General features: G+C 60.4%; 394 protein-coding genes, 1 other RNA gene, 2 pseudogenes and 2 riboswitches (1 of these 399 only partly in view). Of the genes and pseudogenes, 197 read left to right on the top strand and 200 right to left on the bottom strand.

Translation table 11 applies throughout. The features are described from left to right. From JOE34_RS05390 to gltP, 3 genes are all read left to right on the top strand, one after another. Positions 1-355, top strand: partial view of an ATP-dependent zinc protease gene (locus JOE34_RS05390; protein ID WP_170855945.1) — the 3' portion only. The gene continues 89 nt to the left of window position 1, outside the view; only the last 355 of its 444 coding nucleotides appear in the window; its start codon lies beyond the left edge, outside the window; its stop codon occupies positions 353-355. Next, positions 352-1,257 carry a 30S ribosomal protein S6--L-glutamate ligase gene (gene rimK / locus JOE34_RS05385; RefSeq protein ID WP_003318100.1) on the top strand — a complete coding sequence of 302 codons (906 nt, stop codon included), beginning with the start codon at positions 352-354 and terminating at the stop codon, positions 1,255-1,257. Before JOE34_RS05390 ends, rimK begins: the two co-directional genes overlap by 4 nt. 454 nt (positions 1,258-1,711) lie before the next feature. Further along, positions 1,712-3,043, top strand: coding sequence for a glutamate/aspartate:proton symporter GltP (gene gltP, locus JOE34_RS05380; RefSeq protein WP_003344498.1), 1,332 nt, complete (start codon positions 1,712-1,714; stop codon positions 3,041-3,043). 42 nt (positions 3,044-3,085) lie between these two features. Here the strand turns inward: gltP and JOE34_RS05375 are convergent, their stop codons facing one another. Further along, complete coding sequence (locus tag JOE34_RS05375) at positions 3,086-3,751, bottom strand: glutathione S-transferase (RefSeq protein WP_010408478.1); 666 nt, start codon at positions 3,749-3,751, stop codon at positions 3,086-3,088. A gap of 188 nt (positions 3,752-3,939) precedes the next feature. On the opposite strand from JOE34_RS05375, the gene JOE34_RS05370 reads away from it, so the two are divergent. From JOE34_RS05370 to JOE34_RS05360, 3 genes are all read left to right on the top strand, one after another. Continuing rightward, a complete protein-coding gene (locus JOE34_RS05370; RefSeq protein WP_003344493.1) occupies positions 3,940-4,215 on the top strand; it encodes a hypothetical protein in 276 nt (91 codons plus the stop codon). 216 nt (positions 4,216-4,431) lie between these two features. After that, positions 4,432-4,680: a TIGR02647 family protein gene (locus tag JOE34_RS05365; protein WP_010408483.1), complete on the top strand. Its 249-nt coding sequence runs from the start codon at positions 4,432-4,434 to the stop codon at positions 4,678-4,680. A gap of 182 nt (positions 4,681-4,862) precedes the next feature. Continuing rightward, a complete protein-coding gene (locus JOE34_RS05360) occupies positions 4,863-7,709 on the top strand; it encodes a class I adenylate cyclase (protein WP_209995176.1) in 2,847 nt (948 codons plus the stop codon). 116 nt (positions 7,710-7,825) lie between these two features. Here JOE34_RS05360 and rnk read toward each other — a convergent pair whose 3' ends face one another. The 3 genes from rnk to cyaY all read right to left on the bottom strand — a co-directional run bounded on the left by rnk (position 7,826) and on the right by cyaY (position 8,939). Then, the gene (gene rnk / locus JOE34_RS05355) at positions 7,826-8,233 is read right to left on the bottom strand and encodes a nucleoside diphosphate kinase regulator (RefSeq protein WP_003344485.1); all 408 of its coding nucleotides are present in this window, start codon (positions 8,231-8,233) and stop codon (positions 7,826-7,828) included. A 134-nt stretch (positions 8,234-8,367) separates the two neighbouring features. Next, positions 8,368-8,604 (bottom strand): DUF1289 domain-containing protein, encoded by a 237-nt coding sequence (locus JOE34_RS05350; protein WP_003318094.1) that lies wholly within the window; start codon positions 8,602-8,604, stop codon positions 8,368-8,370. Positions 8,605-8,606: 2 nt separating this feature from the next. Continuing rightward, positions 8,607-8,939 (bottom strand): iron donor protein CyaY, encoded by a 333-nt coding sequence (gene cyaY / locus JOE34_RS05345; protein ID WP_004403707.1) that lies wholly within the window; start codon positions 8,937-8,939, stop codon positions 8,607-8,609. Between the two features lie 238 nt (positions 8,940-9,177). Here cyaY and JOE34_RS05340 point away from each other — a divergent pair, with 238 nt between their 5' ends. From JOE34_RS05340 to JOE34_RS05315, 6 genes are read left to right on the top strand one after another with little or no spacing between them, the layout of a single operon-like run. Next, positions 9,178-9,324: a lipoprotein gene (locus JOE34_RS05340; RefSeq protein WP_002555817.1), complete on the top strand. Its 147-nt coding sequence runs from the start codon at positions 9,178-9,180 to the stop codon at positions 9,322-9,324. Between the two features lie 9 nt (positions 9,325-9,333). Continuing rightward, complete coding sequence (gene lysA, locus JOE34_RS05335) at positions 9,334-10,581, top strand: diaminopimelate decarboxylase (RefSeq protein WP_209995175.1); 1,248 nt, start codon at positions 9,334-9,336, stop codon at positions 10,579-10,581. 5 nt (positions 10,582-10,586) lie between these two features. Continuing rightward, positions 10,587-11,417: a diaminopimelate epimerase gene (dapF, locus tag JOE34_RS05330; RefSeq protein ID WP_003437351.1), complete on the top strand. Its 831-nt coding sequence runs from the start codon at positions 10,587-10,589 to the stop codon at positions 11,415-11,417. A gap of 13 nt (positions 11,418-11,430) precedes the next feature. Continuing rightward, entirely contained in the window at positions 11,431-12,165 is a 735-nt protein-coding gene (locus JOE34_RS05325; RefSeq protein WP_003408326.1) for a DUF484 family protein, read from the top strand. 2 nt (positions 12,166-12,167) lie between these two features. Further along, entirely contained in the window at positions 12,168-13,067 is a 900-nt protein-coding gene (gene xerC, locus JOE34_RS05320) for a tyrosine recombinase XerC (RefSeq protein WP_003318087.1), read from the top strand. After that, positions 13,060-13,752 carry an HAD family hydrolase gene (locus tag JOE34_RS05315; protein ID WP_004403714.1) on the top strand — a complete coding sequence of 231 codons (693 nt, stop codon included), beginning with the start codon at positions 13,060-13,062 and terminating at the stop codon, positions 13,750-13,752. The genes xerC and JOE34_RS05315 overlap by 8 nt, the downstream gene beginning before the upstream one ends. Before the next feature lie 70 nt (positions 13,753-13,822). Here the strand turns inward: JOE34_RS05315 and sutA are convergent, their stop codons facing one another. From sutA to glnK, 4 genes are all read right to left on the bottom strand, one after another. Beyond that, on the bottom strand, positions 13,823-14,149 hold the full coding sequence (gene sutA / locus JOE34_RS05310; RefSeq protein ID WP_003425837.1) for a transcriptional regulator SutA: 327 nt from the start codon (positions 14,147-14,149) through the stop codon (positions 13,823-13,825). A gap of 98 nt (positions 14,150-14,247) precedes the next feature. Then, a complete protein-coding gene (locus JOE34_RS05305; RefSeq protein ID WP_003318084.1) occupies positions 14,248-14,673 on the bottom strand; it encodes a secondary thiamine-phosphate synthase enzyme YjbQ in 426 nt (141 codons plus the stop codon). Between the two features lie 241 nt (positions 14,674-14,914). Continuing rightward, complete coding sequence (locus JOE34_RS05300) at positions 14,915-16,252, bottom strand: ammonium transporter (RefSeq protein WP_010408534.1); 1,338 nt, start codon at positions 16,250-16,252, stop codon at positions 14,915-14,917. A gap of 33 nt (positions 16,253-16,285) precedes the next feature. Next, a complete protein-coding gene (gene glnK / locus JOE34_RS05295) occupies positions 16,286-16,624 on the bottom strand; it encodes a P-II family nitrogen regulator (protein WP_002555808.1) in 339 nt (112 codons plus the stop codon). A 417-nt stretch (positions 16,625-17,041) separates the two neighbouring features. Here glnK and JOE34_RS05290 point away from each other — a divergent pair, with 417 nt between their 5' ends. Both JOE34_RS05290 and JOE34_RS05285 read left to right on the top strand, forming a co-directional pair. Continuing rightward, entirely contained in the window at positions 17,042-17,317 is a 276-nt protein-coding gene (locus JOE34_RS05290; RefSeq protein ID WP_010408657.1) for an accessory factor UbiK family protein, read from the top strand. Positions 17,318-17,559: 242 nt separating this feature from the next. After that, positions 17,560-18,177 carry a hypothetical protein gene (locus JOE34_RS05285; protein ID WP_010408659.1) on the top strand — a complete coding sequence of 206 codons (618 nt, stop codon included), beginning with the start codon at positions 17,560-17,562 and terminating at the stop codon, positions 18,175-18,177. 15 nt (positions 18,178-18,192) lie between these two features. Here JOE34_RS05285 and JOE34_RS05280 read toward each other — a convergent pair whose 3' ends face one another. Beyond that, complete coding sequence (locus JOE34_RS05280; protein ID WP_010408662.1) at positions 18,193-19,110, bottom strand: AraC family transcriptional regulator; 918 nt, start codon at positions 19,108-19,110, stop codon at positions 18,193-18,195. A gap of 234 nt (positions 19,111-19,344) precedes the next feature. Between JOE34_RS05280 and JOE34_RS05275 the strand changes: the two genes are divergently transcribed. Beyond that, positions 19,345-20,079 carry an SDR family oxidoreductase gene (locus JOE34_RS05275; RefSeq protein WP_209995166.1) on the top strand — a complete coding sequence of 245 codons (735 nt, stop codon included), beginning with the start codon at positions 19,345-19,347 and terminating at the stop codon, positions 20,077-20,079. Between the two features lie 13 nt (positions 20,080-20,092). Here the strand turns inward: JOE34_RS05275 and JOE34_RS05270 are convergent, their stop codons facing one another. Beyond that, positions 20,093-20,635 (bottom strand): GNAT family N-acetyltransferase, encoded by a 543-nt coding sequence (locus tag JOE34_RS05270; protein WP_003313963.1) that lies wholly within the window; start codon positions 20,633-20,635, stop codon positions 20,093-20,095. Between the two features lie 178 nt (positions 20,636-20,813). Between JOE34_RS05270 and JOE34_RS05265 the strand changes: the two genes are divergently transcribed. Continuing rightward, positions 20,814-22,307: a YifB family Mg chelatase-like AAA ATPase gene (locus JOE34_RS05265; RefSeq protein ID WP_003413980.1), complete on the top strand. Its 1,494-nt coding sequence runs from the start codon at positions 20,814-20,816 to the stop codon at positions 22,305-22,307. Positions 22,308-22,376: 69 nt separating this feature from the next. Here JOE34_RS05265 and JOE34_RS05260 read toward each other — a convergent pair whose 3' ends face one another. The 7 genes from JOE34_RS05260 to exbB form a co-directional block, all read right to left on the bottom strand. Next, the gene (locus JOE34_RS05260; RefSeq protein WP_003313973.1) at positions 22,377-23,684 is read right to left on the bottom strand and encodes a CitMHS family transporter; all 1,308 of its coding nucleotides are present in this window, start codon (positions 23,682-23,684) and stop codon (positions 22,377-22,379) included. Between the two features lie 470 nt (positions 23,685-24,154). Beyond that, positions 24,155-25,552: an aminoacyl-tRNA deacylase and HDOD domain-containing protein gene (locus JOE34_RS05255; protein ID WP_003425915.1), complete on the bottom strand. Its 1,398-nt coding sequence runs from the start codon at positions 25,550-25,552 to the stop codon at positions 24,155-24,157. Between the two features lie 86 nt (positions 25,553-25,638). Then, on the bottom strand, positions 25,639-27,714 hold the full coding sequence (gene recG, locus JOE34_RS05250; protein ID WP_003425918.1) for an ATP-dependent DNA helicase RecG: 2,076 nt from the start codon (positions 27,712-27,714) through the stop codon (positions 25,639-25,641). Between the two features lie 11 nt (positions 27,715-27,725). Then, positions 27,726-28,649 carry a hydrogen peroxide-inducible genes activator gene (locus JOE34_RS05245; RefSeq protein ID WP_002551493.1) on the bottom strand — a complete coding sequence of 308 codons (924 nt, stop codon included), beginning with the start codon at positions 28,647-28,649 and terminating at the stop codon, positions 27,726-27,728. Positions 28,650-28,741: 92 nt separating this feature from the next. Then, positions 28,742-29,488 carry an energy transducer TonB gene (locus JOE34_RS05240; protein WP_003313979.1) on the bottom strand — a complete coding sequence of 249 codons (747 nt, stop codon included), beginning with the start codon at positions 29,486-29,488 and terminating at the stop codon, positions 28,742-28,744. After that, entirely contained in the window at positions 29,485-29,910 is a 426-nt protein-coding gene (gene exbD, locus JOE34_RS05235) for a TonB system transport protein ExbD (RefSeq protein WP_002551495.1), read from the bottom strand. Before exbD ends, JOE34_RS05240 begins: the two co-directional genes overlap by 4 nt. 3 nt (positions 29,911-29,913) lie before the next feature. Beyond that, complete coding sequence (gene exbB / locus JOE34_RS05230) at positions 29,914-30,867, bottom strand: tonB-system energizer ExbB (protein ID WP_003392612.1); 954 nt, start codon at positions 30,865-30,867, stop codon at positions 29,914-29,916. A 209-nt stretch (positions 30,868-31,076) separates the two neighbouring features. Between exbB and JOE34_RS05225 the strand changes: the two genes are divergently transcribed. Further along, positions 31,077-31,925 carry an SDR family oxidoreductase gene (locus tag JOE34_RS05225; protein ID WP_003425920.1) on the top strand — a complete coding sequence of 283 codons (849 nt, stop codon included), beginning with the start codon at positions 31,077-31,079 and terminating at the stop codon, positions 31,923-31,925. Positions 31,926-31,977: 52 nt separating this feature from the next. Here the strand turns inward: JOE34_RS05225 and JOE34_RS05220 are convergent, their stop codons facing one another. The 6 genes from JOE34_RS05220 to JOE34_RS05195 all read right to left on the bottom strand — a co-directional run bounded on the left by JOE34_RS05220 (position 31,978) and on the right by JOE34_RS05195 (position 37,273). After that, positions 31,978-32,715: a lipoprotein gene (locus JOE34_RS05220; RefSeq protein ID WP_003313983.1), complete on the bottom strand. Its 738-nt coding sequence runs from the start codon at positions 32,713-32,715 to the stop codon at positions 31,978-31,980. A 54-nt stretch (positions 32,716-32,769) separates the two neighbouring features. After that, positions 32,770-33,150 (bottom strand): RidA family protein, encoded by a 381-nt coding sequence (locus JOE34_RS05215; protein WP_003313984.1) that lies wholly within the window; start codon positions 33,148-33,150, stop codon positions 32,770-32,772. A gap of 24 nt (positions 33,151-33,174) precedes the next feature. Next, the gene (gene spoT, locus JOE34_RS05210; RefSeq protein WP_003313985.1) at positions 33,175-35,280 is read right to left on the bottom strand and encodes a bifunctional GTP diphosphokinase/guanosine-3',5'-bis pyrophosphate 3'-pyrophosphohydrolase; all 2,106 of its coding nucleotides are present in this window, start codon (positions 35,278-35,280) and stop codon (positions 33,175-33,177) included. 60 nt (positions 35,281-35,340) lie between these two features. Beyond that, entirely contained in the window at positions 35,341-35,604 is a 264-nt protein-coding gene (rpoZ, locus tag JOE34_RS05205; RefSeq protein WP_003320174.1) for a DNA-directed RNA polymerase subunit omega, read from the bottom strand. 147 nt (positions 35,605-35,751) lie between these two features. Then, entirely contained in the window at positions 35,752-36,396 is a 645-nt protein-coding gene (gene gmk / locus JOE34_RS05200; RefSeq protein ID WP_003344442.1) for a guanylate kinase, read from the bottom strand. A 13-nt stretch (positions 36,397-36,409) separates the two neighbouring features. Then, the gene (locus JOE34_RS05195) at positions 36,410-37,273 is read right to left on the bottom strand and encodes a YicC/YloC family endoribonuclease (RefSeq protein ID WP_003344441.1); all 864 of its coding nucleotides are present in this window, start codon (positions 37,271-37,273) and stop codon (positions 36,410-36,412) included. Between the two features lie 312 nt (positions 37,274-37,585). On the opposite strand from JOE34_RS05195, the gene rph reads away from it, so the two are divergent. Together rph and JOE34_RS05185 are read left to right on the top strand one after the other, a co-directional pair. Continuing rightward, complete coding sequence (gene rph / locus JOE34_RS05190) at positions 37,586-38,308, top strand: ribonuclease PH (protein ID WP_003313989.1); 723 nt, start codon at positions 37,586-37,588, stop codon at positions 38,306-38,308. Positions 38,309-38,328: 20 nt separating this feature from the next. After that, entirely contained in the window at positions 38,329-38,697 is a 369-nt protein-coding gene (locus JOE34_RS05185) for a DUF4870 domain-containing protein (protein ID WP_003313990.1), read from the top strand. 69 nt (positions 38,698-38,766) lie between these two features. Here the strand turns inward: JOE34_RS05185 and JOE34_RS05180 are convergent, their stop codons facing one another. Continuing rightward, positions 38,767-39,546, bottom strand: a complete 780-nt coding sequence (locus tag JOE34_RS05180; RefSeq protein WP_002551505.1) for an exodeoxyribonuclease III — start codon at positions 39,544-39,546, stop codon at positions 38,767-38,769. A gap of 82 nt (positions 39,547-39,628) precedes the next feature. Here JOE34_RS05180 and pyrE point away from each other — a divergent pair, with 82 nt between their 5' ends. Continuing rightward, positions 39,629-40,270 carry an orotate phosphoribosyltransferase gene (pyrE, locus tag JOE34_RS05175; RefSeq protein ID WP_209995164.1) on the top strand — a complete coding sequence of 214 codons (642 nt, stop codon included), beginning with the start codon at positions 39,629-39,631 and terminating at the stop codon, positions 40,268-40,270. A gap of 10 nt (positions 40,271-40,280) precedes the next feature. Continuing rightward, positions 40,281-40,913, top strand: a complete 633-nt coding sequence (locus JOE34_RS05170) for a hypothetical protein (RefSeq protein WP_016566896.1) — start codon at positions 40,281-40,283, stop codon at positions 40,911-40,913. A 525-nt stretch (positions 40,914-41,438) separates the two neighbouring features. On the opposite strand, the gene argB is transcribed toward JOE34_RS05170, so the two are convergent. Genes argB through coaBC form a run of 4 tightly spaced genes read right to left on the bottom strand, consistent with a single transcriptional unit; the run spans position 41,439 to position 46,680 of the window. Continuing rightward, positions 41,439-42,344, bottom strand: coding sequence for an acetylglutamate kinase (gene argB, locus JOE34_RS05165; RefSeq protein WP_003344438.1), 906 nt, complete (start codon positions 42,342-42,344; stop codon positions 41,439-41,441). Between the two features lie 28 nt (positions 42,345-42,372). Continuing rightward, positions 42,373-44,958 (bottom strand): phosphomannomutase/phosphoglucomutase, encoded by a 2,586-nt coding sequence (locus JOE34_RS26100; RefSeq protein ID WP_057445059.1) that lies wholly within the window; start codon positions 44,956-44,958, stop codon positions 42,373-42,375. Positions 44,959-45,009: 51 nt separating this feature from the next. Beyond that, a complete protein-coding gene (gene dut, locus JOE34_RS05155) occupies positions 45,010-45,465 on the bottom strand; it encodes a dUTP diphosphatase (protein WP_003313999.1) in 456 nt (151 codons plus the stop codon). 6 nt (positions 45,466-45,471) lie between these two features. Next, the gene (gene coaBC, locus JOE34_RS05150) at positions 45,472-46,680 is read right to left on the bottom strand and encodes a bifunctional phosphopantothenoylcysteine decarboxylase/phosphopantothenate--cysteine ligase CoaBC (protein WP_003314000.1); all 1,209 of its coding nucleotides are present in this window, start codon (positions 46,678-46,680) and stop codon (positions 45,472-45,474) included. Between the two features lie 135 nt (positions 46,681-46,815). Between coaBC and radC the strand changes: the two genes are divergently transcribed. Beyond that, complete coding sequence (gene radC, locus JOE34_RS05145; protein ID WP_003392593.1) at positions 46,816-47,490, top strand: DNA repair protein RadC; 675 nt, start codon at positions 46,816-46,818, stop codon at positions 47,488-47,490. Between the two features lie 86 nt (positions 47,491-47,576). Here radC and JOE34_RS05140 read toward each other — a convergent pair whose 3' ends face one another. Continuing rightward, positions 47,577-49,163 carry an ABC transporter substrate-binding protein gene (locus tag JOE34_RS05140; RefSeq protein ID WP_074908851.1) on the bottom strand — a complete coding sequence of 529 codons (1,587 nt, stop codon included), beginning with the start codon at positions 49,161-49,163 and terminating at the stop codon, positions 47,577-47,579. A gap of 364 nt (positions 49,164-49,527) precedes the next feature. Here JOE34_RS05140 and rpmB point away from each other — a divergent pair, with 364 nt between their 5' ends. Together rpmB and rpmG are read left to right on the top strand one after the other, a co-directional pair. Then, on the top strand, positions 49,528-49,761 hold the full coding sequence (rpmB, locus tag JOE34_RS05135; RefSeq protein ID WP_002551514.1) for a 50S ribosomal protein L28: 234 nt from the start codon (positions 49,528-49,530) through the stop codon (positions 49,759-49,761). A gap of 11 nt (positions 49,762-49,772) precedes the next feature. Next, entirely contained in the window at positions 49,773-49,928 is a 156-nt protein-coding gene (gene rpmG / locus JOE34_RS05130) for a 50S ribosomal protein L33 (RefSeq protein ID WP_002551515.1), read from the top strand. Positions 49,929-50,081: 153 nt separating this feature from the next. On the opposite strand, the gene JOE34_RS05125 is transcribed toward rpmG, so the two are convergent. Further along, positions 50,082-50,285, bottom strand: a complete 204-nt coding sequence (locus JOE34_RS05125) for an I78 family peptidase inhibitor (protein ID WP_010413359.1) — start codon at positions 50,283-50,285, stop codon at positions 50,082-50,084. A 78-nt stretch (positions 50,286-50,363) separates the two neighbouring features. After that, positions 50,364-50,732 (bottom strand): cupin domain-containing protein, encoded by a 369-nt coding sequence (locus JOE34_RS05120; RefSeq protein WP_003403970.1) that lies wholly within the window; start codon positions 50,730-50,732, stop codon positions 50,364-50,366. Positions 50,733-50,971: 239 nt separating this feature from the next. Between JOE34_RS05120 and JOE34_RS05115 the strand changes: the two genes are divergently transcribed. Both JOE34_RS05115 and JOE34_RS05110 read left to right on the top strand, forming a co-directional pair. Continuing rightward, positions 50,972-52,465: an aldehyde dehydrogenase gene (locus JOE34_RS05115; RefSeq protein ID WP_024665073.1), complete on the top strand. Its 1,494-nt coding sequence runs from the start codon at positions 50,972-50,974 to the stop codon at positions 52,463-52,465. A gap of 132 nt (positions 52,466-52,597) precedes the next feature. Then, positions 52,598-53,746 carry an MFS transporter gene (locus tag JOE34_RS05110; protein ID WP_016566902.1) on the top strand — a complete coding sequence of 383 codons (1,149 nt, stop codon included), beginning with the start codon at positions 52,598-52,600 and terminating at the stop codon, positions 53,744-53,746. On the opposite strand, the gene JOE34_RS05105 is transcribed toward JOE34_RS05110, so the two are convergent. Both JOE34_RS05105 and JOE34_RS05100 read right to left on the bottom strand, forming a co-directional pair. Beyond that, entirely contained in the window at positions 53,743-55,323 is a 1,581-nt protein-coding gene (locus JOE34_RS05105) for a phospholipase D family protein (RefSeq protein WP_046266626.1), read from the bottom strand. The two genes, JOE34_RS05110 and JOE34_RS05105, sit on opposite strands and share 4 nt — an antisense overlap. Before the next feature lie 72 nt (positions 55,324-55,395). Continuing rightward, positions 55,396-56,817, bottom strand: a complete 1,422-nt coding sequence (locus JOE34_RS05100; protein ID WP_024692047.1) for a PLP-dependent aminotransferase family protein — start codon at positions 56,815-56,817, stop codon at positions 55,396-55,398. Positions 56,818-56,991: 174 nt separating this feature from the next. Here JOE34_RS05100 and JOE34_RS05095 point away from each other — a divergent pair, with 174 nt between their 5' ends. Further along, positions 56,992-57,243, top strand: a complete 252-nt coding sequence (locus JOE34_RS05095) for a DUF1127 domain-containing protein (RefSeq protein WP_010413380.1) — start codon at positions 56,992-56,994, stop codon at positions 57,241-57,243. A gap of 4 nt (positions 57,244-57,247) precedes the next feature. Here JOE34_RS05095 and JOE34_RS05090 read toward each other — a convergent pair whose 3' ends face one another. Further along, complete coding sequence (locus JOE34_RS05090; RefSeq protein ID WP_016566904.1) at positions 57,248-58,561, bottom strand: FAD-binding oxidoreductase; 1,314 nt, start codon at positions 58,559-58,561, stop codon at positions 57,248-57,250. 105 nt (positions 58,562-58,666) lie between these two features. Here JOE34_RS05090 and JOE34_RS05085 point away from each other — a divergent pair, with 105 nt between their 5' ends. Next, the gene (locus JOE34_RS05085) at positions 58,667-59,020 is read left to right on the top strand and encodes a YkgJ family cysteine cluster protein (protein ID WP_003314010.1); all 354 of its coding nucleotides are present in this window, start codon (positions 58,667-58,669) and stop codon (positions 59,018-59,020) included. 7 nt (positions 59,021-59,027) lie between these two features. On the opposite strand, the gene dadR is transcribed toward JOE34_RS05085, so the two are convergent. Then, positions 59,028-59,516, bottom strand: coding sequence for a transcriptional regulator DadR (dadR, locus tag JOE34_RS05080; RefSeq protein WP_003314011.1), 489 nt, complete (start codon positions 59,514-59,516; stop codon positions 59,028-59,030). A 157-nt stretch (positions 59,517-59,673) separates the two neighbouring features. Between dadR and dadA the strand changes: the two genes are divergently transcribed. The 6 genes from dadA to JOE34_RS05050 all read left to right on the top strand — a co-directional run bounded on the left by dadA (position 59,674) and on the right by JOE34_RS05050 (position 65,704). Beyond that, positions 59,674-60,975, top strand: coding sequence for a D-amino acid dehydrogenase (gene dadA, locus JOE34_RS05075; protein WP_003392572.1), 1,302 nt, complete (start codon positions 59,674-59,676; stop codon positions 60,973-60,975). After that, entirely contained in the window at positions 60,947-61,300 is a 354-nt protein-coding gene (locus JOE34_RS05070; RefSeq protein WP_003392569.1) for a RidA family protein, read from the top strand. Before dadA ends, JOE34_RS05070 begins: the two co-directional genes overlap by 29 nt. Before the next feature lie 74 nt (positions 61,301-61,374). Then, a complete protein-coding gene (gene alr, locus JOE34_RS05065; RefSeq protein WP_024665072.1) occupies positions 61,375-62,448 on the top strand; it encodes an alanine racemase in 1,074 nt (357 codons plus the stop codon). 125 nt (positions 62,449-62,573) lie between these two features. Beyond that, positions 62,574-63,122: a cupin domain-containing protein gene (locus JOE34_RS05060; RefSeq protein ID WP_010413398.1), complete on the top strand. Its 549-nt coding sequence runs from the start codon at positions 62,574-62,576 to the stop codon at positions 63,120-63,122. Positions 63,123-63,147: 25 nt separating this feature from the next. Further along, on the top strand, positions 63,148-63,471 hold the full coding sequence (locus JOE34_RS05055) for a c-type cytochrome (RefSeq protein ID WP_003347482.1): 324 nt from the start codon (positions 63,148-63,150) through the stop codon (positions 63,469-63,471). A gap of 301 nt (positions 63,472-63,772) precedes the next feature. After that, positions 63,773-65,704 carry an acetyl-CoA hydrolase/transferase C-terminal domain-containing protein gene (locus JOE34_RS05050; protein WP_024665071.1) on the top strand — a complete coding sequence of 644 codons (1,932 nt, stop codon included), beginning with the start codon at positions 63,773-63,775 and terminating at the stop codon, positions 65,702-65,704. Positions 65,705-65,739: 35 nt separating this feature from the next. On the opposite strand, the gene JOE34_RS05045 is transcribed toward JOE34_RS05050, so the two are convergent. Then, entirely contained in the window at positions 65,740-66,264 is a 525-nt protein-coding gene (locus tag JOE34_RS05045; protein ID WP_010413408.1) for an Mpo1-like protein, read from the bottom strand. Positions 66,265-66,345: 81 nt separating this feature from the next. Between JOE34_RS05045 and JOE34_RS05040 the strand changes: the two genes are divergently transcribed. The 5 genes from JOE34_RS05040 to gcvH all read left to right on the top strand — a co-directional run bounded on the left by JOE34_RS05040 (position 66,346) and on the right by gcvH (position 71,719). Further along, a complete protein-coding gene (locus tag JOE34_RS05040; RefSeq protein WP_209995162.1) occupies positions 66,346-67,056 on the top strand; it encodes a Crp/Fnr family transcriptional regulator in 711 nt (236 codons plus the stop codon). A 116-nt stretch (positions 67,057-67,172) separates the two neighbouring features. Next, positions 67,173-68,174, top strand: coding sequence for an extracellular solute-binding protein (locus tag JOE34_RS05035; RefSeq protein ID WP_003392555.1), 1,002 nt, complete (start codon positions 67,173-67,175; stop codon positions 68,172-68,174). 260 nt (positions 68,175-68,434) lie between these two features. Continuing rightward, the gene (locus tag JOE34_RS05030; protein ID WP_016566911.1) at positions 68,435-70,051 is read left to right on the top strand and encodes an iron ABC transporter permease; all 1,617 of its coding nucleotides are present in this window, start codon (positions 68,435-68,437) and stop codon (positions 70,049-70,051) included. Between the two features lie 154 nt (positions 70,052-70,205). After that, the gene (gene gcvT, locus JOE34_RS05025) at positions 70,206-71,288 is read left to right on the top strand and encodes a glycine cleavage system aminomethyltransferase GcvT (RefSeq protein WP_010413420.1); all 1,083 of its coding nucleotides are present in this window, start codon (positions 70,206-70,208) and stop codon (positions 71,286-71,288) included. 44 nt (positions 71,289-71,332) lie between these two features. Next, entirely contained in the window at positions 71,333-71,719 is a 387-nt protein-coding gene (gene gcvH / locus JOE34_RS05020) for a glycine cleavage system protein GcvH (protein WP_003392547.1), read from the top strand. A gap of 69 nt (positions 71,720-71,788) precedes the next feature. On the opposite strand, the gene JOE34_RS05015 is transcribed toward gcvH, so the two are convergent. From JOE34_RS05015 to JOE34_RS05005, 3 genes are all read right to left on the bottom strand, one after another. After that, positions 71,789-72,109, bottom strand: a complete 321-nt coding sequence (locus JOE34_RS05015) for a DUF2388 domain-containing protein (RefSeq protein ID WP_002551535.1) — start codon at positions 72,107-72,109, stop codon at positions 71,789-71,791. Between the two features lie 141 nt (positions 72,110-72,250). After that, positions 72,251-74,035 (bottom strand): GspE/PulE family protein, encoded by a 1,785-nt coding sequence (locus tag JOE34_RS05010; RefSeq protein ID WP_003347463.1) that lies wholly within the window; start codon positions 74,033-74,035, stop codon positions 72,251-72,253. A gap of 110 nt (positions 74,036-74,145) precedes the next feature. After that, positions 74,146-74,493, bottom strand: a complete 348-nt coding sequence (locus JOE34_RS05005; protein ID WP_010413425.1) for a hypothetical protein — start codon at positions 74,491-74,493, stop codon at positions 74,146-74,148. Between the two features lie 125 nt (positions 74,494-74,618). Here JOE34_RS05005 and JOE34_RS05000 point away from each other — a divergent pair, with 125 nt between their 5' ends. Next, complete coding sequence (locus JOE34_RS05000) at positions 74,619-75,089, top strand: Lrp/AsnC family transcriptional regulator (protein ID WP_003305413.1); 471 nt, start codon at positions 74,619-74,621, stop codon at positions 75,087-75,089. An 816-nt stretch (positions 75,090-75,905) separates the two neighbouring features. On the opposite strand, the gene JOE34_RS04995 is transcribed toward JOE34_RS05000, so the two are convergent. Then, a complete protein-coding gene (locus JOE34_RS04995; protein WP_003392540.1) occupies positions 75,906-77,273 on the bottom strand; it encodes a CYTH domain-containing protein in 1,368 nt (455 codons plus the stop codon). 163 nt (positions 77,274-77,436) lie between these two features. Between JOE34_RS04995 and argE the strand changes: the two genes are divergently transcribed. Together argE and argA are read left to right on the top strand one after the other, a co-directional pair. After that, positions 77,437-78,585: an acetylornithine deacetylase gene (argE, locus tag JOE34_RS04990; RefSeq protein WP_003392538.1), complete on the top strand. Its 1,149-nt coding sequence runs from the start codon at positions 77,437-77,439 to the stop codon at positions 78,583-78,585. Positions 78,586-78,725: 140 nt separating this feature from the next. Next, positions 78,726-80,024: an amino-acid N-acetyltransferase gene (argA, locus tag JOE34_RS04985; RefSeq protein ID WP_003437488.1), complete on the top strand. Its 1,299-nt coding sequence runs from the start codon at positions 78,726-78,728 to the stop codon at positions 80,022-80,024. A 138-nt stretch (positions 80,025-80,162) separates the two neighbouring features. On the opposite strand, the gene gshA is transcribed toward argA, so the two are convergent. The 3 genes from gshA to JOE34_RS04970 form a co-directional block, all read right to left on the bottom strand. After that, a complete protein-coding gene (gshA, locus tag JOE34_RS04980) occupies positions 80,163-81,755 on the bottom strand; it encodes a glutamate--cysteine ligase (RefSeq protein WP_003347455.1) in 1,593 nt (530 codons plus the stop codon). 242 nt (positions 81,756-81,997) lie between these two features. Then, on the bottom strand, positions 81,998-82,381 hold the full coding sequence (locus tag JOE34_RS04975) for a PaaI family thioesterase (protein ID WP_003314033.1): 384 nt from the start codon (positions 82,379-82,381) through the stop codon (positions 81,998-82,000). Beyond that, positions 82,381-84,699 (bottom strand): Tex family protein, encoded by a 2,319-nt coding sequence (locus tag JOE34_RS04970; RefSeq protein WP_003425961.1) that lies wholly within the window; start codon positions 84,697-84,699, stop codon positions 82,381-82,383. The genes JOE34_RS04975 and JOE34_RS04970 overlap by 1 nt, the downstream gene beginning before the upstream one ends. 299 nt (positions 84,700-84,998) lie before the next feature. Between JOE34_RS04970 and ompR the strand changes: the two genes are divergently transcribed. Both ompR and JOE34_RS04960 read left to right on the top strand, forming a co-directional pair. Next, complete coding sequence (gene ompR, locus JOE34_RS04965; RefSeq protein WP_003318889.1) at positions 84,999-85,739, top strand: two-component system response regulator OmpR; 741 nt, start codon at positions 84,999-85,001, stop codon at positions 85,737-85,739. Between the two features lie 162 nt (positions 85,740-85,901). Beyond that, a complete protein-coding gene (locus JOE34_RS04960; RefSeq protein WP_003392530.1) occupies positions 85,902-87,212 on the top strand; it encodes an ATP-binding protein in 1,311 nt (436 codons plus the stop codon). 254 nt (positions 87,213-87,466) lie between these two features. Here the strand turns inward: JOE34_RS04960 and JOE34_RS04955 are convergent, their stop codons facing one another. From JOE34_RS04955 to JOE34_RS04940, 4 genes are all read right to left on the bottom strand, one after another. Beyond that, entirely contained in the window at positions 87,467-87,934 is a 468-nt protein-coding gene (locus tag JOE34_RS04955; protein ID WP_046236115.1) for an inhibitor of vertebrate lysozyme family protein, read from the bottom strand. A 2-nt stretch (positions 87,935-87,936) separates the two neighbouring features. Continuing rightward, positions 87,937-88,101: a DUF1328 domain-containing protein gene (locus tag JOE34_RS04950; protein ID WP_002555679.1), complete on the bottom strand. Its 165-nt coding sequence runs from the start codon at positions 88,099-88,101 to the stop codon at positions 87,937-87,939. A gap of 53 nt (positions 88,102-88,154) precedes the next feature. Then, a complete protein-coding gene (locus tag JOE34_RS04945; RefSeq protein WP_003318892.1) occupies positions 88,155-88,442 on the bottom strand; it encodes a hypothetical protein in 288 nt (95 codons plus the stop codon). A gap of 229 nt (positions 88,443-88,671) precedes the next feature. Beyond that, complete coding sequence (locus tag JOE34_RS04940; protein WP_003347445.1) at positions 88,672-89,511, bottom strand: BON domain-containing protein; 840 nt, start codon at positions 89,509-89,511, stop codon at positions 88,672-88,674. A 197-nt stretch (positions 89,512-89,708) separates the two neighbouring features. Here JOE34_RS04940 and algB point away from each other — a divergent pair, with 197 nt between their 5' ends. Together algB and JOE34_RS04930 are read left to right on the top strand one after the other, a co-directional pair. Next, positions 89,709-91,055 (top strand): sigma-54-dependent response regulator transcription factor AlgB, encoded by a 1,347-nt coding sequence (gene algB / locus JOE34_RS04935; RefSeq protein WP_003318895.1) that lies wholly within the window; start codon positions 89,709-89,711, stop codon positions 91,053-91,055. 10 nt (positions 91,056-91,065) lie between these two features. Further along, the gene (locus JOE34_RS04930; protein ID WP_003392521.1) at positions 91,066-92,853 is read left to right on the top strand and encodes a KinB sensor domain-containing domain; all 1,788 of its coding nucleotides are present in this window, start codon (positions 91,066-91,068) and stop codon (positions 92,851-92,853) included. 28 nt (positions 92,854-92,881) lie between these two features. Here JOE34_RS04930 and JOE34_RS04925 read toward each other — a convergent pair whose 3' ends face one another. From JOE34_RS04925 to JOE34_RS04910, 4 genes are all read right to left on the bottom strand, one after another. Further along, positions 92,882-93,661, bottom strand: coding sequence for an N-acetylmuramoyl-L-alanine amidase (locus JOE34_RS04925; RefSeq protein ID WP_003392519.1), 780 nt, complete (start codon positions 93,659-93,661; stop codon positions 92,882-92,884). Between the two features lie 95 nt (positions 93,662-93,756). Continuing rightward, positions 93,757-95,826: a GGDEF domain-containing protein gene (locus JOE34_RS04920; protein WP_046266919.1), complete on the bottom strand. Its 2,070-nt coding sequence runs from the start codon at positions 95,824-95,826 to the stop codon at positions 93,757-93,759. After that, the gene (locus JOE34_RS04915) at positions 95,823-96,698 is read right to left on the bottom strand and encodes an endonuclease/exonuclease/phosphatase family protein (protein WP_003425971.1); all 876 of its coding nucleotides are present in this window, start codon (positions 96,696-96,698) and stop codon (positions 95,823-95,825) included. Before JOE34_RS04915 ends, JOE34_RS04920 begins: the two co-directional genes overlap by 4 nt. A 9-nt stretch (positions 96,699-96,707) precedes the next feature. Then, positions 96,708-97,352, bottom strand: coding sequence for a thiol:disulfide interchange protein DsbA/DsbL (locus tag JOE34_RS04910; protein WP_003392517.1), 645 nt, complete (start codon positions 97,350-97,352; stop codon positions 96,708-96,710). Between the two features lie 293 nt (positions 97,353-97,645). Here JOE34_RS04910 and yihA point away from each other — a divergent pair, with 293 nt between their 5' ends. After that, a complete protein-coding gene (yihA, locus tag JOE34_RS04905; protein ID WP_003341625.1) occupies positions 97,646-98,281 on the top strand; it encodes a ribosome biogenesis GTP-binding protein YihA/YsxC in 636 nt (211 codons plus the stop codon). A gap of 241 nt (positions 98,282-98,522) precedes the next feature. Here yihA and polA read toward each other — a convergent pair whose 3' ends face one another. After that, positions 98,523-101,288: a DNA polymerase I gene (polA, locus tag JOE34_RS04900; protein ID WP_046266920.1), complete on the bottom strand. Its 2,766-nt coding sequence runs from the start codon at positions 101,286-101,288 to the stop codon at positions 98,523-98,525. 74 nt (positions 101,289-101,362) lie between these two features. Between polA and JOE34_RS04895 the strand changes: the two genes are divergently transcribed. Together JOE34_RS04895 and JOE34_RS04890 are read left to right on the top strand one after the other, a co-directional pair. Then, entirely contained in the window at positions 101,363-101,650 is a 288-nt protein-coding gene (locus JOE34_RS04895; RefSeq protein ID WP_003318904.1) for a DUF2782 domain-containing protein, read from the top strand. A 36-nt stretch (positions 101,651-101,686) separates the two neighbouring features. Further along, the gene (locus JOE34_RS04890; protein ID WP_003318905.1) at positions 101,687-102,637 is read left to right on the top strand and encodes a homoserine kinase; all 951 of its coding nucleotides are present in this window, start codon (positions 101,687-101,689) and stop codon (positions 102,635-102,637) included. Between the two features lie 152 nt (positions 102,638-102,789). Here the strand turns inward: JOE34_RS04890 and znuA are convergent, their stop codons facing one another. Continuing rightward, complete coding sequence (gene znuA, locus JOE34_RS04885) at positions 102,790-103,731, bottom strand: zinc ABC transporter substrate-binding protein ZnuA (protein WP_003425977.1); 942 nt, start codon at positions 103,729-103,731, stop codon at positions 102,790-102,792. A 67-nt stretch (positions 103,732-103,798) separates the two neighbouring features. Here znuA and JOE34_RS04880 point away from each other — a divergent pair, with 67 nt between their 5' ends. Genes JOE34_RS04880 through JOE34_RS04865 form a run of 4 tightly spaced genes read left to right on the top strand, consistent with a single transcriptional unit; the run spans position 103,799 to position 106,602 of the window. Next, complete coding sequence (locus tag JOE34_RS04880) at positions 103,799-104,281, top strand: Fur family transcriptional regulator (protein WP_003425978.1); 483 nt, start codon at positions 103,799-103,801, stop codon at positions 104,279-104,281. Further along, entirely contained in the window at positions 104,281-105,066 is a 786-nt protein-coding gene (gene znuC, locus JOE34_RS04875; RefSeq protein WP_010413478.1) for a zinc ABC transporter ATP-binding protein ZnuC, read from the top strand. The genes JOE34_RS04880 and znuC overlap by 1 nt, the downstream gene beginning before the upstream one ends. Next, positions 105,059-105,847: a zinc ABC transporter permease subunit ZnuB gene (znuB, locus tag JOE34_RS04870; RefSeq protein ID WP_003341611.1), complete on the top strand. Its 789-nt coding sequence runs from the start codon at positions 105,059-105,061 to the stop codon at positions 105,845-105,847. Before znuC ends, znuB begins: the two co-directional genes overlap by 8 nt. Before the next feature lie 38 nt (positions 105,848-105,885). After that, positions 105,886-106,602, top strand: a complete 717-nt coding sequence (locus JOE34_RS04865) for a PA5502 family lipoprotein (protein ID WP_046266921.1) — start codon at positions 105,886-105,888, stop codon at positions 106,600-106,602. 175 nt (positions 106,603-106,777) lie between these two features. On the opposite strand, the gene katE is transcribed toward JOE34_RS04865, so the two are convergent. Next, a complete protein-coding gene (gene katE / locus JOE34_RS04860) occupies positions 106,778-108,928 on the bottom strand; it encodes a catalase HPII (RefSeq protein ID WP_046266922.1) in 2,151 nt (716 codons plus the stop codon). Positions 108,929-109,235: 307 nt separating this feature from the next. Here katE and JOE34_RS04855 point away from each other — a divergent pair, with 307 nt between their 5' ends. The 4 genes from JOE34_RS04855 (at position 109,236) to JOE34_RS04840 (ending at position 112,925) form a co-directional block, all read left to right on the top strand. Continuing rightward, a complete protein-coding gene (locus JOE34_RS04855; RefSeq protein ID WP_010413485.1) occupies positions 109,236-110,243 on the top strand; it encodes a methionine ABC transporter ATP-binding protein in 1,008 nt (335 codons plus the stop codon). Next, positions 110,243-110,917 (top strand): methionine ABC transporter permease, encoded by a 675-nt coding sequence (locus JOE34_RS04850; protein WP_003317371.1) that lies wholly within the window; start codon positions 110,243-110,245, stop codon positions 110,915-110,917. The genes JOE34_RS04855 and JOE34_RS04850 overlap by 1 nt, the downstream gene beginning before the upstream one ends. A gap of 51 nt (positions 110,918-110,968) precedes the next feature. Then, on the top strand, positions 110,969-111,742 hold the full coding sequence (locus JOE34_RS04845) for a MetQ/NlpA family ABC transporter substrate-binding protein (protein WP_003392501.1): 774 nt from the start codon (positions 110,969-110,971) through the stop codon (positions 111,740-111,742). A 283-nt stretch (positions 111,743-112,025) separates the two neighbouring features. Further along, the gene (locus JOE34_RS04840) at positions 112,026-112,925 is read left to right on the top strand and encodes a DMT family transporter (RefSeq protein ID WP_003425986.1); all 900 of its coding nucleotides are present in this window, start codon (positions 112,026-112,028) and stop codon (positions 112,923-112,925) included. Between the two features lie 38 nt (positions 112,926-112,963). Here JOE34_RS04840 and JOE34_RS04835 read toward each other — a convergent pair whose 3' ends face one another. Both JOE34_RS04835 and JOE34_RS04830 read right to left on the bottom strand, forming a co-directional pair. Further along, a complete protein-coding gene (locus JOE34_RS04835) occupies positions 112,964-113,596 on the bottom strand; it encodes an SCO family protein (protein WP_010413491.1) in 633 nt (210 codons plus the stop codon). A 63-nt stretch (positions 113,597-113,659) separates the two neighbouring features. Then, positions 113,660-114,154 (bottom strand): cytochrome c oxidase assembly protein, encoded by a 495-nt coding sequence (locus JOE34_RS04830; protein ID WP_046266923.1) that lies wholly within the window; start codon positions 114,152-114,154, stop codon positions 113,660-113,662. A gap of 279 nt (positions 114,155-114,433) precedes the next feature. Here JOE34_RS04830 and JOE34_RS04825 point away from each other — a divergent pair, with 279 nt between their 5' ends. Next, positions 114,434-115,084 carry a hypothetical protein gene (locus JOE34_RS04825; protein ID WP_010413497.1) on the top strand — a complete coding sequence of 217 codons (651 nt, stop codon included), beginning with the start codon at positions 114,434-114,436 and terminating at the stop codon, positions 115,082-115,084. A 120-nt stretch (positions 115,085-115,204) separates the two neighbouring features. Here the strand turns inward: JOE34_RS04825 and JOE34_RS04820 are convergent, their stop codons facing one another. The 5 genes from JOE34_RS04820 to JOE34_RS04800 all read right to left on the bottom strand — a co-directional run bounded on the left by JOE34_RS04820 (position 115,205) and on the right by JOE34_RS04800 (position 120,517). Beyond that, on the bottom strand, positions 115,205-116,737 hold the full coding sequence (locus tag JOE34_RS04820; protein ID WP_003392495.1) for a SulP family inorganic anion transporter: 1,533 nt from the start codon (positions 116,735-116,737) through the stop codon (positions 115,205-115,207). Between the two features lie 104 nt (positions 116,738-116,841). Next, positions 116,842-117,582 (bottom strand): carbonic anhydrase, encoded by a 741-nt coding sequence (locus JOE34_RS04815; protein WP_004409041.1) that lies wholly within the window; start codon positions 117,580-117,582, stop codon positions 116,842-116,844. Positions 117,583-117,789: 207 nt separating this feature from the next. Then, on the bottom strand, positions 117,790-118,848 hold the full coding sequence (locus JOE34_RS04810) for a PA0069 family radical SAM protein (protein ID WP_024959394.1): 1,059 nt from the start codon (positions 118,846-118,848) through the stop codon (positions 117,790-117,792). Between the two features lie 120 nt (positions 118,849-118,968). After that, positions 118,969-119,637: an isoprenoid biosynthesis glyoxalase ElbB gene (gene elbB, locus JOE34_RS04805; protein ID WP_003392492.1), complete on the bottom strand. Its 669-nt coding sequence runs from the start codon at positions 119,635-119,637 to the stop codon at positions 118,969-118,971. Between the two features lie 217 nt (positions 119,638-119,854). Further along, on the bottom strand, positions 119,855-120,517 hold the full coding sequence (locus JOE34_RS04800; protein ID WP_003392491.1) for a DedA family protein: 663 nt from the start codon (positions 120,515-120,517) through the stop codon (positions 119,855-119,857). Positions 120,518-120,748: 231 nt separating this feature from the next. Here JOE34_RS04800 and hemB point away from each other — a divergent pair, with 231 nt between their 5' ends. Then, positions 120,749-121,759 carry a porphobilinogen synthase gene (gene hemB, locus JOE34_RS04795; RefSeq protein WP_003317357.1) on the top strand — a complete coding sequence of 337 codons (1,011 nt, stop codon included), beginning with the start codon at positions 120,749-120,751 and terminating at the stop codon, positions 121,757-121,759. A 16-nt stretch (positions 121,760-121,775) separates the two neighbouring features. After that, positions 121,776-123,986 carry a polyphosphate kinase 1 gene (ppk1, locus tag JOE34_RS04790; RefSeq protein ID WP_003392490.1) on the top strand — a complete coding sequence of 737 codons (2,211 nt, stop codon included), beginning with the start codon at positions 121,776-121,778 and terminating at the stop codon, positions 123,984-123,986. Here the strand turns inward: ppk1 and ppx are convergent. The 5 genes from ppx to JOE34_RS04765 form a co-directional block, all read right to left on the bottom strand. Next, a complete protein-coding gene (ppx, locus tag JOE34_RS04785; RefSeq protein ID WP_003392489.1) occupies positions 123,973-125,475 on the bottom strand; it encodes an exopolyphosphatase in 1,503 nt (500 codons plus the stop codon). The genes ppk1 and ppx overlap by 14 nt on opposite strands. Before the next feature lie 865 nt (positions 125,476-126,340). Continuing rightward, on the bottom strand, positions 126,341-127,075 hold the full coding sequence (locus tag JOE34_RS04780) for an amino acid ABC transporter ATP-binding protein (protein ID WP_003317352.1): 735 nt from the start codon (positions 127,073-127,075) through the stop codon (positions 126,341-126,343). Next, complete coding sequence (locus tag JOE34_RS04775) at positions 127,062-127,712, bottom strand: amino acid ABC transporter permease (protein WP_032619528.1); 651 nt, start codon at positions 127,710-127,712, stop codon at positions 127,062-127,064. The genes JOE34_RS04780 and JOE34_RS04775 overlap by 14 nt, the downstream gene beginning before the upstream one ends. After that, positions 127,709-128,374 carry an amino acid ABC transporter permease gene (locus tag JOE34_RS04770; RefSeq protein WP_003317350.1) on the bottom strand — a complete coding sequence of 222 codons (666 nt, stop codon included), beginning with the start codon at positions 128,372-128,374 and terminating at the stop codon, positions 127,709-127,711. The genes JOE34_RS04775 and JOE34_RS04770 overlap by 4 nt, the downstream gene beginning before the upstream one ends. A 29-nt stretch (positions 128,375-128,403) precedes the next feature. Next, positions 128,404-129,189 carry a transporter substrate-binding domain-containing protein gene (locus JOE34_RS04765; protein ID WP_003317349.1) on the bottom strand — a complete coding sequence of 262 codons (786 nt, stop codon included), beginning with the start codon at positions 129,187-129,189 and terminating at the stop codon, positions 128,404-128,406. A gap of 250 nt (positions 129,190-129,439) precedes the next feature. Here JOE34_RS04765 and JOE34_RS04760 point away from each other — a divergent pair, with 250 nt between their 5' ends. The 6 genes from JOE34_RS04760 to JOE34_RS04735 all read left to right on the top strand — a co-directional run bounded on the left by JOE34_RS04760 (position 129,440) and on the right by JOE34_RS04735 (position 135,525). Further along, entirely contained in the window at positions 129,440-130,144 is a 705-nt protein-coding gene (locus JOE34_RS04760) for a FadR/GntR family transcriptional regulator (RefSeq protein ID WP_003365835.1), read from the top strand. Between the two features lie 121 nt (positions 130,145-130,265). After that, entirely contained in the window at positions 130,266-130,595 is a 330-nt protein-coding gene (gene trxA / locus JOE34_RS04755; RefSeq protein ID WP_024664934.1) for a thioredoxin TrxA, read from the top strand. A 231-nt stretch (positions 130,596-130,826) separates the two neighbouring features. Beyond that, positions 130,827-132,086, top strand: coding sequence for a transcription termination factor Rho (gene rho / locus JOE34_RS04750; protein ID WP_002551560.1), 1,260 nt, complete (start codon positions 130,827-130,829; stop codon positions 132,084-132,086). 127 nt (positions 132,087-132,213) lie between these two features. Further along, positions 132,214-133,680: a 4-hydroxy-3-polyprenylbenzoate decarboxylase gene (gene ubiD, locus JOE34_RS04745; RefSeq protein WP_003317344.1), complete on the top strand. Its 1,467-nt coding sequence runs from the start codon at positions 132,214-132,216 to the stop codon at positions 133,678-133,680. Further along, positions 133,680-134,648, top strand: coding sequence for a CDP-6-deoxy-delta-3,4-glucoseen reductase (locus tag JOE34_RS04740; RefSeq protein WP_010413532.1), 969 nt, complete (start codon positions 133,680-133,682; stop codon positions 134,646-134,648). Before ubiD ends, JOE34_RS04740 begins: the two co-directional genes overlap by 1 nt. A gap of 208 nt (positions 134,649-134,856) precedes the next feature. Next, on the top strand, positions 134,857-135,525 hold the full coding sequence (locus JOE34_RS04735) for a gamma-glutamylcyclotransferase (protein ID WP_003317342.1): 669 nt from the start codon (positions 134,857-134,859) through the stop codon (positions 135,523-135,525). Here the strand turns inward: JOE34_RS04735 and glpT are convergent, their stop codons facing one another. Continuing rightward, a complete protein-coding gene (gene glpT / locus JOE34_RS04730) occupies positions 135,526-136,875 on the bottom strand; it encodes a glycerol-3-phosphate transporter (RefSeq protein WP_003317341.1) in 1,350 nt (449 codons plus the stop codon). A gap of 292 nt (positions 136,876-137,167) precedes the next feature. Here glpT and JOE34_RS04725 point away from each other — a divergent pair, with 292 nt between their 5' ends. Both JOE34_RS04725 and JOE34_RS04720 read left to right on the top strand, forming a co-directional pair. Then, the gene (locus JOE34_RS04725; RefSeq protein ID WP_046266891.1) at positions 137,168-137,815 is read left to right on the top strand and encodes an energy transducer TonB; all 648 of its coding nucleotides are present in this window, start codon (positions 137,168-137,170) and stop codon (positions 137,813-137,815) included. Continuing rightward, positions 137,812-138,447 (top strand): energy transducer TonB, encoded by a 636-nt coding sequence (locus JOE34_RS04720; protein WP_209995159.1) that lies wholly within the window; start codon positions 137,812-137,814, stop codon positions 138,445-138,447. Before JOE34_RS04725 ends, JOE34_RS04720 begins: the two co-directional genes overlap by 4 nt. Positions 138,448-138,763: 316 nt before the next feature. Here JOE34_RS04720 and JOE34_RS04715 read toward each other — a convergent pair whose 3' ends face one another. Continuing rightward, on the bottom strand, positions 138,764-139,747 hold the full coding sequence (locus tag JOE34_RS04715) for an NADPH:quinone oxidoreductase family protein (protein WP_209995157.1): 984 nt from the start codon (positions 139,745-139,747) through the stop codon (positions 138,764-138,766). Positions 139,748-139,877: 130 nt separating this feature from the next. Between JOE34_RS04715 and JOE34_RS04710 the strand changes: the two genes are divergently transcribed. After that, positions 139,878-140,285, top strand: coding sequence for a flagellar basal body-associated protein FliL (locus JOE34_RS04710; RefSeq protein ID WP_032662965.1), 408 nt, complete (start codon positions 139,878-139,880; stop codon positions 140,283-140,285). A gap of 6 nt (positions 140,286-140,291) precedes the next feature. On the opposite strand, the gene JOE34_RS04705 is transcribed toward JOE34_RS04710, so the two are convergent. After that, positions 140,292-140,741 carry an EVE domain-containing protein gene (locus tag JOE34_RS04705; protein WP_003392474.1) on the bottom strand — a complete coding sequence of 150 codons (450 nt, stop codon included), beginning with the start codon at positions 140,739-140,741 and terminating at the stop codon, positions 140,292-140,294. A 193-nt stretch (positions 140,742-140,934) separates the two neighbouring features. Between JOE34_RS04705 and JOE34_RS04700 the strand changes: the two genes are divergently transcribed. Next, a complete protein-coding gene (locus JOE34_RS04700; protein ID WP_003317333.1) occupies positions 140,935-141,087 on the top strand; it encodes a hypothetical protein in 153 nt (50 codons plus the stop codon). 45 nt (positions 141,088-141,132) lie between these two features. Here JOE34_RS04700 and JOE34_RS04695 read toward each other — a convergent pair whose 3' ends face one another. The 4 genes from JOE34_RS04695 to JOE34_RS04680 form a co-directional block, all read right to left on the bottom strand. Next, the gene (locus JOE34_RS04695) at positions 141,133-141,744 is read right to left on the bottom strand and encodes a 5-formyltetrahydrofolate cyclo-ligase (protein ID WP_003317332.1); all 612 of its coding nucleotides are present in this window, start codon (positions 141,742-141,744) and stop codon (positions 141,133-141,135) included. 94 nt (positions 141,745-141,838) lie between these two features. After that, positions 141,839-142,017, bottom strand: a non-coding RNA gene (ssrS, locus tag JOE34_RS04690) — 6S RNA. A 30-nt stretch (positions 142,018-142,047) separates the two neighbouring features. Next, on the bottom strand, positions 142,048-142,377 hold the full coding sequence (locus JOE34_RS04685; RefSeq protein ID WP_003317331.1) for a cell division protein ZapA: 330 nt from the start codon (positions 142,375-142,377) through the stop codon (positions 142,048-142,050). Beyond that, positions 142,374-142,583: a TIGR02449 family protein gene (locus tag JOE34_RS04680; protein WP_002551573.1), complete on the bottom strand. Its 210-nt coding sequence runs from the start codon at positions 142,581-142,583 to the stop codon at positions 142,374-142,376. Before JOE34_RS04680 ends, JOE34_RS04685 begins: the two co-directional genes overlap by 4 nt. Positions 142,584-142,733: 150 nt before the next feature. On the opposite strand from JOE34_RS04680, the gene JOE34_RS04675 reads away from it, so the two are divergent. The 4 genes from JOE34_RS04675 to JOE34_RS04660 all read left to right on the top strand — a co-directional run bounded on the left by JOE34_RS04675 (position 142,734) and on the right by JOE34_RS04660 (position 147,163). Beyond that, positions 142,734-143,288 (top strand): YecA family protein, encoded by a 555-nt coding sequence (locus JOE34_RS04675; protein WP_004414488.1) that lies wholly within the window; start codon positions 142,734-142,736, stop codon positions 143,286-143,288. Positions 143,289-143,363: 75 nt separating this feature from the next. Next, positions 143,364-144,698 (top strand): Xaa-Pro aminopeptidase, encoded by a 1,335-nt coding sequence (pepP, locus tag JOE34_RS04670; RefSeq protein WP_010413551.1) that lies wholly within the window; start codon positions 143,364-143,366, stop codon positions 144,696-144,698. Further along, complete coding sequence (ubiH, locus tag JOE34_RS04665; RefSeq protein WP_024682918.1) at positions 144,695-145,882, top strand: 2-octaprenyl-6-methoxyphenyl hydroxylase; 1,188 nt, start codon at positions 144,695-144,697, stop codon at positions 145,880-145,882. The genes pepP and ubiH overlap by 4 nt, the downstream gene beginning before the upstream one ends. Before the next feature lie 51 nt (positions 145,883-145,933). Continuing rightward, entirely contained in the window at positions 145,934-147,163 is a 1,230-nt protein-coding gene (locus JOE34_RS04660) for a 2-octaprenyl-3-methyl-6-methoxy-1,4-benzoquinol hydroxylase (protein WP_209995155.1), read from the top strand. Between the two features lie 170 nt (positions 147,164-147,333). Here the strand turns inward: JOE34_RS04660 and JOE34_RS04655 are convergent, their stop codons facing one another. Continuing rightward, the gene (locus tag JOE34_RS04655; RefSeq protein ID WP_010413565.1) at positions 147,334-148,326 is read right to left on the bottom strand and encodes an AraC family transcriptional regulator; all 993 of its coding nucleotides are present in this window, start codon (positions 148,324-148,326) and stop codon (positions 147,334-147,336) included. Positions 148,327-148,964: 638 nt separating this feature from the next. Between JOE34_RS04655 and JOE34_RS04650 the strand changes: the two genes are divergently transcribed. From JOE34_RS04650 to JOE34_RS04635, 4 genes are all read left to right on the top strand, one after another. Beyond that, positions 148,965-150,248: an MFS transporter gene (locus JOE34_RS04650; RefSeq protein ID WP_003426030.1), complete on the top strand. Its 1,284-nt coding sequence runs from the start codon at positions 148,965-148,967 to the stop codon at positions 150,246-150,248. Between the two features lie 213 nt (positions 150,249-150,461). After that, positions 150,462-151,043 carry an alpha/beta hydrolase gene (locus JOE34_RS04645; RefSeq protein WP_010413569.1) on the top strand — a complete coding sequence of 194 codons (582 nt, stop codon included), beginning with the start codon at positions 150,462-150,464 and terminating at the stop codon, positions 151,041-151,043. Between the two features lie 83 nt (positions 151,044-151,126). Further along, positions 151,127-152,077 (top strand): sigma 54-interacting transcriptional regulator, encoded by a 951-nt coding sequence (locus JOE34_RS04640; RefSeq protein ID WP_096138690.1) that lies wholly within the window; start codon positions 151,127-151,129, stop codon positions 152,075-152,077. Between the two features lie 203 nt (positions 152,078-152,280). Further along, a complete protein-coding gene (locus tag JOE34_RS04635; RefSeq protein WP_003317320.1) occupies positions 152,281-153,063 on the top strand; it encodes a MetQ/NlpA family ABC transporter substrate-binding protein in 783 nt (260 codons plus the stop codon). A 257-nt stretch (positions 153,064-153,320) separates the two neighbouring features. Here JOE34_RS04635 and JOE34_RS04630 read toward each other — a convergent pair whose 3' ends face one another. Then, on the bottom strand, positions 153,321-154,574 hold the full coding sequence (locus tag JOE34_RS04630; RefSeq protein ID WP_004414494.1) for a lipase family protein: 1,254 nt from the start codon (positions 154,572-154,574) through the stop codon (positions 153,321-153,323). Positions 154,575-154,752: 178 nt separating this feature from the next. On the opposite strand from JOE34_RS04630, the gene JOE34_RS04625 reads away from it, so the two are divergent. Next, a complete protein-coding gene (locus JOE34_RS04625; RefSeq protein WP_209995153.1) occupies positions 154,753-155,979 on the top strand; it encodes an MFS transporter in 1,227 nt (408 codons plus the stop codon). A gap of 115 nt (positions 155,980-156,094) precedes the next feature. On the opposite strand, the gene JOE34_RS04620 is transcribed toward JOE34_RS04625, so the two are convergent. Further along, complete coding sequence (locus JOE34_RS04620; RefSeq protein WP_209995150.1) at positions 156,095-159,193, bottom strand: autotransporter domain-containing protein; 3,099 nt, start codon at positions 159,191-159,193, stop codon at positions 156,095-156,097. 218 nt (positions 159,194-159,411) lie between these two features. Here JOE34_RS04620 and JOE34_RS04615 point away from each other — a divergent pair, with 218 nt between their 5' ends. The 11 genes from JOE34_RS04615 to JOE34_RS04565 all read left to right on the top strand — a co-directional run bounded on the left by JOE34_RS04615 (position 159,412) and on the right by JOE34_RS04565 (position 173,150). After that, entirely contained in the window at positions 159,412-160,308 is an 897-nt protein-coding gene (locus JOE34_RS04615; protein ID WP_010413581.1) for a TauD/TfdA family dioxygenase, read from the top strand. 16 nt (positions 160,309-160,324) lie between these two features. After that, positions 160,325-161,206: an ABC transporter ATP-binding protein gene (locus tag JOE34_RS04610; protein ID WP_010413583.1), complete on the top strand. Its 882-nt coding sequence runs from the start codon at positions 160,325-160,327 to the stop codon at positions 161,204-161,206. Between the two features lie 232 nt (positions 161,207-161,438). Further along, complete coding sequence (locus tag JOE34_RS04605) at positions 161,439-162,305, top strand: ABC transporter permease (RefSeq protein ID WP_010413585.1); 867 nt, start codon at positions 161,439-161,441, stop codon at positions 162,303-162,305. 38 nt (positions 162,306-162,343) lie between these two features. Then, positions 162,344-163,363, top strand: coding sequence for an ABC transporter substrate-binding protein (locus JOE34_RS04600; protein ID WP_003341510.1), 1,020 nt, complete (start codon positions 162,344-162,346; stop codon positions 163,361-163,363). A gap of 493 nt (positions 163,364-163,856) precedes the next feature. Continuing rightward, positions 163,857-164,072, top strand: a complete 216-nt coding sequence (locus tag JOE34_RS04595) for a hypothetical protein (RefSeq protein ID WP_003392450.1) — start codon at positions 163,857-163,859, stop codon at positions 164,070-164,072. A 110-nt stretch (positions 164,073-164,182) separates the two neighbouring features. Then, complete coding sequence (locus JOE34_RS04590; protein WP_010414132.1) at positions 164,183-165,130, top strand: RHS repeat-associated core domain-containing protein; 948 nt, start codon at positions 164,183-164,185, stop codon at positions 165,128-165,130. Positions 165,131-165,200: 70 nt separating this feature from the next. Then, on the top strand, positions 165,201-166,319 hold the full coding sequence (locus tag JOE34_RS04585; protein ID WP_154292392.1) for an RHS repeat-associated core domain-containing protein: 1,119 nt from the start codon (positions 165,201-165,203) through the stop codon (positions 166,317-166,319). A gap of 244 nt (positions 166,320-166,563) precedes the next feature. Continuing rightward, entirely contained in the window at positions 166,564-167,634 is a 1,071-nt protein-coding gene (locus tag JOE34_RS04580) for an RHS repeat-associated core domain-containing protein (RefSeq protein ID WP_010414138.1), read from the top strand. Between the two features lie 217 nt (positions 167,635-167,851). Next, positions 167,852-168,970, top strand: coding sequence for an efflux RND transporter periplasmic adaptor subunit (locus tag JOE34_RS04575; protein WP_010414141.1), 1,119 nt, complete (start codon positions 167,852-167,854; stop codon positions 168,968-168,970). Continuing rightward, entirely contained in the window at positions 168,967-170,052 is a 1,086-nt protein-coding gene (locus tag JOE34_RS04570; protein WP_010414145.1) for an efflux RND transporter periplasmic adaptor subunit, read from the top strand. Before JOE34_RS04575 ends, JOE34_RS04570 begins: the two co-directional genes overlap by 4 nt. Beyond that, entirely contained in the window at positions 170,049-173,150 is a 3,102-nt protein-coding gene (locus JOE34_RS04565; RefSeq protein WP_032662985.1) for an efflux RND transporter permease subunit, read from the top strand. Before JOE34_RS04570 ends, JOE34_RS04565 begins: the two co-directional genes overlap by 4 nt. Positions 173,151-173,219: 69 nt before the next feature. Here JOE34_RS04565 and JOE34_RS04560 read toward each other — a convergent pair whose 3' ends face one another. The 12 genes from JOE34_RS04560 to JOE34_RS04505 form a co-directional block, all read right to left on the bottom strand. Then, positions 173,220-173,843, bottom strand: a complete 624-nt coding sequence (locus tag JOE34_RS04560) for a class I SAM-dependent methyltransferase (protein ID WP_003392437.1) — start codon at positions 173,841-173,843, stop codon at positions 173,220-173,222. Positions 173,844-173,899: 56 nt separating this feature from the next. Further along, positions 173,900-174,544 (bottom strand): methionine ABC transporter permease, encoded by a 645-nt coding sequence (locus tag JOE34_RS04555; protein ID WP_003341491.1) that lies wholly within the window; start codon positions 174,542-174,544, stop codon positions 173,900-173,902. Further along, complete coding sequence (locus JOE34_RS04550) at positions 174,534-175,664, bottom strand: methionine ABC transporter ATP-binding protein (protein WP_046266953.1); 1,131 nt, start codon at positions 175,662-175,664, stop codon at positions 174,534-174,536. Before JOE34_RS04550 ends, JOE34_RS04555 begins: the two co-directional genes overlap by 11 nt. Continuing rightward, complete coding sequence (locus JOE34_RS04545; RefSeq protein WP_003392434.1) at positions 175,661-176,449, bottom strand: MetQ/NlpA family ABC transporter substrate-binding protein; 789 nt, start codon at positions 176,447-176,449, stop codon at positions 175,661-175,663. Before JOE34_RS04545 ends, JOE34_RS04550 begins: the two co-directional genes overlap by 4 nt. 1,024 nt (positions 176,450-177,473) lie before the next feature. Then, positions 177,474-178,832, bottom strand: a complete 1,359-nt coding sequence (locus tag JOE34_RS04540; RefSeq protein WP_046265693.1) for an LLM class flavin-dependent oxidoreductase — start codon at positions 178,830-178,832, stop codon at positions 177,474-177,476. Further along, positions 178,832-180,037 (bottom strand): SfnB family sulfur acquisition oxidoreductase, encoded by a 1,206-nt coding sequence (locus tag JOE34_RS04535; protein WP_010414173.1) that lies wholly within the window; start codon positions 180,035-180,037, stop codon positions 178,832-178,834. The genes JOE34_RS04540 and JOE34_RS04535 overlap by 1 nt, the downstream gene beginning before the upstream one ends. Before the next feature lie 25 nt (positions 180,038-180,062). Then, on the bottom strand, positions 180,063-181,235 hold the full coding sequence (locus JOE34_RS04530; protein WP_229699103.1) for an SfnB family sulfur acquisition oxidoreductase: 1,173 nt from the start codon (positions 181,233-181,235) through the stop codon (positions 180,063-180,065). Positions 181,236-181,773: 538 nt separating this feature from the next. After that, positions 181,774-182,493 (bottom strand): hypothetical protein, encoded by a 720-nt coding sequence (locus JOE34_RS04525; RefSeq protein ID WP_003430232.1) that lies wholly within the window; start codon positions 182,491-182,493, stop codon positions 181,774-181,776. 577 nt (positions 182,494-183,070) lie between these two features. After that, a complete protein-coding gene (gene tcyN, locus JOE34_RS04520; protein WP_010414186.1) occupies positions 183,071-183,814 on the bottom strand; it encodes an L-cystine ABC transporter ATP-binding protein TcyN in 744 nt (247 codons plus the stop codon). A 3-nt stretch (positions 183,815-183,817) separates the two neighbouring features. Then, positions 183,818-184,486, bottom strand: a complete 669-nt coding sequence (tcyL, locus tag JOE34_RS04515) for a cystine ABC transporter permease (protein ID WP_003341471.1) — start codon at positions 184,484-184,486, stop codon at positions 183,818-183,820. Beyond that, positions 184,483-185,280, bottom strand: coding sequence for a cystine ABC transporter substrate-binding protein (gene tcyJ, locus JOE34_RS04510; RefSeq protein WP_003341469.1), 798 nt, complete (start codon positions 185,278-185,280; stop codon positions 184,483-184,485). Before tcyJ ends, tcyL begins: the two co-directional genes overlap by 4 nt. Positions 185,281-185,500: 220 nt before the next feature. Continuing rightward, positions 185,501-186,499 (bottom strand): D-cysteine desulfhydrase, encoded by a 999-nt coding sequence (locus tag JOE34_RS04505; protein WP_209995148.1) that lies wholly within the window; start codon positions 186,497-186,499, stop codon positions 185,501-185,503. 197 nt (positions 186,500-186,696) lie between these two features. Between JOE34_RS04505 and epsC the strand changes: the two genes are divergently transcribed. Beyond that, the gene (gene epsC / locus JOE34_RS04500; protein ID WP_003341466.1) at positions 186,697-187,650 is read left to right on the top strand and encodes a serine O-acetyltransferase EpsC; all 954 of its coding nucleotides are present in this window, start codon (positions 186,697-186,699) and stop codon (positions 187,648-187,650) included. Positions 187,651-187,662: 12 nt separating this feature from the next. Here the strand turns inward: epsC and JOE34_RS04495 are convergent, their stop codons facing one another. The 6 genes from JOE34_RS04495 to hutC form a co-directional block, all read right to left on the bottom strand. After that, positions 187,663-188,370 (bottom strand): anti-sigma factor, encoded by a 708-nt coding sequence (locus JOE34_RS04495; RefSeq protein ID WP_010414204.1) that lies wholly within the window; start codon positions 188,368-188,370, stop codon positions 187,663-187,665. Further along, positions 188,367-188,933 carry a sigma-70 family RNA polymerase sigma factor gene (locus JOE34_RS04490; RefSeq protein WP_003414203.1) on the bottom strand — a complete coding sequence of 189 codons (567 nt, stop codon included), beginning with the start codon at positions 188,931-188,933 and terminating at the stop codon, positions 188,367-188,369. The genes JOE34_RS04495 and JOE34_RS04490 overlap by 4 nt, the downstream gene beginning before the upstream one ends. A 103-nt stretch (positions 188,934-189,036) precedes the next feature. Further along, the gene (locus JOE34_RS04485; RefSeq protein WP_003392415.1) at positions 189,037-189,570 is read right to left on the bottom strand and encodes a DUF3455 domain-containing protein; all 534 of its coding nucleotides are present in this window, start codon (positions 189,568-189,570) and stop codon (positions 189,037-189,039) included. A 105-nt stretch (positions 189,571-189,675) separates the two neighbouring features. Continuing rightward, positions 189,676-190,851: a Na+/H+ antiporter NhaA gene (gene nhaA / locus JOE34_RS04480; protein ID WP_096114323.1), complete on the bottom strand. Its 1,176-nt coding sequence runs from the start codon at positions 190,849-190,851 to the stop codon at positions 189,676-189,678. Between the two features lie 49 nt (positions 190,852-190,900). After that, positions 190,901-191,497 (bottom strand): HutD family protein, encoded by a 597-nt coding sequence (locus tag JOE34_RS04475; RefSeq protein WP_010414219.1) that lies wholly within the window; start codon positions 191,495-191,497, stop codon positions 190,901-190,903. After that, positions 191,494-192,204, bottom strand: a complete 711-nt coding sequence (hutC, locus tag JOE34_RS04470; protein WP_161420743.1) for a histidine utilization repressor — start codon at positions 192,202-192,204, stop codon at positions 191,494-191,496. Before hutC ends, JOE34_RS04475 begins: the two co-directional genes overlap by 4 nt. Before the next feature lie 204 nt (positions 192,205-192,408). Between hutC and JOE34_RS04465 the strand changes: the two genes are divergently transcribed. Continuing rightward, positions 192,409-193,773, top strand: coding sequence for a formimidoylglutamate deiminase (locus JOE34_RS04465; protein ID WP_209995146.1), 1,365 nt, complete (start codon positions 192,409-192,411; stop codon positions 193,771-193,773). Between the two features lie 180 nt (positions 193,774-193,953). Here the strand turns inward: JOE34_RS04465 and JOE34_RS04460 are convergent, their stop codons facing one another. From JOE34_RS04460 to JOE34_RS04435, 6 genes are all read right to left on the bottom strand, one after another. Next, positions 193,954-194,532, bottom strand: a complete 579-nt coding sequence (locus tag JOE34_RS04460) for a lipocalin family protein (protein ID WP_003304589.1) — start codon at positions 194,530-194,532, stop codon at positions 193,954-193,956. 3 nt (positions 194,533-194,535) lie between these two features. Further along, entirely contained in the window at positions 194,536-194,790 is a 255-nt protein-coding gene (bamE, locus tag JOE34_RS04455; protein WP_003304592.1) for an outer membrane protein assembly factor BamE, read from the bottom strand. Positions 194,791-195,041: 251 nt separating this feature from the next. Then, positions 195,042-196,052 (bottom strand): class 1 fructose-bisphosphatase, encoded by a 1,011-nt coding sequence (locus tag JOE34_RS04450; RefSeq protein ID WP_003341445.1) that lies wholly within the window; start codon positions 196,050-196,052, stop codon positions 195,042-195,044. 133 nt (positions 196,053-196,185) lie between these two features. Beyond that, the gene (locus JOE34_RS04445; RefSeq protein WP_209996829.1) at positions 196,186-197,535 is read right to left on the bottom strand and encodes a DUF3999 domain-containing protein; all 1,350 of its coding nucleotides are present in this window, start codon (positions 197,533-197,535) and stop codon (positions 196,186-196,188) included. A gap of 26 nt (positions 197,536-197,561) precedes the next feature. Then, positions 197,562-200,375, bottom strand: a complete 2,814-nt coding sequence (locus tag JOE34_RS04440) for a DUF2339 domain-containing protein (RefSeq protein ID WP_209995144.1) — start codon at positions 200,373-200,375, stop codon at positions 197,562-197,564. A 246-nt stretch (positions 200,376-200,621) separates the two neighbouring features. Further along, positions 200,622-203,072: a glycogen/starch/alpha-glucan phosphorylase gene (locus tag JOE34_RS04435; RefSeq protein WP_003427706.1), complete on the bottom strand. Its 2,451-nt coding sequence runs from the start codon at positions 203,070-203,072 to the stop codon at positions 200,622-200,624. A 280-nt stretch (positions 203,073-203,352) separates the two neighbouring features. On the opposite strand from JOE34_RS04435, the gene pip reads away from it, so the two are divergent. The 4 genes from pip to mdoH all read left to right on the top strand — a co-directional run bounded on the left by pip (position 203,353) and on the right by mdoH (position 209,583). Beyond that, the gene (gene pip, locus JOE34_RS04430) at positions 203,353-204,324 is read left to right on the top strand and encodes a prolyl aminopeptidase (RefSeq protein ID WP_003365948.1); all 972 of its coding nucleotides are present in this window, start codon (positions 203,353-203,355) and stop codon (positions 204,322-204,324) included. Positions 204,325-204,363: 39 nt separating this feature from the next. Next, positions 204,364-204,801, top strand: a complete 438-nt coding sequence (gene dtd / locus JOE34_RS04425) for a D-aminoacyl-tRNA deacylase (protein ID WP_003317268.1) — start codon at positions 204,364-204,366, stop codon at positions 204,799-204,801. Positions 204,802-205,064: 263 nt separating this feature from the next. Further along, positions 205,065-207,008: a glucan biosynthesis protein G gene (locus tag JOE34_RS04420; RefSeq protein WP_024649753.1), complete on the top strand. Its 1,944-nt coding sequence runs from the start codon at positions 205,065-205,067 to the stop codon at positions 207,006-207,008. Beyond that, a complete protein-coding gene (gene mdoH / locus JOE34_RS04415) occupies positions 207,001-209,583 on the top strand; it encodes a glucans biosynthesis glucosyltransferase MdoH (protein WP_003427702.1) in 2,583 nt (860 codons plus the stop codon). Before JOE34_RS04420 ends, mdoH begins: the two co-directional genes overlap by 8 nt. Before the next feature lie 249 nt (positions 209,584-209,832). Here mdoH and JOE34_RS04410 read toward each other — a convergent pair whose 3' ends face one another. The 12 genes from JOE34_RS04410 to ubiE all read right to left on the bottom strand — a co-directional run bounded on the left by JOE34_RS04410 (position 209,833) and on the right by ubiE (position 221,406). After that, positions 209,833-210,780 (bottom strand): IS110 family transposase, encoded by a 948-nt coding sequence (locus JOE34_RS04410; protein ID WP_209995143.1) that lies wholly within the window; start codon positions 210,778-210,780, stop codon positions 209,833-209,835. A 368-nt stretch (positions 210,781-211,148) separates the two neighbouring features. Beyond that, the gene (locus JOE34_RS04405) at positions 211,149-213,092 is read right to left on the bottom strand and encodes a methyl-accepting chemotaxis protein (protein ID WP_024961479.1); all 1,944 of its coding nucleotides are present in this window, start codon (positions 213,090-213,092) and stop codon (positions 211,149-211,151) included. A 202-nt stretch (positions 213,093-213,294) separates the two neighbouring features. Continuing rightward, positions 213,295-215,211, bottom strand: a complete 1,917-nt coding sequence (locus JOE34_RS04400; protein ID WP_096113175.1) for a methyl-accepting chemotaxis protein — start codon at positions 215,209-215,211, stop codon at positions 213,295-213,297. 88 nt (positions 215,212-215,299) lie between these two features. Continuing rightward, on the bottom strand, positions 215,300-216,007 hold the full coding sequence (locus JOE34_RS04395) for a 16S rRNA (uracil(1498)-N(3))-methyltransferase (protein WP_010405758.1): 708 nt from the start codon (positions 216,005-216,007) through the stop codon (positions 215,300-215,302). Then, entirely contained in the window at positions 216,004-216,804 is an 801-nt protein-coding gene (gene tatC / locus JOE34_RS04390) for a twin-arginine translocase subunit TatC (RefSeq protein WP_003392361.1), read from the bottom strand. The genes JOE34_RS04395 and tatC overlap by 4 nt, the downstream gene beginning before the upstream one ends. Beyond that, positions 216,801-217,277 carry a Sec-independent protein translocase protein TatB gene (tatB, locus tag JOE34_RS04385; protein WP_010405768.1) on the bottom strand — a complete coding sequence of 159 codons (477 nt, stop codon included), beginning with the start codon at positions 217,275-217,277 and terminating at the stop codon, positions 216,801-216,803. The genes tatC and tatB overlap by 4 nt, the downstream gene beginning before the upstream one ends. A 4-nt stretch (positions 217,278-217,281) precedes the next feature. After that, positions 217,282-217,557 carry a twin-arginine translocase TatA/TatE family subunit gene (locus JOE34_RS04380; RefSeq protein ID WP_003316632.1) on the bottom strand — a complete coding sequence of 92 codons (276 nt, stop codon included), beginning with the start codon at positions 217,555-217,557 and terminating at the stop codon, positions 217,282-217,284. Between the two features lie 44 nt (positions 217,558-217,601). Continuing rightward, positions 217,602-217,934 carry a phosphoribosyl-ATP diphosphatase gene (locus JOE34_RS04375; protein ID WP_002551631.1) on the bottom strand — a complete coding sequence of 111 codons (333 nt, stop codon included), beginning with the start codon at positions 217,932-217,934 and terminating at the stop codon, positions 217,602-217,604. Between the two features lie 2 nt (positions 217,935-217,936). After that, on the bottom strand, positions 217,937-218,329 hold the full coding sequence (gene hisI / locus JOE34_RS04370; RefSeq protein WP_003341415.1) for a phosphoribosyl-AMP cyclohydrolase: 393 nt from the start codon (positions 218,327-218,329) through the stop codon (positions 217,937-217,939). A gap of 67 nt (positions 218,330-218,396) precedes the next feature. Next, the gene (ubiB, locus tag JOE34_RS04365; protein ID WP_209995140.1) at positions 218,397-220,016 is read right to left on the bottom strand and encodes a ubiquinone biosynthesis regulatory protein kinase UbiB; all 1,620 of its coding nucleotides are present in this window, start codon (positions 220,014-220,016) and stop codon (positions 218,397-218,399) included. Further along, the gene (locus JOE34_RS04360; RefSeq protein WP_003316636.1) at positions 220,013-220,636 is read right to left on the bottom strand and encodes an SCP2 sterol-binding domain-containing protein; all 624 of its coding nucleotides are present in this window, start codon (positions 220,634-220,636) and stop codon (positions 220,013-220,015) included. The genes ubiB and JOE34_RS04360 overlap by 4 nt, the downstream gene beginning before the upstream one ends. Beyond that, the gene (gene ubiE / locus JOE34_RS04355) at positions 220,636-221,406 is read right to left on the bottom strand and encodes a bifunctional demethylmenaquinone methyltransferase/2-methoxy-6-polyprenyl-1,4-benzoquinol methylase UbiE (protein ID WP_003341410.1); all 771 of its coding nucleotides are present in this window, start codon (positions 221,404-221,406) and stop codon (positions 220,636-220,638) included. Before ubiE ends, JOE34_RS04360 begins: the two co-directional genes overlap by 1 nt. Positions 221,407-221,550: 144 nt before the next feature. Between ubiE and JOE34_RS04350 the strand changes: the two genes are divergently transcribed. The 3 genes and pseudogenes from JOE34_RS04350 to JOE34_RS04340 all read left to right on the top strand — a co-directional run bounded on the left by JOE34_RS04350 (position 221,551) and on the right by JOE34_RS04340 (position 222,835). Next, a complete protein-coding gene (locus JOE34_RS04350; protein WP_003316638.1) occupies positions 221,551-221,829 on the top strand; it encodes a polyhydroxyalkanoic acid system family protein in 279 nt (92 codons plus the stop codon). 65 nt (positions 221,830-221,894) lie between these two features. Continuing rightward, a pseudogene (locus JOE34_RS04345) lies at positions 221,895-222,093 on the top strand (phasin family protein); the annotation flags it as partial. A 10-nt stretch (positions 222,094-222,103) separates the two neighbouring features. Beyond that, positions 222,104-222,835: a phasin family protein gene (locus JOE34_RS04340; RefSeq protein ID WP_010405819.1), complete on the top strand. Its 732-nt coding sequence runs from the start codon at positions 222,104-222,106 to the stop codon at positions 222,833-222,835. Positions 222,836-223,240: 405 nt separating this feature from the next. Here JOE34_RS04340 and JOE34_RS04335 read toward each other — a convergent pair whose 3' ends face one another. The 6 genes from JOE34_RS04335 to JOE34_RS04310 form a co-directional block, all read right to left on the bottom strand. Then, positions 223,241-223,612 carry a DUF971 domain-containing protein gene (locus tag JOE34_RS04335; protein ID WP_003392349.1) on the bottom strand — a complete coding sequence of 124 codons (372 nt, stop codon included), beginning with the start codon at positions 223,610-223,612 and terminating at the stop codon, positions 223,241-223,243. A gap of 100 nt (positions 223,613-223,712) precedes the next feature. Next, the gene (hslU, locus tag JOE34_RS04330) at positions 223,713-225,050 is read right to left on the bottom strand and encodes an ATP-dependent protease ATPase subunit HslU (protein WP_003316641.1); all 1,338 of its coding nucleotides are present in this window, start codon (positions 225,048-225,050) and stop codon (positions 223,713-223,715) included. 66 nt (positions 225,051-225,116) lie between these two features. Then, positions 225,117-225,647 carry an ATP-dependent protease subunit HslV gene (gene hslV / locus JOE34_RS04325; RefSeq protein ID WP_003392345.1) on the bottom strand — a complete coding sequence of 177 codons (531 nt, stop codon included), beginning with the start codon at positions 225,645-225,647 and terminating at the stop codon, positions 225,117-225,119. Positions 225,648-226,061: 414 nt separating this feature from the next. Then, entirely contained in the window at positions 226,062-226,757 is a 696-nt protein-coding gene (locus JOE34_RS04320) for an SPOR domain-containing protein (RefSeq protein ID WP_004414617.1), read from the bottom strand. Between the two features lies 1 nt (position 226,758). Then, positions 226,759-228,495: an arginine--tRNA ligase gene (gene argS / locus JOE34_RS04315; protein ID WP_003432149.1), complete on the bottom strand. Its 1,737-nt coding sequence runs from the start codon at positions 228,493-228,495 to the stop codon at positions 226,759-226,761. A gap of 97 nt (positions 228,496-228,592) precedes the next feature. After that, positions 228,593-230,812, bottom strand: a complete 2,220-nt coding sequence (locus JOE34_RS04310) for a primosomal protein N' (RefSeq protein ID WP_209995128.1) — start codon at positions 230,810-230,812, stop codon at positions 228,593-228,595. A 169-nt stretch (positions 230,813-230,981) separates the two neighbouring features. Here JOE34_RS04310 and rpmE point away from each other — a divergent pair, with 169 nt between their 5' ends. The 3 genes from rpmE (at position 230,982) to JOE34_RS04295 (ending at position 233,471) form a co-directional block, all read left to right on the top strand. Next, complete coding sequence (gene rpmE, locus JOE34_RS04305) at positions 230,982-231,203, top strand: 50S ribosomal protein L31 (protein ID WP_002551648.1); 222 nt, start codon at positions 230,982-230,984, stop codon at positions 231,201-231,203. Between the two features lie 13 nt (positions 231,204-231,216). Beyond that, positions 231,217-232,020, top strand: a complete 804-nt coding sequence (locus JOE34_RS04300) for a thermonuclease family protein (RefSeq protein ID WP_209995127.1) — start codon at positions 231,217-231,219, stop codon at positions 232,018-232,020. Positions 232,021-232,202: 182 nt separating this feature from the next. Then, a complete protein-coding gene (locus JOE34_RS04295; protein ID WP_003316648.1) occupies positions 232,203-233,471 on the top strand; it encodes a malic enzyme-like NAD(P)-binding protein in 1,269 nt (422 codons plus the stop codon). 1,092 nt (positions 233,472-234,563) lie between these two features. Here the strand turns inward: JOE34_RS04295 and JOE34_RS04290 are convergent. After that, positions 234,564-237,008, bottom strand: coding sequence for a penicillin-binding protein 1A (locus tag JOE34_RS04290; RefSeq protein ID WP_003341396.1), 2,445 nt, complete (start codon positions 237,006-237,008; stop codon positions 234,564-234,566). A 206-nt stretch (positions 237,009-237,214) separates the two neighbouring features. On the opposite strand from JOE34_RS04290, the gene JOE34_RS04285 reads away from it, so the two are divergent. The 13 genes from JOE34_RS04285 to hemE all read left to right on the top strand — a co-directional run bounded on the left by JOE34_RS04285 (position 237,215) and on the right by hemE (position 258,369). Continuing rightward, complete coding sequence (locus tag JOE34_RS04285) at positions 237,215-238,279, top strand: pilus assembly protein PilM (protein ID WP_003341394.1); 1,065 nt, start codon at positions 237,215-237,217, stop codon at positions 238,277-238,279. Next, entirely contained in the window at positions 238,279-238,860 is a 582-nt protein-coding gene (locus tag JOE34_RS04280) for a PilN domain-containing protein (protein ID WP_003316651.1), read from the top strand. The genes JOE34_RS04285 and JOE34_RS04280 overlap by 1 nt, the downstream gene beginning before the upstream one ends. Further along, positions 238,857-239,480, top strand: a complete 624-nt coding sequence (gene pilO, locus JOE34_RS04275; RefSeq protein WP_003316652.1) for a type 4a pilus biogenesis protein PilO — start codon at positions 238,857-238,859, stop codon at positions 239,478-239,480. The genes JOE34_RS04280 and pilO overlap by 4 nt, the downstream gene beginning before the upstream one ends. Next, complete coding sequence (pilP, locus tag JOE34_RS04270; protein WP_003316653.1) at positions 239,477-240,004, top strand: type 4a pilus biogenesis lipoprotein PilP; 528 nt, start codon at positions 239,477-239,479, stop codon at positions 240,002-240,004. The genes pilO and pilP overlap by 4 nt, the downstream gene beginning before the upstream one ends. A gap of 47 nt (positions 240,005-240,051) precedes the next feature. Next, positions 240,052-242,157, top strand: a complete 2,106-nt coding sequence (gene pilQ / locus JOE34_RS04265; RefSeq protein WP_010420368.1) for a type IV pilus secretin PilQ — start codon at positions 240,052-240,054, stop codon at positions 242,155-242,157. Between the two features lie 4 nt (positions 242,158-242,161). Next, complete coding sequence (gene aroK / locus JOE34_RS04260; RefSeq protein WP_003341387.1) at positions 242,162-242,680, top strand: shikimate kinase AroK; 519 nt, start codon at positions 242,162-242,164, stop codon at positions 242,678-242,680. Between the two features lie 115 nt (positions 242,681-242,795). Then, positions 242,796-243,899, top strand: a complete 1,104-nt coding sequence (gene aroB / locus JOE34_RS04255) for a 3-dehydroquinate synthase (protein ID WP_003422530.1) — start codon at positions 242,796-242,798, stop codon at positions 243,897-243,899. 10 nt (positions 243,900-243,909) lie between these two features. Next, positions 243,910-245,526 carry an AAA family ATPase gene (locus tag JOE34_RS04250; protein ID WP_003316656.1) on the top strand — a complete coding sequence of 539 codons (1,617 nt, stop codon included), beginning with the start codon at positions 243,910-243,912 and terminating at the stop codon, positions 245,524-245,526. A 357-nt stretch (positions 245,527-245,883) separates the two neighbouring features. Beyond that, entirely contained in the window at positions 245,884-250,329 is a 4,446-nt protein-coding gene (gene gltB / locus JOE34_RS04245; protein WP_003422528.1) for a glutamate synthase large subunit, read from the top strand. A 118-nt stretch (positions 250,330-250,447) separates the two neighbouring features. Further along, positions 250,448-251,866, top strand: a complete 1,419-nt coding sequence (locus JOE34_RS04240; protein WP_003422526.1) for an FAD-dependent oxidoreductase — start codon at positions 250,448-250,450, stop codon at positions 251,864-251,866. Positions 251,867-252,031: 165 nt separating this feature from the next. Then, entirely contained in the window at positions 252,032-253,579 is a 1,548-nt protein-coding gene (locus JOE34_RS04235; RefSeq protein WP_046266382.1) for an amidase family protein, read from the top strand. A 325-nt stretch (positions 253,580-253,904) separates the two neighbouring features. After that, positions 253,905-257,165: a DUF6543 domain-containing protein gene (locus JOE34_RS04230; RefSeq protein ID WP_010420309.1), complete on the top strand. Its 3,261-nt coding sequence runs from the start codon at positions 253,905-253,907 to the stop codon at positions 257,163-257,165. A gap of 139 nt (positions 257,166-257,304) precedes the next feature. Beyond that, positions 257,305-258,369 carry a uroporphyrinogen decarboxylase gene (gene hemE / locus JOE34_RS04225; RefSeq protein WP_010420306.1) on the top strand — a complete coding sequence of 355 codons (1,065 nt, stop codon included), beginning with the start codon at positions 257,305-257,307 and terminating at the stop codon, positions 258,367-258,369. 59 nt (positions 258,370-258,428) lie between these two features. Here the strand turns inward: hemE and JOE34_RS04220 are convergent, their stop codons facing one another. From JOE34_RS04220 to JOE34_RS04210, 3 genes are read right to left on the bottom strand one after another with little or no spacing between them, the layout of a single operon-like run. Next, complete coding sequence (locus JOE34_RS04220) at positions 258,429-259,904, bottom strand: D-aminoacylase (RefSeq protein WP_209995126.1); 1,476 nt, start codon at positions 259,902-259,904, stop codon at positions 258,429-258,431. 3 nt (positions 259,905-259,907) lie between these two features. After that, complete coding sequence (locus JOE34_RS04215) at positions 259,908-260,768, bottom strand: MurR/RpiR family transcriptional regulator (protein WP_003432135.1); 861 nt, start codon at positions 260,766-260,768, stop codon at positions 259,908-259,910. Next, positions 260,769-262,118: a GntP family permease gene (locus JOE34_RS04210; protein ID WP_032663013.1), complete on the bottom strand. Its 1,350-nt coding sequence runs from the start codon at positions 262,116-262,118 to the stop codon at positions 260,769-260,771. 420 nt (positions 262,119-262,538) lie between these two features. Here JOE34_RS04210 and JOE34_RS04205 point away from each other — a divergent pair, with 420 nt between their 5' ends. Continuing rightward, complete coding sequence (locus JOE34_RS04205) at positions 262,539-263,675, top strand: hypothetical protein (RefSeq protein ID WP_003392296.1); 1,137 nt, start codon at positions 262,539-262,541, stop codon at positions 263,673-263,675. Positions 263,676-263,818: 143 nt separating this feature from the next. Here the strand turns inward: JOE34_RS04205 and JOE34_RS04200 are convergent, their stop codons facing one another. Next, entirely contained in the window at positions 263,819-265,087 is a 1,269-nt protein-coding gene (locus JOE34_RS04200) for an MFS transporter (protein WP_024665243.1), read from the bottom strand. A gap of 115 nt (positions 265,088-265,202) precedes the next feature. On the opposite strand from JOE34_RS04200, the gene JOE34_RS04195 reads away from it, so the two are divergent. Beyond that, complete coding sequence (locus JOE34_RS04195; protein ID WP_003316669.1) at positions 265,203-266,093, top strand: LysR family transcriptional regulator; 891 nt, start codon at positions 265,203-265,205, stop codon at positions 266,091-266,093. 122 nt (positions 266,094-266,215) lie between these two features. After that, complete coding sequence (locus JOE34_RS04190) at positions 266,216-267,058, top strand: serine protease (protein ID WP_010420263.1); 843 nt, start codon at positions 266,216-266,218, stop codon at positions 267,056-267,058. Positions 267,059-267,210: 152 nt separating this feature from the next. Here the strand turns inward: JOE34_RS04190 and JOE34_RS04185 are convergent, their stop codons facing one another. From JOE34_RS04185 to JOE34_RS04100, 18 genes are all read right to left on the bottom strand, one after another. Continuing rightward, positions 267,211-268,437 carry a beta-ketoacyl-ACP synthase gene (locus JOE34_RS04185; protein ID WP_046266381.1) on the bottom strand — a complete coding sequence of 409 codons (1,227 nt, stop codon included), beginning with the start codon at positions 268,435-268,437 and terminating at the stop codon, positions 267,211-267,213. Then, on the bottom strand, positions 268,437-269,165 hold the full coding sequence (gene fabG, locus JOE34_RS04180) for a 3-oxoacyl-ACP reductase FabG (protein ID WP_010420248.1): 729 nt from the start codon (positions 269,163-269,165) through the stop codon (positions 268,437-268,439). Before fabG ends, JOE34_RS04185 begins: the two co-directional genes overlap by 1 nt. Then, entirely contained in the window at positions 269,162-269,617 is a 456-nt protein-coding gene (locus JOE34_RS04175) for a hotdog family protein (protein WP_003392291.1), read from the bottom strand. The genes fabG and JOE34_RS04175 overlap by 4 nt, the downstream gene beginning before the upstream one ends. After that, on the bottom strand, positions 269,614-270,810 hold the full coding sequence (locus JOE34_RS04170) for a beta-ketoacyl-[acyl-carrier-protein] synthase family protein (RefSeq protein ID WP_046266380.1): 1,197 nt from the start codon (positions 270,808-270,810) through the stop codon (positions 269,614-269,616). The genes JOE34_RS04175 and JOE34_RS04170 overlap by 4 nt, the downstream gene beginning before the upstream one ends. After that, on the bottom strand, positions 270,807-271,289 hold the full coding sequence (locus JOE34_RS04165; RefSeq protein WP_003316675.1) for a hypothetical protein: 483 nt from the start codon (positions 271,287-271,289) through the stop codon (positions 270,807-270,809). The genes JOE34_RS04170 and JOE34_RS04165 overlap by 4 nt, the downstream gene beginning before the upstream one ends. Beyond that, a complete protein-coding gene (locus tag JOE34_RS04160; protein ID WP_046266379.1) occupies positions 271,286-272,020 on the bottom strand; it encodes a class I SAM-dependent methyltransferase in 735 nt (244 codons plus the stop codon). Before JOE34_RS04160 ends, JOE34_RS04165 begins: the two co-directional genes overlap by 4 nt. Continuing rightward, positions 272,017-273,264, bottom strand: coding sequence for an NAD(P)/FAD-dependent oxidoreductase (locus tag JOE34_RS04155; RefSeq protein WP_096113188.1), 1,248 nt, complete (start codon positions 273,262-273,264; stop codon positions 272,017-272,019). Before JOE34_RS04155 ends, JOE34_RS04160 begins: the two co-directional genes overlap by 4 nt. A gap of 54 nt (positions 273,265-273,318) precedes the next feature. Then, positions 273,319-275,682, bottom strand: coding sequence for a membrane protein (locus JOE34_RS04150; protein ID WP_024959606.1), 2,364 nt, complete (start codon positions 275,680-275,682; stop codon positions 273,319-273,321). After that, complete coding sequence (locus JOE34_RS04145) at positions 275,666-276,280, bottom strand: outer membrane lipoprotein carrier protein LolA (protein WP_010420206.1); 615 nt, start codon at positions 276,278-276,280, stop codon at positions 275,666-275,668. Before JOE34_RS04145 ends, JOE34_RS04150 begins: the two co-directional genes overlap by 17 nt. Then, a complete protein-coding gene (locus tag JOE34_RS04140; protein ID WP_003316680.1) occupies positions 276,277-276,726 on the bottom strand; it encodes an acyl-CoA thioesterase in 450 nt (149 codons plus the stop codon). Before JOE34_RS04140 ends, JOE34_RS04145 begins: the two co-directional genes overlap by 4 nt. 65 nt (positions 276,727-276,791) lie before the next feature. Then, positions 276,792-277,739, bottom strand: a complete 948-nt coding sequence (locus tag JOE34_RS04135; RefSeq protein WP_209995125.1) for a glycosyl transferase — start codon at positions 277,737-277,739, stop codon at positions 276,792-276,794. After that, the gene (locus JOE34_RS04130) at positions 277,736-278,470 is read right to left on the bottom strand and encodes a glycosyltransferase family 2 protein (protein WP_046266376.1); all 735 of its coding nucleotides are present in this window, start codon (positions 278,468-278,470) and stop codon (positions 277,736-277,738) included. The genes JOE34_RS04135 and JOE34_RS04130 overlap by 4 nt, the downstream gene beginning before the upstream one ends. Then, positions 278,463-280,145: an acyl-CoA synthetase family protein gene (locus JOE34_RS04125; RefSeq protein WP_209995124.1), complete on the bottom strand. Its 1,683-nt coding sequence runs from the start codon at positions 280,143-280,145 to the stop codon at positions 278,463-278,465. The genes JOE34_RS04130 and JOE34_RS04125 overlap by 8 nt, the downstream gene beginning before the upstream one ends. A gap of 10 nt (positions 280,146-280,155) precedes the next feature. Next, positions 280,156-280,701, bottom strand: coding sequence for a hypothetical protein (locus JOE34_RS04120; RefSeq protein ID WP_003346314.1), 546 nt, complete (start codon positions 280,699-280,701; stop codon positions 280,156-280,158). Then, positions 280,698-280,952, bottom strand: a complete 255-nt coding sequence (locus JOE34_RS04115; protein WP_003316687.1) for an acyl carrier protein — start codon at positions 280,950-280,952, stop codon at positions 280,698-280,700. The genes JOE34_RS04120 and JOE34_RS04115 overlap by 4 nt, the downstream gene beginning before the upstream one ends. Positions 280,953-280,961: 9 nt before the next feature. Further along, the gene (locus JOE34_RS04110) at positions 280,962-281,222 is read right to left on the bottom strand and encodes a phosphopantetheine-binding protein (RefSeq protein WP_003316688.1); all 261 of its coding nucleotides are present in this window, start codon (positions 281,220-281,222) and stop codon (positions 280,962-280,964) included. Then, positions 281,197-282,009: a lysophospholipid acyltransferase family protein gene (locus tag JOE34_RS04105; protein ID WP_010420175.1), complete on the bottom strand. Its 813-nt coding sequence runs from the start codon at positions 282,007-282,009 to the stop codon at positions 281,197-281,199. The genes JOE34_RS04110 and JOE34_RS04105 overlap by 26 nt, the downstream gene beginning before the upstream one ends. Further along, positions 281,985-282,704 carry a beta-ketoacyl synthase chain length factor gene (locus JOE34_RS04100; RefSeq protein WP_003414301.1) on the bottom strand — a complete coding sequence of 240 codons (720 nt, stop codon included), beginning with the start codon at positions 282,702-282,704 and terminating at the stop codon, positions 281,985-281,987. The genes JOE34_RS04105 and JOE34_RS04100 overlap by 25 nt, the downstream gene beginning before the upstream one ends. A gap of 307 nt (positions 282,705-283,011) precedes the next feature. Here JOE34_RS04100 and JOE34_RS04095 point away from each other — a divergent pair, with 307 nt between their 5' ends. After that, entirely contained in the window at positions 283,012-283,791 is a 780-nt protein-coding gene (locus JOE34_RS04095; RefSeq protein ID WP_003304810.1) for a ParA family protein, read from the top strand. A 1,074-nt stretch (positions 283,792-284,865) separates the two neighbouring features. Here the strand turns inward: JOE34_RS04095 and JOE34_RS04090 are convergent. After that, the gene (locus tag JOE34_RS04090) at positions 284,866-285,261 is read right to left on the bottom strand and encodes a PAAR domain-containing protein (protein WP_003316692.1); all 396 of its coding nucleotides are present in this window, start codon (positions 285,259-285,261) and stop codon (positions 284,866-284,868) included. A gap of 262 nt (positions 285,262-285,523) precedes the next feature. Between JOE34_RS04090 and mdcA the strand changes: the two genes are divergently transcribed. From mdcA to madM, 9 genes are all read left to right on the top strand, one after another. Beyond that, a complete protein-coding gene (mdcA, locus tag JOE34_RS04085) occupies positions 285,524-287,200 on the top strand; it encodes a malonate decarboxylase subunit alpha (protein WP_003402963.1) in 1,677 nt (558 codons plus the stop codon). Next, a complete protein-coding gene (locus JOE34_RS04080) occupies positions 287,200-288,075 on the top strand; it encodes a triphosphoribosyl-dephospho-CoA synthase (RefSeq protein ID WP_010420145.1) in 876 nt (291 codons plus the stop codon). Before mdcA ends, JOE34_RS04080 begins: the two co-directional genes overlap by 1 nt. 1 nt (position 288,076) lies before the next feature. Beyond that, complete coding sequence (locus tag JOE34_RS04075) at positions 288,077-288,376, top strand: malonate decarboxylase subunit delta (protein WP_010420143.1); 300 nt, start codon at positions 288,077-288,079, stop codon at positions 288,374-288,376. Further along, on the top strand, positions 288,369-289,220 hold the full coding sequence (locus JOE34_RS04070; RefSeq protein ID WP_003316695.1) for a biotin-independent malonate decarboxylase subunit beta: 852 nt from the start codon (positions 288,369-288,371) through the stop codon (positions 289,218-289,220). Before JOE34_RS04075 ends, JOE34_RS04070 begins: the two co-directional genes overlap by 8 nt. Then, entirely contained in the window at positions 289,217-290,017 is an 801-nt protein-coding gene (mdcE, locus tag JOE34_RS04065) for a biotin-independent malonate decarboxylase subunit gamma (protein WP_044312601.1), read from the top strand. The genes JOE34_RS04070 and mdcE overlap by 4 nt, the downstream gene beginning before the upstream one ends. Beyond that, complete coding sequence (locus JOE34_RS04060) at positions 290,011-290,649, top strand: malonate decarboxylase holo-ACP synthase (RefSeq protein WP_010420137.1); 639 nt, start codon at positions 290,011-290,013, stop codon at positions 290,647-290,649. The genes mdcE and JOE34_RS04060 overlap by 7 nt, the downstream gene beginning before the upstream one ends. Beyond that, the gene (mdcH, locus tag JOE34_RS04055) at positions 290,646-291,581 is read left to right on the top strand and encodes a malonate decarboxylase subunit epsilon (protein ID WP_010420132.1); all 936 of its coding nucleotides are present in this window, start codon (positions 290,646-290,648) and stop codon (positions 291,579-291,581) included. Before JOE34_RS04060 ends, mdcH begins: the two co-directional genes overlap by 4 nt. Before the next feature lie 69 nt (positions 291,582-291,650). Beyond that, positions 291,651-292,067 carry a malonate transporter subunit MadL gene (gene madL, locus JOE34_RS04050; protein WP_003366092.1) on the top strand — a complete coding sequence of 139 codons (417 nt, stop codon included), beginning with the start codon at positions 291,651-291,653 and terminating at the stop codon, positions 292,065-292,067. Position 292,068: 1 nt separating this feature from the next. After that, positions 292,069-292,833: a malonate transporter subunit MadM gene (madM, locus tag JOE34_RS04045; RefSeq protein WP_003316700.1), complete on the top strand. Its 765-nt coding sequence runs from the start codon at positions 292,069-292,071 to the stop codon at positions 292,831-292,833. A gap of 174 nt (positions 292,834-293,007) precedes the next feature. On the opposite strand, the gene JOE34_RS04040 is transcribed toward madM, so the two are convergent. Beyond that, the gene (locus JOE34_RS04040; protein WP_024649800.1) at positions 293,008-293,934 is read right to left on the bottom strand and encodes a LysR substrate-binding domain-containing protein; all 927 of its coding nucleotides are present in this window, start codon (positions 293,932-293,934) and stop codon (positions 293,008-293,010) included. A 156-nt stretch (positions 293,935-294,090) separates the two neighbouring features. Between JOE34_RS04040 and JOE34_RS04035 the strand changes: the two genes are divergently transcribed. Next, positions 294,091-294,705, top strand: coding sequence for a hemolysin III family protein (locus JOE34_RS04035; RefSeq protein ID WP_003414317.1), 615 nt, complete (start codon positions 294,091-294,093; stop codon positions 294,703-294,705). Positions 294,706-294,846: 141 nt separating this feature from the next. Here the strand turns inward: JOE34_RS04035 and JOE34_RS04030 are convergent, their stop codons facing one another. Both JOE34_RS04030 and JOE34_RS04025 read right to left on the bottom strand, forming a co-directional pair. Continuing rightward, positions 294,847-295,566 (bottom strand): 16S rRNA (uracil(1498)-N(3))-methyltransferase, encoded by a 720-nt coding sequence (locus JOE34_RS04030; RefSeq protein ID WP_096133752.1) that lies wholly within the window; start codon positions 295,564-295,566, stop codon positions 294,847-294,849. A gap of 131 nt (positions 295,567-295,697) precedes the next feature. After that, the gene (locus tag JOE34_RS04025) at positions 295,698-297,104 is read right to left on the bottom strand and encodes an adenosylmethionine--8-amino-7-oxononanoate transaminase (RefSeq protein ID WP_024649798.1); all 1,407 of its coding nucleotides are present in this window, start codon (positions 297,102-297,104) and stop codon (positions 295,698-295,700) included. A 209-nt stretch (positions 297,105-297,313) separates the two neighbouring features. Between JOE34_RS04025 and JOE34_RS04020 the strand changes: the two genes are divergently transcribed. The 3 genes from JOE34_RS04020 to JOE34_RS04010 all read left to right on the top strand — a co-directional run bounded on the left by JOE34_RS04020 (position 297,314) and on the right by JOE34_RS04010 (position 300,703). Further along, the gene (locus tag JOE34_RS04020) at positions 297,314-299,191 is read left to right on the top strand and encodes a flavin monoamine oxidase family protein (protein ID WP_209995123.1); all 1,878 of its coding nucleotides are present in this window, start codon (positions 297,314-297,316) and stop codon (positions 299,189-299,191) included. A gap of 357 nt (positions 299,192-299,548) precedes the next feature. Then, positions 299,549-300,097, top strand: a complete 549-nt coding sequence (locus JOE34_RS04015) for a cytochrome b (protein ID WP_003316708.1) — start codon at positions 299,549-299,551, stop codon at positions 300,095-300,097. Positions 300,098-300,124: 27 nt separating this feature from the next. Then, positions 300,125-300,703: a YceI family protein gene (locus JOE34_RS04010; protein WP_003346342.1), complete on the top strand. Its 579-nt coding sequence runs from the start codon at positions 300,125-300,127 to the stop codon at positions 300,701-300,703. 424 nt (positions 300,704-301,127) lie between these two features. Here JOE34_RS04010 and JOE34_RS04005 read toward each other — a convergent pair whose 3' ends face one another. The 3 genes from JOE34_RS04005 to ahcY all read right to left on the bottom strand — a co-directional run bounded on the left by JOE34_RS04005 (position 301,128) and on the right by ahcY (position 305,773). Then, positions 301,128-303,017, bottom strand: coding sequence for a DEAD/DEAH box helicase (locus JOE34_RS04005; RefSeq protein WP_003316710.1), 1,890 nt, complete (start codon positions 303,015-303,017; stop codon positions 301,128-301,130). A gap of 311 nt (positions 303,018-303,328) precedes the next feature. Next, the gene (metF, locus tag JOE34_RS04000) at positions 303,329-304,174 is read right to left on the bottom strand and encodes a methylenetetrahydrofolate reductase [NAD(P)H] (protein WP_003346344.1); all 846 of its coding nucleotides are present in this window, start codon (positions 304,172-304,174) and stop codon (positions 303,329-303,331) included. Between the two features lie 189 nt (positions 304,175-304,363). Further along, a complete protein-coding gene (gene ahcY / locus JOE34_RS03995) occupies positions 304,364-305,773 on the bottom strand; it encodes an adenosylhomocysteinase (protein ID WP_003392259.1) in 1,410 nt (469 codons plus the stop codon). A 23-nt stretch (positions 305,774-305,796) separates the two neighbouring features. Continuing rightward, a riboswitch (S-adenosyl-L-homocysteine riboswitch) is annotated at positions 305,797-305,907 on the bottom strand. Between the two features lie 220 nt (positions 305,908-306,127). Here ahcY and JOE34_RS03990 point away from each other — a divergent pair. Next, positions 306,128-306,523: a hotdog domain-containing protein gene (locus JOE34_RS03990; protein ID WP_003316713.1), complete on the top strand. Its 396-nt coding sequence runs from the start codon at positions 306,128-306,130 to the stop codon at positions 306,521-306,523. Between the two features lie 120 nt (positions 306,524-306,643). On the opposite strand, the gene otnI is transcribed toward JOE34_RS03990, so the two are convergent. The 7 genes from otnI to alaC all read right to left on the bottom strand — a co-directional run bounded on the left by otnI (position 306,644) and on the right by alaC (position 313,952). Then, positions 306,644-307,429, bottom strand: a complete 786-nt coding sequence (otnI, locus tag JOE34_RS03985; RefSeq protein ID WP_010420065.1) for a 2-oxo-tetronate isomerase — start codon at positions 307,427-307,429, stop codon at positions 306,644-306,646. 22 nt (positions 307,430-307,451) lie between these two features. Beyond that, the gene (locus JOE34_RS03980) at positions 307,452-308,909 is read right to left on the bottom strand and encodes an SLC13 family permease (protein WP_003316715.1); all 1,458 of its coding nucleotides are present in this window, start codon (positions 308,907-308,909) and stop codon (positions 307,452-307,454) included. Positions 308,910-309,045: 136 nt separating this feature from the next. Next, positions 309,046-309,684: an aldolase gene (locus JOE34_RS03975; RefSeq protein ID WP_004414685.1), complete on the bottom strand. Its 639-nt coding sequence runs from the start codon at positions 309,682-309,684 to the stop codon at positions 309,046-309,048. Next, positions 309,684-310,973: a 3-oxo-tetronate kinase gene (gene otnK / locus JOE34_RS03970; RefSeq protein WP_004414687.1), complete on the bottom strand. Its 1,290-nt coding sequence runs from the start codon at positions 310,971-310,973 to the stop codon at positions 309,684-309,686. The genes JOE34_RS03975 and otnK overlap by 1 nt, the downstream gene beginning before the upstream one ends. A gap of 10 nt (positions 310,974-310,983) precedes the next feature. Continuing rightward, on the bottom strand, positions 310,984-311,889 hold the full coding sequence (gene ltnD / locus JOE34_RS03965; protein ID WP_010420045.1) for an L-threonate dehydrogenase: 906 nt from the start codon (positions 311,887-311,889) through the stop codon (positions 310,984-310,986). A gap of 225 nt (positions 311,890-312,114) precedes the next feature. Further along, positions 312,115-312,570, bottom strand: coding sequence for a YkgJ family cysteine cluster protein (locus tag JOE34_RS03960; protein WP_002551717.1), 456 nt, complete (start codon positions 312,568-312,570; stop codon positions 312,115-312,117). 173 nt (positions 312,571-312,743) lie between these two features. Further along, positions 312,744-313,952, bottom strand: coding sequence for an alanine transaminase (alaC, locus tag JOE34_RS03955; protein WP_209995122.1), 1,209 nt, complete (start codon positions 313,950-313,952; stop codon positions 312,744-312,746). Between the two features lie 337 nt (positions 313,953-314,289). Between alaC and ilvD the strand changes: the two genes are divergently transcribed. Then, the gene (ilvD, locus tag JOE34_RS03950; protein ID WP_003316721.1) at positions 314,290-316,137 is read left to right on the top strand and encodes a dihydroxy-acid dehydratase; all 1,848 of its coding nucleotides are present in this window, start codon (positions 314,290-314,292) and stop codon (positions 316,135-316,137) included. A 68-nt stretch (positions 316,138-316,205) separates the two neighbouring features. Here the strand turns inward: ilvD and JOE34_RS03945 are convergent, their stop codons facing one another. The 8 genes from JOE34_RS03945 to JOE34_RS03910 form a co-directional block, all read right to left on the bottom strand. Next, a complete protein-coding gene (locus JOE34_RS03945; protein WP_003345154.1) occupies positions 316,206-316,529 on the bottom strand; it encodes a DUF3392 domain-containing protein in 324 nt (107 codons plus the stop codon). Between the two features lie 9 nt (positions 316,530-316,538). Next, positions 316,539-317,753: a radical SAM family heme chaperone HemW gene (gene hemW / locus JOE34_RS03940; protein WP_024692207.1), complete on the bottom strand. Its 1,215-nt coding sequence runs from the start codon at positions 317,751-317,753 to the stop codon at positions 316,539-316,541. After that, the gene (rdgB, locus tag JOE34_RS03935; protein WP_003422453.1) at positions 317,750-318,343 is read right to left on the bottom strand and encodes an RdgB/HAM1 family non-canonical purine NTP pyrophosphatase; all 594 of its coding nucleotides are present in this window, start codon (positions 318,341-318,343) and stop codon (positions 317,750-317,752) included. Before rdgB ends, hemW begins: the two co-directional genes overlap by 4 nt. A gap of 33 nt (positions 318,344-318,376) precedes the next feature. Then, a complete protein-coding gene (metW, locus tag JOE34_RS03930) occupies positions 318,377-318,997 on the bottom strand; it encodes a methionine biosynthesis protein MetW (RefSeq protein WP_003316724.1) in 621 nt (206 codons plus the stop codon). A gap of 7 nt (positions 318,998-319,004) precedes the next feature. Next, the gene (locus tag JOE34_RS03925) at positions 319,005-320,144 is read right to left on the bottom strand and encodes a homoserine O-acetyltransferase (RefSeq protein WP_003316725.1); all 1,140 of its coding nucleotides are present in this window, start codon (positions 320,142-320,144) and stop codon (positions 319,005-319,007) included. Between the two features lie 266 nt (positions 320,145-320,410). Further along, the gene (locus tag JOE34_RS03920) at positions 320,411-321,001 is read right to left on the bottom strand and encodes a YggT family protein (RefSeq protein ID WP_003345162.1); all 591 of its coding nucleotides are present in this window, start codon (positions 320,999-321,001) and stop codon (positions 320,411-320,413) included. Between the two features lie 25 nt (positions 321,002-321,026). Further along, positions 321,027-321,845 carry a pyrroline-5-carboxylate reductase gene (gene proC / locus JOE34_RS03915; protein ID WP_016567008.1) on the bottom strand — a complete coding sequence of 273 codons (819 nt, stop codon included), beginning with the start codon at positions 321,843-321,845 and terminating at the stop codon, positions 321,027-321,029. Between the two features lie 21 nt (positions 321,846-321,866). Continuing rightward, complete coding sequence (locus tag JOE34_RS03910) at positions 321,867-322,553, bottom strand: YggS family pyridoxal phosphate-dependent enzyme (protein WP_003422448.1); 687 nt, start codon at positions 322,551-322,553, stop codon at positions 321,867-321,869. 55 nt (positions 322,554-322,608) lie between these two features. On the opposite strand from JOE34_RS03910, the gene JOE34_RS03905 reads away from it, so the two are divergent. After that, entirely contained in the window at positions 322,609-323,643 is a 1,035-nt protein-coding gene (locus JOE34_RS03905; protein WP_003345166.1) for a type IV pilus twitching motility protein PilT, read from the top strand. A gap of 94 nt (positions 323,644-323,737) precedes the next feature. Here the strand turns inward: JOE34_RS03905 and JOE34_RS03900 are convergent, their stop codons facing one another. Then, positions 323,738-324,418 (bottom strand): C40 family peptidase, encoded by a 681-nt coding sequence (locus JOE34_RS03900; RefSeq protein WP_003422446.1) that lies wholly within the window; start codon positions 324,416-324,418, stop codon positions 323,738-323,740. A gap of 250 nt (positions 324,419-324,668) precedes the next feature. Here JOE34_RS03900 and JOE34_RS03895 point away from each other — a divergent pair, with 250 nt between their 5' ends. Beyond that, positions 324,669-325,073 (top strand): TM2 domain-containing protein, encoded by a 405-nt coding sequence (locus tag JOE34_RS03895; RefSeq protein WP_003345171.1) that lies wholly within the window; start codon positions 324,669-324,671, stop codon positions 325,071-325,073. 281 nt (positions 325,074-325,354) lie between these two features. Here JOE34_RS03895 and JOE34_RS03890 read toward each other — a convergent pair whose 3' ends face one another. The 7 genes from JOE34_RS03890 to gshB all read right to left on the bottom strand — a co-directional run bounded on the left by JOE34_RS03890 (position 325,355) and on the right by gshB (position 331,367). Further along, positions 325,355-326,626 carry a dihydroorotase gene (locus JOE34_RS03890; RefSeq protein WP_003366140.1) on the bottom strand — a complete coding sequence of 424 codons (1,272 nt, stop codon included), beginning with the start codon at positions 326,624-326,626 and terminating at the stop codon, positions 325,355-325,357. Next, positions 326,623-327,627, bottom strand: a complete 1,005-nt coding sequence (locus JOE34_RS03885) for an aspartate carbamoyltransferase catalytic subunit (protein WP_003316734.1) — start codon at positions 327,625-327,627, stop codon at positions 326,623-326,625. Before JOE34_RS03885 ends, JOE34_RS03890 begins: the two co-directional genes overlap by 4 nt. 12 nt (positions 327,628-327,639) lie before the next feature. Then, entirely contained in the window at positions 327,640-328,152 is a 513-nt protein-coding gene (pyrR, locus tag JOE34_RS03880; protein ID WP_003316735.1) for a bifunctional pyr operon transcriptional regulator/uracil phosphoribosyltransferase PyrR, read from the bottom strand. Positions 328,153-328,250: 98 nt separating this feature from the next. Beyond that, entirely contained in the window at positions 328,251-328,691 is a 441-nt protein-coding gene (ruvX, locus tag JOE34_RS03875) for a Holliday junction resolvase RuvX (protein WP_002551734.1), read from the bottom strand. Then, positions 328,691-329,263 (bottom strand): YqgE/AlgH family protein, encoded by a 573-nt coding sequence (locus JOE34_RS03870; protein ID WP_003392236.1) that lies wholly within the window; start codon positions 329,261-329,263, stop codon positions 328,691-328,693. Before JOE34_RS03870 ends, ruvX begins: the two co-directional genes overlap by 1 nt. A 75-nt stretch (positions 329,264-329,338) precedes the next feature. After that, positions 329,339-330,241, bottom strand: coding sequence for an energy transducer TonB (locus JOE34_RS03865; protein ID WP_017278433.1), 903 nt, complete (start codon positions 330,239-330,241; stop codon positions 329,339-329,341). Between the two features lie 166 nt (positions 330,242-330,407). After that, complete coding sequence (gene gshB / locus JOE34_RS03860; RefSeq protein WP_003316740.1) at positions 330,408-331,367, bottom strand: glutathione synthase; 960 nt, start codon at positions 331,365-331,367, stop codon at positions 330,408-330,410. Positions 331,368-331,621: 254 nt separating this feature from the next. Between gshB and pilG the strand changes: the two genes are divergently transcribed. The 6 genes from pilG to JOE34_RS03830 are packed head-to-tail and all read left to right on the top strand — an operon-like array spanning position 331,622 to position 341,586. Next, entirely contained in the window at positions 331,622-332,032 is a 411-nt protein-coding gene (gene pilG, locus JOE34_RS03855) for a twitching motility response regulator PilG (RefSeq protein ID WP_002551738.1), read from the top strand. Between the two features lie 46 nt (positions 332,033-332,078). Beyond that, entirely contained in the window at positions 332,079-332,444 is a 366-nt protein-coding gene (pilH, locus tag JOE34_RS03850) for a twitching motility response regulator PilH (RefSeq protein ID WP_003316741.1), read from the top strand. A gap of 14 nt (positions 332,445-332,458) precedes the next feature. After that, positions 332,459-332,998, top strand: coding sequence for a chemotaxis protein CheW (locus tag JOE34_RS03845; RefSeq protein ID WP_209995121.1), 540 nt, complete (start codon positions 332,459-332,461; stop codon positions 332,996-332,998). A gap of 50 nt (positions 332,999-333,048) precedes the next feature. Continuing rightward, positions 333,049-335,091 (top strand): methyl-accepting chemotaxis protein, encoded by a 2,043-nt coding sequence (locus JOE34_RS03840; protein WP_003414357.1) that lies wholly within the window; start codon positions 333,049-333,051, stop codon positions 335,089-335,091. 47 nt (positions 335,092-335,138) lie between these two features. Beyond that, positions 335,139-341,123: an Hpt domain-containing protein gene (locus tag JOE34_RS03835; protein ID WP_209995120.1), complete on the top strand. Its 5,985-nt coding sequence runs from the start codon at positions 335,139-335,141 to the stop codon at positions 341,121-341,123. Further along, positions 341,116-341,586, top strand: a complete 471-nt coding sequence (locus tag JOE34_RS03830; RefSeq protein ID WP_003392217.1) for a chemotaxis protein CheW — start codon at positions 341,116-341,118, stop codon at positions 341,584-341,586. The genes JOE34_RS03835 and JOE34_RS03830 overlap by 8 nt, the downstream gene beginning before the upstream one ends. A gap of 189 nt (positions 341,587-341,775) precedes the next feature. On the opposite strand, the gene selO is transcribed toward JOE34_RS03830, so the two are convergent. After that, positions 341,776-343,239: a protein adenylyltransferase SelO gene (gene selO / locus JOE34_RS03825; RefSeq protein ID WP_003316751.1), complete on the bottom strand. Its 1,464-nt coding sequence runs from the start codon at positions 343,237-343,239 to the stop codon at positions 341,776-341,778. A 138-nt stretch (positions 343,240-343,377) separates the two neighbouring features. Then, on the bottom strand, positions 343,378-344,043 hold the full coding sequence (locus JOE34_RS03820) for a GntR family transcriptional regulator (protein ID WP_080341290.1): 666 nt from the start codon (positions 344,041-344,043) through the stop codon (positions 343,378-343,380). A 253-nt stretch (positions 344,044-344,296) separates the two neighbouring features. Here JOE34_RS03820 and JOE34_RS03815 point away from each other — a divergent pair, with 253 nt between their 5' ends. From JOE34_RS03815 to JOE34_RS03795, 5 genes are read left to right on the top strand one after another with little or no spacing between them, the layout of a single operon-like run. Further along, positions 344,297-345,529 carry an NRAMP family divalent metal transporter gene (locus JOE34_RS03815; RefSeq protein ID WP_003345192.1) on the top strand — a complete coding sequence of 411 codons (1,233 nt, stop codon included), beginning with the start codon at positions 344,297-344,299 and terminating at the stop codon, positions 345,527-345,529. Between the two features lie 16 nt (positions 345,530-345,545). Further along, positions 345,546-346,310: a 5-oxoprolinase subunit PxpA gene (locus tag JOE34_RS03810; protein ID WP_003422431.1), complete on the top strand. Its 765-nt coding sequence runs from the start codon at positions 345,546-345,548 to the stop codon at positions 346,308-346,310. A gap of 2 nt (positions 346,311-346,312) precedes the next feature. Continuing rightward, complete coding sequence (locus tag JOE34_RS03805) at positions 346,313-347,107, top strand: putative hydro-lyase (protein ID WP_024650004.1); 795 nt, start codon at positions 346,313-346,315, stop codon at positions 347,105-347,107. Positions 347,108-347,116: 9 nt separating this feature from the next. After that, positions 347,117-348,721, top strand: coding sequence for a 5-oxoprolinase/urea amidolyase family protein (locus JOE34_RS03800; RefSeq protein WP_122232150.1), 1,605 nt, complete (start codon positions 347,117-347,119; stop codon positions 348,719-348,721). Then, positions 348,718-350,451 carry a biotin carboxylase N-terminal domain-containing protein gene (locus JOE34_RS03795; protein ID WP_198699532.1) on the top strand — a complete coding sequence of 578 codons (1,734 nt, stop codon included), beginning with the start codon at positions 348,718-348,720 and terminating at the stop codon, positions 350,449-350,451. The genes JOE34_RS03800 and JOE34_RS03795 overlap by 4 nt, the downstream gene beginning before the upstream one ends. 65 nt (positions 350,452-350,516) lie before the next feature. Here the strand turns inward: JOE34_RS03795 and mscK are convergent, their stop codons facing one another. Further along, positions 350,517-353,906, bottom strand: a complete 3,390-nt coding sequence (mscK, locus tag JOE34_RS03790; RefSeq protein ID WP_003318150.1) for a mechanosensitive channel MscK — start codon at positions 353,904-353,906, stop codon at positions 350,517-350,519. A 38-nt stretch (positions 353,907-353,944) separates the two neighbouring features. Further along, entirely contained in the window at positions 353,945-355,687 is a 1,743-nt protein-coding gene (locus tag JOE34_RS03785) for a potassium/proton antiporter (RefSeq protein WP_003422423.1), read from the bottom strand. Between the two features lie 250 nt (positions 355,688-355,937). Between JOE34_RS03785 and JOE34_RS03780 the strand changes: the two genes are divergently transcribed. After that, positions 355,938-359,069, top strand: coding sequence for a DUF6543 domain-containing protein (locus tag JOE34_RS03780; protein WP_209995119.1), 3,132 nt, complete (start codon positions 355,938-355,940; stop codon positions 359,067-359,069). Between the two features lie 135 nt (positions 359,070-359,204). Then, entirely contained in the window at positions 359,205-361,826 is a 2,622-nt protein-coding gene (locus JOE34_RS03775) for a DUF6543 domain-containing protein (RefSeq protein WP_209996827.1), read from the top strand. Positions 361,827-361,848: 22 nt separating this feature from the next. Here JOE34_RS03775 and JOE34_RS03770 read toward each other — a convergent pair whose 3' ends face one another. Beyond that, on the bottom strand, positions 361,849-363,651 hold the full coding sequence (locus tag JOE34_RS03770; protein ID WP_209995118.1) for an acyl-CoA dehydrogenase: 1,803 nt from the start codon (positions 363,649-363,651) through the stop codon (positions 361,849-361,851). Between the two features lie 242 nt (positions 363,652-363,893). Here JOE34_RS03770 and JOE34_RS03765 point away from each other — a divergent pair, with 242 nt between their 5' ends. After that, positions 363,894-364,733: a syringactin gene (locus tag JOE34_RS03765; RefSeq protein WP_003392183.1), complete on the top strand. Its 840-nt coding sequence runs from the start codon at positions 363,894-363,896 to the stop codon at positions 364,731-364,733. A 228-nt stretch (positions 364,734-364,961) separates the two neighbouring features. Here the strand turns inward: JOE34_RS03765 and putA are convergent, their stop codons facing one another. Together putA and JOE34_RS03755 are read right to left on the bottom strand one after the other, a co-directional pair. Further along, positions 364,962-368,915: a trifunctional transcriptional regulator/proline dehydrogenase/L-glutamate gamma-semialdehyde dehydrogenase gene (gene putA / locus JOE34_RS03760; RefSeq protein WP_004414757.1), complete on the bottom strand. Its 3,954-nt coding sequence runs from the start codon at positions 368,913-368,915 to the stop codon at positions 364,962-364,964. Between the two features lie 157 nt (positions 368,916-369,072). Continuing rightward, positions 369,073-369,243 (bottom strand): hypothetical protein, encoded by a 171-nt coding sequence (locus JOE34_RS03755; RefSeq protein ID WP_154292355.1) that lies wholly within the window; start codon positions 369,241-369,243, stop codon positions 369,073-369,075. 129 nt (positions 369,244-369,372) lie between these two features. Between JOE34_RS03755 and putP the strand changes: the two genes are divergently transcribed. Beyond that, positions 369,373-370,860, top strand: a complete 1,488-nt coding sequence (putP, locus tag JOE34_RS03750) for a sodium/proline symporter PutP (protein ID WP_010419844.1) — start codon at positions 369,373-369,375, stop codon at positions 370,858-370,860. Positions 370,861-370,943: 83 nt separating this feature from the next. Here putP and JOE34_RS03745 read toward each other — a convergent pair whose 3' ends face one another. Next, the gene (locus JOE34_RS03745; RefSeq protein WP_003318160.1) at positions 370,944-371,615 is read right to left on the bottom strand and encodes a polysaccharide lyase family 7 protein; all 672 of its coding nucleotides are present in this window, start codon (positions 371,613-371,615) and stop codon (positions 370,944-370,946) included. Between the two features lie 318 nt (positions 371,616-371,933). Here JOE34_RS03745 and JOE34_RS03740 point away from each other — a divergent pair, with 318 nt between their 5' ends. The 3 genes from JOE34_RS03740 to JOE34_RS03730 are packed head-to-tail and all read left to right on the top strand — an operon-like array spanning position 371,934 to position 374,952. After that, complete coding sequence (locus JOE34_RS03740; RefSeq protein ID WP_032663053.1) at positions 371,934-374,072, top strand: EAL domain-containing protein; 2,139 nt, start codon at positions 371,934-371,936, stop codon at positions 374,070-374,072. Positions 374,073-374,104: 32 nt separating this feature from the next. Next, entirely contained in the window at positions 374,105-374,629 is a 525-nt protein-coding gene (locus tag JOE34_RS03735) for a M48 family metallopeptidase (protein ID WP_003392171.1), read from the top strand. A 26-nt stretch (positions 374,630-374,655) separates the two neighbouring features. After that, positions 374,656-374,952: a winged helix-turn-helix domain-containing protein gene (locus JOE34_RS03730; protein WP_003392169.1), complete on the top strand. Its 297-nt coding sequence runs from the start codon at positions 374,656-374,658 to the stop codon at positions 374,950-374,952. Between the two features lie 7 nt (positions 374,953-374,959). Here the strand turns inward: JOE34_RS03730 and JOE34_RS03725 are convergent, their stop codons facing one another. After that, the gene (locus JOE34_RS03725) at positions 374,960-375,418 is read right to left on the bottom strand and encodes a GNAT family N-acetyltransferase (RefSeq protein WP_003305636.1); all 459 of its coding nucleotides are present in this window, start codon (positions 375,416-375,418) and stop codon (positions 374,960-374,962) included. Between the two features lie 228 nt (positions 375,419-375,646). Here JOE34_RS03725 and JOE34_RS03720 point away from each other — a divergent pair, with 228 nt between their 5' ends. Beyond that, a complete protein-coding gene (locus tag JOE34_RS03720; RefSeq protein ID WP_010419825.1) occupies positions 375,647-376,387 on the top strand; it encodes a transporter substrate-binding domain-containing protein in 741 nt (246 codons plus the stop codon). On the opposite strand, the gene yccS is transcribed toward JOE34_RS03720, so the two are convergent. The 5 genes from yccS to aceE form a co-directional block, all read right to left on the bottom strand. After that, a complete protein-coding gene (gene yccS, locus JOE34_RS03715; protein WP_046265969.1) occupies positions 376,365-378,563 on the bottom strand; it encodes a YccS family putative transporter in 2,199 nt (732 codons plus the stop codon). The genes JOE34_RS03720 and yccS overlap by 23 nt on opposite strands. Positions 378,564-378,700: 137 nt before the next feature. Beyond that, on the bottom strand, positions 378,701-379,879 hold the full coding sequence (locus tag JOE34_RS03710) for an NAD(P)/FAD-dependent oxidoreductase (protein WP_010419815.1): 1,179 nt from the start codon (positions 379,877-379,879) through the stop codon (positions 378,701-378,703). 281 nt (positions 379,880-380,160) lie between these two features. Further along, positions 380,161-381,540, bottom strand: coding sequence for an ATP-dependent RNA helicase DbpA (gene dbpA, locus JOE34_RS03705; protein ID WP_004409408.1), 1,380 nt, complete (start codon positions 381,538-381,540; stop codon positions 380,161-380,163). Positions 381,541-381,858: 318 nt separating this feature from the next. Next, positions 381,859-383,505, bottom strand: coding sequence for a dihydrolipoyllysine-residue acetyltransferase (aceF, locus tag JOE34_RS03700; protein ID WP_024683423.1), 1,647 nt, complete (start codon positions 383,503-383,505; stop codon positions 381,859-381,861). A gap of 142 nt (positions 383,506-383,647) precedes the next feature. Beyond that, entirely contained in the window at positions 383,648-386,293 is a 2,646-nt protein-coding gene (gene aceE / locus JOE34_RS03695) for a pyruvate dehydrogenase (acetyl-transferring), homodimeric type (RefSeq protein ID WP_003392156.1), read from the bottom strand. Positions 386,294-386,677: 384 nt separating this feature from the next. Between aceE and glnE the strand changes: the two genes are divergently transcribed. The 8 genes from glnE (at position 386,678) to JOE34_RS03655 (ending at position 396,748) form a co-directional block, all read left to right on the top strand. Next, positions 386,678-389,635: a bifunctional [glutamate--ammonia ligase]-adenylyl-L-tyrosine phosphorylase/[glutamate--ammonia-ligase] adenylyltransferase gene (glnE, locus tag JOE34_RS03690; RefSeq protein ID WP_209995117.1), complete on the top strand. Its 2,958-nt coding sequence runs from the start codon at positions 386,678-386,680 to the stop codon at positions 389,633-389,635. A gap of 129 nt (positions 389,636-389,764) precedes the next feature. Then, positions 389,765-390,799, top strand: coding sequence for a lipopolysaccharide heptosyltransferase II (gene waaF / locus JOE34_RS03685; protein WP_003422375.1), 1,035 nt, complete (start codon positions 389,765-389,767; stop codon positions 390,797-390,799). A 2-nt stretch (positions 390,800-390,801) separates the two neighbouring features. Continuing rightward, a complete protein-coding gene (waaC, locus tag JOE34_RS03680; protein ID WP_003318175.1) occupies positions 390,802-391,866 on the top strand; it encodes a lipopolysaccharide heptosyltransferase I in 1,065 nt (354 codons plus the stop codon). Further along, positions 391,866-392,987 carry a glycosyltransferase family 4 protein gene (locus JOE34_RS03675; RefSeq protein ID WP_046265972.1) on the top strand — a complete coding sequence of 374 codons (1,122 nt, stop codon included), beginning with the start codon at positions 391,866-391,868 and terminating at the stop codon, positions 392,985-392,987. Before waaC ends, JOE34_RS03675 begins: the two co-directional genes overlap by 1 nt. Further along, a complete protein-coding gene (gene rfaP / locus JOE34_RS03670; RefSeq protein WP_074908018.1) occupies positions 392,987-393,793 on the top strand; it encodes a lipopolysaccharide core heptose(I) kinase RfaP in 807 nt (268 codons plus the stop codon). Before JOE34_RS03675 ends, rfaP begins: the two co-directional genes overlap by 1 nt. Next, entirely contained in the window at positions 393,793-394,527 is a 735-nt protein-coding gene (locus tag JOE34_RS03665; RefSeq protein ID WP_003346826.1) for a lipopolysaccharide kinase InaA family protein, read from the top strand. Before rfaP ends, JOE34_RS03665 begins: the two co-directional genes overlap by 1 nt. After that, positions 394,524-395,303, top strand: coding sequence for a lipopolysaccharide kinase InaA family protein (locus tag JOE34_RS03660; RefSeq protein WP_046265974.1), 780 nt, complete (start codon positions 394,524-394,526; stop codon positions 395,301-395,303). Before JOE34_RS03665 ends, JOE34_RS03660 begins: the two co-directional genes overlap by 4 nt. Further along, positions 395,303-396,748 carry a lipopolysaccharide kinase InaA family protein gene (locus JOE34_RS03655; RefSeq protein ID WP_046265975.1) on the top strand — a complete coding sequence of 482 codons (1,446 nt, stop codon included), beginning with the start codon at positions 395,303-395,305 and terminating at the stop codon, positions 396,746-396,748. The genes JOE34_RS03660 and JOE34_RS03655 overlap by 1 nt, the downstream gene beginning before the upstream one ends. 88 nt (positions 396,749-396,836) lie before the next feature. On the opposite strand, the gene JOE34_RS03650 is transcribed toward JOE34_RS03655, so the two are convergent. Then, positions 396,837-402,962 carry a membrane-targeted effector domain-containing toxin gene (locus JOE34_RS03650; protein WP_046265976.1) on the bottom strand — a complete coding sequence of 2,042 codons (6,126 nt, stop codon included), beginning with the start codon at positions 402,960-402,962 and terminating at the stop codon, positions 396,837-396,839. Positions 402,963-403,263: 301 nt separating this feature from the next. On the opposite strand from JOE34_RS03650, the gene JOE34_RS03645 reads away from it, so the two are divergent. Genes JOE34_RS03645 through JOE34_RS03615 form a run of 7 tightly spaced genes read left to right on the top strand, consistent with a single transcriptional unit; the run spans position 403,264 to position 411,388 of the window. Beyond that, positions 403,264-405,021 carry a carbamoyltransferase gene (locus tag JOE34_RS03645; RefSeq protein WP_003422365.1) on the top strand — a complete coding sequence of 586 codons (1,758 nt, stop codon included), beginning with the start codon at positions 403,264-403,266 and terminating at the stop codon, positions 405,019-405,021. After that, positions 405,005-406,135: a glycosyltransferase gene (locus JOE34_RS03640; RefSeq protein ID WP_004409426.1), complete on the top strand. Its 1,131-nt coding sequence runs from the start codon at positions 405,005-405,007 to the stop codon at positions 406,133-406,135. The genes JOE34_RS03645 and JOE34_RS03640 overlap by 17 nt, the downstream gene beginning before the upstream one ends. Beyond that, complete coding sequence (locus JOE34_RS03635; RefSeq protein WP_016567039.1) at positions 406,135-407,031, top strand: antimicrobial resistance protein Mig-14; 897 nt, start codon at positions 406,135-406,137, stop codon at positions 407,029-407,031. Before JOE34_RS03640 ends, JOE34_RS03635 begins: the two co-directional genes overlap by 1 nt. Then, entirely contained in the window at positions 407,028-408,437 is a 1,410-nt protein-coding gene (locus JOE34_RS03630; protein ID WP_046265977.1) for a PIG-L family deacetylase, read from the top strand. Before JOE34_RS03635 ends, JOE34_RS03630 begins: the two co-directional genes overlap by 4 nt. 30 nt (positions 408,438-408,467) lie before the next feature. Next, positions 408,468-409,424: a glycosyltransferase gene (locus tag JOE34_RS03625; protein WP_122335884.1), complete on the top strand. Its 957-nt coding sequence runs from the start codon at positions 408,468-408,470 to the stop codon at positions 409,422-409,424. 31 nt (positions 409,425-409,455) lie between these two features. Further along, positions 409,456-410,229, top strand: a complete 774-nt coding sequence (locus tag JOE34_RS03620; RefSeq protein ID WP_003392119.1) for a glycosyltransferase family 2 protein — start codon at positions 409,456-409,458, stop codon at positions 410,227-410,229. After that, positions 410,219-411,388, top strand: coding sequence for a hypothetical protein (locus JOE34_RS03615; protein ID WP_004414793.1), 1,170 nt, complete (start codon positions 410,219-410,221; stop codon positions 411,386-411,388). Before JOE34_RS03620 ends, JOE34_RS03615 begins: the two co-directional genes overlap by 11 nt. Positions 411,389-411,436: 48 nt before the next feature. Here the strand turns inward: JOE34_RS03615 and JOE34_RS03610 are convergent, their stop codons facing one another. Further along, on the bottom strand, positions 411,437-412,075 hold the full coding sequence (locus tag JOE34_RS03610; protein WP_044312568.1) for a toluene tolerance protein: 639 nt from the start codon (positions 412,073-412,075) through the stop codon (positions 411,437-411,439). A gap of 115 nt (positions 412,076-412,190) precedes the next feature. On the opposite strand from JOE34_RS03610, the gene msbA reads away from it, so the two are divergent. Then, positions 412,191-413,993, top strand: coding sequence for a lipid A export permease/ATP-binding protein MsbA (gene msbA / locus JOE34_RS03605; protein WP_116827017.1), 1,803 nt, complete (start codon positions 412,191-412,193; stop codon positions 413,991-413,993). Between the two features lie 128 nt (positions 413,994-414,121). Beyond that, positions 414,122-415,546 (top strand): bifunctional D-glycero-beta-D-manno-heptose-7-phosphate kinase/D-glycero-beta-D-manno-heptose 1-phosphate adenylyltransferase HldE, encoded by a 1,425-nt coding sequence (gene hldE, locus JOE34_RS03600; RefSeq protein WP_003404685.1) that lies wholly within the window; start codon positions 414,122-414,124, stop codon positions 415,544-415,546. 115 nt (positions 415,547-415,661) lie between these two features. On the opposite strand, the gene JOE34_RS03595 is transcribed toward hldE, so the two are convergent. Genes JOE34_RS03595 through JOE34_RS03580 form a run of 4 tightly spaced genes read right to left on the bottom strand, consistent with a single transcriptional unit; the run spans position 415,662 to position 419,023 of the window. Then, positions 415,662-416,618, bottom strand: coding sequence for a hypothetical protein (locus JOE34_RS03595; protein ID WP_003422356.1), 957 nt, complete (start codon positions 416,616-416,618; stop codon positions 415,662-415,664). 36 nt (positions 416,619-416,654) lie between these two features. Beyond that, the gene (locus JOE34_RS03590) at positions 416,655-417,470 is read right to left on the bottom strand and encodes an aldo/keto reductase (RefSeq protein ID WP_209995116.1); all 816 of its coding nucleotides are present in this window, start codon (positions 417,468-417,470) and stop codon (positions 416,655-416,657) included. Beyond that, positions 417,467-418,642 carry an FAD-dependent oxidoreductase gene (locus JOE34_RS03585; protein ID WP_209995115.1) on the bottom strand — a complete coding sequence of 392 codons (1,176 nt, stop codon included), beginning with the start codon at positions 418,640-418,642 and terminating at the stop codon, positions 417,467-417,469. Before JOE34_RS03585 ends, JOE34_RS03590 begins: the two co-directional genes overlap by 4 nt. Positions 418,643-418,690: 48 nt before the next feature. Further along, on the bottom strand, positions 418,691-419,023 hold the full coding sequence (locus tag JOE34_RS03580) for an SMR family transporter (protein ID WP_003318197.1): 333 nt from the start codon (positions 419,021-419,023) through the stop codon (positions 418,691-418,693). A 69-nt stretch (positions 419,024-419,092) separates the two neighbouring features. On the opposite strand from JOE34_RS03580, the gene waaA reads away from it, so the two are divergent. Further along, on the top strand, positions 419,093-420,373 hold the full coding sequence (gene waaA / locus JOE34_RS03575) for a lipid IV(A) 3-deoxy-D-manno-octulosonic acid transferase (RefSeq protein ID WP_010407492.1): 1,281 nt from the start codon (positions 419,093-419,095) through the stop codon (positions 420,371-420,373). 121 nt (positions 420,374-420,494) lie between these two features. On the opposite strand, the gene JOE34_RS03570 is transcribed toward waaA, so the two are convergent. Further along, entirely contained in the window at positions 420,495-421,934 is a 1,440-nt protein-coding gene (locus JOE34_RS03570; protein ID WP_003392099.1) for a TolC family outer membrane protein, read from the bottom strand. Between the two features lie 167 nt (positions 421,935-422,101). Then, positions 422,102-422,206: riboswitch (TPP riboswitch) on the top strand. A gap of 154 nt (positions 422,207-422,360) precedes the next feature. Between JOE34_RS03570 and thiC the strand changes: the two genes are divergently transcribed. After that, complete coding sequence (gene thiC, locus JOE34_RS03565; RefSeq protein ID WP_010407496.1) at positions 422,361-424,250, top strand: phosphomethylpyrimidine synthase ThiC; 1,890 nt, start codon at positions 422,361-422,363, stop codon at positions 424,248-424,250. Between the two features lie 280 nt (positions 424,251-424,530). Next, positions 424,531-425,820, top strand: coding sequence for a putative hydroxymethylpyrimidine transporter CytX (gene cytX, locus JOE34_RS03560; protein WP_046265984.1), 1,290 nt, complete (start codon positions 424,531-424,533; stop codon positions 425,818-425,820). On the opposite strand, the gene JOE34_RS03555 is transcribed toward cytX, so the two are convergent. Next, a complete protein-coding gene (locus JOE34_RS03555) occupies positions 425,789-426,535 on the bottom strand; it encodes an RsiV family protein (protein ID WP_003317168.1) in 747 nt (248 codons plus the stop codon). The two genes, cytX and JOE34_RS03555, sit on opposite strands and share 32 nt — an antisense overlap. 207 nt (positions 426,536-426,742) lie before the next feature. Here JOE34_RS03555 and JOE34_RS03550 point away from each other — a divergent pair, with 207 nt between their 5' ends. From JOE34_RS03550 to JOE34_RS03505, 10 genes are all read left to right on the top strand, one after another. Continuing rightward, a complete protein-coding gene (locus JOE34_RS03550) occupies positions 426,743-427,360 on the top strand; it encodes an NUDIX domain-containing protein (RefSeq protein WP_003342963.1) in 618 nt (205 codons plus the stop codon). After that, positions 427,351-427,803, top strand: a complete 453-nt coding sequence (locus JOE34_RS03545) for a DUF1249 domain-containing protein (protein WP_003393560.1) — start codon at positions 427,351-427,353, stop codon at positions 427,801-427,803. The genes JOE34_RS03550 and JOE34_RS03545 overlap by 10 nt, the downstream gene beginning before the upstream one ends. 199 nt (positions 427,804-428,002) lie before the next feature. Further along, positions 428,003-428,377 carry a hypothetical protein gene (locus JOE34_RS03540; RefSeq protein WP_010407519.1) on the top strand — a complete coding sequence of 125 codons (375 nt, stop codon included), beginning with the start codon at positions 428,003-428,005 and terminating at the stop codon, positions 428,375-428,377. Between the two features lie 87 nt (positions 428,378-428,464). Further along, positions 428,465-429,271, top strand: coding sequence for a 3',5'-cyclic-AMP phosphodiesterase (cpdA, locus tag JOE34_RS03535; RefSeq protein ID WP_032623912.1), 807 nt, complete (start codon positions 428,465-428,467; stop codon positions 429,269-429,271). A gap of 88 nt (positions 429,272-429,359) precedes the next feature. Then, on the top strand, positions 429,360-429,977 hold the full coding sequence (locus JOE34_RS03530) for a YqiA/YcfP family alpha/beta fold hydrolase (RefSeq protein WP_003366268.1): 618 nt from the start codon (positions 429,360-429,362) through the stop codon (positions 429,975-429,977). 76 nt (positions 429,978-430,053) lie between these two features. After that, positions 430,054-431,958 (top strand): DNA topoisomerase IV subunit B, encoded by a 1,905-nt coding sequence (parE, locus tag JOE34_RS03525; protein ID WP_003342973.1) that lies wholly within the window; start codon positions 430,054-430,056, stop codon positions 431,956-431,958. Beyond that, positions 431,955-432,932, top strand: a complete 978-nt coding sequence (locus tag JOE34_RS03520; protein WP_010407529.1) for an esterase-like activity of phytase family protein — start codon at positions 431,955-431,957, stop codon at positions 432,930-432,932. Before parE ends, JOE34_RS03520 begins: the two co-directional genes overlap by 4 nt. A 38-nt stretch (positions 432,933-432,970) precedes the next feature. Beyond that, positions 432,971-433,450: a TIGR02281 family clan AA aspartic protease gene (locus tag JOE34_RS03515; protein ID WP_153222477.1), complete on the top strand. Its 480-nt coding sequence runs from the start codon at positions 432,971-432,973 to the stop codon at positions 433,448-433,450. A gap of 10 nt (positions 433,451-433,460) precedes the next feature. Then, positions 433,461-435,716 (top strand): DNA topoisomerase IV subunit A, encoded by a 2,256-nt coding sequence (gene parC / locus JOE34_RS03510; RefSeq protein ID WP_003317178.1) that lies wholly within the window; start codon positions 433,461-433,463, stop codon positions 435,714-435,716. Between the two features lie 183 nt (positions 435,717-435,899). Further along, complete coding sequence (locus JOE34_RS03505) at positions 435,900-436,595, top strand: PqiC family protein (protein ID WP_016567056.1); 696 nt, start codon at positions 435,900-435,902, stop codon at positions 436,593-436,595. 175 nt (positions 436,596-436,770) lie between these two features. Here JOE34_RS03505 and JOE34_RS03500 read toward each other — a convergent pair whose 3' ends face one another. Beyond that, positions 436,771-438,315: a histidine kinase gene (locus tag JOE34_RS03500; protein ID WP_209995114.1), complete on the bottom strand. Its 1,545-nt coding sequence runs from the start codon at positions 438,313-438,315 to the stop codon at positions 436,771-436,773. Between the two features lie 130 nt (positions 438,316-438,445). Here JOE34_RS03500 and serB point away from each other — a divergent pair, with 130 nt between their 5' ends. After that, complete coding sequence (gene serB / locus JOE34_RS03495) at positions 438,446-439,660, top strand: phosphoserine phosphatase SerB (protein WP_046265986.1); 1,215 nt, start codon at positions 438,446-438,448, stop codon at positions 439,658-439,660. Between the two features lie 66 nt (positions 439,661-439,726). Here the strand turns inward: serB and JOE34_RS03490 are convergent, their stop codons facing one another. From JOE34_RS03490 to JOE34_RS03480, 4 genes and pseudogenes are all read right to left on the bottom strand, one after another. Further along, positions 439,727-441,511 carry a molecular chaperone gene (locus JOE34_RS03490; protein WP_209995113.1) on the bottom strand — a complete coding sequence of 595 codons (1,785 nt, stop codon included), beginning with the start codon at positions 441,509-441,511 and terminating at the stop codon, positions 439,727-439,729. A gap of 254 nt (positions 441,512-441,765) precedes the next feature. Next, positions 441,766-442,629 (bottom strand): archaetidylserine decarboxylase, encoded by an 864-nt coding sequence (gene asd / locus JOE34_RS25775; RefSeq protein WP_003317183.1) that lies wholly within the window; start codon positions 442,627-442,629, stop codon positions 441,766-441,768. A gap of 174 nt (positions 442,630-442,803) precedes the next feature. Further along, positions 442,804-443,616: pseudogene (locus JOE34_RS25770) on the bottom strand (rhodanese-like domain-containing protein); the annotation flags it as partial. A 45-nt stretch (positions 443,617-443,661) separates the two neighbouring features. Then, the gene (locus JOE34_RS03480; protein WP_046265988.1) at positions 443,662-445,197 is read right to left on the bottom strand and encodes an HDOD domain-containing protein; all 1,536 of its coding nucleotides are present in this window, start codon (positions 445,195-445,197) and stop codon (positions 443,662-443,664) included. A 207-nt stretch (positions 445,198-445,404) separates the two neighbouring features. Between JOE34_RS03480 and motA the strand changes: the two genes are divergently transcribed. Further along, entirely contained in the window at positions 445,405-446,256 is an 852-nt protein-coding gene (motA, locus tag JOE34_RS03475) for a flagellar motor stator protein MotA (RefSeq protein WP_003342993.1), read from the top strand. Between the two features lie 3 nt (positions 446,257-446,259). Next, a complete protein-coding gene (motB, locus tag JOE34_RS03470) occupies positions 446,260-447,306 on the top strand; it encodes a flagellar motor protein MotB (protein WP_161421461.1) in 1,047 nt (348 codons plus the stop codon). Between the two features lie 61 nt (positions 447,307-447,367). Here motB and rsgA read toward each other — a convergent pair whose 3' ends face one another. Beyond that, the gene (gene rsgA, locus JOE34_RS03465) at positions 447,368-448,399 is read right to left on the bottom strand and encodes a small ribosomal subunit biogenesis GTPase RsgA (protein WP_003317188.1); all 1,032 of its coding nucleotides are present in this window, start codon (positions 448,397-448,399) and stop codon (positions 447,368-447,370) included. A gap of 108 nt (positions 448,400-448,507) precedes the next feature. On the opposite strand from rsgA, the gene orn reads away from it, so the two are divergent. Both orn and JOE34_RS03455 read left to right on the top strand, forming a co-directional pair. Beyond that, positions 448,508-449,044 (top strand): oligoribonuclease, encoded by a 537-nt coding sequence (orn, locus tag JOE34_RS03460; protein WP_003342999.1) that lies wholly within the window; start codon positions 448,508-448,510, stop codon positions 449,042-449,044. A 96-nt stretch (positions 449,045-449,140) separates the two neighbouring features. Further along, positions 449,141-449,752 (top strand): trimeric intracellular cation channel family protein, encoded by a 612-nt coding sequence (locus JOE34_RS03455; protein WP_003343002.1) that lies wholly within the window; start codon positions 449,141-449,143, stop codon positions 449,750-449,752. Between the two features lie 200 nt (positions 449,753-449,952). On the opposite strand, the gene queG is transcribed toward JOE34_RS03455, so the two are convergent. Beyond that, complete coding sequence (gene queG, locus JOE34_RS03450; RefSeq protein ID WP_003317191.1) at positions 449,953-451,041, bottom strand: tRNA epoxyqueuosine(34) reductase QueG; 1,089 nt, start codon at positions 451,039-451,041, stop codon at positions 449,953-449,955. Positions 451,042-451,104: 63 nt separating this feature from the next. On the opposite strand from queG, the gene JOE34_RS03445 reads away from it, so the two are divergent. The 7 genes from JOE34_RS03445 to hflX all read left to right on the top strand — a co-directional run bounded on the left by JOE34_RS03445 (position 451,105) and on the right by hflX (position 459,069). Next, entirely contained in the window at positions 451,105-452,595 is a 1,491-nt protein-coding gene (locus JOE34_RS03445; RefSeq protein ID WP_074955247.1) for a bifunctional ADP-dependent NAD(P)H-hydrate dehydratase/NAD(P)H-hydrate epimerase, read from the top strand. After that, the gene (tsaE, locus tag JOE34_RS03440; RefSeq protein ID WP_003317192.1) at positions 452,583-453,053 is read left to right on the top strand and encodes a tRNA (adenosine(37)-N6)-threonylcarbamoyltransferase complex ATPase subunit type 1 TsaE; all 471 of its coding nucleotides are present in this window, start codon (positions 452,583-452,585) and stop codon (positions 453,051-453,053) included. Before JOE34_RS03445 ends, tsaE begins: the two co-directional genes overlap by 13 nt. A gap of 2 nt (positions 453,054-453,055) precedes the next feature. Next, a complete protein-coding gene (locus JOE34_RS03435; protein ID WP_198702760.1) occupies positions 453,056-454,483 on the top strand; it encodes an N-acetylmuramoyl-L-alanine amidase in 1,428 nt (475 codons plus the stop codon). Beyond that, on the top strand, positions 454,483-456,429 hold the full coding sequence (gene mutL / locus JOE34_RS03430) for a DNA mismatch repair endonuclease MutL (protein WP_024664972.1): 1,947 nt from the start codon (positions 454,483-454,485) through the stop codon (positions 456,427-456,429). The genes JOE34_RS03435 and mutL overlap by 1 nt, the downstream gene beginning before the upstream one ends. Beyond that, positions 456,430-457,401, top strand: a complete 972-nt coding sequence (miaA, locus tag JOE34_RS03425) for a tRNA (adenosine(37)-N6)-dimethylallyltransferase MiaA (RefSeq protein WP_003393538.1) — start codon at positions 456,430-456,432, stop codon at positions 457,399-457,401. Positions 457,402-457,494: 93 nt separating this feature from the next. Next, complete coding sequence (hfq, locus tag JOE34_RS03420) at positions 457,495-457,755, top strand: RNA chaperone Hfq (RefSeq protein WP_002551819.1); 261 nt, start codon at positions 457,495-457,497, stop codon at positions 457,753-457,755. A gap of 12 nt (positions 457,756-457,767) precedes the next feature. Next, the gene (hflX, locus tag JOE34_RS03415) at positions 457,768-459,069 is read left to right on the top strand and encodes a ribosome rescue GTPase HflX (protein ID WP_002551820.1); all 1,302 of its coding nucleotides are present in this window, start codon (positions 457,768-457,770) and stop codon (positions 459,067-459,069) included. The last annotated feature ends 40 nt before the right edge of the window (positions 459,070-459,109 follow it).

Raw genomic sequence — 459,109 nt, 5'->3', positions numbered from 1 at the left:
CACGGAAATCGAGCCTTTTGAACGCAATGGCCAGAAATGGGTGCGCTTCAACGCGCATCTGGGCACTGTGGTTCAGTTGCGGCATCGTCGCTGCGAAGCGCAACTGGTTGCCATGAAAACCATTAAAAGTTCCAACGGTCAGGCGCAGGTGCGTTATGTCATTCGCACCACACTGGCCCTGGGTGATCGTATCTGGCCGGTGGAATTCACGCTGGCTTGCCGCAAGTCGATGCGTTATCGACTGCTGCTCGGTTCCAAAGCTCTGATCGATGGCCATCTGGTGGTCAATCCGGGCATAACTTACGTACAAGACAAGCCGGTGTTCCCGGCCTCTACTTCCTCAGGTGTTGCATGAAGATCGCTGTGCTTTCGCGTAATCCGCGTCTGTATTCCACCCGTCGTCTGGTCGAAGCTGGCATTGAGCGTGGCCATGAGATGGTGGTGATCGACACCCTGCGCGCCTATATGAACATCGCCAGCCATAAGCCGCAGATTCACTACCGCGGCAAACCTCTGGAGGGCTTCGATGCGGTGATCCCGCGCATCGGTGCTTCGGTGACTTTCTATGGCTGTGCGGTGTTGCGTCAGTTTGAAATGATGGGCGTGTTTCCGCTCAATGAATCGGTCGCCATTGCCCGTTCGCGGGACAAGCTGCGCTCGTTGCAACTCCTGTCACGCCGGGGGATCGGCTTGCCGGTTACCGGTTTCGCTCACTCGCCCGACGATATTCCCGACCTGATCCAGATGGTCAACGGCGCGCCGCTGGTCATCAAGGTGCTCGAAGGCACTCAGGGGATCGGCGTGGTGCTGTGCGAAACGGCCACGGCGGCCGAATCGGTGATCGAAGCCTTCATGGGCCTCAAGCAGGACATCATGGTTCAGGAATACATCAAGGAAGCGGGCGGCGCCGACATCCGCTGCTTTGTGGTCGGTGACAAGGTCATTGCCTCGATGAAGCGCCAGGCCAAGCCTGGCGAGTTCCGCTCCAACCTGCACCGCGGCGGCAGCGCCAGCCTGATCAAGATCACCCCTGAAGAGCGCATGACTGCGCTGCGTGCAGCCAAGGTCATGGGGCTGAGCGTGGCGGGTGTGGATATCCTGCGTTCCAACCACGGCCCTCTGGTGATGGAGGTCAACTCCTCGCCTGGCCTGGAAGGCATTGAAGTGACCACCAGCAAGGACGTGGCCGGGATGATCATCGAGTACCTCGAGAAAAACAGCGGCCCGCATATGACCCGTACCAAAGGTAAAGGCTGACTGCCCGCCCCCGTTTCGATTGCACACGCCGGCGCCATGTCTGCGGACGCCGGCCTGTGCATTCAGCTACCGTACATCAGGTAAACAGGCTTGCCAGTCGAGTCCTCGCCGCCGTATCCCGTCTTTAATCCCGCATCCCTCTGTTCAGCTTAAGGCGACGTAATAGCCAGCTTCGCGCCGAATAGCCATCCTCCTGCGCGGCATAAATCAACACATTTCTCCCGTATTTGTATGCCGATCATGCATGAGGTAGTCGTTTACGGCATTAGACGTATACGCGCGCCATGGGAATAGTTGCGACTTTTTTCGCCTGCTACAGAGCTGGGATGCTCGTCTGCGGTGACCTTCTCGGGACATTTCCAAAGGGAGCTCCTGCCTCGAAACTGCTGTGAAAAAGCACGCTCGGCGCATGGGTTTTGGATTTGCCCAAGCCACTTTGAACAAGGGTAATAATATGAAGAAGGCAAAGCTGAGTCTGGCCTGGCAGATTCTGATCGGACTGGTACTGGGTATCGCTGTGGGGGCGCTACTCAATCATTTCAGTGCAGAAAAGGCCTGGTGGATCACTAACATCCTGCAGCCCGCAGGCGATATCTTCATTCGTCTGATCAAGATGATCGTTATCCCTATCGTTGTCGCCTCGCTGATCGTCGGTATCGCCGGCGTGGGTGATGCCAAGAAACTGGGGCGTATCGGTCTCAAGACCATTCTCTATTTCGAAGTCGTGACCACTATCGCGATTCTGGTGGGCCTGGTGCTGGCCAACGTGTTCCATCCGGGCACCGGCATCGACATGAGTACACTGGGCACTGTCGATATCTCCAAGTATCAGCAGACTACTGCTGAAGTTCAGCACGATCATGCGTTTATCGCGACCATTCTCAACCTGATCCCGTCCAACATCTTCGCTGCCATGGCGCGTGGCGAGATGCTGCCGATCATCTTCTTTTCAGTGTTGTTCGGTCTTGGGCTTTCCAGCCTGCAGGCCGAGGTCCGTGAGCCGCTGGTGAAACTGTTTCAGGGAGTCTCGGAGACTATGTTCAAGGTCACTCACATGATCATGAACTACGCGCCGATCGGCGTGTTTGCGCTGATTGCCGTGACTGTCGCCAATTTCGGCTTCGCCTCCCTGCTGCCGCTCGCCAAGCTGGTGATTCTGGTGTACGTGGCCATCGCCTTCTTCGCCTTTGTGGTGCTGGGGCTGATCGCTCGTGCATTCGGCTTTTCGGTCATCAGGCTGATGCGCATCTTCAAGGACGAGCTGATTCTGTCCTACTCCACAGCCAGCTCCGAAACCGTGCTGCCGCGCGTGATCCAGAAGATGGAAGCCTATGGCGCGCCAAAGGCGATCTGCAGCTTCGTGGTGCCTACGGGCTACTCGTTCAACCTTGACGGCTCGACGCTCTATCAGAGCATCGCAGCGATCTTCATCGCTCAGTTGTACGGCATCGACCTGTCGATTGGCGCGCAATTGATGCTGGTACTGACCCTGATGGTCACCTCCAAAGGCATCGCGGGCGTACCGGGCGTTTCCTTCGTCGTGCTGCTGGCGACCCTGGGAAGCGCCGGTATTCCTCTGGAAGGCCTGGCATTCATCGCCGGTGTCGACCGCATCATGGACATGGCGCGTACCGCCTTGAACGTGATCGGCAATGCGCTGGCAGTGCTGGTCATCTCGCGCTGGGAAGGCATGTACGACGATGCCAAGGGCGAGCGCTACTGGGAATCCCTGCCGCACTGGCGTAGCAAAGAGCCCGTGCCACTGCGCCAGCCTACCGCAGAGTAACGCCCATCGTTCCTCATGCGTGGGCGTGAGGAACGAGCTGCCTCAGCGGTCTGCCCGCTGCACGCGAGCCATGAATGCCGGCCAGTCGGCCTCTCTGTCAGCCGCTACTTGCTGAACGTTCGGGCTCAAGGCCAGTTGCTCCTGCAGGGCTCGGGCAGCGGGCAGGTCCTCCAGCAGGTCCAGCCCGAACAATCGCTCGCCGACCTGTTGCGCCAGATCGACGCTGTACAGAAAGTAGATATCGGCAACGGTGAAATGCTCGCCAGCGACGTAGGGTGCAAACAGGCCGCGCTGGGCCAGGGCGGCGAACCCCTTGATCAGATCGCGACGCGCCTTGGCCTTGAGGTCGGGCGGCGTCGGTCTGCCACCAAAGATCACCTCCGCATAACACATGCGCGCCGGCAGCTCGATGTACAGCTCGATTTCCTTGGCGATGGTCCATACCTGAGCGCGTGCGAATGCGCTGGCGGGCAGCAATGGTCGGTCCGGTGAGGTGTCCTCTATATAGCGCAGAATCACGTCGGTCTCACTGATGAAGCCTTCCGCCGTTCCGAGTACCGGCACCTTCCCGCGGGCGCTGACGGCCAGCACCTCGGGGCTCTGACAGCCAAACAGCGGCACCACCTGAAAGGGCAGTTGCTTCTCCAGCAGCGCCAGCTTGACCATGTTGAAGTAGTTGCTTGCGGCGAATCCATAAAGCGTCAGCATCGTCGGCCTCCTCAGCCTCCATCCTGGTAATTGACGGGCTGCACGCTACCGGGCTGACTCTATCTTTAAGTGACCTGGGTCATTTCCCGGCAGTTTTAGGAAGCGTCCTACACATGACCATTCGGGCGCGCAGGACTGCCCGATTGCAGGATTCCGGGTAGACTGCCCGCCTTACCTGAGGAGTGACCATGACCGACGACATCGATAATGACGAAGAAGACTTTGCTGCCTCGACCCTGATCGAAGCCATCGAGAACCAGATCGAAGCCGGTAATCCGCCCGCAGCCAGAGCAGTCTTCAACATGCTGACCCTGGTGAACTATGAACGTGAAGATATTCTTGAAATGATGGCCCATGTGCTGGCCATCGAGATCGATGCCCTGCTGGAGCAGGACCGTCCGTTCGATACGCAATGGTATGAAGCCGCGCTGCGCGCCCTGCCTGACCTGCCGCCGGAAAAGTAATCCTGCGGTCAGAGCGTGACAGCAAGATATATGCTGCAAACACTTCAGACGCTGACTACACTGCAAATGCCCCGCTGCCGCTTGATCCTCCGGGGCCACACGCCAAACCGGCTTTAACGGTCATCCAGAACCGACGAGCGCAGATCGGACACGTCGATTCCAGAGCACACCCGCCAGCCGGCGAGGTCGTACTACTACAAAAAGTCTGGAGTACCTATGTCGTATACCCCTGAGTTGGTTGCCGAACTGGAAATTCTTGCACTGTTCAATCTGGGAAACACCCAGGAAGGCCTCAAAGTCCACCATGTAGCGGCGCCCACCGCCGTCGCAGCAGCACAAAGACTCTTCGATAAAGGACTCACGACCCAGGTCGATGGCGGCTACCTGACCAGCCTCGGGCTCGAGGCCGCCCAGCATGCCCAGTCATTGCTGACCATCCTCAACGTCGCCAGGCAAGCCGCCTGAATGTAGCAGGGCCTGCGCACAAAAAAGCGTGGCAGGCCCTTCACTTATCCGAGCGCCAGTCGATACAGGACGTTGGCGCCAGAATAACCATCCGACCGAATCCGCTTCTCTCGGCTGCAAACCTTCTCCGCCATCTTGCTCGGTAATTCCACGCCTGCACAGGCCAGATGCCTTGAGTTGCGATGACGCGTAATCCTGAAATTCGCCCCGACCTGGATGAGGGCATCGACCGCAAGGTTCTCAGCCAGCTGCGTAACCGCTTCCTGTCGCTCAATGACGGGCGGTACGCGCGTGCGCTGGAAGGTATGTCGACCCGCCAGCAGAGCGTTTTGACCCTGCTGCCGCTGTTCTTTCACGTCAACCATCCGCTGTTGCCCGGTTATGTTTCCGGCAGCACGCCTGCCGGCGTTTCGCATTACGAACCGGACACGCTGACCCTGGCCGAGGCGCAGCGGCTGACGCGCTCCTTTTCCTACAAGGCCCGGCATGGCAACCCGCCCCAGCCGATTCATGGCCTGTTTCTGATGGGCAGCCTCGGCACGCTGGCTCAGGCTGAACAAAGCGACATGGATGTCTGGGTCTGCCACGACAGCGAGCTGGAACCGGAGGCCATCGCCGAACTGCGCAAGAAGTGCCAGGCACTTGAAGCCTGGGCTGCGACGATGGGCGCAGAGGCGCATTTCTTTCTGATCGACCCACAGCGTTTCAAGAGCGGCGAGCGCGATTCGCAGCTCAGCTCGGACGATTGCGGGACTACCCAGCATTACCTGTTGCTCGACGAGTTTTATCGCACCGCGATCTGGCTCGCCGGGCGCACCCCGATGTGGTGGCTGGTGCCGGTCTATGAAGAGCAGAATTACGATGATTACACCCACACCCTGCTGAGCAAGCGCTTCATCCGCGCCAGCGAGGTGCTCGATCTCGGCCCGATGTCGCACATTCCGCCGTCCGAGTTCATCGGTGCCGGATTGTGGCAGTTGTTCAAAGGCATCGAGTCGCCCTACAAGTCTGTGCTCAAGCTGCTGTTGATCGAGGTCTATTCCAGCGAGCATCCTCGCGTGCAGTGCCTGAGCCTGCGCTTCAAACAAGCGGTGTTCGCCAATCAGCTGGACCCGGATGAACTGGACCCTTACGTGGTCGTGTACCGGCGTATCGAGGAGCATCTGCAGGCGCGCAACGAGCCGGAGCGCCTGGAGCTGGTGCGGCGTAGCCTGTACCTGAAGGTCAACAAGAAGCTCACCGGATCGACCCGCCTGCGCAGCGCCGGCTGGCAGCGCCAGCTGCTGGAGCGCCTGACCACGGAGTGGGGTTGGGACGAGCGACAATTGGCGTTGCTCGACAGTCGCAGTCAGTGGAAAGTCCGCCAGGTGGCCGGCGAGCGCCGCTCACTGGTCAACGAGCTGAATTACAGCTATCGCTTTCAGAGCCGATTCGCCAAAACGCAAAGCACTGCCGATGCCCTCAATGCCCGCGACCTGACCATTCTGGGTCGGCGCCTGTATGCGGCTTTTGAACGCAAGGCGGGCAAGGTCGAGTTCATCAACCCTGGCATCGCCCCTGACCTTGCCGAAGATACGCTGACGCTGGTGCACTCTCCCGACAAGCGCGAGCCCGGCAAGCACCAGTGGGCCTTGTATAACGGCAATCTGGGCATTCACGAGTTGCCGAACTTCTCACCGCTCAAACGCAGCCGTGAATTGCTTGAGCTGTTGACCTGGTGCCACCGCAATACCGTGATCGACAGCACTACCCGCGTGGCATTGCACCCCGGCGCCAGTGACCTGAGCGAGTTCGAACTGTTCAATCTGATGGGCGCCTTGCAGCAGAGCATTCAACTGCCACTGCCCGAGGTCAGCGATGAGGCGTTACTGATGCCCAGCACGCCCAGCGAGATACTGCTGTTGATCAATGTCGGCGTCGATCCGCTCAGGCATCACCGCGACCTCAATATTCTGATGACCACCGAGCGCACCGACTCGCTCAGTTACGCGGGTGTCCGGGAAAATCTGGTGCTGACGCTGGACCAGATCACCCTCAATACCTGGAACGAAACACTGGTCAGCCGCTACGACGGCCCGCACGCCCTGCTCGATTGCATGAGCGAACTGCTCGGCAGCCTGCCGCAGAGTGGTAAACAGCCGCAGATTCACGTGCGCTGCTTCTGCCATAACCGCGCGCCCGCCATTGCTCAGCGTGTTGAAGAACTGATCGGCACGGCACGTTTGTTACTTGAAAGGCGGCTCAATCACCGTTACCTGATTCAGGTGCAGCAGCAGTATCACGTGTTGGAGATGAAGCCGGGGCAGATCGGTCATGTGGTGATCAACAGCCTGCCCGGCCTGTTCAAGTATCTGGGTGAACAGCTGTCGTCGTACAGCCCGCTACACCTGGACCCGCAGGCACTCGATGACCACGATCTGGCCCTGATCCTGCCGCTTGGTCAGCCGGAATGCATTCAGGTGTTCTACCGGGTCAACGAGCCGGATGCTGACCTGTACGTGCTCGACGAGCACAATTCGCTCTGGCACCAGCGTCTGCCTTATCACGATGAGCAAAGCCTGCTGGTGCCGCTGCAGCGCTTTCTTCACGCGCTGGTTTATCGCCGGGGCGCTTCATTGCCGCTGGATGATCCGTCCGCGCCGGTTACGCTGGAAGCCCTCTACTATCAGATGCTGCCCTCCGGCGCAGGGCCTGCCCGACGTGTCGAACATCGACCGGCACCGACTGCCGCGGACAAGGCGTTTTACGACGTGCAGGCAATCATAGAGGAAACCTCGCCAGGGCAACTGAACGCCACCCTGTACTGCGACAACAGCGAGTTTTCCGAGCTGGAATACGGCGATCGACTGTACGCCGCCGTCGCGCAACAAATCCTCGGCAAACGCCTGGAGCTTCAGCGCTACCGCTGTTACATCACCGACCTGGACCTCTCCGGGCTGCTCGACGGCAAGCACGGACAAAGCATCCTCTTCCTGCGCCACAAGGCCGAACTGGAGAAGCTGCTGAACGAGGCGATGGATCAGGCCTGACGTTCAGCATTGGCACGGTAGGTGTTCTGAGGGACGCCTGTCGTTCCTCACGCTCCGTGGGAATGCAGTTCCGGACGCTCTGCGTCCGCTCTTGAATGCGGAGGTAGCGTCTTCTATTACTCGTACTCGCCCGCCGCTTCCGGCTGATATTCCACCGCCAGCAAGGTCAGTTTCAGGGTCTTGCCGCCCGGTGCAGGCCAGTCGATGTGTTGGCCGATTTGCAGACCCAGCAGCGCTGAACCCATTGGCGCCAGGACCGAGACGGTGCCGTCCGCGCCCGCATCCTGTGGATAAACCAGCTTGAGGTGGTAGTCCTTGCCACTGACTTCTTCGCGGCAATGCACACGCGAATTCATGGTCACAACGCCCGCAGGCACTTCGTCGTGGCCAACCACCTGGTCGGCGCGGTCCAGTTCGGCCTGCAACGCCTGGATACCCGGCGCGTCTTCGTCCTGGCTGGCGATAAAACTCTCAAGACGCTGTACGTCGAGTCGGGTAAGGATGATCGAAGGTGCTGTGGTCATGGTCTGGGCAGACTCCTTTATTCTCCATGAATAAAACAAAACCCCACCAGTTGGCGGGGTTTGACGAGCCTCTTGTCTGCAGAGGCAAGGTCTGACACTAACACAGCGCAGTAAATACACAACCCGACGCGGTTTCAGCCTGCGGCCTGGTCAACCTCGGCGCGGGCTCGACGCTGATCGGCCTCGTGGCGAATCTGGCGGCGGCGGTCGTCATCGGCCGAGCGCCATTCGCGGATGTCTTCGACATGACGGAAGCACCCCAGGCAAACCTTCTGCTCATCGAGCCGACACAGGCTGATACACGGCGAGGCTACTGCCGGGCTGACATTGCTGAAAAGCGGCTTGGGCGGTCGAACGGGTGACTGGCTCACGATCAGATCTCGGAGAAGTCCAGTTCGACATCGGCCTGCTCAAGCGTCATGCGCACCAGCATCTCGCTGAGCAACTCATCGCTGGTGTCGCATACCCAACGGCTGTTCTCTTCGTCATAATCGAAATGGAAACCGCCCGAACGGGCTGCCAGCCACAGCTGACGAAGCGGCTCCTGGCGACTGAAGATCAGTTGCGAGCCGTTTTCGAACTTGACGGTAAGGACGCCGGCCGAGTTTTCCAGGTCCACATCCAGACCACTCTCGTCGAATACGTCTTCGATATTCTGCTGCGTCGCATCGACGAGGTCGTGAAAACGGGCTTCGGTCAAACTCATTGCGGGAACCTCGGTAAGTGTCTGCAAATAGCGCAGAGGGGCAAGATACGGACGCAGCCAGGCAAATGCAAAGCTTACTCATCATTGGCGATGCATGAGCACTTTAATCCCGATCAACCATAGCTCTGCTGCGGCTTTCGCGCCAAAGGCCCGCCAGACGGGACGCTGCTCGCATAGGCAAGGTGCCGGGTGGTCGGTATACTCGGGCGCAATTAATGCTTTTACAAAGGATTTCGCCATGAAGCGCCTGATCTCTTCGCTTGCTGCGCTTGTCGCGGTCGCTTGTCTTGTCACAGCTTGTGGCCAGAAAGGCCCGCTGTATCTGCCGGATGACACCAAAACCCCGGACGAACAAGCCAAATCGCAATCGCACAAGCACCTTTAAGGGACTCCAATGGACGCCTTCAACTACCGCGACGGTGAGCTGTTCGCGGAAGGGGTAGCATTGTCTGCCATTGCCGAGCGCTTCGGCACGCCGACCTATGTCTACTCGCGCGCTCATATCGAAGCGCAATACCGTGCCTACGCCGATGCGCTGAGCGGCATGCCGCACATGGTCTGCTTCGCCGTGAAAGCCAACTCCAACCTGGGCGTGCTCAATGTCCTGGCGCGCCTTGGCGCCGGTTTCGACATCGTCTCGCGTGGCGAACTGGAGCGTGTGCTGGCGGCGGACGGCAAGGCCGAAAAGATCGTGTTTTCCGGTGTCGGCAAGACCCGCGAAGACATGCGTCGCGCCCTTGAAGTCGGCGTGCACTGCTTCAACGTCGAATCCACCGACGAGCTCGAGCGTCTGCAGGAAGTGGCTGCCGAACTCAACGTTCGTGCGCCGATATCGCTGCGGGTCAATCCGGACGTGGATGCAGGCACTCACCCTTACATCTCCACGGGCCTCAAGGAAAACAAGTTCGGCATCGCCATTGCAGCAGCGGAAGACGTGTACATTCGCGCCTCGCAACTGCCGAACCTGGAAGTGATCGGGGTCGACTGCCATATCGGCTCGCAACTGACCACGCTCGAACCGTTCATCGATGCGCTGGATCGCCTGCTGGATCTGGTCGATCGTCTGGGCGATTGCGGCATTCATCTGCATCACATCGATCTGGGTGGTGGCCTTGGCGTGCGCTATCGCGATGAAGAGCCTCCGCTGGCGGCCGACTACATCAAGGCCGTGCGTGAGCGTCTGGCCGGTCGCGACCTGGGGCTGTTGTTCGAGCCGGGACGCTTCATCGTTGCCAACGCGGGGGCGCTGCTGACCCGTGTCGAATACCTCAAGCACACCGAGCACAAGGACTTTGCCATCGTCGATGCGGCGATGAACGACCTGATCCGGCCTGCCCTGTATCAGGCCTGGATGGATGTCACGGCGGTGCGTCCGCGTGACAGCGAACCTCGTGCGTACGACATCGTCGGGCCGATCTGCGAGACCGGCGATTTCCTCGCCAAGGGTCGCGAGCTGGCACTGGCCGAGGGCGATCTGCTGGCCGTTCATTCAGCCGGCGCCTATGGCTTCGTCATGAGCTCGAACTACAACACCCGTGGCCGTGCCGCTGAGGTACTGGTCGACGGTTCCCAGGCTTTTGAAGTGCGTCGTCGCGAAACCGTGGCCGAGCTGTTCGCTGGCGAAAGCCTGCTGCCGGAGTAATCCCCATGCTGCTGCGTTTTACCAAGATGCACGGGCTGGGTAACGACTTCATGGTCCTGGACCTTGTGAGTCAGCACGCGCATATCTTGCCCAAGCACGCCAAACAATGGGGCGACCGCCACACCGGTATCGGTTTCGATCAGCTTTTGCTGGTCGAGGCGCCGAACAACCCGGATGTGGACTTTCGCTATCGAATCTTCAATTCCGACGGCTCCGAAGTCGAGCAGTGCGGCAACGGTGCACGCTGCTTTGCCCGTTTCGTGCTCGACAAGCGCCTGACGGCCAAGAAGCAGATCCGCGTCGAGACCAAGAGCGGCATCATCGAACTGGATATCCGCAGCGACGGGCAGATCAGCGTCGATATGGGGCCGCCAAGGTTTGTCCCCGAAGAGATACCCTTCGAAGCAGCGGAACAGGCCATCAGTTACACCGTTGACGTCGACGGGCAGAATATCGAAATGGCGGCCGTGTCCATGGGCAATCCCCACGCGGTGCTGCGGGTCGATGACATCAATAACGCACCGGTGCATGAACTGGGGCCGAAGATCGAGCATCACCCGCGCTTTCCGGCCCGGGTCAACGTCGGATTTCTCCACGTTGTGGACCGTCAGCGTGCGCAGTTGCGTGTCTGGGAACGCGGTGCCGGGGAAACCCAGGCGTGCGGTACCGGTGCCTGTGCGGCGGCTGTCGCGGCCATCAGTCAGGGCTGGATGGACTCGCCGTTGCTGATCGACCTGCCCGGAGGGCGCCTGTCCATCGAATGGGCTGGGCCGGGACATTCTGTCATGATGACCGGCCCTGCAGTCAGGGTCTATGAAGGCCAAGTCCGTCTTTGAGTGAGTAAGTACCATGACCGATCAACCTCCCGCTTCAACAGGCACACCCTGCGAATCGCCTGTCGATAGCGCAGCGCCAGACCTTGAAGCAGAGGCGGTCATCGCCTTCCTGCTCGAGCACCCTGACTTCTTCGCCGAGCACGACGAGCTGCTGGTGTCGATGCGCATCCCGCACCAGCGTGGCGACACCGTTTCGCTGGTCGAGCGTCAGCTCAAGCTGCTGCGCGAGCGCAATATCGAAATGCGCCATCGCCTGTCGCAATTGATGGACGTCGCACGGGACAACGACCGTCTGTTCGAAAAGACCCGCCGCCTGAACCTCGCGTTGATGGATGCGACCAGTCTGGAAGAGTTGGTCATCGCCGTCGAAGACAGTCTGCGTCAGGACTTCCAGGTGCCCTTTGTCAGCCTGATCCTGTTCAGCGACAGCCCGATGCCCGTGGGTCGCTGGGTCAGCGGCGCCGAAGCACAGAAAGCCATCGGCGGCCTGATTGGCGAGAAAATCATCTGTGGCGCCCTGCGCGAGCACGAACTGGCGTTTCTGTTCGGTGCAGAACAGGGCAAGGAAGTCGGTTCGACCGCCATCGCCAGCCTCAATCATCTGGGACTGCATGGCGTGCTGGCCATCGGCAGCCGTGATCCGCAGCATTACAAAAGCTCGGTCGGCACCCTGTTCCTCAGTTATATCGCCGATGTGCTGAGTCGCCTGCTGCCGCGCTTCGCCCACTCATTACGCTCGGTTCGCTAGCCATGGATCAGCATCTGGACGCCTACTGCATGCACCTGCGCAGTGAGCGCCAGGTGTCGCCTCACACGCTCGAGGCCTACCGACGCGACCTGGGCAAGGTTCTGGCGTATTGCCAAAAGGCACAGTTGTCGAGCTGGAGTGATCTGGATATCCAGCACCTGCGCAGCTTCACTGCCCGCCAGCACCAGCAGGGCCAGTCTTCACGCAGCCTGGCGCGGATGCTGTCGGCGGTGCGCGGCTTCTACAAGTACCTCAATCGCGAAGGCATTTGCCAGCACGACCCGGCAAACGGCCTGTCACCGCCCAAGGGTGAGCGGCGTCTGCCCAAGACCCTGGACACCGACCGCACCGCGCAATTGCTGGACGGCGGCGTTGAAGATGATTTTCTGGCGCACCGCGACCAAGCCATTCTGGAACTGCTGTACTCGTCGGGGTTGCGCCTGTCCGAACTGACCGGCCTGAACCTGGACCAACTGGACCTGCGCGACGGGCTGGTGCAGGTGCTGGGTAAGGGCAGCAAGACCCGCGTACTGCCTGTGGGCAGCAAGGCGCGTCAGGCACTCGAAGTCTGGCTGCCATTACGCGCTCTGACCCATCCGCAGGACGACGCGGTATTTGTCAGCCAGCAAGGCAAGCGCCTCGGCCCGCGTGCGATTCAGGTGCGACTCAAGGCAGCCGGTGAACGAGAGCTGGGGCAGAATCTGCACCCGCACATGCTGCGGCACTCCTTCGCCAGCCATCTGCTCGAATCGTCACAGGACTTGCGCGCCGTGCAGGAGCTGCTGGGTCATGCGGACATCAAGACCACGCAGATATACACACACCTGGACTTCCAGCATTTGGCTACTGTTTATGACAGCGCCCATCCTCGAGCCAAACGTAAAGGAGCTGCAGATGATTAAGCTGGTGACGTTTGATCTTGACGACACGCTCTGGGACACCGCCCCTGCCATTGCCGGTGCCGAAGTCACGCTGCGTGACTGGCTGGGCGAAAACGCGCCCAGGCTGGGGGCGGTTCCTGTCGAGCACCTGTGGGAAATCCGCTCGCGTCTGGTGGCCGAAGACCCGTCCTTCAAGCACCGCATCAGCGCCTTGCGCCGCCGCGTACTGTTTCATGCACTCGAAGATGCCGGCTACGACCCGGAAGAGGCGCAGGACCTGGCCGACCGGGGCTTTGAAGTGTTTCTGCAGGGCCGTCATCAGGTGCAGATTTTCCCTGAGGTGCAACCGATGCTGGAGATTCTCGCCAAGACCTTCACGCTGGGCGTGATTACCAATGGCAATGCCGATGTGCGTCGTCTGGGGCTGGCGGACTACTTTGCCTTCGCGCTGTGCGCCGAGGACCTGGGCATCGGCAAGCCTGACCCGGCACCGTTCGTGGAGGCGCTGCGCCGGGCAAAGGTCGATGCCGGTTCGGCGGTGCATGTCGGTGACCACCCCAGGGACGACATTGCAGGTGCCCAGCAGGCTGGCATGCGCGCCATCTGGTACAACCCGCAAGGCAAGGCCTGGGATGCGGATCGACTTCCGGATGCCGAGATCCATAACCTGTCGCAACTGCCCGAGGTGCTGGCGCGCTGGGCCTGAAAGCACACTGACAAGCGCGCATAGAAAAGCCCGCAGCGACGGCGGGCTTTCCTCATACAGTCACGCAGCCTCAGATAGGGCGGCTACCGTATTTGTTGTCAGGCTTCTTGGGCGGATCGGCGACCACGTTGGCCTCCACTTCCTGCACCTTGCCACCACGCGCCAGGAATTCTTCCATGGCACGTGCCAGAGCATCACGCTCCTTGTTCTTGGCTTCCACGCTAGGCAGCTCATCGACCGAGACTGCAGCCTTGGCTTTGCCTTTTGCGGCAGGTGCCGGAACGTCATCGTCTGCTTCGACCGGGTCGTCTCCGGAAGCAGCTGCAAGCTCCTCACCGTCCTCTTCGCCTTCCAGGTCGTCTTCCAGATCGTCCTTAATATCGTCGTCGTCGCTCATGTTCTACCTCATGACTTGCGAAAGCTGATTAGTTATAGCCCAACCGCCCAAAATTGCTAAGGCAACCGGAAAAATTCAACAACCGCTGATTTCAGCGGTTATGTCCACTCACCCTGAAGGGTGGCAAGGACGTTACGAGACCCACCAGCGTCTCGGTGTTCGCCCAGGTAAATACCTTGCCAGGTGCCCAGCGCCAGTCGCCCTGCCGTAACCGGCAATAGCAACTGGCAGCCCAGCAGACTGGCCTTGAAATGCGCTGGCAAGTCATCAGGGCCTTCGTCGTCATGTTCGTAGCCGTCCACGCCCTGGGGCACCAGACGGTTGAAAAAACGCTCAAAGTCGCGACGTACCGCCGGATCGGCATTTTCGTTGACGGTCAACGAAGCCGAGGTATGTTGCAGCCATACATGCAGAAGCCCGACACGACAACCGCGCAACGGGGGCAACCCCGCGACTATCTCGTCAGTCACCAGATGGAACCCGCGGGGCCTGGCCCGCAAGGCAATCCTGGATTGATGCCACATACCGTTCTCCGCACCTTCGGCGCGCATTCTAACTCGACTGAGAAAAAAGCAAAGCGCGCAATAAACCGGCTTCCCTGCAAGTTGACGAAGACTGCCGCAACCTCGTTACCTGCGCTGCGTCACGGTGCCGAAATCATTGACACGGGCAAGATCAATGACAGCAAAAAGCGGCGGTATATCCACAAACGTCAGACAAAAAAATGCCCGGAGACCGGGCATTCTTTTTTGCGTAGGCTAAAGCTTACAAGTTGTAGCCACGCTCGTTGTGTTGAGCGAGGTCCAGACCGACAGACTCTTCCTCGTCGGTGACGCGCAGACCCATGACCGCATCCAGCACCTTGAGGATGATGAAGGTCACGATTGCGGTGTAGACAACGGTGAACGCGACGCCCTTGAACTGAATCCAGACCTGAGCACCGATGTCAGTCACGGTGCCGAAGCCGCCCAGTGCAGGTGCTGCGAACACACCGGTCAGGATCGCGCCGACGATACCGCCGATGCCGTGAACGCCGAACGCATCCAGGGAGTCATCGTAGCCCAGCTTGCGCTTGAGGCTGGTCGCGCAGAAGAAGCAGATCACGCCTGCTGCCAGACCGATGATCAGTGCGCCCATCGGGCCGACGGTACCGGCCGCAGGGGTAACGGCAACCAGGCCGGCAACCACACCAGAGGCAATACCCAGAGCACTTGGCTTACCGTGAGTCAGCCACTCGGCGAACATCCAGCCCAGTGCGGCGGCCGCGGTAGCGATTTGAGTGACCAGCATAGCCATACCGGCAGTACCGTTGGCCGCAGCTGCGGAGCCTGCGTTGAAGCCGAACCAGCCGACCCAGAGCATCGCGGCGCCGATCAGGGTGTAACCCAGGTTGTGCGGCGCCATCGGCGTGGTCGGGAAGCCTTTGCGCTTGCCCAGTACCAGGCACGCTACCAGACCGGCTACACCGGCGTTGATATGTACGACGGTACCGCCAGCGAAGTCCAGAACGCCCCAGTCCCACAGCAAACCACCGACGCCGCCCCAGACCATGTGGGCGATTGGCGCGTAGACCAGAGTGAACCAGATGCCCATGAACACCAGCATCGCGGAAAACTTCATGCGTTCTGCGAAAGCGCCGACAATCAGGGCAGGGGTGATGATCGCGAAGGTCATCTGGAAGGTGACGAACACCGCCTCAGGGAACAACGCAGCAGGACCGGTAATGCTTGCCGGCGTGATGCCTGCCAGGAACGCTTTACCCATACCGCCAAAGAAGGAATTGAAGTTGACGATGCCCGCTTCCATACCGGTTGTGTCAAACGCAATGCTGTAGCCGTAGACGACCCACAGGATGCTGATCAGACCGGTGATGGCGAAACACTGCATCATCACCGACAGAATGTTCTTGGAGCGAACCATACCGCCGTAGAACAGCGCGAGACCGGGGATGGTCATGAACAGGACCAGAGCGGTCGAGGTCAGCATCCATGCAGTGTCGCCAGAGTTCAGCACCGGCTCGGCCACTGGGTCAGCCGCCAGGGCAAGACCAGGTAATGCGAGGGACAACAGGGCACCGAGCCCTGCGAATTGACGCAGAGTCATATTGTTTTCTCCTGGGGCGTTGGGTTTGGCGGCTTAAATAGCGTCTGTATCGGTCTCGCCGGTACGGATGCGAATGGCCTGTTCCAGATTGACCACGAAAATCTTGCCGTCACCGATCTTGCCAGTGTTGGCGGCCTTGGTTATGGCTTCGATGACACGATCCAGATCCTTGTCATCGATGGCGACATCGATCTTCACTTTGGGAAGGAAGTCGACGACGTATTCAGCACCGCGATAAAGCTCAGTGTGACCCTTCTGACGCCCGAAGCCTTTGACTTCAGTGACGGTGATGCCCTGCACGCCGATTTCAGATAACGACTCGCGAACGTCATCCAGTTTGAACGGCTTGATGATGGCAGTGACTAGCTTCATGAAAACTTTCTCCCGAATTTGGTGGACTTGCCCCAGGAAAACAAACCCGACTCAAGTCTAAGCGCAGTGTCTGGCTTTGTAACGTGCTGGCCGCCTGATCAGGCCAGGCCAACTCCAGAAAACCGCTTCTGACGAAACACTTCCCCGCTCCGCCTGCCGCACTGCATTCGTCACAGCGACTGCATCAGTGCATGGGTCATAAGCCACTAAGCAGAAAGCTTGCCACCTCGCGAATATTCATTGAATACAGGCCCTTGGGCTGGTTTTGCATAACCTTGCAGGGTCCATCATGGCGCTAATGCACAGCAATGGTGCTCATGTGCCCGTCACTGCGCTCCATAAACGTGCATTGCGCACCTGGGATTGACTATAGACACTGCGTGTTACACTGCCGGCCTCTGATTCAGGAAAATAACCATGCTCGCGCCCAAAGCCTTTCTTGACGCTCTCAGCGGCCACGCCTCTCGCCTGTTCAATGGCGAAACGCCTGTACCGCGCAGCGAATTCGAAACCCAGTTCAAGGCCCTGCTGCAAAGCGGCTTCAGCAAACTGGATCTGGTCAGCCGTGAAGAGTTCGACAGCCAGATGGCCGTCCTCGCCCGCACCCGCGCGCGCCTCGAAGCGCTGGAGGCCAAGATGGTCGAGCTGGAAGAGAAGGCTGGTGGGGCCGCAGGGGCTGAAAAAGCCGAATAAGGGCTTTCCTTTGTTTTGCTTTCAGTGCGCTGTAGTGCTGAACATTGTCATGCACAGCCGGCCAGACACCTGACCTGCTCGCGAAGCGAGATGCTCAAACGTGTACTGGCCTTCGCGTCGCAGCCATGAATCGCTCCGGACTTCAGTGATACAGTTGCGCGCCGAAATACGCTAACGTCTCGGCGCGCCAGTCATGGACTGGCCACTCCTCCCGGCTATTCGAACGTTCTATGGATGGAAGCATGACTGACAAACGTCCCCTTACTCACTGCTCGCTGGCCGCAACCTTGTGGTTGTGTGTCGGCACGTCGGTTTTCGCTCAGGACACGGCACTGCATTCCGGCAAGTACGAGCAGTTGATGCTGGCCGTAACGCCCGAGCATCAGGTCGAGGGTTATTACTCGGAGACGCGCGGCGAGGCATTCAGCTGTGCGTTCTATCTGCAAGGCAAGGTCGAGGCCGGGAAGGGCGCAGCGGTGTCGTCCTGGCTTGATGACGTCTACCCAGGAACACTAAAGGCCTCGGCTGATGGCGTGGTGCTGACGATCGAGCAAGGCCGGCAGCACCCCGGCTGCATGAACGTGATGGCGCCGGACATCGCCACCGGCATGGATCTGACCCGGACCGCCAGCAAGCAGTGGGTCGGTCTGGTGACCGTCACGGCGGACAAGGCCTGGCTGCAAAAAACACCGAATGCCAAAGCCACCCGAGGCGCCTATATCGTCAAGGATGACGTTGTCGGGGTTCTGGCATTCAAGGATGGCGCGGCTCAGGTCGAGTTCATCAATGCCGATGATCGCTCGTTTACCGGGTGGATCAGTCAGGACCAATATGCGCGGTTGGCCGCGCCCGGTCGCTGATATCAGACGGGGAGGTCAGCCAATCTGCCGCACTCGGCTGAGATCTGTCGAGGGCGGGCAGCCAAACTGGCGGCTGTACTCCCTGCTGAACTGCGAAGGGCTTTCATAGCCGACGCGATAGCAGGCGCTGGAGGCGTCCAGGCCTTCATTGATGATCAGTCGTCGAGCCTCTTGCAGGCGCAGCTTTTTCTGGTACTGCAACGGGCTCATGGCGGTCAGCGCCTTGAATCGGTGGTGCAGCGTCGAATTGCCGAGGTTGGCCAGACGCGCCAGCTCGTCGATGCGCAGCGGCTCGGTGTAATGACTGTTCAGCCAGTCGACCGCCCGCGTAACGCGATGCGTCTGCGAATCCCCAACCGCGATTTCGTAGAGTCGCCGCCCATTGTTGCCGCGTAGCAGCCGGTAGTAGAGCTCCCGAAGTGCAAGGGGCGCGAGCATGCCGATGTCGCGAGGCGTGTCGAGCAGGCGCACCAGCCTCAACACCGTCTCCAGCAATGGCTGATCCATTGGCTCAAGAAACAGGCCCCGCTGCGGCTCGTCCGGAACGCCGTTCAATGGCGCTTCCGCAATGAGCTGGGCAATGTGCGCAGGCTCGAAATCCAGACGAATGCACAGATAGGGCGCCTCGCCACTCGCTTCCAGCACGCGCCCGGCGACCGGCACAGTCACCGCGACGATCAGGTACTTGAGCGGGCCGTACACATATTGCTCATCGCCCAGCGCAACCTCCTTGCGACCTTGAACGATCACGCAAAGGGCTGGCCGATGCAGCGCATGAATCAGCTCGGACGGTGCATCGCAGCGGATAACGTGCAGCGGCGCAATAGCGGTTTCATAAACACCGGGTGCCGCAAAGCGCTGCGTCAGCAACTGGATGATTTCAGCCCGGCAAACATTGGTGCCCGGAGCGCTCGCAGCATTGTGTGTATCCATGAATAACCCCGTCCCAAGTCAGTGTTGCTGCACGCCTTTCCTTTGCATCGAACGCCATCATAGCGGCCATTGTGCAGCGATTCAGCGTAAGGCAGACCCACAGACAGGAATAGGCAAGTGTCGCGCAGGTATCGGCATGCGCACAGTGATGAGCGACTCGTAGCATGGCCATCGCAATCAGTTTGAGCCGCGCGCTGAAACTGAGCCAACGATGACTCACGAGGAAAGCCAGTCATGTCGAACATTCAAGGCAAGGTTGTACTGATCACAGGTGCCAGCAGCGGCATTGGCGAAGCTGCCGCCCGACTCATCGCCGCCAAGGGCGCACACGTGGTGCTGGGCGCTCGGCGCATCGAGCGTCTGGAGATGCTGGCGGCAGACATCGAAGCGCAGGGCGGCTCGGCACGCTTCCGTGCGCTGGACGTGACCGATGCGCTCGACATGCAAGCCTTTGCCGACTTCGCCAAACACGCGTTTGGCAAGATCGACGTGATCATCAACAACGCCGGCATCATGCCCCTGTCGCCGCTCGCCGCGCTGAAAATCGCAGAGTGGAACCAGATGCTCGACGTCAACGTGCGCGGCGTACTGCACGGCATCGCCGCCGTGCTGCCGAGCATGCAATCGCAAGGGCACGGTCAGATCATCAACATCTCGTCCATCGGCGGCTTAGCCGTTTCCCCAACCGCCGCGGTGTACTGCGCCACCAAATTCGCTGTTCGCGCCATCTCCGACGGCCTTCGGCAGGAAACCGACAAAATCCGCGTCACCGTCGTCTGCCCCGGCGTGGTCGAATCAGAACTGGCCGACTCGATTTCCGACGAGACCGCGCGCGAGGCGATGAAAGCGTTTCGAAAGGTTGCGTTGGAGCCGGATGCGATCGCACGTGCGCTTGTTTACGCGATCGAGCAGCCGGATGGGGTGGATGTGAGCGAGATTGTGGTGCGGCCTACGGGGAGTGCCTATTGAGGGGCAGGCCTGACTAAGGTGAGCAGGGCACCGTTGAGGGCGGTGTCGTGATGAGCTGTTCAAGTTTGATCTCGACCAACCTGGCATTGCCTCGTTCGATCGTCTTGGTTTCGATAGGCTCTTTTGCGAACCCTCGTTGATGGTAGAAATCGATGGCAGGGGCATTGCTCTCCAGCACCCAGACGACAACTCTGGTGTGGCCAGCGGATTGAAAGAGAGGCATCACATGGTCGAACAGCTCTCGCCCAATGCCTTGGCGTGTGTGCGCTGGGCTGACATAGATGGCCTGTACTTCCGCGACGCCGCGGTCTTCGGGATGTTCCCTGTCAGCCCCCGTGGCCATCCAGCCCAAGACCCGATCTAACCTGTCGACTTTGACGTACAGGTCCGATTCGCCCGAAGCGATCTCCTTGGTCCAATGGGACAGCCTCGCCTCAAGCGTTATCCGATTGATATAGGCAGAGGGAATGATGCCCTCATAGGCACTTCTCCATGACTCCAGATGAATCGTCGCTATTTGCAGCGAGTCCTCGGGAAGGGCAAGGCGGATGCTCATATCAATGCTCCTGCTTGGTTTGTTTCAGCATTTAAAGCAATGTTTATGGCATTTCTACGCAACCAAAATATATATCCGTCGTTCTCGCCTCACTCACACCCTGTATCCATTCCCCCCTCACCCCCACCCCGCAAATAAAGCACGATACCCGCCCATCGCTCATATCAAGGAATGATCCATGTCGCTGGCTATCGTCCATAGTCGTGCCCAGGTCGGGGTGGAAGCCCCGGCGGTTACTGTTGAAGCGCATCTGGCCAACGGCCTGCCGGCCCTGACGCTGGTGGGGTTGCCGGAGGGGGCGGTCAAGGAGAGCAAGGACCGGGTGCGCAGTGCCATTCTCAATTCCGGGCTGGATTTTCCGGCGCGGCGGATCACGCTCAACCTTGCGCCGGCTGATTTGCCCAAGGATGGCGGGCGGTTCGATCTGGCGATTGCGCTGGGTTTGCTGGCCGCCAGCGGGCAGGTGCCGTTGGTGGCGTTGCAGGACGTTGAATGCTTGGGCGAGTTGGCGTTGTCGGGGGCGATTCGGCCGATTCAGGGTGTGCTGCCTGCTGCGCTGGCGGCGCGTGCGGCGGAGCGGACGCTGATCATCCCGGCGGTGAACGCGGAGGAAGCGTGCCTGGCGTCGGGGCTGCGGGTGATTGCGGTGAGCCACTTGCTGGAGCTGGTCGCGCATTTCAACGGGCGCACGGTGATTGCGCCGTATCAGTCCAGTGGTCTGCTGCATCAGCCCAAGCCGTATCCGGATTTAAGCGAAGTGCAGGGTCAGACGGCGGCAAAGCGTGCGCTGGTAATCGCCGCTGCCGGTGCGCATAACCTGCTGTTCAGCGGGCCGCCCGGCACTGGCAAGACGCTGCTCGCCAGTCGCCTGCCGGGTTTGTTGCCGCCGCTGGACGAGCATGAAGCGCTGGAGGTAGCGGCGATTCAGTCGGTTGCCAGCCAGGTGCCGCTGACCAGTTGGCCGCAGCGGCCGTTTCGCCAGCCGCATCACTCGGCGTCCGGGCCTGCGTTGGTGGGCGGTGGCAGTCGTCCGCAACCTGGCGAGATCACGTTGGCGCATCACGGCGTTCTATTCCTTGATGAGCTGCCGGAGTTTGATCGCCGCGTGCTGGAGGTTTTGCGTGAGCCGCTGGAGTCCGGGCATATCGTGATTTCCCGGGCGCGGGATCGCGTGCGCTTTCCGGCGCGGTTCCAGTTGGTGGCGGCGATGAACCCGTGTCCCTGTGGCTATCTCGGTGAGCCGACCGGGCGCTGCCGCTGTTCCACCGAGCAGGTGCAGCGCTATCGCAACAAGTTGTCCGGACCGCTGCTGGACCGGATCGACCTGCACCTGACCGTCGCTCGCGAAGCCACCGCCCTCAACCCTGACCCGACCACCAGTGAAAACACCGCCAGCGCCGCAGCCGTGGTCGCTGAGGCGAGAGACCGTCAGCAACGTCGTCAGGGCTGTGCGAATGCGTTTCTCGATCTGCCGGGGCTGCGCGAGTACTGCGCGCTGTCCAGTGTCGATGAAAGCTGGCTGGAGACAGCGTGTGAGCGTTTGACCCTCTCATTACGCTCGGCGCATCGATTGCTGAAAGTGGCGCGAACCCTGGCGGATCTGGAGCAGGTGGACGCGATCAACCGCAGTCATCTGGCCGAGGCCTTGCAGTATCGGCCTTCAACCAATTGATGGCCGCAAACGCAAAAACTCGCCGTCAACGATCAAGTCGACGGCGAGTCCTGGGACAGCTAAAGACGCTTACATGCTGCTATAGAACGGGAAGATCCCCATCAGCAGCGCGGCAACCAGGATGCACATGCACACCAGAATCGCCCATTTCAGGGTGAAGCGCTGGTGGTCGCCGAACTCGATACCGGCCAGTGCCACCAGCAGGTAGGTCGAAGGCACCAACGGGCTGAGCAGGTGGACCGGCTGACCGACGATCGAAGCGCGGGCCATTTCCACCGGGCTGATGCCGTAGTGGGCAGCGGCTTCGGACAGCACAGGCAGTACGCCGTAGTAGAACGCGTCGTTGGACATGAAGAAGGTGAACGGCATGCTCACCAGCGCGGTGATCACGGCGAGGTACGGGCCCAGCGCATCCGGGATCACTGCCAGCAGGCTTTTCGACATCGCGTCGACCATGCCGGTGCCGGACAGGATGCCGGTGAAGATACCCGCGGCGAAGATCAGGCCGACCACCGCCAGTACGCTACCGGCGTGGGCCGAGACGCGGTCCTTCTGGTCCTGCAGGTTCGGGTAGTTGATGATCATTGCGATACTGAACGCGATCATGAACAGGACCGGCAGGGGCAGCAGGCCCATGATCAGGGCGACCATCAGCGTCAGGGTCAGGGCAGCGTTGAACCAGATAAGTTTTGGACGACGCGCGTCGGGGAATTGCGAGACGCTGATTTCGCTGTGGTCGACTTCATCACCCTGCAGGTGCAGTTCACCCAGACGGGCACGTTCGCGTTTGCCGTAGAAGTAGGCAATCGCCAGGATCGCGATCACACCTGCCAGCATGGCCGGGATCATCGGTACGAAGATGTCGGAGGCATCGACGTGCAGGGCGCTGGCCGCACGAGCGGTCGGGCCGCCCCAGGGCGTCATGTTCATCACGCCGCCGGCCAGAATGATCAGGCCGGCCATGATGCGCGGGCTCATGCCGATGCGGCTGTACAGCGGCAGCATGGCGGCAACGCAGATCATGTAGGTGGTCGCGCCGTCACCATCGAGGGACACCACCAGCGCAAGTACGGCGGTGCCGACCGAAATGCGCATCGGGTCGCCCTTGACCATTTTCAGGATCTTGCGCACGGCCGGGTCGAACAGACCGGAGTCGATCATCAGCGCAAAGTACAGAATGGCGAACATCAGCATCACGCCGGTCGGCGCCAGCTTGGTGATACCTGCCAGCATCATCGGGCCGATCTGCGACGCGAAGCCACCGAACAGGGCGAAGATGATCGGGACCAGGATCAAGGCGATCAGCGCAGTCAGGCGCTTGCTCATGATCAGGTACATGAACGCAATAACCATGGCAAAGCCAAGGAAAGTCAGCATGGGAATACTCCAGACGTAATACGGCTACAGAACGTGAAATGAACGAGTCAGCTCAGCAGATCGGTACGTGGAGTGGGGGCGCAAGGAGAGTGTGGAGCGAGAAGTCAGGAAGCATCGGAGTCACCATTATTGTTGTTAATTGGGCCTGAAACACCGCGGAGTCCGTTCCTGGCTAACCGGTCTTTTTGCCGGAAGTGGGCTGATGCTAATTGGCCAAGCTTTCACCGACCTTTCATTCGGCAGTTGCGGGAATTTTATTGTCGCTGGGGTTGTGGGCATGAACAGGAGGGGCGCGGATGAGCGAGATACACCCGGGTGGCTGCCATTGCGGCGAGCTGTGTTACCAACCGGCTTCCATGGCTACGCCTGGATGAGCACCTGCCGGAGTCTGAGAGCGAGCCTTTTTGAGGTTCGGGGGAGTAGTGCCTGAGCCAGAGCCGTCGGCACTATTCGCATACTAGATCCGCAGATTACTTGCTGAACTGCGACGCCAGTTCGCGCAGCAGCACTTCGGCCTCGAGCACTTTTTTCACTGATTCGTTGGCTTTGTCGCGCGTCAGTCCCAGGCGGTCGAACAGTTCGTCCGGGATGTCCTGCTCGGGACCGGAGCCGATACCGTTGGCTCGCAGCAGGCGCACTGCCAGATACACCAGGTTGGCATAGACGTGATGCTCACCCTTGTAGTGCGGGTCGTGCTGGAAACGCAATGCGATGGAGAGCTCATCCGGCATGTCCCAATAGCGCATCAGCCACGCACCGATCTGCTCGCGGCTGATACCCAGCAGATGCTGCTCGATAAAGCTGTGGTGCAAATGCGGGTTAACTTCCAGTTGCCGGCAAATCAGGGTGAAGTGCGGTGGAAACACGTGCGCCAGCAGCAGGTAACCGAAGTTATGCAGCAAGCCGGCGAGGTAGCTCAGACCACCCTCCGGCCGGCTGGCGCGCGGAATGGCGCGGGTCAGGCCTTCGATGACAGCAGCGGTGTAGATGGATTGCTGCCAGTACGGCGTGGTCTGTTGTGGCTGATCCTTGGGCAGGCTCAGGGTTTTGCCCAGTGCGAGGCCCAGTGCCAGATTGATCACCAGATCGAAGCCCAGTACGCGGACGATTGCGTCTTCGACCGAACGAATCTTGCCGGTCGACGCGTAATACGGCGAAGCGGCCCAGCTGACGACCTGAGCGGCCAGCGCAGGATCGGTTTCGACGACGCCGGTGATGTCGTCGATAGTCGCATCGGGGTCGACACGCAGTTTGATGATTTTCTGCGCAGTGCCGGCCAGCGGCGGAATCTCCAGAGTCGCCTCCAGACGCTGCTGGATGCGGCGCGCCGTAAAGGCATGCATGGCCTGGGTGATTTCTGCAGGATCGTCGTCAGGACGATCGAGGTTCGGCCGGATCGTCGCCACCGGTTGACCAAAGTGCGCGGCGCTGGCCTTGCTCAGCATGCCCTTGAAGTCGTCGCTGCTGATTTCCAGCAGGACACCAGGCTCGCCCGAACCCACCAACAGGGTTGGCTCCTGAAGCAGGCGCTCGTCGTAAAGGCACGGTGAGCTGGTCAGCGCCGGGAGACCTGGCAGTACGCGCAGGTTGTGCTTGGTGAGCATGCGCGCCAGCCGCTCGTGCGGTACGGCGGTCAGTTTGCGACCGGTCAGCTCGGTGATGCGAGAGAGGTCGAGCAACTGGCTTTGCGGGAACAGGATAAGCAATGCACCGACAGCGTCCTCGACCAGCACAGCCTGCACCTTGCGCGCTGGAGGGAGGTTTTTTTCGTCCACGACTTCGTTGTAGCTGATAGCCAATTTTTCAAGCAACTGCCGGATTACCGACGGCGCATGGTGCGGATCATTGACGTGGGCGACTTCTGTCATGAGCTATGTCCAAATTCCTACATTTTCTGAAGTATAACCACGTTATTCGATTTGGGTCGCACGCGGTTTGCAAAGCATAGTCTGCATCACACCTGGCCATACTGCTGGCCATGACGCAGCCACCTGTCGAGCAGCGGGCTGACGTGTTGCGGCCAGCGCTCCAACAGCGCCTGAGCCGCGTCGCGTACGGCCGGTAGCAGGTCTGCGTCGCGCATCAGGTCGGCGACCTTGAACTGCAGAAGGCCCGTTTGTCGGGTACCTAGCATTTCGCCAGGGCCGCGCAGTTCGAGGTCTTTTTCGGCGATGACGAAACCGTCGTTGGTTTCGCGCATGATGCCCAGCCGCTGCCGTCCGATTTGTGAAAGCGGCGGATGGTAGAGCAGCACACAATGACTCACCGCGCTGCCGCGCCCGACGCGGCCGCGCAACTGGTGCAATTGCGCCAGGCCGAGGCGCTCGGGGTTCTCGATGATCATCAGGCTGGAGTTCGGCACGTCGACACCGACTTCGATGACCGTCGTTGCCACCAGCAATTGCAGCGCACCTTGCTTGAACTCGGCCATGATCGCGGCTTTTTCTGCGGGTTTCATGCGCCCGTGAATCAGCCCGACGCGCACATCACCCAACGCGCTGCTCAATTCTTCGTACGTGGTTTCAGCGGCCTTGCAGGTCAGCTCTTCGGATTCTTCGATCAGCGTGCACACCCAGTAGGCCTGGCGACCTTCTGCGCAGGCGGCGCGCACACGTTCCACGACTTCAAGGCGGCGACTGTCGGCAACCAGCACGGTATTGACCGGCGTCCTGCCCGGCGGCAGTTCGTCGAGGATCGAAGTATCCAGGTCGGCGTAGGCACTCATGGCCAGCGTGCGCGGGATCGGTGTGGCGGTCATGATCAATTGATGCGGGCACATCAGGCCACCAACGCCCTTTTTACGCAGCGCCAGGCGTTGCTGCACGCCGAACCGGTGCTGCTCGTCGATGATCACCAGCGCCAGGTTCTTGAACTGCACTTCGTCCTGAAACAGCGCATGGGTGCCGACCACCATGGGTGTGCCGCCGGCGATCTGCTCCAGAGACGCGACGCGCGCCTTGCCTTTGAGCTTGCCCGCCAGCCATGCCACACCCACGCCCAAGGGCTCAAGCCAGCGCTGGAAGTTGATGTAGTGCTGCTCGGCGAGAATCTCGGTGGGCGCCATCAGCGCCACTTGATAACCCGCTTCCAGTGCCTGCAATGCAGCCAGCGCAGCAACCACGGTCTTGCCCGACCCTACGTCGCCCTGAATCAGCCGCAGCATCGGCTCAGGCTGACTCAGGTCATAGGCGACTTCCTTGCCGACACGCTGCTGCGCGCCGGTGGGGGCAAAGCCGAGGTTGGCGAGAAACTGTTTCGGCAGTTTTTTCGCAACGGGCAATGCCGGTGCGCGCTGTGACCGCAGGCTTTCACGCAGGCGTTGCTGGGAAAGCTGGTGAGTCAGCAGTTCTTCGAAAGCCAGTCGGTGCTGCGCCCAGTGATGCCCGAGGGCCAGCTCCTCCACGTCGGCATCGGCCGGCGGGTGATGCAGGTAACGGATCGCATCATCCAGCGGGGCCAACTGATAATCTCGGGCCAGCTCTTCAGGCAGCCAGTCCGGCAGACTTTTGGGGCCGAGCATGGCCAGGCTTTGCTGGCACAGCTGGCGCAGACGCTGTTGGGTCAGGCCTTCGGTCGTCGGGTAGATCGGCGTGAGGGTCTGTTCGACGGGCGCGGGCTCATCACCGGTAATCGCCCGATATTCCGGGTGATAGATTTCCAGTCCGGAAGCACCGGGACGCGCTTCGCCGAAGCAACGCAGGTGCGTGCCACGCTTCATGCTTTCTTTCTGGGCGTTGCTGAAATGGTAGAAGCGCAGACTGACGACGCCGGTGCCATCGCCCAGCCGGACTAGCAGGCTGCGGCGCTTGCCCATCACCACATCGGCACCGCTGACCACGCCTTCGATGACGGCATCCTGACCAGGACGCAACGCACCGATCGGTACGATGCGCGTGCGGTCCTGATAACGCAGCGGCAGATGGAACAGCACATCCTGCAGGGTTTCCAGGCCGACCTTGGCCAGCTTTTCTGCCATCGCTTCACCGACACCCTTGAGCGCCGTGACCGAGACCCTGGAAAGCTCGCTCATTTCTGTTCTGCCTAGCTAGCGACTGTTTTCGGACGTGCCACCGAGCACAGACGTGCAGAGTCAGCGAGGATTTCGATGGCTTTGGGTCTCGGGAAGCTTGCACGCCAGGCGATGGCGACCGTGCGGAAAGGCACGGGCGGCGTCAGCGGGCGGACTTCGATCACGCCGGGCGCGTAGTGGTGGCTGTCGACTGCCGACAGCGGCAGGATCGAAATGCCCAACCCGGAGGCGACCATGTGCCGAATGGTTTCCAGCGAGCTGGACTCTACTGTCGTGTGCTTGGCGCCTTCGTTGCCTTTGCCCAGCGTCGGGCAGGCTTCCAGGACCTGATCACGGAAGCAGTGACCTTCGCCCAGCAATAGCAGGCTCTTGTCGTTGAGCGCCGAGGCATCGATGGTCTCTTTCTGAGTCCAGGGATGGTCGGCCGGCATCAGGACAGAGAACGGTTCGTCGTAAAGCGGCAGGGTCAGCACGTCGGCTTCGTTGAACGGCAAGGCAATGATGACGGCATCCAGCTCACCGTTACGCAGCTTGTCGCGCAGCACATGCGTGAAGTTTTCTTCGATGTACAACGGCATCTGTGGGGCGACCCGGTGCAGTTGCGGGATCAGGTGAGGAAACAGGTAAGGACCGACGGTGTAGATCGCGCCGACTTTCAGCGGGGCGGTCAGCTGGTTCTTGCCGGCCTGGGCCAGTTCGCGAATACCCTGGGCCTGCTCAAGCACTTTCTGCGCCTGTGCAACGATGCCTTCACCAACCGGTGTCAGGCGCACAGCGCTCTTGCTGCGCTCGAAAATGAGCACGCCGAGTTCGTCTTCGAGTTTTTTGACACCCACCGACAGCGTTGGCTGGCTGACATGGCAGCGTTCCGCCGCATGGCCAAAGTGCTGCTCCTGGGCGAGCGTAACGATGTAGCGCAATTCTGTAAGAGTCATAACGTGCGTCCATGAAGTTGCGACCCCAGCATAGCGGGTGCAATCGATAGACGCACGTTATCAGAAGTACTTATGAGTAACAAAAGTACAATTCAACGTTTATCCAGCGAATAAACGAACGGTGCGAGGATTTCAATGGTGCCGTTGTTGAGGATTTCCTTAGGCGGCTTGGGCAATGGCTGAGCGCGACGGATCATTTCCATGGTCGCTCGATCCAGCGCCGAGCTGCCTGAACTGTTGGCAATCGAGTAGGACAGCACGTTGCCGTCAGCGTCCACCACGAAGCGCAAACGAGCAACACCCTGCATGCCACGACGGCGTGCATCCTCAGGGTACTTCTTGTACTTGCTCAGATGACCGAGCAAATCACCCTGCCAGTTCGGCAATGCGTTGCTGGGTGGCGAAGGTGCAGGAGCAGGCTTGGGAGCCACCGGCTTTGCCGGTTGCGCCGTGGTCGGCGGTGTATCGACCGGCTTTTCGTCGGCAGGCTTTTCCTTGGGCGGCTCAGGCTTCTTCTGCGGCTTTGGCGGCTGCGGTTTGGGCTTGGGCTTCTCGACCTTCTTGGGCACCACGATTTCCGGCTTCGGCGCCTGCACGACTTCCGGCACCGGTGTCGGCTCCTCCGGGGCTGGCGGCGGAGGCGGCTGAACGACCTTGGGCGGTGGTGGCGGAGCGGGTTCGGGCACTGGCGCAAGTTCGACCATCATGGCGGCCGGTGGCAATTCGACAGGCTGCGGGGCAGGCCAGCGAACGGCAACAATGATTGCGATGGCGTGCACGGCCAGCACCAACAACAGACTACCGCTATAGCGCGTCAGTTTTTGGCGCGTACTGATCATTTCTTACCAGCCGTCTCAAGACCCACCAGACCGACCTTCAGGTAACCCGCACCCCGAAGCGTGTTCATGACCTCCATCAGATCGCCGTAATCCACGCCCTTGTCGGCCTGGAAGAAGATCGTGGTGTCTTTCTTGCCCTTGGTGCGGGCGTCCAGCACCTGGCCGATCTGCTCGCGGGCAACCTTCTCTTCGCCCAGGTACAGGCTCTTGTCGGTTTTCACGCTTAGAAAGATCGGCTTCTCGGGTCTGGGCTGCGGTGTGGCGGTAGACGCTGGCAGATCGACTTTGATGTCTACGGTCGCCAGCGGCGCAGCCACCATGAAGATGATCAGCAGCACCAGCATGACGTCGATGAACGGCGTCACGTTGATTTCATGGTTCTCGGCGAGATCGTCGCCGCCTTCGTTAAGATGCAGGCCCACGTGTTAGCCCACCTTGACCATGTGCGGTTGTTGTTGATTGCGCTCGGACGGCTCTGGCAGATGATCCAGATCGCGGCTGACCAGCAGCAGGACGTGTGCCGAGGCATCGGACACCTGAGCCTTGTAACCGGCGATGGAGCGGGCGAAGACGTTGTAGATCACCACCGCGGGGATCGCCGCGACCAGGCCCAGCGCCGTGGCCAGAAGGGCTTCGGCGATGCCGGGGGCGACCACGGCGAGGTTGGTGGTCTGGGTCTTGGCGATGCCGATGAAGCTGTTCATGATGCCCCATACCGTACCGAACAGACCTACGAACGGCGCAGTCGAACCGATGGTCGCCAGCACGCCGGTGCCCATGCTCATGTTGCGGCCACAGGCGGCGACCAGACGCTCGAGGCGGAAGCTGACACGCTCCTTGATCCCTTCACGCTCGCGGCTGTTGGCCGACAGACGCATCTCTTCGAGGGCGTCGTGCACCAACAAGTGGGCGAGGGTGCCTTCCGTGCTGGCGGTGGCGCTGGCTTCAGACAGGGAGCGGGCTTTTTTCAGGTTGGCAATTTCGCCGCGCAACCGGCGCTTGGCACCCAGCAACTCGAAACCCTTGGAGATCCAGATGGTCCACGTAATGATCGAGGCGATGGCCAGACCGATCATGACCGCTTTGACCACCACGTCGGCATTCTGATACATGCCCCACGGCGACAGGTCATGCGCCATGCCCAGGCTGTTGTCTTCGGCGGCGGGTTCCATGGCCTGCACCGGGGCTGCTGCGTCAGGTGCGGCAGGTGCCGTTGCCGCAGGTGCGGTGGAGGTCGCAGGGGCCGCGGTCGGAGCCGATTGATCCGCGAGTGCCATGGGGACGAACATCAGGCTCAAGACAAGGGCTGCGATACTGCGCCATGCACGAGGCAGGCGAGGCATCTGGGTAGGCGAAGCGATTGATTGAATGCGTTTCATGCTGGCCGGACCTGAGAGGAAAAAAGGGGATGGTTCCAGTGCGTCGCGTGGTGCTGTCGACGCTCACGGGGAACGAATGGGCCGCCATTATTGCAAATCGTTCTTGTTAACAAAAGTAATACAGTATCTTTTTTACATATTCGCCCGAACGCTTGCCTGTCGATGAGCGTTTTTAACGATACTGACACCGCCTTTTCTGGAGATACCGAATGACCGCTCCTTCGCTTCTGATCGCCGGCTGTGGCGACATTGGTTCGCGACTTGCTACCCGCCTGCTGCCTCACGGCTGGACCGTGCATGGGCTGCGGCGCACTGTTTCCGAGCTTCCTGCCGGTGTTCACGGTGTGGCGGGCGATCTGTTCAAGACGCCCAAACCTGCCCAGTGGCCTGATGCGGCACTGGACTATGTGGTGTATTGCGCGACCCCCTCGCAGCGTGACGAAGCGGGTTACCGGATGGCTTACGTCGAGGGCCTGCGTAATGTGTTGAGCTGGCTCGAGCAGACCGGGCAGCGGCCAAAGCGCTTGATCTTCGTTTCAAGCAGCGGTGTTTACGGTCAGCAGAACGGGGAGTGGGTGGATGAAACCTCCGCCACCGAGCCCGGCAACTACACCGGCACGGTGATGCTGGAAGCCGAGCAGGTCGCGCTGAACAGCGGGTTTCCGGCCACGGCGGTAAGACTGACCGGTATTTACGGCCCAGGTCGCAGTGACTTGTCGAACCGCGTCCGTCAGGGACACAGCGTGAGGATCGATCCGCCGGTCTATGCCAATCGCATTCATGCCGACGATGCGGCCGGTCTGCTGGAGCACGTGCTGCTGGCGGATCAACGCGGCGTTGCGCTGGAGAGTTGCTACCTGGGCGTCGACGACGATCCGGCCGCGCTGGCCGATGTGGTGGCGTGGATCCGTGAGTATCTGGGGGTGACTGAATGGTCGGAGGAGGTCAGCGTGCAGCGCGTGGGCAGCAAGCGTTGCAGTAATGCCAGGGCGCGGGCATTAGGATGGTCGCCGATTTACCCTGACTATAAAGCAGGTTATGCGGCTTTGCTGGGCTAAAACAGCGGTCGATCAGGAGCGCTGTGAAGGGCGCTCCTGATGCCGGAATCGCTTACTGCTGTTCGAGTAACCAGCGACGTGGGCCGGGACGCAGCTCGGGCATCTGGTCCGCGCCGGCGTTGTTCACAGCCTGGAATATCTCCAGCTGCTTGCCTTTGCGGGCGAAAATCCACGGGTTGCCTTTCTCGGCTTTCTCCAGCCACATGCTGTCGTATTCGCCGCTCATGGCTGCACAATCACCTGCCAGGCAGAGCGCGTAGCGATCGTTTTCCGGAAGCCCCTGCACACTGCCATCAGGCATGAATTGCACAGTGCTGCCCTGACCGTCACCCTCGACGACCGTCCACTTGCCGCCCATGTAGGCGCCATACAGGGCTTTCTCGAAGCTGCTGCCTGGCTGAGCGCCGTCCGGGGCCGGATCTTCGGGCTTCTGGAAGTGCTGTTCAGGGCCTGACTCGCTGGCCGCCTGGACCAGTTCGTCACCCTTGACGCTCAGGTCTTCGAAGAAGTTGCCATAGAAGTCGACGTGCAGCTTGCCTTCGGCAGCGCTGACAATCTTGCCTTCGCCCAGCTCGAAGCCATTGGAGTAAATGGCCTGGTTGGCCTTGGAGTTGATTTTCCACTCCAGGTTGGGACCATTGGCGAGCAGGGCCTGACGCAAGTTGCCTTGCTTGACGGCGGCGTCGATGGCGGTCTGGTTGATCCACGTGCCGTCCGGATTGCGGTCGGCGTGGCTGGCGCAGCCGCCTAGAATGACGGCGAGCAGCGAGATGGCGAGCGCGGAGCGCATAACGGATTCCTTCCTTCAGGGAGAACGGAGCGCAAGGCACGCTCCGTCGGGGATTTATTCGATGACGAGAATCGCGTCCATTTCAACCTGTGCGCCACGCGGCAAGGCCGCAACGCCGATAGCTGCGCGGGCCGGATAAGGCTGAGTGAAGTAGGCGCTCATCAGCTCGTTGACCTTGGCGAAGTGGCCCAGATCGGTCAGAAAGATGTTCAGTTTGACGATGTCCTTGAAAGATCCGCCCGCTGCTTCGGCAACCGACTTGAGGTTTTCGAAAACCTGAGTGATCTGGGCTTCGATGCCCTCGACCAGTTCCATGGTGCTCGGGTCCAACGGGATCTGTCCGGACATGTAGACGGTATTGCCAGCTTTGATGGCCTGTGAGTAAGGGCCGATGGCCGCAGGGGCTTTATCGCTGGTGATGACAGTCTTGGTCATGAGAACTCCTGATAATGGGATGGCCTACGCGCGCATCCGGGTGATGCGTGTGACACCGGTCAGGGCGCGCAGTTTCTTGATCACACGAGCCAGGTGCACGCGATCGTGCACGCTGACCACCAGTTGGACCACGCTGATGCGACCATCGCGTTCGTCCATGCTGATTTTTTCGATATTGCCGTCCGCCGCGTTGACGCTGCTGGCCAACAGCGCGATCAGACCGCGCTGATGCTCGAGTTCGACACGCAGCTCGACGTTGAATTCGCCCGTCACGTCCTTGGCCCAGGACAGCTGGATGCATTTTTCCGGGTTGTGGCGGATTTCGCTGATGTTGCGGCAGTTGTCCAGGTGCACAACCATGCCCTTGCCTGCAGACAGGTGGCCGACAATCGGGTCGCCCGGGATTGGTGTACAGCATTTGGCGTAGCTGAGCACCAGACCTTCGGTGCCACGAATCGCCAGCGGGCCTTCAGGGCTTGGCAACTGATCGCCTTCGCCCAGCAGGCGGCGGGCAACGACATAAGCCATGCGATTACCCAAGCCGATGTCTTCGAGCAGGTCTTCCAGCACTTCGACCCGATATTCGTTGAGCACCAGTTGAATGCGCTCCTGACCGATCTTGTCGAGGTTGCATTCAAAGCCGTTGAGCACCTTGTTCAGCAGGCGCTCGCCCAGATTGATCGACTCGGAGCGGCGTTGCAGCTTGAGCGCGTGACGAATGTGGGTGCGCGCCTTGCCCGTGACGACGAAGTTCAGCCAGGCCGGATTCGGACGTGCGCCGGGTGCGCTGACAATCTCGACGGTCGAGCCACTTTGCAGCGGTTCGGAAAGCGGCGCCAGTCGGCGGTTGATCCGGCAGGCAATGCAGCTGTTGCCGACATCGGTGTGTACCGCGTAGGCGAAATCCACCGCTGTGGAGCCTTTGGGCAGCTCCATGATTCGGCCTTTGGGCGTGAAAACGTAAACCTCGTCCGGGAACAGATCGATCTTGACGCTTTCGATGAATTCCAGGGAGTTGCCAGCACGCTGCTGCATTTCCAGCACGCCCTTGACCCACTGTCGGGCTCGGGCGTGAGTGCCCTTGGGCTGCTCGTCGTCGCTGGACTTGTACAGCCAGTGCGCCGCGATGCCGTTGTTGGCCATTTCTTCCATTTCGCGGGTGCGAATCTGGATCTCGATAGGCACGCCATGCATACCGAACAAGGTGGTATGCAGGGACTGATAGCCGTTGGCCTTCGGGATCGCGATGTAATCCTTGAAGCGACCGGGCAGTGGCTTGTACAAATTATGTACAGCGCCGAGCACGCGATAGCAGGTGTCGACCTTGTCGACGATGATGCGGAACGCGTAGACATCCATGATCTCGTTGAAGGCGCGACGCTTGCCGCGCATCTTCTTGTAGATGCCATACAGATGTTTCTGCCGCCCACTGACGTCGCCTTCGATGCCATCGACGGCCAGGCAATGACTCAGGGACTCTTCGATCTTGTTGACCAGTTCCTTGCGATTGCCCCTGGCGCGCTTGACCGCCTGGTTGATTCGCGAGGAGCGCATCGGGTACATCGCCTTGAAGCCCAGGTCCTCGAATTCGATGCGCACACTGTGCATGCCCAGCCGATTGGCGATGGGCGCATAGATTTCGAGGGTTTCCTTGGCGATGCGCCGGCGCTTTTCGCCGGACAGGACTTCCAGCGTGCGCATGTTGTGCAGGCGATCGGCGAGCTTGACCAGAATGACGCGAATGTCGCGCGCCATGGCCATGGCCATTTTCTGGAAGTTTTCCGCCTGGGCTTCGGCCTTGGTCTCGAAATTCATCTGGGTCAGTTTGCTGACCCCGTCGACCAGTTCCGCGACAGTCTCGCCAAATTGGGCGCTGAGCGCTTCCTTGGCAATCCCGGTGTCTTCGATGACGTCATGCAGCATCGCAGCCATCAGGCTCTGATGGTCCATGTGCATGTCGGCAAGAATGTTCGCCACCGCAAGAGGATGGGTGACGTAGGCTTCACCGCTGCGACGGCGTTGGCCATCGTGGGCTTGTTCGGCGTAGAAATACGCTCGGCGGACCAGATTGACCTGGTCCTTGCCGAGGTAGGCCGACAGTCTGTCGGCGAGGGCGTCTATGCTCGGCAAGGCGCTACCCCTTGCCAATGGCTTTTACCCTGCGCCGTACTACGTCGACCTGGCATAGGCTTAGACGGCCTCGTTGGACTCGTCCTCGAACGCTGCGAACAATGGCTCATCTTCAACGATTTCAGCTTCTGCGATTACAGAGTAATCCATTACGCCAGCCGCGATTTCACGCAGGGCCATAACGGTAGGCTTGTCGTTTTCCCAGGCCAGCTTTGGTTCTTTGCCGCCGGTTGCCAGTTGACGGGCACGCTTGGTAGAGAGCATGACCAGCTCAAAGCGGTTATCCACGTGTTCTAGGCAGTCTTCAACGGTTACGCGGGCCATGGGTATTCCTCGTAGCAAATGCGGATGCGCGATGCCCGGATGGGCGAGCGGACTCGGTAGTTTACAAGCGGACAGTACCAGTCATCAAGCGGCATGCCACCAACGGCATGCTTTTAACCTGTTGCCTGATGTCTGGAAACGTTTCGATCAAGCCAGCAACTCCTGAAAAAGCTCGCTGTATTGCTCTTGCTGGTGCTGTTGAGTCAGGCGGTTGGCGCGGAAAATCGCCTTGAGGTCTTCCAGCGCGCCGGCAAAGTCGTCATTGACCACGACGTACTCATACTCGTTGTAGTGGCTCATTTCGCTGACCGCTTCACGCATCCGCGCTTCGATGATCTCGTCGCTGTCCTGGCCGCGATTGGTCAGGCGCTGGCGCAAGGCCTGCTGGGTCGGCGGCAAAATGAAGATGGAGCGGGCCTGCGGCATCTGCGCGCGAACCTGACGCGCACCCTGCCAGTCGATTTCCAGAATCAGGTCGTGGCCTTCGTCCAGCGTCTGCTGCAGGTGGCTCTGCGACGTGCCGTACAGGTTGCCGAAGACCTCGGCCTGCTCGAGAAAGTCGCCGTGCTCGATCATGCTCAGGAACGTGGCGCGATCGACGAAGTTGTAGTTCACACCGTCCACTTCGCCTGGGCGCATGGCGCGCGTGGTGTGCGAGACAGAGACGCGAATCTTTGCCTGAGCGCCGTGCTGAGGCTCTTGCTGAGCGTCCATCAGCGCCTTGACCAGACTGGTCTTGCCCGCGCCGGACGGAGCGGAAATGATGTACAGGGTGCCAGTGATATGGGTCATGTCAGGTTTAGCCTTACTCAATATTCTGCACTTGCTCACGCATCTGCTCGATCAACACTTTGAGGTTGACGGCAGCCTGCGTGCTGCGTGGGTCAAAGGCCTTGGAGCCCAGTGTATTCGCTTCGCGGTTAAGCTCTTGCATCAGGAAATCAAGACGGCGTCCTGCCTGGCCGCCAGCCTTGAGTACGCGACGCACTTCAGTGACGTGGGTGCTGAGGCGGTCCAGTTCTTCGGCGACATCGCTTTTCTGTGCCAGCAGGACCATTTCCTGCTCCAGGCGCTGAGGGTCGAGTTCGGCTTTCATGTCGGCAAAGCGATCGAGCACCTTCTGCCGCTGGGTTGCGAGCATCTGTGGCACCAGCGTGCGCAAGGTGGCGACTTCTTCGACGATGGAGGACAGACGCTCGTCGAGCAGCCGCGCCAGATCTGCGCCTTCGCGTCCGCGCCCGCTTTTCAATTCGGTCAGCGCATCATTGAACAGTTTCAGGGCCTCGGTGTTCAACACCTGCGGATCGTTGGCATCGGCGACCAGCACGCCCGGCCATGCCAGCACCTCGAGCGGGTTCAATGCAGCGGGCTGTTTGATCAAGCCGGCAACCGACTCGGCTGCGGCGATCAATTGGCCTGCGCGTTCAAGGTCCACCTGCAGCGGCTTGCCGGCGGTTTCCTCGACAAAGCGCAATGTGCACTCGACCTTGCCGCGCGACAGGCCCTGACGCAGCGCTTCGCGAATCGCGCCTTCCAGATCGCGGAACGACTCCGGCAGGCGCAGGTGTGGCTCAAGATAGCGGTGGTTGACCGAGCGCAGTTCCCAGCTCAGTGTGCCCTGGGCACCGGCCCGCTCTACTCGGGCAAAGGCAGTCATGCTGTGCACCATGGGAAATACCTCTTGGTTCGCTTTCAAAGCGTGGTTCGGTTCATGAACGCGCAGAAATGGCGATCATGGGCGTCGTGAAAGCCGGCTGGCTGTAGAGGCGCAGGATTGTAGCGCAGTGCAGCGCAGGCTCCCAATCCGACAGTGTGACAAGTGACGCAAGGCGTTTTTTTGACCGACATCTGCGCGTCGAAAGCCTTGATTCAGGGCCTTCTGTTTGCGCTGGATCGGCATTGGCGGCTTTTAGAGATGCCCAGCGGCAGCTGTGGCCTCTATAATGCCCAGCAGTTTTCCGTCTCAGTACAGGTATCCCAGATGAAACGTCCAAGTGGTCGCGCCGCCGATCAGCTCCGCTCGATCCGCATCACCCGCAACTACACCAAACACGCCGAGGGTTCTGTACTGGTCGAGTTTGGTGATACCAAGGTGATTTGCACCGTCAGCGTCGAAAACGGCGTACCACGCTTTCTCAAAGGGCAGGGCCAGGGTTGGCTGACCGCCGAATACGGCATGCTGCCACGCGCTACCGGCGAGCGTAATCAGCGCGAAGCCAGCCGCGGCAAGCAGGGTGGTCGTACACTCGAAATCCAGCGCCTGATCGGTCGTTCGCTGCGCGCTGCGCTGGACATGTCCAAGCTGGGCGACGTCACCTTGTACGTCGATTGCGATGTTATTCAGGCTGACGGTGGCACTCGTACGGCTTCTATTACCGGTGCGATGGTTGCTCTGGCAGATGCGCTGAAGGTGATCAAGAAGCGCGGCGGCCTGAAAGGCGGCGACCCGCTCAAGCAGATGATCGCGGCCGTTTCGGTCGGCATGTATCAGGGTGAGCCGGTGCTCGACCTGGACTACCTCGAAGACTCGGCTGCCGAAACCGACCTGAACGTGGTCATGACCAGTGCAGGCGGTTTCATTGAAGTTCAGGGCACTGCCGAAGGCGCGCCATTCCAGCCTGAAGAGCTGAACGCGATGCTCGCGCTGGCGCAGAAGGGCATGACCGAGTTGTTTGAATTGCAGCGCGCCGCGTTGGCCGACTGATACCCAGAAGGGGTCCGATAATGAGTGACAGCTTGCAACCGTTCAGCAAACCGCCGCAAAGCGCTCGCCAGTGGGCGATGTTCTGTCACTTGTCGGCGTTTGCCGGGCTGATGTTTCCGTTTGGCAATCTGCTGGGCCCGCTGATTATCTGGCAGTTGAAGAAAGATTCCGATCCGTTTATCGACGCGCAAGGCAAGGAAGCGCTGAATTTTCAGATCACGGTCGCCATTGCGGCCACCGTCAGCATGCTGCTGGTGCTGCTCATCATCGGCTTTGCGTTACTGACGCTGGTGGGGATCGGTGCCGCAGTGCTGGCGATCATTGCCGGGATAAAAGCCAATGACGGCGTCGATTATCGCTATCCGTTCACCTTGCGCCTGATCAAGTAGCATCACTTCAGGCAACGCAAAAAGCCGACTTCAAGTCGGCTTTTTCGTGTTCGCGGCCTTGCCTGGCTATCAGATAGTCAGGGTCCAGTCGTAATCCACGATCAACGGCGCGTGCTGCGAGAAGCGCGGCTGGCGTGGCAGACGGGCGCTGCGCACGAAGCGGCGCAGGCCTGGGGTCAGGATCTGATAATCGAAGCGCCAACCCAGATTCAGCATCTCGGCCTGCTCGTTGTCCGGCCACCAGCTGTACTGGTCACCTTCACGGCTGACTTCGCGCAGAGCATCGACGTAGCCCATGGTGCCGACGATCTCGTCCATCCAGGCGCGCTCGGGCGCGAGGAAGCCGGGCGACTGCTGGCTGTCGCGCCAGTTTTTGATATCGAGCTTCTGCTGCGCCACATAGAGCGATCCGCAGTAGATGTATTCGCGACGCTTGCGGCGCTGCTTGTCCATGTACTTGCCGAAATCGTCCATGAGCTTGAATTTCTGATTCAGGTCTTCATCGCCATTCATCCCCGACGGAAAGAGCAGGGTAGCGATACTGACCTTGTCGAAATCTGCTTGCAGGTAGCGCCCGTAGCGGTCGGCTGTCTCGAAGCCGAGGCCGCTGATTACCGCCTTCGGCTGCAACCGCGAATACAGCGCCACACCACCCTGAGCGGGAACCTCGGCTTCGCAGGCATAGAGGAAGTAACCATCCAGCTGAAAGGCTGGATCGTCCAGTTCAAAGGTGGAGGCGCGGGTGTCCTGTAAGCAGATGACGTCGGCATTCTGAGCTTGCAGCCAGCTGAGCAAACCACGCTCGACCGCAGCCTGAATGCCATTTACGTTCACACTGATGATCCGCATAAATGGCCCCAAAAATCACGTGCGTGTATGATACCCGAGCTCTACCTAATTAGCTAAATCCGTGGTATTCGGAGCTTTTTTCATGCAAGCGTATCAACGCGATTTCATTCGTTTTGCCATCGATCGCGGTGTTCTGCGCTTCGGTGAGTTCACTCTAAAGTCCGGGCGCACCAGCCCGTACTTCTTCAATGCCGGGCTGTTCAACACCGGTTCCGCACTGGCACAACTGGGGCGTTTCTACGCAGCAGCCGTGGTTGAAAGCGGTATTGCCTTCGACGTTCTGTTCGGTCCGGCCTACAAGGGCATTCCGCTCGCGTCGGCCACTGCTGTGGCGTTGGCCGAGCATCATGACCGTGATCTGCCGTGGTGTTTCAACCGCAAGGAAGCCAAGGCGCACGGCGAGGGCGGCAGTCTGGTGGGCTCCCCGCTGGCGGGTAATGTGCTGATTATCGAAGACGTGATCACTGCGGGCACTGCGATCCGTGAGGTCATGCAGATCATCAAGGACCAGAACGCTACAGCTGCGGGCGTGCTGATCGCGCTCAATCGTCAGGAGCGGGGCAATGGCGAGCTGTCGGCGATTCAGGAAGTCGAGCGTGACTTCGGGATTCCGGTGGTGAGTATCGTGTCGCTGAATCAGGTACTCGAGTTCCTGGCCGACGATCCGCAGCTCAAGCAGCATCTGCCTGCCGTCGAAGCCTATCGCGCGCAATTCGGAATCTGAGGACGTGCCTATGGCGGTCGGCGGCAGGTCTTGGGGATCGGTTTCAGACGCGCTGAGCGTTTTTCGGGCCTTGCTGGCTGTCGTCATGCTTGCGCCCATGCTCGCCCAAGCGGCCGACGCACCTGAGCCACGGCTTTATCGCTACGTCGACAGCCGCGGGGTGACAGTGATCGACACGCAAGGCGTGCCGCCCGACTACGTTGCCAAAGGCTATGAAGTACTCAACAGCCGTGGCCGGGTGGTTCAGGTCGTACCACCTGCGCCTACGGCTGAGCAGATTCGCCAGTCCGATGCGGACAAACGTCAGGCCGCCGCCGATGCACAGCTGCTGAGCCTGTACAGCAGCGTCGCTGAAGTGGACCGCATGAAAGCCCGCAAACTGGCCGAGCTGGACGCGCTGGTTGGCGTTGCCCAGGGCAACATTCAGGGGCTGGCGGCGCAGCAGCGCAGTCTGCAAGGCCAGGCCGCCGACCTTGAGCGCGCAGGGCGTCCGGTTCAGCAGGCGCTTGTCGATCAACTGAACGACCTGCGCGATCAGCAGCAGAAACTGCAAGCCGATATCGCCGGGTATCAGGCCGCACGGGTAAAGGCCGAAGCAGATTTCGCCGTCGATCGCGCCCGCGTCCAGCGGCTGACTCAATGACCGGACACTATCGTCATGCCCGGGTCTGTTTTTGATTCTGGCCGAAGGCCGTAGGAGCGAACTTGTTCGCGAAAGGAGCCGCCGCCAGACACCTATCGTTCCGCACGCTCCAGCCAGGGAATGCCTGTCGTGACGCTCTGCGTCACAAATCTGCGTTGCGCCACATATTCAGGACAGGACGCAGAGCGTCCAGAACGGCATACCCACACGGAGCACTCAACGTTATACATAAGTCTTGAAGAGCCCGTGAAACGTGACTTTCCGGCTTCTGCCCGAAGTGCGTGGGAGTGACCGGGCGGCGATCCGCAATGCTCACGAATACGATGGTCCAGACGCCCCATTTTCAGGGGCTTTACCGGCCTCTTCGCGAGCAAGCTCGCTCCCACAGCCTGCGGCCAGCATCAAGAGCAGACTTGTATATGACGCTGAGCGCGGAGCATGAACACGATAGTGTTCTCGAGCATCAGCCAACAAAAAAGGCCCCGTGAGTGTTAGCTCACGGGGCCTTTGGGTGTTACGTCTGCATCAGTGCCGCTTGCGGTTGGTGATCTGGGTACCTACACCGCTGTCGGTGAAGATCTCCAGCAAGACCGCGTTGGGCACTCGACCGTCGATGATGTGCGAGCTGTTGACCCCGCCCTGAACCGCTTCCAGCGCGCAACGAATCTTCGGCAGCATGCCGCCGTAGATAGTGCCATCGGCGATCAGGCCGTCGACCTGCTCGGTGGTCAGGCCGGTCAGGACTTCGCCCTGCTTGTTCATCAGGCCGGCGATGTTGGTCAGCAGAATCAGCTTCTCGGCCTTGAGGGCTTCGGCAACCTTGCCTGCGACCAGGTCGGCGTTGATGTTGTACGACTCGCCGTCCGGGCCCACACCGATAGGTGCGATGACCGGAATGAAATCCCCTTTGACCAGCATGTTGAGCAGCCCGATGTTGACCCCGACCACTTCACCGACCTGACCGATGTCGATGATTTCGGGCTTGGTCATTTCCGGTGTCTGGCGCGTGACGGTGAGCTTCTTCGCACGAATCAGCTCAGCGTCCTTGCCGGTCAGACCGATCGCGCTGCCGCCATGACGGTTGATCAGGTTGACGATGTCCTTGTTGACCTGGCCGCCCAGTACCATCTCCACGACATCCATGGTTTGCGCATCGGTAACACGCATGCCGTCGATGAAGTGGCTTTCGATGGACAGGCGCTTGAGCAGATCACCGATCTGCGGCCCGCCGCCGTGAACCACCACCGGGTTGATGCCCACTGCTTTCATCAACACGATGTCGCGCGCAAAGCCGGTTTTCAGCTCTTCGCTCTCCATGGCGTTGCCGCCGTACTTGATAACCAGCGTCTTGCCGACAAAGCGGCGAATGTAAGGCAGCGCTTCGGAAAGGACCTTGGCTACATTAGAGGCGGCATCGCGTTCGAGGGTCATTCAGGGCTCCAGTCAAAAGGAAAAACAATCAAAATGGCAGGTCGAGGTCCGGCGCAACTTTCTTCAGTTCTGCGTGGAACACGTCCTTGATACGCTGCAATTCGGCCTCGGTCTCGGCTTCGAAGCGTAGCACCAGTACCGGCGTGGTATTGGAAGCGCGAACCAGACCCCAGCCCTTCGGATAATCCACACGGACACCGTCGATGGTGGTCAGTTTGGCGTCGCCCCACTGTGCATCCGTCTCAAGGGCCTCGATGATGCTGAACTTGGTGACATCCGTCACCTTGATGTTGATTTCAGGCGTCGAAATATCGTTCGGGAAGGTTTCGAACAGGTCTTCGGCGTTGGCCGACTCCTGGCTGAGGATCTCCAGCAGGCGTGCTGCGCTGTAGATACCGTCGTCGAAACCGAACCAGCGTTCCTTGAAGAAGATGTGGCCGCTCATTTCGCCTGCCAGCAGCGCGCCGCTTTTCTTCATTTCTTTCTTGATCAGCGAGTGACCGGTTTTCCACATCACCGGACGACCGCCATGTTCGCTGATCAGCGGAGTCAGGCGGCGTGTGCATTTGACGTCGAAAATGATGTCGGCACCCGGATTGCGCTTGAGCACGTCCAGCGCGAACAGCATCAACAGGCGGTCCGGGTACACCACGTTGCCTGCGTTGGTCACGACACCGACACGGTCGCCGTCACCGTCGAAAGCCAGGCCCAGGTCGGCACCGGTTTCCTTGACCTTGGCGATCAGGTCCTGCAGGTTTTCCAGCTTGCCCGGATCCGGGTGGTGGTTAGGAAAGTTGCCGTCGACTTCCGCGAACAGCGAAATCACTTCGCAGCCCAGCGCTTCGATCAGTTGCGGAGCGATCACGCCTGCCGCGCCGTTGCCGCAGTCGACCACGACCTTCAGCTTGCGCGCCATGACGATGTCATTCTTGATCTGCTGGAAGTAGCGCTCAAGGATGTCGACCTGGGTGATGCTGCCTTTCTGCGACGTCAGGTTGTTGGTCTTGATGCGCTCGTGCAGCGCCTGGATCTGCTCGTTGGCGAGGGTGTCGCCAGCGATGACGATCTTGAAGCCGTTGTAGTCCTTCGGGTTATGGCTGCCGGTCAACATGACGCCGGTTTTGCCGGCCAGCACGTTGGCTGCGTAATACAGCGCAGGCGTTGGCACCAGGCCCACATCGCTGACGTGGCAGCCGCTGTCGTGCAAGCCTTGAATCAGTTGCTGTACCAGTTCAGGACCGGAAAGGCGACCATCGCGGCCAACGCTGACGTTGGGTTCGTTCTGCGCCAGGCTTTCGGAGCCAATGGCGCGGCCGATCCAGTAAGCCGTTTCAGCGTTGAGGGTGTCCCCGACCACGCCACGAATGTCGTAGGCACGGAAAATAGTCTCGGGAAGGTTGGGTGCCACGGATGCTGGGCTGTTCATAGCGAGGTTATGCTCCGATCTCAGGAAGTCCTGGTTTTCGTCGAGAAGGTCGATATCAAGGATATCGGTATCTTGAAACAGCGGATCGGTCCAGTCGGTGCGTGATGCAGCCACGGTGGACGAAGCACTGCCTTTGGCAATATCTGCATCGCGCTGCTCGCCTGCAGCCAGGGCAGGCGCTGCCTGAGGCTGACTACGAAGCGAGACACGAGCAAGGGCCTGAGCCAGGCTACTAAGGGCCGGGAGGCTCAAACCGAAGGGTTTGACGGCTTTTCCGCGTGAGAGTTCTTGGAGCAGCTGATCCAGTTGCCGTGCGTCGGCGCAAATACGCTTCTGCAGGGCCCGCTCATTACGGTGCAAGCCAAGCAGCACGCCTGCTGCAGCGATAATCAGTGCCAGCAGCAGAAGCACCGCGGACGGAGAGGTTTTCAGGCCGGGACCGGGCGTGAATTCGAGTTTCCAGCCGGGATAACCGGTATCGAAGGCCTGGGCTTTGCCTTCATCGGCCTGACCGCGCTGCAGGAAAACCTGAGCAGGTCCGCTGCCGAACTGCTGGCTGAGCACCACTTGCCCGGCATCGGCAGGCAGCGCCGGTAAGGCATTGAGCAAACGCTGCAGATCAAAGGCCAACAGCAACGTACCCACCACCGGCTGACTGGCCGCGGCACGCACCGGCGCGGCGCTGTAGATCAACCAGCGCTCACCGACCTTGCGCGCCTCCGGGGCAACGGCCTCACCTTGTGCGGCCTTGTTGAGCATGTCCAGGGTGGCGAAGCTGACGGGCAGTGCGCCTTGCGTATCCACATCGGCCAGCCCCTTGGGGTAAAGCCGAGCGCCCGTGAGACCGTCCCAGCGGGTGAATCGATCCTGAGCGGCCAGCAGGGCAGCGGCATCATTGCTCTGCAGCGCCTGCACAAGCGCTGCACCGGAGGCGGCCGACTGGGTGTCCGCGTTGATCTGGCGCAGGGCCAGACCCGCCGCTGCCGCCTGACTGCCGCCCCAGGCCTGAATAAGCTGGTCCTGTTGCTGGGGGCCGGTGGCCAGAGCCGTCCAGACCAGTGCCGCAGCAATGAGCAGGCCGATGGCGGCAGGCACCAGGCCAGGCGCAAGGCCTTTGAGGCTCGCAGCCGGAGGCGAGTTATCGGCGGGTACGGCGTGCTGTGAAGCGCTGTGCTGACTACCTTTCACCGACCTCTCCCTGAGCCTTGTCCCGAACCCGGATTATGTGCCGAATGGCGATCAATGGCTGCCGGAATGACCGAAGCCGCCAGCGCCGCGCTGACTTTCGTCGAACGTTTCAACCAGCTCGAAATGCGCCTGTACGACCGGCACCAGGACCAATTGGGCGATGCGCTCGCCGACGGCGATGTTGAAAGCCGTCTGGCCGCGGTTCCAGCAGGAGACCATCAGTTCGCCTTGATAATCGGAGTCGATCAGGCCCACCAGATTGCCCAGCACGATGCCGTGTTTATGGCCCAGGCCGGAGCGCGGCAGGATCAGCGCGGCAAGGCCCGGATCGCCAATGTAAATCGACAGGCCGGTAGGGATCAGCAGGGTCTGGCCGGGCTCGAGGAGCGTGTCCTCCTTGAGCATGGCGCGCAGGTCCAGGCCAGCCGAGCCGACAGTAGCGTAGGCCGGCAGCGGGAATTCGTTGCCAATGCGAGGGTCGAGGATCTTGGCTTGTAGAGCGTGCATTCGTAGTTAAACCTGATTCATGCGGTCGGCGATAAAAGTGACCAGCTGGCGAGCGATCTTGGCCTTGCTGGTCTGGGCGAAAAGCGTTGCGTGCAACGCTCGGTCAATCACGCTGCAGGCGTTTTCCTCGCTGTTGAAGCCGATGCTCGGGTTAGCGACATCGTTGGCGACAATCAGGTCGAGGTTCTTGTCCTTGAGCTTGCGGGCAGCGTAGTCGAGCAGGTGTTCGGTCTCGGCGGCAAAGCCGACACTGAAGGGGCGATCCGGGCGGGTTGCGATGGTCGCCAGAATATCCGGATTGCGCACCATCTGCAGCAGCAAGCCGTCACCGTTCGAAGGATCTTTCTTCAATTTGTGCGGGGCAACGACTTCCGGGCGGTAGTCGGCCACGGCTGCCGAGGCGATGAACAGGTCGCAGGGGATGGCCGCCTCGCACGCTGCCAGCATGTCGCGGGCGCTGACCACGTCGATGCGTGAGACGCGATCAGGCGTAGGCAGGTTGACCGGCCCGGTGATCAGCGTGACGCGAGCGCCGGCTTCCACCGCCGCTTCGGCCAGGGCAAAGCCCATTTTTCCCGAGCTGTGGTTGGTGATGTAGCGCACCGGGTCGATGTTTTCCTGGGTCGGGCCTGCGGTGATCAGCACATGCTTGCCGGTCAGGGTCAGGCGCTGGAAGCAGTCGGCCGCGCACTGGGCCAGGTCGTCGGCCTCCAGCATGCGCCCGAAGCCGACATCGCCACACGCCTGACTGCCGGACGCCGGCCCGAACACGCGAAAATCGCGTTCTTCGAGCAGACGGGTATTGGCCTGCACCGAGGCGTCACGCCACATCGCCTGGTTCATCGCCGGGGCGATGGCGACAGTCGCGTCGGTGGCCAGCACGATGGTGGTCAGCAGGTCGTTGGCGATGCCTTGCGCCAGGCGCGCGATGAGGTCGGCGGTGGCCGGTGCGATGAGGATCAGGTCGGCCCATTTGGCCAGTTCGATATGGCCCATCGCGGCCTCGGCGGCCGGATCGAGAAGGTCCAGGTGCACAGGGTGCCCGGACAGGGCCTGCATGGTCAGCGGGGTGATGAACTCTGCGCCGCCCCGGGTCATGACCACACGCACTTCAGCGCCCTGATCGCGCAGGCGGCGGACCAGCTCAGCGCTCTTGTAGGCCGCGATGCCGCCGCCGACGCCAAGAACGATGCGTTTTCGATACAGCCGCTGCATAGACCTGCCTTTTTGGTCGAGTGAACACACGACGGCCATGACGCCTCCCCAGGCCAGATCGTCGTGCAAAAAAGATGGGCTAAGATAGCACAGCGACCGCACCGGAACAGCGGTGCCCAATCACATGGAGGTGCTATGAGTATTCGCAGTTGGCCCGCGGCTGAACGCCCCCGGGAACGCTTGTTGGAGTTGGGGGCGGCGAGCCTTTCCGACGCCGAGTTGCTGGCTATCTTTTTACGCACCGGCGTGGCCGGAAAAAGCGCTGTAGACCTTGCGCGTCATCTGCTGAAGCAATTTGACGGGCTCAGACCGTTACTGGATGCGGATCTGTCGGTATTCACCTCGCAACTGGGGCTCGGGCCCGCCAAGTTCGCTCAGTTGCAGGCGGTCATGGAAATGGCGCGTCGGCACATGGCCGAGTCCTTGCGCCGTGAGTCAGCGCTAGAAAACCCCACCCAGGTTCGCGGCTATCTCAAGGCCTTGCTGCGGCATGAGCCGCACGAAGTCTTCGGCTGTCTGTTTCTCGATAACAAACACCGGGTCATGACCTTCGAGATATTGTTTCGCGGGACAATCAATGCGTCCTACGTGCACCCGCGCCAAGTGGTGAAGCGAGCGATGGCGCACAACGCCGCGAGCCTGATCCTATGCCACAACCATCCTTCCGGTATCACCACGCCCAGCCGTTCCGACATCGACCTGACCAAGCGCCTCAAGGAAGCACTGATGCTGGTGGATGTTCATGTGCTTGATCACGTGATCGTGGGAGACGGCGAGCCACTGTCGATGGTGGAGCGCGGGTTGATGTAGCGAGCTCTTCCCGGTCTTGAGGTGGGTCGTGCCAATGCAGGCATTGGCACGACATCACACACAGAAGCCAAGGTCAGCCTGGCGACTTACTTGACCTGCACCTTGTAGAAATCCTGCCTGCCGAACGGGCTGACCTGATAGCCAGTGACGTCCTTGCGTACCAGGGCTGCAGCCGTCGGGTGGGCGAGGGGGAGCCACAGTGCCTGCTGTTGAATCTGTTGCTGAGCCTGGTGATACAGCTTGCTGCGTTCCGTCTGATCACTGACTGATTTGCCGTCTGCGATCAGCTTGTCCAGTGTCTTGTCGCAATAGCGGGCGAAGTTGGTGCCCGACTGCACGGCCGCACACGAGAACTGCGGGGTCAGGAAGTTATCCGGGTCGCCATTGTCGCCCGCCCAGCCCATGAACAGCAGGTCATGCTCGCCAGCCTTGGCGCGGCGAATCAGCTCGCCCCATTCAATGATCTTGATCTCGGCATCGATACCGATCTGTTTCAAGTCAGCCTGCAGCAATTGAGCGCCCAGGCTTGGGTTCGGGTTTAGCAGACTCCCGGAAGGTCGCGTCCAGATGGTGGTCTTCAAACCCTCTTTCACGCCGGCCTTGGCCAGCAGCGTCTTGGCCTTGGCAACATCGTGCTGATAGCCGGGCAGGTCCTTGGCGTAACTCCAGGTGTTGGGCGGGTAAGGACCATTGGCCTTTTCAGCGGTGCCTTCGAACACGGCTTTCAGGTAATTGTCCTTGTCGAACGCCAGGTTGATGGCCTGGCGAACTTCCGGCTTGTCGAACGGCGGGTGCTGGCTGTTGATCGCGACAAATGCGGTCATGAACGCTTCAGTCTTCTCGACCTTGAGCGATTTGTCCTCGCTGGCTGCCTGTATATCCAGGGGCTTGGGCGAGAGCGCTATCTGGCACTCATCCTGACGGATTTTCTGCAGGCGCACATTGGCGTCCGGGGTGATGGCATACACCAGTGTGTCGATATCAGACTTGCCGGCGAAGTAGTCGTCGAACGCCTCATAGCGCACCACGGCATCTTTCTGGAAGCGCTTGAACACGAACGGCCCGGTGCCGATCGGCTGGCTGTTGAGTTTCTCCGGCGTGCCCGCTTTCAACAGCTGCGCAGTATATTCGGCTGAATAGATCGAGGCGAAACCCATGCTCAGCGTGGCCAGGAAGGTCGAGTCCGCATGGTTGAGCGTGAAGCGCACGGTGTGTGCATCAGGCGCTTCGATGCTCTTGATCAACGCGGGCAACTGCATGGACTGCGCATGCGGGAAGCCGCTCTGGGCGATCTTGTGCCATGGGTTCTGCGGGTCGAGCATGCGCTGGAAGCTGAACAGCACGTCATCCGCGCTCAGCTCGCGAGTCGGCTTGAAATAGTCGGTGGTGTGGAATTTCACTCCGGAGCGCAGCTTGAAGTCGTAAGTCAGGCCGTCTTTGGATACGGTCCAGCTTTCTGCCAGGCTCGGCACCAGCTTGCCGCTCTTGGCATCAAAGTCCACAAGGCGGTTCATCAGCACGTCGGCCGATGCGTTGGTGGTGGTCAGCGAGTTGTACTGTACAACGTCGAAGCCCTCGGGGCTGGCTTCGGTGCAGACCACAAGGTTCGATGCCTGGGCAGCAACGGGAAGCAAAAGTGGAACGAGTAAAAAAGGGAGTGCAGCTAGGCGCATGGCGTTATTTCCTGTTCAGAAAGGGCCCCATCTGCCGGCGCAGTCTGGTGAGGGACTAACCCTAGACCATGTACTGGCGCAGAACAATCGTCATGGAGCGACGAGCGGTCGATTTGCCTGTGCCCCCGCAGTGCTTGAGCATACCGCTGCGCGAGGCGTGATCATTCGGGTCAAAGTGCTTTGCCTGTTGTTGTGCCCAAGGCTTTCTGGTATAAAGCAGCGCTCTTTTCTAGGGGCCCGGTTCCTTCACTGTAGGTGTAGCCGGTAAGACCCTTAAAGAAACGCGGCGCCTGGCGCCAAATGACTGAGAGATTAAGCGGCCAACCCATGCCGGGTTGGGCATGTGGTTTTAGAGGGCTGAGGCATGTCGAGAGTATGTCAAGTTACCGGTAAGGGTCCGGTGACTGGGAATAACATTTCCCACGCAAACAACAAAACCCGTCGTCGTTTCCTGCCAAACCTGCAGCATCACCGCTTCTGGGTTGAAGGCGAGAAGCGTTTTGTTCGTCTGCGCGTATCTGCTAAAGGCATGCGTATCATCGACAAGCGTGGCATTGAAGTTGTGCTCGCTGAACTGCGTCGCGACGGCAAAATTTAAGGGAGAAAATCATGCGTGAATTGATCCGTTTGGTGTCGAGCGCTGGTACAGGCCATTTCTACACCACCGACAAGAACAAACGTACTACCCCGGATAAAATCGAAATCAAAAAATTCGATCCGGTTGTACGCAAGCACGTGATCTACAAAGAAGGCAAAATCAAGTAATTGATTCTGTCGGCTACAAAAAAACCCGCTCTGGCGGGTTTTTTTGTGCCTGCGCTCCTGGTGCAGTATCCAGGCAGCCAAACGCCCGACGCGATGCGCCGGGCGTTTCAGGCATGGAAGCTGCTGTCGGGCGACGAAGGTACGGCCGCCTGATCAGCCGAAGCTGAAGCCGGATACTAGACCGGCTTTGTCGACATTGACGTGCAGACGGTTCGGGTTGAGGTCTTTGGTGGTGATGTCGCCAGGGCCGATGACCTTCTGAAGACCGGTGATTTCGCTGATGTAGGCTTTGACAGTAGGCACATAGCGGCTGCCTACAAGGTACTGAAGCGCTTGGGCGATAACTTCGTTAGTCATTTTCAAAATCCTTTTTTGAGTGAATGTCCTCACTGGACGCGCTCAGAATCCTCCAGAAAAACCGATGTGATGCGGTACTTATTTATCTGCAGCCGCTTCGAACACCACATAAATCTTGCGGCATGTTTCCAGCACCTCCCAGGTGCCCTTGAAGCCTGCCGGGATCACGAAACGGTCGCCTGCGCGCAGGGTTTTCGCGTGGCCCTGCTCGTCGCGCAGGACTGAAACACCCTGCACAATCTCGCAATACTCATGCTCTGAATAATTCACCTGCCACTGCCCGGGCTCGCCATTCCAGACACCTGCACTCATCTGTCCGCAGGGGCTGTTGTAGTGGTTGTAGAGGGTTTGTGCCGGGTCGCCCTTGAAGACCTTTTCCGGTGCAGGGCGATAGTGCTCGGCAGCGGTGCTGGCTTCACTGAAGTCGACGATGCTTTCGATGCTCATGATGGGCCCCTTGTCCTGAATACGTTGAAGGTTTGACGTGCGTGCAGTGCGTTAGTGCCTCGGCGCGCGTGCGCAGCTGTTTAATAAAATCAACATAAAAGCACCGTAGCGGCTATTTATGTCAAATATATTGGTTTTGTCGGGCCGCTGGTTTAGGGTAACGGCCTTCCTGAAAAATTTCAGATCGTGTCTTTAATCAACCACGACACACCCACATTCAACAAGAGGAGGACATGCAAATGACCACCCTGACTCGTGCTGACTGGGAGCAACGCGCCCAGAATTTGAAGATCGAAGGCCGTGCCTTCATTCAAGGTGAATACACCGCAGCCTCCTCCGGCGAGACGTTTGACTGCATCAGCCCGGTCGATGGCCGGATGCTTGCCAAGGTTGCCAGTTGCGACACCGCTGACGCGCAGCGCGCGGTCGACAGTGCACGCAGCGCCTTCAACTCCGGTGCCTGGTCGCGACTGGCTCCGGCCAAGCGCAAGGAAACGATGATCCGTTTCGCCGAGCTGCTCAAACACAATGCCGAAGAGCTGGCGCTGCTTGAGACGCTGGACATGGGCAAGCCGATTGGCGACTCGTTCGGTGTCGACATTCCCGGTGCCGCCAGAGCCCTGAGCTGGAGCGGCGAGGCCATCGATAAGCTGTATGACGAAGTCGCGGCAACGCCGCATGACCAACTGGGCCTGGTAACGCGCGAGCCGGTGGGTGTCGTGGCCGCCATCGTACCGTGGAATTTTCCGCTGATGATGGCCTGCTGGAAGCTGGGTCCTGCGCTGTCCACCGGCAACTCGGTCATCCTCAAGCCCTCGGAAAAATCTCCGCTGACGGCCATTCGTATCGCACAACTTGCCATTGAGGCTGGTATTCCTGCGGGCGTGCTCAACGTACTGCCTGGTTATGGCCACACCGTCGGCAAGGCACTTGCCCTGCATATGGATGTGGACACTGTGGTGTTCACCGGCTCGACCAAGATCGCCAAGCAACTGATGATCTATGCGGGCGAATCGAACATGAAGCGTGTCTGGCTGGAAGCCGGCGGCAAGAGCCCGAATATCGTCTTTGCCGACGCGCCTGATTTGCAGGCCGCCGCCAGCGCAGCCGCCAGCGCGATTGCCTTCAACCAGGGCGAAGTGTGTACCGCCGGTTCGCGCCTGCTGGTCGAGCGCTCCATCAAGGATCGCTTCCTGCCGATGGTGATCGAGGCGCTCAGTGCCTGGAAGCCCGGCAATCCGCTGGACCCTGCGACCACCGTGGGCGCGTTGGTTGATACCCAGCAGATGAACACCGTGTTGTCCTATATCGAAGCGGGCCACACCGATGGCGCCAAGCTGGTTGCGGGCGGCAAGCGCATTCTGCAGGAAACCGGCGGCACCTATGTCGAGCCGACCATTTTCGATGGTGTGAACAACGCGATGAAAATCGCTCAGGAAGAAATCTTCGGCCCGGTGCTTTCGGTGCTGACGTTCGACAGCGCCGAAGAAGCGATCCAGATCGCCAACGACACACAGTATGGCCTGGCGGCTGCCGTATGGACCGCGAACATCTCCAAGGCGCACCTGACCGCCAAGGCTTTGCGCGCAGGCAGCGTATGGGTCAACCAGTACGACGGCGGCGACATGACCGCACCGTTCGGCGGCTTCAAACAGTCGGGCAACGGTCGTGACAAGTCGCTGCATGCGTTCGACAAATACACCGAGCTGAAGTCGACCTGGATCAAGCTGTAGTCATTTACGTGTTGCTCCCAGGCTCTGCCCTCGGAGCATTGGTACGATGGGGTCTCAAGATTGATCATCGCGCCACACAGGATTTGTACAAGGCGATAAGCGCGTAGCGCCGCGCCGGGCAGGAGCGTGGAAATGCGTTGGGGTACTTATTTTGCTGTGCTGGCGTCCGTACTGGGTGTCGGTCTGGCAATGGGCGTCAGCATGCCGCTGGTTTCATTGCGGCTGGCAGGCTGGGGCTATGGCTCGTTTGCCATTGGCATCATGGCGGCGATGCCTGCGGTGGGCGTGCTGCTCGGCGCGGCGCTGGCCAGTCGTCTGGCGGCGCGCTTCGGCACGGCCAATCTCATGCGCCTGTGCTTATGGGCCGGGGCGGTTTCGGTCGGCGCGCTGGCGCTGCTGCCGTATTACTGGATCTGGCTGGTCTTGCGCCTGACGCTTGGGGTGATTCTGACCATCGTCTTCGTGCTGGGTGAAAGCTGGATCAATCAGTTGGTCATCGAGCGCCTGCGCGGGCGTCTGGTGGCGCTGTATGGCAGTACCTACGCATTGAGCCAACTGGCAGGTCCGCTGCTGCTGGGCGTGATCGGCACCCAGGCCGACTATGGTTTCTGGATTGGCGTAGCGCTGCTGGTCGGCTCACCGTTTCTGCTGCTGGGGCGTACCGGCGCGCCGTCGACCGAATCCTGCAATGTGACGTTTGCCGATCTGTCCGGCTTCTGTCGCGGCATGCCTGCGATCGCCTGGGCGGTCGCCCTGTTTGCTGCGTTCGAAGCGCTGATCCTCACCCTGTTGCCGCTTTACTGCATACGCCACGGCTTCACCCCGGAAATCGCCCTGATCATGGTCAGCGTGGTGGTGGTCGGTGACGCGCTGCTGCAACTGCCGATCGGCATGCTCGCCGACCGCATTTCACGTCGCGCGATGTTCACCGGCTGTGCCGCCTTGCTGCTGGCGTCCAGTCTGCTGGTGCCGCTGCTGATCGACACCGTTCTGATCTGGCCGCTGTGGACCGTGTTCGGTGCCAGTGCCGGCGGGCTGTTTACCCTCTCGCTGATTCTGATCGGCGAACGCTATCGCGATGACTCGCTGGTCCGCGCCAACGCGCATGTTGCTCAACTGTGGGGCATCGGCTGTCTGCTCGGCCCGTTGATAGCCGGCGCGGGCAGCCAGTGGGTCAGCGGTGAGGCCTTGCCGCTGATGATGGCTGCCGGTGCCTTGGGCCTGCTGATTCTGATCCGGCGACGCGGCGCGTTCGGGGATGCGCAGGCTGCGCCCGCTTAAAGCATTCTTTCCAGGCCGATGGCGCGGCTCATCCATGCGTTGAAACGTCGCCACCAGTCGCCCGGTTCGGTATGCAGGGTGTGGATCTGGCCGTTGTCTTCGGTCACCCACACCACTTTGCCGTCCTCCAGCCGCGCTTCGTAGGTGAGCGACGGGGCCATGCCCTGCAAGGTCAGTTCGCGCAGTTGCTCGGCCAGTTGCGGGCTGTCGACCAGCACGCCCACTTCGGTATTCCACAGCACAGAGCGCGGGTCGAAGTTGAATGAGCCGACAAAGACTTTCTGTCGATCAAAGATCATCGCCTTGCTGTGCAGGCTTGATTCGGAGCTGACCAGAGAATGGCTTTTCTTGAACAGATGCGGACCGCTGCCGCGCATCGTCTCGGTATCGCCAGGCTGTCGGCGCAGCTCGAACAGCTTCACGCCATGCTCCAGCAGTGCCTTGCGGTACGGCGCATAGCCGCCATGCACGGCAGGCACGTCGGTGGCTTCCAGGGAGTTGGTCAGCAGGCTGACATTGACGCCGGCATCGGCCCGCCCGGTCAGGTACAGCAAGCCTTCCTGGCCCGGTACAAAGTAGGCCGAGATCAGCATCAGTTCCTTGTGAGTGTTCAGCAGTTCAGGCGCCAGTTGCGTTGTCAGCAGCAGGTGCGGATCAGGCTCGCCCTGCGCCAGTACCTTGGTCGGTGCGTCCCACAGCGCCTGGTTGTATGCCCAGACCAGCTCGTTAAGCCAGGTTTTCATGCGCGGCTGGGTCTTGTAGGCCATCAGTCGCTCGTACAGCGCCTTGTGCTGCAGGTGCGCCTGCTCCAGAGAATCATCCAGCTTGCGCCGGGCCTCGGCCAGATCCTCGCCGTCTGGCAGGAAATAGATGAATTCACCGATAGGCTTGCTGAGCGTGCTGTTCCAGTACTGGTCGAAGCTGTGGCCGAGCTGTTCGGCCACTGGCCCCACGCTGAGCATGTCGATATCGGTGAAGTTCAGGTTTGGCTCGGCATCGAAGTATTCATCGCCCAGGTTGCGCCCGCCGACGATGGCCACACTGCTGTCGGCCAGCCATAGTTTGTTGTGCATGCGCCGGTGCTGGCGCGACAGGTTCATCAGGCGCCCGAGGCTGCGGGTGATGCCGGTCTCGCGCCCCAGGTTTTGCGGATTGAACAGGCGAATCTGGATGTTCGGGTGAGCGGCGAGGGTGGCGATGGCCTGATCCAGACCGTCGCTGGTGGTGTCGTCCAGCAGGATGCGCACACGAACGCCACGGTCTGCCGCCTTGAGCAGCTCATCGATCAGGGCGCGCGTGCTCAGGCCGTCGTGGACGATGTAATACTGCAGATCAAGGCTGCTTTTGGCGTTGCGGATCAGTTCGGCGCGAGCCTTGAACGCGTCACTGCTGTCAGGCAACAGGCGGAAGCCAGAACGCCCTTCATGCGGCACGGCCATGGCCTGGATCGAACGGCCGAACGCGGAACCTGAAGACGGCATGGCCTGGCTTGGCTCACTGGCGACCTGTTGATGCGCACAACCGCTGACGCACAACGCAACCAGCAAGCAAAAGGGCAAGGCCCATGAGTTATTCAAATTGATCTTCCGCGTCTGGACATGGCTCGACTTGGCGATATGACCGGCAAAACCGGGAAAGATTTGCCCGCATCAGTCAGTTTGCGCATTCAGTAGGGCAATTGTCTCGCCCACGATACGCACAGCATTCTCGATTTCGCGGTTGGGTTTGGCCGCGAAGTTCATGCGCATGCAGTTACGGTACTTGCCCGATGCCGAAAAGATACTCCCCACCGCGATCTGCACACCTTTGCCCAGCAAGGCGCGGTTCAGGCGCAGGGTGTCGAAACCTTCGGCCAGTTCCACCCAGAGCATGAAGCCGCCTTGTGGCCGGCTGGCGCGGGTGCCCTCGGGGAAGTAGCGCATCACCCAGTCGATCATCTGGTCTCGGCTGCGCTGGTATTGGCTACGCATGCGTCGCACGTGAGGCTCGTAATGGCCGCCTTCGATGAAATCGGCGATGGCCAATTGTGGCTGCGGGGCGGTCGAGCCGGTGCCGATGTATTTCATGTGCAGCACCTGCTCCAGATAGCGACCCGGCGCTACCCAGCCGATCCGCAGCCCCGGTGCCAATGTCTTGGAGAACGAGCTGCACAGCAGGACGCGACCGTCCTCGTCGAAGGATTTGATGGTGCGCGGGCGAGGGTAGTTATAGGCCAGGTCGCCATACACATCATCCTCGATGATCGCCACGTCGAAGCGCTGCGCCAGGGTCAGCAGTGCCCGCTTGCGCGCTTCAGGCATGACATAGCCCAGCGGGTTGTTGCAGTTGGGCGTCAGTTGAATGACCTTGATCGGCCATTGCTCCAGCGCCAGCTCCAATGCTTCGAGGCTGATGCCGGTCAGCGGGTCGGTAGGGATTTCCATGGCTTTCATGCCCACGCCCTTTAGCGTCTGCATGGCGCCGAAAAAGCTCGGCGAGTCCACCGCCACGATGTCCCCCGGTGAGCAGATGGCCCGGACACTGGCTGACAGCGCTTCATGACAGCCATTGGTGACGATCAGGTCATTGGCGGTCAGGTTGCAGCCCGAGTCGAGCATCAGCCTGGCAATCTGCTCGCGCAGCCTGCGCACGCCATAGATGTTGTCGTAATACAGGCCCGGCATGTCCTGATGGCGACTCAACTGACTCAGCGCGCGCATCAGCGGTTTCAGGGTCGGGCTGGTGACATCCGGCATGCCGCGCCCCAGTTGCGTAACGGCTTCAAGGGGCGCCACGCGAATCAGGTCCAGCACCTGATCCCATTGAGAGATATCCACAGGCCGCTGCACAGGCCTGCCGACCGCTGGCAGCGCAGGGGCTTTTCGGCTGGCCGAGACGAAATAGCCGGATTTGGGTTTCGGCGCGGCCAGGCCATTATCTTCCAGCACCCGATACGCCTGCTGCACGGTGCTCAGGCTGACACCATGTTCGACGCTCAATGCACGTACCGAGGGCAGGCGGTCGCCGGGGCGATAGAAGCCGTTTTCAATGCGCGAGCCGAGCAGTTCGGCGAGGTTGACGTAAAGCGTCATGGCGTACTCTCAGGAAGTGGCTGCGGTAAAGCAATACAGATTGGCCGGAAATATAGCATTCAGTGGCGTTTTTTGATCATCTGTATGGAAGATATAAAATACTTTTGAATCTGTATCGTTTTTGCCGTTCGCTTCATCATGGACCCACAGTCACCCAGGATGAGGGAACAGGACATGAACGGGTTCAGCGATGTGCGCCTTGCGCTTCACAGCCATGAATTGAATGAGTATCGGCCCGCGACGATCAGAACCGTCCGCTCGAACAAGGCCGATCTGTTGGCAGGCATGGGTCGCTGGGCGCTGTATCGCCATCGCTGGGCGTCGCGCCGCAGCTTGCTGACACTGACCGACGATCAGTTGCGCGACATCGGCCTGGATTTCCGCCAGGCGCGGGTCGAGGCCATGAAGCCGTTCTGGAGGCCCTGAGCCTTTAGCGCAGCTCTTTGAGGCGGTGCCAGAGCATGCCCAATGCCAGCAGAGGCGAGCGCAAGTGCTTGCCGCCGGGAAAGGTCATGTGCGGCACTTTGGCGAACAACTCGAAACCATCGCTGTGTTGCCCGGCGATGGCTTCGGCCAGCAGCCGCCCCGCCAGATGCGTGGCATTCAGACCGTGGCCCGAATAGGCCTGGGCATAAAACACGTTGGGGTGTTGCTTGAGCCGGCCTATCTGCGGCAGGCGATTGGCGCCGATGCCGATCATCCCGCCCCACTGGTAATCAATCTTCACGGCGGCCAGTTGCGGGAACACATCGAGCATCTTCGGTCGCATGTACGCGGCAATGTCCTGAGGGTCACGCCCCGAGTAATGGCAGGCACCGCCGAACAGCAAGCGGCGATCGGCAGACAGCCTGTAGTAATCCACCGTCACCCGCTGATCACAGACCGCCATGTCCTGCGGCAACACTTCACGGGCCTGCGCTTCGCTCAACGGCTCGGTGGCGATGATGTAGCTGCCGGCAGGCAATACCTTGCCGCTGATTTCCGGATTCAAGTCATTAAGGTAGGCGTTGCAACCCAGCACCAGGGTCTGCGCCTGCACCGAACCGGCAGCCGTGTGCACCCTGACCTGCGGGCCGTAGTCGATTTTCGTGACCGCTGAATGTTCGAACAGCCGTACGCCGAGCGACTGCGCCACAGCCGCTTCGCCCAAGGCCAGGTTCAACGGATGCAAATGCCCCGAGCCCATGTCGATCAGGCCGCCGACATAGCGCGAGGAGCCCACCACGCTGTGCATCTCTTCGGGCTGCAGCAACTGCAGTGCATGGCGATAACCCAGGCTGCGCAACTCTTCTGCGTCTTCGGCAAGGCTGTGCAGGTCGCGCGGTTTGTTGGCCAGATCGCAATAACCCCACTTCAGGTCGCAATCGATAGCATGCCGTTCGATGCGCTGACGCACGATCTCGACGGCTTCGATGCCCAGCAGCTTGAGCTGCCGTACGCCTTCGCTGCCGATGACATTGGCGAACTGTTCGACACCATGACCGACCCCGCGAATCAGCTGGCCGCCATTGCGTCCGCTGGCCCCCCAACCGATCTTGCGCGCTTCGAGCAGCGCAACGCTGAACCCGCGCTCGGCCAGTTCGATGGCGGTATTGAGGCCCGAGAATCCACCGCCTACCACGCACACATCCACCTTCACCTCACCTTGCAGCGCAGGATGATCCGCTTGCGCATGACTGCTGGCGGCATAATAGGAGGCAACGTGCTGATCGTGACGTGGAGGGTGCTGAACGCGGGCGTTCATGAGCGTGTCCTGTTGGCGGCGGATGGCGTGTCGGGAGGATAAGCCGCTGTCATGAGCCTGCCAACTGGGGCAAACTCTCGGCATTGTGTAGGAATGGTCGATTCAATGAGCTGCAACCGTCAGAAAATAGCGGATCTGCGTCGCCAGATCCCCTCGTTCGAATGTGTGCCTGGCTGCCACGACTGCTGTGGCCCGGTGACCACGTCGCCCGAAGAGATGTCGCGGCTGCCGCGCAAGACGGCCGCCGAACAGGACGCCGCGCTGGATGAACTCAATTGCGTACACCTTGGCCCGCAAGGCTGCACAGTGTATGACGAACGCCCACTGATCTGCCGCCTGTTCGGTACCACCGCAAGCCTGCCCTGCCCGAATGGACGTCGCCCGGTCGAGTTGATCCATCCACGGGTCGAAAAGCAGATTCATGAGTATATGGCCTCGACCCGGCAAGTCTTGGTATAGCGAGCAATCAGTCGGGAATCGGCAGATTCAGGCTCTCTTTGACTTCCTCCATAACGATGTAGCTCTTGGACTCGCGTACGTGCGGCAGTTTGAGCAGGATATCGCCCAGCAGTTTGCGGTAGGACGCCATTTCGGAAATCCGCGCCTTGACCAGATAGTCAAAGTCGCCTGACACCAGATGGCACTCCAGCACATGAGGAAGCTTCAGCACGGCACGGCGGAATTCTTCGAAGGTGTCGCCAGACTTGTAGTCCAGGCTGATCTCCACGAATACCAGCAGGCTGGCCTTGAGGCTTTGCGGGTTCAGTCGGGCGGTGTAGCCCATGATGATCCCCTCGCGTTCAAGCCTGCGCACCCGTTCCGTACAGGGCGTGGTAGACAGGCCGACCCGTTCGCCAAGCTCGGTGAACGAGATGCGCCCGTCGGCCTGCAGGATGCGCAGAATATTGCGATCGATCTTGTCCAGTTCACGATTTGACTGGTGTTGAGTGCGCACGGGTTATTTCCCCTCTAGCAAAGCGTTTATCGCCGCGAATAAACACTAAATATAGGCTTTTATACAGTGAGAAGCACTGCCAATTGCTCAATATACTGCGCACATCCTTGCTTAAAACTTCGAATTATCAGCGGATATCCGCGATGAGGTCATCGACATGCGCGTTCTGGTTCTGGGTAGTGGCGTCATCGGTACAACCAGTGCTTATTATCTGGCGCGTGCCGGTTTCCAGGTGACCGTCGTTGACCGTCAGCCTGCTGCTGCCATGGAGACCAGTTTTGCCAATGCCGGCCAGGTTTCTCCGGGCTATGCCTCGCCATGGGCTGCGCCGGGTGTTCCCCTCAAAGCGCTCAAATGGCTGCTGCAGCGTCACGCGCCTTTGGCGATCAAGGCAACAGCGGATATCGATCAGTACCTGTGGATGGCTCAAATGCTGCGCAACTGCACGGCCAGCCGCTATGCCATCAATAAAGAACGCATGGTACGCCTGTCCGAATACAGCCGCGATTGCCTGGATGAACTGCGCCTCGAGACCGGCATTGCCTACGAAGGGCGCAGCCTGGGCACCACACAGTTGTTCCGTACCCAGGCCCAGTTGGATAACGCTGCCAAGGACATCGCCGTGCTCGAGCAGTCCGGTGTGCCCTATGAACTGCTGGATCGCGAAGGCATCGCCCGTGTCGAGCCCGCGCTGGCCGGTGTGACCGGCATCCTCAGCGGTGCGTTGCGCCTGCCCAATGACCAGACGGGTGACTGTCAGCTGTTCACCACGCGCCTGGCGGAAATGGCCGTGGCGTTGGGAGTCGAGTTCCGCTACGGGCAAAACATCGAACGCCTCGATCACGCAGGCGACAGCATCAATGGCGTTTGGATCGACGGCAAGCTCGAGACCGCTGATCGTTACGTGCTGGCGCTGGGCAGTTACTCGCCGCAGTTGCTCAAGCCGCTGGGCATCAAGGCGCCGGTCTATCCGCTGAAGGGCTACTCGCTGACCGTGCCGATCACCAACCCGGACATGGCGCCGACTTCGACCATTCTCGATGAAACCTATAAAGTCGCGATCACCCGTTTCGACAACCGGATCCGCGTCGGCGGCATGGCGGAAATCGCCGGTTTTGACCTGTCGCTCAATCCGCGTCGACGCGAAACACTGGAGATGATCGTCGGTGACCTCTATCCTCAGGGCGGCGACCTGACCCAGGCCGATTTCTGGACCGGGTTGCGTCCGACCACGCCCGACGGCACACCGATTGTGGGTGCAACACCGTTCCGTAACCTGTTCCTCAATACCGGCCATGGCACTCTGGGCTGGACGATGGCGTGTGGTTCCGGTCGTTTGCTGGCAGACCTCATCGCCCGCAAGACACCCCGTATCAGTGCTGAAGGCCTTGATATCTCTCGTTACGGCAACACTCAGGAGAATGCACAGCATGTCCATCCAGCGCCAGCTCACCAATGAGCGCATGAGTCAGGTCGTTGTCCACAATGGCACCGTCTATCTGTCGGGCCAGGTCGGCAATGACATGACCGCCGGTGTCGAGCAGCAGACCCGAGAGGTTCTGAACAGCATCGAGCGCCTGCTCGACCTGGCCGGCACCGACAAGACGCGTATCCTGTCGGTCACCATTTACCTGAAAGACATCGACGCCGACTTCGCAGGCATGAACAGCGTCTGGGACAAATGGCTGCCCAAGGGTTTCGCGCCTGCACGCGCAACGGTCGAGGCCAAGCTGTGCGAGCCGGAAATCCTCGTTGAACTGTCGGTGGTTGCCGCGCTGCCTTGAGCCCTTTTTGCCCGGCGCGTCCCCGCGTCGGGTTGATCTTCCCCTTCCATCCTTTCAGGCAAGTAAACGTCATCATGCGTCCAGCCCGCGCCTTTATCGATCTTCAGGCACTGCGTCACAACTACCAATTGGCCCGTGAAAACAGCGGCGGCAAAGCGCTCGCCGTCGTCAAGGCCGATGCCTACGGTCACGGCGCGGTGCGCGTCGCGCAGGCACTGCAAGCGCAGGCCGACGGTTTTGCAGTGGCTTGCATTGAGGAAGCACTAGAGCTGCGTGCGGCAGGTATCCGTGCGCCCGTCCTGCTGCTCGAAGGTTTTTTCGAGGCCGACGAGCTGGCGCAGATTGTCGAGCATGACCTGTGGACCGTTGTACATGCGACCTGGCAACTGGAAGCTATCGAGCAGGCGCGCCTGGGCAAGCCGATAACGGTATGGCTCAAGCTCGACACCGGCATGCACCGGGTCGGCCTGCATCCTCACGAGTACCAGGCGGGTTATCAGCGTCTGCTGGCAACCGGCAAAGTGGCCAGAATCGTGCTGATGAGCCACTTCTCCCGCGCCGATGAGCTGAACAGCGGCTGCAGTGATGAGCAGCTCGCGGTATTCGAGACCTTTCGCAAGGGGCTGGCAGCAGAAACCAGTCTGAAAAACTCCCCGGCGGTGCTGGGCTGGCCACAGATCCCGAGCGACTGGTCGCGCCCGGGCATCATGCTCTACGGTGCCACGCCGTTTGATCAGGCGCACCCGCTGGCGGATCGCCTGCAACCGGTGATGACCCTGGAATCGAAGATCATCAGCGTGCGTGAACTGCCCGTTGGTGAACCCGTGGGTTATGGCGCGACATTTGTCTGTGACCGGCCGTCGCGTATCGGTGTTGTGGCGATGGGCTACGCCGACGGCTATCCGCGTCACGCGCCCACCGGCACGCCCGTGCAGATCGACGGCCAGCCATCCAGGCTGCTCGGACGCGTGTCCATGGACATGCTCTGCGTCGACCTCACCGATGTGCCGCAGGCCGGGCTCGGCAGCCGAGTCGAGCTGTGGGGCAAGCAGGTGCTCGCTAGTGAAGTGGCCCAGCGCGCAGAAACCATCCCCTACGAAATCTTCTGCAATCTGCGTCGCGTTCCGCGCATCTATTCCGAAGACTGATTCAGTTCCCTGTGCCCCAAACCGCAGTGGGTCAGGTGTCTGTCGAAGTGTTGTAAATATCGAACGCTGTTGCCATGATGGCGTTCAGACCGACTAGACCTGACAAAACCTGGGGGAATATCGCATTGGACGTGGGTGAACGACTGCAATCGATTCGCAAGCTCAAAGGCTTGTCCCAGCGTGAACTCGCCAAGCGCGCCGGTGTGACCAACAGCACCATCTCCATGATCGAAAAAAACAGCGTCAGCCCCTCGATCAGTTCGCTGCGCAAGGTGCTCGGCGGCATCCCCATGTCCATGGTCGAATTTTTTTCGGAAGAATCCGTGCCCGAAAACGCGGCTCAAGTGGTGTACAAGGCCAGCGAGCTGATTGATATATCGGACGGTGCCGTGACCATGAAGCTGGTCGGCAAATCGCATCAGGGCCGTGCCATCGCCTTTCTCACCGAGACCTACCCACCGGGTGCCGATACCGGCGAAGAAATGCTCGTTCACGAAGGTGAAGAGACCGGCATCCTCGTCGAGGGGCGGCTGGAACTGGTGATCGGGCTGGATACCTACGTGCTCGAAGCAGGTGACAGCTATTATTTCGAAAGCACCCGGCCGCATCGCTTTCGTAACCCGTTCGATGTCCCGGCACGATTGATCAGTGCGGCCACCCCGGCCAATTTCTGACCCGTCCCCTTACGATGAGTGACGCGTGAAACTGACCTGGAAGATTCTGAGCAGCGCAGGCGTTCTGACGTTGTGGGCGTTTAATGTGCAAGCCGCCGATAGCGCCCGAGCCCCTGACGACATCATCGCGGCGCATTGCGTCGCCTGTCACAGCGTCGGCCTGCTCAACGCGCCGAAGATCGGTGACACGGCGGCCTGGGAACAGCGCGCCCAGCAAAAAGGCGGTCTTGATGGACTGCTGGCCAGCACTATCAAAGGCCTCGGCATCATGCCCCCGAAAGGCACCTGCGGCGATTGCACAAACGACGAACTGAAGAGCGCCATCCAGAGCATGTCCGGGCTGAAGTGAGGTGCACCCTCGTTCCCACGCCTGAGCGCCCGGCGCTGTGCATACGTTTTGTGGGAGCGAGCCGGGCGACGCTTCGCTTGCTCGCGAAGATGATGTTTAGATCGATGCATTTTTGGCGATAGTACACGCCCTTTTCGCGAACAAGTTCGCTCCTACGCTCTTTGGGCAGAAGCCTGGAAGCCTTTTGTTCCGGGCGTTCCAGGGATTGTGTATAACGATGATGCTCTGCGTGACGAGCATGCAGCACTTTGACGTTGTCGTCGGTCCAACCTGCACCCAATAACAATTCAGGAGAGCTGGGATGCCGTATTCCTGTTCCATCGAGCATGCCGTCGATCACGTTCTTGCGCAGCTACCCGAGCATATCCACCTCGGCATGCCGCTGGGGCTGGGCAAGCCCAACCGGTTCGTCAACGCGTTGTACCAGCGTATCAGCGAGTTGCCCGAACGACGGCTGACGATCTACACCGCGCTGACGCTCGGGCGGCCGACGCCGGGGGAGGGTTTGCAGGCCCGGTTTCTCGAACCGTTTCTGCAGCGCGTCTTCGCTGACTATCCGGAGCTCGATTTCCTCGCTGCACTGCGCCGCGACAAACTCCCTGCCAATATCCGTGTGCAGCAATTCTTCATGCAGCCGGGCAGTTTGCTCAACAGCCAGTCAGCCCAGCAAGACTACGTCAGCAGCAATTACAGCCATGCCGCCCGCGACATCAATGCCAATGGCCTGAATCTGGTCGCGCAACTGGTGGCCCGTGACGAACAGCGCCCAGGCACGTTGAGCCTGAGCTGCAACCCGGACGTGACCCTCGACCTGTTGCCCATGATCGCCAAGCGCCGGGCCGCTGGGGAGACCATTCTGATGCTCGGCCAGGTGCACGCCGACCTGCCTTACATGCCGGGCGACTCCGAACTGGAGGTCGACGCCTTCGATGTGCTGATCGACGAAGACGAGCGCAGTACGCTGTTTTCCACTCCCAACATGCCAGTGGGCTATCAGGACCACCTGATCGGCCTGCACGCCAGCACGCTGGTACGTGACGGCGGCACGTTACAGATCGGCATTGGCTCGATGGGCGATGCACTGACCGGCGCATTGCTGGCGCGCCAGGCCGATAACGAAACCTGGCGCGGCCTGCTGGCCGAGTTGAACATGAGTAACTGGCAGACCCTGATAGATCGGGAAGGCGGCGTTCAGCCGTTCGCCAGCGGCCTTTACGGTTGCAGCGAAATGTTCGTCAACGGCCTGCTGGTACTCGCCGATGCCGGCATCGTGCGGCGCAAGGTGTACGCCGATGCAGAGCTGCAACGGCTGGCCAACATGGGCACGCTGGATGAGGATGCCCATCCCGGTGGCGTGGTCGTGCATGGCGGCTTTTTCCTCGGCCCGCAGAGTTTCTACGCGCGGCTGCGCGAGTTGCCCGCCGAGCGGCTGGCGCAGTTCAACATGACCGCCATCAGCTACATCAACGAGCTTTACGGCCAGGAAGAACTCAAGCGCCTGCAACGCCGCGATGCGCGCTTCATCAACAGTGCGTTTACCGTCACCCTGATGGGCGCGGCAGTGGCTGATCAGCTGGAAGACGGCCGGGTGCTCAGTGGCGTGGGCGGTCAGTACAACTTCGTGGCGCAGGCCCATGCACTGGAAGGCGCCCGTTCGATCCTGATGCTACGCAGCTGGCGTGAGTCGGGCGGCGAGGTCAGCTCCAACATCGTCTGGCAGTACGGCCACACCACCATCCCCCGACACTTGCGCGACATTGTCGTGACTGAATACGGCATCGCCGATCTGCGCGGGCAGACCGACGCGACGGTGATCGAGCGAATTCTGAATATCACTGACTCGCGGTTTCAATCGGGCCTGATCGAGCAGGCGCAAAAGGCTGGCAAGCTGCCCAAGGACTTCCGTCTCGATCCGCGCTTCACCGACAACACGCCCGAGCGCCTCAAGGACACTGCATCACGCTACCCGTCACTGTTTACCGAGTACCCGTTGGGTTGCGACTTTACCGCCGAGGAGCGCGACCTGCTCAGAGCCTTGAACTGGCTGAAGAGCAAGCTCAAGCTCACTGAAATCCTCGAGCTGGGCAAAGCGACCCTCGACGCTCCGGACCCCGAAGCCTTCCTCGCGCACTTGCAACGCATGCAGCTCGACGCGCCGCAGGGCTTGCGCGAAGAGTTGTATCAGCGGCTGTTGCTGGCCGGATTGCAGAACAGCACCGGGCTTGCCGGCTAAGAGGCGGGCACTGATCGTTGCCCGGTGTCAGGCGCCTAGGTCGTCGCCTTGCGGGTCGCACGCCCCACCGGGCCGACGCGCTCTTCGATGGCGTGCTGCAGAGCCTTGCACTGGCCCATCAGGAATGCCAGCTCCGCGACCACAAACAACGGGCCGATGATCAGCCCGGTCAGGTCATCGATGAAGGCCGGTTTGCGCCCCTCGTAGTAATGGCCGACGAACTGGATGATCCAGCCAATCACAAAGAGCCCGACGCCCGCACTCAGCCAGACCATGGTTGCCTGCTGCGCAAGGTTGGCCCCGGCCCAGATACACAGCGCCAGTAATACCGCCATGACGACGCCCAAGGCGCGGTCGAGTCGCAGGTAAAAAATCGTCGAACCCAAGGCCAGCAGCGCCGCCGGTGAAAGCCACAATCCGCTTATATTCCAGCCCGGTCGCGAGAGGAGCACCGCCACGGCCAGCACGATCAGTGGAATACCCACGAAGTGCGTCACGATATTGCGTGAATCACGGTGATAAGCCGCGTATTGGCTGAGATGATCGACAAGGGTTTTCATTATTATTCCCGCCTGAGACGATGGCCGGCTTGAGCCTGATTTCTTGTACAACATGCATGGCTGAAAGAGAAGGGAGCAAAAATGACAAATGGAGTGTCGTGGCGGTCACGATTGCTATCCGATTACTGGTTTTCCCATCTGCCTGCCAGTCTGCAGGATAGCCTGCTGGAGGCTGCCCGCCAGCGCCGCAAGACGCCCGGCAGGCGGCTGTTCGACAAGGGCGATCTGCCGTGCGGTGTTTATGTGCTGCTGGAGGGCAGCGTGCGGATCGGCGGCACCCACGAGCAGCGGCTGCTGACGCACGTGGAATCGACGAGCGCGCCGTGCTGGTTTGGCGAAGTCTCGCTGTTTGACGGGCTGCCGCGCCGTTTCGAAGTCTGCTCGCTGGAACAGAGCATCTTCCTGCACATTCCCCAGCCATTCCTGGCCCGGTTGCTCGACAGGCACCCCGAGTACTGGCGCTGGTTTGCCGCACTGCTCAGCCAGAAGGTCGGCTTGCCACTGCCTAACCCCGAGAAAATGCGTAGCCTGCCGCCGCGGGCGCGAGTTGCCTGGCGCCTGTTGCTGCTTAGCGAGGGGTATGGCCCGTTGAGCCAGGCACGCCGCCTGATTGCGCTGGATGACATTCAGGCGGCGGAGCGTCTCGCGCTTGCCTCGCCGGCCTTGCTGGAAGTGCTCCAGGACCTGCATGAGCGCAGGATCGTACGCTTGGGAGAAGGGCACCTGGAAGTGTTCGAAGTGGACAAGCTGCGCAGGGTGGCGAACTTTTCCAGAGCCAAGGCTGTGTGCTGATCAGCGATCATCATCGAGCCTGGAAACATCCGGTAACGGCTCCGTTGTCGCTTCGATTGAGATAGCAAATGGGATTCACTACCATTTCGCCTCATTTGCGAACGCGAGATACCCCGATGCAGGCAAGCAAGCGTCTTCTGGCTGCTCTGACACTGACTTTACTGGGCAGCACCGCTCAGGCTGCCGATGAAGTGGTGGTGTATTCGTCCAGAATCGACGAGCTGATCAAGCCGGTATTCGATGCGTACACGGCCAGTACCGGGGTGAAGATCAAATTCATCACCGACAAGGAAGCGCCGCTGATGCAGCGCATCAAGGCCGAGGGCCAGAATGCCACCGCCGACCTGTTGCTGACGGTCGATGCGGGCAACCTCTGGCAGGCCGAGCAGATGGGTATCCTGCAGCCGTTCACCTCGCCGGTGATCGAAGCCAACATTCCGCCGCAGTATCGCTCGTCGACCCACGGCTGGACCGGTCTGAGCCTTCGCGCGCGCACCATCGCCTACTCCACCGACCGGGTGAAGCCTGCCGAGCTGAGCACCTACGAGGCGCTGGCCGACAAGAACTGGGAAGGCCGCTTGTGCCTGCGTACCGCGAAGAAGGTCTACAACCAGTCGCTGACCGCTACGCTGATCGAAACCCACGGCGCCGAAGCGTCGGAGAAAATCCTCAAGGGCTGGGTCAACAACCTGTCCACCGACGTGTTCTCCGATGACATCGCGGTGCTTGAGGCGATCAATGCCGGGCAATGCGACGTGGGCATCGTCAATTCCTATTACTACGGTCGCCTGCATAAGGAAAAACCCGATCTGGCGGTGAAGCTGTTCTGGCCGAACCAGGCCGATCGCGGTGTGCACGTCAACCTGTCGGGTATCGGTCTGACCAAGTACGCCCCGCACCCCGAAGCGGCCAAGGCGCTGGTCGAGTGGATGACCGGCCCCGAGGCGCAGAAGATTTTCTCCAGCGTCAATCAGGAGTTCCCGGCCAATCCGAAGGTGGCGCCTTCAGAAGAAGTGGCGAGCTGGGGGCAGTTCAAGGCCGACACCCTCCCGGTCGAAGTGGCAGGCAAGCGTCAGGCAGAAGCGATACGCATGATGGATCGCGCGGGCTGGAATTGATTTAATACCCAAGTGCCTGACTCTCGTTGATACGCTTCGCGCTCATTGCACAAATCTTGAATAGCCCGAAAAGCGTGGCTTTCAGGCTTCTGCCCGCAGGGCGTAGGAGCGGACTTGTCCGCGAAGCCGTCAGTTCAGATAGAGCATTTTCTGAGAATGTACCGGCCTTTTCGCGGACAAGTCCGCTCCTACGGCTTTCAGCCAGAATCAGAAGCAGGCCTGTGCACCCCCTCTTGACCCCCCTCATTTCGAGAACCTCCTTGGCCCATCCTGTGCAACGCCGCTGGTACCCCCTGGTCTTTGCCATCGCTGCGCTGGTCGTGCTGCCGCTGAGCGTTCTGCTGCTGTCGTGGGAGACGGTTGACCAGCAGATATGGTCGCACCTGCTCGAAACCCAGATGGCGCGTCTGCTGGGCAATACGCTGATCCTGGTGCTGGGTGTCGGCGTGGGCGTGACGCTGCTGGGGGTAAGCCTGGCGTGGCTCACTAGCCTGTGTGAATTCCCCGGTCGCCGCTGGCTGGACTGGGCGCTGATGCTGCCTTTCGCGATCCCCGCCTATGTGCTGGCGTTCGTGTTTGTCGGGCTGTTGGATTTTTCCGGCCCGGTGCAGACCCTGATGCGCGAATGGTTCGGCTCCGGTCTGCGTCTGCCTCGGGTGCGTTCCACCGGTGGGGTGATCATCGTCCTGGTGTTGGTTTTCTACCCCTACGTCTACCTGTTGGCGCGCACGGCGTTTCTGGCGCAGGGCAAGGGCCTGATGGAAGCTGCGCGAGTGCTGGGCAACACGCCCCTGCAGGCGTTCTGGCGCGTGGCGCTGCCAATGGCGCGTCCGGCCATCGGCGCGGGGGTGGCGCTGGCGCTGATGGAGACCCTGGCCGACTTTGGCGCGGTGTCGGTGTTCAACTTTGACACGTTCACCACAGCCATCTACAAGACCTGGTACGGCTTCTTCAGCCTGTCCAGCGCCGCGCAACTGGCCAGCCTGCTGCTGTTGGCCGTGCTGGTGCTGCTGTACGGCGAACGCCGCGCCCGGGGTGCAAGCCGACCGGCCAACGAGCGTCCGCGTGGCGCTGCGCTTTACCGGTTACGCGGCATCAAGGCATTGGCCGCAAGCTTCTGGTGTGGGCTGGTGTTTCTCTGTGCTTTCGTGGTGCCGATGCTGCAATTGATCGTCTGGGTCTGGCAGCGTGGCCGCTTCGATCTGGATGAGCGCTACACCGGGCTGATTCTGCACACGCTCTATCTGGGCGGCATGGCGGCGTTGATCACCGTCAGTGTGGCGCTGATTCTGGCGTTTGCCCGACGTATGGCGCCCACGCCTGCGATCCGCTCCGGCGTCAGCCTCGCCAACCTGGGCTACGCATTGCCAGGCTCGGTACTGGCGGTTTCAATCATGCTGGCGTTTAGTTACCTGGACCGCGAACTGGTCATTCCGCTGTCCGGCTGGCTGGGCGGCGCAGGCAAGCCTTTGCTGCTGGGCAGCCTCTCGGCCTTGCTGCTGGCGTATCTGGTGCGTTTCATCGCCGTCGCCTTCGGTCCGCTGGAACACAGCCTGTCGCGCATCCGCCCGTCATTGCCTGAAGCCGCGCGCAGCCTGGGGGTCAGCGGGCCAAAGTTGTTTCTCAACGTGTATCTGCCGTTGCTGGTGCCAGGGGCGCTGAGCGCGGCGCTGCTGGTGTTCGTCGATGTGCTCAAGGAAATGCCGGCAACCCTGCTCATGCGCCCGTTTGGCTGGGATACGCTGGCGGTACGCATCTTCGAAATGACCAGCGAGGGCGAGTGGGCACGGGCTGCGTTGCCAGCTTTGTCGCTGGTGCTTGTAGGATTATTACCTGTCATTGGGCTGATTCGTCGCTCTGCCCGTCAGATTGGCTAGGTGCGGGGGCCTCACCTTGCGGCTACAATGCGCCGCAATTGGTGCGGTCTGTCAGATAATTCGGTCAGCTGTTACGTGCTGCAAACTCCGGTTTATTGGGGGGCTTGCCGATCTCGTCTGCCCGCACCTTCGCCACGCCCGGAAGGAGAAACCCATGGGACAGCGTACCCCCCTGTTCGACCTGCACCTCGCCCTTGGCGCGAAAATGGTCGATTTTGGTGGCTGGGACATGCCGTTGCATTACGGATCGCAGGTCGAGGAACACCATCAGGTGCGTCGCGACTGTGGGGTCTTCGATGTCTCTCACATGAACGTGATCGATGTGCTCGGCGTTCAGGCCCGAGTCTGGCTGCGCCGTCTGCTGGCCAACGATGTAGACAAGCTCAAAACCCCCGGTCGTGCCTTGTACAGCGCCATGCTGGACGAGAGCGGCGGGGTGATCGATGACATGATCGTCTACCTCACGCCGGAAGGTTATCGGCTGGTCGTCAATGCGGCGACCGGCGTCAAGGACCTGGCCTGGATGCAGGCGCAACTGGACGACTTCGACGTGCAACTGGTCGAGCGCAGTGAAATGGCAATGCTTGCCATTCAAGGCCCCAAGGCCAGAACCCGTATTGCCGAGCTGGTTTCAAGCGCCCGCGCCGAGCTGATCCACCAGCTCAAGCCGTTCGAAGGGCTTGATGACGGTGACTGGTTCATCGCGCGCACCGGCTATACCGGTGAGGACGGCCTGGAGATCATGCTTCCTGCCGAAGAGGCCCAAAGCTTTTTCAATGAATTGGTCGGCGCGGGTATTTCCCCGATCGGCCTGGGCGCTCGCGACACGCTGCGTCTTGAGGCCGGCATGAACCTGTATGGCCAGGACATCGGTGAGCATGTTTCGCCCTTGGCTTCGAATATGGCCTGGAGCATCGCCTGGGAGCCTGCCGACCGTGATTTTGTCGGTCGCAAGGCGCTGGAGAGCGAGCGGGCTGAAGGAACCGCCTTCAAACTCGTGGGACTGGTGCTCGAAGAGCGCGGCGTTTTACGGGCGCATCAGGTGGTACGTGTCGCAGAAATTGGCGAAGGAGAGATCACCAGTGGTAGTTTCTCTCCTACGTTGAGCAAATCCATTGCACTGGCTCGCGTTCCGATGGCGACCGCTGACCGGGCCGAGGTGGAAATCCGCGGCAAATGGTACCCGGTGCGGGTGGTGCAGCCTGCGTTCGTGCGCCATGGCAAAACCTTGATCTAACCTAATGGCGGGTTTTCCGCTGACCCGATGTTGAGGATGACTAAATGAGCAATATTCCCGCCGAGCTGCGTTTCGCCGAAAGTCATGAATGGGCACGTCTGGAGTCAGACGGCACCGTGACTGTCGGCATCTCGGACCATGCACAGGAAGCACTGGGCGATGTGGTCTTCGTCGAACTGCCGGAAGTCGGCAAGGTGTTCGCTGCCGGTGACACCGCCGGTGTTGTCGAGTCGGTCAAGGCCGCTTCGGATATCTACTCGCCGGTTGCGGGTGAGGTGATCAAAGTCAACACAGCGCTGGGCGATTCGCCCGAGTCGCTTAACAGCGAGCCGTACAGCGCCTGGATCTTCAAGCTCAAGCCAAGCGACGCCGAAGGCGATCTGGCCAAGCTGCTGGATCCAGCCGGGTACAAGAGCGCTATCGGCGAATAACCGATTACCGCTCACAAAAATGCCGCTCATGGAGCGGCATTTTTTATGCGCGAAGCTAATCGGCAAGACTTACTGGTTTTCAGCGACCAGGTTTTTATCCAGGATCGCGTTGGCCAGTTCCATGTCGGTGGCTTTCAGGCCTGGATTGTCTTTGCGTACCTGCTCGATGGCCGCTTCCAGGAACGGACCGCGGATGCCACCGTCGCTGGCGACGAAGCTGCCTGCGTCGTCCTGGGCGGCAACGATCAGTTTGTGATCCTTGAAGGTCAGGTAAGTCGAGCCGGTGGTTGCACCGGAAGACAGCACATTACGCCAGAAGGTGTCAGCCATCGCTGAACCCATTGGGATGGAAAGCAAGGCGACGGTGGCGACAGCGAACTTGAGACGCATGATGAATTACTCCAGCTGTGGTTGTTCTGAGGGGTTGGATAGCCAAAGCCACGAACTAGTTCAATCAAGGTGTACCGCATAGTTCACTTTAGCTGGCTCGCCATGCTGCGCGGCCTTCTGGAACAACGCTTTCAACCTTGATCAGCGTTGTTCGCTTTGCGGTGTTACCCGCAGCACTTCCTCAAGTGTAGTCAGGCCCGCCGAGACTTTCTGCGCGCCGGACAGACGCAGGCTGCGCGTCCCTTCCTTGAAGGCCTGACGACGCATGGCGGTCAGGTCCAGGTCCGCCGAGATCAATGCCTTGATGTTGTCGGACATGACCATGATCTCGTAGACACCCGCCCGACCCCGGTAGCCGGTATCGCGACACTCCACGCAGCCGACCGCCTGATGCGCGCCGGGTGGCACCGGTGCCTGCCAGGGGCGCGTCAGGGTTTGCCAGTCGGTCTCGTTGAGGTTGATGGGCGCCTTGCAGTGTGGGCAAAGGGTGCGCACCAGACGCTGGGCCATGACGCCGAGGATGGTCGCCTTGAGCAGGTAGTGCGGCACACCCAGTTCGAGCATTCGGCTGATGGCGCTGGGCGCATCGTTGGTGTGCAGCGTCGACAGCACCAGGTGACCGGTAAGCGCCGCCTGAATCGCCATTTCTGCCGTCTCCAGGTCGCGAATCTCGCCGATCATGATGATATCCGGGTCCTGTCGCATCAGTGCGCGCACGCCGGCGGCAAAGCTCAGGTCGATGTTGTGTTGAACCTGCATCTGGTTGAAGGCCGGTTCGACCATCTCGATGGGGTCTTCGATGGTGCACAGGTTGACCTCGGAGGTCGCCAGTTTCTTGAGGGTGGTGTACAGCGTGGTGGTCTTGCCCGAACCGGTCGGGCCGGTGACCAGAATGATGCCGTTGGGCTGGCGGGTCATTTCCTGCCAGCGCCGCAGGTCGTCACTGGAAAAGCCCAACTGGTCGAAGTCCTTGAGCAATACCTCGGGGTCGAAGATCCGCATGACCATTTTTTCGCCAAACGCGGTCGGCAGGGTCGACAGGCGCAACTCCACTTCGCGATTCTCCGGCGTGGTGGTCTTGACCCGCCCGTCCTGTGGTTTGCGTTTTTCGGCGACGTTCATCCGGCCCAGGCTTTTCAGGCGGCTGACAATCGCCATGATCACCTGCGCCGGAAACTGGTAAACGTTGTGCAGCACCCCGTCGATGCGAAAGCGCACGGTGCCCTGTTCGCGGCGCGGCTCGATGTGAATATCACTGGCGCGTTGCTGGAAGGCGTACTGGAACAGCCAGTCGACGATATTGACGATGTGCGCGTCGTTGGCGTCAGGCTCCTGATCGCTGGCACCGAGCTTGAGCAACTGTTCGAAGTTGCCCATGTTGCTCATTTTTTGCTCAGAGGCGCTGGCACCGCTGACCGACTTGGCCAGCCTGAAAAACTCCATCGCCATGCGCTGGATGTCTGCCGGGTTGGCGACCACACGTTTGATCTGCAGCTTGAGCACGTGCGCCAGGTCGGCTTCCCATGAGCGCACATAAGGCTGCGCGCTGGCGATGGTCACCGATTCGCGATCGACCGCCACGGCCAGAATCTTGTGGCGCTGGGCAAAGGCGTAGGACATCAGTGGCGTGACCGCCGCGACGTTGATCTTCAGCGGGTCGATACGCATGTAAGGCTGGCCACAGGTTTTGGCCAGCCAGGCGGTCAGGGTTTCCACGTCCAGCTTCTTGCCCGGTCGCTTGAGGTCGTCAAACTGCAGCGAAGCGAGAAACTCGAGGGGATGCAGCTGGATGTTCACCGCACTGCGACGTTGGGTGAGTGCCGTTTCCGCGTCGTCCTGGCCGAGATAGCCTTCGGCAACCAGATCACGCAGCACGTCATTCAGATCAAGCCAGCGATCCTGTGAAGAGGGGGCCAGGGCTGCCATGTGCGCTCCTTGAGGCAATTCGTCATTGGACGATGAACAAGAGTAGACGCCAAGCGTGACAGCGTTATTGGTTCTATGCGACCGGGAATTGCCGGAGCAGGCGAATTGATTCAGCCCGTCGCCAGGGCGACACGGGATTGCGCAGTATTCTGGACGTCGACCTGCTCGACTTCCACTGAGCAGACGTCGATCAGGTTGCGCATTTTTTCGCCAATCACCTGGGCTCGATGCCAGCTCAATCTGCAAACCTGAAGGTCGATGAGCAGCAGGCTCTCTTGTTGCACAGCACTCAATTGGTCGGGAATCAGATACTGCATGGCAAACAGGTTCAACACCTGACAGAGCAAGGCAGGCTCGGCTTCGGCGCAGATAAGGTAGCGTGCGCAGCACTGTGCATTGCTGGACGACCAGCTATCTGGACGTTGCGAAGGGAGGGTGACGGCTTCGAGATTGGGCATGCTGATACTCCACAAGGATGCTGGAAATCTTTGCATGCGTGAAAAGAAATTTCTGGTCCATCATTGGGTGGATTAGTCTTTATAAGACTTGTTAATGCGCTGCAGGCTATTTCGGAAAATTAATTATGCAAATCGAACTGGACAGTTACGATCGCAGGATTCTGGCGCTGCTGCAGGAAGACGCTTCGCTTTCCAGTGCGCAGATTGCCGAGCAGGTCGGTCTGTCGCAATCACCCTGCTGGCGCCGCATTCAGCGGCTCAAGGATGAAGGGGTGATTCGCCGTCAGGTGGCGTTGCTGGACCGCAAGAAAATCGGTCTGAATACGCAGATATTCGCCGAGGTAAAACTCAACGCCCACGGGCGCTCCAACTTCACCGAGTTCACCGACGCGATTCGTGGCTTCCCGGAGGTGCTGGAGTGCTATGTGCTGATGGGGTCGGTGGATTTTCTGCTGCGCATCGTGACGCCGGATATCGAGGCGTACGAGCGGTTCTTCTTCGAAAAACTGTCGCTGGTACCCGGCATCCAGGAAGTGAACTCGACAGTGGCCCTCTCGGAGATCAAATCCACCACCAGCCTGCCGCTGCTGCGCTGACGGGGCTGGTGCCCGGAGTTGCGCCCGCCTCGGTTGTGCCTTGTGCACCGAGGTGACTGGTTTTGCTGCCGGTTCCCGGCAGTTCGCGGACAAGTCCGCTCCTACAAAAAACGGGAGATCATGTACAAGCGCAGCGTCGCCCGGTCTGCTCCCACGCCCTTCGGGCAGAATCAAAAGCGGACTTGCGTATGACGCTGAATGATCTGGCACTGCAGCAGTGCTTCTGCCCGGAGGGCGTAGGAGCGGACAAGTCCGCTCCTACAAAAAACGGGAGATCATGTATAAGCGCAGCGTCGCCCGGTCTGCTCCCACGCCCTTCGGGCAGAATCAAAAGCGGACTTGCGTATGACGCTGAATGATCTGGCCTGCAGCAGTGCTTCTGCCCGGAGGGCGTAGGAGCGGACTTGTCCGCTCCTACAAAAAACGGGAGATCATTTACAAGCGCAGCGTCGCCCGGTCTGCTCCCACGCCCTTCGGGCAGAATCAAAAGCGGACTTGCGTATGACGCTGAATGACCTGGCCTGCAGCAGTGCTTCTGCCCGGAGGGCGTAGGAGCGGACTTGTCCGCTCCTACAAAAAACGGGAGATCATGTACAAGCGCAGCGTCGCCCGGTCTGCTCCCACGCCCTTCGGGCAGAATCAGAAGCGGACTTGCGTATGACGCTGAATGATCTGGCCTGCAGCAGTGCTTCTGCCCGGAGGGCGTAGGAGCGGACTTGTCCGCGATGGGCTGCGAAGCGGCCCTAAAACGTTTCAGGCAGTTCGCGGACAAACGAAGCGTCGCTTGGTCCACTTCTACGGCCTTCTGATCCAGCCTTACAAGCGCAGCAGGGTTTTCCAGGCGCGGCTCTGGAAGACGGTGATTGCCTGTTGTACGCGGGCATCGAGGACTTCGTCGCTGATGTCCAGATGCGCCAGTTCTTCCAGTTTGCGCAGTTCGCCATACAGGCGATCCAGTTCCGGCAGGTCCAGCGCGCCGCGTGCCCAGTGCAGCCAGGACTGGATGCGCTCGATGCGGGGCAGTTGCTCGGCCAGGTCTTCCGGCTGCTGCTGATAACGGCTCAGTTGCAGGGACGTGGCTTCTTCGCCCAGCAGGCGTGGCAGCCAGCTGCTCAACAGCGCGGCGCCCTGACGATTGCCGCGGGTGTTGCGTTCGGCGGTCCAGCTGCGGGAAAGCAACCAGCGTGAGGTATTCAGCGAGAACTCGCCCCAGCGCGTGTCCTGCAATTCTTCCAGGAATTGCTCGTGTGCGGCACCACGGACATCGGCATCTTCCTGCCCGGCCTGAACCAGCGGTCGCCAGTCTTCCAGCAAGGCGTCCAGCGCAGTACGCAGTTGTGCGGTCGAGGTGCGCGGCGCGGCCTGGCCGAGGCTGCTGGTCAGAGCGCGCAGTTCGGCGAGCATCTCGACCCAGTCCTGCAGTAGACGCCAGTGGCCGTTGAAGCGGTATTGCTCGGCCAGACGCTGGCTGCTGCCCAGCAGATGCCAGGCCAGCGCGGAATAAGCGTCGTCCAGCGGCGTTTCGGCAGTCAGGGCGGGCGCCTGCAGGCTCAGCGAGTAGCTGCTGGCATCGAGCAGACGGTAGCCGCGCTCGGCCTTGCTGATATCACACGGCATCAGCGGCAGCGTTGCAGCCAGCTCGGCAGCCAGTTCCAGCAGCGCGGCAGGTTCGCCTTCACGCAGCTCGAGCTCCAGCTCGCAGATTTCTTCCTTCTGCTTGCCGGCCACCACCTGGCCCAAGTCCAGTGCGGCTTCGATCACCACTTTGGCCTTGCCACGGCCCCAGGCAATCTCGGCTTTCTCACGCACGAAATCGGTGGTGAACAGCGGTTTGATGGTTTTCTTGTCCAGATCAGCCAGTTGCTCGGGCCAGCAATCGCCTTCGAGCTTTTTCAGGTCCAGCTTGGCCTTGCTCAGGTCCCAGTTGTACTCGTTGCGCTCGGACAGACCGGCCACGCTTTGCCCGCGAGTCTTCATGGTCTGGATGATCTGATCGCCGTCGCGGCGGATACGCAGGGCGACTTTGGCCTGCGCCAGCTCACCTTCGGGGGTATCGAAATACTGGTTAGACAGTTCAAGGCGCTCCCAGCCACTCTTGTTGCGCTTCTTGAGCAACGGGTGTTCACGCAGTGCAGCGAGGGTCTCGCGGCTGACGCGGAGTTTGATTTCAGTTTCTTTTTGCATGGCCGGGGGAATCCAAACGCTGATACGGATAAACGGGAGCGCAGCCCATGATTGAACGGCTGCTGAGGCCGTCAGTGTACAGGACATGGCCCGAAACGGTTTATTCCTGGGTTGCTATGGCCCTATGATGGGCCGTGTTCCGTCTCGATTACAGGAAGCGTCCATGCCGTTGCCGTCCATGAAAGACCAGTTCGCCGCGCTGATCGCCGTACCCTCGGTGAGCTGCACTCAGCCTTCCCTGGACCAGAGCAACCGTCCCGTCATCGATCTGCTGGCCGGATGGCTGGGCGATCTGGGGTTTGCCTGCGACATCCAGCAAGTGTCGCCCGGCAAGTTCAATCTGCTGGCGACCTACGGAACAGGCCCAGGCGGTCTGGTACTGGCGGGGCACAGCGATACCGTGCCGTTCGATGAGGCACTGTGGAAGACCGACCCCTTGAAGCTGACCGAGGTGGATGGCCGCTGGGTCGGGCTGGGCAGTTGCGACATGAAGGGCTTCTTTGCGCTGGTCATCGAAGCGGTGCGTGGCCTTGTTGATCAGCCGTTCAAGCAGCCGCTGCTGATCCTCGCCACCTGCGACGAGGAAAGCTCGATGGCCGGTGCCCGCGCGCTGGCCGACGCCGGCCGCCCGCTGGGTCGTGCGGCAGTGATTGGCGAGCCGACCGGGCTCAAGCCGATCCGCCTGCACAAGGGCGTGATGATGGAGCGCATCGATATTCTCGGGCGCAGCGGCCATTCCTCCGACCCGAGCCTTGGGCACAGCGCACTCGAAGCCATGCACGACGCCATCAGCGAACTCAAGGGCCTGCGCACGCAGTGGCAGGCGAAGTACCGCAACCCGCAATTCACGGTGCCGCAGCCGACGCTGAACCTGGGCTGTATTCATGGCGGCGACAACCCGAACCGGATTTGTGGCCAGTGCTCGCTGGAATTCGACCTGCGCCCGCTGCCGGGCATGGACCCGGAGATGCTGCGCTCGGCCATTCGGCAGAAGCTGCAGCCGCTGGCCGAGCTGCATCAGGTACGGATCGACTACGCGCCATTGTTCCCCGAATGCGCGCCGTTCGAGCAGGTCGCTGACGCTGAACTCGTGCGTGTCGCTGAACGCCTGACCGGTCATACGGCCGCAGCAGTAGCATTCGGCACCGAAGCGCCTTATCTTCAGCGCCTCGGCTGCGAGACACTGGTGCTTGGCCCGGGCGACATCGCCTGCGCGCATCAGCCGGGGGAATACCTCGAAATGTCACGTCTTGACCCTACAGTGCGTCTGTTACGTCAATTGATCGAACATTACTGCCTGACGCCCCAGTGAGTCAGGCATAACCCGTATTAATCAAAGTATCTTGAGCAAAAGGAGACTGCGCGTGCTGCCAAGCCTGTTCCGACGATAACCACCACACCGTTGTGCGTGCTTCTTTTCTTCGTCCATTTTTTCTACAGGCTCTTGTTGTCATGCCCGAATACGTCAATTGGCTTCGCCACGCGTCTCCGTACATCAATGCTCACCGCGATTGCACCTTCGTCGTCATGCTGCCCGGCGACGGCGTTGCGCACCCCAATTTCGGCAATATCGTCCACGACCTGGTCCTGCTGCACAGCCTGGGCGTGCGTCTGGTGCTGGTTCACGGTTCCCGTCCGCAGATTGAAAGCCGTCTGGCCCAGCGCGGGATTACGCCGCGTTACCACCGTGACCTGCGGATCACCGATACCGAAACGCTGGAGTGCGTGATCGATGCCGTGGGTCAACTGCGCATTTCGATCGAGGCGCGTCTGTCGATGGACATGGCCGCCTCGCCCATGCAGGGCTCGCGGTTACGAGTGACCAGCGGCAACGTCGTCACCGCACGGCCTATCGGGGTGCTTGAGGGTGTCGATTATCAGCACACCGGCGAAGTGCGCCGGGTCGACCGCAAGGGTATCAATCGCCTGCTGGACGAGCGCCATATCGTGCTGCTGTCGCCATTGGGTTATTCACCGACGGGCGAGATTTTCAATCTGGCCTGCGAAGACGTCGCCACCCGCGCAGCCATCGATCTGGCCGCCGACAAACTGCTGCTGTTCGGCGCCGAAACCGGCCTGCTGGACGAGCAGGGCCGGCTGGTGCGCGAACTGCGTCCTCAGCAGGTGCCCGCGCACTTGCAGCGCCTGGGTGCCAACTATCAGGCGGAACTGCTGGACGCTGCGGCCGAGGCTTGCCGTGGCGGCGTGGCGCGCAGCCATATCGTCAGTTATGCCGAGAACGGCGCGCTGCTGACCGAACTGTTTACCCGTGACGGCGGCGGCACGCTGGTCGCGCAGGAGCAGTTCGAACAGGTGCGCGAAGCGGCCATCGAGGACGTCGGCGGTTTGATGGACCTGATCACGCCGCTGGAAGAGCAGGGCATCCTGGTACGCCGCTCCCGCGAAGTGCTGGAGCGCGAGATTACCCAGTTCAGCGTGGTCGAGCGCGAAGGGCTGATCATCGCCTGTGCTGCGCTGTATCCGATTGCCGATTCGGAGTCGGGCGAGCTGGCGTGTCTGGCCGTCAATCCGGAATACCGGCATGGTGGCCGTGGCGACGAGTTGCTGGAGCGTATTGAACACCGCGCCCGGGCCTTGGGTATCAAGACCCTGTTCGTCCTCACCACCCGCACCGCACACTGGTTCCGCGAACGCGGTTTCGAACCCAGCAGCGTCGACCGCCTGCCAAGCGCCCGCGCCTCGCTGTACAACTACCAGCGTAATTCGAAGATCTTCGAAAAGGCGATATAAGCTTGGGGGCGGACGCAGAGCGTCCAGAACTGCGTGCCCACGCTGGAGCATGGGTACGATAGGTGTTCTTGTGGACGCCTATCGTTCTTCACGCTCCGCGTGGGAATGCCGTTCGTGACGCTCTGCGTCATCTTTGCATCAGTTGCTGATCGACAGAATGCTCGCCTGATACGAACCCACGAACGTGTCGAAATCCACCACTTCTTCCGTTGCTTCCAGCTCGACCTGTTCCTCGATGGAGGTTTTGGCCTGGGCTTCGAAGTCTGCCTGTTCCTGAGCGCTCAGCGGGTGAGTGCGGAAGTATTCGGCGTGGACCTGGCTCTGGCGCAGGGAGAACGCTGTAAAGCCTTCGTTATGCGCTTCCATGCTGGCCAGCACCTGGGCAGACGGTGTGAGCGCGGTATCGTCGATCTTGGCCTGTTGCACCGCAATCGATTTGAGGTGCTCATCAGTGCCCTGAGCCTGATCGAGCAAGCGGGCAATCGGCGTGATCTTCTCCACCAGCTCGGTTGCCCAGGTCTTGAGATCGACAGGGCGGTTGTCACGCATCAGGCTCAGGCCCGGGCGACGTCCTTCCTTGACCACTGACAGGAAGTTCGAGCTTGCGTTGGAGCACTCGTGGCTGGCCAGTTGCTGGCTTTCCTCAAGGGCGCAATACAGCACGAAGGCATCGATAAAGCGCGACTGCTCCAGGCTGATGCCGGTCGGCAGGAACGGGTTGATGTCCAGGCAGCGCACTTCGACGTACTGCACACCACGGGCCACCAGCGCCTGAATAGGGCGCTCGCCGCTATAGGTCACACGCTTGGGGCGAATGTTGGAGTAGTACTCGTTCTCGATCTGCAGCACGTTGGTATTGAGTTGTACCCACTCGCCGTTCTGGTCATGGGTGCCGACCTCGACGTAAGGCTTGTAAGGCGTGGCCACGGCCTTGCGCAGGCTGTCGGTGTAGCTGACCAGATCGTTGTAGCAAGGGGTCAGGTCGGCCTGGGCGTCACTCTGATAACCCAGGTCGCTCATACGCAGACTGGTGGCGTACGGCAGATACAGGGTGTCTGCGTCGAAGTGCTGCTCCAGCTGATGCTTGCGGCCGCGCAGGAAACCCGCGTCGAGTGCCGGTGAAGCGCCGAACAGGTACATCAACAGCCAGCTGTAGCGGCGGAAGTTACGAATCAGCGCGATGTAGGAATGCGACTGGTAGTCGCGGGCATCGCCTGCAAAGTCTTCGGTCTGCTTGAGCAGCGCCCATGCGTCTTCCGGCAACGAGAAATTGTAGTGAATGCCGGCAATGCACTGCATGGTCTTGCCATAACGCAGCGCCAGGCCCTTGCGGTACACGTACTTGAGCTTGCCGATGTTCGACGTGCCGTAATAGGCGATCGGTATGTGCTCTTCATCGGGCAACGGGCACGGCATCGACGGGCTCCACAGCAGCTCGTCACCCAGCTTGCTGTAAACGAAGCGGTGGACCCGGTCCAGGTTGTCGATGGTCTCGGCCGGGTTCTTCAAGGCTGGTGTGATGAACTCCAGCAGCGATTCGGAATAATCGGTCGTCACCTGACCGTTGGTCAGGGCGGCACCCAGAGCTTGCGGGTGGGGCGTCCGGGCCAGTTCTGCCGTTGCGGTAACGCGCAGGCACTCACGCTCGATACCGTGCAGGCACTGCTCCAGAAGAGAGAGGTTGTTACGCTCGCCGAGCAATGCAAGACGACGGTTTAAAAGTTCGCTCAAGGTGTAATCCTTCACGCATCGGTCGCCCCGATATGGGGGTGGACTTGACGGTCTACAAGGGTGAAGAAAGGAACTGGCGTAGTCGCCTGGTTGGTCGGTAGCGCCTGTTCACAATCACTGCTCTTTGTCGTACTACCCAAATGGACTCGGCACCACGCTAATGGTGCCGAAATTAACCCAAATGATGTCGGTACGGCTAGGTTCAGTTCGCAGGGATGCTGTTCATCAGCCCTCGATCAAGTCTAGATCACCGCAAATGTGCCTTGGGCTTTGGCCACAAGCTTGTCGCCCTGAACGACTTCGGCCTCGACCACCAGCGTGCGGCGACCCGCGTGCAGCACCTTGGCGATGCACAGGACTTCGCCCTCGGAGACGCCACGCACGTAGTTGATCTTGCACTCGATGGTCACGCTGCGCTGGTCGAAACCGTGAACGCTGGAACAGGCCAGGCCCATGGCGATATCGACCAGGCTGAAGATTGCACCGCCGTGCATCACGTTGCCGCGATTGCGCAAGTGCGCCTCCAGCGGCAACGCAACCTCGGCAACGCCCTCGTCCAGACGCCGCAGCTCGCAGCCGAGCATCTTGAAGTAGGCGCTGTGGGTCAGATCTTCAGGAATATCCATCAGCGCTTCTTCAGTTGCTTGGCATTGGCGAACAGCGACGCCATGGCATTGTTGGCGGGCGCTGGGGCAGTGGTTTCCTTGCGCGGCGCGTTGTTCTGGCGAGGCGAAGAACCCGGACGGGCACCGCGTGCACCATCGATTTTCTCGCCGGGCGTATCGCTCATGCGCATCGACAGACCGACGCGTTTGCGCGGGATATCGACTTCCATGACCTTCACTTTCACCACATCACCGGCCTTGACCGCTTCGCGCGGGTCCTTGATGAACTTCTCGGACAACGCCGAGATATGCACCAGACCGTCCTGATGCACGCCGATATCGACGAATGCACCGAAGTTGGTGACGTTGGTGACCACGCCTTCGAGGATCATCCCCAGTTGCAGGTCCTTGAGGTCTTCGACCCCGTCCTGGAACTCTGCGGTCTTGAACTCCGGACGCGGATCGCGGCCCGGCTTTTCGAGTTCCTGGAGGATGTCTGTCACAGTCGGCAGACCAAAGGTCTCGTCGGTGAATTTTTTCGGGTCCAGACGCTTGAGAAAGCTGGCGTCGCCGATCAGCGAGCGAATATCGCGGTCGGTTTCAGCCGCAATGCGCTGCACCAGCGGGTAGGCTTCCGGGTGAACGGCGGAGGCGTCGAGCGGGTTGTCACCGGTCATGACGCGCAAGAAGCCGGCGGCCTGTTCAAAGGTCTTTTCGCCCAGGCGGCTGACTTTCTTCAGCGCCGCGCGGGTTTTGAACGCGCCGTTTTCATCACGATGCGCAACGATGTTCTGCGCCAGCGTGGTGTTGAGGCCGGAAATGCGTGCCAGCAGCGCCACGGAGGCCGTGTTCACATCCACGCCCACGGCGTTTACGCAGTCTTCCACCACTGCATCCAGGCCGCGCGCCAGCTTGAGCTGCGAAACGTCGTGCTGGTACTGGCCGACCCCGATGGATTTCGGGTCGATTTTCACCAGTTCGGCGAGCGGGTCCTGCAAGCGACGGGCAATGGACACCGCGCCACGGATCGACACGTCGAGGTCCGGGAATTCCTTGGCGGCCAGTTCCGATGCCGAGTACACCGACGCGCCTGCTTCGGAGACCATGACCTTGGTCATCTTCAGACCTGGGTATTTTTTGATCAGGTCGGCAGCCAGCTTGTCGGTTTCGCGGCTGGCGGTGCCGTTGCCGATGGCAATCAGATCGACCGAATGCTTGGCACACAGTGCGGCCAGTACGGCGATGGTCTGGTCCCACTGGTTTTTCGGTACGTGCGGATAGACGGTGGCGTAGTCGAGCAGTTTGCCGGTGGCGTCTACCACGGCGACCTTGCAGCCGGTGCGCAGGCCAGGATCGAGCCCCAGCGTGGCGCGCTGACCGGCCGGTGCGGCGAGCAACAGGTCGTGCAGGTTGTGGGCGAAGACATTGATCGCTTCGGTTTCCGCGCCGTCACGCAGCTCACCCAGCAGATCGGTTTCAAGGTGGCTGTACAGCTTGACCTTCCAGGTCCAGCGCACCACTTCGGCCAGCCATTTGTCTGCCGGGCGGTTCTGGTTCTGGATGCCGAAACGCTCACCGATCATCAGCTCGCACGGGTGCATGGCGCCCGGCAATTCTTCACCGACTTTCAGTGCCGAGCTCAGGAAGCCTTCGTTACGACCGCGGAAAATCGCCAGCGCACGGTGCGACGGCATGCTCTTGAGCGGTTCGTCGTGTTCGAAGTAGTCGCGGAACTTGGCGCCTTCCTCTTCCTTGCCCGGCACCACGCGTGCGCTGATCACCGCTTCCTGCTTGAGGAAGCTGCGCAGCTTGTCCAGCAGCGAGGCATCTTCGGCAAAGCGCTCCATCAGAATGTACTTGGCGCCTTCCAGCGCAGCCTTTACATCAGCCACGCCTTTATCCGCGTCGACGAAGCGGGCTGCTTCTGCTTCCGGGGCCAGGCTCGGGTCGTTGAACAGGCCGTCGGCCAGCTCGCCCAACCCGGCTTCAAGGGCGATCTGGCCCTTGGTGCGGCGTTTCTGCTTATAAGGCAGGTATAAGTCTTCGAGGCGGGTCTTGGTGTCGGCCAACTTGATATCGCGGGCCAGCTCCGGGGTCAGTTTGCCTTGCTCTTCGATGCTGGCAAGAATGCTGACGCGCCGCTCGTCCAGTTCACGCAGATAACGCAGGCGCTCTTCCAGATGGCGCAGTTGCGTGTCATCAAGACTGCCGGTCACTTCCTTGCGGTAGCGGGAAATGAAGGGCACGGTCGAGCCTTCATCCAGTAGTGCTACGGCCGCTGCGACCTGTTGTGGGCGTACGCCGAGTTCTTCGGCGATGCGGCTGTTGATGCTGTCCATAAAACCACCTGGAGTTGTGAGCAAAAAACTGGGCTATGTACGAATTGCCTTGCCTGGGTATCGTGCGCCAGCATTTATTTTCAGGGCTGGCGAACCGCCATGAGTCCGGCGTTGCCTGACTTCGAGGGCGGCGCATTATACCCAGCGAAGCCGGATTAGGGGATCGGCCGATAAATGGGGTGTTTTTTCGGCGAAAACGCAGGCACAAGTGTCGCCTCCAGTAAAATCTGCTAACAATGCACAAGGTGCGCATCACCGCAGCTACGCCATAATGCGCCCCGAGATCAGAGGAGCATCCGATGAGCAGCACCGCACAAAATGCCGAAGGCGAAAAAATCCTTATTGTCGATGACGATCCGGGGCTGAGCAGCCTCCTGGAACGTTTTTTCACCAGCAAGGGCTATCGTGCCCGCGCCGTGGCAAATGTGGAGCAAATGGACCGGTTACTGGCCCGTGAGGTGTTCAACCTTGTGGTGCTGGACCTGATGCTGCCCGGCGAAGACGGCCTTTCAGCCTGTCGTCGTCTGCGTGCCGCAAACAATCAGGTGCCGATTATCATGCTGACCGCCAAGGGCGATGAGCTGAGCCGCATCAAGGGGCTCGAACTGGGGGCTGACGATTATCTGGCCAAGCCGTTCAACCCGGACGAGCTGATGGCGCGGGTCAAGGCGGTGTTGCGTCGTCAGGCGGCACCGGTGCCCGGCGCCCCTGGCAGCGAAGACGAGTCGGTCAGTTTCGGTGACTACGTGCTGTCTCTGGCAACCCGCGAGCTCAAGCGCGGTGAAGAAGTGCACATGCTCACCACCGGTGAATTCGCGGTACTGAAAGCGCTGGTCATGCACGCTCGCGAGCCGCTGACCCGCGACAAACTGATGAACCTGGCGCGTGGCCGGGAGTGGGATGCGCTGGAGCGATCCATCGACGTGCAGATTTCCCGTCTGCGTCGTCTGATCGAGCCTGATCCTTCCAAGCCCCGTTATATCCAGACGGTCTGGGGCGTAGGTTATGTATTCGTTCCGGACGGCGCCGGAAGTCGCTGATAACCCGGTTGTCGGCCCAGAAATCCGTCATTGCTGCCAGTCACGTCGATAATCTTTACAGGTTTATCGACGTACTGGTTTTTTGCGTTCGTCCATCGGGTCCGGCCCGCGTTCGGCAAACCTGCGAGCCCCGCTCGCCCTGCAAAGTGTATGGCTGCAGTTATGAAGACTCCGCTCTGGTTCCCGCAAAGCTTTTTCTCCCGCACGCTCTGGCTGGTGCTCATCGTCGTGCTGTTTTCCAAGGCCCTGACGCTGGTTTATCTGCTGATGAACGAAGACGTGCTGGTCGACAGGCAATACAGCCACGGCGTTGCTCTGACCCTGCGCGCGTACTGGGCAGCCGGTGAAAACGATCGCGAGGCGATTGCCGAGGCGGCGGGTCTGATTCGGGTGGTGGGCGGTGGCGTGCCGGAAGGCGAGCAGCACTGGCCTTACAGTGAGATCTATCAGCGGCAGATGCAGGCTGAGCTGGGCGCCGATACGGAAGTGCGTCTGCGGGTACACGCGCCACCCGCGCTGTGGGTGCGAGCGCCGAGCCTGGGTGACGGCTGGCTGAAAGTGCCGCTTTATCCGCACCCGTTGCGCGGTCAGAAAATCTGGAACGTACTGGGCTGGTTCCTGGCCATCGGGTTGCTTTCCACTGCATCTGCCTGGATTTTCGTGCGTCAACTGAGTCAGCCGCTCAAGCGTCTGGTGTTTGCGGCGCGCCAGTTGGGGCAGGGGCGCAGCGTGCGGCTGCCGGTCAGCGACACGCCGAGCGAGATGACCGAAGTCTACCGGGCCTTCAATCAGATGGCTGAAGACGTCGAGCAGGCCGGGCAGGAGCGCGAGCTGATGCTGGCCGGGGTTTCCCACGACTTGCGCACCCCACTGACCCGCCTGCGGCTGTCTCTCGAATTGATGAACGACAATGAGTTCTCCGAAGGCATGGTGCGTGATATCGAGGACATGGACGCCATTCTCGATCAGTTCCTGGCGTTCATCCGCGATGGGCGCGACGAAGAGATCGAAGAGGTCGATCTGGGGCACCTGGTGCGCGATGTGGTTGCACCCTTCAATGACGATGAAGACAGCATTCGTCTGTGCCTGGAGCCCATTCCGCCGTTCCCGCTGCGCCGCGTCTCGATGAAGCGCCTGCTGACCAATCTGATTGGCAACGCCAAGCACCACGCCGGTAACGGTATCGAAGTCGCCGCCTATGTGTCCGGTGACCGAAACGCGCCCTACGTGGTGTTGAGTGTGCTGGACAGGGGCGCGGGCATCGATCCGTCCGAGCTGGATACCATCTTCAACCCGTTCATTCGTGGTGATCGCGCACGCAGTGGCAAGGGCACCGGCCTAGGCCTGGCCATCGTCAAGCGTATCGCTGCCATGCACGGCGGCAACGTCGAGTTGAGAAATCGTTCGGGAGGCGGACTGGAAGCACGCGTAAGGCTGCCACTGGGGCTGATGCTGCCGAGGGATGCAATTTAACAAGAGGGCGAAGCGAGAAGGGAAATATAAAGCGCCGTGCAGGGTCACAGGAAGCGTTCGAAACGTCGACGCATTCTCGTGGTCTTGCACGGCGGCTTGCCTGACCCGGCCCTTGGCGGAGGTACTCCCTGTACCCCTAGGTCACGCCGATCCACTTGATCAACGCGTCCCGGCCCCTTGGTCATGCGCGTACCTTCCTCAGGCCGCACAAAGCCGAAAAGTGTCAACTCCTGAGCCGACACCTTTCTTCTGGATCAATACCAGTTAGGGTCCTTGCGCAGCTCTTCATTCAAGAGCTTTTGCATACCCTCGTCAGGCTTACCCAGGTAACGGTAGGTCGCGTGACGTGTTGGCGATTTGTCTGCAGGAAGACCGGCAGGCACTTCAACCAACATAGCGTAAGCATCTTCCTTGTCGAGGCTGAAAGCCACGATCAGGCGCTTGCTTTTGCACGTATCGGCCGTTTCGCAAAGCGGTCCAACCAGATAGTTGTCACCGTCTTCAGTGGCCGCTGTCATCTGCTGCTCGGAAGCACCGGACAGGTTGATCACCCAATCCGGTAAACGCTCTTCCTTCTTGACGACCTTCGCCCAGGTGGTGCGGTACTCGGGAGCGGAGCTTAGAAGCTCATTGACCCGAGACTGCCCATCATTGGCTGCCATGACCATGGCACTGCCACCCATCAACAGGGCGGCGGCCAGTGTGCGAAATGACGTGTGCATTATCAGCCTCGACCGCGACGACCGAAGAAGAACGACACAACGAACATCACCAGGAAGACGACGAACAGGATCTTGGCGATACCAGTAGCCGTGCCCGCGATACCACCGAAGCCCAGTACTGCAGCGACGATAGCAATGATCAGAAACGTGATTGCCCAACTCAACATGGTGATACTCCTTTTGATGCCGTTTTAATAAGGGTGCTGCTTTTAAGGTCGGGTCAGAAAACCCATTTTTGCTGTGGAGCGACTTCATCTACAGAAACCAGGCCGTCGACATTACGCAGGCTTGAGGACATGTCCTTGACCGCTGGTGCACTAACACCGCGGTAGGAGGTGCTGCTGGTCTGGATGAATTGCTGTTTCGGTTGAGCTGCCTCGTTGGCTTGATTCCAACGCTGGAACTGCTGAATGGCGATCAGAGTGACGAGCAAGGCAAGGAGCAGAAAAAGGCCTTGCTGAAGGTGCAGGGGAGAGATACGCAATTGTGCAATACGCTGGCTGTTCATCTGCAAAATCCCCTTGCCTGAGTGGGCATTCAATCTGATGGGTCGTTGTGGATCGACCTTTGTTGAATGGGTTATTGCAGACTGCATGCCAGTTTTTTGATCGATATAAATTTCTTTAAAATCAATGGGTTAATAAGTTTGGTGAGGGCAGGTTACCAGCAAGCTGCACGATTACCCCTTTGTAATCGTGCGTTCTGCACGAAGCGCTCAGCGCGATGGCGCTGAACCCTCAGCCTGCGCTGCGTGCCATGACCTTCAGCGCGTCGCCGTTGACGCCTTTGACACCACGAATGTTTTTCGCGATTTCCACCGCCAGTTCTTTCTCGGCGAAGTTGGCGACCACGCCATTCAGGCTGACGACACCGGCCTTGGTATCCACTTTGATGTTCAGCCCATCCAGCGTGCGGCTGTAGATCAGGCTTGCCTTGACCTTGCTGGTGATCCAGGCGTCACTCATTTCCTCGGTCGGGGTCAGCGACTGTGGCTGGGTCTTGGCCGCAATCGAGTCGGCTGCGCTGAGGCTGATCAGGTTGTTGACGCTGACCACGCCATCGGTATTGCTGGCCAGGCTACCCGCCAGCTCTTTGGCTTCGGGACTCTGTGCACGGCCCTTGAGGGTGATGACGCCGTCCTTGCTGTCGACCTCGATATTCAGTGCTTCGGTCACGCTGCTCCACAGCAGCTTGGATTTCACCGTTGCGACCAGCGTTGCATCCTCGAACCGCTGAGCCATGTTGGTCCGGGTGCCAGGCTCGGTGGCGACAGCAGGATCCACCTCCAGCTGGTTGTCGACCTTTTCGATGCCTTTGGTATCCAGTGCGATGCGCTCGGCCAGCTCGCGGTCCACTTCGTTTTCAACCTTGCCCTTGAGCGTCGCAGTGCCTTGCTCGACACCCACATCGATCTTGAACGGGCTCAGATGCTTGTTCAGCGCGAAAGCTGTCCAGATCGAGCCTTCCTGACGCGCCTCGGTGAGCTGAGTGGGCAGATCAGGCTGGGCGAGTACCGGGCCGCTGCCCAGTAGCGCAGCGGCGGCGGTGATCAGAGCAATCTTTTTCAGTGAAAACATAGGAGTGTTCCTTTTGCGGTGAGATTTCGTCTCCGAATAGACGGTTTTGACGGCATAAACGCGGATTAGTCAGGCTGTTCGCCATTAGCTGATCAGAAAGCTACCATGCATGCCGAAGAATCAATCAGAATTGACCATGCAACTTGCCCGATGATTCCGAGACTAACTGAGACAATTCATTAAGGAGCGTAGGAAAAATGGAAGCAGCCACTGAGAATCAGGGCCGTATTCTGCTTGTGGACGATGAGTCCGCCATCCTCCGCACTTTCCGGTACTGTCTGGAAGACGAAGGCTACAGTGTTGCCACTGCCAACAGCGCAGCCCAGGCCGACACGCTCATGCAGCGTCAAGTATTCGATCTGTGCTTTCTCGATTTGCGTCTGGGCGAAGACAATGGCCTGGACGTGCTGGCGCAGATGCGGATTCAGGCGCCGTGGATGCGTGTGGTGATCGTGACTGCCCATTCGGCGGTCGATACGGCTGTCGATGCCATTCAGGCTGGCGCAGCCGACTACCTGGTCAAGCCGTGCAGTCCTGACCAGTTGCGTCTTGCGACGGCCAAGCAGCTTGAAGTTCGACAACTGTCTGCACGTCTCGAAGCACTGGAAGGTGAGGTTCGCAAGCCCAAGGATGGCCTGGATTCCCACAGCCCTTCGATGATGGCCATTCTGGAAACGGCCCGTCAGGTTGCGGTAACCGATGCCAACATCCTGATTCTGGGCGAGTCGGGTACCGGTAAGGGCGAACTGGCCAGGGCGATTCATGGCTGGAGCAAACGCGCCAAGAAGTCCTGCGTCACGATCAACTGCCCATCGCTGACTGCAGAACTGATGGAAAGCGAACTGTTCGGCCACAGCCGCGGCGCCTTTACCGGCGCCAGCGAAAGTACGCTGGGTCGCGTCAATCAGGCCGATGGCGGCACCCTGTTTCTCGACGAAATCGGTGACTTTCCGCTGACGCTGCAGCCCAAGTTGCTGCGCTTCATTCAGGACAAGGAATACGAGCGCGTCGGTGACCCGGTGACCCGACGTGCCGACGTGCGCATCCTGGCCGCCACCAACCTCAACCTTGAGGACATGGTGCGCAGCGGACGTTTCCGTGAGGATCTGCTGTACCGCCTGAACGTGATTACCCTGAATCTGCCAGCCCTGCGTGAGCGCAGCGAAGACATTCTGACCCTGGCGGACCGCTTTCTGGCGCGTTTCGTCAAGGAGTACGCCCGTCCGGCTCGCGGCTTCAGCGAAGAGGCCCGAGCGGCACTGCTCAATTACCGCTGGCCGGGCAACATTCGTGAGCTGCGCAACGTGATCGAGCGAGCCAGCATTATCTGTCCACAGGAGCGCGTGGAGGTCAGTCATTTGGGCATGGCTGAGCAACCGACCAACAACGCACCGCGGGTGGGAGCGGCCTTGAGTCTGGACGAGCTTGAAAAGGCGCACATCGGGGCCGTACTGGCAACCAGTGAGACCCTTGATCAGGCCGCCAAGACCCTGGGTATCGATGCTTCGACGCTTTACCGCAAACGAAAACAGTACAACCTATGAAATACCTCAAATGAAGCTGGCCATGAAGTTGCGCACCCGCCTCTTTCTGAGCATTTCGGCGCTGATCACGGTCGCTTTGCTCGGGCTGCTGTTGGGGCTCGTCAGTGTCATGCAGATGGCCCGGACTCAGGAATCGCTGATTCAGCATAACTTCGCCATCCTCGATCTGGGTCTGAAGTTGCGTCAGAACATGGGTGATCAGTTGGTGTTGATGACCGGTTCAAATCGCAATGAGCCTGAGCTGCAAAGAATGCAGAAGCAGTTCGAAGAGCTGCTGGAGGAGGGATCGGCGCAGGACACCCAGCAAGATGTGCGCAACGGTTTTGAAAAGACCCGAGGCGATTATCAGCGATTCATTGCCGCCTGGCAGCAGTATGGCAATGATCCGCGAGGCATACGCGGCAACTCGCAATTGAGCGAAAGTTTCGACACGCTGCGTAACGGTCTGATGGATGTGCATCGCAAGGCGCTGGAGAACATCAGCAACGCCGAGATCAACTCCAGGGATCGTGCATTGTGGATCGCCGGCTTGCTGGGCCTGGTCGGGCTGGCGGTGCTGTGCATCGGCTTTGTGACCGCGCATGGCATCGCCCGCCGTTTCGGTGCGCCGATTGAGGCGCTGGCCAAGGCCGCTGATCGTATCGGCGAGGGTGATTACGAGGTCACGCTGCCCATTTCCTCGGCCGCCGAAATGAACCTGCTGACCCGGCGCTTCGGCATCATGGCCGAAGCCCTGCGTCAGCATCAGGCGACCAACGTCGATGAGCTTCTGGCGGGCCAGCAACGTCTGCAGGCGGTTCTCGACAGTATCGACGATGGCCTGCTGATGATTGATCGCCAGGGCCACCTGGAGCACCTCAACCCTGTTGCGCAGCGCCAGCTCGGATGGGACGAGAGTCGCCTCGGGCACAGTCTGGGCGAGGCCTTGGGCCGCCCCGAGCTGGATGAGCAATTGCATCTGGTGCTGCGAGGCGGAACGCTGGAACGTGCGCCGGAAGACCTGGCCATCGAAATCGACGGCGAGTCGCGACTGCTGACCTACAGCATGACGCCGGTCAGCCACACCAAAGGCCACATCCTGGGTGCGGTGATGGTGCTGCACGACGTGACCGAGCAACGTGCTTTCGAGCGGGTACGCAGCGAGTTCGTCCTGCGCGCCTCGCATGAGTTGCGCACGCCGGTTACGGGTATGCACATGGCGTTCGGCCTTCTTCAGGAGCGTCTGCATTTTGCTCCCGAGTCCCGTGAGGCCGATCTGCTCAATACGGTCACCGAAGAAATGCAGCGCCTGATGCAGCTCATCAACGACCTGCTGAATTTCTCGCGTTACCAGAACGGTCTGCAGAAGCTCAAACTTGCACCGTGCTCCATCGAGACCTTGCTGCAAGAAGCCAAGGTGCGCTTTGAGGATCAGGCCCAGGAGCAGGATATTGTGCTGATGCTGGATATGCAGGAGCCGATGCCGCGCCTGCATGCCGATCAGTCCCAGCTGGAGCGGGTACTGGATAATCTGCTGGACAATGCCTTGCGTCACACGCCGCCGAACGGCCTGATTCGCCTGCAGGCCAGGCGTCACGGTGAGCGGGCGATCATCAGCGTCGAAGATAACGGCGAGGGCATTGCCTACGGACAGCAGGGGCGGATCTTCGAACCCTTCGTCCAGGTCGGCCGCAAGAAAGGCGGCGCCGGGCTCGGGCTGGCGCTTTGCAAGGAGATTGTCCAGCTGCACGGCGGACGCATGGGCGTTTATTCACGGCCGGGGCAGGGCACGCAGTTCTATATGGCTTTACCGCTCTGAGGGCTTGAGCACCAAGCCCTCACGCGCTTCAATTCGAGTGATTGAGCACCTGCAGGATGGCCGCGCTCTGTGCGTCAGGCTCGCCGTCGAAGCGTGCCGGGCGATAGTGCATCTGGAAGGCGGCCAGTACCTGGCGTGTTGCGACGTCCAGTTCACCGGTCTGCGGGGTACTGTAGCCCAAGCGTGCCAATTGCTGCTGGAACCAGGTGATGCTCGGCAGATTGACTGCCAGCAATGCCTGACGCTGGGCAACCTGGCGTTCGTCCGGCCAGTTGCCCAGACCTTCGGCAGCGAGGCGTTTCCATGGGAACAATGGCCCCGGATCCTGCTTGCGCAACGGGGCGATGTCGCTATGACCGATGATGTGTTTGGGGTCGATCCTGTTGCGTTTGACGATGTCCTTGAGCAAGACAATGATCGACTGGGTCTGCGCTTCGGTGTACGGATACCACAGGCGACCTGTCGGCGTTTCCTTGAAGCCCGGATTGACGATCTCGATGCCGATCGAACTGGAGTTGAGCCAGGTACGGCCTTCCCACTCGCTTTCGCCGGCATGCCAGGCACGTGCGTTTTCATCGACCAGTTTGTAGATGGTGGCCTTGCTGTCGTCACCGATCAGGTAGTGGGCGCTGACCTCGCCATGGGTCAGTAATTGCAGCGAGCGTTCCAGCGACGTCGAGGTGTAATGCATCACGACGTACTGGGCACGGCCATCGAAATTTACTGAGGGATGGCTGGTGTCCAGCCTGGGGCCGCTGGCACAGGCAGTGAGGAGAAGCATGAGCAAGGCAGAGAAATACAGCTTCATGAGGTCGGCAGCATCGGCAGGAAATGAAACATCATAACAAAATGTGTGCGAATAGCATGGGGCACCCGCTATTTGTTCAGGTCAAAATGTTTCAGTCAGCCCTGTTTGATGCGGTTCCGGCCGTTCTCCTTGGCCTTGTAAAGCGCCTGATCGGCACGTTTGATGGCGGTGTCGCTTTTCTCTGACGGGCGAAAAGCCGTCAGTCCAATGGAGACGGTGATGGTGACTCGCTCACCCTTGAAGTGGAAAGGGCACGACTCGACGGCGGCGCGCAGTTCATCCAGGAGCGTCAGCCCGGCAGCGGGAGATGTCGCGGGCAGCAGCATGACAAATTCTTCGCCGCCAAACCGTGCCATGAAGTCGTCGGCGCGCAGGCGTTTGCTGAGGACATTGGCGACGATCTTCAATACCTTGTCGCCAGCCAGGTGCCCGTAGCCATCGTTGATGCGTTTGAAATGGTCCAGGTCCAGAATGCACACCAGCAAGCTGTTTTTATCTTCCTGCCACCTGGCCATCTCCTGTTCGAGTCGCTCGCCCCAGGCTGCACGATTGGGCAGTCCGGTGAGCGGGTCGATCAGGGCCTTTTGACGCTGTTCCTCCAGATGAGTCCTGAAACCCAGGGCTTCCTGCTCCATGCTCGCGACGCGGGCCGCCAGACCTTGCAGGCGCGAGGCCACTTCGCGCTCGCGGGCATCGCGCTTGAGCTGGTAGTGATCCATGGTGCCGAGCAGGGCCTCAAGCCGATTATCGAGCACCCGCTTGAGGCTGGGCAGATCGGAGGCGTCCTGAACACTGCTTTGCAGGCCGCCCACCTGTTCGCGCAACTGGTCGTTCAGGTCGCGCGCAGTGGTCTGATCCTCGGCGTGATCTTCACTGGCGGCCTGCAAATGGCTCTGAAACGATTCGAGCCGCTCATTGAGCTGCTTGAGGTAAGTGCCGAACTCCTGCTGACCACCGTTATTGATCGCCAGCATCAACACCGCCAGATCGTCGAGGATCGGCAGCAACTCGTACCAGTTAAGCCCATGTTTCAAGCGTAACTGCATATCCTCGACCTGCGGGCGAAAGTGCTCGGACAGGGTCAGGTCGTCCAGCAGGCCCAGCAAAGTCTGTTCAATGTGCGCCGCCACCGAGCTGTAACTGGGCTCTGGTGAGGAGGGCAGCGCGTAACCTTCTTCGCCTTCTGCTGACTCGAGCTGCTGCTCGGCCTCTGCGTCGGGTTCTGCGACTGTCACGTCGATTGGCGCGGGCCGCTGTTGGTAGGGCACTGATGGAACTGGCGCCAGAACATCCGCGAAATCGATGGGTTCGACGGTGGCAGGTGCAGGCCCGGCGACGGCTTCTACCGATATCGGTGCAATGTCCGTGGCAGTGGCCGGTGGCGCAGGTTCTTCAGGCGTCACTGCAGCGGGTATCACTGCGGCAGGCGCAGCGCTTTGCGGGTCAGGCGTCGGAAGTGGGCTGTTTGCGGCGACGTGGGCGGCGGCAGTGGAATCAACGGCCTCGGCTTCGCCAGGAGGGGTGTCTGGCGGAGCGTGAGCGCGTGCTGCTTGCCGCTCGGCTTCGGGCTCATGCGATTCCGGTGTGGGGGTGGCGTCTTCGGGGTGAGCCGCTTCAGGATGAGACTCGTTGCTGTGGCCTTCGCGTGAACCGAACAGGCGTTGCAGCAACCCTTGGCGCGGGCCTTCTTCGGGTTTTTCAATCTGGGTAAGTGCCTGGCCCTGCAAATTGCTCAACTCGCCAAGCAGCAGGGGCAGTTCACGGGCCTGGGAGGCGCGCTCTTCAAGCTCCTTGGCAAAGCGCTTGAGCGGCTTGCGTACTTCGCGTGGCAGCGGCAGTGACTGTAGCTGTGCAACCAGTGCGGTCAGTGCCGAACTGATTTGAGCGGCCCGTACTTCGCGGCGTTGCTCAGAGTCCAGTACGGCTTTTTCAAGGCGCGGGATCAAGGCTGCCAGGCCCGCATCCATATCGTCCTTGCGGACGATTTCGCGCATTTCCTTCATGCATTCGTCGACGGCGCGGTCAGAGCCCTCAGCCGCCAGACTGCTGCGTACCAGACCGCGTCGCAACAAATCGAGCCGCGCATCCCAGCGCTTTTCGAGTGTGTCCTGCTGCTCGATCCCTTTGAGGTATTTCTCTTTCCAACGCTCCGCGTCGTCGCTCATGCAAGGCTTCCACCAGAGGGCACAGGCAGTGAGTCCCCACGCAGTGAGTCAGGCAGGCGAATCTCGACAGCGACAGGCAGGTGATCGGAAATGGGTTGCGCCAGCACCTGCACGCGTTCGAGCGTCAGGGTCGGGCTGAGCAAAATGTGATCGAGGCAGCGTTGTGGCCGCCAGCTCGGAAAGGTCGCCTCTATCTGCGGGGCCAGAAGCCCCAGATCCCGTAGCGGCGAGTGTTCCAGCAGGTCATTGGCGTGGGTATTCATGTCGCCCATCAGCACCTGATGGCGATAGCCGCCGATCAGTTCGCGAATGTACGCAAGCTGCCGGGTTCTGGTTCGGGTCCCCAGCGCCAGGTGCATCATGACCACGACCAGCGCATCCTCGCCCTCGCCGAAACGCACAAGGATTGCACCGCGCCCGGCTGGGCCTGGCAGCGGGTGATCCTCGATCTTGGTCGGGCGCAGACGGCTCAACACACCGTTGCTGTGCTGCGCCAGGCGCCCGAGGTTGCGATTGAGCTGTTGATACCAGTACGGAAAGCCACCTAACTGAGCAAGGTGCTCTACCTGATTGACAAAGCCGGAGCGCATGCTGCCGCCGTCGACTTCCTGCAGTGCCACCAGATCGAACTCGTTGATCAGATCGCCGATCTTCTGCAGGTTGCCCGCCCGACCGCCATGCGGCAGCAAGTGCTGCCAGCTGCGCGTCAGGTAATGGTGGTAGCGCTGGGTACTGATACCCACCTGGATATTGAAACTGAGCAAACGCAGCCTGCCGTCTTCCGGCAGGCCGTTTTGCAGCAGATGATGTTCGTTGACCTGCGGATCATGCAGGCCAACGATACGGGTACTGCCTTTGCCCCAGCGGCGCATGACGTGCGCTTACTTGGCGGCTGCGGCAGCCGCTCGCTCTTTGGCAATCAACTGGTCGGCAACTTCCAGGGTCTTTTCCGGACCACCGGCAGAACCCAGGTCAAAGCGGTACTTGCCATTGACGATCATGGTCGGAACGCCGGTCACTTCGTACTTCTTGGCCAGTTCCTTGTACTGGGCGATCTTGCCCTTGACCGCGAAAGAATCGAAAGTCTTCAGGAATTCGTCCTTGTTCACGCCCCGTGTGGCAACGAAATCAGCCATGTCATTCTTGTCGGTCAGACGCTTGCCTTCCTTCTGGATGGCTTCGAATACGGCCGCGTGGACTTTATGCTCGACGCCCATGGTGTCGAGGGTGATGAACAGTTGGCCGTGAGCGTCCCAAGGGCCGCCGAACATGGCAGGGATACGCACGAAATGTACGTCGGACGGCAGTTTTTCGACCCATGGATTGATGGTCGGCTCGAACGCGTAGCAATGCGGGCAGCCATACCAGAACAGTTCGATGACTTCGATCTTGCCTGGCTCGGCAACAGGCACAGCGCTTGCCAGCTCTACGTATTGCTTGCCGGCCTCGATGGGCGTGGCAGCCTGGGCGGACATACCGAACAGACTGGCGGCAACCAGAGCGGCGCTGATGATCAGATTACGCATGCTTTACTCCTGAGCAGATTGAATCGCCTTCAAGCGACGGTGTTTCGACCGGACGCGAAAGCCTGAGTTCGTTAGTGTAACGCTGAGGTTGTAAAAATGGGCGACCGAGGACGGCCTTTTTGCATAAGGAGTGAAGCAGGTCATGTCTGAATGTTCCAGCATATCTGTCAGATCGGCTCGATACGGTGTGAGTGTGGGCCGGGGGGCAGGTGTGTCATTATATGCGCACGCATCCAAACGAAACCGACACCTCCTGCCGCACCCCTTGCAGGCAGGTCTTCACCGGAAATCACATGCAACTCAAAAACCCCATCCTCGGTCTGTGCCAACAGGCCACGTTCATGCTCAGCGCCGCCAAGGTCGACCAATGCCCCGACGACGAAGGTTTTGAGGTAGCGTTTGCCGGTCGCTCCAACGCGGGCAAATCGAGCGCGCTGAACACCCTGACCCACGCCAGCCTGGCGCGCACATCGAAGACGCCGGGGCGTACCCAGTTGCTGAACTTTTTCGGTCTGGACGAAGATCGCCGTCTGGTCGACCTGCCTGGTTACGGCTACGCCAAAGTGCCCATTCCGCTCAAACTGCACTGGCAGCGTCACCTGGAAGCCTATCTGGGCAGCCGCGAAAGCCTGAAAGGTCTGATCCTGATGATGGATATCCGTCATCCAATGACCGACTTCGACGTACTGATGCTGGATTGGGCCATCGCCAGCAACATGCCGATGCACATTCTGTTGACCAAGGCTGACAAGCTGACCTATGGCGCGGCCAAGAACACGCTGCTCAAGGTTCAGGCCGAGATTCGCAAAGGCTGGGGAGATGCAGTGAGCATCCAGTTGTTCTCGGCCCCCAAGCGCATGGGGCTGGAAGAGGCCTACACCGTGCTGGCCGACTGGATGGAACTGGAAGACAAGGCACCTGCGGAGTAAATCGCAGGCAAAAAAGACCCCGGACTTCGCATGGGGAGGGGGAAGTTCCGGGGCTTAAGGTCCAGACCTTAGGGTGGGATCTGGATAACTGCCAACACTTAACACAACTAGGAGCACGATCGATTTTTCAACCAATCGACACGTCTGACTCCTGTCCAAACGGTTAAGTTCCAGCAGTGAAGAAAAGTTCACATTTCCTACAATATTTGACGAACCTGCGTACAGGTTCGCCATTTCAGGCTCAGTGAGCCTCGTCCCAATTGTTGCCAACCCCCACTTCCACAAGCAACGGCACTGCGAGTTGCGCTGCGCCGCTCATGTGTGGACGGATCTGTTCACTGACCTGATCGACCAGGTCCTCGCGCACTTCAAGCACCAGTTCGTCATGAACCTGCAGGATAACCCGGGCATCCAGGCCGGACTCGTCCAGCCAGCCGTTCACCGCCACCATGGCTTTCTTGATGATGTCCGCAGCGGTGCCCTGCATCGGCGCGTTGATCGCCATACGTTCCGCGCCTTTGCGCAGGGACTGGTTCTTGGCGTTGATGTCCGGCAGGTACAGGCGACGGCCGAAGATGGTTTCGACAAAACCTTGCTCGGCAGCCTGGGCGCGGGTGCGCTCCATGTAGTTCAGCACGCCAGGGTAGCGGGCGAAGTAGCGGTCGACATACGCCTGTGACTGCTTTCGGTCCACGCCAATCTGCTTGGCCAGACCGAACGCGCTCATGCCGTAGATCAGGCCGAAGTTGATCGCCTTGGCGCTGCGACGCATGTCAGTGGTGACGTTTTCCAGCTCGACGCCAAATACCTCTGCAGCCGTCGCGCGGTGAACGTCCAGGTCATTGCGGAATGCATGCAGCAAGCCTTCGTCCTGAGCCAGATGCGCCATGATGCGCAGTTCGATCTGCGAATAGTCGGCGGCCAGCAGTTTGTAACCCTTCGGGGCCACGAACGCCTGACGAATGCGCCGGCCTTCAGCGGTACGAATCGGGATGTTCTGCAGGTTCGGATCGCTGGACGACAAGCGACCGGTGACGGCCACCGCCTGATGATAGGAGGTGTGAATCCGCCCGGTACGCGGGTTGATCTGCTCTGGCAGGCGGTCGGTGTAGGTGCTCTTGAGCTTGCTCATCGAGCGGTATTGCATCAGCACCTTGGGCAGCGGGAAATCCTGCTCCGCGAGTTCGGCAAGCACGGCCTCGGCAGTCGATGCCTGACCGGTGGCGGTCTTGCTGAGAATCGGCATGCCGAGTTTCTCGTAGAGAATCACGCCCAGCTGCTTGGGTGAGCCGAGGTTGAACTCTTCGCCGGCAATGGCGAAGGCTTCGCGCTCCAGCGCAGTCATCTTGTCGCCCAGTTCGACGCTCTGGATGCCCAGCAGGTTGGCATCGACCAGCGCGCCCTGGCGCTCGATACGCGCCAGCACAGGCACCAGCGGCATCTCGATATCGTTCAATACCGGCTGCAGGGTCGGAATCGCGGCCAGCCGTGCGTCGAAGACTTCATGCAGGCGCAGGGTCAGGTCCGCTTCTTCGGCGGCGTAATTACCCGCCTGTTCCAGTGCAATCTGGTCAAAGCTCAGCTGTTTGGCACCTTTGCCGGCAATCTCCTGGAAATTGATCGGCGTGTGCGTCAGGTACTTGGCCACCAGGCTGTCGCGGTCGTGGCGGGTGGCGGTGGAGTCCAGTACGTAGGATTCCAGAATGGTGTCGAAGCGCACGCCTTGCAGGTCGATACCTTGAGCCTGATCGCCGTCGATCGCGCAATTGGCAAGCAGGTTGATAGCGAACTTGGCGTGCTGGCCGACCTTGGTTTTGTCCGGGTCTTCCAGCAGCGGCTTGAGCGCCTTGAGCACGGTGTCGCGGTCCAGCTGCTGCGGCACGCCCATGTACGAGTGGGTCAGCGGAATGTAGGCGGCTTCGTGGGTCTGAATGGCGAAGGACAGGCCGACCAGTTGCGCACGCTGGGCATCGGTGCCGTTGCTCTGCGTGACGAAGGCAAACAGCGGCGCGGCCTGCAGCTTCTTCAGCCACGCATCGAACTGGCCCTGTTCAAGAATGACTTCATAAGCCGCTTCCCTGTCCTCGACAGTCGGCTCTTCGACGGTCAGCTCCTGGCCGGCACGTTTGGCGTCGCGTTGCAGGTCTTCGATCCAGCTCTTGAATTCCAGCTCGGCGTACAGCTCCATCAACGTGTCGCGGTCGGGCTCGCCGCAATGCAATTGATCCAGTTCGATGTCCAGCGGTACGTCGATCTTGATGGTCGCCAGTTCGTAAGACAGAAAGGCCATCTCACGATGTTCTTCGAGTTTGGCGGCGAGGGTCTTGGCGCCACGGATCGGCAGGGAAGCGACCTTGTCGAGGTTCTCGTAAAGCTCCTTGATGCCACCGCCGATGCCGACCAGCAGGCCGACTGCGGTCTTCTCGCCAACGCCGGGCACGCCGGGAATGTTATCGACCTTGTCGCCCATCAAAGCCAGGTAATCGATGATGTGCTCCGGACCGACGCCGAATTTCTCTTTCACGCCCGCCACATCCAGCACGCTACCGGTCATGGTGTTGACCAGGGTGATGTGGCCGTCGACCAGTTGCGCCATGTCCTTGTCGCCGGTGGAGATCACCACTGGACGATCGGCTGCCGCGCTGCTGCGTGCCAGCGTGCCGATCACGTCATCGGCTTCGACGCCTTCGACGCACAGAAATGGGTAGCCCATACCTTTGACGCAGGCATGCAGCAGGTCGACCTGCACACGCAGATCATCCGGCATGCTCGGCCGGTTAGCTTTGTAGTCGTTGTACAGCGCGTCACGGAACGTCCCGCCCTTGGCGTCGAACACCACGGCGAGCGGGCTGTCCGGATACTGGCGCCGCAGGCTTTTGAGCATGTTGAGCACGCCCTTGACGGCACCGGTCGGCAATCCTTTGGAGGTGGCCAGTGGTGGCAGTGCGTGGAAGGCGCGGTAGAGGTAAGAGGAACCGTCTACCAGGACGAGTGGCGCTTGGGTCATGAGCAGAATCAACCTTTTCGGCGGGGTCGGCGCTAGAATGCGCGAACCATTGACGACAAAGGGACAAGGTTATCATGCGCAAGGTAAATCGACTGATATTGACCGGCCTGTTGGCCTTTTGCCCTTTGTTCGTTGTTGCAGCAGAAGATCCACCTTCTGCGGCGCCGGACGTTACTATTCGCACTGACGGTGACAGAACCATTCAGGAATATCGCCAGAACGGCTTTCTGTATGCGGTTAAAATCACCCCGAAACACGGCAAACCCTATTTTCTGGTGCGCGCCGATGGTACAAGCCCCAATTTCATTCGTTCGGACCAACCGGACATGCTGATCCCGCAGTGGGAAATATTCAGCTGGTAGCACCCTACATTCACTTCAATCGTTGGCAGTCCTGATATGTCCGTTTTTACCCCACTGGCTCGGCCCGAGCTGGAAACATTTCTCGCCCCTTACGGGCTCGGCCGTCTGCTTGACTATCAGGGCATCGCTGCCGGTAGTGAAAACACCAATTACTTCATCAGCCTGGAGCAGGGCGAGTTCGTCCTGACGCTGGTCGAGCGCGGCCCGGTTCAGGAGATGCCTTTCTTCATCGAACTGCTCGACGTGCTGCATGAAGCCGATCTGCCAGTGCCTTATGCGCTGCGCACCACCGACGGTCAGGCGCTGCGCGAGCTGGCAGACAAACCGGCGCTTTTGCAGCCGCGTCTGCCGGGCAAGCACATCAGCGAGCCGAACACCCAGCACTGCGTGCAGATCGGCGAGTTGCTGGCCAACCTGCATCTGGCGACCCGTGGGCAGATCGTCGAGCGCAAGACTGATCGCGGCCTGGACTGGATGCTGAGTGAGGGGCGCAATTTTCTGTCGCACCTGGGCGAGACTCAGCGAGCGCTGCTTGAAAAGAGCCTTCAGGAGATCGAGGCGTTCAAGCCGCAGATCATGGCGCTGCCGCGCGCCAATCTGCATGCCGATCTGTTCCGCGACAACGTACTGTTCGAAGGGACGCACCTGACCGGGTTGATCGATTTCTACAATGCTTGCTCGGGTCCGATGTTGTACGACCTGGCGATTGCCCTGAACGATTGGTGTTCCCGGGAAAACGGTCAGCTCGACGCTGTCCGCGCGCGCGCCTTGCTGGGCGCCTATGCGGGCTTGCGACCGTTCACGGCTGCGGAGTCGAAGCTGTGGGCGATCATGTTGCGTATCGCTTGTGTGCGTTTCTGGCTGTCACGTTTGATCGCCGCCGAAACCTTCGCCGGGCAGGATGTGCTGATTCATGATCCTGCGGAGTTCGAGCGCCGCTTGGCCGAGCGCCAGGAAGCGCACATTGCATTGCCGTTTGCGCTCTGAGACCAGACCTGTCTTCGCGAGTCGATTGTCGTCCCAACGCTCTGAGCTGATCCCAAAAAGTTGGACAGTTGACTATCGTTCCCATGCTCCGTGGGAATGCAGTTCGTGACGCTCTGCGTCACACGGCAGTGCTGCGATGTGGGCGGTGGCAGTCAGAGACTGCTCAGGCAACCTGCCAAATCATCAGCCAGCTTTTGCAGTACTTGCTCGTAACCCTGCGCGGTGGCCGGGATGTAGCCGCCCAGTCCATCCAGTTCGGCCAGTTTGACCGGCAGGCCAGTGCTCAGTGTTTCGGCCAGGCGCGGGCGCAGGGGTGGTTCGCTGAATACGCAGGTCTTGCCTGCGGCTTTCAGGCGCTCGCGCATGGCGGCGACGTGCTGTGCGCCGGGCTGGATCTCGGCGGCGATGGCGAATACCCCGGCATGCTTGAGCCCATAGGCCTCTTCGAAATAATCGAAGGCCTCGTGGAACACGAAGTAGGGCTTGCCTGCCACTGCGCTGACACGCTGCTTGATACGAGCGTCCAGCGTATCGAGACGTTTGCTGAAGGCCTCGGCATTGCTGGTGTAGCGTGTTGCATTGGCAGGGTCGGCAGCGCTCAGGTCAGCGGCCATTTTTGCGGCGATCACTCGCGCGTTGACGGTCGACAGCCACAGGTGCGAATCGAGACTGCCTGGCCGGTGGTCGTGGTCATGTTCATCTGCGTCGTTGTCGTGATCATGCTCGTGGTCATCATGCGAGGCGTTGTCTTCGCCAAAGTGGCGCAGGTGCATACCCGGCAGTGTCTGCACGGCAACCGTAGGCAGTTTGCGGCCTTTCAGGACGCGCGGCAGGAAGGTTTCCATGTCCGGGCCGATCCAGTAGAGCAACTCGACGTCCTGTACCCGCCGTACGTCGGATGGGCGCAGTGCGTAGTTATGCGGTGAGGCACCCGGTGGCAGAAGCACTTCCGGGTTACTGACGCCGTCCTGCACAGCCGCCGCAATCAGCTGCAGAGGCTTGATACTGGTCAGCACTCGGACCTCAGCCTGAGCAGGGGCGATGATCAGCAGGCTGACCCAGAAAACAGCAGCAAGATTTAAAAGACGGCGCACTCGAATCACTCATATCAGCCAGGAACGGGTAACATAATAACGTCTCTAGCCAATATCGTCGCTGCTCATGCCCAATACTCCCCTGGCCAGTCGCCCCCATGACCACTCTCACTGCGTGCATTCGGCCCTCGCCGAAGCCGATGCGCTGTGCGCCAAACAGGGTCTGCGCCTGACCACCTTGCGCCGTCGCGTGCTGGAACTGGTCTGGCAAAGCCACAAGCCGCTGGGTGCTTACGACATCCTTGCAGTGCTGAGTGATGAAGACGGTCGCCGTGCGGCCCCGCCAACCGTTTACCGTGCGCTGGATTTCCTCCTGGAAAACGGGCTGGTACACCGGATTGCCTCGCTCAACGCTTTCACGGGCTGCAACCACCCCACCCACGCGCATCAGGGCCAGTTCCTGATTTGCCGCTTGTGTCATGCGGCGATCGAACTGCAGCACCCGGCCATCAGCAATGCCGTGGTCGATGCCGCCGCAGGCGTCGGCTTCGCGGTGGAAGGCCAAACGGTCGAGATCGTCGGCGTGTGCGCTGGCTGCAAGGCCGCTTGATGTCGGATGCACTGATACGTCTGGACAAGGTCGCCGTTACGCTTTCCGGGCAAAACGTCCTGGATGACATCCAGTTGAGCGTCAAGCCTGGCGAGATCGTCACCCTGATCGGCCCCAACGGTGCTGGCAAGACCACGCTGGTGCGTGCGGTGCTGGGGTTGCTCAAACCCGACTCCGGTAGCGTCTGGCGCAAGCCGAAGTTACGTGTCGGCTACATGCCGCAAAAACTGCATGTGGACCAGACGCTGCCGCTGTCGGTGCTGCGTTTCCTGCGCCTGGTTCCCGGTGTGGATCGCACGGCCGCAGCGTCGGCGCTGGAAGAAGTTGGCGCCGGAAAGGTCATCGATAGCCCGATTCAAGGCATTTCCGGTGGCGAGATGCAGCGTGTTCTGCTGGCACGCGCGTTATTGCGCAAGCCTGAGTTGCTGGTCCTCGACGAGCCGGTGCAGGGTGTCGACGTGGCCGGACAGGCCGAGCTGTACAGCCTGATTACCCGGCTGCGCGACCGCCACCAGTGCGGCGTGCTGATGGTTTCCCACGATCTGCATCTGGTCATGAGCACCACCGATCAAGTGGTGTGCCTGAACCGCCACGTTTGTTGCTCCGGGCATCCCGAGCAGGTCAGCCATGACCCGGCCTTTGTCGAGCTGTTCGGCAAAAATGCGCAGAGCCTGGCGATTTATCACCACCATCACGACCACGCCCATGATCTGCATGGCGCGGTGGTGAATGACGCTGCGACCTCCCTCACTCATGTTCACGGAGACGGCTGCAAGCATGGCTGATTTTCTACTGTATGCCTTGCTCGCAGGCGTTGCTCTGGCCGTGGTCGCTGGCCCGCTGGGATCATTCGTGGTCTGGCGGCGCATGGCGTATTTTGGCGACACACTGTCCCACGCCGCGCTGCTCGGCGTCGCACTGGGCTTCCTGCTGGATATCAGTCCGACCATCGCGGTGACGGTCGGCTGCCTGCTGCTGGCGGTGTTGCTGGTCACGTTGCAGCAGCGCCAGCCGCTGGCGTCGGACACGCTGCTGGGGATTCTGGCACCAAGCACCTTGTCGCTGGGGCTGGTGGTGCTCAGTTTCATGCACGAAGTGCGCATCGACCTGATGGCCTACCTGTTTGGCGATCTGCTGGCCATCAGCCCGGCTGATCTGGGCTGGATTCTGGGCGGCAGCACGTTGGTGCTGGTGCTGATCGTCGCGCTGTGGCGCCCACTGCTGGCAATGACCGTGCATGAAGAACTGGCGCGTGTCGAAGGCCTGCCGGTTGCTACACTGCGCATGACGTTGATGCTGCTGATCGCGGTGGTGATCGCGGTAGCGATGAAAATCGTCGGTGTTCTGCTGATTACCTCGCTGTTGATCATCCCGGCGGCTGCGGCACAGCGTCACGCCCGTTCGCCGGAGCAAATGGCGCTGGGCGCGAGCCTGTTAGGCGTGATAGCCGTGTGTGCCGGGCTATCATTGTCCTGGTTCAAGGACACCCCTGCCGGACCGTCTATAGTGGTATCTGCTGCGGCGTTGTTCTTGCTCAGCTTTGTTCTACCCAGGCGAGCGGTGTAGACTTGCTCGTTTTTTGCGCAAACTAGAGAATCGCAGGAATGAAGCCGTTCGCCCCACGCTATCTGCTGCTTGTCGCATTTTCCATCCTGCTGGGTGCCTGCCAGAGTGCGCCCACTGTCGAGGCGCCTGGCTCCGAGGCTCAGCCTGACGCGTTCGCTCAGCTCGAGCAGAACATCGCCGGCAATGAGCTGGCAACCGCCGAGGACCAATTGGCGGCGTTGCAGGCGGCCAATCCTGCCGACATCCGTCTGGAGCCTTTTCAGCGTCGTCTGGCCGAAGCCTATCTGAGCCGCAGCCAGATCAGCCTGCAGAAGGGTGACATGAACGCGGCGGCCTCTGCGCTGAGCCGTGCACGCGCCCTGATGCCCAAGGCACCGGCGCTGACCAGTGGCGTCAACGGCGCCATTGCCCATGCACGCAAGGCCGAGCTGGAAAAAGCCGAAGCGGATTTGAAGGCGGCCGAAGCCAGAAGGGTTGCCAAGCTGATTGATCCGTCGGCAGAAAGCACGACGATTGAGCTCAAGGTCGGCGATATGCGTGCATTGCGTCGTCAACTGAACGATATCGCAGCCGATACCGTAGCGTTCAATTGTGAAGTGCTGATGGTGGTGCCGCGCACCGAAGACTATCCGTGGCTGGCTACGTTGCTGACCAAGCGGGTGGTCAAGACCAATCCGGATTTCGAACTGCAATTGCGTCGCCAGATCGAGCGCAATGAAAAAGCGCAGATCATCCTGACGCCAGCCAAGTCCTGAGTCGATCCTTCAAAGCGGACGCAGAGCGTCCAGAACTGCATTCCCACGCGGAGCGTGAGGAACGAGAAGTGTTCGGGAGTATAAGCGGGGGGAACGAGCGTAAAAGCGGACGCAGAGGGTCCGGAAAGGCGCTCCCACGCCGGAGCATGGGAGCGATACGCGTAGCAGCGTCAGATCAAGCCGGAACAGCCTTGGCTTTCACTTCACGATCCCACACACGGTGCTGAGCAATCGCGTGGAAGAATGCTTTGAACGACTTGCTATCGGATACCTCCAGCAGGCCCGCATCTTCTTCCAGGCGTAGCAGACTCAGCAGCTCTTTGGCTTCCCCGGCAAAGGAGATGGCCTTGAGGTGCTTGTAGGCTTCCAGGATGAAGTGCAATGCCACGCCGTCGCCTCTCAGCGCTTCGATCGAAGCCTTGCCACCCGGCACGAAGACTGCGTCGAACGCTACCGAAGGCAGGCCTTCAGCCGATGCGTCCACTGGCAGACTCTTGGCGTCAGCTGTCTTGACCGGTGCGGAGGTCGGGCCCAATACCTTGGCGTGTGCGCCTTCGGCAGTCAGTGCAGCTTTCATGGCTTCGACCGCTTTGCTGTCGACGCCATCAGCCACCAGAATGGCAACCTTGCGCGAAACGATATCGCCAGACAGCAGGTTGACCTGGCTCAGCGCAGGCGACTCTTTAACCGAAGTCTGACGCACAGGTACGGTACCGGCAGTCGGTGCTGGCAAGCCGAGGTTAGCGGCTACACGCTTGGCCAGCTCCAGATCGATGTTGGCCAGAATCTCGTTGACCTGACGGGCACGAATGTACTCGCGCTCGACCTTGCCCAACTCGAAGCTGTAGGCCGCGATGATGTGCTCTTTCTCGTGATGGCTCATGCTCTGGAAGAACAGGGTGGCCTGCGAGAAGTGGTCGCCGAACGATTCGCTGCGCTCACGCACCTTGTGCGCTTCAACACGCTCAGGGTAGGTCTCGAAGCCGCCATCTACCGGGCCGGCAGGGGTTTCTTTCGGCCAGCCGCCATCGATCGAGTTAGGCTCGTAGGAAGCGCGGCCCTTGTCGATAGTGGTGCGATGCTGTGCGTCACGCTGACCGTTGTGGTTCGGCGCAATCGGACGGTTGATCGGGATTTCGTGGAAGTTCGGCCCACCCAGACGGCTGATCTGCGTGTCGGTGTAGGAAAACAGACGACCTTGCAGCAGCGGATCGTTGGAGAAATCGATACCCGGCACGATGTGGCCCGGGCAGAAGGCAACCTGCTCGGTCTCGGCGAAATAGTTGTCCGGGTTACGGTTCAAGACCATCTTGCCCAGCGGGGTGACCGGGACCAGTTCTTCCGGGATGATCTTGGTCGGATCGAGCAGGTCGAAGTCGAACTTGTGCTCGTCTTCCTCGGCAACGATCTGTACACCCAGTTCCCATTCCGGGTAGTCGCCCATCTCGATGGACTCCCACAGGTCGCGGCGGTGGAAATCGGTGTCCTTGCCAGCGAGCTTCTGCGCCTCGTCCCAGACCAGCGAGCAGACGCCGAACTTGGGCTTCCAGTGGAACTTCACGAAGCTCGACTTACCTTCGGTGTTGATGAAGCGGAAGGTGTGGATACCAAAGCCCTGCATGGTGCGCAGGCTTTTCGGGATCGCACGGTCGGACATGGTCCACAGCACCATGTGCGCGGATTCCGGCACCAGCGAGACGAAGTCCCAGAAAGTGTCGTGAGCCGAGCCACCAGTCGGGATTTCGTTGTGCGGCTCGGGTTTCACCGCGTGCACGAAGTCAGGAAACTTGATCGCGTCCTGAATGAAGAACACCGGCATGTTGTTGCCCACCAGGTCGAAGTTGCCTTCGTCGGTGTAGAGCTTGACGGCAAAGCCACGCACGTCACGCACGGTATCGCCCGAGCCGCGTGGGCCCTGAACGGTGGAGAAACGCACGAACACCGGAGTCTTCTTGCCCGGATCACGCAGGAAGCCTGCTTTACTCAGGGCGCCGTGGTCTTCGTAAGTCTGGAAATAGCCATGCGCTGCAGTGCCGCGGGCGTGGACGATACGCTCCGGAATACGCTCATGGTCAAAGTGCGTGATCTTTTCACGCATGATGAAGTCTTCGAGCAGCGATGGGCCGCGGCTGCCGACTTTCAGGGTGTTCTGGTTATCGGAAATCTTGACGCCGTGGTTGGTGCGCAGGGCCTGCTGGGTCGCGTCCGAGCGAAACTGCTCGAGACTTTCCAGCTTCTCGTTGGTATTGCCACGGTCCAGGGTGTCGGTACCTGCCATTTCGCTCTTGGGCGTTTCGGTTACAGGTGGTGCGTTCTTGCTAGCCATCAGAGACTCCTTATCTCGCCCCAATCATTGAGTTGGGTTCGCTGATTACGACTTCCCTGGCGTAAGCGGGAAATCACGGTATCCATGAAGTGACCGGAGCAAAAAACAGCCGTTCCTTTTATTTTCGTCATACGCTCACCAACGGTCGTGTTATGCCCATTGCGCAGGACCGCCGGTAAATAAATGCTAAGCACAGCGGGCCGGACAGGCTAAAATGCGCGCCCGGCTTTATCCGGCCGAGGTAACGAAGCAGGTGGTGCTCTAGCCACTGCGCTGATTTTTTAACGCGCCCCACAAGGTTCGCTCCGTGATCGAGTTTCATAACGTCCACAAAACCTATCGGGTGGCAGGCAAGGAAATACCGGCCCTGCACCCCACCAGCCTGCGCGTCGACAGCGGCCAGGTGTTCGGCATCATCGGCCACTCCGGCGCGGGCAAAAGCACCCTGCTGCGCCTGATCAACCGCCTGGAAACCCCGAGTGGTGGACAGATCGTGGTCGATGGCGAAGACGTCACTGCGCTCGACGCCAATGGCCTGCGCCGCTTCCGCCAACAGGTCGGGATGATTTTTCAGCACTTCAATCTGCTAGCGTCCAAAACCGTGGCCGACAACGTCGCCATGCCGCTGACCCTGGCAGGCGATATGCCGCGCAAGCAGATCGACCAGCGCGTGGCCGAGTTGCTGGAGCGCGTCGGCTTGTCCGATCACGCCAAAAAGTACCCGGCACAACTGTCGGGTGGCCAGAAGCAGCGCGTCGGCATCGCCCGCGCACTGGCTACCAAACCAAAAATCCTGCTGTGCGATGAAGCCACCAGCGCGCTGGACCCGCAGACCACTGCGTCGGTCTTGCAGCTGCTGGCCGAGATCAATCGTGAGCTGAAGCTGACCATCGTGCTCATCACCCATGAAATGGACGTGATTCGTCGCGTCTGCGATCAGGTGGCCGTGATGGACGCCGGGGTGATTGTCGAGCACGGCAAGGTCGCTGATGTGTTTCTGCATCCACAACACCCGACGACCAAGCGCTTTGTGCAGGAAGACGAGCAGGTCGACGAGAACGAGCAGCGTGACGACTTCGCTCATGTTCAGGGCCGTATCGTGCGTCTGACGTTTCAGGGCGAGGCCACCTACGCGCCGTTGCTCGGCACGGTGGCGCGGGAAACCGGCGTCGATTACAGCATCCTCGCCGGTCGTATCGACCGCATCAAGGACACCCCTTACGGGCAGTTGACGCTGGCCATCACCGGCGGCGACATGGACGCCGCCTTCGCGCGCTTCACCGCCGCTGATGTTCATATGGAGGTGCTGCGCTGATGGACGCTTTCCTGAACCTGTTTTCCAATGTCGACTGGTACGAGATCTGGGTGGCCACTGGTGACACGCTGATCATGCTCGGTGTATCGCTCGGTTTCACGATCCTGCTCGGCCTGCCGCTGGGCGTGCTGATGTTTCTCACCTCGCCGCGTCAGTTGCTGGAGCACAAGCAGCTGTATGCCACGGTCGGGGTGATCGTCAACATGCTGCGCGCGCTGCCATTCATCATCCTGCTGATCGTGATGATGCCGTTGACCGAGATCATTACCGGCACGTCACTGGGCATCCTCGGCACATTGCCTCCGCTGATCGCCGGCGCCACGCCGTTCTTTGCGCGCCTGGTAGAGACAGCCTTGCGCGAAGTGGATCGCGGCATCATCGAAGCCACCCAGGCCATGGGCGCGACCACTCGGCAGATCATCGTCAAGGCGCTGCTGCCTGAGGCGCGGCCTGGCATTCTGGCGGCGATCACAGTGACCGCCATTGCGCTGGTGTCGTTCACGGCCATGGCCGGTGCAGTGGGCGCTGGCGGGCTGGGCGACCTGGCGATTCGTTATGGTTATCAACGCTTCCAGAACGATGTGATGTTCGTGACGGTCGTATTGTTGCTGGTGCTGGTGCAGATTCTGCAGACCATCGGCGACAGACTGGTCGCGCATTTCACACATCGTTGATCGAACCCGTTGGTATTGGCCCGTCTCGTACGGGCCCAAAGGAGTTGTTGTATGAAGAAACTATTGGCCATATTCGCTGCTGTCACCGCTTTGTCCGCGCAGGCCAACGAAACTCTGACCGTCGCGGCCTCTGCCGTGCCGCACGCCGAGATTCTCGAGTTCGTCAAACCGACCCTGGCCAAAGAAGGCGTGGATTTGAACATCAAGGTGTTCAATGACTACATTCAGCCTAACGTGCAGGTGTCGCAGAACCGTATGGACGCGAATTTCTTCCAGCACCAGCCGTATCTGGATGAGTTCAACAAGGGCAAAGGTACTGATCTGGTGGCCGTGGCCAAGGTGCACATCGAGCCTTTCGGCGCTTACTCGGACAAGCTCAAGACGCTGGCAGACCTGCCCAACGGTGCCAACGTCGCGCTGCCCAATGACGCCACCAACGAAGGCCGCGCCTTGCTGCTGCTGGCCAAGGCAGGTCTGATCACCCTGAAGGATCCGGGCAACATCCTGTCCAAGCCTTCGGATGTCGTGAATAACCCGAAAGACCTGAAGTTCCGTGAACTGGAAGCGGCCACGCTGCCCCGCGTGCTGACTCAGGTCGATCTGGCGCTGATCAACACCAACTACGCTTTGAGCGCCAAGCTCGATCCGACCAAGGACGCGCTGATCATCGAAGGTGCCGATTCGCCCTACGCGAACATTCTGGTGGCCCGCCCGGACAACAAGGACTCGGACGCGATGAAGAAGCTGGTAGCCGCCTTGCAGAGCCCGGAAGTGAAAACGTTCCTGGCCGAGAAGTACAAAGGCGCTGTGGTTCCGGCGTTCTGATTTAGCTGCCTGCAGAGGATCGAGCGCGACGCGATACCCTCGATCCCGAGCCAGCTTCAAGTTGGCTCGACGCTCAGGGCGCTGTGTGGCAACCATCATGGCCCGCGCGCACTTCTACAGAACCTGTTCTGGATCAGTCTGGTAATCTGTCCCGGTGATTCCAGCCCTCTGGCCTGTCGCTGGTGATCTTGCTGACTGGCTCGGGGCAACGCTCAAACTTTGGTCCTTCAGGTAGGGACCGGCCTTTTATTAAACGACGCGTCAGCGACAGGGACTGTCATCAATGCAATCTAATTTCAGCAAAGGCATCTTCTTTGCGCTCTCCGCCGCAGCCCTCAACGCAACGATTGGAGTGCTCAGTAAAATCCTCATGAGTCATGGTTTTACCCCCAGCAGTGTGGCGGTTATCAAGACCATCCTGGGCTGCCTGCTCCTCTCGGTCTTATTGCTTTTCTTAAGGCGTCCGGCGTCGAAAGCGAAATGGGTACACGCAGCAGTCTGTGCATTCCTCGGCATTTTCGTACTGTTCCACTTTGAAACGTCCGCCTACCGAAGTTACGCAGCGGCAGGCGTCGTCGTGGTGCTGATGGCCAGCGCCTCGATTTCCTCGATTATTCTGGGGCGTATCTTCCTCAAAGACGCCATTACCGCGAATGCAGTGGTGGGGGCTGCGCTCGCTATTGCCGGGATCGCAGTGATTTTTGGCGCCGATATTCAGCAGGGCTTCACCCTGCAGGGTGCCGCACTCGCCTCTATTGCCGGTTGTGGTTACGGGGCTTTTTCAGTCGCCATGAAGCATATGGGTGTGGCAGGAGGGCTGCATTTTACCCGGCAGCTGCTGTTTTTTGGCGGGCTGTACCTTCTGATGCCAGCAGCGGCAGATGGTTTTGTGATCGGCGAACTGTCAGCGCTTGTGATTGCCGCACTGTTAGCGCTGGCGGCGTTGCCGACCATATTGGGGTTCTTTTGCACAACCAAGGCCATCGAGTACCTCAAACCGTCCCAGGTACAGGCATTGGAGTTGACCGAACCGCTGTTCGCCGCGCTGTTGGCGTTCGTGGTGCTCAATGAAGTGCCGCGTGAGAGCTTGTACGTCGGGGCGATGCTCATCATCGCAGGGTTATGTTTCTCCAATGAGCTGATTCGTTTGGGAAGCAAGGCGCCTGTTCGGTTGAGCGAGTAAACCTTTATCAGGTTCGTTGGAGCGGCAGAACGCTCGGTTTAATCCCGCTCCAGCAACCCCGGCAATTGTTTCACCAGCTTCTGGTTGTTCAGCGGGGCACGGATAAAGCCTCGCTGGGTACCGTCCGGGCCGATCAGGGCCAGGTTACCGCTGTGATCGACGAAGTAGTTCGGTTTACTGGTGTCTGCAGGAATGAACGGAATGCTCACGGCATTGGCCAGTGTCTGAATATCAGCGACAGGTGCCGTCAGGCCGATGTACTGCGGGTCGAAGTAGCCCAGGTACTGCTTGAGCTGCTGCGGCGTGTCACGGTTCGGGTCGACGCTGACCAGTACTACCCGCATGTGCTTGACTGCCTCTTCGGGCAGCTCGGCCCTGATCTGCTTGATCTGCGCCAGCGTCGTGGGGCAAATGTCCGGGCAGAAGGTGTAGCCGAGGAACATCAGCGTCCATTGGTCTTTCAAGCCATCAAGCGCTACAGCCGCGCCGTTCTGGTCGGTCATGCTCAGGGCTGGCAATTGGCGGCTTTTGGGGAGCAGCACAATACCCGCGTCGTTGAGCGCCGCCTGGTCCTGTGAGCTGCGACCAGGCAGCACCTGACTGAGGATCACGCCCAGAAGCAGGGCGACGATGGCGGCAGCAATGAAAACGGCTTTCTGGGTACGGTTCATGGTGTCAGCGCGAGTCGTGATCGGCGTAAGGTCGAGGATGATGGCCTATATTGCGCACCGAGCCTAGCGCGTGGTGACATCGAACAGCGTATAAGCCAGCGTCAGACTTTTTACATCGTCGGGAAGGTCACGGTCGACGATGAAGCGCACCGGCATCTCGATGCGCTCGCCCGGTTGCAATGTCTGTTGGGTGAAGCAGAAGCATTCGGTCTTGTGAAACCACGCTGCCGCCTTTACAGGCGAAATACCCGGTACGGCCTGGGCTTGCATCGGCCTGTCAGTAGGGTTCTGCGCGATGAAGATCATCTCGTTGACCGCACCGGGGTGGACCTGCATCTGGCGGGACTGCGGGTAGAACGCCCAGGTCATCCCGGCCGCGTTGCCGGCAGTAAATTGCACCTCGACCTGACGAGAAACGTCCTCCCCCTGCACGCCGGCTCTGTCATGCCCGGTCAGCACGGCATAGAGCGACGGCAATGCCAATCCGCACATCAGCATGATTACCATTAAGTACGTCAAACGCAGAACGAGCCGTTTGCACAAAAGAGGCTGAGTCATGCGTGGCTCACTTTTTATGTCGGACAGCGTGTCGAAAGAGCTGCGGGCGACTTCAGAGTAGCCTGCTTATGCAAAACGCGAGTTGCAGCGCGTCCGCATAGCCGGGCACGGCAGCCGTATTTGGTCAGAAATTGAGCAAAGGCTGTTTTGATATAGCCAATCTATCTAAATGTGAGTCGCATATAGCAAAACCGTCTTAGGCGGTTAGTTAAGCAAGCTAACGTATGACTCTTCATCAACGAACCACGGGGTCTGACGCCTCAAGGAGTGCCAGCAGCCATGAACACCGCCGCATTGCGCGAGCAGATACAACTAGCCCATCAACATGAGGCCCGGACCGGCCACTTGCTGCAACAGCTGGAACAAAAGCTCCCACATCTTCATCCTGCTATTCACTTGCCGGAAGTCGACGCGAAAGACGTGCTGACGCGTTTCGTCACGGCCTATATCGATCTGGTCCCCGATCTGCTGGACGCCGCCCATGAGGTCGCGCTGCAAGCCGGGATCGAGGGGCAGATAAAGCCGGTGCTGAAAATCGCCGAGCATTTTTTCGCGGCCCCGCCTTCCATCATGGATGGGCATGAAGGCCTGGAAAGCCTGTTGGACGAAGCTTATCTGGCCCACCGGCTGGTCGAGGAAGTGAATGACCTGTACATCAAGCATTTCGGTCAGCCGCTGATACCGTCAAATACCACGGTTGCCAGCGTGATTGCCCACCAGTTGATCGGCGAGCAATTTGCCAACCTGCTGGACGAAGCGGTACACCATGCTGTCGATGAATTGCTTGATGAGGAGAGTTTCGCGCTGGACTCGGTCGAGGCCTATCGCGAGAAGCTGACCAACCCTGAAACGGGGGCGGCCTGGCAGCGCTGGCCAAGCCTGTCACGGCAATTGGGCGTCGGCCTGGAGCTGGAGCGCTCTGCGGTCTGATTCAGAGGCCCGAATCACTGTCTTCGCCGGCAATGGAAGGAGCCGGATATCGCTCCGCTGCTACGCGAAGACCCATCCGGCTCCCATGTTTCCAGGGCTGTGATAACAAGGTAGCGACTATCAGGCGGCGCCCGAGCCGATCCCCGTTGTCGTGTAGATCCGCCCTTCAAGACGACGCTTCAGGCCACGCGATTCGATCAGCAACCGGGTGCCATGAGCGGCATTGGAACGACCCCATTCTTCCAGCAGTTCCAGACATGAGTGGTCGATGTAGGACAGATTGCCCAACGGCACATGCACCGTGCTGCCCTGCGGGATAGTGCCCAGTGCCTGAGTCAGCGCCGGCACCTTGAGGAAGGTTGCGGCACCGACCAGACGCAGCTCGAATTCCTTCTCGCCCGCCAGCTCGACCACATTGATCTTCAGACGCGAAGCCTTGAACGCCAGCTTCACCAGAGTCAGGCCGAAACCGACCAGCACACCGGTCAGCAGGTCGGTGAAGATGATCGCAATGGCAGTCGCCGCATAGGTGAACATCGGCATCCGGCCATAGCGGCCCAGACCGCGAAACGCCTTCAGATCGACCAGCTTCAGGCCGGTGTAGACCAGCACGCCAGCCAGGCTCGCAACCGGAATGCTCTGCAGTACGCTCGACAGCAGCAACACGAATGCGAGCAGCCACAGGCCGTGGAAGATCGTCGAGAAGCGCGTGGTGGCACCGGCCTGGACGTTGGCCGAGCTGCGTACGATAACGCCTGTCATCGGCAACGCACCGAGCAGGCCGCAGAGCATGTTGCCCACGCCTTGAGCGCTGAGTTCCTTGTCGAAGTCCGAACGCTGGCCACTGTGCATGCGGTCAACCGCCGAGGCGGAAAGCAGCGTTTCGGCACTGGCGATGAACGCTACGACGATAGCCGCCACCAGAATGGCCGGGTCGGCCAGATTCATCAGGTCGGCCGGGCGAAGCCAGTCGATGGCGTCGGCCAGGTTGTCAGGCACTTCGACACGCTTGACCTGCAAGGCCATGAACAGGCTGATGCCGGTGGCGATGCCCACGCCCAGCAGTGCGCCGGGTACGAAGCGCAAAGACTGCGGACGGAGTTTTTCCCAGCCCCACATGATCAGCATGGTGCCCAGACCGAGCATACCGGCCTGCATGCCGGTGCCGGGTCCGAAGGCCTGGATCAGTGTGGAAGGGAAGGCGATCAGGTTGTCCAGCCCGGAGGGTTTGGGGCCGCTGTCAAACATCACGTGTGCCTGTGACAGTACGATCAGCACACCGATACCGGCGAGCATGCCATAGACCACTGCAGGTGCCGTGACCCGGAACCAGCAGCCAAGCTTGAATCGACCCGCCAGCAGCTGAAGCAGTCCGGCGAGTACCAGAATAGGACCCAGCATGGCCATGCCGTGCTCGCGCACCACTTCAAAAACCAGTACTGCCAGACCGGCTGCGGGTCCGCTGACCTGCAGCGGCGAACCGGCTATCCAGCCGACTATCAGCCCGCCCACGATGCCGGTGATCAGACCTTTGGCCGGAGGCATGCCGGATGCAATGGCGATGCCCATGCACAGCGGCAGGGCGACCAGGAACACGACCACGGAAGCGAGCAACTCCCGTGGTAAAGCGGTTTTCAATGCTGTAATACCCATGACGCTTCTCCGGGATTCTTCAGACGAGGCAAGACGGGCGACGCGCATCCTGCGCAGTCGCCATCAGCTGATTAAGAAGGGCTTGCCGTCAGTCGGACTGGTGATCAGTCGGCTGAAAAGCGTGCTTTCGGTGAAGCCATCGGCGTCGGTCCCTTACCGTCGAGCGGTATGAAACGATCGAGCTCGGCGTCATAAGCCAGGATTTCGCTGGTTTCGATGCTGTAGACCCAGCCGTGAATGAACAACTGGCCGCTAGCCATTTTCGCTGCGACCGAAGGGTGGGTGCGCAGGTGTTGCAACTGGGAGATCACGTTTTCCTGAGTCAGGACCTGCATGGTTTCCAGTTCGCCGCTGCAGCTGCAGTTCTGCTCGACCACCGTGCGGGCAACCTCGGCATGGCGCAACCAGGCTTTTACCGTAGGCATCTTGTCCAGGCTGTCGGGGTTGAGCACTGCGCGCATGGCGCCGCAGTCAGAGTGTCCGCAAACGATGATGTGCTGCACGCCCAGTGCAACCACTGCGTATTCCAGAGCGGTGGACACGCCGCCATTCATCTGGCCATACGGCGGTACGACGTTGCCGACGTTACGCGTGACGAACAGGTCGCCTGGCGAACTTTGGGTAATCAATTCGGGCACGATGCGCGAGTCGGCGCAGGTGATGAACATGGCCCGTGGAGATTGGGCGGTCGCCAGCTTCTTGAACAGTTCTTCCTGCTGGGGGAAGACCTCTTTACGGAAATGTACAAAGCCATCGACGATATGTTTCAACGCTACGTCGGCGCTGTCCGAATGGCTTGATGTGCTGGACGACGTAGCCGAATGCTGTTTACCGATGTCTGTCATGTCTTCACCCTCTCTGACGAATTGATGTGGATTCTTCATGCCTGTTTGACCAGAGCCGGATGTGATCCCTCTCTAAAAGGCATCACGAACAAATCCCTTGAGCGCTATCGCTGATGACACTCCGAGTAACAGACTAATCGCCGAAGCTTAAACGAAACTGAATGCGATGGCTCTGGGACGCGGGTTTGCACGATAGTACCAAGTTCGTCACAGCAGCGACATTTGCCCTCCCGGCGGACAAAACGCATCGCAATCGAGTGCAAATCTACCCCGTTTGTTCAATCCGAGCCGTTTGATCGCCAGCGCATAGCGTTGAGCCAGCAGGTCGGCAAACGGTCCTTCGCCACGCATTCGAGAACCAAACGTGCTGTCGTACAGGGCTCCGCCGCGACTTTGACGAATCAGACTCATGACATGATCGGCGCGTTGCGGGTAATGCGTCTTCAGCCACTCGTCGAACAGCGGCGCGACTTCCAGCGGCAGGCGCAGCATCACGTAGCTGGCGCTCAGGGCACCCGCAGCTTTCGCTTCGCTCAGCAGTGCCTCCAGCTCGCTGTCGTTGATCATCGGGATCATCGGCGCACACAGCACACCGACCGGGACCCCCGCCTGACGCAATACCCGAATGGCCCGCAAGCGAGCCTTGGGCGCCGCGGCCCTGGGTTCGAGGATGCATTTGAGTTCGTCATCCAGCGTCGTCAGGCTGATGAAGACCGACACCAGCCGCAGCCTGGCCATTTCTGCCAGCAGATCCAGATCGCGCAGGATCAGCGAGCCTTTGGTAATGATGCTGACCGGATGTCGATAGCGCAGTAACACCTCAAGCGTCGCCCGGGTGATGCGGTACTCACGCTCGATCGGCTGGTAGGGGTCGGTGTTGGCCCCGAGGGTGATGGGCGCGCAGCGGTAGCCGGGTTTGGACAGTTGTTGCTCCAGCAGCGCCGCCGCGTTGGTCTTGGCGATCAGCTTGGTCTCGAAGTCCAGGCCCGGCGACATGTCCCAATAGGCGTGGCTGGGTCTGGCGAAACAATAGATGCAGCCGTGCTCGCAGCCCCGGTAAGGGTTGATCGACCTGTCAAAGGGGATATCCGGCGAGCTGTTGCGGGTAATGATGCTTTTGGCTGTTTCGCTGGTGACCTGGGTGCCTTGCGTGAGCGGTACTTCCTGATACCAGCCATCGTCTTCAACCACCGACTGACTGGGTGCGAAACGGTTATGCGGATTGCTGGCAGTGCCTCGGCCACGAACCGGATAGAGACTGGACATCTGGCGTTACTCGTATACTGTTCATACATACAGTAAAGCATAAAGCCCGGATGGATCACCATGGCCAGCCTGCAAAACACCGCCCGTCTGACAGGCGGTGTTTTGTAGGCAGGGCGACGGTCAGGCATCGCCCTCGTGAGTCAGCTCCAGCACGCGGTCAACCAGCTTATTGATGCCCGAGGCCGCTTCGCTGATGCTCTTGGCGACCATATAGGCAGGTGTGCTGACCAGTTTTCGCGCTTCGTCCTCGACGATGTCATCGACGGCGCATTCAGCATGGCTGCCACCCATTTTAGTGATGGCCGCAGCGGTTTCAGGGTCGCTGCCGATGGTGCAGGTCACGCCGGGGCCATAGATCTTGGCCGCGAGTGCCGGGGTGATGCAGATCAGCCCGACCGGTTTTCCGGCTTCGGCAAACGCCTCGGCGAGCTTCAGCAGCCCGGCTTCGACCTGGCAGGCATGGCCTTGCAGGGCAAGGTCGGAAAGGTTCTTTGTCGAGCCGAAGCCGCCCGGGATGATCAGGGCGTCAAAGTCTTCGGCATTTGCTTCGCGGATGTCCTTCACTTCGCCCCGTGCAATGCGCGCAGACTCGACCAGCACATTGCGCGACTCGGACATTTCCTCACCGTTCAGGTGATTGATGACGTGATGCTGAGCGATGTTGGGGGCGAAGCACTGAACCTGCGCACCGCGCTGATCCAGACGCAACAGGGTGAGAACGCTTTCGTGAATCTCGGCACCGTCGTAGACGCCACAGCCGGAGAGGATTACAGCCACTTTTTTCTGCATCGATTTCGGCTCCTTGTGCTCGATCAACTTAATGTTTGTTTTAATTTGTCTGTTCAGTTGATCGCTTTACGGGCCGAGTGTTCAGTTGAGGCATCGTTGGCGGTGCAAAGCCGGCTGAGCAAAGGTGCATGGGGAGGGCGGTGGTCGCGAGTTCGGCAGCGTCTGTGCGCTATCGCCGAGCGAGGCTTGTCAGCCTGCGCTCGGGAGGGGGGGACGTTTATTCGTCGGATTTTTTCGTCAGATCGACGGGCACGGTGACCGGCGTTTCCAGGTCGGAGGCCGCTGCCGATGCACAGAAACGGCTCTTTTCTTCACGCTCTTCACGGGCGATCCGGGCGTTCTTGACGCGTCGGCGTATCCACAGGGCCAGCCCCACCAGAACCAGTGCGCCCAGCACCCAGAGTTCATATTTCTTGACGTTACCCAGCAAGCCTTCGAGCACCGCGCCGAAGTGGTAAGCAGCCGAACCCAGCGCCGCAGCCCAGACAGCCGCGCCGATACCGTTCAGCAGAAGATAACGCCCGGGTGGATAACCCGACAGGCCGATGGCCACGGGCATGACCGTTCGCAGGCCGTACACGAAGCGGAAGCCCAATACCCAGATGTCCGGGTGCTTGCGGACCAGCCGTAGCGCCTTGTCGCCCATGAGTTGCCAGCGAGGCTTGCGCGCCAGAAGCTTGCGGCCGTGCTTGCGTCCCATGAAATACCACAACTGGTCGCCCGCATAACTGCCACAAAAGGCTACGAGGATGACGATATTGAGGTCCATGTATCCGCGGAACGCCAGGAATCCGGCAAGAACCAGAATGGTCTCGCCTTCAAAAAAGGTGCCGAGGAACAGGGCAAAGTAGCCGAATTCGTTCAAGAAATTCTGGAGCATTGTCTGGATGCTGGCGAAATGAACGCGCAGCCTAACGCGCCCAAGGCAATCATGAAAGTGTCCATATGTGTCTCGACGTTAAAGATTCTTGCAACCACAATGGTCGTATCCCCTTTAAGGCCGTGACCGCGACGTGCAGTCGCAGGTCGAACCATGACTGTCACACATTGGTCATAATGGCGGCTTATAACTGTCGCGCTTGCCCGCGTAAGCGGGCTCAGGAGTCTCGCCGTGAGCTTTACCCCCGCTAACCGCCTGTTTCCTCTCACTCGTCTGCGCCGTAATCGCCGCGACGACTTTTCCCGTCGGCTGGTGCGTGAAAACGTTGTCACTGTCGACGATCTGATTCTTCCCGTATTTGTTCTCGATGGTGAAAACCGTCGTGAGTCCATCGCCTCGATGCCTGGCGTCGAGCGCTTGAGCGTTGATCTGTTGCTCAAGGAAGCCGAGCACTGGGTCGCGTTGGGTATCCCTGCGCTGGCGCTGTTCCCGGTGACACCGCCGGAAAAGAAATCCCTCGACGGTGCCGAAGCCTGGAACCCGGACGGCATCGCCCAGCGCGCGACCCGCGCCCTGCGTGACCGTTTCCCGGAGCTGGGCGTCATCACTGATGTGGCGCTGGACCCGTTCACCACGCATGGTCAGGACGGCATCCTCGACGAAGAGGGCTACGTTCAGAACGACATCACTGTCGACGCGCTGGTGAAACAGGCGCTGTCGCACGCCGATGCCGGTGCTCAGGTGGTCGCACCATCGGACATGATGGACGGTCGCATTCAGGCCATCCGCGAGTCTTTGGAGCTGGCCGGGCATGTGAATGTCAGGATCATGGCCTATTCGGCCAAGTACGCCAGTGCCTACTACGGCCCGTTCCGTGATGCGGTGGGTTCCTCCCTGAATCTGGGCAAGGCCAACAAGGCCTCCTATCAGATGGACCCGGCCAACAGCAACGAGGCTCTGCACGAAGTGGCAGCCGACCTTGCCGAAGGCGCCGACATGGTCATGGTCAAGCCTGGCATGCCTTATCTGGACATTCTGTACAGGGTCAAGGATGAGTTCAAAGTGCCGACCTTTGTTTATCAGGTCAGCGGTGAATACGCGATGCACATGGCCGCAATCCAGAACGGTTGGCTGAGTGAAGGGGTGATTCTCGAGTCCCTCACTGCCTTCAAACGCGCCGGCGCCGACGGCATTCTTACCTACTTTGCTGTTCGCGCCGCTCAACTGTTGAAGGGGCAATAGCCTCACAGGAACATTCATGAATACCGAAGCACTCATCGAAGCCGCTGTTCAAGTCGATGTCCCGGAGGCAACACCCGTGGTCGAACCTGACATCGAAGTAATCCCGGCCATCGAGGCACCCGCCGCTGCGGTGCCCGCTATCGTCGCTCCGAACCTGGACGATAGCAGCCTGTATATCCACCGTGAGCTGTCGCAACTACAGTTCAATATCCGGGTTCTGGAACAGGCGCTCGATGAGTCCTACCCATTGCTGGAGCGGCTGAAGTTTTTGCTGATCTTCTCCAGCAACCTCGATGAGTTCTTCGAGATTCGTGTTGCAGGCCTGAAGAAGCAGATCACCTTTGCCCGCGAACAGGCGGGCGCTGATGGTCTGCAGCCGCATCAGGCGCTGGCCAGGATCAGTGAACTGGTACACGGTCATGTGGATCGCCAGTACGCGATCCTCAACGATATTCTGCTGCCGGAGCTGGAGAAACATCAGGTCCGCTTCATTCGTCGCCGTCACTGGACGGCCAAGCTCAAGGCCTGGGTACGACGCTACTTCCGCGACGAGATCGCGCCGATCATCACCCCGATCGGCCTCGACCCGACGCACCCGTTCCCTTTGCTGGTCAACAAGAGCCTGAATTTCATCGTCGAGCTTGAAGGCATCGATGCCTTCGGGCGCGACTCCGGTCTTGCGATCATTCCCGCGCCGCGTCTGCTGCCGCGAGTGATCAAGGTGCCGGAAGATGTCTGCGGGCCTGGCGACAACTTCGTGTTCCTGTCGTCGATGATCCACGCCCACGCTGACGATCTGTTTCAGGGCATGAAGGTCAAGGGCTGCTACCAGTTCCGCCTGACCCGAAACGCTGACCTGGCGCTGGACTCCGAAGATGTGGAAGACCTGGCGCGCGCACTGCGTGGCGAGCTGTTCTCGCGTCGCTATGGTGATGCGGTACGTCTGGAAGTGGCGGACACCTGCCCGAAACACCTGTCGGACTACCTGCTCAAGCAGTTCAACCTGAACGAGTCCGAGCTGTATCAGGTGAATGGCCCGGTCAACCTGACGCGTCTGTTCAGCATCACCGGCCTGGACAGCCATCCCGAATTGCAATACCCGCCGTTCACGCCAGCCATCCCCAAGCTGCTGCAGAACAGCGAAAACGTTTTCAGCGTGGTCAGCAAACAGGACATCCTGTTGCTGCACCCTTTCGAGTCGTTCACGCCCGTGGTCGATTTGCTGCGCCAGGCGGCAAAAGACCCGCACGTGCTGGCGGTACGCCAGACGCTGTATCGCAGCGGCGCGAACTCGGAAATCGTCGATGCACTGGTCGATGCCGCGCGTAACGGCAAGGAAGTCACTGCGGTGATCGAGTTGCGTGCGCGCTTCGATGAAGAGTCCAACCTGCAACTGGCCAGCCGCCTGCAGGCCGCCGGTGCGGTGGTGATCTACGGCGTGGTCGGCTTCAAGACCCACGCCAAGATGATGTTGATCCTGCGTCGCGAAGCGGGCGAGATCGTGCGTTATGCGCATCTCGGGACCGGCAACTACCACGCCGGTAACGCACGTCTGTATACCGACTACAGCTTGCTGACCTCCGATGACGCGTTGTGTGAAGACGTCGGCAAACTGTTCAGCCAGTTGATCGGCATGGGCAAGACGCTGCGCATGAAAAAGCTGCTGCATGCGCCGTTCACGCTCAAGAAAGGCATGCTCGACATGATCGCCCGCGAGACGCAATTTGCGCTCGATGGCAAGCCTGCGCACATCATCGCCAAGTTCAACTCGCTGACCGATCCGAAGATCATCCGGGCGTTGTACAAGGCCAGCCAGTCCGGTGTGCGCATCGATCTGGTGGTGCGCGGCATGTGCTGCCTGCGTCCAGGCATCGCCGGGGTTTCGCACAACATCCATGTGCGCTCGATCATCGGCCGCTTCCTGGAGCACACGCGAGTGTTCTACTTCCTCAACGGCGGAGACGAGCAGATGTTCCTGTCGAGTGCCGACTGGATGGAGCGCAACCTCGACAAGCGCGTCGAGACCTGCTTCCCGGTGGAAGGCAAGAAGTTGATTCTGCGTGTGAAGAAGGAACTGGAAAGCTACCTGACCGACAACACCCACAGCTGGCTGTTGCAGTCGGACGGGCGTTACGTGCGCAGCACGCCGACCGGTAATCAGAACCCGCGAAGCGCCCAGGCGACTCTTTTGGAGCGCCTGAGCAACCCGGTCCTCAGCGTACGCTGAAGACGATGCCGACTCGGGTCAGCCACTCCGCTTCCAGCGCGAAGTCGGCCTGAGTCAGCTGGTTGTTTTCCAGCCAGCCTTTCGGGAATTCGGCGTCCAGATTCGGGCCGTCGGCACGCAACGTCACACGTGGCATCTCCTGGGTGCCACGAATGTGGTGAAACAGAATCGCAAAGCGCAACAGCACGCACAGGCGAATCAGCTTGATGCCTTCATCGCCGAACTCGGCGAACTTGTCCTTGGGAATATTACGGCGATGACCGCGCACCAGCAGTGCGAGCATTTGCTGGTCTTCGCGTGAGAAACCGGCAAGGTCCGAGTGCTCGATCAGGTAAGCGCCGTGCTTGTGGTAGTGATAGTGAGCGATGTCCAGGCCGATCTCGTGCACCTTGGCCGCCCAGCTCAGCAGTTCGGCGTAGCTTTCGTGCTGCAGGTCCCAACTCTCGGCAACCTGCTCCAGCGCATGCAGCGCCTTGGCTTCAACGCGTGCGGCCTGCTCCAGATCGACGTGATAACGCTCCATCAGCGAGCTGAGCGTACGCTCACGCACGTCTTCGTGATGATGGCGGCCCATCAGGTCATACAACACGCCTTCACGCAGGGCACCTTCGCAGTGATCCATGCGCTTGAGCTCGAGGGCGTCGAAGATGGCTTCCAGAATCGCCAGGCCTGCGGGGAAAATGGCGCGACGGTCGGGTTTGATGCCGTCGAAGTCGATCTTTTCCACGTCACCCAGCTTGAACAGCTTGCGCTTGAGCCAGGCCAGCCCTTCGGCGTTGACCTCGCCAGCGCCGTAACCATTGGCCTTGAGCGCCACGCCGATAGCACGAATGGTGCCTGACGAACCGATCGCTTCATCCCACTTGAGGCGATGCAGCGCGTGTTCGATGCTCATGATTTCCAGACGGGCAGCGGTATAGGCCTGAGCGTACCGGGCCGGTGTCACCTTGCCGTCGCGGAAGTAGCGCTGGGTAAAACTCACGCAGCCCATCTGCAAGCTTTCACGCAGCAGCGGCTCGAAGCGCTGGCCGATGATGAATTCGGTACTACCGCCGCCGATATCGGCGACCAGACGTTTGCCCGGGGTGTCGGCCAGCGTGTGGGAGACGCCCAGGTAAATGAGGCGCGCTTCTTCGCGGCCGGAAATCACTTCCACCGGGTGGCCGAGGATTTCTTCGGCGCGGTGAATGAAGTCGTTGCGGTTACGCGCCTCGCGCAGGGCATTGGTGCCCACGATGCGCACCGCACCGAGCGGCAGCCCGTTGATCAACTGGGCGAAGCGTTTCAGGCAGTCAAGACCGCGCTGCATGGATTCTTCGGTCAGCTGGCGCTCTTCGTCGATGCCAGCGGCCAACTGCACCTTCTCGCCCAGGCGCTCAAGAATGCGAATCTCGCCCTGATTGGCTTTTGCCACAACCATATGAAAGCTGTTGGAGCCCAGGTCGATAGCGGCGATCAGTGAAAAATTCTTGGGTGTTGAGTGCGGCATGGTCAGGAAGTCCGGTTCGATAACCGGACCATCGTGCCACGATCCATGCTTGCCGCCAACGCGAAGCTGTTCAGGCACCGGAAATACCCGGTATTACTCGCGCGCGTGGCGTATGGCTATCAATGCCATGTGACGCAGAGCGTTACCAAATGCATTACCACGCTGGAGCGTGCGGAACGAGAGGTATCCCTAAGAACGCCATCGTGTCTATGCGCCGCGCTCAGCGTGATACACAGCCTTCGTGGGAGCGAGCTTGCTCGCGAAGAGGCCGGTGCAGCCCCCGGAGATATGGTGTTTGGACCAACGCCTTCGTGAGCAAGCTCACTCCCACAAAGATTTCTGTCCAGCCCGATACAGCATGTAGCTGTGACGCGGAGCGTCACGAAATGCATTCCCACGCGAGCGTGAGGAACGATAAGTGCCCGCAACATGCTCCGCGCTCAGCTTTACACACAAGTCTTCGTGGAAGCGAGCTTGCTCGCGAAGAGGCCGGTGCAGCCCCCGGAGATATGGTGTTTGGACCAACGCCTTCGTGAACAAGCTCACTCCCACCAAGATTTCTGTCCAGCCCGATACAGCATGTAGCTGTGACGCAGAGCGTGAGGAACGATAAGTGCCCGCAACATGCTCCGCGCTCAGCGTTACACACAAGTCTTCGTGGGAGCGAGCTTGCTCGCGAAGAGGCCGGTGCAGGCCCCGGAGATATGGTGTTTGGACCAACGCCTTCGTGAGCAAGCTCACTCCCACAAAGATTTCTGTCCAGCCAGACACTGCTGCTTCAGCCCTTTTCCAGGCTCTTCGGGTTTTGTGTATAACGCTGATCGCTTCGCGTGGACATGCTGTTCCGGACGCTCTGCGTTCAGCGTCAGGCGTGCTCCACTGTGCCGATGAAGTTCGCCAGTTCCGGGGTTTTCGGGTTGGCGAAGAGTACTTTCGGATCGCCCACTTCATGCACCTTGCCCTGGTGCATGAACACCAGCTTGTCGCCCACTTCGCGCGCGAAGCGCATTTCGTGGGTGACCATGATCAGGGTCATGCCATCGGCTGCCAGTTGGCGCACCACGCTGAGTACTTCGTTGACCAGCTCCGGGTCCAGCGCCGAGGTGATTTCGTCGCACAGCAAGACCTTGGGCGACATCGCCAGCGCGCGGGCAATCGCCACGCGTTGCTGCTGACCACCGGACAGGCGATCCGGGAAGGCGTCGAACTTCTCGCCCAGTCCGACGCGTTCGAGCATCTTCCTCGCCAGTTTGGCGGCCTCGGCCTTTGGTACTTTCTGCACGACCTGCGGCGCAAGCATGACGTTCTCGCCCACGCTCAGGTGCGGGAACAGGTTGAACTGCTGGAACACCATGCCGACCTTCTGGCGCAGCGTGCGCAGGTCGGCGCGTGCCGCATCCAGGTATTCGCCATCGACCTCGATCACGCCATCGTTGATCGACTCCAGGCCGTTGAGCGTGCGCAACAGGGTGCTTTTGCCCGAGCCGCTGCGACCGATGATCGCCACGACCTGGCCTTCTTCGACCGACAGATCGATGCCTTTGAGCACGTGATGATCGCCATAGTATTTATGCAGGGCGGAAATTCTAAGCAGAGGCATGCAGTCTCCTTTCCAGATGGCGCGCGCACAGCGACAAGGGGTAGCACAGGATGAAGTAGCCCAGAGCAACGAAGCCATAGACCATGAAAGGTTCGAACGTGGCGTTGGCCAGCATGCTGCCGGTCTTGGTCAATTCGGTGAAGCCGATGATCGACGTCACCGCCGTGCCTTTGACCACCTGCACCGAAAAGCCGACCGTCGGCGCGACCGCGATGCGCAACGCCTGCGGCAGAATCACATAGCGCATCTGTTCGAACGGAGTCAGCGCCAGGCTCGCGGATGCTTCCCACTGGCCCTTGGAGATCGATTCGACGCAGCCACGCCAGATCTCCGCAAGGTAGGCGCTGGTAAACAGCGTCAAGGCCAGTGCAGCCGCAGCCCAGGGCGAAATGTTCAGTCCCATCAGCGCGACACCGAAGAACACCAGAAACAACTGCATCAACAGCGGTGTGCCCTGAAACAACTCTATATAGAGTTTCGCGGTCACGCGCGGGCCGGATTTTTCCGAGGTGCGCATGCCCATGATCAGCAAGCCGATCAGCCCGCCGCCGATGAAGGCCACCAGCGACAAGGCCAAGGTCCATTGCAGGCCGATCAGCAGATTGCGCACGATGTCCCAGAGGGTGAAATCCATCAGCGGTTCCTCGAGATGTAGCGCCGCCCGATCCAGGCCAGCAATTGCCGGATCAGCAGCGCCATGGCCAGGTAGATCAGCGTGGTCACAATGTAGGTTTCGAACGAGCGAAAGTTGCGTGACTGAATGAAGTTGGCATAGAAGCTCAGTTCTTCAGTGGCAATCTGCGAGCAGACTGACGAGCCCAGCATAACGATGATGATCTGGCTGCTCAGTGCCGGCCAGACCTTGCCCAGCGCTGGAACCAGCACCACGTGGCGAAAGGCTTCATAGCGACTCATCGCCAGTGCTGCCGATGCTTCAAGCTGACCCTTGGGAATCGCCTGGATACCTGCCCGCACGATTTCAGTCGAGTAGGCACCCAGGTTGATGACCATCGCCAGCACCGCTGCCTGCCATTCCGTGATCTGCACGCCCAGCGACGGCAGACCGAAGAAAATGAAGAACAGCTGGACCAGAAACGGCGTGTTGCGGATCAGCTCGACATAGATGGCAAAGATCGTCGCAAAAGGCTGAATCTTCCAGGCCCTCACGACGGCACCGACAATACCGAGACTGACGCCCAGCAGCGTGCCAATGGCCGTCAGTTCCAGCGTGAACAAAGCCCCGCGCAACAGCAGATCGATGCTCTGCAGGACCGGTGTAAAGTCGAAGTGATAAGCCATTGGTGAATCCTGTTACCGGAAAGCGGTGATCAGAGATCGGCAGGCAGCGGTTGCTTCAGCCAGGTCTGGGAGGCTTTTTCCAGCGAGCCGTCAGCCTTGGCGGCATTCAGAATCTCATCGACCTTGCCCAGCAGTTCCGGCTGACCCTTGTTCACGCCGACATACACGGGCGAATCCTTGAGTTTCACTTTCAGCGCCGGGATGCGCTTGGGGTTGCGCTCGCTGATCGCGACCATCACCACGTTGCCGCTGGCGATCAGGTCGGTCTGACCGGCCAGATAGGCTGCGATGGTCGAGTTGTTGTCTTCGAAGCGCTTGATGACCGCGCCTTCCGGAGCCACTTTCGACAGCTCGATGTCCTCGATGGCGCCACGGGTGACGCTGATGGTCTTGCCTTTCAGGTCAGCGATGTCCTTGACCGGCGAATCAGGTGGACCGAATACCGCCAGGTAGAACGGTGCGTAAGCGCGCGAGAAGTCGATGACTTTCTCGCGGTCCGGGTTCTTGCCCAGGCTGGAGATCACCAGGTCGACCTTGCCAGTAGTCAGGAACGGAATGCGGTTGGTGCTGTTGACCGGAGTCAGCTCCAGCTTGACCTTGAGCTTGTCAGCCAGCAGCTGTGCGGTGTCGATGTCCAGGCCGCGCGGCTTCATGTCCGGCCCGACCGAGCCGAATGGCGGGAAGTCCTGTGGAACGGCCACCTTGAGGGTGCCGCGCGCTACAACGTCGTCCAGGCCGTTGGCGTGGGCGGGTGTCTGGCTCAGCATCAGACTGGCAAACAGTGCAGTAAGCAGGGCGCTGTAACGCTTGGTCATATGAAGTCTCCGGGCGAAACGAAAGGTGTTGGCCTGTCTCCAGTGCACAGCGCATGCCATTCGCTCGTGAGCTGCCATGAATCAAGGTTTGCAGCGTGTTTATGGTCTTACTGGTCTGACCAGTCGAGCGGCTTCGCGCCCTGCTTTGGCGCGCTTTAAAGCCTTGCCGCCCCAGGGCTGGGCGTCGCTTGCCGAATGTTCGAGATGGGGATAAAAGGGATTTTTACTGGACTGACTGGCCTGAACAGTGATGCCGCACACTTCACTCGCAGTACCCGAATCAGCCCTCCGGGCCATTCGCAAATTGATCGCCGAGCAAGGGTACAAGCCCGGTGAGAGCCTGCCGTCGCAACGCGATCTGGCGGTATTGCTGGGGGTCAGTCGGGCGTCCTTGCGTGAAGCCCTGTCATCGCTCAGCGCACTCGGAGTGGTCAGTGTCCAGCCCGGTAAAGGCGTGTTCGTGCAGTCGATTTCTGAACCAGAACAGCGCACGGGTGGTTTTTCCTGGCCTTATGAAGCTCAGGTTTCCCCGGCCGACACCTTTCAGTTGCGCTATGCACTGGAAGGCTTCGCTGCAGGCATGGCCGCCGTGACCCTGACCGCCGACGAGCGCGATGTATTGGAGGACAACGTCGAAGCCATGCGTCTGGAATTGCGTGCCGGTGACTTCGAGGCTGCGGCGCGGCTGGACTTCGAGTTTCATCGGCACATTCTGGTCGCCAGCGGCAATCAGGCGATGCTGGGGATCGTGACTGCCGGGGCCGACATCTTTCTGGAAAGCCAGAAGATGCCGTTCATCCGGGCGGCCAGGGTCATGGAAACCTGGCAGGAGCATCGCAAGATCCTTCGTGCGCTGGCCCGACATGCGTCAGGGCCAGCGCAAAAGGCCATGCAGGACCATATTCGTGGCGCGGCACTGCGCACCGGCATCGTGTTCGTGTCGCCCGCCAACTGAACGCCTGCCATAACTCCAGTCATGAGCCATCATAGTCAGACTCAATGAACCTTCGCTTCCTGAATCACCTGAGGCCGGCTATGATGAGCGTCGTTTTTAGCCTATGACCTCGGAGACTTCCATGAGTAGCGACCTTATCAAACACGTCACCGACGCCAACTTTGACGCCGAAGTACTCAAGGCTCAGGGTCCTGTGCTTGTTGACTATTGGGCTGAATGGTGTGGCCCTTGCAAAATGATTGCCCCGGTTCTGGACGAAATCGCCGGTACCTATGAAGGCAAGCTGACTGTTGCCAAGCTGAATATCGATCAAAACCCGGACACTCCTGCCAAGCACGGTGTTCGCGGTATTCCTACGCTGATGTTGTTCAAGGACGGCAACGTGGAAGCGACCAAAGTTGGTGCCCTCTCGAAGTCGCAGCTGGCTGCGTTCCTCGACGCCAACATCTGAAGCGTTTCAAAGCCCCGCAAATCGCGGGGTTTTTTTCGGGTGTCGTACTAGACGCCTGGAAAATCAGGTGGTACATTCGGCCCCGCAACGGCTTCTCCGTTGCCCCCTGCTAGCCGTCGCCGACGCTCTCCTTTCGATTTAGTACGCGATCCTGTCGCCTTCTCTGCGGCGCGGCCTCATTAAGCCAAAAGCTTAATTTCCCCCTCCATACATGATTACGTCATTCCCCATATGAACCTGACTGAACTCAAGCAAAAGCCGATTACCGAATTGCTCGAAATGGCCGAACAGGCTGGCATCGAGAATATGGCCCGTTCGCGCAAGCAGGACGTCATTTTCTCCCTGCTCAAACGGCACGCCAAAAGTGGCGAGGAAATATCCGGTGATGGCGTGCTGGAGATTCTCCAGGACGGCTTCGGTTTCCTGCGCTCTGCAGACGCTTCCTACCTGGCCGGCCCGGATGACATCTATGTCTCCCCCAGCCAGATCCGCCGCTTCAACCTGCGTACCGGCGACACCATCGTTGGCAAGATCCGTCCACCCAAGGAAGGCGAGCGTTATTTCGCTCTGCTCAAGGTCGACACGATCAACTACGACCGTCCGGAAAACGCCAAGAACAAGATTCTGTTCGAAAACCTGACGCCGTTGTTCCCGACGATCCGCATGAAGATGGAAGCCGGTAACGGTTCCACCGAAGACCTGACCGGTCGTGTGATCGATCTGTGCGCACCGATCGGTAAAGGTCAGCGTGGTCTGATCGTTGCTCCGCCGAAGGCGGGCAAGACCATCATGCTGCAGAACATCGCGTCGAACATCACGCGTAACAACCCGGAAGTGCATCTGATCGTTCTGCTGATCGACGAGCGCCCGGAAGAAGTGACCGAGATGCAGCGCACCGTGCGCGGCGAAGTGGTCGCCTCGACGTTCGACGAACCGCCAACCCGTCACGTACAGGTTGCCGAAATGGTGATCGAGAAGGCCAAGCGCCTGGTCGAGCACAAGAAAGACGTCGTTATCCTGCTCGACTCCATCACCCGTCTGGCACGTGCCTACAACACCGTCATCCCGAGCTCCGGCAAGGTATTGACTGGTGGTGTCGATGCTCATGCACTCGAGAAGCCAAAGCGTTTCTTCGGTGCTGCGCGTAACATCGAAGAAGGCGGCTCGTTGACCATCATCGCCACCGCACTGGTTGAAACCGGTTCGAAGATGGATGAAGTGATCTACGAAGAGTTCAAGGGTACCGGCAACATGGAGCTGCCTCTGGATCGCAAGATCGCAGAGAAGCGCGTGTTCCCGGCCATCAACATCAACCGCTCCGGCACACGCCGTGAAGAGCTGTTGACCGCTGATGACGAGCTGCAGCGCATGTGGATCCTGCGCAAGCTGCTGCACCCGATGGACGAAGTCGCGGCTATCGAGTTCCTCATCGACAAGCTCAAGCAGACCAAGACCAACGACGAGTTCTTCCTGTCCATGAAACGCAAGTAACTGGCAGGCTGAAACAAAAAATGGTGTCCTTCGGGGCACCATTTTTTTTGCCTGCATGCCGCCGATTAGCTGCCTTGACGGGCTGGAGCAGGTACGATGTGCGTCTATTGGATAAATGGCCGGGTTAATGAAATTCAAAGATCTTAGGGATTTCGTGCAGCAGCTTGAGCAGCGCGGAGAGTTGAAACGCATCCAGATGCCGATCTCGCCTGTGCTGGAAATGACTGAAATCTGTGACCGTACCTTGCGTGCCAAGGGTCCGGCGCTGCTGTTCGAAAAACCGGTCGGTTTTGATATCCCGGTGCTGGGCAACCTGTTCGGCACGCCAGAGCGCGTCGCCATGGGCATGGGTGCCGAAGCGGTCAGTGAGCTGCGTGAAATCGGCAAGCTGCTGGCGTTCCTCAAAGAGCCTGAGCCACCCAAGGGCTTGAAGGACGCCTGGTCCAAGCTGCCGATCTTCCGCAAGGTCATCGCCATGGCGCCGAAGGTCGTCAAGGATGCGCCCTGCCAGGAGGTCGTCATCGAAGGCGATGACGTCGACCTCGGCATGCTGCCCGTACAGACCTGCTGGCCGGGCGATGTTGCGCCCCTGATTACTTGGGGCCTGACGGTCACCAAAGGCCCGAACAAGGAGCGCCAGAACCTCGGCATCTATCGCCAGCAGGTCATCGGTCGCAACAAGATCATCATGCGCTGGCTCAGCCACCGCGGCGGCGCGCTGGACTTCCGCGACTGGTGCGTCAAGCATCCTGGCGAGCCTTATCCGGTGGCCGTCGCACTGGGCGCGGACCCGGCGACCATTCTCGGTGCTGTGACGCCGGTGCCGGACAGCCTGTCTGAATATGCCTTTGCCGGTCTGCTGCGTGGCTCGCGCACCGAACTGATCAAGTGCCGTGGCAGCAATCTGCAAGTCCCGGCCAGCGCCGAAATCGTGCTCGAAGGCGTGATTCATCCGGGCGAGATGGCCGACGAGGGGCCTTACGGCGACCACACCGGCTATTACAACGAAGTCGACAGCTTTCCGGTGCTGACCGTCGAGCGCATCACGCACCGTATCAAGCCGATCTACCACAGCACCTACACCGGTCGTCCGCCTGATGAGCCGGCGATTCTGGGCGTCGCGCTGAACGAAGTGTTCGTGCCGATTCTGCAAAAGCAGTTTCCGGAAATCGTCGATTTCTACCTGCCGCCCGAGGGTTGCTCGTACCGCATGGCCGTGGTGACCATCAAGAAACAGTATCCCGGCCATGCCAAGCGCGTGATGCTGGGTGTCTGGTCGTTCTTGCGCCAGTTCATGTACACCAAGTTCGTGATCGTCACCGACGACGATATCAATGCGCGGGACTGGAACGACGTGATCTGGGCCATCACCACGCGCATGGACCCCAAGCGCGACACGGTCATGATCGACAACACGCCCATCGATTACCTCGATTTCGCCTCGCCGGTGTCCGGCCTGGGATCGAAAATGGGGTTGGATGCCACGAACAAATGGCCAGGTGAGACCAGTCGCGAGTGGGGCAGGGCGATCGTCAAGGACGAAGCCACCACACGCCGGGTGGACGAAATCTGGACTCAGTTGGGAATAGACTGATGCGCGTAACCTTGCAGCCGTCAGGTGCGGTGCTGGAAACCCTGCCGGGCGAGCGGATACTCGATGCGGCACAGCGTCTGGGTTACGAGTGCCCACAGAGCTGTCGCAATGGCAACTGCCATGTTTGCTCGGCTCTGCTGGTCGAGGGCCAGGTAATGCAGTCGGGGCAGACGCTCGATCACGGCGAAATTCATACCTGTGTGGCCGAGCCGCTGACAGCGTGCGTGGTGCTCTGGGATGGCGTGCTGGCCAAGGGTGAGCTGCCGGTGCGCAGTTTTGCCTGCCAATTGAGCGAGTGCGTCGAAGTGGGTGGTGATGTCTGGCGGGTCGGCCTGCGCGCTCCAGCCGGCAAGCCACCGCGTTATCACGCCGGGCAGTACCTGATGATCGAGCGTGAGAACGGCGAGAAGTCGGCGTTCTCCATCGCATCGGCGCCGCACTGCGGTCGTGAACTGGAGCTGCACGTACTGGCTCGTGAAGACAGTGCGCGCAGTCTGATCGAGCAACTGCAACGCAACCGCATGGCGCGGGTCGAGCTGCCCTTTGGCGACACCCACCTTGCCGAGCTGCCGGACGGCCCGCTGGTGCTGATCGCGGCCGGTACGGGCATGGCGCAAATGAACAGTTTGTTGGAACACTGTCGCTCCACAGGCTTCAGTCATCCCGTGCACCTGTACTGGGGCGTGCGTCGCCCCGAGGATTTCTACCAGGTCAGCCACTGGGATGAGTGGGGGAAACTGCCGAATCTGTTCCTGCACAAGGTCGTCAGCGACCTGTGCGGCTGGGAGGGACGTTGCGGTCTGCTGCACGAGGCGGTTTGCGAGGACATCAAGGACCTGTCGGCCGTCCACGTCTACGCCAGCGGCTCGCCAGCGATGATCTACGGAACGCTGGACGCTCTGGTTGACGCCGGAATGGACGCCCATCAGATGCGCGCAGACGTATTCGCCTACGCACCGCGTGCGTAATGCCGGACTGACGGCTGCAGGAGTGGAGTGTAAATTGCTTTAACTGATTACAACCGATGGCGATGCCTGTTCGTCGCCAGGCAACTTTTAGTAGAGGCAGGCCGTTGGCCTGTGGCAACAACCGAACCACGACACCCTGATGCCGCTCAACCACGAGCGAGTCGGCGGGGCTCGGTAAAAACTGACAGTCAGACTGTCAGGGAGGCAAATGGAGAATCCAATCAACGAGTTGGCCGCTGCGGTGCATGACGGCCTTGGCCTGACGTATCCGCCCGTTATCGATATGGGCCCGCAGCTTACCCGCGAGCAACTGCTCGCATCCATGAACACCACCATGCGTCGTCACAAGGGCGGCCCGGTCTGGCTGTTCGCCTACGGCTCACTGATCTGGCGTCCCGAGTGCACCGCCGTGGAGAGCCAGCGCGCCCGAGTGCACGGTTATCACCGCGGGCTTTACCTCTGGTCGCACGAACACCGTGGCACGCCGGAAGTACCGGGGCTGGTATTCGGTCTGGACCGTGGCGGTTCATGCACCGGCTTCGCCTATCGTCTGCCGGATGAATGCCTGGAAAAATCGTTGCTGGCCTTGTGGGAGCGCGAGATGCCGTACCCCTCGTATCGCCCGCACTGGCTCAATTGCCGCCTTGAAGATGGCCGGAAGGTGCAGGCCCTTGGCTTCGTACTCGAGCGGCATCTGCCCAGCTACGCAGGCAACCTGCCGGACAGCGTGCTCAGCCAGGTGCTGGCCAGCGCCAGAGGGCGCTACGGGACCACCCGCGAGTACGTGGAGCAGACCGCCAAGGCCCTGCGTAGCCACGCCATGCCAGACTTGAATCTGGAGGCGCGGCTCAAGCGCTGCAAGTCGGAGACTGCCTGATTAGCCTTTGATGTCGCGGGATGTGCTGGCGACCTGTTTGTGCCGCAGCGTCGGTGCGAGGAACACCATCGCCAGAATGCACGCGCCGATCAACAGCACGAACCCACCATCCCAGCCAAAGTGGTCAACCGTGTAGCCCATCGCCGCGCTGGCCGCGACCGACCCGCCCAGATAGCCGAACAGCCCGGTAAAGCCGGCGGCCGTGCCTGCTGCCTTCTTCGGTGCCAGCTCCAGCGCCTGCAGACCGATCAGCATCACCGGGCCGTAGATCAGGAAGCCGATAGACACCAGCGCGATCATGTCGACGGTCGGATTGCCTTCAGGGTTCAGCCAGTACACCAGCGTGGCGATGGTCACCAGAAACATGAACACCATGCCGGTCAGGCCGCGATTGCCCTTGAAGATCTTGTCCGACATCCAGCCGCACAGCAGCGTGCCCGGAATGCCCGCCCACTCGTACAGAAAGTAAGCCCATGAGGTCTTGTCGACCGTGAAGTGCTTGGCTTCCTTGAGATAGGTCGGTGCCCAGTCCAGTACGCCGTAGCGCAGCAGGTAAACGAACACGTTGGCCATGGCGATGTACCACAGGAATTTGTTGCGCAGCACGTATTTGACGAAGATTTCCCGGGCGCTGAATTCTTCTTCGTGGCTGGCATCGTAGCCTTCCGGATAATCGTTCTTGTAGTGCTCGATAGGCGGCAGGCCGACCGATTGCGGGGTGTCACGCATGGTCGCGAAGGCGAACACCGCGACCAGCAACGCAACCGCCGCCGGCACGTAGAACGCCGCATGCCAGTCGTTGGTCCAGCCCATGCCGAGCAGGAACAGCGGGCCGATCAGGCCGCCGCCGACGTTGTGCGCCACGTTCCACACCGACACCACGCCGCCGCGCTCTTTCTGCGACCACCAGTGGACCATCGTCCGCCCGCTCGGCGGCCAGCCCATGCCCTGCGCCCAGCCATTGATGAACAGCAGCACAAACATGATCGTGACACTGGACGTCGCCCACGGCGCGAAGCCGAAGATGAACATGATCCCGGCAGAGACCAGCAAGCCGAACGGCAGGAAGTAACGCGGGTTGGAGCGATCCGAAACGATGCCCATGAGGAATTTCGACAAGCCGTAGGCAATCGCAATGGCAGACATCGCCACGCCCAGCTGGCCACGCGTATAGCCTTCGTCGATCAGATACGGCATCGCCAGCGAGAAATTCTTGCGCAGCAGGTAGTAACCCGCATAGCCGATAAAGATGCCTGCGAAGATTTGCCAGCGCAGACGGCGATAGGTGCTGTCGACCTTTTCTTCGGGAAGGGGTGCCTGATGCCTGGCAGGGCGGAAAAACCCAAACATGGAGAAGCTCCTGATTATTGTTGTTTTTGCGAATGCGAATATTACATTTTCATTACAGAAAAAAGCAGTGCCTTCGGGCTGATTATTTGTAGGAAATGCAGGCAATCAGCTGTTGTTTTACGAACATTGCGTAAATGTTTACAGGTGTTTCAAGTATTTGGGATGGGTCCTACAGGCGTATCGGAAGTCGTGTGCTGACTGATGTGTCGGCAGGTTCATACCATCGTCATCACTGCGCCCTGGAGGTGCACCACGACGATGAGCCCCTACAACAATGAGAATCACCGCGTTCATGATTGCCGCAGCACTGGCCCCTCCCGTTGGCGCTGCAGAGCCATTTCTGGTGCCGATATACACGCCGACACCGGTTTTTCCACCTGAGCTGGTCAAGACCCACTATGCAGGCAAGGTCCGCGCGCAGCTGTGGATCAAATCCAATGGGCAGGTTCGTGAAGCCAGGGCGATCGAGAGCGGGCATCCGCAGCTCGCCGCAGCGGTGGAGCAGGCACTCCGCCAATGGCGCTATAAACCCTGGGTCGGAACAGTCGGCGCGCCGCCCATGACCACGATCACCGTGCCCGTCATTTTTGGTTCCCACGGCTATCGGCGCTTCAACACCGAAGTGACCGTGGGCCTGGGAAACATCCGCTGCGGCTACCTGAACCACGAAGTGAAATCCGCCCGCCAGGACTATCCCAAGGAACCACTGAGTAAGGTCGACGTGTTCTGGTACACCGGGCGGGCGCTGTTCGGCAGCCATGTTGCCCACCTGCGCAACGAGCCCCAACGCCAGGTCCTGCTTGAGCAACTGGGCGCCGCGATACCGATGATGGTCAGCAATTGCCGAAGCAATCCCGATCGTCTGTACGGCGACTATCTGCCGACGCCGATCAAGGCATTGATGGTCGGGTTGGCCGAGCAAGCGGAGGGCAGCGAATGAGCTGCGTGCTGGGTTGCATGATGCTTACAGGGTTGCTTTCGGCGGGGGGAGCACAGGCGTTGCCGTCGTATCCGGTGCCGCTGCATATGCCTGAGCCGGGCTATCCGACATCGATGCTTCGTTCCTTCGTAAAACGCAGTGTCAGCATCAGAGTTTTCATTCAGGCCGATGGAGGCGTGCGCTTCCTCGAAGTGCTGGGCGCGCCCGATCCTAGGCTTATCAGCCTGACCCGAAGTGCTGTCGAACAGTGGGTCTTCGAACCCTGGCAGCCGTCTGCTTCTCATCCCGAGGGCGAAGCAGTTACGGTCACGTTCAATTTCACGGAGCGTCCACATACCAACCCGCCGCTGGCAGCCAATGTCGAGCTGAGGCAGGTGTTGTGCTGGCAGCTGAATACGGAAATGTTCGAGGGACGCAAATGGCGCAAGGACGTCAAACCGGATGCGCTGATGCGCACAGAGCTGTACCTGTCGAGCAGTCCGGTCATAGAGCATTTTCTCACCCTGGACGAGCGTCAGGCCCTGGTTCTTGAGCTGCTGGAAGCGACGCCGGGCATCGTCGCTCAATGCCAAAAAAATCCGATGCGCAGGTATGTTGATTATTTGCCGGAGAGTGTGAGGAAGGCGTTGTAAGGGTTGAGCGGTATGGATTACGGACATCGTGCGCGCCGCGTACTTGTGGGAGTGAGCTTGCTCACGAAGAGGCCGGTACAGCCGACGGATATCTCTCGTTTCGCACGCGTCAGCGGGAACGCCTTTCTTAAGGCTCCGCGTCACCATTCGCTCCATGAGCCACATTCAAGATTGGACGTAAAGTCTCCAGAAAAGCATGAGCGGGCATGGCAACGAAAATGTTTGTTGCCCTGTGAATACGCCTTCGCGAGCAAGCGAAGCGTCGCCCGGCTCATCTCCCACATGTCAGGGAATCTCGTGTGCTTTTGCGTGAGCTTCAGGTCTTGCCAACCAACACCACCACCTTCCCCACAGCCCTCCGTCCCCCCAACAAATCAATTGCCTCCCCAGCCCTTTCCAGCGGATAAACCGTCGACACCAGTGGCTTCAACTTCCCTTCTTCAAACCACGCAAACAGCTGCTTGAAGTTCGCCGCATTGTCCTGCGGTTGTCTCTGAGCAAACGAGCCCCAGAACACGCCGACCACCGAAGCGCCCTTGAGCAGGGTGAGGTTGACGGGCAGTTCCGGAATGCGGCCGCTGGCGAAGCCGACGACCAGCAGGCGGCCGTTCCAGGCGATGCTGCGGATGGCCTGGTCGAAGAGGTCGCCGCCGACCGGGTCGTAGATCACGTCGGCGCCGTTGCCGTTGGTGAGGCGTTTGATTTCGTCCTTGAGGCTGGTTTCGCTGTAGTTGATCAGTTCGTCCGCGCCTGCGTTTCTGGCGACTTCGAGTTTTTCGGCGCTGCTGGCGGCGGCGATGACGCGGGCGCCGAGGGCTTTGCCGATTTCTACGGCGGCCAGGCCGACGCCGCCGGATGCACCGAGCACCAGCAGGGTTTCGCCGGGTTGCAGGCGGGCGCGTTGTGTGAGGGCGTGCATGGAGGTGCCGTAGGTCATGCTGAATGCGGCCGCCGTGGTGAAGTCCATGCCCTGTGGAATCGGCAGCACGTTGTAGTGGGGCACGGCGACCTGCTCGGCAAAGCTGCCCCAGCCGGTGAGGGCCATGACGCGGTCGCCGGTTTTCAGGTGGCTGACGTTCTCCCCGACGGCGGCTATCACGCCTGCGGCCTCACCCCCCGGTGAGAACGGGAAGGGTGGTTTGAATTGGTATTTACCCTCGATGATCAAGGTGTCGGGAAAGTTGACCCCGGCGGCGTGCACGTCGAGCAGAATTTCGTTCTTTTTGATCGCGGGGCCGGGGACATCTTCGAGCACCAGTGTGCTGGCAGGACCGAAGGCTTTGCATAACAGGGCTTTCATCGGGCTATTCCTTTTCCGGTAATGGCCGATAAAGTCAGTTAAGCGGGTTCCCGGGTCAACAAGCATGGCCCTGCCTGATAAGCACACATAAGCTGTAAGCTACGTGGCAAACCGTATTAAGGAGTGGACTGTGAAAGCGTGGATTCTGATGTTGCTGGCCTTGTCATTGCCTGTCATGGCGCAAGAGGAAGCCAAGGAAGAAGGGGGTGCCCCGAAAGCGGCGTATGTCTCGCTGACGCCTCCGTTCGTGGGTAACTACGCCCTTGATGGCGGCCCGAAGCTGCGTGTCTACAAGGCTGACATTGCCTTGCGTGTAACAGGTGCCGACGCCGAGGCCGCCGTGAAGCGCAATGACGCATTGATCCGCAACCAGCTGGTGTCGCTGTTCACTCAGCAGACCGTCGATACCATGAGCAGCGCCGAAGCGAAGGAAAACATTCGTCAGGAAGCGCTCAAGCAGGTTCAGCGCGTCATGAACGATGAAGAAGGCAAGCCGATTGTCGAAGACTTGCTGTTCAATAACTTCATCGTTCAATAACGTTCGTCAGCGCAATGTCAGGATCGCCGCCCATTGTTCGGCGGTCACCGGCATGACCGAGAGCCGGCTGCCTTTTTGTACCAGAGGCAGTTGCTCCAGCTGACTTTGCTGCTTGAGATAACCCAGCCCCAGCACGCGCTTGAAGGTCTCCACGAACTCGACGTCGATGGCACTCCACGGATTCTTTTCCTCCGTGGCCTTGGCGTCGTGATAGTGGCTCTCGGGGTCCAGTGCAGTGGGGTCCGGGTAGGCTGATCTGGCGATTTTGCCGATGCCGGCGATGCCCGGCTCCGGGCAACTGGAGTGATAGAAAAAGAACGCATCGCCCTCTGCCATGGCTCTCAGAAAATTGCGCGCCTGATAATTGCGCACCCCGTCCCAGCGAGCGTTGCCCAGTCGTTGCAGGTCGCTGATCGAGAATTCATCAGGCTCGGACTTCATCAGCCAATAGGCCATTGTGCTCACTCCACAGACAAAAGGTTCACGGTAATACGAACAGTTTGATGACAAACCGACAATCGGTTCGCGCCACTATTTGCGTACTGGTTCACGTTACCGCAAAATGCCGCCCTTCAAAGTTCCACGCTGTTGCACGGCCTATACAAAACCGATGCTGACATCGTATTGATTTGCCTAAGGAGGGCAGTCAATGAAACGCAAGCCTGATTTACTCTGGATTCTGGTTATTCTGTTTGGCTTGGGTGTCGTGACAACCGGTTATGCACAGAGCTTGTGGTCCACCAAGGATGATGCTCCAGTCGAGATCACACAGCAGCAGCAAAAAGTCCCCGGCAGGCATTGAGCCCTGCTTGTACTCTGATCGTTGATAGCCTTGTTGGCTGAACGATCAGAGTGTCTGCGTCACATACCAGCCTTTATCCGATACCGTGCCTTGCAGCGGTACATCCCAACTGGCCTGCGCCAGTCGATCGACTTTCTGACACTCGTGAGCCAGCCCCAGTAACACCGGCTTGCGCCAGGTCTTTCTGCGCGCCAGGTACGCCAGGCTGCGGTCGTAGAAACCTCCGCCCATGCCCAGGCGACCGCCTTCGTCATCGAAACCTACCAACGGCATCAGAATCAGGTCGAGCGCCCATATAGTGCGCTGCTTTGCCCGGTCGATGCGCGGCTCAGGGATGCGGAAACGGTTGGGGATGAATGTCTCGCCGGGGCGTACGCGCTGAAAAACCATGCGGGTGCGCGGCCATGCGTTGAGCACCGGCAGATAGGTTGCCTTGCCGCGACGCTGGGCTTCACGCAGTAACAGCCGCGGATCGATCTCGCCATCCATCGGCAGGTACAGCGAAACATGCCGGGCACGTCGAAACAGCGGGTGCTGCGCCAATTGACGATAAATATCCCGTGCGGCTTCGCGTTGCTGGCTTTGACTCAGGGCTTTGCGTGCCTTGCGTAGCTGGCGGCGCAATTGCGGACGAGTAAGTGATTGGGCGCTGATCATGAGCAGAAGGTCATGCAGGCTGATCCGGAAAGGAGGTTGAAGCCGGAGCGGGGTCGTCGTTGCCAGACAACAGGGCTGGCAACGAACTGAATATGGACTCCCCGACGAACCGCTGTCGGTTTAGCCCTTGAACCCGAAAGTTCAAGGTGGAGATTGCAGGAGGTTTTAAGGCTTTCCGTCGAGCGGACATGCACACCAACCCCAACGTGCAACCCCCGTGGTTGTGCGTATCGGCTCAGGGACATGACCGACTGGCAAGCACTCCAGGGAGCAGCGCGAGTATACAGAAATGCCCCGCAATAATCAGCCCCGAGTTGAATCCGGTGTGCCGGGCGTGTCTGTCGCCAGCACCAGATCGACCTTGTCGAGCAGATCGCGGACCTGTTCGCGGGTCGAACCGCTGGTCTGTACGTCAGGCAGATGTTCCTTGTGCAGCAGGTCGTGAGTGATGTTCAGGGCAGCCATCACGGCGATGCGATCTGCACCGATGACTTTGCCGCTGCTGCGGATCTCACGCATCTTGCCATCCAGGTAGCGGGCGGCGCTGACCAGGTTGGTGCGCTCTTCCTGAGGGCAGATGATCGAATATTCCTTGTCCAGGATCTGAACGGTAACGCTGTTGCCATTGCTCATGAGTCTTGCTCCAGGGCTTTAAGGCGCGAAATCATTGACTCGACCTTCTGCCGGGCGATTTCGTTTTTTTCAATCAGTTGGGCACGTTCCTCGCGCCAGGTCTTTTCCTGAGCTAATAAGAGTGCGTTTTGGCCTTTAAGTTGCTCGGCATACTTCAGGAGCAGCTCCACACGTTTCATCAGCGCTTGCAGGTCGGTGTCTTCCATTGTTTTCCACTGAATACTTTCTGATGAATGGCAGGGGGAGCGATGCTTGTGCTCAAGCTCGAACCGCCGTCCGGGTGATCTTGTCGCGCGGATAGTCTAGGATACAAGGCCTTCATTCTAGACATTGCGCCGTTTGGCGACTAGCTACCCATGCCCATTCAGAATTCTCCGTACAAAGCGTTCGCCACTCTGCTCAACAGTGGCGGTCACCAGGTATCTCCTGCCGAGCTGCATGGCCTGTTGCTGGGGCGCAGTTGCGCAGGTGCCGGTTTCGACAACGAAGGCTGGTTCGCCGACGCGTCGGTCCTGCTCGAAACCGAGCCGCAGGACAATATCCGTCAGGCGCTCGTCGGCTTGCAAGAGATGGTCAAGGGCGAGCTCACCGGTGACGACATGACCGTCGTGCTGTTGCTGCCGGGCGACGACGAACCGCTGACCGAGCGTGCTGCTGCGCTGGGCCAATGGTGTCAGGGGTTCCTGGCAGGTTTCGGTCTGGCCATTGGCGACAAGCCGCTGGGCACTGAAGCCAAGGCGGTTCTGGAGGATCTGGCGGCGATTGCCCAGGTTCAGGACGCGCTGGAAGAGTCCGAAGACGGCGAAACCGACTACATGGAAGTCATGGAGTACATGCGCGTAGCGCCGCTGCTGCTGTTCACTGAATTCAACGAGCCGTCCGCGCCGCAACCCAAGCCTTCACTGCACTGATAGCCGATCACTGCGACACCGGCCTGCGCGTGCCACAGCGCGAGCCGGTGGACTCCATCAGGACGCCCGCTGCCCATGATTCAGATCCCGAAGTCCGAGTACGCCCGCCGCCGCAAGGCTCTGATGGCTCAGATGGAGCCGGACAGCATTGCCATCCTGCCCGCCGCTGCGGTTGCCATTCGCAATCGTGACGTCGAGCACGTTTACCGGCAGGACAGCGACTTTCAGTACCTGAGCGGCTTTCCCGAGCCGGAAGCGGTGGTGGTGCTGATCCCCGGTCGTGAATACGGCGAGTACGTATTGTTCTGCCGCGAGCGCAATCCCGAGCGCGAGCTGTGGGAAGGCCTGCGTGCAGGACAGGAAGGCGCGATCCGCGAGTACGGTGCGGACGACGCGTTTCCCATCAATGACATCGACGAAATCCTGCCCGGCCTGATCGAAGGCCGGGATCGGGTGTATTCGGCGATGGGTAGCAATCCTGAATTCGACCGGCACCTGATGGACTGGATCAACGTGATTCGCTCCAAGGCGCACCTCGGTGCCCAGCCGCCCAAGGAGTTCGTGGCGCTGGACCACCTGTTGCACGACATGCGCCTGTACAAGTCCGCTGCGGAAATCAAGGTCATGCGTTGCGCGGCGGATATTTCCGCGCGGGCCCATGTGCACGCTATGCAGGCCTGTCGCGCGGGGCTGCATGAATTCAGCCTGGAGGCCGAGCTGGACTACGAGTTCCGCAAGGGCGGTTCGAAGATGCCTGCCTACGGCTCGATCGTCGCCTCGGGGCGCAACGGTTGCATCCTGCATTACCAGCAGAACGACGCGGTGCTCAGGGACGGTGATCTGGTGCTGATCGACGCCGGCTGCGAAATCGACTGCTATGCCAGTGACATCACCCGGACCTTTCCGGTGAACGGCAGGTTTTCTACCGAGCAGAAGGCCATTTACGAGCTGGTGCTCAAGGCCCAGCATGCGGCCTTCGAGGCCATTGGTCCCGACAAGCACTGGAACCAGGCGCACGAGGCGACGGTCAAGGTGATTACGGCCGGACTGGTCGAGCTGGGCCTGCTGCGCGGCGACGTCGGCGAGCTGATCGAAAGCGAGGCCTACAAAATGTTTTACATGCACCGTGCCGGGCACTGGCTGGGCATGGATGTACACGACGTCGGCGAATACAAGGTCGGCGGCGAGTGGCGCGTACTGGAGGTCGGCATGACGCTGACCGTTGAACCCGGGATTTACATATCCCCCGACAACCTGGAAGTCGCGAAAAAATGGCGAGGTATTGGTGTGCGAATCGAGGATGACGTGATTGTGACCAGGCAGGGGTGTGAAATTCTGTCCGGCGGCGTGCCCAAGACCGTCGCCGAGATCGAGGCGCTGATGGCGGCTGCACAGGAACACGTCGCATGAGCCGCTTCAATATCGCCATCGTCGGCGGCGGACTGGTCGGTGCAAGCCTTGCGTTGTCGCTGCAGGCCGGTGCCAAGGCGCGCGGCTGGAAAATCGTGCTCATCGAGCCATTTGCGCCGGGTGAAGCCTGGCAGCCCAGCTACGATGCGCGTTCTTCGGCATTGTCGTTTGGCTCGCGACGCATCTATGAACGGCTTGGCCTGTGGCAGCAGATTTCCCGACGCGCCGAGCCGATTCTGCAAATCCAGGTGTCGGACCGGGGTCGCTTCGGCGCCACTCGCCTGTCTGCGCTCGAAGAGGGCGTTCCGGCGCTCGGCTATGTAGTCGAAAACGCCTGGCTCGGTCAGGCTCTGTGGGCAGGGCTGGATCGTGATGTGGTCAGTTGGCGTGTGCCGGCCGAGGTCAAACACATGCAGCCATTGGCCGACGGTTATCGCCTGAGCCTGAGTGACGACAGCGAGCTGGACTGCGACCTGGCGGTGCTGGCCGACGGCGGCCGTTCCAGCCTGCGCGAGCAGTTGGGTATCGGGGTGCGGCAACGGCCCTACGACCAGCATGCGCTGATTGCCAATATCACGCCGAGCGAAGCTCACTGTGGTCAGGCGTTCGAACGTTTTACCGAGGACGGGCCGATGGCGCTGCTGCCATTGCCGGATAACCGCTGTGCGCTGGTCTGGACACGTCCGGGCAACGATACCCAGCGTCTGGCCGAGCTGGACGACCGCAGTTTTCTGGAAGAGCTGCAGGGCGTCTTTGGCTATCGCCTGGGCACGCTGCGTCAGGTCGGTGCTCGGCATGTCTACCCCTTGGCACTGATCGAAGCCGAAGAGCAGGTGCGCTCGCATCTGGTGATTCTGGGCAACGCGGCGCACAGCCTGCATCCGGTCGCCGGACAGGGGTTCAATCTGTCCTTGCGCGACGCCGATGCACTGGCCGAGACGCTGCTGGACAGCGACGCGCCGCCCGGTGAGCTGCCGACTCTGCAGCTCTACCGTGAGCGTCAGCGCCAGGATCAGCAATTGACCGTGGGCTTCTCCGACAAGGTGACACGCCTGTTCGGCAGCTCCCGGTCGGCGGTTGCCACCGGGCGTAACGTCGGGTTGCTCGGGCTGGACCTGCTGCCTGCCGCCAAGCGCTGGTTTGCCCGCCAGGCCATGGGTTTGGGGACTCGATCCGATGTGTGAATCACACACTTTAAACACAGGGCTTCGGCCGCAAGCGAGAACGGTTTGACCATGGAAACGCGCGCAGATGTGCTGATTGTCGGAGCCGGAATGGTCGGCAGTGCCCTTGCCTTGGCATTGCAGGGCAGCGGCCTTGATGTGCTGGTGGTCGACGGTGGACCGCTGAGCGTCGAGCCGTTTGATCAACAGTCGAGCTTCGAGCCGCGGGTCAGCGCCCTGTCGGCGGCCAGCCAGCGAATCCTCCAGCGGCTGGGCGTGTGGGACGGCATCGCAGCCCGACGCATAAGCCCGTATGCGCATATGCAGGTCTGGGATGGCAGCGGCACCGGGCAGATTCACTTCTCGGCCTCCAGTGTGCATGCCGACGTGCTGGGGCACATCATCGAGAATCGTGTGGTGCAGGACGCGCTGCTCGACCGTCTGCATGCCAGCGACATCGGCCTGCTGGCCAACGCACGGCTGGAACAGATGCGTCACTCCGGCGATGACTGGCTGCTGACCCTGGCCGATGGTCGTCAACTGCGCGCACCGCTGGTAGTGGCCGCCGATGGTGCCAATTCCGCCGTGCGCCGCCTGACCGAAACGCCGACGCGTGAATGGGATTACCTGCATCACGCGATCGTCACCAGCGTGCGCACCGCCGACCCCCACAGAAAAACCGCCTGGCAGCGTTTCACCGATGACGGGCCGCTGGCCTTTCTGCCGCTGGAGCGCGAGGGCGAGCACTGGTGCTCCATCGTCTGGTCAGTCACACCTGCCGAAGCCGAGCGCCTGATGGTGCTGGAGGATGACCTGTTCTGCCGCGAACTGGAGCAGGCATTCGAAGGACGACTGGGCCAGGTGCTGTCTGCCGATAGCCGCCTGTGCGTGCCGCTGCGTCAACGTCACGCCAAGCGTTACGTTGCCAGAGGATTGGCACTGATTGGCGATGCGGCACACACCATTCACCCGCTGGCCGGGCAGGGCGTGAACCTCGGTTTTCTCGACGCCGCAGTGCTGGCTGAAGTGCTGACCCGTGCCGCAAAGCGTGGCGAGCGCTGGTCTGACCTGCGTGTGCTGGGCCGCTACGAGCGCCGCCGCATGCCGCACAACCTCGCGCTGATGGCCGCGATGGAAGGCTTCGAGCGCCTGTTCCAGGCCGACCCGCTGCCCTTGCGCTGGTTGCGCAACACCGGCCTGAAAATGGTCAACCGCATGCCCGAAGCCAAGGCGCTGTTCGTCCGCGAAGCGCTGGGGTTGTCTGGGGATCTGCCTGAGCTGGCGCGGATCGAAGCACGCTAGAAGCCAAGACATACCTACGCGGAGCCCAGGCGCGACGGTGTTCTCAAGAACATCATCGTTCCTCACGCTCCAGCGTGGGAGTGCCTATCGTGACGCTCTGCGTCATGGATGTGCGCCGCGCCGCTTAATCAATAGTGGACGCGGAGCATGGACACGATAGCGTCCCTCCATCAACGCACCACGGCGCTGCGGTACTGTTCCGGTGTCAGCCCGGTCCAGCGTTTGAAGGCGCGGCTCAGGCAGTCGGTGTCGGAAAAACCTAACAGGTAGGCGATTTCGTTCAGCGAGCTTTGCTGATCGTTCATGTGCAAAAGCGCCAGGTTCTGGCGGCATTGATTGAGCAGCAGGTCATAGCAGGAGCCCTCGTCGGCCAGATGGCGCTGCAGGCTGCGCGGGCTCAGGTGCAGGGCTTCGGCAATGCTTCTGACAGTGGGCTCGCCGTCCGGCAGCAGGGTTTCGATGGCCGAGCGTACGCGCTGCTCCCAGATCAGTGACGGTAGCGGATCCCCTTGGGATTCCTGACCGTTCAGCTGTACCGGGCCGTCATCCAGGTGGCTGTCGAATTGATCACCGTCAAACTCCAGCAAGTTCTCCTGCGCCGCAAACATGACCGGTGAACGAAACAGGTCGTGCCAGGGACGCGGGTCCTCGGGCGCGGGACGTTGCAGGTGCACGGCAAGCGGCGCATAGCCCCGGCCGAGCCGATTGCGGCAGGTGCGTACGTAAATCGCGGCAAACGCATCGAGCAGCTCATGGACCGGTGACTGGCAGGAGGATGGTGTGCCGAAGCGGAATTCATAACGCTCGCCGACTGTTCTGAAGTCCAGCTCCAGAGAGTCCTCGGCCATCGAGCGGTAACGTACGATGCGCTCGAACACTTCACGCAGCGAGCCGCTGGCCACCAGTGTGTAGCCCAGCGCATGAAACGCCGTCGGGCTGACAAAACGTGAAACACGTAGACCCAGAGCCGGATCAAGGCTGGCCTGAACTGCGCGTTGCCAGAGGGTGGCGGTGACATCCGGCGAGAATTGCGCATCGGCCTCACTCAGCCTATTCAGGTCAATGCCCGCGCTCTGGCACAACGCATCGCTGTCCATGCCCAAGGCAGTGAGCTGCTTGCGCAGAGCGGGGGTCCAGCTGGCGAGACTGCTTGGCTCGGGCATGCACACGCCTCTTCCTGACATGAGGTGACTTCAGCATCAGGCTCGTGCCGATAAGGTCTCACCGGGCAACTCCCTTGCCTGACGCCGCCTTCAAGAATGAAAGCATTTGTGACAGTTGTGCAAGTGTCATGACGCGTTTCTTGCCGTTACGCAGAAAATAGTCCGCGCTATCACCACTGAGCGACGCTCTATAGGCCGAAACGAGCTATGAGCAGGCGCCGATTATGCAGTCATCGTATAACGCTAAAGCGCGCCTCTTTTTCCCGACGCCTCGCTAACCCATCCCTGATGCAGGTCAGAGCGTTTCTGTCATTTGACACTGGAATGGCAAATGACTATAAGTGCATCATGTTGTACGACAACATAAGACTTGAAAAAAATTACAACCACAAAAATAATTCAAAGAGTAACAACCTCATGATCAGTCTGAATTCTCAGGCCATAAACGCGTGCTCTTCGTGCGAAAAATCTGTTTTTACGCATGATCGTCGGCAGAAAGCGCATAAAAGTCTTCTGAAGAAACCGTAATCTGAAGTTACATAAAACCAGCCGCCTCACGGCCTTGGCCGCGGGACGCTCATCGCCAATCTAAAAATAAACAGGGTGAAGAGATGAAGATAAAAGGCATTCGGTGGTGGATGGTGGGGCTGGTAACGGCCGGCCTGGTCGTCAACTACCTGGCACGCAACACGTTGTCCGTCGCAGCACCGACGCTCATGAGCGAACTGAGCATTTCCACCGAGCAATACGCGCACATCGTTGTCGCCTGGCAATTGTGCTACGCCATCATGCAGCCCGTGGCGGGCTATATCATCGACGCGATCGGCACCAAAATGGGCTTTGCGATTTTCGCCATCGCCTGGTCTGGCGCCTGCGCTGCCGCCGCATTTGCAACCGGTTGGCAGAGTCTGGCGATCTTCCGCGGCATGCTCGGCCTGACCGAAGCAGCAGGGCTGCCGGCAGGCGTCAAGGCGACCACCGAATGGTTTCCGGCCAAAGAGCGCTCGGTGGCCATCGGCTGGTTCAACATCGGCTCGTCGTTCGGCGCATTGCTGGCGCCGCCGCTGGTGGTCTGGGCCATTCTGCAGAGTGGCTGGGAGCTGGCGTTCCTGATTGTCGGCGGTCTTGGCATTGTGTGGAGCGGCCTGTGGCTGCTGCTGTACAAGCACCCGCGCGATCAGAAGCGTCTTGGCGATGCCGAACGTGACTACATCCTCAGCGGCCAGGAAGCGCGTCTGAAGGATGCACCTGCCCAGAAAGGCAGCTGGAAGCGACTGTTCAAAAACCGTAATTTCTACGCAATTGCCTCGGCGCGGATCCTCTCCGAGCCTGCCTGGCAGACCTTCAATGCGTGGATCCCGCTGTATCTAATGACCGAGCGTCACATGAATATCAAGGAAGTCGCGATGTTCGCCTGGCTGCCGTTTCTGGCGGCTGACATCGGTTGCGTACTCGGCGGCTACCTCAGTCCGTTGTTCCACAAGTACTGCAAGGTGTCGCTGTTCACTTCGCGCAAGATGGTCATGCTGTTCGGCTGCTCCTGCATGATCGGGCCAGCGTGCATCGGGCTGGTCGAGAGTCCCTATACCGCCATCGCCTTGCTGTGCATCGGCGGCTTTGCCCACCAGACCCTGTCGGGCGCGCTGTATTCGATCACCTCGGATTCATTCGGTAAAAACGAGGTTGCAACAGCGACCGGGATGGGCGGAATGTTCGGCTTTTTCGGGGCGGCGGCGTTCACCATGGTATTCGGCGTGCTGGTCACCAAAATCGGCTACAGCCCGCTGTTCGTGGTGCTGGCGATCTTCGACATTATCGCTGCAATCGTGGTCTGGAACGTTGCCCGTGAAGTCCCGCAGCACGACGAACCATTACCGCTGGCTGCGGGCGAGCAGGGGCCGCGTACTGTGCCTGCAACCTGAGGCCGTCGTAATCCTGTAACGAAGTGTGGATAGTCTTTGCCCTGAAAGTGATTTTTATTGGAGGCCGTTCCTCGAAGGCAGGGAGTGGCCTCTTTTTTTGCCTGTCAGCTGATATTCGTTTTGGGAATTAACAAATAGCTTCTTATTCCTTAGCGAATATACCTTCCATCCCTATACTCGTCTCATGAACGCATACATGCAGGAGGCGAATCCATGCATAACGAGTCGATCCGGTATCTGATCGTGCCAGGCTGGCAAGGGTCTCCTGATGATCATTGGCAGACCCACTGGCAGAACAGTCTGCCCAACAGCACGCGCGTGGAGCAGGCCGACTGGCTCAAGCCACGTCGTGAAGACTGGGTGGGTGAGTTGCAACGCACGATCGCCGCGCACGACACGCCAGTGATCCTGATCGCGCATAGCCTGGGTTGCGTCACCGTCGCGCACTGGGCCCGACTCGCGCCGCTGGAAACCTTGCGTCAGGTGCAGGGCGCACTGCTGGTGGCACCGGCCGACGTCGATCGTCCGAATTGCCCGCCTGCGTTGCGTAATTTTGCACCGATCCCTACTGATCTGTTGCCGTTTCCGACGCAGATCGTCAGCTCTGACAACGATCCTGCGGTCAGCTCCCAGCGGGCCATCGAGATGGCGCGTCACTGGGGTGCCGAGCTAGGCTTTCTGAGTCAGGCCGGGCATATCAACGTCAAGTCCGGCCATCAACGCTGGGAGCAGGGTTTCGCCTACCTGTATCGCCTGCAAAACCGTCTGGAGCAACACGCGCGTCGTCGTGCATGACCGGGCAGCTTGTTTATCGGACTCACCGGGTCCCGTCTTTTTAAACGCTTGAGCCATCGCAAGGGCTCAGGCGGGAGTGTGTCATGAGCCTTCACGAAAACTTCGGTCAGCCGCTGCTGACCTTTCCCGATGCGGAAAAAAGCCCACTGAGCATTCGCGCCAAGGCGCTGGTGTTTATCGATCCACGCTCGCGTCGGTTGCGTGAAGAAATGGAGCAACTGGCTCCCCGTTCTTTACCGGTACTGATCCGTGGCGAGTCCGGGACCGGCAAGGAATTGCTGGCGCGGCATATTCATCGCGGCAGCGATCGCTCCGGGTTGTTCGTTTCAGTGAACTGCGGTGCCATCAGTCCGACCTATGCCGACGCCGAATTATTCGGCTACGCCGCCGGAGCTCACAGTGGGACGGTCAGCAGTCGCGCAGGCTGGTTCGGTTCAGCCAATGGCGGCACCTTGTACCTGGACGAGATCGGCGACCTGCCGTTGCCGATCCAGGTCAAGCTGCTTGCGGCCCTTGAAAATCACGAAGTCACGCGAGTGGGCGCCCAGCAGCCGAGCCCGGTCGATGTGCGTCTGGTCGCCGCCACCAGCATCGATCTGGCCCAGGCCGTGGCCGCCGGGAAATTCCACGAGCGTCTTTATCATTACCTGAGCGAGGGCCGCCTTGATCTGCCTGCTCTGCGCGAGCAGCCGGGCAACATCCTGCCGTTGGCCGAATATTTTGTGGGGATCTACAGCCAGCGTCTGAACCTGCCGGTGCAACTGATCAGTGAGGACGCGCAGCGCACGCTGGAGGCGCACAGCTGGCCCGGTAATACCCGTGAGCTGGAGAACGTCATTCACTTTGCCTTGCTGGTCAGCAGCGGTGATGAAATTCGCGCACAGGATATCAATCTGCCGGACATCGCCGATCCGTTGACGCTGATCGAGCGCCAGACGCAGCTATTGCTGAATGGTGGTGATCGCAGGCAGCTTTCCGCGCTCAGGCAATTGCTTGAAACAGTCACCTCGGAGCTGGCGCGGCGTCCCGCTTGAGCGCGCCCCAGCGCGGTCTTGATGAGGTAAAGTAGATCCTGATGCAAAAAAGCATAAGCACTCGATTAAAAAGTATTTTATCGGAATATAAAACACCGGTAATGTCAGCATGATGTCGCAGGGTTCGGATAGCTGTGGCAAACCATTGAATAATAAGGTGTCATTTTCTGGATGACGCTCTCGGATTTCGTTAAGGACATTGCATGAAAAAGACGTTTTTGCTGACCGCTCTGGCGGCTGTGTTCTCGATTGGCCTGGCTCACGCAGGTGAAAAGCTGGTAGTCGGCGCGACGCCCGTACCGCACGCGGAAATCCTTGAGCTGATCAAGCCGACCCTGGCCAAGGAAGGTGTGGACCTGGAAATCAAGGTCTTCACTGACTACGTACAGCCGAACGTGCAACTGAACGAGAAGCGTCTGGACGCCAACTACTTCCAGACCAAGCCTTACCTGGATGGCTTCAACAAAGCCAAGGGCGACAATCTGGTGACTGGCGTGGGCGTACACGTGGAACCGTTCGGTGGCTACTCCAGCAAGTACAAGACACTGGCGGATCTGCCTGAAGGCGCAACCATCGCCATTCCAAACGAAGGCAGCAACGCAGGCCGCGCACTGCTGCTGTTGCAAAAAGGTGGCCTGATCACCCTGAAGGATCCGACCAACGCCCTGTCCACGCCGAAAGACATCGCAACCAACCCGAAGAAATTCAAATTCCGCGAACTCGAATCAGCTGTACTGCCACGTGCGTTGAAGCAGGTTGACCTTGCCCTGATCAACACCAACTACGCGCTGGAAGCCAAGCTCAATCCGAAGAAAGACGCGCTGATCATCGAGGGTGCCGATTCGCCTTACGTGAACTTCCTCGTCACCCGCAAAGACAACGCCCACACCGACGCCATCGAAAAGCTGTCGAAAGCGTTGACCAGCCAGGAAGTCAAAGACTTCATCAACAAGAAGTACGACGGCGCGGTATTGCCTGCGTTCTGATTACTGACTCTCGCTCTCCCAACTATCGTGCGACGCTCCGCGTCGCAGCTACATGCTGTATGGGGCTGGACAGAAATCTTGGTGGGAGTGAGCTTGCTCACGAAGGCGTTGGTCCAAACGCCATATTTCCGGGGGCTGCACCGGCCTCTTCGCGAGCAAGCTCGCTCCCACAAAGACATGTGTGTAAAGCTGAGCGCGGAGCATGTTGCGGGCACTTATCGTTCCTCACGCTCTGGTGTGAGGAACGATAACCTCAACTATCGTGCGACGCTCTGCGTCTCCCCACAATTCCCCGTCATAAACTCCCCCGAAAATGCTTTCTCGACAAAACGTGTCGAGTCCGGCAGTGAGCCATTCACTGCGCCGGAGTGATCCAGTTGCGGGTAGTAATGCCATTCGATGCGGTCGCCTGCCCTGCACGCGTCCTTGACCAGCGCGATCTGGCTGCGAACAGGTGAGATGACGTCCTTGCCCCCGGTACCGATAAATACCGGAATGTCCGACTTTACCGTCGGGTAGTCCGAATGGCGATTGACCTGATCCAGTGCTTTCTCGGGTGAGCGTTTGAAACTGTTGTTGAACGTCAGTCCATCCGCGACCACCTTGCGCTCGATGGCTTGCAGGCATTCACGCTGGCTGGTTTCAAACGCGGGCTTCGCGCGGTCGCTCAGGTAATCGGCGGGATGCAGCAACGGGTTGATCAGCGCGGCGGTACTCAATCGCAACAGGTTGTAGGCCAGCGACGGCGAGACCTGATCGCGGAAGTTATCCGGTCCGGTATGTTTCTCATGCAATTGAGCCATCGGATAAGGCGTCCCGGTCGCGACCACACCGACAATGTTCAATTCGGGCGCGTAAGTCTTCTGATACACGGCCGTAGCGAAAGCGGCACGGCCACCCTGGGACTGCCCAAACACAACCACCCGCGAAGATAGCTTGAACCCAGCACCTTGAACGGCACGAATGCTGTCGAGCACACCATATGCCAGCGGACTGCTCAGCCCGAACGGATGCAGCCCCGGCGTCCCCAAACCCTCATAGTCAGTAGCCACAATCGCATAACCCCGGCCAAGCCATTCATTCAGGTAGCGCGTATCGCGATCACTGCGCCCTGTGAATGAAGGCGCACAGATGTCCGCGCTACCGACAGTACCGTGCGCCCACGCCATCAGTGGCCATCCGCCCTTTGGCGACTTACCTCTGGGCATGAACAGAGCACCTGACACTGCGACTGGCTGATTGTTGAGCCCGTCTGTTGAGGTGTACAGGATGCGGACATTCTGTCCGGCATTTTCGAGACTCTGCTTGTCCGTCAGCGGTTCGGAGCGCAGCAGTCGGCCCGGTGTCGGCGGCACTTTATCCGGCCATGTGTAAAAGGCAGAAACACCGCCCTCGCCATATCTGGTCGCATTAACAGATGGCCTGGCAGACCCTGGTGCGGCGCTGCAACCTGCGAGCAGGACCGTCAACAGGATGGCCAGAATGGCCGAGGACCTTGGCGATGAGTTCATCAGTATTTCTCCACGAGCTCACAGGAGAGGGCGTCTCAGCATGGATGTATCAAGCCAGGTATGACCTGAGGAATACTAACTGTAGCGAGCGCCGCCAGCATTAAAATCGTAAATCCAATAAGCTCCAACGCCTGGCTCGGTTAATCGCGATGCACGTCCCGGCCTACAGGAGTTTTCCATGCGTAAGGATTACCTCGCTTTCTTCGTCTCGCTTTTCCTGTCCAGGCTGGCGGATCAGATTCTGTTGTTCATTGTGCCGCTGGTGGTGTTTCAGACCACCAACAGCGCATCGTGGGCCGGGCTGGCGTTTTTCGTTGAATCGCTGCCGAGGTTTCTCGCGTTTCCGTTGTGTGGTGCCCTCTGCGACAAATACCCGCCAGTCAAAATTCTGCATATCAGCCAGATCTACCGGGCATCGCTGTGCGTGCTGGCGATGGTGCTCTACGCCATCTTTGGCGGTATCGGATGGCTGGTGGTGCTGTCGGCATTGTGCGGGGTGCTGACCACGCAAGGCATCATGGCGCGCGAAGTGCTCATGCCGCATATCTTTCAGCACTACAGCTACACCAGAACGTTGTCCTATTCCCAGATCGCCGACCAGTCCGGGCTGGTTCTCGGGCCCTTGGTCGCGGCACTGATGCTTGAAGTGTGGGCCTGGCACTGGGTCGTACTGTTGACCGCTGGCCTGTTCCTGCTGGCAGACCTGAGCATGCTCGCGTGGCAACGTCTCAGCCGTATCACGCTGGAGGTGTTCGAGCAGCATCAGGACATCTGGCTGCAGCCGTTGCGGATTGCATTCGGGCATATCCGCAGCCAGGCGGAATTGAAAAAGATCATCACGCTGGCAGTAGGCGTCAACCTGATCGTCGGTGTCACGCTGGCGACCTCGGCAGCCATGGTGATCGGTGAGTACAGCGCCGGCAAAGACAGCTACGCCGGCCTGCAGGCGGCGGGCGCGGTGACGACCATCGTGATCCTGTTCTTCCTGGCCCGCGTGGCTCTGCCTATGCGCGTGCTGGGTGGCGTCGGCTTTTCGATGATCGCGACCGGGGCATTCATCAGCGCCCTGAGCCCGAACCTGATTGGCTATGCGCTCGGGTTCCTGTTGATCGTCGGCTTCGACAAGATGTTCAACGTCTACATGCGCACCCTCCGGCAGCGGGTGATACCGCCTCAGGACTTCGGCAAGACGGTGGGCGTGATCACGTTGCTCAACAACCTGTCGCAGCCTCTGGCGGGTTTGCTGGTGGCCCTGCTCGCAGCGCCCTTGGGCATCCGCCAGGTCATCCTGAGTTTGACCATGCTGACGAGCGTTATCGGGGCGGGTGCCCTGTGGTGGTTTGCAAAGGCACGCAGCCCATTCCCGACCCCGATTGTTGAGGCTGATCGGGATGCTGGGAAATGAAAGCGAGAGGGTTGGCGTGTTATGGAATTGAGGGTCAACGCAAGAGCGCTCAGACCCCCTGATAACTTCGGCAGGCTGCTCTCCGCCCCTACAGAGAGCAGCCGCCGCTTCAGCCTTAAAACGCCAATGTCACCCGGGCATTCAGCGACTGATCCGATGCGTCGTTGCTCACCTGACCGTCGTAGCTCAGGCCCACGCTCAGCGTATCGCTCAACCCCAGGTCGACACCTGCGCCGAGCACGGCTGCGCTGCGGGCGATGGGGGCGCCGGAGAGTTCGAAGGTGTCACCGCCGCTGAAGGCCGAGCGGCTTTCCGGGGTGACGTCACCGTAGGCGCGACGCCAGCCCAGTGTGGCGTTGGGTTTGATCACGACGCTGCCTGCGTTCAGGCGGGTCGCTGCACGCAGGCCCAAGGTGCTGAAGGTGATGTGGTTGTCCTGGGACTTGTTCTGCAGGCTGATGGCGTTGCTGTTCTCGTCGAAGGCGTCGGTGTCCAGGCGTACGTGCGCCAGGTTGGCGAAGGGTTCAAGCTGTGCGTTGCCCATTTCCAGGGTGTAGCCCAGTTCGCCGAAGACCTGATTGGTCGCTGCCTTGTAGTCTTCCTTGAAGTGCTCGGACGAGCCCGGCAGGTCCAGCGTGCGCTTGGCGGTCAGCTCATGCCAGGTGCGTACCGCGCCGAGGCGCAGGCCCAGTTGGCCCCACTTCGCGCCGCCGTAGACACCCAGATGATAGTTGTCGCTGTCGGTCGAGCCGGACGCGTGGCGCAGGTCGAAGCTGCTGTTGCTGAAGCCTGCCAATGCACCTACACGCCAAGTGTCGTCGAGCGGTACGTCGGCGCCGAACAACAGGCCGCTGGTGCGGGTTTCGAGGCCCGAGGCGTCACGGCTGCTGTCGGTCTGGCCGGTCGCGCCGATGGCCTGGGTCCACACCACACCGCGCGAGGCGTCACCGGCGAGGGTTTGCGTGGTGCTGCCGAATGCCTGTGCAGATTGGGCTTGTTGCATGCGAGCATTCATGGCATTGCGCACCAGCCGGCTGTCTTCGATCAGTGCAGACTGCGTCGACGCGTGCAGTTCGTTGGACAGCGCGTTAAACGTGGCCTGCGCCGTCGAGGCGTCGTCCTGTACCACCTGACGCCACAGCGCGTTGCCTGCGCCCGCGCTGTCCAGCCCCTGCGCGACCGCCTTGGCGTTGCGCGTGGTCGCCAGGCTGGCGAAGGTTTGTGCGTTGCGATCCAGCGTCAGCCCGACATCGGTAGCGGTGTAGTTCAGCGTCGGGGTAAGGAACGCGAAGTTGGTTTGTACGGCGGCAAATGCACCGCTCACGCCACCGGCTGCGGAGAGGATCGAGTAACGGCTGGCGGCCAGCCAGTTACCGCCCTCGACCAGTGACAGCGTGCTGTTATTGATCGTGGCGCGGCCGCTGGCGACGATGCGGTCGGCTTTGCCACTGGCGTCCGACTCCACTTGATAAACCGAACCCTGAGCCAGGTTGACGTCACCGTTGACGTTCAGTTGCCCGACCGAATTACCCGGTGCGACCACGCCACCCTGAGCGACGTTGATGCCGCCGACGGTGCCGTTGCCACCCAGCGTTGCGCCTTGCTGCACGCTGACGATGGAGTTACCGAGGTTGCCATTCACTGCCAGGCGACCGGCCTGCACGGACGTCGCGCCGGACAGGCTGCTGTTGCCGGTCAGGTTCAGCGATCCGATACCGCGTTTGATCAGCGCACCGTTGCCGGTCAGGGTGTTGGCGAGGGTGTCGTTGGTGGACTGATCGACCATCAGCGTTGCGTTATCGGTGATCGTGCCGCTGCCGAAGGCCTGGGCATGACCGGTCAGGGTGCCGCCGTTGATCAGCGTGCCGCCCGAGTAGGTGTTGTTGCCGGTCAGGATCAGGTTGCCCGTACCGTTCTTGATCAGTGCGCCGCTGCCGCTGATGTCGTTGCGCCAGGCGTCGATGGCGTTATAGCCACCCAGGCTGGCGTTCATGTTGACGGTGACGTTGGAATTGAACGCGCCGTAACCATCGCCTGCGGCATACAGGTTCAGGCGACCGTAGCCACCTGACTGATCGATCACTGCGTAGCCCGACGACAGTTCAGTGGTCGCCAGAATCTCGCGGCGCTGGCTGGCGTCCAGGTACGGGAAGCGTGTTTCCAGCAGCACTTCAGCGTTGGTTGGCACGACCGGGGCGAGGTTGGTCGGGCCGACCGGGTCGAAGCCGTAGGTCATGCGCGCGGTGTACAGCGCCTTGTCCTGTGCGTGCTGGGAAGTGCGGTCGGTGGCCGGGTCGATGGCCGTCATGCAATTGTTGACGTTGCCGCCGCACTGAGCAGTGAAATAGGCCAGCGCCTGTGCGCGAGCATCGGCGCGCAGTTGGGCGTTGGCGGAATTGGACAGATTGTCGATGGCGAAATAGGTCGCCGTGATTCGCCCGCCCATCACGTCGAAGGGCGAGTGCATGCCCGCTTCGATGCGGTTGTCGCCGATCTCCGAAGCACGCAGCATCAGCTCGCTGAACCGCTCCGGGATCGCGTAGGCCAAGGCGTAGGCTGACAGGTAAGCTGCGTTGGTGTGACCGCTGGGGAAACCCGAGTCACTGGCCGGCGTGGTGCTTTCGGCCGGGCGCAGGGACGGCGCGACGACGAATGCCAGGCTCTGTCCGTCGAGGCTCTGCCGCCATGGCCGTGGATACAGATAGTGGGACTTGGCCGGAGTCGTGGAGGCATCGTTGCGCACGGCGCCGACCAGATCGACCACCTTGCCCAGCGCTGAAGACGAACTGCCTGCGCCATTGCCTTTGTCGTCGTACTTGACGGTTTTGTTGCTGTCGTCGAATTGCGTGATCGTCGTGAACGCGCCCGCGCCTGCTTTGTAAGCATCGCTCAGCGAGCCCAGGCCGCTGATGGCGCTGTAGCTCTGGTCGCGGCGGTCATCGAAGTAGGCGGCGGTTTCCTGCGCCAGCGTGCGCGAGTTGGCACGGTCGACCACGATCTGCAGGTTGCGCCGAAGCAAGCTCTGACCGAGGGCGGTGGGCGTGCCGGTGTCCCAGGTTGCACCGGTTGTCCAAAGGGTATTGAACCCGGAGAGCAGATCGACACCGTTTATACGATTGTCATTGGCACGGCTCGCAGCCTGAACCGAGACGGCAAGCAGCGACAGTATCAATGACGACACCATTACATGGACAACCGGTTTATTGGATCGCATAGCAGGCGCTTCACTCAGGTCGAATAAGGCGCCGACCCTAGCAAGCCGTTCTGACACTTCGATGTAACTGTCATGACACATTTATGCTGGATTGGGCCTGCGAGGCACCCGCATGAAATATTCGGCGCTATCGTTATTCCCCAACGGTATTTAAATTCTCTTTCTTATACCTATAGAGTTTCGTCTTTCAGTCACACAGTCCTGGAGTCGGAGTTCTCATGCCAGCAGCCTCCCTCGCTTCATTGTCCGCTCAACCTGCTTCGCAATCCTTCGAAGTGCGTCCATTCACCGAAAAGGTGGGCGCGGAAATCGTTGGGCTGGATCTGTCCAGGCCGTTGAACGATGCCGACTTCGCTCGTGTGCATCAGGCACATCTGGATCACCATGTGGTGGTGTTCCGCGATCAGCAGATCACGCCGCAGCAGCAGATCGATTTCAGCCGGCGCTTCGGGGTGCTGCAGATCCATGTGCTCAAGCAGTTTCTGTTGGCCAACCACCCGGAAATCCTGATCGTCTCCAATATTGTCGAGAACGATAAGCCCGTGGGCCTGGGCGATGCCGGCAAGTACTGGCATTCGGACCTGTCTTACAAGGAGCTGCCGAGCCTGGGCTCGATGTTGTACGCCCAGGAGCTGCCGAGTGAAGGCGGCGATACGCTGTTTGCAGACATGCACCTGGCATGGGAAACGTTGCCGCAACACCTGCGCGATGCCGTCGAGGGGCGTTCAGCGGTGCACAGTTACACCGCACGCTACGCCGAGGGCCATAACGCCGCCAACTGGCGTCCGCCCCTGACCGCCGAGCAACTGGCGCAGGTGGTCGAAGTCAGCCACCCGATTGTTCGCACTCATCCTGAAAACGGGCGCAGGGCGCTGTTTGTCAGCGAGGGTTTCACGACGCGCATCCTCGGTCTGCCGGAAGACGAGAGCCGTCAGATTCTCAACGAGATTTACGCGCACAGCGTGAAGCCCGAACACATTTATCGACACCAGTGGCAGGCCAACGACATGGTGTTCTGGGACAACCGTTCCCTGATCCATCTGGCTGCCGGCTGCCCGGCGCACCTGCGTCGCAAGCTGCATCGCACGACCATTCAAGGCACCGCGCCATTTTGATTCAGGAGAGCCGTTCATGAATGCTGTCGCGCAAGGCCACACGGCCAGCACCAGCACCCAACCGCAGCCGGCTGCACAGCCCACTGCTGAAGCCTTGCTGCAAGTTCGCGGCGTCAGCCTCGAATACCGCACGCCAGAACGCGTGGTGCGGGCGACGCATCAGGTCAGTTTCGAAGTCGATCCGGCCGATCGTTTCGTGCTGCTCGGCCCATCCGGTTGCGGCAAGTCGACGCTGCTCAAGGCGGTGGCCGGTTTCATCGCGCCCAGTGAGGGCGAGATTCGCCTGGCGGGGCATCAGGTCACCGAGCCTGGCCCGGACCGCATCGTGGTGTTTCAGGAATTCGACCAGTTGCCGCCGTGGAAAACCGTGATCGAGAACGTCATGTTTCCGCTGCTGGCATCACGCACGCTGAAGCGCCCCGAAGCGCTGGAGCGCGCACGTTATTACCTGGAAAAGGTCGGCCTCAGCGCGTTTGCCGATGCCTATCCGCACACCTTGTCCGGTGGCATGAAGGCCCGTGTAGCAATTGCCCGAGCCTTGGCCATGCAGCCGAAAATCCTGCTGATGGATGAGCCGTTCGCCGCGCTGGATGCACTGACCCGCCGCAAGATGCAGGAAGAGCTGCTGGAGCTGTGGGAAGAGGTGCGCTTTACGCTGCTGTTCGTCACGCACTCCATCGAAGAAGCGCTGGTGGTCGGTAACCGCATCCTGCTGCTGTCGCCGCATCCGGGCCGTGTACGGGCGGAAATCAACAGCCATCAATACGACCTGAAAAGTCTCGGCGGCGTCGGCTTTCAGCAAACCGCACAGCGTATTCATCGGTTGTTGTTCGATGAGGGCGAGGCCGGGCCGGTGGAGCAGGATCTGAATTTTCAGGACATCCGGATTGCTTATTGACTGGCCGCACTGGTACAGGTTTTTGATTCTGGCCGAAGGCCGTAGGAGCGAACTCGTTCGCGAAGACGGTAGTTCAGACAATGCATCTTTTGAGAATGTAACGGCCCATTCGCGAACAAACTCGCTCCACGCCCTGCGAGCAGAATCAAAGGCTAAATAATGAATGCTGTGCGTATTAACGCTTCCCAGAGCGTTCTGTATACGCTTTTTACGACTACCGAGAACCCGAATCATGAGCCTCGCACCTCCCGCTCGCGAAGAATATGAAATCACGCTGGAGCCTTTCACTCAGGAAGACCTGGCCCGCGATCTGCCCCTGGCACAGCGCATCTGGCAACTGGGCTGGGTGCGCAAATGCGTCATCATGATCGCCCTGGCGGTGATCTGGGAACTGGCCGCACGTCTGCAGAACAACGACCTGCTGTTGCCGAGCTTTCTGCAAACGGCGGCCGCCTTTTATGACGGGCTGATTTCCGGTGAGTTGCCGGGCAAGGTCTGGATCTCCCTGACCGTGCTGATTCAGGGCTACCTGATCGGCATCGTGCTGGCGTTCGCCCTGACCACCCTGGCAGTGTCCACCCAACTGGGCCGCGACCTGCTCAGCACGCTGACTGCGATGTTCAATCCGTTACCGGCCATTGCCCTGCTGCCGCTGGCGCTGCTGTGGTTCGGGCTGGGTCAGAACAGCCTGATCTTCGTGCTGGTGCATTCGGTGCTGTGGGCACTGGCGCTCAATACTTACGCGGGCTTTCTGGGTGTCTCGGAAACCCAGCGCATGGCAGGGCGCAACTATGGTCTCAAAGGCCTGCGCTTTGTCTGGCACATCCTGATTCCTGCTGCCCTGCCATCGATTCTCGCCGGTCTGAAAATCGGCTGGGCCTTTGCCTGGCGCACGCTGATTGCTGCCGAACTGGTGTTTGGCGCGTCCTCCGGCAAGGGCGGTCTGGGCTGGTACATCTTCCAGAACCGTAACGAGTTGTATACCGACAAGGTTTTTGCGGGTCTGGCGGCGGTGATCCTCATCGGCCTGCTGGTCGAGAACCTGCTGTTCGCCAACATCGAACGCCTGACCGTCAAGCGCTGGGGCATGCAGCGTTGAAACGCCGTCTTTTTTTGAATAATCAGGGTGAGAACCACATGAATACTGCATTTCAACGCCCGGCACTGACTGTGTTGGCGGCGACGCTCGGCTTGTTTGGCGCGCTGCTCAGCGGCGGCGCTCAGGCGGAAGGCAAGATCAGCATCGCTCAGCAATTCGGCATCGGCTACCTGATCCTCGACGTGGTGCGCGATCAGAAACTGATCGAGAAACACGGCAAGGAGCAGGGCCTGGACATTGAGGTCGACTGGAACAGTATTTCAGGTGCCACGGCGATGAACGAAGCGCTGCTGGCCGGCGCACTGGACGTGGTGTCGGCAGGCGTGCCGCCGATGCTGACCGTCTGGGACCGCACCAAGGGCAAACAGAACGTCAAGGCGATTGCCTCGCTGGGTTCGATGCCCAATTACCTGCTGACCAACAACCCCAACGTCAAGACCCTCAAGGACTTCACCGACAAGGACCGTATCGCCGTACCGGCTGCGGGCGTGGGCTTCCAGTCGCGCACATTGCAGATCGAAACCGCCAAGCTGTTCGGTAACGACAACTACAAGAAATTCGACAACATCTCGGTCAGCCTCGCGCACCCGGATGCGACTTCCGCGCTGATTGCCGGTGGTTCGGAAATCAACTCGCACTTCTCCAGCCCGCCGTTCCAGTATCAGGAACTGGAGAACCCCAACGTCCATAAGGTGCTCAGTTCCTATGACGTGCTGGGCGGCCAGGCGACGTTCAACGTGCTCTACACCACCGAGAAATTCCACGACAAAAACCCCAAGACCTACAAGGCGTTCTACGACGCGCTGGCTGAAGCCGAGAAGATCATCAAGGCCGACAAGCCCGCTGCCGCGCAGACCTACATCCGCGTCGAGCAATCGAAGCTGCCGTTGCCACTGGTAGAGAAAATCGTCGCCGACCCGGAAATCGACTTCACCGTCACGCCGCAGCGCACCTTCATCTACGCCGAGAAACTGCATGAGCTGGGTGTGTTGAAAAACAAGGCGGCGAGCTGGAAGGATTTCTTCTTCGAAGAAGCACACGGCACCGAGGGCAGCTGATCGGCGCGGTTTCCGGATGACGCGGAGCGTCGCGAACGGCATTCCCACGCAGAGCGTCAGGAACGATAGGCGATCTGAGGAATATCATCGTACCCATGCTCCGCGTGGGTATGCATTTCTGGACGCTCTGCGTCCTCTTCTGAAAGATTCAGGTTACTTCCGCTCACGAAAAACCTGTCCTGCAGGACCTTTCCTTCAGTCTTTTCGCTTTCCTGCGTATGACCTTTCCTAGAAAATCCCGGGCCCTTGTGCCTGCCAACTCTGCACACTAGGCTGCGTCGGTCGCTGATTTTTTCAGCGATCGGGTTTAGCAGCCTGTTTGTGGATAACAAGTGGCGCAAGTGCCGTTTATGGCGGCTTTGCGTGGGGCACCTTTGGGTGCGCCGGTTGCTTGCGCTTGTTCCACACCGGTCTGCTAACCCGCGTCAAAGTCGCCACCCTTGTTTGTTTAGCAGCAGGCATCTGGTGGTCTTGTCAGCTAAAGGAATAAGCGATGATCAACTCAACCCCATCCCCGCCGCTCCCCAACTCTCTGGAAGACTCTCTGATGCAGGTCAGCGACATACTGCGCTGTGCCTCGGCCACCGCGTATGAAACCGGTGACAACCTTGACGGCCTGAAACGTGATCTGGCGTTCTCGGTGGTGCATCTGATCAATATGGCCAAGGCCGAGCTGGAGCGCTCGCTGGAATGCGTTCAGAACCCCTGACAATAATGATGAAACCTAGCAGTTCTACGAGTAGCCGCTGCGGTCCCTGCGGTGCATTGTTTGCTTGAAGAGGCCTGCCTCGCTGATCAAGACCACTCCGGTTACTCGCCATGCGCCAGCCAACCCCTCTGTGCCGTTACCGCTACGACGCGCTTGACCGGCTCGCGGCTCGCACGCCTGCGATAGGAACCATTGCCCGTTCGTTCTATCAGTCCGACACGCTGGTCAGCGAGGTTCAGGGGGCGGAACACCTTCGTTTCCTGCATCGCGACCGTCAGTTGCTGGCCATGCAGTCAGCGCTCGCCACGTTGTTGATCGGCTCGGACCAACAGCACAGCGTGCTCCACACCGTATCGGCCGGCTTGCCTGGCCCTATTGCCTACACCCCCTACGGGCATCGGCAAGCATTGAACCAGTTGCCAGGCTTCAACGGTGAGCGACCCGATCCGTTGACCGGTCATTATCTGCTGGGCAATGGTTATCGCGCCTACAATCCGGCACTGATGCGTTTCAACAGTCCGGACAGTATGAGTCCGTTTGGCAAGGGTGGTATGAATGCGTATGCGTACTGCGCGGGGGACCCGGTTAATCGGTCTGATCCGACCGGGCATGAGGTGGATGTTGGTCAGGTACTTTCATTTGTCTGGATAGGGCTCGGCTTGTTCGGTGCTTTCGTGGGTGTAAAGACGGCTGTTCCTGCGATAAAGGCTATCGCCAAGGGCGGTGAACCCTTATCAACGAAACTGATAGCGGCTTCAGCAGTCGGCCAGCTTGCAGCCAGCAGCGTGTTTACAGTAAGCCGGGTAATCAATGCGGTCGATCCTGACGCTCCTGCTGCGAATATTTTGCTCGCGACGGCAATAGGCATGTTGACTCCAGTGCTCGCCATTCGGATAGTCAGCCCACGCATCAGGCGTTGGGAGGGTACAGGGACAAATATAGAGCTGGTTACGCAAAGGCGTTCAAGCAGTGAAGTTGCTACTGCCGCTAGGGACATTCGAAGAACAGCCGTCGGGGGTGATCAGCTAAGCGATGCTGATACAGCTATGACGTATTGATATGTTTATCTGTACATGATTTCTCCAGCCTGACTCACCTGAGTGCTTACTCCATCATCAAGGATCGATCATGGCTATTCTCTGCAAGTACACCTACGACCCGCTGGACCGCGTGTCCACATTGACCCCGCTGGCTCAGGCCGTTTCCAACCGGTTCTATAACGGCGAGCAACTGATGACCGAGCTGCAGTGCGGCAGGCAACGAACCTGTATCCGTGCAGGCGGCCAGTTGCTTGCGCAACAGAGTCGCGAGGGCGATGAGGTCGTGACAACAATGATTGCCGGCGACCGCAGCAATAGCGTTCTGCACGTGAGCGAAGACGGGAGACCGGTTGATATCGCCTATACGCCGTTCGGGCATCATCAAGCCGGGCAGACTATTGCAGATCTGCCCGGTTTCAACGGCGAGCAGCCTGATCCAGTCACTGGCCACTACCTGCTCGGCAACGGCTATCGCGCCTACAATCCTGTGCTGATGCGTTTTAACAGCCCGGACAGTATGAGTCCGTTTGGCAGGGGCGGGTTGAATGCATACGCGTATTGCGTGGGCGATCCGGTCAATCGGGTTGATCCGACGGGGCATCTTTCATGGGTGAAGGCGGGTATTGGGCTGCTTGCACTCTCGATATTCGGGACAGGTCTGGCATCTCTTGCAACCATTAACACCGCACCTGAAGCCAGCAAGATTCTAGGAGGCATCGCTATCGGCGCTGTCGGTGTGACGGGGATTGCATTGGGCTTCAGATACAATTACAGGGCGGCACTTAAGGGCGTTGGAAACAACATGCCTGGGCGTCCTGGCCCGTCATCGGTCGTTTACAAGGCTGCACCGAAAGCTGGCGCCGGGTTCGGCGACCTGCCTGAAGAGGTGATGACGAAAATAATGAATGATCTGAGTGGCAGAGATATCAGGAACCTCGCCCATACATCCCGTGGCACGAGAAGTGCTGTAGAGCGAGTATCTCGCCCTACTCTTAATAGGGTTATCCAAGAAGCTGGATCGCGTGAAGCGGTACATCAAAAGATTTTGGCAATCGCAAGAGGTCAGGAGCCTGGCATATCTCCAGGCTCTTTAAAGTATTTAGGTCTAAGCGGTGAACAGGTTAGTGCTGAAATTTTTCGTGACAATATTCGCAGCATTAAAGATCGTCCACCAATGTTTGGAGGTCTTACTGAAACCTCATTGTAGAGGCGCGCAATTACCTTAACTAACCAATAGCTACAGGGAACGCCGTGAAAGAGTCCGGTATGTCGAGCCTGGATGATCCAGGTGAATGTGATGCCGGGATAACCAGTGCCGTGATGTAAGGTGCCTGTCAGTTCGATACTGTCCGGACTCTTGCTTTCGGATGCCTTACTGGCAGTTCTGTCAGTAGATTATCGGTCCGGCTCGGGGCACGCTTAGGCCTGACCTTCTTGATCAGGGAACGATAATGGCTATTCTCTGCAAGTACACCTACGACCCGCTGGACCGCGTATCCACAGTGACGCCATTGGCTCAGGCCTTCTCCAGTCGTTTCTGCAACGGCGAGCAACTGATGACCGAATTGCACGGCGACAGGCAACGAACCTGTATCCGTGCAGGCGCACAATGGCTGGCGCAACAGAGTCGGGAGGGGGATGAGGTCGTGACAACGATGATCGCCAGCGACCTGCACAACAGCGTGCTGCATGCGAGCAAAGACGGGCACCAGGCGGACATTGCCTATACGCCGTTCGGGCATCATCAAGCCGGGCAGACGATTGCAGAACTGCCTGGTTTCAATGGCGAACAGCCTGACCCGCTGACCGGCCATTACCTGCTCGGTAACGGTTATCGCGCCTACAACCCGGTGCTGATGCGCTTCAACAGCCCGGACAGTATGAGTCCGTTTGGTAAGGGTGGGTTGAATGTATATGCGTATTGCCTTGGCGATCCGGTTAATCGCACAGACAGTACAGGACATGAATCTTGGGATTTTTATGCAAGTTTGGCCATGGCTGTGGTGGGTGTTGCATTAGGCACTTATGCTTTTCCTAAAGTTCTTAGCGCAAAAGCACTTGCGGTGACTACCCTTGCCGGATTTGGTGCTTCTTCCGCGGCTACAGTATCTGGGCTTATGGACGATTCCGATGTAGGGGGTCGCTCGGCACTGGGTTGGGTGGCTGTTGGTCTGGGCGCCTTGTCATTGGCCTCTGGTGCAATGTCCGCAAAATCTGCATTTGCTCGTGGCCGTGTCGGGGCCCGGGTTCGCGGCCCGACAATCAGCTCCGCGAGATTATCCAGATCACAAGCCGGTTCTGTTCAGAACGAGACTACATTCACACGATTGCCAAGGCCGAACCTATTAGAACGAAACGTCGCAGAAGCACAGTCATCTGTTAGCCCTGTAAGGGGCTATCCTAAATACCAGAATTTAAGAAAGCCCGACTTCAAACGTTACTTGTCTGAAGTCGACAGGATGCCACCGATACCTGAAGAGCGCTCGCGTTCAATCCGTGCGGGGCATGAATCGGTGGTTTGATAAATACACTACTTTCACGTTCGGCAGAGATGATCAAGACAGTGTCTTTGCCGGAGTTTGAACTGACCACCTTCAAAAGAAAGGTGCTGCGCGCCTCTCCCGCGCAACCGCTTTCTGCCCCGTTTCAATGAACCCTCCCTCTCGCATACAGTCGCATACTCGCGCTATTCTCTCGCCCTGATCACGCCCGCACTCGGCAGTTGCACAAGGAGTCTGCATGCCCGTTCGTATTTCAAGACTGGTTACGTTCGGTCTGGCCGCTGCCTTGGCGGCGCTGGCGGGCTGTGGCGAGGAAAAACCGGCGGCGCCCGAACTGCCCAGGGTTTACGTGCAGACGGTAAAAAGTGCCGACTTCGCCGCCAGTGTCGCCCTCACCGGTGATGTTCAGGCGCGGGTGCAGACCCGTCTTTCATTCCGGGTCAATGGCAAGATCATTCAGCGTAATGTCGATGTGGGCAATCGGGTCACTGCCCGCCAGGTGCTGGCGCGGCTCGATCCCAAGGATCTGCAGATCAATGTCGACTCGGCCGCTGCTGCTGTGGCCGCCGAGCAGGCCCGCGTGAATCAGGCCAGCGCTGCTTTCGTCCGACAACAAAAGTTGTTGCCCAAGGGTTATACCAGCCGCAGCGAATATGACTCTGCACAAGCGGCGTTGCGCGGCAGCGAAAGTTCGTTGAAGGCGGCGCAGGCGCAATTGGCCAATGCCCGTGAACAACTGGGTTATACCGCTCTGGTCGCTGACGCACCGGGTGTGATCACCGCGCGTCAGGCTGAGGTCGGGCAAGTGGTGCAGGCCACCATGCCGATTTTCGATCTGGCGCGCGACGGTGATCGCGATGCGGTGTTCAATGTCTACGAGTCGCTGTTCGTCAAGCCGCCGACCAATCAGGCTGTGCAGGTCACGTTACTCGATAACCCTAATATCAAGGTCAGCGGCAAAGTGCGCGAAGTGACCCCGGCGGTGTCGGCGCAAACCGGCACCTTGCAGATCAAGATCGCTCTGGACCCGCTGCCTGAAGGCATGGACCTGGGTTCGGTGGTCAGTGTGGCGCTGAGCGCACCGGCCAACGCCAGTGTCGAGTTGCCATGGGCGGCGCTGACCAAGGACCTCGGCGAACAGTTGGGCAAGCCCGCCGTGTGGGTGGTGGACGAGCAGGGCAAGGTCAATTTGCGCAAGGTCACCGTCACCCGTTACCTGACCGCCAAAGTCATCATTGGCGACGGACTCAAGAGTGGAGAGAAAGTCGTGGTGGCAGGCGGACAGTTGTTACACCCGGACATGCAGGTCGAAATTGCCGAACAGCCCAAGCAACCGAACGCACAGGTGCAGCCATGAAGCGTATGTCGTGCCTGCCGCTGGGCGGCCTGCTGTTGAGCGGTTTTCTATTGAGCGGCTGTGGCAAGGATGAAACACCTCCCGAGCCGGTGCGCCCCGTCGTCTTCGTCGAAGCAAAGCCTGAGTCGAATCAGGATTTCGGGCGTTTCGCCGGCAACATCCAGGCGCGTTATCAAAGTGTGCTGGGCTTTCGTGTCGCGGGGCGCATTGCCCGACGCGACGTTGACGTAGGCGCTGAGGTCAAGAAAGGCGATTTGCTCGCAACCCTCGATCCGACCGATCAGCAGAACGCCGTGCGTGCCCGGCAGGGCGACCTGGCCAATGTTCAGGCGCAATACATCAACGCCCAGGCCAATGCTCGCCGTCAGCAGGAGCTGTTCGATCGCGGCGTCGGCGCCCAGGCGCAACTGGACATCGCCCTGACCGACCTGAAGACTGCCAGCTCGTCGCAGGAACAGGCCAAAGCCGCGGCTCAACAGGCCCGCGACCAATTGAGTTACAGCGAGCTGCGCAGTGATCACGATGCGGTGGTCACCGAATGGAAGGTCGAAGCCGGGCAGGTGGTGACAGCCGGTCAGGAAGTCGTGACCCTGGCGCGGCCGGACATCAAGGAAGCGGTGATCGACCTGCCCGACACACTGGCCGACCAGTTACCGTCCGACGTGGTCTTCACCGTCGCCAGTCAGCTGACTCCGGAAGTGAACACCACCGCCACCATTCGCGAAATCGAACCCCAGGCCGACCGCACGACACGTACGCGCCGTGCGCGTCTGTCGCTGGCGCAAACGCCAGCGGCGTTCCGCCTGGGCACGGCGATCAGCGTGACGCTCAGCTCGACCATCACGCCGCGCATGCGTCTGCCGATCAATGCCCTGCAGGAAGTCGATGGCAAACGCCAGGTCTGGATCGTCGACTCGCAGAGCCAGACGGTGAACCCCAGAACGGTGACGATTGCCAGCCGTGACAGCGACTCCTTCGTGCTGACCGATGGCGTCAAAGCGGGTGAAAAAGTGGTGAGCGCGGGCGTCAACAGCCTCAAGCCGGGCCAGAAAGTCAAAGTCGATGAGGAAAGCCCGCGATGAAAGGGAATTTCAATTTATCCGAGTGGGCCATCAAGCATCAGTCGTTCGTCTGGTACCTGATGTTCGTCGCGCTGTTGATGGGCGTGTTTTCCTACATGAAGCTGGGGCGCGAGGAAGACCCGTCCTTCACCATCAAGACCATGATTATCCAGACCCGCTGGCCGGGCGCGACGGTGGACGAGACCCTCGAGCAGGTCACCGACCGCATCGAGAAGAAGCTCGAAGAGCTGGACTCGCTGGACTACGTGAAGAGCTATACCCGACCGGGTGAGTCCACGGTTTTCGTGTACTTGCGTGATACGACCAATGCCAAGGCGATACCGGAAATCTGGTATCAGGTGCGCAAGAAAGTCGATGACATCCGTGGCCAGTTTCCGCAGGGGCTGCAAGGCCCGTCGTTCAACGACGAGTTCGGTGATGTGTACGGCTCGATCTATGCGTTTACCGCAGACGGTTTCTCGATGCGTCAGTTACGTGACTACGTCGAGAAGGTCCGCGCCGACATCCGTGACGTGCCCGGCCTTGGCAAAGTCGAGATGATCGGTCAGCAGGACGAAGTGGTGTACCTGAACTTCTCGACACGCAAACTCGCGGCACTGGGCATTGACCAGAGCCAGGTGGTGCAAAGCCTGCAATCGCAGAACGCGGTGACGCCTGCCGGGGTGATCGAAGCCGGGCCGGAGCGGATTTCGGTGCGTACCTCCGGCCAGTTTGCTTCCGAGAAGGATCTGGCTGCCGTCAATCTGCGCATCAATGATCGCTTTTACCGTCTGAGCGACATTGCCGACATCTCTCGTGGTTACACCGATCCGCCCAAGCCGCTGTTCCGCTTCGATGGCAAACCGGCGATCGGCCTGGCCATCGCGATGCAGAAGGGTGGCAATATCCAGTCGTTCGGCAAGGCGCTGCATGAGCGTATGGACGCTACAACGGCGGAGCTGCCAGTCGGCATTGGCGTGCACAAGGTATCGGATCAGGCCGAGGTGGTGAACAAGGCCGTGGGCGGCTTCACCAGCGCGTTGTTCGAGGCGGTGATTATCGTGCTGTTGGTCAGCTTCGTCAGCCTCGGGTTTCGCGCAGGGTTGGTGGTTGCGTGTTCGATTCCGCTGGTACTGGCGATGGTGTTCGTGTTCATGGAATACAGCGGCATCACCATGCAACGGATTTCCCTCGGCGCGCTGATCATCGCCCTCGGCCTGCTGGTGGATGACGCCATGATTACCGTGGAAATGATGGTCACACGGCTGGAAATGGGGGAGTCCAAGGAGCAGGCCGCGACGTACGCCTACACCTCGACAGCGTTCCCGATGCTCACCGGTACGCTGGTGACCGTGGCCGGCTTTGTGCCGATCGGTCTGAACAACAGCTCGGCGGGGGAATACACGTTCACGCTGTTTGCTGTCATCGCCGTGGCGATGCTGGTGTCGTGGGTGGTTGCCGTTCTGTTTGCGCCGGTGATCGGCGTGCACATTCTGAGCGCCAACATCAAGCCCAAATCCGAAGAGCCGGGTCGCATAGGCCGGGCATTCAACGGCAGCATGCTCTGGGCCATGCGTCATCGCTGGCTGGCGATTGCCATCACGGTTGGATTGTTCGCCGCGTCGCTGTTCTCCATGCAGTTCGTGCAGAACCAGTTCTTCCCGTCTTCGGACCGCCCGGAAATTCTGGTCGACCTGAACCTGCCGCAAAGCGCCTCGATCAACGAAACGCGCAAGGTGGTTGATCGTTTTGAAGCGAGCCTCAAGGACGACCCGGACATCGAGCGCTGGAGCACCTACATTGGCCAAGGCGCGTTGCGTTTCTACCTGCCACTCGATCAGCAACTGGAAAATCCGTTCTACGCCCAGTTGGTCATTGTCAGCAAAGGCCTGGAAGAACGTGGTGCATTGACTGCCCGTCTGCAAAAACGCCTGCGTGATGATTTCGTCGGCATCGGGTCGTATGTGCAGGCGCTGGAAATGGGCCCGCCGGTGGGTCGTCCGTTGCAGTATCGCGTCAGCGGCGAGAACATCGACAAGGTGCGTCAGCACGCCATCGAGCTGGCCACGCTGCTCGACCACAACCCGCATGTGGGCGAAGTGATCTATGACTGGAACGAGCCGGGCAAGGTCCTGCGCATCGACATCAATCAGGACAAGGCCCGGCAGTTGGGGCTGTCGTCGGAAGACGTCGCCAAGCTGATGAACAGCGTGGTCAGCGGTTCTACCGTGACTCAGGTGCGCGATGATATCTATCTGATCAATGTGGTCGGGCGTGCCGAAGATGCCGAGCGCGGCACACCGGAAACCCTGCAGAACCTGCAAATCGTGACACCGACCGGTACGTCGATTCCGCTGCTGGCGTTTGCCACGGTCGGCTACGAGCTGGAGCAGCCATTGGTCTGGCGCCGCGATCGCAAGCCGACCATCACCGTGAAAGGCGCCGTCCGCGACGCGATTCAGCCAACTGATCTGGTCAAACAGCTGCAACCGGAAATCGACAAGTTTGCCGCAGGCCTGCCGGTCGGCTACAAGGTGGCAACCGGCGGTACGGTCGAAGAAAGCAGCAAGGCACAGGGGCCGATTGCCAGCGTTGCGCCGCTGATGTTGTTTCTCATGGCGACGTTCCTGATGATTCAGTTGCACAGCATTCAGAAGATGTTCCTGGTAGCCAGTGTGGCGCCTCTGGGGCTTATCGGCGTGGTGCTGGCGCTGATCCCGACGGGGACGCCACTGGGGTTCGTGGCGATTCTCGGGGTGCTGGCGCTGATCGGCATCATCATCCGTAACTCGGTGATTCTGGTGACCCAGATCGATGCCTATGAAAAAAGCGGTTATTTGCCGTGGGACGCCGTGGTCGAAGCCACCGAGCATCGCCGTCGTCCGATCCTGTTGACGGCTGCAGCGGCCAGCCTGGGCATGATCCCGATTGCTCGCGAAGTATTCTGGGGGCCGATGGCCTACGCCATGATCGGCGGCATCATCATCGCCACGCTGCTGACCTTGCTGTTCCTGCCCGCGTTGTACGTGGCCTGGTATCGCATCAAGGAACCGACCGACGAACAGCGTCGCGAAGCAGAAGAAAAGAACGAAGATGAAAACGCGCAGCCTGCGCATTGATGATCGTTCCAACGCTCCGCTTTTGATGATCGTCCCCACGCTCTGCGTGGGGATGCAGTTCTCGACGCTCTAGCGCCGCCAGACACTCGCCAACCACGGCTGCTGCTCTCTCGGCAATCCGGCGGGGCGGTAGTAATGTTCCAGTTCGACAAAGCCTGCTTCGGTCAGCAATTCGCGCCATGATTCCAGGTCGTGATAAGCGCCGTAACGTTCGCCGTTCCAGCCTTCCTGATTCTCACCGCGCGGGTTGGAGCTGAACAGTACACCGCCCGGTTTGAGCGTGGCATGCAGCTGACGCAGGACGCGTGGCAGTTCCTGTTTGGGGATGTGGAACAACACTGCGTTGGCGAAGAGGCCATCGAAGCGGCCGTGCGGCAGGTCGAGTTCGAGGAAGTTCTGCTGCAGCACTTCGCAACCGGTCTCGGCACGGGCCATCTCGGCGAAACGTTCGGAGCCGTCGAGTCCGACCGCCACATGGCCCATCGCGGTAAACGCTTTCAGGTCGCGGCCCGGCCCGCAGCCAAAGTCGAGAATCTGCCAGGGTGCCGGCCCTTCGATATGCCGCAGCAGGGCGTCGATATTCTGGCTGACGTCGTGGTCGCGGGTGCCTTCGCGGAAGTCGTCGGCCACGCTGTTGTAATTGCCGAGGGTCGCGGCGGTGATCTGCGCAAGGGTCTGTGGGTCGAGTTTCATCAAGGGCGGTCCGGTAAAGGAAGACCGCCAATATACCCTCGCTGCGTTGCGGCTGCTTAGCGCCTGTCGAAGCTGCGTGCCAATCGGTCGCCGCCCAGTTGCACCAGCGCTACGACCGCAACCAGCAAGACGATCACTGTCAGCATCACCTGCGTGTCGAAGCGTTGATAGCCATAGCGATAGGCAATATCGCCCAATCCGCCTGCACCGATGGCACCGGCCATGGCCGATGAGTTGATCATGGTCACCAGGGTAATGGTGAAGCCACCGACGATACCGGGGCGCGCTTCCGGCAGCAGCACATGCCAGATGATGTGCCAGCGCCGACAGCCCATCGCCTGCGCGGCCTCGACCAAACCATGATCGACCTCGCGCAGGCTCACTTCGGCGATCCGCGCAAAGAACGGCGTGGCGGCAATGGTCAGCGGCACGACGGCTGCCCATACGCCATAAGTGGTACCGACGATCATCCGCGTGAACGGAATCAGCGCGACCATCAGGATCAGAAACGGAATCGAGCGAAACAGGTTCACGAAGCCGCCCAGCACCCGGTTGATCCCCGGTGCTTCGTAGATGCCGCCTTTGGAACTGGTCACTAGGATCACTGCCAGCGGAATGCCCAGCAACAGTGCGATCAATGACGACACACCGACCATCAGAAATGTGTCGAGGGTGCCTTGTAGCAAGCGATCAACCCACATAACCCAATACCTCCGCGCGTGGCGCCAGTGTGCGGGCGCATGCCAGTAGCTCGTCCCGGCTGTGCGGCGAGCCGGCAACCGACAGAATGAGATGCCCGATGGCGCGCTCCTGAATCCGCTCGACCCCGCCCTGCAGCAATTGCACCTTGCCGCCCAGCGCGGCAAACAGCGCAGCCAGATCCGGCCCTTCGTCACTGACACCGGTAAAATGCACGTCCAGCAGCAGGGCCGCATCGGGTCGTTGCGGTTGATCGCTCAGGCGTTCGGCCCACTCTTTCGGCAGCCCGGTTTGCAGTGGCGCCAGCAAGGTTTTGCTGACCTCGTGCTGCGGGTCGCCAAACACCTGCCATACCGGCCCCTGCTCGACGATTCGCCCTTGTTCCAGCACTACGACACGGTGGCAGATATCACGGATCACCGCCATTTCATGGGTGATCAGCACGATGGTCAGGCCCAGGCGCTGGTTGATCTCGCGCAGCAGGCCGAGGATCGACTGGGTGGTTTCCGGATCCAGCGCCGAAGTGGCTTCGTCGCACAACAGAATCGCCGGGTCGTGCACCAGCGCGCGGGCGATGCCGACACGCTGTTTCTGCCCGCCGGACAGCTGCGCGGGATACGCCTTGTGCTTGTCCTGCAAACCCACCAGTTCCAGCAACTGCGAGACCTTGCGCGCGCGTTGCTCCTTCGGCACGCCTGCGACCTTGAGCGGCAGTTCGACGTTCTGCCAGACGGTCTTGGCCGACATCAGGTTGAAGTGCTGGAAGATCATGCCGATGCGTCGGCGCAGCTCCACCAGCTTGTCTTCGTCGAACTCGCCGATGTCCACCTGATCGATCAATACGCGACCGCTGCTCGGTTGTTCAAGGCGGTTGATGGTGCGGATCAACGAGGATTTGCCTGCGCCGCTGCGACCGATAATGCCGAAGATCTCGCCGCGCTGGACGGCCAGATCGATATTGCCCAGCGCCTCCACCGGGCCTTGCTTGCCATGATAGGTCTTGCCCAGGTTGATGAAGCGCACATGCGCGCGATTCAGCTCCGGGTGCAGTTCGGCCTGTTGCGCCCGCTGACCTGCGCCCGCTATGTCGAGTGGTCGTTGGCGTTGCGCGGCTGCGGTCATTCTTTCCACCCGGCCTGGTAAAGCTTACCGTTGACCTTGTCCAGTGAGGCGCGGACGACCGGCGAGTGCTGGTAAATATCGACGAATTTTGCCAGACGCGGGTCATCCTTATGATCAGGCTTGATCACGAACTGAATTACGTATTCCGGGTGGTCCATGCCGTCGAACAGGATCGCCGAGTCAGCGGGAAAGGTCTTGGCCAGACGGATGTAGGCGGGGTAGCCCTGCACCAGATCGGCATCGTCGTAGGCTCGCACCAATTGCACGGCTTCGACCTGAATGAGCTTGAGTTTTTTCGGGTTGGCCGTGATGTCTTCCTCGGTGGCCTTGTAACCAACACCTTCCTTGAGCGTGATCAGCCCGGCCTTGGCCAGCAGTTGCAGGCCGCGTCCGCTGTTGATCGGGTCATTGGCGATGGCCACGGTAGCGCCGGTCGGCAGTTCGTCGAAGCTTTTGTACTTTTTCGAGTACAGACCTACGTTGTTGATGATCCCCGGTGCGTAAGGCACCAGACCGAAGCCGGCGGCTTCGTTGGCGTTGGTCAGGAACGGGATGTGCTGAAAGTAGTTCACGTCGATATCGCCGGCAGCGAGGCTGACATTGGGCGCGATCCAGTCGGTGAACTCGACCAGCTCGACCTTCAGGCCCTGCTTGCCAGCCTCTTCGACAGCGGCTTCGAGCGGTATGGCGAAGGCTGCCGTGGTCCCGACTTTCAGGGGTTTATCGTCGGCGTAAGCGGTCAGGGTCAACAGACCGAGGGCCAGTGCAGCGAGGGTTTTGCTCATGATGCGGTCCTTTTAAAAATCCCTAAGTCTCGTCCCCACGCCTTGTGCTTATTGCTCCCACAAGACCTGTGTACAACGCCAAGCGCTTCAGCGTGGGGGCGCATGTCGTCATCAAATACGGCGGCGTGCCGTCCCCGGCAGCGCATCGGTCCTGTGGGAGCGAGCTTGCTCGCGAAGAGGCCAGTGCAGACACAAAAAACAGGGCGTCTGGACAATCGCTTTCGCAAGCAAGCTCGCTCCCACAAAAACCTGTGTACAACGCCAAGCGCTTCGGCGTGGGGGCGCATGTCGTCATCAAATATGCCGGTGTGCCGTCCCCGGCAGCGCCTCGGTCCTGTGGGAGCGAGCTTGCTCGCGAATAGGCCAGTGCAGACACAAAAAACAGGGCGTCTGGACAATCGCTTTCGCGAGCAAGCTCGCTCCCACAAAAACCTGTGTACAACGCCAAGCGCTTCAGCGTGGGGGCGCATGTCGTCATCAACTACGGCGGCGTGCCGTCCCCGGCAGCGCGTCGGTCCTGTGGGAGCGAGCTTGCTCGCGAATAGGCCAGTGCAGCCACAGAAAACAGGGCGTCTGGACAATCGCTTTCGCGAGCAAGCTCGCTCCCACAAAAACCTGTGTACAACGCCAAGCGCTTCAGCGTTGGGGCGCATGTCGTCATCAAATACGGCGGCGTGCCGTCCCCGGCAGCGCATCGGTCCTGTGGGAGCGAGCTTGCTCGCGAATAGGCCAGTGCAGACACATAAAACAGGGCGTCTGGACAATCGCTTTCGCGAGCAAGCTCGCTCCCACAAAGCCTGCGTACAACGCCAAGCGCTTCAGCGTTGGGGCGCATGTCGTCATCAACTACGGCGGCGTGCCGTCCCCGGCAGCGCGTCGGTCCTGTGGGAGCGAGCTTGCTCGCGAATAGGCCAGTGCAGCCACAGAAAACAGGGCGTCTGGACAATCGCTTTCGCGAGCAAGCTCGCTCCCACAAAAACCTGTGTACAACGCCAAGCGCTTCGGCGTGGGGCGCATGTCTTCATCAAATATGTCGGTGTGCCGCCCCCGCATGCCGTTGCGGTAAAAGGTCGGTGCCTTGCGGAAACAGTTTTTTGCGCAAGCTGCCGTCCTGGTAAGCGGTCTTGTATGAGCCCCGGCGTTGCAGCTCCGGGATCACCAGGTCAATGAAATCCTCGTAACTTTCCGGGGTGACGATGCGGGTCAGGTTGAAGCCGTCCAGGCCGGTTTCCTCGATCCAGGATTCCAGTTCGTCGGCGACCTGTTCGGGCGAGCCGATCAGGGTGATGTAGCGGCCGCCCAAGGCGTGCTGGTCGAGCAGTTTCTGGCGCGTCCAGTCGTTGTTTTTCAGGTTTTTGGTCGCGGACTGAATGGCGTTGTTCTTCACGTACTGAATGGGCTCGTCCAGTTCGTACTGGGAAAAATCGATGCCTGTAGACGCTGCGAAGTGCGCCACGCCGGCTTCGGCGCTGGCATGGCGGCGGTATTCGGCGTGTTTCTCCCGAGCCAGTGCTTCGGTGGCCGCGACGATCACGTTCAGGCCCATGAACACCTTGATGTCCTCCGGATTGCGCCCGGCCCGTACGGCACTGGCGCGCACCTTGTCGACCTGCTCGCGGGTCGCTGCCTTGTTCTGCCCGCTGATGAACACGCATTCGGCGTTCTGTCCGGCAAACTGCAGGCCGCGCTCCGAACTGCCGGCCTGAAACAGCACCGGCGTGCGTTGCGGCGACGGCTCGCAGAGGTGATAACCCTCGACCTGATAGAACTCGCCCTGATGCCTGACCTTGTGGACCTTGCCCGGCTGGGCGTAGACGCGCTGTTCGCGGTCGTTGATCACGGCATCGTCTTCCCAACTGCCTTCCCAGAGCTTGTACAGCACCTCCAGGTACTCGTCGGCCTGATCGTAACGGCGGTCATGTTCGTTCTGCTCGCTGAGGCCCATGGCCCGCGCCGCGCTATCGAGGTAGCCGGTGACGATGTTCCAGCCCACCCGGCCACGGCTCAGGTGATCCAGCGTCGACATGCGCCTGGCAAACAGATAGGGCGCGTCGTAGGTCAGGTTGGCGGTCAGGCCGAAGCCCAGATGTCTGGTGACCCCGGCCATGGCCGAGACCAGCAGCAGCGGATCGTTGACCGGCAACTGGATCGCCTCCTTGAGGGTGACGTCCACCGAGTTCTGATAGACGTCATACACGCCCACGATGTCGGCGATGAACAGGCCGTCGAACAGTCCGCGTTCCAGCAGTTTCGCCAGGTCAGTCCAGTATTCCAGGCTGTTGAATTGCGTCGAGGTGTCCCGTGGATGGGTCCACAGGCCATGGTTGATATGGCCGATGCAGTTCATGTTGAACGCGTTGAGGAGGATCTTTTTACGCGCCATCAGATCGTCCCTCGCAAGGGAGGATTAGTGTCGTTGAGGTAGTAATTGCCGATGGCATGAAACTTCCAGCGTACCGGGTCGTGCAGCGTATGAACGCGCGCATTGCGCCAGTGGCGATCCAGGCCGTGTTCGGCCAGTGTGGATTGACTGCCCGCCAGTTCGAACAGCGTGCTGCCGGCTGCCAGGGAAATCTCCGTACTGATGGCGCGCGCTTCGGCCACGGCGATCGACGCAGCGGCGACAGTCTCGGCATTGCTGTCGGCCTGAGCGACATCCAGAAACTCACCGGCGCGCTCAAGCAGTGCTTCGGCGGCATGCAGGCGAATACCCAGCTTGCCGAAGCTGTGCAGCGTCAACGGGTCGTCCACAGCCTTTTCGATACCCGAATCGATCCATGGCCGGGTACGCGTCTGCACGAACGCCAGGGCGTCCTCGAAGGCAGCACGGGCAATACCGGTGTCGATCGCGGCGTGGAGAATCTGCGCCAGCGGCCCGACCGTGGTGGGGCGCTGGAAGGCGCTCTGGAACGGCACGACATCGCGGGCGCTGACATGCACATTGTCGAACACCACCGAGCCACTGCCCGTGGTGCGCTGCCCGAAACCGCTCCAGTCATCGATGACACTGAGACCCTCGCTGTCGTGCGGCACGAACACCAGTTGCTGCACACCCTCGTCGTCAACGACCGAGGTGGGAATACGTTGCGCATACAGCGCGCCGGTGGCGTAGAACTTACGGCCGTTGATGCGATAACCGTCCCCGTCGCGGCTCAGGCGAGTGGTGCGGTCATGTGCGGTTCTGGTCCCCAGTTCGGCCAGCGCATTGCCGAAGCGTACGCCTGCCAGTGCCTCGGCGTACAAGCGCGCCTGCTGTTCCGGACTGCCGTTCACACGCAGCACTTCCAGAGCGTAAAAATGGTTTTGTGGAATCTGGCCCAGCGAGCCATCGGCTTCTGAAATCAGCTGGATCACCTTGGCCAGGGTGATGTTGGAAACACCCGCGCCGCCAAGGGCTTGCGGCACACTGATGCCCCATAGACCGGACTGGCTGAACAGCTCGAGTTCGGCATGCGGCAAACGGCGCTCGCGATCGCGATGTGCGCTGTCGGTTTTCAATTGCAGGGCCAGTTCGCGGGCTACATGCAGGGCCTGAGCGTCACTGGTGATCAGCGCCGCGTTATCGCGCGCTTTTGGGTTGGAACTCATGAAGGGGTTTCTCCAGTGGTCTGGTTCAGATCCAGGAATGGCGAGCAGGCAGGGTGCCGTTCAAATGCCAGGTGCCGACCGCGTGGTATTTCCAGCGCACCGGGTCATGCAGGGTGTGGACCCGCGCGTTGCGCCAGTGGCGATCAAGATTGAACTCGGCCAATGTCGCGCGGCTGCCTGCCAGTTCGAACAGCTTCTCGCTGGCTAGCAGCGAGATCTCGGTGGTCAGTACCTTGGCTCGCGCCACCGCGATGGAGGCGCGGGCTGCCGAGTGCTCATCGATAGGCGCAGCGTTGATCTCGTCGAGCTCCTGGCCCGCCTTGCGCAGCAGGGCTTCTGCCGCGTGCAGTTCGAGTTTCAGCTTGCCGATGTCGGCGATCACGTAGAGGTCATCGCTGGCGCGCTCGACGTTGGCGTCGATCCATGGACGGGATTTCTCGCGTACAAAAGCAATCGCATCGTCGATGGCGCCGCGCGCAATACCCGCGTCGATCGCGGCCTGGATCAGTTGCGAAACCGCGCCCTGAATGTTCGGCGTCAGTGACAGGCGCCAGTTATCGACCACCAGCGCAACGTCCACCGGCACGTTGTCGAGCAGTACCGTGCCGCTGGCGGTGGTGCGCTGGCCAAAGCCCGACCAGTCATCAACGATGCGCAGTCCCGGAGTGCCACGCTGGACGAAGGCCATTATCTGCCGCCCCTGGTCATCCAGCGCCTTGACCGCAACCCAATGTGCGAACAACGCACCCGTGGAGTAGAACTTCTGTCCGGTGATGCTCAGACGGTCACCGTTGGTGGTGATCCGTGCCTTGAGTTCCAGGGTATTTTTGGTGCCACGCTCGGGCCCTGCGTTGCCGATGCGCCAACCGTTCAGCACGCTCTGGAACAGCGTTTTCTTCTGCTGCTCGGTGGCGCTGCTCTGCAGCAAGTGCAGAATGCCGAACTGGTTTTGCGGAATCTGTCCCAGTGCCGGGTCGGCAGCAGAAATGATCCTGAAGACTTCGGCTACCGTGACGAACGACACTTGCGGGCCGCCGTACGCGCGCGGGATGGAAATACTGCCCAGTCCACTGCGGGTGAACTGTTCGATTTCAGCCCATGGCAAGGCGCGTTGTCTGTCGCGATTGGCGGCATTGATCTGCGCGGCCGCCGCCAGGTCGTGGGCTGCTGCAATGGCTTGCGCGTCGTTTTGCAACACGGTTGCCTTCAGCAGGCGGGGGGCAACGTCAGGTTCTTGTGGAGCCTCGACGCGGTGGGTCGCTACCGTTGCCGGATCAGACTCGCGTCGCTCACCGTCAATCGATACGACCCTGGGTTTGTCCACAGGGGTAGTTGTGAAAGGGACCATCGGAACCTCGTAGCAGTAGGCCGCATCAGGTGCGGCTGGAAAACATCACGATGTCCGGTGGTCCGGTGCATATACCCTAAGCGTGTATAAAAGTTTTTAAAACGTGCTTTTTGGAATAAGCATAGATGGTTATTGTCAGTCGCCAATGCCTGTTTATGTACTCACCTTGCGTAACACAACCTGTTAGACGCCTGCGCAGAAGCAAGTGTGGATGAAACATGGTGTATGCCGAAGCGACGTTGAACTTTCTTACCCGCGTGGCCAATGTTTAATACACGTAATGAGCGTGAATAAATAACGCTGCGTTTTTAGAGTGTTCCGTGCGGTGCTGTCCATTGAACAGTATCGTGGAGTGACGCGGTTTATCCGACTGGCCGTCGTCAGGTATTCAATGCCCCAGCGGTTGGATCTTTATTATCCGGGGCGGTGCCCAAAGCGAGTTGTTGCCCACCCGGTCGATGACACAGTAACTCACTTCCAGCCGTTGCTCGTCTCCGCCTTCGCGTATCAACTCAGGCGGTACAACCAAATCGACCGGCTCACCGACATCGTCGGCGGTGAGCGGCGGCAGGTCCATACGCAGATCGCCCCAACGTATGGTGATCTCGTCGTGAACAGCCATGTTCAGATAAGGCTCGATGGTCATCGGCAAGCCGCCCTCCAGGTGTCTGCGCGAAAGGCCGTGGCGTATGACCGATGGCGCCACATAGAGTGGCGCCAGCCCCTGGTTTTCTTCCGTATTGGCGCTGACCAGCTGTCCTCCCGGTGCGTTGAGCTTGACCCATAGCTTGCGGCAGGGCGAAGTCACGGGCACTCCGCCTATCTTCATGACCCGGTAGTAGGTTCTCGCCTTGCCATTCTGCAGAAAGCTTTCCGGCACACGTAGGATGACCGGCTTGCCGACGTCGGATGCCTTCAAAATTGTTGACGCGACGTAACAACCGTCCCAAAACAGTTCGATCAGATCGCCTTCTTCCATGCTGCCGTAGGGATCAACATGAACAACGAGTTGAGAGGCGTTCCTCACGCCTATGCCATGCCGGCTCGCCAGCGGTACAGAAGGGATCGGCAAGCTCAGGGGGTGGGCGTTGCAAGTGCTTTGATTCATGTCGGGGTGCTCCTGATAATCAATAGTTCAAGTAAAGAATCGTCATAAGTTGTCATGTTCAAGTAATAAAGTGTGCGGTTCAGGCAGGGGGATAAGTACCTTAAATATCCAAGTTATGGCAAACATTACAAACGGTATGAATTGTGTACTTGAAACTTTGCTGCCTCACTGGAATGAGTGAAGTAGGTGAGCTAATGGGCTTTGCGGGCACTTGTCAATGTGCGAAGTGCATTTAAGGCTTGTTTACTTGAAAACCGGATACTTCCTACGCTGTATGTTTGGAACCGTTGACTTCCCACTAAACAACTGTCCTACCACAAAGTATCAATGGCAACAGACTGTAACCGACGGGATTAAGGCTGTAAGGGAACGTCTGGCAAGACGGGCACGCAACGGCGCAGCCGGCTACGGATCAGGGCGCAGAACGGACGTACGCTAATTTTATTATTTCGATGATTTTTCGGAAAATTACGCGGGAATTCAGCAAGGATATTGAACGATCAATCCTTCCAGAAATGTAAGAAAAAAGCAGCGCCACTGAATACACGCTGCTTTTTGCGCAGGCTGATCTTCCTGATCAGGAGCGGGTACGCTCAAGAAACTGCCTTGTGCGTTCTTCTTTCGGGTTGGCAAACAGCGCTTTGGCTTCGCCTTGCTCCACGATCACTCCCTTGTCGATGAAGATCACCCGGTTGGCGACGTCCCGGGCAAAGCTCATCTCGTGAGTGACGATGACCATGGTGCGGTTCTCTTCAGCCAGAGCGCGAATGGTGGTCAGCACCTCGCCGACCAGCTCCGGGTCCAGGGCCGAGGTCGGCTCGTCGAACAGGATCACTTGCGGCTCCATCGCCAGCGCCCGTGCAATCGCCACGCGCTGTTGCTGCCCGCCGGAAAGGCGTCGCGGGTAAGCGTCTTCCTTGCCGCTCAGGCCTACCTTGGCGAGCAGCTTTCTGCCCAGCGCCTCGGCAGCTTCGCGGGCCACCTTCTTGACCACCACCGGGCCTTCGATGACATTTTCCAGTGCGGTGCGATGCGGAAACAGATTGAAGTTCTGAAACACGAACCCGACCTGCTGACGCAACTGGCGGATCAACCCCTGCTGCTGGTTCATGGGGCGAGTGCCATCAATCTCGATGTCACCGACCTTGATGCTGCCACTGTCAGGGGTTTCCAGCAGGTTCAGGCAGCGCAGCAGGGTGGTCTTGCCCGAGCCGCTGGGCCCGATGATGGCCACCACTTCCCCGGCTTCGATACGCAGATCGATGCCCTTGAGCACCTCATTGCCTTTGAATGCCTTGGTGAGTTTTTCAACCACTATCATGTGTCAGGTCTCCAGATCGTGCCGGTTGACCCTGGCTTCCAGCTTGTTTTGCAGGTGCGAGAGCGCCGTTGCAAGGATCCAGTAGATCAGTGCAGCGGCCAGGTACATGGTGAATATTTCGAAGGTGCGTGCGGTGATCAACTGCGCCTGACGGAACAGCTCCGGGACCTGGATGGTGGCTGCCAGCGCCGTGTCCTTGACCAGCGAGATAAAGCTGTTGCCCAGTGGCGGCAATGCGGTACGTGCGGCCTGCGGGAGGATCGCCCGACGCATGGTCTGCCAGCGGGTCATGCCGATACTGGCCGCTGCCTCCCACTGGCCGCGCTCCACGGAACTGATGGCCGCGCGCAGGATTTCGCAGGCGTAGGCGGCCATGTTCAGGGAAAAACCGATCAGTGCGGCGCTCAGCGGTTCGAGCTGGATACCCAGCTCCGGCAGGCCGTAATAAATCACGAACAGCTGCACCAGCAAGGGCGTGCCACGAAAGAACGACACGTAGATACGCGCTATCCAGTTCACTGGTTTGATACGCGAGAGGCGCATCAATGCCAGACCGAAGCCCAGCAGCAAACCGAAAAACATCCCGCCAATACTGAGGAAAACCGTGTAGTACGCGCCCTTGAGCAGGAAGGGCGCGGAGTCCAGCGCGAGCTGAAGGCTCTCTTCAATCATTTGGTGACGTCAGCGTTGAAGTACTTTTCCGACAATTTCTTCAGCGTACCGTCCGCACGCAGCTTGTCGATGGCCTTGTCGATGGCCGCCAGCAATTCAGGCTCGCCTTTACGCAGGGCAATGCCCGACTCCTGGCGGGAGAATGCGTCGCCCGCCGGGACGAGTTTGTTTTTTGTCTTGGCAGCCATTTCCAGAGCGGCCAGACGGTCAACGAGGATCGCATCAATACGACCGACACTCAGGTCCTGGATCTTGCTCGGGTCATCGTCATAGGTTTTGACGATTGCGCCTGGAACGTTTGCCTTGAGCCATTCCTCGTAGTTGGTGCCCAAACCTACACCGACCTTTTTACCCGTCAGGTCTTTGGCGGACTTGATCGCGTCTTCGTTCTTCTTCAAAACCAGCGCCTGAATACCGGACACGGTGTAGGGCTCGGAGAAGTCGTACTTCTTCTTGCGCTCGTCGGAAATGGTCACCTGGTTGATCACCACGTCCAGACGCTTGGAATCCAGAGCGGCCAGGATGCCATCCCATTTCGACGGCTGGATCTTGGCCTTCACACCCAGTTCCTTGGCCAGCGCTTCGGAAAACTCGACTTCGAAGCCGGTGAGCTTGCCGCTCTCATCCACAAAGCTGAACGGTGGGTAAGTGCCTTCCAGGCCGACATTGAGCGTACCGCTGTCCTTGATTTTCTGCAGTTGCTCGCCAGCCATGGCTTGCCCGGCGATACCGGCACTGAGCATCAAGCCCATTGCCGAGAAAAGAAACGTACGACGAATAGCGGAAATGTTCATGCGAGCCCCTTGTTGGTATGGAAGTGTCTGGCCATTTTCTGACCCGACTCGAGCAACTTCGTGCTGATTATTCAGCTTTTTTTCAGGCAGTTACGTCAGGTGTAAGGTTAAGCGTTGTGGTCTGTCGGGCGCGACTATATAGCCATCTGCTTATGAGGAAAAATAACAAAAAAAGTTATTTTCCCTCTGGAAAGGCATAAAAGCCGCGTGGGCTAGAACGTCACTGGTCGAACGCATCCGGGTAGGCAAACAGCGCTGGCGCACCGCCGGTGTGCAGGAAGATCAGCGGGCCGTCGTTGAAGCGTTGACGGCCAATGCCATCGAGCAGCCCGGACATGGCCTTGCCGGTATAAACCGGATCGAGCAACAGCCCTTCGTGGCTGGCCACCAGCTTGATGGCTGACAGCGTACCGGCGTTCGGTTCGCCGTACCGTGGGGCGAAATACTCATCCCACAGTTCGACCTTGAAGTGCTCAGGCAGCGCAACGCCTAGCAACTCTGCGGTGCGCTCGGCCAGGCCCTGCACCTTGGGCAGCTGTGCTTCTTCACTGCGCGATACGGTCACGCCGATGACCGGCAATTGCGGCTGTTCGTGAGCCAGTGCCAACGCCAGACCACTGTGCGTGCCGGCACTGCCGGAGGCCAGAACGACAGCCGCAAAATCGATACCGGTCTGTTTGATCTGCTCGGCCAGTTCCAGCCCGGCGCGCACATAACCCAGCGCACCTACCGGGCTTGAGCCGCCGATGGGGACCAGATAAGGCTTTTTGCCGCTGGAACTCAGGCGCGCAGCCAGGGCCTGGAGTTGCTCGTCGGCGTTGTCGAGGTTTTCCACCAGCTCTACCTTGGCATCGAACAGCTCCAGTAGCAGGCGATTGCCGTTTTTCAGGTAACTGGGGTCTTCGGTGCCGATAGGGTTTTCCAGCAGCGCCACACAGCCAAGGCCCAGGCGCGCGGCCAGGGCAGCGGTCTGGCGGACATGGTTGGACTGGATGGCGCCGGCGGTGATCAGTGTGTCGGCACCTTGGGCCAGCGCATCGGCGGCCAGGTACTCGAGTTTGCGCACCTTGTTGCCGCCCAGGGCCAGCGTGGTGGTGTCATCTCGCTTGATGTAGATATCACGATCTGCCCAGACCGACAGGCGCTCGAGCTTTTCCAGAGCCGTTGGCGCGCTGATCAGGTCCAGGCGTTTGAAGCGGGCAAGCTGATTTTTGATCATGGTCGTCGATAAGCCGTGTAAAGAGTCACCGGACTATAGGCAGACGTTTCTCGCACGGCAACTTATCTGTGCGCACGGCGCTCTTCGCGTATTCCGACAGAAATTGTTGTTTTTTTCGTCTGAATGTTTGCCGTAGAGTGGTAACAGCAGCGGCCCTTACTGTCGGTCGCCACCCTTCACATCAAGGAGAGTCAAGCGTGAGCGATATTCCAGAAGCGTCCGCCGACGGCCGCTCCAGCCATTGGCAGTTGCAGCGCATCGTCAGCCAGTTGCGTGGCGCGCGTGAAGACTGGCGGGCTCGCAACAGGCGGGTGAGCGGTGAGCACGGTGGACGTGAGCTGCCTTCGCGTGCGGCCATGGGCGAGATTCTTGAAGCCTTGAGCGGTGCACTGTTCCCGATGCGCCTGGGCCCGGTGGACCTGCGTGAGGAAAGCGAGGACTTCTATGTCGGCCATACGCTCGATGTGGCGCTCAATGCGCTGCTGGCCCAGGCCCGGCTTGAATTGCGCTACGTGGCCCATCAGCAGGGTGGTGACCTGAACAGCATTGATGCGCGAGCGCTGGAGCTGATCCAGGGTTTCGCCATGGCCCTGCCCGGTATTCGTCTGTTGCTGGATACCGACGTGCTGGCCGCCTATCACGGCGACCCTGCGGCGCGCAGTGTCGATGAGGTGCTGTTGTGCTATCCCGGCATTCTGGCGGTGATCCACCATCGGCTGGCGCATTATCTGTATCGCGCCGGTTTGCCGCTGCTGGCGCGTATCAGCTCGGAAATCGCTCATTCAGCGACCGGTATCGATATTCATCCGGGAGCGCAGATCGGCCCGAGCTTTTTCATCGATCACGGAACAGGCGTGGTCATTGGCGAAACCGCGATCATCGGCGAGCGGGTGCGGATTTATCAGGCCGTAACCCTGGGCGCCAAGCGCTTCCCGTCGGACGAGGACGGCCAGTTGCAGAAAGGTCATGCACGGCATCCGATCGTTGAAGACGACGTGGTGATCTACGCTGGCGCGACGATTCTGGGGCGTATCACCATCGGCAAAGGTTCTACAATCGGCGGCAATGTCTGGCTGACGCGCAGCGTACCGGCAGACTGCAACCTGACCCAGGCCAACCTGCTGCAACAGGACGACTGCAGCCGCAAGTAGTCTGCCTCTGCGTCAGATCACCTTCACCGCCCGGCCGATGAACTGAATCGGCCCGGTGGGTTTGCCGATTGGCGAGCCAGTGGATTTCTCCAGTGTCAGCTCGAACAACTGATTGGGTTGCAGCGGCGGCAGTTTATCCAGCGGCACATGCAGGCTCTCTCCCGGCTTGACCAGGCCAAGCGAAACCGGGCCTTGCCAGTCGTCACCCTTGGTCCAGAACTCCAGCGCCTTGTCGGCCGGAACCTCGAATACACCCAGCGGGATAAGCTGTATTTCCTGCGAGTTACTGGCCTGCACGACCCAGCCGGGAGCCTTGTCCTGCGGTCCTACGAGGACCACCAGATAAGACGGTTGCGCCGGTGCGCGGGTCAGCAGCGTCATGCCCAGTACCAGCGAAGCAGCCAGGCCTGCTCCGGCGAGGCCGCGCCAGATCGACAGGTTGTCCCACCAGCGAACGCGCGGTTTTTGCGGCGTGCTGGCAGGCGTGGTCATGTCCAGCAGGTTACGTTCGATGCGATCCCACAGGCCAGGCGATGGCGTCACCGGTTCGGCCAGCTCGGTCAGGGGCAGCAGACGCTGCTCCCAGGCATTGACGGCAGCCTGCAGGTCGGGCTCGCGCGACAGGCGACGCTGTACGTCGAGCCGCTTCTGCGCCGAGAGCGTGCCGAGTACATACTCGCCAGCCAACTCATGAATGTTGTCGTCTAAAGGCCGGGTCATCCCATGCACTCCCGCAAAGCCGTCAGGCTGCGCTTGATCCAGGCTTTGACCGTACCCAATGGCGCGCCAATTTTCTGCGCGATTTCCTGATGCGAATAACCGTCTACGTAAGCGTGAAAAATACAGTTTCGTCTTACTGGTTCCAGTTGCTCCATGCATGAAGTAATCCGTCCTGGATTGACCCGCCAATCGAAGGCATCGCCGATTTCCTGCCAGCCTTCCAGTGTCGCCTGTTCCTGATGATCTTCACTGCCGTCGTCTTCGACACGCACCTCGCGAGCCGTGTTGCGCAACGTGTTGAGCGCCAGGTGGCGGGTCACGCTGAAGATCCACCCACGTGCCGAACCACGCGAGGCATCGAAGCTGGCCGCGTGGGACCAGATTTTCAGGAACGCGTCATGCACGATGTCTTCGGCCAGCGCGCGGTCACGCACCAAGCGCTGAGCGACGCCGAGCAACCGGGCGCTTTCCTGTTGATAGAGACGCTGCAAGGCCTGCTTTTCACCGCGAGCGCAGGCCTGCAACGTGGCTTCGTAATCAAAGAGAGATTCGTGCGAAGACAAGATGATCCGCCATCAATGGAAGACTGCTGCCTCGTTGATATCACGAGGCTCCCGCCCAGCAGCATAGCTTAATGCTAAGCGGTCACCCGGTTAGTGATGGCTATCAGCTCGCAGTCCAGAACAGGTAGTCGGCCTGATACTTGACCACTTCCTTCGCGCCCTTGTTGCTCTCTGCGCAGGCTTTGGCCGGGGCAACGCCGCCTTTCAGGGCCACACGCTGAATGTACGTGACGCCGGTCATTGCGCCCTTGCCTTCGGCCGGGTTGGCCTTGACCAGCTGGTACGGCAGGTTGCCAGTGCTCGAAGGGGCCACGGCAACCTGGGTGCCGGTTATTTTGGAACCGTCTTTGGCTTCCCAGGTAGCAGGCGGGCCGTAGTAGGTGCCGACCTGTTTGCCGCTCTTGTCGTTGAGCACTGCTTTGGGGCCGACGAACGCCCACTCCATTTCGTTGGGCATGTTGGCCTTGGCGCGGCACTCGTAGGTGATCTCGCCAACCCCGGTGGTTTGCATGCCGACCTTGTTGCCAGCCGGCACACGGACGCTTTCGGGGAGGTCGGTCTGAGCCATGGCAACAGACGACAGGCAAGTGAAGGCCAGGGTGGTACCAGCAAGGCAGAGCAAGCGTTTTGCGTTCATGCAGAAATCTCCAGAAGGTTTGACCGCGCTCAGCAACTCGAAGTGGCTGCTGAATGTACTACCCGCGAGAAACCCATCTGGATGCAGTGATTTGAAAATATTTTTTCAGGCCCGACTGAAACGGCTGCGCAGCAGCACAATTCCGGCAATCGCGGCCAGCCCCGAGCCGATCAGTACGCCGACCTTCACCTCGTCGATCAGGTGTTGCGAGCCGGGGAACGCCAGGTTGCCGATGAACAGGCTCATGGTGAAACCGATGCCGCACAGAATCGCCACGCCGTACAGCTGCACCCAGTTGCTGCCCTCCGGCAATACTGCCAGCCCGGCGCGGATGGCCAGCACGGCGGCGAGAAAAACGCCGATCTGCTTGCCCACGAACAGCCCCAGCGCAACGCCCAGCGGCACAGGATCGATCAGGTTGCCCAAGGTGATGCCGGCCAGCGACACGCCCGCATTGGCAAAACCAAAGATCGGCACCACGGCGAAGGCCACCCAGCAGTGCATCTTTTCTTCGAGGAACAGCAGGGGCGAGCGGGCTTCTTCCTCGGGCTTGCCCATCGGGATGCACAGCGCCAGGGCGACACCGGCCAGCGTGGCATGCACACCCGATTGCAGGACGAAGAACCACAGCAGCGCGCCGAGCAGCAGATAAGGCAGCAGACGGCGCACGTTCAAACGATTCATGACGATCAGCACCGCCAGCGTCACGAAGGCGGCGGCCAGCATCGGCAGGTTCAGACCGGAGCTGTAGAAGAAGGCGATGATCGTCACGGCGCCCAGATCGTCGAGGATCGCCAGCGCGGCCAGAAACACCTTCAGCGAGGTCGGCACCCGATTGCCGAGCAGCGACAGCACGCCGAGGGCGAAGGCTATGTCGGTGGCTGCCGGGATCGCCCAGCCGCTCAGGGTCTGCGGATTGCCCCAATTGATCGCGATGTAGATCAGCGCAGGCACCAGCATCCCGCCTGCGGCTGCAAAGCCGGGCAGGGCGCGTTGCCCCCAGGTCGCCAGACCACCGGCGAGGACTTCACGTTTGATTTCCAGGCCGACCATCAGGAAGAAGATCGCCATCAGCCCGTCGTTGATCCACAGCTCGACCGAGAGGCCCAGCCAGACGCTGTGCAGGATCGAGAAATAGCCGGCAGACAGAGGCGAGTTGGCAACGATCAATGCCGCCAGCGCAGCGGCCATCAACACGATGCCGCCGGCTGATTCGGAGGCGAGGAAGCCGGCGAGGATGGCAATGCCTCTGGGCGTTTCCCGGTTCGGAACTTGAGTCATGGTCGTCCTTGAACGAAAAGCTGGTTTTATAACGTCTGCAGACAGGCGCTTACTGGCCTGTGGCGGTGAGCTCGATCAGGCAGCAACGGCTGGCGCGAGGTGATTGCAGTTCGACTTCCAGCAAACCGCCAGCGTTGTCCACCTGAGCGCAATCGTGTTTGCCGAGGATTTCCCACGGCTGACTGTCGACGCTGATCGCCACTTGCTCGGCCATGCTGAACAGCACCAGGGTGCTGGCTGAACTGAACAGGCGTTGCGGGTGACGCACGTCTATCCAGTGCAGGCGTGCAGTGTAGCGGTGTGGGGCATAAATCAGGTTGAAATCGCGAATCGGCCCGTCCAGCAAGGTGCAATTGACCTGGCTGTCACCGATGAATGCAAACGGGTCCGATGGCAGCAGCGGACGACTGCTCAGCCCATCCACGTCCAGCGTCATGCCCGCGCCCTGAAGGACCGTGATGATGCGCTGATAACCGGCGAACACCGAAAAACCGCCCGAGGTTTCGATGTCGGCAATCGACAGCCGCCAGCCGAAACCGTCCAGGTCCTGGCCGGCGTCGCGAGCGATTTCTTCCGTGCTGCCTCCGCCGTTCTTCCACGGCATGCGCGGGTAGTCGACGGCGCGCAAAATGCGGGTCTGGCTCATTTGGTAAAGCGTCCTTCCAGGCGATGGCGGGAGCCGGGGTGGATCAGGCGCGCGGCGGTGACCGGCTGACGGCCTGACCAGGTACGGCGGCGAATCAGCAGGCAGGGTTCTCCCGCCTCTATCTGCAACAGCCTGCATTCATCGGCTTCGGCGAGAATCGCCTCGACCACATGCTCGCCTTCGGTGAGCGGCGCAACCTGCGAGAGGTAGGCGTAAGGCGTCTGCAGGGTAAAGTCCTGCCGGAGGTAGTCCGGAGCGACCTGGGCGTTCACGAAGCGGTCCTCGATCTGCACCGGGATGTCGTTCTCGTAATGCACGATCAACGAGTGGAAGACCCGCTGGCCTTCACGCATGTCCAGCGCCAGGGCGCGCTCGGAGCCAGCGGCTTCCTCCTTGAGGACCATGACCTTGCAGGTATGGCGATGGCCACGCGCGGCGATCTCGTCGGCAATGTTGTGCACTTCGAACAGCGCCGACTGGCTCTTGGGTTCGGCGACAAAGGTGCCGACGCCCTGCATGCGTACCAGCAGGCCCTCGGCGGTCAGCTCGCGCAGTGCCCGGTTTATGGTCATGCGGCTGAAGCCCAGTTGCGTCACCAGTTCGCTTTCCGACGGCACACGGTGGTGCGGCGGCCAGGTGCCGTTCTGGATTTGCAAGGCGATCATCTGTTTCACGCGGGCGTACAAGGGTGCAGGACTTTCGCCCATCTGGGCTGCCAGGGAAGAAGCGGCGGGCGGAGTCGACACGTGGGAGTCCTTGTTGTTCGAGACGGTGTTTTCGAGAGCATTCAGACGCTGCAAAGCGTCCACGCTAACCATTAAGCAGCTGCTCGGCAAGCATGCAGACGGTTTACCGGTCACTCAAACGTCTGTATATGTATATACAAATTACAGTGATGAGGTGTGAAGTCAATGTCAGCCTTCTTTGCCGAGCGCGCGTTACTCTCCGACGGCTGGGCCAGCAACGTTCGCCTGGAGGTCGGTCAGGACGGTATTTTGACCCGCGTCGAGGCCAATGCCGAGCAGCAGGGCGCCGAGAAGGTTCACGGGCCTTTACTGCCTGGCATGCCGAACCTGCACTCCCACGCGTTCCAGCGCGCAATGGCCGGGCTGGCGGAAGTGGCGGGTAACCCTAACGACAGTTTCTGGACCTGGCGCGACCTGATGTATCGCCTGGTGGGGCGCATCAGCCCGCAGCAACTGGGCGTTATCGCTCGCCAGCTGTACATCGAGATGCTCAAGGGCGGCTACACCTCGGTTGCCGAATTTCATTACGTGCATCAGGACAGCGATGGCAAACCCTATGCCGACTCTGCCGAGCTCGCGCTGCAGATCAGCCAGGCAGCCGGTTCGGTCGGTATCGGCCTGACCTTGCTGCCGGTGCTGTACAGCCATTCCGGTTTTGGCGGGCAGGCGCCCAACGAGGGCCAGCGGCGTTTTATCCACAGCACCGACAGCTATCTGGATCTGCAGGCTCGTTTACGTCCGGTTCTGGCGGCTCAGCCTGCGCAGCAGCTGGGGCTGTGCTTCCACTCGCTGCGCGCGGTGACGCCGCAGCAGATCAGTGAGGTGCTGGCGGCCAGTGACCGGCAGTGTCCGGTGCATATTCATATCGCGGAGCAGCAGAAGGAAGTCGATGACTGCCTGAGCTGGAGTGGTCGACGCCCGCTGCAATGGCTGTATGAAAACGCGCCAGTGGATAACCGTTGGTGCCTGGTCCATGCGACCCATGCCGAGGCGGATGAAGTGGCCCTGATGGCGCAAAGCGGCGCAGTGGCAGGGTTATGCCTGACCACTGAAGCCAACCTCGGCGACGGGATCTTTCCGGCGGTGGACTACATTGCTCAGGGCGGTCGCTGGGGGATCGGTTCGGACAGTCACGTCTCGCTCAGCGTGGTCGAAGAACTGCGCTGGCTGGAATACGGCCAGCGTCTGCGCGATCAGCGCCGTAACCGGCTATATCGGAGCGATCAGCCCATGGTTGGTCGCACGCTATACGACGCTGCACTCGCCGGTGGCGCGCAGGCATTGGGGCAGCAGATGGGGACGCTGCAAGTGGGGCAGCGCGCGGACTGGCTGGTGCTGGATGGCAACGACCCGTACATCGCCACGGCGTCGGACGACGCCATCCTCAACCGCTGGCTGTTCGCTGGCAGCGATCGGCAGATCCGCGACGTGGCGGTCAACGGGCGGTGGGTCATACGCGAAGGGCGACACGCCGCAGAAGAACAAAGCAGCCGCGAGTTCGCGCAGGTGTTGAGGGAGTTGCTGGGCTGATGCAAGGGAGGACGCAGAGCACTCGGCGTTATCCACGAGTCCGCTTCTGCTTCTGGCCGAAGGCCGTGGGAGCGAACTTGTTCGCGAAGGGGCCGGAAAGCGTTCTGAAATTTATCGTTCGAACGACCGTCTTCGCGAACAAGTTCGCTCCTGCCGGGCTTAGCCAGAATCCCGATTCGGTTACTTCTCGCCCTTGCCGATCTTCGAGTCATCCTCGCGCCAGATCAGGCGTGAGGTGTCATAGCCTTGCTGGCGGGCCTTGCTGAGCATGTCTTCCCTGACCGAGGCAGACACGGTCGGTGTACGCGACAACAGCCACAGGTACTTGCGATCCGGGTTGCCGACCACGGCGGTCCGGTAGCCTTCGCTGACGTCCAGAATCCAGTAATCACCTTTGGCAACGCTCGGCAGCAGGCGCGAGAACCAGTTGTCGAACACAACCCACAGCTTGTCGGTCTTGCCTGGAACCTGCGGTGAGGCGGTCCCGGTGGCTTCTTCCCACTTGCCTTCAATCGTGCGGCAGCGGTTGGTCACCGCGATATTGCCGTCATCCTTGAGCGTGTAACGGGCCTCGGACTGAGCGCACTTGCGCTGGAAGAACATCGGCAGGCGGGCGATCTCGTACCAGGTGCCCTGATACTGCTTGAGGTCGACGCTGTCGACAGTCTTGGGCTCGAGATTGTCAGCCGAGTGGGCAAAACCGATGGCCAAAAAGCTGGCCATGACACAAATTCCAAAACGTACCAGTACCTTGATCATGTGTTATTTCAGACCCTGGCCCGAGAACAGCACAACCTTGTCCGCTGCGTACTGCACGCTGATAAAGGTGTTCTGGTCGCCCCAGGTGCAGCTCGACATGCCCAGCGCACCGGAACATTCCGTCGGGCTGCCCAGCAAGGACTCGACTTGAGCCTTAGGCATGCCAGCGGACAGTTTGGAGTAGTTTTCCTGAGTGATCTTGCTGCAGGCAGCCAGCAGGACGCAGAACGAGATTAACGCGACAGAACGCAAGGACATGGATGTAGCTCCTGAACGGAAGGGGGTCGCGTCGCAGTGCAAGCCGGTGCAGTCTGGCGCTGGCGCAATACCGCAAGCTTAGAAGAGAAAAAGGGAATCTGGTTCCCGGACGGCGCAAGGATTTATGCCGTGGATCAGACAGTTGGCCCGCAGAAGGGGCTGGGCGAAGGGCGGGCTGCTTGTTTTGCCTGGCATTGACTCACGCGGTGGTGATCGAGCATGGCCCGACCACCACCGGTGCATAAGGCGTCTTACGCTTTGTGATACGCGGTGGCGCGCTCGACTTCTTCCTTGGAACCCAGGTACACCGCAACGCGCTGGTGCAGGCCTTCAGGCTGAATGTCGAGAATACGCTGATGGCCGTCAGTGGACGCACCGCCAGCCTGTTCGACCAGGAAGGACATCGGGTTGGCTTCGTACATCAGGCGCAGCTTGCCCGGCTTGGAAGGCTCGCGGCTGTCGCGCGGGTACATGAACAGGCCGCCACGGGTCAGGATACGGTGTACGTCGGCCACCATCGCCGCGACCCAGCGCATGTTGTAGTTCTTTTTCAGCGGACCGTCTTCACCGGCCAGCAGCTCGCTCACGTAGCGCTGTACCGGGGCTTCCCAGTGGCGCTGGTTGGACATGTTGACCGCGAACTCCTGAGTGGACTCCGGGATGGTGATGTCTTCGTGAGTCAGCACGAAGCTGCCCATCTCGCGGTCCAGGGTGAAGCCTTTCACGCCATCGCCCAAGGTCAGGACCAGCATGGTTTGCGGGCCGTAGATGGCGTAACCGGCGGCGACCTGTTCGGTGCCTGGCTGCAGGAAGGCCTTTTCATTCAGCGCTTCGTTCTGGCTCAGGTATTCGTTCGGGCAGCGCAGTACCGAGAAGATAGTGCCGACCGGTGCGTTGATGTCGATGTTCGACGAGCCGTCCAGCGGGTCGAAAACCAGCAGGTAGGCACCCTTCGGGTATTTGCCCGGGATCTGGTAGGCGTTGTCCATTTCTTCGGACGCCATACCGGCCAGGTGACCGCCCCACTCGTTGGCTTCGAGCAGAATCTCGTTGGAGATTACATCGAGTTTTTTCTGCACTTCGCCCTGAACGTTTTCGGTGCCCATGCTGCCCAGTACGCCGCCCAGCGCGCCTTTGGAGACGGCGTGACTGATTTCCTTACATGCGCGCGCCACAACTTCGATCAGGAAGCGCAGATCGGCAGGGGTGTTGTTGCTGCGAGTCTGCTCAATCAAGTAACGACTTAGTGTGACGCGGGACATGGATAGCTCCGAAAATAGGGGTATGAAAACCCGCGCAGTTTAACGCGAGTGGCGACGTAATACTGCTATGAGACTGGCTTAAGACTGTTTCAGTTCAGATGTCAGGCGAACCGCGCCTGACAGGCCGCCTGTTTCAGCGTTTTGCAGCGCGCAGCGTGCTGAACGCCATCCAGCCAAGGAACACCACGCCAAGCAGCAGCACGGCCCAAAGCCCCAAGCGTTTGAAGTCAGTACTTTGTTGCACAGCGATCGGCGCAGCGGACATGTTGGCCACAGCCGCTGTGGCTGGGCTCGCTGTGCCGAGAGTCGCGAGCTTTTCCGCACTCAGGTCAGGAATCAGCGTGGCCAGCGACAGGTTGGCAGCCTTGACGCTCGGGTTGCCGATTGCCAGGGTGAATGGCCCGTTACCGCGCGCCAGGAACACCACCTCCGTGGCAGGCACGGCCACACTCAACTGCGGCGCTTCACTGCCCAGTCCGCCGCCACGATCATCCACCACCAGCTTGAGCTGCTGAACGATGCGTCCGGACAGTTGCAGCTGGTCCTGCAAAACGTCGCTGTTGTTCTGCGACAAGCGATACAGCAGGCCGCTGCTGATCGGCTGCCAGGGCTTCCCGGCATCGAGCCGGCCGTAGAGCGTCGCCGGTGCCAGGCTGTTGGGCTGGGTGATGTCGATTTTGACGCGGCCTATCGGCAAGCCGGTGGGCAGTTGCCAGACATACTCGTTGGGGCTTTCGACGCTGCCCTTGACCGGTGGCGACCAGGTCAGCGGTGTGGTCGGAGTGTCGCTGCTGGCGCTCAGCAGGTGCGCAGAGATCAGCAGCGGCGCGCTGTGCGGGGAACGCCACAGCAGGCGCAGATAGCGGGCGCTCTGGCCGGGCAGGCCGACTTCGCGCTGTTCGACCACTTCGTCGGCAAACGACAGCCGCGCAACCTGTCCTTCGCCCCAGTTGCGCCAGTGCTGCAGGTCGTCACTGGCTTCGATGCTGAAATTCTGGAAGCCCTCCCGCTCGGTGCTCCAGTCGATGACCAGTTGTTCAAGCGGTGCCTTGATTGCGCTGGTGTCCAGCAACCAGCCGCGCAGCACTTCTTCGCCTGCTTCGATATCGCTTTGTGGCTGGACCTCGATCACGCTGCCGTTGCTGGAGCGCTCGATACGGATGACCGGTGCGGTGTCGCCTGCCTCCTGTGTGCTGTACAGGGCAAACCCGTTGACTTCGATCGGCGTCGGCTCCTGTTCGGGCGCGGGCTGGCGCGGCGTGATCGAGTAAGCCTGCGGCTGGCCCTCTGCATTGAACACGCGTACATCGCTCAGATCGGTCTGCCGGGCATTCAACTGGACGGCAAGCGGCAACTCGATGCGATACCACGGTCCTTCGCCGCTCAGGCTTAGCGGCGTCTGGCTGGCGAAGTCCGCCGGTTTGTCCTGGGCGAGGGCGGTTATCGCCGTGCACAAGGCCAGGCCAAGCACGGCGATCTTCATGGCAGGATGACTCAAGAACGGTTTCCTCATAGCGTGTCCGGTGCGGCAGTCGGGCCTGGGCCGGGTTTTTCGCCGACCTCTGTGACAGAGTGTTTCGGCGGTAAAGGTGCGAAATATCCCACCACCAATAGCAAAATGCCAACGCCGATGAACGAGACGATGCGCTCCATGCCGCCGCGATTGCTCAGCTCGACGAAGAACAGCTTGACCACCACCACCCCGATCAACGCTGCACCGCCCAGCCACAGCTGGCGGTTGGAGCGCATGTGACCGCCGATCATCAAGGCCAGTGCCATCAGCGTCCAGACTATCGACAACCCGGCCTGAACGCGCATGGAGTCGAGCAGCGCCCCGGTGTTCCATGGCACATCAGCCCAATGATGCGCCGTGCGCATGACCATTGCCGTAACCAGCGCGAAGAGTGACGCGCCAGCCATCAGCAAGGCAGCGTTACCAAGGCGCATGACGTGTTTGCGTAGCCACAGGCAGACCCCTGCCAGTGACAGCAGCAAACCGATTTCCAGCGGGTTGAGCAGCGGAATATACGGCAGTGGATCCGCCGCGCCGTCGCTGAAGGTATTCGCCAGCCAGAACCACGCCATCATCAACACCGCCAGCGGCGCAGCGGCCCCGAGGTGATAGGCCTCGGGGCAGGCGTTTACCGGCCACGGCCATTGGCGCGTCGAGCTCATCGCCAGCAGGAACAGGCTCGGCACAATCGCCCAGCCCAGCCAGCGCCAGGCGTTGTAATGTTCGGACAGTTGCAGCAGGCCTAAGCGCAGTTCCAGTGCCAGCACGGTGATGATAAGCAGGCAGCCCACGGTGTGAGCGACGCGTCGGGCGAGGATGGATTGCATGCCGGTCAGAAAGCGCAGGGTCAGCAGATGCACGGCAAACACCAGCAGCCAGGCCAGCCAGCCCAGGCGCCCTGCGGGATGGTTGTGCAGGTCCACCGAGATCATCAGCAAAGCGGCGCTGAGTGGCGTCAGTACGCTGCACAGCGCGGCGAGATCCGGCCAGCGCAATCGGATGGCGATTGCCGCCCAGAGCGCCACGCTGAGCGCAAGGGCTAGCAAAAACGCTGCAGCCAGATAGGCCTCTGGCGCGTGCAGCATCACAGCGCTGGTCAGTGAGACCATCCACCAGAAAGCGGCCCAGATGATCAGCAGTGTTCGAGCGGTGCGCTGATCGATGAGGGTCAGCGAATTGAGGCGGAACACGCACCAGGCACTGACCATGGCTGCGACCGCCAGGATCATCGGCGTCCAGTAATCGTTGGCAAAGGCTTGCGGCGAGCTCTCGGTGCCGCCGCTGATCAGAATCGCGCTGGCGCCCAGTTGCAGCAGCAGGCCGAAAGCCTGTGCCAGCCTGCGCTGTTGGCGCAAGCCCAGCCAGAAAATCGCCGCGCCTTCCACGGCCCACGCGCTGGTTGTCCACTGCGAACCCAGGCCCAGCGGGATCGCCAGCGTGGCAAACACCACGCCCAGCGCCAGGCAGGTTTCCATCAGCAAGGCGGTTTGGCTTGGCGCACGTGCTGCCAGCCAGCGTGCCAGCGCCATGTAGATCAAGCCGAGCGCAAGCGCGCTGAACGCAGCGCCGAATTCCAGATGCTCGACCAGCGCATATTGCAGGCCGAACCCGGCTATCGGCGTGCCCAGCAACAGCGTGCCGTCGACGTAATCGCCTTGGCGGGCAGCCCAGCGCAGCATGGCTTCGCGAGTGTGGTCGGGCGGCGCGCTGTCCAGCTCCAGCAGTTTGCGGCGGGCAAACAGCAGGCCGATGGCCAGATACATCAGGAAGAACACCATCAGAAAGGGCTCGGTGCTCCAGAACAATGCGGGTGTATAGGCCTGCAGGCCCCACGCGAAGCCGATGCCGAACGTGCCGAAGAAGCCGATCAGGTTGAGAATGCGCCAGGCCTTGAACCAGGCGATGGCGATGATGCCCGCATTGAGCAGTGCAAAGTAACTGAACAGCGAGATATGGCTGCCTTGCCCGGTCGATGCCAGCAACGGTGCCGCGAAGCCGCCCAGCGCACCGGCGCAGGCGAGGGCCAGCGAGTTCTGTGTCAGCGCCAGAATGGCTGAGAAACTAGTGATTGCGACCAGCAGCGCGAAGCCCAGCGTCGGGTCCAGCAGGGTGTGCAGTTTCATCGCGGCGAAGACAGTTAGGTACAGCACCCCTACGCCGGCGCCTTGCAGCATCAAGGCGTAAGGACCGTTGCGCATCCGCAGCCACCAGCCCAAACCGAGCAGAGCCATGGCGCTCGCGGCCACTGCGGCGTAGCGCGCTTCAAGCGGCACGACCATGCCTTCGGTGGCATAGCGCAGCAAAAACGCCAGGCCGAGGAACAGCACCACGACACCCACGCGCAATACGGTATTACCGCCCAGCAGCCAGTCTTTTGCGGCGTTGATCGCGCTGTCCAGCGGATTGGCTTTTGCTGCCCTGGTTGGTTGGAGTATCTGTGGTGCGGGCTCGGCAGGCGTTGTTGCCTGCGGCGCTTCGTCCGGTAGGTCCCAGATCAGTTCGGGGCCGTCGGTGGGCGCTTCGACGATGACTGCATCGAGTGGAAGCGGCGCAGGGGCCTGCGCAGGCGGCACGCCGGGCGCAGACTGACGTTCGAGTGCGCTCAGGCGCTGCTGAAGGACATCGAGGGATTCGCGGGTTGCGAGCAGTTGCTGCAGCTGATCGGCGGATTGCCTGCCAAGCAGACGCACGCGAATGCCGGCCCAGAAAACCCAGCCCATGACTGCACCCATCAGCGTACCGGCCCACTCGTCATAACTGAGCGAGTAGCCCAATAGCGCACCGCCCACCACCAGACAAATCCAAAGCACGCGACGACATCCTTTTCGGTGTGTGAAGGTTCATCGTGCGCAGTATATAGGGGCGGGCGGACATCGCTTGTAATGTTTTATGCCGGGGGCACCAGAGTCTCTGCAGGACTGAGACAGATCCTTGTGGCGCTTGTGGGAGTGAGCTTGCTCACGAAGACGTTGGTTCAAACGCCTTCTTTTCCGAGGCATTACTGGCCTCTTCGCGAGCAAGCTCGCTCCCACACTGCGTTTTTTCGAACTTTAACGTCAGTCCAGCGCCTTCCAGATGTCTCCGGCGTACTCGCGGATGGTCCGGTCCGAGGAGAACCAGCCCATACGTGCGGTATTGAGGACCGCCGAGCGCCACCATTCCTTGGAGTCGTGCCAGCGCTCTTCGACCTTGGCCTGGGCCGCCCAGTACGAGTCGAAGTCAGCGCAGACCAGGAAGCGGTCATAATCCAGCAACTGATCGATGAGGCCCACATAGCGGTTCGGATCATCCGGCGAGAACACACCACCCCGGATCGCCTGCAGCACATCGTTCAAGCGTCCGGAAGCAGCCACATCGTCATGCGCGCTGAATTCACCTGCCTGCTTGCGGGCTTCGACCTGTTGCGAAGACATGCCGAAGATGAACATGTGCTCGAGCCCGACCTGCTCGCTCATTTCCACGTTGGCGCCGTCCAGCGTACCGATGGTCAGTGCGCCGTTGAGGCCGAACTTCATGTTGCTGGTCCCGGACGCTTCCAGGCCTGCGGTGGAAATCTGCTCGGACAGGTCGGCCGCCGGAATGATGCTCTCCGCCAGGCTGACGTTGTAGTTGGGCATGAACACCACTTTCAGCAGACCGCGTACGGTCGGATCGTTGTTCACGGTCCGCGCGATGTCGTTGGTCAGCTTGATGATCAGTTTGGCCGAGTGATAGCTGGCCGCCGCCTTGCCGGCGAAGATCTTCACCCGTGGCACCCAATCGGTACCTGGCTCGGCCCGAATGGCCTGATACAGGGCGACGGTGTGGAACAGGTTCAGCAACTGGCGCTTGTACTCGTGGATCCGCTTGACCTGAACGTCGAACATCGCGGCAGGATTGACGGCAATGCCCAAACGTTCATGAATGATCGCCGCCAGCGCACGCTTGCTGTGCAGGCGTTGATCGGCCATCTGCTTGCGGAACGACGACTTCTCGGCGAACGGCTCGAGCTCTTTGAGGCGCGTCTCGGCGTTGTCCAGAACATCCTCGCCGAGCGACTCGACAAGCATCTCGGTCAGCTTCGGGTTGGCCTGGAACAGCCAGCGGCGGAAGGTGATGCCGTTGGTCTTGTTGTTGATCCGCTCTGGATAGATCTTGTGCAGCTCGGCGAACACGGTCTTGCGCATCAGTTGCGTGTGCAGCGCCGAAACGCCGTTGACGCTGTGCGAGCCGAGGAACGCCAGGTTGCCCATGCGTACCCGACGACCGTTGTCTTCTTCGATCAGCGACACGGCACGCAGCACGTTGACGTCGTCGACGCCCTTGGCACGCAGTGTGTCGATATGCTGCGCGTTGATCAGGTAGATGATCTGCATGTGGCGCGGCAGCATCCGCTCCATCAGGCCGACCGACCAGGTTTCCAGTGCTTCAGGCAGCAGGGTGTGGTTGGTGTAGCCGAGAGTGCCGACGGTGATTTTCCAGGCGGTGTCCCACGGGATGTTGTGGTTGTCGATCAACTGACGCATCAGCTCGGCCACGGCGATCGAGGGGTGCGTGTCGTTCATCTGAATCGCCGCGTGCTCGGACAGATCCGTCAGTGTGGCGTGCTGGTTCAGATGGCGGCGCAGCAAGTCCTGCAGCGACGCGGAAACGAAAAAGTATTCCTGACGCAGACGCAGTTCCTGACCCGCTTCGGTCGCATCGTTCGGGTAAAGCACGCGGGAAATACTTTCGGCGCGCACCACTTCGGCAACCGCGCCGAAGTGATCGCCGGCGTTGAAGCGCTCCAGGTGCAGGTCTTCTACCGCACGGGCGCGCCACAAGCGCAGGGTGTTGACGCTCTTGCCGCGCCAGCCCACTACCGGGGTGTCATAGGCGATGGCCCGAACGGTCTCGCCCGGACGCCATACCTGACGCGAGTCGCCTGCTTCGGTCGGGACGGTGTCGACACTGCCGCCGAAGCCGATGGAGTACACCACCTCAGGGCGTTCGAATTCCCATGGGTTACCGAAGTCCAGCCAGTTCTCGGTCTGCTCCTGCTGCCAGCCATCGACGATGCCCTGACGAAACAGGCCGTGCTCGTAACGAATGCCGTAACCATGACCCGCAATGCCCAGGGTCGACATGCTTTCCATGAAGCACGCAGCCAGACGACCCAGGCCGCCGTTACCCAGTGCCGCATCCGGTTCAAGCAGGCGGATACGCTCGATGTCCACACCCAGCTCGGTCAGCGCCTCGCGAGCGACTTCGAGCAGGCCCAGGTTACTGAGGCTGTCGTACAGCAGCCTGCCTATCAGGAATTCGAGAGACAGGTAATAAACGCGTTTCTGAACCTTGCGATAGATCTGCCGCGTATGGTCCATCCAGTGTTCGACCATATGGTCGCGGGCGGCAAGGGCGACAGCTTCAAACCAGTCATGCTCAAACGCATGGTCGGGGTCCTTGCCCACCGAGTAGGTGAGTTTGGCGAGCACAGCGGCGCGAAAAGCGGCCACATCAGCGTCACGAACAAGTGGTTCCTGAGACATCGGTAAAACCTCAAGTAGTCTGACGAATGGAAAACGGGATTCTTAGACTGTAGGCGTGTCGTCAATTATTTCCTGAAAAAAAGCGAAATAATTCATGGCATAGCTCTCGCTTCGACCCAGCGCAACGGCTCTGGTTCGCGCACCGGTGAAATTGGCAAAACGCTTGCATCGTTCGTTCCATCCTGATCAATGACGTGCAGCATGCTGATTCTTCGTTTCGGGTTTATGATGCCCCACGGCAGAATAATAGAAGCCTCTGAACTGGACTTATGGAGCACTTATGCAGACTTTGTACCCGCAGATCAAACCCTACGCCCGGCACGATCTGGCCGTGGAACAACCGCATGTGCTTTACGTCGATGAAAGTGGCTCGCCAGAGGGGTTGCCGGTGGTGTTCATCCACGGCGGCCCGGGTTCTGGGTGCGACGCGCACAGTCGCTGCTATTTCGATCCCAACCTGTACCGCATCGTCACCTTCGATCAGCGCGGTTGCGGCCGTTCCACACCGCATGCCAGCCTTGAAAACAATACCACCTGGAAACTGGTGGAAGACCTCGAAGCGATTCGCGAGCACCTCGGGATCGATAAATGGGTGCTGTTCGGCGGTTCGTGGGGTTCGACCCTCGCTCTGGCCTATGCACAGACCCATCCCGATCGCGTGCACGCGCTGATCCTGCGTGGCGTATTCCTTGCCCGGCAACAGGAAATCGACTGGTTCTATCAGGCGGGCGCCAGCCGTTTGTTCCCGGACTATTGGCAGGATTATGTCGCGCCGATCCCGCTGGACGAGCGTGACAACATTCTGGCTGCCTTCCACAAGCGACTCACCGGTCCGGATCAGATCGCCCAGATGCACGCCGCCAAGGCCTGGTCGACCTGGGAAGGGCGTTGCGCAACCTTGCGCCCCAATCCGCAAGTGGTGGATCGCTTCGCCGAGCCGCACCGTGCGTTGTCTATCGCGCGCATCGAATGCCACTACTTCATGAACAACGCTTTTCTGGAAGACAACCAGCTGATTCGCGACATGCCGAAGATCGCGCACCTGCCGGCAATCATTGTGCACGGTCGTTACGATGTCATCTGTCCGCTGGATAATGCATGGGAGCTGCACCAGAACTGGCCTGGCAGTGAGCTGCAGGTGATTCGCGAGGCCGGGCATTCGGCAGCCGAACCGGGTATCGCCGACGCGCTGGTACGGGCCGCTGCAGAAGTTGCGCGCAACCTGCTCGACCTGCCGCCCGAAGAAGCGTAACAGTCATCCGGTATTGGTTTTGAGTCTGGAAAGGCATCTATGAAAGGTTTGTTGCAGCGCGTGCGAAGTGCGCGCGTCGAGGTCGGCACCGAGGTCGTGGGTGCCATTGAACAGGGCATATTGGTGTTGGTGGGAATAGAGCCTCAAGACACCCGCGCCAGTGCCGATAAGTTGCTGCACAAGTTGCTCAATTATCGAGTGTTCAGCGATGCCGAAGGCAAGATGAATCTGTCTTTGCGCGAGGTGGGGGGCGGCTTGTTGCTGGTTTCCCAGTTCACGCTGGCTGCGGACACCAAAAGCGGGTTGCGTGCGGGCTTCTCTAAAGCCGCACCTCCAGCGCTGGGTGCCGAGCTGTTCGACTATCTGTTGAGTCAGGCCAGAATCGCGCATCCCACGGTAGCTGCGGGCCAGTTTGGTGCAGACATGCAGGTGCACCTGATAAATGATGGCCCGGTGACATTTTTGTTTGATACATAAGCTACGATTTCATGTTGTTCCCCTGAATTCATCTGTCTTGCGGGGATAAATTTCTTTGTCATACCTGATGCGTTGTGGCGCGCGCTACTGGATAATCGCGCGCTACGGGGATCGACACTGTTGGTCCATTTGGTATGACAAAAGCGGTTCTGACACCTGGTTGGGGAATCATTAAGCCCATTCGGAGTCGGAACAATGCTCGCCAACCCGGCATTGATAGCTGGCCGTTGGTTTTTTCATCTGTTTTTCGGCGAGGGTTGCTCGTGATTGTTAGTCCCTGTGATGCTCCAAAGACACCTGTCAAGCGGTTGCGTAGTGCACTTCTGGCAAGCTCGGCCCTTGTATGCCTGTTCAGCGCAGGTCAGCTATGGGCGTTCAACCTTGATGATGTAGCGGCGAAGGCCAAAGAAATGGCCGGGCAGAAGTTCGAGGCTCCGAGGAGCAATCTGCCGAACGAGCTGCGCGACATGAAGTTCGCCGATTATCAGAAGATCCGCTTCCGTGATGACAAGGCCGAATGGGCGGGTGAAAAGACTCCGTTCAAAGTGTCTTTCTACCACCAGGGTATGCACTTCGATACGCCGGTCAAAATCAACGAAGTGACCGCGACCAGCGTCGACGAGATCAAGTACGACCCGAATCGTTTTGACTTCGGCGATCTGAAGATCGACCCGAAATCCACCGAGAAACTGGGTTATGCCGGTTTCCGTGTCCTGTATCCGATCAACAAGGATGACAAGCAGGACGAAATCATGACCATGCTGGGCGCGAGCTACTTCCGCGTGATCGGCAAGGGTCAGGTTTATGGCCTTTCCGCGCGCGGCATGGCGATCGACACTGCCTCGCCGTCCGGTGAAGAATTTCCGCGCTTCAAGGAATTCTGGATCGAGAAGCCAGGCCCGGATGACAACCATCTGGTGATCTTTGCACTGCTCGACTCGCCGCGTGCCACCGGTGCCTATCAGCTGACCCTGCGTCCGGGTACCAACACCCTGGTTGACGTGAAGTCGCGCATGTTCCTGCGTGACAAGGTCAACAAGCTGGGCGTTGCTCCTCTGACCAGCATGTTCCTGTTCGGCGCCAACCAGCCTTCGCGTGTGCCTAACTACCGTCGTGAACTGCACGATTCCAGCGGTCTGTCGATTCAGGCGGCCAACGGTGAGTGGCTGTGGCGTCCGCTGAACAACCCTAAACATCTGTCCATCAGCAGCTTCTCGGTCGAGAACCCGCGTGGTTTCGGTCTGCTGCAACGTGGCCGCGACTTCAGCCAGTACGAAGACCTGGATGACCGTTACGACAAGCGTCCAAGTGCCTGGATCGAGCCGAAGGGCGATTGGGGCAAAGGGACTGTCGAGCTGGTCGAAATTCCGACTGCCGACGAGACCAACGACAACATCGTAGCCTACTGGAAGCCTGAAACGCTGGCCGAGCCTGGCCAGGAAATGGCGTTCGATTACCGTCTGCACTGGACCATGCAGGAAAACTCGATTCACTCGCCGGATCTGGGCTGGGTCAAGCAGACTCAACGCTCCATCGGTGACGTGCGTCAGTCCAACCTGATTCGTCAGCCGGACGGCAGCCTTGCCTTCCTGGTCGACTTCGTGGGCCCGGTGCTGGCCGCACTGCCGGAAGACAAGACCATTCGCAGCCAGGTGACTACTGACGACAACGTCGAGCTGGTGGAAAACAACCTGCGCTACAACCCGGTCACCAAAGGCTACCGCCTGACCCTGCGGGTGAAGGTCAAGGACTCCAGCAAGCCGACCGAAATGCGCGCTTACCTGTTGCGTGAAATCCCTGCCGAACCGGGCAAGGAACCTGCGCTGCTCGTGGCTGACAAAGCCGAAGAGAAGAAGGCCGCCGCCAAGGAAGCTGCCAAGCCGGCAGTTGCCAAGGAGTCCGCCAACGACCAGGTAGAAATCGCCAAGGCCGACGCGCCGAAGCCGGAAGCTGCCAAGCCTGAGACTGCTAAGTCTGAAGCTGGCAAGGCTGACGCAGCAAAAGCTGACGCAGCCAAAGGCAAAGGCGAAGTCGCCAAGGCCGATGCAGGCAAAGCCGACGCATCCAAGGCTGACGTAGCCAAGGACAAGGACGGTAAGGAAATTCAGCAGCCTGAAACCGAGGCAGCACCCACCCATCCGGAACCGGCCAAGACGTTGCAAGTCATGACCGAGACCTGGAGCTATCAGTTGCCGAGCGATGAGTAATTCTCTACCGGTGCCAATGTCTCTGAACGAGTACCTGGCGCATTTACCGATGAGCGACGAGCAGCGGGCAGAACTTGCCGGCTGCACGACCTTCGCCGAGTTGCATGAGCGACTTTCCGCGCAGCCGGTCAATGACCCTGCCGAGGCCGCTCAGGCTTCGGTGGGTCGTCGTCTGACGCTGACCACCGCAGATCAGCTGGAGGACGCCGAGATGCTCGGCGTCGACGCCAGCGGTCGCCTGTGCTTGAAGGCTACACCGCCGATTCGCCGGACCAAGGTCGTGCCAGAGCCATGGCGCACCAACATTCTGGTGCGCGGCTGGCGTAGCCTGACCGGCAAAGGCAACCCGCCCAAGCCTGAGCATGATGATCTGCCGCGTGATCTGCCGAAGGCGCGCTGGCGTACCGTCGGTTCGATCCGTCGCTACATCCTGCTGATCCTCATGCTGGGTCAGACGATCGTGGCGGGCTGGTACATGAAAGGTATCCTGCCATATCAGGGCTGGTCGCTGGTTTCGCTCGACGAAATCACGCGTCAGACCTTCGTGCAGACCGCCTTGCAGGTCATGCCTTATGCTTTGCAGACCAGTATTCTGTTGTTGTTCGGGATTCTGTTCTGTTGGGTGTCGGCCGGTTTCTGGACCGCGCTGATGGGCTTCCTCGAGCTGCTCACCGGTCGCGACAAATACCGTATCTCGGGTGCCAGTGCTGGCAACGAGCCGATCGAAAAGGGCGCACGTACTGCGCTGGTCATGCCGATCTGCAACGAAGACGTGCCCCGGGTTTTCGCCGGTCTGCGTGCTACGTTCGAATCGGTAGCTGCCACGGGTGACCTGGATCGTTTCGATTTCTTCGTGCTCAGTGACACCAACGAAACCGACATCGCCGTTGCCGAGCAACAGGCGTGGCTGGACGTGTGCCGCGAGACCAAAGGCTTCGGCAAGATCTTCTATCGTCGCCGTCGCCGCCGCGTAAAACGCAAAAGCGGCAACCTCGACGACTTCTGCCGTCGCTGGGGCGGTGACTACCGCTACATGGTCGTGCTGGACGCCGACAGCGTCATGAGCGGTGAGTGTCTGACCAGTCTGGTTCGCCTGATGGAAGCCACGCCGGACGCCGGTATCATCCAGACCGCGCCACGTGCGTCGGGCATGGACACGCTGTATGCCCGCATGCAGCAGTTCGCTACCCGGGTCTATGGTCCGCTGTTCACCGCCGGCCTGCACTTCTGGCAGTTGGGTGAATCCCACTATTGGGGTCACAACGCGATCATCCGCATGAAGCCCTTCATCGAGCACTGCGCCCTGGCGCCGTTGCCCGGCAAAGGCGCGTTCGCCGGTGCGATCCTCTCCCACGACTTCGTCGAAGCTGCGCTGATGCGTCGTGCCGGCTGGGGCGTGTGGATTGCCTACGACCTGCCAGGCAGTTACGAAGAGTTGCCGCCCAACCTGCTGGACGAACTCAAGCGTGACCGTCGCTGGTGCCACGGCAACCTGATGAACTTCAGGCTGTTCCTGGTCAAGGGCATGCACCCGGTTCACCGTGCGGTGTTCCTGACCGGTGTGATGTCTTACCTGTCGGCGCCGTTATGGTTCTTCTTCCTCGTGTTGTCCACGGCCTTGCTCGCAGTGAACACGCTGATGGAGCCGACCTACTTCCTTGAACCACGTCAGCTGTATCCGCTGTGGCCACAATGGCACCCGGAGAAAGCCGTTGCGTTGTTCTCGACCACCATTGTCCTGCTGTTCCTGCCTAAACTGCTCAGCGTCATTCTGATCTGGGCCAAGGGCGCGAAAGGCTTCGGTGGCAAGTTCAAGGTCACCGTTTCGATGCTGCTGGAAATGCTCTTCTCGGTGCTGCTGGCTCCGGTGCGCATGCTGTTCCACACCCGCTTCGTACTGGCCGCTTTCCTGGGCTGGGCCGCGACCTGGAACTCGCCGCAACGCGACGATGACTCCACGCCGTGGATCGAAGCAGTGAAGCGCCACGGTCCGCAAACCCTGTTGGGCGCGTGCTGGGCCTTGCTGGTGTTCTGGTTGAACCCGAGCTTCCTGTGGTGGCTTGCACCGATCGTGGTGTCGTTGATGCTGTCGATTCCGGTGTCGGTGATTTCCAGCCGTACCAATCTGGGCGTCAAGGCGCGTGACGAGAAGTTCTTCCTGATTCCTGAAGAGTTCGAGCCGCCGCAAGAGCTGATCTCGACGGATCAGTACACCTACGAGAACCGCTGGCATGCGCTGAAACAGGGCTTCATCCGCGCTGTGGTCGACCCGCGACAGAATGCCTTGGCTTGCGCCCTGGCAACGTCGCGTCACCGCCAGGCTCAGCCGATTGAAGTGGTGCGTATGGAGCGTGTCGATCAGGCACTCAAGGTTGGTCCGGCAAAACTCGGCAATCAGGAACGCCTGATGCTGCTGAGCGACCCGGTTGCCCTTGGCCGCTTGCACGAGCGTGTCTGGAGCGAAGGTCACGAAGAGTGGCTGGCCGCGTGGAGAGCTTCCATCGAAGCCGATCCACATGCGCCTTTGCTGCCTTTGCAACCTGTCGGTAAAGCATCGGAGCCGGTCCCGGTCTAAAACCGTCCGGCTACGAAAAGAGCCCCTGACGCTTAGCGCGTCGGGGGCTTTTTTATTGCGTCTAGTGGTAAAGACCCGCGCAAGCGAGGGGTAGGAGCGAACTTGTTCGCGAAGACGGTCGTTCAGGCGATGCATGTTCGAAGGCTTGGCGGCCCCTTCGCGGACAAGTCCGCTCCTACGCCCGTTGGGCAGAATCAAAAACGGCCTCCTGCCCGAGGAGTAGGAGATTCTATGGTTTTGGGAAAGCCCTCAAGCCACTTTTGTTTGATATTCGCTCTGGTTCTTTAACAGAGCGAAGACTACTCGAGCCAACTTTCGGGAGAGCATGACCAGCGCTTGAGTTGTACTAAAGCCACGCTTTCTCTGCTCTTCATAAAAAGGCTTCCAGGCCGGCGTACGGCTCCCGGACATAGCCGCGTTGTGCAGCAACCGTCGGGCTTCTGGATCGCCGCGTTTGGTCAATCGACGAGGTCCATCACTTTGCCCTGATTTGGATACTTTCAGGTCCAGCCCAAGAAACGCGATAAAGGCGTTCGCTCCGCTGAACTCGCCTCGCTGAAAAGAAGTGACCAAGCGAGCTGCAGTCAGAAAGCCGATCCCTTCTACTTTCATACAGCGGTTGACCTGCCTCATCAGACCGGCTTCCTGCAGTACATCGCGAATCTTCTTTTCAACGAGCGCCTCAAATCGTTTCATCGAGTTGACCTGATTGGCGAACGCTGTTCTCAGAAAAGGCTCGTTGGTCCAGCTTTGCACCAGGCCAGTACGAGCCTGAACCAAGGCTGCACGACGTCGGAACAGGCTCAGAAGCTGCCGATAAAGCGGGCTCGCAGGTATCCAGGGCCGCAACTCATCAAGCTCGTTTTTCAGGTATCGGGCCAACAAACGAGCATCTTGGGCATCGGTTTTGGCGCGTATGTTGACGCCTTTACGGTAATGACTGAGCTGATAGCCATCCACCATATAAACGTCACAGCCTGCTTCGTGGGCCGCATCCGCGAACAGGACGTGATAGACGTTAGTGGCTTCGATGGCGATGGCGCAGCTGCTCGCCAAGGCCTTCAGCCATTGTGTGATGGCGACTTTGGTATTGGGGATTGCCTCAAGTCGATCATATTGATCGTGGTAGATCACCAACTCATTCTTGGCGACATCTACACCGATGATCGGTTTTTCCAGAGTAACCCGCATTGCCATAACGCCTCCTCGGGGATAAGGTTTACAGACTTGAAGGGGCCACCCAGAGGCGCAGGCTTGTTTCTATCGTAGGTTGTGAGCCTTAAGCATTCTTTATCGGCGCTTGGGTGAAAGGAGGAGGGGTGAAATCTCCTACGGGTCTGTACTGCGCGAACAGTCAGAAGCGAACTAAGTCCCTCCTCCTCCCTTCAAGTCTTACCATACAAGCGAACTTGTTCGCGAAGACGGTCGTTCAGGCGATGCATGTTCGAAGGCTTGGCGACCCCTTCGCGGACAAGTCCGCTCCTACGCCCGTTGGGCAGAATCAAAAGCAGGCTGGTGTATAACGCCAAGCGCTCCAGCGTCGGAATCCTTGCGTCGCAGATCTATCAACCCACCCTGAATTTCCCCACCAGTGTCTGCAGGTGCGTTCCCAGTCTGGCGAGTTCGATGCTTGAGGCTGCGGTTTGCTCGCTGGCTGCGGCGGTCTGTTCGGAAATGTCGCGAACGCTGATAACGTTACGGTTGATCTGTTCGGCGACCACGCTCTGCTCCTCGCTGGCGGCAGCGATCTGTTCGTTCATGTGCTGGATCGTCGCCACGGTGCGGGTGATCTGCTCCAGTGCGCCTCCCGCACGACGGCTCAGTTCAACCGTGTTATCAGTCAGGGTGCGGCTGTTATCCAGCGTGGTTGCGACCTGTTGGGTGCCGGTTTGCAAGGCGGCGATCAGTTCTTCGATTTCCTCGGTGGACTTTTGCGTGCGTTGCGCCAGCCCCCGAACTTCATCGGCAACCACCGCGAAGCCGCGCCCGGCCTCTCCCGCGCGGGCGGCTTCAATGGCCGCATTGAGGGCCAGCAGGTTGGTCTGCTGTGAAACAGACTTGATCACATCGAGAACGCCGACGATCTTGTTGCTTTCCTGCTTGAGCGCGCTCATCGACTGCGTGGAGTTCAACACCTCGCGAGCCAGTTGCTCGATCTGAATGATCGCCTGCCCGACCACTTCATCGCCACTGCGTGCCTGTTGATCCGCCTGAGCGGCCGCCTGCGACGCTTCCTGCGCATTGCGCGCGACCTCCTGCACGGTTGCGGCCATTTCATTCATGGCCGTCGCTACCTGATCGGTTTCGTCTTTCTGACTGGTGACTCCGATGCAGGTCTGTTTGGTCACCGCGGACAACTGCTCGGCCGCGCTGGCGATCTGCGATACGCCCTCGCTGATGCCTCCAACCAGTTCGCGCAGGCTGACGGTCATGGTCTGCATGCTGCCTTGCAACTGACCCATTTCGTCACGGCGCGTGACCGATATGTCCCGGCTCAGATCGCCCTGAGCGATGCGTGCTGCGGCCCCCAGAGTCTGTTGCAACGGTACGGTGATCTGCCGGGTCATGATCCAGGCAGCAAGCAATCCGATCAGCAGTGCCAGGCCTGCAACACTGCTCAGCATGGCGCTGGCGTTGGCCGCCTCGCTGTCGCGCTGGGCGGTTTGCAGACGGTTCAGCGCCGCGACGGAGTCCAGTAGCGTTTCGCCAAGACCCGCCATGATTTCCTGATCCGCTTCAGCCTTGGTCTGTATCTGCTTGAACTCGCCTAGCCGTTCCCGATAACTCTGCAGGGCGGCAGTCGCCGGCGTCAGGCCCTGAAGACTTTCGTTGCCCTGATCCTGCGCGATCTGCCCGATTTCCTTAAGCGCTTCGTCGATGGCCGCAATGGCTGCGCTTTCATCCGCGTCGCGCGTGGTGAAGGTATACGTCTGCACCTGATAACGAGCGGTCTGGACCTGCTGCCTCAGTTGGGAAATGTTGGTGAATTCCTCCATCCGCTCGCTGCTGTCCTGTTCCTGGCTGACGCTTTTGAGCACCTCTACCTCAACCTGCGCGATGGCCTGCAAGGCCTGTTCGGAGGTCTGCTCCAGGCGCGTACGTATCTGGTTGCGGGTCTGTCGGTTGTCGCGAACGTCCGCGAAGGTCTTTTCGAGCCTGTTCAGCATCTCGAACTGGCCGTTGAGCAGCTTGATGGTTGCCTCCTCCTCACTCTGTGTGTGCAGCAGGGTGAGCTGGGCTTTCATTTCATTGAGCTTTTCTGTAACCAGCGCCGTGCTCTCCGGGGTTTTCTGGACGCGGTCGGTGATTCGCTCGGCGCGCAGGTCTTTGGTCAGACCGTTGAGCTGGGCGATGTCCGAGAGCGACTCCGAGCGGTCGATCATGGTGTACAGGCCATGCCAGCCCGTCAGTGTGATGATCAGCGTCAATAGCAGCACCAGGCCGAAACCCAGGGACAGCTTGAATCTGACGTTCATGTTGCCGAGCGCTTGATTGATCAGTCGGAACATTTGAATCTCCTGCAATGAGCGAACAAAAGCACGTTCCCAACTCGTCGGGACGTGCGTTGTGAGCGCATCGGCGTGGCGATTCATTGCGTGACCTGAGAAGGCCGTAGGAGATTTCCGAGCACGAAGGAGGGGTGAAGGGTGTCACATTTTGTCGAAAAAAATGGCCCGCGCCGTGTGCTGGCGCGGGCTGTGCGCTGACAGATCAGACGGTGAAACGGCTCACCAGCACCTGAAGGTGGTTGCCCAGTCTGGCCAGTTCCACGCTGGACGCCGCGGTTTCTTCACTGGCCGCAGATGTCTGTTCGGACACGTCACGGACATTGATGATGCTGCGGTTGATCTCTTCGGCGGTCGCGCTCTGTTCTTCGGCGGCAGCCGCAATCTGTTGATTCATCGCCTGGATCGCCGAGACGGTTTTGGTGATGCTCTCCAGCGATCCACCGGCCCGACGAGTCAGCTCCACGCTGCTGGTGCTAAGCTCGCGGCTGCTGTCCATGACGGCTGTGGCCTGCTGTGTACCGCTTTGCAGACGGGCAATCAGTGCTTCGATCTCTTCGGTGGATTTTTGCGTACGCTGCGCCAGACTGCGCACCTCATCGGCAACCACCGCAAAGCCCCGACCGGCTTCACCGGCGCGTGCTGCCTCGATAGCGGCGTTCAAGGCCAGCAGGTTGGTCTGCTCGGCGACCGATTTGATGACGTCCAGCACGCTGCCGATCTTGTCGCTTTCCTGTTTCAGCGCGCCCATCGCTTCGCTGGAGTTGCCCACCGCAGAGGCGAGGCGCTCGATTTGTGCGATGGCCTCGTTGACCACCCTTTCCCCGTCACGGGCCTGACGGTCTGCCGTCACCGCTGCTTCCGAAGCTTCCTCGGCGTTGCGTGCGACCTCCTGAACGGTCGCCGTCATTTCATGCATGGCAGTGGCGACCTGATCGGTCTCGACCTTCTGGCTGTTGACCCCGGCACTGGTCTGCTCGGTAACCGCCGACAGCTCTTCCGCTGCGCTGGCAATCTGGGTGACACCATCGCGAATCCCGCCAACCAGTTCGCGCAGGCTCACCGTCATGCGCTGAATCGTGGCCTGCAGCTTGCCCAGTTCGTCCTTGCGATCAACGTTGAGGTTGCGGCTCAGGTCGCCCGAGGCCACCCGCTCTACGACCTCAAGGGTCTCCTGCAGCGGGGTGGTGATCTGGCGAGTGATGACCCACGCCGCGAGAATGCTCAGCACCAACGCCAGCGCAGTCGCTGCGGCGATCATCGTGACCGACTTGGCGCTGTCTGCGTCGCGGCTCTTGTTCTGTCGGGTAATCAGGTCGTTGCTGGTGGCGAGCATGCTGACGCCCAGCGTGGTCATTTTTTCCAGTGCGGCCTTGGAGGCGGCCTGGGCATCGCGGTAGCGGCCCACAGCCGCGCGGTAGCCATTCAGCCCGGCGATGGCCTGTTGCAGCATGGGCGAATAAGTGGAAGAAATGTCGCCAGCCAGCGTGTTGATCCCGGTCACAGCATCATCGATGGCTTTATTGGCATCCTTTTCGAAATCGGGACGGCCGCTGTAGGTGTAACCACGTACCTGAAAGCGCGCCTGCTGAATCAGTTTGCTGACGCCGACGATGCCATTGAAGGCCAGGATGTTATCTTCCTTGAGCAGCTCAGCTTCAATCCTGTCGGCCTGATCCACCGCCTTGTCGGCGTTTTCGCCCATCTGGCTGCGACTGGCTTCGCGGCTTTCGATCGCCTTGCTCATGTCCTCGAACGACTGGCGATAGTCGCGGGTTGCCTGAATCTGGACATCCAGCAATTGCAGGTTCTCGGCGGAGCGCAACAGGTTTCTGGCCGTTTGCAGTGCTGCGTCGAGCTGATCGAGCGTACTTCTGACTTGCGCTGCGGTCTCTGCGTTGTAAAGGTCCTCGTAACGCATACGGTTGATGCGCAACTGAAGGGTCAGCTCATTGACCTCTGCAATCGCAGTGACACGGTCCCCACGCTCGATCAGCGCCTGATTGCTGAACCAGCCGGTGGCTGAAATCATCAGCGTCATCAACAGCACCAGACCAAAGCCGATCGCCAATTTCAGGCTGACACTCGCATTGGCGAGGCTTTTGGATAACCCACGAGACATGATCACTCCTTGACGTCTTTTGTCCTAAGTATTCGACTGCATCGGCCAGTTATCGGTTAACTGAAGCGATTGAGTCGACACTGACAGCTCAGAACAAGCGGGCGAGAAGGGCCGTTACAGCGGTTTCGACGCGCAGGATGCGTTCGCCCAGTTGCACGGGCTGCAAACCTGACTGACGCAACAGATCGATTTCGTAGGGTATCCAGCCACCTTCAGGGCCGATGGCCAATGTGACTTGCTCTGTGGCAGCACGCGGGCAGGCGGGGAAATCACCGGGATGGCCAACCAGGCCCAGTGTATCGAGCGCGATCTGCGGCAAGCGATCCTCAACGAAAGGCTTGAAGCGCTTTTCGATCACGATTTCAGGCAGCACCGAATCGCGCGCCTGCTCCAGGCCCAGAATCAGTTGCTCGCGGATGGCCTCGGGCTCTAGAAACGGCGTCTGCCAGAAGCTTTTTTCCACCCTGTAGCTGTTCAGCAGAATGACTTTCGGCACGCCCATGGTCGCGACGGTCTGAAACACCCGGCGTAACATCTTGGGGCGTGGCAACGCCAGCAACAGGGTAAGCGGCAGTTTTGCCGGAGGCGCACTCTGTAGCTCGACACGCAGCTCTGCTTCATGGGGGTCAAGGCGCAGCAGTTCGGCATTGCCCAGCAGGCCGTTGACCCGGCCCACCCGCAAGCTGTCGCCGACCTCTGCGCGGTGCACCTCCTGCATGTGCTTCAGGCGGCGGTCACGCAGGACCACCCGGTCAGCCGCAATGAAATCGGCTTCCTCAAGCAGCAGCAGGTTCACGGTGTGGTCGCGGGCGGCTGGTCCTGCTTGTCAGCGTCCTCGGCCTGGTCGTCCGGATGTTCACCTCGCTTCTTGATCATCGTGCTGCACAGTACGCCCAGCTCGAAGAGCAGCCACATCGGCACTGCCAGCAGCGTTTGCGAGAAGATGTCCGGCGGCGTCAGGATCATGCCGACCACGAAGCAGGCGATGATCACGTAAGGGCGGATCTTCTTCAGGTACTTGACGTCGACGATGCCGATCCACACCAGCAACACCACGGCCACCGGGATTTCGAAGGCCACGCCAAAGGCGAAGAACAACGTCATTACGAAGTCCAGGTAGCTGGCGATGTCGGTCATCATCGACACGCCTTCCGGCGTCACGCTGGCGAAGAAGTGGAAAATCAGCGGGAAGACCAGGAAGTAGGCAAACGCCATGCCTGCGTAGAACAGGATGATGCTCGACACCAGCAGTGGCACCGCGACGCGTTTCTCGTGCTTGTACAGGCCCGGCGCGATGAAGCCCCAGATCTGATGCAGGATGACCGGCATGGACAGAAACAGCGCGACCATCATGGTCAGCTTGAACGGCGTGATGAACGGCGAAGCCACATCGGTGGCGATCATCGTTGCGCCTTCAGGCAGATAGACCCGCAGCGGCGCCGAGACCAGTGTGTAGATCTTCTGCGTGAAGTAGAACAGGCCGGCGAAAATCAGGAAGACTGCCGCAACACAGCGCAACAGACGTGTACGCAACTCGGTGAGGTGCGAGATCAGCGGCATTTGCTGATCGTTTTCCGGGATATCAGCGCTCATGGTGCTCGCGGTGGCAATGACGAATCGTGGTCGGAAGGCGTCGGGACCGGTGTGCCGGCGTCAGCCGGTTTCGCGGTTTTCTCCAGCGACAGCGCGGTCTTCGGTGCCGCAGGTTGTGCAGGGCCGATTTCGTGGTGTGCGGCTTCATCGTGCGCGGGACTTGCGGCTTCGGCCGCTGCCGGTGCTGGCGACGGATTTACCGGCTCGGAGCTGTTTTCAGGCGGTTGATTGGGCGCGAACATTTTGCGCGCTTCGTCTTCCAGCGAGAGAATGTGCTCGTTGTGCAGCTGCCGACGAATCTCGTCAGCCCCGATTTCACGTTCAACTTCCTGTTTGATCGTATTGAAGCTGCGCTTCAACCGGCCGATCCATAAGCCTGCGGTGCGTGCAGCACCCGGCAGGCGCTCGGGACCCAGTACCAGCAAGGCAACCAGGCCAACGAGCAGCAGTTCAGAGAAGCTGATACCGAACATGGGCTTAAACCTGGTCTTTGCGGATCGGCTCGTCGACTTTGTGCGCTTGAGCGTCGATGGTATGTGGCTGATTCAGCGGCGAGCCCTGTGGGGCTGGCTGGGCCTGCTGGGGTTGAGGCGCAGGCTGTTCGGCTGGCTTGTCGTCATCATTCATTGCCTTGCGAAAGCCTTTGATCGATTCGCCGACGTCGCTGCCCAGGCCCTTGAGTTTTTTGGTCCCGAAAACCAGTACAACGACGATCAGGATGACGATCCAGTGTTTCCAGTCAAAAATACCCATGAAACAGTCCTCGTAAAAGATTTCAAGCTTGAAAAGGGAGAGCGTTACTCTGCCGTGCGAGCGGCTTTTTCCGCGTGGCCGGACAAGCCGAATCGGCGGTCCAGTTCATCGAGCACGGCCTGTGGGTGCTGACCCAGCGCGGCGAGCATCACCATGCTGTGGAACCACAGGTCAGCGGTTTCATAAATCACGTCACTGCAATCACCGCTGACCGCAGCGTCCTTGGCCGCGATGATGGTCTCGATCGACTCTTCGCCGAGCTTTTCCAGAATCTTGTTCAGGCCCTTGTGATACAGGCTTGCGACATAGGAGCTGTCGGCAGCGGCGTCCTTGCGGGATTCCAGCACTTCGGCCAGACGGGACAACGTATCAGTCATGTTCAATGGCCTGCAGGGTAAATAGCATCAGGATCTTTCAGAACCGGGTCTACGGTCTTCCAGCCTGAATTTTCATACACTCGGTAGAAGCAACTTTCGCGGCCGGTATGGCAAGCGATGCCACCGATCTGCTCGACCATCAGGATAATGACGTCGGCGTCACAGTCCAGGCGCAGTTCATGCAGCTTTTGCACATGACCCGATTCTTCACCTTTGCGCCAGAGTTTGCCACGCGAACGCGACCAATAGATGGCACGATTCTCGGACGCCGTCAGGCTCAGGGCCTCGCGATTCATCCAGGCCATCATCAACACCCGGCCGGTCTTGTGATCCTGAGCGATTGCAGGCACCAGACCGTCGCTGTTCCAGTGAATCTCGTCCAGCCAGTCTTTCATATCTACTCCGGCAGCCGGCTTTCATGACCGGCGGATTGAACAGTGTGCCAGCGCCGTTCGCTGCTGGCTATCGGCGAACGATCAGATACAGCCCGGCGATCAGCATGATCGCCGCCGGCCATGCGGTGAGCGTCAGCAACTGGGTAGCGGCCTCGCTCATCACCCAGCCCTGTATCGCGCCGCCGACCAGCAATGCCGCACCGATCAGCCGCAGGACCGGCTCGTCCTTGCGACCGTGCCATGGGCGCGGCGGATCCGAGGCGTGCGGGCGGGACATGCGCTCCAGCAGATCACGGGTCATGCCCGCGATGTGCGGCAATTGCTCGACCTGTGATTGCAGATTGCCCAGCAGGGTTTTCGGGCTGACCCGTTCACGCATCCAGCGCTCCAGATAAGGCTGCGCGGTGCTCCACAGGTCCAGTTCAGGGTACAGCTGACGACCCAGCCCCTCGATGTTGAGCAGGGTCTTTTGCAGCAGGACCAGTTGCGGCTGGACTTCCATATTGAAGCGGCGCGCGGTCTGGAACAGACGCATCAGCACCTGACCAAAGGAAATATCCTTGAGCGGCTTTTCGAAAATCGGCTCGCAGACCGTGCGGATGGCCGCTTCGAATTCATTGAGCTTGGTCTCTGCCGGCACCCAGCCCGAATCGATGTGCAGTTGCGCAACGCGACGATAATCACGTTTGAAAAAGGCAAACAGGTTACGCGCCAGGTAATCCTGATCTTCCGGGGTCAGGCTGCCGACAATACCGCAGTCGATGGCAATGTACTTCGGCGCCCACGGGTTGACCGTGCTGACGAAAATGTTGCCGGGGTGCATGTCGGCATGGAAGAAGCTGTCGCGAAAAATCTGCGTGAAGAAGATTTCCACGCCGCGCTCGGCGAGCAGTTTCATGTCGGTGCGCTGATCCGCCAGCCCGGCCATGTCGGTGACCTGAAGGCCGTAGATGCGCTCCATGACCAACACTTTCGGGCGGCACCAGTCCCAGTAGACTTGTGGCACGTAGAGAAGGTCAGAGCCTTCGAAGTTGCGTCGCAACTGGCTGGCGTTGGCCGCTTCACGTAGCAGGTCGAGTTCGTCGTAGATGGTCTTTTCATAATCCATCACCACCTGCACCGGGTGCAGCAGGCGGGCATCGGCGGAAACGCGCTCGGCGGTGCGGGCCAGAATGAACAGCCACGCCAGGTCCTGCCCGATGATCGGCTTGAGGCCGGGGCGTACCACTTTGACTACGACTTCTTCGCCGGTCTTCAGGCAGGCGGCATGCACCTGAGCGACCGAAGCGGACGCCAGCGGCTTCTCGTCGAAGCGGCTGAACACGTCACAGATGCGCGCGCCGAGCTGTTTTTCGATCAGCTTGATCGCCAATTGCTGATCGAACGGCGGCACGCGGTCCTGCAGCAGCATCAGCTCGTCGGCGATGTCCTCGGGCAGCAGATCGCGCCGGGTGGACAGCAGTTGCCCGAACTTGATGAAAATCGGCCCCAGGTCCTGGAGCGCCAGACGAAAGCGTACGCCCCGGCTCAGCTCGGATTTACGCCGTGGCAGCCAGCGCCAGGGCAGCACGAAACGCAGCGCGAGCATCCACCACGGCAGGGGCAGGGCGAACAACAGGTCATCAAGGCGATAGCGGATAACGACACGTTGAATGCGAAACAGACGGCGGACGGCAAGCAGCTTCATGCGTTATCGCTGGTATTGAGGGAGTGGGCAAGGCGGGCAAAGCGCGCCTCGAGGCGTTCCAGATCGAGCTTGATCTGATCGAGTTCGGCGAATCGTGCTTCGGCTTCGTGCTTGCCTACAAGGGTGCGCGATTCTTCGCTGAGGTAGTCGGCAACGTTCTGGCTGAGGCTGTTGAAGCTTTCCCGTGTCCAGCGCCCACTGTTGCGCAGGTGACTGCTGAACAACTGGCTGGCCACCGGGCCGATCCAGTTGGACAGTTCGTGCTCCCAGTCCAGCTCCAGGTCCTGAAGAATGCCGACCAGTTCCAGCAGCGCGCCGCTGTCACCGTCGAGTTCGACGTCCGGGCCGTGCAGCACAGCGGTCTTGTCCTTGCTCAGGGCCAGACGCACCAAGCTGGAAGCCGGCGCGCGCAGTGTGCAGTCAGCCTCGGCTGCCCAGTCAGCGGCGAGCAGCAAGCCTTCGTCGCTGGGCAGTATGAACAGCTTCAGGGACGGATCGCGACAGTCCACCGCAATGACACGACCGGACAGACGCGCCATGCGTGGCAGCGCGGTGCTGTCCAGGCGCAGCACCCGATTGATGCCGTGCTCGATACTGGCGAGCAGCCCCCGGAGCAACATCAGGGTTTGATACCGCGATGCAGGGCAACGACGCCGGCAGTCATGTTGTGATAGGTCACGCGGTCAAAACCGGCTTCTACCATCATCGACTTGAGGGTTTCCTGGTTGGGGTGCATGCGGATCGATTCGGCCAGATAACGGTAGCTTTCCGAGTCATTGGTGACCAGCTTGCCCATCAACGGCATGAACGCGAACGAGTAGGCGTCGTAGGCCTTGGACATCAGCTTGTTGGTCGGCTTGGAGAACTCCAGCACCAGCAGGCGACCACCCGGCTTGAGCACGCGCAGCATGGAACGCAGCGCGTCTTCCTTGTGCGTCACGTTGCGCAGGCCGAACGCGATGGTCACGCAGTCGAAATGATTGTCCGGGAATGGCAGTTTTTCGGCGTCTGCCTGGACGAACTCGACGTTGCCCGCCACACCCAGGTCCAGCAGGCGATCACGGCCGACCTTGAGCATGGAAGCGTTGATGTCAGCCAGGACCACCTGGCCGGTCGGGCCGACCAGGTTGGAGAATTTGCGGGTCAGGTCGCCCGTGCCGCCAGCAATGTCCAGCACGCGGTTACCGGTGCGGACGCCGGACAGCTCGATCGCGAAACGCTTCCACAGGCGGTGCATGCCGCCGGACAGCAGGTCGTTCATCAGGTCGTACTTGGCCGCCACCGAATGGAAAACCTCAGCGACTTTTTCTGCCTTCTGGCTTTCCGGTACATTTTTGTAACCGAAGTGAGTCGTAGGTTCGGCATCGCTGCCTTTGCGCTGATCGTTCATATCGCTTCACCGGAATAGAGTGCTGGTCATTCTAATCGCCAAGGCCGGCTTTGTCTTGACAAGGCTCACCTGCAACGCTTTCTTGGATGCGGGCGGGTGTATATAGTTGCGCCGCATTTCATATGACGATCAAGGAAGCCTCCGATGGCCAAGATAACCGTTGAACGCCCGCACGCCCTGGGCCTCGAGAAGGCCCGCGAAAAGGCCGAGCAACTGGTCGAGAAGCTGTCCACCCGATACGGACTGGCTCACGAATGGGCTGGCGATACCGTAAAACTGGAGGGCAAGGGCGCCAAGGGCGAGGTCGAGGTCGAAGAGGCTTTGATTCGCGTCAACATCGAGCTGAACTTCATCCTGTCGGCCATGAGCGGTTCGATCAAGACAGAAGTCGAGCGCGTTCTGGACAAGGCGCTCGCTGCCTGAACGCCGTATGCAGACCTGCTGATTTTTCTTCGCCCTCCGTGTGTTCATGCGCTCTTTTATGAGCGCAAATCGACAGAATCGAGCGTGCTTTCGACCTTCGAGTCGCAAAGGCCTTGAACCGGGTCGGTATCCCGTCTAAACATGGTGTAGACACGCTCTTTGCCTGGCTCGATGAGCTGACGGCATTGCTTGAGCGTGTCGGGCCGATAAAAGCTCGAACGCTGCGTGCCGAAACGACTCGGGCGTTCCAAGTCTGGACGATAAGGAGAACAGGATGGCTGGCAAGAAAAAAACCGACAAAGATGGCAGCTCCTGGATGGGCGAGGTTGAGAAGTACTCTCGTCAGATCTGGCTGGCTGGTTTGGGCGCGTATTCCAAGATCAGCAATGATGGCAGCAAGCTGTTCGATACCCTGGTGAAGGACGGCGAGAAGGCCGAGAAACTGACCAAGGTCGAAGCGCAGAAACAGCTTGATGACGTCAAGAACACCAGCAAGTCGGCCAAGTCCCGCGTGGACGACGTGAAAGACCTCGCGGTTGGCAAGTGGAACGAGCTGGAAGAGGCTTTCGACAAGCGCCTGAACGGCGCGATTTCGCGTCTGGGTGTGCCGAGCCGCAGTGAAGTACAGGCGCTGCACAGCAAGGTCGACCAACTGACCCGGCAGATCGAGCTGTTGGTGGGCGCGAAAACCAAACCGGCTGCTTCGCGCACTGTGGCGGCCAAACCGGCAGCGGCGAAAAGCGCGGCGAAACCTGTGGACAAGGCTGCGGCCAAGCCTGTCGCCAAAGCGGCGGACAAGAGCGTAGCGGCCAGGCCAGCCGTCAAGAAAGCAGCGGCCAGGCCCGTCGAGGCTGCCAACAAGCCTGCCGCTGCGAGCACCGGCAAAACCAGCACCCCGACCAAACCTGCAGCAGCAAAAAAGCCAGCGGCAAGAAAGCCGGCGGCCAAACCTGCTACCAAGCCCTCTACGCCGGCCGCATCGGAAAAACCCGCTATTCAGTCCTGATACCCGGCTGCAACAAACCAGACCGGACGCAGAGCGTCCCGAACGGCATACCCACGCAGAGTGGGCACGATGGTGTTCTTGCGGGCACCTATCGTTCCTCACGCTCCAGCGTGGGGGTGCAGCGGGTGACTCTCTGCGTCACAGATCTGCGCCGCACCGCATCCTCTGGATCGGAGGCCGAGCACATGGAGTACTCATAGTTACATGCAGTCTTCGAACGCGCGGAATAAAAGGATTTGTTAGCGTATATGGCGTTTCAGTCGATACATTTTCGACGATCATACGGCCCTTTCGCGAACAAGTTCGCTCCCACGGCCTCCGGCCAGAATCAAAAGCGGACTTGTATAGGGTGATGGGCGCGGAGCATGGGCACGATGGTGTTCTTGCGGACACCTGCGAGGCGGTTCAGAGCATCAGTTTGATGACGTGTTCGGAAGGGTCGCGGGACTTGCCGGCTTTTTCGAGTTCCTGCAAGTAGTCTTCCCACAGCGACGCCTGGCGTGTGGCCAGTTCGTACAGGTATTCCCAGGTAAACAGGCCGCTGTCATGGCCGTCATCGAAGGTCAGTTTCAGCGCATATTGCCCGGCGGGCTCGACCTTGGTCAGGCCGACTCCCAGTTTGCCGAATTGCAGGATCGGCCGGCCGTGGCCCTGAACCTCGGCAGAAGGGGAATGCACCCGCAGAAATTCGGCGGGCAAATGGTATTCCTCATCCGGCGCGTATTTCAGCGTCAGGGTTTTGGAGGCTTTATGCAGTTGGATGGCGGTTGGGAGCATTGAGAACAGCCTCAAGTTTTAAGCTGCAAGCTTCAAGCAGAAGCAAAAAAGCTGCAAGCGTGAACAACCGCTTGCAGCTTGCAGCTAATAGCTTGCAGCTTCAGAGAATATAACGCGACAGGTCTTCGTTTTCTGCCAGATCACCGAGGTGGCTGTTGACGTATTCCGCGTCGATCTCGATCGGCGCTGCGTCAGGGCTGATGGCCAGGTCACCAGCGCTGAACGAGACTTCCTCAAGCAGGCGCTCAAGCAGCGTGTGCAGGCGGCGGGCACCGATGTTCTCGGTCTTCTCGTTGACCTGCCAGGCAATCTCGGCCAAGCGCTTGATGCCTTCAGGCTTGAACTCGATCTTCAGGCCTTCGGTCTTGAGCAGCTCGCGGTACTGTTCGGTCAACGACGCATGCGGCTCGCTGAGGATGCGCTCGAAGTCCTGGGGCGACAGCGCCTTGAGTTCAACGCGGATCGGCAGACGGCCCTGCAGCTCGGGGACCAGATCACTCGGTTTGCTCAAATGGAACGCACCGGACGCAATAAACAGGATGTGGTCGGTCTTGACCATGCCCAGTTTGGTATTCACCGTGCAACCTTCGATCAGCGGCAGCAGGTCGCGCTGCACGCCTTCACGGGACACGTCGACACCGCCCGAATTACCTCGTTTGGCAACCTTGTCGATCTCGTCGATGAACACGATGCCATGTTGCTCGACCGCTTCCAGCGCCTTGGCTTTCAGCTCTTCTTCATTGACCAGACGGCCCGCTTCTTCTTCGCGTACCAGCTTGAGCGCTTCCTTGACCTTGAGCTTGCGGCTCTTGGTCTTGCCCTTGCCCATATTGGCAAACAGGCTCTGCAACTGATTGGTCATCTCTTCCATGCCAGGCGGCGCAGAGATATCGACACCAACCGCTTCGTTGATCTCGATCTCGATTTCCTTGTCATCCAGCTGGCCTTCGCGCAGGCGCTTGCGGAACAGCTGACGGGTATTGGAATCGCTGCTCTGCGCCGGATCTTCGTTGAAGCCGACCCGGGCCGGTGGCAACAGGGCATCGAGGATGCGCTCTTCGGCGGCATCTTCGGCACGATGACGCACCTTGACGATTTCCTGTTCACGCAGCAGCTTGATCGCGGCATCAGCCAGATCACGGATGATCGACTCTACATCGCGACCTACATAACCCACTTCGGTGAATTTGGTGGCTTCGACCTTAATGAACGGTGCGTTGGCGAGCTTGGCCAGACGACGGGCGATTTCGGTCTTGCCGACACCGGTCGGGCCGATCATCAGAATGTTCTTGGGGGTTACTTCGACACGCAGTTCTTCAGGCAACTGCATGCGGCGCCAGCGATTGCGCAGGGCAATGGCCACGGCGCGCTTGGCATCGTCCTGGCCGATGATATGGCGATTGAGTTCATGGACGATTTCGCGGGGAGTCATTGACATGGTTATTCACGGTCCTCTGTTGCGGGCAAGTCGATGGGGCCGCAGGGTGTGCGGCCCGGCAGCGGCTTAGCCAGCGAGGTCCTGCTCCTCAATGGTGATGTTGTGGTTGGTGAACACGCAAATGTCGCCGGCGATATGCAGGGAAGTCTCGGCAATTTCGCGGGCCGACAGGTCGGTCTTGAGCAGCAGGGCGCGTGCTGCGGCCTGAGCGAATGCGCCGCCGGAGCCCATGGCGATCAGGCCGTCCTCGGGCTCGACCACGTCACCGTTGCCGGTGATGATCAGCGAGGCGTCCTTGTTGGCGACGGCCAGCATGGCTTCGAGACGGCTCAGCGAGCGATCGGTGCGCCAGTCCTTGGCCAGTTCGACGGCTGCACGAACCAGATGCCCCTGGTGTTTTTCCAGTTGGGCCTCGAAGCGTTCGAACAGCGTGAATGCATCGGCGGTCGCGCCAGCGAATCCGGCGATCACTTCACCGTGATACAGGCGGCGTACCTTTTTGGCGTTGCCTTTCATGACGGTGTTGCCCAGAGAAACCTGGCCGTCGCCAGCCATGACGACTTTACCGTGGCGGCGCACTGAAACGATGGTGGTCAAGGGAGAGTCTCCACACTGCGGGGCGAAAATGCCCTGATGCAAACTCATATGGGGGTGTGGGTGAGTATTTCAACCTTGGGGATGAATCGGGGGGGATGACCGTATGATTCTTGTCCCAACTCTTTAAGCGGACCGGGCGACGCTTCGTTTGTCCGCGATCTCCCGGTTTTTGTAGCGGACAGAAGGCCGTTTTGATTCTGCCCAACGGGCGTAGGAGCGGACTTGTCCGCGATGGGCTGCGCAGCGGCCCCCAAACAGGCTGCCTCGGCTGGGTCTGATACACCGATGCGGCTGGTTTTGCTGCCGGTTCCCGGCAGCTCGCGGACAAGTCCGCTCCTACGCCCTTCGGGCAGAAGCTCCGTTCTCCGTACTCATCGAAAACACGCGATGAGCACGGAAACAGCGGCGCTTTGGCTAGCGGCTCTGACGCTGTTGCAACAACAGGTTACTAAATCCGCCGCTTGCCAGTTGTTTCTGGGCGGTGGTCAGCTGTTCGCGGTTGCTGAACGGGCCGACCAGTACGCGGTACCATGTTTCATCCTTGACGGTGCCCGACTCGACGGTAGAGGTCTGGCCCAGCAGGATGATTTGCGCGCGGACTTTCTCGGCGTCAGCCTGTTTGCGGAACGAGCCCGCCTGCAGGAAGAACGTCGTCACCGCTGCCGGCTTGGTCGTCGCAACTGCGGGCGCTGGCGGAGGCGTCAGGCCGCTGAGGGCTGCCTGGGCGCGTGCCGTGTCGATCTTGGCTGCCTGTTCCGGCGAGACCGGTGCTGTCGGTGCCACGGGCGGCGGGGTCTTCTCCGGCACGGCTTCGTTCGGCACGATCACTTCCGACTCCGGCAGCAATGTGTAGAAGTCGTACTTGGGTTTGACCGGCGCCGTAGGGCTTGGCGGTGTCTTGTTCGCTTCGGCGATCTTTGCAGCCTTGGCGTCTGCCCTGACCCGCTTGACGTCATCACCACCGGGTTCGAGCTTCATCAAAAAGACCACGAACGCGCCCACGGTCAAGCCAATCGCCAGCCACAACCATCCTGGAATAGGCTTCTTCGCGGGTGCCTGATAACGGCTGGCGCCCCGCTTGGGTGCCGGTTTCTTCTTCGCAACTGCCAACTTACATACGCTCCAGAGTTTCCAGACCCAACAGGTCCAGGCCTTGCTTGAGGGTGCGGCCGGTCAGTGCAGCCAGCCGCAGACGGCTCTGTTGCTGATCGGGGTTTTCCGCACCAAGGATCGGGCAGTTTTCGTAAAAGCTCGAAAACAGACCCGCAAGGTCATACAGGTAAGCACAAAGTACGTGCGGCGTGCCTTTTTCTGCGACGTTGTTCAGTGTTTCGGTGAACTGCGCCAGACGTGCGGCCAGTTCCTGTTCCTGCGGCGCGGCGAGGACAATCTGGCCCTTGCTGGCGTCAAACGCGCTGCCCAGCTTGCGGAACACGCCGGCCACACGGGTATAGGCGTACAGCAGATAGGGCGCGGTGTTGCCTTCGAAACTGAGCATCTGATCGAAGTTGAAGCTGTAATCGCTGGCGCGGTGCTTGGACAGGTCGGCGTATTTCACCGCACTGATGCCCACGGCCTTGGCGATGCTGCGCAATTCCGCTTCGGCGACTTCCGGGTTCTTTTCCTTGACCAGGGTGTAAGCACGCTCTTCGGCTTCATCGAGCAGGTCGATGAGCTTGACCGTGCCGCCATCGCGGGTCTTGAACGGGCGGCCATCGGCGCCGTTCATGGTGCCGAAGCCCATGTGTTCCAGTTGCATACCGTCATGCACGAAACCTGCGCGGCGCGCCACTTCGAACACCTGCTGGAAGTGCAGGGCCTGACGCTGGTCGACGAAATACAGCACGCGGTCGGCCTTGAGCACCTTGCTGCGATAGCGGATCGCTGCCAGGTCTGTGGTGGCATACAGATAACCGCCACCGGCCTTCTGCACGATGACCGGCAACGGCGTGTCATCGGCGGTGCGGAATTCTTCGAGGAACACGCATTGTGCGCCATTGCTCTCGACCAGCAGGCCCGTGGCTTTCAGGTCGTTGACCACATTGGCCAGGTCATCGTTATAGGCGCTTTCGCCCATCACGTCGGCCGGGGTCAGCTTGACGTTGAGGCGCTCGTAGGTTTCCTGGCAGTGCGACAGCGAGATGTCCTTGAAGCGCGTCCACAGCGCCAGGCACTCGGCATCGCCGGCCTGCAGCTTGACCACCAGACCACGAGCACGCTCGGCGAACTCTTCGGACTCGTCAAAGCGCTGCTTGGCGGCGCGGTAGAAGTTTTCCAGGTCGGACAGCTCGTCGCTGGTCGCCGGCTTTTCCTGCAGATAGGCCAGCAGCATGCCGAACTGGGTGCCCCAGTCGCCCACGTGGTTCTGACGAATGACCGTGTCGCCGAGAAACGTCAGGACGTTCGCCACGCCGTCGCCAATAATGGTCGAGCGCAAATGGCCAACGTGCATTTCCTTGGCCAGGTTCGGTGCCGACAGATCGACGACCACGCGCTGTGCAGCGCCCGCCTTGCGCACCGAGAGGTGCGCGTCGGCCAGTGCAGCGTCGAGGCGTGCGGCCAGCGCGGCAGTGTTCTGGAAGAAGTTCAGGAAGCCCGGGCCGGCAATTTCGACCTTGCTGACCTGCTCGTCGGCCGGCAGCGCGGCGATCAGCTTTTCAGCCAGATCGCGCGGTTTCATGCCGGCAGGCTTGGCGAGCATCATCGCGATATTGCTGGCGAAGTCGCCGTGCGTCTTGTCGCGGGCGTTTTCCACCTGGATCGCCGGCGTCAGCCCTTCTGGCAAGACGCCCTCGGTGACGAGACGGGTCAGGGCTTGTTGAATCAGCTGGCGAATCGTGTCTTTCATGGTGCTCTCTTCGACCGCAAGCGCGGTGGCGCTTCGATGCGCGGGTGGAAAAACTCCGCATTATCCGTTGCTCAAGCCTGCTTGCCAACGGCGTGACTTAATAAAGATCCACAGGATCCACATCCAGCGACCATCTGACCTGCCGACCGCTGGGCATTTGCTCCAGCGCGAGCAGCCAGGTGGCAAGCAATTTATGCAAGGGTGCGCGGGCGCTGGACTGCACCAGCAGTTGCGCACGATAACGCCCGGCGCGGCGTTCCATCGGTGCCGGAACCGGGCCCAGCAGCTCGATGCCGCCCAGCGCCATCTGCGCAACCAGTTGCTCCGCATCGCTGCAGGCCTGATCGAGAAAGGCCTCGGCCTGTCCCGGCTTGTGCGCTTCAGCGCGCAGCAGGGCGAGGTGTGAAAACGGTGGTAGCCCCGCCGAACGGCGCTCGCTCAAGGCCTGTTCGGCAAAGGCGAAATAACCCTGCTCGGTCAGCTGGATCAGCAGTGGGTGGTCGGCCAGGTGGGTCTGGATGATCACCTTGCCAGGCTCTTCGGCGCGCCCGGCACGACCTGCCACCTGCACGATTAATTGCGCCATGCGCTCGCTGGCGCGGAAGTCGCCGGAAAACAGCCCGCCGTCGGCGTCCAGAATCGAGACCAGCGTGACCCGGGGAAAGTGATGGCCCTTGGCTAGCATTTGCGTGCCGACCAGAATGCATGGCTGACCGCGCTGGATCGTCGTGAACAGCTGGTTCATGGCGTCCTTGCGCGACGTGCTGTCGCGGTCGACACGCAGTATGGGGTAGTCCGGAAACAGAATCGCCAGGCGCTCTTCGGCGCGCTCTGTTCCCGCGCCTACCGGGCGCAAATCCACTTTGCCGCACGATGGGCACTGACGCGGTACGCGTTCGACATACCCGCAGTGATGGCAGCGCAGCTCGCCCGAGCGCTGGTGCACGGTCATGCGTGCATCGCAGCGTTGGCAGCCGGACATCCAGCCGCAGTCGTGGCACAGCAAGGTTGGCGCAAAGCCGCGACGGTTGAGGAATACCAAGACCTGCTGGCCTGCCGCGAGCGTCTGGCCGATGGCCTGCTGCATGGGCCCGGAGATGCCGCTGTCCAGCGGTCGGCTCTTGACGTCCAGGCGCATGAAACGCGGCTGCTGTGCGCCGCCCGCGCGCTCATTCAGGCGCAGCAGACCGTAGCGGCCGGTGTAAGCGTTGTGCAGGCTTTCCAGGGACGGTGTGGCCGAGCCAAGGACAATCGGAATGTTTTCCTGACGCGCCCGCACCAAGGCCAGATCGCGGGCGTGATAGCGCAGACCTTCCTGCTGTTTATAGGAGCCGTCGTGTTCTTCGTCGATGATGATCAGGCCGGGGTTTTTCATCGGCGTGAACAGCGCTGAACGCGTGCCGATGATGATGTCGGCCTCACCATCGCGAGCCGCCAGCCAGGCATCCAGCCGTTCGCGGTCGTTGACCGCCGAGTGGACCAGCGCAATGCGCGCATTGAAGCGTTGCTCGAAGCGCGCCAGGGTCTGCGGGCCGAGGTTGATTTCCGGGATCAGCACCAGCGCCTGCTTGCCGGCCTCGAGAGTTTCGCGGATCAGCTGCAGATAGACTTCGGTCTTGCCGCTGCCGGTGACGCCGGCCAGCAGAAACGCATGAAAGCTGTCGAATCCGGCGCGGATCGCTTCGTAAGCGGCGCGTTGTTCGGTGTTGAGCGGCAATTCAGGCTGGGCCAGCCAGTGTTCATGGCGTGCGCTGGGCGCATGGCTGCGGACCTCGACGTACACCAGCTCCTTGGCCAGCAACAGGTTGAGACTGTCCTTGTTAAGCATCAGCTTGCTAAGCAGTTGATGCGCCACCCCGTGCGGGTGCTGGGCCAGGGTGGTCAGGGCTTCGCGCTGCTTGGGTGCGCGGGCGATGCGCGGATCGTCGACGCTGGCGCCCGGGGCCACATGCCAGAAGCGTTCCTGGCGACTTTCGGCCAGTTCGCCCTGACGCAACAGCACCGGCAAGGCCCAGCTCAGTGTGTCTCCGAGGCTGTGCTGGTAGTACTGCGAGGTCCACAGGCACAGCTTGAACAGCGCAGGTGGCAGCGGCGCTTCGCTGTCGAGCAGGGCGATCGCCGGCTTGAGCTTGTCGGCGGGCACTTCGCTGTGATCGACCACTTCCACCAGAATGCCGATCATTTCCCGGCGTCCGAACGGCACTCGCAGACGCATGCCCGGCTGCAAGGCGCTGCGCGACACGCCCGCTGGGGCGCGGTAGTCGAACAGGCGGCGAAGCGGCGAGGGCAGGGCAAGGCGCAGGATGGCGTCGGGCACGCGGTGTTTCCCTGTGGTGATAAGTGATGACGGAGGCGCGATCTTAGCAGACGACCGGTGTGAAGGTTCGCTTGCGTCGTTGCAATTGTCTGGTACTATCCGCAGCCTATTTCCGTGCGGTATTCAACAATAGTGTTGAGTGGCGGCGCGTTAGACCGAGGAAGTACCGATGAAAGCTGATATCCATCCAGTTTACGAAGCCATTGACGCTACCTGCAGCTGCGGCAATGTCATCAAGACCCGTTCCACCCTGGCCGCTCCTCTGAGCCTGGACGTGTGCAACGAGTGCCACCCGTTCTACACCGGCAAGCAGAAGACGCTTGACGTTGGCGGCCGTGTCGACAAGTTCAAATCCCGTTTCGGTGCGTTCGGCGCTACCAAAGCGAAGTAAGACTGGCTGCCCTATGGGCATCTCCAGGCTGCTTGAAAAGGCGCTCCTTGTGGGCGTCTTTTTTATGCCCGCGATTTGGGTGTCCGGCGCGCAGGCCTTCTGCCCTGCACCTGCCTCGTTGCCGGTCGCGCAGGTACAGCGTGTGGTCGACGGCGACACCTTGAAGCTGACCGATGGCCGCAATGTGCGGATGATCGGGCTCAATACGCCTGAAACCGGCAGGAAAGGCCGGTCGGCCGAGCCGTTTGCCGAGTCGGCGAAAAAGCGCTTGCAGACGCTGGTCAATGAAAGCGGCGGCAAGGTCAGGCTGCGTATCGGCCAGCAGGGCAAGGATCATTACGGCCGCACGCTGGCCAACGTCTATGACCGTAGAGGCGCCAACCTTGAGGCGCAGTTGCTCAGCGAAGGGCTGGGTTACCTGGTGGCCGTTGCGCCTAATGTGACTCTGGTCGATTGCCAGCAGGTCGCGGAGCGTCAGGCACGTCAGGCGCGGCTGGGTGTGTGGCGCCATTCGCCGGTGCAGTCCTCGGCCCGACTGAGCAAAAGCGGTTTCGCGATTGTGTCCGGTCAGGTCAAGCGTGTGCAGCGCAACCGCGGCGGCATCTGGATCGAGTTGCAGGGCTCGCTGGTCCTGCGTATCGCGCCTGCCCACCTGAGTGCCTTCGATACGGCGATGCTCAAGCGCTTCGAAGGACGGCAGGTCGAAGCGCGTGGCTGGGTGGTCGATCGCTCCCGGCGTGGGGGCCTGAAAAAAGGGCAGTCCCGCTGGCAGCTGTCACTGACTCATCCCGCAATGCTGGACCTTTCACGCCGTTAGAAGCGCCCTTCAAACCGGTGATCTGACGAGCGTGACCGAGTGTTCACGTTTCAGCCCTCTAAGCGTAAAGTCTAAGCCCGAGCCTATTGACAGCAGTGACTGGTCAGTCTTGTTAGGACTATGCATCTTGCGTATCCTCGGCGGTCCGTCTGTCCCACAGTAAAAAAAGCGGAATCCAATACATGTCAGATCTGAAAACTGCCGCGCTCGAATACCATGCCAATCCTCGTCCGGGGAAGCTGAGCGTCGAACTCACCAAGCCGACTGCAACCGCTCGTGACCTGGCTCTGGCCTACAGCCCTGGCGTTGCTGAACCCGTGCGTGAAATTGCCCGTGACCCCGAGCTGGCTTACAAGTACACCGGCAAAGGCAATCTGGTAGCAGTTATTTCCGATGGCACCGCGATTCTCGGCCTCGGCGATCTGGGGCCATTGGCTTCCAAGCCGGTTATGGAAGGTAAAGGGGTTCTGTTCAAGCGCTTCGCCGGTATCGACGTTTTCGATATCGAAGTCGATTCCGAAAGCCCGCAGGCGTTCATCGACACCGTCAAGCGTATTTCCATCACCTTCGGTGGCATCAACCTGGAAGACATCAAGGCGCCTGAGTGCTTTGAAATCGAGAAGGCGCTGATCGAACAGTGCGACATCCCGGTTTTCCACGATGACCAGCACGGCACGGCTATCGTGACGGCGGCCGGCATGATCAACGCACTGGAAATCGTCGGCAAGACCCTCGATTCAGCGAAGATCGTCTGCCTGGGCGCTGGCGCTGCGGCCATCTCCTGCATGAAGCTGCTGGTGAGCATGGGTGCGAAGATCGAAAACATCTTCATGGTCGACCGTACCGGCGTTGTCCACTCCGGCCGTACCGACCTGAACCAGTACAAGGCTGCATTCGCTCACGCGACCGAGAAGCGCTCGCTGACTGACGCGCTGGATGGCGCTGACGTATTTGTAGGCCTGTCCGGTCCTAACCTGCTGAGCGCTGAAAACCTCAAGCTGATGGCCAAGGATCCGATCGTGTTCGCCTGCTCGAACCCTGATCCGGAAATCTCCCCGGAACTGGCTCACGCCACCCGCAGCGATGTGATCATGGCCACTGGTCGTTCGGACTACCCGAACCAGGTCAACAACGTGCTCGGCTTCCCGTTCATTTTCCGTGGTGCTCTGGACGTTCGCGCCAAGCGCATCAACGAAGAAATGAAAATCGCCGCGGCCAACGCCCTGCGCGAACTGGCCAAGCTGCCTGTGCCTCAGGAAGTCAGCGACGCCTATGGCGGTATCAAACTGGAATTCGGTCGTGAGTACATCATTCCGAAGCCAATGGATACCCGCCTGCTGGGCCTGATCTCCGATGCAGTGGCCAAGGCCGCCATCGAGACCGGCGTTGCCACCCTGCCGTATCCGAAGCACTACCCGCTGACCAGCGTGGATGACGTGTTCAAGGGTTGATCCCTGACCCAATAAAAAACCCCTGCAGCGATGCAGGGGTTTTTTTATGCCTTGGATACCCTGCACTTGTGGGGCATTTTCAGGGATTGAACTGGCCTCTTCGCGAGCAAGCTCGCTCCCACAAAGCCCCGGATCATCCCCGAGTCCGTGGGAGTGAGCTTGCTCGCGAAGAGGCCTGTGCAGCCGCTGAAAATCTATTGACCCACTAATACGCCTTCGCGAGCAAGCTCGCTCCCACATAGCCCCGGATCATCCTGAAAGTCCCCGAATCCGTAGGAGTGAGCTTCCTCACGAAGAGGCCTGTGCAGCCGCGAAAATCTATTGACCCACTAATGCGCCTTCGCGAGCAAGCTCGCTCCCACATAGCCCCGGATCATCCTGAAAGTCCCCGAGTCCGTGGGAGTGAGCTTGCTCGCGAAGAGGCCTGTGCAGCCGCTGAAAATCTATTGACCCACTAATACGCCTTCGCGAGCAAGCTCGCTCCCACATAGCCCCGGATCATCCTGAAAGTCCCCGAATCCGTAGGAGTGAGCTTCCTCACGAAGAGGCCTGTGCAGCCGCGAAAATCTATTGACCCACTAATGCGCCTTCGCGAGCAAGCTCGCTCCCACATAGCCCCGGATCATCCTGAAAGTCCCCGAGTCCGTGGGAGTGAGCTTGCTCACGAAGAGGCCTGTGCAGCCGCTGAAGATCTACTGACCCACTAATACGCCTTCGCGAGCAAGCTCGCTCCCACAAAGCCCCGGATTATCCTGAAAGTCCCCGAATCCGTGGGAGTGAGCTTGCTCACGAAGAGGCCTATGCAGCCGCTGAAAATCTATTGACCCACTAATACGCCTTCGCGAGCAAGCTCGCTCCCACATAGCCCCGGATCATCCTGAAAGTCCCCGAGTCCGTGGGAGTGAGCTTGCTCACGAAGAGGCCTGTGCAGCCGCTGAAAATCTATTGACCCACTAATACGCTTTCGCGAGCAAGCTCGCTCCCACAAAGCTTCGGATAGTCCTGAAAGTCTCCGACTCCGTGGGAGTGAGCTTGCTCACGAAGAGGCCTGTGCAGCCGCTGAAAATCTACTGATCCATTAAGTCTGTGCTATCAGAACAAATCGATCGGCGCGGACTCATCTGCCGGCAACGGGCTGCCCGGTGCGCTGCTGCCGCCCAGTTCGTTGACGCTTGGCGGTGTGTCTTCGCTTTTGAACAACTCGAAGAATGCGTTCGGCGTGCTTGGCGTGGCGGCGCGGCCACTCAATGGGTCGACGCGCAGGCTGAGAATGCCTGGCGGTTCGGCCTGCTGATGCGGTGGCTTGTCCTTGAGCGCGGCGCTCATGTAGTCCATCCAGATCGGCAGCGAGACCGTCCCCCCGAATTCGTGACGGCCAAGGCTTTCAGGCTGATCGAAACCACTCCACACCGTCGTCACGTAATCCGCGTTGTAGCCCGAGAACCACGCATCCTTGGAATCGTTGGTGGTACCGGTCTTGCCCGCGATGTCCGGTCTGTTCATGGACAGCGCGCGGCGCCCGGTGCCGCGCTTGATCACGTCCTGCAGCATGCTGTTCAAAATGTACGTGGTGCGGCCATCGACAATGCGCTCGGCAACGGCAGGCGCTTGCGGCTGGGCGGGTGCGCCCGGTGGACCCGCAACGACGCTCGGGCTGTCATGCACGGCAAACGTCGACGTATTGGGCGCTGTGTTCACATCGTTGACCGGAACGCTTGGCGGGTTGGCGACAAACAGGGTCTGACCGTCACGGTTCTCGATGGTCTGGATCAGATAAGGGCTGACCTTGTAACCACCGTTGGCGAAGGTCGCCCAGCCGGTGGCGATTTCCATCGGGGTCAACGTCGCCGTACCCAGTGCCAGCGACAGGTTGCGCGGCAAGTCCTGCTTGGAGAAGCCGAAGCGGGTGATGTAGTCGATGGTGCTGTCGATGCCGAGGGCCTGGAGCAGGCGGATCGATACCAGGTTGCGAGACTTGTACAGCGCCTCGCGCAGGCGGATCGGCCCGAGGAAGGTGTTGGTGTCATTTTTCGGACGCCATACCTTATCCAGATATTCGTCGACGAACACGATAGGCGCGTCGTTCACCAAGCTGGAAGCGGTGTAACCGTTATCGAGTGCGGCACTATAGATGAACGGCTTGAAGCTCGAGCCCGGTTGGCGTTTGGCCTGCATGGCGCGGTTGTAGTTGCTCTGCTCGAACGCGAAGCCGCCGACCAGCGAGCGAATGGCACCGTTCTGCGGATCAAGCGATACCAGCGCGCTTTGCGCGACGGGAATTTGACTAAATTTCAGCGAGCCATCGTCCTGCCGCAGCAGACGGACGAGGTCGCCAACCTTTGCAACATCACCCGGCTGCTTCGGATTGGCGCCCAGGCTGTTGGTATTCAGGTAAGGCCGTGCCCACTTCATAGTGGCCCAGTCGACGGTTTCTTCCTTCTCGCCGTTGTGGGTCAGAACACGCAGACCGGTCTTGTCGACCTGCGTCACGATGCCGGGCTCAAGGCCGTTGATCGTGCGCTGTTTGGTCAGTTCCTGTACCCAGTTGACTCGGGTCATGCCCGGGAAGCGGCTTTCCGGACCACGGTAACCGTGGCGCTGGTCGTAATCGATCAAGCCCTGCTGGATGGACTTGTTGGCGTGTTCCTGAAGGTCACTAGGTACCGTCGTGGTGACGCGGAAGCCTTCTGTATAGGCCTCGCTGCCATAACGGCCGACCATTTCTGCCCGCGCCATCTCAGCGATGTACGGCGCATTCACTTCCGGCGTCGGCACGTGATAGCTGGCGTTGAGCGGCTCACTCAAAGCGGCCTGGTAAGCGGTCTGGTCGATCTTGCCCAAGCGATACATGCGGCCGAGGATCCAGTCGCGACGTTCCTTGGCGCGGGTCGGGTTGGCCAACGGGTTGAAACGTGACGGGGCCTTGGGCAGACCGGCAATCATGGCCATTTGCGCAAGGCTTACATCGCGAATCGATTTGCCATAGTAGACTTGCGCCGCCGCCTCGATCCCGTAGGCGCGGTTACCCAGATAAATCTTGTTGACGTACAGCTCGAGAATCTCGTCCTTGGTAAGTTGGCGCTCGATTTGCAAGGCCAACAGAATCTCGGTGGTTTTGCGCGAAAAGCTGCGCTCGCTGGTCAGGAAGAAGTTTTTCGCGACCTGCATGGTGATGGTACTGCCGCCTGACTGAATATGGCCGCTCTTGACCAACTGAGTGGCGGCGCGCATCAGGCTGCCCGGGTCGACGCCATAGTGGTTGGCGAAGTTGTCGTCTTCGGCCGACAGCAGTGCGTTGATGAAATTGGGCGGGATTTCCGCGAAGCGAATCGGCGTGCGGCGCATTTCACCGAACTCGGCAATCAGCTTGCCGTCGCTGGTGAACACGCGCAGGGGGATTTGCAGTTGAATGCTTCGCAGCGCATCAACGGATGGCAGGGTCGGGCTCAGGTAAAGAAACGCGCCGCTCAGGCCAAGCAACAGCGAGCAGAATACCGCGACGAGGGACCACCAGAAAAACTTCAGCAGGCGTATCAAGGCTTTTGGATTTCCAGAAAAAATAATGGGTTAAGCGCAGGCATTTACAAATGAACATGCCTTGAAGCTTTGTTAAATGAAAAAAACGCTGGGCATTATAAGCATTTTTCGTCCCCAAGCGTGATTTGCGCTACTGTCAAGGCTGTCGACAGTGACGTTGGCCCGAAATAACTCCGTAAGTGACGGAAACTCATAGGAATCAGGTTGTGTTCGAACTCTTCAGTAAGAAGGCCAACACCCTTCTAGGGATCGATATTAGCTCCACCTCGGTAAAACTCCTGGAATTGAGTCGTTCCGGCACCCGTTACAAGGTCGAGTCTTACGCAGTAGAGCCATTGCCGGCCAACGCGGTCGTCGAAAAGAACATTGCCGAACTCGAAGGGGTCGGGCAGGCGTTGTCACGCGTGCTCGTCAAGGCCAAGACCAGCGTCAAGATCGTGGCGGTTGCCGTGGCCGGTTCGGCGGTGATCACCAAGACCATCGAGATGGACGCCGGGCTTTCCGACGATGACATGGAAAACCAGCTCAAGCTTGAAGCTGACCAGTACATCCCCTATCCGCTGGAAGAAGTCGCCATCGATTTCGAAGTGCAGGGCTATTCGGTGCGCAACCCCGAACGCGTCGAGGTGTTACTGGCTGCCTGCCGCAAGGAAAACGTCGAAGTACGCGAGGCCGCGCTGGCACTGGCCGGGCTGACCGCACGCGTCGTCGATGTCGAGGCCTACGCCCTTGAGCGTTCGTTCGGTTTGCTGGCGGCGCAACTGGGCAATGGCCACGACGAGCTGACGGTGGCCGTGGTCGATATCGGCGCCACCATGACCACCCTGAGCGTGCTGCATCATGGCCGGATCATCTATACCCGTGAGCAGCTGTTTGGTGGGCGCCAGTTGACTGACGAAATCCAGCGCCGCTACGGGCTCTCCATGGAGGAAGCCGGGCTTGCCAAGAAGCAGGGCGGCTTGCCCGACGATTACGTCAGTGAGGTGCTCGAGCCCTTCAAGGAAGCGCTGGTGCAGCAGGTTTCCCGATCCCTGCAGTTCTTCTTCGCGGCCGGTCAATACAACTCAGTGGATCACATCATGCTGGCAGGCGGCACGGCCTCGATTTCAGGGCTTGAGCATCTGATCCAGCGGCGCATCGGCACGCCGACCATGGTCGCCAACCCGTTTGCCGATATGGCACTGAGCTCCAAGGTCAATGCCGGCGCCCTGGCCAGTGATGCGCCGGCGCTGATGATCGCGTGCGGCCTGGCGTTGAGGAGCTTCGACTGATGGCGCGGATCAACTTATTACCGTGGCGCGAAGAGCTTCGCGAAGAACGAAAGAAACGCTTCCTGACCGCACTGGTCGGCGTGCTGGTGGTGTCAGTCGGCATTTTGTTTCTGATCGATCGTTACGTCAGCAATGGCATCGAGCATCAGATGGCGCGCAATGCCTTTCTGCAGACGCAGATTGCTCAGCTCGATATCCGTATCAAGGAGATCAGTGATCTCAAGGCCCGTCGCAAACAGTTGCTCGAGCGCATGAAGATCATTCAGGACCTGCAAGGCAACCGCCCGATCACCGGACGCGTCTTCGATCAACTGGCGCGGACCCTGCCGGACGGCGTTTATTACTCGCAGGTCAAAATGACCGACAAGCTGATTGCCATCAGTGGCGCTGCCGAGTCGAACAACCGGGTTTCCGACCTGATGCGTAACCTTGAAGCCTCTGACTGGCTGGAAGCGCCGAGCCTCACTGAGGTCAAGGCCACTACGGCCGGTGCTGTGGATCAAGCCAACGTCTTTCAGCTGACCGTACGTCAGACTCAGCCCCCGGTTGCTGCTGTCCCTGCCGCAGGAGCCAAGCCATGAATATGTCCGAATGGCTGGAAGGGCTGCGCAAGGTCGATCTGAGCGAACTGGACCTGAACAACCTGGGCTCATGGCCAGCAGCGGTCAAGGCCATTGCCGGGCTGCTGGTTGCGGTCACGATTTTCGCACTGGGCTATTTCTTCTTTATCCAGGACTTGGAAACCCAGCTGGAAAGTGCCCAGAGCAGCGAGGTGACGCTCAAGGAGCAGTTCTCCAACAAGGCCTTCCAGGCGGCCAACCTCGAGCCGTACAAGAAGCAGATGGAAGAAATGGAAAACACCTTCGGCGCGCTGCTGCGGCAATTGCCCAGCGACACCGAAGTGCCCGGCCTGCTTGAGGACATCACGCGCACCGGGTTGGGAAGCGGGCTCGAGTTCGAGGAAATCAAGCTGCTGCCCGAGGCGGTCCAGCAGTTCTACATCGAGCTGCCGATACAGATCACCGTGGTCGGGGGTTATCACGACCTGGCGACCTTCGTCAGCGGCGTAGCCAGCCTGCCGCGCATCGTCACGCTGCATGATTTCGAGATCAAGCCGGTCGATCCCAAAGTGCCAACCAAATTGCGCATGAGCATTCTGGCCAAGACCTACCGTTACAACGATGAAGGGCTGAAGAAATGAGGGCGGCGCGATTGCTGTGCGTCAGTGTGGTTCTGGCAGGGCTCGCCGGTTGCGGTAATGACAATGATTTTGCCGATCTGTCTGAATTCATGGATCAGGCCAGAGCCCGCCCGAGTGGCAACGTCGAGCCGCTCCCCAAGTTTCGGCCGTATGAGGCGTTCACCTATAACGCCTCCACGCTGCGCAGTCCGTTTCAACCGCCGGTCAAGATCGACCTGCTCAACCGGCAGAAGGGGTCACGCCTGGTGGCGCCGGACGAACACCGGGTCAGGCAGTTCCTTGAAGGCTTCAATATCGAGTCGTTCGAGATGGTCGGCACGATTGGCAACGAGTCAGGGACCTTTGCCCTGCTGCGCGGTGCCGGAGGTGTTCATCGCGTCAAGGTGGGCGACTACCTGGGGCGTAACAACGGCCGGGTAGTGTCGATCGGCGACGCGCAGGTTGATGTTATCGAAATTGTTCCTGATGGAGAGGGGGCGTGGCTGGAAAGGCCGCGCACGATCGCCCTCAAAGAACGCTCATGAAGTGGGCAAGGCCAAGTATGCACAGTAGCGCTCAACGGAAATTGATCATGACCCGGATTCTCTCGATTATCGGCGTGTCGTTATGCATCGCGATGCTGTCGCCGGTTCTCCAGGCTGCCAACCTCAAGACCCTGGATGTCGCCGCCCTGCCGGGTGACCGCATCGAGCTGAAGCTGGCATTCGATGCCCCGGTGCCTGCACCGCGCGGTTACACCACGTCGCAACCGGCGCGCATTGCGCTGGATCTGCCGGGTGTTACCAGCCAGCTGGCGACCAAAAGTCGTGATCTGGGCAGCGGCAATGCGCGCAGTGTGGTTGTGGTTCAGGCTCAGGACCGCACTCGGGTGATCATCAACCTGACCACGCTTTCGCCTTACAGCTCCCGCGTCGATGGCAACAACCTGTTCGTGGTCATCGGCCAGGGTGCCGGCGCCGCGCAAGCCTCCCAGCCGACCACTGCGATGGGCGCGCAACGGGTCGCGGTGCCGCCGCCCACGCCGGCATCCGCCAGGCCGTTCATCCCCGCTGGCATCAAGGCCATCAGGAACGTCGATTTCCAGCGTGGCGAGCTGGGTGAAGGCAATGTGGTCATCGACCTGAGCAACCCCAGCATTGCCCCGGATATTCAGGAGCAGGGCGGCAAGATCCGCGTGGACTTTGCCAAGACCCAACTGCCCGAACCGCTGCGCGTCCGCCTGGACGTCAAGGACTTCGCCACGCCGGTGCAGTTCGTCAGTGCTTCGGCGTCGGGTGACAAGGCCAGCATTCTGATCGAGCCGTCGGGCGCCTTCGACTACTCGGCGTTTCAGACCGAAAACAAGTTGACGATCAGCGTGCGTCCATTGACCAACGAGGACGTCGACCGCCGCGCCGCTGACAAACCGGCGTACACCGGTGAAAAGCTGTCGCTGAACTTCCAGGACATCGACGTGCGTTCGGTGCTGCAGCTGATTGCCGACTTCACCAACCTCAATCTGGTGGCCAGCGATACGGTCCAGGGTGGTATCACCCTGCGTCTGCAGAATGTGCCGTGGGATCAGGCGCTGGACCTGGTGCTGAAAACCAAGGGCCTGGACAAACGCAAGGTCGGCAACGTGCTGCTGGTTGCACCAGCCGATGAAATTGCCGCCCGCGAGCGTCAGGAGCTGGAGTCGCTCAAGCAGATCGCCGAGCTGGCGCCCCTGCGCCGTGAGCTGTTGCAGGTCAATTACGCCAAGGCTGCCGACATCGCCAAGCTGTTCCAGTCCGTGACCAGTGCCGAGTCCAAGGCCGATGAGCGCGGCTCGATCACGGTGGACGATCGGACCAACAACATCATTGCCTACCAGACCCAGGAACGACTCGACGAACTGCGTCGTATCGTTTCGCAACTGGACATCCCGGTACGCCAGGTGATGATCGAGGCGCGCATCGTCGAGGCCAACGTCGATTACAACAAGCAGCTCGGGGTTCGCTGGGGCGGCTCTACGAACACCAGCGGTAACAGAAAATGGACAACCTACGGGCTTGATAATAATGGCGACGAGGCCGGTAACACCAGCGGCAACCTGACCCCCAACGTGCCGTTCGTGGACTTGGGCGCAGCCGGCGCCACCTCGGGTATCGGCCTTGGTTTCGTGACCAACAACACGTTGCTGGACCTTGAACTGAGTGCCATGGAGAAAACCGGCAACGGTGAAATCGTCTCCCAGCCCAAGGTGGTCACTTCCGACAAGGAAACCGCCAAGATCCTCAAGGGTACGGAGATCCCGTATCAGGAATCCAGCTCCAGCGGTGCGACCACCGTGAGCTTCAAGGAGGCTTCCCTGTCGCTTGAAGTGACGCCGCAGATCACGCCGGACAATCGCATCATCATGGAAGTGAAGGTCACCAAGGACGAGCCGGACTACCTGAATGCGGTACTGGGTGTGCCGCCGATCAAGAAGAACGAGGTCAACGCCAAGGTGCTGATTTCCGACGGCGAGACCATCGTCATCGGTGGTGTGTTCTCGAATACGCAAAGTAAAGTTGTCGATAAAGTGCCATTTCTTGGCGATGTACCGTATCTTGGCCGGCTTTTCAGGCGCGATGTGGTATCTGAGTCCAAATCCGAGCTGTTGGTATTTCTGACTCCGCGTATCATGAACAACCAGGCGATTTCTGTGAGTCGTTGATTTTGTGCGAAATTTAATACTTGTGGGGCCGATGGGTGCTGGCAAGAGCACCATCGGCCGCTTGCTTGCCAAAGAATTGCGACTGCCGTTCAAGGATTCCGACAAGGAAATCGAGCTGCGTACGGGCGCCAACATTCCCTGGATCTTCGACAAGGAAGGCGAACCGGGTTTTCGTGATCGCGAGCAGGCCATGATTGCCGAACTGTGCGACGCCGATGGCGTGGTTCTGGCGACCGGCGGTGGCGCGGTCATGCGCAGCGAAAATCGCCAGGCACTGCGGGCCGGCGGGCGCGTGGTTTACTTGCACGCCTCGATCGAGCAGCAGGTGGGGCGCACCGCGCGTGATCGCAATCGTCCTTTGCTGCGTACCGCTGATCCTGCCCGTGTGCTGAGCGAACTGCTGGCCATCCGCGACCCGCTTTATCGGGAAATCGCCGATATCGTGATTGAAACCGATGAGCGGCCACCCCGAATGGTGGTTCTCGAGATACTGGCGCGACTGGCAGAGCTTCCTCCCCGTTAAAGCGCAGGCGAAAATGCGCTATTCTCGTCGCCCAGCAAAACAGCGTCGGTTCGTGGCCTTGCGTCATGACCTGCTGAAGCACAAACCGTCCAATCGGTAATCAATGTGGGGACACATGCAGACACTTAAGGTCGAGCTTGGTGAGCGTAGCTACCCGATCCATATTGGCGAAGGCCTGCTGGATCAGCCCGAGCTCCTGGCCCCGCATATCGTCGGGCGTCAGGTGGCTATCGTCTCCAATACGACAGTGGCACCGCTGTACCTGGAGCGCCTGACGCAAACCCTGGCCGGTTACAACGTTCTGCCGATTGTTCTGCCCGATGGCGAGGCATTCAAGAACTGGGAAACCCTGCAGACCATTTTCGATGGCTTGCTGACCGCCCGTCATGATCGTCGCACCACGGTCATTGCCCTGGGTGGCGGGGTGATCGGCGACATGGCCGGGTTCGCTGCCGCCTGTTACCAGCGCGGTGTGAACTTCATCCAGATCCCGACCACACTGCTGTCTCAGGTGGATTCGTCGGTTGGCGGCAAGACCGGCATCAACCATCCGCTGGGCAAGAACATGGTGGGTGCCTTCTATCAGCCGAGTGTGGTGCTGATCGATACCACCTCGCTCAATACCCTGCCCGAGCGTGAGCTGTCCGCCGGGCTGGCTGAAGTCATCAAATATGGCCTGATCTGCGACGAGCCCTTCCTGACCTGGCTCGAAGAACACGTCGATGCGCTGCGCGGGCTGGACCAGGCGGCGCTGACCGTAGCCATCGAACGTTCCTGCGCCGCCAAGGCGCTGGTGGTCGGCGCCGATGAGCGCGAGTCCGGTGTTCGTGCGACATTGAACCTGGGTCACACATTCGGGCACGCCATCGAGACACATATGGGCTATGGTGTCTGGCTGCATGGCGAGGCGGTTGCCGCCGGGACGGTCATGGCGCTGGAAATGTCCTCGCGCCTGGGCTGGATCAGCACACAGGAACGGGATCGCGGCATTCGCCTGTTTCAGCGTGCCGGGCTGCCGGTCGTGCCTCCGCAGGACATGACGGAAGATAATTTCCTCGAACACATGGCGATCGACAAGAAAGTCATCGACGGTCGCCTGCGTCTGGTGCTGTTGCGCCGGATGGGTGAAGCGGTTATCACAGACGAATATCCAAAAGAAGTATTACAGGCCACCCTGGTTGCGGATTATCGCGCCTTGGTGGATCAGCTCAGAGGTTAACGGAAACCCCATGACTAGTTTGCATGCCGACGAGGCCTTCCTCGGCCATTATCAGTTGAGTCATGACCCCTTTGCGGCGCGGGTACCTGGCTTCAAATTCTTTCCTGCCCAACGCAAGCCTGTGCTGGGTCAGCTTCATCATCTGGCGCGCTACAGTCAGTTGCTGCTGGCGGTAACCGGGCCTCAGGGCAGCGGCAAGACCCTGCTGCGCCAGGCACTGGTGGCAAGCACCAACAAGCAGTCTGTGCAAAGTGTCGTGATTTCTGCGCGCGGTGCCGGCGATGCCGCGGGCGTGCTGCAGCAGGTCGCGCAGGCGCTGAGCGTCGCACAGGCTGAAATGCAGTCGATCCTGTCGCAGGTCGTGCAACTCGGGCTGACCGGCCAGGAAGTCTACTTGCTGGTTGACGATGCGGAACAACTTGGCGATTCGGCGCTCGAAGCGTTGCTGGGTCTTGCTGCGGGAACGCCTGAAGGGCGTCCGCATGTATTCCTGTTCGGAGAGCCATCGCTGCTCGATCGTCTCGATCAGATGTGTGCCGACCTGCAGGGCGATGTTGAAGGCGAACGCTTTCACGTCATCGAGCTGCAACCCTATACGGAAGAGGAAACCCGGGAGTATCTGGCTCAGCGTCTGGAGGGTGCAGGGCAGGGAATCGCGTTGTTCACCGCCGACCAGATCACCGATATTCATGAACAGTCCGATGGCTGGCCTGGCGCAATCAACCAGGTAGCCCGCGATTCAATGATCGAGGCGATGATCGCGAGTCGTTCCGCGGTCAAGCGTCCAAGTGTGGGGTTCAAAATGCCGAAAAAACACGTATTGGCCTTGGGTGCCGTTGTCATAGTGGCCGTGGCAGCAGCCGTGCTGATCCCGGGTCGCGGCGACAAGACGGGTACACCCGCCAATGCCCCGGCTTCCGCTCAGGCGCAACTGCCGCTGGGTGAAGGCAAGCCAACTGCTCAACAATCCAACAACGGCAGCCCGGCCATCGAATTCGCTGGCAATTCCCAGCCGATGCCGTTGCCGATGAATGGCAACCAGCCGGTGATGCGCGGTCCTCTGGCCGAAGCCGCCGGTTCCAGTGATTCCGACGAAGACGCCGTGCCGACAGGTTCGCCTGCCCAGCCGCCGACCGTGACCACTACTGCGCCGCCAGCCGGTGTTCCGGCAGGTCAGGCCGCAGCGCAGACGCCTCGTTCGTCCATCCCTGCACCGACCCCGGCGCCAGCTGCCAAGCCGGCACCTGCGCAAACTCAGGTCGCCACAGCCAAGCCAGCCCCGGCTCCTGCTGCCAAACCGGCTGAAAAACCGGCAGCGGCCGCGGCCAAACCGGCTGCCGGCGGTAGCTGGTACAGCAGCCAGGCACCAGGCCACTATGTGGTGCAGATTCTCGGCACCAGCTCCGAAGCGACGGCGCAGGCCTACGTTGCAGAGCAGGGTGGTGAGTATCGTTATTTCAAGAAAACTCTGCAGGGCAAGCCGCTGTACGTTGTGACGTATGGCAACTTTCCTGACCGCGCTGCCGCCCTGGCAGCCATCAAGGTATTGCCAGCCAAGGTTCAGGCTGGTAAACCTTGGCCTCGTACTGTCGCCAGCGTCCAACAAGAGCTCGGCGCCACTCGTTAAAGTCGCAGCGGCCCTACCCGGGCCGCCGCCGACCTACCTGACTTAACCCGCCTGCGCGCGCGGCCTATCGGCCCGTGCCTTGCGGCGTCTGCGTTACAAGCGCCCTACAGTCTCCCGTCGCGTCAGTCAGATTCACGAAGAAATACTTTGACTAGCACAGCGACCCGTTTTAAAACTTTCATAATTGCGACATTGATTATCAGCCAATCGTCGTTAAATTTGTTAGCCCTTGTGTCGCTGTGTACAATGACCTCCGTTTTGCCTGTCCGAAGCTGGCGCACGTTCGGCGTGACAGGTAATTGGTTGAATTAAAAGGAAATTTGCCTCGCATAGAGGCAGCCTGGTGAGAAAGTGTCTATGAAAGCAGGTCTGTACCAACCAGATGAATTCAAGGATAACTGCGGCTTCGGCCTGATCGCTCATATGCAGGGCGAGCCCAGTCATCACCTGTTGCAGACGGCCGTTCAGGCCCTGACCTGCATGACCCACCGTGGCGGTATCAACGCCGACGGCAAGACCGGCGACGGTTGCGGTCTGTTAATTCAGAAGCCCGATGGCTTCCTGCGTGCGATCGCCAAGCAACACTTCAACGTCGATCTGCCCCGCCAATATGCTGTGGGCATGGTGTTCCTCAATCAGGACGACGCCAGGGCCGACGCCGCGCGCGAAAACATGAACCGCGAAATCCTCGCCGAAGGCCTGGATCTGGTGGGCTGGCGTCAGGTGCCGATCGATACCAGCGTTCTGGGTCGCCTGGCGCTGGAGCGCCTGCCGAAAATCGAGCAAGTATTCATTGGCGGTGAAGGCCTGAGCGATCAGGAATTCGCCATCAAACTGTTCAGTGCGCGTCGCCGCTCGTCGGTGTCCAACGCCGCAGATACCGATCACTACATCTGCAGCTTTTCGCACAAGACCATCATTTATAAAGGCCTGATGATGCCGGCCGACCTCACGGCCTTCTTCCCGGACCTGAGCGACGAGCGTCTGCAGACCGCTATCTGCGTGTTCCACCAGCGCTTTTCTACCAATACCCTGCCGAAATGGCCGCTGGCGCAGCCGTTCCGCTTCCTCGCCCACAACGGCGAGATCAACACCATTACCGGCAACCGCAACTGGGCACAGGCGCGGCGCACCAAGTTCACCAACGATCTGATGGACCTGGACGAACTGGGCCCGCTGGTCAACCGCGTGGGTTCTGACTCATCGAGCATGGACAACATGCTTGAGCTGATGGTCACCGGCGGCATCGACCTGTTCCGTGGCGTGCGCATGATCATTCCGCCTGCGTGGCAGAACGTCGAGACCATGGACCCGGACCTGCGGGCATTCTATGAGTACAACTCCATGCACATGGAGCCGTGGGACGGCCCTGCGGGCGTGGTCATGACCGAAGGTCGTCATGCGGTCTGCCTGCTAGACCGCAACGGCCTGCGCCCGGCGCGCTGGGTCACGACCAAGAACGGCTACATCACCCTCGCATCGGAAATCGGCGTGTGGGATTACAAACCCGAAGATGTCATCGCCAAGGGCCGTGTCGGTCCGGGGCAGATCTTTGCCGTGGACACCGAAACCGGTCAGATCCTCGACACCGATGCTATCGACAACCGCCTCAAGTCGCGTCATCCGTACAAGCAATGGCTGCGCAAGAATGCCCTGCGCATTCAGGCGACCATGGAAGACAATGACCACGGTTCGGCTTTTTACGACAGCGAGCAGCTCAAGCAGTACATGAAGATGTATCAGGTCACGTTCGAAGAGCGTGATCAGGTGCTGCGTCCGCTGGGCGAGCAGGGTCAGGAAGCCGTAGGCTCGATGGGTGATGACACGCCAATGGCCGTGCTGTCGCGTCGTGTGCGCTCGCCTTACGATTACTTCCGTCAGCAGTTCGCGCAGGTGACCAACCCGCCGATCGACCCGCTGCGTGAAGCCATCGTCATGTCGCTGGAGATCTGCCTTGGTGCCGAGCGCAATATCTTCCAGGAGTCGCCGGAGCACGCCTCGCGCGTGATCCTCAGCTCGCCGGTCATTTCGCCAGCCAAATGGCGCTCGCTGATGAACCTGGAGCGTCCAGGGTTCGAGCGCCATATCATTGACCTGAACTACGATGAAAGCCTGGGCCTTGAAGCCGCTGTGCGCAGCGTTGCCGATCAGGCCGAAGAAGCCGTGCGTGCCGGTCATACGCTGATCGTGCTGAGCGACCGACACATCGCGCCGGGCAAGCTGCCTGTGCACGCCTCTCTGGCGGTCGGCGCGGTTCACCACCGTCTGACCGAGCGGGGTCTGCGCTGCGACAGCAACATCCTGGTCGAAACCGCAACGGCGCGTGACCCGCACCATTTCGCCGTGCTGATCGGCTTCGGCGCCTCGGCGGTCTATCCGTTCCTGGCCTACGAAGTGCTGGGCGACCTGATCCGTACCGGCGAAGTACTGGGCGATCTGTACGAAGTCTTCAAGAACTACCGCAAAGGCATCACCAAGGGCCTGCTCAAGATCCTCTCGAAGATGGGCATCTCGACCGTTGCGTCCTACCGTGGCGCGCAGTTGTTCGAAGCCATTGGCCTGTCCGAGGAAGTCTGCGACCTCAGCTTCCGCGGTGTACCGAGCCGCCTGAAGGGCGCGCGCTTTGTCGACATCGAAGCCGAACAGAAGGCGCTGGCTGCCGAGGCCTGGAGCCCGCGCAAGCCGATCCAGCAAGGCGGCCTGCTCAAGTTCGTGTTTGGTGGTGAGTACCACGCCTACAACCCGGACGTGGTCAGCACCCTGCAGGCCGCCGTGCAGCAGGGCGACTACAGCAAGTTCAAGGAATACACCTCACTGGTGGACCAGCGTCCGGTGTCGATGATTCGTGACCTGCTGCAGGTCAGGACAATCGATCAGCCGCTGAACATCGACGAAATCGAGCCGCTGAGCGAAATCTTCAAGCGCTTCGACTCGGCCGGTATTTCTCTGGGCGCTTTGTCGCCCGAGGCCCACGAAGCGTTGGCCGAGGCGATGAACCGTCTGGGCGCGCGCTCCAACTCCGGTGAGGGTGGCGAAGACCCGGCCCGTTACGGCACGGTCCGCAGTTCCAAGATCAAGCAGATCGCGACGGGCCGCTTTGGCGTGACGCCCGAGTATCTGGTCAATGCCGATGTGCTGCAGATCAAGGTCGCGCAGGGCGCCAAGCCGGGCGAGGGCGGGCAACTGCCGGGCGGCAAGGTCAATGGCCTGATCGCCAAGCTGCGTTATGCAGTACCGGGCGTGACGCTGATTTCGCCGCCTCCGCACCACGACATCTATTCCATCGAAGATTTGTCGCAGCTGATTTTTGACCTGAAACAGGTCAACCCGGCGGCGCTGGTCTCGGTCAAGCTGGTGGCAGAAGCGGGCGTCGGCACCATTGCCGCCGGTGTCGCCAAGGCCTATGCCGACCTGATCACCATTTCCGGTTACGACGGTGGCACCGGTGCATCGCCGCTGACCTCGATCAAGTACGCCGGCGCACCGTGGGAGCTGGGGCTGGCCGAAACCCACCAGACCCTGCGTGGCAACGACCTGCGCGGCAAGGTTCGGGTACAAACCGACGGTGGTCTGAAAACCGGCCTGGACGTGATCAAGGCCGCCATCCTCGGGGCCGAAAGCTTCGGCTTCGGCACCGCGCCGATGATCGCGCTGGGCTGCAAATACCTGCGTATCTGCCACCTGAACAACTGCGCCACCGGCGTAGCGACCCAGAACGAAAAGCTGCGCAAGGACCATTACATCGGCACCGTCGATATGGTGATCAACTTCTTCACCTACGTGGCGGAAGAAACCCGCGAGTGGCTGGCCAAGCTGGGTGTTCGCTCACTGGAAGAGCTGATCGGGCGCACCGACCTGCTGGACATCCTGCCGGGCGAAACCGAGAAGCAGCAGCATCTGGACCTGACACCGTTGCTGGGCAGCGACCACATTCCGGCCGACAAGCCTCAGTTCAGCCTGGTGGATCGCAACCCGCCGTTCGACAAGGGCCTGCTGGCCGAGAAGATGGTGGAGATGGCCAAGCCGGCCATCGAGTCGCTCAGCGGCGGCGACTACGAACTGGATATCTGCAACTGCGACCGTTCGATCGGCGCGCGCATCTCTGGCGAAATCGCCAGACTGCACGGCAACCAGGGCATGAACAAGGCACCTGTCACCTTCCGCTTCAAGGGCACTGCCGGTCAGAGCTTCGGGGTGTGGAACGCCGGTGGCCTGAACATGTATCTGGAAGGCGATGCCAACGACTACGTCGGCAAGGGCATGACCGCTGGCAAGCTGGTAATCGTGCCGCCCAAGGGCAGCCCGTTCAAGACCAACGAAAGTGCGATTATCGGCAACACCTGCCTGTACGGCGCAACCGGCGGCAAGCTGTTTGCGGCAGGTACGGCAGGCGAGCGTTTCGCCGTGCGTAACTCCGGTGCTCATACTGTCGTTGAAGGCACTGGCGATCATTGCTGCGAATACATGACGGGTGGTTTCGTCTGCGTACTGGGCAAGACCGGCTACAACTTCGGTTCCGGCATGACCGGCGGTTTCGCCTACGTGCTCGACCTGGACAACACCTTCGTTGACCTCGTTAACCATGAACTGGTCGAGATCCAGCGTATCAGCGGCGAATCGATGGAGGCTTACCGCACTCACCTGCAAAGCGTCCTGAATGAGTACGTCGCGGAAACCGACAGCGAATGGGGCCGCAATATCGCGGAAAACCTGGACGACTACCTGCGTCGTTTCTGGCTGGTCAAGCCCAAGGCTGCCAACCTGAAATCGCTGCTGTCCAGCACTCGGGCGAATCCGCAGTAAAAGCAGCTGCTAGCGGTTAGCTTCAAGCCGCAAGTTTGCCACCCTGTGAATTGAACTGAATTGATTTCTTGCAGCTTGAAGCTTGTCGCTTGAAGCTGCCGCAAAGAGGCTCCAGAGAATGGCTGAACGTCTCAGTAACGACTTCCAGTTCATCGACGTCGGACGTAAAGACCCGAAGAAGAAACTGCTGCGTCAACGCAAGAAAGAGTTCGTGGAAATCTACGAGCCTTTCAAGCCCCAGCAGTCTGCCGATCAAGCGCACCGCTGCCTGGGCTGCGGCAACCCGTATTGCGAATGGAAGTGCCCGGTGCACAACTTCATTCCCAACTGGCTCAAGCTGGTCGCCGAGGGCAATATCCTCGCCGCTGCGGAATTGTCGCACCAGACCAACACCCTGCCGGAAGTCTGCGGCCGTGTGTGCCCGCAGGATCGCCTGTGTGAAGGTGCCTGCACACTGAACGACGGTTTCGGTGCGGTGACCATCGGTTCGGTCGAGAAGTACATCACCGATACCGCCTTTGCCATGGGCTGGCGTCCGGACATGTCCAAGGTCGTGCCGACCGGCAAGCGCGTCGCGATCATCGGCGCGGGGCCTGCGGGCCTGGGCTGTGCCGACGTGCTGGTGCGCGGCGGCGTGACCCCGGTGGTGTTCGACAAGAACCCGGAAATCGGCGGTCTGCTGACCTTCGGCATTCCGGAATTCAAGCTGGAGAAATCCGTGCTGAGCCATCGCCGTGAAGTGTTCACCGGCATGGGTATCGAATTCCGTCTCAACACCGAAGTCGGCAAGGATGTCACCATCGATCAACTGCTCGCCGAGTACGATGCGGTGTTCATGGGCATGGGCACCTACACCTACATGAAAGGCGGCTTCCCCGGTGAGGATCTGCCGGGCGTGCACGATGCGCTCGACTTCCTGATCGCCAACGTCAATCGCAACCTGGGTTTTGAAAAGGCGCCGGAAGACTTTGTCGACATGAAGGGCAAGCGGGTCGTGGTTCTGGGCGGTGGCGACACGGCGATGGACTGCAACCGCACCTCGATCCGCCAGGGCGCCAAGTCAGTGACCTGCGCCTACCGTCGCGACGAAGAAAACATGCCTGGCTCGCGCAAGGAAGTGAAAAACGCCAAGGAAGAAGGCGTGAGGTTCCTCTATAACCGTCAGCCTATCGCCATCATTGGCGAGGGCAAGGTTGAAGGCGTGAAAGTGGTCGAGACGCGCCTGGGCGAACCGGATGCCCGTGGTCGTCGCAGTCCCGAACCGATTCCGGGCTCCGAAGAGATCATCCCGGCAGAAGCCGTGGTCATCGCCTTCGGCTTCCGCCCAAGCCCGGCGCCCTGGTTCGAGCAGTTCACCATAAGCACCGACAGCCAGGGCCGCGTCGTGGCCCCGGAACAGGCGCAGTACAAGCACCAGACCAGCAACCCGAAGATCTTCGCGGGTGGCGACATGGTGCGCGGCTCCGACCTGGTGGTGACCGCTATCTTCGAAGGCCGTAATGCGGCTGAAGGGATTCTGGATTACCTGGGCGTCTGAGCCTTGTGTTGCCAGAGCGTGCCGCTACTCAGGCGCGCTCTGGCAACAAGCGTCTACCCATCACGGGTAATTTACCGATTTCTCTGACATCCCTTCTGCCCCCTCCTTCCTAAGCTTGGTGTAACTCGCTCAAGACGAGCGTTTTATCAACCAGGGAAGGACATCATGAACAATCAGTTTGGTTTCTGTCTCGCGCTCTCGATAGCGCCCTGCACATTTGCCAGCCAGGCGTACGCCAACTTCGATGGACCGGTTTTCGGTTCGATCATCGAAAACAAGGCGGTTTACTTTGAGTCCAGTGTCGAGCTCCAGCGACGCATGAGCGCAGGCAGCCTGACCTCTGCCGGGCTGGTGACAGACCTGCTCCAGCGCATCGAAGTGCTGAACAAAAATGGCCCGGCGCTTAACGCCCTCATTGAAATCAACCCCGACGCTCTGCAGATAGCCGCGGAACTGGACGGGGAGCGTTCCCGTGGGGAGCAACGTGGGCCGCTGCATGGCATCCCCATCGTGATAAAAGACAATCTCGATACGGCCGACAGGATGCAGACGACTGCGGGTGCGCTCGCTATGGTCGGGGCGCCTGCGCCCCACGATGCTTTCGTGGTGCAGCGGCTTCGCGAGGCCGGCGCGATCATCATCGGCAAAGCCAATCTCAGCGAATGGGCGCATTTTCGTGGGTACGAGGTGCCGAGCGGTTGGAGTGGTCGCGGCGGGCAGACGCGTCATCCCTATGACTTGAACGCTGATCCGCTTGGCTCCAGCTCCGGTTCGGCAGTGGCTCTTGCGGCTGGATTTTCACCCCTGGCGGTGGGCACCGAAACCAATGGGTCGATCATCCAGCCTGCAGCCACGAGTGGTGTCGTAGGGCTGAGGCCTACGCTGGGCCGGCTCAGCCGTACCGGCATGATTCCGCTCTCCAGTCGTCAGGACACCCCCGGGCCCATGGCGCGAACGGTCACGGATACCGCCATCCTGCTGACGGCGATGAGCGGTACCGACCCTCTCGACGAAGCCACCGCCCGAGCCTGCGCTGACACCGTGAACTATGTCGATCAGCTCAGAGCGGACGCGTTGAACGGCAAGCGCCTGGGCTATTCGAGCCGCACCCATGACGGCATGCTGATGGACGACGATCCTGAATTCCAAAAGGTGAAGAGTCGTTTGAGTTCGGCCGGGGCGATACTGGTTCCAGTCGACGTTCCGTCGATTGATAGCACCCCGGAGTATCGAGTGCTGCTGCATGACTTCAAGCGTGAGCTTAACGCTTACTTGAGCACACGCACCGGGCTGGGGGTCAGCACGCTGGATGACATCATTGCATTCAATACCGCGTCTGATGGCGCGCAAGCCTATGACCAGGATTTATTGATTGACTCCTCGGGCGCGACTCTCGATCAGGAGAATTACCTGTCCATTGCAACCCATTTGCGCACTGCTCATCGGCAATTGATCGATGGGCTCCTGCAACAGCACTCGCTTGACGCGCTCATTGACTGGTCAGAGGTTTCGTTCAAAGCGGTTGGCGCAATCGCGGGTTATCCGGGAATAACCGTGCCTGTCGGGCTCGAAGAGAATGGCCTGCCAAGAGGGTTATATTTTCTTTCCACTGCCTGGGATGAAGCTGATTTGCTGAGCTATGCCTACGCACTTGAACAGGCGCTTGCAGCATCTGCAGCTTCGGGGCATTCGGGTATCAGTCAGGATAATTGATTCCATATTCCAGCGTGGCCAAGGTCAGGCCTGGATTGGGGGGGGGCTGGGAAAACGGTTTCGTGACGTTTTGAAATAATCCGATCCCGGTATTGAAAAGCGCTTTTCATTAAGTTTCACCGCCCTGCCACAGGCGGTGTATCAAGGTTTCAATCCCTCTTTTGAATGCCGATCAAAGCCTGTTGCGGTGTAGGTGACAGGTGATTGTTTACAGCTGTTTTCCGCCCCCTTTACCGACGCCTGAAAAGGATTACGCTCCTGATCCTCATCGGGAGCTCATCGCCTTGGATACTCCCTCCATCCATGTTGCTATAAGGAAATAGCCATGTTGAACGCAGCACCCATGGGCAAGCTTGCGCGCTCCACTGAACAGCAATCTCTCGGCCCGGACAGGTTCACGCCCAGTAGCGTTGCCGTCCGCGAACACCGCAACCGGGAACGGGCAGACCGGATAATCGACCAGTTCGTCGAGCGCTTCACAGAGAAAGACTTTTTCCCGGATGACGGCGATGAGGCTTTGTTTGCCTTACTGGTTCAGTTGCCTGAATGGCCTGCAGACCTGTCGATCCGGATTCACAACGATAACGACGAAGTCCTCGCGATTTTTTTGAAAGGCAACGATGAAAGCGTCGTTCAGAACAGTGTTGTCCTGATGCAGAACGCTGATGCTTATATCGTTCCGGATAATATTCCGGTCGCCGATGACGAGCCATTGCTGCGTTGGGTGTTCAGTCAGTTGCCGGTAGGTTCCAGGGTCGGAATGGGCGGCAACTTTCCCGGTAGTCACAGTGATAGCGGACGAATCGTCACCCTGCGCGAGCAAATAGCGGGGCTGGCAAATGACCAGAGGCCGCTGTTATTCGATGCACTTGTGGCGGCCGGTGAGGGCGCCTCGAAGGTTCAGCTGGATACCCGCACACGAAATCCCTTCCTGCCCCTGTGGATTCGTCAGCAGACTCTGCTTTCCGCTGCTCTGAGCGAACTGTGCGCTTTATACCCACAGGTTCCCGTCGGACGTCTTGAAGAGCTGCTGGAGCAGTTGCCGCTGACAGTGCAGGACGACGCTGACTTTCTGGATAATGGTGGTCTGCCAGACTCTTTCGACGAGGCCTTGAACATTTCTGTGCAGGAATGGAGCAGCAGTCTGGCTATCGACGGCCTGTCGCGAACACGGAGCTTCAACGCCTACACTGATGAGCTGGCCCGCGAGATCACAAGCGAATTGCTGGCTGTTGAATCGGGGCGAGCGTTGCTGATCTTCGAGTCCGGCGATAGCGAGTCCTTCCCGGCAGACCCTGACGATACCCGTATCGTTTTGCGGCATGACGGCTACGGTAATTACAGTGCACGGGACGCCGAGAACGGTGAGTTTGTCTCATTCAAGCCGGGTACCGACAGCTTCTATCTCGCGATCGGTTCGCAATTGAAAACCGAAGAGCGTTCTGCGCTGGGCATGCAGTTCGAGCAGGATGTGAAAGGGATTCGCGACGTTCTGACCCGGCGTGCCATTGAGAAAAATCGCGGTTGGTTTGACCCTGAGCAACCCACTGAAATCGAAAGCGATTGTCTGCCTGACTGGTTCGCGAACGCGACCGATGTCGAAAAACAGCGCTGGAAAGTGGCGGTGCAGGACTACAGTCAGGCCTTGCTCGAAGCCCAGGCACCTGACCTGCTGGATCCTTCCATTTACGGACAGCCGGACCGGTTGCGTCACTACGCCCGGGCGAGGCTACAAGAGCGAATTTTACTCGACCACGGTATGACAGTGGATCCTGACCTTATCACCGTCCATACCATCAGCGTCGAGATTGATCCGGGTGTCGGCATTGATATCGATTACGAATATGTCGGCCCTTCCGAGCTGGAGCCGCATTACGAAACTCAAGAGCGCAGCCTTACAGATCTGTCGCTGGAAAACATTGCCTTCACCAATATCAACTTTCTACTCACCAGTCGCGCGTTTGACGATCAAGGGCAATTGGTCCGTTTCCTCAACGCTGGTTATCTGTTTGGCCTGATTCGTGATCTGAACATTGGTGAGAGTTACTCCAGATACCTCAGCACGGTTCTGTCCACGTCGGCGGCAGGACAATGGCACTGTGAGCGTTATGCACGCGTCATGCGCGCACAAATGCGCCTCGACGCGATCGAGGCGAAGATGGCGGGCGACTTTCTGGGCGATGGCGGGCTTCCTCCCGAGCTGGCGAACAGAGGCTACAAATGGGTTGCCGCGGTGCTTGATCATCCAACTGACAGTGATGATCGCGCAATGGTGGAGGGGCATCGCATTCAGGTCAGCCAGTTACTCATCAATGGTGTTTCATTGAGTGGTGTATTGGTGATCGGCACAGAGTCGCGCTCCAGCGTCGCCACGCTGATGGTCTTTACCCCGCAGGCTCCTGACGGAATATGCTTTCGGGAGATGAGCAATTCGCAGGAGTTTCGGCAGCGGATCCTGCTTGAGCCCGATTTTCTGGACTATCTGGTGGGCAAGGCACCTTTGGCCGCCCAGGCCGATGTCAGGCATGTGCTGACCGCTGGCCGTGACACGCTGTTCATGGATCTGCAGCCGTGTACCGGGAATTTTCTCGAGGCGGTCTATGAGTCTGAAGTCGCTCGGGTGATTTCTGCCGTCGATGAACAGACCAATACCAACTGGGAAACCTACTGGGAAAGTGCCTGGGAAATCACCAAAGTCGTTGGCGACATCGTCCTCATCTTCACGCCTTTCAAAGTGCAGTTGCCGATCGCTGCCCTTCGCAGTTTTTACGCCATCTGGCAGGGCGTTGGAAAGAAGTCCAGCGAACAGGGTATCGCTCCGTTGTATTTCGTTCAGGCGGCGCTGTTGTTGGCCGATGCACTGACGCTGTCAAAAGGGCGGCGGGTCAGGACGTCTTCTGCGGCAAAGACAGGCCGCTCTGTGCTCGACCCGAAAACAGCCGTATCCAAAACGCCTGTCGGTTTGAAAATGCGCGACGACGGGATTTACCGGGGCATCCATGAGAAAGCTCAAGAGGGTGTGCCGAGCCGCTTTTATGCCGTGCAACAGGAAAAAGCCTATGCCGTCACATATGACTCCGACTCGGCAGCGTGGCGGGTTATCGATTCGCGGCGGCCAGATGCTTACTACCAACTGCCGATCCAGCTTGACGATCAAGGTGTCTGGGTGCATGCGTCGACCGGTTTGCGCGGCGGTGGCAGACACCGCATAACCAAACTGCCCATGGAATCAGCAGGCGGTGCCGGTACGCCGGGCAAGAGCGCTGGAAAGCTCAGGTACAAAATACACATGAATGATTTTTTCGACACTGCCGAGTTCAAAGCGGCGTATGAGCATATACAGGCCAAGGATCTGGAAGCCTCAGTCAAGAATGCTGTTGAGAAGTACGTTCTTGATGGCGCTGCTCACCTGCATAAATGGAAGCCCACTGCAAAAAATAAACTGGATAAAAACGGAAAGTTTTATTTCCTGGACCTGACTTCCATTGGCGATAGCACTGGGAGAGGTGATTGGCGTCTGGGGCTCAAGCGGGTGGAAAAAGGCATGCTTGAGCCTTTCGATATCGTCAACCATAAGAACATGTGAGAGAAATCGGCCGGTTCTGAAGGCGCATGACCCTGTATAACCACAGCAAATCGCCTCGATAGACAAAAGGCACGGCTCCCGCCGTGCCTTTTGCGTCGAGCTCTGAGAAAATGCCGGCACTTTTATTGCGGATGCCGACATGACTGCCCTGAAGAACGACCGTTTCCTTCGCGCTTTGCTCAAGCAACCCGTAGACGTCACGCCGGTATGGATGATGCGTCAGGCAGGTCGTTACCTGCCGGAATACCGCGCCAGCCGCGCCAGTGCCGGGGACTTCATGAGCCTGTGCAAGAACCCGCAGTTCGCCTGTGAAGTCACCCTACAGCCGCTGGATCGCTACCCGCTGGACGCAGCGATTCTGTTCTCCGACATCCTGACCATTCCCGATGCGATGGGCCAGGGGCTGTACTTTGAAACCGGCGAAGGTCCGCGCTTCAGGAAAACCGTCAGCACGCTGGCCGACATCGAAGCGTTGCCGATCCCTGATGCACAGCAGGATCTGGGTTACGTGATGGATGCGGTCAGCACCATTCGCCGCGAACTCAATGGTCGTGTACCGCTGATCGGTTTCGCTGGCAGCCCATGGACGCTGGCGACCTACATGGTCGAGGGCGGTTCGTCGAAGGACTTCCGCAAATCCAAGGCCATGCTTTACGACAACCCGCAAGCCATGCACCTGCTGCTCGACAAGCTGGCGCAGTCAGTGATCTCCTACCTCAATGGCCAGATCCTGGCCGGTGCGCAGGCCGTGCAGATCTTCGACAGCTGGGGCGGCAGCCTGTCTTCGGCGGCGTATCAGGAGTTCTCGCTGGCCTACATGCGCAAGATCGTCAACGGCCTGATTCGCGAAAACGACGGGCGCAAGGTGCCAGTGATCGTGTTCACCAAAGGCGGCGGCCTGTGGTTGGAAAGCATTGCCGACATCGGTGCAGACACCCTCGGGCTGGACTGGACTTGCGACATCGGCGAAGCGCGTCAGCGTGTCGGCAGCAAGGTTTCGCTGCAAGGCAACATGGACCCGACCGTGCTGTACGCGCGCCCGGAAGCCATCCGCCAGGAAGTCGCACGCATCCTTGCCAGCTACGGCAGCGGCACCGGCCACGTCTTCAACCTCGGCCACGGCATCACCCCTGAAGTCGACCCGGCCAATGCCGGTGCGTTCATCAACGCGGTACACGAGTTGTCGGCGCAGTATCACGCGTAATTGCCGAACAACGATGCGTCGATACCTCAAGACGCATTTGTTGATTTCAGCGCCGACGACTACGTCGGCGCTTTCGCATCCGCAAAGCCTTCGCGCAGCGAACCGCTGCGGGGCAGGAATCGGCCCTGTCGCTCGCCATGCGGTTTGCCGTCGGCATAGCTCAAGCGGCCGTTGACCCAGACACCGTCGATGCCTTGCGCCGCTCGCTGAGGGTCTTTGAAATCTGCAACGTCGCGTACGGTTTGTGGATTGAACAGCACCAGGTCCGCCCAGTAGCCCTCGCGAATAAGACCGCGTTCGTGCAAGGCGAAGCGCGCGGCCGACAGCCCGGTCATTTTGTGTACGGCGGTGTGCAACGCAAACAGCCCCTTGTCGCGGCTGAAATGCCCGAGCACTCTGGGGAACGCGCCCCACAGGCGCGGATGGGGAAACGGGTCTTCCGGAAGACCATCGGAGCCGATCATCGCCAGCGGGTGAGACATGATGCGCTCGACGTCGCCCTCATCCATGCCGTAGTACACCGCGCCTGCAGGCTGCAACTTGCGTGCGGCGTCCAGCAATGACAGCCCCCAGTCGGCGGCAATCTCCTGCAGATCCCTGCCGCGCTGATCCGGGTGCGGCGTAGACCAGGTGATGGTGATGCGGAACGCGTCTGTAACTTGTTTGAGGTCCAGCGTCGAAGAGCTGGCCGCATAGGGATAGCAGTCGCAACCTACCGGATGGTCCTGCGCGGCTTTTTCCAGGGCTGCCAGCAGTTGCGGGCTGCGTCCCCAGTTGCCGGCACCAGCGCATTTCATGTGCGAGATGATGACCGGTGAGCGCGCATGGCGGCCTATATCGAATGCTTCCGCCATGGCCTCCAGCACCGGCTCGAATTCGCTGCGCAGGTGGGTGGTGTAAATCGCGCCGAACGCGCTGAGCTCTTCCGCCAGTTGTTTGACCTCGCTGGTTTCGGCCGAGAACGCAGAGGCGTAGGCAAGGCCGGTCGATAACCCCAGCGCGCCCGCTTCCAGGCTGTCGCGCAACTGCTCGCGCATCGCGGCAATTTCTTCCGGGCTGGCGCTGCGCAACAAGTTGTCCATGTGGTTGCTGCGCAAGGCGGTATGGCCGATCAGGGCCGCCACGTTGACGGCGGGCCGGGCGTTGTCGACGGCGGCGCGGTAGTCGGTGAAGCGTGGATAGACGAACGCAGCCGCGTCGCCCAGCAGGTTCATGGGGTCGGGAGGATTGCCCGTTAGCGAAACCGGCGACGCGCTGATCCCGCAGTTGCCGACGATGACGGTCGTCACGCCCTGGCTGATTTTCGGCAGCATCTCGGGTTTGCGGATGACCACCGTATCGTCGTGGGTGTGCACATCGATAAACCCGGGGGCCAGTACGCGACCGGCCGCATCGACTTCTTCCCGGGCACTGGCATTGCTCAGACTGCCGATGCGCTGGATGCGTCCTTCGCTGATTGCCACATCGGCGCGCACTCCCGGTGTGTCACTGCCGTCGATGACCAGTGCGTCGCGAATGATCAGGTCATAAAGCATGGTTCAGTCTCCCAGCGGCAGGCCATCTTCGCCGCCACGGTATTCATCCAGCGCAAGCTTGATCCGGCGCAGTCGCTCCTGATTGTCTTCAGGGCTCGCCAACGCCAGTTCGGTGGCCAGCACATCGATGGTTAGCAGCATGCCGTAACGCGCTGCGGTGGGTTTATAGATGAAATTGGTTTCAGCAATTTGTAACGGCAGCACGACCTCGGCCAGTTGTGCCAGTGGTGAATCAGGCAGCGTAATGGCCAGCACGCGGGCACCGTAGCTGCGCGCCAGAGTTACGGCGTCGAGCAGTTCCGGTGTGCGTCCGCTGAGCGAGCAGACAATCAGGCTGTGTTGCGGACCAAGCGTGGCGGCGACCATGCGCATCATCACCGGGTCGCGGCAGGCGGCCACCGGGTAACCCAGGCGCACCAGCCGGGTTTGCAGTTCCTCGCTGCACAGGCTGGAGCAGCCGCCCATGCCGAATGTGTGAATCATGCGCGCATCGGCGACACAGGCGATGGCGGCGGCAAAGCGCGTTGCATCGAAGCCGGCCAGGTGCTGGCGCAGGGTGGCTTCGATGTCGTCGACGATCCGGGTGAAAAACGCCGACTGCTCCGGCGCCGGTTCTGGATGCAGAAAGCGGCTGCCGACGCCGCTGGCCTGGGCCAGTTGCAGGCGTAAGTCGCGCAGATCCCGGCAACCGATACTGCGCGCGAAGCGTGACAGCGTCGCACTGCTGACTTCGGCGCGGCTGGCCAGCTCATCCAGACTGGCACTGGCCGCGAAGGCGATATCGCTGAGCAACAGCCTGGCAATTCGTCCTTCTCCTGCGCTGAGGGAATCCTGACGGGCACGTATCTGGTACAGAATGTCCACTCAAATCACCTGCGCCAGGCCCAGCGTCAGGGCGAAAGCGACGACCGAAATCAGCGTCTCCAATACCGTCCAGGTCTTGAATGTTTGCGCGACGGTCATGTTGAAATACTCCTTGATAAGCCAGAAACCACCGTCGTTGACGTGGGAAAAGATCACCGAGCCTGCGCCCGTTGCCAGCACCAGCAATTCGGGATGCGGGTAACCCAGCCCCAGTGCGACAGGTGCGACGATGCCCGATGCCGTGGTCATCGCCACCGTCGCCGAGCCGGTCGCAACCCGCATCAGTGCCGCGAACAACCAGCCCATCAGCAGGGGCGACAGATGAAAGTCCTGCGCCAGACCCACGATCTCATTGGTCACGCCGCTGTCGATCAGAATGCGATTCAAGCCGCCACCGGCACCTACTAGCAACGTGATGCTCGCGGTCGGTGCCAGGCACTCGTTGGTGAATTTCAGAATCGAGTCGCGGTTAAAGCCCTGCGCGATGCCCAGTGTCCAGAAACTCAGCAGGGTGGCCAGCAGCAGGGCAATCACCGAGTTGCCGATGAACAGCAGAAAGCTGTTGAACGCGCTGCCCGGTGTACTGATCAGGTTGGCCCAGCCACCCAGCAGCATCAGCACCACCGGCAGCAGAATCGTGGCCATGGTCAGGCCGAAGCTGGGTAGCTTCTGGCGTGGTTCGCGGTCGAGAAACTGCTTGGCCAGCGGGTTTTCAGCTGGCAAGTGGATGCGCGGCACAATGAATTTGGCATACACCGGACCGGCGATGATCGCCGTAGGGATGCCGATCAGGATGGCGTAGAACAGCGTTTGCCCTACCGACGCCTGATACGCCTGCACGGCGAGCATCGCAGCAGGGTGCGGCGGCACCAGCGCATGCACCACCGACAGACCGGCGACCATCGGCAGGCCGACCATCAGAATCGACACCCCGACACGCCGGGCCACAGTGAAGGCAATCGGTACCAGCAGAACGAAGCCGACCTCGAAGAACAGTGGCAAGCCCACCAGAAACGCAATGCAGACCATGGCCCAGTGCGCGTTGCGTTCGCCAAAGCGGTCGACCAGGGTGCGCGCCACCTGCTCGGCACCGCCAGACTCGGCCATCATCTTGCCAAGCATGGTGCCCAGTGCCACGACCAGCGCGATATGCCCCAGCGTTTTGCCAACCCCTGCCTCATAAGAGGCGACCACGCCACTGGCCGGCATTCCGGCGACCAGGGCCAGACCGACCGAAACAAGCGTAATGACGATAAACGGATTGAGGCGGTAACGCGCGATCAGCACGATCAAGGCGATGATGGCGACAGCGGCGTAGACCAATAGCGAAAGACCGGGTGACGGCGACATAGCGACGGTTCCTTGCAAAGTGGGTAGGCGAGGGCGCAACACCAACAGCTGAAGCTGTCAGCCTGAAGGCGACTCGGGAGTACTCGGCAGGGACGACGCAATAAGGTGGAGCAGAAGCGTTTCAGGGCGATCACAGGTATTCATTATTTTTATCTCTGTTTTCGTGATGAAAATAAATTACACGAAAACGAAATATAAACAAATATATGAAAATAAATTTCTTTTCCTGTCTTCTTTTGAGTATGCGCAGGTAGGCGCACATCCTGAGTCGCCTCTGCATCGGCGCTGACAGGCCGGTGTTATGAGACAGGCCTGACGCAGCGCTTTGGGAAAGAACTTGTTCGAAAGCTTCACAAGCCGCAGAAGACGATCTGGGTTAGCTTGAAGAGAGTTGATGAGTGCCTGGGCGAGTTTTCTATCATGCAATCGATGCTGCGTTTGATGACCCTCGTGTGTGCATTGCTGGTTTATTCAGGCCAGGCCTGTGCCGATGAAGCAGTACGTGAACAGCAACTCCTTTTGCCTATTCACATCGACGCCCACCGTGAAAAAGTCGAAGCATTGATTGTCCGTCCTGCGCGCGCCGGAAAGTTCCCTGTTGCATTGATCATTAATGGCTCAGCCGCACAGCCTTCGTCTGTACATGCCGACTGGCTCGCTCACATCGCTCATGACTTTGCGCACCGGGGCTGGCTTGCCGCATCGATTGTGTGGCCCGGTTATGGCCGCTCGACCGGACGCTTCATGGATGAAGCCGGCAACTGCACCAACCCCGATGTGGCTCGATTTCTGGATACACATGGAGAAGAGCTTGGAGCCGCATTGGCAGCTCTGCGCAAGCGTCCGGATGTCGATCCATCCTTGGCACTGGGTGTAGGGATTTCGATCGGCGGAGCTTCCATGCTGGACCTGGCCGCTCGACCTGATCATCCATTGGCAGCGGTGATCAACATCTCCGGCGGTGTTTATCACTACTCCACGATGGGTTCTCCTGAAGCTGACTGCTCACTGTATCAGGCGGATCTGGTACGAAACTTCACCACCTTCGGCACAAATAACCCGACGCCGACGCTCTGGATGTATGCTGAAAATGATCCGTATTTCAGCCCCGACCTGGTTACACGGATGGTTGCTGGCTATCGCTCGCAGGGTGGTCACGCAGATTATGTGGCGCTGCCACCGTTTGGTCAGGACGGTCATACACTTTATAAAAATGGGGCCAATAAACTGTTGAAACCCCACATCGAGGACTTCTTAAAGGCCAATCGTCTTCCTGGCATGGACGATGAAGCATTAATGCCGTTGCTTTCAAAACTGTCCCCCGCCGACCGTGCAGAAGCTAATGCGTATCTGCTGAGTGTTACCGAAAAGGCCATGGCAAAGTCCGCAGAAGCAGATGGGCTCTTCTGGTTTTACGGCGCGCGTTCAATCAAGACAGCCCGACAAAGAGCGCTCGGCAATTGCCGCGTTGCAACGGGTAAAGCCTGTCGAATCGTCGCTCAAAACATGCAATTGGTTAATGGCTGGCAAGCTACAGTAGCGCCCACCAAGAAATAACGAATGCATTAAGACACGCTGTGAAAGAATCTCCGCAGACGCCGGTTTTTACGATCAACAGCCCATGCAGGGCTTGTCCGCCAGCATAGGCGGATGCGTCAGTGCGCTCTGGTTCAACCCACCTGCCATCGCTCGGTGTGCGTCTAAACCTTCGCCTCCAGCGGCTGCAACCTTGCCAACCTCAACGCCACACCAAGGGCGATCAGCAGCAACACGCCGATAAACACCCCGATGCCGTTCCAGCCCGCGTAGTGCCAGAACACACCGCCGCCGGTTCCGGCCACGCTCGAGCCTGCGTAGTAACAGAACAGGTACAGGGACGCGGCCTGGCCTCTGGCGGTGGTGGCCCTGCGTCCGACCCAGCTGCTGGCCACTGAATGTGCGCCAAAGAAGCCGAAGGTGAAGATCAGTACGCCGACGATCACCAGCGGCAGTGGGGTGAACAGGGTCAGCAGCAGGCCGGCCAGCATCATCACGATCACCGCCCACAGCACCTGTCGGCGGCCAAGGCGGTCAGCCAGTGAGCCGATCTTTGCCGAGCTGTAGATGCCCGACAGGTACACCACGGAGAACACGCCGACCACGGCTTGGCTCAAGTTGTAGGGTGCGCTCAGAAAGCGGTAGGCGATGTAGTTGAACAGCGTGACGAACGCGCCCATCAGCAGGAAGCCGGTCAGAAACAGTAGCGGCAAGCCTGCATCACGAAACTGCACGACAAACCCGTCGAGCAGACTGCGAGGGTGCAGCGAGCGCGGGCGGAAGTTGCGCGACGCCGGCAGGATCCTCCAGAACACCGCTGCGGCGATCAGCGCCAGCCCGCCGACCACCAGCATCGCCGCGTGCCAGCTGACGTAGTCGATCATCACCCCGACGATCAGCCTTCCGCTCATGCCACCGACGGCGCTGCCGCCGATATACAGCCCCATCGCCAGGCCCAGATGGGTGGGGTGGATCTCCTCGCTCAGGTAGGTCATCGCCACTGCCGCCAGGCCGCTCAGTGACAGGCCTACCAGGGCGCGGGTTATAAGTACGCCCTCCCAGCTGGGCATCAAGGCACTGGCGATGGTGAACAGCGAGGCACAGAACAGCGCCATGACCATCACCGGCTTGCGCCCTAGCCGATCAGATATCGGCCCGGTGATCAGCAGGCCGATGGCGAGCATTGCCGTGGCCACGGACAGGATCAGGCTGCTTTGCGCCGCCGTCAGGGAGAACTCGCTGGACAGCGTCGGCATCATCGGCTGAACACAGTACAGCAGGGTAAAGGTCGAAAACCCGCCAGCGAACAGCGCCAATGCCGTGCGTTTGAAAAGCGGCGTGTTCTTTTCGATGTAGGTATCGCCCGGCAGTGTCGACGACTGTACGGGCGAGGTGTTCAAGTCGGGAGTGGACGGGGCGACGGCAGGATTCACAAGGACCTCAGGGCAAGGTTGAGCAGGCAATGAAAAAATCATATAACTCGCTAATCATTCCATCCAATATATTGTTCGACCTGTTTGATAGGTAAAACGACTTAATGGAGGCCGCATGGAATTGCGTCATCTGCGTTACTTCATCGCGGTGGCCGAAGAGCTGCATTTTGGCCGCGCCGCGCAGGCGCTGGGGATTTCTCAGCCGCCGCTCAGCCAGCAGATTCAGACGCTGGAGCAGGAACTGGGCACGCGTCTTTTCGAGCGCACCAACCGGCGCGTCGAGTTGAGCGAATCCGGGCGGCTGTTTCTCGACGAGGCACGGCTGGTGCTGGCGCAGGTCGACAAGGCCACCGACGTAGCTCGGCGTGCGCAACTGGGCGAAATCGGCGAGCTGAAGATCGGCTTCACTTCGTCTGCGCCGTTTACGTCGAGTATCCCGCAGGCGATTTTCGCCTTCCGCCAAGCCTACCCGGACGTGCACCTGACCCTGACCGAGATCACCAGTCAGGAAGTGGCGGCAGGTCTTGAGGACAAAACCATTCAGGTCGGCATCATGCGCCCGCTGGCATTGCCCGACTCGCTGGTGGTGTTCGAATTGCTGAGTGAGCCGCTGGTGGCGATCATGCGTGCCGACCATCCGCTGGCGGCAGAAAGCGAGGAGGGGATCTACATGGCGGCGCTGGCCGCCGAGCCGTTCGTGTTCTTCCCGCGCACTTATGGCAGCGGCATCTACGCGCAAGTCCTGAGCCTGGCACGCGCCGCAGGGTTCAGCCCGCTGATCACCCAGGAAGCGGGCGAAGTGATGACCATCATCGGCCTGGTCGCAGCAGGATTGGGCGTCACCGTACTGCCTGCGTCCTACCGGCGAATGCGTATCGACGGCGTGGTCTACCGCAACGTCCTCGACCCCGGCGCAACCAGCGCGGTGTGGCTGGTGCAACGCAAGGACGAACAATCGCCCATGGCCAAGGCGTTCACCGAGCTGTTGACGCGTAACGTCGGATGAATGCCTGGCGTATATCCGGTACTCACTATCACTTTTGACAGTAGGCAGATCAGTGTTTTTTGCGTTGAATCTCATGTGCACCTGATGCTCCAGGACGGAATGACAGGAACAGGGAGAGAAGCATGCGCAAACAAATATGGCTGATGGCTTTATTGAGCCTGTCGCTGACAGTGGCGGCAGACGAGAAAATTATCGGTGGTACGCCCGCACCCGCAGGTGCTTATCCTTTTTTCACTTCATTGACCAAGGAGGATGGCCAGCACCTCTGCGGGGGGGCGTTGATCGCTGCGCAATGGGTGCTTACTGCGGCACACTGCATACGTGGTCAGTCGCCTGCGTTTGTCCAGATTGCTATAGAGAAGTACGGGCCTCCCGTCGTCAGCCGGGACAAGATCAGGATCGCTGAAGCGTTTATTCCTGCGGATTTCAAAGGCTGGCAGATTTACTCTAAATCAGGCGACGAAAAGGAATCTGGGCTTTACGACATTGCGCTATTGAAGCTTGAGCGTCCAACCGAAAGTAAAGACATCCTCAAGCTGGACGGCATTGATCAGGTGGTTGCGCACGAAGTCGGGATGCCCGTCACGCTGGCAGGCTTCGGAATGAGAGAAACCGGCACCATGCCGAACGAGCTTTACCATGTTGACGGCTCGATTCTGGAAGATCGCAAATGCATAGACGTGCCGCCGGGCTATCCACCTACCTACTTTGATCCTCTCTTGAATGTGTGTTCGAGCAAGATTTCTGGCGGCGGCGATTCAGGCGGGCCGTTACTCTTCAAAACGCAGAGCGGCTACGTCGGCGTTGCGCTGGTAAGTCGTGGTTTGCTCGACGCTAGTCAGATGACTCGAATTTCGTTCTACAAGGACTGGATCACGAAAATCATTGCAAATGACAAGTGCGGCCAGCAGGAGAAGCCTGAAGGTACTGTTTCTGTGCGTTCTGTCGGCTCTTCTGGCTGTTGACCACTGAGCGCCAGGACTCAGCCGTCACTGACGTCGCACTTTGCGTCGTCAGTGCCACTGTGAGAAAAAAGCGCTTTTATGTGTAGTGACTACAGGCAAAGCATGACTTTGCGCCGCCGCGTAGGGACGATAGGTGCTCGGGAAGGCGCCGCTCAACCCCAGCGCCTGAAGATCAGCGAGGTGTTCACGCCGCCAAATGCGAAGTTGTTGTTCATCACGTATTCGTTGCTCATGTGCCTTGGTTCGCCGACGATGTAGTCCAGTTCGCCGCACTGTGGGTCGATGTCGACCAGGTTCAGCGTATGGATATAGCGATCGCTGTTGAGCATTTCGATGCTGAACCATGACTCCAGCGCGCCGCACGCTCCCAGCGTGTGACCGAGAAAGCTTTTCTGCGAGCTTAGCGGCATGCGCGGGCCGAACAGGCTGCTGGTGGCCAGGGTCTCGGCGATGTCGCCCTGTTCGGTGGCGGTGCCGTGACCGTTGACGTAACCGATGGCGTCAGGCGAAAGGTCGGCGTCTTCGAGGGCCAGCTCCATCGCGCGGCGCATGGTGGCCTGCTCTGGGCGAGTGCTGTGGGCGCCGTCGGCGTTGCTGCCGAAGCCGACGATCTCGGCGTAGATGTGCGCGCCACGTGCCTGGGCATGCTCAAGCTCTTCAAGCACCAGCATGCCGCCGCCTTCACCGATCACCAGGCCGTCGCGTCCGCTGTCGTAGGGGCGTGGCGTGGTGTGTGGCGCGTCATTCTTGAGGCTGGTGGCGTACAGCGCGTCGAAGACCATGGCCTCGGTCGGGCACAGCTCTTCGGCCCCGCCCGCCAGCATCAGCGGCAGACGGCCGAACTTGATCGCCTCATAGGCATAGCCGATGCCCTGACTGCCACTGGTGCAGGCGCTGGAGGTCGGAATCAGACGTCCGGTCAGGCCGAAGAAAATGCTGATGTTGGCGGCGGTGGTATGCGGCATCATGCGCACGTAGGAGTTGGCGTTCAGGCCCACAGCCACCGAGTTGATCAGCATGTTGCCGAAGGCCTTGATCTCGTCGGTGCTGCCGGTGGACGAGCCGCAGGCCGTACCCATGCGGCCATCGCGAATGATCGGGTCATTCAGCAGCCCGGCGTCGATCAGGGCCTGCTCCGCAGCCGCCACGGCCAGACGTGACACGCGGCCCATGCTGCGCAGTTGTTTGCGCGTCCAGTGCCCCGGCACGGCGAAATCGTCGATGGGGCCAGCCAGGCGGGTATTGAGCTCGGCAAACCGGTTCCACTCGTCCATTCGGCGAATGCCGCTGCGATTGGCCGTGAAGCGTGCATCGATAGTCGGCCAGTCGCTGCCCACCGAGGTGATGCCGGACATGCCGGTCACTACCACACGCTTCATCAGCACAGTCCCCCGTTGACGGCCAGAACCTGACGGGTGATGTAGCTCGCTTCGGCCGACATTAGAAAATTCACCGCACCCGCCACTTCCTCGGGCGTGCCCATGCGTTGTGCCGGGATCATTTTCATCAGTTCGTCCACGGGCACGTTCTCGTCGAGCATGGCCGTATCGATCAGCCCCGGCGCGACGCAGTTGACGGTGATCCTGCGCTTGCCCAGTTCGATGGCCAGCGCCTTGGCGGCACCGATCAGCCCTGCCTTGGAAGCGCTGTAATTGACCTGGCCGCGATTGCCGATCAGCCCGGAAACCGAGGTGATACAAACGATGCGCCCTGCTGCACGACGGCGAATCATCGGCATCGTCAACGGGTGCAGCACGTTATAGAAACCGTCCAGGTTGGTGCGCAGCACCTGATCCCAGTCATCGTCGCTGAGCGCCGGAAACGCGCCGTCGCGGGTCAGTCCGGCGTTGAGTACCACGCCGTAATAGGCGCCGTGCGTCTCCACGTCCTCTTCCAGAACGGCCTTGCAGGCGGCCCGGTCCGAGACATCGAATTGCAGCACGCGTGCCTGGCGGCCCAGCGCAACGACTTCGGCCTGCACCGCTTCGGCTTCGCTGCGGCCAGTGCGGCAATGCAGGATCAGGTCGTATCCGGCCTGCGCCAGACGCAGGGCGATGGCGCGGCCGATGCCACGGCTGGAGCCGGTGACCAGTATCGATTCAGTCATGCCGGGGCTCCTTCAGCCAGGTAGTCAGCAGTGTTGGGCGGGCAATATACATTGAGTCGGGCAAAAGCCTCGATACCCGGTCCGGTGAGGGTGCATTCGAACATGCCCATGCCGTTGTCGTCCTGCAGGGAGCGCACGGCATGGATGTGCAGTTCACTGCCCAGCGGGAAGCGCGTCACGTTGCAGTCGAACTTGCGACTGCCAAGCAGAAAACCCAGCTTGACCGCTTCGCCCTTGTTGCGCGCCTTGCAACCGGCATAGGCCGCGACGCTCTGCGCCATCAGCTCTATGCCCAGCCATGCCGGCAGGCTGCCGTCGGCTTGATTGAACAGGCCGTCGGCGCGTACGGTCAGGCGGGTTCGAATCTGTTCTTCGTCAACGCTCAGCACCTGATCGATGAGAATCATGTCGCCGGCATGGGGGATGAGTTCGGCGAGCGGCCACTCGGTCATGGGGCATCTCCGATAATCAGGCTGATGTTGTTGCCACCGAAGGCAAACGAATTGCTCATCATGTAACGAGCGTTTTCAGGTAGCAGGCGCGAGCCTGCATGTGTCCATTGCAGCGCAGGCAAGAGCGGATCGGCCTCGCCGTCCCACAGGTGCGGGGGCAGGGCCTGTTCGGTGTTCTGCGGTGCCAGGCTCAGCCAGCAAAACGCCGCTTCCAGCGCGCCCGCCGCGCCCAGGGTGTGGCCGCTGAGCGGTTTGGTCGACGAGCAGGACACGCCGCCGGGAAATACGCCCTGCACGGCCAGGCTCTCCATCGCATCGTTGTGCTGCGTGGCGGTGCCGTGCAGGTTCAGATAACCGATCTGCTCCGCCTCGAGCCGGGCGTTACGCAACGCTTGCAGCATGGCATCACGCGCACCACGTCCGGTGGGTTCGGGGGCCGAGATGTGGTGAGCGTCGCAGCTGGCACCTGCGCCCAGCAGGGCAATCGAGTGCCTGCTGTCGGCTTCACGAGTCATCAGGAACAGCGCGGCCGCCTCGCCGATATTGATCCCGTTGCGGTTGCTGGAGAACGGGTTACAGAGTTGCGGCGACATGGCCTCGAGTGCCGAGAACCCCTGCAGGGTCAGCTTGCACAGACTGTCGACGCCGCCGCACAGCACGGCATCGCACAGGCCCATGTCCAGCGCCCGACGCGCACTGAGCAACGCCCGCGAGCTGGACGTGCAGGCTGTCGAAATGACGTAGGCCGGGCCGCTCAATTGCAGCCAGGCGGCGAGAAAATTCGCCGGTGCGCCCAGTTCCTGTTGCCGATAATCATAATCGTCGGGGAAGGTCCGCTCACGCAGCCAGACGGCCATGCTCTCGCTCGCTTCATCGATGCCCGAGGTGCTGGTGCCGATGATCACGCCGATCCGCCCGGCGCCGAAGCGGTTGATGGCCTGGCTGATGTCCTCCTCGATCTGCAGGGCGGCAGCCAGCAATAACTGGTTGTTGCGGCTGCGATGCAAATGCACGGCCGGCGGAATGGGCGGCAATGCGGATTTGACTGCACCGACCGGCAACGCGCGTTCCGGCACCCAGCCGCTTTCGAACACCATGCCCGAGCTGTCGCCTGCGAACAGCCTGCGCGACACCTCTTCACGGCTGTCGCCCAGCGAGCAGATCACGCCCAGCGCGTTGAGGTAGGCGGTCATGGCAGGCTCTCGTTGTTCAGCGGTGTGACCTTGTAGCTCAGCCTGTCCTTGAGGCGGATAGTGAACGCGTTGGCCGATTGATATTCGACCAGCCAGCGGTCATCCAGACGACGCTGCATGCCCTGGCGGTAAGCCGTCGGGTAGCGGCCATGCATTTCCAGGTCCGGGGTCATGGCGAACATCAGCGCAGCGAACAGCTCGCGGGCTTCCGGATTGGGCGGCAGCAAACCATCGGCCTGCCATTTCCCGTCGATCAGCAACTGGCGCGCCTGGGGAATGCCCAGCGGGTCCATCATTGACCAGCGCAATCCGCCGTTTTCGCGCTGGATGATCAGCAGCCAGTCCTGATGCTGATCGGCCTGGCGACGCTCGATGTGCAGTTGCATCGGCAATTGCATGGTCGGTGCACTGGTCGGCAGCGGGGCTTGTGCCGCACAGCCGCCGAGCAGCAGGAAGGCTAAAAACAGTACGCGAATCATGATGCTCCAACTTCCAGGGGTTTGCGGGCCACGACATTGACCAGCGTTTCCTCACGTTGCCCGAACGGCCTGGGCTTTTGCAGTTTCAAGACTTCGAGCAGCCCGAAGTCCCTGGCGCGGCTCCACCACAGGTAAGGGTACGAAACATTCTGTGCATCGAACTCGAAGCCCTGGTCGCGGATCATCTGCAGATACTGCGCCGCGCTTTTCTGAACGTGCATCGGATGGCGGAACAGCCAGCGAATCACCCAAGTGTCGATGTACGCTTCGGTCGACTCGGCAAACAGCAGGTAGCCGCCCGGCTTGAGCACACGATAAAACTCGGCCAGTGCCTGTTCCTGCTCGACCAGATGATGGAAAGTCTGATGGCAGAACAGCAGATCGACGCTGGCGTCCGGTACTGGCAGGGCTGCGCAGTCGCTGCCGATCAGTTCGACCTCTACGCCTCTGGCCCGCGCCTCTTCACGACTCATGTCGAGGCTGTGCGGGTCGGCGTCGACGCCGATGAGTCTGGACGGCTGAAATACCTTGTTCAACTGCTGAAAAGAGCGGCCTTGCCCGCAACCGGCGTCGAGCACTACCGGCGCAACCGGCGGTGGGCTGGCGAACAGGCTGCGCAAGTCGTCTATCGCCACGCGCAGCACGCGGTACTGCCAGATGTTGCTGCGCAGAAACCACAGGCCGAAGCGGGTTTCCTCGACATAACTGTCACTCAGGAACGGTCGATTCATGAACCACTGTCCGCGCAGATTTCCGAGAGCGTGCGCAGGCGGCGCTTGGGCTCGCTGACAAATGGATTGCGTTCGTCCCAGGCATAGCCGGCCAGAATCGAGCTGATCATGCGGCGGATGTCCGGAGCGCTGCCGGGGTAGAAAATCACGCTCTGGAACGTACCGTCGTACCAGCCCTCGACATAGGCGCGAAAGGTGTCGACGCCACGTTTCAATGGCACCGCGAACTCGCTTTCCCAATCCACGTTTTCGCCCTGCAACTGCCGGCTCAGCACGCCAGCCGCCATGCTCGCCGAACGCATGGCGATGGTCACGCCCGATGAAAACACCGGGTCGAGGAATTCCGCCGCGTTGCCCAGCAGCGCAAAGCCCTTGCCGTGCAGGGCCTTGACGTTGGCCGAGTAGCCGCCGATGGTTCTCGCTGGCGTATCCCAGACCGCGTTTTTCAGCACGCTGGCCAGTTGCGGTGTTTCATCGATAAAGGCGCGTAAGCAGGCATCCAGATCCTGGGGCTTGTCCTTGAAGCGCTCGGCCGAGGCGACCACGCCTATCGAACAGCGGCCTTCGCTGAACGGAATCGACCAGAACCACACATCGCTGTGCTGCGGATGGATGCTGACGAGAATCTTGCGGCGGTCGAAGGGCGGGCTTTCGATGCGGTCTTCGATATGGGTGAACACCGCCTGGCGCACAGGGAAACCTGACGGCGCTTCCAGATCCAGCAAGCGCGGCAGCACGCGGCCATAGCCGCTGGCGTCGAGTACGAAGCTGGCCTGCACGCTGTATTCGCTGCCGTCCTCACGCCTCACGCGCAAAACCGGCTGCGGGCCATCGAAGTCGGCGCTGACGATCTCTTCCTGATAGCGGATGTCCACGCCTTGCAGCGCGGCCTGATCGGCGAGCAGTTTGTCGAACTCGCTGCGCTGCACCTGAAAGGTCGTCGGCTTGCCGTTGCTGAACGTATCGCTGAAGTCGAAATCGCTGTACTGCTCGCCACGCGCGAAGGCTGCGCCATTCTTGGGCTGGAAACCGGCGGCCTGCACGGCCTCCAGCATCCCGGCTTCTTCGACGAAGTCCAGGCAATGACACAGCAGGCTCTCACCGATGGAGAAGCGCGGAAACAGCTGGCGCTCGATGATCAGCACGTCATGGCCTTGGCGTTTGAGCAGGGCAGCCGCTATTGAACCGGCCGGGCCGGCACCGATGACGACGACCTGACGAATTTCCCTATCAGTGATGGGCACAGGTATTCCTTTTCGGTTGGGCGGTGGCGGGGAGTGACGACAGCGCTGCAAGATTCATGCGTGTGGCCCTTCAGCATTGGCTGGCGAATGAAGCGCTTTACGCGGGCTGGCCCAGGGCGCCAGCAGGAAGCTGAACGCCAGCCCCAGGCTGACCGACAGGCCGAAGTTGCTGATCGCCGGGGTGCTGGAAACGGCCAGCAGGCCGAACGACAGCCAGGTGGTGAGCGCTGCCAGCAGCGTGCCCAGCAGGCTGACCGCCGCGCCGCCTATCTGCTCGCGCATCAGGATGGCGTAATCGACGCTGATCGCCGTGACCAGCAACAGGCCGAACAGGCTGAACAGGGTCAGCGGCTGACCGAGCCAGCCCAGGCTGGCGAGGCTGCACAGCGCCGCCAGCAGGGGCAGGGCGACGATGCGCAACGCACCACCGAAGCCAAACGGAGCGATCAGCAGCAGGACGATCAGGACGCACGATGCCAGCTTCAATTGCGCTGCGCTGATCTGCGTGTGGGCAAACACCTCGTTGAGCTCACCCAGGCGGTCGACCAGTTGCACGCCCTCCAGCCCGATGGCCTGCACGCGCAGCAACGCCATGCTGTTCATGCCGCGCAGGCTGACAATGCTGGCGACACCTTGATCGCCGTCGTCATCGCGTGTCGGTCCCAGCCAGAGCGTGCGCCACGGTTCGCTCAGCGGGCCTTGAAGCGCGTGATCGATATCTTGCGTCGGCAGTGCCTGCAATTGGGCCAGTTCAGCCTTCAAGGCACTGGCCGGAACGCCAAGTTCTACCAGCGGCGCCCAGTATTGCGGCAATTTGCCCAGTGCATCGCGGGTGGCTTGTTGTTCGGCAGGCGAATCGAGCAACTGATTGAGCGCCATGTAGCCTTGCAGCTTGTCCATGCTGACCAACTGGTCGAGCCGTTGGGTCAATTCGGACTGCCGATCCAGCAACTGCTGTTGGTCCTTGCCGCGCACCAGAAAGAACTGGCTGGTGGGCTGATAACCGGTGATCCGTGCGATGGCCTGGGCTTCATCGGTCAACGCCTGAGGTGCTGCCACCCATTGGCGGATATCGTTCTTGGTGGTCAGGTGCCAGAGTCCGCCGCCACAGAAGGCCAACAGCAGCACCAGCAGGATCGGTGTGCTGATGCGCAGCAGCAAGGCGGCGCGGCAATCGAGCATCAATTGCGCCAGTTTCAGCGGCCACTGGGCAGGGCTGATCTCGACTTTTGCGAGCAGCGCGGGCAGCAGGCACACCGCCGTCAGGTAGGCGCCGATCAAACCGGCCGCCGAGAACACCGCAATTTGCGTGAGTGCCGGGAACGGCGTCCAGGCCAGCGCCAGGTAGCCGATGCAACTGGTGATCAAGCTCAGGCTCAGGCCCGGCAGAGTCAGGCGCAAGGCGGGCCAGCTGCGCCAGGGCTTGAGGCTCCAGCTCTTGGACAGGTAATGCAGCGGGTAATCCACCGCCACCCCGATCAGGCTCGAGCCCAGCACCAGCGTCATGACGTGCATGCTGCCGAATAGCGCGACGCAGGCCACCGCGCCGAAGAGCATGCCGACCACCACCGGCACGAATGCCAGCAGCACGCTCCAGCGGCGGAAGGCGAGCAACAGCAACAACAGGATACCGAGCGTTGCGCCACCGCCGACCCAGGTGATTTCCCGGCTGGCCTGCTTCTGCCCGTCGGCAGCGTAAAGCAGCCCGCTGGCCGCGAGCAATTGACCACCTGCCTGACTGGCCTGCACCCGCGCTTGCGCCAGCAGGTCGGCAACCTGGCCGGGCAGGTGCATATCGAAGGCATCGGTTCGGGTTCGCGAACGCAGCAGTACCCAGCTTTTACCCTCGGCGCTGGCCACCAGCGCACCGCTGGCCAGATCTGCCTCGACCGAGCCCTGTTTCGGCAGGCCGTTCTGGATACGTCCGGTCAGCCCCAGCCAGTCATCCTGGCCAGGCACCAGGCTGAACCCGGCAAACGGGTCGAACAGCGTCTGTACGCGCTGTTCGATAAAAGTTTTCGGGTCGTCGATCAGCAGTGTGCGGTCCGCTGTCGGCAGCATGGCGATGCGCCCTTTCAGCAACTGGGTGCGCAACGCGGGCAGGTCGGCCTGCAGCGACCACTGGACCTTCTCGAACAGGCCAGTCGACTGCCATTGTTCAGCCAGCGTGCGCGCCAGTTCCACGGCCTTCTGCCGATCGCTGTGGCCCACCAGCACCAGCATTTCCCGGTTGAGCGGTTCCTGCATGCGCTTTTCGGCACTTACGACCAGTTCGTCGTTATCGGTGCCCGGCACCAGCTCCATCAGGTTGGCCGACAGCGGCGAGCGGTCGTGCCACTGCCAGCCAGCGAGCGCCAGTACGCCTGCCAGAATCAGCAGGAACAGTCGCGGCAACAGCCGCTCAGTCTTTGAAGTCATTACGCTGCGCATCGGTCAGGGTCGGAGCACTGCTGCTGTCGATCATTTTCAGGACCGTGCTGTCGCCTTGGGTTTCCAGCAGCTCGATACGCTGCACCAGTTCGCCGCCGTCGATGTTGATCTGTTTGAACACTTGTTGCAGCAGCATCGAGCGTGGCGTCAGGATGAGGTGCCAGGCATTCGCCTCGCCCTTGAGCTGCAAGTCGAAATCCCGTTGCAGGCCGCTGCTGTCGCCTTGCAGGACCGCCAGGAACAGACGGTTTTGCTCGGCACCGGCGTTCTTGTTCGGCACCGGCTTCCAGCTGCTGACATTGCCATCGGTTTCACGACGGGCAATACCGTCGGCATTGATGCGGTAATCCTGCTTGAGCGGTGTTTCCAGCAGCCAGAGCAGCCCGAAATCCCTGGCGAGCACGAAGCGGCCCTTGCTGAGCAGCGGTTGCGGCAGGGCGCGCAGGTGTTTTTCCTGGACGAAACGACCCTGCACCACCGCAGGTTTGGCCAGCTGGTCGCTCAGTTGTTGCAGGTCGAACGCCTGCGCCAGGGAAGAAAGGCACAGCAGGCCCAGCAGGATCAAAGTACGAAGCGGGCGGTTCATGGCGAGGCGCTCTCTATTGTGCTCTCAAGGGCATTTTTCACGGCATCGATGAACACCTGCGGCGAGGCCAGTTGCATTTCCCGGCTCTGGCTGTCGACGGCGACCTGCACAGTGCTGGCGCGGGTCAGGCGCTCACCGGTGTGTGCATCGGTGATCAGGTAATTGATCTTCAGACGGTTCTCCCACTCCACCAGACTGGCGCGCACGTTCAGTGTCTGACCGAACACGGCGCTGCGCACATAGCGCAACTGCAGATCGATCACCGGCCAACCATAACCGGATTCGAGCATCTGCATGTAGTTATGCCCGATATGATCGAGCAGCGCGCAACGCGCCACTTCGAGGTACTTCACGTAGTGCCCGTGCCAGACGATGTTCATCATGTCGACGTCGAAAAACGGCACGACGATTTCAGTGTCGATGTGCAGAAAACCCTTACTGCGCATGTAACCTCCTGTGGCGACCTGCGCTGATTTTACAACGCAGCACATGATCGCCGAGCGCGATCAGCTCATGAGCCCGATTCATCGGCAGACTCCCAGAATGGGTAGAAATTGAACCACTGCTGCGGTGCTTCCAGGCAATAGTGCCCAAGACGCTCGGCATAACGTGTGGCCCACTGCTCGATGACCTGGGCACGGTCGCTGCGCCGCCATTCGATGGCGTCGGCGAACGGTTCGAGAATCACCCGATAGCCTTTCGCACCCTTGAGGCAGAAGAACAGGTTGACCGGGCACTTGAGCAGCCCGGCCAGCAGCCAGGGGCCTTGCGGGAAGGTCGCCGGCTGGCCGAGAAAGTCGACCCGCACATTGCGCCCGCCGTGCAGCGCGACGCGGTCACCGGCGATGGCCAGCCACTCGCCTTCGTCCAGGCGCTGGCTTAATTGCAGCATGATGGCCGGGTCCAGCTCGCTGACCTGAATCAGACGCAGATGGGTCGCGCCGGCTTCACCGAGCAGGCGATTGAAACGTTCGGCGTGTTTGGTGTGCACCAGCACGTTCATGGTGACCTTTTCGCCGAGTTCGGCCAGTGCGCGGCACACTTCAAGGTTGCCCAAGTGCGCGCCGACAAGCATCTGTCCGCGTTGGCCACGCAGGTTCTGGCGCAGCAGGGCCTGGTCGACGATCTCGATCTGATCGATGCCCAGCCTGCCGTTCCACACGTCGAGCTTGTCGAGCAAGGCATCGGCAAATGCCATGAACTGGCCGAACACCCGGCGCTGGCTGGGCCGCAGTTCGGGCTTGCTGCTCCAGTCCGCCAGGTGCTGCTGGTACTGCCATATGCTGTGCCGGGCACGTCGGCCGAAGACAAAGAAGTACAGGACGATGCCATACAGCACCGGGCTGAGCAGGCGCCGACCGAGCACCCGCATGCCCCAGGCGGTGAGTTTCATGAGCATGAAACTGCCGCGCTCCTGATGACTGGCCCAATGCTCCTTGGGCGACTTGTCGATGCTCATGGCCGCCACCGTCGCCACAGGATCATTGGCAGGCGTAGCAGCATGCCGAAGAACAGTTTGGCGTGCATTTTCGAAATCAGGGCGTTGTCGTGAAACAGGCGGAAATGCGACAGGCCGTCCTGCGGGTAGTGAACGCGGGTCGGCAGCCAGCGCATCGGCTGGCCGCGCCAGGACAGGCGCACGAGGATTTCCGAGTCGAAATCCATACGCCTGCCGATCTGCACGCTGTCGATCAGCGCCAGGACCGGGGCCAGGGGATACAGGCGAAAGCCGCACATGGAATCGCGAATGTGCAACGACAGGGTGTTGATCCACACCCAGACGTGGGTCAGGTAACGCGCATACAGACGGCCCTTGGGCACGCTCTCGTCGAATTGCGGATAGCCGCAGATCAGCGCATCCGGGTGCTGGCGCGACTGCTCCAGAAACACCGGGATATCGCTCAGATCATGCTGGCCATCGGCATCGACCTGCAACGCATGACTGAAACCCAGCCGGATCGCCTCGCGAAAGCCGGCCATGACCGCTCCGCCCTTGCCCTGATTGACCGGCAGGCGCAGCAGGTAGATAGCCTCACCCTGCGCCAGCTGCTGTAACACAGCTTCGCAGGCCGGGCTGCTGGCATCGTCCACCAGGATGCACGGCAACCCGGCGTTACGCACGGCCTTGACAACGTTGGGCACGGCCCGCTCGTGGTCGAACACCGGAATGATCACGCAAGGCTTATGCATGGTCGTCTTCCAGGAGGATCCGGCCACTGGAGCAGGGCGCATTGTCGGCATTGCGAAAGGCGAAGTGCAGCTTGGAGCGTGCTGCATCGAAGCGCAATGTCAGCGTGAGGCGGTCGCCGGGGCGTACCAGTTGCTGGAATTTGAGCACCTCCATGCCGGCGAATCCGCATGGCAGGTCGAGCAGTCGCTGGCCCAGGCTGATCGCCCAGTCGACCTGCACCACGCCCGGCAAAATCGGCGCTTTGGGAAAGTGGCCGCTGAAAAACGCCAGATCGGGCGGGACACTCAATTGCAGGTGCAGCTCGCCTTCGATGTTCTGTTGCTCAAGCACTTCCGGCTGTTTCGAGCGTGGCGCCAGCAGCAGCGCCTCGACGTCTGCTTGCGGCAGCTTGCCCTGGGCGTTGAGCGGCATCTGCCGCAGCAGCCGCCAGCGACGCGGCAGGGCGATGGTTTCGCAATGCGGCTGCAGGTAGTGTCGCAAGGCTTCGGTGAGCGCCCGACGGCCTTGGTTGCGCAGGGCCAGCAAGCCCGCGTCGCTCAGCACCAGGAGCGCGCCCAACGAGGCACGGTTTGCCTGCACCACACCAAGGCGCGCTTCACTCACCCACGGGTGAGCCGCAAGGGCCTGCTCGATCAGCGGCAAGGACACGCGCTTCTCTTCGAGTTTGACGATGCGGTCGAGCCTGCCCAGCAGTTCGAAGCGCCCGTCTGCACCGATCAGCGCCGCATCGGCGGTCTGCTCGACATGGCCGGGCGGCAGATAGGGCGAGCTGATGCGCAGCGCACCTTGCGCATCCTGACTCAGCTCTACGCCGTCGAAGGCCTGCCAGCGTTGCCCGCCCTGACGCCAGGCGATGCCGCCGGTTTCCGAACTGCCGAGAATCTCAGTCGGCCACTGACCGAGGCGTTGCTGCAGGCTTTGTGAGGCTTCGGCCGGCAATGCGCCACCGGAAGAGAATACCCGGCGCACGGCCGCAAGACCCGGCCAGTCGAGATTGTCGCCCATGCGCTTGAGCAGCGCGGGGCTGGCGACCCAGGCGAATGACGGGTATTCACGGCTGGCGCGTTGCAGGTCTTCGGCGAACGGCAACTGACGGCGCACGAACGGGCGTGCCGCGCACAGCGGCCATAGCAAGCGAAACAGCAGCCCGTAAATATGTTGCGTCGCCACGCTGCCGATCATGCATGCCCCGCCCAGCTCCGCGCCCCACAGCTGTTCCAGCCCGCAGACTTCGTTGGCCAGTTGCCGCAGGCGTTTTTCGATCAGTTTGGGTTCGCCGCTGGAGCCTGAGGTGCACAGGCTCAGCCGGCACTGGTCAAGGTCCAGCGCTGCCGCAGGGAGGGGCGCGGCACGCAGATCGCTCAGGTGGGTGTCACCCGGCAGGTCGGTCAGCCACAGGTCGACCTGATTCGCCCAGCGCTCGCGGGTCTGGCCCTGCAAGTCGGCGGGCAGCAACACGTGCACACCTGCGCGCCAGGCCGCGAACAACGCAATGGCCAGGTCGGCGGCATCTTCGAGGTGCACTGCAAGGTGCGTGATGCCACGCGCCTGCAGTCCAGCGGCCACGCTGAGCGCCTGATCACGAAACTGCGCGTGGTCCAGGCTCGGGGCCAGCGTCAGCAGCCGGTCGGGCAGCGCATCGAGCAGCAGGTGTTCCAGGTTCAACCAGTTCATGCGATCCATTTCATTTGCCGCCCGCAGAGGGTGGGCGGACGATCCATTCGACAGCGAACAACACGCCCATCAGGCCGTAGGAAATCAGGCCGGTGTACAGCGTCCACCATGACAACGGTGCCCACAGCGTCAGGATGGCTGAGGTGAGGCCGTTGACGAGGAAGAACAGGCACCAAATCTGCGTGACTCTACGGGTGTAGCGGATACCGGCCTCAGGCAGGTCGGGGCGGTTCAGACGCGCCATCTTTTCCACGATCGGCGGGCCGTAGACCAGGCTTGAGCCGAACAGGCCGAGCATGAAGGTGCTGACCAGTACCGGGTACCAGCGCAGCATCATGTGACTATCGAGGGCGCCGAGCACCACGCAAAAGATCAGCGCGACAATCGCCATCGCCAGGCTGCCTTGCTTGCGTTCTCCGGTCAGGGCACGTGCCAGCCACAGGCTGCCAAGTAGCAGCGCGAACTGCCAGGGCGCGAAATGCTCGGTCCCCCAATAGACAGCAAATGGATAGAGCACGCCGGCCAGCACCAGAATCAGGCCAATCAGCCGCTTCATTCGGCGCTGTTGACCAGTTTGTAGACGGCCTCTACCACGTCGTTTACGGTTCTCACCGACTTGAATTCTTCAGCCGCAATCTTCTTGCCGGTCTTGCGTTTGATGTGATCGATCAGGTCCACGGCATCGATACTGTCGATTTCCAGGTCCTGATACAGATTGGCTTCAAGCGTGACTCGCTCAGGCTCCAGTTCGAACAGTTCCACCATTGCGGTGCGCAGGATTTCGAAGATGTCTTCACGGGTTTGCATGTTCAATTCTCAGGCCGGTTGTCTGGCGCTGACGAAGGCCGCAAGGCTGTCGACGCTGGCGAAATGGTTACGGGTGTCCTTTGCATCGGCATCGATCCTGATGCCATAACGCTTCTGGATGGCCAGGCCCAATTCGAGTGCATCCACCGAGTCCAGTCCCAGTCCTTCGCCAAACAGCGTCATATCGTTGCCGATATCTTCCGGGGTGATGTCTTCGAGGCCCAGGGCATCGATGATCAACAATTTAATGTCCTGGTGCAGATCGCTCATCTGAGGCGAGCTCCTTGGTGAAATAGTCATGCAGGTAATCGTTGAGCTTGCGGGACGCCAGGGGCGGTGGGCCTAGCGCACTGAAGGCAGTTGGGTCTATATCGGCACCGACGCGCAAAGTGAAGTGCACGCGGCGTTGCGGAATGCGATACCAGGGCTCGGCCTTGGTCAGGGTGGTCGGCTGGACCTTGATCGTCACCGGGGTGATGACGCTTGCGCCACGCAGCGCAATGGCTGCCGCGCCGCGGTGAAAGACCGGCGGCTGACCTGGCTGGGTGCGCGTGCCTTCCGGGAAGATGATCAGTGTCTGGCCGCTTTGCAGGCGCTCTACGGCGGCGTCGAGCATGTCCATGCTGCCATCGTTGCTGATGTAACCGGTGGAGCGCACAGGGCCGCGGGTGAACGGGTTTTCCCAGAGGCTGCGTTTGACCACGCAGTTGGCGTCACGCACCAGCCCGATCAGGAACACCACATCGATCAGTGACGGGTGGTTGGCGATGATCATCTGCCCGGGACGGCCAAGCTTTTCGGCGCCTTGAACGTCATAGGTCAGCACACGCATGCGCGCCATGATGCGGATGAACAGCCAGAACAGGCGGCTGATGGTCCGCCGCGCGCGACGCTGATGGCTGGCCACACTGCCAGGCAGGCAATCCAATACTGGAAAAACGAACAACCGCAGGCATAAACCGCTCAACCCGAACAGGGCAAAGCTGATGCCTGTTGCCAGCAGACGCCAGTAATAGGCGTCCCGACCTTTCTTCAGTGACTGCGTTGCCAGTTCCATAACCGGTTATTCCAAGGGTGCAGGCAGACGGATTGATCAGTGTGCAAGGCCCGCAGCAGGTTCAGGGCGTGAGGCCACTGAGTGCGCTTTGTGCCTTGCGTATCGGTGTTCAGAGACAGTTGCCACTCATTCCCCGGTGTCAGCAGCAAGCCGACCGCGTAGGGAAAGGGCACGTCATCAATCCATTGGGCATAGGCTTGCGGCGGCTGTTCTTCAGTCACCACAAGCAATACTGCTTCTGCTCCCTCGGCCAGCAACGCTGCGGCCTCGAATGCTCCATACTCCAGCCCGTCGCCTGTGGCGGCCAGGGCTGTCATCTCACTTGTTTCACCGCGCATGATCGACCACAGACCAATGACGGCGTTATGCACTGAAAGGCTGAACTGGGTCGGTGAAAGCGGCTCGCTCGCGGCCAGATCACGCAGGATTTCAAAGGTCCTCGGGGTTTCTCCGTGGCGCGAGACAAACACCAGCGGGACGCGCTCCAGCCCTTCGGTCAACGGCCAGCCGACGGCAAACGCCATTCTTGCCATGCGGCCCAGGCGGCGGCGTTGCATCGCAGGAAGAAAAGACACGTCTGGCGCTGCGTCACTGGTTTCCAGCAACGTCGGATCGAGGCTCCATCTCTGCCAGTCTTCCGCGCTCGCCAGGCCCGGCGCCCAGGCTTGCCATCGTGCAATGTTGAAGGTGATCAAGGCTTCTCTTCCCGCCCCTGCGGGCTTGTTTCTCGCTACATCGATATCAGGTCGATATCAGCCTGGGTGCGGTAATTGACCAGTGCGCGCATTATCCTGATGGGGCTCATTACTAGCAAATTTGTTACATAAAAACCGTTTACAGGCGTGTATTTTAAGGTTGAAGTCGTTTTTCTGTATGACAACCGGCTGGCAACTGTTTTGCGTTAAGCTCACCGTTGTCATATGCGCTGTCTAGAATCGACCTCCTCTTACGGTCGTTATCGGCCACTGCTGCTGTTTCTTCATCTTTCAAGGAATCCAAAGCATGCGTCGCGTGGTATTCAATCAGAAGGGCGGTGTCGGCAAATCGAGCATCGCCTGCAATCTGGCTGCAGTCAGCGCTCACGAAGGCTATCGGACGTTATTGATCGATCTCGATGCCCAGGCCAACTCGACTCAGTACCTCACCGGCCTCACCGGTCAGGATATTCCGATGGGGATTGCCGAGTTCTTCAAGAACACGCTATCCGGCTCACCGGTCGCCAAGAAGAACCATGTCGATATCTACGAAACACCGTTCGACAACCTGCATGTGGTGACCGCGACTGCAGAGCTTGCTGACCTGCAGCCCAAGCTCGAGGCCAAGCACAAGATCAACAAGCTGCGCAAACTGCTCGACGAGTTGAGCGAAGATTACGAGCGTATCTACCTGGATACGCCTCCCGCGCTGAATTTTTATGCGGTTTCGGCGTTGATCGCGTCTGATCGGGTGCTAATCCCTTTTGACTGCGACAGCTTCTCGCGACAGGCGCTGTACGGGCTGATGCGCGAGATCGAGGAATTGAAAGAGGACCACAACGAAGGTCTTCAGGTGGAAGGCATCATCGTCAATCAGTTCCAGCCCAGGGCCAGCCTGCCGCAGCAAATGCTCGACGAACTGATTGCCGAAGGCTTGCCGGTGCTGCCGGTGTACCTCAACGCCTCGGTAAAAATGCGCGAGTCGCATCAGGCCAACCTGCCGCTGATCCACCTCGACCCACGGCACAAACTGACGCAGCAGTTCGTGGAGCTGCATCACTTGCTCGAGACCAACGCCCATCCGTGATGGGCCACGGTGAGAGCACTCGTCATACGCAAGTCCGCTCTTGATTCTGGCCGAAGGCCGCAGGAGCGACCGGGGCGGTGACCCGCTTTGTTCGCGAAGGCTCGTCATGCAGAAGTCCGCTCTTGATTCTGGCCGAAGGCCGTAGGAGCGAACTTGTTCGCGAAGGCTATATTCCTGACGCAGAAAATCCATCGACTGTGACGCCCTCTTCGCGGACAAGTCCGCTCCTACAGGGCATCGAAAACACCCGCAGGAGCGCGCAGGAGCGACCGGGTCAGCGATCCGCCTTGTTCGCGAAGGCTCGTCATGCAGAAGTCCGCTCTTGATTCTGGCCGAAGGCCGTAGGAGCGAACTTGTTCGCGAAGGCTATATTCCTGACGCAGAAAATCCATCGACTATGACGCCCTCTTCGCGGACAAGTCCGCTCCTACAGGACACCGCAAACACCCGTAGGAGCGACCGGGGCGGCGATCCGCCTTGTTCGCGAAGGCTATATTCCTGACGCAGAAAATCCATCGACTGTGCCGGCCTCTTCGCGGACAAGTCCGCTCCTACAGGACACCGCAAACACCCGCAGGAGCGACCGGGGCGGCGACCCGCCTTGTTCGCGAAGGCTATATTCCTGACGCAGAAAATCCATCGACTGTGCCGGCCTCTTCGCGGACAAGTCCGCTCCTACAAGACACCGCAAACACCCGCAGGAGCGACCGGGGCGGTGACCCGCTTTGTTCGCGAAGGCTATATTCCTGACGCAGAAAATCCATCGACTGTGCCGGCCTCTTCGCGGACAAGTCCGCTCCTACAGGACACCGCAAACACCCGCAGGAGCGACCGGGTCAGCGATCCGCCTTGTTCGCGAAGGCTCGTCATGCAGAAGTCCGCTCTTGATTCTGGCCGAAGGCCGTAGGAGCGACCGGGGCGGCGATCCGCCTTGTTCGCGAAGGCTATATTCCTGACGCAGAAAATCCATCGACTATGACGCCCTCTTCGCGGACAAGTCCGCTCCTACAGGGCATCGCAAACTCCCGGTTCGCCCCTAAGCCCTTTGACGTGCGTTCTACCGCGTAACTCTTGCTACGTCAGCGGCCTCAATACATCAGGCGTGAAGCTGCCATCCTTCATCGAACGGGCCAGGTGTTCAGCATGCTGGCGGGCAGTGTTGGCCAGTTCTTCGGGGATGGTGATGGTCGCGTCCATGTCGGCCTGGACATGCTCCTGCGAGGTGGTCAGCGTGTTGCTGCCGGGTGTGCAGCCACACTGCACTTCATGACCCTGAGTGGCGACCGCCACACGTTCGTCTATGTAGGTGGGGTTGCCTTGGGCGATGAAGCCAATCTGCTTGCAGGCCGGGCACCACACCGGGTCCCCCATACGCGCCACACGACGCCGTTCGATGACTTCGCTTGCCGATGCGGCCAGCACGAAGCCGCCGGTGGTGGTGAGATCGCCTTCCCTGACTATAAATGACATCGCGCTACTGCCTCTGGGTTACGGAAAACCTCAAGGCTAGGCGTAAACACAGATTCCGATAGCACCCCAGGTCCTTTAAGGACCGGTCCTACGCAATTACCAGCCGGGCGTTTCGAGCATGTTGCACGCGCAACGACGCGCTCGGCGGAATGTCCGTTCCATTATCGTTACTCCAGCCGTAATGATTCGACGTGCTGCTTGATTGATGCCCGACCGCTATCGCTCCTATGGTGGTCGACGACAGCAAAATCGTGGAGCGATCATGACAACAACAACTTCCCCCGACGCGCGCTGGACACGTCGTCGCAGCGAGAAGCAGCGGCGTCTGGAGCAAGTGCGGGCGTTGGCCGATGGTGTGGTGTTGCCGACCGACAACATCGTCGCGGCGCTGGAGGCCCTGCTGGTTTCCGGCGACCGTGTGGTACTTGAAGGCAACAACCAGAAGCAGGCTGACTTCCTCTCCCGCGCGCTGGCCAAAGTCGATCCGGGCAAGGTGCATGACCTGCACATGATCATGCCGAGCGTCGGCCGTGCCGAGCACCTGGACCTGTTCGAGCAGGGCATTGCGCGCAAGCTGGACTTCTCGTTCGCCGGTACGCAAAGCCTGCGCATCAGTCAGCTGCTGGAAGACGGCCTGCTGGAAATCGGTGCGATCCACACCTACATCGAACTCTATTCACGGCTGGTGGTGGACCTCATCCCCAACGTGGTGCTGGCGGCAGGCTTCATGGCCGACCGTGCCGGCAACATCTACACCGGGCCCAGCACCGAAGACACCCCCGCACTTATCGAACCGGCGGCATTCAGCGACGGCATCGTCATCGTCCAGGTCAATCAGCTGGTCGATGACGTCAGCGAGCTGCCACGTGTAGACATCCCGGCCTCGTGGGTCGACTTTGTGGTGGTCGCCGATAAGCCGTTCTATATCGAGCCGCTGTTCACTCGCGATCCGCGCCACATCAAGCCGGTGCATGTGCTGATGGCGATGATGGCAATTCGTGGCATTTACGAGAAACACAACGTTCAGTCGTTGAACCACGGCATTGGTTTCAATACCGCCGCCATTGAGCTGATTCTGCCGACCTACGGCGAGTCGTTGGGCCTGAAGGGCAAGATCTGTCGCAATTGGACACTCAATCCGCACCCGACGCTGATTCCGGCCATCGAAAGCGGCTGGGTCGAGAGCGTGCATTGTTTCGGCACCGAGCTGGGCATGGAGAACTACATCGCCGCCCGCCCGGATGTGTTCTTCACCGGACGCGACGGCTCGCTGCGCTCCAACCGCCAGCTCTGCCAGCTGGCCGGGCAGTACGCGGTGGACCTGTTCATCGGCGCAACCCTGCAGGTCGATGGCGACGGGCATTCCTCGACGGTCACCCGTGGTCGTCTGGCCGGTTTTGGTGGCGCGCCGAACATGGGCCATGACCCACGCGGCCGGCGTCATGCCACGCCCGCCTGGCTCGACATGCGTCAGCAGCACGATGACGGCCCGGCTGCCTACCTGGAGCGCGGCAAGAAACTGGTGGTGCAGATGGTCGAGACGTTCCAGGAGGGTGGCAAACCGACCTTCGTCGAAACCCTGGACGCCGTCGAGGTGGCGAAGAAAAGCGGCATGCCGCTGGCACCGATCATGATCTACGGCGACGACGTGACCCACCTGCTGACGGAAGAAGGCATCGCCTACCTCTACAAGGCGCGCAGCCTTGAGGAACGCCAGGCGATGATTGCGGCAGTGGCGGGCGTGACCGTGATCGGTTTGCGCCATAACCCCAAGGACACCGCGCGCATGCGCCGTGAAGGGCTGATCGCGCTGCCTGAAGACCTCGGTATCCGGCGCACCGATGCCAGCCGTGAACTGCTGGCCGCCAAGAGCATTGCCGACCTGGTTCAGTGGTCCGGTGGCCTCTACAACCCGCCTGCCAAATTCAGGAGCTGGTAATGAGCGCACTTCAATGGACACCGCAATCGGCCTCGCTGGCCGAGCGACTGGCCGATCTGGCAGTCGATGCTTTGATCGACGAAGCCGATCTGTCGCCCAAACCGGCTCTGGTGGACCGACGTGGCAGCGGCGCGCACAGCGACCTGCACCTAGGGTTGATGCATTCTTCGGCGCTGTCGTTGTGGCCGACTTTCAAGTGGATGGCCGACGCCGCCACGCAGTTCGGTGTCGTGGGTCAGCCATTGCGTGAGGCATTGGGCAGGCTTGGCCGTGAAGGCGAAGCGACGATGCTGCGCACCACCAGCGGGGTGAATACGCATCGCGGCGCGATCTGGGCGCTGGGCCTGCTGGTAACCGCTGCCGCGCTGGATCCTCAGGAATGCGCGCCCGATGCCATCTGTGCGCGCGCTGCTGCGTTGGCCCAGATCAAGGACCGCCAGGTGCTCACGCAGAACAGCCACGGTGATCAGGTGGTTCGTCGTTACGGTGTCATGGGCGCCAGAGAGCAGGCACAGCAAGGTTTCCCGGCGGTCAGGCTGTTCGCCTTGCCGCAACTGCAACGCAGCCGTGCGGCAGGTAGCGGCGAGCAGAACGCCCGGCTGGACGCGCTGCTGGCAATCATGACTACGCTGGACGACACCTGCGTGCTGCATCGCGCCGGCATCGAAGGGCGGAACGCCATGCAGCACGGAGCACAGCGCGTGCTGGACGCCGGAGGCAGCGCCAGTCTGGCGGGCCGCCGCGCACTGAACGCGCTGGATCAGCACCTGCTGGCCCTCAATGCTTCGCCCGGCGGCGCGGCGGATCTGTTGGCTGCCTGCCTGTTCATCGATGGCCTTGAGCCTGCGCTCGGCCCTGTTTCGAGGAGTGCCTGAAATGGAAACCCTGTCTTTTGAATTTCCTGCCGGAGAGCCGCCCAAGGGCCGTGCGCTGGTGGGTGTGGTGGGCTCCGGTGATCTGGAGGTGCTGCTGGAACCCGGCAAACCGGGCACCTTGTCGATTCAGGTGGTGACGTCGGTCAACGGTGCCGCGCTGCGCTGGCAGCACCTGTTCGAGCGCATGTTCGACGGTCAGACCCCGCCTGCGCTGAGCATCGATATTCATGACTTCGGCGCGACGCCCGGCGTCGTGCGTTTGCGCCTGGAGCAAGGCTTCGAGGAGATCGGTCATGACTGATAACGCACGTTTGCTGAATCAGCACAGTTTCATCGAACTGGGTGCCCGAGCGCGCGCCCGCGCCTTGCTGGATGCTGGCAGCTTCCGCGAATTGCTCGGTCCGTTCGATCGGGTCATGTCGCCGTGGCTGGCCATGCAGGGCGTGGTGCCCCAGGCGGATGATGGCGTGGTGGTCGCCAAAGGCTCTGTCGATGGTCGGCCAGTGGTCATCGCTGCCATCGAAGGCTCGTTTCAGGGCGGCAGCATGGGCGAAGTCGGCGGCGCAAAGATGGCCGGCGCGTTGGAACTGGCCGCCGAAGACAACCGCAACGGCATTCCTACCGCCGCGATCGTGCTATTGGAAACCGGTGGTGTGCGTCTGCAGGAAGCCAATCTGGGCCTGGCGGCGATTGCCGAGATTCATGCCGCGATAGTCGACCTGCGTCAGTACCAGCCAGTGATTGGCGTGGTGGCCGGCAGCGTCGGCTGCTTTGGCGGGATGTCCATCGCCGCAGGGCTGTGCAGCTACCTGCTGGTGACTCAGGAAGCGCGTCTGGGCCTGAACGGTCCGCAGGTGATCGAGCAGGAAGCCGGCATCGAAGAGTACGACTCCCGCGACCGCCCGTTCATCTGGAGCCTGACCGGTGGCGAGCAACGCTTTGCCAGCGCTCTGGTGGATGGTTTTGCTGCCGATGATGTCGCCGATGTCCGCCAGCAGGTCAGCGGCTGGCTAAAGCAGGGTATGCCCGACACGCATCGCAGCAGTCAGTACCCACTGTTCCTGCAACGCCTGGCCAGCCTCGACACTGAGCCGCAAATCGATCCGCAAAGCGTGCGCACCCTCTACCAAGGAGCCCGGTCATGAGTCTTTCACAGCGGGGTTTGAACTGGTTCAACGCCTTGAGCGCTGGCGCCCGTGAAGTCGCTGGCCTGCCTGCCTCACTCAAGGTGGCCGATGGTTTTCTCGGCGAGCAGGCGGTGCGTTTCGTTGCAGTGATTGCCGATACCGACAACCGCTTTCCCCGGGCGCGTCAGGGCGAAGTCGGTCTGCTGGAAGGCTGGGGCCTGGCCAAGGCGGTGGACGAGGCCATCGAGCAGGATCGTGACCGCGCCGCAAAGCGCGCGCTGATTGCCATCGTCGACGTCCCGAGCCAGGCCTACGGGCGTCGCGAGGAAGCGCTCGGTATCCATCAGGCATTGGCCGGGGCCGTGGACAGTTACGCACGAGCACGTCTGGCCGGGCACCCGGTGATCGGCCTGCTGGTCGGCAAAGCGATGTCCGGCGCATTCCTGGCCCACGGCTATCAGGCCAATCGATTGATCGCGCTGCGTGATCCCGGCGTGATGGTGCATGCGATGGGCAAGGCCTCGGCAGCCCGCGTAACCCTGCGCAGCGTCGAGGATCTGGAAAAGCTCGCCGCCAGCATCCCGCCGATGGCTTACGACATCGACAGCTACGCCAGTCTCGGTCTGCTCTGGGAAACCCTGGCGGTCAGCCAGATCGAACAGCCCGCTGCGGATGATCTCACCCAGGTGCTCGATGTGCTGAGCAGGGCGATCAAGGACGTGCAGGCCCGTGGCGTCGATCTGAGCAGCCGCCTGGGCGCGAGCAACCGTGCGGCGTCGACCAATGTGCGCCAGTTGCTGCGCGCGCAATGGTGATCAGCAACACTGGCGCAGTGCAGCCCCATGATTTGTTGTGGGGCATGCCGCTGACTGCGTTGCCGGATGATGCGCCCAAATGGGCGGTCGACGCCGTGCTTGCAGGGCACCCGGTGGTGGTCCGGCGTCAGGCAATGCCCGTCGGTCAGGTGGCCGTGGGCTTGCGCGGTCGTGGTCGGGAGCAGCGCTATGCCGCGAGCATGCCGTTGGCCGATGTCTGCCGAAGGGTCATGCCCGAGCAGTTGATCGACGCCCCGACCGAGCGCCATCAGCATTGGCCGGCGTTGCATGCTTTGCGCCAGATCCGTCCAGTCATGGAGGCGCTGGAGCTGGACTGGGGCGTCGGCGGCAGTGCCGGATTCGAGCTGGCCAGCGGTATTGCAGCGTTGCATCAGGACAGCGATCTGGATCTGATTCTGCGCACCCCTGGGCGCCTGAATCGCCGCTGTGCCGCCGAGCTGGTCGAGGCGCTGGAAACCTCGGTCTGTCGGGTCGACGTCCAGCTGCAACTCGAGCAGGGTGCCGTGGCGCTGCGTGAGTGGGCACGGCCAACGGGGCGCGTGCTGCTCAAGACCGCCACCGGCGCGCGGCTGGTTGCAGACCCATGGCACTTGGGTCAGGTGTGCGCATGAGCAGCCTGTGGGTATTTCCCGGCCAGGGCGCGCAACAGGCCTGCATGCTGCATCAGTTACCGGACGATGCTGCGGTGCGCGACTGCCTGCAGGAAGCCGCAGATGCGCTGGGCGAAGACGTGCTTGCGCTGGACACCGCCGAGGCACTGCAAGCCACCCGTGCCGTTCAGCTTTGCCTGCTGATCGCTGGCGTCGCATGCGCGCGCGTGCTGCAGGCGCGTGATTGTGTGCCGGACTACCTGGCAGGGCTGTCCATCGGCGCTTATCCGGCAGCGGTGATTTCAGGCGCGCTGGCCTTTGAAGACGCCGTGCGCCTGGTCGCGCTGCGTGGCGAGCTGATGCAAAGCGCCTGGCCGCAGGGTTACGGCATGACCGCGCTCATCGGTCTGGAGCAGACGCAGGTAGAAGCGCTGATCGCGCAGGTACACAGCGCGAAGACGCCGGTATTTCTCGCCAACATCAACGCCGACAACCAGATGGTGATCTCCGGCAGTGCCGAGGCGATGCATCAGGTCGGTCAGTTGGCCAAGGCCGCCGGCGCGGCAGCGGTCAAGCGTCTTGCGGTCAGCGTGCCGTCGCATTGCGCCTTGCTGGACGCTCCCGCGCAGCAACTGGCCGAGGCGTTTTCGAGCGTTGCGCTGCGGGCACCCGCGATACGTTACCTGAGCGGCAGCACGGCGCGACCTGTGTTGAATGCCGAGAAGCTGCGTGACGACCTGGCGTTCAACATGTGCCGGGTCATCGACTGGCGCAGCACCGTGGAAACCGCCTGGGAGCGGGGCGTGCGCCTGCACATCGAATTGCCGCCCGGCAGTGTGCTGACCGGGCTGGCGCGCAAGGTATTCCAGCAAGGCACGGCGCTGGCTTTTCAGGCTGCGCGTCTGGACAGCCTGGTCGCGCTGTCGCGCGAGGAGGGTCGCCGCACCCCATAAAGCCGCCGTGCAGCTGCTACGAAGGACAAAAACAACAACTTCAGCAATGCAAACAGAGGAATAACAACAATGATTATCTACGGTGTTGCACTACTGGCCATCTGCACGCTTGCGGGCGTGATTCTCGGCGACATGCTCGGCGTTCTACTGGGCGTGAAATCCAACGTGGGAGGGGTCGGGATCGCCATGATCCTGTTGATCTGCGCACGCCTGTGGATGGAAAAACACGGCGGCATGAGCAAGGACTGCGAAATGGGCGTGGGTTTCTGGGGCGCGCTATACATTCCGGTCGTCGTGGCGATGGCCGCACAACAAAACGTTGTCACCGCGCTCAAGGGCGGGCCGGTGGCGGTACTGGCCGCTGTGGGTTCGGTGGTGCTGTGTGCCTGCACCATCGCAGTGATCAGCCGCACCAATCGCGGTGAGCCGTTACCCAAGGAAGAGCCGCTGCTGACGCCTGAAATCGCCCCGGCCGGAGGTCGCTGATATGTGGGACCTCATCGAGAAGGGACTTGAACACAACGGCCTGATCACCGCTTTCGCTTTCGTCGGCATCATCATGTGGGTCTCGGTGGTGCTTTCCAGACGCCTGACGTTTGGCCGGGTGCATGGTTCGGCCATTGCGATTGTCATCGGGCTGATTCTGGCCTGGGTCGGCGGCACCTTGACCGGCGGCCAGAAAGGGCTGGCGGATATCACGCTGTTCTCGGGCATAGGCCTGATGGGCGGGGCGATGCTGCGTGACTTTGCCATCGTTGCCACTGCTTTCGAAGTGCAGGCCACCGAAGCGCGCAAGGCCGGACTGATCGGTGTGATTGCCTTGCTGTTGGGCACGATTCTGCCGTTTATCGTCGGCGCGAGCATTGCCTGGGTATTCGGTTATCGGGACGCGATCAGCATGACCACCATCGGTGCCGGGGCAGTAACCTACATTGTCGGCCCGGTGACCGGTGCTGCGCTGGGTGCCACCTCCGATGTGATGGCGCTATCGATTGCCACCGGCCTGATCAAGGCAATTCTGGTGATGGTCGGCACGCCCATGGCGGCGCGCTGGATGGGGCTGGACAATCCGCGCTCGGCGATGGTTTTCGGTGGTCTGGCGGGTACTGTCAGTGGCGTTACCGCAGGGCTGGCGGCAACCGACCGGCGTCTGGTGCCCTATGGCGCGCTGACCGCTACGTTCCACACCGGTCTGGGCTGCCTGCTCGGGCCATCGGTGCTGTACTTCATCGTGCGCGCCATCGTCGGCTAGGCTCTGTACTAAAAGTGGCTGCGCTCGGTGATGTTTCGTTAAAAACAGGCTCGGATGCGAGTCCAATCGGAATGCTCATTTACAACACGTAGAGTCGAACGCGACCCCGGCCGTTCCTCGCCTGTTTTTGCCTCGCCTGACCTTCGCTCGCCGACTTTTCGTACAGAGCCAAGGTCAGGTCGTCTGTTCCAGCAGCCGGTTGGTGTACATCCGGCACTCGGCCAACAGCGCGAGCAGGTTGGGATCGCGCTGTTTGGACTTGAGAAAAACAATGCCGATGTGTTGCTGCATCCGGTAGCGGCTCTGCAACGGGATCAGGCGCACGCGGTTCTCATAGACCGCGGCGATTCTCCCCGGCAGCAGTGCGTAGCCGACGCCGGAGCTGACCATGCTCAGCAGGGTGAAGATGTCATTGACCTGCATCGCCACCTTGGGCTCGAAACCGGCCTGCTGGAACACCCGGATCCCGTCGCGGTGCGTGGCGAAGCCTTGGGTCAGGGTGATGAAGGTCGCTTCGCGCAGGTCGCCCAGGTCCACTTCAGGGTGTTCGGCGAACGGTGAGTCGGTGGGGACGGCGAGAAAGATGTCATCGGAAAACAGCGCCAGGTGCTCGCAGTCCGGGTCATGGGTGCTTTCATCCAGCGACACCAGCATCGCATCGACTTCCATGTTCTTGAGCTTGTAGAGCAGGTCCATGTTCGAGCCCAGAATCAGGTCGATATTCAGCTCGCTGCGGCGGATCTTCAGGCCCATGATCAACTGCGGCACCGTCTTGACCGTCAGCGAATACAACGCCCCCAGGCGAAACCGCGCCGCTGAGAAGCCTGCCGCCTGACGGGTCAGCTCTACCGTGGCGAGCACATCCTGGACCAGTTTCTGTGCACGTTCTTCCAGCACATACGCGCTTTCGAGCGGCGTCAGGTTGCGTCCCTCATGTTTGAACAACGGGCAACGCAGCGCGCTTTCCAGCGAGTGAATGGCGCGGTGTACGCTGACGTTACTGGTCTGCAACTCCTCCGCCGCCCGCGCCAGATTGCCGGTGCGCATGAAGGCCAGGAATATTTCCAGTTTCTTGAGCGTCAGTTCGTCATCGATCTGCATGTCGTGGCGCTTATGGTTGAGGTGCGCTGATTGTGCACAACTCATGCGTCGATAGCTGCTTAAAATATCCGTCACTGACACGGGTGTTGCGGTTTGTTTCAATAACCCGGAGTCTCTGTTTCCAGTGTTTTCGCCATTGAGAGGGGTATTGAGCGGATGTACTACGGAGAAAAATTCAACGCCTGGTCGCACCTGGTTGGCGCCGTACTGGCGGCCGTCGGTGCGATCTGGTTATTGGTCATGGCGTGTCTGCATGGTGATGTCTGGAAAGTGGTCAGCATGGCCATTTATGGAGTGTGTCTGGTGACGCTGTACAGCGTCTCGACGGTCTACCACAGCGTCAAGGGACGCTCGAAATCGATCATGCAGAAGGTCGATCATTTTTCGATCTACCTGATGATTGCCGGCAGCTACACCCCGTTCTGTCTGGTGACATTACGCGGCGCGTGGGGCTGGACCCTGTTCGGAATTGTCTGGGGGCTGGCGCTGATCGGCATCCTGCAAGAGATAAAACCGCGCTCCGAAGCGCGCATCATGTCCATAGTGATCTACGCGGTGATGGGATGGATCGTGCTGGTGGCCGTCAAGCCGCTGCTGGCTGCGCTCGGTGTATCGGGTTTCATCTGGCTGGCCGGAGGCGGCGTGCTGTACACCGTCGGCATCCTGTTCTTCGCCTACGACCAGATCCGCCACTTTCACGGCATCTGGCACCTGTTCGTCATCGGCGGCAGTTTGATGCACTTCGTGGCGATTTGTTTTTATGTGCTGTGAGGAGGGGCGGTCGGGACCTGACACCCGTTACCACGCTCCAGCGTTCTGCGTTATACGTAAGTCTGCTTCTGATTCTGGCCGAAGCCCATCAGGACTTGTGTATAACGATGAGCGCATGAGCGTGGGGACCATCATCAGCGATCAGAAATCGCCCCACAACTGCTGCGCCACGCTGAGCGCGACCACGGGAGCGGTTTCAGTGCGCAGCACGCGCGGGCCGAGGCGCGCGGCGTGGAAGCCGGCGTCTTGCGCCTGAGCGACTTCCGCATCGTTCAGACCGCCTTCCGGACCAATCAGAAAGGCCAGGCTGGCGGGCTTGTCGTGGCTGGTCAGGGGGGCGGCCACCGGGTGCAGGACCAGTTTCAGGTCGGCCTCGGTGTGCTTGATCCACTCGGCCAGCGGCATCGGCGCATGAATCACCGGCACCACGGAGCGACCACATTGCTCACAGGCGCTGATCGCGATCTGCTGCCAGTGCGCCTGACGCTTCTCGGCACGTTCGTCTTTCAGGCGCACCTCGCAGCGTTCGCTGACAATCGGCGTGATTTCGCTGACGCCCAGTTCGGTGGCCTTTTGAATGGCCCAGTCCATCCGCTCGCCGCGCGACAGGCCTTGACCGAGATGAATACGCAGGCCTGACTCTACCTGGCCCGCGAAGCTTTCAGTGAGCTGCACATGCACGCGCTTCTTGCCGACTTCCAGCAAGGTGCCGCGAAACTCCTGACCCGAACCGTCGAACAGTTGCAGCGCGTCACCTTCGGTCATGCGCAGCACGCGGCTGATGTAATGCGCCTGGGCCTCAGGCAGTTCATGCTCGCCCAGACTCAGCGGCGTTTCAGTAAAAAAGCGCGACAGTCTCATGGTGTGTCTCGGTTCCAGTATTCGTTTTGGGATGACGCCGTCACCCGGCTCGCTCCCGCATGTGCAGCCAGGCCCCTGTAGGAGCGGAGTTGTCCGCGAAGGCGTCAGTCATGACGCCGCAATTTCCAGCCTTAACCCGGATCCCTGAAATCCGGATGAAAGTTCTCGCGCACGGCAACACTGACACTGCTGCGTGTCGCGATATCAATACCTTCGCTGGCTACCTCGGCGAGGAAGTCGATCTGCTCCGGCGTAATCACATACGGCGGCAGGAAATACACCACACTGCCCAGCGGCCGCAGCAGTGCGCCACGCTCCAGTGCGTGCTGGAAGACTTTCATGCCGCGGCGTTCCTGCCACGGGTAGGCGGTCTTGGTGGCCTTGTCCTGAACCATTTCAATGGCGATGGCCATGCCGGTCTGACGCACCTCCGCGACATGGGGATGATCGACCAGATGCGCAGTGGCCGTCGCCATGCGTTGCGCCAAAGCCTTGTTGTTTTCGATGACGTTGTCCTGCTCGAAGATATCCAGGGTCGCCAGCGCCGCCGCACAGGCCAGCGGGTTGCCGGTGTAACTGTGCGAGTGCAGGAACGCACGCAGGGTCGGGTAGTCGTCGTAGAACGCGTCGTATACATCATCGGTGGTCAGGCAGGCGGCCAGCGGCAGGTAGCCACCGGTCAACGCTTTGGACAGGCAAAGGAAGTCCGGACGAATGCCGGCCTGTTCGCAGGCGAACATGGTCCCGGTACGGCCGAAACCGACAGCGATTTCATCGTGGATCAAGTGCACGCCATAGCGGTCGCAGGCGTCGCGCAGAAGCTTGAGGTAGATCGGGTGATACATGCGCATGCCGCCTGCACCCTGGATCAGCGGTTCGACGATCACTGCCGCAACGCTGGCGTGGTGTTCGGCGAGGGTCTGCTCCATGGCGGCGAACATGTTGCGCGAATGCTCTTCCCAGCTCATGCCGTCCGGGCGGTGGTAGCAATCGGGGCTCGGCACCTTGATGGTGTCGAGCAGCAGCGCCTTGTAGGTTTCGGTGAACAGCGGCACGTCACCGACCGACATCGCCGCCATGGTCTCGCCGTGGTAGCTGTTGGTGAGGGTGACGAAGCGTTTCTTGTCCGGCTGGCCGCGATTGAGCCAGTAATGAAAGCTCATTTTCAGCGCGACTTCGATGCAAGACGAGCCGTTATCGGCGTAGAAGCAGCGGGTCAGGCCCTCGGGCGTGAGTTTGACCAGCCGCTCGGACAGCTCGATCACCGGCTGATGGCTGAAACCGGCGAGGATCACGTGCTCCAGCTGGTCGACCTGATCCTTGATGCGCTGATTGATGCGCGGGTTGGCGTGTCCGAAAACGTTGACCCACCAGGAGCTGACAGCGTCCAGATAACGCTTGCCCTCGAAGTCTTCAAGCCATACGCCTTCACCGCGCTTGATCGGTATCAACGGCAGATTTTCGTGGTCTTTCATCTGGGTGCAGGGGTGCCACAGGACCTTCAGGTCACGTTGCATCCACTGGTCATTGAGGCCCATTTTCAATCTCCGGGTAGCGACTCGCCTGATGCGAGGACGAACAATCGCGCAAGCCTATGCAATGCCCGGCTGCGGAACAACCTTTGATGCAGTTTTAACGGTCGATGGACATTGCTGGCGGCTATTTGATGGCTCGCGTATCCTGCGCAGCGAGTCGATGTGTCGGGCTGACTTGCCCTATCTTCCCTATGTTTTCTGGAGTTCGCCGAATGCTTTCTGGTTGGCTGCGCGCGTGTGCGCTGATAGTGGCAGGGTTGGTCAGCGTTTCGACGCTCGCCGATGAAAAACAACGAACCGCCATTGTCGTCGGTGGTGGTCTGGCAGGTTTGACTGCCGCCTATGAACTGCAGGCCAAAGGCTGGCAGGTGACGGTGCTGGAAGCCAAGCCGAGCCTTGGCGGACGCTCCGGTCTGGCGACCAGCGAGTGGATCGGCAACACCAAGGCTCAGCCTGTGCTGAACCGCTATCTGGACAGCTTCAAGCTGTCTACCGTGCCTGCGCCTGAATTTGTGCGCACGCCCAGTTACCTGATCGACGGTGTGTACTTCACCCAAGCTGACCTGGCCGTCAAGCAGCCGGCGACCGCCGAAGCCATCAAGCGCTACAACGATACGCTGGATAACCTCGCGCGTTCAGTTGACGACCCGGAAAACCCGGCGTCCAACAGCACGCTGTTTGCGCTCGACCAGATCAACGTTGCCAACTGGCTGGACCGCCTGAACCTGCCTGTCACTGCGCGTCAGTTAATCAATCAGCAGATCCGTACCCGCTACGACGAGCCTTCGCGCCTGTCGCTGCTGTACCTCGCCCAGCAATCGCGGGTGTATCGCTCGGTCGACGAGCGTGACTTGCGTGCTGCGCGCCTGCCCGGTGGCAGTGCGGTGCTGACCCAGGCGTTCGTCAAGCAACTCAAGACCGTCAAGACCAACTCGCCGGTGACGGCAGTCATTCAGGAGAAGGACAAGGTCACCGTCAAGGCTGGCGCCACCAGCTACACAGCAGACTATGTAGTGATGGCCGTGCCATTGCGTTCGCTGGGCAAGATCCAGATGACGCCTGCACTGGACGCGCAGCACATGGGCGCGATCAAGAGCACCAACTATGGCTGGCGCGACCAGATCATGCTCAAGTTCAAGACTCCGGTCTGGGACAGCAAGGCGCGCATGTCCGGTGAAGTGTTCAGTAACACCGGTCTGGGCATGTTGTGGGTAGAGCCGGCGCTTAAAGGTGGCGCCAACGTGGTGATCAACCTGTCTGGCGACAACGCACGCATCATGCAGGCCTTCGGTGACAAGCAGATGGTCGATCAGGTGCTGATCCGTCTGCATGCGTTCTACCCTGAGGCACGCGGCGCCTACACCGGCTATGAAATCCGCCGTTACAGCGTCGATCCTTCCACCGGCGGTTCTTACCTGGCGTTCGGTCCCGGCCAGATCAGCAAATACTGGCGCTTGTGGGAACGGCCGATCCTGCGCGTAGCTTTTGCTGGCGAGCACACCGACACCTTGTACCCCGGCACTCTGGAAGGCGCCCTGCGCAGCGGTCAGCGTGCAGCCGGTCAGGTGCAGGATCTGGCCGCTGGCAAGTCGTTCGAGCCGGTCAAGGTTGCACCGCCGAAAGCACCGGCCCCTGCTTCGCAGAAGTCCGAAGGCAATTTCTTCAGTAACCTGTTCGGCGGTTCCTCCGACAAACCGGCTGAACCTGCCAAGCCGCAGGCTGGCAAGCCAGGTTTCTTCTCGCGCATGTTCGGTGGCGGTGAAGAACCGGCCCCGGCACCTGCTCCGGTAGAGAAAGCTGTAGAGCCTGCTCCAGCGCCTGCACCGGCTGCCCCTCCGGCACCCCCCGTGGGTGCGCCGGTTGTCCAGCCTGCCAAACCTCCGGTAAAAGCCGAGCCAGCGAAGAAGCCGGCGACCAAGGCTGAGCCTGCGAAGAAAGTGCAAAGCAAGGAAGCGGCTAGGAAAGAAGCGGCTAAAAAAGAGGCTGCGAAGAAGGAAGCGGCCAAAAAAGAGGCCGCGAAAAAGGCTCAGAGCAAACCGGCGCCAGCCAAGTCCCCTGCTGAAGCAGCGCCTGCAGACGCCAATAACTGACCGTCCGATGGCTGACTGAAAGGGATGCGGTTCATACCGCATCCCTTTTTTTATGCGCGCTCGATTCGTTCTATCCCTGTGGGTAGACCTTGTCGGGCCTGATCGTGCCGTTCATCGGTATCGAAAGGCCGATGGTCATTGCAAAGTGTTACTGACGGCAAATTATCGGGATGCTGCTGCAGCGCGGACAGCCTGACACCGCTGAACAGAGGTTCAGGTGTTGAGGGAAGCAACAGAATCGAGGTACGAACTGCCCACCAGACCTATCGTATTGTTCGATGCGTCCGAGCGAAATTTTGCGCTTTCATTCGATAGATAAAAAGCTAGTCTGGTAACACTTCTGACAAGGTACTGGTAATGCAGCTACGTAATTCATCCTCTCGCTACGGTCTGGTCAGCATAGTGCTGCACTGGGGTGTGGCAGCTGTCGTGTTTGGAATGTTTGCGCTGGGGCTGTGGATGGTTGGGCTGGATTACTACGACACGTGGCGCAAGGCGGGTCCTGATCTGCACAAGAGCATCGGCATCACGTTGTTTGCGGTCATGTTGATCCGCGTGGTCTGGCGTCTGCTCAGTCCGCCACCGCCGCCGTTGACCAGCTACAGTAAGTTGACGCGCATCGGTGCCGCATTCGGCCATCTGTTTTTGTACGTCGCACTGTTTGCCGTGATGTTCGCCGGGTATCTCATTTCCACCGCCGATGGCGTGGGGATTCCGATATTCGGCCTGTTCGATGTGCCCGCGCTGGTTTCGGGCCTTCCTGATCAGGCAGAAACGGCTGGCTGGATTCACCTGTATCTGGCCTGGGTCATCGTGATATTCGCGGGGCTCCATGGTCTTGCTGCATTGAAACACCACTTCATCGATCGCGATGTGACCCTCAAGCGTATGCTGGGTCGTAATTGATTGTTCAACCAAAACGGGAATAAACGCATGTTGAAGAAGTCTCTCGCCGCTCTGGCTCTGGGTACCGCATTGTTGTCTGCTGGCCAGGCCATGGCTGCCGACTACGTTATCGACAAGGAAGGTCAACACGCATTCGTTGACTTCAAGATCAGCCACCTGGGTTACAGCTTCATCCACGGTACCTTCAAGGACTGGGACGGCACGTTCAGCTTCGATGCTGCCAAGCCTGAAGCCAGTAAAATCAATGTCGATCTGAAAACCGCCAGCCTGTTCACCAACCACGCTGAGCGCGACAAACACATCTCCAGCAAAGACTTCCTGGACGTTGCCAAATACCCTGAGGCCAAATTCGTTTCCACCGCAGTCAAATCGACTGGCGAGAAAACGGCTGACGTCACTGGCGACCTGACCCTGCACGGCGTGACCAAGCCAATCGTCATCAAGGCAACCTTCAACGGCGAAGGCAAGGATCCATGGGGCGGCTACCGTGCCGGCTTCAACGGTACTTCGACGCTGAACCTGAACGACTTCGGCATCAAAGGCCCAGGCCCGACGTCGCAGACGCTGGATCTGGACATCAGCTTCGAAGGCGTACAGAAGAAGTAATTGCACGCTTGATCGACAGAACGCCGACCCTTGGGTCGGCGTTTTTGTTGGTGCTGCCCAGGATCGAACGCGGAGCGTCCAGGGCTGCGCTACTACGCGGAGCGCTTATCTTCATATACAAGCCCTGAAAAGCTCGGAGGACGGCGCTTTCAGGTTTCTGCCCGCAGGGCGTGGGAGCGGACCGGGCGACGCTTCGCTTGTTCGCGAAAGGGCCTGTATATTCACCGAAAATGCATCGTCTGAGCTGAAGCCTTCGCGAACAATGCGGATCGCCGCCCCGGTCGCTCCTACGGCCTTCGGCCAGAATCAAAAACAGATTTACGTATACGCAGAGTGCGGGAGCGATCATCTCGCACGACGATCATCGATACAACAAACAAAAACGCCCCGAGCAAGTCGGGGCGTTTTTAGTGTTGCGTGGCTATCAGCTGTCGCGATTGCGGGTCAGCAGGGCCGGTTTTTCACCGCGTGGACGGCTTGGCAACTGGTCCAGTTGCTCGGCAGAAGGGAAGCGGTCGATCTTGGATTCCTTGTGCACGATCTTCGGCTGAGGCTGGCCGTCGCGGGGGGCGCGTGCGACTGGCTCCTGACCTTCACGTGGCAAGGGTTGCTCTTCACGTGCCGGGCGACGGCCACGTGGCTGACCATCACGCGAGCGGGGCGCCGATGAACCCGAGCCGTTGCGCTTTGGCGCGCCACTGCCCGAGCCGTTGCGAGCGCCACCGGCAGGGCGACCCGGATTGGCCGGGCGAGCAGCGCCGCCAGCGGCCGGTGCGGCTGCGCCAGGCGCGGCAGCAGGGCGACGACCACGGTTCTGGCCTTTGCCCTGATAAGGACTGACGTAGTCCGCGCGGTTGCCAAAGTTGTCTACTTCATCATCACGGAACTCGTCAGGGGCACGATCGGCTGCCGGACGCGGTGTGGCGGGTTGCGATGCACGCTGTTCGCTGCGAGGCGTGCCCTCACGAGGTTTTTTTTCGCGTGGCTGCCTTGCAGGGCGTTCGCCAGTGGCGGAGGCAGCAGCAGGTTTTTCCTTGCCTTTATCCTTGCCCTTGTCGCGACGACCACCGTTGTTCTTGTCGCCATCGCCACGTGCAGGACGTGCGCCACGCGAGTTGCGAACATCCGGACGCTCACGCACTTCAGGCTTCTCAGCCTCGACTGCAGTGATGTCGAAGCCCATCAGGTCGCCGTCGGCGATCTTCTGCTTGGTCATGCGCTCGATGCTTTTGAGCAGCTTCTCTTCGTCCGGCGCAACCAGCGAAATGGCTTCGCCGGAGCGACCGGCACGGCCGGTACGACCGATACGGTGAACGTAGTCTTCGTCGACGTTGGGCAGCTCGAAGTTGACGACATGCGGCAACTGATCGATATCCAGGCCGCGTGCGGCGATATCGGTCGCGACCATGATGCGTACATCGCCTGCCTTGAAGTCGGCCAGCGCCTTGGTCCGGGCGTTCTGGCTCTTGTTGCCGTGGATCGCGACAGCCGCAAGGCCGTGCTTGTCCAGGTACTCGGCCAGACGGTTGGCGCCGTGCTTGGTGCGGGTGAAGACCAGCACCTGTTCCCAGGCACCGACGGTAATCAGGTGCGCCAGCAGCGAACGTTTGTGGTTGGCTGCCAGGCGGAAAACCCGTTGCTCGATGCGCTCGACCGTGGTGTTCGGCGGCGTGACTTCGATGCGCTCTGGGTTGTGCAGCAGCTTGCCGGCCAACGACGTGATGTCATTGGAGAAGGTAGCCGAGAACAGCAGGTTCTGGCGCTTGGCCGGCAGCCGCGCGAGAACCTTCTTGACGTCATGCACGAAGCCCATGTCGAGCATCCGGTCTGCTTCATCGAGCACCAGGATTTCGACGTGGGAGAGGTCGACACTGCCTTGACCGGCCAGGTCGAGCAGGCGGCCAGGGCAGGCCACCAGGACGTCCACACCACGGGACATGGCCTGAACCTGCGGGTTCATGCCGACGCCGCCGAAGATGCAGGCGCTGACGAACTTCAGGTCGCGGGCATAGAGCTTGAAGCTCTCGTGCACCTGTGCGGCCAGTTCGCGGGTCGGGGTCAGGACCAGAACGCGTGGTTGACGCGGGCCGTGACGCTGGGATTTGTCCGGAACACCATTGGGAAACAGCCGCTCCAGAATAGGGAGGGCGAAACCACCGGTTTTACCAGTACCGGTCTGTGCCGCAACCATCAGGTCGCGACCTTGCAACACGGCGGGAATGGCCCGCTGTTGCACGGGGGTAGGCTGGGTATAGCCCGCTGCCTCGATGGCGCGGACTAAAGCCTCGGAGAGACCGAGGGAAGCAAAGGACATGAGTAATCCTGTTCTGTTGGAGCTTTAGCTCAAGGGATGTCTTGCCTGGCGCGAATGGCGTGTAAAGACAACGCGATCCCGTCCGGTCCTGCCGGGTCTTCAGTGCATTCCGTGACGTCTGCGCTTGATGAAAATTGCGCTGTTGGCGTGAACGGATGACGATTTCAAGACCGGGCGTCCGGGCGTAAGCCTGGCGGGAAGGCTGGAGTATAACAGAGCGAGCGCAATACGCCGCTTTCCTGCTGCCCAACGGTGTATGAGGCCGCGATCCCCCGGAAACGGCCGGTTGGATCGCGGTGCCGCAGCCGTTTTCAGCGCGGCAGTTGCAGGTTGTTCCACACCGCCAGGCTCGGTTCTGCCTGGTTCAGCGTGTAGAAGTGCAGGCCAGGGGCGCCGCCTTGCAGCAGTCGTTCGCACATCTGCGTGATGACTTCTTCGCCGAACGCCTGGATGCTTTGCACGTCATCGCCGTAGGCTTCCAGCTGTTTACGGATCCAGCGCGGGATCTCTGCACCGCAGGCGTCCGAGAAGCGCGCCAGCTTGCTGTAATTGGTGATCGGCATGATGCCCGGCACGATCGGAATGCTGACGCCCATCTTCTCGACACGCTCGACGAAGTTGAAATAGCTGTCGGCGTTGAAGAAGTACTGAGTGATCGCACTGTCGGCGCCGGCATTGGCCTTGTTGACGAAGTGCTTGAGGTCGTCTTCGAAATTGCGCGCCTGCGGATGCATTTCCGGGTAGGCGGCGACTTCGATGTGGAAGTGGCTGCCGCTTTCCTGGCGAATGAAGCTCACCAGGTCATTGGCGTGACGCAGCTCACCGCTGGCCATGCCCATGCCGGAAGGCAGGTCGCCGCGCAGTGCCACGATGCGTTTGATGCCCGCATCCTTGTACTGCGCCAACAGGTTGCGCAGGTCGTCCTTGCTGTCGCCCACGCAGGACAAATGCGGCGCAGCAGGGACTTTGATCTCGTTTTCCAGCTGTAGCACGGTATTGAGCGTGCGGTCGCGGGTCGAGCCACCGGCACCATAGGTGCAGGAGAAAAAATCGGGGTTGTACGTAGCGAGCTGACGAGCAACGGTCAGCAGCTTTTCATGTCCAGCGTCGGTCTTGGTAGGAAAGAACTCGAAGCTGAAGCGGCGTTCTTGAGACATGGGGGAGGAGGCCTCCAGCTCTTAGCTGCAAGCTACAAGCTGCAAGAGGGCTGTATGCCTGGCTCCGCAGCCTCATGCTTACCGCTCACGGCTGTGTAATAACGATAAAGAAACGAGCGTCAAGCTCAAGCTGCAAACAAGAGAAATGCACTTGCTTGCAGCTTGAAGCTTATCGCTTGCAGCTATCTATCAATAGCGATAAGCGTCTGGCTTGAACGGACCTTCGACGGTCACGCCGATGTAATCGGCCTGGGTCTTGGTCAGCTTGGTCACCACGCCACCGAAGCCGCGGACCATTTCCAGGGCCACTTCTTCGTCGAGTTTCTTCGGCAGTACTTCAACGGTCAGACGCTCGGCTTTCTTGGCCGGTGCCAAGTCGGCGTACTTCTGCTCGAAGAGGAAGATCTGCGCCAGAACCTGGTTGGCGAACGAGCCATCCATGATGCGGCTTGGGTGGCCAGTGGCGTTACCCAGGTTTACCAGACGGCCTTCGGCCAGCAGGATCAGGTAGTCGTCGTTCTGTGCGTCGAACGAGCCTGGGCCGGTACGATGGATCTTGTGAACCTGTGGCTTCACTTCTTCCCACGCCCAGTTCTTGCGCATGAAAGCAGTGTCGATTTCGTTGTCGAAGTGACCGATGTTGCACACCACAGCACGCTTTTTCAGCGCCTTGAGCATGTTGGAGTCGCAAACGTTGACGTTACCGGTGGTGGTCACGATCAGATCGATCTTGCCCAGCAGGGCCTTGTCGATGCTCGCTTCGGTGCCGTCGTTTTCACCGTCGATGAACGGCGAGACCAGCTCGAAACCGTCCATGCAGGCCTGCATGGCGCAGATCGGGTCGACTTCGGTCACTTTGACGATCATGCCTTCCTGACGCAGGGACTGAGCCGAGCCCTTGCCCACGTCACCATAGCCGATCACCAGCGCCTGCTTGCCGGACAGCAAGTGGTCGGTGCCGCGCTTGATGGCGTCGTTCAGGCTGTGACGGCAGCCGTACTTGTTGTCGTTCTTGCTCTTGGTCACCGAGTCGTTGACGTTGATGGCCGGGATTTTCAGCTCGCCCTTGGCCAGCATGTCCAGCAGGCGGTGCACGCCAGTGGTGGTTTCTTCGGTGACGCCGTGGATCTTGTCCAGCATCGCCGGGTATTTCTTGTGGATGATCTCGGTCAGGTCGCCGCCGTCGTCGAGGATCATGTTGGCGTCCCATGGCTGGCCATCCTTGAGGATGGTCTGCTCGATGCACCACTCGTACTCTTCTTCGGTTTCGCCTTTCCAGGCGAACACAGGAATGCCGGCAGCAGCGATGGCCGCAGCAGCCTGGTCCTGAGTGGAGAAAATGTTGCACGACGACCAGCGAACTTCGGCACCGAGGGCAACCAGGGTTTCGATCAGTACGGCGGTCTGAATGGTCATGTGGATGCAGCCGAGAATCTTCGCGCCTTTCAGCGGCTGATCACCGGCGTATTTGCGACGCAGACCCATCAGGGCAGGCATTTCGGATTCGGCGATGATGGTTTCGCGGCGGCCCCAGGCAGCCAGGGAAATATCGGCAACCTTGTAGTCATTGAATTCTGCGGGCGTCATTACAGCACTCATTGAGAGTCTCCATTCCATAAAAATGCGAATGGGCGCCGTTGTGCGTTTAAGGTTTGCCGGTCGAGGATCGTCCTGGCAAACAACGCCCCATCCGAGCCTGACAGGGAAAACCTGCTGCAGCGCCCCTCGGACAGGTGGCGGGAACGGTATCAAGCGTAGATGACCGTTTTGAAACGTTTGGCAGTATAGCGGTGCTCGCGATTCTACCCAAGGCTTTCTGTCGGTTTAAAGGCCATCCAATTACCATCTTTCTGTAATAGGGTCGATGCACAGTCGCTATGACGCAGGCATGGGCGCGGGTCGCCAGGTCTGCCATCATGCAGCTATCCATCGGCCAGACGCTCAGGAGTGACTATGAATTTCCACACCCGCAAGTGGGTAAAGCCCGAAGACCTCAACCCCAACGGCACATTGTTCGGCGGTAGCCTGCTGCGCTGGATCGATGAAGAGGCGGCGATCTACGCGATTGTTCAACTGGGTAATCAGCGGGTGGTCACCAAGTACATCTCTGAAATCAACTTCGTCAGTGCCTCGCGTCAGGGCGACATCATCGAACTGGGCATCACCGCCACGGATTTCGGTCGCACCTCGATCACCCTCAAATGCCAGGTGCGCAACAAGATCACCCGCAAAAGCATTTTGACCGTCGACAAGATCGTCTTCGTCAACCTCGACGAAGACGGCCAGCCTGCGCCGCATGGCCGGACTGAAATCCGCTACATCAAGGACCAGTTCGACGTAGAGGACTGACGCTCAGGTCGCTGAACATCGGACGCATAGCGTCCGACACGACCGTTACAGAATGATCGTTCCTCACGCTCTGCGTGAGAATGCCGTTCACGACGCTCCGCGTCGTCCATCCCGCGGGTTTCAGCCCCTGGCCTCCAACTCGCGCAACCACGCCAGACCCGCGCTGGTATCGCCCTTCGGGCGATATTCGCAACCGATCCAGCCGCTGTAGCCCAGTTCGTCGATGACGTTGAACAGGTGCTCGTAGTTCAGTTCGCCCAGGTCGGGCTCATGGCGATCCGGTACCCCGGCGATCTGAATATGACCAATGCCTGCAAAGTCACGACGCAGCTTGCTGGTCAGGTCGCCTTCGACGATCTGGCAGTGGTAGCAGTCGAACTGCACTTTCAGGTTGTCGGCACCCACCAGCTTGCAGATGTCCTGTGCCTGATCCTGACGGTTGAGGAAGAAGCCCGGCATGTCGCGGGTGTTGATCGGCTCGATGAGAATGGTGACGCCTGCGCCCTTGGCTTGCTCAGCCGCGAACGCCAGGTTTTCCAGGTAGACCGCCTGATGACGCTCACGCAAGCTTTCATTGGGCAGCAGGCCGGCCATGACGTGCACACGGTCATTGCCCAGCACCTGCGCATATTCCAGCGCCCGCTCGATACCGCTGCGAAATTCCGTTTCGCGGCCCGGCAGCGTGGCAATGCCTCGCTCGCCTGCCTCCCAGTCGCCCGGCGGAGCGTTGAACAGCGCCTGCACCAGACCGTTGTCGCTCAGGCGCTGCTTGAGTTCCTGAGTGCTGTAGGCGTAAGGGAACAGATACTCGACCGCGCCGAAACCATCGGCAGCGGCTGCGGCAAAGCGCTCAAGAAAATCATGCTGCGGGTACAGCATGCTGAGGTTGGCGGCAAAACGAGGCATGTTAACTCCAGTCTTCAAAAGGTCAGACGAATGGCCAAAGCAGCAGGGTGATCACGAAGCCCAGTGTGCCAAGCAGCGTGACCAGTACAGTCCAGGTGCGCAAGCCGTCGGCGACGTTGAGGCCCGCCAGCTTGGTGAACATCCAGTAACCGGCATCGTTGATGTGCGACATGGCCAGACCGCCACCGCCCATGGCCAGACACAGCAGGGCCAGGTGGTTGGCGCTCAGGTCCAGCGTGGCGATCAGCGGGCTGAGAATGCCTGCGGTGGTGACCAGTGCAACGGTGGTCGAGCCCTGAACGGCGCGCAGCAGCAGGGTCAACAGGAAGCCCAGCGCGAGTACCGGCAGACCGGTGTTGCGCAGCGCCTCGGAGACCACGGCACCAATGCCGGTGTCGACCAGCACCTTGCCGAATACGCCACCGGCGCCGGCAATCAGGATCACCATCGCGACACCCGGCAAGGCCGAGCCGATTACATCGGACACCTGAGTGCGGCTCCAGCCGCGACGCGAGCCCAGCAGCCATGCGCACAGCAGGGTATCGATCAGCAGCGCAACCAGAGGCGCGCCCAGCACGGTCAGCACCGCGCGCAGCGTGGAAGTGTCCGGCAACATGGCGGTGGCCAGCGTGCCCATCAGAATCAGCACGATCGGCAGCAGGATCAGCGCGATGATCAGTCCGAAACCCGGTGCGGGCGCGGGCGGCAGCTTGCTTGCCAGGCTGCTGGCGCTCTCTTCGACGCCCATTGTTCGGGTTTCGGTCGCTTCGCGCACAGCGGAATAATCGTTGCGCGCCCAGGCTTCCAGATCTTCGTTGGTCACATGCGGGCCATAGACTTCGGCACGGATGTCATCGGTCATCGGGTAAGTCTTGCGGGTCATGCGCCCCGCGACGAAGTAGCCGATCATGCACAGCACGGCAACGATCGGAATGCCCAGCATCAGCACCCGGCCCAAGTCCGCGCCCAACTGGCTGGCGGCGGCGACAGCGCCAGGGTGCGGCGGCAGAAACGCATGCACGGCGAGCAGTGCGGCGCACATTGGCAGCGCGAAAATCAGCAGCGGCTTGCGTGCCGCACGTGCGACACCGTAGGCCAGCGGCATGAGGATGATCACGCCGACCTCGAAGAACACCGGAATACCGACCATGAAGCCGGCAACGGTCAGCGCCAGAGGCGTGCGCCTGTTGCCGAAGCGGTTGATCAGGGTCTTGGCCAGCGCTTCGGCCCCGCCGGACAGCTCGATGATGCGCCCGATCATTGCGCCCAAGGCGATGATGATCGCGATATGGCCGAGCGTCTTGCCCATGCCGCCTTCGATGGTGGCAACCAGGTCGGCCGGTTTAACGCCGGCGACCAGCGCCACGATAATGCTGACCAGCATCAGGGCGACAAAGGGCTGGAATTTGTACTTGAGCACCAGAAACAACAGCAGTGCGATGCCCGCACCGGCCACGACCATCAACATGAGCGGCGTCATGCCCGTGCACTCCGGTCAATAGCGGTAAAGGCTGACAACGAAACAGCGGGGTAGGGGTGAGTCATGCTCTCGATTCCTGTTGTTATTGTTGTTCGACCGGGAGGCGCAATGCACTCCCCCGATCACCGTGTGTTCGTTACCACCTGGCGCCGAACACCTGACGCAGCTCTTCAAGCGCCGCCGGGTCCAGCGGTGCAGGTTTGGGGCTGCTCATCAGCCACAGGCGGGCAGTCTCTTCCAGCTCTTCCAGGGCATAGCAAGCCTTGGCCACCGAGCTTTCCCAGACCACCGGACCGAGGCGCTCGAGCATCACGCCGCGCACGCTGTTGGCCAGTTCCGCCACACGCTCGGCGACTTTCGGCGAGCCCGGACGTTCGTAAGGGATCAAGGGGATGTGCCCAACCTTCATGACCTGATACGGCGTCAGTGGCGGAAGAATGTCGTCTTCCTGCCACACCCCGGCCAGGGTCAAGGCGACCAGATGCGTCGAGTGCGTGTGCACCACGCCGCCGACCTGCGGGTTGCGGTCGTAGACTTCGCGGTGCAGGGCCAGGGTCTTGGACGGCTTGCTGCCGGACACCCATTCACCGGCCAGATTGACCTTGGCAATATCGGCCGGGTCCATGCGGCCCAGGCAGGCGTCGGTCGGGGTAATCAGCCAGCCGTCGTCGAGTCGTGCGCTGATGTTGCCGGCGCTGCCAACCGTATAGCCACGGCCATACAGCAAACGGCCGACGTCGCAGATTTCCTGACGCAGTGCGTTTTCATCAATCATCAGGCAGCCCCCGCCAGTTGCTTGAGCGCCTTGGTGAAGAAGTCGCGCGCACCGAAGTTGCCGGATTTGAGGGCCAGGGCCAGCGGTTGTGCGCCGCTGCTCACCGTGGCCGGAACGCCCGGATCGATCTGTGCGCCGATTTGCAGCAACTGCACGCCCAGTGCCTGAACTACGGCACCGGAGGTTTCGCCACCGGCCACCACGAAACGGCGTACGCCTGCGTCCAGCAGCCCTTTGGCGATTTCACCAAGTGCGGCTTCGACCATGGCCCCGGAGCGTTCGACGCCCAGTTCTTTCTGCACGGCTTTGACTTCGTCCGGGGTGCTGGTGGCGTAGATCAATACGGTCTGCCCGGCATCTTTGGCGAAGGCCAGCGCCTGCTCGACCACTGGCTTGCCAGCGGCCAGGTCCAGCGGATTGATGCGCAGCGCAGGGCGATCAGCTTCCAGCCAGGCCGCAACCTGACCATTGGTGGCGACCGATGCGCTACCCGCCAGTACCACTTCGCCGCCACTGATGGCGACCTGTTTGGCGGCATCGATATCGCGCAGCTTGCCCGCTTTGCGGAAGTTGCCCGGCAGGCCCAGCGCCAGCCCCGAGCCACCGGTCAGCAGCGGCAAGTCGGCGCAGGCTTCGCCCAAGGTGTACAAATCCGCATCCGACAGGGCATCGGCAATTGCCATGCTCACACCTTCGGCGCGCAGCTCGGCAATTCTGTTACGCACGCCTTCGACGCCCTGGGCAATGCTGTCATAGCGCAACAGGCCGACCTTGTGGCGGGTCTGCGCTTGCAGCACACGCACCAGATTGGCATCGGTCATGGGCGTCAGCGGGTGGTTCTGCATGCCCGATTCGCTGAGCAGCTGGTCCTGCACGAACAGGTGACCACGGAAGATCGTGCGGCCGTTTTCCGGGAAGGCCGGGCAGGCGAGGGTGAAATCGCTGCCCAGTTGCTCCAGCAGTGCTTCGCTGACCTGGCCGATGTTGCCCGCGGCAGTGGAATCGAAGGTCGAGCAGTATTTGAAGAAGATCTGCTCGCAGCCGCGCTCGCGCAGCCATTCCAGAGCCGCCAGGGATTCAGCCACCGCGTCGGCGCTGGGCGTGGTACGCGATTTCAGCGCGATGACAATCGCGTCAGCGTCCAGACCAGCAGCCATCTCGGCGCTGGGTATGCCAATGCTTTGCACGGTGCGCATGCCGCCCCGCACCAGCATGTTGGCCAGGTCGGTGGCGCCGGTGAAGTCATCGGCAATGCAGCCCAGCAGCGGGCGAGCGTTATTCAGGCTCATCAGTCGCTCCTCAGGCTTTTTCTGGCTTGGCTTTCGGCAACTCGATGCCCGGGAAAATCTTGATCACGGCCGAGTCATCCTCGCGACCGAAGCCGGCGCTGGACGCCTGCATGAACATCTGGTGCGCGGTGGCCGAGAGTGGCAGCGGGAATTTGCTGCTGCGTGCGGTATCCAGCACCAGGCCGAGGTCTTTGACGAAGATGTCCACGGCCGACAGCGGCGTGTAATCGGCATTGAGGATGTGCGGCACGCGGTTCTCGAACATCCACGAGTTACCGGCACTGTTGGTGATCACTTCATACAGCGCGTCAGCGTCGACACCTTCGCGCAGGCCGAGGGCCATGGCTTCGGCGCTGGCTGCGATGTGTACGCCAGCGAGAAGCTGATTGATGATTTTGACTTTCGAGCCCAGACCGTGGACGTCGCCCAGGCGATAGACCTTGCCGGCCATGCCGTTGAGGATGGCTTCTGCCTTGACGTAGGACTCGGCCGGGCCGGAGGTCATCATGGTCATTTGGCCAGCGGCAGCCTTGGCGGCACCGCCGGAGATAGGCGCATCAAGGTACAGCAGGTTCTGTGCGGCCAGACGCTCGCCCAGTTCGACGGCGAAAGTGGGCGCGACGGTGGCGCAACCGATGACCAGGCAGCCCGGACGCAGCGCGGCAATGGCGCCGTTCTCGCCAAACAGCACGGTTTCGGTCTGCTCGGCGTTGACCACAACGGTGATGATCACATCGCAGGCAGCGGCCATGCTGGCCGGAGAATCACAGGCAACCCCGCCTTCCTGGGCGAATGCTTCGGTCACGCTGGTGCGCACATCACAGGCATGCACAGTGAAGCCGCTACGCAGCAACGAGCGGGCAATGCCCAGACCCATCGCACCCAGGCCGATAACGCCAACGTTCTTGCCAGTCATGCAGTAATCCTCGAAGTCAGTGCCGATGCCTGTGAAGCTGGCATTCGGACGTTATTGTTCTGATCTGTGAATCGGATAGTGAATCAATGAGTAAATAATGTGAAGTATTTTTATTTTTCACAAAATTTAACATCGATAGGCTTTTTCCATCGCGCACAAAAAAGCCCCTGTGCGGGGCTTGATTGAAAACCATGATGTTCGGCGTGCTGCGCCGTCTTTCACGAATCAGAATTTCGGCACTGGTGCGCTGGTGGCGTTTCGCAGTGAGCCGCTTTCCTGACGCACGACTTCTTTGGGCTTGTACGCGCAATAACCGGGGCGCGGCCCGACTTTCGGGTGGTTGCGGCAGGTGTCCGGGCGCTTGTCATAGATGGTGCACAGGCGGCTTTTGCGGTCCAGGTACAGGCAGTCGTTGTTGCTCATGCGCTGCAAGGTGAAGATCTCGGACTTCTGGTTGTAGCGCTCGACGATGCCTTCTTTCTGCAGACGCTTGGCGATGTTCTTCGCCGGGTCGCCGCGTTCGAACTCATCGACGATGCCGATGCGGATCAGGTCCTTGATCTTCACTTCGACCGGCAACGTGCAGCAACTGGACACGCAGCCCCCGCACATGTGGCTGGAGTATTTGGCCCAGGTGTCGATGCGATCGAGTTCTGCGGCGGCGATCAAGGTGGGTTTCATTTCAGGTCAGGCTTCCGGGTGTATCGGGGCGCGCGATCATACCGGTCTGCAGCGATTTGCAGAAAGCAAAAATTGCCGAGGCGACTGCCGGTCAGGTGTGGGCAGGCAGTCGGCTGCAGCGTCCGCGCCTGCCGAGCGCAGTCGGTCAGCAGGCGCGGTGTCTCAGAAGGCACTCAGGACTTGAGCTTGTCGTCGGCCCTGAACATGCTGCGGATGCCACGAACGGCCTGGCGTATGCGGTCCTGATTCTCGATCAGGGCGAAGCGCACGTGATCGTCGCCGTACTCGCCGAAACCGATGCCCGGCGAGACACACACCTCGGCTTCGGCCAGCAGCTTCTTGGCGAACTCCAGCGAACCCAGGTGCGCATAAGCCTGGGGGATCTTCGCCCAGACGTACATCGAAGCCTTGGGGTTCTCGACCATCCAGCCCAGCTCGTGCAAGCCTTTGACCAGCACATTGCGGCGCTGGCGATACTGCTCGGCGATGTCGAGCACGCATTGCTGGTCGCCTTCCAGCGCGGCAATCGCCGCCACCTGCAGTGGCGTGAAGGTACCGTAGTCGTGGTAACTCTTGATCCGCGCCAGTGCATTCACCAGTTCGGGGTTGCCGACCATGAAGCCAATCCGCCAGCCTGCCATGTTGTAGCTCTTGGACAGGGTGAAGAACTCGACGGCAATGTCCTTGGCACCCGGAACCTGCATGATCGACGGGGCTTTCCAGCCATCGTAGACGATGTCGGCGTATGCCAGGTCATGCACCACCAGCACGTCGTACTGTTTGGCCAGGGCCACCACGCGCTCGAAGAAATCCAGCTCCACACATTGCGCAGTCGGGTTGGACGGGAAGCCCAGAATCATCATCTTCGGCTTGGGAATCGATCCGCGAATGGCTTTTTCCAGTTCGTCGAAGAAGTCCACGCCTGGCACCAGCGGCACCGATCGCACCTGGGCGCCGGCAATCACGGCACCGTAGATGTGGATCGGGTAACTGGGGTTGGGCACCAGCACCGTGTCGCCCTGATCCAGCGTGGCGAGCATCAGGTGGGCCAGACCTTCCTTGGAACCAATGGTCACGATCGCTTCGCTTTCGGGGTCGATGTCGACCTCATAGCGCTTCTTGTACCAGTTGGAAATCGCCCGGCGCAGGCGTGGAATGCCGCGCGAGGTGGAGTAGCCGTGGGTGTCTTCGCGCTGGGCGACGGTGATCAGTTTTTCGACAATGTGCGGCGGTGTGGCCCCATCGGGGTTGCCCATGCTCAGGTCGATAATGTCCTCACCGCGACGACGAGCAGCCATTTTCAGCTCGGCGGTGATGTTGAACACGTAAGGGGGGAGTCGATCGATGCGCGCAAAGCGGCGCGGCGAACCTTGGTCTGCCATGAGTATCTCGCGTACGTAAGCGCCCGGAACCGTCCGAGCGACGTGGCCACATGAGGCGGCCTGCCGAGGAAGATAGATGGGCTGATAGCCTTTTGTCCATCGGGATTTGCAACGCCGTGCCAAGACCGATATTCGGACCCCACCAAACCACCCGGCGGTGTAGAATCGGCGCTATTCATCGCCAGTCATCCCCGGCGGGTTTATGAGCTCAGGCCGAGTACACGGTGATCCCGTGGTGTTCGGTTTCTTCGCTGCCTGCGGTCACTGCCGCTCGTCCGCGACGTCAATAGAAGCTCACTCCCTTCCTGATCAGCCTTATTTTTGCCGGAGTGCTCCAATGCCTGATTACCGCTCGAAAACCTCCACCCACGGCCGCAACATGGCCGGCGCCCGTGCCCTGTGGCGCGCCACGGGCATGAAGGACGAAGATTTCAAGAAACCGATCATCGCCATCGCCAACTCCTTCACCCAGTTCGTGCCAGGCCACGTCCACCTCAAGGACATGGGCCAACTGGTCGCGCGTGAAGTCGAACGCGCCGGTGGCGTGGCCAAGGAATTCAACACCATTGCGGTCGACGACGGCATCGCCATGGGGCACGACGGCATGCTCTATTCGCTGCCGAGCCGCGAGATCATTGCCGACTCGGTCGAATACATGGTCAACGCGCATTGCGCCGACGCCATCGTGTGCATTTCCAACTGCGACAAGATCACCCCCGGCATGCTGATGGCGTCGTTGCGCCTGAACATTCCGGTGATCTTCGTTTCCGGCGGGCCAATGGAAGCGGGCAAGACCAAGCTGGCCAGCCACGGCCTGGATCTGGTCGATGCGATGGTCATCGCCGCCGATTCGACCGCCAGCGATGAAAAAGTCGCCGAGTACGAGCGCAGCGCCTGTCCGACCTGCGGGTCGTGTTCCGGCATGTTCACCGCCAACTCGATGAACTGCCTGACCGAAGCACTGGGCCTGGCCCTGCCAGGCAACGGTTCCGCACTCGCCACCCACAGCGACCGCGAGCAACTGTTCCTGCAGGCCGGCCGCACCATCGTTGACCTGTGCCGTCAGTACTACAAGGAAAACGATGACTCGGTGTTGCCGCGCAACATCGCCAACTTCAAGGCGTTCGAGAACGCCATGACGCTGGACATCGCCATGGGCGGTTCGACCAACACCATCCTGCACTTGCTGGCGGCGGCTCAGGAAGCCGAGATCGACTTCGACCTGCGCCACATTGATCATCTGTCGCGTAAGGTGCCGCAGCTGTGCAAGGTCGCGCCGAACATCCAGAAGTACCACATGGAAGACGTGCACCGCGCGGGCGGGATCTTCAGCATCCTCGGCGAGCTGGCCCGTGGTGGTCTGCTGCACACCGACCTGCCGACCGTACACAGCAAGACCCTGGCCGAAGGCATCGCCAAATGGGACATCACCCAGACGGACGACGAAGCCGTGCACACCTTCTTCAAGGCAGGCCCGGCGGGCATCCCGACGCAGACCGCGTTCAGCCAGTCGACCCGCTGGGAAAGCCTGGATGACGACCGTGAAAACGGCTGCATCCGCAGTGTCGAGCACGCCTATTCACAAGAAGGTGGCCTGGCCGTGCTGTACGGCAACATCGCACTGGACGGCTGCGTGGTGAAAACCGCTGGTGTCGACGAGTCGATCCACGTCTTCGAAGGCAACGCGAAGATCTTCGAAAGCCAGGACAGCGCGGTGCGCGGGATTCTCGCTGACGAAGTCAAAGCGGGCGACATTGTCATCATCCGCTACGAAGGCCCGAAAGGCGGACCGGGCATGCAGGAAATGCTCTACCCGACGTCCTACTTGAAGTCCAAAGGGCTGGGCAAGGATTGTGCGCTGCTGACTGACGGCCGTTTCTCGGGCGGTACGTCCGGCCTGTCCATTGGTCACGCCTCACCGGAAGCTGCGGCAGGCGGAGCGATCGGTCTGGTGCGCGACGGTGACAAGGTGCTGATCGACATCCCCAACCGCTCGATCAACCTGCTGATTGACGATGCCGAAATGGCCGAGCGTCGCGCCGAACAGGACAAGAAAGGCTGGAAGCCTGTCGAGTCGCGTCCACGCAAAGTGACCACCGCCCTCAAGGCCTACGCCCTGCTGGCGACCAGCGCCGACAAGGGCGCGGTGCGTGACAAGGCGTTGCTGGACAAGCTGGTGCCTTGATCCGCATCGGCAACACTAAAAAGCCCGGCAGAGATGCCGGGCTTTTTGCTGTGTTTGAAAAGCTGCACTCACTTGCGGTCGGCAATCACCCCGATCAGCACCAGCACCACCAGCAGCACTGGCGCCAGGCTGTAGTTGTTGAACTGGCTGAGGCCGCGCACTACCCACGGGGTGGCGTAGATCAGCGCTGCGCCACTGCCGACTGCGCAGAGCAGGGCGATGAGCGGGATGCGCAGGGCGCCGGTCATGCCGCTGATTCGCTGTTCCAGCCAGCCTTTGATGTCCGAGCCGAACAGCACCAGCAGGCAGCCCACCAGCGCGAGCGCGATTTCCGAGAGATTGCTGCGGCTCCAGCGCGAGACGGTGGCGAGCAAATCGAGTACGAAATCCATGCAGGGTCCTTAGATCAGAAAGTATTGCAGCAGGTCGTTGAGGAACAGCTGGCCTTGTGGCGTGGCGATCAGGCGTGTCGGGTCCTGGTGCAGCAACCCCTTTTGTTCAGCCTGTCGACGCGCCTCGGCCAGCGAATCGAGGCTTAGACCGGTTCTTTCGCGAAATAACGCAGCGTCCACACCATTTGTCAGTCGCAGTGCGTTCATCAGGAATTCGAACGGCAATTCGTCCAGCGGCAACAGCTTGGAACCGGCCTGAAACGGTTTGTCCGGGTTCAGGTAATCCTTGGGCAGTCGGGTTTTCCAGGTGCGCATGATGCGCCCGTCCGGGTGGCTCAGCTTGCCGTGTGCGCCTGCGCCGATGCCGATGAAATCACCGAACGCCCAATAGTTGAGGTTATGCCGCGCCGGTTTCCCGGGCTGTGCATAAGCTGACACTTCGTATTGCGCGTAGCCATGAGTGGCCAGCAACTGCTGCCCGGTTTCCTGAATGTCCCAGAGAATGTCGTCTTCGGGCAGCATCGGTGGCTGATTCCAGAATACCGTGTTGGGCTCCAGGGTCAGTTGATACCAGGACAGGTGGGTCGGTGCGAGGGCAATGGCCTGGCGCAGATCAGCCAGCGCTTCGTCCTGGGATTGATCCGGCAGGCCGTGCATCAGGTCCAGATTGAAGTTGTCGAAACCGGCCTGGCGCGCCATGTCGGCAGCACGAATCGCTTCGTCGCCGTTGTGAATGCGGCCCAGCGCCTTGAGTTTGGACTCTTCGAAGCTCTGGATGCCGATCGACAGTCGATTGATGCCCAAGCCGCGATAGGCGCTGAACTTGGCCTGCTCGAAGGTGCCGGGGTTGGCTTCCAGGGTGATCTCGATGTCGCTGGCAAAGCGGATGCGCTGTTCGACGCCTTTCAGCAGGCGCCCCAGCGCATCGGCGCTGAACAGGCTTGGCGTACCGCCACCAAAGAAGATCGATTGCAGCTCGCGGCCATAGACGTGTGGCAGGTCAAGGTCAAGGTCGGCGAGCAGGGCGTCGACGTATTCCTGTTCCGGCAGCACCGGGCTGGCGGTGTGCGAGTTGAAGTCGCAGTACGGGCATTTGCGCACGCACCACGGAATATGGATGTACAGCGACAGCGGCGGCAGGTGCGGCAGTGCAGGGCGCGGGCTCTCTGACGAGAAGCCGCTCTCGCCGAGAAACAGCGGCTGCGCAGGCGAATCGTGGGTCATTGCAGACCCAGGCGTTGCCGCAACAGGACCATCGCGCGGGCGCGGTGACTGAGCTGGTTTTTCTCGGTCGGGCCCAGTTCGGCGCTCGAGCAGTTGCGCTCCGGCACCCAGAACAGCGGGTCATAGCCGAAGCCGTGTTCACCGCTGGCGGCATGCAGAATGCGCCCGTGCCACAGTCCTTCACAGAGGATCGGCAATGGGTCGTCGGCGTGGCGTACCAGCGCCAACACGCACACGAACTGCGCACCACGCTGGTCGTCCGGCACGTCTTTCAGCGCCTCCAGCAGCTTGGCGTTGTTGGCAGCATCGCCCTGGCCGTCGGCGTAGCGGGCGGAATAGATACCCGGCGCGCCGCCGAGAAAGTCCACTGCCAGCCCCGAGTCGTCGGCCAGCGCAGGCAGGCCGGAGAGGCGCGCGGCGTTGCGTGCCTTGAGGATTGCATTCTCGACGAATGACAGGCCGGTTTCTTCCGGCTCAATCAGGCTGAATTCGCTGACCGAGCGCAGCGTTACGCTGCCGCCGAGCATGGCCTGGAGTTCCTTGAGTTTGCCGCCATTGTGGCTGGCCAGTACGAGTTGTGTGAGGTTCATGGTTGGCCTGTCGTGGTGCATGAAAACGGTCGATTAAACGGCAATCCTGTGGTCCGTCAACCCGGGGCTGGTGACGCGGTAGATACCGATCTCGCCGAGCAGATTGGGCCAGAGCTTGCTGGCCCAGCCATGACGGTGCTGCTGGTCGACCGCCAGCCTGTCGAGCACCTGCGCATCGCGCTCGCGGCACAGCTCTTCGAAGTCGCCGAAGGTACAGAAGTGAATGTTCGGCGTGTTGTACCAGGTGTACGGCAGGAATTCGGACACTGGCATGCGGCCTTTGCTGGCCAGGTACCAGCGGCAGCGCCAGTGACCGAAATTCGGGAAGGTGATGATGCACTGGCGACCGACGCGCAGCATTTCGTCGAGGATTCGGTCCGGGTAATGCACCGCTTGCAGGGCCTGGGTCATGACCACGACGTCGAAGCTGTTGCTGGCAAAGTTGCCCAGCCCCTTGTCGAGGTCCTGCTCGATGACGTTGATGCCCTTGGCGACGCACTCGGCAATGTTGGCCGCGTCGTTTTCCAGTCCGTAGCCAGTGACCTGCTTGTGGTCACGCAGCCAGGTCAGCAATTCGCCGTCACCGCAGCCCAGGTCGAGCACGCGGCTGCCCGCGGGAATCCATTCCTGAATGATTTCCAGATCGGCTCTCATGGCGTCCTCACAACGAAATTCGGTTCATGTAATTACCGAAAGCCTGCAAGTAGCGCGGAATCGGGATCAGAAAAGCGTCGTGGCCCTGCGGTGCGTCGATTTCCAGGTAGCAGACGTCCTTGCGCGCGGCCATCAGCGCGTCCACCAGTTCCCGCGAGCGGGCCGGCGAGAAGCGCCAGTCGGTGGTGAACGACATCACACAGAATTTGGCGGTGGCGTTGGCGAAGGTCTTGGCCAGGTCGTCATTGAAGTTCGCCGCAGGGTCGAAGTAATCCAGTGCCTTGGTCATCAACAGGTAGGTATTGGCGTCGAAACGCCCGGAAAACTCTTCACCCTGATAGCGCAGATAGCTTTCGACCTGGAACTCGACACTGTGGAAGTCGTAGTTGAGTTTTTCGCTCTTCAGGCCACGGCCGAATTTCTCGCCCATCGAGTCATCCGACAGGTAGGTGATGTGCCCGACCATCCGCGCCAGCATCAGACCGCGCTTGGGAATCACACCGCGCTCTTGGAACGAGCCACCGTGAAATTCCGGGTCGGTGAGAATGGCCTGGCGGGCCACCTCGTTGAACGCGATGTTCTGCGCCGACAGCTTGGGCGCCGAGGCGATTGCCAGGCAATGGCGCACGCGGTGCGGATAGCTGATGGTCCACTGCAGCGCCTGCATACCGCCCAGGCTGCCGCCAATCACCGCGGCCCAGGTATCGATGCCGAGCAGATCGGCCAGCCGGGCCTGGCTGTTGACCCAGTCTTCAACCGTCACCACCGGGAAGTTGGCGCCGAACGGCTTGCCGGTGTCCGGATCAATGCTGCTCGGCCCGGTGGAGCCATTGCAACCGCCCAGATTGTTGAGGCTGACGACGAAGAATTTTTGGGTGTCGATAGGCTTGCCGGGACCGATGCAGCTGTCCCACCAACCGGGTTTGCGGTCATCGGCGCTGTGGAAGCCTGCGGCATGGTGATGCCCGGACAGCGCATGACAGATCAGCACGGCATTGCTGCGTGCGGCGTTGAGTTGACCGTAGGTTTCGTAAATCAGGTCATAGGCTGGTAACGAACGACCGCAGGCCAGCGCCAGAGGCTCGCTGAAATGCGCCGTTTGCGGTGTGACCAGTCCGACAGAATCGTGGGGGAATACCGTGGGCATCGACCCTGCTCTCGCGTGAATGAGGCGTAAGTCTAAAGACCGCGGGGTGCAGCGGCAATAAGGGATGTTGTGAGGCGTAAATCAACGGCACGATAGTTAAGGCTGTTGTAGGAGCGAACTTGTTCGCGAAGGCGTTGCTTGGGTCGATATATCCTCTTTGGATGTACCTACCCCTTCGCGAACAAGTTCGCTCCTACGGCCTACGGCCAGAATCAAAAGCGGACTTGTGTGTAACGTCGAGCATTGGAGCGTGGGAACAGGAATGCTTACATCAACAGCCGCAGCACATCCGGCATGCCGCTCATGGCGGCGAGGTTGTTGATGACCAGCATGTCCAGCAGCTTGAGCACCAGGAATGCGAGGATCGGCGAGATGTCCAGGCCGCCCAGGTTCGGGACGATCTTGCGGAACGGTGCCAGTGCCGGTTCGCAGATCTGGTTGACCAGTTCCGCGCCAGGGTTATGGCTGCCCGGTGCGACCCACGAAAGAATCACGCTGATGATCAGGGCAAAGAAGAAGATCTTCAGGAACAGCGCGGTGACGCTGATGATCGACCACAGCAGCAGGTGCAGCGGGTCGCCCGTGGTGCCGAACATCAGCAGCAGGGTCAGGGCCATCAGGATCATCTGCACGATGATCGCCAGCACCAGCGACGACATGTCCAGCCCGAACAGGCTGGGAATGATGCGCCGCAACGGCTTGAGCAACGGTTGGGTGGCGCGCACGATGAACTGGCACAGTGGGTTGTAGAAGTTGGCCCGCACCAGTTGCAGGACGAAGCGCAACAGTACGATCAGCAGGTAAAGACTGCCAAGCGTCTGCAGGACGTAAATTGCAGCGGTGTTCAATCCGATCATCGATCTGCTCCAGAAAACCCGAAAATTATTTGCCCAGTTGTTCAGCCAGCTCGGCTGCACGATGGTCTGCTGCGGTCAGTGCCGTTTCCACCAGTGCCTCGAAACCGCCCGCCTGGAATGCCTTGATGGCGGCCTCGGTGGTCCCTCCCGGTGAGGCGACACGCCGCCGCAGTTCGCCTGCGTCCACATCACTGCCGGTCGCGATCAAGGCCGAGCCCAGCGCTGTTTGCAGGGTCAGCTTTTTAGCGATGTCCTCCGGCAGCCCCAGTTTCACGCCTGCCGCAGTCATCGCCTCCATCATCAAAAAGAAATACGCCGGACCGCTGCCGGACACTGCCGTGACAGCGTCCATGTGTTTTTCCTGCTCGACCCAGACCGCGACGCCGACCGCGGCCAACAACGTCTCGGCCTGTTCACGCTGCTCGGACGTGACGTTGTCGGTCGCGTACAGCCCACTGGCCCCCTGACGCAGCAGCGAGGGCGTGTTGGGCATGCAACGCACCACCGGCTGCTCGCCCAGCCATTGCGTCAGGCTGGCGCAGGTGATGCCGGCCGCGACCGAAACAATCAGTTGGTGAGGTTCGAGACAGGGCTTCAAAGCCTGACAGACGTTTTTCATCATCTGCGGCTTGACCGCCAGCACCACCACGTCGGCGCCTTGGATCGCCTCGGCGTTGTCAGCGAATACCTTGATACCGTGGTCGTTGGCGATGCGCTCGCGGGTTTCGGCACCCGGCGCACTGGCACTGATCAGTGCCGCCTCCACGCCTTGGGCGCGCAGGCCGCCGATCAGGCTGGCGGCCATGTTTCCGGCACCGACGAAGGCAATACGGGTCTTGCTCATGAAGGGGTCCTTATGAAGAGGTTATGGCTGGCCATAGTCGCGGGCACCAAAAAGAGCGGTGCCGATGCGTACCCAGGTCGCGCCTTGTGCAATGGCGGCTTCCAGGTCGTGGCTCATGCCCATGGAAAGTGTGTCGAGCGGCAGGTTCAACTGCTCCTGCAGCGTGCGCACTGCGGCGAAGGATGCATCCTGCGCCGCAGGATCGTCTGTGGGCTCGGGGATGGCCATCAGGCCGCGCAACCTGAGTCGCGGCAGGGCGATGATGGCAGCGGCCAGTGCAGGCAGGTCCTGAGGCGTGCAGCCCGACTTGCTGGCTTCGCCACTGACGTTCACCTGAATGCAGATGTTCAGCGGTTCAAGCGCTTCGGGGCGTTGCTCGGACAGGCGTTGAGCGATTTTCAGGCGGTCCACGGAATGTACCCAGTCGAAGTTCTCGGCGATAGCTCGCGTCTTGTTCGATTGAATGGGGCCAATGAAGTGCCAGCACAAGGGCAGGTCGCTCAGTTCGAGCTGTTTGCCCAGTGCTTCCTGTAGATAATTTTCGCCAAAATCGCGCAAACCTGCGGTGTAAGCTTCACGCAGGTCACTGGCGGGCTTGGTTTTGCTCACCGCCAGCAGGCCGACGGACGCCGGATCGCGCTCAGCGGCAAGCGCTGCGTCGCGAATTCGCTGTTCGAGCGTTGAAATGTTCGCTGCTATCGTAGACATTGATTTGCGCCAGCAGGGCTAAAGTCTGCGGCATTCTATGTGATTGAGGAGCTGTATGGATATTACCGAGCTGCTGGCCTTCAGTGCCAAACAGGGCGCGTCGGACTTGCACCTCTCTGCAGGTCTGCCGCCGATGATCCGCGTCGACGGCGATGTACGGCGTATCAACCTGCCCCCGCTGGACGCGAAGGAGGTCAAGGCGCTGATCTACGACATCATGAACGACAAGCAACGGCAAGACTTCGAAGAGCGTCTGGAAACCGACTTTTCCTTCGAAGTGCCGGGCGTGGCGCGGTTTCGGGTCAACGCCTTCAACCAGAATCGCGGTGCCGGCGCGGTATTCCGGACCATTCCCTCGAAAATCCTGAGCATGGAAGACTTGGGCATGGGCAATGTGTTTCGCAAGATTACCGACGTGGCGCGCGGCCTGATTCTGGTCACCGGTCCGACCGGCTCAGGCAAGTCGACCACCCTGGCGGCGATGATCGACTACCTCAATTGCAACAAGCATCACCATATCCTGACCATCGAGGACCCGATCGAATTCGTCCACGAGTCGAAGAAGTGCCTGGTCAACCAGCGCGAGGTGCACCGCGACACGCTGGGCTTCTCGGAGGCGCTGCGCTCGGCGTTGCGTGAAGACCCGGACGTGATTCTGGTCGGTGAAATGCGTGACCTGGAGACCATCCGCCTGGCGCTGACCGCTGCTGAGACCGGCCATCTGGTATTCGGCACGCTGCACACCACGTCAGCGGCCAAGACCATCGACCGGATCGTCGACGTGTTTCCGGCTCAGGAAAAATCGATGATTCGCTCGATGCTCTCCGAATCGCTGCACGCCGTGGTCTCGCAGGCGTTGCTCAAGAAGGTCGGCGGCGGACGCGTGGCGGCGCACGAAATCATGATGGGCACCCCGGCGATCCGTAACCTGATCCGTGAGGACAAGGTGGCGCAGATGTATTCGTCGATCCAGACGGGCGGCTCGATGGGCATGCAGACGCTGGACATGTGCCTGGCCGATCTGGTGAAGAAGGGGCTGATCACCCGCGAAAGCGCACGCGAACGCGCCAAGGTGCCGGATAACTTCTGATCACAGGGATGCTGCAGGAACGAAAAAGGGGTCTTGAACGCGTTCAAGACCCCTTTTTCAGATGCAGCTTGCAGACCGTAGATTCAGGCCAGGATCAGCGCTGAACGACACGCATCTGCCCTGTCTGCTTGGGCAACACACGCTTGGCAATCTTGTAGTGGCTGTTCCAATACGGTTTGTTCAGCGTATCGACAGTTACGGCCTTGCCACGGCGCGGCGCATGAACGAACTTGTTGTCGCCCAGGTAAATGGCGACGTGGTTGATGTTGCGGCTCTTGATGTTGAAGAACAGCAGATCACCGGGTTTCAGGTCCTTGCGATCCACCGTCTGACCATGACCCTGGGCCATGGCATTGGAGGTGCGTGGCAGGTCGACCTCACGGACATCCGTGTAGGCGTATTTGACCAGTCCGCTGCAATCCAGGCCTTTACCGGGCGTGTTGCCGCCCCAGCGATAAGGCGTGCCCACAGCCTGCAAGGCGCGCTTTACAACGGCGTTGCCTTGCTTGGCAGGGGCAGAAGCCTGCAAGGCCGCGACTTTCTTGGCGTTCTTGCGTGAAAGCGGCTTCTGGACGGCGTGGGTACTAGTGCCGTACTGAGTTCGGGTGGTGGTGGCTTCCTGGGGTGCATTGCGAGTCGCGAGTGCCGGTGAAGAGTGGCTTTTGGCGGTGTAGCCCGAGAAGCTCGCAGGAAGTTGTTGCTCACGATTGGTGGCGTGGGCGGCCAGAGGCATAAATAGGCAAATGGTTAGCCATGTCTTGAAAAAAGGACGCATTCGGCAGGGCTCATGGTGGTCAGCGCGCAACTTTATAACAGCTTTTTGAAAAAAACTGACCCCATTTGTCGAGCGCATCACAGTGGCATCATTGCGTTTTATGCGACAGACTCTTTCTTTTTTTGGCCCAATCCCTTTAGCGACAAGGGCTTGGCGGCATTAAACCGCCTCATGTGCCATACGTCGGAATAGGGAAACCAAGTCACAATTTTGTTATGTATTTTTTTCTATCAGCACAAAGAGGGCAAAAATGAACGCCTATCGTTCAGACACACACAGCAAGGTCATGGGCTATCTGATGTGGATTTTCGGGTTCCTGGGAGCGCATCGCTTCTACTACGGCAAGCCGGTCACCGGGACCATCTGGTTCTTCACATTCGGTCTGTTTGGCATCGGCTGGCTGATCGACCTGTTCCTGATCCCGTCGATGGACCGTGACGCCGACCTGCGCTTTACACCTGGCTCCACCGACTACAGCGTGGCGTGGGTGCTGTTGACCTTCCTCGGTCTCTTCGGTGTACACCGCATGTACCAGGGCAAGTGGATCACCGGGATCATCTACCTGTTTACCGGCGGGTTGTTTCTGGTCGGCATCCTCTATGACTTCTGGACATTGAATGACCAGATCTCGATGAAGAACGCCCGACGCGGGTAAGGCTGGGACGAAGGGCTGACGCAGAGCGCAGCCCGGACACCTATCGTTCCTCGCGCTCTGGTGGGAATGCCTGTCGTGACGCTCCGCGTCACAAATCTGCGCCGCGCCGCATGCTCAAGACCGGACGCAGAGCGTCCAGAACGGCATGCCGACGCGGAGCGTCGCACGATAGTCGAAACCCTTCGCGAACCAGTTCGCTCCTACGGCCTTCGGCCAGAATCAAAAGCGGACTTGTGCATAACGATGAGCACTCTGTGCGGGAGCGAGAGTCCGGAGCTGGCTCAACGGCTGTAGCTGATCCGTCCATCCACCAGTGTGTAGCGTACCGAGCCGGGCAGGCAGTGGCCGATGAAGGGGCAGTTTTCGCCTTTTGACAGCCAGGTCTCGCCGGCAACCGTCGAGGCGGCCGGGTCGAACAGGACGATGTCGGCCGGCGCTCCTGCACTCAGCTTGCCGGCTGGCAGGCGCAGCGCGGCGGCAGGGCCGCTGCTCAGGCGGGCGATCAGGGTCGGCAGGTCCAGCAGGCCGTCATCCACCAGCGTCATGGCCAGCGGCAGCAGCAGTTCGACGCTGCTGATGCCTGGTTCCGTAGCGCCAAACGGTGCCAGCTTGGCATCGCGTTCGTGCGGCTGGTGATGGCTGGAAATCGCCTGAATGACACCACTCTTCACCGCTTCACGCAGGCCATCGCGATCAGCGCGGGTGCGCAGTGGCGGCTGCACGTGATAGAGGCTGGAGAAGTCGATCAGCGCCTCGTCAGTCAGAATCAACTGATACAGCGCGACGTCCGCCGTCACCGGCAGGCCGCGCGCCTGCGCCTGGGCAATCAGCGCCGCGCCACGTGCACTGGTCAGCTGGCTGAAGTGCGCGCGTACACCGCTCTGTTCGACCAGCAACAGGTCGCGAGCCAGCGCCACGGTCTCGGCCGTCTCGGGAATGCCCGCCAAGCCCAAGAAGCTGGCCGTCGGACCATCGTGCGCCAGACCGCCTTCGGCCAGATCACGATCCTGCGAGTTGAAAATCACCGTCAGGTCAAAGGTCGCCGCATATTCCAGCGCCCGGCACAGCGTGCGGGTGTTGCTGAAGCTGCTCAGGCCGTTGCCGAAGGCCACGCAGCCTGCGTCGCGCAGGGCAATCAGTTCTGCCAGCTGTTCGCCTTCCAGGCCCTTGCTCAGCGCCCCGATGGGGAACACCTTGCTGAACCCGGCCTCACGGGCGCGATCCAGAATCAGCTCGGCCACCGCCGAGGTGTCGAGCACCGGTTTGGTACGTGGCGGGCAGCACAGGCTGGTCACGCCGCCTGCCACCGCCGCGCGGGTTTCGCTGGCAATGCTGCCCTTGCGACTGTAGCCCGGCTCGCGCAGGGATACGTTGAGGTCGACCAAGCCCGGTGCTGCAACCAGCCCGGTAGCGTCGATGGTCTGGGTGGGCTCGAAACCCGCCGGTGCCGAACCGATGGCGCTGAGTTTGCCTGCTTCGAGGTGCAGGTCAGTGATTTGATCCAGCCCGCTGACCGGGTCGATGACGCGAGCGCCGAGGATGCTGAGCTTCACTGGGCGTTCTCCTGTTCGAATTGGCGTTGTGCGTTCTGTCCGCTCATGGCCATGGACAGCACCGCCATGCGGATCGCGATACCGTAAGTCACTTGATTGAGAATCACCGAATGCGCGCCGTCGGCCACTGCCGATTCGATTTCCACGCCGCGGTTGATCGGGCCGGGGTGCATGACTATCGCATCCGGCTTCGCGGCTTCCAGACGCGCAGTGGTCAGGCCGAACAGGCGATAGAACTCGCCTTCGCTGGGCAGCAGGCCACCGGTCATGCGTTCGCGCTGCAGACGCAGCATGATGACCACGTCCACGTCCTTCAAACCTTCGTTGAGGTCGGTGTAGACCTTGACCCCGTATTGTTCGACGCCCACCGGCAGCAGGGTTTTCGGCCCGATCACGCGGATATCCGGGCAGCCCAGCGCCTTGAGCGCAAGCATATTGGAGCGTGCCACCCGTGAATGCAGGATGTCGCCGACGATGGCCACCGACAGGTTCTCGAAACCGCCCTTGTGGCGGCGGATGGTCAGCATGTCGAGCATGCCCTGGGTCGGGTGAGCATGGCGGCCGTCGCCGCCGTTGATGATCGCGACGTCCGGGCAGACGTGCTCGGCAATGAAGTGCGCCGCACCTGAATCCGCGTGGCGCACGACGAACATGTCGGCGGCCATCGCTTCGAGGTTGCGCAGGGTGTCGAACAGCGTTTCACCCTTGCTGGTGGACGAGGTCGAGACGTTCAGCGTGATCACGTCGGCTGACAGGCGCTGGGCCGCCAGCTCAAAAGTGGTCCGGGTGCGCGTGGAGTTCTCGAAGAACACGTTGCACACCGTCTTGCCGCGCAACAATGGGACTTTCTTGACCGCCCGGGCGCCGACTTCGAGGAACGAGTCGGCCGTGTCGAGAATTTCGGTGAGCAGCTCGCGGGGCAAGCCGTCCAGAGACAGGAAATGGCGTAGCTGGCCCAGGTGGTTGAGCTGCAGCGGGCGCTTGGCGTCGAGAGGCGTCATCGCAATGGACTCTTAAAGGGCGGTGGAGAGGTCTTGAAGTTCGAGCGCCAGCGGCTCGGGGCCGGACAGCTTGATGCGTTCATTCGGTGCCAGCGCCAGGGTGGCGCCGACCACGTTCGGACGTACCGGCAGTTCACCGGCGTCCAGGTCCAGCAGGCAGACGAGCGTGACACTGGCCGGGCGGCCGTAATCGAACAGTTCGTTGAGTGCGGCACGGACAGTACGGCCGCTCATCAGCACGTCATCGATCAGCACCAGGTGCTGGCCTTCGATCTCGAACGGCAGTTCAGAAGGGCGCACTTGAGGGTGCAGGCCGTTCTGGCTGAAATCATCGCGATAGAACGAAACGTCCAGCGTGCCCAGCGGAGCGGGGTTGTTCAGTGCCTTGAGCAGCGCCTGGGCAACCCAGACACCGCCGGTGCGGATGCCGATGAAACGAGGGTCGCTGATGCCGCGCTTGCTCAGGTGAGCATTCAGGTCAGTGGCCATCTGACGAATCAGTTCGGCGGGATCGGGCAGGCTCATGGTTGCTCCTTAGAGGCTCGGGCAGCGTCGGTCCGTGGCGCGATGCTCAAGCGATAACGTGGAATCCGGGTATCTCGAAGCGATAAAGGCAGAAAAAGTCACACATTCAATAGTTCGGGGTGCTCATCCAGCCAGCCTTGCAGCAACAGCGCAGCGGCAATGGCGTCCACCGGATTGTCGCGATAGCTGCCTTTCTGGCCGCCGCGCGCCATGCGCTCGCCCTTGGCTTCGAAGGTGGTCAGGCGTTCATCATGGGTGTAGACCGTTACACCAAAGCGTCCGTTGAGCTTGCGCGAAAACTTTTCCGCGCGCGCGCTCATGTCGCTGGGCGTGCCGTCCATGTTCAACGGCAGGCCGACCACGATCGCATCAGGTTTCCACTCGTTGATCAGCGCCTGGACCTTGTCCCAGTCCGGCACGCCATTCTGCGCCTTGAGCGTACAGAGTTCACGTGCCTGGCCGGTAATCGCCTGGCCGACCGCAACGCCGATCTGTTTGGTGCCGTAATCAATGCCCAGCAGCAGCCGTAAGGCGGCCATCAAGCGTGCCCCGCCTGGGTCGAGATCAGGTTGAGGTTGATGCCCAGGCGTCTGGCGGCAGCATCCAGACGCTGCTCGCTGTCGACATCGAACAGGATGGCCGGGTCGAACGAACAGGTCAGCCAGGCATTGTCGGCCATTTCAGCGTCCAGTTGACCGGCGTCCCAGCCCGCGTAACCCAGGGTGATCACATTTTGATCAGGCCCGTAGCCATCGGCGATGGAGAACAGCACATCCTGAGAGGTCGACAAGGAAATCCCGCCCGGAAGATTGACCGTGGCCTGAAAGGTCTGGCCGCTGGGATGCAGGACAAAGCCGCGATCGGTCTGCACCGGCCCGCCGGTATGAATGACGATGTCCTGGCAGTGTCTCGGTGCCGGAAGTTCCGGTCGCAGTTGTTCGAGCACATCGGCCAGGGTCAGGCTTTGCGGGCGGTTGATCACCAGCCCCATGGCGCCATTGGCGTTGTGCTCGACAATGTAGGTCAAGGTCTGAGCAAAGTTCTCATCGTGCATATGAGGCATGGCGATGAGGAAATGATGCTTGAGATAACTCGGAGAGACTTTTTTCATGAGCCCTAGTTTGGCGTTGCCTTGCCCGGCTGACAACTGACACGTGTGGGTGTCGGGCGTCAGCTGGCAAAAAGTTCAGTTGCTTGACAGCTTGTCTCCGCGTGCAAATTTCCAGGTGCGAATGATCTCCAGTCGATCAATATCCGCCAGATCGCCGGTGAACGGCGCAAAAGGCGCCGCCAGACGCACGATCCGCTGTGCGGCTTGATCCAGCAAAGGCTGTCCTGAAGATTCGAGCACCAGCACTTCATACAACGAGCCGTCCCGATTGATTGACACAAGAAGTCGCAAATTACCGTAGATCTGCTTGCGTCGTGCTTCCTCAGGATAGTTCAGGTTTCCGACCCGCTCGACCTTCTTGCGCCAGTCATCCTTGTACCAGGCACCTTTGTCGCGCATGGTCGATGCCGCATTGAGGCGGTGGATCTTCGGGCGCTTGGCGTAAAGCTGCTGTTCGGTCGACAGTTCGGCTTCCAGGCTGGCAATTTCGTTGCTCAGTTCCGAGCTGTCGAAGGTCGGTGCGGCCTTGGTGGTGGGCTCGGGCTTGACCTCATCGCGCTTGGCAACGGTTTTCTGCTGACTGGGCGCGGTGGTCGCGACGGCGGTCTTCGGTGCTTCCTGTTTGACCACCGGCTTGCTGGCCGGGGGCGGCGTGACCTTGTTGACCTTGGTGTCCTGATAGGGCGCCAGCTCAGTGGTCTTGAGCGTTTCGGCCTTGTCCAGAGTGCCGCTGCCCTGCTGATCGTCTTGCGCCAGAAAGTCAGCCTGTTTGGGCTTTTCTTCGCTTTTGAAGCTGGCCAGGGTGATTTCCAGCGTCTGCGAGATCTGCTCCGGCTTTACATAGGTGAAGCCCACGCCAAGGATCACCGCGAGGTGAATCAGCGCCGCGATCATCATGGTAAAACCCAGGCGATCGGCAGGGCGCACACCGGCGTTGGCGAGTTCTAGGGGGAGGTCGTTGTTGGCCATGGGTGTCATTGGCGGTTCAGCATCTCGTCAGCCTGCATGTCAAAATCCGTGTCGTGTTACAGGTGGCGCATGATAACGCAATGTGCCGCGCCGCTCTGCTGCGGATCGGACCAAGGGAATCGATCTGGCGCCGTGGCGCACGGTGTTGCCCGTGGCCAGCGGCGTCAGCGGCTGATCAGCCCTTGCGCGCTTGCAGCTTCTTCTCGATCGCGTCCATCAGCAGGCCACCAATGTTGGTGCCGAAGGCGTTGTCGATCTCGCGGATGCAGGTCGGGCTGGTGACGTTGATTTCGGTCAGGTGCTCACCAATCACGTCGAGGCCGACGAACAGCAGGCCTTTTTCACGCAGGGTCGGGCCGATCTGTTCGGCGATCCAGCGGTCCTTGTCGCTCAACGGACGGGCCTCGCCACGTCCACCGGCCGCCAGGTTGCCACGCGTCTCGCCGGCTGCCGGGATGCGCGCCAGGCAATACGGGACCGGTTCGCCATCGACCATCAGAATGCGTTTGTCGCCGTCCTTGATGGCCGGCAGGTAACCCTGCGCCATGATTTGCTGCGTTCCGTGGGCGGTCAGGGTTTCGAGGATCACTGACAGGTTCGGATCGCCCGCACGGTGGCGGAAGATCGACGCGCCGCCCATGCCGTCCAGCGGCTTGAGGATCACGTCGCCGTGCTGTTCGGCGAATTCACGGATGATGTCCGCGCGGCGGCTGACCAGCGTCGGCGGCGTGCACTGCGGAAACAGTGTGGCGAACAGCTTCTCGTTGCAGTCGCGCAGGCTCTGCGGCTTGTTGACCACCAGTACCCCGGCACGCTCGGCCTGCTCCAGCAGGTAAGTGGCGTAGACGAATTCCATATCGAACGGCGGATCCTTGCGCATCAGGATCACGTCCAGGTCGTCGAGACCTGCGTCGACTTCGGCTTCGAACTCGAACCACTTGGCCGGATCGGCAAACACCTTGAGCGGCTTCATGCGTGCGCGGGCCTGACCAGCGTTCTGATACAGGTCTTTCTGTTCCATATAGAACAGTGACCAGCCGCGTTCCTGGGCGGCAAGCAGCATGGCCAGCGAGCTGTCCTTTTTATAGGAAATGCGCTCAATGGGGTCCATGACAATCCCTAGGCGAACGCTCATGGGCAATATCCTCTGATCGGTAAGGGCCGCAACGGCCGTAAAATTGGCATCAGGGTGGCGCTCCGATTGCTCCCGGTCAAGGGGCAGGCCTGCCGCGATGCGCCAAGGTGCACTTTATGGATTGCGTCTGGAGAGTGTGCTAAAAAGGCTCGGCATCCGGTCTTCGGTCCCAGTCGATCAACGAAGCGATACCGTCAGGCTCCCAGTGCCTCGCAGAATGCGCAAAAATTCGCTGCGGCGATGGAAGAGCAGCTATGGAACAACACGCCTCCGCCCTGAAAGTCATGGTCATCGATGATTCGAAGACCATCCGCCGCACCGCCGAAACACTGCTCAAGAACGCAGGTTGTGAAGTCATCACTGCGATAGACGGTTTCGACGCGCTGGCCAAGATTGCCGATAACCACCCGCGAATCATATTCGTCGATATCATGATGCCGCGTCTGGACGGTTATCAGACCTGCGCGCTGATCAAGAACAACCGGGCATTCAAGTCGACGCCGGTCATCATGCTGTCCTCCAAAGATGGCCTGTTCGACAAGGCCAAGGGGCGGATTGTCGGTTCCGATCAGTTTTTGACCAAGCCTTTCAGCAAGGAAGAACTGCTCAGCGCGATCAAGGCTCATGTGCCGGGCTTCGTTGCAGCAGAACAACACATATCATGACGCCCGCGCCTGATGTAGCGCGCTCGTAATCTGACGGGGAACACCCATGGCTCGAATATTGATCGTCGATGACTCGCCGACTGAAATGTACAAACTCACCGGCATGCTGGAAAAGCACGGTCATGAAGTGCTCAAGGCCGAAAACGGTGCTGATGGCGTGGCCCTGGCCCGTCAGGAAAAGCCCGATGCCGTGCTGATGGACATCGTCATGCCGGGGCTCAACGGTTTTCAGGCCACGCGCCAGCTGACCAAGGATGCCGACACCAGCATGATCCCGGTGATCATGATCACCACCAAGGATCAGGAGACCGACAAGGTCTGGGGTAAACGCCAGGGCGCGCGGGATTACCTGACCAAGCCGGTGGACGAAGAAACCCTGATGAAAACCTTGAATGCGGTGCTGGCCGGCTGATTGCCGGAATCGCCATGGCCGAGCCGCGCACCGCTTTTGAACTGCTTCTGGATATGGATCGACGCTGTCGTTCGCTGGCGGCGGGCCTGCCGCTGCAGGAAGCCCATCAGCAGGACTGGGTCGGCATCGGTTTTCGCATGGGCGAGCAACGCTTTGTCGCGCCGATTGGCGAGATCGCCGAAATCCTTCACGAACCCCATCATGCGGTAATGCCCGGGGTGAAGTTCTGGGTGGCGGGTATCGCCAATCTGCGCGGTCGGTTGTTGCCACTCATGGATCTGTGCGGGTTTTTCGGCCATGAACTGGCGCCGGTGCGTAAACAGCGCCGGGTGCTGGTGGTCGAGCACCATGACGTATTTGCCGGTCTGCTGGTCGATGAAGTGTTCGGCATGCAACGTTTCAGCCAGTTGAGCCTCATACCCCAGACCCCGCAGGACATGGATCAGCGTATGGTGCCGTTCCTGCGCGGGCAATTTATCCGCGAGCAGGCGTGGCATATCTTCAGCCCATGGGCGCTGGTGCAGTCTGCGGATTTCATGGACCTGGCGTCCTAGCATGTCGGGCCTGGTGTGTTTCACAATTGATCCAGGCGGGGGCCTGATTAATGAGTAGTACAGACCGGTCAAGGGAAGGCGCAAGAAGCCGGACGCAGATTATTCTGCTGTTCGTGGCGCTTATCGTTTTCATCATGTTGCTGTTCGCCAACTTCGCCTACCTCAACACTCAGTCCAACTACGACAAACAGTACATCGGGCATGCCGGTGAGCTGCGCGTCCTGTCGCAACGCATCGCGAAAAACGCCACCGAAGCGGCTGCCGGCAAAACCCAGGCGTTCAAGTTGCTGGCCGATGCGCGCAATGATTTCGACGTGCGCTGGGGCTACCTGAGAAAAGGCGACCCGGCCACCGGCCTGCCTGCGGCTCCTGATCTGATACGCGACGAGTTGCGCACCGTGCAACGTGACTGGGAAGGGCTGCGCAAGAGCACCGACGTGATTCTGGCCAGCGAACAAACCGTTCTGTCGCTGCATCAGGTGGCGGCGACGCTGGCCGAAACCATTCCGCAATTGCAGGCCGAATACGAAAAAGTCGTCGAGAACCTCCTGCAAAGCCGTGCCCCTGCCGCACAGGTGGTGGTTGCGCAACGCCAGGCATTACTCGCAGAACGGATTCTCGGCTCGGTCAACACCGTGCTGGCTGGCGATGAAACGGCTGTGCAGGCCGCCGATGCCTTTGGCCGCGATGCCAGCCAGTTCGGGCGTGTGCTTAACGGCATGCTGGAGGGCAACGCCACGCTGCGCATCTCCCAGGTCGAGGACCGCGATGCGCGGGCGCGGCTGGCGGAGATCGCCGAACTGTTCGAATTCGTCTCAGGCTCCGTGGACGAGATTCTCGAAACCTCGCCCGAGCTGTATCAGGTGCGCGAGGCCTCGGGCAACATCTTCAACACTTCACAAACCCTGCTGGATGAGACCTCGGTACTCGCCAACAGCCTGGAAAACCTCGCCAAGCGCCGCACCGTGAACACCGTCGGCGGCTATGTGCTGGGCTTGCTGGCACTGGCCTCGATCATCCTCATCGGTCTGGTCATGGTGCGCGAGACCAATCGCCAGTTGCGCGAAACTGCGCAGAAGAGCGAGCGCAACCAGACGGCGATCATGCGTCTGCTGGACGAGATCGAGAACCTCGCCGACGGCGACCTGACGGTCACGGCCTCGGTGACCGAGGACTTCACCGGGGCGATTGCCGACTCCATCAATTACTCCATCGACCAGTTGCGCGAGCTGGTGGTGACCATCAACCTGACCGCCGAGCAGGTAGCCGCTGCGGTGACCGAAACCCAGGCGACGGCCATGCAGTTGTCGGCTGCCTCAGAGCATCAGGCGTTGCAGATCAGTGCGGCGTCGACAGCGATCAACGACATGGCAGCGTCCATCGATCAGGTTTCGACCAACGCCTCGGAGTCCTCGGCCGTGGCGGAGCGTTCCGTGACAATTGCCAATAAAGGCAACGAGGTCGTGCAAAACACCATTCACGGCATGGACAACATTCGCGAGCAGATTCAAGACACCTCCAAGCGCATCAAACGTCTGGGCGAGTCATCCCAGGAGATTGGCGACATCGTCAGCCTGATCGACGACATTGCCGACCAGACCAACATCCTGGCCTTGAACGCCGCTATTCAGGCGTCGATGGCCGGCGATGCCGGACGAGGGTTTGCCGTGGTGGCTGACGAAGTGCAGCGGCTGGCCGAGCGTTCGTCGTCTGCGACCAAGCAGATCGAAACGCTGGTCCGGGCCATCCAGAACGACACCAACGAGGCGGTTATCTCCATGGAGCAGACCACCAGCGAAGTGGTGCGCGGCGCACGCCTGGCGCAGGACGCCGGGGTGGCGCTGGGGGAAATCGAAGGGGTGTCCAGGGTGCTGGCCGAGCTGATCGAAAGTATCACCGATGCCGCCCACCAACAGGCCGAGTCTGCCGGGCAGATTTCGCAGATCATGACCGTCATTCAACAGACCACTTCGCAGACCACCTCGGGCACCTCGGCCACTGCTGAAAGCATTGGCAACCTGGCGAAAATGGCCAGCGAAATGCGGCGCTCGGTATCGGGCTTTGCCCTGCCGTCATCGAAGAAAGCCGGATGATGTACCGCACATGAACAACCTTGATTGGGTAACGGACGGTACTCGTCATGGCTGATCGTCACGATTACGTTGCTCTTGAGTGGCTGAAGGGCGAGATCGCCGAAACGTTGCGCCAGGCCCGTCAGGCGCTGGACCTGTTCATCGAAGACCCGGCCAATGCTGCGGCGATGGCCGAGTGCCTGAACCTGGTGCATCAGGTTCACGGCAGTCTGCAGATGATCGAGTTCTATGGCGCCGCGTTGCTGGCCGAGGAAATCGAGCAACTGGCGCTGGCGGTCCAGCAGAACCGTGTCAGCCATCCGGTCGAGTCCGAGCAGCTGTTGATCCAGGCCATGAGTCAGTTGCCGGTTTACCTGGAGCGCATTCATTCCGCGCGCCGCGATCTCCCGCTGGTGGTCTTGCCACTGCTCAATGACCTGCGCAGCGCGCGGGGCGAAAGTCTGCTCTCGGAAACCAGCCTGTTCGCCCCGCAGCTGGTCGTCGTGCCGCCGCTTGATGAGCAGGAGCTGGCGCGGCGCAATACCCCGGAATTGCCCAACCTGCTGCGCAAGCTGCGCCAGACGCTGCAGGCGGCGCTGGCCGGCCTGATGCGCGAGCAGGGCGTGCAGACCCAGCTCGGTTACATGGCCAAGGTGTTTGCCCGGCTTGAGCAGTTGTGCGAAGACGCGCCGCTCGGTGCGCTCTGGCGAATCGCCTCGGCACTGGTCGAAACCATGCTCAACGGCAACTTCACCAACAGTCCGGCGCTGCGCAGTCTGTTGAAGGACGCCGACAAGGAACTCAAGCGTCTGGCCGAGCAGGGCGTCATCGGCATCAATCAGCCCGCCCCCGAAGAGCTGTTGAAAAGCCTGCTGTTCTACATCGCCAAGTCCGACAGCCTGGCGCCGAAGATGCTCGACCTAAAGGACCAGTACGCGCTGGCCGATGCCTTGCCCGGCAACGACGTGGTCAACGAAGAGCGCGCCCGCATGGCCGGTCCGGACCGAGACGCCATGCGTTCGGTGATCGTGGCCTTGTGCGAAGGGCTGGTCAGGGTCAAGGAACGGCTCGACGTGTTCGTGCGCGGCGACCGTCAGCATGTCAGCGAGCTGAACGCGTTGCTGCCGCCGTTGCGGCAGATTGCCGATACCCTGGCGGTGCTGGGTTTCGGCCAGCCGCGCAAGGTGATCATTGATCAGTTGTCTGTGGTCCTTGGTCTGGCGCAGGGGCAGCGCGAGCCCAGCGACGCGGCGCTGATGGATGTCGCGGGTGCCTTGCTCTACGTCGAATCGACCCTTGCCGGCATGGCCGGGAGTCACGAGCAGGTCAGCCGCGAAGAAAGCCGCCTGCCGACCACCGACCTGACGCAGATTCATCAACTGGTGATTCGCGAAGCCCGCACGGTGTTGCAGCAGGCCAAGGACGTAATCCTCGATTACATCGATGGCGAGTGGGACCGACAGCGGCTCGATCCGCTGTGCGCGCTGATCGTGCAGGTTCGCGGTGCGCTGGCCATGATCCCGCTGGCCCGTGCGGCCAGCCTGCTGGCCGCCTGCAACGAATACATTCAGGAACACCTGCTGGTGGACGAAACCCGTCCCACCTGGGTCCAGCTCGATTGCCTGGCCGACACCATCACCGGTATCGAGTATTACCTGGAACGCATGCTCGAAGACCATCAGGCGCCGGGCGACCAAGTGCTGGACATGGCCCAGCAAAGCCTGGCACGGCTGGGCTATACGCCTGCTGCGGACAGCCTCGAAGTGCCGTTGCTCGAAGAGATCATCACTCAGGACGAGTTGCTGGAACTGGATGACCGCAAGGCGCTGGTCAGCCCCACACAAACCATTGCCCAGGTCCTCGCCAGCCCGGTCTCGGCCGTTAACCCGCCCGCCCGTAACGTACCCACCAGCCTGTTGCCGCCCTCGGCCGGGGAAGAGGCGGTGGACGACGAGTTGCGCGATGTGTTTCTCGAAGAGGCCGACGAGGTGCTCGACGCGCTGCGTGAGTACCTGCCGCGCTGGTTCGCCTCGCTCGGCCGCGACGGCCATTGGGACAGCACGGCGCTGACCGAAGTGCGTCGTGCGTTTCATACCCTCAAGGGCAGCGGCCGGATGGTGCGTGCGCTGATCCTCAGCGAGCTGGCCTGGTCGGTGGAGAACCTGCTCAACCGGGTGCTGGAAGGCGATGTACTGCCGGGCCTCGAAGTGCAGCAACTGATGAGTGAAGTGCAGGCGCTGCTGCCGTCGGTTATCCGCGATTTTGCCGAAGATGCGCAGCGCCAGCGCGACGATGTCGACCTGTTGGCGGCTCGCGCCCATGCGTTGGCCAATGGGCTGGAGCCACCGACGCTGCCGGCCGTGGATGATCCTGCGCCAGGCAAACCTGTTGCCGACGAACCGCTCGATCCACAGTTGCTGGAGATTTTCCGTCAGGAAGCGCTCGGCCATCTGAATACCCTCGGCCGCTTCCTCGACAATGCCGAACAATCAGCGTCGCCGGCGATCAGCGACGCGGTGCTGCGTGCGTTGCATACGCTCAAGGGCAGCGCGCACATGGCCGGGGTGCTGCCGATTGCCGAACTGGCCAGCCCGCTCGACCAGTTAGTGCGTGAATACAAGGCTAACCTGATCGATATCGGTTCACCGGAGCTCGTCCTGCTGCGCAGCGCCGAACCGTTGCTGCACAAGGGCCTCGAACAACTGGACAGCACGCCGCTGGCCGATATTCCGGGCGCCGCGCCGCTGATCGAGGCTGCGCTGGCGATGCTCAACGACCGCCTCACCGTGGTGTTGCGTGAGTCGGACAGCGGCCTGCGTATCAAGCGCAACCCCACGCTGCTCGCCAGTTTTCTGGCCGAAGGCATGGACATTGTGCTGGATGCGGAAAACCTGCTGCGGGGCTGGCGGCAGCACCCCGGCGAACGCCAGGAACTGAGCGCGCTGCTCGACGAGCTGACCACCCTCGGTCATGGCGCGCATCTGGCCGACCTGCCGCAGGTCGATGAGCTGTGCGAGGCCTTGCTCGACCTCTACGGCGCGGTCGAGGAAAGCAGTCTGGCGGTCAGCGAGCGGTTTTTCGATGTGGCAGAAAATGCTCACGAAGCGCTTATCAACATGCTTGATCAGGTGGCCGCTGGTCAGGATGTCGAGCCACGTCCCGAATGCGTGCGTGCCTTGAACCAGTTGCTGGATCAGGCGCTTGACCCTTCGGCGACCGGGCTGGTCAAGAGCGACGGCCACCGCACCTTGAGCGTTACCGAGCTCAACGCCGCTACCGCGCAGCTGGCCAGCGAGGCCGGGCACACTGAGACTGAAGTTGCCGGGCCGGACGACGAAATCGTCGAGATATTTCTGGAAGAGGCCGTCGATATCCTCGACAGCGCCGGTCAAGCCTTGCAGCGTTGGCTGGCCGAGCCGGAAAACCCTGCGCCGCTGGCCTCATTGCAGCGCGACCTGCACACCCTCAAGGGCGGTGCGCGGATGGCTGAGGTGGCCGAGGTGGGCGACCTGGCCCACGAACTGGAAAACCTCTACGAGGGATTGATCGACCGGCGCTTCAACCATTCGCCGACGCTGGCCGAGCTGCTGCACGAGAGCCACGACCATCTGGCCATTCTGCTTGAGCAGCTGTATCGGCAGGAAGCGCTCAGCGACCCTTCGGCTTTGATCGAGGCGCTGCGCAGCTGCCGCACGCTCGAGAGCGCCGGGCCCGAGGTGCAAGCCTCGCCTGCCACCAACGAAGATCTTCCCGAACATGACACCGAGCTGCGTGAAGTCTTCCTCGAGGAAGGTTTCGACATCATGGAAAGCTCGGGCGCAGCATTGGCGCGCTGGCAGGCCGATCCGCACAACATGCTGGAAGTCGAAAACCTGCTGCGCGACCTGCACACCCTCAAGGGCGGCGCGCGGATGGTGGAAATTGCTCCGATAGGCGACCTCGCCCACGAGCTGGAGACGCTTTACGAGGGGCTTTCCGCCGGCAGCCTGCAGCCTGCGCCGTTGATGATGGGGCTGTTGCAGAGCGGTCAGGATGTGCTGGCCGACATGCTCGATGCCGTGCGCAGTGACAAGCCGCTGCCTGACGCGACCTTGCTAATTGAGAGCATTCGCAGACTGGCCACCGACGAGCCGTCGGGCGCAGTGCTGGCTGCGCAGGGCCTGGAGGTCCATCCGGAGTCGGTGGTCGCCGTGGCCCCGGTCGCCGAGGGCGAGGTCGAGCGCAGTGGTCCGGAAATGGTCAAGGTGCCTGCCGAGCAACTGGAAGACCTGGTCAACCTGGCCGGCGAAACCTCCATCTTCCGTGGACGTATTGAACAGCAGATTATTGATTCACAGATCGCCCTGGTAGAGATGGAAACCACCATCGAGCGGATGCGCGATCAGTTGCGTCGTCTTGATATGGAAACCCAGGGGCGCATTCTCAGCCGTGAGCAGGTTCAGGCCGAGCGGCTGGGCTATGAAGAGTTCGACCCGCTGGAAATGGACCGCCATTCCCAGTTGCAGCAGTTGTCGCGCGCTTTGTTCGAATCGGCGTCCGACCTGATGGACCTCAAGGAAACCCTCGGTGCGCGCGCCCGCGACGCGGAAACGCTGCTGTCGCAACAGGCCAGGGTCAACACCCAGCTTCAGGAAGGCCTGATGCGTACGCGCATGGTGCCGTTCGAACGATTGGTGCCGCGCCTGCGTCGCGTGGTGCGCCAGGTGGCCTCGGAACTGCACAAGAAAGTCCATTTCGAAGTCGGCAACGCCGACGGTGAAATGGACCGCAACGTGCTGGAACGAATGGTCGCGCCACTGGAGCACATGCTGCGCAACGCCGTCGATCACGGGCTTGAAAGCACCGAAAAACGCATCGCTGCCGGCAAGCCGGAACAGGGCCATATCAGTCTTGAGCTGATGTACGAAGGCGGCGATATGGTCATCGAACTGAGCGATGACGGCTCGGGTGTCGACCTCGCTGCGGTACGCCGCAAGGCCATCAAGCGCGGCATGATCCATCCGGATGCCGATCTGTCCGACCATGAAGTGCTGCCGTTCATCCTGCAGGCGGGTTTTTCCACCAGCGAGATCATCACCCAGATTTCCGGCCGTGGCGTGGGCATGGATGTGGTGCACGCCGAGGTCAAGCAACTGGGCGGTTCGATGGTCATCGACTCGGTACCGGGCCAGGGCACGCGCTTCCGTATTCGACTGCCGATTTCGGTGTCGGTCAACCGGGCGTTGATGGTGACGTGCGGCGAAGAACAGTATGCGGTGCCGCTCAATACCGTCGATGGCATCGTGCGCGTCATGGCCAATGAACTGGACGGCTATTACCAGACCACCCCGCCGCGCTATCAATATGGTGGGCGCAGTTACGAGCTGCGCTATCTGGGCGAGTTGCTGGGCAGCAGTCCGCCCCGGCTGGCCGGGCAATTGCAGCCGCTGCCGGTGTTGCTGGTGCATCTGCAGGATCAGTGGGTGGCGGTGCAGGTCGATGCGCTGGCAGGCTCGCGCGAGATCGTGGTCAAGAGCCTCGGCCCGCAGTTCTCCAGGGTGCAGGGCATTTCCGGTGCGACCATCCTGGGTGACGGGCAAGTGGTGCTGATTCTTGATCTGATGGCGAAGATTCGTACCTTGCAGGGCTTGCCTTTCAGAGGACGCATGGCGCCTGCCTACCACGAAGCCGAACACGCCAGACCGCTGTTGGTGATGGTAGTGGACGATTCGGTGACGGTGCGCAAAGTTACCAGCCGCTTGCTGGAACGCCACGGCATGCACGTGCTGACCGCCAAGGACGGTGTCGATGCCATGACCCTGTTGCAGGAGCACACGCCTGACATCATGCTGCTCGATATCGAAATGCCGCGCATGGACGGCTTTGAAGTCGCCAGCCAGATCCGCCAGGACGAACAGCTCAAGGAATTGCCTATCATCATGATCACCTCCCGCTCGGGCCAGAAGCATCGCGATCGGGCGATGGCGGTGGGCGTCAACGAGTACCTGAGCAAGCCGTATCAGGAAACCGTATTGCTGGAGAGCATCGCTTACTGGAGCCAGGCACATGTCTGAAGGCACGTTTCAGACAAGCCGTCTGACCAGCCTGACCGGCTTGCTGGTGCCGTTGAGTGACCGGCATCTGCTGCTGCCCAATGTCGCGGTCGCCGAGTTGATCGATTATCAGGATTGCAGCGCAGAGCCGGACGCCCCTGAGTGGTACCTCGGGCCGATCAGCTGGCGCGAACTGACCTTGCCACTGCTCAGCTTCGAAGCTGCGTGCGGAGGCCGCACCCGCGTTGGCGGTCGAGCCCGGATCGTGGTGCTCAACGCGCTGGGCGGACGCAACGACGTCAGATTCATCGCCCTGCTGACCCAGGGCATCCCGCGCTCGTGCAAGGTCGACAGCCAGTTGAGCTACGTCGACGTCCCGCTGGCCGAACTGGAACTGGCCGCCGTACAGATCGGCGAAACCGTAGCCCGCATTCCCGACCTCGAAGGGCTGGAACAATGGTTGGTGGATGCAGGGCTGTCATAGTTAAAGAGGACGCGGAGCGTCCAGAACGGCATGCGACGCGGAGCGCCGCACGATAGGGTGATGATCGTTCCTCACGCACAGCGTGGGAATGCCGTGCGTGACGCTCCGCGTCACAAATCTGTGCCGCGCCGCACACTCAAGACAGGACGCGGAGCACGCTGAGCATGGGCACGATAGGGAATCAAAGCCTCACGACGAACAGCTGATTTCCAGGTGCTTGCCCCAGTCCGGCGGGCGTTGGGCGTAGCCTTGCATGCCGGGCTGTTCGGTGAAGGGGGTGCAGAGCACCTGATGCAGGCGGCGTACTTCTTCGTAGTCGCCTTTTTCCGCAGCAGCGATGGCGTTCTGCGCCAGGTAGTTGCGCAGGATGTACAGCGGATTGACTGCATGCATGCGGGTCTGACGCTCCTGCTCGGTGCCGTTGTCCTCAAGGGCAATACGCGCTTGATACGCTTGCGCCCAGCCATCGAAGCCCTTGATATCGACAAAGTCGTCACGCAACGTGCGCAACGCCTCGGCGGCTGGCTGATCACCCAGGCGGCGGAAGAACAGGGTGTAATCCACGCCGCTGTTCTGCATCAATTTCAGCAACTGGCTGACCAGTTGTTCATCCTGCTCCTGAGCAACGGTCAGGCCCAGTCGGCGGCGCATCAGGTCCAGGTAGTGGGCCTGATACAGCGGCAGGAACAAACCGATGGCCTCACGCAGCGCTTCCACGCTGATGAACGGGGTCAGCGCCTGTGCCAGCGCGCTGAGGTTCCATTGCGCGATAGGCACCTGATTGCTGAAGGAGTAGCGACCTTCGTGATCGGAGTGGTTGCAGATGAAGTGCTCATCGAAATCGTCCAGAAACGCGAACGGTCCGAAATCGAAGGTAATGCCCAGAATCGACATGTTGTCGGTGTTCATCACACCATGGCAGAAGCCGTAGGCCTGCCACTTGGCAATCAGCTCGGCGTTGCGCTCGACGATTTCCCGGAACATCGCCAGATACGGCTCCGGCTGCTCCTGGCAATGCGGGTAATGCATCGTCAGCACATGCTCGGCGAGGGTCTTCAACTGCTCTGGCTGCTTGGTGTAGAAGAAGTATTCCAGGCTGCCGAAGCGCACATGACTCTGTGCCAGACGCAGCACCATAGCGGCATGTTCCTGGGTTTCGCGCCATACCGGCGTGCTGGAGCTGACCACACACCCCGCGCGGCTGCTGGGGATGCCCAGTGCGTGCAGAGCCTCGGAAGCCAGAAACTCGCGGATCGACGAGCGCAGTACGGCGCGCCCGTCACCCATCCGCGAATACGGCGTGCGGCCGGCGCCCTTGAGGTGCAGGTCCCAGTGCTCGCCGGCGTCGTTGTACACCTCGCCTAGCAGCAGGCCACGGCCATCCCCCAGGCGCGGGTTGTAGGAGCCGAACTGATGCCCGGAATACACCATCGCCCGAGGCTCTGCTTCGGACCACAGCTTGTGGCCGCTGAAGATTTCCGCGAACAACGGCAGATCGGCCTGTCCAGGCGCCAGGTCCAGCAGTGCCAGTGCTGACTGGCTGGCAACCACAAGCTGCGGCGCATCGATGGGCTCAGGCAGCACGGAAGTAGAAAACGCATCGCCCAGACGGGCAAAGCGGTTGTCGAAAATGAGTTCGTCGAGTGCTTTCAAAGCGTATCGCCTCCAGAGGGGAATTTCAGGCTTTCAACGAAGCGGCGGCCTGCCTGGCTCGTCGGGCGTGTTGCAACGGTCAGAACCCGTAGACCGGGTCCCTGGGTGGTAGTTCTGGTGATCGGGCCTGCGCCCGGACTACCGGTTCCGGCTTCGCTCGAAGGCGGCCAGAATCGTTCGTTCCGATTGCACCAGATAATCCTCGAGCATGCGCGTCGCCTCATCGGTCTTGCCCGCGTCCAGGCGCCCGAGTACCGCAGCATTCATGTCCAGATAAGGCGAATGCAGCAGCTCCGGATTGTTGAGCAAGCCGAAGGCCAGCCGCAACTCTGCCGATATCTGCGCATAAAACGCCACCAGTCGCGGGCTGTCGGACAGCTCGACGATGGCCTTGTGAAACATCATGTTGGCGGTGCCCACGGCAACCCAGTCCTTGGCCTCACGCGCCTGCACGCCGGCCTCGACCGCATTGCGCATGTGCAGCACACCGGGATGCTGTGGATAAGCCTGGGCAATCGCTCCACATTCGATGAAGCGTCGAATGCGGTAGATATCGATGATCGAAGCCATATCAGGCTTGGCCACGGTGACCCCGCGATTGGGCTCGTGGGTCAGCAGCCCTTCGCGGGTCAACACTCTGAAGGCTTCTCTCAGGGTGTTACGGGAAATATCCAGACTCTCGGCGAGAGCGGCTTCCGAGAGGCGCTGACCAGGTACCAGCTCGCCCTCGACCAGCATTCTGCGAAGCTCAGTGGTGATCGATTCTCCGAGGGTGCGAGGGAGGGCAGAGGCAGCGTCGTTCATAAAGGGTCCAGAGAAAGAAAAGCCAGGTCGATATTCCACGACAGCTCATTGGCTGGCAAGGACGAAGGTCAGCAGATGCATCATCAGGTAGCACACCTGAGTCCTTGCGTAACAACATGGTGCATATGGTTGATCCATAGCGCATGTATTGTTCAACAATATTATCTTTATGTATCTACAAGTTGGCGTACTTGAATGACCTTTGGCATGGTCATTGCTCTGGCAGAATACCTCTCATCTCAGGAATGCCGCCGTGACACAGACTGCCAATGAGTTCACCAAGGCGCGCCGCGCCTCTTTGATCGCCGCGATCTTCATGATGGCGACGTCTGCCATCGGTCCTGGCTTTCTGACCCAGACAGCTACGTTTACTGCGACGCTGGGGGCAGCGTTCGCTTTCGGCATCCTGGCCTCGATCCTGATCGACTTCGTGGTGCAACTGAATGTCTGGCGCATCGTCACGTTGACCAAAATGCGCGCGGCGGATCTGGCCAACGCGGCGATTCCGGGCAGCGGTTATCTGCTCGCGGTACTGGTCATCTTCGGCGGCCTGGTGTTCAGTCTGGGCAACATCGCCGGTGCGGGTCTGGGCTTGAACGCGTTGACCGGTCTTGACCCCAAATGGGGTGGCGCCTTGAGCGCGCTGATCGCCATTGCGATCTTCTCGTCGCACCGCGCCGGCATCGCCATGGACCGCATCATGATGGTGCTGGGCACCCTGAAGGTCTGCCTGATCCTCTTCGCTGCCTTTGCCTCGCACCCGCCGCTGGGTGAAGCGCTGCGCCAGACCATCCTGCCGGACATGGTCGATTTCGCGGCCATCACCACCATTGTCGGTGGCACGGTCGGCGGCTATATCACTTACGCCGGTGCTCACCGACTGCTGGATCGCGGCACCGTCGGGGTCGAGAACATCGATGTGGTGTCCAAGGCGGCGCTGACCGGTATTCTGGTCACCGGCGTTGTTCGTTACATACTGTTTCTGGCGATCCTCGGCGTGGTCGCCAGCGGCGTCGTCATCGATGTGTCCGGCAAAGGTGCAAACCCCGCAGCCCAGGCGTTCACCGCTGCCGCTGGCAACTTCGGCCTGATCATGTTCGGCCTGGTGCTCTGGGCGGCCGGCATCAGCAGCGTGATCGGCGCGTCCTATACGTCGATGTCGTTCATCACGGTGTTTTCCAAGCGCATCACCGAACGCGCGCGCAACCTCGCGACTGTCGGCTTTATCCTGATCACCGTGGTCGTATACGTCATGTGGGGCAAACCACCGGCCGCGCTGCTGGTCTTTGCCGGGGGCTTCAACGGCTTGATCTTGCCACTGGGCCTGAGCATTTTCATGTACGTCGGCTGGCGCCGGTCCGACATGATGGACGGCTACCACTACCCGCGCTGGCTATTAGTGTTGGGCGTGCTGACCTGTCTGCTGTCGTGGTACATGGCGTTCAAATCAGTCGGTCCCATCTTTGCCTTCATCAATGCAGCCTGATTTCGGAGAACAAAAAATGCCTGCGATAGACCTCAACAGTGACCTCGGTGAAAGCTTCGGCGCCTGGAGCATGGGCGATGACGAGGCGATTCTCGATGTGGTCAGCAGCGCCAACGTGGCCTGCGGTTTCCATGCCGGTGACCCGGCCGGGATCCTGCGCACCCTCGAGGCCGCTGCGGCCCGGGGCGTTGCCATCGGCGCGCATGTGGCCTACCCGGACCTGGTAGGGTTCGGCCGCCGCAACATGGACATCCCGAGCGACCAACTGACCGCCGATGTCATTTATCAGATCGGCGCACTGCAGGGCCTGGCTCGCAGCGCCGGGACGAGCGTGAGCTACGTCAAGCCGCATGGCGCGCTGTACAACACCATCGCCGGTGATCAGCGTCAGGCCGCGGCGGTCATTCAGGCGCTGCTGCGCATTGATCCCGCGCTGAAGCTGGTGTGCCTGGCCAACTCGCCGCTGCTCGACTGGGCACGCGAAGCCGGGCTTTCCTGCGTTGCCGAAGCATTCGCCGACCGCGCCTATACCGCTGAAGGCACGCTTGTCTCGCGCTCGCGGCCCGGTGCCGTGCTGCACGACGCCGAACGGATCGCCGAGCGCATGCTGCGCCTGGTGCGCGAAGGCGTCATCGAGGCTGAAGATGGCCGCGAAATCAGCCTGCAGGCCGATTCGATCTGCGTGCATGGCGACAGTCCGGGCGCGGTGAACATCGCCCGCATCCTGAAAGACCGTTTGCACGACGCTGGCGTCACTGTCCGCGCATTCAATCGAGGCTGATCATGAATTCACTGCAACTCGCCCGCGAGGCTGCCAGCGCCGCTCGTGCCCGTTATCGCCAGGGATTCGTCGCGCCGACCGCTGGCCAAGCGCCCGGTCTGACCCAGTGCAACATGATCACGCTGCCACGTGAATGGGCGTATGACTTTCTGCTGTTCGCGCAGCGTAACCCGCAAGCCTGCCCGGTGCTGGATGTGACCGAGCCCGGCAGCCACACCACGCTGTTGGCCGAGCAGGCTGATCTGCGCACCGACCTGCCGCTGTACCGGGTCTGGCGCGACGGGCAACTGGCCGAAGAACTGAGTGACGTGAGCCACATCTGGGCGCAGCACACTGATCTGGTCAGCTTTCTGATTGGCTGCAGTTTCACCTTCGAAACCGACCTGATGCACGCCGGCATCGATGTGCGCCACATCAGCGAAGGCTGCAATGTGCCGATGTACCGCAGCAACCGCGTCTGCCGCCCGGCCGGACGCCTGCAGGGCAACATGGTGGTGTCGATGCGCCCGATCGCCGCGGACCGGGTTGCCGAAGCGGCGCGCATCACCGGTCGCTACCCCGGTGTGCACGGCGCGCCGGTACATGTCGGCGAGCCTGGACTGCTCGGCATCAACGACCTGGCGACCCCTGATTTTGGTGATGCGGTGACGATCAGGCCCGGCGAGATTCCGGTGTTCTGGGCCTGCGGTGTGACCCCGCAGGCAGTAGTCATGGCGTCCCGTGTGCCGTTTGCGATTTCCCACGCGCCGGGCCACATGTTCATTACCGATATTCCGGACAGCTACTACCACGTATAGGAGAGGCTCATGCGTTTCTACCCGGCCAACCTGGATGCACTCCTGGTTGAACTGTCGAATCTGGACGAGACCCTGGCCCTGTTCGAATCGTTACAGCAGATGCCCATCGCTGGCGTCGAGGAAATCGTCCCGGCCGCCCGAACCTTGCTGGTGCACTTTCGTCCGTCAGCCATCGGTTTCGAAGCGCTCGCCACACAGATCGCCTCGCGCGACATTCGTGGCAAGGCCCGCGAGGCGGGCAAGCTGATCGAAATACCTGTGCATTACAACGGCGAAGACCTGGCCGATGTCGCCCGCGAGCTGGACATCAGCGTCGAGGAAGTGATCAAGCGCCACACCGGCAGCGACTACAACGTTGCCTTCTGCGGCTTTGCACCCGGTTTTGCCTACCTAAGCGGCGGTGCCGGGTTTGTGGTGCCACGGCGCAGCACGCCGCGCACACGTATTCCGGCTGGCGCCGTGGCGCTGGCCGGTGGTTTCAGCGGCATTTATCCACAGGCCAGCCCCGGCGGCTGGCAGATTATCGGGGTGACCACCTCAACCATGTGGGATCTGGGCCGCGACGAGCCCGCCTTGCTCCAGCCCGGCTACCGCGTGCGTTTCCAGGATGCCGGTCCGCTCCCGGAGACCCGTGTGCAGGTTGCTGCACCTGTCCGACCGCAGGCGACGACGGTCAGCGAAGACTATCTGCAGATCGAGACGCCAGGTCTGCAAACCCTGTTTCAGGACATGGGGCGTCCCGGTCGGGCGGGGCAGGGTGTTTCCGCATCGGGCGCGCTGGATCGCGGCGCCTTGCGCGCTGCCAACCGCGCGGTGGGTAACGATCCGGCGACCGCGTGTCTGGAGATTCTCATGGGTGGTCTGACCTTCACCTGTCAGGGGCAGACCGTTGTGGCGATTACCGGGGCTCAGGCCAGCGTCGAAGTGCAGACCGCCGAAGGGCAAAAGTTGCAGGCGCCCTTGTATGCACCGCTGGCTTTGCAGAACGGCGATCAGGTGAGCATCGGTTCGCCCAGCGCCGGCCTGCGCAATTATCTGGCGGTTCGTGGCGGTTTCATTCATGAGCCGGTGCTTGGCAGTCTGTCCACAGACACGCTGGCCCAGGTTGGGCCCGCCGCGCTGGCCGCGGGTGACCGGCTGGGCTTCACGCGCAGAACCGGTGGCCCTGCGGTGTCGACTGCCGAACAACCGGCCTTCGAGATGCCGCGTAGCGATGAGGTCATCATCCTGGATGTGGTCATGGGCCCGCGCAGTGACTGGTTCAGCGCCGAAGCCCAGCAACTGCTGGCGCAACAGACCTGGCTGGTCACGCCGCAATCCAACCGTATCGGCATTCGCCTGGCAGGCGAGCAATCGCTGCAACGTGCCGTCGATGGCGAGTTGCCCAGCGAGGGCACCACGGTCGGCGCCATTCAGGTGCCGCCCAGTGGCCAGCCGGTGCTGTTCCTGGCCGATCACCCGTTGACCGGCGGTTACCCGGTCATCGGCGCAGTCGCCACCTACCACCTGGACAAGGCCGGGCAGATTCCGGTCAATGCCCGCATTCGCTTCAACCCGCTGAGCGCCTTCGAGCCAGTGCGCCCCGCCACTTCAGACGAGACCAAGAACAGATGAAAAAGGTTCTGATTGCCAATCGTGGCGAAATTGCCGTTCGTATTGCCCGTGCCTGCCGTGACTACGGAGTCGCCTCGGTGGCGGTGTACGCCGATGCCGATATCGACGCGCTGCACGTGCGTCAGGCCGATGAAGCCTATGGGCTGCAGGGTGAGCGCCCGACCGACACCTACCTGAACATCGAAAAGCTGCTGGCGGTTGCCGCGCGCGCCGGTGCCGATGCGGTTCATCCGGGCTACGGTTTCCTCTCGGAGCGCGCCGAATTCGCCCGCGCGGTGATCGACGCCGGTCTGATCTGGATCGGTCCCGATCCTGCGACCATCGACGCACTGGGCGACAAGGTCCAGGCCCGGCGCATCGCCCTGAAAGTCGGCGCACCGCTGGTGGCCGGTACAGAAGACCCGGTAAAAGATGCCTCTGAAGTGGTCGCGTTTGCCGAGCAGCACGGCCTGCCGATTGCCATCAAGGCCGCCTTTGGCGGCGGTGGTCGCGGCCTGAAAGTCGCCTGGAAGCTCGATGAAGTCGCCGAGCTGTACGAGTCTGCGGTGCGTGAAGCGGTGACCGCGTTCGGTCGTGGCGAGTGCTTCGTCGAGCGCTTTCTGGACCGCCCACGGCACATCGAAGCGCAGATCATCGCCGATCGTCATGGCCGGGTGATTGTGGTCGGCACCCGTGACTGCTCGTTGCAGCGTCGCAACCAAAAGCTGATCGAAGAAGCGCCAGCGCCTTATCTGAATGACGAACTGCGCCAGCGCATTCACGAGTCGGCTCGCGCGGTCTGCGCCGAAGCGGGCTATGTCGGTGCCGGTACGGTGGAGTTCCTGCTCAGCGGCGACGGCACCCTATCGTTCCTGGAGGTCAACACGCGCTTGCAGGTCGAACACCCGGTGACGGAAGAAACCAGCGGCGTGGACCTGGTCATCGAACAACTTCGCGTCGCCGACGGCCTGCCGCTGTCGTTCGATGGCACGCCTGTGCCACGCGGCCACAGCTTTGAATTTCGCATCAACGCCGAAGACGCGGGCAACGGCTTTCTGCCGACGCCGGGGTCTATCACTTTATTTCAGCCGCCGTCCGGTCCGGGCGTGCGCCTGGACACCGGCGTTGCAGAAGGCTCAAGGGTCTCACCGAACTTCGATTCGATGATCGCCAAGCTGATCGTCACCGGCGCAACCCGCGAACAGGCCATCAGCCGCGCCCGCCGTGCGCTGGCCGAGTTCAAGGTGGAAGGCGTGGCCACCGTGCTGCCGTTCCACCGGGCGGTCATGGACCATGACGACTTCACCGCGGCCAATACCTTCGCCGTCCACACCCGCTGGATCGAAACCGACTTCGCCGAGCACGTCACCATCGCCCCGCGCAACGCAGAACCGGTCGACCCCGGCGTGCTGCGTACCTTCGTTGAAATCGACGGCAAACGCCACGAACTGGGCCTGCCTGCTGCGCTGCTGGCTGGCATGAGCCTGAACGCTGCCGCCCCGGCTGACGCCAGCCAGCCAGCGGCCGACGCCCCGGACCCGCACGCAGTGCTGACGCCGGTCGCGGGCAACCTGCATGCCTGGGCGGTTGAAGACGGTGCGACGGTAGAGAAGGGACAGGTGATCGCGATCATGGAGGCGATGAAGATGGAAACATCCATACTGGCGCCGTGTGCCGGAACCGTGCAGATCAGCAAGGAGCCTGGGGGGTATCTGGAGGCGAAGGTGGTGATTGGGCGGGTTGAGGCCTGATTTAATCGCTAATCGCTAGCGTGTCGACCGTGCTGTAGCCCGGTCGACACACACTTTCACTCTTCTCAATCCAGCCGCAACTCAGGCGGCTCGGGCGCATCTTTGGTCGCCGGGGTCACTTGGGTATTCACCGGTTGCAGGGTCGTCTGCCCAGCCGGTGCGCCGTGCTTGTCGCCCGGCTCTGCAGGCACCAGTTTGTATTCCAGGCCCTGGGTGTTCTTGAGGTAGATCTCCATCTGGCGGAACGAGATGTTGATGTGCTGCTTCTTGAACTCGCGATTGATGAAGCGGTTGATCTCGTCGAGTACCGGGTTGCGGTCGCCCAGGTCGCGTACGTGCATGCGCAGTTCGTGGTCGAGGGTGCTTTCGCCGAAGTTCAGGAAGTAGACGATCGGTTCTGGCTCCTTGAGCACCCTAGGGTTTTCCCGGGCGGCTTGCAGCAGCAGGGAGCGCACCAGGTCCAGGTCCGAGCCGTAATCCACGCCCAGCTTGAGGGTTACGCGGGTGACGGTGTCGGTCAGCGACCAGTTGATGAGCTGGCCGGTGATGAAGGTCTTGTTCGGGACGATGATGTCCTTGCGGTCGAAGTCGGTGATGGTCGTGGCACGGATGCGGATCTTGCTGACCGTCCCCGACAGGGCGCCGATGGTGATGGTGTCGCCGATCCGCACTGGACGTTCGAAGAGGATCATGATGCCGGAAATGAAGTTGGCGAAGATTTCCTGCATGCCGAAGCCCAGACCCACCGACAGCGCCGCGACCAGCCACTGCAATTTGTCCCAGCTCACGCCCAGCGTCGACAGCGTGGTGACGAAGCCGACGCCGGCGATGGTGTATGACAGCAGCGTGGTTGTCGCGTAGGCACTGCCCTGCGCGAGGTTCATGCGTGACAGCACCAGCACTTCCAGCAGGCCGGGCAGGTTGCCGGCGAGTACGAAGGTGATGACGATGATCACCCCCGCACCGAGGAAGTCGCTCAGGCTGATCGGCACCATGCTCATGTTGGCCCCGGTGCCACTGGTGTATTCGTAGAGAATGATGTTGTCCAGGTAGGCGAACACGGTGATCAGCTCGGCCCACACCAGATACAGCGCGCCGACGAATCCTGCCAGCAGGGCCAGACGGATCAGGCGCAGCGACTGCTGGTTGACCTGTTCGATGTCCAGCTTGGGTTCTTCGACCGGAATGTCGCTGTCGCCGTTTTCTCTGGCTGCCTGACGCTTGGCCAGCGCACGCTGATAGGCCAGACGCCGGGCGGCCACGCTCAGGCCACGGACGAACGTCGCCTCGACCATCAGCCAGATCATCATCAGGTACAGGGTGTCGATCAGGCGGTCGCTGAGCTTGAGCGCGGTGTAATAGTAGCCAAAGCAAACCGCGAGGAAGAGCGCGACCGGCAATGCCGTGAACACCACGCCGACGGTTTTGCGGAACAGTGAGGCATTGTGATGCGTGGGGCTGGAGATCAGCAGGCGGGCGAGCAGCCAGGTCATCAGGGCGTAACAGGTCAGAACTACGCCGATCCCCAGTACGTCGTCGGCCAGCGCGGCAGGCTGGTGTTCAGCAACGGCCACCACCGCCACCAGGGCCAGAACGACCAGCCCCAGACGCCGTACCCAGCCACGCAGGAACTCGACCTGCGCGGTCTCCCAGCGGAAGTGCAACTGCGCAACGCCTTGCGGTGCAAGTACGCGATAGGCGGTGTAGAACACCAGCCAGGCGAGTGCGATCTGCAGCAAGGCCTCGCCGAGGTTGGCGTTTTGACCGCGGGCGTCGATCTGCAGGGCGTAGCCGCACAGGGCCAGTCCCAGTGCGACGGGCATGGCCAGCAGTACGTTGAACAGCAGCGCCAGTGGCGTTTTCCATTGACTGTCACGCTTGAAGTGACCGATATCGGCGTGCAGGCGATTGAGCTTCTGGTACAGCGCCTTGCGTCTCCAGGTCAGTATGCCGATCAACAGCAGCAAGGGCAGGAACAGCAGCGGGCGCTGGGTCAGGCCGTCTGACAGTTCGCTTAGGCTGGACGTCCAGGGCAGGGTGGAGACCTGCTTTTGCAGGCGTGGCCAGATATTCTGAAACCATTCCACGTCCAGCGGCTTGTTGCTGGGGATCCAGAACATTTGCTCGTCGAGTGTGGCGCGCAGCCCCTGAGCGGTGCTGGTCAGCTGCTTCTGGTTCAATTGCAGCGTGATGGATTCGTTGAGCAACGCGCTCAGCTCGCGATTGAGGCGCTCCAGCAAGTCACTGCGGGTGATGGCCAGGTCCAGCAGCGTCCGGCGCAGTTGCGGGGTGACGTTTTCAGGCGGCTGGGTAGCGAGCAGCCGCTCGACGTAAGCAGTCGGCGTGCTCATCTGTTCGCGTTGCTGATTGATGTCGAACTGATACAGGCGGATGTTGGCGATTTCGTCGGCCAGGCCCTTGTCCAGCTCCAGATGCGGCAACGCCTGCTTCTGCTTGTAGAGAATCTTGGACAGCAGCAGGCTGCCGCTCAGCACATTGATCTGCTCGCTGAGGGCTTGATCGGTCTGGGTCAGGTTGTCGAGTTGCTGCTTGGTCTTGAGGTTCTGCTGAGTTAGCTCGTTGAGGCGATCGGTGCCGCGCAACAGGTAGTCCGACAGCTTGAGGTTGGCGGCGCTCTCGGTGGCCAGCAGGCTGCTGCCGCCGGACTTCTGCGCTTCCAGGGACAGGTCGGCGACCGTTTTTTGCGACTGGGCACGACGCTTGTCGTTGATCAGGGTCTGCAGATCCTGAATTTCCTGCTCCTGGCGCGCCACCTTCTCGGTCAGCAAGTCATGCTGGCTGTTGCCCAGGTCTTGTAATTGGCTGTTGCCGGCCAGTTCCTGGCGACGCAGCAGGTTGAGGGCGTTGATCGAGGCCAGCTCTGCATTGAGCAGGTTTCTTTGGTCGGCGCTCAGCGGTTTGCCGTTGTCCTTGCCATTCTTGAGGATGGCGTTGATCTGCTGGATGCGCGTCTGGTTGGCGCTGATCTCAGTCTGCGCACGCTCCGGCCGCGTTTGCGCGGTAATGGCCAGGCTGTTGGCGTCGTTGAGTTCGCTCTGCAGATCACTTTGCTGGGTGCTGCGCTGACTGAGCAGTTGCTCCAGCTGCGGTACGTCGAGGCCGCCATAACGCTGGGCCACGGGCACCACTTTGCTTTCTTTCAGGCGGGCCAGTTCACGCTGGTTTTCCGACGTCTGTTTTGGCGCCTGGGCAAGCTGCTGTTTGAGCGCTTCGAGTTTCTGTTCGCTGTCCTTCTTGCTGGCCAGAAAAGCCAGTGTCTGCTCGAGCACTTGTTGCAGTGCCTTTTGCTCGGCGTCTGGCAGCTTGCGGTCGGCAATCTTGTCGAGGCTTTGCTGAACAGCGTCGCTGCTGGGCGGGTCGGCGGCGAGCACCGGGAAGGAAGACAGGCAGAGCGCAAACAGTGCGGCAGCACAAAAGGAACGCAGGGAAAACATAGACACCGGTCGCATGATGATACGTGTGGGTTGGCAGTTTAAAGGAACAGTCCGGGGCCCGGGCGGGTTCCTTCGGGGAATTTGACGCCCACTTTCTGGATCTTGTTCCCGTCCATGACGGCAACTGTCCAAATAGTTCCATTCCATTCAATCTGGTCGCCCACCACCGGCTCGCCACGGTTCTTCTGCACAATGAACTGGCTGAGCGGCATGCCTGGGTCGATGCCGTCGAGTTTCAGGCCATACAGGGCCGCCACTTCACCCAGCCTTGCGTCGCCTTCGAGCACGAAGTCGCCGAAGAAACGCAGGTCCAGCCCACGCTGCGGTGCCTGGCTGAACAATTTGCCCAGCGCTGGAAGGTCATGTTCGTGGCCTATCACGCACAGCAGATCACCCACTTCCAGCGTCGTGCTGCCGGACGGATGGAGCAGTTGCTGGCCGCGGAACAGTGCCGCGATACGCGTGCCTTCCGGCATCTTCAGTTCACGCAGAGCCGCGCCAATGCACCACTTTTCGGCGCCCAGGCGGTAGACGAACAACTCCCATTCGCTGGTGACGTGCACCTCCAGCGCGGCCCGGGAAATCGGCGCGGGATCAGGCGGAACCGTCACTTTGAGCAGTTTGGCCATCCACGGCAGGCTGGTGCCTTGCAGCAACAGCGAAACCAGCACGATAAAGAACGCCAGGTTGAAGTACAGCTGTGCGTTGGGCAGGCCGGCCATCAGCGGGAACACCGCGAGGATGATCGGTACCGCGCCACGCAGGCCGACCCAGGCGATAAAGGCTTTTTCGCGATCATGGAACGCCTTGAACGGCAGCAGGCCGACCATCACCGACAGTGGACGTGCCACCAGAATCATCCACAGCGCCAGACCCAGCGCCGGTATCGCAATCGGCAGCAGATCGTGCGGCGTGACCAGCAGGCCCAGCACCAGAAACATGCCGATCTGCGCCAGCCAGGCCATGCCATCGAGCATGTGCAGGATGCCGTGGCGACTGCGAATCGGCCGGTTGCCGAGCACCAGACCGCACAGGTAGACCGCGAGAAAGCCGCTGCCGTGGATGGCGTTGGTCAGGGCGAAGATTGCCAGGCCACCGGCAATCACCAGAATCGGGTAGAGGCCGGCGGCCAGATTGATGCGGTTGACCAGCTGCAGCAGGATCCAGCCGCCGCCCAGACCGATAAAGCTGCCGATACCGAATTCCTGGATAAGGTGCCCCAGCAGTCCCCAGTGCAGGCCGGTCTGCCCACTGGCCAGCATGCCGATCAGGGTGACGGTCAGGAATACGGCCATGGGGTCGTTGCTGCCCGACTCGATCTCGAGGCTGGCGGTAACGCGCTCGTTCAAGCCTTTGCCCCCCAGCAGTGAGAACACCGCCGCGGCGTCTGTGGAGCCGACGATCGCGCCTATCAACAGGCCCTGAATAACGCTGAGATTGAACAGCCACGCAGCCATCATGCCGGTCAGTACCGTGGTGATGAGCACGCCCACCGTCGCCAGCGACAAGGCCGGCCACAGTGCAACCCGGAAACTGGCCACCCGCGTTCGCAGCCCGCCGTCGAGCAGGATGACCGCCAGCGCAAGGTTGCCGACCAGGTAGGCGGTCGCGTAGTTATCGAAGATGATCCCGCCGCCATCGACGCCTGCGACCATGCCCACTGCGAGGATGATGACCAGGATCGGAATGCCGAGGCGTGACGAAAGAGAACTGACCAGGATGCTCGCGGCTACCAGCAACGCGCCGATCAGGAACAGGCTGTTGATGGTGGTGGCGTCCAAAGGCGGTACTCCGTAGAAAACTGAATTGAAGCGGGAAGGGCGAAAGCTGACCATGCAGTCCGCGTGCCAAGGGATTTAACCTGTTGAATTGCTTGGCTGTCAAAGAGCAATTTCGAGCGATTGACCCAGACCGGCGCTTCCGGGCTCACGATTGGTTGCAATCCAGCGGCTGACACATAGTTATATACCGCAGACCAGGCCTTCTTGCTCCCTACTGTCGGGGCTCCAACCACCAAGAAGGTTTTTCATCATGGACGATGAATTTGCAGCACAGTACGACTTCGGCGATGACGACAGGGCTGGCGATGATGACTCTGACGCAGAGTTCTGGGCGCGGGTAGACGAAGACTATTCGGTCAGCGATTACTTCCGCCTCAACCCGATCAGCCTGCAGTCACCTGCCGCCCTTGCTGCGCGGGATGTGGCACAGGAATGCCAGTCAAGGTGGGGTATCGAGATCGATCCGGACGACACTTTGATCGCCACGCTGTATATCGAAGACCCGAAGCTCCATCCCGCTCCTCACCGCGCCAATGTCGCTCACTCGATGACGCTGACCGAGGCGCTGCTGCGCAACTGGCAGCAAAACGGTAATGGCGACTGGTTTGATCACCTCGGGCATTTGCAGCCCCATCATGAGGACGGTCTCGACTGTCAGGTCGTGGATGAAAAACTGCCGTCCTATGACTGCGTCGCTTATGAGGCGGTATACCGGAAATCCGCTCCGCAGCACTACGATTCGACGACGCAACTGCGCCTGACTGCCGAGGCGTTCAAGCAGTACATCTGGGATCACAACCTGCAAGCCGGCTATCTCGCCTACCTGAAACAGTTCTGGCAGGCGCACGCCGACGACTACAACCTGATGCTCAAGGCCGGTCTGTTCAGGGCGGCCTGGCTGCAAGTCGAGGAAAACACGCTCAAGGCCGAGCACAAGGACATGGTGCTGGAGGCGCTCGGGCTGCCTGTGGATCAGGGCTGGAAACAGCTGAGTTTCGGCGCTTTTGTCGCCGCGCCGATTTCCACTCGCGTGACGATTTCCGAATTGCAGGTGCATGGCTACAGCGCCGCCGACATCATGGTCATACGCAGTGCCGATTCGCCGACCGTGCTGCTCTACATCCCTGGCAACTCGTCACCGATTCATACCTTCGCCAACGCCGACGCGCTCAAGGACTGGATCGCGCTGATGTGCAAGGATCCAGGCAAACGTCGGTCTTTCGAGGGGCATTTCAGTGCTGCGGATGACGTCGATGGCTTTTTCTACAGCGGCGTTGCCACCGCCCTCAGAGGCTTCGCTGTCTACCCCAAACTGCTGGACGCGGCGACCGGCGCGTGGAACCCGCGCAAACTGGTGCAGTTCGGCGAGCCGCTACAGCCCTGGCCGTTCTCGCACTTCAAGCATCGGGTCAAGGCGAAGTCTGAAGCGGACGCGCTGCAAAAAATACGCAGCCATAGCGATTACTGGAAAGAGGAAGCCAGCAGCGGTTTGAGTGAGTGCGTGTCTGTCCTGGGCGGCGTCGCGATCGTCTTTCCTGAACTGATTCCGGTCATCGCGGGGCTGTCTCTCGCGCTGGTCGGGCTGGGCGTCGATGCCGCGGTCAATGGCCGTACGCTGGACGCGCGCCAGACGGGGCTAGGGCGGATTGCCTTCGGGGTATTGAACGCGTTACCGATTATTGCCGAGGGGGGCGCTGCGGTCGAGGCTGGTGCCGAAACCGGGCTGATTGACGAGGCGCGAGGCGGTTATGAGGTTTCTGGCCCCACCACACCGATCGACCCTGTTATCGAGGTCGAGCCGATTCCGGTGTTCAGGGAAGAGCCGCCGGCCTTGCGTTCGCTCGATGCCAAAATGCGCCGCCTGTTGCGCGCGCTCGAAGTGACTCAAGACCTGCCAGGACTGGCCTCGGGCGAAGTGGCGGGTATTTATCCGCTGCAAGGCAAAAGTTACATCGAGCTGCATGATCAGGCGTTTCGGGTCGAGTGGGTGCCACAGGAAAAGCAGTACCGGATTCGCTCTGATTCTGATCCGCGTGTCTGGGGGCCTTACGTGAAGACTATCGACACCGGCTATTGGGATCTGGACCTCAAGCTTGGTTTGCGTGGCGGGGAGAGCTTTGACGGCTCGCGATTACCGCCGGCCAGTGAGGCAGACAGCGCGGTGGTGGCGGTCATACCTGACGAGCCCGCAATCGAGGTGCAGCGCTGGGGCCCCAAGGTACAGGTCGAGTTGCCACTGGATCAGATCATGGTCGAGGAGGTACAGAGCCAGGCAAAAGGGACGGTCGTAGAGAAGTACTTCATTCAGATCGGAGGGATCAGGAAGAACGTCTATTACGATGCCGATATTCCGTGCTGGCGCACTGACCCGTCTTCAAATGGCCTTGTCTGGCTGGACCGCAACGGTTTCTGGAACAGTGGGTCGGAGGATGCATTCAGGAAGGTAGAGGCAAGACTGCCACAGAGCCGCCGCTTCGAAATCTATTCTTTCCCTCGCGTGCCCAGGTTGCCTGCAGATGCCGAGCCCATCAGCCGTGTGATTCATCACATATGGCTGGGCGAACGCATGCCGGGCGATAACCTGCTGGAAAAGATGCTGGATAACATGCGCACCAGCCCGGACTTGCGCTTCGAACTTCATATCGATATCAACCACCCGACGGCGCATCAGCAGTTGCTGGATTACTTCAGCGAACATCCGCAGATGCGGATTTCCAGGCTCAAGGAAGAAGCGTTTTTCCCCACGTTCCTGAAGGGTGAAAATGGCGAGGCGTTCAACTATTTCATGCACTCGGAGAATCGTAATTATGCGGCTGCGTCGGACATTCTGCGTTATCGACTGATCAACGAATACGGCGGCATTTATCTGGATTGCGATGACACCATTAATGTCCCTTTCGCAGGCACGCCATTGAAAGCAGGGCCCGATGATGTATTACTGGGCAGGCGTCTGGATGCGCAGCAACTGAGCTACACCGGGCCGGGTAACAGCCATTTTGCCAGCCACCCGGACAACCCGGTCCTGAAGAGGATCCTGAAAGAAATAAACATGCGTTTCCAGAATGAAAAACAGACCAACAAGGCGTTTTTCAGTACGCGCAGACCTTTCATCGATCACAGCAGCGAAGCTTTGCGAAGCGCTTCCAAAGCCCGAATGACACCGTATATGACGCGCATTTCAGACCTGACCGGCCCCAATCTCATGTCAGACGTCTTGAGAAAGCTGCGACCTGACTATTTCGATCTGCTGGAGCGTTCCTATTTGCCGGTCGACGAGGTCTTGTCCGTGTTGTACATCGAACACCTGAACGAGGCCGTGGACTTTTATTTTCCATTCAAGGGCAGGGCGAAAATTTCCCCGGGCTCAGAGAATGGTTGGTAAGGCTTCAGTGTCTGCAGCGGCTCGTCGGCTGAGCCGCCACCTGCATTCATACGTCCGTGAAGGTATAGATAGTTAGCACCACGAACGCCCTGATGAATGATTACGTGCATGACTTCTCTCATACAGGAAGACGTCATGCCACTGAGTTCTCTGGAAACACCTGAAACCGACCAGCAACTGCTGCGCGAACGTGCGCAGCAGTTCGTTCTCGATTATCCCGATCTTTACGATTTGGCCCATACCGCCGCCAGCAGGATCATTCTTCAGCACACTCACCGCGTGTTCGCCCCGGAGCAGGTGTATTGGCATCGTTTCAGCAGTGCCAGCAGCAGTCCGCGCACGTTTACCGGCTGGCAGCATTCCGGAGCGCCGGTGCAGTCGATGACCTTGATCGAGCTGCTCATGCGGCACTTCAGCGCCCACGATCAGGAAGCCAGCGACGAGCTTTCCCTGTACGGCGGTTTCTACACCGATGGCCCGGATCATGGGGTTTTCGACGAGCGCAATGAGGTGCCCATGCTGCCTCAGGACGTGCTCAAAGGCATGTGGACACTTGATTTCAGCACGCTGTACACCCGCCGTATGGAGCGATTCTGGATCCTGCACAGCGAGAACTTCTGCACCCTGGCCAAGGCACGCTATCTGGTTGCAGCCAGTCATTGTCTGCGCAAGGGCCAGCTTTCAGCCGTCGATTTCAAGCATGTCACGAGCGTCGTCACCGCCGACCCCTTGCAGCCCCCTACGCTGAAAGCCTTGCTGGCCCCGCTTCCTGCAACTCCCGGTGTTACGGTACACACGTTGGATATCGATGGCATCAAGGCCCATGACATGCTGCGTATCGTCACCGCCGCTGGCCGCGAGATCATCTACTGGCCCGATGCCGAGCAGCCGTTCATGGCGTTCGATAGCGAGCGCGCGGTGTACCGCTGGCTCAAGGCCCGGTTCATGGGCGAGCACGCCGACAAGGCGATAACACGTCAGTTTCTGCGTGGTGAGACGTCCCGTAAAAAGGACGGTGAGCGATTCTTTCGCTCGGTGAGTCAGTTGCTCGCGCACGACTGGCGTGCCGACATCCCACTCGTCAACCTGGGGCAGGCACCTATTGTGGGTGACCCCTTCGTGTATCTGCGAGACGTCGTTCGACAGGGCATGACCGCCGATGCGCGTGAACGGCTGACTTCCAACGCGGATCTGCGCAAGCAGATGTGGATCGGCTACCTGGGCGCGTTCATGCAGGCGTTTGGCGGGCTTGCGGCTTTGGGTTGGCCGATCGCCTTGACGCTGGTTGGCGCAAGTCTCGCCAATACCGGTTTGAACATTGATCAGGCGGTCAATGGCAAGACCGCGGCGCAGCGCAAGGCTGGCGTGTTGGGCGCGATCAACAACATTATTTATCTGCTCTTCAACCTGCCGCTGTTGATGTCCCTGCGTGCCGTCCCTCAGCCTGTGCCGGTGGCCGCAACCGAAGGCCTACCGATCTCCAGCGAGGTGCTGGAAAGCAGCAGCGCGCCGGCCCATCCACTGGAAAATATGGAAGGCAACCTGCTGCTCGACAGCCTGACGCCTTCAGCTGCGGAGGGCAGGTTTCGCGGCATCTACACGCTGGGCAATGGCGAAACCTGGATCAAGCTTGCGCAACTGCCCTATCGCGTGATGTTCAATGAGCAGCAGCAATGCTGGCTTATCGTCAACCCGGACAACCCGTTTGCATTCGCAGGCAGCAAGCCGGTGCGTCTGAGTACCGACGGGGAGTGGGCGTTACTTGACTCGCCCGGTCTGCAGGGCGGTGCCCCGATGGATGTGCCGATGCCGTCAAGCAGCGCATCCACCGCGACGGGCAAGCCTTATGTGACCGTGCACTCGGCCTTTTGGGACAGGTATCTGCAAACGGATCTGTTCAGTGAGCAGCACTATGCCGAAGTGGCCTTGGCCCGGCAGAAAGGCGTCATGAGCATTTGGCAGCCAGACCCTGAAGAGGCTCCCGTGTCGGACTCATCACCTGACGGCGACGAAGTGTACAAAGACCCTTGGCATGGCAAACATCGGGTTTTCAGGCTCGGTGAGGACGACTATTACGGCAGAAATATCATGCTCTATACCCAGGATGACGCTGAATTCAATCAGTTCCTGCGCACGGGCGAGAGCAAAAGGGCCAATCAGGTACAACTCATCGAACGACTGGCCGATGACATCCATGTGGTGGGGTACAACAATGATGTCGAGTTGTACCGCGGCGGCAGCGGTGATCGAGGGACTTCGGGCGCCGTGTTTCGCAACAGGCAGATCAAGGTGGGTGATGTGCTGGTCAATACCGATGTCACCTCGTTCAGCGAAAATCCCTATGTGGTCAGCGCCTTCGCCAGCAGTCGGGCCGGTGCGCCCATTAACGCCATGATTGGCCCGGTAACTTTCGATGACACGTCGGTGGTCTTCGTTTTGCCCAAGGGCCGATACCTGAGGGCCACGCCGATTGCACCGTTTTCAGCCTCGCCCGAGGAAGCCGAATCGATCTTTTTGCCCGGCTGCTACTTTCAGATCGACAGCATCGAAGAGGTGAGTGGCGAGTTTTACCGCATCATGAAAATCCAGATGCAGGAGGTGGATCGTCCGGCTCAAGGGCGTGCGCTTTACGACATGCGCACGGGCGAGCCCTTCAGCCGAGATCAGTACGCACTCAAACTGGGTAATGATGCCAAGCCATTGGTCGACCGGTTTTTCCCGCAGGAGCCACTGGCTGACCTGTTCGGCTTTCACTGATCAAGCGCTGGCCAGGTTTTCATCAGAACCAGTCGTCGCGCATTGCCAGGCACGTGTCATCGCGGTTCTCCAGAATCGTCAGTTCATGATGGCAACCCGGTACTTCCCACGTCAGGAAGTACCTGGCTGCCTGCAGTTTGCCGCGATAAAAGTCGCCGTCGGCCTGATTGCCACCAATCAAACCTTCTTCTGCGCGGATCGCCTGTTCGAGCCATCGCCAACCGACTACCGTGTGGCCGAATGCCTTGAGGTACAGCGCCGAGTTGGCCAGCGTGCTGGCGATTCTGCCCTGCGCCAGATCGGTCAGCAGCCCGAGTGTGACGGCCTGCACGCGTGCGACCAGTTGCTGCAGGGGCTGGCGCAGTTCGTCGAGTGTCTGATGGGCCTGGGCGCGTTCGCAGGTCGCGGAGATCAGGCGTAGCAGTTGCTTGAGGCCGGTGCCGCCATTCTGCGCCAGCTTGCGGCCAAGCAGGTCGAGCGACTGGATACCGTGAGTGCCTTCATGAATCGCGTTGAGGCGGTTATCCCGGTAATACTGCTCGACCGGGTATTCGCGGGTGTAACCGTGGCCGCCCAGGACCTGGATCGCCAGTTCGTTGGCCTTCAGGCAGAACTCCGACGGCCATGACTTGACCACCGGGGTCAGCAGGTCCAGCAATTCATGCGCGTGCCTGCGATCGTCTTCGCTTTCGCCGGTCTGTGTGTCATCGAACAGCCGCGAGGCGTACAGGCACAGGTCAAACGCACCTTCCACGTAGGCTTTCTGGGTCAGCAGCATGCGCCGCACATCAGCATGCTCGATGATGGACACCGGCTTGCTGTCCGGGCTTTTGCTGTCTGGCAGGCGTCCTTGCGGCCGCTCGCGGGCATACTCCAGTGAATAGAGGTAGCCGGAATAACCCAGCATCGCCGCGCCAAGCCCGACGCCGATGCGCGCTTCGTTCATCATCTGGAACATGTAATTCAGGCCGTGATGAGGCTTGCCCACCAGATAGCCGACACACTCGCCGTTATCGCCGAAATTCAGCGCGGTGGAGGTGGTGCCTTTCCAGCCCATCTTGTGAAACAGACCCGCCAGCAGCACATCATTGCGTTGGCCGAGGCTACCGTCATCGTTGACCAGAAACTTGGGCACGATGAACAGCGAGATACCTTTGACCCCGGCCGGCGCATCCGGCAGTTTTGCCAGGACCATGTGCACGATGTTCTCCGACAGCGAATGATCCCCGCAGGAAATGAATATCTTGTTGCCACGCAGCCGATAAGTGCCGTCGCCTGCCGGTTCGGCGCGTGTGCGGATATCTGACAGCGACGAACCGGCATGCGGCTCGGTCAGCGCCATGGTGCCGAAGAAGCGGCCTTCGATCATGGGTTGCAGAAAACGCTGCTTCTGCTCGTCGTCGGCAAAACTCTCGATCAGATTGGCCGCGCCCATCGTCAGAAACGGGTACGACGTGGTCCCGACATTGGCCGCCTGAAAGTGGGCAAAACAGGCTTGCGACAGCAGGGTAGGCAACTGCATGCCGCCTGCGTCGAAATCGCGTGATGCATTGAGAAAGCCGGCCTCGAGAAACGCGTCTATCGCGGGTTTGACTTCCGGTATCAGGATGGCTTCGTCATTTTCATAGCGTGGCTCGTTTTCGTCGGCCTTGCGGTTGTGCGGTGCAAAGTACTTTTCCGCAATGGCGCGCGCCGTTCCCAGCGCCGCATCAAAGGTTTCCCGCGAATGCTCGGCAAAGCGCTCGCGACGCGTCAGACCTTCGGCGTCCAGAACTTCATACAGCTCGAAAGCCAGATTTCTGGAACTGAGCAGCGACTCGGACATGATGGCGTACCTGATTTTTGGAATCTTCCGAGTCTAGAGCCGGGCGTACGCGATGAACAGGAGGATTGACGAGCGTGATGGGGGTGTAAAAAGGACACGCCTGGAAATCGGCCGTCAGCTTTCCACGCATCTGTTGTCGAAAAAAATCTAACTGCTGGTATTTTTATCAGGTTCTCCTGCCCGGTTTTTATTTCAGAGTATAGGCGTAAGTTAATGAGATACGACTATCAAGGAGAAGGGTTATGGACTCAAAGGTTATTGTAATGGATATAAGTCCGGCTACTATTCAGGCAGGTTGGAGGGGAGAGGCTGTGCCCAGTGTTGACCTCCCGGTGCCGGAGAAGCTTTTCAATGGACAGGGAGAGGTTGTCGAGTGGGGGGCAGTTTCAGCGCTGTTGGATACGGTACTGCTGGATAAGTTTAAATGGTCAGACAATGACGAGGTGACGATTATGTATGTCGTCCCCTCGCTGATGCCGAAGGCGGGCAAGGAAAAACTTCTTCAGCTAAGCTTTGACGACGACAAATATAGGCTGAAGGGGGTTTTTCTGAAGTCGGCTGCTTCTGCAATTCTTTTTTCATTGGATCGTACAAAAACGACGCTGGAGGGTGAAACGGTTCCGAATGTAACCGGGGTCGCAATAAGGACGGATAAAAAAACGGCTATCATCACGGTTGACCCTGTTTTTCAGGGTGTACTACTTCCTTCGGCGGCACTGAAGCTGACCAAAAATAATTGGGAAGGCTCGTTCGATCCTCAGTTCGCATTGTCTGACGATTCTATTAATATCTTGGCCGATACGATTGTGCTGGCTGTGCAAAGAACTAATGTTGATGTTCGCTCATTGCTTTATAAAAACCTGGTGCTGTCAGGTAGCAGAGTTAATGAGTCAGGGTTTTATGAGAAGCTTAAAAAGAGTATTACTGAAAAAGCGCCCAAGGGAGCACTGATTGGTATGACGCTTGATCCTAAGCCGGAAAGTGCCGCATGGCGAGGTGCAGCCATGTATGCCGCTACTGAAGGGGTTGTTGGAGGCGCAGTAACCAAGCAGGACTATGACCATTACAGTGCAGGTTCATAGTAAATGTCCGTTTTAATGTGGCTGTACTAGCGGCGGTCTATGCGTACTGTATTGACAGTTTGAAGATTGCTGACGCAGAGCGTCCATCACTGCGTGCCATCGCTGAGTAGCACGATATTCATTGCAGAGCATGGGAACGGTCGGTGTCTTTCGGACACCTCTCGTTCCGCACGCTCCAGCGTGGGAATGCCGTTCGTGACGCTCCGCGTCATCTGTTACCGAGTGGCATCAGCCGATCGTCATCAGGCTCGCATTGCCACCCGCCGCCGCAGTGTTGACGCTCAATGCCCGCTCGATCACCAAGCGTTCCAGTGGCACGTTGGTTTCGCCGTGGGACAGGCCGTTGACGCCGACGATGGCACCGCTGCGTTGTGCGATCTGCTGGCAGATGGCACGTAGCTGATCGGAGTCGCCGTGGTGCAGGACGGCGTCGAAGGTGACTTCGTCCTTGGCCCAGTCAGGTACCAGCTTGATGCGCGCTTGAACGTCCTTTGGCAGGCGAGCCCGGAGCGGTTTGCTGATGTCGGTTTCCGGCCACACGGCAGAGCTGCCGACCGCCAGTACGGCTGCCAGTTGAATCAGCAGGTCGTTCTCGTCGTCAGCCAGGCAAAGTACGTGTTCACGCGGCAGGATCGCATAGCTGTTGCGTTCGCCGGTCGGGCCCGCCAGCTGGCGGGTGATGCCGCTTTGCGATTGCTCGGCGTATTGACTGCACAGGGCGTCCAGATCGCTTTGCTGATTGCTGGCAGCCCAGGCCTTGAGTGCCTGTAACGGCTTGCCCAGAACTTCACGCAGGCGCGTATCCGGTGCAGACAGCGCATCGCTGCGGACGAACGATTTCTCGATAGCGTCCTGCGGGCGCGTCGACAGCAGGCGATACAGGTACAGCGGGCCACCGGCTTTGGGGCCGGTGCCGGACAGGCCTTCGCCGCCGAATGGCTGAACACCCACCACCGCGCCGACGATGTTGCGGTTGACGTAGACGTTGCCGGCATTGACGTTGTCGATGACCTTGGCGATGGTTTCGTCGATGCGGGTGTGCACGCCCAGGGTCAGGCCATAACCGGAAGCGTTGATCTGATCGATCAGCAGGCCAAGCTCCTTGCGCTTGTAGCGCACCACGTGCAGCACCGGACCGAAGATTTCGCGTTGCAGCTCATCGAAGCTTTCCAGTTCGATCAAGGTCGGCATCACATAAGTGCCGCGCTTGAGTTCGGCGCTGTCGGCAATGGCCACCTGATAGACCGTGCGGCCCTTGTCGCGCATGGCCTGGATGTGTTTTTCGATACCGGCCTTGGCCTCTGCGTCGATCACCGGGCCGATGTCCACGGACAGGCGCTCCGGATTGCCGAGGCGGTTCTCGGCCATCGCGCCCTTGAGCATTTCGATGACGCGGTCGGCAGAATCTTCCTGCAGGCACAGCACGCGCAGTGCCGAGCAGCGCTGACCGGCGCTGTCGAACGCCGAGGACACCACGTCGATCACCACCTGTTCGGTCAGCGCCGAAGAGTCGACAATCATCGCGTTCTGGCCACCGGTTTCGGCGATCAGCGGAATGGGGCGACCCTGTGAGTCGAGGCGACCTGCCACGTTGCGCTGCAGCAGCCGGGCGACTTCGGTGGAGCCGGTGAACATGACGCCTTTGACACGCTCGTCGCCGACCAGCCCGGCACCTACGGTTTCGCCGCGACCCGGCAGCAATTGCACCACGCCTTCCGGAATGCCCGCTTCAAGCAGCAGGCGCACGGCCTGTGCAGCGATCAGTGGTGTCTGCTCGGCAGGTTTGGCCAGCACCGGGTTACCCGCAGCCAGCGCAGCAGCCACCTGACCACTGAAAATTGCCAGCGGGAAGTTCCACGGGCTGATGCAGACCACCGGACCCAGCGGACGATGGCCGTCGTTGGTGAAGTCGTTGCGCGCCTGCACGGCGTAGTAACGCAGGAAGTCCACGGCTTCGCGCACTTCGGCGATGGCGTTGGCGAAAGTCTTGCCCGCTTCACGGACCAGCAGGCCCATCAGCGGCTGGATTTCAGCCTCCATCAAGTCAGCGGCACGCTCCAGAATCGCAGCGCGCTCGCCAGGCGGAGTGGCCTGCCAGATCGGACCGGCGCTCAAGGCGCACTGGATGGCGTTATCGACATCTGGCAGGGACGCTTCCTGCACATGACCGACCACGTCGCGCAGATCCGATGGGTTCAGCGCAGCACTCAGCGTGCCAGCGCTGGCCGGGCAGCCCAGCATCGGGGCGGCTTTCCAGTCGTTGTGCGCGGTAGCCAGCAGGGCCGAAGACAGCGAAGCCAGACGATGCTCGTTGGCCATGTCGATGCCGCTGGAGTTGGCGCGTTCGGTTCCGTACAGATCACGCGGCAGCGGAATGCGCGGGTGCGGCAGGCCGAAACCGCCTTCCTGGGTCGCCATGCGTTCGATCTGGCTGACTGGATCGGCCACCAGTTCCTGAATGGAGATCGAGTGGTCGGCAATCCGGTTGACGAACGACGTGTTGGCGCCGTTTTCCAGCAGGCGACGCACCAGATAGGCCAGCAGTGTTTCATGAGTGCCGACCGGGGCGTACACGCGGCAAGGACGATTCAGTTTGCCGTCGGCGACTTTGCCCACGACCTGCTCGTACAACGGCTCGCCCATGCCGTGCAGGCACTGGAATTCATACTGGCCGGGGTAATAATTCTGACCGGCAATCTGGTAGATGGCCGCCAGGGTATGGGCGTTGTGCGTAGCGAATTGTGGATAGATGACTTCCGGTGCCGCGAGCAACTTGCGGGCGCAGGCAATGTAGGACACGTCGGTGTACACCTTGCGCGTGTACACCGGATAGCCTTCCAGGCCTTCGACCTGGGCGCGCTTGATTTCGCTGTCCCAGTACGCGCCCTTGACCAGGCGGATCATCAGACGATGGCGGCTGCGGCGTGCCAGGTCGATCACGTAATCGATCACATAAGGGCAGCGCTTCTGATACGCCTGAATGACGAAGCCGATGCCATTCCAGCCGGTGAGCTGTGGTTCGAAACACAGGCGCTCGAGCAGATCCAGCGACAGCTCCAGGCGATCGGCTTCTTCGGCGTCGATGTTCAGACCGATGTCGTATTGCTTGGCCAGCAGGGTCAGCGACAGCAGGCGCGGGTACAGCTCATCCATCACCCGCTCGTACTGGGCGCGGCTGTAGCGTGGATGCAGTGCCGACAGCTTGATGGAAATCCCCGGGCCTTCGTAGATGCCGCGACCGTGGGAGGCTTTGCCGATGGAGTGGATAGCCTGCTCGTAGGACGCGAGGTACTTCTGCGCGTCATGTTCGGTCAGCGCCGCTTCACCCAGCATGTCGTAGGAATAGCGGAAGCCTTTGGCTTCGAAGCGGCTGGCGTTGGCCAGGGCTTCACCGATGGTTTCGCCCGTGACGAACTGCTCGCCCATCAGGCGCATGGCCATGTCGACGCCCTTGCGGATCATCGGTTCGCCGCTTTTGCCGATAATGCGGCTCAACGAGGACGTAAGGCCCGCCTCATTGTGAGTGGCAACCAGCCTGCCGGTAAGCAGCAGGCCCCAGGTGGCGGCGTTGACGAACAGCGACGGGCTGTTGCCCAGGTGCGGCTGCCAGTTGCCGTTGCTGATCTTGTCGCGAATCAAGGCATCGCGGGTGCCCTTGTCCGGAATACGCAGCAGCGCTTCGGCCAGACACATCAGCGCAACGCCCTCCTGAGAGGACAGCGAAAACTCCTGCAACAGGCCTTGAACGATGCCTGCGCGACCGCCCGCGCTTTTCTGGTTACGCAGTTTCTCTGCAATCGACGCGGCCATCTTGTTGGTTGCTTCGGCAACAGGCGCGCTCAGGCGGGCCTGTTCGAGCAGCATCGGCACCACTTCCTGCTCGGGGCGGCGGTAGGCGGAAGTGATGGCTGCACGTAATACGGACTGCGGTTGAATGCTCTCGGCAAAATCCAGAAAGCATTGCAGCCCCGCGTCTTCTGCCAGCTCGCCGCGGTCTTCGTTTTCCTTGCCGGCAGCACCGTCGAGCTCCAACAGGGTTGCACCACTCTCGAGCTTTTCCAGGTAATTGAAGATCGCCTGCTTGATCAACCAGTGCGGTGTACGGTCGATAGAGTGGGCTGCGGCTTTCAATCGCTCGCGGGTCGGGTCGTCAAGTTTGACGCCAAGAGTGGTGGTGGCCATGTGTTGTCCTCTTTATAGGCTTTATAGGCACGCGAAGGTGGCATCGGCTTTGGCGCAGATTAGCCTCGGGACGGGGTGAGGTGCAACCGGGTGCAACCCTATTTGCAGAATATTTTGTGACGTTTCCGGCGAGTGGCCCATAAAACCAGCGCGACGCTCAATGCTGGTGCGTGATTTTCTGTAGATTGCGCAGAAAACGCCCTAAAATGGCGCGTAAATGCACCTGCGCCGGGTTTTTTGTAACAGGTGTAACTTGCATGATGAAATGGGTTGCACCTTGTTTGCTTTGTTTAATAGGATTCGTTCCCGCGGTGCAACCGCCAGTCATTGATTGCCAATCCTTGCGGAGCGATCAGTCAACGCGGTGTCGGGTGCAAAAGCAGGGATGTGCCGAATTTCGGTCGCTATTCCCTTTGGCATCGGGTGCCAACATAAAAATAATGCCAAGGCAGAACTCATGAGTGTCAGCAACCCTACCTTGATCACGTTCGTGATCTATATAGCGGCAATGGTATTGATCGGCCTGATGGCCTATCGCTCTACCAACAACCTTTCGGATTACATCCTCGGCGGACGCAGTCTTGGCAGCGTGGTCACCGCTCTTTCAGCAGGTGCCTCTGACATGAGCGGCTGGCTGTTGATGGGCTTGCCCGGTGCCATCTATATGTCCGGCCTGTCGGAAAGCTGGATCGCCATTGGCCTGATCATCGGCGCCTACCTGAACTGGCTGTTCGTGGCCGGCCGTCTGCGCGTGCAGACAGAGCACAACGGCGACGCACTGACCCTGCCGGATTACTTCAGCAGCCGTTTCGAAGACAACAGCGGCCTGCTGCGCATCATCTCGGCCATCGTGATTCTGGTGTTCTTTACCATCTATTGCGCATCGGGCATCGTTGCGGGTGCGCGTCTGTTTGAAAGTACCTTCGGCATGTCCTATGAAACCGCCCTGTGGGCCGGAGCTGCGGCGACCATCGCCTACACTTTCGTCGGTGGTTTTCTGGCAGTGAGCTGGACAGACACCGTGCAGGCCACGCTGATGATCTTCGCGCTGATCCTTACGCCGATCATCGTTCTGCTGGCAACGGGCGGTGTCGATACCACCTTTCTGGCGATTGAAGCGAAAGATCCGACCAGCTTCGACATGTTCAAGAACACGACTTTCATCGGCATCATTTCCCTGCTCGGCTGGGGCCTGGGTTATTTCGGCCAGCCGCACATCCTCGCGCGTTTCATGGCGGCCGATTCGGTCAAGTCGATTGCCAGCGCCCGACGCATCTCGATGGCCTGGATGATCCTGTGCCTGGGCGGCACCGTGGCGGTGGGTTTCTTCGGCATCGCCTATTTCTCGGCGCACCCGGATGTTGCCGGGCCGGTGACTGAAAACCCGGAGCGAGTGTTCATCGAGCTGGCCAAGCTGCTGTTCAACCCTTGGGTTGCGGGCGTGCTGCTGTCGGCCATTCTGGCTGCGGTGATGAGTACGCTGAGCTGCCAGTTGCTGGTGTGCTCCAGTGCGTTGACCGAGGACTTCTACAAGGCTTATCTGCGCAAAGACGCTTCGCAGGTCGAACTGGTCTGGGTAGGTCGGGCAATGGTACTGCTGATCGCGATCATTGCCATTCTGCTGGCGGCCAATCCTGAAAACCGCGTGCTGGGTCTGGTGAGTTACGCCTGGGCCGGTTTCGGCGCAGCTTTCGGCCCTGTGGTGCTGATTTCGGTACTGTGGAAGGGCATGACCCGTAACGGCGCACTGGCCGGGGTGATTGTGGGGGCGGCCACTGTGGTGCTCTGGAAACAGTTCAGTACGATGGGGCTGTATGAAATCATCCCCGGGTTCATCCTGGCCAGCATCGCTATCGTGGTGTTCAGCCTGATCGGCAAGCCCGCTTCTGCGTCCATGCAGACCCGTTTCCTGGCAGCCGAACAGGATTTCAAAGCTAACCGCTGACAGGTCTGACTGAAACACAAACGGCCCGTTCTTCTTCGTGAAGCGCGGGCCGTTTTGTATGCGGGCTGTGAACAGCGTGCCGATCAGCTCTGGTTGTGATCGATGTCGAGGTTGTAGAACGTCGCCTTGCCGCCCTCCGAGGTGTACCCGGTATTGTCCTGGGTATACACCCCCGCCTTGAAGTACAGAGGCTTGTCCCGCCAGGTCTCGCTGATGCGCGTGCTCCAGTCCTTATCCTTGGCGCTGACGGACAGTTTTCCGCCCTTGCTCAGGTTGATCACGTAATTGAATGTCTCATTCAGCTTCACACCTTCTACGATGGTGTAAACCTTGCTTTCGTCGTCGTCATAGCGGTTGCGGACTTTTGCAACGATATCGCCGGTCTTGGTGTCTTCCTTGTATTGGAACTCGACTTTCAGGAGCGGCTCTGTGCTTTCGTATGCATGTATTTGTCCGATGACAATCTTGCCGCTGGATGGGACTTGGTCGACTTCCAGTTTGGCGTTCAGATAGTTGTCGGCGTCCGGATAGACCCAATTATGCAGAGAGCCGTCTGCCCATGTTTCCCGAAGTTCGCTACGGGAATATTTTGCGTTCTCGGTTTTACTGCCGGTGACGGGCGACCAGAACACAATGGCGTCGGTTTTGGATTTGAAATATTTACCGTCGTAGCCTTTTACTAACTGAGCGGTTTCGATGGTCTTGGGGGGTGACCCCACCGGGATGCTGAGATTCCACGATCCAAGATCTACCATTTTTGTCTCCGTCCCTAAATGTCTTTGTATCGCTCATAGAAAAAGCCTCTGGCGCGAGGCTTCAGCCGACTTTTATACGACTTGTAGGACAATTTGTTAATAAAAAAATGTCGAACGGATGGCGTCAAAGTGCTGTCACTTCTTCTGCAGGGCAGAGCCTGCAAGGGGTGTAGAGAATGACCGTTAGTCGGCTAGATCGAACTTTGACAGTAGGGAAGAGGCGCCTTGCTTCTGCTTTTGGCGAGACGAGGCTAGAGTTATTCCAAAGTATGACGGTCGTCCTGAGTCTCAGGCGTCATGCCCACAAAGAGAAGCAGCATGGAACGCGTGCCAAACCAGCCAGATGATGGCTCTTCAGTTTTACTTGTTGTAGACGATTACCCGGAAAATCTGGTAACGATGTGTGCTGTTCTGCAAAGAACGGACTGGCACATTGTGACTGCAAGTTCCGGAATAGAAGCATTGACCGTACTGCTCGAGCAGGAAGTCGACCTGGTTTTGCTGGATGTGCAGATGCCGGGCATGGACGGCTTCGAGGTCGCGCGACTGATGCGCGGCAGTCAGCGCACCCGTCTTACGCCGATTATCTTTCTCACCGCCAATGAGCAGACCCAGGATGCGGTGCAAAAGGGCTATGCGAATGGTGCGACGGATTATCTGTTCAAACCTTTCGACCCGAATGTGCTCAAGCCCAAGGTGCAAACGCTGCTCGAGCAGCAGCGCAACCGCCGTGCGCTGCAACAGCTGTCGCTGGAGCTGGAGTCGGCCCGTGCGTTCAACGCATCGGTGCTGGCCAATGTCGCCGAAGGCATTCTGGTCGTTGACGAAGCGGGCACCATCAGCTTTGCCAATCCGGCTATCTGTCAGTTATTGAACACTTCAGTCGATCACCTACGCGGCACCCAGGTGCTGGACTACATCATCGAACCGAAGGTGGGGCACTGGCTGGACTCGGGTTTTTATCAGCACTATCGCAAGTCCGACACCTATCGCGTGCACGACGCCATTCTGCGTACGGCGCAAGGCACGCAACTGCCGGTAGCGTTGTCCTGCGCGGCGCTGCCTGCCGAACAGAAGGCAATGGTGCTGACGGTTCTCGATATGTCGGTGGTCCGTGATCTTTATCAGCAGCTTGAAAAGCAGGCTGTCACCGATGCATTGACTGGCCTGCTCAATCGCCGAGGGCTTTATCAGGCCGTTGAAAGCATGCTGTTGCGCAACGAGCGTGCCGATAAATACCTGGTCGTGCTGTTCATGGATCTGGATGGCTTCAAGCAAATCAACGACTCACTGGGCCATGAAGCGGGTGATCAGGTATTGCTCTGGGTCGCCGAGCAGTTCAAGGCCACCATGCGCCCCTATGATGTGCTGGCACGCATCGGCGGCGATGAATTCACTGTCGTGATCGACGGGCTGGATTACCCCGAACAGGCGGCCAAGATCGCCGAAAAGCTCATTGAGCGGGTATCCGGAAGACGCCAGGTCGACGGCGTCGAGATCACGCTGGGTGCCAGCGTCGGTATTGCAACCTTTCCGGACTGCGGCTCGAATCTGGACGGTCTTCTGCGCGCGGCAGATATCGCCATGTACGAAGCCAAGCGTGCCGGGCGGCAGCAATATCGATTCTATGATCAGAACATGAACGGGCGCGCCCGCTCGCGCCTGATGCTTGAGGAAAGCGTGCGTACGGCCATCGACGGTCGGGATTTTTCAGTGGTGTACCAGCCCCAGATTCACGTGGCGGATGGTCGCTTGCGTGGTTTCGAGGCCTTGCTGCGCTGGCAGCATCCTGCGGTCGGAGAGGTCCCGCCTGCGCTGTTCATTCCGCTGCTGGAAGAGACCAGGCTAATCAATCGGCTCGGCAGCTGGATCTTTGATCAGGGCGCCGAGCAGCGTCAGGCATGGAGCCACATCTTCGCGCCCGACATGGTGCTGAGTGTCTGCGTCAGTCCCACGCAATTCTGTCTGCCCAATCTGGCTTCGGAATTAAAACGCGCTATGGATCGCTTCGAGCTGAAGCCTGGGCAAATAGAGGTGGAAATCACTGAAACCGCGTTGGTCAACAACCTGACACACAGCCACAAACAGCTGAAGTTGCTGCATGAGGTCGGTGTGCGCATTGCGCTCGACGACTTTGGTACGGGCGAATGCTCGTTGTCGCACCTGCGCAATCTGCAACTCGACACCTTGAAGCTGGACAGGCGTTTTGTGGCCAACATCGTCGGGTCAAAGCGCGAGGCGGCGATGGCCAGCAGTATCATCGACCTGAGCCGCAACCTCGACATGCTGGTCATTGCCGAAGGCGTCGAGACAGCCGAGCAGTATCAGTGGCTGGCCGACAACGGCTGTCAGGTCATACAGGGCTTTCTGATCGCTCATCCGATGGTGCCGGAGGACGCGTTGCGCTTTCCCGGGCACTTTGACGTGGCGGGCTTGAGGCAGAGCGGATTGTTGTAGAATGGCGTTTTTCGATCTCACGCAAAGGCCCTATGACTGCATCCAGCCATGCTCCGCTCAAATACCTGCAGGCCTATCCGCAGGCCCTGCAGGATCAGGTGCAGCAGCTGATTGCCGAGGATCGCCTGGCAGATTATCTACAGCAGCGCTACCCCGCGCGGCATCAGGTCCAGAGCGACAAGGCCCTTTACGCCTATGCGCTGGCGCTCAAGCAGGATCACCTGCGCAACGCGCCAGCCATCAAGAAGGTGCTTTTCGACAATCGCCTGGACCTGACCCATCGCGCGCTGGGCCTGCATACCAAGATATCCAGAGTGCAGGGCGGCAAGCTCAAGGCCAGTAACGAAATTCGTGTGGCCGCGCTGTTCAAGGAAGCACCGCCGGAATTTCTGAAAATGATCGTTGTGCACGAGCTTGCACATTTTCGTGAGTCGGATCACAACAAGGCGTTCTATCAGTTGTGCGAGTACATGTTGCCCGGTTATCACCAACTGGAGTTCGATTTGCGCGTGTACCTGACGTACCGTGATCTGCAGGCCGCACGAGCGCCATGCTGAGCCAGGCACTGAAAAAGGATTCGAAGATGCAGGTCAGCAAGACCAAAAGCAGTTTCTATCGCCGCCTGTACGTGGCTTACCTGATCGATTCACAGATCGCCAGCAGTGTCCCGGAACTGATGGCGGCAACCGGCATGCCGCGTCGTACCGCGCAGGACACCATCAGTGCGCTCGCCGATCTGGATATTGTGTGTGACTTCGAACAGCTCGAAGGCGGCCGCAATCACGCCGGCAGCTACCGGATCCGTGACTGGGGCGCTGTTGACAAGGGCTGGATTGCCGACAATCTGCCACGCATCAAGGCCGTGCTGGAGTATCCCTGAGCGGTTTTCAGTCCAGATCGCGACGCATGCCGATATGCGGAATGTCGTCTTCCAGGTAGACCTCGCCCACCGGATTGAAGCCGTAGCGGCTGTAATAGCCTTGCAGATGCGCCTGGGCCGATAGATAGATGGGCTGGTCGGGCCATTTGCGTTCGGCGTTTTCCAGGGCCTGCTCCATCAGCTCATGGCCGATGCCCCTGCTGCGAATCGAAGGCGCTGTCACCACCCGGCCGATGGTCACGTCGCCGCCTTGCTGGATGGGGTCGAGCAAACGCAGGTAGGCGACCAGCTTGTCTTCCTGCCAGGCCATCAGGTGGCAGGTATCGCCCGTCAGGTCCTGTCCGTCGACGTCCAGATACACGCATTGCTGCTCGACCACAAACACTTCGGCACGCAGTTGCAGCACGGCATAGAGTTGCTCGATGCTTAGCTCGGTGTGATGTTTGCAGATCCATTTGATAGACATGTCGCAGACTCGCAGGGAAACCAGAAGCGAAGTCTAAACGTATCCGGCGACATTCCCAATAAACGCCGTCAACGTTCTGAAGGGTGCGCCGGTTGATCATGTTGCTTGCCCGGCTTGTCCACTGCCTGCTTGAGGTCTTCAATTAAAAACGGCAGGCGCCTTAACGCGCGAGCGTTTCCCTGCCGATAGGATTAAATTGGGTATGCCGCCCCTTTCAGGAACCTGAGCATGTTGCAGTCGCTTCGAGCCGTGGGGTTGCTGGTCGTTCTGCTGATGGCGCAGGCCAACGCAGCTGAAAAGCTGCGTCTAGTCGCCGACCCCTGGCCTCCCTTTACTGACGCGCTGCTGCTCAACGGCGGGCTGGCGACCGATATCGTCAATACGGCGCTGCGTCGTGCTGGATACACCACGCTGTACGAGCAAGTGCCATGGGCGCGAGCGATGTTGGGCTTGAGTGAAGGGCGTCACGATGTGCTGATCAATGCCTGGTTCAGCGAGGAGCGTACGAAAGTTGGCCAGTTTTCTGCGCAATACCTGCTCAATCGGGTGCGCTTCATCAAGCGCAAGGAATCGCCGATTGGTGCCCTGACCCATGAGCAATTGCACAAGTACGTCATCGCTGTCGTGCGCGGTTACGCTTATACCCCTGCTTTTGACAGCGACACCCAGTTGCAGAAAGTCCCTGTGCAAAACTTCTCCACCGCCATACGCATGCTTGCTGCCGAGCGTGTCGACCTGACCCTTGAAGACGAATACGTCGCCCGTTACAACCTGGCGATGGAACCGGACGAGGTTCGTGACCGGGTCGAGTTTCTATCGGGCTCGCTGAGCGAGAACAGCCTGCATATTCTGGTCAGCCTGAAAAATCCCCACCACGACAAGATCGTCGCCGACTTCGATCGCGAAATTACCGCCATGAAAGCGGATGGCACCTATGATGAACTGCTCAGACTGCATGGGTTGCAGTAGCCTCCGGAGCTTTGATCAAGTGCGCGGCGAGGGTGCGCAGCGGGGCCAGCTGGCGGCAGATCAGCGCCAGTTGGGCTTGCACCAGTCGCTGACTTTCGTCCATGTCTTCGGGCAGTTGCTCCAGTTGCGCGGCTAACCCTTCCTCGACATCGCTCTGCACCGCAACCGGCTTTTTCTCGGCCAGCCCTGCAGCGATCTCGTCGATGCTGGCGGCCAGCGTGGCACCGACGTGATCGATCAGGTGTTCGCGCACATCACTCGGCAATTGCGTATCACGATGCGCGCCGAGGCCTGAAAGGTAGCTGAGCAGCGTGTGCGACAGCACCAGAAAGCGAAAGCCCACGTCGGCCTCTTTGCGGAAGTGACCGGGCTCCATGAGCATGTTGGCCAGCGTGGTCGACAGCGCGGCGTCGGCGTTGTGGGCATCGCGCCGCGCCAGTCGGTAGGCCAGATCGTCACTCTTGCCCTTGGCGTACTGTTGCATGATCTGCCGCAGGTAGATGCTGTTGCAGGTCAGGGTGTTGGCCAGCACCTTGTTCAGGCGCCGCCCCTGCCAGTCCGGCAGAAACAGGAACACTGCCAGGCCAGCAATAAGGCTGCCCAGCAACGTATCGAACAACCGGGGCAGGAACAGCCCGTAACCGTCGCCGACCTGGTTGAAGCAGAACAGCACCATCACCGTGATGGCGGCAGTCGACAGGGTGTAGCGCGTGGTCCGATTGACGAAGAACACCACCCCGGCCAGCACGGCGCACATCGATTGCAGAATCGGGCTGGTGACCAGATCGAACAGCACCCAGCCGACCGTCAGGCCAATCGCGGTGCCGATGATCCGCTGGCCGAGCTTGAGCCGGGTAGCGCCGTAGCTGGGCTGGCAGACGAACACCGTGGTCAGGATGATCCAGTAGCCCTGTGACGGGTGAATCAGGTGCACCATCGCGTAACCGATGGTCAATGCCAGCGGCAGGCGTAGCGCGTGACGAAACAGCAGCGAAGTCGGGGTCATCTGCAGGCGCAGGCGTGTCCAGACATCCTTGAGGTTGCGCGGCGAGCGGTCCAGCAGGCTGCTGTCGGTGGCATCGGCCACGGCGTCCGGGTTGCTGGCGTCGCTGATCAGACGATCCAGAGTGCCAAGGTTGGCGGCCAGCGCGCGCAGCGAACGCAGCAGGCCGCGCCACGCAGGGTTGCTCTGGATGCGCAGATGCTCAAGGGACGCGTGCAGGTCTTCCATGGCTTCGGCGAAGCTTGGGTCATACACGAACGGCTGCCGCAGCTGGATGGATTCCGACAGCGCCTGGCAGGCAACGCCCTGTTGACGCAGCAGGCGCTGGCAGCGGAACAGCACGTCGCTGTGGAAAAACGCATCGGCCAGTGAGTTGTAGGGGTAATGCGACGAGCTGGCGCGCTCGTGGATGTCTTGGGCGATGAAGTACAGCTTCAGGTAGCGGCTGACTTTGGAGCCGGGGCGGCCGCTGCCGACGCGGTGCAGGATGATTTCCTTGGTGGAGTTCAGCGCGGCGACCACTTTGCCGTTCTGCTGCGCCAGTTCCAGGCGACGGGCCTCCACGTTGAGTGTGCGAATTGGTTCAAACAGGGTCGACTTGAGTTTCAGGTACTGGCCCAGCTCGCGAAACAGTCGCGCCAGCGCCTGTTGCACCGGCTGGTTGGAAAACAGCATCTGCCACAGCACCGACAGCAGGCCGTACCAGGCTGCGCCCGCCACCAGCAGCATCGGTTCATGCCAGAAGTCCAGCACTTCACCGCCACGCTGATCGACGCCGATCATGGTGTAGACCGAAAGGATCAACGTGCCGTAGGCAATCGCGCCATAGCGTTCACCCAGCGCGCCCAGCATGGTCAGGCAGAAGCTGGCCAGCGCCAGTGAACAGACAAACAGGATGGGGTAGGGGAAGAGCAATTCGACGGCGAGGGCGGCGATGCTGAAACACACCAGTGTCACGGCCAGTGCGTTGAGTCGGCCCTGCCAGCTGTCGTCGGTCTCGGCCAGGGCGCAGGCGATAATCCCCAGAAACAGCGGGATCAGTAACGCCATTTCGTTTTGATACCAGCACAGCGCCATGCTGCCGGTCAGTGCGATAAAGACTCGAACGCTATAGCTGAATTTATCCAGCGCCCACAATCGACGGAATGTATGACGGAGAGATTTCGATGCCATGGGTTAGCTTGACGGCCCTGTTCGCAATTGATCGATCGTGCAGGAGGATATGTACAGACCAAATGACTGGCTGTACATCCGCCGCGCAAAATTTATACCGGTTTGTAGTGTGGTGATGTTGCGTATCAGCGACTACGTCACACGTAGTGTGCGGCAGCATAGGCCGAGGCCCACGCCCACTGAAAGTTGAAGCCGCCCAGATGACCGCTCACGTCCAGCACTTCGCCCACGAAATATAGGCCGGGGGCTTTCAGCGATTCCATGGTCTTGGACGACACTTCGCGGGTGTCGATACCGCCCAGCGTCACTTCGGCCGTGCGATAACCCTCGGTGCCCGCCGGGACCACCTGCCAGCTCGCCAGCTTTTCGGCGATCTCGGCCAGTTCGGCGTGGGTGTACTGCTTCATCGGTTTGGAAACGAACCAGTGTTCGGCGATCAGGTTGGCCATCTTCTTGGTGAAAATCTCGCCCAGCAGGGTTTTCAGTTCACTGTTGGGGCGCTCGGCCTGCTGCTGGTTGAGCCAGGCGGGCACGTCATGATCGGGCAGCAGGTTGATCTCCACGGTGTCACCGGGCTGCCAGAACGAGGAGATCTGCAGGATCGCCGGGCCACTGAGGCCGCGGTGGGTGAACAGGATGTTTTCGCGGAAGCTGGTGTCGTTGCAGCTCACCAGACAATCCACCGAGGTACCTGACAGTTCGGTGCACAGCTCCTTGAGCTGATCGGTGATGGTGAACGGCACCAGCCCGGCACGGGTCGGCAGCAGCGTGTGGCCGAACTGCTTGCCGACCTGATAGCCAAAGCCGGTGGCGCCCAGCGTCGGAATCGACAGCCCACCCGTGGCAATCACCAGCGACTGGCAGTTCAGGGTGCCCAGCGTGGTCTGCAGGCTGTAGCCGGCGTCGGTCTTTTCGATCTGCTGCACGGAGGTGTCCATGTGCAGGCTGACACCAGCCTGGCGGCACTCTTCCAGAAGCATTTCCAGAATGTCGCTGGACTTGTTGTCGCAAAACAGTTGGCCGAGCTTTTTCTCGTGATAAGGCACGCCATGTTTGGCGACCATCGCGATGAAATCCCATTGGGTGTAACGGGCCAGGGCTGATTTGCAGAAATGCGGGTTCTGCGACAGGAAGTTGGCCGGTTCGGTGTACATATTGGTGAAGTTGCACCGCCCGCCACCGGACATCAGGATCTTCTTGCCGGGTTTGTTGGCGTGGTCGATCAACATCACCTTGCGCCCGCGAGCGGCAGCGGTGAACGCACACATCAGACCTGCAGCGCCGGCGCCAATGATTACAACGTCAGTAACGGGCACAGCGTGGTTCCTCGATTTTCAGGTCACGATCGTTCCCATGCTCCGCGCCAAGCTATGCACAAGCCTGTTTTTGATTCTGGCCGAAGGCCGTGGGAGCGAACGTGTTCGCGAAAGGGCCGGTAGGTTCTCCGAAGATTTATCGTCTGAACTACCATCTTCGCGAACAAGTTCGCTCCTACGCCCTGCGGGCAGAAGCCTGAAAACCGCGTTTTCAGGACCTTCGGGGCCTGTATATGACGCGCGGCGCGGCGTGTAGGGACTATCAGGGTCAACGATAAACTTTACAAAATCCGCACGCGCAACGACTTGCCCTTGATCTTGCCATTGTTCAAACGTTCCAGGGCCTGTTTGGCCATGCTGCGCTCGACGGCAACGTAGGCCTGGAAGTCGAAAATCGCGATCTTGCCGACCTGAGTGCCGGGAATGCCTGCCTCGCCGGTCAATGCGCCGAGGATGTCGCCTGGACGCAGCTTGTCCTTGCGGCCCGAGCCGATGCACAGCGTGGTCATGGCGGGCAGCAGCTTGCCGCCTTCCTTGATGCTCAGTCTGTCGTATTGCTGCCAGTTCAACGGCGCTTTCTGCAACTCTTCGATGGCACGGGCGCGCTGGCTTTCCGACGGGGCCACCAGGCTGACCGCGATACCTTTCTCGCCTGCACGACCGGTACGGCCGACACGGTGGATGTGGATTTCCGAATCACGCGCCAGCTCGACGTTGATCACCATGTCCAGCGCGTCGATATCCAGGCCGCGCGCGGCCACGTCGGTGGCGACCAATACCGAGGTGCTGCGGTTGGCGAACATCGCCAGCACCTGATCACGGTCACGCTGTTCCAGATCGCCATGCAGGCCGACTGCAGACATGCCCTTGGCGGTCAGGTGATCGACCACTTCCTGAACCTGCTGCTTGGTGAAGCAGAACGCCACGCAGGAGGCAGGACGGAAATGGCCGAGTACCTTGACCACGGCTTCCAGGCGTTGCTCCGGGGAGATCTCGTAGAAAATCTGCTCGATCTGGCTGTCGGCGTGCAGTGCCTCGACTTTTACGGTCTGTGGATCACGCATGAATTTCGAGGACAACTGCTTGATGCCGACCGGATAGGTCGCGGAGAACAGCAGGGTCTGGCGGCGCTGCGGGGTCTGCTCGATGATGTCGGCGATGGCGTCGTAGAAACCCATGTCCAGCATGCGGTCGGCTTCATCGAGAATCAGCGTGTTCAGGCCGTCCAGGACCAGCGAGCCCTTGCGCAAGTGCTGCTGTATGCGACCCGGAGTACCGACGATGATGTGCGCGCCATGCTCCAGCGAGCCGATCTGCGGGCCGAACGAAACGCCGCCACACAGGGTCAGGACCTTGATGTTGTCCTCGGAGCGCGCCAGACGGCGGATTTCCTTGGCCACCTGATCCGCCAGTTCGCGAGTCGGGCACATGACCAGTGCCTGGCAACCGAAGAAACGCGGGTTGATCGGGTTGAGCAGGCCGATGCCGAACGCAGCGGTCTTGCCGCTGCCGGTCTTGGCTTGCGCGATCAGGTCCATGCCCTTGAGGATCACCGGCAGGCTCTGCGCCTGAATCGGTGTCATTTCGGCATAACCAAGCGACTCCAGGTTAGCCAGCATGGCAGCGGACAGAGGCAGAGAATTGAAAGCGGTGTTAGTCACGACGGTGAACCTGCAAAACAAAAATGTCGCGTAGTGTATCACCCGCCAGTCAGACCTGGCACCGCGATAAAGGGCGTGGGAATGAGCTTGCTCGCGAAGGGGCCCGTACAGCCCCAGAAGATGGGGCGTCTGGACCATGGTCATCGTGAGCAATGCGGATCGCCGCCCCGGTCACTCCCACAGGATCCAGCAATGAGCGCGGAGCATGGGCGCGATAGCCAGACAAAAAAATCCCCGCTGGAGGGCGGGGTTGAGGTTCGAGCGTGGCAGCTCGCAAAGGTGTACAGCAAGGCCCGTCCGGGGACGGGCCTGCAGGGCTTACAGCAGGATTGTGCGGATATCCGCCAGCAATTCGCTCAAGCGCTTGGTGAAGCGGGCAGCAGCTGCGCCGTTGATCACGCGGTGATCGTAGGACAGCGACAGCGGCAGCATCAGTTTCGGCTGGAAGGCTTTACCGTCCCAGACGGGCTGGATGGTTGCCTTGGACACACCGAGGATCGCCACTTCCGGCGCGTTGACGATCGGCGTGAAGCCGGTGCCGCCAATGTGGCCGAGGCTGGAGATGGTGAAGCACGCGCCCTGCATGTCGTTCGCAGTCAGTTTCTTGTTGCGCGCCTTTTCCGCCAGTGCGGCGGCTTCGGCGGCCAGTTGCAACAAGCTCTTCTGGTCGACGTCGCGGATGACCGGGACCAGCAGGCCGTCCGGGGTGTCCACGGCAAAGCCGATGTGCACGTACTTCTTGCGAATCACTGCCTTGCCGCTAGGTGCCAGCGACGCGTTGAAGTCCGGCAGCTCCTTGAGCAGGTGGGCGCAGGATTTGAGCAGCAGCGGCAGAACGGTCAGCTTGACGCCAGCCTTCTCGGCAGCGCCTTTCTGCGCCACACGGAAAGCTTCCAGGTCGGTAATGTCGGCCTGGTCGAATTGCGTGACGTGCGGAATGTTCAGCCAGCTGCGGTGCAGACCGGAAGCGCCGAGTTGCATCAGGCGCGTCATCGGTACTTCTTCGATCTCGCCGAAACGGCTGAAATCGACTTCCGGAATCGGCGGGATGCCCGAGCCGCCGCTTGCGCCGCCTGCTGGAGCTTCCTTGGCCTTCTGCATCATGGTTTTGACGTAAGCCTGAACGTCTTCTTTCAGCACGCGGCCGTGCGGGCCGGTGGCGCTGACTGCGCTCAGCTCGACGCCGAATTCGCGAGCCAACTGACGAACGGCCGGGCCTGCATGAACCTTGGCACCGTCTTTTGCCGGAGCCGCTGGAGCGGCCGGCGCAGGTGCTGCCTCTGCCTTGGGAGCAGGAGCTGCGGCCTCAGCCTTGGCCGGGGCAGCAGCGGGTGCGCTGGCGGCAGGGGCCGGAGCTGCGGCAGGCGCGGCGCCTTCGACTTTCAGTTTCAGGATCAGGTCGCCGGTACCGACTTCCTGGTCCAGCTTGACTTCGATGCTCTCGACAACGCCTGCTGCCGGAGAAGGGATCTCCATGCTGGCCTTGTCGGATTCCAGGGTGATCAGCGACTGATCGGCCTGGATGCTGTCACCAACCTTGACCATCAGTTCGATGATCTTGGCCTTGCCCGACGAGCCGATGTCCGGCACGTGGATGTCCTGAACGCTGGCGCTGGCTGCCGGAGCAGGCTCTGCGGCGGCCGCAGGTGCAGGTGCCGCTTCAGCCGGCTTTTCGGCAGCAGCAGGGGCTGCGGCAGGTTCGGCAGCAGGCGCCGGGGCCGCAGCCGCTTCGCCTTCCACTTCCAGTTCGAACAGCTCGTCGCCTTCTTTCAGGCGGTCGCCCAGCTTGACCTTCATGGTCTTGATGACGCCAGCCTTGGGCGCAGGGATTTCCATGCTCGCCTTGTCCGACTCAAGCGTCAGAACGCTCTGGTCGGCTTCGATGCGATCACCGACCTTGACCATCAATTCAATGACTTCGCCTTCACCGTTGCCGATGTCGGGTACACGAATTAACTCACTCACTATGTCTCTCCTTAGGAGAACCTGTTCACTCACGAATACGCTGGTTCAGTTACAACGAAACAGCGTTGGATGCTCATTTACGTCGAGTAAATTCCGCATCCTCGGCTGTTTACGCTCTGATCAGCGCTCTTGAAGCAGACTCTTAGCAGTCCAGTGGATTGCGTTTTTCAGGATCGATGCCGAACTTGGCGATGGCTTCAGCCACGACTTTAGGTTCGATATCGCCACGATCAGCCAAGGCTTCCAGGGCTGCCAGCACCACGAAGTGACGATCGACTTCAAAGAAGTGACGCAGCTTCTTGCGGCTGTCGCTACGGCCGAAACCGTCGGTGCCCAGGACTTTGTATTCCTTGGTTGGAACCCACTGACGAATCTGATCAGCGAACAGCTTCATGTAATCCGTGGATGCGATGACCGGACCTTTGCGACCGTTCAGGCATTCCTCGACATAGCTCAGCTGCGGCTTCTGGCCAGGGTGCAGGCGGTTGTTGCGCTCTGCAGCCAGACCGTCGCGACGCAGCTCGTTGAAGCTGGTGACGCTCCACACGTCGGCACCGATGTTGAACTCGTCACGGAGAATCTTCGCCGCTTCGCGAACTTCACGCAGGATGGTGCCCGAGCCCAGCAACTGGACGTGGTGCGCCGCTTCCTTGGTGTCTTCTTCGAGCAGGTACATGCCCTTGACGATGCCTTCTTCCACACCGGCCGGCATGGCTGGCTGGGCGTAGGACTCGTTCATCACGGTCAGGTAGTAGAAAACGTCCTGCTGCTCTTCGAACATCCGGCGCATGCCGTCCTGGATGATCACTGCCAGTTCGTAACCGTAAGTCGGGTCGAAGGTGCGGCAGTTCGGGATGGTCGATGCCAGGATGTGGCTGTGACCGTCTTCGTGCTGCAGGCCTTCACCGTTCAGCGTGGTACGGCCGGCGGTGCCGCCAACCAGGAAGCCACGGGTGCGGCTGTCGCCAGCGGCCCAGGCCAGGTCGCCGATACGCTGGAAACCGAACATCGAGTAGAAGATGTAGAACGGAATCATCGGCTGGTTGTGGCTGGAATACGAAGTGCCGGCAGCGATGAAGGAGGACATGGCGCCCGCTTCGTTGATGCCTTCTTCGAGGATCTGGCCTTTCTTGTCTTCGCGATAGAACATCACTTGTTCTTTATCGACTGGCTCGTAGAGCTGGCCGACCGACGAGTAGATGCCCAGTTGGCGGAACATGCCTTCCATACCGAAGGTACGCGCTTCGTCCGGGATGATCGGCACGATGCGCTGACCGATTTCCTTGTCCTTGACCAGTTGCGTCAGGATGCGCACGAAGGCCATGGTGGTGGAGATTTCGCGATCGCCCGAGCCATCCAGGATGGCCTTGAGGGTTTCGAGTGGCGGGGTCGGCAGGCTGAAGCTCTGCGCACGACGCTGCGGTACGAAACCACCCAGCGCAGCACGACGCTCGCTCAGGTAACGGGCTTCGGCGCTGCCTTCTTCCGGCTTGTAGAAAGGCAGGGCTTCGAGTTCGGAGTCCTTGACCGGGATGTCGAAACGGTCACGGAAGTGACGCAGGCTGTCGACATCGACCTTTTTGGTGTTGTGCGCAGTGTTTTTCGCTTCGCCGGCGCCGGTGCCATAACCCTTGATGGTCTTGGCCAGAACCACGGTCGGTTGACCCTTGTGGTTGACGGCTTCGTGATAGGCCGCATAGACCTTGTACGGGTCGTGACCGCCACGGTTGAGTTTCCAGATCTCGTCGTCGGACAGATCGGCAACCATGGCCTTGAGTTCAGGCGAGTTGAAGAAGTGCTCGCGGACGAACGCGCCGTCCTTGGCCTTGTAGTTCTGGTATTCGCCGTCGATGACTTCGTCCATACGACGTTGCAGGATACCGTCGACGTCCTTGGCCAGCAGTGGGTCCCAGAAACGGCCCCAGATGACTTTGGTGACGTTCCATTGGGCGCCACGGAACACGCCTTCGAGTTCCTGGATGATCTTGGCGTTGCCGCGAACCGGACCGTCGAGGCGCTGCAGGTTGCAGTTGACGACGAAGATCAGGTTGTCGAGCTTCTCGCGACCGGCCAGGGCAATGGCGCCCAGGGATTCCGGCTCGTCGGTCTCGCCGTCACCCAGGAAGCACCAGACTTTCTGCTTGCCTTCCGGGATGTAACCGCGGTGCTCCAGGTACTTCATGAAGCGCGCCTGGTAGATCGCCTGGATCGGGCCAAGGCCCATCGATACGGTCGGGAACTGCCAGAAATCTTTCATCAGCCACGGGTGTGGGTAAGACGACAGGCCATTGCCGTCGACTTCCTGACGGAAGTTGGTCATTTGCTCTTCGGTGATGCGGCCTTCCATGAATGCACGGGCGTAAACGCCTGGCGATGCATGACCCTGGAAGTAGATCAGGTCGCCGCCGTGTTCGTCGGTCGGGGCCTGGAAGAAATAGTTGAAGCCGATGTCGTACAGCGTGGCGCTGGAGGCGAAGCTGGAGATGTGGCCGCCCAGGTCCGGGTCGCCGATGTTGGTTTTGACAACCATGGCCAATGCGTTCCAGCGCACCAGCGAGCGAATGCGGCGTTCCATGAACAGGTCGCCAGGCATGCGTGCTTCGTGGGTGACAGGAATGGTGTTGCGATATGGCGTGGTGATGGCGTACGGCAGCTGCGAACCACTACGGGTGGCCAGCTCGCCCAAACGGGTCATCAGGTAGTGAGCGCGGTCTTCGCCTTCTTTGTCGAGAACCGATTCCAGGGCGTCCAGCCATTCCTGGGTTTCGACGGGATCGAGGTCTTGCATGGCTTGCTCCAGGGCGGAAAGGCTTCCAGAATCGGTTGCCTGAGTTTGCGACTGGCCTTGTGGGCAGACGACATAAATTCTTGGATTTCCGGAGGGTGGGATCCGGCGGCGTGTAGTTTTACTACAAATCGACGACGATTTCAGCCCTCCGAGTATCGGACCCAGTAGTAAAACTACAGAGAAGCGACTCAATCGCTCCTGTTGTCGTGTAGCTTAAAACGTTACTGTTGATCGCTATTGAATATCTTGCAGGTAAAAAGCGGATTTTTATGCTTCTAATTTGATTTTTCCAGCAATTTATAACCTTTGTTCGACAAGCGGTGCTGGCAGACGCGTCTCGCCGTAACGACGGACGGGCGTCTGCACGCCGATCAAGGATAGACCATGAGCCTACCTTTACTGGCCGAATTTCCGGCCATTCTACTGCCATCGATCAGCCGCGCCCGCCAGATGTTTCAGGCTGCGCTGACTGCCCTGTCCGAGGACGCGCTGGCTTCTTTCAACGCTTGGCCCGAGGCGCGACAGGCAGCCTTCGACCGGGTCTGCGCCGCCAGTGATTTTGTAACCGAACAAGTCTGCCGTGATCCGCAGATGCTTCTGCAGCTGGCCGATTCGGGCGAGCTGGAGCGTAGCTTCTCTGCCGGCCAATTGCGCGGTCAGCTTGCCGAAGCGCTGTCGAGCGCCGCCAGCGAGGATGAACTGGGGCGTAATCTACGTCGACAGCGCGCACGCCAGCAAGTACGGATTATCTGGCGCGACCTGACCCGTCAGGCAAATCTCATCGAAACCTGCCGTGACCTGTCGGACATGGCCGATGCGTCGATCGATCTGGCTTACCAATGGTTGTACCCCCGGCATTGCCAGCAGTTCGGCACCCCGACCGGTCGTCATTCCGGAAAGCCGCAGCACATGGTCATTCTGGGCATGGGCAAGCTTGGCTCGGTCGAACTGAACCTGTCCTCGGACATTGACCTTATCTTCGGCTACCCGGAGGGCGGCGAAACCGTCGGCACCAAGCGTGCGCTGGACAATCAGGAATTTTTCATTCGCCTGGGACAGCGGCTGATCAAGGCGCTCGACCCGGTGACCGTCGACGGTTTCGTGTTCCGGGTCGACATGCGCCTGCGTCCTTACGGTTCTTCCGGGGCGCTGGTGCTTAGCTTCAATGCGCTGGAGCAGTATTACCAGGACCAGGGCCGGGACTGGGAACGTTACGCGATGATCAAGGCGCGCGTGGTCGGGGGCGATCAGGCGGCCGGTGCCGAATTGCTGGCGATGCTGCGTCCGTTCGTGTATCGCCGCTATCTGGATTTCTCGGCCATCGAAGCGCTGCGCACCATGAAGCAGCTCATTCAGCAGGAAGTGAAGCGCAAGGGCATGGCGGAAAACATCAAGCTGGGTGCCGGCGGCATTCGCGAGGTGGAGTTCATCGCCCAGGCCTTTCAACTTATTCACGGCGGCCGCGACCTGAGTCTGCAGCAGCGGCCGCTGTTCAAAGTGCTGAAAACCCTCGAGGGGCAGGGTTATCTGCCCTCGGCCGTGACCGAAGAGCTGCGCGAGGGCTACGAGTTTCTGCGTTATACCGAGCACGCCATTCAGGCGATTGCCGACCGTCAGACGCAGATGCTGCCGGACAACGAACAGGATCAGGCGCGCGTTGCGCTGATCATGGGCTTCGCTGACTGGGCTGCCTTTCACGAACGGCTCATGTACTGGCGTGGCCGTGTGGCCTGGCACTTCCGCCAGGTCATTGCTGACCCCGACGCCGATCCGGACGACGAGCAAGATGAAGATGACGAAGTGGTGGTGGGAGGCGAATGGCTGCCGCTGTGGGAAGAGTCCCAGGACGAAGAAGCCGCGGGTCGCCAACTGTTGCAGGCCGGCTTCGTCGATGCCGAGAGGGCGCTGAAACATCTGGCCAACCTGCGCGGCAGTCCCAACCTGCGTTCGATGCAGCGTCTGAGCCGTGAGCGGCTGGACGCATTCATCCCCCGTCTGCTGGCTCAGGCGGTGGAACATGAGAAGCCCGACCTGGTATTGGAGCGCGTGCTGCCCTTGGTAGAGGCCGTCGCGCGGCGCTCGGCGTACCTGGTGCTGCTCACGGAAAACCCCGACGCGCTGCGACAGCTGCTGACCCTGTGTGCCGCCAGCCCGTGGATTGCCGAACAGATCGCGCGTTTCCCGTTGCTGCTCGATGAGTTGCTTAACGAGGGGCGCCTGTTCAATCCTCCGCTGGCCCCGGAACTGGCGGCCGAGCTGCGCGAGCGGCTGATTCGTATCCCCGAGGACGATCTCGAGCAACAGATGGAGGCCCTGCGGCATTTCAAGCTGGCGCACAGCCTGCGCGTCGCGGCGTCCGAGATATCCGGCAGCCTGCCGTTGATGAAAGTCAGTGATTACCTGACCTGGCTGGCCGAGGCGATTCTCGATCAGGTGCTCGCGCTGGCCTGGCGCTACAGCGTGGCCCGTCACGGTACGCCTTTGCGTCCGGACGGCACGTTGTGCGATCCGGGCTTCGTGATCGTCGGCTACGGCAAGGTCGGCGGTATCGAGCTGGGGCACGGCTCCGATCTGGATCTGGTGTTCATTCATGATGGCGATCTGGAGGCCGAGACCGACGGTGCCAAACCGATCGACACGGCGCAGTTCTTCACCCGGCTGGGGCAGCGAGTGATCCATTTGCTGACCACGCAAACCAACTCCGGTCAGCTGTATGACGTCGACATGCGCCTGCGGCCTTCGGGGGCGTCTGGCCTGTTGGTCAGCTCTCTGGGGGCTTTCGCCCGCTATCAGGCCAATGAAGCCTGGACCTGGGAGCATCAGGCACTGGTCCGTGCGCGGGTCATGACCGGCAGCCGGGATGTCGGCGAGCAATTCGAGAAGGTCCGTGCCGATGTGCTGGGGCGCGAACGCGATCTGGACAAGCTGCGCGCCGAAGTCAGCGAAATGCGCGCCAAGATGCGTGACAACCTCGGGACCCGCGCGACAGCGGCCGGCAGGGCGGCCAATGCCTTCGAGGCGGCGGTGCCATTCGACCTCAAGCAGGACGCCGGAGGTATCGTCGATATCGAATTTATGGTGCAATACGCCGCCTTGGCGTGGTCCAGAGAGCATCCCGCGCTGCTGCAATACACCGACAACATCCGGATTCTCGAAGGGCTGGAAGATGCCGGGCTGCTGCCGGATACGGATGCCGGCCTGCTGCGCGAAGCCTATAAGGCGTATCGCTCGGCGGCACATCGCCAGGCCTTGCAGAAGCAGGCGGGCGTGGTCAGCGGCGATCAGTTTCATGCCCAGCGGCGTGAGGTGATGCGGATCTGGACGCAGATGGGGTTGAGCTGAGCCTCACGGCAACGCCACATTCCGCTGCAACACTCTATAAAGCTATGACAGGGAGGCGACAGGTTGTGTGGGAACGTCACGCAGTCTGATCGGCCTCCCTGATCGTTTCTGGTCGTTTTTGGATAGAACATGAAAATTCTGATCGTTGGGCCTAGCTGGGTCGGTGACATGGTGATGGCACAAACGCTGTTCCAGTGTCTGAAACAGCGTCATCCCGAGTGCGAAATCGACGTGCTGGCCCCTGAATGGAGCCGTCCGATACTGGAGCGCATGCCGGAGGTTCGTGCTGCGCTCAGTTTTCCGCTGGGTCACGGTGCCCTGGAACTGGCGACCCGTCGCCGGATCGGCAAGTCCCTGGCTGGCCAATACGATCAGGCTATCCTGCTGCCCAATTCGCTGAAATCGGCGCTGGTGCCGTTTTTTGCCGGTATCCCGAAGCGCACCGGTTGGCGCGGGGAGTTTCGCTACGGCCTGCTCAACGACGTACGAACCCTCGACAAGCAGCGTTACCCGCTGATGATCGAGCGTTTCATGGCCTTGGCCTTCGACAAGGGCGCCGAGTTGCCGCGTCCTTACCCGCAACCGAGCCTGCGCATCGACCCGACCACGCGCGATGCCGCACTGAGCAAATTCGGCCTCACGCTGGATCGCCCGGTACTGGCGCTGTGCCCCGGCGCGGAGTTCGGCGAGTCCAAGCGCTGGCCCGCCGAACATTACGCACAGGTTGCCGACGCGAGCATTCGCGAAGGCTGGCAGGTCTGGCTGTTCGGCTCGAAAAAGGATCACCCGGTCGGTGAGAGCATTCGCCAGGAACTGATTCCCGGCCTGCGTGAGGAGTCCGTCAACCTCAGTGGCGAGACCTCGCTGGCCGAAGCCATTGACCTGCTGTCGTGCGCCGACGCTGTGGTGTCCAACGATTCCGGCCTGATGCACGTGGCCGCAGCGTTGAACCGTCCGCTGGTGGCTGTCTACGGCTCGACCTCGCCGGGCTTCACGCCGCCGCTGGCCGACGAAGTCGAGGTGGTGCGACTCGGCATCGAGTGCAGCCCGTGCTTCGAGCGCACCTGCCGTTTCGGCCATTACAACTGCATGCGTCTGCTTGAGCCGGACGCCGTGATTCAGGCGCTCAGCCGCCTGAGTAGCACGCCGGTGGAGGTTGCCTGATTTTGCGGGTACTGCTGATCAAGACGTCTTCACTGGGTGACGTGATCCATGCCTTGCCCGCGCTGACCGATGCGGCGCGCGCGCTGCCCGGCATTCGCTTCGACTGGGTGGTCGAGGAAGGCTTCGCGGAAATTCCCGCCTGGCATCCGGCGGTCGACAGGGTCATCCCGGTGGCGATTCGTCGCTGGCGCAAGCACCTCTGGCAGACCTTCAGGTCCGGGGAATGGCGGCGCTTCAAACAGCAGGTGCGCGAACAGCGTTATGATCTGGTGATCGATGCGCAGGGCCTGTTCAAAAGTGCCTGGCTGACACGCTATGTCGATGCGCCGGTGGCCGGTCTGGACCGCGATTCGGCACGCGAGCCGGTTGCCAGTCGCTTTTATGATCGCGCTTTTCCAGTAGCGCGCGGGCAGCATGCGGTCGAGCGGCTGCGTCAGCTGTTCGCTCAGGCGCTGGGTTATCCACAGCCGTCCGGCATGGGCGATTACGGTCTCAAGCCACTGGCGACCCTGGATGACAGTTTGCAGGCCCCGTTCGTGCTGTTCCTGCATGGCACGACCTGGGACACCAAGCACTGGCCCGAGCTGTACTGGCGGCAACTGGCCGAATTGATGGCAGCGCGCGGTCTGCAAGTGCAGTTGCCGTGGGGCAATCCGGCAGAGAAAGCTCGCGCCGAGCGTATTGCCGAGGGTCTGAGCAGTGCGCACGTGCTGCCGAAGCTCAATCTGGCAGGGGTTGCGCGGGTACTGGCCAGCGCGCAGGCGTGCGTCGCGGTAGACACTGGCATCGGCCACCTGGCTGCTGCACTGGATGTGCCGACCATTTCCCTGTTCGGCCCGACCAATCCGGGCCTGACCGGGGCCTACGGCAAGTCGCAGGTGCATCTGGCCAGCGACTACCCCGGCTGTACGCCGTGCCTGCAAAAGAAATGCACGTACCAACCGAGCGCCGACGATCAGCGCCGGTTCGACCTTAAGCGCGAGTGGCCGATGTGCTTCACTCGCTTGAATCCCGAGCGAGTAGCGAGCCAATTGGGCGCGCTGTTGCTGGCAAAGGAACCTGGCTGATGCAACTGGCTTTTGTACTCTACAAATACTTTCCGTTCGGCGGCCTGCAACGCGACTTCATGCGCATCGCGCTGGAGTGCCAGCAGCGCGGCCATCAGATCCGCGTCTATACCCTGATCTGGGAAGGTGATGTGCCTCCCGGTTTCGAGGTGCTGGTGGCGCCGGTCAAGGCGCTCTTCAATCATCGGCGCAACGAAAAACTCAGCGCCTGGATGGAAGCAGACCTGGCCAAACGCCCGGTGGACCGCCTGATCGGTTTCAACAAGATGCCCGGCCTGGATGTGTATTACGCCGCCGACGGCTGTTTCGAGGACAAGGCGCAGAACCTGCGCAGCCCGCTGTATCGCAAGTGGGGCCGTTATCGCCACTTTGCCGACTACGAGCGCGCTGTGTTCGCCAAGGACTCGAGAACCCAGGTGCTGATGATTTCCGAAGTGCAGCAGCCGCTGTTCATCAAGCATTACGACACCCCGCCGTCGCGCTTTCATCTGCTGCCGCCGGGGATTTCCCTGGATCGCCGTGCGCCGCCGGATGCACCTGAGATCCGTGCAGGCTTTCGCAAGGAGTTCGGCCTTGCCGACGATGACCTGTTATTGGTGCAGATCGGCTCCGGTTTCAAGACCAAGGGCGTGGATCGCAGCCTGAAGGCGCTCGCGGCTCTGCCCGCCGGGCTGAAGAAACGCACGCGACTGTTTGTAATCGGGCAGGACGACCCCAAAGTATTCCAACTGCAGAGCTCGGCGCTCGGCCTGGGTGATCAGGTGACCTTCATGAAAGGGCGCAGCGATATTCCGCGTTTTCTGCTGGGCGCCGACCTGCTGATTCATCCGGCCTACAACGAAAACACCGGGACCGTGCTGCTCGAAGCGCTGGTTGCCGGTTTGCCGGTCCTGGTCAGCGCGGTCTGTGGTTACGCTCACTATATTGCCGAGGCCGATTGCGGGCGGGTGCTGGATGAGCCGTTCGAGCAGGCGCAGCTCAATCGCTACCTGTCGGAGATGCTTCAGGACGATGCCGCACGCAGCGCGTGGTCGCGCAATGGCCTGACCTTTGCCGACACGGCAGACCTTTACAGCATGCCGCAACACGCTGCGGATGTGATTCTGGCGGAGCACTATTGATGAAGCTGTTCCTTGCTGAGCCGTTCAAGAGCCTGTGGGCGGGGCACGATGCGTTCGTCGAGGTCGAAGGCCTGAGCGGTGAGGTCTACCGCGAGCTGGAAGGGCGCCGCACACTGCGCACCGAGGTCGATGGGCGCGGTTACTTCGTCAAGATTCACCGTGGCATTGGCTGGGGCGAGATCGCCAAGAACCTGGCGACCGCCAAGCTGCCGGTACTCGGCGCGGGCAAGGAATGGGACGCCATCGAGCGCCTGCATGAAGTCGGCGTCCCGACCATGACCGCCGTGGCCTATGGCGAGCGTGGCAGCAACCCTGCCGCGCAGCACTCGTTCATCGTCACCGAAGAACTGGCACCGACCACCAGCCTCGAAGACGTCAGCCTCAACTGGCGCAACGAGCCGCCCGAGCCGCGTCTGAAGAGAGCCTTCATTGCCGAAGTCGCCCGCCTGGTCGGCATGATGCACCGCGCAGGCGTCAATCATCGCGACTGCTACATCTGCCATTTTTTGCTGCACACCGACAAGCCGGTGACCGCTGACGATTTCAAACTCTCGGTCATCGACCTGCACCGTGCCCAGACCCGCCGTGCGATCACGCCACGCTGGCGCAACAAGGACCTGGCCGCGCTGTATTTTTCAGCGTTGGACATCGGCCTGACCCGCCGCGACAAACTGCGTTTTCTCCAGGGCTATTTCCAGAAGCCGTTGCGCGAAATCCTGCTCAAGGAAGCGACGCTGCTGACCTGGCTGGATAAAAAAGCCGACAAGTTGTATCAGCGTAAAGTGCGCTACGGAGACGCACTCTGATGGCGGGCTGGAAGCTCGAGCCCGAGTACGCGTTCCTGGAACCGGAATTTGGCAGCCTGGATGCCGTATTCGCCTTGCAGGGACAGCAGTTGACCCGCGATCCGCTGTCCGACGTCATCCGCGTCGAGCGCGCCGGGGTTTACTACTACGTCAAACGCTACGTGGGCGCGGGCAAGGGTCTGCGTCGCTACATGGGCAAGCCGAGGGTCAAGTCCGAATGGCAGAACCTCAAGCGCTTTGCTAAATGGGGCATCCCCACCGCAGAAGTCGTGGCCTGGGGCCTGGAGCGCAACGGCGCGGCGTATGATCGCGGCGCACTGATCACACGTGGCTTGCCGAACACCGAAGACTTGTCGGCACTGGCGCAACGCAAGGATCCGCGACTGGCCGATCGCCACTGGGTCGACGCGCTCAGCCGCCAGTTGGCTGCCTTTACCCGGATCATGCACGACAACCATTTCACACATAACGATTTGAAATGGCGCAACCTGTTGGTCGATAACGAGGGCAAGCTGTTTTTCATCGACTGCCCCAATGGTGCATTCTGGTGGAGCTTCATGCTGCGCTATCGGATCACCAAGGATCTGGCCTGCCTGGACAAGGTCGCCAAGTATCACTTATCGGCCACCCAGCGCCTGCGCTTCTACCTGCAATACCGCCAGCGAACGCGTTTGAACGCCTCCGACAAAAAACGTATTCGACATATCGTCAGCTTTTTCGAGGGCCGTGAATGAGCGTTTTTATTGCCAGTGCCGACCAGCCTTTACTGGCGCGTCACAACCTGGCTGATTTTGAATCGCTTTGGAACATCCGACTCGATGCGGTCGATGAGCCCAATACCGGGCGCGGCGGCTGGAGTAGTGTGTTCCGCCTCGACCTGGACGGTCAGGGGTTTTACCTCAAGCGTCAGAGCAACTACCTGACTCACACGTTGCATCACCCGTTTGGCGAACCGTCGTTCTCGCGCGAGTTTCGTAACATCAGTCGCTATCGCAAACTGGGCATCCCGGCATTGCAGGCGGTGTTCTATGGCGAGCGCAAGGTCGCCGGCGAACGCCGGGCGATCCTGATGACGCGTGCGCTGGACGGCTGGACCGATCTTGACGAACTGTTGCAGCAGTGGAACCAGATGGAGGCCCCTCAGCGTCAGGCAATACTGCACGCCTGCGGCCAACTGGCGCGCACGCTGCACGGCGCCGGACAGGTGCATGGCTGCTTCTACCCCAAGCATATTTTTCTTCAGGCAGCCGGTACGGGGTATCAGGCGCAACTGATCGACCTGGAAAAAACCCGCCCGGTGATCTTCGGCAAGCGTGACCTTGCCCGCGACCTCGAACCGCTGCTGCGCCGCGCGCCCATGTGGAATGAGGCCGATCGGCGCGAGCTGTTGGCGGCTTATCTGCAAGCCACGCCGAACAGCCAGCTGGTCGACGCCTGGAGTGCGCGCCTGGGCAAGCGCGGCGCTCACAAACGAGACCTTCAACACCGCGATGATAAAGAGACCCGTTGATGCGCCTGTCTGAACTCAAGACCGCCGGACGTACCCCCGAGTTGCCGATGAGCCTGACGCTGGCCGATGCTGCCGGATCGGCTGAACTGCAATTGCTGACCCTGCTGCGGGTATTGCCGGGGCAGCGCTATGTCGGCGCCGGTGTCTGGCGAGGCCGAACGGTGCTGGCAAAACTGCTGGTGGGCGACAAGGCGGCCCGACACTTTCAGCGTGAGCTGGCCGGCGTAAGGCTGCTTGCCGAACAGGGCCTGACCACACCGCTTTTGCTGGCCGACGGTTTGCAGGACGGTGAGGGTGGCTGGCTGTTGTTCGAGTTTCTGGAACAGGCACCCAGCCTGGGCGATGCGTGGAACGCTGTTCAGCACCTGCCACCACTGGCAGACGAGCAGCAAGCGGTGCTCGGCGATGCGCTATCGGCCATTGCCCGGCAGCACGCAAAAGGCCTGTGGCAGGAAGACCTGCACCTCGACAACCTGCTGCGCCACAAGGGGCAGTTGTACCTGATCGATGGCGCCGGCATTCGTGCTGAACAAGCTGGTACGCCGTTGTCCCGACAAAAAGTACTGGAAAATCTCGGCGTGTTCTTTGCCCAGTTGCCCAGGTCTTTCGAACCGTTTACTGAAGAGCTGTTGGTGCATTACCTGTTGAGCAATGCCGAGCATGGTTTGCCGATGGAAGCGCTGCAAAAGCAGATCGACAAGGTTCGCAGCTGGCGGCTCAAGGACTTCATGAGCAAGACCGTGCGCGACTGCAGTCTGTTCAGTGTCGAAGACAGCGCTTCGGTGTTCCGCGCCATTCGTCGCGAGGAAGAACCCGCGATGCTGCCGGTGCTGAGTCAGGCGGATGCCTTGCTCGACAAGGGCCATCTGTACAAGACCGGTGGCGCGGCGAGTGTCGGGCGGGTTGAGATCAATGGTCGTCCGCTGGTCATCAAGCGCTACAACATCAAGAATTTCAGCCATTGGCTCAAGCGCTTCTGGCGCCCCAGCCGGGCCTGGCATTCGTGGCGCGAAGGCAACCGGCTGATGTTCCTCGGCATCGCCACACCCAAGCCGCTGGCCGTGCAGGAAAAGCGTTTTCTCGGCTTGCGCAGCAAGGCCTGGCTGGTGACCGAGTTCATCAATGGGCCGGACATCATCGAACGCTTCGCTCCGTATGTGGAAAACGGTGATGCGCCAGAGGTCGAACTGCTGGCGCTGGATCGGCTTTTTGCGCAGCTTATCCAGGCGCGTATCAGCCATGGCGACTTCAAGGGGCATAACCTGTTCTGGCACGTCGATCGCTGGGCGATGATCGACCTGGACGCCATGCAGCAGCACAGTTCGCAATCGTCATTCGCTGCGGCCTACGCCCGAGACCGGGCCCGTTTCATGCGCAACTGGCCAACGCATAGCGCGCTGCACCAGTTGCTGGATCAGCGCTTGCCGAAGCTTGCGACAGACTGAGCCCAGCTGACTCTCGTGCCAATGCTCCGCGTTGGCTTACAGCTCCGGACGCTCCGCGTCCTCTGTGTGACGCGGAGCATCGGTATCATCAGGTAATGCGCGTAAGGTTCATCGCTTCGAGTGCTGCCACCAGTGCATCGATGTCGTCGAAGGGTTTGAGGTGGATGCGCGGCCAGCGCAGGCGTTCGATGTACAGCTTGCCTTCGGCATTGCGCAGCACCGGTGTGTGGTGAATCCAGGTGTCGCGTGCGCGATGAATGATGGTTGGCAGATTGCCTTCACCCTCCTGCACCAGAAACATTCCCGGCCTGGAAAGGCGGTTTTCGATGCTCGGCAGCCTGACCGGCTGTGACCGCAGCACCTCCATCTCCACCCGATAATCAGCTTTGATGTAGACCTTGTCATCCGCTATGCCGCCCGAGACGAGCTCGCCCGGATCCAGCGTTATTCCCCTCGAATGCCCCGGTGTCACATCGACGACCCGCAGGCCGATCCCGCCTTGCAGTTCGGCGACGCCAGGCACGACGCCCTGATAGGTATTGGAATGGCTGTTACCGACCAGCGCGATCCACTTGTGCGAGCCCACCACCTCCTGGTGCCTGCGGATCGTGCGCGAGGCAAAGTAATTCATCATTTGCTGGCGGGTAATGGACTGTTCCCCGGCAATGCCTTTGAGGTGGTAACTGCTTGCGCAATCGATGGCACGAATTTCCAGACCCTGCTGCCGCGCCCCGATAATCAGCCGCTCGAAGGTGTAGATGCCGTCCGGATCGGTATGATGCCCGCGGTCCAGGGTTTTCAGGTCATGCAGCAAGGTTTTACTCATTTGCCCGGTTTCGAGGAAACGATCCAGATCTGCCTGATGCAGGTCGCTCAACAGGTGCTCCATGTACAGCGTTTTGACGTTCTGCTGTGACAGCAACGGCAGGTTGTCGATGATCAGCTTTTTGCTGGCGACCGAAGCGTGTGACTCGCCAATGACCAGGCCTTCGGCATGGCGATACAGGGTTTCTAGCAGTCCGGCAGTGCTTGTCTGCGGTGCGATGGCTGGTAACGTCGGGCGAGGCGGCAGTTGAGCTGAGCTGATCCGGGCGGCGTCCTGTTGTAGATTCTTGCGCAGCAGGTCGAATGTGTTACGCACAGTGTCGAGTTCGATGTCTTCAAAAAAATACTCCATATCAAGGCCCTTCTTTTCGAAGTTCGCCAGGTTATGCAGTGTTGCTCTGGTCTCCAGCGGCATTTCATAGGTGGCATCGGTCAGCGATTGCTGAATGGCCGTCATCGGCCTGTCAACGCTCCAGTCATCGGGGTCGACGCGCAGCCAGGTATCGTTTTCGTCCAGAACAAACCCGTACTCGCCCGCCCAGCGCTCACCCTCGGCAACCGCGGCCGGATCGCCCAGCTCGCGGATCAACAGGTTATCCAGAGCGGTAGCAGGGGGCAGTGGCTTGGCGGGCAGCGTCGGGTCGGCAAACGCTATGCTGAAGTCGCAGCGCGTCGGTGTGTGTTCATGCGCCCCACCCGCGCCTTGCCTGATGCGGGTCGGACGTCCGGCGGGAATGTCCTTGACGTGAACACTGACGGCTCCCTGCATTTCGGCGATGCCGGGCACCTGATCGTGAGTCGTGGCCAGCTTCTGGTCGAGCAGCGCTACCCAGCGCCTGGCAGAGGCCGGCTCGATATCGTGGCTGATGAGCCTGTGCCCGAAGAAATTGCTCATTTTCATGGCCGCTGTCGGGTCATCGGCAGCCGCCAGCACGCTGTGGCCGAGAAACGGATAGCTGATCGACGAACTGAACGGGCGTACTTCTATCCCGTAGAGGTGGGCTGCCTTGATCAGGTGGTAGTAATCGAATTCGCTACTTGCGTTGTTCAGGGCGCCGCGATTGGCCTCTTGCAGGTAATACTTGAGTTCATGAGAGCCAGAGCGACTTTTTTTACCGAGTTGGCGATACCGGGCCAGCTTGCGCAGGTGTTTGTCGGTCAGCAGGTGCTCGATGTACAGCACCTCGACACGCTGCTCGGCGAGCAAGGGCATGTTGAGCAGCAGTAGACGCTTGCTGGCCACCGATTTCGGGGCTTCGCTGAACACCAGCCCGTTATTGTGACTGAAGATGTGTTTGATGAGCGTATCGACGCTGCCGGGCAGACTATAAGTTGGCAGGGGCGGCCTGGGTGGCGGCGTGAATCGGGCAAAAAAGGCCTGGGCATCCTGATAGAGATTTTCCCGACGCGCCGTAAAGGTCTGGCGTACCTCGGTGAAATACGTTTCGAAATAGACTTCAAGACCAGCACCGGTCGGATCGAAGACCTCCTTGTTGATAACGATGTCCAGATGCGCGCGCATGCCGCTCGGCATCTCATAGTCGCTCAAGGTGTTCAGCGAGCTTGAGCTTGCGCTGGCTTCCTCTGGTAGCGGTCGATAAGTGCCCGGAGTGTCCAGCCCACCGCCGCGCAGGCGCTGCCGTTCGACGAGCAGCCACTGGCCCTGATCATTCAGGCGAACGGGCTGCTTGCCGAAGAAGGCGAACGGATTGGCCGGGTCGATGATTTGCCAGCACCGCCAGTATGCGTCGTACTGAACCTCAAAGGCCCGGTCTGACAGCTGGATGTAATGTTTTCCATTGATTGCATGCACGCCTTTTGCGTGACCATCGGCGATACGTGGCAGGTTCTCCAGCGAAATGTCGACGGCCAGATCGATGCGCAACCCTGATGGCGCCTGCTGTGCGACGGGTGGTAGCGGGAGCAGCGGCTGCCAGGCGCCATCGCCCCCGCGCGCAGCAAACTGACCGGTTGCCAGCGGGGGTGCCGAGGCGACATGAGGTGCCTGGAACACCGCCGCATGCCCGTGGACGTTGGGCTTGCCGAGCAGAAGCACCTGCTCTTGCAGCTCTACCGGGTACAGGTCCTCGTAACGCGGCAGGGAAGGCTGGCGCTGGAACGAGCGCAACACCGGGGTCGAATGCTGGCCGTTCTCAAGCTGGTGCAAAACGCCCAGTCCTTTCAGACCCACCAGCAAATCGCTGCCTGCACCGAGGCCGTTGAACAGTGCCGACAGCATGTAGTTCGTGGCGCGCTCCCGGTCGCCTGCGCTCAGCGCTGCCAGTGCCTGCCCGCTGTCATGCAATGAAACCAGACTGCCCACCGCAAAGCTTGCCGGCGGAAAGGGCAGGGTCAGGGCCGTGGCAATGATTTCGACACTGACCCAGATCAGCTTGGCCAGCATGTCGTGGCGGCCGCTGGTGGTTTCTTCCACATCGCGCAACCTGCGCTCCAGCGGCCGGTTGAAGCAGGTATCGGCAACGTCTGAAATGAATGCCCTGGGGATGGCCGGAGGCTTGTTGGCGTTGCCCTTCTGCATGTCCCGCAGGAAGAACGACAGGGTGCGGCGTGCCTTGATGCGGCAGCGATCCTTGTAGTAATCGATCATCCCTTCACTATCCAGCGAGCTCACGAAATCGCTGAACAAACGGAATTCGATACCGTCAGGTGCCTGCGGCGTATAGAGCAGCGCGGCGTGACGGATCTGCGTCGGCAAAATGACCAGGCAGCCCTGAACGGTTTCGATGTGGGTCAGCAGCGGGCTGGGGATAACCAGTTGATCGACATCGGTCAGTCCCGAGGCGATCAGGGGTTTATCCACGTGTATTTGCAGGGGGTAAAGGGGGAAACGCTCCCGTGAGGCCGAGTCGCTCAGGTGCGCGTTATCCAGTGATTGCTTGAGCCAGACATACTGCGCAGGCTCGACATGACCTTTCAGCAGGCTGCGCAGCGCAGCCGCCTTCATCTGCAGTTGGGTGATCATTACGCTGTACTGGCGACGGTAGGCATAGCCATCGTTTTCGCGGTTCAGCAGGGTGTTTCTGATCAGCGCAATGTACTCGTCTGCCAGCCACTGGCCACGCACCGAGCCTGCAACAGCTGCGGGTGACAGCGCGCTCAGGTCGATACCCTCCGGGCCGCTGAACGTGGCGTCGGTGGCTGCTGACGTGCGCAAGGGGTCGATGCTGTCGTTGTAGCCTTTGAGCAGCATGTCGGTGTAGGTCAGCGTTTCGCGCTCGCTGGTGATCACGATCAGGTCAGGGTCTACCGTGCCGGCAGGGACACCCAGCAGTTTGCCGATCTGCTGGCTGGCACGCTGGTGTACGTAGTCCTGGAACGACTGAACCCTGGTGTGCGGTTGGGCCTGATAGTTGCCGAGCGCGCCCTCGATGGCGTGTTCAACGGCGAGTAATTCCCGGCGCTGTGCGCGGCTGGCGCGCAGGTACCAGTCCGGTGTATGGCGGGCCTGTTCGGAGAGCAATACGCGAGTCTGTTCGTCGGTAAAACTGCGCAATGCCGTCTCGCAATCGGGGTGATCGATGAACTGCAGAAATTCCTTTGCAGGCTGGGGTTTCTCGCGGAGGGCCGTCAGTTGCGCGTCCAGTTCCGGGCGCGCAGTGACCTCTACCTGATCGAGCAGCCAGGTAGTCATTGTGGGCGATGCGGTCCAGCCAATCACCTCATGCAGCAGTTGGGTTTGGGTGTCGAAAGCCTTGAAATACTGGTGTCCGGGCGCCTCGCTGGTGAACATGATCAGCCGTTGCGTCTGGCCTTGAGCATCCTGCTTGCGAAACACCAGCAATCTGGCCATCACGTTGCGGTCGTTCAGTTTGATCTGCTGCACGCGCATCGTGGGATCAGGCGCACTCACTGGCGTGCTGGTCAGCGCTGCGACAATGGCAAAATCCTCGGGCTGGATATGCCCCTGCATCTTCGCCGCCCAGCCCAGCGTAGTCAGTCGGGTCCTCGCCAGTGCGCGCAGCATCTGTTGATTGTGTTCCTGCTGATAGGCCTCGTGTTGAAACGTGGCAAACACCGCGCGCAGGTTGAGCTCATCAATCACGCCGGCAAGGTAGGCCGGGGTCAAGGCCGAGTAGGCGGCGTCCAGCGGCTGGCCATCGAGGGTGATGAGCGTCTGGTCGAGGAAGTCCGAGCCTGCTGTCTCGTCACCCGGATGCAGGCCATAGAGCGCCAGTTCGGTCAGCGGCAGCGTCACGCGGTAGGTCTCGCTCGTCGCTGGCAGTGTGCGACGAGTGTCGATGGTCAAGGCCCGCGGGTCCAGATCCTCGCCGAGATCATTGGCCAGGCGCGTGCGCAACTGCATTTCGGCAAACTGCTCCGGGGAAGCTGCGCCGCCCAGTACGCTCAGCATCGCAGCATGTGCCGCGTCGTAGCGTTGCAGGTGCAAGGCATAGGTCTGCAGGTCAGCCGCGCTGGCGATCTTCATCCATTCGGGCAAGTCTCGCTGGTATTGACGTTGTCTGTTGCTCAGTTCCCGCAGTTCAAGCATGGCGGCGGGGCCCAGCAGGCCAGGCATGTCGATGGCCTGCTGGATCAGCGACTGACGCTTGAGCCGATCCTCCGTGCCCGGCTGTTCGCAGGCGTAACGGATGTCGTTGCGCTGCTTGTTCAGCAACCGGTCGAACGCGTGCTTGAACGGTGCCGTGGTAACGGGCTGCAGTTGCACGTCGGCAGCGGTGAAGGGCTCCAGGTACAGGTCGGCGTCCTGAACTATCTCGGCCAGCCGCTCCTGATGCTGTCGTTGCGCGTTGCCGAGCAGCGTATCGCGCAACGTTGGCGTGTTAAGCCACTGCGCAAGTGTTTCGAGCAGCATGGCCTGCGTGGCAAAACCGGTGATGCCGAGACCTGGCAGCATCAATAACGTGCGCCCCTGATCCTGGGAAATCACCAGTACGCCGGCCATTTCAATCTGTTCGTCATCATGCAGTTGCACCCACAGCGTCGAGCAGGCGAGCGCCGGGCCTTGCGCCTGCTCGGGTGACTCGGGCAAACAGGCCAGGTAGCCACTGTCGAGATCGCGCTCATGAATCCTGACGCGGGCTTCGTCAAGCATGGCCCGTTGCAAGGCCGGTACCAGGCGGTCGCGACGGCTTTCACCGGTTTCGCCCGGGTCCGTCCAGTAGTCGTCGATCTGTTGCAACAGGCTGAAGATTTCCAGTTCGCGCTCGGACACGTCAGCGCCGGTGAGTGCGCTTAGCAAGGCTTCGCCAGCCTGGGGCAATGCGTTTAGCTCCCTGGCCAGAAGGGTGCGCAGTTCGTCGAGCCTTTTCAGCGCTGCGGACGCGTCAGGCCAAGTATCGCCGGGCGTCATCGGCACAGGGCTCGGCGTTGAAAGGGTGAAATCCAGAGAGAGTGGTGTATGTGTCATGACAGGCTTTCCATTGCGCCAGGCGCTGAGGTTTGATCGACGGCCTTGGGGGCTGCGACTAAAGGCCTCAATTAATCAGATGCAACGGGCAGCAACGCCGTAGATAAATATGCTGCGTGGCGAAAGAGACGTTTCGTACACCGTCTGGCGGGCCGCCTTGGGTGACATTTCAGCGCGTCGAGCCAATCGTTGGTCATTACGCTATAATCCCGCCCTTTAGCTGCCCTCAGCCCGCTGTGCGGGGGCACACCTTTTCTCGGGCGCCCTGCGCCTGCATGCAGACTAAAGAGGCTAGACACTAGTGGCATTGACGATCCTTGGCCTGTCCGGCGCCCTTAGCCATGATCCTTCCGCAGCGCTTTACATCGACGGCAAGCTGATTGCCGCGGCCGAAGAAGAGCGCTTCGTTCGTGACAAGCACGCAAAGAACCGCATGCCCTACGAGTCGGCGAAGTTCTGTCTGGAACAGGCAGGCATCAAGCCGTCGGACGTTGACGTGGTCGCGATTCCGTTCGCCCCGATCAGCCTGTTCGGCAAGGCCCGCTGGCATTACGCCAAGCGTTACTGGTACGCGCCGGATCGCGCCCTCGATGCGCTGCTGATGGGCAACCGCCGTTACAAGCGCTACCGCAACAAGATTGTCTGGTGCCTCGAACAACTGGGCTTCGATCCGAAGAAGATCAAGATCGAGCCGGTCGAGCACCACCTGGCCCACGCTTCCAGCGCCTACCACTGCTCCGGTTTCACCGAGAAAACCGCGATCATGGGCATCGACGGCAAGGGTGAGTACGCCACGACCTTCTTCGGCTATGGCGAAAACGGCAAGATCCACAAGATCAAGGAATTCTTCGATCCGGACTCGCTGGGCGGCCTGTACGGCGCGATTACCGAGTTCCTCGGTTTCGAGATGCTCGACGGCGAATTCAAAGTCATGGGCATGGCGCCGTACGGCGATGCCAGCAAGTATGACTTTTCGCGTCTGGCGACCTTCGAGAATGGCGAGCTGGTCATCAATACCGAGCTGGCCAACGTCATCGGCCTGCGTCGCTACAAAGAGAACGGCAAGGGCTTCTACTTCTCGCCGAAGCTGATCGAATGGCTCGGCCCGAAACGCGTTGGCGACGTGGCCGACGAACCCTATATTCATTACGCGGCGAGCATGCAGGCGCTGTTCGAAAAGCTCGCGCTGCAGATGATGGATCACTACCTGGGCGACATCCTCAAGGAGACCGGCAAGATCGCTTTCGCCGGTGGCTGTGCGCTGAACGTCAAACTGAACCAGCGCATCATCGCCCGCCCTGAAGTCAAGGAACTGTTCGTGCAGCCTGCGTCCGGCGATGCGGGTACGGCGGTGGGTGCTGCGGCCTATGTTTCGCACGCCCGCGGTGTGCCGGTCGAGAAGATGGAACACGTCTACCTCGGCCCTTCGTACAGCAACGAAGACGTGATCGCGGCCTGTGCCCGTCACCCGAGCAAGCCGGTCTGGCGCCAGATCGACAACACGCCGGAGCGGATTGCCGAGATCATGGTCAAGGGCAACCCGGTTGCCTGGTTCCAGGGGCGCATGGAGTTCGGTCCGCGCGCGCTGGGCGGTCGCTCCATCATCGGTTGCCCGAGCGTCACCGGCGTGGCCGACCGCATCAACCATCAGATCAAGTTCCGCGAGCGCTGGAGGCCTTTCTGCCCGTCGATGCTCGACACCGTCGCCCCGCAGATGATCAAGATCGATCACCCGGCGCCGTTCATGACCTTTACCTTCGAAGTGGCCGAAGAGTGGAAAACCCGCGTTCCGGAAGTCGTCCATGAAGATGGCACCTCCCGTGCTCAGGTGCTCAAGCGCGAATACAACCCGCGTTACTACGACATGATGAAAGCGCTGGAAAACCTGACCGGCAATGGCGTGTCCCTGAACACCTCGCTGAACCGCCGTGGCGAACCGATGATCTGCTCGCCGACCGATGCGCTGAACATGTTCTTCGGCTCGGACCTCGAGTACCTGATCATGGAAGACATCCTGGTGGTCAAAGAGGGCGTCGAGGCTTATGACACGCTCGGTTGAACGACACGTACTGCAGTTCTGTCACGGCTATGACGGGCCGTTTCTGGACTGCGCGCGGCAATACGCCAGCCTGTTCGCCGGCAAGGGCTATCGCGTAACGACAGTGTTTCTGACCGGTGCCGCCGATCCGGATGTCGTGGCTGACTGCGGTTCGGACGAAGTGCTGTTCATGGAGTACAGCTCCAGTGCCATTCGTGGCCTGAAGCTGGGCGCCATCCGCGACCTGCGCAAGATCGCCGCGACGCGCTCGTTCAGCTTTTGCATCGCGCACCGCTTCAAGCCGGTGTACATCGCCCTGCTGGCAACGAAGCTGCCGGTGATCGGTGTGCACCATGCGTTCGGCGATTACCACCGGCGCAGTCGCAAGCTGTTCGCCAACCTGTTTCGCAAGCGCCTGAGCCTGCTGGGTGTTTCCGACGCGGTTCGCGACGACATGCGCAGCAGCCTGCCCAAGTGGCCGGCCGAGCGCATTCAGACCCTGTACAACCGGATCGATGTCGAGCAACTGCAGGGCAGTCAGTTTTCCGCTGAAGATGCCCGCGCAGAGCTGGGCCTGTCGGCGTCGGCCTGGATTGTCGCCAATGTCGGTCGCCTGCATCCCGACAAGGATCAGGCCACGCTGTTGCGCGGTTTTGCCGAAGCGCTGCCCGATCTTCCCGAGAACAGCCAACTGGTGATTCTCGGCAAGGGTCGCCTGGAAGAAGACCTCAAGGCACTGGCGCTGGAGCTGGGCATCGGCCCGCAGGTGCTGTTCCTCGGCCAGGTGCCTGACGCGCGCCGCTACTTCAAGGCCTTCGACGTGTTCGCCTTGAGCTCGGACCACGAACCGTTCGGCATGGTCCTGCTGGAAGCGATGGTCGCCGGTGTCCCGTTGGTTGCAACCTCATGCGGCGGCGCGAAGGAAGTGGTCGAAGACGTTGGCCTGCTGTTCCCGCTCGGTGATGTGCACAGCCTGGCACACGGCCTGGTGCATATGGCCGGCCTCGATGCCGAACAACGTCAGGATTGTGCCGAGCGCATGCTGTTGCGCTTGCGCGAACGTTTTTCCGATCACGCTGTGCGTAATGTCTTCTGGCGTCTGCCGCAAGTCTCCAGCCTGACAGCGGGGGCCTGATGCTCAATCGATTCAAGGGCTGGCGCGAGCGTGGCTGGGTGCAGATCGATGCGGCTGCCTACGAGCAGGCCTGGCAGCGGTTTGGCGGCAGCGTCGCCACTCATCCGCTGGTGGTCGCGCGCCTGTCGGCCTTTTCCGGCATCGCTGTGCGTTACCTGGCCTGGGAGCAGGGCGGTGAAGTGAAGGCGGCGATTGCCACCTGGGGGCGCTCGCTGGCGCTGTCCAAGGACGAGCTCAAGCGCCACGGCAAGAAAGGGTTGTTCGACCTGGGTAATGCCGAGCTGATTCTGCCGGTGGCCAACGATATCGAGGTGCCGGTCCGGCATCGGGCCCGCTATGTGTCTGCGCTCAACGAAGGCCGCATCAGTACCTTCAAGCCACAGATCGAATCCCTGGCGATGGCGCGTACGCCTGAAGAGCTGTCCAAGAAATTTCGTTACAACCAGCGTCGTGAGCTTCGCTTGCTGGAGGAGGCCGGCGGGACGGTAAGGCCTGTCAGCGAGTTCAGTAGCGCGGAGCTGGCAAGTATGTACTGCGATCTGTTTCAGCGGCGCTGGGGCTTCGAGGCGACCGGTGCCCGGCACAAGGCCGAGGTCATTGAGCTGTTGCGCGAGCTGCTGATCGGTTCGGTGGTGTTTCTCAACGATGCGCCGATTGCCATTCAACTGGTGTATCGCGTCGAAGCGCCGCAGTGGGTCAGCATCGAGTACGTCAACGGCGGTGTCGATCCCCAAACCCGTGATTTCAGTCCGGGCAGCGTGCTCAGCTTTGTCAATACCCAGTCCGCCTGGGAGAACGCCCGCGCGCAGGGCAAATCACTGCGTTTTTCCTTCGGTCGTGCCGACCGCGAGTACAAGGACCGATGGTGCAACCCCGTTCCGGTGTTCCAGATTTGAGTCGCAAGCAGCAATTGCTCAAACGCCATCGCCGTAACAAGCGGCTGGCGTTGCTGGGTGGGCTGCTCCTGTTGATCGCGGTGGGTGTGCTGGTTGCCTGGTGGCTGGCGCCGCTGCTGGCCGTGTGTGCCTGGGTCGCTCATGAGGCCTGGTTCGCCGATCATCTGTTCTATTCGCCGTCTGACGACTATCAGTACACCTTCGCTGCCGACAGCGAAGTGCCGGGCGTGCGCCTGGATGGCGGCACGTTGCTGATCGACCCCGCTGTGCAACTGAACGGCGACGAGACGCTGATACTGGCGCTGACGGTCAAAAGTACCTGGCTCGGGCGTTTTCTCGACCCTGTGGTCGAGCTGCAAGGCCAGGGCCTGAACGACCAGCAGGCATTCGAGCGTGGCGTCTGCGGCGTGCGCTATCTGAACCTCACCGGGCTGGGCGAGCCGCTGGCCGCAGGTGTGCTGAAACTGCGCGGGCGTTGCTGCCGTCTGGCCGGCACGCCGCGGCTCTGGCTGTTTCGTCAGCCGGATGCGCGAAAACAGCGTGTCATGGTCATCGCACCGCACGCCGACGATGCCGAGCTGGCCGCTTTCGGGCTTTACAGCCAGGCCGAGGAAGCGTGGATCATCACACTGACCGCCGGTGAGATCGAGGCCGAGCATTATCAGCAGATGGGCATGGAGCGCGCCGAAGCTGCGCGCATGAAAGGCCGCTTGCGGGCCTGGGACAGTATCGCCGTGGCGCGCTGGGGCGGGGTGCCCGAGTCGCAGTGTGTTCAATTGGGCTATTTCTGCCTGCAACTGCCTGCCATGCAGGCCGCGCCGGATACGCCGATTGGTTCGCGTGAGGCGGATCTGACCGATACCCGCCTGTTCCGTCAGTTCAATACCCTGCCATTGCCCGGCGACAACGGCCAGCCGACCTGGAATAACCTGCTCGCCGACCTGCGCGCGCTGATTCTCAAGGCCCGGCCGCAGGTTGTGGTGATGCCGCACCCTGCCATCGACCCCCATCCCGATCACATCTGCGCCCAGGCTGCGGTGCGTGAAGCCCTGCTCGGGCTCGAATGGCAGCCGGACGTGGTGCTCGGTTATGCCAATCACCTGCACGACAACGACCGCTGGCCGATGGGCGATGCCTACAGCGGCATCAGCCTGCCGCCGGTATTCGATGCCGCGCTGGCGCTGGTGCCGTACAGCCTTCAATTGTCGGTCGCCGCGCAACGCGACAAGGCGATGGCGCTGGGGATGATGCATGACCTGCTGCCACCGATGCCGTTCAAGCGCCGTGTGCGCCGTGCGCTGCAGCGGGTTCTGGCCGGTCGTCACTGGCCGGCCGAGGGCGAAAACGAATTCTTCCGCAAGGCGGTGCGACGACACGAGTTGTTCTGGTGCAGCCGTGATCTCTGATTCAGCAGGCGCAGTACTGCAAGGAAAACCATGAAAGTTCTACTGCTGGTCCAGAAAGAGCAGCGTGCGATTCTGGACCGTCTCTATGACGGCATCGCCGCACATTGTGAATGCGAAGTGCGCTGGCTGAGCTCTGCGGAGCAACGCAACCTGCGTGGTTATTTCCGCCGTGAGGTGGACGTCAGCCGCTATGACCGGATCGTGTTTTTCCTGCGTTTCAAGCAGGAAGTGCGTCAGGTCGGCTTCATCCGCACGATTCCCAATCTGGTCATCCTCGAACACGATGCCTACCAGAACTACATTCCGTGCAAATACACCGGCAAGTTCAGCGCGCACTATCGCAAGCTGCCTTGGGCGCGAGTGATCTGCTCGGGGTTCATTGTCAGCGAACGGCTGCGCCAGGAAGGCTTCGATGCGGTGTTCGTGCCCAAGGGCTATGACCAGAGCCTGCTGCAGTTGCAGGCACGCGAGCGTGACATCGAACTGGCTTTCGTGGGCAGCACCAACAGCGTGGCCTACAGCGGTCGCAAGGCGTTGCTGGATGAGTTGGGCCAGGTCGAGAATCTGCTCGTCACGCGGACCAAGTCCGGCGAAGAGTATTGCGACACCCTGAACCGCATCCGTTTTTTCGTCAGTGCCGACGTGGGCATGGGCGAGTACATGATCAAGAATTTCGAGGCCATGGCGTGCGGCTGCGTGCTGCTTGCCTTCGATCAGGGCGCTGAAGAAAACCGCGCGCTGGGCTTTGTCGACATGCACAACATCGTGCTCTATCGCGACATTCCCGAACTTCGCGAAAAGCTGGCGAAATTGCGCGATAACGTCACACTGGCTGGCGAAATATCTTGTAATGGGCAGACTTTGGTCGAGGAACGCTTTACATTCCATGCCCTCGGAAAAGCCATCGTGGATGCCATGCATGCGCCACTGCGCAGCATGCCGGCGGCGAGCTGGATCGATCGCCTGCGGTCACGATTGGGATGGTAGGGAATTATGAATATTCAATGATTGGGAACGAATGATGGTATTCAGCGAAAACAGCGACATTACGCTGGTCGTCACCAGTTGTGGTCGATTCGACCTGTTGAAGCGCACCCTGGAAACGTTCGACCATTTCAACACTGCGCCCATACGCCATGTGCTGATTACCGAAGACTCCGGCGATGACCGGGTTCAGGCCTGCATTCCCGAGCACTGGCACCCGCATACGCGCTTCATCATCAACAACCCCAAGCTGGGGCAGATGCGCTCTGTCGACGCGGCCTATTCGCTGATCGAAACGTCCTGGGTGTTCCATTGCGAAGACGATTGGGATTTCTACCGTCCGCACTTCATCGAAGAGTCGATGACGCTGCTGAAACACGATCCGCAAGCCTTACAGGTCTGGTTGCGCAGCTACAATCACGATCTGCGTATCCACAGCCCGTACGTTTACCTCAACGAGCGTGAAGTGGTCGAGGGTATTGCGTTTTACAAGCTGGGCTCGCACAAGCCTGAATGGCAGGGGTTTTCCTTCAATCCGGGGCTGCGCCGCCTGGCTGATTACCTGCAGCATGCGCCTTATGCCGGGCACGGTGGCGAGAAGAAACTTTCACAATTATTCGCTGCGCAAAACCGTTACGCTCTGATTCTGGAAAATGATGCCGTGTTGCACACCGGGTTTGGTGAGCACGTGGAGTTGCCGCAGGAGCGGCTTGACAAACAGCGTCGCAAACGTCGGGATCGCGTCAAGCTGATCGTCGCTGTGCTCGCTGGCCTAGTAGCAGGTTGGTTGCTTAATAATGTCAGTTGACCCGATAAGAATGCCCGGCAGCAAAGTACAGCAGTATTTTACGGCTGCCATCGTCATCTTCCTGCTGAGTTTCATCCTCAACCCCTCAGCCAAGATAACCAACAATCTGTTTTATGCATTCACGGCGCTGCCGGGCTTGTTCTTCTTGATCAAGTACCGCGGCGCTGGCGTGTTTGCCAAGCCTCTGGGCATTGCCTGGGCGGTGTTCATGGCCTGCTTTCTGGTCCCCGCGCTACAGGCGCAGGAGTTCCAGTATTACAAGCACATCATCTACGTCAGCCTGTTTGTCTTTGTCGTCGCCGGGATTACCGACAACGGCTTCTTCAGACGCGGGGTCTTCGTGCGCAGCATGTTCTGGGCGCTGTGCCTGTACATTCTGCTGAGCAGTATTCACAGCTGGGTGACCGGGCAGTTCGAGTTCGGCCAGCGTGTGGCGATTTTGCCTGGGCGAATGGAGAACGTGATCTACGCCAGTGCCTGGCTGGTCTGCAGCCTCGCGTTGGCCATGCCGTTGTGGGCAAAAGAGCGTCGCTGGGTCGAGGCCGTCTGCGCCGTTCTTGTCACGCTGGTGATAACCGCCTTTATCGTGCAGACACGTACTGCGCTGGTGGGTTGCGCCGTTCTGTTTGCTGTCTGCACCGCCTATGCGCTCTACCGTTTCCCGCTGCGCACGACAGTGGTCTTGCTGGCGCTGGGCGTCGTGGCGGCAGCCGCCTTCTGGTTCGTCAAGGATGAACAGTGGGTCGCCCTGCTGATGGTCAGAGGTGATTCCTATCGCATCGAGCTGTTTGAAATCATGACCGGTGAATGGCGTCGCTGTGGCTGGATGCTGGGCTGCGGTGTGGATTTCTACACCACCCAGACCCTGACGGGCGGCATACCGATCCAGCACCCGCACAATATTTTCGTGTCGCTGGGGCTGTACACCGGCGCCGCTTCGCTGGTGATGTTTCTGGTCGTGATGGCGATAACGCTGTGGGACTCCGTGCGCAATGGCGATGCCTGGGGTCTTTATCTTGTGTGCGCGTTGGTCATGCTTAACTTCGACGGAGCCCAGTTGGTCGGCAATCCAGACGAGCTCTGGGTACTGGTGCTGTTACCGGCGTCCATGGTGTTGGGGCGAGTGGTGCAGACGCATCGGCTCAGGCAGCAGCAATAGCCTCAAAAAAATGGCCGCTTCGAAAGCGGCCATTTTTCATGGGGCAGGTTATTGAACAGCCTGGGCCAGTTCAGAGGTGTCGCAGAGGGACTGAGCGCTCATGTAACCATCGAGAAAGGCCGGGTTGCCGTTGTCCAGCAGCCATTGACGGTCTTCCTGATAGCGCAGCATGTGCTTGAAGTTGCGCAAGCGAAGGCTTTTGCGCAAGGCGCGGCGATAGGTTTTCATGTCGGCGATGTCAATCAGGCCGAGGCTGCCTTCGGGCGTGAGGATCACGTTGCCAAGATGGGCCGAGCGAAAGTAGATGCCTTTTTCGTGCAGCCCGGCAATAAAGCTTCCCAGTTGCCTGCGCAGCTTGTCGTCGGCCACCGCACTGCCCAGTAGCTGGCGCAGGGTGAAGCCAGCCAGCGGATCATAATGCACGGCATCGCGCTCGATCTCGGCGATGCGGCTGACCGAGCGTATGCGCGGGCAGGGAATGTCGCGTTTGGCCAGCGTTTCACAGTTGTCTGCGAAGCGCTGCGCGTAGGGGTACCAGGCTGCTGAGCTGACAAGGCGTTTGCGCCGAAACAGTTTCAGCATGGAGCCGTCACGCAGGCGGAGTACCTTGTCGCCCGTGCCGTCGGCTTCAAGTACTTCGGCACCTTGAACCTGTTCAAGGTAATGGGCGTGGTCAAGCGCTTGCATCGATACTCCGGTTTTTACGCCCTTGGTAATGGACGAGCCGCCTATGTTACCGCAGCAGGCAGCCGCGAAAACCGCTGTGATACAATTCGGCCTCTTTTTAACACGACGGATTCTCATGACAACCTCCGAATCGTCCGCAACCTCCAGCGTGAAAATCTATTTCCGCCTGTTGTCTTATGTGCGTCCGTATGTGGGCATTTTCCTGCTCAGCATCATTGGTTTCGTGATCTTCGCCTCGACCCAGCCGATGCTCGCCGGCATCCTGAAATATTTCGTCGATGGCCTGACCAATCCTGAAGCGGTGCTGTTTCCCAATGTTCCTTACCTGCGCGAGTTGCAGCTGTTGCAGGCCGTGCCGCTGCTGATCGTGCTGATCGCCGCATGGCAGGGGCTGGGCTCGTTTCTGGGCAACTATTTCCTGGCAAAGGTTTCCCTGGGGCTGGTGCATGACCTGCGCGTAGAGCTGTTCAACAAGCTGCTGGTGTTGCCCAATCGCTACTTCGATACGACCAACTCCGGTCATCTGATCTCACGCATCACCTTCAACGTCACGATGGTGACCGGCGCTGCCACCGATGCCATCAAGGTGGTGATTCGCGAAGGCCTGACCGTGGTGTTCCTCTTCATCTATCTGCTGATGATGAACTGGAAGCTGACGCTGGTGATGCTCGCGATTTTGCCGTTGATTGCCGTCATGGTCGGCACCGCGAGCAAGAAATTCCGCAAGCAGAGCAAGAAGATCCAGGTGGCGATGGGCGATGTCACGCATGTTGCCTCGGAAACCATTCAGGGCTATCGCGTAGTCCGCAGCTTCGGTGGCGAGTCCTACGAGCAGGCGCGCTTTGCCCAGGCCAGCAACAGCAACACCAAAAAGCAGCTGCGCATGACCAAGACCGGCGCCATCTACACGCCGATGCTGCAACTGGTGATCTACAGCGCCATGGCGGTGCTGATGTTCCTCGTGCTGTTCCTGCGTGGTGAAGCGACTGCGGGTGATCTGGTCGCCTATATCACCGCTGCGGGCCTGCTGCCCAAGCCGATTCGTCAGCTGTCGGAAGTCAGTTCGACGATCCAGAAGGGCGTCGCCGGTGCCGAGAGCATCTTCGAACAGCTGGATGTGGAAGAGGAAGTCGACACCGGCACCATCGAGCGTGAGCGCGTGACCGGCCACCTCGAGGTGAAGCACCTCAGCTTCTTCTACCCGCAGACGGCGCGTCAGGTGTTGAACGACATCAGTTTCTCCGCCGCGCCGGGACAGATGATTGCCCTGGTAGGACGCTCCGGCAGCGGCAAGTCGACCCTGGCCAACCTGATTCCGCGTTTCTACGGGCACGACATGGGCAACATCCTGCTCGATGGCGTCGAGATCAACGATTATCGCTTGCGTAACCTGCGCAGGCACATCGCTCAGGTCAATCAGAACGTCACGCTGTTCAACGACACAATTGCCAACAACATTGCCTACGGCGATCTGGCCGGTGCGCCGCGTGCCGACATCGAAGCGGCCGCCGCTGATGCGTACGCCAAGGAGTTCATCGACCAGTTGCCGCAGGGTTTCGATACCCAGGTGGGCGAAAACGGTGTGCTGCTGTCAGGCGGTCAACGCCAGCGTCTGGCCATTGCCCGCGCGCTGCTCAAGAACGCCCCGTTGCTGATTCTCGACGAAGCCACCTCGGCGCTGGACACCGAGTCCGAGCGGCACATTCAGGCGGCGCTGGATCACGTCATGAAGGGCCGTACCACGCTGGTCATCGCCCACCGCCTTTCGACCATCGAGAAGGCCGACCTGATTCTGGTCATGGACGCCGGGCAGATCGTCGAACGCGGTACGCACTCGGAGCTGCTGGCGCAGAACGGCTATTACGCCCGCCTGCATGCCATGGGGCTGGACGAGCCGGCTCCGGTCGGCGCTGTCTGACCTGACTTTCACCGGGCGGACCCAGGCGGTCCGCCTGCCTTTTGAGCGGCGTGATTCAACAGCCTGTCGGTTGCAAACCCCTGTGCTAAGATTCCGCCCCTGTCCATTTTTCAAGTACGGGTTGTTCCATGAAGCTATCCATGCCGCGCTTTGATCAGGCTCCTGTCCTGGTGGTGGGCGATGTCATGCTCGACAGATACTGGCATGGTGGTACCTCGCGTATTTCCCCTGAAGCGCCAGTGCCTGTGGTCAAGGTCGATCAGATCGAGGACCGTCCGGGTGGCGCTGCCAACGTGGCCTTGAACATCGCTGCGCTGGGCGCACCCGCTTCGCTGGTCGGCGTGACGGGGGATGACGAAGCTGCCGAGAGTCTGACCAACAGCCTCAAGGCTGCTGGTGTGCTGGCGCGCTTTCAGCGCATCGCCGATCAGCCGACCATCGTCAAACTGCGTGTCATGAGTCGCCACCAGCAATTGTTGCGTATCGATTTCGAAGAACCGTTCAGGACTGACCCGCTGGCCCTGAGCGCAGAGGTCTACAGCCTGCTGGATGGCATCAAGGTGCTGGTCCTGTCGGATTACGGCAAGGGCGCACTGAAAAACCATCAGGCGCTGATTCAGGCCGCCCGCAAGCGCGGCATTCCGGTGCTGGCCGACCCCAAGGGCAAGGACTTCGCGATCTATCGCGGTGCCAGCCTGATCACGCCGAACCTCAGCGAATTCGAGGCCATCGTCGGTCATTGCGTCGATGAGGCGCAACTGGTCACCAAGGGTGCGCAGTTGATGCAGGAGCTCGATCTCGGCGCGCTGCTGGTGACCCGTGGCGAACATGGCATGACCCTGCTGCGTCCTGATCAGCAGGCGCTGCATCTGCCGGCCCGTGCCCGCGAAGTGTTCGATGTGACCGGTGCTGGTGATACGGTGATCTCTACCCTGGCGGCAGCGATTGCTGCCGGCGAAGAGTTGCCGCATGCGGTGGCTCTGGCCAACCTGGCGGCGGGCATTGTGGTCGGCAAGCTGGGTACCGCGGCCATCAGTGCCCCTGAATTGCGCCGGGCCATTCAGCGTGAAGAGGGCTCCGAGCGCGGTGTACTGGGCCTGGAGCAACTGCTGCTGGCGGTCGATGACGCACGCGCGCACAAGGAAAGGATCGTTTTCACCAACGGCTGCTTCGACATTCTCCACGCCGGTCATGTGACCTACCTGGAGCAGGCGCGCGCCCTGGGTGATCGCCTGATCGTTGCCGTCAACGACGATGCGTCCGTCAGCCGCTTGAAAGGGCCAGGCCGACCGATCAACAGCGTTGAGCGGCGCATGGCGGTGCTGGCAGGTCTGGGGGCCGTGGACTGGGTCATCAGCTTCCCGGAAGGAACCCCTGAAAACCTGCTGACCCACGTCAAGCCCGACGTGCTGGTCAAGGGCGGTGATTATGGTGTCGATCAGGTGGTCGGTGCCGATATCGTTCAGGCGTACGGCGGCGAAGTGCGTGTGCTGGGGCTGGTGGAAAACAGCTCTACCACCGCCATTGTCGAGAAGATTCGAGGGCAGGGGTAGGGGTTAGCTACAAGCTGCAAGCTGCAAGCCAAAGCAGATCAAATCAAAAGGCTTGAGGCTTGAGGCTTGAGGCTTGAGGCTTGAGGCTTGAGGCTTGAGGCTTGAGGCTTGAGGTTTACAGCTTGCCACTAATGGAGTGCAACAGCTCTCGCGCCTTGCCGGTCAGGCGTTTCAGCCCTGACTTCTTCGCTGGCGGGGCCATGCCCTGCTGACGTAGCCAGTCTTTCCAGCGAATCCGCTCTTCACGCACCACCCAGCCATCCTGCGCGGCGAAACTCTCGGCCAGGTACAACCCTCTCGTGCCGGCCGGAATCAGCTTGTCGCGTTTGAGCGTGTACAGCTCGGGCAGGGGCGCGCCATTCTCCAGCGGCATCAGGTACAGGTCAGGTTTGCTGCGGTTGAGGCGGGCGACCAGTTGATCGTTTTCCAGAGCTTCGTCGACATGGAAAAGGCTGACCGGGCGCGCCTCCTTGGGGATTTCCAGGCGCATGTCGTAAATCAGTTGCAAGGACGCCGTGGGCAAATGCACATAGGCCCGTGGACGTTCCAGCAGGGTCAGGCTGCCGGTTCGCACCGGTCTCGCGGCGCCGGAGAGGGGGCTCAGGCGAAAGGGCATGGCCTCGCGATAATGCAGCGCGGCGGCATAGGGCGCAGGCAGCCAGGTTTCCTTGAACAGCCCGCTGAGCCAGCCCTGCGGTGTTTCGATCAGGCACTCTTCGGCCACTTCCTGAATCGCGGTGTGCAGCGGCAGTGTCAGCTCATGGGCCGGGACGTAACCCGAGATCAGCTTGAGCACGACGTCGCCGCGGTCCTGGCGACGTTGGCGAACCAGCACCCAGTAATCGCGGTTCTGCCAATTGACGGTCAGGCGAACGGACACCCCCAGATTGGCCAGTTCGGTGGCGAAGTGTTCGGTGTCCGGCACGTCGATCTTGCGCCGCCGCTGCAAGGTCTGCGCGAAGTTCATCGGCATGCCGACGCTCTGGTAGCTCAGGCTTTCCGCAGTGGCCTCGACAAACAGCGGCAGGGTCTTGAAGTTGCTGGGATTCTTCCGGATCAGTGTTCGCGGCATAACGGCTCCTTCTTGCGTTGGGGTCGGCCGCCTCAATCAGGATTGACGGCAAATCACGGCAGCGGCAGTTGCAACGTTGTGTGCCAGGTGCAACGGGTTGATGGTGCCGACAATAGCACTGGCAACCGCAGGATGTTCAAACAGTAGCTGGAAACTGGCGTGGACCGGGTCGATGCCGGGTGTCAGGCAGACATGACCACTGGCCAGTGCTTTCTTGACCAGAATGCCTTTGCCATGAGCCTGCGCGTAATCCAGTACCGGTTTTTCATCCTGCTCGTTGAGGTTGTAAGTGACCATTGCGCAGTCACCCTCGCGCAGCGCCAGCAGGCCGCCTTCGACGGTCTTGCCGGAAAAGCCGAAGCCGCGAATCTTGCCTTCGCGCTTTAGGTCGGCGAGCGTTTGATATACCCCGGCGTCGTTGAGGATCGCCAGATCGTTGCCGTCCGAATGCACCAGAACCAGATCGAGAAAGTCAGTTTCAAGACGTTTCAGGCTGCGCTCGACCGATGTGCGTGTATGGGCGGCGCTGAAGTCATGGCTCGACTGGCCGTTGACGAACTCCTCGCCAACCTTGCTGACGATTACCCAGTCCTGGCGCTGACCGCGCAGCAGCGGCCCCAGGCGCTCTTCGCTGGTACCGTAGGCGGGTGCCGTGTCGATCAGGTTGATGCCCATGTCGCGGGCCATGCGCAGCAGCATCTGCGCCTGCTGGTCATCGGGAATCTTGAAGCCGCTGGGGTATTTGACGCCCTGGTCGCGCCCCAGTTTGACGGTGCCCAGCCCCAGCGGCGATACGTTCAGGCCGGTACTGCCCAGCGGGCGATGCAGATCGTGCAGGGTTTTCAGGCTCATGGCAGCAGTTCATCCCAGACAGGTATGGCCATCGGAGGCCGTGGCACATCGTTCAGCGCAGCTTGCGGGGTCGGGTGGATGCCGTCTCTGGACAGCTGCGACAGGACCCGGTCGGCGAAGTCCGGTGCCAGCGCCAGCTTGGTCGGCCAGCCGATCATCAGACGTTGCTGGCTGTCGAGGAAGGCGTTGTCCGGGCGCACCAGCCCTGATTGAGCCGGCTCGGCACGATCAACACGCAGGGTCGCCCACTGCGCCTGACTCAGGTCGACCCACGGCAGCAGCGCCTCAAGCTCTTTGCGCGCGACGGCGATCTGCGCGTCCGGTTGGCGCGCCACGCCATCGGCTTCGGCCAGATCGCCACCCAGATACCAAACCCACTGGCCATCTGCGGCCGGGTGCGTGGTCACGGTGATGCGTGGCTTGGGCCCGCCACCCAGGCAATGAGCGTACAGCGGCTTCAAGGTCGGCCCCTTGACCAGCACCATGTGCAACGGACGGCGCTGCATCTGCGGTTGCGACACGCACAGTGCGTTCAGCAGATCGGCATTGCCGCCACCGGCACTGAGCACGATGCGCTGCGCATGGATATCGCGACCATCGACGCGCAGACCGATCAGTTCATCGCCCTCGAAGAGCGGCTCGATGTGCTGACCGGCCAGCAGGCTGTCACCGGCCAGCTCGGCAAGCCGCCCGATCAGGCTGGGTACATCGACCACCAGCTCGGCCAGTCGATAGACCTTGCCTTTGAATTTGGGGTTTTGCAGGGCTGGCGGCAGTTGCTCGCCCTTGACCTGATCCACACGGCCGCGCACGGCCTTGCTGGCGAAGAAACTGGTGAGGTTGCCGGCGATGGTGCCTGGCGACCACAGGTAATGGGCCTCGGACAGCAGGCGTACACCGGACAGGTCCAGCTCGCCCTTGCCATCGAGGGCCTCACGCCAGCGACGCGGCATGTCGGCAATGGCTTCGGAGGCACCCGACAGCGCGCCGTGCAGCGCGTACTTGGCGCCGCCATGGATGATCCCCTGAGACTTGAGGCTTTGCCCGCCACCCAGGCTGGCGCTTTCTACCAGCACTGTCGAGAACCCTTGACGACGCAACCGGGCATTGAGCCAGAGACCGGCGACGCCAGCCCCGACAATCAGCACGTCAGTGGAAATAACCGATGGCATGAGCACCTCAGTGAGCGAAAAGTACCAGCATTATAAAGGATCGGGTTTTCAATGCCCGGCGGTTTTCGAGAACAGCTGAATGACTGCCACGCCTGCCACGATCATGCCCATGCCCAGCAGCGCGGGCAGGTCGAGTTTCTGGCCGTAGATGAAGAACGCCGCGATGCTCACCAGTACGATGCCCATGCCTGACCAGATGGCGTAAGTGATGCCCACCGGGATCGTGCGCATCACCAGAATCAGCATCCAGAACGCGATCGCATAGCCGGTAATCAGCAGCACCAGGGGCAGCGGGGTGCTGAATCCCTTCACCGCTTTCATGGACGTGGTGGCGATGACTTCCGCGCAAACGGCGATAGCCAACAGGTAATAAGCGTTCATGGTGCATTCCTTTTCGTCAGGCTGCGCATTCTAGCGACTTGTGATGGCGGGCTGATAAACTCCGCGCCCATGAATAGAACTCTTTATACCGTACTGTTTCATCTCGGCCTGCCGCTGGTTGCCCTGCGTCTGTGGTTGCGTGCGCGCAAGGCCCCGGCGTATCGCCAGCGCATCGGCGAGCGCTTCGCCCGCGGCTTGCCGGTCATGCAGCGGGGCGGCATCTGGGTGCATGCGGTGTCAGTGGGGGAAAGCATCGCCGCCGCGCCGATGATTCGGTCGCTGCTGGTGCAATATCCGCAATTGCCGATCACTGTGACTTGCATGACGCCCACAGGTTCGGAACGAATCAAGGTGCTGTTCGCCAGCGAGCCGCGGATTCAGCATTGCTACCTGCCCTACGACCTGCCGTGGGCGGCCGCTGGTTTTCTCGATCAGGTACAGCCACGGCTGGGGATCATCATGGAAACCGAGCTGTGGCCCAACCACATCCATCAGTGTTCCCTGCGCGGGATTCCCGTGGTGCTCGCCAATGCCCGGCTGTCGGAGCGTTCGGCGCGGGGTTACGCGCGCTTTGCCGGGCTGACGCGACCGATGCTCGCGGAAATGGCCTGGTTCGCGGTGCAGACTGAAGCTGAGGCGCAGCGCTTTCGTGATTTGGGCGCACGTCCCGAGTGCGTGGCGGTGACCGGCTCGATCAAGTTCGACCTGAGCATCGACCCGCAGCTTCTGCAGCGTGCCGCCCAGCAGCGTGAACAATGGCAGACCACGCAGCGTCCGGTCTGGATCGCGGCCAGCACGCATGCAGGCGAGGATGAAAGCGTGCTGGCGGCTCATCGCACGTTACTGACCAGTCACCCCAATGCGCTACTGATTCTGGTGCCGCGCCACCCCGAACGTTTCGACAGCGTGCATGCGTTGTGTCAGCAACAGGGTTTTGCGACGGTAAGGCGTTCCTCCGCACAGGCTGTCACGGCGGACGTCTCGGTGCTGATGGGCGATACCATGGGGGAATTGCTGTTTCTCTATGCGCTGGCTGACATCGCTTTTGTTGGCGGCAGCCTGGTGCCCAACGGCGGGCACAACCTGCTGGAGCCTGCGGCGCTGGCCATGCCGGTACTCAGCGGTCCGCACCTGTTCAACTTTCTTGAGATTGCCGCAATGCTGCGCAAGGCCGGTGCATTGCAAGAGGTCAACGATGCAGCAGCGCTGGCCGCCGCCGTGCAGGGCCTTTTCGACCAGCCGCAGCAGTCGCGCAACATGGCCGATGCCGGGCTCGCGGTGATGAAAGCCAATCAGGGCGCGCTGCAACGTCTGCTCGACGGGATCGGGCGGTTGATGAACAGGCGCTGAGTCGGGAGGACGCAGAGCGTCCGGAACGGCATGCCGACGCAGAGCGTCGGCACGATAGTTGAGATTCTCGTTCCTCACGCTCCAGCGTGGGAATGCATTTCGTGACGCTCTGCGCCACTTGTCAGCGCTTTGCAGGTCGCTCGAAGTTCTTCTGCGCGGCAGTCGCCAGGTCCGGCGGCAGGAAGTCCTTGTCCGGGTTGTAGTCGGCCTTCAGGTAGCGCGACAGGTCCTGCAGGTCGCCCGGGTTCAGGGTGCCTGCTGCCTGCTTGAGGCGCAGGTTGTCGAGGATGTAGTCGTAACGCGTGTTGTTGTAGTCCCGCACCGAGGCATACAGCTGGCGTTGTGCATCCAGCACGTCGACGATGTTGCGGGTGCCGACCTGATAACCTATTTCAGTGGCTTCCAGCGCGCTCTGGTTGGAAATGATCGATTGTTTGCGGGCCTGGACCTGCTCCACATCGGTATTCACCGCGCGATGCAGGTTGCGCGTATTTTCCACCACCTGACGACGCAGGCTTTCACGGCGTTGCTCGCTCTGGCTAAGGCGCGCATAGGCTTCGCGTACCTGTGAGCTGGTCAGCCCGCCGCTGTAGATCGGGATATTCAACTGCACGCCAATGCTGCGCTGCTCGACGTCGCCGCCGTAGTTGCGGCCGGTGTAGTTGGGGTTGCTGAAACCCAGTGCATCGTTATCGCCACGCTGATAGGTCGCCACCGCATCGAGCGTCGGCGCGTGTCCGGCCTTGCGTTGACGCAGGGTTTCTTCGGCGGCATTGACTGCGTAGTTGCTGGCCAGCAGATTGAGGTTCTGCTGCGCGGCGGTATCGACCCAGGCCTTGGCGTCATTGGGCGTCGGTGCCAGCACCGGCAGGGTATGCACGATGCCTTCGATCGAGTTGTATTCGCGGTTGGTCAGCGTCACCAGCGCCTGAAAGGCATCGTCGACCTGGCGTTGGGCAATGAGTCGGCTGGCGCGTGACGTGTCAAAGCTGGCCTGCGCCTGCAGTACATCGGTCTTGTCCGACAGGCCGACATCGAAGCGCTCGTTGGCCTGATCCAGTTGGCGCTTGAAGGCCGCTTCCTCGGCCTTGGTCGAGGCCAGATTGTCCTGTGCACGCAGTACGCTGAAATAGCTTTGCGCCGATTGCAGGATCAGATTCTGCTCGGTAGCCGATAGCTCGAGTGCCGCCTGTTCGTTGCTCGCTTCGGCAGCCTGCAGCTGGAACCAGCGGTCGGCGCGGAAGATTGGCTGGCTCAGCGTGGCCTGGTAGAGGTTGCCGCTGCGGGTGGCCACGGCTCTGGGCTGATCGATGCTGGTCCGGGTACTGCTGTTCTGGGCGCTGCCGGAAATGTTCGGCAGCAAACCGGCGCGGGCCTGCGGCACGGCTTCCTTGCGTGCATCGTAATCGGCGCGTGAGGCTGCGAGGTCGGCGTTGTTGTCCACGGCCTGCTGATAAACGCTCAACAGCCCTGTCTGCGTTGGCCTTGGCAATTCGGCTGCCCAGGTCAACCCGCTGGACGCAAACGAAACAGCCACGACCAACGAAAGTTTGCGCAACATGAGGCATTCCCTGTTCATGAAGAAAGTAATTAGAGCTCGGGTTGAAGAGAAACCGGGCTAGGGAGTGTAGAGCCAGACGCTTTTGGCAACAATCGTCGATTTGCGCCATTTATCGAGCCCCGTGCAAATAGGCTGGCGTTGCGACGGCACCCCGTCATAGACTGGCGGCGTTCTTGTCGGGGTGCCTTGCTATGAGGCTGAGATCGGTTAAACCGGATCCCGTTGAACCTGATCAGGTTAGCGCCTGCGTAGGGAACAAGATTTCTCGTCTCCCGGCGAGTCCTCTTGAGTGCCGTCCGGGGTCGATTGTTCAAATAATGAACAGTTTCGCCTCCTTTCGATACTCAGCACCAGCATTGGTGCACCCGTCCGTCATGTCAGGTCACTCCGACAATAAATCCGCAACTGGATGTCTGGAGAGCCGTGATGAGTATAAAAGCAAAAAACGCAGCCCATTTGAGTGAGTCGGCGCAGGTCGATTCCGGATCGGTACAGCCGTTTACCCGTTCGCAGAAAATCTACGTTCAGGGCTCGCGCCCGGACATCCGCGTGCCGATGCGCGAAATCACCCTGGACGTCACCCCGACTGACTTTGGCGGCGAGATTAACGCCCCGGTCACGGTCTATGACACCTCCGGCCCCTACACCGACCCCAATGTGATCATCGACGTGCGCAAAGGCCTGGCTGACGTGCGTTCGCCATGGATCGACTCGCGCAATGACACCGAGCGTCTGCCGGGCCTGAGCTCCAACTTCGGCCAGCAACGCCTGAGCGATGCCGAACTCACCGCGCTGCGCTTTGCTCATGTACGCAACCCGCGCCGGGCCAAGGCCGGCGCCAACGTCAGCCAGATGCACTACGCGCGTCAGGGCATCATTACTGCCGAGATGGAATACGTCGCCATCCGCGAGAACATGAAGCTCCAGGAAGCCCGCGCCGCAGGTCTGCTGACCCAGCAACATGCCGGGCACAGCTTTGGCGCGAGCATTCCTAAAGAAATCACTGCCGAGTTCGTGCGTGAAGAGATTGCCCGGGGCCGCGCGATCATCCCGGCCAACATCAACCACGTCGAGCTTGAGCCGATGATCATCGGTCGCAACTTCCTGGTGAAGATCAACGGCAACATCGGCAACAGCGCACTGGGCTCTTCCATCGAAGAGGAAGTCGCCAAGCTGACCTGGGGCATCCGCTGGGGCTCGGACACGGTCATGGACCTGTCCACCGGCAAGCACATTCACGAAACCCGTGAGTGGATCATCCGAAATTCGCCAGTGCCGATCGGTACGGTGCCGATCTATCAGGCGCTGGAAAAAGTGGGGGGTGCAGCCGAGGACCTGACCTGGGAGCTGTTCCGCGACACGCTGATCGAGCAGGCCGAGCAGGGCGTCGATTACTTCACCATCCATGCCGGGGTGCTGCTGCGTTACGTGCCGCTGACTGCCAAGCGTGTCACCGGTATCGTCAGCCGTGGCGGTTCGATCATGGCCAAATGGTGCCTGGCGCACCACAAGGAAAACTTCCTTTACACGCATTTCGAAGACATCTGCGAAATCATGAAGGCCTACGACGTCAGCTTCTCGCTGGGCGACGGCCTGCGTCCGGGCTCGATTGCCGATGCCAACGATGCGGCGCAGTTCGGTGAGCTGGAAACGCTGGGCGAACTGACCAAGATCGCCTGGAAGCATGATGTGCAGACCATGATCGAAGGCCCTGGCCATGTGCCGATGCAGTTGATCAAGGAGAACATGGACAAGCAACTGGAATGCTGCGACGAAGCGCCGTTCTACACCCTTGGCCCGCTGACCACCGACATCGCGCCGGGTTACGACCACATCACCTCGGGCATCGGGGCGGCCATGATCGGCTGGTTCGGCTGCGCCATGCTGTGTTACGTCACGCCCAAGGAACATCTGGGGTTGCCGAACAAGGATGATGTCAAAACCGGGATCATCACCTACAAGATCGCGGCTCATGCGGCGGATCTTGCCAAAGGCCATCCGGGTGCGCAGATCCGCGACAACGCCTTGAGCAAGGCGCGTTTCGAGTTCCGCTGGGAAGATCAGTTCAATCTCGGCCTGGACCCGGACACCGCGCGTTCGTACCACGACGAAACCCTGCCCAAGGATTCGGCCAAGGTCGCGCATTTCTGCTCCATGTGCGGGCCGAAATTCTGCTCGATGAAGATCACTCAGGAAGTCCGCGAGTACGCCGCCAATCAGCGGATTGAAGCGGTAGACGTCGACGTCGCCAAGGGACTGGCCGAACAGGCCGAGCGCTTCAAGCAGGAAGGCAGCCAGTTGTACAAGAAGGTGTAGAGAGCGATAGCCACTCCGGGAGAGAGACTTGGCTTCTGCCCGAAGGGCATAGGAGCGACCGGGGCGGCGATCCGCATTGTTCGCGAAAGGGCTTGGCTTCTGCCCGAAGGGCGTAGGAGCGAAAGCTTTATTCCGGGCGATACATCTTCAGCGGATGTAACGACCCTTTCGCGAACAAGTTCGCTCCCACGGCCTACGGCCAGAAGCCCGCTCTGCGTCCGATTCTGAAGGTGCAGTGCGTCTGCACCCGGTTCCTAGACTTTCCACACGAGACACCCCTGTGAATACACCCGGCACCTATTCTCCCGACACCCCCGTCCCCGCCAGCCAGCGCGTGTTCGGCGGGCGGGATCTGTTTTCCCTGTGGTTTTCCCTCGGCATTGGCCTGATGGTGTTACAGACCGGGGCCTTGCTGGCACCAGGGCTGGGCATGTCCGGCTCGATGCTGGCGATCTTCCTCGGCACGCTGGTGGGCGTCTTGCTGCTCGCCAGCGTCGGCGTGATCGGCAGCGATACCGGCCTGTCGTCCATGGCTGCGCTCAAACTCAGCCTGGGCAGCAAGGGCGCGTCGCTACCCGCTGTATTGAACCTGCTGCAACTGATCGGTTGGGGGGCGTTCGAGATCATCGTCATGCGCGACGCAGCCAGTCTGCTCGGCGCTCGGGCCTTTGCAGAGGGCAGCCTGTGGAGCAGTCCGCTGCTCTGGACGCTGTTGTTCGGCGCACTGGCCACGCTGTTGGCCGTCAGCGGACCCTTGACCTTCGTGCGCCGGTTTCTGCGCAAGTGGGGCCTGTGGATACTCTTGACGGCGTGTGCATGGCTGACCTGGAACCTGCTGGCCAAGGCTGATCTGCCCGCGCTGTGGGCAACCTCTGGCGATGGTTCGCTGCCGTTTGCCTCGGGGTTCGACATTGCCATCGCCATGCCGCTGTCGTGGCTGCCGCTGATTGCCGACTACTCACGCTTCGGGCAGCGCGCGAAAAGTGTCTTTGGCGGCACGGCTGCCGGCTTTTTCATCGGTAACTTCTGGCTCATGAGCCTGGGCGTCGCCTACACCCTGGCGTTCGCCCCGAGCGGCGAGGTCAATGCCTTGCTGCTGGCGCTGGCCGGCGCAGGCCTGGGTATCCCGCTGCTCCTGATTCTGCTGGACGAGACGGAAAATGCGTTCGCCGATATTCACTCGGCTGCAGTCTCCAGTGCTCTGCTGTCACGCATCAAAGTCGAGCATCTGGCATTGGCGATTGGCGTGGTCTGTACGCTGATCGCCTGTCTGGCACCGTTGGCGCAGTATCAGAACTTTCTGTTATTGATCGGCTCGGTATTCGCGCCGCTGTTCGGCGTCGTGCTGGTTGACCATTTCATCCTGCGTGGTCGCAGTGGTCAGGTAGCGGAGGGCGGTTTGCGCTGGATGAGCCTGCTGGCGTGGCTCGGCGGGCTCAGCACCTATCATCTGCTGGCCAATCTTTATCCTGAAGTGGGTGCAACACTGCCAGCGCTCATTGTCGCTGGCGTGTTGCAGCTGCTGATCGGCGGTGCGATCAACCGCGGCCGGGGAACAGTTCCGGCTTGAGAATGCCATTGAGCTGAGGGTAAGGAATCTTCAGCTCGATGTGACCCATCGAATACGGCGCGATGGTATCGACCGAGTACTTGAGGATCACTGCACCGTAGGTCAGCGCAATGTGGGGCGTGCGCTTGAACGGCCAGGTCTTCATGAACTCGCTGTCTTCATTCATCTTGGTCGATACCAGCCAGCCCTGGTGGGCCAGTTGGGCTTTCTGCCAGAACTCGCTTTCCTTGCCCGGGATGATCATGTCAGCCAGGGTCAGGACTTTCTGCTGCTGACGCGAATAGTTGATGAACGCCCGACCCGGGTTGCCGTGGGCACCGCCGGTCTCCAGATAGCTGGACAGTTCGACCACTACGATACCGTCATGCTGCTCGCGTACCTTGGCCTGCAGATAGCTGGCGTTGCGACCCTGGGCCTGGCTCAGAAACTGTTCCTGATAGGCTTTGATCGACACAGGCGGCGATGCGCTGCTGTCGGCAACGGTCAGTTGCAGCAACGTCTTCTGAACGATGGCGTCCAGGCGCGGCTCATCGGGGAAGTGCACGGTATCGATGTTCACCAGCGGGCAGTCGGCCGTGGTGCAGCCCGGCTTGATCAGCTCGGAAGCATCGCGCTGGACTTGCAGCGGTGTGCGCATGTTGGGCGTGAAGAGGCTTTGGCAGGCGCCGAGCAACAGGGCCAGGCAAGCCAGTGAAGTGATCCTCAATAACGACATGTTGATCCTTGGCAGTGTCAGTAAAGGCGGTTGCGTTGTACGTATGCAGGCTGGTTGGACTGTAAACAACGTCTTCGGTTCGATCATGGCAGATTAGAATTGTTTTAAGTCCCGGCCGTCTACCCTGCATCTTCAAGGGGGCTGCATCTGACTGCCGATGCGCGTTAGGATGGCCCGATGTCAAACACGGCGGCAAGCGAGAAACCCATGACCCAGACCACACGATCTGCACCAAGCGCTTTTGAAACCATAAAGCGTGAAAACTGCTTCAAGGGCTTCTATAAGCTGGACAAGCTGCATGTGCGCCACGAATTGTTCGCGGGCGGGATGAGCAAGGAAATCAGCCGCGAACTGTTCGTTCGCCACGACGCCGTCTGCGTGCTGCCTTATGACGCCAAACGTGACGAAGTCGTGCTCATTGAGCAGTTTCGCGTAGGCGCCATGAAAAAGACCAACAACCCCTGGCTGGTCGAACTGGTCGCAGGTCTGATCGACAAGGACGAGCAGCCGGAAGAAGTTGCTCATCGCGAGGCGGAAGAGGAAGCTGGGCTGAAGTTCGAAGCGTTGTGGCCGATCACCAAATACTTCCCTTCGCCGGGTGGCAGCGACGAGTACGTTCACCTGTTTCTGGGGCGCTGCACGAGCGAAGGCGCGGGCGGCTTGCACGGGCTGGAATCCGAAGGCGAAGACATCCGGGTCACGGTCTGGTCATTCGATGACGCCATGCAGGCGATGAAAGACGGAATAATCAAGAACGCATCGACGATCATCGCCTTGCAATGGCTGGCGCTGAATCGTGCAGAGATAAGGGGTTTATGGTCGTGAGTCCAGTGCGCGAACGCTACCGTGTCGATCTTGCCGGACTGCAGGCCGCGTGCGAGGCCAACTACGCGCGCCTGATGCGCCTGCTGCCCGACATGCGCAACGAACAGCGCTCACGCCGCGTCGCCGTTACCCAGGGTGATCAGATGCTCGGCGTGCTGGCAGTCGAAGTGCTGCTCGACTGCCCGTACACCACCACCTTGCAGGTCTGCCAGGAACACAGCCTGCCCTGGCTACCGGTGCCCAAGCTCGAAGTACAGGTCTACCACGACGCACGCATGGCCGAAGTCATCGGCGCCGAACATGCACGGCGCTTCCGGGGCATCTATCCCTACCCCAACGCCGACATGCACCAACCAGACGAAAAAGCCCAGCTCAACCTGTTTCTGGGCGAATGGCTGAGTCACTGCCTGGCGTGTGGGCATGAGTTTGAGGCGGTGCGTTAACTCCTATCCTCAGTTGTTCTCGTACTACCGCTTCCCGGCTTCGCTCTGGATTTCTCCCACATCTGATTGACCAGCAAGTGACATCAACTGACAGTGGGTGTGCTTCGGTCCTGTAGGTTGTTTCTGAAAATACCCCGGCACCTTGGATTTGAAACCCAATGCCTTACATTCGGCCTGAATTGATTTGCAGGTATAACGAATGAGTTACTTAGGCACTCCTCGGCGTCAGTTAGCGTGCTTCGCGGGAATCACTTTCAGCCTTTTCAGCTATATCGAGGTGATAACCCTGACAGGCAGCGCTCTGCGTGGGGAGCACTCCCTGTATATGGCCATTATCGGAGCGGTCATCGGTATTCTGTCTTTGAGGCTCATGCCGTGGATCGTTCATCTGGCTGGATTGGCAGGAATGATTCTTGGTGTTGCCCTGGAGCTTTTGCTGGCGGGATATCTCTGGCCCGGAATGCCTTATGAGCGCGTGTTGAGCTATCTCTTGGGTGCGGGACTGGCAGGCATGGTGTCGGCCGGACTTATTGCTTCAATTGTGCTCAAGCACCGAGCGAATCAGCAAATGTGACCAAATGCTCGTCCGCACGCACATTCCCGGTTTACCCGCCCGTTGCCGCATCACATAATCGCGCTGAATCCTCTCTGGGAGACGGTCTTGCCGAGCGCAGCCCTTTCATCGTCAGTTTTGCTGGTGCAGATATCCGATAGCCACTTGTTCGCCGAGGCGGACGAGGCGTTGTTGGGCATGAGTACGCGGGACAGTCTGGAAAAAGTCGTTGATCGGGTGCTGGCCGAGCAGCCGCACATCGATCTTGTGGTCGCCAGCGGCGATATCTCCCAGGACGGCAGTGTCGAGTCTTACGAAGCGTTTCGTCAGATAAGCGGGCGGATCGATGCGCCAGCGCGCTGGTTCGCCGGTAATCACGACGAACTGCCGCAGATGGAACAGGTTGCGCAGCATCACGGGCTGCTCGACCCTGTGGTGGATATCGGTCAATGGCGGGTGACGCTGCTGGATTCAGCGGTGCCCGGTTCGGTGCCGGGTTTTCTCGCGGCTGCGCAATTGCAGTTGCTGGAACAGTCGCTGAGCGAAGCGCCTGACCGGCATCACCTGGTCTGCCTGCACCATCACCCGGTGGCGATTGGTTGTGAGTGGATGGCGCCGATCGGCTTGCGCAATGCCGATGCGTTGTTTGCCGTGCTCGATCGTTTTCCGCAGGTTCGCGCCATACTGTGGGGGCATGTGCATCAAGAGTTCGATCAGATGCGTAACGGCGTGCGCCTGCTGGCGTCGCCTTCGACCTGCATTCAGTTCGCCCCGGGCAGTGTGGATTTCAAGGTGGACACTACGGCGCCGGGCTATCGCTGGCTGCGACTGCATGACGATGGACGGCTGGAAACGGCTGTTTCCCGAGTGGTCGGCCTGGAATTCGAGGTCGATTACGGCGGCACCGGCTATTGATCGGGCAGGCGGATACGTTTCCGGTGAGGTGCTGTAGCGTAAGTCCCTGTAAACTACACGGCTTTGCCTTGCACCCGGGAGCGACAGCGTGACGAGCGACACACCTTCACTGCTATACATCCATGGCTTGAACAGCTCGGCCTTGTCGAGAAAGGCCTGTCAATTAAGCGCGCTGATGAAATCCCTGGGTCTGGCTGATCGTCTGCAAGTCCCTGAACTGCATCACCATCCGCGTCAGGCCATGCTCCAGCTTGAAGCGGCTATCACGGCGCTGGGACGGCCATTACTGGTCGGCAGCTCCCTCGGCGGCTACTATGCGACTCATTTGGCGCAGCGGCACGGCCTCAAGGCGGTGCTGATCAACCCGGCAGTCAATCCGCATCAGCTGTTCGACGGGTTTCTCGGCGTGCAACAGAACCTGTACACCGGCGAGCAGTGGCAGTTGACCGAAGACCATATCCGGGCGCTGGCCGAGCTCGAAGTACCCGCGCCGCAGGACCCGCAGCAGTTTCAGGTGTGGCTGCAGACCGGTGACGAGACGCTCGATTATCGTCGCGCCGAGAAGTTTTACCGGGCCTGTGCCTTGCGCATTCAGGCGGGCGGCGACCACAGTTTTCAGGGTTTTGCCGAGCGCATGCCGGCACTGCTGACGTTTGCCGGATTTGCCCCCGATCTGTTGCAGAAGATCGATCTGTCGGCGCTGTAGGTGATCGATGCCCGGTCACATGAATGCAAGAACATTGAACCCCCGAAATTCCATGAAAGATTGATAACGAGAACCCATGGCCACTCCCAGCGCTAGCTCTTATAACGCAGACGCCATCGAAGTCCTCTCGGGCCTCGATCCGGTTCGCAAACGTCCGGGCATGTACACCGACACCTCGCGGCCCAACCACTTGGCTCAGGAAGTCATCGACAACAGCGTCGACGAAGCCCTGGCCGGGCACGCGCGTTCGGTACAGGTCATCCTTCATGCTGACAATTCGCTCGAAGTCTCCGACGACGGCCGCGGCATGCCGGTGGACATCCACCCGGAAGAAGGCGTGTCCGGCGTCGAGCTGATCCTCACCAAGCTTCACGCAGGCGGCAAGTTTTCCAACAAGAACTATCAGTTCTCCGGCGGCCTGCACGGCGTGGGCATTTCCGTGGTCAACGCGCTGTCCACTCAGGTTCGGGTGCGGGTCAAGCGTGATGGCAACGAATATGAAATGACCTTCGCTGACGGCTACAAGGCCACCGAACTGGCGGTCGTCGGCACCGTTGGCAAGCGCAACACCGGGACCAGCGTCTATTTCGCCCCCGATCCGAAGTATTTCGATACACCGAAGTTTTCTGTCAGCCGTCTCAAGCATGTGCTCAAGGCCAAGGCGGTTCTGTGCCCGGGTCTGCTGGTCAGCTTCGAAGACAAATCCAGCGGCGAGAAAGTCGAGTGGCATTACGAAGACGGCCTGCGTTCCTACCTGCAGGACTCGGTCACCGAATTCCTGCGCCTGCCGGACGAGCCGTTCTGCGGCAGCTTCACCGGTAACAAGGAAGCGGTCGACTGGGCGTTGCTCTGGCTGCCCGAAGGGGGCGACAGCGTTCAGGAAAGCTACGTCAACCTGATCCCGACCGCGCAGGGCGGCACCCACGTGAACGGTTTGCGTCAGGGCTTGCTGGATGCCATGCGCGAGTTCTGCGAGTTCCGAAACCTGTTGCCGCGTGGTGTGAAGCTGGCCCCGGAAGACGTCTGGGAGCGTATTGCCTTCGTCCTGTCGATGAAAATGCAGGAGCCGCAGTTCTCCGGGCAGACCAAAGAACGTCTGTCGTCCCGTGAAGCGGCGGCCTTTGTCTCCGGTGTGGTCAAGGATGCGTTCAGCCTGTGGCTCAACACGCACTCCGAGCTGGGCCTGCAGCTGGCCGATCTGGCGATCAACAACGCCGGTCGGCGCCTCAAGGCAAGCAAAAAGGTCGAGCGCAAGCGCATCACCCAAGGGCCGGCGTTGCCGGGCAAACTGGCCGACTGTGCCGGACAGGACCCGGCACGCTCCGAACTGTTTCTGGTCGAGGGTGATTCTGCCGGCGGTTCCGCCAAGCAGGCTCGCGACAAGGAATTCCAGGCGATCCTGCCGCTGCGCGGCAAAATCCTCAACACCTGGGAAGTGGACGGCGGCGAAGTGCTTGCCAGTCAGGAAGTCCACAACATTGCCGTGGCCATCGGGGTTGACCCGGGCGCAGCCGACATCAGCCAGTTGCGTTACGGCAAGATCTGCATCCTGGCCGACGCCGACTCGGACGGTTTGCACATTGCGACGCTGCTGTGTGCGTTGTTTGTGCAGCACTTCCGCCCGCTGGTCGACGCCGGGCATGTGTACGTCGCCATGCCACCGCTGTACCGGATCGACCTGGGCAAGGAAATCTACTACGCGCTGGACGAAGCCGAGCGTGACGGGATCCTTGACCGTCTGGTCGCTGAAAAGAAACGTGGCAAGCCGCAGGTCACCCGATTCAAGGGGCTGGGTGAGATGAACCCGCCGCAGTTGCGCGAAACCACTATGGACCCGAACACCCGGCGCCTGGTGCAGCTCACGCTGGACGATTTCGCCGCCACCTCGGAAATGATGGACATGCTGCTGGCGAAGAAGCGTGCAGGTGATCGCAAGTCCTGGCTCGAGTCGAAAGGCAATCTTGCCGAGGTCCTGACTTGATACGAGCCTGGCTCGCCGCCCTGATCCTGATTGCCGCGCCGGTTGTCGCTGCGCCACTCGAGGCCCTGAAGCTGCAATCCGAGCACCCGGTGGATGACATGGCCGGTGGCAATCTGTCAGGTCTGGCGATGTGCAACGGCCAACTGTGGACCGTGTCCGACCGTGACGACAATGTGCTGTACAGCCTGGATGTGTCGCAAGACACCTGGAAGGCTCAGTCACATCACATTGACGCACCTGCACCACAAAGCTATCTGCCGCTTAAGCTGCGTTTCATGGCGGGTCTTTCCGCGCTGATACGCGGCGGCAGTCTGGATTTCGAGGGTGTCAGCTGTGATGCAGCCGGCAATCGCTATCTGGTCAGCGAGGCTTACGGCGCAGTGCTCAAGGTTCCGGTCAGCGGTAAACCGTTCTGGCTGGATTTGCCGCAAGCGCTGGTGGATCAGGCGCGCGCTCAGGGCATGTTGCAGCGCTTCAACGCGATTTTCGAAGGGATTGCCGTGAGTCCTGCGGGCGACCGTCTCTGGCTGGCAGCCGAACGCGAGAAGCGCGGCTTGCTGGTGGTGCAACGCGACAAGGAGCAGTGGACCTGCGGGCAAAGCTGCGTGCTGCTGTCCGAGTCCGGTCTGGACGCGTTGCCGCCGGAGCAGGGCAGTAAAAAGGTGTCGACGGATTTTTCTGATGTGTCGTTGTACAACGGCAAGCTGTTCACGCTGGAACGTGCGGTGTATCGCATCTGTCGGCGTGATCTCGAAACCGGGCAGGTCGAGCGTTGCTGGTCGTTCGCCAAGGAAGCCATGGTGCCGTCGCGTCGTTACGATCAACCCTACGGGCTGACCGAGGCACTGGTGGTGGACGAGAAGGGCGCGTGGATCGGCATCGACAATAATTTCGGTGTGCGTGCCGACGGTGAGAAACGCCCGATCGTCTGGCGTTTCGCTGCACCTGAGGCTGGCTGGAGCGCTGAGCAGTGAGCGAGGTGCAGCCTGGCAAACGCGCTGGCAAGGTGCTGATGATCGTGGCCTGGGCGGCCGGTCTGTTTCTCGCGACGCGCTTTTTCGGCGATTGGGAAGACCGGCAGCAGAACCCCAATGCCGTGGTGACCTCGCAACACGGTGACGGCTATATAGAGGTGCAACTGGCAGGTAATCGTCAGGGGCACTTCGTCACGACCGGCCAGATCAACGGCCGGACAGTGGAGTTCATGATCGACACCGGGGCGACCGATGTGGCAGTACCCGGAGATATGGCTGACCGTCTGGGGCTCAAGCGTGGGTTTCCCGTCACGGTCAGCACGGCCAATGGCAACAGTCAGGGTTTTCGGACCACGCTTGACCGCTTGCAACTGGGCGATATCGTCCTGACCAATGTGCGTGCCCTGGTGGCGCCCGGTCTGGACGGTGAACAGGTGCTGCTGGGTATGAGCGCAATGAAACAACTCGAATTCACACAGCGTGGCGGCAATTTGCTGCTGCGCCAGTCAACGAAATAATGAGGCCCGCATGAGCGACTCCCTTGACCTCAGCCTGGATGGTGTAGAACGCCGATCATTGGCGGACTTCACCGAACAGGCCTACCTCAACTACTCCATGTACGTGATCATGGACCGTGCCTTGCCGCATATCGGTGACGGCCTGAAGCCTGTTCAGCGACGCATCATCTACGCGATGAGCGAGCTGGGCCTTGGTGCCGACGCCAAGCACAAGAAGTCGGCGCGTACCGTCGGCGACGTGCTCGGCAAGTTCCACCCGCACGGCGACTCGGCCTGTTACGAAGCGATGGTGCTGATGGCTCAGCCGTTCAGCTACCGCTACACGCTGGTGGACGGGCAGGGCAACTGGGGTGCGCCGGATGATCCCAAGTCGTTTGCGGCCATGCGCTACACCGAGGCGCGTCTGTCGCGTTACTCGGAAGTCCTGCTCAGCGAGCTGGGTCAGGGCACTGCTGACTGGGTGCCGAACTTTGACGGCACCCTGGACGAACCTGCGGTGTTGCCGGCACGTTTGCCGAACATCCTGCTCAATGGCACCACCGGTATCGCCGTCGGTATGGCGACTGATGTGCCGCCGCATAACCTGCGCGAAGTCGCCAGTGCCTGCGTTCGCCTGCTGGACGATCCCAAGGCCACGGTTGCCGAGCTGTGCGAGCACATTCTGGGGCCGGACTATCCGACCGAAGCGGAAATCATCACGCCGCGTGCCGACCTGCTGAAAATCTACGAGACCGGACGTGGCTCGGTGCGCATGCGTGCGGTTTATCGCATCGAAGATGGCGACATTATCGTCACCTCACTGCCGCACCAGGTATCCGGTGCCAAGGTGCTGGAACAGATCGCCGCGCAGATGCAGGCCAAGAAGCTGCCGATGGTTGCCGACCTGCGCGACGAGTCGGACCACGAGAACCCTTGCCGTATCGTGATCATCCCGCGCTCCAACCGGGTTGAGCTGGACGAGCTGATGCAGCATCTGTTCGCGACCACCGAGCTGGAATCCAGTTATCGGGTGAACATCAACATCATCGGTCTGGATGGCAAGCCGCAGCTCAAGAACCTCAAGACACTGCTGGGCGAATGGCTGACGTTCCGTATCGGTACGGTGCGTCGCCGCCTGCAATTCCGCCTGGACAAGGTCGAGCATCGTCTGCACCTGTTGGACGGTTTGCTCACGGCTTACCTGAACCTCGATGAAGTGATTCACATCATCCGTACCGCCGAGCATCCGAAGGCGGAGCTGATTGCGCGTTTCGATCTGTCGGAAATTCAGGCCGATTACATCCTCGACACCCGTCTGCGTCAGTTGGCGCGTCTGGAAGAGATGAAACTGCGCAGCGAGCAGGACGCCTTGCGCAAGGAGCAGGCCAAGCTTCAGGCGTTGCTGGGCAGCGAGTCCAAGCTGCGCAAGCTGGTGCGTGCCGAGCTGATTGCCGACGCGGAAACCTATGGCGACGACCGTCGTTCGCCCATCGTTGCCCGTGCCGAAGCCAAGGCGCTGTCTGAAAACGAATTGATGCCCACTGAGCCGGTGACTGTCGTCCTCTCGGAAAAAGGCTGGGTACGCTGTGCCAAGGGCCACGACATCGATGCTACCGGGCTTTCCTATAAAGCCGGGGACGGTTTCAAGACCTCGTCCATCGGCCGCTCCAATCAGTTCGCCGTGTTCATCGACTCGACCGGGCGCAGCTACTCGGTTGCGGCCCACACCCTGCCATCAGCGCGAGGCCAGGGCGAGCCGCTGACGGGCAAGCTGCAACCGCCACCGGGTGCGACCTTCGAGTGCGTATTGCTGCCGGAAGATGATGCGCTGTACGTGATCGCATCGGATGCCGGTTATGGTTTTGTCGTCAAAGGCGAAGACCTGCAAGCCAAGAACAAGGCGGGCAAGGCGCTGCTGAGCCTGCCTGCCGGGGCGAAAGTCATCCTGCCTCGCCCCGTGCCTGATCGTGAGCAGAACTGGCTGGCGGCGGTGACCACCGAAGGCCGCCTGCTGGTGTTCAAGATCAGCGATTTGCCGCAGCTGGGCAAAGGCAAGGGCAACAAGATCATCGGTATTCCGGGTGAGCGGGTAGCCAGCCGTGAAGAGTATGTGACTGATCTTGCGGTGATCGGACAAGGCGCTACGCTGGTACTTCAGGCGGGCAAAAGAACGCTGTCGCTGAAACCTGAAGACCTCGAACATTACAAGGGGGAACGTGGCCGACGAGGCAATAAACTGCCAAGGGGCTTCCAGAGGGTCGATGCATTATTGGTGGAAAATAGCTGAAAACATTGATCTAGCACCAAGGTTCTTCGTTTTGCCATGAAGTACGATGCATAATCGCTGGAGTCATGGTGCATATTCACGGATGATATGGGGTCTTGGGGTGCATGCGTGGCTCAGTGCCTGCATGGGTCTTGAAAGTACTTATACTGTGGCTTGTCTCTGGACGGCCACCTGGATGGGATGATGAATTTTCTACGCCTTCCCTTGATCCTGCTGATGACTGGCGTTCTGGGTCTGGCTGGTTGCAGTGTGCACCAGCCGACCGCGCTTTATCAGCTCGATAGTGGTGAGCCTGGTCAGCCGAAACAGAGTAGTGGTCTGGCAGTACTGCTGGGTCCTGTTTCGGTGGCCGACTATCTGCAACGCGAAACCCTGCTGCAACGCCAGCCTGACGGTACCCTGACCGCCTCGTCCGATGGGCGCTGGGCAGGTAACCTGTCTTCGGATATCGACCAGCTGCTGTTGCGTCAGCTGGCCTGGAAGCTGGACAGCCAGCGCGTCGTCATGGCGCCCGCAACGGCCAGCTTCACGCCCGATGTTCAGGTCGTGCTGTCCATCACTCGCCTGGACTCCGGTGCCAAACAGCCCGCAGTACTGGACGCACAATGGCGACTTGTGGACCGCAAAGGCCATGTGCGTGACAGCCGACTGGTCCACCTGGAACAAGTCCATGCCGGCAGCTCTGCCGATCAGGTCAAGGCCCAGGGTATGCTGCTGCAGCGCCTGGCTGATCAGGTCAGCACGGCCATCAAGCCGATTTCCTGGCAGGCGCTCGAAGAGCCGAAAAAAACACCTGTTGCCAAGGCCAAAGAGCCTGACAAGCCAAGAATTCCACTGGCGTCCCCTATACGCACCGATCTTGAAGTGTTCCGCTTCTAGGATCGGCCCAACAAAAAGCCCGCAGCGATGCGGGCTTTTTGTTGGGCGCTCATCTCTGGTTCCCACACCTAGGCGTTCCTGACGCGCCGCACCGTCAGGATAGGACGCAGAGCGTCCAGAATGGCATGCCCACGCTGGAGCATGGGCACGAGGGAGGAGTGAGCGGAGGAGGCGATCAGGCCTTGTTGGATTCGTGCATGCGCGCCAACTGGCGTTCGAGCATCGACGGGTAGGGCTCCATCAGGCGTTCTACGCAGCAGGCACCTTCCGGACTGGCAATCGGGCGGATGCGGGCGCGTTGGCGGATCAGCGGGTCGTCGTTGATGCGGCGCTCGACCAGCAGCAGGTTGCGACTGTGCTGAGACAGTGCCAGTGCATCCTGCGCGGTTTCGGTCAGCAACAGATCGATCTGGCTCAGACCACTCAAGCCTTCGCCCAGCGTCAGGCCCAGTTGCAGTTGCAAGGTGATGCCGCTGTCGGCCACCTCGATCTGCAAGGCATGACTGAGTGCGCGCAACAGCTCGCCGCAGCAGATCGCGTTGGTCAGGTAGTCATCACCGCTTTCGTGGCTATGGAACAGCATCAGCGTGCTGCCGTCATTCAGCGTGTGCAGCTCGCTTTCATACAGCGAAGCGGCCTGATCGAGGCAGTCACGGTAGCGTTGCAGCAATTCGGTCAGGCGTGCGCGGGGCAGGCGGCGCAATTGATCCTGCGCACCGAGCTGCACGGCCAGCACTGCGCTGTTGTGCGGTTCGACCGGCGCTGCCGAGGCAGCCACCGGGCGAACGGCTGGCGAGTTGTCCGATTGGTCGCGCAGATCGGCGAACGGATCCTCGTCATCGTCGTCTTCATCTTCTTCGGCAACGATGCGGCGCTGCACAGGTGGTGCCGGCAAGCGCGGTTTTGCTTCGCTGCTGCGTGCCGAAACTTTTGGCGCGGGCTTCTCTTCCGGCTCCAGATAAGGATCTTCGCTGTCGTCTTCCTCGCCTTCATATTCGGGCTCGGGCAGCGGTTCTGGCTCCGGCACAGGCGGCGCGAACGAGGTACGCAACTGCCGCGCCAGATCGCCGATTTCATCCTGGCGATCTGTGGCTGGTGTGTACGGGTCAATATTCCGTAGCCAGATACGCATCTGCATCAGTGGCGTGGAGATATGGCGACCAAGGCGCAGGCTCAGGGCCAGCGCAAGGGCCAGCAGGATGCCGGCCAGAATGCCCATGCTCTGCAGACTGATGGTCAGCGGCTGCTGGAACTGCGACATGTCGAGGCTGATGCGCAGATGGCCCGCCATCATGTCCTGGAACGTGATCTTGATTTCATACAGACCCTGAGCTTCCCCCAGTAGCCCGTTTTTCGGGCGCTGGCCGGCCTCCGCGAGGATGCGGTTATCCACACTGTAGATAGCGGCATGCGCTACCAGCGGATTCTTGACCAGATTACCCAGCAGCACGTTGAGACTGAGGATGTCGTTGGACACCAACAACTCGGTAGCCGAGGTGGCGGTCTGGGTGGTCAGGGCCTGCCCCAGCGCATCAGCCTGTTCATGCATGGCCTGCTTGAACTGCAGGCCCATGACACCGGCGTAGATCACCAGCGCCAAAGCGACCAGGATCACGTTATGGCTGGCAATGCGCAAAGCGATCGGTACACGGCGATGACGCAGGGCACGAAAGATGAGCAGGAAGAAATTATCGGTTTTAACGGGCGTGGGCCGGTTCACAGAGCACGGCTCTTTCGGTGAAGTTGTCGCGCAGTATAACGAGCGACCCAGTGGCGGCAAAGCGCTGCCTGTGCCCGGTGGTCACTGAATGTGGTTAGAATGCGGTTTTTTTCCACTGCGGGGGTGCGCCTTGCGCGAAATCGTCCTGATTAACATCACTGGTGTCGACCGTCCCGGTCTCACTGCGGCCATCACCGGCGTCCTCGCCCAAGGTGGCGTGAACATTCTCGATATTGGTCAGGCGGTGATCCACGACACCCTGTCGTTCGGCATCCTGGTTGAAATTCCGGATACCGTGCAGGGATCCTCGGTGCTCAAGGACATTCTGTTCACCGCCTACAAACTGGATCAGCAAGTCCGTTTCACGGCGGTGTCCGAAACCGACTATCAACACTGGGTCGAAGGCCAGGGCAAGGCGCGTCACATCGTTACGCTGCTGACCCGCAAGGTCACGGCCGAGCAATTGCAGTGCGTCAGCGCCATCACTGCCAAGTATGGGCTGAATATCGATCAGATCGATCGGTTGTCCGGTCGCATGCCGCTCGACACTCCGGCCGACAAGGGTAAGGGCTGCATCGAGTTCACCGTGCGCGGCGAGCCTGCCGACCCGAAAGCCATGCAGGCCGAATTCCTCGCGGTTGCCCAGGATCTCAACGTCGATATCGCGTTCCAGCAGGATTCGCTGTTCCGCCGAAACCGGCGCCTGGCGGTGTTCGACATGGATTCGACCCTCATCGAGGCCGAAGTCATCGATGAACTGGCCAAGGCTGCGGGCGTCGGCGAGCAGGTTTCCGAGATTACCGAGCGTGCCATGCGCGGCGAACTGGATTTCAGCGAAAGCTTCAAAGAGCGTCTGGCCCTGCTCAAGGGGCTCGATGTGAGCGTGCTGGATGAAATCGGCGCGTCTCTGCGCCTGACCGAAGGCGCTGAAACGCTGTTCTCCGAGCTCAAGCGGCTGGGTTACAAGACGGCGATTCTGTCGGGTGGCTTCACCTATTTTGCCAAGCAACTGCAAGCGAAGCTGGGCATCGATTACGTCTTTGCCAATGAACTGGAAGTGGTTGACGGCAAGGTGACCGGCGTAGCCGTCGAGCCGATCGTCAATGCGCAGCGCAAGGCCGATCTGTTGCGCGAACTGGCCCACAAGGAAGGGTTGAGCCTGGAGCAGACCATCGCGGTCGGCGACGGTGCCAATGACTTGCCGATGCTGGCGATTGCCGGACTGGGTGTAGCGTTCCGTGCCAAGCCTTTGGTCAAACAATCGGCCAAACAGGCCATTTCGACGCTGGGACTCGATGGCGTGTTGTACCTGTTGGGTTTCCGCGACCGCGAAGGACAGCACTGACGCTGGGGCCGTCGTGGTCTGCCCCTGATGGCGATGGGGCAATCGCGACGGCTGCTGCAGTGATCGCTACAGCGTGCCCCACAAGGAATCGAATTCCTGATCCGGCCTGGCCTTTTCGATCTCGGCGGCTTTCGGGGCGTCGTACATCTGATACTCGAACTGATTGTAACTGGCGCTGCTGACCTGCCGATTGCTCAGTGATGCGCGGCGCTCCTCACCGTTGACGTTGATCATCACCTTGTTGCCCTCCTGAAACGGCAGGCGCGGAGCAAGCACGGTGGGCGGTTTTCCCATGGCACGTACTTCGGGCAGCATCAGGGTTCGCAGATACTGGCTGTTCTGCTGTTCGCGAATCAGCTGCATACCGCACGGCAGGGCAAACGGGGCGATCAGTTCGATCCCCATCTGTGTGCCGCCGCTGCGTACCTGACGGATCCAGCGCACCATGGCAATGCTCCAGCCCTGGCCTGCGTCATCCTGAATACCCACCAGCTCGCCAGCCTGCAATTGCTGAGGCACGTCCTTCTGCCACGCCAGGCAGTAACCGCCCGGACTGTGGTTGACAATATTCAGGTCGAAGGTCGGAAACGTGTGCTGGTTGTTGGAAAGCGATTCGCTGTCGCCGTCATTTTTCGGGTATTCGATCTCTTCGTAGGGCAGCAGAACGGATGAGCTCTTGCCGCGCTGCGTATCAAACGCCGAGGCCCACGGATCGTCCACCTCATCATTGGCCATCTTCAACGAAAAACTCGCTGCACTGGTGGCGCTGTTCAACTGCAACAGCTCGCTGAACGACTTCTGGCCCGCGACATAGAAATGCAGCGCGCTCATGCCGATGCACAGTCTCAGCGTGCCCTTACCAGGCGTGCGTTGAAAGGTGCGTTCGGCCACATCGCCCCAGGCGACCGCCAGATGTTGCAGCAGGTCGGTGTTGATGCCAGTTGGAATCAGCAGCGGCGAGGGCGTGCGTTGGTCATCCGGCAGGGCCAGGTACTGATTGATCGCTTCCGCCAGCGCGAAGGTATTGATACCCAGCAGCCGAGGCGATTGTTCGTCGCTGAACAGTGTGCGATACAGCGGCGGTTTGTCGACCGTCGGGTCCAGGGCGAAGAGGCTGCTTTGCGTGGCAGGCGACTGCAGCTTTACCAGCGGGCTCCAGGCCTCCAGCGCATCGGCCAGTTTGCCGATGTTCAGTTGGCGCATCTGATTGCAGCGCGAGCAGCCCATCAGCAGCGCGATCACGTAGGTCTGTTCCACGCTCAACACCTTGCTGTGATGGGCCAGGGGTTCTTCGACCGGCGTGTTGTGTAGCTGGTACTGACGGGCAATCTGGTAGATCTGGTGCAGTTCGAGCCACAGGCCGTCCTGAACGGGACAGTAAAGCTGGTTGGCGCGAATCAGCGGCCCGTTCAGCCCGTGCAGTGCGCGTTGCAGCGCCATACTGAACAGCCCGGCCTGGTCTCGCGTGTAGCGCGAGGCGACCTGCTGAATGATTTGCTTGTAACCGGTCGCCAGATGGTTTTGCAGTGCCTGGCAGAGGTTGGCAACCTTGCGTGGTCGCTCGTCCAGCACAATGGCCTGATTGAGAAAGTGACGTTCGAGGTGCTTGCAGACGAAGTACACCTCGGGCCGCAGTAGCTCGAGCAGTTGCAGGCGGTTTTCGCTCGGGGTGATCAACTGGTTCAGCTCGGTCAGCCCTTGATAGAGCTGGCGCGCCATTTCTCCGAGGTTTGCCTTGGGCAATCTGGAGATCCAGCGTTTGAGGTCGCGGGGGTTGGTTTCACTGAATGTCAGGCTCGACTGCGTTGGCGTGGGGGCACGCAATAGCAGAGGGAGGCTAAAATTACTCATGTGACAGGCAAGCTCCAACAACTCACTGGCGCGGACGATGGCTTCATAGGGGGCCGAGGTTATCGCGCACCCGCGATGTGCCGAGCATACGCCCATGAAAGTGCGAAGTATCCTACAGTATCAATCGGACGACTTTACCAGTATCGACATCGCTTCGCAGCAGTTATGGCTCTAAGCCATTACCGTCCGGCGGCACGTTGCATGAGCGCCACTGTCCATCATCGGACACTCATGCATCGAGGCTCAGGCCGCCATCATGCCTGGGCCGGAACAGCCAGTGCCTGGCCCATTTGAACCTTGGAGCCAGCGGTCAGTTGTTCGGCCCATTTCACCTGACCTGGACCGAACAGCACGATGGCGGTAGAGCCCAGCTTGAACCGACCCATTTCGGCACCTTTTTCCAGGTGGATCGGTGCACGCGCCGCTTCGTCGTAGCTGAACGTCTTAAGTTCACGCTTGGGCGGCGTGACCAGCCCGGCCCATACCGTTTCGACAGACGCCACAATCATCGCGCCCACCAGTACCACTGCCATTGGCCCGCGCTCGGTGTCGAACAGGCAGACCACTCGCTCGTTACGGGCGAACAGCTCGGGTACGTTTTCGGCCGTGGTCTGGTTGACCGAGAAGATGCGGCCCGGTACGTAGACCATCTCGCGCAGCGTGCCAGCCAGTGGCATGTGTACGCGGTGATAGTCCTTCGGCGACAGGTAAACGGTCGCGAACTCGCCGCCCATGAACGGCGCTGACAGCTTGGGATCACCGCCGAGCAGTTCGAGCACGCTGAAACTGTGGCCCTTGGCCTGGAAGATCCGGCCGTGGTCGATGGAGCCCAACTGGCTGACGGCACCGTCGGCTGGCGAAAGAATCGCGCCCGGAGTGGTATCGAGCGGGCGGGCGTCGGCTTTCAATGCGCGGGTGAAGAACGCGTTGAAGTGCTCGTAGGACGTCAGGTCTTCGACCAGTGCCTGCGACATGTCTACCTGATAACGGCGCGCAAACCACGCGGTGAAAGCGTTTTTGAACCAGCGTACGCGGCACTCGGCAACGCAGCCTGCCAGTCGGGACAGCAGGTGGTGCGGCAGCAGGTACTGGCTGATGATGAACAAGCGGTCTTTCATTGAAGGTCCTGAGGATGAGTGTCCTGAATATTTCTGTGAGGTCCGTCCCGGTTCGGTGGCGCGGACCGGTTCGACGCGTTCGGCTGGTGCTGGCTGCGCAGGCGCGACGGGTTGCGCAAGCTCGACTGCCTCGACTGCCTCGACTGCCTCGACGGGCGCGGCGGCCACATCCGGCAGTTCTACCGGTGTCTCCGGGTGATTGCCCCATTCGCCCCACGAGCCGGCATAGGCCTTGACCCTTGGATAGCCCAGCGCCTTGGCCACCAGATAGGTGAAGCCCGAACGGTGATGGGTCTGACAGTGCGTGATGATTTCCTTGTCAGGCGTGATGCCCAGGTCGCGTAGGATCTCTGGCATGTCCTGGCGAATACGCAGGTTGCGCGCCTTGTCCATGCCCGCCGTCCACTCGAAATTGACGGCGCCGGGTATATGCCCGCCTTTGGCCGCGACCACTTTTTCGCCCGAATACTCGGTCGGCGCGCGAGCATCCCAGATCGCCAGGTCTGCGGCGCCCAGACGGCTTTGCAGGTACTCACGCGTGGCGGTAGGTTCGTCGTGCAGCGTCAGCGTTACCGGGGCATCGGCAGCAGGCGGAACGTCGGTGCTCAGCGGCAGCAATTGCGCTTCCCAGGCCAGCAGTCCACCGTCCAGATAGTGATAACGGCTGTGGCCGATGACATCCAGCAGCCAGATGAAACGCCCGGCCCAGCCGCCGCCTTCGTCATCGTAGACGACATACACGGCGTCGGGATTGTGGCCCAGCTCGCCGAACAGTTGCTCAAGGCTGGCAGTGTCGGGCAGCAGGCCGGGGGCAGGAGGCTTGCCCAGTTGCGTACGTTTCGGATCGACGAAGCGGGCACCGCGAATGTGCCCGGCTTCGTAGCGAGCGCTGCTGGTCAGATCCACGAGGATCAGTTCCGGGGCGTCTAGACGCTCAAGCAGATCGTTGGGTTCGATGACCAGCGACAAGCCAGTGAATGCGGACATTTGCAGCCTCCGATGAAAGGAAAGGGGCGAATTGTACGCCAGGCCTCAGGCTTTGCGATGACTAAAGATGCCCAGTGCCCGTTCAATACATTGCGCGGTTTTTCCGAATGCCTGAACGGAAATTTCCGACAAGGCCCCGCCGCCTTGGTCGGCGACCACCAGCAGCATGACTTTGCCGTTGTTGCTCAGCGAGCGGATCAGCCAGTGCTGGCCGCTGAACAGGGTTTTCAGCTGTGGGGGCAGCAGCGCGGCAAATTGCGCACTGTTGGCGGGTGTCATGCGTAACTGCGTCGGCTGGGTCAGCAGGCGTTGCAGCACGGTGCTTTCCTTGATGAACAGCTGCAAGGTTGCGGCGTCCTTCGGCAGCCCGGCAGTCTGATTGACGCGTAGCACCGTCGACGTCTTGTCCAGCATCAGCAGCATGACCCGCTCCATGCCACACGAGATAAACGCATCGCGCGCCGAGGTGGTCAGGTGCATGGCATTGATGAACGGGCTGGGATCCTGCAGCAGCTCGGCGCATTGCTTGCGCCACAGTTGCAGGGCGTCGGCCGATGGCGGCGGTGCAGGTTCGTTGTCGCGCCTTACGCGGCGTGCGTCCCACGGCCAGATCAGCGATTCAGCCGGGTGCCAGAGGTCTTTTTCCGCGTGGATGCGGGCGCTGCTGGCGGCATTCTGGTGCGCCTGTTGCTGTACTTCGCTCATCGACTGTTGCAGGTACAGGCTGGTCAGCCGTTCCCAGCGCAGGCAGTGCGGGCTGTTCCAGACCTGTTGTGCGGCCAGCGCCAGGCCGTTGCCCAGCAACACGGTATTGGCGGGCTGGTTCAGCCAGCGGCGCAGGTTGGGGTCGTCGTCCATGAGTTGTTGCTGCTGCAGCGGGCTGTTGTCTTCGCGGGCGATGCGCAGCGCCTTGGCCAGATCGCGTCGCTCGTTGATCAACAGTTTATAGCCGCGCGTGACCCAGATCGGCAGACGCCAGAACTCGGCGAGTGCCAGGCACAATTCCAGCAGGTTTACGCCGAACAGCTCTTTTTCCACTGCAGCGCTGGAATGGCCCTTGTGGATAACCCGCAGTTCCAGTTCTTCAAGCAGCTTCGGATAGGCCAGCGCCATTGGCCAGAGCGGCGACAGAAACAGCAGGCTGCCCATGTGGATGTCCTGCCAGAGTCGCGCAAGGCGGCTGGCAAACAGACCGTTGGCCTGTTGCGTGGCGTGCTGGCTGACCAGAATCAGCTGGCGATAGGCCGCAGGAATTTCTTCGGGCGGCTTGGCCGGCAAACGGCCCAGAAGGACTTCGGTACGCGCCAGCCCCAGGCGGTTGATCGCAATCTCGAGGCTCTCGGCCTGCTCGGTCAAGCCGTGGGTGTGATGGTTGGCCTCGCGCATCACGCTGAGCACCAGCGCAGGACTTTCCTGCATCATTTCGGCAATTTCACGCAGCGACCGACGACTGTCGTTCAGTGCGGCGCGGACGTGCCCATGATTAATGGCAGGGACCGGCAACGCGATGCCGTCAAGCAGTTTGACCCAGGCATCCAGCGTCTTCGGAACGAGGTGATGTGCTGCGTGTACTGTCGGCATTCGAGGGCCTGTGCGGCTGATTATCTGAGCTGGGAAACCGCCAGTGTACGGGGTGCTGAGGCCATTTTCCTCCTTTTATGGAGGCGCATAAATGGGTTTTTCAAAAGAACCGGCTATAGTCTGGCCCAGTTAGGCCGATAAGGAGAAGAAGAGATTCAACAACTTCCGGACTGTCCCTGAACCCGACTCAGTAAAGTATTTTTTCCTATGGCTAAAATCATCGGCATCATTGTCGTTCTCGCAAGTGTCATCGGCGGATATGTGCTGTCCCATGGCAAGGTCATGGCGCTGTTCCAACCGTACGAGGTCTTGATTATCGGCGGTGCTGCACTGGGCGCGTTCCTCCAGGCCAACCCTGGCTACATGTTCATGCACGTGTTCAAGAAGTCGCTGAAGATGTTCGGTTCGCGCTTCACACATGCCTATTACCTCGAAGTGCTGGGGCTGGTGTACGAAATCCTCAACAAGAGCCGCCGTGAAGGCATGATGGCGATCGAAGGGGATATCGAAGACGCTGCCTCCAGCCCAATCTTCGCCAAATACCCGGGTGTGCTCAAGGATGAGCGCATGACTGCGTACATCTGCGACTACCTGCGCATCATGTCGTCCGGCAACATGGCTCCCCATGAGCTGGAAGGTCTGTTCGACATGGAGCTGCTGAGCATGAAAGAAGACCTCGAGCATCCATCCCACGCCATTACCGGTATCGCTGACGGTATGCCCGGCTTCGGTATCGTGGCTGCGGTACTGGGTATCGTGGTGACCATGGCGTCGCTGGGTTCCGGCGACAAGGCTGCGATCGGTATGCACGTAGGTGCGGCGCTGGTCGGTACGTTCTTCGGTATTCTCGCGGCTTACGGTTTCTTCGGTCCTCTGGCCACCAGCCTTGCGCATGATGCCAAGGAAGAAATGAACGTCTACGAGGCCATCAAGGCGTCTCTGGTTGCCTCGGCCTCCGGCATGCCGCCTTCGCTGGCTGTCGAGTTCGGCCGCAAGGTTCTCTATCCGCTGCATCGCCCCAGCTTCAGCGAGCTGGAACAAGCGGTTCGCGGTCGCTAAGTCATGGAAAATAATCAGCCGATTATCATCAAGCGCGTAAAGCGCTTCGGTGGCGGACATCACGGCGGTGCCTGGAAAATCGCGTTTGCCGACTTCGCGACCGCGATGATGGCGTTCTTTCTGGTGCTGTGGCTGATGTCGTCTGCCACCCCCGAGCAGTTGCTCGCGGTCGCCGGTTATTTCAAAGACCCGGTCGGCTTCTCGGACAGCGGTTCGCCGTATGTGATCGATCTGGGCGGTTCGCCGGAGATGTCGCCAAACCAGACGCTGAACCCTGAGGTTCAGACCACGCCGTCGCCGGATACGGTGCCGATCGAAGCGGAAAATGCCGAGACCAAGGCTGAAGCAGTGGAGCAAGAGCGTCTGGAGATGCTGCTCCAGGAACTGCAGAACAAGGTCCAGGAAAATCCGCAACTGCAGAAGTTCAAGGACCAGATTCTGTTCGAGATCACTCAGGACGGTTTGCGTATCCAGATCATGGATGCCGAAAACCGGCCGATGTTCGACTCGGGCAGCGCGCGCCTCAAGCCTTATTTCGAAGACATTCTGCTGGCCCTGGCGGACACTATCAAAAGCGTGCCAAACAAGGTCAGTATCAGTGGCCACACCGATGCAACGCCTTTCGTGGGCAGTGGCGGGTTCGGCAACTGGGAGCTTTCGGCCAACCGTGCGAACGCTGCACGCCGTGCGCTGGTAGCCGGCACGTATCCGGACTCGCAAGTGGCCAGGGTAGTGGGGTACGCGTCGTCTGCTCTTTATGACCACCAGAACCCGACCAACCCGATCAATCGCCGCATCGATATCGTGGTGCTGACCAAAAAGGCCCAACACCGCATCGAGGGCGATCAGAACTCCGGTGGTGCGCCAGTCACACCTGCCGCGCCAGCGCCAGCGCCTGCGACACCCGCGGCTCCGGCGGTACCTGCTGCTCCGGGGGCTTCGACAGCGGCGCCGCCCGATCCGCAGGCCTACGCCCAGCCGCACGAGATCCGCCAGAAGCTGAACATCTTTGACGATGGCAAGTTGCGGGTCGAGCCGGCCCAGAACTGAGCGGTAATCGATACAAAAACGCCGCGATCATCGCGGCGTTTTTGCGTGCGGCGTTCGGTCTTCAGTAACTGTCTTGCGGCAGGCTGGCAATGATCGAGCGGTAGCTGTTCATGCGCTGCTGTTGCACACGGCCGTCCTCAAGACCCTTGAGCAAGGCGCAGCCCGGTTCGCGGTCATGCTTGCAGTCACGAAAGCGGCAGGTACCGATCAGATCGTTGAACTCGATGAAACCTGCCTCTACGTCGGCACGACTGACGTGCCCCAGGCCGAACTCCCGGATGCCCGGCGAGTCGATCAGATCGCCGCCGCGCGGGAAGTGGAACAGGCGGGCGGTGGTCGTGGTGTGTGTGCCCTGACCGGAAACTTCGGACAGCGGACCGACCCGAGTGTCCGTTTCCGGCAACAGGCTGTTGACCAGCGAGGACTTGCCGACGCCGGACTGGCCGACGAACACGCTGATGTGCCCATCAAGCTGGCTTTGCAGGCTCTGCATGCCGTCACCGTGGTGTGCGGACACTTCCAGCACCGGGTAACCCAGCGTGCGGTAGACCGCCAGCAGCGCATTGAGCGCGGGCGCATTCTGCTCGTCGATCAGGTCGGCCTTGTTGAGCAAAAGCAACGGACGAATCCCGGCATGCTCGGCGGCCACCAGATAGCGGTCGATCAGGTTGGCATGTGGCTCGGGCATCGGCGCGAAGACGATCACGATCAGGTCGACGTTGGCAGCCACAGGCTTGAGCTGGCCGCGTGAATCCGGGCGGCGCAGTTCGGTGGTGCGAGGCAGTTGCGCGACGATGACGCCAATGCCCTGATTGCCGGCGCGCCATACCACGCGATCACCGGTCACCAGCGCAGGCAGGTTGGCGCGCAGGTGGCAGCGAAAGACCTGACCGGTCGCTTCGCCTTCCTGGGCCTCGACTTCGACTTGCACGCCGAAGTGAGCGATCACCAGGCCCGTCTGTTCCGGGCCGAGGTCGCCACCCTCGAGTGTTTCAAGCGTAGCGGACTCGCGTTTTGCCGCGCGGGCAGCACGCTCGCCCTGAATTTTTTCGATGCGCCAGTTCTGACGACGATTGAGTTGGCGTTTGGCCATGGGTGTTCCGATGTGATGTAACCGATGAATTAGGCAGTACGATGGATCGGCAGGAGTCTAGCACGGCAGGGTGAGCTAAACTGCGCGCCTACGCTGAGGAGTCGACACATGCAGAACAAGCAGAACCTGATCTGGATCGATCTGGAAATGACCGGTCTGGACCCTGATACCGATGTCATTATCGAAATGGCCACGATCATCACCGATAGCGAGCTGAACACCCTGGCCGAAGGTCCGGTGATCGCTGTGCATCAGAGCGACGAGACGCTGGCGAAAATGGACGAGTGGAACACTCGCCAGCACGGCGGTTCGGGCCTGACCCAGCGCGTGCGGGAAAGTACCGTCAGCATGGCTGAAGCCGAGGCGCAGACCCTTGAGTTCATCAAACTGTGGGTGCCAGAGCGCAGTTCGCCGATCTGTGGCAACAGCATCTGCCAGGATCGCCGCTTCCTGTATCGCCACATGCCGACGCTGGAAAACTACTTCCACTACCGCAACCTGGATGTCTCGACCCTCAAGGAACTGGCTGCGCGCTGGTCTCCCGAGCTGAAATTCAAGAAAGGCAGCACCCACCTGGCGCTCGACGACATCCGCGAGTCGATTGCCGAGCTGCGCTTTTATCGTGAGCACTTCATCAAGGCCTGATCGAGACTCGCGCGTGCAGTGAATAATCTTCGTTGCACTCTTTCAGTGCGTTGGTCGGCTGGTTAGACTGCGCGCCTTTGTCGCAGAGTCGCCGCCATGTTGCTGATGCTTTATTTGATCGCTATCACTGCTGAAGCCATGACGGGAGCCCTGTCTGCGGGGCGACGCGGGATGGACTGGTTCGGCGTGGTGCTGATTGCCTGCGTCACGGCGCTGGGGGGCGGGTCGGTGCGCGACGTGCTGATCGGTCATTACCCGCTGACCTGGGTCAAGCACCCGGAGTATCTGGTTCTGACCAGTGTGGCGGCGCTGGTGACGATCTTCATCGCGCCATTGATGCGTCACCTGCGCTCACTGTTTCTGGTGCTCGACGCACTGGGGCTGGTGGCCTTTACCCTGATCGGCTGCATGACCGCGCTGGAGGCCGGGCACGGTCTGCTGATCGCGTCAGTCTGCGGCGTGATCACCGGGGTTTTCGGTGGCATCCTGCGCGACATCTTCTGCAACGACATCCCGCTGATCTTTCGGCGCGAGCTGTACGCCAGCGTGTCGTTTCTGGCCGCGTGGTGTTTTCTGCTGTGCCAGTACCTGCAGTTGCCGAACGAGCAAGCGGTGCTGATCACCCTGTTCGGCGGCCTGCTGCTGCGCCTGCTGGCGATTCGTTTCCGCTGGGAAATGCCCAAGTTTGTCTATAAAGACGAGCCTTGAAGAGGGGGAGAAGGCCACGAGCGGTATGCCCAAGCCAGTCTTGTGGGAGGCAATGTTGTTCAGTCATAACCATGTAGGAGCGAGCCGGGCCACGCGTCGCTTGCGCGCGAAGGCTGACTGACAGAGGCATAAATCTCCGGCGATTGTCCCTGCCTCTTCGCGAGCAAGCTCGCTCCCACACCAATATCCAGGGGGTACCTTTAAAGCGGCGCCACGCCGTGCCTCTGCAGCGCCCATTCCACGTGTTCCCTGACCAGTTCCGAAGGATAGTCGCGCCGTGCTTGCAGGGCCTCGATCACCGGGATGGTAGAGGGCGCATTGCCCAGCCCCACGGCCAGATTGCGTAGCCAGCGCTCATAACCCGCCCGGCGCAGTGGCGAGCCTTCGGTGCTGCCGAGGAATTTCTCTTCATCCCACAGAAACAGCTCGGCCAGCCCGGCGTTGTCCAGATTATGACGCGGCTGAAAGTCGCTCTGCTCGGTTGGCCGGGCGAAGCGGTTCCACGGGCAGACGATCTGGCAATCGTCACAGCCGAACACCCGGTTGCCGATCAATGGCCGCAACTCTTCGGGGATCGCCGTCTTCAGCTCGATGGTCAGATAGGAAATGCAGCGCCGCGCGTCCAGCACGTAAGGGCCGATAAACGCGGCGGTCGGGCAGATGTCCAGGCAGGCTGTACAGCGACCGCAATGTTCGGTCGCATGAGGTGCGTCGACCGGCAACGGGATATCGACAAACAGCTCGCCGAGAAAGAAGAAGCTACCCGCCTTGCGATTGAGCACCAGCGTGTTCTTGCCGATCCAGCCCAGCCCGGCCTGTTCGGCGATGGCCTTTTCCAGCACAGGCGCGCTGTCCACGAAGGCCCTAAAGCCAAACGGTCCGATGGCTTGCTGAATACGCTCGGCCAGTTGCTGCAGGCGCTTGCGGATGAGTTTGTGATAATCACGGCCCAGCGCGTAGCGTGAGACATAGGCTTTTTCCGGCTCGGTCAGGCGCTGCGCCATCTCGGTGTCGCCCGGCAGATAATCCATGCGCAGCGACACCACGCGCAGCGTTCCCGGCACCAGCTCATCGGGGTGGGAACGTTTGCTGCCATGGGCTGCCATATAGTCCATTTCCCCGTGATAGCCTGCATCGAGCCAGCGTTGCAGATGCTGCTCGTGCTCTGCCAGGTCCAGGCCGCTGATCCCGACTTCCTGAAAGCCCAACTCACGCCCCCACGCCTTGATTGAAACGGCAAGGGCGGCAAGATCATCGGAAGTGGGAACTACAGCAGTAATAGCGGACATGCGCAGAGAGAAACCGGGGCCAAGGTGCGTATAATTCTGCCAGACATCGGAGCCCATAGACGCATGTTCGACACTAAACCTCATTTACCCGACGCGCTGTACAGCGCTGCGCAGGTCCGCGACCTCGACGCACGGCTGATTGCGGCCGGTACACCCGGCCTGGAATTGATGCTACGCGCTGCGCAAGCGTTGTGGCACACCTTGCTTCGGCGCTGGCCGGAGGCCAACGAGCTGACCGTCTTGACCGGGCGTGGCAACAACGCCGGTGACGGGTATCTGGTGGCTGCCATGGCGCACAAGGCCGGCTGGCAGGTCAGGGTGCTGGCCGTCGGCGATCCGGCCGCACTGACCGGTGATGCGGCGGCGGCGCATGCTGCGGCTTTCGGTATTGATATTCAGGCATGGGCCGGGCAGCCGCTGGCCGGTGTCGTGCTGGATGCCTTGCTCGGCACCGGGCTCGAAGGCAAGGTGCGCGAGCCCTATGTCTCGGCCATCAACGCTATCAACGACAGTGGTCTGCCCGTCGTGGCGGTGGATATTCCGTCTGGCTTGAGCGCAGATACCGGCCAGACGCTGGGTGTCGCGGTGCGTGCCGATGTGACCGTTACGTTCATCGGCCTCAAAGTGGGGTTGTTGACGGGCGATGCGGCGGATCTGGTAGGTGAGCTGATTTTCGACGACCTGCGTACAGACCCGGCGTTGGTGGCGCAGGCGCCGTTCAGTGCGAAGCGCCTCGATAAACACAACCTGCCGCAACTGGCAGCACGCCCGCGAACCGCCCATAAAGGCCTGTTTGGCCGGGTGCTGGTCATTGGTGGCGATCACGGTTTTGGTGGCGCAGCGTTGCTCAGCGCCGAAAGCGCCCTGCGCAGCGGTGCAGGCATGCTGACGCTGGCGACAAGGCCCGAGCATGTTCCGGCCGCCCTGACGCGCATGCCGGAGATCATGAGCGCGGCGATTCATTCGGCCAACCAGCTGATGGGCTTGATCGAGCCAGCCAGCGTGTTGGTGGTCGGTCCTGGACTGGGCCAGGCGGCCTGGGGGCGCAGCCTGCTGTCGGCGGCTGCCAATGCGGATCGTCCGCAGGTGTGGGACGCCGATGCGCTGAACATGCTGGCCGCCGGGCTGGTCAGCCTGCCCAAAGGCAGTGTCATCACCCCGCATCCGGGCGAGGCGGCGCGGTTGCTGGGCGTGGGCATCAAGGACGTTCAGGCTGACCGGGCTGCTGCAGTGCGGGCGCTGGCGCGTAAATTCGATACGGTTTGTGTGCTCAAAGGCTCCGGCAGCCTGATTGCCGATGCCAGCGGGCAACTGGCGCTGTGCGACCGCGGTCATCCGGCCATGGCCACCGCGGGGCTGGGTGACGTGCTGGCCGGATTGACCGGCGCGCTAATGGCGCAGCATCTCAAGCCTTTCGACGCGGCCTGTCTGGCCGTGTGGCTCCACGCAAGCGCCGGTCAGACAGTCGGTGAGTGCGGTCGAGGGCTGGCCGCCAGCGATATTATTCCTGCCATTCGTCAGTTATTGGAGGAGCTGCAACCGTGTCTGATTTAACGCTGCATGTGGTGGGCGAAGAGGCAATGATGGATTTTGGTGCACGTCTGGCCAAGGTCACTGAAGGCCTTGGCGTCATCTTTCTGGATGGCGATCTGGGCGCTGGAAAAACCACGCTTTCGCGGGGATTGATTCGCGGCTTCGGGCATGTCGGGGCCGTCAAGAGTCCTACTTTCACGCTGGTCGAACCTTACGAAATCGGCGCGATAAAGGTGTTTCACTTTGACCTTTACCGGCTGGTCGATCCGGAAGAACTCGAGTACATGGGCGTGCGTGATTACTTCGACGGCGACGCACTTTGTCTGATTGAATGGCCCCAGCGTGGTGCAGGCTTTTTGCCAAAGCCTGACCTGACCATTACCATTGGGCCGCACGGAGAAGGTCGGTCCGTGATATTGAGCCCGCTGGGCTCGCGTGGCGAACGTTGGTGTGCCACTTTGGCTTTGGAATTCAAATAGATATGGGGTTAGGTATGCGCATGCGCGCGCTGGTTACTGTAGTTGGTCTGCTGTTGATGGCCCTGGCTGTCGAGGCGGTTGCCGCTACGCAAGTACGAAGTGTCCGCTTATGGCGTGCGCCGGATAACACGCGTCTGGTCTTCGACCTGACTGGGCCGGTCCAGCACAGCCTGTTTACCCTGACTTCGCCTGACCGTCTGGTGATCGATATCAATGGTGCGACGCTTGGCGGCCCCTTGAACGTACCGACGGCCAATACGCCGATCAGCAGCATGCGTTCTGCGCAGCGCACGCCTACCGACCTGCGCGTGGTCATCGACCTGAAAAAGGGTGTGACCCCGAAGAGCTTCACGCTGGCGCCGAATCAGCAATACGGCAACCGTCTGGTGGTCGACCTGTACGACAACGCCGCCGATGCCAATCCGACACCTGTGATTCCCGACACCGCAGCCAACACCGCGCCCGCTGTTCCGGTCAGCCCGGCCAAGCCTGAAATCAAGCTGACCCCGGTGCCGAACGGCAAGCGCGACATCGTCGTGGTGATCGATGCCGGGCACGGCGGGGAAGACCCTGGTGCCTCGGGCGGTGCCGGTCAGAAAGAGAAAAACGTGGTGCTGTCGATTGCCAAGGAGTTGCAGCGCCAGGTGAATGCCGAGAAAGGCTACCGCGCCGAACTCACGCGCACCGGCGACTACTTTATTCCGTTGCGAAAACGTACCGAGATCGCCCGCTCCAAGGGCGCCGATCTGTTTGTGTCGATCCACGCCGACGCCGCGCCGTCCTCCGCTGCGTTCGGCGCATCAGTGTTCGCCCTGTCCGATCGGGGGGCTACTTCCGAAACCGCACGCTGGCTGGCGGACAGTGAAAACCGTTCCGACCTGATTGGTGGTGCCGGCGCGGTCAGCCTCGACGACAAGGACCGCATGCTCGCGGGCGTGTTGCTGGACCTGTCCATGACCGCGTCGCTGTCTTCGAGCCTGAACGTTGGCCAGAAGGTATTGAGCAATATTGGCCGCGTGACCTCGCTGCACAAGTCACGTGTCGAGCAGGCGGGCTTCATGGTGCTCAAGTCGCCGGATATTCCGTCGATTCTGGTGGAAACCGGCTTTATCTCCAACGCCAATGAGGCCAACAAGCTCGGTTCTGCGTCGCATCAACAGGCGCTGGCGCGTTCGATCACGTCGGGCGTCAAACAGTTCTTCCAGCAGAACCCGCCGCAGGGCACCTATATCGCCTGGCTGCGTGATAACGGCAAGCTGGCCCAGGGGCCGCGCAATCACGTCGTTCGTTCCGGCGAAACCCTGGCCATGCTCGCCGCGCGCTACGACATGAACATCGCCACTTTGCGCAGCGCCAACAATCTGAAGTCCGATGAATTGAAGATCGGCCAGGATCTGCGTATTCCAAGTTCCGAGGTGGCGACTCAGTAATGACCGATCTCCTGCTCGACGGCGCCGAAGCCGATAACGCTCAGACTGCCCTGAACGCAGCACGCATCGAACTGCTCAGTCCGCGTCTGGCCAACCAGATTGCAGCGGGCGAAGTTGTCGAGCGTCCGGCTTCGGTGATCAAGGAGCTGCTGGAAAACAGCCTCGATTCCGGCGCGCGGCGCATCGATGTCGACGTCGAGCAGGCCGGTATCAAACTGTTGAAAGTGCGTGACGATGGCGGCGGTATCTCTTCGGACGATCTGCCATTGGCGCTGGCACGCCACGCGACCAGCAAGATTCGCGACCTGGAAGACCTCGAGCGGGTCATGAGCCTGGGGTTTCGCGGCGAAGCGCTGGCTTCGATCAGCTCCGTGGCGCGCCTGACCCTGACCTCGCGCACCCGCGACGCCGATCAGGCCTGGCAGGTCGAAACCGAAGGTCGTGACATGGCGCCCCGCGTGCAGCCGGCCGCGCATCCGGTAGGCACCTCCGTTGAAGTACGCGACCTGTTCTTCAACACGCCCGCCCGGCGCAAGTTTCTGAAAGCCGAAAAAACCGAATTCGATCATTTGCAGGAAGTCATCAAGCGCATGGCGCTGGCGCGTTTCGACGTGGCCTTCCACCTGCGTCATAATGGCAAGACCGTGCTGAGCCTGCATGAAGCGCATGACGACACCGCCAGAGCGCGACGTGTCTCGGCGATCTGCGGGCCGGGCTTTCTGGAGCAGGCGCTGCCCATCGAGATCGAGCGCAATGGCCTGCATCTGTGGGGCTGGGTCGGGTTGCCGACTTTCTCGCGCAGCCAGGCCGACCTGCAATACTTCTTCGTGAATGGCCGGGCAGTGCGCGACAAGCTGGTCGCCCACGCGGTGCGTCAGGCGTATCGCGACGTGCTGTTCAATGGCCGTCATCCGACCTTTGTGCTGTTCTTCGAGGTCGATCCGGCCGCTGTGGACGTCAACGTTCACCCGACCAAGCATGAAGTGCGCTTCCGCGACGGGCGCATGGTGCATGACTTCCTGTATGGCACCCTCTACCGTGCGCTGGGCGATGTGCGCCCTGAAAATCAGCTGGGTGGCAGTGTGCCGGTTGTCGCCGAGGCCCGCCCGAGCGGACCTGAAGCGGGTGAGTTCGGGCCGCAGGGTGAAATGCGTCTGGCCAACAATGTGCTGGAGCAGCCCCAGGGCGAGCCGTTTTCCCGGCCTGCTGCCGGTGGCGGCGCTGGCAGCGGTTATCAGTATCAATACACGCCTCGGCCCACCGCTGGCGTGCCGGTGGCCGAAGCGCAAAGCGCTTACCGTGAATTCTTCGCGCCGCTGCCCAGTGCCGCGCCCGCGTCGCTGCCTGAATCGCCCGGTGACATTCCGCCGCTGGGTTATGCGCTGGCGCAGCTCAAGGGTATCTACATTCTTGCTGAAAACGCTCACGGCCTGGTGCTGGTGGACATGCATGCCGCTCACGAGCGGATCATGTACGAGCGCCTTAAAATAGCCATGGCCAACGAAGGCCTGAGCGGCCAGCCATTGCTGGTGCCCGAATCCATCGCGGTCAGCCAGCGTGAAGCGGATTGTGCCGAAGAGCACCTTGCGACTTTCCAGCGCCTGGGCTTCGAACTGCAGCGGCTCGGCCCGGAAACCCTGGCAATCCGCCAGATCCCCGCGTTGCTCAAACAGGCCGAAGCCAATCGGCTGGTCAGCGACGTACTGGCCGACCTCATGGAATACGGCACCAGCGACCGGGTGCAGGCGCACATGAACGAGCTGCTCGGCACCATGGCCTGCCACGGCGCGATTCGCGCCAATCGGCGTCTGGCCATCCCGGAAATGAACGGCCTGCTGCGTGACATGGAAAACACCGAGCGCAGCGGGCAATGCAACCACGGTCGTCCTACCTGGACCCAGATGGGTCTCAATGACCTGGATAAATTATTCCTGCGCGGTCAATGAATGAACGCTTTACCTCCGGCCATCTTTCTCATGGGGCCTACTGCTGCAGGCAAGACCGACCTTGCGATAGAACTGACCAAAGTGCTGCCCTGCGAGTTGATCAGCGTCGATTCTGCGCTGGTCTACCGCGGCATGGACATCGGCACCGCCAAGCCGTCGAAGACGCAGCTGGCTGAACATCCTCACCGTCTGATCGATATTCTCGACCCGGCGCAAAGCTACTCCGCAGCCGATTTTCGCAGTGACGCCCTGGCGGCCATGGCGGAAATTACCGCACGCGGAAATATTCCTTTGCTGGTCGGCGGCACTATGTTGTATTTCAAGGCTCTATTGGACGGGCTGGCGGACATGCCGGCGGCCGATGCACAGGTCAGGGCGCAGCTTGAGGCCGATGCACAGGCCTTCGGTTGGCAGGCATTGCACGATCAATTGGCGGTGGTCGATCCCGTTTCGGCGGCACGTATTCACCCCAACGATCCGCAACGGCTGATCAGGGCGCTCGAGGTGTATCGCGTCAGCGGAATGAGCATGACGGCACATCGCGAGCAACAAACTGCGCAAAGTACCGAAGCAGCCGCATCAGGGCGCCAGCAATTGCCCTATACTGTCGCGAACCTTGCCATCGCTCCGGCTGATCGCAAGGTGCTGCACCAACGCATCGCGCTACGTTTCGAGCAAATGCTGGATCAGGGGTTTCTGGACGAAGTACTGGCATTGCGCTCAAGAGGTGACCTGCATTCGGGGTTGCCATCGATAAGAGCCGTCGGTTATCGCCAGGTCTGGGATCACCTGGATGGGAAGCTGACGCGGGATGAAATGCAAGAGCGCGGCATCATTGCAACGCGCCAGCTGGCCAAAAGGCAGTTCACCTGGCTACGCAGCTGGGAGGACTTGCACTGGCTGGACAGCCTGGCCAGCGACAATCTGTCGCGCGCCTTGAAATACCTGGGATCGGTCTCCATATTGAGCTGAGTCCCTGCAATAGCCGTCTATCCTTGGGGGGTGGTCGGTCAAGCTAATCGAATTCGATTTTTTATTTTATTGATCCTTAAAGGAGTGCGGCACATGTCAAAAGGGCATTCGCTACAAGACCCTTACCTGAATACCTTGCGTAAAGAGAAGGTCGGGGTATCGATCTATCTGGTCAACGGTATCAAGCTGCAGGGTACGATCGAGTCTTTCGACCAGTTCGTCATTTTGCTGAAGAACACGGTCAGCCAGATGGTCTACAAACACGCTATTTCCACCGTCGTACCGGTTCGCCCGATTCGCCTGCCAAGCGCTACAGACGCTGACGGTGCGGACGCCGAGCCAGGTAACGCCTGATAGGAGTCTGCCTTGTTCTTTGAGCGCCACAGTGGTGGTGAGCGTGCAATTCTCGTTCATCTGGATGGTCAGGACCCTGAGGCGCGCGAAGATCCGCAGGAGTTTCAGGAATTGGCCATCTCGGCCGGTGCCGATACCGTTGCGTTTATCAACGTGCCGCGTCATCGGCCTTCGGCCAAGTATCTGATCGGCTCTGGCAAGGTCGAAGAGCTTCGCGATCAGGTCAAGGCCGAACAGGCCGATCTGGTCATCTTCAATCACACCCTCACGCCCAGTCAGGAACGCAACCTCGAACGCGTTTTCGAGTGTCGTGTGCTTGATCGCACCGGTCTGATTCTCGATATCTTTGCGCAACGGGCGCGTACTCACGAAGGCAAGCTTCAGGTCGAACTGGCCCAGCTTGAGCACATGAGTACCCGTCTGGTCCGTGGCTGGACCCACCTTGAGCGACAGAAAGGTGGTATCGGCCTGCGCGGTCCGGGCGAAACCCAGCTTGAAACCGACCGACGTCTATTGCGGGTTCGCCTGCGGCAGATCAAGGGACGGCTGGAGAAGGTTCGCAGCCAGCGTGATCAGGCCCGTCGCGGACGTCGTCGCGCGGATATTCCATCGGTTTCACTGGTGGGATATACCAACGCCGGCAAATCGACCCTGTTCAACTCGGTAACCGATTCGGATGTGTTTGCGGCAGACCAACTGTTCGCCACGCTCGATCCGACCCTGCGTCGTCTGCAACTCGATGACCTGGGGCCTATCGTGCTGGCCGATACCGTGGGCTTCATTCGCCATCTGCCGCACAAGCTGGTCGAGGCCTTCCGCGCGACGCTTGAAGAATCGAGCAACTCCGATTTACTGCTGCATGTGATCGACTCCCACGAGCCGGATCGCATGTCGCAGATCGAGCAGGTCATGGCGGTGCTTGGCGAGATCGGCGCCGAGGGCTTGCCGATCCTCGAGGTCTATAACAAACTCGATCTGCTTGAAGGCGTAGAGCCTCAGATACAGCGCGATGCCGATGGCAAGCCGCAGCGTGTCTGGGTTTCTGCCCGTGATGGTCGAGGACTTGATCTGCTCAAACAGGCTATCGCCGAATTGCTCGGCGACGACCTGTTCGTCGGCACGCTGCTTCTGCCTCAAAGTCTTGCCCGGCTGCGTGCCCAGTTCTTTGAACTGGGTGCGGTGCAGAGCGAAACGCATGACGAGGAAGGTGCCAGCGTGCTGGCCGTACGACTGCCGCGCGTTGAACTCAATCGACTGGTGAGTCGCGAAGGATTGCAGCCGCTGGAGTTCATCGAGCAACACACTTTGCAATAAAAGCACGAGAAAGCCGTTGTACGGCTTTCCCGAGCATTCT

This window comes from Pseudomonas sp. PvP028, assembly GCF_017832255.1.
Lineage (GTDB): Bacteria > Pseudomonadota > Gammaproteobacteria > Pseudomonadales > Pseudomonadaceae > Aquipseudomonas > Aquipseudomonas syringae.
This window is presented reverse-complemented; position numbering and strand designations above follow the sequence as displayed.

Excerpts from the sequence above, each read along its gene's own strand:
- JOE34_RS05225 (WP_003425920.1), top strand. The coding sequence starts at position 31,077 with ATGACCGCTCCTTCGCTTCTGATCGCCGGCTGTGGCGACATTGGTTCG.
- rsgA (WP_003317188.1), bottom strand. The coding sequence starts at position 448,399 with ATGGCCAAACGCCAACTCAATCGTCGTCAGAACTGGCGCATCGAAAAA.
- JOE34_RS04280 (WP_003316651.1), top strand. The coding sequence starts at position 238,279 with ATGGCGCGGATCAACTTATTACCGTGGCGCGAAGAGCTTCGCGAAGAA.
- JOE34_RS04835 (WP_010413491.1), bottom strand. The coding sequence starts at position 113,596 with ATGAACCGTACCCAGAAAGCCGTTTTCATTGCTGCCGCCATCGTCGCC.
- JOE34_RS03980 (WP_003316715.1), bottom strand. The coding sequence starts at position 308,909 with ATGACGCCGCTCATGTTGATGGTCGTGGCCGGTGCGGGCATCGCACTG.
- JOE34_RS04770 (WP_003317350.1), bottom strand. The coding sequence starts at position 128,374 with ATGGCTTATCACTTCGACTTTACACCGGTCCTGCAGAGCATCGATCTG.
- JOE34_RS04655 (WP_010413565.1), bottom strand. The coding sequence starts at position 148,326 with ATGCCCGAGCCAAGCAGTCTCGCCAGCTGGACCCCCGCTCTGCGCAAG.
- JOE34_RS05245 (WP_002551493.1), bottom strand. The coding sequence starts at position 28,649 with ATGACTCTTACAGAATTGCGCTACATCGTTACGCTCGCCCAGGAGCAG.
- JOE34_RS03835 (WP_209995120.1), top strand. The coding sequence starts at position 335,139 with ATGGCTGATCGTCACGATTACGTTGCTCTTGAGTGGCTGAAGGGCGAG.
- putP (WP_010419844.1), top strand. The coding sequence starts at position 369,373 with ATGAGTGTCAGCAACCCTACCTTGATCACGTTCGTGATCTATATAGCG.
- glnK (WP_002555808.1), bottom strand. The coding sequence starts at position 16,624 with ATGAAGCTAGTCACTGCCATCATCAAGCCGTTCAAACTGGATGACGTT.
- argB (WP_003344438.1), bottom strand. The coding sequence starts at position 42,344 with ATGACCCTCGAACGCGATGCCGCCTCTAATGTAGCCAAGGTCCTTTCC.
- JOE34_RS04940 (WP_003347445.1), bottom strand. The coding sequence starts at position 89,511 with ATGTTTTCACTGAAAAAGATTGCTCTGATCACCGCCGCCGCTGCGCTA.
- JOE34_RS04340 (WP_010405819.1), top strand. The coding sequence starts at position 222,104 with ATGGCTGGCAAGAAAAAAACCGACAAAGATGGCAGCTCCTGGATGGGC.
- rpoZ (WP_003320174.1), bottom strand. The coding sequence starts at position 35,604 with ATGGCCCGCGTAACCGTTGAAGACTGCCTAGAACACGTGGATAACCGC.
- aroB (WP_003422530.1), top strand. The coding sequence starts at position 242,796 with ATGCAGACACTTAAGGTCGAGCTTGGTGAGCGTAGCTACCCGATCCAT.
- JOE34_RS05010 (WP_003347463.1), bottom strand. The coding sequence starts at position 74,035 with ATGGCAGCCCTGGCCCCCTCTTCACAGGATCGCTGGCTTGATCTGAAT.
- JOE34_RS05045 (WP_010413408.1), bottom strand. The coding sequence starts at position 66,264 with ATGAAAACCCTTGTCGATCATCTCAGCCAATACGCGGCTTATCACCGT.
- JOE34_RS04360 (WP_003316636.1), bottom strand. The coding sequence starts at position 220,636 with ATGTTGCTCCGGGGGCTGCTCGCCAGTATCGAGCACGGCATCAATCGG.
- motA (WP_003342993.1), top strand. The coding sequence starts at position 445,405 with ATGGCTAAAATCATCGGCATCATTGTCGTTCTCGCAAGTGTCATCGGC.
- JOE34_RS03780 (WP_209995119.1), top strand. The coding sequence starts at position 355,938 with ATGGACGATGAATTTGCAGCACAGTACGACTTCGGCGATGACGACAGG.
- lysA (WP_209995175.1), top strand. The coding sequence starts at position 9,334 with ATGGACGCCTTCAACTACCGCGACGGTGAGCTGTTCGCGGAAGGGGTA.
- JOE34_RS04115 (WP_003316687.1), bottom strand. The coding sequence starts at position 280,952 with ATGCAAACCCGTGAAGACATCTTCGAAATCCTGCGCACCGCAATGGTG.
- JOE34_RS03820 (WP_080341290.1), bottom strand. The coding sequence starts at position 344,043 with ATGAACGACGCTGCCTCTGCCCTCCCTCGCACCCTCGGAGAATCGATC.
- JOE34_RS04675 (WP_004414488.1), top strand. The coding sequence starts at position 142,734 with ATGCCCATTCAGAATTCTCCGTACAAAGCGTTCGCCACTCTGCTCAAC.
- JOE34_RS04535 (WP_010414173.1), bottom strand. The coding sequence starts at position 180,037 with ATGAGTTCCAACCCAAAAGCGCGCGATAACGCGGCGCTGATCACCAGT.
- JOE34_RS03800 (WP_122232150.1), top strand. The coding sequence starts at position 347,117 with ATGCGTTTCTACCCGGCCAACCTGGATGCACTCCTGGTTGAACTGTCG.
- JOE34_RS05120 (WP_003403970.1), bottom strand. The coding sequence starts at position 50,732 with ATGAGCATCGAAAGCATCGTCGACTTCAGTGAAGCCAGCACCGCTGCC.
- JOE34_RS04915 (WP_003425971.1), bottom strand. The coding sequence starts at position 96,698 with ATGCGCCGCTGGGGCAAAGGCAGTACCCGTATCGTTGGCCTGCATGAT.
- JOE34_RS03650 (WP_046265976.1), bottom strand. The coding sequence starts at position 402,962 with ATGACACATACACCACTCTCTCTGGATTTCACCCTTTCAACGCCGAGC.
- JOE34_RS04830 (WP_046266923.1), bottom strand. The coding sequence starts at position 114,154 with ATGACTCAGCCTCTTTTGTGCAAACGGCTCGTTCTGCGTTTGACGTAC.
- ppk1 (WP_003392490.1), top strand. The coding sequence starts at position 121,776 with ATGAATACCGAAGCACTCATCGAAGCCGCTGTTCAAGTCGATGTCCCG.
- madM (WP_003316700.1), top strand. The coding sequence starts at position 292,069 with ATGTGGGACCTCATCGAGAAGGGACTTGAACACAACGGCCTGATCACC.
- JOE34_RS04185 (WP_046266381.1), bottom strand. The coding sequence starts at position 268,437 with ATGAAGCGTGTGGTAGTGACCGGCATGTCCGGCATCACCTCGGTGGGC.
- JOE34_RS03845 (WP_209995121.1), top strand. The coding sequence starts at position 332,459 with ATGGCCGAGCCGCGCACCGCTTTTGAACTGCTTCTGGATATGGATCGA.
- JOE34_RS04610 (WP_010413583.1), top strand. The coding sequence starts at position 160,325 with ATGAATGCTGTCGCGCAAGGCCACACGGCCAGCACCAGCACCCAACCG.
- JOE34_RS04095 (WP_003304810.1), top strand. The coding sequence starts at position 283,012 with ATGCGTCGCGTGGTATTCAATCAGAAGGGCGGTGTCGGCAAATCGAGC.
- JOE34_RS04205 (WP_003392296.1), top strand. The coding sequence starts at position 262,539 with ATGCAATCGATGCTGCGTTTGATGACCCTCGTGTGTGCATTGCTGGTT.
- pyrR (WP_003316735.1), bottom strand. The coding sequence starts at position 328,152 with ATGAGCCTGCCCGATCCCGCCGAACTGATTCGTCAGATGGCCACTGAC.
- JOE34_RS03480 (WP_046265988.1), bottom strand. The coding sequence starts at position 445,197 with ATGCCGACAGTACACGCAGCACATCACCTCGTTCCGAAGACGCTGGAT.
- JOE34_RS04375 (WP_002551631.1), bottom strand. The coding sequence starts at position 217,934 with ATGACTGATACGTTGTCCCGTCTGGCCGAAGTGCTGGAATCCCGCAAG.
- dut (WP_003313999.1), bottom strand. The coding sequence starts at position 45,465 with ATGCACGCTCTACAAGCCAAGATCCTCGACCCTCGCATTGGCAACGAA.
- JOE34_RS04540 (WP_046265693.1), bottom strand. The coding sequence starts at position 178,832 with ATGGCGCGTAAAAAGATCCTCCTCAACGCGTTCAACATGAACTGCATC.
- JOE34_RS04685 (WP_003317331.1), bottom strand. The coding sequence starts at position 142,377 with ATGAGCAATGGCAACAGCGTTACCGTTCAGATCCTGGACAAGGAATAT.
- JOE34_RS05370 (WP_003344493.1), top strand. The coding sequence starts at position 3,940 with ATGACCGACGACATCGATAATGACGAAGAAGACTTTGCTGCCTCGACC.
- nhaA (WP_096114323.1), bottom strand. The coding sequence starts at position 190,851 with ATGACTCAAGTTCCGAACCGGGAAACGCCCAGAGGCATTGCCATCCTC.
- JOE34_RS05265 (WP_003413980.1), top strand. The coding sequence starts at position 20,814 with ATGTCGCTGGCTATCGTCCATAGTCGTGCCCAGGTCGGGGTGGAAGCC.
- JOE34_RS03725 (WP_003305636.1), bottom strand. The coding sequence starts at position 375,418 with ATGTCTATCAAATGGATCTGCAAACATCACACCGAGCTAAGCATCGAG.
- glnE (WP_209995117.1), top strand. The coding sequence starts at position 386,678 with ATGAGCCTACCTTTACTGGCCGAATTTCCGGCCATTCTACTGCCATCG.
- JOE34_RS04450 (WP_003341445.1), bottom strand. The coding sequence starts at position 196,052 with ATGTCCCGCGTCACACTAAGTCGTTACTTGATTGAGCAGACTCGCAGC.
- JOE34_RS03770 (WP_209995118.1), bottom strand. The coding sequence starts at position 363,651 with ATGTCCGAGTCGCTGCTCAGTTCCAGAAATCTGGCTTTCGAGCTGTAT.
- argS (WP_003432149.1), bottom strand. The coding sequence starts at position 228,495 with ATGAAAGACACGATTCGCCAGCTGATTCAACAAGCCCTGACCCGTCTC.
- JOE34_RS04650 (WP_003426030.1), top strand. The coding sequence starts at position 148,965 with ATGGTGGGGCTGGTAACGGCCGGCCTGGTCGTCAACTACCTGGCACGC.
- JOE34_RS04570 (WP_010414145.1), top strand. The coding sequence starts at position 168,967 with ATGAAGCGTATGTCGTGCCTGCCGCTGGGCGGCCTGCTGTTGAGCGGT.
- ubiB (WP_209995140.1), bottom strand. The coding sequence starts at position 220,016 with ATGAAGCTGCTTGCCGTCCGCCGTCTGTTTCGCATTCAACGTGTCGTT.
- rnk (WP_003344485.1), bottom strand. The coding sequence starts at position 8,233 with ATGACCACAGCACCTTCGATCATCCTTACCCGACTCGACGTACAGCGT.
- gcvH (WP_003392547.1), top strand. The coding sequence starts at position 71,333 with ATGAGCAATATTCCCGCCGAGCTGCGTTTCGCCGAAAGTCATGAATGG.
- rph (WP_003313989.1), top strand. The coding sequence starts at position 37,586 with ATGAAACGTCCAAGTGGTCGCGCCGCCGATCAGCTCCGCTCGATCCGC.
- JOE34_RS03635 (WP_016567039.1), top strand. The coding sequence starts at position 406,135 with ATGCTCAATCGATTCAAGGGCTGGCGCGAGCGTGGCTGGGTGCAGATC.
- JOE34_RS04445 (WP_209996829.1), bottom strand. The coding sequence starts at position 197,535 with ATGAAGATCGCCGTGCTTGGCCTGGCCTTGTGCACGGCGATAACCGCC.
- JOE34_RS04575 (WP_010414141.1), top strand. The coding sequence starts at position 167,852 with ATGCCCGTTCGTATTTCAAGACTGGTTACGTTCGGTCTGGCCGCTGCC.
- cyaY (WP_004403707.1), bottom strand. The coding sequence starts at position 8,939 with ATGAGTTTGACCGAAGCCCGTTTTCACGACCTCGTCGATGCGACGCAG.
- JOE34_RS04525 (WP_003430232.1), bottom strand. The coding sequence starts at position 182,493 with ATGAATCAAAGCACTTGCAACGCCCACCCCCTGAGCTTGCCGATCCCT.
- fabG (WP_010420248.1), bottom strand. The coding sequence starts at position 269,165 with ATGACTGAATCGATACTGGTCACCGGCTCCAGCCGTGGCATCGGCCGC.
- JOE34_RS04840 (WP_003425986.1), top strand. The coding sequence starts at position 112,026 with ATGCAATCTAATTTCAGCAAAGGCATCTTCTTTGCGCTCTCCGCCGCA.
- JOE34_RS03830 (WP_003392217.1), top strand. The coding sequence starts at position 341,116 with ATGTCTGAAGGCACGTTTCAGACAAGCCGTCTGACCAGCCTGACCGGC.
- JOE34_RS03730 (WP_003392169.1), top strand. The coding sequence starts at position 374,656 with ATGCAGGTCAGCAAGACCAAAAGCAGTTTCTATCGCCGCCTGTACGTG.
- JOE34_RS04880 (WP_003425978.1), top strand. The coding sequence starts at position 103,799 with ATGCCCAATACTCCCCTGGCCAGTCGCCCCCATGACCACTCTCACTGC.
- hutC (WP_161420743.1), bottom strand. The coding sequence starts at position 192,204 with ATGGGCGAAAGTCCTGCACCCTTGTACGCCCGCGTGAAACAGATGATC.
- JOE34_RS04080 (WP_010420145.1), top strand. The coding sequence starts at position 287,200 with ATGAGCGCACTTCAATGGACACCGCAATCGGCCTCGCTGGCCGAGCGA.
- JOE34_RS04890 (WP_003318905.1), top strand. The coding sequence starts at position 101,687 with ATGTCCGTTTTTACCCCACTGGCTCGGCCCGAGCTGGAAACATTTCTC.
- JOE34_RS03455 (WP_003343002.1), top strand. The coding sequence starts at position 449,141 with ATGTTGCTGATGCTTTATTTGATCGCTATCACTGCTGAAGCCATGACG.
- JOE34_RS05050 (WP_024665071.1), top strand. The coding sequence starts at position 63,773 with ATGCCGTATTCCTGTTCCATCGAGCATGCCGTCGATCACGTTCTTGCG.
- JOE34_RS04925 (WP_003392519.1), bottom strand. The coding sequence starts at position 93,661 with ATGAAGCTGTATTTCTCTGCCTTGCTCATGCTTCTCCTCACTGCCTGT.
- JOE34_RS04380 (WP_003316632.1), bottom strand. The coding sequence starts at position 217,557 with ATGGGTATTTTTGACTGGAAACACTGGATCGTCATCCTGATCGTCGTT.
- JOE34_RS04595 (WP_003392450.1), top strand. The coding sequence starts at position 163,857 with ATGATCAACTCAACCCCATCCCCGCCGCTCCCCAACTCTCTGGAAGAC.
- JOE34_RS04145 (WP_010420206.1), bottom strand. The coding sequence starts at position 276,280 with ATGAACCGCCCGCTTCGTACTTTGATCCTGCTGGGCCTGCTGTGCCTT.
- JOE34_RS04760 (WP_003365835.1), top strand. The coding sequence starts at position 129,440 with ATGCCGCACACTTCACTCGCAGTACCCGAATCAGCCCTCCGGGCCATT.
- orn (WP_003342999.1), top strand. The coding sequence starts at position 448,508 with ATGCAGAACAAGCAGAACCTGATCTGGATCGATCTGGAAATGACCGGT.
- tcyJ (WP_003341469.1), bottom strand. The coding sequence starts at position 185,280 with ATGAACATTTCCGCTATTCGTCGTACGTTTCTTTTCTCGGCAATGGGC.
- JOE34_RS03755 (WP_154292355.1), bottom strand. The coding sequence starts at position 369,243 with ATGACTGGCGGTTGCACCGCGGGAACGAATCCTATTAAACAAAGCAAA.
- JOE34_RS03665 (WP_003346826.1), top strand. The coding sequence starts at position 393,793 with ATGGCGGGCTGGAAGCTCGAGCCCGAGTACGCGTTCCTGGAACCGGAA.
- JOE34_RS03795 (WP_198699532.1), top strand. The coding sequence starts at position 348,718 with ATGAAAAAGGTTCTGATTGCCAATCGTGGCGAAATTGCCGTTCGTATT.
- JOE34_RS03625 (WP_122335884.1), top strand. The coding sequence starts at position 408,468 with ATGAAAGTTCTACTGCTGGTCCAGAAAGAGCAGCGTGCGATTCTGGAC.
- asd (WP_003317183.1), bottom strand. The coding sequence starts at position 442,629 with ATGAAAGACCGCTTGTTCATCATCAGCCAGTACCTGCTGCCGCACCAC.
- JOE34_RS04020 (WP_209995123.1), top strand. The coding sequence starts at position 297,314 with ATGCTTTCTGGTTGGCTGCGCGCGTGTGCGCTGATAGTGGCAGGGTTG.
- radC (WP_003392593.1), top strand. The coding sequence starts at position 46,816 with ATGAGTATTCGCAGTTGGCCCGCGGCTGAACGCCCCCGGGAACGCTTG.
- JOE34_RS04485 (WP_003392415.1), bottom strand. The coding sequence starts at position 189,570 with ATGAACGCAAAACGCTTGCTCTGCCTTGCTGGTACCACCCTGGCCTTC.
- argA (WP_003437488.1), top strand. The coding sequence starts at position 78,726 with ATGCCCGAATACGTCAATTGGCTTCGCCACGCGTCTCCGTACATCAAT.
- JOE34_RS04715 (WP_209995157.1), bottom strand. The coding sequence starts at position 139,747 with ATGAAAGCCCTGTTATGCAAAGCCTTCGGTCCTGCCAGCACACTGGTG.
- rfaP (WP_074908018.1), top strand. The coding sequence starts at position 392,987 with ATGAAGCTGTTCCTTGCTGAGCCGTTCAAGAGCCTGTGGGCGGGGCAC.
- znuC (WP_010413478.1), top strand. The coding sequence starts at position 104,281 with ATGTCGGATGCACTGATACGTCTGGACAAGGTCGCCGTTACGCTTTCC.
- JOE34_RS03620 (WP_003392119.1), top strand. The coding sequence starts at position 409,456 with ATGATGGTATTCAGCGAAAACAGCGACATTACGCTGGTCGTCACCAGT.
- JOE34_RS04335 (WP_003392349.1), bottom strand. The coding sequence starts at position 223,612 with ATGCTCCCAACCGCCATCCAACTGCATAAAGCCTCCAAAACCCTGACG.
- JOE34_RS04780 (WP_003317352.1), bottom strand. The coding sequence starts at position 127,075 with ATGCCTCTGCTTAGAATTTCCGCCCTGCATAAATACTATGGCGATCAT.
- mscK (WP_003318150.1), bottom strand. The coding sequence starts at position 353,906 with ATGTTTTCCCTGCGTTCCTTTTGTGCTGCCGCACTGTTTGCGCTCTGC.
- JOE34_RS04025 (WP_024649798.1), bottom strand. The coding sequence starts at position 297,104 with ATGGGCCTCAATGACCAGTGGATGCAACGTGACCTGAAGGTCCTGTGG.
- alaC (WP_209995122.1), bottom strand. The coding sequence starts at position 313,952 with ATGGCAGACCAAGGTTCGCCGCGCCGCTTTGCGCGCATCGATCGACTC.
- JOE34_RS04005 (WP_003316710.1), bottom strand. The coding sequence starts at position 303,017 with ATGTCCTTTGCTTCCCTCGGTCTCTCCGAGGCTTTAGTCCGCGCCATC.
- rho (WP_002551560.1), top strand. The coding sequence starts at position 130,827 with ATGAACCTGACTGAACTCAAGCAAAAGCCGATTACCGAATTGCTCGAA.
- JOE34_RS03655 (WP_046265975.1), top strand. The coding sequence starts at position 395,303 with ATGCGCCTGTCTGAACTCAAGACCGCCGGACGTACCCCCGAGTTGCCG.
- JOE34_RS03585 (WP_209995115.1), bottom strand. The coding sequence starts at position 418,642 with ATGCCATCGGTTATTTCCACTGACGTGCTGATTGTCGGGGCTGGCGTC.
- JOE34_RS04130 (WP_046266376.1), bottom strand. The coding sequence starts at position 278,470 with ATGCATAAGCCTTGCGTGATCATTCCGGTGTTCGACCACGAGCGGGCC.
- JOE34_RS03900 (WP_003422446.1), bottom strand. The coding sequence starts at position 324,418 with ATGCGTCCTTTTTTCAAGACATGGCTAACCATTTGCCTATTTATGCCT.
- JOE34_RS03810 (WP_003422431.1), top strand. The coding sequence starts at position 345,546 with ATGCCTGCGATAGACCTCAACAGTGACCTCGGTGAAAGCTTCGGCGCC.
- argE (WP_003392538.1), top strand. The coding sequence starts at position 77,437 with ATGCCGTTGCCGTCCATGAAAGACCAGTTCGCCGCGCTGATCGCCGTA.
- JOE34_RS05290 (WP_010408657.1), top strand. The coding sequence starts at position 17,042 with ATGCTCGCGCCCAAAGCCTTTCTTGACGCTCTCAGCGGCCACGCCTCT.
- JOE34_RS03615 (WP_004414793.1), top strand. The coding sequence starts at position 410,219 with ATGTCAGTTGACCCGATAAGAATGCCCGGCAGCAAAGTACAGCAGTAT.
- JOE34_RS05215 (WP_003313984.1), bottom strand. The coding sequence starts at position 33,150 with ATGACCAAGACTGTCATCACCAGCGATAAAGCCCCTGCGGCCATCGGC.
- JOE34_RS04210 (WP_032663013.1), bottom strand. The coding sequence starts at position 262,118 with ATGTCGCCGTCACCCGGTCTTTCGCTATTGGTCTACGCCGCTGTCGCC.
- rimK (WP_003318100.1), top strand. The coding sequence starts at position 352 with ATGAAGATCGCTGTGCTTTCGCGTAATCCGCGTCTGTATTCCACCCGT.
- JOE34_RS03905 (WP_003345166.1), top strand. The coding sequence starts at position 322,609 with ATGGATATTACCGAGCTGCTGGCCTTCAGTGCCAAACAGGGCGCGTCG.
- JOE34_RS04620 (WP_209995150.1), bottom strand. The coding sequence starts at position 159,193 with ATGCGATCCAATAAACCGGTTGTCCATGTAATGGTGTCGTCATTGATA.
- JOE34_RS05260 (WP_003313973.1), bottom strand. The coding sequence starts at position 23,684 with ATGCTGACTTTCCTTGGCTTTGCCATGGTTATTGCGTTCATGTACCTG.
- elbB (WP_003392492.1), bottom strand. The coding sequence starts at position 119,637 with ATGCAGAAAAAAGTGGCTGTAATCCTCTCCGGCTGTGGCGTCTACGAC.
- JOE34_RS04645 (WP_010413569.1), top strand. The coding sequence starts at position 150,462 with ATGCATAACGAGTCGATCCGGTATCTGATCGTGCCAGGCTGGCAAGGG.
- metF (WP_003346344.1), bottom strand. The coding sequence starts at position 304,174 with ATGTCTCAAGAACGCCGCTTCAGCTTCGAGTTCTTTCCTACCAAGACC.
- JOE34_RS04740 (WP_010413532.1), top strand. The coding sequence starts at position 133,680 with ATGCGCGTAACCTTGCAGCCGTCAGGTGCGGTGCTGGAAACCCTGCCG.
- xerC (WP_003318087.1), top strand. The coding sequence starts at position 12,168 with ATGGATCAGCATCTGGACGCCTACTGCATGCACCTGCGCAGTGAGCGC.
- JOE34_RS05315 (WP_004403714.1), top strand. The coding sequence starts at position 13,060 with ATGATTAAGCTGGTGACGTTTGATCTTGACGACACGCTCTGGGACACC.
- JOE34_RS05325 (WP_003408326.1), top strand. The coding sequence starts at position 11,431 with ATGACCGATCAACCTCCCGCTTCAACAGGCACACCCTGCGAATCGCCT.
- JOE34_RS05240 (WP_003313979.1), bottom strand. The coding sequence starts at position 29,488 with ATGATCAGTACGCGCCAAAAACTGACGCGCTATAGCGGTAGTCTGTTG.
- JOE34_RS03925 (WP_003316725.1), bottom strand. The coding sequence starts at position 320,144 with ATGCCCACGGTATTCCCCCACGATTCTGTCGGACTGGTCACACCGCAA.
- JOE34_RS03540 (WP_010407519.1), top strand. The coding sequence starts at position 428,003 with ATGAGTTACTTAGGCACTCCTCGGCGTCAGTTAGCGTGCTTCGCGGGA.
- JOE34_RS04060 (WP_010420137.1), top strand. The coding sequence starts at position 290,011 with ATGGTGATCAGCAACACTGGCGCAGTGCAGCCCCATGATTTGTTGTGG.
- JOE34_RS04820 (WP_003392495.1), bottom strand. The coding sequence starts at position 116,737 with ATGGGTATTACAGCATTGAAAACCGCTTTACCACGGGAGTTGCTCGCT.
- JOE34_RS05275 (WP_209995166.1), top strand. The coding sequence starts at position 19,345 with ATGTCGAACATTCAAGGCAAGGTTGTACTGATCACAGGTGCCAGCAGC.
- JOE34_RS04660 (WP_209995155.1), top strand. The coding sequence starts at position 145,934 with ATGGAAACGCGCGCAGATGTGCTGATTGTCGGAGCCGGAATGGTCGGC.
- JOE34_RS03885 (WP_003316734.1), bottom strand. The coding sequence starts at position 327,627 with ATGACGCCTCTCGACGCCAAGCGCCCGCTGCAGCTCAACCACCTGGGC.
- ahcY (WP_003392259.1), bottom strand. The coding sequence starts at position 305,773 with ATGAGTGCTGTAATGACGCCCGCAGAATTCAATGACTACAAGGTTGCC.
- JOE34_RS04495 (WP_010414204.1), bottom strand. The coding sequence starts at position 188,370 with ATGACCCGGCCTTTAGACGACAACATTCATGAGTTGGCTGGCGAGTAT.
- JOE34_RS04550 (WP_046266953.1), bottom strand. The coding sequence starts at position 175,664 with ATGACCGCAGCCGCGCAACGCCAACGACCACTCGACATAGCGGGCGCA.
- hemW (WP_024692207.1), bottom strand. The coding sequence starts at position 317,753 with ATGACCCACGATTCGCCTGCGCAGCCGCTGTTTCTCGGCGAGAGCGGC.
- JOE34_RS03870 (WP_003392236.1), bottom strand. The coding sequence starts at position 329,263 with ATGAAAAAAGTCTCTCCGAGTTATCTCAAGCATCATTTCCTCATCGCC.
- JOE34_RS05285 (WP_010408659.1), top strand. The coding sequence starts at position 17,560 with ATGACTGACAAACGTCCCCTTACTCACTGCTCGCTGGCCGCAACCTTG.
- JOE34_RS05365 (WP_010408483.1), top strand. The coding sequence starts at position 4,432 with ATGTCGTATACCCCTGAGTTGGTTGCCGAACTGGAAATTCTTGCACTG.
- JOE34_RS05040 (WP_209995162.1), top strand. The coding sequence starts at position 66,346 with ATGACAAATGGAGTGTCGTGGCGGTCACGATTGCTATCCGATTACTGG.
- JOE34_RS03515 (WP_153222477.1), top strand. The coding sequence starts at position 432,971 with ATGATCGTGGCCTGGGCGGCCGGTCTGTTTCTCGCGACGCGCTTTTTC.
- hisI (WP_003341415.1), bottom strand. The coding sequence starts at position 218,329 with ATGAAAGACTGGCTGGACGAGATTCACTGGAACAGCGACGGTCTGGTG.
- JOE34_RS04605 (WP_010413585.1), top strand. The coding sequence starts at position 161,439 with ATGAGCCTCGCACCTCCCGCTCGCGAAGAATATGAAATCACGCTGGAG.
- exbB (WP_003392612.1), bottom strand. The coding sequence starts at position 30,867 with ATGAAACGCATTCAATCAATCGCTTCGCCTACCCAGATGCCTCGCCTG.
- JOE34_RS03545 (WP_003393560.1), top strand. The coding sequence starts at position 427,351 with ATGGTCGTGAGTCCAGTGCGCGAACGCTACCGTGTCGATCTTGCCGGA.
- JOE34_RS03910 (WP_003422448.1), bottom strand. The coding sequence starts at position 322,553 with ATGTCTACGATAGCAGCGAACATTTCAACGCTCGAACAGCGAATTCGC.
- JOE34_RS05220 (WP_003313983.1), bottom strand. The coding sequence starts at position 32,715 with ATGCGCTCCGCGCTCGCCATCTCGCTGCTCGCCGTCATTCTAGGCGGC.
- JOE34_RS04475 (WP_010414219.1), bottom strand. The coding sequence starts at position 191,497 with ATGAGCCAGACCCGCATTTTGCGCGCCGTCGACTACCCGCGCATGCCG.
- JOE34_RS04465 (WP_209995146.1), top strand. The coding sequence starts at position 192,409 with ATGTCAGCCTTCTTTGCCGAGCGCGCGTTACTCTCCGACGGCTGGGCC.
- JOE34_RS05375 (WP_010408478.1), bottom strand. The coding sequence starts at position 3,751 with ATGCTGACGCTTTATGGATTCGCCGCAAGCAACTACTTCAACATGGTC.
- JOE34_RS04865 (WP_046266921.1), top strand. The coding sequence starts at position 105,886 with ATGAAGCCGTTCGCCCCACGCTATCTGCTGCTTGTCGCATTTTCCATC.
- JOE34_RS04400 (WP_096113175.1), bottom strand. The coding sequence starts at position 215,211 with ATGTCTCGTGGGTTATCCAAAAGCCTCGCCAATGCGAGTGTCAGCCTG.
- JOE34_RS04735 (WP_003317342.1), top strand. The coding sequence starts at position 134,857 with ATGGAGAATCCAATCAACGAGTTGGCCGCTGCGGTGCATGACGGCCTT.
- JOE34_RS03550 (WP_003342963.1), top strand. The coding sequence starts at position 426,743 with ATGACCCAGACCACACGATCTGCACCAAGCGCTTTTGAAACCATAAAG.
- pepP (WP_010413551.1), top strand. The coding sequence starts at position 143,364 with ATGATTCAGATCCCGAAGTCCGAGTACGCCCGCCGCCGCAAGGCTCTG.
- glpT (WP_003317341.1), bottom strand. The coding sequence starts at position 136,875 with ATGTTTGGGTTTTTCCGCCCTGCCAGGCATCAGGCACCCCTTCCCGAA.
- gltP (WP_003344498.1), top strand. The coding sequence starts at position 1,712 with ATGAAGAAGGCAAAGCTGAGTCTGGCCTGGCAGATTCTGATCGGACTG.
- JOE34_RS04585 (WP_154292392.1), top strand. The coding sequence starts at position 165,201 with ATGGCTATTCTCTGCAAGTACACCTACGACCCGCTGGACCGCGTGTCC.
- parE (WP_003342973.1), top strand. The coding sequence starts at position 430,054 with ATGGCCACTCCCAGCGCTAGCTCTTATAACGCAGACGCCATCGAAGTC.
- JOE34_RS04175 (WP_003392291.1), bottom strand. The coding sequence starts at position 269,617 with ATGACCGAGTGGCCGCTCGCCGAACTCATCCCCCATGCCGGCGACATG.
- JOE34_RS03555 (WP_003317168.1), bottom strand. The coding sequence starts at position 426,535 with ATGTCGTTATTGAGGATCACTTCACTGGCTTGCCTGGCCCTGTTGCTC.
- JOE34_RS04030 (WP_096133752.1), bottom strand. The coding sequence starts at position 295,566 with ATGAGACTGTCGCGCTTTTTTACTGAAACGCCGCTGAGTCTGGGCGAG.
- JOE34_RS04250 (WP_003316656.1), top strand. The coding sequence starts at position 243,910 with ATGACTAGTTTGCATGCCGACGAGGCCTTCCTCGGCCATTATCAGTTG.
- JOE34_RS04995 (WP_003392540.1), bottom strand. The coding sequence starts at position 77,273 with ATGCAAAAAGAAACTGAAATCAAACTCCGCGTCAGCCGCGAGACCCTC.
- JOE34_RS04240 (WP_003422526.1), top strand. The coding sequence starts at position 250,448 with ATGGCTGAACGTCTCAGTAACGACTTCCAGTTCATCGACGTCGGACGT.
- thiC (WP_010407496.1), top strand. The coding sequence starts at position 422,361 with ATGAGTATAAAAGCAAAAAACGCAGCCCATTTGAGTGAGTCGGCGCAG.
- JOE34_RS03865 (WP_017278433.1), bottom strand. The coding sequence starts at position 330,241 with ATGACACCCATGGCCAACAACGACCTCCCCCTAGAACTCGCCAACGCC.
- JOE34_RS04565 (WP_032662985.1), top strand. The coding sequence starts at position 170,049 with ATGAAAGGGAATTTCAATTTATCCGAGTGGGCCATCAAGCATCAGTCG.
- JOE34_RS03745 (WP_003318160.1), bottom strand. The coding sequence starts at position 371,615 with ATGGTAGATCTTGGATCGTGGAATCTCAGCATCCCGGTGGGGTCACCC.
- JOE34_RS04160 (WP_046266379.1), bottom strand. The coding sequence starts at position 272,020 with ATGAATCGACCGTTCCTGAGTGACAGTTATGTCGAGGAAACCCGCTTC.
- JOE34_RS04695 (WP_003317332.1), bottom strand. The coding sequence starts at position 141,744 with ATGATCAGCGCCCAATCACTTACTCGTCCGCAATTGCGCCGCCAGCTA.
- JOE34_RS04825 (WP_010413497.1), top strand. The coding sequence starts at position 114,434 with ATGAACACCGCCGCATTGCGCGAGCAGATACAACTAGCCCATCAACAT.
- JOE34_RS04590 (WP_010414132.1), top strand. The coding sequence starts at position 164,183 with ATGCGCCAGCCAACCCCTCTGTGCCGTTACCGCTACGACGCGCTTGAC.
- JOE34_RS05305 (WP_003318084.1), bottom strand. The coding sequence starts at position 14,673 with ATGTGGCATCAATCCAGGATTGCCTTGCGGGCCAGGCCCCGCGGGTTC.
- JOE34_RS04170 (WP_046266380.1), bottom strand. The coding sequence starts at position 270,810 with ATGACCGCCTACCTCAACGCGCTGGGCGTGATCTGCTCGCTGGGCGAC.
- JOE34_RS05095 (WP_010413380.1), top strand. The coding sequence starts at position 56,992 with ATGAACGGGTTCAGCGATGTGCGCCTTGCGCTTCACAGCCATGAATTG.
- JOE34_RS03740 (WP_032663053.1), top strand. The coding sequence starts at position 371,934 with ATGGAACGCGTGCCAAACCAGCCAGATGATGGCTCTTCAGTTTTACTT.
- JOE34_RS04010 (WP_003346342.1), top strand. The coding sequence starts at position 300,125 with ATGTTGAAGAAGTCTCTCGCCGCTCTGGCTCTGGGTACCGCATTGTTG.
- JOE34_RS05000 (WP_003305413.1), top strand. The coding sequence starts at position 74,619 with ATGCAAATCGAACTGGACAGTTACGATCGCAGGATTCTGGCGCTGCTG.
- JOE34_RS03610 (WP_044312568.1), bottom strand. The coding sequence starts at position 412,075 with ATGCAAGCGCTTGACCACGCCCATTACCTTGAACAGGTTCAAGGTGCC.
- JOE34_RS05115 (WP_024665073.1), top strand. The coding sequence starts at position 50,972 with ATGACCACCCTGACTCGTGCTGACTGGGAGCAACGCGCCCAGAATTTG.
- waaA (WP_010407492.1), top strand. The coding sequence starts at position 419,093 with ATGAATAGAACTCTTTATACCGTACTGTTTCATCTCGGCCTGCCGCTG.
- yccS (WP_046265969.1), bottom strand. The coding sequence starts at position 378,563 with ATGGCATCGAAATCTCTCCGTCATACATTCCGTCGATTGTGGGCGCTG.
- JOE34_RS04105 (WP_010420175.1), bottom strand. The coding sequence starts at position 282,009 with ATGGAACTGGCAACGCAGTCACTGAAGAAAGGTCGGGACGCCTATTAC.
- waaF (WP_003422375.1), top strand. The coding sequence starts at position 389,765 with ATGAAAATTCTGATCGTTGGGCCTAGCTGGGTCGGTGACATGGTGATG.
- msbA (WP_116827017.1), top strand. The coding sequence starts at position 412,191 with ATGACAACCTCCGAATCGTCCGCAACCTCCAGCGTGAAAATCTATTTC.
- JOE34_RS05070 (WP_003392569.1), top strand. The coding sequence starts at position 60,947 with ATGTCCATCCAGCGCCAGCTCACCAATGAGCGCATGAGTCAGGTCGTT.
- ubiD (WP_003317344.1), top strand. The coding sequence starts at position 132,214 with ATGAAATTCAAAGATCTTAGGGATTTCGTGCAGCAGCTTGAGCAGCGC.
- gltB (WP_003422528.1), top strand. The coding sequence starts at position 245,884 with ATGAAAGCAGGTCTGTACCAACCAGATGAATTCAAGGATAACTGCGGC.
- mdcE (WP_044312601.1), top strand. The coding sequence starts at position 289,217 with ATGAGTCTTTCACAGCGGGGTTTGAACTGGTTCAACGCCTTGAGCGCT.
- pilP (WP_003316653.1), top strand. The coding sequence starts at position 239,477 with ATGAGGGCGGCGCGATTGCTGTGCGTCAGTGTGGTTCTGGCAGGGCTC.
- JOE34_RS03505 (WP_016567056.1), top strand. The coding sequence starts at position 435,900 with ATGAATTTTCTACGCCTTCCCTTGATCCTGCTGATGACTGGCGTTCTG.
- JOE34_RS05170 (WP_016566896.1), top strand. The coding sequence starts at position 40,281 with ATGGCGGTCGGCGGCAGGTCTTGGGGATCGGTTTCAGACGCGCTGAGC.
- JOE34_RS05005 (WP_010413425.1), bottom strand. The coding sequence starts at position 74,493 with ATGCCCAATCTCGAAGCCGTCACCCTCCCTTCGCAACGTCCAGATAGC.
- JOE34_RS05100 (WP_024692047.1), bottom strand. The coding sequence starts at position 56,817 with ATGACGCTTTACGTCAACCTCGCCGAACTGCTCGGCTCGCGCATTGAA.
- katE (WP_046266922.1), bottom strand. The coding sequence starts at position 108,928 with ATGGCTAGCAAGAACGCACCACCTGTAACCGAAACGCCCAAGAGCGAA.
- JOE34_RS03775 (WP_209996827.1), top strand. The coding sequence starts at position 359,205 with ATGCCACTGAGTTCTCTGGAAACACCTGAAACCGACCAGCAACTGCTG.
- pilH (WP_003316741.1), top strand. The coding sequence starts at position 332,079 with ATGGCTCGAATATTGATCGTCGATGACTCGCCGACTGAAATGTACAAA.
- alr (WP_024665072.1), top strand. The coding sequence starts at position 61,375 with ATGCGTCCAGCCCGCGCCTTTATCGATCTTCAGGCACTGCGTCACAAC.
- JOE34_RS04165 (WP_003316675.1), bottom strand. The coding sequence starts at position 271,289 with ATGATTCGCGTACTGTTTTTAGCCTTCCTGCTGCTCGGCGGCTGTGCG.
- coaBC (WP_003314000.1), bottom strand. The coding sequence starts at position 46,680 with ATGCAGCGGCTGTATCGAAAACGCATCGTTCTTGGCGTCGGCGGCGGC.
- ubiE (WP_003341410.1), bottom strand. The coding sequence starts at position 221,406 with ATGAACGATCAGCGCAAAGGCAGCGATGCCGAACCTACGACTCACTTC.
- motB (WP_161421461.1), top strand. The coding sequence starts at position 446,260 with ATGGAAAATAATCAGCCGATTATCATCAAGCGCGTAAAGCGCTTCGGT.
- JOE34_RS03945 (WP_003345154.1), bottom strand. The coding sequence starts at position 316,529 with ATGGATTTCGTACTCGATTTGCTCGCCACCGTCTCGCGCTGGAGCCGC.
- JOE34_RS05110 (WP_016566902.1), top strand. The coding sequence starts at position 52,598 with ATGCGTTGGGGTACTTATTTTGCTGTGCTGGCGTCCGTACTGGGTGTC.
- JOE34_RS04235 (WP_046266382.1), top strand. The coding sequence starts at position 252,032 with ATGAACAATCAGTTTGGTTTCTGTCTCGCGCTCTCGATAGCGCCCTGC.
- JOE34_RS04945 (WP_003318892.1), bottom strand. The coding sequence starts at position 88,442 with ATGAACAGCCAGCGTATTGCACAATTGCGTATCTCTCCCCTGCACCTT.
- JOE34_RS04555 (WP_003341491.1), bottom strand. The coding sequence starts at position 174,544 with ATGTGGGTTGATCGCTTGCTACAAGGCACCCTCGACACATTTCTGATG.
- JOE34_RS05180 (WP_002551505.1), bottom strand. The coding sequence starts at position 39,546 with ATGCGGATCATCAGTGTGAACGTAAATGGCATTCAGGCTGCGGTCGAG.
- pilO (WP_003316652.1), top strand. The coding sequence starts at position 238,857 with ATGAATATGTCCGAATGGCTGGAAGGGCTGCGCAAGGTCGATCTGAGC.
- aceE (WP_003392156.1), bottom strand. The coding sequence starts at position 386,293 with ATGCAAGACCTCGATCCCGTCGAAACCCAGGAATGGCTGGACGCCCTG.
- JOE34_RS05125 (WP_010413359.1), bottom strand. The coding sequence starts at position 50,285 with ATGACTAACGAAGTTATCGCCCAAGCGCTTCAGTACCTTGTAGGCAGC.
- JOE34_RS05195 (WP_003344441.1), bottom strand. The coding sequence starts at position 37,273 with ATGGTGCACAGCATGACTGCCTTTGCCCGAGTAGAGCGGGCCGGTGCC.
- JOE34_RS04040 (WP_024649800.1), bottom strand. The coding sequence starts at position 293,934 with ATGCAGATCGATGACGAACTGACGCTCAAGAAACTGGAAATATTCCTG.
- JOE34_RS04120 (WP_003346314.1), bottom strand. The coding sequence starts at position 280,701 with ATGAAGCGGCTGATTGGCCTGATTCTGGTGCTGGCCGGCGTGCTCTAT.
- JOE34_RS04765 (WP_003317349.1), bottom strand. The coding sequence starts at position 129,189 with ATGACCAAGCGTTACAGCGCCCTGCTTACTGCACTGTTTGCCAGTCTG.
- JOE34_RS05090 (WP_016566904.1), bottom strand. The coding sequence starts at position 58,561 with ATGAACGCCCGCGTTCAGCACCCTCCACGTCACGATCAGCACGTTGCC.
- JOE34_RS04410 (WP_209995143.1), bottom strand. The coding sequence starts at position 210,780 with ATGGCAATGCGGGTTACTCTGGAAAAACCGATCATCGGTGTAGATGTC.
- JOE34_RS04930 (WP_003392521.1), top strand. The coding sequence starts at position 91,066 with ATGAAGCTGGCCATGAAGTTGCGCACCCGCCTCTTTCTGAGCATTTCG.
- JOE34_RS05255 (WP_003425915.1), bottom strand. The coding sequence starts at position 25,552 with ATGACAGAAGTCGCCCACGTCAATGATCCGCACCATGCGCCGTCGGTA.
- JOE34_RS03895 (WP_003345171.1), top strand. The coding sequence starts at position 324,669 with ATGAACGCCTATCGTTCAGACACACACAGCAAGGTCATGGGCTATCTG.
- gcvT (WP_010413420.1), top strand. The coding sequence starts at position 70,206 with ATGGGACAGCGTACCCCCCTGTTCGACCTGCACCTCGCCCTTGGCGCG.
- JOE34_RS04190 (WP_010420263.1), top strand. The coding sequence starts at position 266,216 with ATGCGCAAACAAATATGGCTGATGGCTTTATTGAGCCTGTCGCTGACA.
- JOE34_RS03765 (WP_003392183.1), top strand. The coding sequence starts at position 363,894 with ATGGACTCAAAGGTTATTGTAATGGATATAAGTCCGGCTACTATTCAG.
- ubiH (WP_024682918.1), top strand. The coding sequence starts at position 144,695 with ATGAGCCGCTTCAATATCGCCATCGTCGGCGGCGGACTGGTCGGTGCA.
- JOE34_RS03570 (WP_003392099.1), bottom strand. The coding sequence starts at position 421,934 with ATGTTGCGCAAACTTTCGTTGGTCGTGGCTGTTTCGTTTGCGTCCAGC.
- JOE34_RS05140 (WP_074908851.1), bottom strand. The coding sequence starts at position 49,163 with ATGCGCCTAGCTGCACTCCCTTTTTTACTCGTTCCACTTTTGCTTCCC.
- JOE34_RS04350 (WP_003316638.1), top strand. The coding sequence starts at position 221,551 with ATGGCCAAGATAACCGTTGAACGCCCGCACGCCCTGGGCCTCGAGAAG.
- hslU (WP_003316641.1), bottom strand. The coding sequence starts at position 225,050 with ATGTCAATGACTCCCCGCGAAATCGTCCATGAACTCAATCGCCATATC.
- JOE34_RS04910 (WP_003392517.1), bottom strand. The coding sequence starts at position 97,352 with ATGCGTAATCTGATCATCAGCGCCGCTCTGGTTGCCGCCAGTCTGTTC.
- dapF (WP_003437351.1), top strand. The coding sequence starts at position 10,587 with ATGCTGCTGCGTTTTACCAAGATGCACGGGCTGGGTAACGACTTCATG.
- JOE34_RS04125 (WP_209995124.1), bottom strand. The coding sequence starts at position 280,145 with ATGAACTGGTTGAACCTGGAACACCTGCTGCTCGATGCGCTGCCCGAC.
- JOE34_RS03640 (WP_004409426.1), top strand. The coding sequence starts at position 405,005 with ATGACACGCTCGGTTGAACGACACGTACTGCAGTTCTGTCACGGCTAT.
- sutA (WP_003425837.1), bottom strand. The coding sequence starts at position 14,149 with ATGAGCGACGACGACGATATTAAGGACGATCTGGAAGACGACCTGGAA.
- JOE34_RS03660 (WP_046265974.1), top strand. The coding sequence starts at position 394,524 with ATGAGCGTTTTTATTGCCAGTGCCGACCAGCCTTTACTGGCGCGTCAC.
- JOE34_RS04150 (WP_024959606.1), bottom strand. The coding sequence starts at position 275,682 with ATGACTTCAAAGACTGAGCGGCTGTTGCCGCGACTGTTCCTGCTGATT.
- rpmB (WP_002551514.1), top strand. The coding sequence starts at position 49,528 with ATGTCGAGAGTATGTCAAGTTACCGGTAAGGGTCCGGTGACTGGGAAT.
- JOE34_RS04920 (WP_046266919.1), bottom strand. The coding sequence starts at position 95,826 with ATGAGCGACGACGCGGAGCGTTGGAAAGAGAAATACCTCAAAGGGATC.
- parC (WP_003317178.1), top strand. The coding sequence starts at position 433,461 with ATGAGCGACTCCCTTGACCTCAGCCTGGATGGTGTAGAACGCCGATCA.
- mdoH (WP_003427702.1), top strand. The coding sequence starts at position 207,001 with ATGAGTAATTCTCTACCGGTGCCAATGTCTCTGAACGAGTACCTGGCG.
- JOE34_RS04810 (WP_024959394.1), bottom strand. The coding sequence starts at position 118,848 with ATGTCCAGTCTCTATCCGGTTCGTGGCCGAGGCACTGCCAGCAATCCG.
- tcyN (WP_010414186.1), bottom strand. The coding sequence starts at position 183,814 with ATGATAGTGGTTGAAAAACTCACCAAGGCATTCAAAGGCAATGAGGTG.
- mdcA (WP_003402963.1), top strand. The coding sequence starts at position 285,524 with ATGACAACAACAACTTCCCCCGACGCGCGCTGGACACGTCGTCGCAGC.
- ilvD (WP_003316721.1), top strand. The coding sequence starts at position 314,290 with ATGCCTGATTACCGCTCGAAAACCTCCACCCACGGCCGCAACATGGCC.
- JOE34_RS04705 (WP_003392474.1), bottom strand. The coding sequence starts at position 140,741 with ATGGCCTATTGGCTGATGAAGTCCGAGCCTGATGAATTCTCGATCAGC.
- tatB (WP_010405768.1), bottom strand. The coding sequence starts at position 217,277 with ATGTTCGGTATCAGCTTCTCTGAACTGCTGCTCGTTGGCCTGGTTGCC.
- mdcH (WP_010420132.1), top strand. The coding sequence starts at position 290,646 with ATGAGCAGCCTGTGGGTATTTCCCGGCCAGGGCGCGCAACAGGCCTGC.
- JOE34_RS04220 (WP_209995126.1), bottom strand. The coding sequence starts at position 259,904 with ATGCTTTATGACCTGATCATTCGCGACGCACTGGTCATCGACGGCAGT.
- JOE34_RS04460 (WP_003304589.1), bottom strand. The coding sequence starts at position 194,532 with ATGATCAAGGTACTGGTACGTTTTGGAATTTGTGTCATGGCCAGCTTT.
- JOE34_RS04615 (WP_010413581.1), top strand. The coding sequence starts at position 159,412 with ATGCCAGCAGCCTCCCTCGCTTCATTGTCCGCTCAACCTGCTTCGCAA.
- tcyL (WP_003341471.1), bottom strand. The coding sequence starts at position 184,486 with ATGATTGAAGAGAGCCTTCAGCTCGCGCTGGACTCCGCGCCCTTCCTG.
- JOE34_RS03840 (WP_003414357.1), top strand. The coding sequence starts at position 333,049 with ATGAGTAGTACAGACCGGTCAAGGGAAGGCGCAAGAAGCCGGACGCAG.
- madL (WP_003366092.1), top strand. The coding sequence starts at position 291,651 with ATGATTATCTACGGTGTTGCACTACTGGCCATCTGCACGCTTGCGGGC.
- algB (WP_003318895.1), top strand. The coding sequence starts at position 89,709 with ATGGAAGCAGCCACTGAGAATCAGGGCCGTATTCTGCTTGTGGACGAT.
- rdgB (WP_003422453.1), bottom strand. The coding sequence starts at position 318,343 with ATGAACCTCACACAACTCGTACTGGCCAGCCACAATGGCGGCAAACTC.
- JOE34_RS03805 (WP_024650004.1), top strand. The coding sequence starts at position 346,313 with ATGAATTCACTGCAACTCGCCCGCGAGGCTGCCAGCGCCGCTCGTGCC.
- ltnD (WP_010420045.1), bottom strand. The coding sequence starts at position 311,889 with ATGACTGGCAAGAACGTTGGCGTTATCGGCCTGGGTGCGATGGGTCTG.
- metW (WP_003316724.1), bottom strand. The coding sequence starts at position 318,997 with ATGAGAGCCGATCTGGAAATCATTCAGGAATGGATTCCCGCGGGCAGC.
- miaA (WP_003393538.1), top strand. The coding sequence starts at position 456,430 with ATGAACGCTTTACCTCCGGCCATCTTTCTCATGGGGCCTACTGCTGCA.
- polA (WP_046266920.1), bottom strand. The coding sequence starts at position 101,288 with ATGACCCAAGCGCCACTCGTCCTGGTAGACGGTTCCTCTTACCTCTAC.
- hemE (WP_010420306.1), top strand. The coding sequence starts at position 257,305 with ATGACTGCCCTGAAGAACGACCGTTTCCTTCGCGCTTTGCTCAAGCAA.
- JOE34_RS04405 (WP_024961479.1), bottom strand. The coding sequence starts at position 213,092 with ATGTTCCGACTGATCAATCAAGCGCTCGGCAACATGAACGTCAGATTC.
- JOE34_RS05360 (WP_209995176.1), top strand. The coding sequence starts at position 4,863 with ATGACGCGTAATCCTGAAATTCGCCCCGACCTGGATGAGGGCATCGAC.
- JOE34_RS04720 (WP_209995159.1), top strand. The coding sequence starts at position 137,812 with ATGAGCTGCGTGCTGGGTTGCATGATGCTTACAGGGTTGCTTTCGGCG.
- ompR (WP_003318889.1), top strand. The coding sequence starts at position 84,999 with ATGAGCAGCACCGCACAAAATGCCGAAGGCGAAAAAATCCTTATTGTC.
- JOE34_RS05015 (WP_002551535.1), bottom strand. The coding sequence starts at position 72,109 with ATGCGTCTCAAGTTCGCTGTCGCCACCGTCGCCTTGCTTTCCATCCCA.
- JOE34_RS04895 (WP_003318904.1), top strand. The coding sequence starts at position 101,363 with ATGCGCAAGGTAAATCGACTGATATTGACCGGCCTGTTGGCCTTTTGC.
- pyrE (WP_209995164.1), top strand. The coding sequence starts at position 39,629 with ATGCAAGCGTATCAACGCGATTTCATTCGTTTTGCCATCGATCGCGGT.
- gshB (WP_003316740.1), bottom strand. The coding sequence starts at position 331,367 with ATGAGCGTTCGCCTAGGGATTGTCATGGACCCCATTGAGCGCATTTCC.
- JOE34_RS03445 (WP_074955247.1), top strand. The coding sequence starts at position 451,105 with ATGTTCGACACTAAACCTCATTTACCCGACGCGCTGTACAGCGCTGCG.
- JOE34_RS03960 (WP_002551717.1), bottom strand. The coding sequence starts at position 312,570 with ATGAAACCCACCTTGATCGCCGCCGCAGAACTCGATCGCATCGACACC.
- mutL (WP_024664972.1), top strand. The coding sequence starts at position 454,483 with ATGACCGATCTCCTGCTCGACGGCGCCGAAGCCGATAACGCTCAGACT.
- JOE34_RS05035 (WP_003392555.1), top strand. The coding sequence starts at position 67,173 with ATGCAGGCAAGCAAGCGTCTTCTGGCTGCTCTGACACTGACTTTACTG.
- JOE34_RS04560 (WP_003392437.1), bottom strand. The coding sequence starts at position 173,843 with ATGAAACTCGACCCACAGACCCTTGCGCAGATCACCGCCGCGACCCTC.
- JOE34_RS04295 (WP_003316648.1), top strand. The coding sequence starts at position 232,203 with ATGTCAGATCTGAAAACTGCCGCGCTCGAATACCATGCCAATCCTCGT.
- JOE34_RS03580 (WP_003318197.1), bottom strand. The coding sequence starts at position 419,023 with ATGAACGCTTATTACCTGTTGGCTATCGCCGTTTGCGCGGAAGTCATC.
- rpmG (WP_002551515.1), top strand. The coding sequence starts at position 49,773 with ATGCGTGAATTGATCCGTTTGGTGTCGAGCGCTGGTACAGGCCATTTC.
- pip (WP_003365948.1), top strand. The coding sequence starts at position 203,353 with ATGCAGACTTTGTACCCGCAGATCAAACCCTACGCCCGGCACGATCTG.
- JOE34_RS04845 (WP_003392501.1), top strand. The coding sequence starts at position 110,969 with ATGAAGAAACTATTGGCCATATTCGCTGCTGTCACCGCTTTGTCCGCG.
- otnI (WP_010420065.1), bottom strand. The coding sequence starts at position 307,429 with ATGCCTCGTTTTGCCGCCAACCTCAGCATGCTGTACCCGCAGCATGAT.
- JOE34_RS04195 (WP_003316669.1), top strand. The coding sequence starts at position 265,203 with ATGGAATTGCGTCATCTGCGTTACTTCATCGCGGTGGCCGAAGAGCTG.
- JOE34_RS04230 (WP_010420309.1), top strand. The coding sequence starts at position 253,905 with ATGTTGAACGCAGCACCCATGGGCAAGCTTGCGCGCTCCACTGAACAG.
- JOE34_RS04970 (WP_003425961.1), bottom strand. The coding sequence starts at position 84,699 with ATGGACAGCATCAACAGCCGCATCGCCGAAGAACTCGGCGTACGCCCA.
- JOE34_RS04110 (WP_003316688.1), bottom strand. The coding sequence starts at position 281,222 with ATGAGCGATCTGCACCAGGACATTAAATTGTTGATCATCGATGCCCTG.
- trxA (WP_024664934.1), top strand. The coding sequence starts at position 130,266 with ATGAGTAGCGACCTTATCAAACACGTCACCGACGCCAACTTTGACGCC.
- JOE34_RS05280 (WP_010408662.1), bottom strand. The coding sequence starts at position 19,110 with ATGGATACACACAATGCTGCGAGCGCTCCGGGCACCAATGTTTGCCGG.
- JOE34_RS04015 (WP_003316708.1), top strand. The coding sequence starts at position 299,549 with ATGCAGCTACGTAATTCATCCTCTCGCTACGGTCTGGTCAGCATAGTG.
- JOE34_RS04975 (WP_003314033.1), bottom strand. The coding sequence starts at position 82,381 with ATGGATATTCCTGAAGATCTGACCCACAGCGCCTACTTCAAGATGCTC.
- JOE34_RS03435 (WP_198702760.1), top strand. The coding sequence starts at position 453,056 with ATGGGGTTAGGTATGCGCATGCGCGCGCTGGTTACTGTAGTTGGTCTG.
- JOE34_RS04600 (WP_003341510.1), top strand. The coding sequence starts at position 162,344 with ATGAATACTGCATTTCAACGCCCGGCACTGACTGTGTTGGCGGCGACG.
- JOE34_RS03920 (WP_003345162.1), bottom strand. The coding sequence starts at position 321,001 with ATGATCGGATTGAACACCGCTGCAATTTACGTCCTGCAGACGCTTGGC.
- JOE34_RS03990 (WP_003316713.1), top strand. The coding sequence starts at position 306,128 with ATGAATTTCCACACCCGCAAGTGGGTAAAGCCCGAAGACCTCAACCCC.
- JOE34_RS04070 (WP_003316695.1), top strand. The coding sequence starts at position 288,369 with ATGACTGATAACGCACGTTTGCTGAATCAGCACAGTTTCATCGAACTG.
- JOE34_RS04545 (WP_003392434.1), bottom strand. The coding sequence starts at position 176,449 with ATGAGCAAAACCCTCGCTGCACTGGCCCTCGGTCTGTTGACCCTGACC.
- otnK (WP_004414687.1), bottom strand. The coding sequence starts at position 310,973 with ATGAGCCTGAATAACGCTCGCCCGCTGCTGGGCTGCATTGCCGATGAC.
- JOE34_RS04300 (WP_209995127.1), top strand. The coding sequence starts at position 231,217 with ATGGGCATCTCCAGGCTGCTTGAAAAGGCGCTCCTTGTGGGCGTCTTT.
- proC (WP_016567008.1), bottom strand. The coding sequence starts at position 321,845 with ATGAGCAAGACCCGTATTGCCTTCGTCGGTGCCGGAAACATGGCCGCC.
- hfq (WP_002551819.1), top strand. The coding sequence starts at position 457,495 with ATGTCAAAAGGGCATTCGCTACAAGACCCTTACCTGAATACCTTGCGT.
- ruvX (WP_002551734.1), bottom strand. The coding sequence starts at position 328,691 with ATGGCCGCCTTACGGCTGCTGCTGGGCATTGATTACGGCACCAAACAG.
- JOE34_RS04955 (WP_046236115.1), bottom strand. The coding sequence starts at position 87,934 with ATGCACACGTCATTTCGCACACTGGCCGCCGCCCTGTTGATGGGTGGC.
- JOE34_RS05270 (WP_003313963.1), bottom strand. The coding sequence starts at position 20,635 with ATGAGCATCCGCCTTGCCCTTCCCGAGGACTCGCTGCAAATAGCGACG.
- hldE (WP_003404685.1), top strand. The coding sequence starts at position 414,122 with ATGAAGCTATCCATGCCGCGCTTTGATCAGGCTCCTGTCCTGGTGGTG.
- ppx (WP_003392489.1), bottom strand. The coding sequence starts at position 125,475 with ATGCCGCACTCAACACCCAAGAATTTTTCACTGATCGCCGCTATCGAC.
- JOE34_RS04960 (WP_003392530.1), top strand. The coding sequence starts at position 85,902 with ATGAAGACTCCGCTCTGGTTCCCGCAAAGCTTTTTCTCCCGCACGCTC.
- JOE34_RS04140 (WP_003316680.1), bottom strand. The coding sequence starts at position 276,726 with ATGCGCAGTAAGGGTTTTCTGCACATCGACACTGAAATCGTCGTGCCG.
- JOE34_RS04035 (WP_003414317.1), top strand. The coding sequence starts at position 294,091 with ATGTACTACGGAGAAAAATTCAACGCCTGGTCGCACCTGGTTGGCGCC.
- JOE34_RS04625 (WP_209995153.1), top strand. The coding sequence starts at position 154,753 with ATGCGTAAGGATTACCTCGCTTTCTTCGTCTCGCTTTTCCTGTCCAGG.
- JOE34_RS03590 (WP_209995116.1), bottom strand. The coding sequence starts at position 417,470 with ATGAGCCTGAAAACCCTGCACGATCTGCATCGCCCGCTGGGCAGTACC.
- JOE34_RS04815 (WP_004409041.1), bottom strand. The coding sequence starts at position 117,582 with ATGACAGACATCGGTAAACAGCATTCGGCTACGTCGTCCAGCACATCA.
- bamE (WP_003304592.1), bottom strand. The coding sequence starts at position 194,790 with ATGTCCTTGCGTTCTGTCGCGTTAATCTCGTTCTGCGTCCTGCTGGCT.
- JOE34_RS04680 (WP_002551573.1), bottom strand. The coding sequence starts at position 142,583 with ATGGAAGACACCGACCTGCAAGCGCTGATGAAACGTGTGGAGCTGCTC.
- JOE34_RS05085 (WP_003314010.1), top strand. The coding sequence starts at position 58,667 with ATGAGCTGCAACCGTCAGAAAATAGCGGATCTGCGTCGCCAGATCCCC.
- JOE34_RS04725 (WP_046266891.1), top strand. The coding sequence starts at position 137,168 with ATGATTGCCGCAGCACTGGCCCCTCCCGTTGGCGCTGCAGAGCCATTT.
- pilQ (WP_010420368.1), top strand. The coding sequence starts at position 240,052 with ATGACCCGGATTCTCTCGATTATCGGCGTGTCGTTATGCATCGCGATG.
- JOE34_RS04850 (WP_003317371.1), top strand. The coding sequence starts at position 110,243 with ATGGACGCTTTCCTGAACCTGTTTTCCAATGTCGACTGGTACGAGATC.
- JOE34_RS04950 (WP_002555679.1), bottom strand. The coding sequence starts at position 88,101 with ATGTTGAGTTGGGCAATCACGTTTCTGATCATTGCTATCGTCGCTGCA.
- JOE34_RS03735 (WP_003392171.1), top strand. The coding sequence starts at position 374,105 with ATGACTGCATCCAGCCATGCTCCGCTCAAATACCTGCAGGCCTATCCG.
- znuB (WP_003341611.1), top strand. The coding sequence starts at position 105,059 with ATGGCTGATTTTCTACTGTATGCCTTGCTCGCAGGCGTTGCTCTGGCC.
- JOE34_RS03490 (WP_209995113.1), bottom strand. The coding sequence starts at position 441,511 with ATGAGTAATTTTAGCCTCCCTCTGCTATTGCGTGCCCCCACGCCAACG.
- JOE34_RS04630 (WP_004414494.1), bottom strand. The coding sequence starts at position 154,574 with ATGAACTCATCGCCAAGGTCCTCGGCCATTCTGGCCATCCTGTTGACG.
- JOE34_RS03595 (WP_003422356.1), bottom strand. The coding sequence starts at position 416,618 with ATGCCGCGAACACTGATCCGGAAGAATCCCAGCAACTTCAAGACCCTG.
- JOE34_RS04075 (WP_010420143.1), top strand. The coding sequence starts at position 288,077 with ATGGAAACCCTGTCTTTTGAATTTCCTGCCGGAGAGCCGCCCAAGGGC.
- JOE34_RS04640 (WP_096138690.1), top strand. The coding sequence starts at position 151,127 with ATGAGCCTTCACGAAAACTTCGGTCAGCCGCTGCTGACCTTTCCCGAT.
- JOE34_RS03975 (WP_004414685.1), bottom strand. The coding sequence starts at position 309,684 with ATGATTGATGAAAACGCACTGCGTCAGGAAATCTGCGACGTCGGCCGT.
- JOE34_RS04635 (WP_003317320.1), top strand. The coding sequence starts at position 152,281 with ATGAAAAAGACGTTTTTGCTGACCGCTCTGGCGGCTGTGTTCTCGATT.
- dadA (WP_003392572.1), top strand. The coding sequence starts at position 59,674 with ATGCGCGTTCTGGTTCTGGGTAGTGGCGTCATCGGTACAACCAGTGCT.
- queG (WP_003317191.1), bottom strand. The coding sequence starts at position 451,041 with ATGTCCGCTATTACTGCTGTAGTTCCCACTTCCGATGATCTTGCCGCC.
- putA (WP_004414757.1), bottom strand. The coding sequence starts at position 368,915 with ATGGCCACCACCACTCTTGGCGTCAAACTTGACGACCCGACCCGCGAG.
- JOE34_RS04800 (WP_003392491.1), bottom strand. The coding sequence starts at position 120,517 with ATGCTCCAGAATTTCTTGAACGAATTCGGCTACTTTGCCCTGTTCCTC.
- pilG (WP_002551738.1), top strand. The coding sequence starts at position 331,622 with ATGGAACAACACGCCTCCGCCCTGAAAGTCATGGTCATCGATGATTCG.
- JOE34_RS05340 (WP_002555817.1), top strand. The coding sequence starts at position 9,178 with ATGAAGCGCCTGATCTCTTCGCTTGCTGCGCTTGTCGCGGTCGCTTGT.
- JOE34_RS05300 (WP_010408534.1), bottom strand. The coding sequence starts at position 16,252 with ATGACTCTGCGTCAATTCGCAGGGCTCGGTGCCCTGTTGTCCCTCGCA.
- tatC (WP_003392361.1), bottom strand. The coding sequence starts at position 216,804 with ATGAGCGCTGATATCCCGGAAAACGATCAGCAAATGCCGCTGATCTCG.
- JOE34_RS05185 (WP_003313990.1), top strand. The coding sequence starts at position 38,329 with ATGAGTGACAGCTTGCAACCGTTCAGCAAACCGCCGCAAAGCGCTCGC.
- JOE34_RS04135 (WP_209995125.1), bottom strand. The coding sequence starts at position 277,739 with ATGAGCATCGACAAGTCGCCCAAGGAGCATTGGGCCAGTCATCAGGAG.
- JOE34_RS04090 (WP_003316692.1), bottom strand. The coding sequence starts at position 285,261 with ATGTCATTTATAGTCAGGGAAGGCGATCTCACCACCACCGGCGGCTTC.
- JOE34_RS04435 (WP_003427706.1), bottom strand. The coding sequence starts at position 203,072 with ATGTCTCAGGAACCACTTGTTCGTGACGCTGATGTGGCCGCTTTTCGC.
- recG (WP_003425918.1), bottom strand. The coding sequence starts at position 27,714 with ATGAGCGAGCTTTCCAGGGTCTCGGTCACGGCGCTCAAGGGTGTCGGT.
- JOE34_RS04505 (WP_209995148.1), bottom strand. The coding sequence starts at position 186,499 with ATGATCAAAAATCAGCTTGCCCGCTTCAAACGCCTGGACCTGATCAGC.
- dtd (WP_003317268.1), top strand. The coding sequence starts at position 204,364 with ATGAAAGGTTTGTTGCAGCGCGTGCGAAGTGCGCGCGTCGAGGTCGGC.
- yihA (WP_003341625.1), top strand. The coding sequence starts at position 97,646 with ATGCAACTCAAAAACCCCATCCTCGGTCTGTGCCAACAGGCCACGTTC.
- JOE34_RS04580 (WP_010414138.1), top strand. The coding sequence starts at position 166,564 with ATGGCTATTCTCTGCAAGTACACCTACGACCCGCTGGACCGCGTATCC.
- JOE34_RS03675 (WP_046265972.1), top strand. The coding sequence starts at position 391,866 with ATGCAACTGGCTTTTGTACTCTACAAATACTTTCCGTTCGGCGGCCTG.
- gmk (WP_003344442.1), bottom strand. The coding sequence starts at position 36,396 with ATGACCCATATCACTGGCACCCTGTACATCATTTCCGCTCCGTCCGGC.
- JOE34_RS04700 (WP_003317333.1), top strand. The coding sequence starts at position 140,935 with ATGAAACGCAAGCCTGATTTACTCTGGATTCTGGTTATTCTGTTTGGC.
- JOE34_RS03720 (WP_010419825.1), top strand. The coding sequence starts at position 375,647 with ATGTTGCAGTCGCTTCGAGCCGTGGGGTTGCTGGTCGTTCTGCTGATG.
- rpmE (WP_002551648.1), top strand. The coding sequence starts at position 230,982 with ATGAAAGCTGATATCCATCCAGTTTACGAAGCCATTGACGCTACCTGC.